General features: G+C 55.6%; 398 protein-coding genes, 10 tRNA genes, 1 other RNA gene, 1 pseudogene, 1 riboswitch and 1 other annotated feature (2 of these 412 running past the window's edge). Of the genes and pseudogenes, 146 read left to right on the forward strand and 264 right to left on the reverse strand.

Annotated elements, in window-relative coordinates:
• Nucleotides 1-4: the final stretch of an aminopeptidase P family protein gene (locus F3J31_RS04000; RefSeq protein WP_167211451.1), read on the forward strand. 1,769 nt of this gene lie to the left of the window's left edge; only the last 4 of its 1,773 coding nucleotides appear in the window; its start codon lies off the left edge, out of view; its stop codon occupies nucleotides 2-4.
• Nucleotides 5-149: 145 nt separating this feature from the next.
• Here F3J31_RS04000 and F3J31_RS04005 read toward each other — a convergent pair.
• Together F3J31_RS04005 and emmdR are read right to left on the reverse strand one after the other, a co-directional pair.
• A tRNA-Asn gene (locus F3J31_RS04005) sits at nucleotides 150-225 on the reverse strand.
• Nucleotides 226-328: 103 nt separating this feature from the next.
• The gene (gene emmdR / locus F3J31_RS04010; protein WP_139125340.1) at nucleotides 329-1,783 is read right to left on the reverse strand and encodes a multidrug efflux MATE transporter EmmdR; all 1,455 of its coding nucleotides are present in this window, start codon (nucleotides 1,781-1,783) and stop codon (nucleotides 329-331) included.
• Between the two features lie 161 nt (nucleotides 1,784-1,944).
• Between emmdR and F3J31_RS04015 the strand changes: the two genes are divergently transcribed.
• Both F3J31_RS04015 and F3J31_RS04020 read left to right on the forward strand, forming a co-directional pair.
• Nucleotides 1,945-2,020, forward strand: a tRNA-Asn gene (locus F3J31_RS04015).
• A 53-nt stretch (nucleotides 2,021-2,073) separates the two neighbouring features.
• Complete coding sequence (locus tag F3J31_RS04020; protein ID WP_045908594.1) at nucleotides 2,074-2,409, forward strand: gamma-glutamylcyclotransferase family protein; 336 nt, start codon at nucleotides 2,074-2,076, stop codon at nucleotides 2,407-2,409.
• Nucleotides 2,410-2,456: 47 nt separating this feature from the next.
• Here F3J31_RS04020 and F3J31_RS04025 read toward each other — a convergent pair whose 3' ends face one another.
• The 4 genes from F3J31_RS04025 to dacD all read right to left on the reverse strand — a co-directional run bounded on the left by F3J31_RS04025 (nucleotide 2,457) and on the right by dacD (nucleotide 5,861).
• The gene (locus tag F3J31_RS04025) at nucleotides 2,457-2,792 is read right to left on the reverse strand and encodes a DUF496 family protein (RefSeq protein WP_008499467.1); all 336 of its coding nucleotides are present in this window, start codon (nucleotides 2,790-2,792) and stop codon (nucleotides 2,457-2,459) included.
• A 158-nt stretch (nucleotides 2,793-2,950) separates the two neighbouring features.
• Nucleotides 2,951-4,009: an FUSC family protein gene (locus tag F3J31_RS04030; protein WP_045908595.1), complete on the reverse strand. Its 1,059-nt coding sequence runs from the start codon at nucleotides 4,007-4,009 to the stop codon at nucleotides 2,951-2,953.
• Between the two features lie 92 nt (nucleotides 4,010-4,101).
• Nucleotides 4,102-4,575, reverse strand: a complete 474-nt coding sequence (sbmC, locus tag F3J31_RS04035; RefSeq protein WP_045908596.1) for a DNA gyrase inhibitor SbmC — start codon at nucleotides 4,573-4,575, stop codon at nucleotides 4,102-4,104.
• A gap of 119 nt (nucleotides 4,576-4,694) precedes the next feature.
• Nucleotides 4,695-5,861 carry a serine-type D-Ala-D-Ala carboxypeptidase DacD gene (dacD, locus tag F3J31_RS04040; protein ID WP_032646438.1) on the reverse strand — a complete coding sequence of 389 codons (1,167 nt, stop codon included), beginning with the start codon at nucleotides 5,859-5,861 and terminating at the stop codon, nucleotides 4,695-4,697.
• Nucleotides 5,862-6,068: 207 nt separating this feature from the next.
• Here dacD and sbcB point away from each other — a divergent pair, with 207 nt between their 5' ends.
• Nucleotides 6,069-7,496, forward strand: a complete 1,428-nt coding sequence (gene sbcB / locus F3J31_RS04045) for an exodeoxyribonuclease I (RefSeq protein WP_205246206.1) — start codon at nucleotides 6,069-6,071, stop codon at nucleotides 7,494-7,496.
• 123 nt (nucleotides 7,497-7,619) lie between these two features.
• On the opposite strand, the gene plaP is transcribed toward sbcB, so the two are convergent.
• The 3 genes from plaP to F3J31_RS04065 form a co-directional block, all read right to left on the reverse strand.
• Nucleotides 7,620-8,978, reverse strand: a complete 1,359-nt coding sequence (plaP, locus tag F3J31_RS04050) for a putrescine/proton symporter PlaP (protein WP_008499462.1) — start codon at nucleotides 8,976-8,978, stop codon at nucleotides 7,620-7,622.
• Between the two features lie 271 nt (nucleotides 8,979-9,249).
• Nucleotides 9,250-10,179: a LysR substrate-binding domain-containing protein gene (locus F3J31_RS04060; protein ID WP_063622054.1), complete on the reverse strand. Its 930-nt coding sequence runs from the start codon at nucleotides 10,177-10,179 to the stop codon at nucleotides 9,250-9,252.
• A 41-nt stretch (nucleotides 10,180-10,220) separates the two neighbouring features.
• The gene (locus F3J31_RS04065; protein ID WP_045908599.1) at nucleotides 10,221-11,045 is read right to left on the reverse strand and encodes an SDR family oxidoreductase; all 825 of its coding nucleotides are present in this window, start codon (nucleotides 11,043-11,045) and stop codon (nucleotides 10,221-10,223) included.
• Nucleotides 11,046-11,220: 175 nt separating this feature from the next.
• Between F3J31_RS04065 and hisL the strand changes: the two genes are divergently transcribed.
• From hisL to F3J31_RS04115, 10 genes are all read left to right on the forward strand, one after another.
• Nucleotides 11,221-11,271: a his operon leader peptide gene (gene hisL / locus F3J31_RS04070; protein ID WP_001364200.1), complete on the forward strand. Its 51-nt coding sequence runs from the start codon at nucleotides 11,221-11,223 to the stop codon at nucleotides 11,269-11,271.
• Nucleotides 11,247-11,370: a sequence feature (His leader region), on the forward strand. It overlaps the preceding gene by 25 nt.
• Before the next feature lie 45 nt (nucleotides 11,371-11,415).
• Nucleotides 11,416-12,315 (forward strand): ATP phosphoribosyltransferase, encoded by a 900-nt coding sequence (hisG, locus tag F3J31_RS04075; RefSeq protein WP_000886595.1) that lies wholly within the window; start codon nucleotides 11,416-11,418, stop codon nucleotides 12,313-12,315.
• A gap of 5 nt (nucleotides 12,316-12,320) precedes the next feature.
• Nucleotides 12,321-13,625, forward strand: coding sequence for a histidinol dehydrogenase (gene hisD, locus F3J31_RS04080; RefSeq protein ID WP_167211457.1), 1,305 nt, complete (start codon nucleotides 12,321-12,323; stop codon nucleotides 13,623-13,625).
• Nucleotides 13,622-14,683 (forward strand): histidinol-phosphate transaminase, encoded by a 1,062-nt coding sequence (gene hisC / locus F3J31_RS04085; protein WP_021241431.1) that lies wholly within the window; start codon nucleotides 13,622-13,624, stop codon nucleotides 14,681-14,683. The genes hisD and hisC overlap by 4 nt, the downstream gene beginning before the upstream one ends.
• Nucleotides 14,680-15,747 carry a bifunctional histidinol-phosphatase/imidazoleglycerol-phosphate dehydratase HisB gene (hisB, locus tag F3J31_RS04090; RefSeq protein WP_111968055.1) on the forward strand — a complete coding sequence of 356 codons (1,068 nt, stop codon included), beginning with the start codon at nucleotides 14,680-14,682 and terminating at the stop codon, nucleotides 15,745-15,747. Before hisC ends, hisB begins: the two co-directional genes overlap by 4 nt.
• Nucleotides 15,747-16,337, forward strand: coding sequence for an imidazole glycerol phosphate synthase subunit HisH (gene hisH / locus F3J31_RS04095; protein ID WP_126534993.1), 591 nt, complete (start codon nucleotides 15,747-15,749; stop codon nucleotides 16,335-16,337). The genes hisB and hisH overlap by 1 nt, the downstream gene beginning before the upstream one ends.
• Entirely contained in the window at nucleotides 16,337-17,074 is a 738-nt protein-coding gene (gene hisA / locus F3J31_RS04100; RefSeq protein WP_167211459.1) for a 1-(5-phosphoribosyl)-5-[(5-phosphoribosylamino)methylideneamino]imidazole-4-carboxamide isomerase, read from the forward strand. Before hisH ends, hisA begins: the two co-directional genes overlap by 1 nt.
• Nucleotides 17,056-17,832, forward strand: a complete 777-nt coding sequence (gene hisF, locus F3J31_RS04105; protein WP_048029350.1) for an imidazole glycerol phosphate synthase subunit HisF — start codon at nucleotides 17,056-17,058, stop codon at nucleotides 17,830-17,832. The genes hisA and hisF overlap by 19 nt, the downstream gene beginning before the upstream one ends.
• Entirely contained in the window at nucleotides 17,826-18,437 is a 612-nt protein-coding gene (gene hisIE, locus F3J31_RS04110) for a bifunctional phosphoribosyl-AMP cyclohydrolase/phosphoribosyl-ATP diphosphatase HisIE (protein ID WP_167211462.1), read from the forward strand. Before hisF ends, hisIE begins: the two co-directional genes overlap by 7 nt.
• Nucleotides 18,438-18,579: 142 nt before the next feature.
• Nucleotides 18,580-19,584, forward strand: a complete 1,005-nt coding sequence (locus F3J31_RS04115; protein WP_167211465.1) for an NAD-dependent epimerase — start codon at nucleotides 18,580-18,582, stop codon at nucleotides 19,582-19,584.
• A gap of 53 nt (nucleotides 19,585-19,637) precedes the next feature.
• On the opposite strand, the gene ugd is transcribed toward F3J31_RS04115, so the two are convergent.
• From ugd to F3J31_RS04295, 35 genes are all read right to left on the reverse strand, one after another.
• The gene (gene ugd / locus F3J31_RS04120) at nucleotides 19,638-20,804 is read right to left on the reverse strand and encodes a UDP-glucose 6-dehydrogenase (protein WP_021241437.1); all 1,167 of its coding nucleotides are present in this window, start codon (nucleotides 20,802-20,804) and stop codon (nucleotides 19,638-19,640) included.
• 231 nt (nucleotides 20,805-21,035) lie between these two features.
• Nucleotides 21,036-22,442, reverse strand: coding sequence for an NADP-dependent phosphogluconate dehydrogenase (gene gndA, locus F3J31_RS04125; RefSeq protein WP_167211468.1), 1,407 nt, complete (start codon nucleotides 22,440-22,442; stop codon nucleotides 21,036-21,038).
• 110 nt (nucleotides 22,443-22,552) lie between these two features.
• Nucleotides 22,553-23,911 carry a DUF2142 domain-containing protein gene (locus F3J31_RS04130; RefSeq protein ID WP_167211470.1) on the reverse strand — a complete coding sequence of 453 codons (1,359 nt, stop codon included), beginning with the start codon at nucleotides 23,909-23,911 and terminating at the stop codon, nucleotides 22,553-22,555.
• Between the two features lie 3 nt (nucleotides 23,912-23,914).
• Nucleotides 23,915-24,886, reverse strand: a complete 972-nt coding sequence (locus F3J31_RS04135) for a glycosyltransferase family 2 protein (protein ID WP_167211473.1) — start codon at nucleotides 24,884-24,886, stop codon at nucleotides 23,915-23,917.
• Nucleotides 24,887-25,294: 408 nt separating this feature from the next.
• Entirely contained in the window at nucleotides 25,295-26,341 is a 1,047-nt protein-coding gene (locus F3J31_RS04145; protein WP_167211478.1) for an acyltransferase, read from the reverse strand.
• 114 nt (nucleotides 26,342-26,455) lie between these two features.
• Entirely contained in the window at nucleotides 26,456-28,681 is a 2,226-nt protein-coding gene (locus tag F3J31_RS04150; RefSeq protein ID WP_167211481.1) for a glycosyltransferase, read from the reverse strand.
• Nucleotides 28,678-30,492, reverse strand: coding sequence for a class I SAM-dependent methyltransferase (locus F3J31_RS04155; protein ID WP_240152748.1), 1,815 nt, complete (start codon nucleotides 30,490-30,492; stop codon nucleotides 28,678-28,680). Before F3J31_RS04155 ends, F3J31_RS04150 begins: the two co-directional genes overlap by 4 nt.
• Entirely contained in the window at nucleotides 30,485-31,774 is a 1,290-nt protein-coding gene (locus F3J31_RS04160) for an ABC transporter ATP-binding protein (protein ID WP_167211488.1), read from the reverse strand. Before F3J31_RS04160 ends, F3J31_RS04155 begins: the two co-directional genes overlap by 8 nt.
• Nucleotides 31,764-32,573, reverse strand: coding sequence for an ABC transporter permease (locus F3J31_RS04165; RefSeq protein ID WP_167211492.1), 810 nt, complete (start codon nucleotides 32,571-32,573; stop codon nucleotides 31,764-31,766). Before F3J31_RS04165 ends, F3J31_RS04160 begins: the two co-directional genes overlap by 11 nt.
• Nucleotides 32,574-32,644: 71 nt before the next feature.
• Entirely contained in the window at nucleotides 32,645-33,571 is a 927-nt protein-coding gene (locus tag F3J31_RS04170) for a glycosyltransferase family 2 protein (protein ID WP_167211495.1), read from the reverse strand.
• Nucleotides 33,572-33,573: 2 nt separating this feature from the next.
• Nucleotides 33,574-34,122, reverse strand: a complete 549-nt coding sequence (gene rfbC, locus F3J31_RS04175; RefSeq protein WP_167211498.1) for a dTDP-4-dehydrorhamnose 3,5-epimerase — start codon at nucleotides 34,120-34,122, stop codon at nucleotides 33,574-33,576.
• Between the two features lie 13 nt (nucleotides 34,123-34,135).
• Nucleotides 34,136-35,026: a dTDP-4-dehydrorhamnose reductase gene (rfbD, locus tag F3J31_RS04180; RefSeq protein WP_167212032.1), complete on the reverse strand. Its 891-nt coding sequence runs from the start codon at nucleotides 35,024-35,026 to the stop codon at nucleotides 34,136-34,138.
• A gap of 22 nt (nucleotides 35,027-35,048) precedes the next feature.
• Nucleotides 35,049-35,921 carry a glucose-1-phosphate thymidylyltransferase RfbA gene (rfbA, locus tag F3J31_RS04185; protein WP_167211501.1) on the reverse strand — a complete coding sequence of 291 codons (873 nt, stop codon included), beginning with the start codon at nucleotides 35,919-35,921 and terminating at the stop codon, nucleotides 35,049-35,051.
• A 14-nt stretch (nucleotides 35,922-35,935) separates the two neighbouring features.
• On the reverse strand, nucleotides 35,936-37,024 hold the full coding sequence (gene rfbB, locus F3J31_RS04190; RefSeq protein WP_167211504.1) for a dTDP-glucose 4,6-dehydratase: 1,089 nt from the start codon (nucleotides 37,022-37,024) through the stop codon (nucleotides 35,936-35,938).
• Nucleotides 37,025-37,425: 401 nt separating this feature from the next.
• Nucleotides 37,426-38,319: a GalU regulator GalF gene (gene galF, locus F3J31_RS04195; RefSeq protein ID WP_167211507.1), complete on the reverse strand. Its 894-nt coding sequence runs from the start codon at nucleotides 38,317-38,319 to the stop codon at nucleotides 37,426-37,428.
• Nucleotides 38,320-38,495: 176 nt separating this feature from the next.
• On the reverse strand, nucleotides 38,496-39,887 hold the full coding sequence (wcaM, locus tag F3J31_RS04200; protein ID WP_167211509.1) for a colanic acid biosynthesis protein WcaM: 1,392 nt from the start codon (nucleotides 39,885-39,887) through the stop codon (nucleotides 38,496-38,498).
• A gap of 12 nt (nucleotides 39,888-39,899) precedes the next feature.
• Nucleotides 39,900-41,120 (reverse strand): colanic acid biosynthesis glycosyltransferase WcaL, encoded by a 1,221-nt coding sequence (gene wcaL, locus F3J31_RS04205; protein ID WP_167211512.1) that lies wholly within the window; start codon nucleotides 41,118-41,120, stop codon nucleotides 39,900-39,902.
• Complete coding sequence (gene wcaK, locus F3J31_RS04210) at nucleotides 41,117-42,397, reverse strand: colanic acid biosynthesis pyruvyl transferase WcaK (protein ID WP_045908618.1); 1,281 nt, start codon at nucleotides 42,395-42,397, stop codon at nucleotides 41,117-41,119. The genes wcaL and wcaK overlap by 4 nt, the downstream gene beginning before the upstream one ends.
• A 17-nt stretch (nucleotides 42,398-42,414) precedes the next feature.
• Nucleotides 42,415-43,893, reverse strand: a complete 1,479-nt coding sequence (gene wzxC, locus F3J31_RS04215) for a colanic acid undecaprenyl disphosphate flippase WzxC (RefSeq protein ID WP_032646471.1) — start codon at nucleotides 43,891-43,893, stop codon at nucleotides 42,415-42,417.
• Between the two features lies 1 nt (nucleotide 43,894).
• A complete protein-coding gene (gene wcaJ, locus F3J31_RS04220; protein WP_048030843.1) occupies nucleotides 43,895-45,289 on the reverse strand; it encodes an undecaprenyl-phosphate glucose phosphotransferase in 1,395 nt (464 codons plus the stop codon).
• A gap of 46 nt (nucleotides 45,290-45,335) precedes the next feature.
• The gene (gene cpsG, locus F3J31_RS04225) at nucleotides 45,336-46,706 is read right to left on the reverse strand and encodes a colanic acid biosynthesis phosphomannomutase CpsG (protein WP_167211515.1); all 1,371 of its coding nucleotides are present in this window, start codon (nucleotides 46,704-46,706) and stop codon (nucleotides 45,336-45,338) included.
• A gap of 111 nt (nucleotides 46,707-46,817) precedes the next feature.
• Nucleotides 46,818-48,254: a mannose-1-phosphate guanyltransferase gene (cpsB, locus tag F3J31_RS04230; protein ID WP_167211518.1), complete on the reverse strand. Its 1,437-nt coding sequence runs from the start codon at nucleotides 48,252-48,254 to the stop codon at nucleotides 46,818-46,820.
• Nucleotides 48,255-48,257: 3 nt separating this feature from the next.
• Nucleotides 48,258-49,481 carry a colanic acid biosynthesis fucosyltransferase WcaI gene (gene wcaI / locus F3J31_RS04235; protein ID WP_048028326.1) on the reverse strand — a complete coding sequence of 408 codons (1,224 nt, stop codon included), beginning with the start codon at nucleotides 49,479-49,481 and terminating at the stop codon, nucleotides 48,258-48,260.
• Nucleotides 49,478-49,957, reverse strand: coding sequence for a GDP-mannose mannosyl hydrolase (locus F3J31_RS04240; protein ID WP_045418617.1), 480 nt, complete (start codon nucleotides 49,955-49,957; stop codon nucleotides 49,478-49,480). The genes wcaI and F3J31_RS04240 overlap by 4 nt, the downstream gene beginning before the upstream one ends.
• A 2-nt stretch (nucleotides 49,958-49,959) precedes the next feature.
• A complete protein-coding gene (locus F3J31_RS04245; protein ID WP_167211521.1) occupies nucleotides 49,960-50,925 on the reverse strand; it encodes a GDP-L-fucose synthase in 966 nt (321 codons plus the stop codon).
• Between the two features lie 2 nt (nucleotides 50,926-50,927).
• The gene (gmd, locus tag F3J31_RS04250; RefSeq protein ID WP_003863514.1) at nucleotides 50,928-52,049 is read right to left on the reverse strand and encodes a GDP-mannose 4,6-dehydratase; all 1,122 of its coding nucleotides are present in this window, start codon (nucleotides 52,047-52,049) and stop codon (nucleotides 50,928-50,930) included.
• Nucleotides 52,050-52,073: 24 nt separating this feature from the next.
• Nucleotides 52,074-52,622: a colanic acid biosynthesis acetyltransferase WcaF gene (gene wcaF, locus F3J31_RS04255; protein WP_167211524.1), complete on the reverse strand. Its 549-nt coding sequence runs from the start codon at nucleotides 52,620-52,622 to the stop codon at nucleotides 52,074-52,076.
• A 15-nt stretch (nucleotides 52,623-52,637) separates the two neighbouring features.
• A complete protein-coding gene (gene wcaE / locus F3J31_RS04260; protein ID WP_008499420.1) occupies nucleotides 52,638-53,384 on the reverse strand; it encodes a colanic acid biosynthesis glycosyltransferase WcaE in 747 nt (248 codons plus the stop codon).
• Nucleotides 53,385-53,400: 16 nt separating this feature from the next.
• A complete protein-coding gene (wcaD, locus tag F3J31_RS04265; RefSeq protein WP_045908624.1) occupies nucleotides 53,401-54,621 on the reverse strand; it encodes a colanic acid polymerase WcaD in 1,221 nt (406 codons plus the stop codon).
• Entirely contained in the window at nucleotides 54,596-55,813 is a 1,218-nt protein-coding gene (wcaC, locus tag F3J31_RS04270; RefSeq protein WP_045908625.1) for a colanic acid biosynthesis glycosyltransferase WcaC, read from the reverse strand. The genes wcaD and wcaC overlap by 26 nt, the downstream gene beginning before the upstream one ends.
• Nucleotides 55,810-56,301 (reverse strand): colanic acid biosynthesis acetyltransferase WcaB, encoded by a 492-nt coding sequence (wcaB, locus tag F3J31_RS04275; protein WP_039025009.1) that lies wholly within the window; start codon nucleotides 56,299-56,301, stop codon nucleotides 55,810-55,812. Before wcaB ends, wcaC begins: the two co-directional genes overlap by 4 nt.
• A complete protein-coding gene (gene wcaA, locus F3J31_RS04280; RefSeq protein WP_045908626.1) occupies nucleotides 56,301-57,143 on the reverse strand; it encodes a colanic acid biosynthesis glycosyltransferase WcaA in 843 nt (280 codons plus the stop codon). The genes wcaB and wcaA overlap by 1 nt, the downstream gene beginning before the upstream one ends.
• A gap of 116 nt (nucleotides 57,144-57,259) precedes the next feature.
• The gene (gene wzc, locus F3J31_RS04285) at nucleotides 57,260-59,422 is read right to left on the reverse strand and encodes a tyrosine-protein kinase Wzc (protein WP_048028312.1); all 2,163 of its coding nucleotides are present in this window, start codon (nucleotides 59,420-59,422) and stop codon (nucleotides 57,260-57,262) included.
• Between the two features lie 2 nt (nucleotides 59,423-59,424).
• Nucleotides 59,425-59,868, reverse strand: a complete 444-nt coding sequence (wzb, locus tag F3J31_RS04290; RefSeq protein ID WP_045908628.1) for a low molecular weight protein-tyrosine-phosphatase Wzb — start codon at nucleotides 59,866-59,868, stop codon at nucleotides 59,425-59,427.
• A gap of 6 nt (nucleotides 59,869-59,874) precedes the next feature.
• On the reverse strand, nucleotides 59,875-61,014 hold the full coding sequence (locus tag F3J31_RS04295; protein WP_008499413.1) for a polysaccharide export protein: 1,140 nt from the start codon (nucleotides 61,012-61,014) through the stop codon (nucleotides 59,875-59,877).
• 684 nt (nucleotides 61,015-61,698) lie between these two features.
• On the opposite strand from F3J31_RS04295, the gene F3J31_RS04300 reads away from it, so the two are divergent.
• Complete coding sequence (locus F3J31_RS04300) at nucleotides 61,699-63,282, forward strand: TerC family protein (RefSeq protein ID WP_167211526.1); 1,584 nt, start codon at nucleotides 61,699-61,701, stop codon at nucleotides 63,280-63,282.
• Nucleotides 63,283-63,357: 75 nt separating this feature from the next.
• Here the strand turns inward: F3J31_RS04300 and asmA are convergent, their stop codons facing one another.
• The 3 genes from asmA to udk all read right to left on the reverse strand — a co-directional run bounded on the left by asmA (nucleotide 63,358) and on the right by udk (nucleotide 66,545).
• Nucleotides 63,358-65,208, reverse strand: coding sequence for an outer membrane assembly protein AsmA (gene asmA, locus F3J31_RS04305; protein ID WP_167211529.1), 1,851 nt, complete (start codon nucleotides 65,206-65,208; stop codon nucleotides 63,358-63,360).
• A 22-nt stretch (nucleotides 65,209-65,230) separates the two neighbouring features.
• Nucleotides 65,231-65,812, reverse strand: coding sequence for a dCTP deaminase (gene dcd / locus F3J31_RS04310; RefSeq protein WP_024908111.1), 582 nt, complete (start codon nucleotides 65,810-65,812; stop codon nucleotides 65,231-65,233).
• 91 nt (nucleotides 65,813-65,903) lie between these two features.
• Nucleotides 65,904-66,545, reverse strand: coding sequence for a uridine kinase (gene udk, locus F3J31_RS04315; RefSeq protein WP_008500855.1), 642 nt, complete (start codon nucleotides 66,543-66,545; stop codon nucleotides 65,904-65,906).
• Between the two features lie 343 nt (nucleotides 66,546-66,888).
• On the opposite strand from udk, the gene F3J31_RS04320 reads away from it, so the two are divergent.
• Nucleotides 66,889-70,218 carry a diguanylate cyclase gene (locus F3J31_RS04320; protein WP_167211532.1) on the forward strand — a complete coding sequence of 1,110 codons (3,330 nt, stop codon included), beginning with the start codon at nucleotides 66,889-66,891 and terminating at the stop codon, nucleotides 70,216-70,218.
• Here F3J31_RS04320 and alkA read toward each other — a convergent pair.
• The gene (gene alkA, locus F3J31_RS04325; protein ID WP_167212034.1) at nucleotides 70,177-71,055 is read right to left on the reverse strand and encodes a DNA-3-methyladenine glycosylase 2; all 879 of its coding nucleotides are present in this window, start codon (nucleotides 71,053-71,055) and stop codon (nucleotides 70,177-70,179) included. The genes F3J31_RS04320 and alkA overlap by 42 nt on opposite strands.
• 130 nt (nucleotides 71,056-71,185) lie before the next feature.
• Between alkA and yegD the strand changes: the two genes are divergently transcribed.
• The 8 genes from yegD (at nucleotide 71,186) to yegQ (ending at nucleotide 85,284) form a co-directional block, all read left to right on the forward strand.
• The gene (gene yegD / locus F3J31_RS04330; protein WP_045418599.1) at nucleotides 71,186-72,538 is read left to right on the forward strand and encodes a molecular chaperone; all 1,353 of its coding nucleotides are present in this window, start codon (nucleotides 71,186-71,188) and stop codon (nucleotides 72,536-72,538) included.
• Nucleotides 72,539-72,818: 280 nt separating this feature from the next.
• Nucleotides 72,819-74,021 carry an MdtA/MuxA family multidrug efflux RND transporter periplasmic adaptor subunit gene (locus F3J31_RS04335; protein ID WP_048028298.1) on the forward strand — a complete coding sequence of 401 codons (1,203 nt, stop codon included), beginning with the start codon at nucleotides 72,819-72,821 and terminating at the stop codon, nucleotides 74,019-74,021.
• Nucleotides 74,021-77,143 (forward strand): MdtB/MuxB family multidrug efflux RND transporter permease subunit, encoded by a 3,123-nt coding sequence (locus tag F3J31_RS04340; protein WP_048028296.1) that lies wholly within the window; start codon nucleotides 74,021-74,023, stop codon nucleotides 77,141-77,143. Before F3J31_RS04335 ends, F3J31_RS04340 begins: the two co-directional genes overlap by 1 nt.
• Nucleotides 77,144-80,221 carry a multidrug efflux RND transporter permease subunit MdtC gene (gene mdtC / locus F3J31_RS04345; protein ID WP_167211535.1) on the forward strand — a complete coding sequence of 1,026 codons (3,078 nt, stop codon included), beginning with the start codon at nucleotides 77,144-77,146 and terminating at the stop codon, nucleotides 80,219-80,221. It abuts the gene before it with no gap.
• A complete protein-coding gene (locus F3J31_RS04350; RefSeq protein WP_167211538.1) occupies nucleotides 80,222-81,637 on the forward strand; it encodes an MFS transporter in 1,416 nt (471 codons plus the stop codon). It abuts the gene before it with no gap.
• Nucleotides 81,634-83,037, forward strand: a complete 1,404-nt coding sequence (gene baeS / locus F3J31_RS04355; protein WP_039025016.1) for a two-component system sensor histidine kinase BaeS — start codon at nucleotides 81,634-81,636, stop codon at nucleotides 83,035-83,037. The genes F3J31_RS04350 and baeS overlap by 4 nt, the downstream gene beginning before the upstream one ends.
• Nucleotides 83,034-83,756, forward strand: coding sequence for a two-component system response regulator BaeR (baeR, locus tag F3J31_RS04360; RefSeq protein WP_024908120.1), 723 nt, complete (start codon nucleotides 83,034-83,036; stop codon nucleotides 83,754-83,756). Before baeS ends, baeR begins: the two co-directional genes overlap by 4 nt.
• Nucleotides 83,757-83,922: 166 nt before the next feature.
• A complete protein-coding gene (gene yegQ, locus F3J31_RS04365) occupies nucleotides 83,923-85,284 on the forward strand; it encodes a tRNA 5-hydroxyuridine modification protein YegQ (protein ID WP_008500866.1) in 1,362 nt (453 codons plus the stop codon).
• Between the two features lie 161 nt (nucleotides 85,285-85,445).
• Here yegQ and F3J31_RS04370 read toward each other — a convergent pair whose 3' ends face one another.
• Nucleotides 85,446-85,946: a DUF523 domain-containing protein gene (locus F3J31_RS04370; protein WP_167211541.1), complete on the reverse strand. Its 501-nt coding sequence runs from the start codon at nucleotides 85,944-85,946 to the stop codon at nucleotides 85,446-85,448.
• A 141-nt stretch (nucleotides 85,947-86,087) separates the two neighbouring features.
• Between F3J31_RS04370 and yegS the strand changes: the two genes are divergently transcribed.
• Nucleotides 86,088-86,987, forward strand: a complete 900-nt coding sequence (yegS, locus tag F3J31_RS04375) for a lipid kinase YegS (protein WP_045908639.1) — start codon at nucleotides 86,088-86,090, stop codon at nucleotides 86,985-86,987.
• 53 nt (nucleotides 86,988-87,040) lie between these two features.
• Here the strand turns inward: yegS and fbaB are convergent, their stop codons facing one another.
• Nucleotides 87,041-88,093 carry a class I fructose-bisphosphate aldolase gene (fbaB, locus tag F3J31_RS04380; RefSeq protein ID WP_008500869.1) on the reverse strand — a complete coding sequence of 351 codons (1,053 nt, stop codon included), beginning with the start codon at nucleotides 88,091-88,093 and terminating at the stop codon, nucleotides 87,041-87,043.
• 250 nt (nucleotides 88,094-88,343) lie between these two features.
• Between fbaB and F3J31_RS04385 the strand changes: the two genes are divergently transcribed.
• From F3J31_RS04385 to F3J31_RS04395, 3 genes are read left to right on the forward strand one after another with little or no spacing between them, the layout of a single operon-like run.
• Entirely contained in the window at nucleotides 88,344-89,621 is a 1,278-nt protein-coding gene (locus F3J31_RS04385; protein WP_045908640.1) for a nucleoside permease, read from the forward strand.
• Nucleotides 89,618-90,622 carry an ADP-ribosylglycohydrolase family protein gene (locus F3J31_RS04390; protein ID WP_167211544.1) on the forward strand — a complete coding sequence of 335 codons (1,005 nt, stop codon included), beginning with the start codon at nucleotides 89,618-89,620 and terminating at the stop codon, nucleotides 90,620-90,622. The genes F3J31_RS04385 and F3J31_RS04390 overlap by 4 nt, the downstream gene beginning before the upstream one ends.
• Entirely contained in the window at nucleotides 90,619-91,572 is a 954-nt protein-coding gene (locus F3J31_RS04395) for a PfkB family carbohydrate kinase (RefSeq protein ID WP_167211547.1), read from the forward strand. Before F3J31_RS04390 ends, F3J31_RS04395 begins: the two co-directional genes overlap by 4 nt.
• Here F3J31_RS04395 and F3J31_RS04400 read toward each other — a convergent pair.
• Genes F3J31_RS04400 through thiM form a run of 3 tightly spaced genes read right to left on the reverse strand, consistent with a single transcriptional unit; the run spans nucleotide 91,546 to nucleotide 93,902 of the window.
• Nucleotides 91,546-92,292, reverse strand: a complete 747-nt coding sequence (locus F3J31_RS04400; RefSeq protein WP_167211550.1) for a GntR family transcriptional regulator — start codon at nucleotides 92,290-92,292, stop codon at nucleotides 91,546-91,548. The genes F3J31_RS04395 and F3J31_RS04400 overlap by 27 nt on opposite strands.
• A gap of 42 nt (nucleotides 92,293-92,334) precedes the next feature.
• On the reverse strand, nucleotides 92,335-93,135 hold the full coding sequence (thiD, locus tag F3J31_RS04405; RefSeq protein WP_167211553.1) for a bifunctional hydroxymethylpyrimidine kinase/phosphomethylpyrimidine kinase: 801 nt from the start codon (nucleotides 93,133-93,135) through the stop codon (nucleotides 92,335-92,337).
• Nucleotides 93,132-93,902, reverse strand: coding sequence for a hydroxyethylthiazole kinase (gene thiM / locus F3J31_RS04410; protein ID WP_069720626.1), 771 nt, complete (start codon nucleotides 93,900-93,902; stop codon nucleotides 93,132-93,134). Before thiM ends, thiD begins: the two co-directional genes overlap by 4 nt.
• Before the next feature lie 35 nt (nucleotides 93,903-93,937).
• Nucleotides 93,938-94,034: riboswitch (TPP riboswitch) on the reverse strand.
• A gap of 343 nt (nucleotides 94,035-94,377) precedes the next feature.
• On the opposite strand from thiM, the gene F3J31_RS04415 reads away from it, so the two are divergent.
• The 5 genes from F3J31_RS04415 (at nucleotide 94,378) to F3J31_RS04435 (ending at nucleotide 97,922) form a co-directional block, all read left to right on the forward strand.
• Nucleotides 94,378-94,827, forward strand: a complete 450-nt coding sequence (locus F3J31_RS04415) for an STM2901 family protein (protein ID WP_072061315.1) — start codon at nucleotides 94,378-94,380, stop codon at nucleotides 94,825-94,827.
• On the forward strand, nucleotides 94,821-95,147 hold the full coding sequence (locus F3J31_RS04420; protein WP_048028281.1) for a DUF1493 family protein: 327 nt from the start codon (nucleotides 94,821-94,823) through the stop codon (nucleotides 95,145-95,147). Before F3J31_RS04415 ends, F3J31_RS04420 begins: the two co-directional genes overlap by 7 nt.
• Nucleotides 95,148-95,165: 18 nt before the next feature.
• Entirely contained in the window at nucleotides 95,166-95,651 is a 486-nt protein-coding gene (gene tssD, locus F3J31_RS04425) for a type VI secretion system tube protein TssD (RefSeq protein WP_045908646.1), read from the forward strand.
• A 588-nt stretch (nucleotides 95,652-96,239) separates the two neighbouring features.
• Nucleotides 96,240-97,247, forward strand: coding sequence for a YadA C-terminal domain-containing protein (locus F3J31_RS04430; protein ID WP_167211556.1), 1,008 nt, complete (start codon nucleotides 96,240-96,242; stop codon nucleotides 97,245-97,247).
• A gap of 213 nt (nucleotides 97,248-97,460) precedes the next feature.
• Nucleotides 97,461-97,922: a hypothetical protein gene (locus F3J31_RS04435; RefSeq protein WP_167210426.1), complete on the forward strand. Its 462-nt coding sequence runs from the start codon at nucleotides 97,461-97,463 to the stop codon at nucleotides 97,920-97,922.
• 84 nt (nucleotides 97,923-98,006) lie between these two features.
• Here F3J31_RS04435 and F3J31_RS04440 read toward each other — a convergent pair whose 3' ends face one another.
• Both F3J31_RS04440 and F3J31_RS04445 read right to left on the reverse strand, forming a co-directional pair.
• A complete protein-coding gene (locus tag F3J31_RS04440; RefSeq protein ID WP_167211559.1) occupies nucleotides 98,007-99,440 on the reverse strand; it encodes a glycoside hydrolase family 32 protein in 1,434 nt (477 codons plus the stop codon).
• Nucleotides 99,441-99,455: 15 nt separating this feature from the next.
• Entirely contained in the window at nucleotides 99,456-100,697 is a 1,242-nt protein-coding gene (locus tag F3J31_RS04445) for an MFS transporter (protein ID WP_167211562.1), read from the reverse strand.
• Nucleotides 100,698-100,935: 238 nt separating this feature from the next.
• On the opposite strand from F3J31_RS04445, the gene F3J31_RS04450 reads away from it, so the two are divergent.
• The 3 genes from F3J31_RS04450 (at nucleotide 100,936) to F3J31_RS04460 (ending at nucleotide 105,138) form a co-directional block, all read left to right on the forward strand.
• Complete coding sequence (locus F3J31_RS04450; RefSeq protein WP_167211565.1) at nucleotides 100,936-101,943, forward strand: LacI family DNA-binding transcriptional regulator; 1,008 nt, start codon at nucleotides 100,936-100,938, stop codon at nucleotides 101,941-101,943.
• A gap of 333 nt (nucleotides 101,944-102,276) precedes the next feature.
• The gene (locus F3J31_RS04455) at nucleotides 102,277-103,653 is read left to right on the forward strand and encodes a diaminobutyrate--2-oxoglutarate transaminase (protein WP_014884533.1); all 1,377 of its coding nucleotides are present in this window, start codon (nucleotides 102,277-102,279) and stop codon (nucleotides 103,651-103,653) included.
• 18 nt (nucleotides 103,654-103,671) lie between these two features.
• Nucleotides 103,672-105,138 (forward strand): aspartate aminotransferase family protein, encoded by a 1,467-nt coding sequence (locus tag F3J31_RS04460; protein WP_063622081.1) that lies wholly within the window; start codon nucleotides 103,672-103,674, stop codon nucleotides 105,136-105,138.
• Between the two features lie 36 nt (nucleotides 105,139-105,174).
• Here F3J31_RS04460 and F3J31_RS04465 read toward each other — a convergent pair whose 3' ends face one another.
• From F3J31_RS04465 to F3J31_RS04480, 3 genes are all read right to left on the reverse strand, one after another.
• On the reverse strand, nucleotides 105,175-105,690 hold the full coding sequence (locus F3J31_RS04465) for a protein disulfide oxidoreductase (RefSeq protein WP_167211569.1): 516 nt from the start codon (nucleotides 105,688-105,690) through the stop codon (nucleotides 105,175-105,177).
• A 76-nt stretch (nucleotides 105,691-105,766) separates the two neighbouring features.
• Complete coding sequence (locus F3J31_RS04470) at nucleotides 105,767-107,947, reverse strand: polysaccharide biosynthesis tyrosine autokinase (protein ID WP_167211572.1); 2,181 nt, start codon at nucleotides 107,945-107,947, stop codon at nucleotides 105,767-105,769.
• Between the two features lie 135 nt (nucleotides 107,948-108,082).
• Nucleotides 108,083-109,222: a polysaccharide export protein gene (locus F3J31_RS04480; protein ID WP_167211574.1), complete on the reverse strand. Its 1,140-nt coding sequence runs from the start codon at nucleotides 109,220-109,222 to the stop codon at nucleotides 108,083-108,085.
• 488 nt (nucleotides 109,223-109,710) lie between these two features.
• Between F3J31_RS04480 and F3J31_RS04485 the strand changes: the two genes are divergently transcribed.
• Together F3J31_RS04485 and F3J31_RS04490 are read left to right on the forward strand one after the other, a co-directional pair.
• On the forward strand, nucleotides 109,711-110,043 hold the full coding sequence (locus F3J31_RS04485) for an RcnB family protein (protein WP_008500887.1): 333 nt from the start codon (nucleotides 109,711-109,713) through the stop codon (nucleotides 110,041-110,043).
• Nucleotides 109,994-110,473 (forward strand): GNAT family N-acetyltransferase, encoded by a 480-nt coding sequence (locus F3J31_RS04490; RefSeq protein ID WP_045908655.1) that lies wholly within the window; start codon nucleotides 109,994-109,996, stop codon nucleotides 110,471-110,473. The genes F3J31_RS04485 and F3J31_RS04490 overlap by 50 nt, the downstream gene beginning before the upstream one ends.
• Before the next feature lie 95 nt (nucleotides 110,474-110,568).
• On the opposite strand, the gene apbC is transcribed toward F3J31_RS04490, so the two are convergent.
• Nucleotides 110,569-111,678 (reverse strand): iron-sulfur cluster carrier protein ApbC, encoded by a 1,110-nt coding sequence (gene apbC, locus F3J31_RS04495; RefSeq protein WP_045908656.1) that lies wholly within the window; start codon nucleotides 111,676-111,678, stop codon nucleotides 110,569-110,571.
• A gap of 137 nt (nucleotides 111,679-111,815) precedes the next feature.
• Here apbC and metG point away from each other — a divergent pair, with 137 nt between their 5' ends.
• The gene (gene metG / locus F3J31_RS04500; protein ID WP_167211577.1) at nucleotides 111,816-113,849 is read left to right on the forward strand and encodes a methionine--tRNA ligase; all 2,034 of its coding nucleotides are present in this window, start codon (nucleotides 111,816-111,818) and stop codon (nucleotides 113,847-113,849) included.
• A 110-nt stretch (nucleotides 113,850-113,959) separates the two neighbouring features.
• Here the strand turns inward: metG and F3J31_RS04505 are convergent, their stop codons facing one another.
• Genes F3J31_RS04505 through F3J31_RS04515 form a run of 3 tightly spaced genes read right to left on the reverse strand, consistent with a single transcriptional unit; the run spans nucleotide 113,960 to nucleotide 116,875 of the window.
• Nucleotides 113,960-114,430: a DUF1456 family protein gene (locus tag F3J31_RS04505; protein WP_008500891.1), complete on the reverse strand. Its 471-nt coding sequence runs from the start codon at nucleotides 114,428-114,430 to the stop codon at nucleotides 113,960-113,962.
• A 46-nt stretch (nucleotides 114,431-114,476) separates the two neighbouring features.
• Nucleotides 114,477-115,196, reverse strand: coding sequence for a two-component system response regulator BtsR (gene btsR, locus F3J31_RS04510; protein WP_024908144.1), 720 nt, complete (start codon nucleotides 115,194-115,196; stop codon nucleotides 114,477-114,479).
• Nucleotides 115,190-116,875 (reverse strand): sensor histidine kinase, encoded by a 1,686-nt coding sequence (locus tag F3J31_RS04515; protein ID WP_024908145.1) that lies wholly within the window; start codon nucleotides 116,873-116,875, stop codon nucleotides 115,190-115,192. Before F3J31_RS04515 ends, btsR begins: the two co-directional genes overlap by 7 nt.
• Before the next feature lie 217 nt (nucleotides 116,876-117,092).
• On the opposite strand from F3J31_RS04515, the gene mlrA reads away from it, so the two are divergent.
• Both mlrA and F3J31_RS04525 read left to right on the forward strand, forming a co-directional pair.
• Complete coding sequence (gene mlrA / locus F3J31_RS04520) at nucleotides 117,093-117,833, forward strand: HTH-type transcriptional regulator MlrA (RefSeq protein ID WP_048224086.1); 741 nt, start codon at nucleotides 117,093-117,095, stop codon at nucleotides 117,831-117,833.
• Between the two features lie 69 nt (nucleotides 117,834-117,902).
• Nucleotides 117,903-118,016, forward strand: coding sequence for a protein YohO (locus F3J31_RS04525; RefSeq protein ID WP_008500895.1), 114 nt, complete (start codon nucleotides 117,903-117,905; stop codon nucleotides 118,014-118,016).
• On the opposite strand, the gene F3J31_RS04530 is transcribed toward F3J31_RS04525, so the two are convergent.
• The 5 genes from F3J31_RS04530 to bglX form a co-directional block, all read right to left on the reverse strand.
• The gene (locus tag F3J31_RS04530; protein WP_167211580.1) at nucleotides 117,991-118,728 is read right to left on the reverse strand and encodes an ABC transporter permease; all 738 of its coding nucleotides are present in this window, start codon (nucleotides 118,726-118,728) and stop codon (nucleotides 117,991-117,993) included. The two genes, F3J31_RS04525 and F3J31_RS04530, sit on opposite strands and share 26 nt — an antisense overlap.
• On the reverse strand, nucleotides 118,712-119,662 hold the full coding sequence (locus F3J31_RS04535; RefSeq protein ID WP_167211583.1) for an ABC transporter ATP-binding protein: 951 nt from the start codon (nucleotides 119,660-119,662) through the stop codon (nucleotides 118,712-118,714). Before F3J31_RS04535 ends, F3J31_RS04530 begins: the two co-directional genes overlap by 17 nt.
• Complete coding sequence (locus F3J31_RS04540) at nucleotides 119,655-120,812, reverse strand: ABC transporter permease (RefSeq protein ID WP_048028246.1); 1,158 nt, start codon at nucleotides 120,810-120,812, stop codon at nucleotides 119,655-119,657. The genes F3J31_RS04535 and F3J31_RS04540 overlap by 8 nt, the downstream gene beginning before the upstream one ends.
• A gap of 12 nt (nucleotides 120,813-120,824) precedes the next feature.
• The gene (locus F3J31_RS04545; protein ID WP_167211585.1) at nucleotides 120,825-121,742 is read right to left on the reverse strand and encodes an ABC transporter substrate-binding protein; all 918 of its coding nucleotides are present in this window, start codon (nucleotides 121,740-121,742) and stop codon (nucleotides 120,825-120,827) included.
• 147 nt (nucleotides 121,743-121,889) lie between these two features.
• A complete protein-coding gene (gene bglX / locus F3J31_RS04550; RefSeq protein ID WP_048028242.1) occupies nucleotides 121,890-124,187 on the reverse strand; it encodes a beta-glucosidase BglX in 2,298 nt (765 codons plus the stop codon).
• A 189-nt stretch (nucleotides 124,188-124,376) separates the two neighbouring features.
• Between bglX and dld the strand changes: the two genes are divergently transcribed.
• Both dld and F3J31_RS04560 read left to right on the forward strand, forming a co-directional pair.
• Complete coding sequence (gene dld / locus F3J31_RS04555; protein WP_167211588.1) at nucleotides 124,377-126,125, forward strand: D-lactate dehydrogenase; 1,749 nt, start codon at nucleotides 124,377-124,379, stop codon at nucleotides 126,123-126,125.
• A 112-nt stretch (nucleotides 126,126-126,237) separates the two neighbouring features.
• Complete coding sequence (locus F3J31_RS04560; RefSeq protein ID WP_045908666.1) at nucleotides 126,238-126,792, forward strand: GNAT family N-acetyltransferase; 555 nt, start codon at nucleotides 126,238-126,240, stop codon at nucleotides 126,790-126,792.
• 96 nt (nucleotides 126,793-126,888) lie between these two features.
• On the opposite strand, the gene pbpG is transcribed toward F3J31_RS04560, so the two are convergent.
• Both pbpG and F3J31_RS04570 read right to left on the reverse strand, forming a co-directional pair.
• On the reverse strand, nucleotides 126,889-127,812 hold the full coding sequence (gene pbpG / locus F3J31_RS04565; RefSeq protein ID WP_045908667.1) for a D-alanyl-D-alanine endopeptidase: 924 nt from the start codon (nucleotides 127,810-127,812) through the stop codon (nucleotides 126,889-126,891).
• A 167-nt stretch (nucleotides 127,813-127,979) separates the two neighbouring features.
• Nucleotides 127,980-128,567 (reverse strand): Yip1 family protein, encoded by a 588-nt coding sequence (locus F3J31_RS04570; RefSeq protein WP_023312454.1) that lies wholly within the window; start codon nucleotides 128,565-128,567, stop codon nucleotides 127,980-127,982.
• 157 nt (nucleotides 128,568-128,724) lie between these two features.
• Here F3J31_RS04570 and F3J31_RS04575 point away from each other — a divergent pair, with 157 nt between their 5' ends.
• Nucleotides 128,725-129,297: a DedA family protein gene (locus F3J31_RS04575; protein ID WP_008500905.1), complete on the forward strand. Its 573-nt coding sequence runs from the start codon at nucleotides 128,725-128,727 to the stop codon at nucleotides 129,295-129,297.
• Between the two features lie 441 nt (nucleotides 129,298-129,738).
• Here F3J31_RS04575 and F3J31_RS04580 read toward each other — a convergent pair whose 3' ends face one another.
• The 8 genes and pseudogenes from F3J31_RS04580 to F3J31_RS04615 all read right to left on the reverse strand — a co-directional run bounded on the left by F3J31_RS04580 (nucleotide 129,739) and on the right by F3J31_RS04615 (nucleotide 139,991).
• Entirely contained in the window at nucleotides 129,739-130,503 is a 765-nt protein-coding gene (locus F3J31_RS04580; RefSeq protein WP_023615867.1) for an SDR family oxidoreductase, read from the reverse strand.
• 50 nt (nucleotides 130,504-130,553) lie between these two features.
• Nucleotides 130,554-131,972 (reverse strand): multidrug resistance outer membrane protein MdtQ, encoded by a 1,419-nt coding sequence (mdtQ, locus tag F3J31_RS04585; protein ID WP_167211591.1) that lies wholly within the window; start codon nucleotides 131,970-131,972, stop codon nucleotides 130,554-130,556.
• 201 nt (nucleotides 131,973-132,173) lie between these two features.
• On the reverse strand, nucleotides 132,174-133,568 hold the full coding sequence (gene ascB / locus F3J31_RS04590) for a 6-phospho-beta-glucosidase (protein WP_045908670.1): 1,395 nt from the start codon (nucleotides 133,566-133,568) through the stop codon (nucleotides 132,174-132,176).
• A gap of 12 nt (nucleotides 133,569-133,580) precedes the next feature.
• Nucleotides 133,581-135,541, reverse strand: a pseudogene (gene bglF, locus F3J31_RS04595) (PTS beta-glucoside transporter subunit IIABC); the annotation flags it as partial.
• A 29-nt stretch (nucleotides 135,542-135,570) separates the two neighbouring features.
• Nucleotides 135,571-136,404, reverse strand: coding sequence for a transcriptional antiterminator BglG (gene bglG, locus F3J31_RS04600; protein WP_023616723.1), 834 nt, complete (start codon nucleotides 136,402-136,404; stop codon nucleotides 135,571-135,573).
• 166 nt (nucleotides 136,405-136,570) lie between these two features.
• Nucleotides 136,571-137,860, reverse strand: coding sequence for a carbohydrate porin (locus F3J31_RS04605; RefSeq protein ID WP_240152749.1), 1,290 nt, complete (start codon nucleotides 137,858-137,860; stop codon nucleotides 136,571-136,573).
• Between the two features lie 359 nt (nucleotides 137,861-138,219).
• On the reverse strand, nucleotides 138,220-139,152 hold the full coding sequence (gene dusC, locus F3J31_RS04610) for a tRNA dihydrouridine(16) synthase DusC (protein ID WP_045908673.1): 933 nt from the start codon (nucleotides 139,150-139,152) through the stop codon (nucleotides 138,220-138,222).
• Between the two features lie 41 nt (nucleotides 139,153-139,193).
• Entirely contained in the window at nucleotides 139,194-139,991 is a 798-nt protein-coding gene (locus F3J31_RS04615) for a helix-turn-helix transcriptional regulator (RefSeq protein WP_167211600.1), read from the reverse strand.
• 59 nt (nucleotides 139,992-140,050) lie between these two features.
• Between F3J31_RS04615 and F3J31_RS04620 the strand changes: the two genes are divergently transcribed.
• The 6 genes from F3J31_RS04620 (at nucleotide 140,051) to F3J31_RS04645 (ending at nucleotide 145,404) form a co-directional block, all read left to right on the forward strand.
• Nucleotides 140,051-140,761 (forward strand): type 1 glutamine amidotransferase, encoded by a 711-nt coding sequence (locus tag F3J31_RS04620; protein WP_167211603.1) that lies wholly within the window; start codon nucleotides 140,051-140,053, stop codon nucleotides 140,759-140,761.
• A gap of 184 nt (nucleotides 140,762-140,945) precedes the next feature.
• On the forward strand, nucleotides 140,946-141,341 hold the full coding sequence (locus F3J31_RS04625; RefSeq protein WP_045908676.1) for a CidA/LrgA family protein: 396 nt from the start codon (nucleotides 140,946-140,948) through the stop codon (nucleotides 141,339-141,341).
• The gene (locus tag F3J31_RS04630) at nucleotides 141,338-142,033 is read left to right on the forward strand and encodes a CidB/LrgB family autolysis modulator (RefSeq protein ID WP_008500916.1); all 696 of its coding nucleotides are present in this window, start codon (nucleotides 141,338-141,340) and stop codon (nucleotides 142,031-142,033) included. The genes F3J31_RS04625 and F3J31_RS04630 overlap by 4 nt, the downstream gene beginning before the upstream one ends.
• Before the next feature lie 129 nt (nucleotides 142,034-142,162).
• The gene (gene cdd / locus F3J31_RS04635; protein ID WP_046091540.1) at nucleotides 142,163-143,047 is read left to right on the forward strand and encodes a cytidine deaminase; all 885 of its coding nucleotides are present in this window, start codon (nucleotides 142,163-142,165) and stop codon (nucleotides 143,045-143,047) included.
• Between the two features lie 127 nt (nucleotides 143,048-143,174).
• Complete coding sequence (sanA, locus tag F3J31_RS04640; RefSeq protein WP_008500918.1) at nucleotides 143,175-143,891, forward strand: outer membrane permeability protein SanA; 717 nt, start codon at nucleotides 143,175-143,177, stop codon at nucleotides 143,889-143,891.
• A gap of 124 nt (nucleotides 143,892-144,015) precedes the next feature.
• Complete coding sequence (locus tag F3J31_RS04645; RefSeq protein WP_167212036.1) at nucleotides 144,016-145,404, forward strand: glutamine synthetase family protein; 1,389 nt, start codon at nucleotides 144,016-144,018, stop codon at nucleotides 145,402-145,404.
• A gap of 50 nt (nucleotides 145,405-145,454) precedes the next feature.
• Here the strand turns inward: F3J31_RS04645 and mglC are convergent, their stop codons facing one another.
• The 7 genes from mglC to F3J31_RS04680 form a co-directional block, all read right to left on the reverse strand.
• Entirely contained in the window at nucleotides 145,455-146,465 is a 1,011-nt protein-coding gene (gene mglC, locus F3J31_RS04650) for a galactose/methyl galactoside ABC transporter permease MglC (protein WP_008500921.1), read from the reverse strand.
• Nucleotides 146,466-146,480: 15 nt separating this feature from the next.
• The gene (mglA, locus tag F3J31_RS04655; RefSeq protein WP_008500922.1) at nucleotides 146,481-148,001 is read right to left on the reverse strand and encodes a galactose/methyl galactoside ABC transporter ATP-binding protein MglA; all 1,521 of its coding nucleotides are present in this window, start codon (nucleotides 147,999-148,001) and stop codon (nucleotides 146,481-146,483) included.
• Nucleotides 148,002-148,080: 79 nt separating this feature from the next.
• Complete coding sequence (gene mglB / locus F3J31_RS04660) at nucleotides 148,081-149,079, reverse strand: galactose/glucose ABC transporter substrate-binding protein MglB (RefSeq protein ID WP_008500923.1); 999 nt, start codon at nucleotides 149,077-149,079, stop codon at nucleotides 148,081-148,083.
• 295 nt (nucleotides 149,080-149,374) lie between these two features.
• The gene (galS, locus tag F3J31_RS04665; protein WP_032675202.1) at nucleotides 149,375-150,397 is read right to left on the reverse strand and encodes an HTH-type transcriptional regulator GalS; all 1,023 of its coding nucleotides are present in this window, start codon (nucleotides 150,395-150,397) and stop codon (nucleotides 149,375-149,377) included.
• Between the two features lie 155 nt (nucleotides 150,398-150,552).
• Nucleotides 150,553-151,710, reverse strand: coding sequence for a DUF418 domain-containing protein YeiB (yeiB, locus tag F3J31_RS04670; RefSeq protein ID WP_167211606.1), 1,158 nt, complete (start codon nucleotides 151,708-151,710; stop codon nucleotides 150,553-150,555).
• Between the two features lie 19 nt (nucleotides 151,711-151,729).
• Nucleotides 151,730-152,398, reverse strand: coding sequence for a GTP cyclohydrolase I FolE (gene folE / locus F3J31_RS04675; protein WP_008500927.1), 669 nt, complete (start codon nucleotides 152,396-152,398; stop codon nucleotides 151,730-151,732).
• Nucleotides 152,399-152,500: 102 nt separating this feature from the next.
• The gene (locus F3J31_RS04680; protein ID WP_167211609.1) at nucleotides 152,501-153,649 is read right to left on the reverse strand and encodes a YbfB/YjiJ family MFS transporter; all 1,149 of its coding nucleotides are present in this window, start codon (nucleotides 153,647-153,649) and stop codon (nucleotides 152,501-152,503) included.
• A gap of 138 nt (nucleotides 153,650-153,787) precedes the next feature.
• Between F3J31_RS04680 and fghA the strand changes: the two genes are divergently transcribed.
• Nucleotides 153,788-154,615, forward strand: coding sequence for an S-formylglutathione hydrolase (gene fghA, locus F3J31_RS04685; protein ID WP_167211612.1), 828 nt, complete (start codon nucleotides 153,788-153,790; stop codon nucleotides 154,613-154,615).
• Between the two features lie 103 nt (nucleotides 154,616-154,718).
• Here fghA and cirA read toward each other — a convergent pair whose 3' ends face one another.
• The 3 genes from cirA to yieE all read right to left on the reverse strand — a co-directional run bounded on the left by cirA (nucleotide 154,719) and on the right by yieE (nucleotide 159,408).
• Nucleotides 154,719-156,689: a catecholate siderophore receptor CirA gene (gene cirA / locus F3J31_RS04690; RefSeq protein ID WP_167211615.1), complete on the reverse strand. Its 1,971-nt coding sequence runs from the start codon at nucleotides 156,687-156,689 to the stop codon at nucleotides 154,719-154,721.
• 224 nt (nucleotides 156,690-156,913) lie between these two features.
• Nucleotides 156,914-158,383 (reverse strand): amino acid permease, encoded by a 1,470-nt coding sequence (locus F3J31_RS04695; protein ID WP_167211618.1) that lies wholly within the window; start codon nucleotides 158,381-158,383, stop codon nucleotides 156,914-156,916.
• Between the two features lie 158 nt (nucleotides 158,384-158,541).
• A complete protein-coding gene (gene yieE / locus F3J31_RS04700) occupies nucleotides 158,542-159,408 on the reverse strand; it encodes a DNA-binding transcriptional regulator YeiE (RefSeq protein ID WP_045908684.1) in 867 nt (288 codons plus the stop codon).
• A 97-nt stretch (nucleotides 159,409-159,505) separates the two neighbouring features.
• Between yieE and F3J31_RS04705 the strand changes: the two genes are divergently transcribed.
• Nucleotides 159,506-160,552 carry a YeiH family protein gene (locus F3J31_RS04705; RefSeq protein WP_023294037.1) on the forward strand — a complete coding sequence of 349 codons (1,047 nt, stop codon included), beginning with the start codon at nucleotides 159,506-159,508 and terminating at the stop codon, nucleotides 160,550-160,552.
• Between the two features lie 64 nt (nucleotides 160,553-160,616).
• Nucleotides 160,617-161,474 (forward strand): deoxyribonuclease IV, encoded by an 858-nt coding sequence (gene nfo / locus F3J31_RS04710; RefSeq protein ID WP_094943276.1) that lies wholly within the window; start codon nucleotides 160,617-160,619, stop codon nucleotides 161,472-161,474.
• Nucleotides 161,475-161,521: 47 nt separating this feature from the next.
• Here nfo and fruA read toward each other — a convergent pair whose 3' ends face one another.
• From fruA to fruB, 3 genes are read right to left on the reverse strand one after another with little or no spacing between them, the layout of a single operon-like run.
• Nucleotides 161,522-163,207, reverse strand: coding sequence for a PTS fructose transporter subunit IIBC (gene fruA, locus F3J31_RS04715; protein WP_063622106.1), 1,686 nt, complete (start codon nucleotides 163,205-163,207; stop codon nucleotides 161,522-161,524).
• Between the two features lie 16 nt (nucleotides 163,208-163,223).
• Entirely contained in the window at nucleotides 163,224-164,162 is a 939-nt protein-coding gene (fruK, locus tag F3J31_RS04720; RefSeq protein WP_008500936.1) for a 1-phosphofructokinase, read from the reverse strand.
• Nucleotides 164,162-165,292 carry a fused PTS fructose transporter subunit IIA/HPr protein gene (fruB, locus tag F3J31_RS04725; protein ID WP_063622107.1) on the reverse strand — a complete coding sequence of 377 codons (1,131 nt, stop codon included), beginning with the start codon at nucleotides 165,290-165,292 and terminating at the stop codon, nucleotides 164,162-164,164. Before fruB ends, fruK begins: the two co-directional genes overlap by 1 nt.
• A 361-nt stretch (nucleotides 165,293-165,653) precedes the next feature.
• Here fruB and setB point away from each other — a divergent pair, with 361 nt between their 5' ends.
• Nucleotides 165,654-166,835 (forward strand): sugar efflux transporter SetB, encoded by a 1,182-nt coding sequence (gene setB / locus F3J31_RS04730; RefSeq protein ID WP_063622108.1) that lies wholly within the window; start codon nucleotides 165,654-165,656, stop codon nucleotides 166,833-166,835.
• Here setB and F3J31_RS04735 read toward each other — a convergent pair.
• Entirely contained in the window at nucleotides 166,832-167,086 is a 255-nt protein-coding gene (locus F3J31_RS04735; RefSeq protein WP_045908692.1) for a YkgJ family cysteine cluster protein, read from the reverse strand. The genes setB and F3J31_RS04735 overlap by 4 nt on opposite strands.
• Nucleotides 167,087-167,250: 164 nt before the next feature.
• Here F3J31_RS04735 and yeiP point away from each other — a divergent pair, with 164 nt between their 5' ends.
• On the forward strand, nucleotides 167,251-167,823 hold the full coding sequence (yeiP, locus tag F3J31_RS04740; RefSeq protein WP_008500940.1) for an elongation factor P-like protein YeiP: 573 nt from the start codon (nucleotides 167,251-167,253) through the stop codon (nucleotides 167,821-167,823).
• Between the two features lie 117 nt (nucleotides 167,824-167,940).
• Here the strand turns inward: yeiP and uxuA are convergent, their stop codons facing one another.
• Nucleotides 167,941-169,131, reverse strand: a complete 1,191-nt coding sequence (uxuA, locus tag F3J31_RS04745) for a mannonate dehydratase (protein ID WP_167211621.1) — start codon at nucleotides 169,129-169,131, stop codon at nucleotides 167,941-167,943.
• Between the two features lie 205 nt (nucleotides 169,132-169,336).
• Here uxuA and F3J31_RS04750 point away from each other — a divergent pair, with 205 nt between their 5' ends.
• The 9 genes from F3J31_RS04750 to yejF all read left to right on the forward strand — a co-directional run bounded on the left by F3J31_RS04750 (nucleotide 169,337) and on the right by yejF (nucleotide 180,928).
• The gene (locus tag F3J31_RS04750) at nucleotides 169,337-170,803 is read left to right on the forward strand and encodes a fructuronate reductase (RefSeq protein WP_167211624.1); all 1,467 of its coding nucleotides are present in this window, start codon (nucleotides 169,337-169,339) and stop codon (nucleotides 170,801-170,803) included.
• A 122-nt stretch (nucleotides 170,804-170,925) separates the two neighbouring features.
• Entirely contained in the window at nucleotides 170,926-171,912 is a 987-nt protein-coding gene (locus tag F3J31_RS04755; protein ID WP_167211627.1) for a GTP-binding protein, read from the forward strand.
• 33 nt (nucleotides 171,913-171,945) lie between these two features.
• Nucleotides 171,946-172,647, forward strand: coding sequence for a phosphatase PAP2 family protein (locus F3J31_RS04760; protein ID WP_164712107.1), 702 nt, complete (start codon nucleotides 171,946-171,948; stop codon nucleotides 172,645-172,647).
• Nucleotides 172,648-173,074: 427 nt separating this feature from the next.
• Nucleotides 173,075-173,644, forward strand: coding sequence for a bifunctional murein DD-endopeptidase/murein LD-carboxypeptidase (gene mepS, locus F3J31_RS04765; RefSeq protein ID WP_008500946.1), 570 nt, complete (start codon nucleotides 173,075-173,077; stop codon nucleotides 173,642-173,644).
• A gap of 127 nt (nucleotides 173,645-173,771) precedes the next feature.
• A complete protein-coding gene (locus F3J31_RS04770) occupies nucleotides 173,772-175,328 on the forward strand; it encodes a cyclic di-GMP phosphodiesterase (protein WP_167211630.1) in 1,557 nt (518 codons plus the stop codon).
• 74 nt (nucleotides 175,329-175,402) lie between these two features.
• A complete protein-coding gene (locus tag F3J31_RS04775) occupies nucleotides 175,403-177,208 on the forward strand; it encodes an extracellular solute-binding protein (RefSeq protein WP_167211635.1) in 1,806 nt (601 codons plus the stop codon).
• Between the two features lie 9 nt (nucleotides 177,209-177,217).
• On the forward strand, nucleotides 177,218-178,312 hold the full coding sequence (locus tag F3J31_RS04780; RefSeq protein WP_167211638.1) for a microcin C ABC transporter permease YejB: 1,095 nt from the start codon (nucleotides 177,218-177,220) through the stop codon (nucleotides 178,310-178,312).
• Nucleotides 178,312-179,337, forward strand: a complete 1,026-nt coding sequence (locus F3J31_RS04785) for an ABC transporter permease (protein WP_048224178.1) — start codon at nucleotides 178,312-178,314, stop codon at nucleotides 179,335-179,337. Before F3J31_RS04780 ends, F3J31_RS04785 begins: the two co-directional genes overlap by 1 nt.
• Nucleotide 179,338: 1 nt before the next feature.
• Nucleotides 179,339-180,928, forward strand: a complete 1,590-nt coding sequence (yejF, locus tag F3J31_RS04790; protein ID WP_167211642.1) for a microcin C ABC transporter ATP-binding protein YejF — start codon at nucleotides 179,339-179,341, stop codon at nucleotides 180,926-180,928.
• A gap of 3 nt (nucleotides 180,929-180,931) precedes the next feature.
• Here the strand turns inward: yejF and F3J31_RS04795 are convergent, their stop codons facing one another.
• The 3 genes from F3J31_RS04795 to rsuA form a co-directional block, all read right to left on the reverse strand.
• Nucleotides 180,932-181,276: a YejG family protein gene (locus F3J31_RS04795; RefSeq protein ID WP_008500952.1), complete on the reverse strand. Its 345-nt coding sequence runs from the start codon at nucleotides 181,274-181,276 to the stop codon at nucleotides 180,932-180,934.
• Between the two features lie 278 nt (nucleotides 181,277-181,554).
• Entirely contained in the window at nucleotides 181,555-182,751 is a 1,197-nt protein-coding gene (locus tag F3J31_RS04800) for a Bcr/CflA family multidrug efflux MFS transporter (protein WP_045334334.1), read from the reverse strand.
• Nucleotides 182,752-182,766: 15 nt separating this feature from the next.
• On the reverse strand, nucleotides 182,767-183,474 hold the full coding sequence (rsuA, locus tag F3J31_RS04805) for a 16S rRNA pseudouridine(516) synthase RsuA (RefSeq protein ID WP_021241522.1): 708 nt from the start codon (nucleotides 183,472-183,474) through the stop codon (nucleotides 182,767-182,769).
• A gap of 349 nt (nucleotides 183,475-183,823) precedes the next feature.
• On the opposite strand from rsuA, the gene F3J31_RS04810 reads away from it, so the two are divergent.
• Complete coding sequence (locus tag F3J31_RS04810) at nucleotides 183,824-185,584, forward strand: DEAD/DEAH box helicase (RefSeq protein WP_167211644.1); 1,761 nt, start codon at nucleotides 183,824-183,826, stop codon at nucleotides 185,582-185,584.
• Between the two features lie 125 nt (nucleotides 185,585-185,709).
• On the forward strand, nucleotides 185,710-185,994 hold the full coding sequence (gene rplY / locus F3J31_RS04815) for a 50S ribosomal protein L25 (protein WP_008500956.1): 285 nt from the start codon (nucleotides 185,710-185,712) through the stop codon (nucleotides 185,992-185,994).
• A gap of 50 nt (nucleotides 185,995-186,044) precedes the next feature.
• On the opposite strand, the gene yejK is transcribed toward rplY, so the two are convergent.
• A complete protein-coding gene (gene yejK, locus F3J31_RS04820) occupies nucleotides 186,045-187,052 on the reverse strand; it encodes a nucleoid-associated protein YejK (RefSeq protein ID WP_008500957.1) in 1,008 nt (335 codons plus the stop codon).
• Between the two features lie 134 nt (nucleotides 187,053-187,186).
• Between yejK and F3J31_RS04825 the strand changes: the two genes are divergently transcribed.
• The 3 genes from F3J31_RS04825 to F3J31_RS04835 all read left to right on the forward strand — a co-directional run bounded on the left by F3J31_RS04825 (nucleotide 187,187) and on the right by F3J31_RS04835 (nucleotide 189,343).
• Complete coding sequence (locus F3J31_RS04825; protein WP_008500958.1) at nucleotides 187,187-187,414, forward strand: YejL family protein; 228 nt, start codon at nucleotides 187,187-187,189, stop codon at nucleotides 187,412-187,414.
• Nucleotides 187,415-187,433: 19 nt separating this feature from the next.
• Nucleotides 187,434-189,194: an LPS biosynthesis-modulating metalloenzyme YejM gene (gene yejM, locus F3J31_RS04830; protein ID WP_048028179.1), complete on the forward strand. Its 1,761-nt coding sequence runs from the start codon at nucleotides 187,434-187,436 to the stop codon at nucleotides 189,192-189,194.
• A gap of 72 nt (nucleotides 189,195-189,266) precedes the next feature.
• A tRNA-Pro gene (locus F3J31_RS04835) sits at nucleotides 189,267-189,343 on the forward strand.
• Between the two features lie 39 nt (nucleotides 189,344-189,382).
• Here F3J31_RS04835 and F3J31_RS04840 read toward each other — a convergent pair.
• Both F3J31_RS04840 and F3J31_RS04845 read right to left on the reverse strand, forming a co-directional pair.
• Entirely contained in the window at nucleotides 189,383-190,570 is a 1,188-nt protein-coding gene (locus F3J31_RS04840; protein ID WP_167211647.1) for an MFS transporter, read from the reverse strand.
• Nucleotides 190,571-190,695: 125 nt separating this feature from the next.
• On the reverse strand, nucleotides 190,696-190,956 hold the full coding sequence (locus tag F3J31_RS04845) for a DUF2534 family protein (RefSeq protein ID WP_010433451.1): 261 nt from the start codon (nucleotides 190,954-190,956) through the stop codon (nucleotides 190,696-190,698).
• Between the two features lie 209 nt (nucleotides 190,957-191,165).
• On the opposite strand from F3J31_RS04845, the gene eco reads away from it, so the two are divergent.
• Nucleotides 191,166-191,669: a serine protease inhibitor ecotin gene (gene eco, locus F3J31_RS04850; RefSeq protein ID WP_045351839.1), complete on the forward strand. Its 504-nt coding sequence runs from the start codon at nucleotides 191,166-191,168 to the stop codon at nucleotides 191,667-191,669.
• A 93-nt stretch (nucleotides 191,670-191,762) separates the two neighbouring features.
• Here the strand turns inward: eco and mqo are convergent, their stop codons facing one another.
• Entirely contained in the window at nucleotides 191,763-193,412 is a 1,650-nt protein-coding gene (gene mqo, locus F3J31_RS04855; protein WP_023344564.1) for a malate dehydrogenase (quinone), read from the reverse strand.
• A gap of 187 nt (nucleotides 193,413-193,599) precedes the next feature.
• On the opposite strand from mqo, the gene F3J31_RS04860 reads away from it, so the two are divergent.
• Nucleotides 193,600-194,889: a SulP family inorganic anion transporter gene (locus F3J31_RS04860; RefSeq protein ID WP_167211650.1), complete on the forward strand. Its 1,290-nt coding sequence runs from the start codon at nucleotides 193,600-193,602 to the stop codon at nucleotides 194,887-194,889.
• Here the strand turns inward: F3J31_RS04860 and mgtE are convergent.
• The 6 genes from mgtE to F3J31_RS04890 form a co-directional block, all read right to left on the reverse strand.
• The gene (mgtE, locus tag F3J31_RS04865) at nucleotides 194,852-196,288 is read right to left on the reverse strand and encodes a magnesium transporter (RefSeq protein ID WP_045414667.1); all 1,437 of its coding nucleotides are present in this window, start codon (nucleotides 196,286-196,288) and stop codon (nucleotides 194,852-194,854) included. The two genes, F3J31_RS04860 and mgtE, sit on opposite strands and share 38 nt — an antisense overlap.
• A 147-nt stretch (nucleotides 196,289-196,435) precedes the next feature.
• Entirely contained in the window at nucleotides 196,436-198,079 is a 1,644-nt protein-coding gene (locus F3J31_RS04870) for a multidrug ABC transporter permease/ATP-binding protein (RefSeq protein ID WP_167211653.1), read from the reverse strand.
• A 69-nt stretch (nucleotides 198,080-198,148) separates the two neighbouring features.
• The gene (alkB, locus tag F3J31_RS04875) at nucleotides 198,149-198,805 is read right to left on the reverse strand and encodes a DNA oxidative demethylase AlkB (protein ID WP_167211656.1); all 657 of its coding nucleotides are present in this window, start codon (nucleotides 198,803-198,805) and stop codon (nucleotides 198,149-198,151) included.
• Entirely contained in the window at nucleotides 198,805-199,863 is a 1,059-nt protein-coding gene (gene ada, locus F3J31_RS04880; protein WP_167211659.1) for a bifunctional DNA-binding transcriptional regulator/O6-methylguanine-DNA methyltransferase Ada, read from the reverse strand. Before ada ends, alkB begins: the two co-directional genes overlap by 1 nt.
• Nucleotides 199,864-199,935: 72 nt before the next feature.
• A complete protein-coding gene (gene apbE, locus F3J31_RS04885) occupies nucleotides 199,936-200,991 on the reverse strand; it encodes an FAD:protein FMN transferase ApbE (protein WP_045908705.1) in 1,056 nt (351 codons plus the stop codon).
• A 116-nt stretch (nucleotides 200,992-201,107) separates the two neighbouring features.
• The gene (locus tag F3J31_RS04890; protein ID WP_048224198.1) at nucleotides 201,108-202,220 is read right to left on the reverse strand and encodes a porin OmpC; all 1,113 of its coding nucleotides are present in this window, start codon (nucleotides 202,218-202,220) and stop codon (nucleotides 201,108-201,110) included.
• Nucleotides 202,221-202,963: 743 nt separating this feature from the next.
• On the opposite strand from F3J31_RS04890, the gene rcsD reads away from it, so the two are divergent.
• Both rcsD and rcsB read left to right on the forward strand, forming a co-directional pair.
• Nucleotides 202,964-205,636, forward strand: coding sequence for a phosphotransferase RcsD (rcsD, locus tag F3J31_RS04895; protein WP_045908706.1), 2,673 nt, complete (start codon nucleotides 202,964-202,966; stop codon nucleotides 205,634-205,636).
• A 16-nt stretch (nucleotides 205,637-205,652) separates the two neighbouring features.
• Entirely contained in the window at nucleotides 205,653-206,303 is a 651-nt protein-coding gene (gene rcsB / locus F3J31_RS04900) for a response regulator transcription factor RcsB (RefSeq protein ID WP_003859405.1), read from the forward strand.
• Between the two features lie 111 nt (nucleotides 206,304-206,414).
• Here the strand turns inward: rcsB and rcsC are convergent, their stop codons facing one another.
• Both rcsC and gyrA read right to left on the reverse strand, forming a co-directional pair.
• Nucleotides 206,415-209,261: a two-component system sensor histidine kinase RcsC gene (gene rcsC, locus F3J31_RS04905; RefSeq protein WP_104950479.1), complete on the reverse strand. Its 2,847-nt coding sequence runs from the start codon at nucleotides 209,259-209,261 to the stop codon at nucleotides 206,415-206,417.
• Between the two features lie 135 nt (nucleotides 209,262-209,396).
• Complete coding sequence (gene gyrA / locus F3J31_RS04910) at nucleotides 209,397-212,033, reverse strand: DNA topoisomerase (ATP-hydrolyzing) subunit A (RefSeq protein WP_048224205.1); 2,637 nt, start codon at nucleotides 212,031-212,033, stop codon at nucleotides 209,397-209,399.
• Between the two features lie 146 nt (nucleotides 212,034-212,179).
• On the opposite strand from gyrA, the gene ubiG reads away from it, so the two are divergent.
• From ubiG to yfaE, 4 genes are all read left to right on the forward strand, one after another.
• Nucleotides 212,180-212,908, forward strand: coding sequence for a bifunctional 2-polyprenyl-6-hydroxyphenol methylase/3-demethylubiquinol 3-O-methyltransferase UbiG (gene ubiG, locus F3J31_RS04915; RefSeq protein WP_167211662.1), 729 nt, complete (start codon nucleotides 212,180-212,182; stop codon nucleotides 212,906-212,908).
• 347 nt (nucleotides 212,909-213,255) lie between these two features.
• The gene (nrdA, locus tag F3J31_RS04920; protein ID WP_045908710.1) at nucleotides 213,256-215,541 is read left to right on the forward strand and encodes a class 1a ribonucleoside-diphosphate reductase subunit alpha; all 2,286 of its coding nucleotides are present in this window, start codon (nucleotides 213,256-213,258) and stop codon (nucleotides 215,539-215,541) included.
• 100 nt (nucleotides 215,542-215,641) lie between these two features.
• Entirely contained in the window at nucleotides 215,642-216,772 is a 1,131-nt protein-coding gene (gene nrdB, locus F3J31_RS04925; RefSeq protein WP_045908711.1) for a class Ia ribonucleoside-diphosphate reductase subunit beta, read from the forward strand.
• Nucleotides 216,772-217,026 (forward strand): class I ribonucleotide reductase maintenance protein YfaE, encoded by a 255-nt coding sequence (gene yfaE, locus F3J31_RS04930; protein ID WP_025757202.1) that lies wholly within the window; start codon nucleotides 216,772-216,774, stop codon nucleotides 217,024-217,026. Before nrdB ends, yfaE begins: the two co-directional genes overlap by 1 nt.
• Nucleotides 217,027-217,115: 89 nt before the next feature.
• Here yfaE and glpQ read toward each other — a convergent pair whose 3' ends face one another.
• On the reverse strand, nucleotides 217,116-218,171 hold the full coding sequence (gene glpQ / locus F3J31_RS04935; protein WP_167211665.1) for a glycerophosphodiester phosphodiesterase: 1,056 nt from the start codon (nucleotides 218,169-218,171) through the stop codon (nucleotides 217,116-217,118).
• An 11-nt stretch (nucleotides 218,172-218,182) separates the two neighbouring features.
• Nucleotides 218,183-219,535 carry a glycerol-3-phosphate transporter gene (glpT, locus tag F3J31_RS04940; protein ID WP_045354273.1) on the reverse strand — a complete coding sequence of 451 codons (1,353 nt, stop codon included), beginning with the start codon at nucleotides 219,533-219,535 and terminating at the stop codon, nucleotides 218,183-218,185.
• A 251-nt stretch (nucleotides 219,536-219,786) separates the two neighbouring features.
• On the opposite strand from glpT, the gene glpA reads away from it, so the two are divergent.
• From glpA to glpC, 3 genes are read left to right on the forward strand one after another with little or no spacing between them, the layout of a single operon-like run.
• Nucleotides 219,787-221,415, forward strand: a complete 1,629-nt coding sequence (gene glpA, locus F3J31_RS04945) for an anaerobic glycerol-3-phosphate dehydrogenase subunit A (RefSeq protein WP_167211668.1) — start codon at nucleotides 219,787-219,789, stop codon at nucleotides 221,413-221,415.
• Complete coding sequence (gene glpB / locus F3J31_RS04950; protein ID WP_167211671.1) at nucleotides 221,405-222,622, forward strand: glycerol-3-phosphate dehydrogenase subunit GlpB; 1,218 nt, start codon at nucleotides 221,405-221,407, stop codon at nucleotides 222,620-222,622. Before glpA ends, glpB begins: the two co-directional genes overlap by 11 nt.
• Nucleotides 222,619-223,809 (forward strand): anaerobic glycerol-3-phosphate dehydrogenase subunit GlpC, encoded by a 1,191-nt coding sequence (gene glpC / locus F3J31_RS04955; RefSeq protein ID WP_167211674.1) that lies wholly within the window; start codon nucleotides 222,619-222,621, stop codon nucleotides 223,807-223,809. Before glpB ends, glpC begins: the two co-directional genes overlap by 4 nt.
• Nucleotides 223,810-223,842: 33 nt before the next feature.
• On the opposite strand, the gene F3J31_RS04960 is transcribed toward glpC, so the two are convergent.
• From F3J31_RS04960 to F3J31_RS05005, 10 genes are all read right to left on the reverse strand, one after another.
• Entirely contained in the window at nucleotides 223,843-225,042 is a 1,200-nt protein-coding gene (locus tag F3J31_RS04960) for a nicotinamide mononucleotide deamidase-related protein YfaY (protein ID WP_045908716.1), read from the reverse strand.
• A 93-nt stretch (nucleotides 225,043-225,135) separates the two neighbouring features.
• Nucleotides 225,136-225,675 carry a YfaZ family outer membrane protein gene (locus F3J31_RS04965; RefSeq protein WP_023616384.1) on the reverse strand — a complete coding sequence of 180 codons (540 nt, stop codon included), beginning with the start codon at nucleotides 225,673-225,675 and terminating at the stop codon, nucleotides 225,136-225,138.
• A 124-nt stretch (nucleotides 225,676-225,799) separates the two neighbouring features.
• On the reverse strand, nucleotides 225,800-227,161 hold the full coding sequence (gene menE / locus F3J31_RS04970; RefSeq protein ID WP_167211676.1) for an o-succinylbenzoate--CoA ligase: 1,362 nt from the start codon (nucleotides 227,159-227,161) through the stop codon (nucleotides 225,800-225,802).
• The gene (menC, locus tag F3J31_RS04975) at nucleotides 227,158-228,123 is read right to left on the reverse strand and encodes an o-succinylbenzoate synthase (protein WP_167211679.1); all 966 of its coding nucleotides are present in this window, start codon (nucleotides 228,121-228,123) and stop codon (nucleotides 227,158-227,160) included. Before menC ends, menE begins: the two co-directional genes overlap by 4 nt.
• A complete protein-coding gene (menB, locus tag F3J31_RS04980) occupies nucleotides 228,123-228,980 on the reverse strand; it encodes a 1,4-dihydroxy-2-naphthoyl-CoA synthase (RefSeq protein WP_039023994.1) in 858 nt (285 codons plus the stop codon). The genes menC and menB overlap by 1 nt, the downstream gene beginning before the upstream one ends.
• A complete protein-coding gene (menH, locus tag F3J31_RS04985; RefSeq protein WP_167211682.1) occupies nucleotides 228,977-229,753 on the reverse strand; it encodes a 2-succinyl-6-hydroxy-2,4-cyclohexadiene-1-carboxylate synthase in 777 nt (258 codons plus the stop codon). The genes menB and menH overlap by 4 nt, the downstream gene beginning before the upstream one ends.
• Complete coding sequence (gene menD, locus F3J31_RS04990) at nucleotides 229,750-231,420, reverse strand: 2-succinyl-5-enolpyruvyl-6-hydroxy-3-cyclohexene-1-carboxylic-acid synthase (RefSeq protein WP_063622166.1); 1,671 nt, start codon at nucleotides 231,418-231,420, stop codon at nucleotides 229,750-229,752. The genes menH and menD overlap by 4 nt, the downstream gene beginning before the upstream one ends.
• Nucleotides 231,421-231,508: 88 nt before the next feature.
• The gene (gene menF / locus F3J31_RS04995) at nucleotides 231,509-232,804 is read right to left on the reverse strand and encodes an isochorismate synthase MenF (protein ID WP_167211685.1); all 1,296 of its coding nucleotides are present in this window, start codon (nucleotides 232,802-232,804) and stop codon (nucleotides 231,509-231,511) included.
• An 86-nt stretch (nucleotides 232,805-232,890) separates the two neighbouring features.
• Entirely contained in the window at nucleotides 232,891-233,196 is a 306-nt protein-coding gene (gene elaB / locus F3J31_RS05000; protein WP_008500219.1) for a stress response protein ElaB, read from the reverse strand.
• Between the two features lie 53 nt (nucleotides 233,197-233,249).
• A complete protein-coding gene (locus F3J31_RS05005) occupies nucleotides 233,250-233,711 on the reverse strand; it encodes a GNAT family N-acetyltransferase (RefSeq protein ID WP_023344582.1) in 462 nt (153 codons plus the stop codon).
• Between the two features lie 71 nt (nucleotides 233,712-233,782).
• Between F3J31_RS05005 and rbn the strand changes: the two genes are divergently transcribed.
• Nucleotides 233,783-234,700 (forward strand): ribonuclease BN, encoded by a 918-nt coding sequence (gene rbn, locus F3J31_RS05010; RefSeq protein ID WP_167211688.1) that lies wholly within the window; start codon nucleotides 233,783-233,785, stop codon nucleotides 234,698-234,700.
• 64 nt (nucleotides 234,701-234,764) lie between these two features.
• A complete protein-coding gene (locus tag F3J31_RS05015) occupies nucleotides 234,765-235,769 on the forward strand; it encodes a chemotaxis protein (RefSeq protein WP_032652809.1) in 1,005 nt (334 codons plus the stop codon).
• 99 nt (nucleotides 235,770-235,868) lie between these two features.
• Here the strand turns inward: F3J31_RS05015 and nuoN are convergent, their stop codons facing one another.
• The 14 genes from nuoN to lrhA all read right to left on the reverse strand — a co-directional run bounded on the left by nuoN (nucleotide 235,869) and on the right by lrhA (nucleotide 252,378).
• Entirely contained in the window at nucleotides 235,869-237,326 is a 1,458-nt protein-coding gene (gene nuoN / locus F3J31_RS05020; protein WP_024908971.1) for an NADH-quinone oxidoreductase subunit NuoN, read from the reverse strand.
• Nucleotides 237,327-237,332: 6 nt separating this feature from the next.
• The gene (nuoM, locus tag F3J31_RS05025) at nucleotides 237,333-238,862 is read right to left on the reverse strand and encodes an NADH-quinone oxidoreductase subunit M (protein WP_008500214.1); all 1,530 of its coding nucleotides are present in this window, start codon (nucleotides 238,860-238,862) and stop codon (nucleotides 237,333-237,335) included.
• A gap of 76 nt (nucleotides 238,863-238,938) precedes the next feature.
• A complete protein-coding gene (nuoL, locus tag F3J31_RS05030) occupies nucleotides 238,939-240,780 on the reverse strand; it encodes an NADH-quinone oxidoreductase subunit L (RefSeq protein ID WP_023325763.1) in 1,842 nt (613 codons plus the stop codon).
• A complete protein-coding gene (nuoK, locus tag F3J31_RS05035; protein ID WP_003861496.1) occupies nucleotides 240,777-241,079 on the reverse strand; it encodes an NADH-quinone oxidoreductase subunit NuoK in 303 nt (100 codons plus the stop codon). The genes nuoL and nuoK overlap by 4 nt, the downstream gene beginning before the upstream one ends.
• On the reverse strand, nucleotides 241,076-241,630 hold the full coding sequence (gene nuoJ / locus F3J31_RS05040; RefSeq protein WP_008500212.1) for an NADH-quinone oxidoreductase subunit J: 555 nt from the start codon (nucleotides 241,628-241,630) through the stop codon (nucleotides 241,076-241,078). Before nuoJ ends, nuoK begins: the two co-directional genes overlap by 4 nt.
• Nucleotides 241,631-241,640: 10 nt before the next feature.
• The gene (gene nuoI / locus F3J31_RS05045) at nucleotides 241,641-242,183 is read right to left on the reverse strand and encodes an NADH-quinone oxidoreductase subunit NuoI (protein ID WP_003861491.1); all 543 of its coding nucleotides are present in this window, start codon (nucleotides 242,181-242,183) and stop codon (nucleotides 241,641-241,643) included.
• A 13-nt stretch (nucleotides 242,184-242,196) separates the two neighbouring features.
• Nucleotides 242,197-243,174: an NADH-quinone oxidoreductase subunit NuoH gene (gene nuoH / locus F3J31_RS05050; RefSeq protein ID WP_008500211.1), complete on the reverse strand. Its 978-nt coding sequence runs from the start codon at nucleotides 243,172-243,174 to the stop codon at nucleotides 242,197-242,199.
• Entirely contained in the window at nucleotides 243,171-245,894 is a 2,724-nt protein-coding gene (nuoG, locus tag F3J31_RS05055) for an NADH-quinone oxidoreductase subunit NuoG (protein ID WP_021241554.1), read from the reverse strand. Before nuoG ends, nuoH begins: the two co-directional genes overlap by 4 nt.
• A 55-nt stretch (nucleotides 245,895-245,949) precedes the next feature.
• Nucleotides 245,950-247,287, reverse strand: a complete 1,338-nt coding sequence (gene nuoF, locus F3J31_RS05060; protein WP_008500209.1) for an NADH-quinone oxidoreductase subunit NuoF — start codon at nucleotides 247,285-247,287, stop codon at nucleotides 245,950-245,952.
• Nucleotides 247,284-247,784, reverse strand: coding sequence for an NADH-quinone oxidoreductase subunit NuoE (gene nuoE / locus F3J31_RS05065; RefSeq protein WP_008500208.1), 501 nt, complete (start codon nucleotides 247,782-247,784; stop codon nucleotides 247,284-247,286). Before nuoE ends, nuoF begins: the two co-directional genes overlap by 4 nt.
• Nucleotides 247,785-247,786: 2 nt before the next feature.
• Nucleotides 247,787-249,589: an NADH-quinone oxidoreductase subunit C/D gene (gene nuoC / locus F3J31_RS05070; protein WP_023312537.1), complete on the reverse strand. Its 1,803-nt coding sequence runs from the start codon at nucleotides 249,587-249,589 to the stop codon at nucleotides 247,787-247,789.
• 89 nt (nucleotides 249,590-249,678) lie between these two features.
• A complete protein-coding gene (gene nuoB / locus F3J31_RS05075; protein ID WP_003861482.1) occupies nucleotides 249,679-250,353 on the reverse strand; it encodes an NADH-quinone oxidoreductase subunit NuoB in 675 nt (224 codons plus the stop codon).
• A 15-nt stretch (nucleotides 250,354-250,368) separates the two neighbouring features.
• Complete coding sequence (gene nuoA, locus F3J31_RS05080; protein WP_006176516.1) at nucleotides 250,369-250,809, reverse strand: NADH-quinone oxidoreductase subunit NuoA; 441 nt, start codon at nucleotides 250,807-250,809, stop codon at nucleotides 250,369-250,371.
• A 630-nt stretch (nucleotides 250,810-251,439) separates the two neighbouring features.
• Nucleotides 251,440-252,378: a transcriptional regulator LrhA gene (lrhA, locus tag F3J31_RS05085; protein WP_021241557.1), complete on the reverse strand. Its 939-nt coding sequence runs from the start codon at nucleotides 252,376-252,378 to the stop codon at nucleotides 251,440-251,442.
• 938 nt (nucleotides 252,379-253,316) lie between these two features.
• Here lrhA and alaA point away from each other — a divergent pair.
• Nucleotides 253,317-254,531 carry an alanine transaminase AlaA gene (gene alaA, locus F3J31_RS05090; protein WP_167211691.1) on the forward strand — a complete coding sequence of 405 codons (1,215 nt, stop codon included), beginning with the start codon at nucleotides 253,317-253,319 and terminating at the stop codon, nucleotides 254,529-254,531.
• Nucleotides 254,532-254,649: 118 nt separating this feature from the next.
• Entirely contained in the window at nucleotides 254,650-255,249 is a 600-nt protein-coding gene (gene yfbR / locus F3J31_RS05095) for a 5'-deoxynucleotidase (protein WP_167211694.1), read from the forward strand.
• A gap of 80 nt (nucleotides 255,250-255,329) precedes the next feature.
• Here yfbR and F3J31_RS05100 read toward each other — a convergent pair whose 3' ends face one another.
• The 4 genes from F3J31_RS05100 to yfbV all read right to left on the reverse strand — a co-directional run bounded on the left by F3J31_RS05100 (nucleotide 255,330) and on the right by yfbV (nucleotide 258,950).
• Nucleotides 255,330-257,162 (reverse strand): SLC13 family permease, encoded by a 1,833-nt coding sequence (locus tag F3J31_RS05100; RefSeq protein WP_167211696.1) that lies wholly within the window; start codon nucleotides 257,160-257,162, stop codon nucleotides 255,330-255,332.
• Between the two features lie 75 nt (nucleotides 257,163-257,237).
• Nucleotides 257,238-257,897 carry a sugar phosphatase gene (locus tag F3J31_RS05105; RefSeq protein WP_045908726.1) on the reverse strand — a complete coding sequence of 220 codons (660 nt, stop codon included), beginning with the start codon at nucleotides 257,895-257,897 and terminating at the stop codon, nucleotides 257,238-257,240.
• An 11-nt stretch (nucleotides 257,898-257,908) separates the two neighbouring features.
• A complete protein-coding gene (locus F3J31_RS05110) occupies nucleotides 257,909-258,403 on the reverse strand; it encodes a YfbU family protein (RefSeq protein WP_008502874.1) in 495 nt (164 codons plus the stop codon).
• A 91-nt stretch (nucleotides 258,404-258,494) separates the two neighbouring features.
• Nucleotides 258,495-258,950, reverse strand: a complete 456-nt coding sequence (gene yfbV / locus F3J31_RS05115; RefSeq protein ID WP_008502875.1) for a terminus macrodomain insulation protein YfbV — start codon at nucleotides 258,948-258,950, stop codon at nucleotides 258,495-258,497.
• 337 nt (nucleotides 258,951-259,287) lie between these two features.
• Between yfbV and ackA the strand changes: the two genes are divergently transcribed.
• Nucleotides 259,288-260,490: an acetate kinase gene (ackA, locus tag F3J31_RS05120; protein WP_045334289.1), complete on the forward strand. Its 1,203-nt coding sequence runs from the start codon at nucleotides 259,288-259,290 to the stop codon at nucleotides 260,488-260,490.
• A 76-nt stretch (nucleotides 260,491-260,566) separates the two neighbouring features.
• Entirely contained in the window at nucleotides 260,567-262,708 is a 2,142-nt protein-coding gene (pta, locus tag F3J31_RS05125) for a phosphate acetyltransferase (protein ID WP_008502877.1), read from the forward strand.
• A gap of 114 nt (nucleotides 262,709-262,822) precedes the next feature.
• Here pta and F3J31_RS05130 read toward each other — a convergent pair whose 3' ends face one another.
• The 5 genes from F3J31_RS05130 to F3J31_RS05150 all read right to left on the reverse strand — a co-directional run bounded on the left by F3J31_RS05130 (nucleotide 262,823) and on the right by F3J31_RS05150 (nucleotide 266,805).
• The gene (locus F3J31_RS05130; protein WP_167211700.1) at nucleotides 262,823-263,776 is read right to left on the reverse strand and encodes a transketolase family protein; all 954 of its coding nucleotides are present in this window, start codon (nucleotides 263,774-263,776) and stop codon (nucleotides 262,823-262,825) included.
• Nucleotides 263,769-264,599, reverse strand: a complete 831-nt coding sequence (locus tag F3J31_RS05135) for a transketolase (RefSeq protein ID WP_048029679.1) — start codon at nucleotides 264,597-264,599, stop codon at nucleotides 263,769-263,771. The genes F3J31_RS05130 and F3J31_RS05135 overlap by 8 nt, the downstream gene beginning before the upstream one ends.
• Entirely contained in the window at nucleotides 264,596-265,987 is a 1,392-nt protein-coding gene (locus F3J31_RS05140; protein WP_167211702.1) for a PTS ascorbate transporter subunit IIC, read from the reverse strand. The genes F3J31_RS05135 and F3J31_RS05140 overlap by 4 nt, the downstream gene beginning before the upstream one ends.
• 21 nt (nucleotides 265,988-266,008) lie before the next feature.
• A complete protein-coding gene (locus tag F3J31_RS05145; RefSeq protein WP_024908960.1) occupies nucleotides 266,009-266,281 on the reverse strand; it encodes a PTS sugar transporter subunit IIB in 273 nt (90 codons plus the stop codon).
• 80 nt (nucleotides 266,282-266,361) lie between these two features.
• The gene (locus F3J31_RS05150) at nucleotides 266,362-266,805 is read right to left on the reverse strand and encodes a PTS sugar transporter subunit IIA (protein WP_167211705.1); all 444 of its coding nucleotides are present in this window, start codon (nucleotides 266,803-266,805) and stop codon (nucleotides 266,362-266,364) included.
• Nucleotides 266,806-267,039: 234 nt separating this feature from the next.
• Here F3J31_RS05150 and F3J31_RS05155 point away from each other — a divergent pair, with 234 nt between their 5' ends.
• Nucleotides 267,040-268,059 carry a LacI family DNA-binding transcriptional regulator gene (locus F3J31_RS05155; protein WP_167211708.1) on the forward strand — a complete coding sequence of 340 codons (1,020 nt, stop codon included), beginning with the start codon at nucleotides 267,040-267,042 and terminating at the stop codon, nucleotides 268,057-268,059.
• 3 nt (nucleotides 268,060-268,062) lie between these two features.
• On the opposite strand, the gene yfcD is transcribed toward F3J31_RS05155, so the two are convergent.
• The 3 genes from yfcD to yfcF are packed head-to-tail and all read right to left on the reverse strand — an operon-like array spanning nucleotide 268,063 to nucleotide 269,925.
• Nucleotides 268,063-268,617 (reverse strand): NUDIX hydrolase YfcD, encoded by a 555-nt coding sequence (gene yfcD, locus F3J31_RS05160; RefSeq protein ID WP_025757169.1) that lies wholly within the window; start codon nucleotides 268,615-268,617, stop codon nucleotides 268,063-268,065.
• Between the two features lie 55 nt (nucleotides 268,618-268,672).
• Nucleotides 268,673-269,224: a phosphodiesterase gene (gene yfcE / locus F3J31_RS05165; protein ID WP_063622172.1), complete on the reverse strand. Its 552-nt coding sequence runs from the start codon at nucleotides 269,222-269,224 to the stop codon at nucleotides 268,673-268,675.
• Nucleotides 269,225-269,280: 56 nt separating this feature from the next.
• Nucleotides 269,281-269,925, reverse strand: a complete 645-nt coding sequence (gene yfcF, locus F3J31_RS05170) for a glutathione transferase (protein WP_069720441.1) — start codon at nucleotides 269,923-269,925, stop codon at nucleotides 269,281-269,283.
• A gap of 140 nt (nucleotides 269,926-270,065) precedes the next feature.
• On the opposite strand from yfcF, the gene yfcG reads away from it, so the two are divergent.
• From yfcG to F3J31_RS05190, 4 genes are all read left to right on the forward strand, one after another.
• On the forward strand, nucleotides 270,066-270,695 hold the full coding sequence (yfcG, locus tag F3J31_RS05175) for a GSH-dependent disulfide bond oxidoreductase (RefSeq protein WP_032646621.1): 630 nt from the start codon (nucleotides 270,066-270,068) through the stop codon (nucleotides 270,693-270,695).
• Nucleotides 270,696-270,770: 75 nt separating this feature from the next.
• The gene (gene folX / locus F3J31_RS05180) at nucleotides 270,771-271,139 is read left to right on the forward strand and encodes a dihydroneopterin triphosphate 2'-epimerase (protein WP_023616057.1); all 369 of its coding nucleotides are present in this window, start codon (nucleotides 270,771-270,773) and stop codon (nucleotides 271,137-271,139) included.
• A gap of 13 nt (nucleotides 271,140-271,152) precedes the next feature.
• Complete coding sequence (locus F3J31_RS05185; protein ID WP_167211711.1) at nucleotides 271,153-272,046, forward strand: TIGR01777 family oxidoreductase; 894 nt, start codon at nucleotides 271,153-271,155, stop codon at nucleotides 272,044-272,046.
• Nucleotides 272,047-272,090: 44 nt separating this feature from the next.
• A complete protein-coding gene (locus tag F3J31_RS05190; protein WP_167211714.1) occupies nucleotides 272,091-272,609 on the forward strand; it encodes a GNAT family N-acetyltransferase in 519 nt (172 codons plus the stop codon).
• A gap of 59 nt (nucleotides 272,610-272,668) precedes the next feature.
• Here the strand turns inward: F3J31_RS05190 and hisP are convergent, their stop codons facing one another.
• The 15 genes from hisP to pdxB form a co-directional block, all read right to left on the reverse strand.
• On the reverse strand, nucleotides 272,669-273,442 hold the full coding sequence (hisP, locus tag F3J31_RS05195; RefSeq protein WP_045908735.1) for a histidine ABC transporter ATP-binding protein HisP: 774 nt from the start codon (nucleotides 273,440-273,442) through the stop codon (nucleotides 272,669-272,671).
• A gap of 8 nt (nucleotides 273,443-273,450) precedes the next feature.
• Nucleotides 273,451-274,167: an ABC transporter permease gene (locus F3J31_RS05200; RefSeq protein ID WP_008502590.1), complete on the reverse strand. Its 717-nt coding sequence runs from the start codon at nucleotides 274,165-274,167 to the stop codon at nucleotides 273,451-273,453.
• Nucleotides 274,164-274,850: a histidine ABC transporter permease HisQ gene (locus F3J31_RS05205; RefSeq protein WP_014832782.1), complete on the reverse strand. Its 687-nt coding sequence runs from the start codon at nucleotides 274,848-274,850 to the stop codon at nucleotides 274,164-274,166. Before F3J31_RS05205 ends, F3J31_RS05200 begins: the two co-directional genes overlap by 4 nt.
• An 88-nt stretch (nucleotides 274,851-274,938) precedes the next feature.
• Nucleotides 274,939-275,721 (reverse strand): histidine ABC transporter substrate-binding protein HisJ, encoded by a 783-nt coding sequence (gene hisJ, locus F3J31_RS05210; RefSeq protein ID WP_008502592.1) that lies wholly within the window; start codon nucleotides 275,719-275,721, stop codon nucleotides 274,939-274,941.
• Nucleotides 275,722-275,947: 226 nt separating this feature from the next.
• A complete protein-coding gene (gene argT / locus F3J31_RS05215; RefSeq protein ID WP_023616063.1) occupies nucleotides 275,948-276,730 on the reverse strand; it encodes a lysine/arginine/ornithine ABC transporter substrate-binding protein ArgT in 783 nt (260 codons plus the stop codon).
• 291 nt (nucleotides 276,731-277,021) lie between these two features.
• On the reverse strand, nucleotides 277,022-277,591 hold the full coding sequence (locus F3J31_RS05220) for a UbiX family flavin prenyltransferase (RefSeq protein WP_048224260.1): 570 nt from the start codon (nucleotides 277,589-277,591) through the stop codon (nucleotides 277,022-277,024).
• Nucleotides 277,592-277,680: 89 nt separating this feature from the next.
• Complete coding sequence (purF, locus tag F3J31_RS05225; RefSeq protein ID WP_021241570.1) at nucleotides 277,681-279,198, reverse strand: amidophosphoribosyltransferase; 1,518 nt, start codon at nucleotides 279,196-279,198, stop codon at nucleotides 277,681-277,683.
• 33 nt (nucleotides 279,199-279,231) lie between these two features.
• Nucleotides 279,232-279,720: a colicin V production protein gene (cvpA, locus tag F3J31_RS05230; protein WP_000262116.1), complete on the reverse strand. Its 489-nt coding sequence runs from the start codon at nucleotides 279,718-279,720 to the stop codon at nucleotides 279,232-279,234.
• A gap of 165 nt (nucleotides 279,721-279,885) precedes the next feature.
• Nucleotides 279,886-280,584: a cell division protein DedD gene (gene dedD, locus F3J31_RS05235; RefSeq protein ID WP_045908737.1), complete on the reverse strand. Its 699-nt coding sequence runs from the start codon at nucleotides 280,582-280,584 to the stop codon at nucleotides 279,886-279,888.
• Nucleotides 280,574-281,842 carry a bifunctional tetrahydrofolate synthase/dihydrofolate synthase gene (gene folC, locus F3J31_RS05240; RefSeq protein ID WP_167211717.1) on the reverse strand — a complete coding sequence of 423 codons (1,269 nt, stop codon included), beginning with the start codon at nucleotides 281,840-281,842 and terminating at the stop codon, nucleotides 280,574-280,576. Before folC ends, dedD begins: the two co-directional genes overlap by 11 nt.
• Before the next feature lie 70 nt (nucleotides 281,843-281,912).
• Nucleotides 281,913-282,818, reverse strand: coding sequence for an acetyl-CoA carboxylase, carboxyltransferase subunit beta (accD, locus tag F3J31_RS05245; RefSeq protein ID WP_023312564.1), 906 nt, complete (start codon nucleotides 282,816-282,818; stop codon nucleotides 281,913-281,915).
• A 154-nt stretch (nucleotides 282,819-282,972) separates the two neighbouring features.
• Nucleotides 282,973-283,632, reverse strand: coding sequence for a DedA family protein (locus F3J31_RS05250; protein WP_008502599.1), 660 nt, complete (start codon nucleotides 283,630-283,632; stop codon nucleotides 282,973-282,975).
• Nucleotides 283,633-283,660: 28 nt separating this feature from the next.
• Nucleotides 283,661-284,473 carry a tRNA pseudouridine(38-40) synthase TruA gene (truA, locus tag F3J31_RS05255; protein WP_063622177.1) on the reverse strand — a complete coding sequence of 271 codons (813 nt, stop codon included), beginning with the start codon at nucleotides 284,471-284,473 and terminating at the stop codon, nucleotides 283,661-283,663.
• Complete coding sequence (locus tag F3J31_RS05260) at nucleotides 284,473-285,486, reverse strand: aspartate-semialdehyde dehydrogenase (RefSeq protein ID WP_032646629.1); 1,014 nt, start codon at nucleotides 285,484-285,486, stop codon at nucleotides 284,473-284,475. The genes truA and F3J31_RS05260 overlap by 1 nt, the downstream gene beginning before the upstream one ends.
• Before the next feature lie 67 nt (nucleotides 285,487-285,553).
• Nucleotides 285,554-286,690: a 4-phosphoerythronate dehydrogenase PdxB gene (gene pdxB / locus F3J31_RS05265; RefSeq protein ID WP_167211720.1), complete on the reverse strand. Its 1,137-nt coding sequence runs from the start codon at nucleotides 286,688-286,690 to the stop codon at nucleotides 285,554-285,556.
• Between the two features lie 113 nt (nucleotides 286,691-286,803).
• Between pdxB and flk the strand changes: the two genes are divergently transcribed.
• Entirely contained in the window at nucleotides 286,804-287,808 is a 1,005-nt protein-coding gene (flk, locus tag F3J31_RS05270) for a flagella biosynthesis regulator Flk (protein ID WP_063622179.1), read from the forward strand.
• Nucleotides 287,809-287,898: 90 nt separating this feature from the next.
• Here flk and F3J31_RS05275 read toward each other — a convergent pair whose 3' ends face one another.
• A complete protein-coding gene (locus F3J31_RS05275; RefSeq protein ID WP_167211723.1) occupies nucleotides 287,899-289,077 on the reverse strand; it encodes an MFS transporter in 1,179 nt (392 codons plus the stop codon).
• A gap of 208 nt (nucleotides 289,078-289,285) precedes the next feature.
• Entirely contained in the window at nucleotides 289,286-290,503 is a 1,218-nt protein-coding gene (fabB, locus tag F3J31_RS05280; RefSeq protein WP_014832795.1) for a beta-ketoacyl-ACP synthase I, read from the reverse strand.
• A gap of 158 nt (nucleotides 290,504-290,661) precedes the next feature.
• On the opposite strand from fabB, the gene mnmC reads away from it, so the two are divergent.
• Nucleotides 290,662-292,659, forward strand: a complete 1,998-nt coding sequence (mnmC, locus tag F3J31_RS05285; RefSeq protein WP_167211726.1) for a bifunctional tRNA (5-methylaminomethyl-2-thiouridine)(34)-methyltransferase MnmD/FAD-dependent 5-carboxymethylaminomethyl-2-thiouridine(34) oxidoreductase MnmC — start codon at nucleotides 290,662-290,664, stop codon at nucleotides 292,657-292,659.
• 63 nt (nucleotides 292,660-292,722) lie between these two features.
• Here mnmC and F3J31_RS05290 read toward each other — a convergent pair whose 3' ends face one another.
• Genes F3J31_RS05290 through prmB form a run of 6 tightly spaced genes read right to left on the reverse strand, consistent with a single transcriptional unit; the run spans nucleotide 292,723 to nucleotide 297,271 of the window.
• Nucleotides 292,723-292,998, reverse strand: a complete 276-nt coding sequence (locus F3J31_RS05290; RefSeq protein WP_167211729.1) for a YfcL family protein — start codon at nucleotides 292,996-292,998, stop codon at nucleotides 292,723-292,725.
• Nucleotides 292,999-293,011: 13 nt separating this feature from the next.
• Entirely contained in the window at nucleotides 293,012-293,557 is a 546-nt protein-coding gene (locus F3J31_RS05295; protein WP_048029666.1) for an elongation factor P hydroxylase, read from the reverse strand.
• On the reverse strand, nucleotides 293,557-294,366 hold the full coding sequence (locus F3J31_RS05300; protein WP_045908744.1) for a sulfite exporter TauE/SafE family protein: 810 nt from the start codon (nucleotides 294,364-294,366) through the stop codon (nucleotides 293,557-293,559). The genes F3J31_RS05295 and F3J31_RS05300 overlap by 1 nt, the downstream gene beginning before the upstream one ends.
• Entirely contained in the window at nucleotides 294,366-295,190 is an 825-nt protein-coding gene (gene mepA / locus F3J31_RS05305) for a penicillin-insensitive murein endopeptidase (RefSeq protein ID WP_023336439.1), read from the reverse strand. The genes F3J31_RS05300 and mepA overlap by 1 nt, the downstream gene beginning before the upstream one ends.
• Before the next feature lie 2 nt (nucleotides 295,191-295,192).
• Nucleotides 295,193-296,278 carry a chorismate synthase gene (gene aroC / locus F3J31_RS05310; protein ID WP_045908745.1) on the reverse strand — a complete coding sequence of 362 codons (1,086 nt, stop codon included), beginning with the start codon at nucleotides 296,276-296,278 and terminating at the stop codon, nucleotides 295,193-295,195.
• Between the two features lie 60 nt (nucleotides 296,279-296,338).
• Nucleotides 296,339-297,271 (reverse strand): 50S ribosomal protein L3 N(5)-glutamine methyltransferase, encoded by a 933-nt coding sequence (prmB, locus tag F3J31_RS05315; protein ID WP_008502612.1) that lies wholly within the window; start codon nucleotides 297,269-297,271, stop codon nucleotides 296,339-296,341.
• 145 nt (nucleotides 297,272-297,416) lie between these two features.
• On the opposite strand from prmB, the gene smrB reads away from it, so the two are divergent.
• On the forward strand, nucleotides 297,417-297,968 hold the full coding sequence (gene smrB / locus F3J31_RS05320) for an endonuclease SmrB (RefSeq protein ID WP_008502613.1): 552 nt from the start codon (nucleotides 297,417-297,419) through the stop codon (nucleotides 297,966-297,968).
• Between the two features lie 49 nt (nucleotides 297,969-298,017).
• On the opposite strand, the gene sixA is transcribed toward smrB, so the two are convergent.
• The 4 genes from sixA to F3J31_RS05340 all read right to left on the reverse strand — a co-directional run bounded on the left by sixA (nucleotide 298,018) and on the right by F3J31_RS05340 (nucleotide 302,734).
• Nucleotides 298,018-298,503 (reverse strand): phosphohistidine phosphatase SixA, encoded by a 486-nt coding sequence (gene sixA, locus F3J31_RS05325; RefSeq protein ID WP_032623034.1) that lies wholly within the window; start codon nucleotides 298,501-298,503, stop codon nucleotides 298,018-298,020.
• 209 nt (nucleotides 298,504-298,712) lie between these two features.
• Nucleotides 298,713-300,860 carry a fatty acid oxidation complex subunit alpha FadJ gene (fadJ, locus tag F3J31_RS05330; RefSeq protein ID WP_167211732.1) on the reverse strand — a complete coding sequence of 716 codons (2,148 nt, stop codon included), beginning with the start codon at nucleotides 300,858-300,860 and terminating at the stop codon, nucleotides 298,713-298,715.
• Nucleotides 300,860-302,170: an acetyl-CoA C-acyltransferase FadI gene (gene fadI, locus F3J31_RS05335; RefSeq protein ID WP_021241580.1), complete on the reverse strand. Its 1,311-nt coding sequence runs from the start codon at nucleotides 302,168-302,170 to the stop codon at nucleotides 300,860-300,862. Before fadI ends, fadJ begins: the two co-directional genes overlap by 1 nt.
• Nucleotides 302,171-302,449: 279 nt before the next feature.
• On the reverse strand, nucleotides 302,450-302,734 hold the full coding sequence (locus F3J31_RS05340; protein ID WP_023336445.1) for a YfcZ/YiiS family protein: 285 nt from the start codon (nucleotides 302,732-302,734) through the stop codon (nucleotides 302,450-302,452).
• Between the two features lie 372 nt (nucleotides 302,735-303,106).
• Here F3J31_RS05340 and fadL point away from each other — a divergent pair, with 372 nt between their 5' ends.
• Nucleotides 303,107-304,390, forward strand: coding sequence for a long-chain fatty acid transporter FadL (gene fadL / locus F3J31_RS05345; RefSeq protein ID WP_045908748.1), 1,284 nt, complete (start codon nucleotides 303,107-303,109; stop codon nucleotides 304,388-304,390).
• A gap of 44 nt (nucleotides 304,391-304,434) precedes the next feature.
• Here fadL and mlaA read toward each other — a convergent pair whose 3' ends face one another.
• Complete coding sequence (mlaA, locus tag F3J31_RS05350; protein WP_023336447.1) at nucleotides 304,435-305,187, reverse strand: phospholipid-binding lipoprotein MlaA; 753 nt, start codon at nucleotides 305,185-305,187, stop codon at nucleotides 304,435-304,437.
• Nucleotides 305,188-305,502: 315 nt separating this feature from the next.
• On the opposite strand from mlaA, the gene F3J31_RS05355 reads away from it, so the two are divergent.
• Entirely contained in the window at nucleotides 305,503-306,432 is a 930-nt protein-coding gene (locus F3J31_RS05355) for a formate/nitrite transporter family protein (RefSeq protein ID WP_045908749.1), read from the forward strand.
• 75 nt (nucleotides 306,433-306,507) lie between these two features.
• Nucleotides 306,508-306,579: transfer RNA gene (locus F3J31_RS05360), tRNA-Arg, on the forward strand.
• Between the two features lie 49 nt (nucleotides 306,580-306,628).
• Here F3J31_RS05360 and F3J31_RS05365 read toward each other — a convergent pair.
• The 28 genes from F3J31_RS05365 to F3J31_RS05505 form a co-directional block, all read right to left on the reverse strand.
• Nucleotides 306,629-307,966, reverse strand: coding sequence for a VasL domain-containing protein (locus F3J31_RS05365; RefSeq protein ID WP_167211735.1), 1,338 nt, complete (start codon nucleotides 307,964-307,966; stop codon nucleotides 306,629-306,631).
• Nucleotides 307,967-308,012: 46 nt separating this feature from the next.
• Nucleotides 308,013-309,257, reverse strand: a complete 1,245-nt coding sequence (locus F3J31_RS05370) for a GIY-YIG nuclease family protein (RefSeq protein WP_167211738.1) — start codon at nucleotides 309,255-309,257, stop codon at nucleotides 308,013-308,015.
• A 605-nt stretch (nucleotides 309,258-309,862) separates the two neighbouring features.
• Nucleotides 309,863-310,333, reverse strand: a complete 471-nt coding sequence (locus F3J31_RS05380) for a hypothetical protein (RefSeq protein WP_167211744.1) — start codon at nucleotides 310,331-310,333, stop codon at nucleotides 309,863-309,865.
• Between the two features lie 14 nt (nucleotides 310,334-310,347).
• The gene (tssE, locus tag F3J31_RS05385) at nucleotides 310,348-310,797 is read right to left on the reverse strand and encodes a type VI secretion system baseplate subunit TssE (RefSeq protein WP_167211747.1); all 450 of its coding nucleotides are present in this window, start codon (nucleotides 310,795-310,797) and stop codon (nucleotides 310,348-310,350) included.
• Nucleotides 310,798-311,241: 444 nt separating this feature from the next.
• Nucleotides 311,242-313,029: a DUF2235 domain-containing protein gene (locus tag F3J31_RS05390; RefSeq protein ID WP_167211750.1), complete on the reverse strand. Its 1,788-nt coding sequence runs from the start codon at nucleotides 313,027-313,029 to the stop codon at nucleotides 311,242-311,244.
• Nucleotides 313,029-313,550: a DUF3304 domain-containing protein gene (locus F3J31_RS05395; RefSeq protein WP_167211753.1), complete on the reverse strand. Its 522-nt coding sequence runs from the start codon at nucleotides 313,548-313,550 to the stop codon at nucleotides 313,029-313,031. The genes F3J31_RS05390 and F3J31_RS05395 overlap by 1 nt, the downstream gene beginning before the upstream one ends.
• Before the next feature lie 22 nt (nucleotides 313,551-313,572).
• A complete protein-coding gene (locus F3J31_RS05400; protein ID WP_167211756.1) occupies nucleotides 313,573-314,091 on the reverse strand; it encodes a DUF3304 domain-containing protein in 519 nt (172 codons plus the stop codon).
• Nucleotides 314,092-314,136: 45 nt separating this feature from the next.
• Entirely contained in the window at nucleotides 314,137-314,964 is an 828-nt protein-coding gene (locus F3J31_RS05405; RefSeq protein WP_167211759.1) for a DUF4123 domain-containing protein, read from the reverse strand.
• Between the two features lie 2 nt (nucleotides 314,965-314,966).
• Nucleotides 314,967-317,309 (reverse strand): type VI secretion system Vgr family protein, encoded by a 2,343-nt coding sequence (gene vgrG, locus F3J31_RS05410; protein ID WP_167211762.1) that lies wholly within the window; start codon nucleotides 317,307-317,309, stop codon nucleotides 314,967-314,969.
• A gap of 4 nt (nucleotides 317,310-317,313) precedes the next feature.
• The gene (gene tssJ, locus F3J31_RS05415) at nucleotides 317,314-317,841 is read right to left on the reverse strand and encodes a type VI secretion system lipoprotein TssJ (protein ID WP_167211765.1); all 528 of its coding nucleotides are present in this window, start codon (nucleotides 317,839-317,841) and stop codon (nucleotides 317,314-317,316) included.
• Between the two features lie 76 nt (nucleotides 317,842-317,917).
• Nucleotides 317,918-318,997, reverse strand: coding sequence for a type VI secretion system baseplate subunit TssG (gene tssG / locus F3J31_RS05420; protein WP_167211768.1), 1,080 nt, complete (start codon nucleotides 318,995-318,997; stop codon nucleotides 317,918-317,920).
• Nucleotides 318,961-320,730, reverse strand: coding sequence for a type VI secretion system baseplate subunit TssF (tssF, locus tag F3J31_RS05425; protein ID WP_167211771.1), 1,770 nt, complete (start codon nucleotides 320,728-320,730; stop codon nucleotides 318,961-318,963). Before tssF ends, tssG begins: the two co-directional genes overlap by 37 nt.
• A 76-nt stretch (nucleotides 320,731-320,806) precedes the next feature.
• A complete protein-coding gene (tssA, locus tag F3J31_RS05430; RefSeq protein WP_167211774.1) occupies nucleotides 320,807-322,426 on the reverse strand; it encodes a type VI secretion system protein TssA in 1,620 nt (539 codons plus the stop codon).
• Nucleotides 322,427-325,798, reverse strand: a complete 3,372-nt coding sequence (locus F3J31_RS05435; protein ID WP_167211777.1) for an ImcF-related family protein — start codon at nucleotides 325,796-325,798, stop codon at nucleotides 322,427-322,429. It lies immediately after the preceding gene.
• A gap of 26 nt (nucleotides 325,799-325,824) precedes the next feature.
• Entirely contained in the window at nucleotides 325,825-326,985 is a 1,161-nt protein-coding gene (locus tag F3J31_RS05440; protein WP_167211780.1) for a hypothetical protein, read from the reverse strand.
• A 2-nt stretch (nucleotides 326,986-326,987) separates the two neighbouring features.
• Nucleotides 326,988-327,245 (reverse strand): PAAR domain-containing protein, encoded by a 258-nt coding sequence (locus F3J31_RS05445; protein WP_072000524.1) that lies wholly within the window; start codon nucleotides 327,243-327,245, stop codon nucleotides 326,988-326,990.
• A 25-nt stretch (nucleotides 327,246-327,270) separates the two neighbouring features.
• The gene (locus F3J31_RS05450; protein ID WP_240152741.1) at nucleotides 327,271-328,092 is read right to left on the reverse strand and encodes a hypothetical protein; all 822 of its coding nucleotides are present in this window, start codon (nucleotides 328,090-328,092) and stop codon (nucleotides 327,271-327,273) included.
• A 5-nt stretch (nucleotides 328,093-328,097) separates the two neighbouring features.
• The gene (locus tag F3J31_RS05455) at nucleotides 328,098-330,326 is read right to left on the reverse strand and encodes a hypothetical protein (protein ID WP_240152742.1); all 2,229 of its coding nucleotides are present in this window, start codon (nucleotides 330,324-330,326) and stop codon (nucleotides 328,098-328,100) included.
• An 11-nt stretch (nucleotides 330,327-330,337) separates the two neighbouring features.
• On the reverse strand, nucleotides 330,338-332,692 hold the full coding sequence (gene vgrG / locus F3J31_RS05460) for a type VI secretion system Vgr family protein (RefSeq protein ID WP_167211783.1): 2,355 nt from the start codon (nucleotides 332,690-332,692) through the stop codon (nucleotides 330,338-330,340).
• Between the two features lie 36 nt (nucleotides 332,693-332,728).
• Nucleotides 332,729-333,547: a lysozyme inhibitor LprI family protein gene (locus tag F3J31_RS05465; protein ID WP_167211786.1), complete on the reverse strand. Its 819-nt coding sequence runs from the start codon at nucleotides 333,545-333,547 to the stop codon at nucleotides 332,729-332,731.
• A 69-nt stretch (nucleotides 333,548-333,616) separates the two neighbouring features.
• Nucleotides 333,617-336,262, reverse strand: a complete 2,646-nt coding sequence (tssH, locus tag F3J31_RS05470; RefSeq protein WP_167211789.1) for a type VI secretion system ATPase TssH — start codon at nucleotides 336,260-336,262, stop codon at nucleotides 333,617-333,619.
• A gap of 158 nt (nucleotides 336,263-336,420) precedes the next feature.
• Nucleotides 336,421-336,912 carry a type VI secretion system effector Hcp gene (gene hcp, locus F3J31_RS05475; RefSeq protein ID WP_039339792.1) on the reverse strand — a complete coding sequence of 164 codons (492 nt, stop codon included), beginning with the start codon at nucleotides 336,910-336,912 and terminating at the stop codon, nucleotides 336,421-336,423.
• Nucleotides 336,913-336,916: 4 nt separating this feature from the next.
• Nucleotides 336,917-338,599, reverse strand: a complete 1,683-nt coding sequence (locus F3J31_RS05480; RefSeq protein ID WP_167211792.1) for an OmpA family protein — start codon at nucleotides 338,597-338,599, stop codon at nucleotides 336,917-336,919.
• Nucleotides 338,599-339,351, reverse strand: coding sequence for a type VI secretion system protein TssL, short form (tssL, locus tag F3J31_RS05485; protein ID WP_167211795.1), 753 nt, complete (start codon nucleotides 339,349-339,351; stop codon nucleotides 338,599-338,601). The genes F3J31_RS05480 and tssL overlap by 1 nt, the downstream gene beginning before the upstream one ends.
• A complete protein-coding gene (gene tssK, locus F3J31_RS05490) occupies nucleotides 339,348-340,697 on the reverse strand; it encodes a type VI secretion system baseplate subunit TssK (protein WP_167211799.1) in 1,350 nt (449 codons plus the stop codon). Before tssK ends, tssL begins: the two co-directional genes overlap by 4 nt.
• Before the next feature lie 18 nt (nucleotides 340,698-340,715).
• Nucleotides 340,716-342,260, reverse strand: coding sequence for a type VI secretion system contractile sheath large subunit (gene tssC / locus F3J31_RS05495; protein ID WP_045909385.1), 1,545 nt, complete (start codon nucleotides 342,258-342,260; stop codon nucleotides 340,716-340,718).
• 32 nt (nucleotides 342,261-342,292) lie between these two features.
• Nucleotides 342,293-342,790, reverse strand: a complete 498-nt coding sequence (gene tssB / locus F3J31_RS05500; protein ID WP_045909386.1) for a type VI secretion system contractile sheath small subunit — start codon at nucleotides 342,788-342,790, stop codon at nucleotides 342,293-342,295.
• A gap of 640 nt (nucleotides 342,791-343,430) precedes the next feature.
• Nucleotides 343,431-343,568, reverse strand: coding sequence for a hypothetical protein (locus F3J31_RS05505; RefSeq protein ID WP_159427010.1), 138 nt, complete (start codon nucleotides 343,566-343,568; stop codon nucleotides 343,431-343,433).
• A gap of 12 nt (nucleotides 343,569-343,580) precedes the next feature.
• Here F3J31_RS05505 and lpxP point away from each other — a divergent pair, with 12 nt between their 5' ends.
• Complete coding sequence (lpxP, locus tag F3J31_RS05510) at nucleotides 343,581-344,501, forward strand: kdo(2)-lipid IV(A) palmitoleoyltransferase (RefSeq protein ID WP_111967611.1); 921 nt, start codon at nucleotides 343,581-343,583, stop codon at nucleotides 344,499-344,501.
• 358 nt (nucleotides 344,502-344,859) lie between these two features.
• On the forward strand, nucleotides 344,860-344,931 hold the full coding sequence (gene ypdK / locus F3J31_RS23525) for a membrane protein YpdK (protein WP_099458937.1): 72 nt from the start codon (nucleotides 344,860-344,862) through the stop codon (nucleotides 344,929-344,931).
• A gap of 52 nt (nucleotides 344,932-344,983) precedes the next feature.
• Here the strand turns inward: ypdK and alaC are convergent, their stop codons facing one another.
• Nucleotides 344,984-346,222 (reverse strand): alanine transaminase, encoded by a 1,239-nt coding sequence (alaC, locus tag F3J31_RS05520; RefSeq protein WP_048029637.1) that lies wholly within the window; start codon nucleotides 346,220-346,222, stop codon nucleotides 344,984-344,986.
• Between the two features lie 386 nt (nucleotides 346,223-346,608).
• On the opposite strand from alaC, the gene F3J31_RS05525 reads away from it, so the two are divergent.
• Together F3J31_RS05525 and F3J31_RS05530 are read left to right on the forward strand one after the other, a co-directional pair.
• Complete coding sequence (locus tag F3J31_RS05525; protein WP_045909389.1) at nucleotides 346,609-348,315, forward strand: sensor histidine kinase; 1,707 nt, start codon at nucleotides 346,609-346,611, stop codon at nucleotides 348,313-348,315.
• A 3-nt stretch (nucleotides 348,316-348,318) separates the two neighbouring features.
• On the forward strand, nucleotides 348,319-349,050 hold the full coding sequence (locus F3J31_RS05530) for a LytTR family DNA-binding domain-containing protein (protein ID WP_167211802.1): 732 nt from the start codon (nucleotides 348,319-348,321) through the stop codon (nucleotides 349,048-349,050).
• Between the two features lie 35 nt (nucleotides 349,051-349,085).
• Here F3J31_RS05530 and glk read toward each other — a convergent pair whose 3' ends face one another.
• The gene (glk, locus tag F3J31_RS05535; protein ID WP_167211805.1) at nucleotides 349,086-350,051 is read right to left on the reverse strand and encodes a glucokinase; all 966 of its coding nucleotides are present in this window, start codon (nucleotides 350,049-350,051) and stop codon (nucleotides 349,086-349,088) included.
• Between the two features lie 205 nt (nucleotides 350,052-350,256).
• Between glk and F3J31_RS05540 the strand changes: the two genes are divergently transcribed.
• Nucleotides 350,257-351,492: an ion channel protein gene (locus tag F3J31_RS05540; protein ID WP_045909392.1), complete on the forward strand. Its 1,236-nt coding sequence runs from the start codon at nucleotides 350,257-350,259 to the stop codon at nucleotides 351,490-351,492.
• On the opposite strand, the gene ipdC is transcribed toward F3J31_RS05540, so the two are convergent.
• Nucleotides 351,493-353,151, reverse strand: coding sequence for an indolepyruvate decarboxylase (gene ipdC / locus F3J31_RS05545; protein WP_167211807.1), 1,659 nt, complete (start codon nucleotides 353,149-353,151; stop codon nucleotides 351,493-351,495).
• Between the two features lie 187 nt (nucleotides 353,152-353,338).
• On the opposite strand from ipdC, the gene mgrA reads away from it, so the two are divergent.
• Nucleotides 353,339-354,337: an L-glyceraldehyde 3-phosphate reductase gene (gene mgrA / locus F3J31_RS05550; protein ID WP_167211810.1), complete on the forward strand. Its 999-nt coding sequence runs from the start codon at nucleotides 353,339-353,341 to the stop codon at nucleotides 354,335-354,337.
• 127 nt (nucleotides 354,338-354,464) lie between these two features.
• Nucleotides 354,465-354,815, forward strand: coding sequence for a DUF2502 domain-containing protein (locus F3J31_RS05555; protein ID WP_048224360.1), 351 nt, complete (start codon nucleotides 354,465-354,467; stop codon nucleotides 354,813-354,815).
• A 33-nt stretch (nucleotides 354,816-354,848) separates the two neighbouring features.
• Here the strand turns inward: F3J31_RS05555 and F3J31_RS05560 are convergent, their stop codons facing one another.
• Entirely contained in the window at nucleotides 354,849-356,087 is a 1,239-nt protein-coding gene (locus F3J31_RS05560; RefSeq protein ID WP_167211812.1) for an Nramp family divalent metal transporter, read from the reverse strand.
• A 348-nt stretch (nucleotides 356,088-356,435) separates the two neighbouring features.
• Between F3J31_RS05560 and F3J31_RS05565 the strand changes: the two genes are divergently transcribed.
• Nucleotides 356,436-357,623: a NupC/NupG family nucleoside CNT transporter gene (locus F3J31_RS05565; RefSeq protein WP_045909397.1), complete on the forward strand. Its 1,188-nt coding sequence runs from the start codon at nucleotides 356,436-356,438 to the stop codon at nucleotides 357,621-357,623.
• Nucleotides 357,624-357,667: 44 nt separating this feature from the next.
• On the opposite strand, the gene F3J31_RS05570 is transcribed toward F3J31_RS05565, so the two are convergent.
• The 3 genes from F3J31_RS05570 to F3J31_RS05580 all read right to left on the reverse strand — a co-directional run bounded on the left by F3J31_RS05570 (nucleotide 357,668) and on the right by F3J31_RS05580 (nucleotide 360,266).
• Nucleotides 357,668-359,857, reverse strand: coding sequence for an EAL domain-containing protein (locus F3J31_RS05570; protein ID WP_167211815.1), 2,190 nt, complete (start codon nucleotides 359,855-359,857; stop codon nucleotides 357,668-357,670).
• Nucleotides 359,858-360,073: 216 nt separating this feature from the next.
• Nucleotides 360,074-360,149, reverse strand: a tRNA-Ala gene (locus F3J31_RS05575).
• Between the two features lie 41 nt (nucleotides 360,150-360,190).
• Nucleotides 360,191-360,266, reverse strand: a tRNA-Ala gene (locus F3J31_RS05580).
• 217 nt (nucleotides 360,267-360,483) lie between these two features.
• On the opposite strand from F3J31_RS05580, the gene F3J31_RS05585 reads away from it, so the two are divergent.
• Together F3J31_RS05585 and F3J31_RS05590 are read left to right on the forward strand one after the other, a co-directional pair.
• On the forward strand, nucleotides 360,484-360,846 hold the full coding sequence (locus F3J31_RS05585; protein ID WP_045909399.1) for a YfeC-like transcriptional regulator: 363 nt from the start codon (nucleotides 360,484-360,486) through the stop codon (nucleotides 360,844-360,846).
• Nucleotide 360,847: 1 nt separating this feature from the next.
• Nucleotides 360,848-361,240 carry a YfeC-like transcriptional regulator gene (locus F3J31_RS05590; protein ID WP_045909400.1) on the forward strand — a complete coding sequence of 131 codons (393 nt, stop codon included), beginning with the start codon at nucleotides 360,848-360,850 and terminating at the stop codon, nucleotides 361,238-361,240.
• Between the two features lie 44 nt (nucleotides 361,241-361,284).
• On the opposite strand, the gene gltX is transcribed toward F3J31_RS05590, so the two are convergent.
• Complete coding sequence (gene gltX / locus F3J31_RS05595) at nucleotides 361,285-362,700, reverse strand: glutamate--tRNA ligase (RefSeq protein ID WP_167211818.1); 1,416 nt, start codon at nucleotides 362,698-362,700, stop codon at nucleotides 361,285-361,287.
• Nucleotides 362,701-362,958: 258 nt separating this feature from the next.
• On the opposite strand from gltX, the gene F3J31_RS05600 reads away from it, so the two are divergent.
• From F3J31_RS05600 to F3J31_RS05620, 5 genes are all read left to right on the forward strand, one after another.
• Nucleotides 362,959-363,034: transfer RNA gene (locus F3J31_RS05600), tRNA-Val, on the forward strand.
• Between the two features lie 41 nt (nucleotides 363,035-363,075).
• Nucleotides 363,076-363,151, forward strand: a tRNA-Val gene (locus F3J31_RS05605).
• 29 nt (nucleotides 363,152-363,180) lie between these two features.
• A tRNA-Val gene (locus F3J31_RS05610) sits at nucleotides 363,181-363,256 on the forward strand.
• A 4-nt stretch (nucleotides 363,257-363,260) separates the two neighbouring features.
• Nucleotides 363,261-363,336, forward strand: a tRNA-Lys gene (locus tag F3J31_RS05615).
• Nucleotides 363,337-363,362: 26 nt separating this feature from the next.
• Nucleotides 363,363-363,491, forward strand: a non-coding RNA gene (locus F3J31_RS05620) — RtT sRNA.
• A 99-nt stretch (nucleotides 363,492-363,590) separates the two neighbouring features.
• Here F3J31_RS05620 and F3J31_RS05625 read toward each other — a convergent pair.
• From F3J31_RS05625 to xapA, 3 genes are all read right to left on the reverse strand, one after another.
• Nucleotides 363,591-364,478 (reverse strand): LysR family transcriptional regulator, encoded by an 888-nt coding sequence (locus F3J31_RS05625; RefSeq protein ID WP_167211821.1) that lies wholly within the window; start codon nucleotides 364,476-364,478, stop codon nucleotides 363,591-363,593.
• 67 nt (nucleotides 364,479-364,545) lie between these two features.
• The gene (locus tag F3J31_RS05630; RefSeq protein ID WP_167211824.1) at nucleotides 364,546-365,802 is read right to left on the reverse strand and encodes a nucleoside permease; all 1,257 of its coding nucleotides are present in this window, start codon (nucleotides 365,800-365,802) and stop codon (nucleotides 364,546-364,548) included.
• Nucleotides 365,803-365,853: 51 nt separating this feature from the next.
• Nucleotides 365,854-366,678 (reverse strand): xanthosine phosphorylase, encoded by an 825-nt coding sequence (xapA, locus tag F3J31_RS05635; RefSeq protein WP_167211827.1) that lies wholly within the window; start codon nucleotides 366,676-366,678, stop codon nucleotides 365,854-365,856.
• Between the two features lie 206 nt (nucleotides 366,679-366,884).
• Here xapA and F3J31_RS05640 point away from each other — a divergent pair, with 206 nt between their 5' ends.
• Entirely contained in the window at nucleotides 366,885-367,223 is a 339-nt protein-coding gene (locus F3J31_RS05640) for a FlxA-like family protein (protein WP_045909442.1), read from the forward strand.
• Here F3J31_RS05640 and F3J31_RS05645 read toward each other — a convergent pair.
• Nucleotides 367,220-368,155, reverse strand: a complete 936-nt coding sequence (locus tag F3J31_RS05645) for a LysR family transcriptional regulator (RefSeq protein WP_167211830.1) — start codon at nucleotides 368,153-368,155, stop codon at nucleotides 367,220-367,222. The two genes, F3J31_RS05640 and F3J31_RS05645, sit on opposite strands and share 4 nt — an antisense overlap.
• Nucleotides 368,156-368,244: 89 nt before the next feature.
• Between F3J31_RS05645 and F3J31_RS05650 the strand changes: the two genes are divergently transcribed.
• Nucleotides 368,245-369,240, forward strand: coding sequence for a bile acid:sodium symporter family protein (locus F3J31_RS05650; protein WP_045909444.1), 996 nt, complete (start codon nucleotides 368,245-368,247; stop codon nucleotides 369,238-369,240).
• Here the strand turns inward: F3J31_RS05650 and F3J31_RS05655 are convergent.
• The 3 genes from F3J31_RS05655 to zipA form a co-directional block, all read right to left on the reverse strand.
• A complete protein-coding gene (locus F3J31_RS05655; protein WP_003861328.1) occupies nucleotides 369,237-369,452 on the reverse strand; it encodes a DUF3820 family protein in 216 nt (71 codons plus the stop codon). The two genes, F3J31_RS05650 and F3J31_RS05655, sit on opposite strands and share 4 nt — an antisense overlap.
• A 1-nt stretch (nucleotide 369,453) precedes the next feature.
• A complete protein-coding gene (ligA, locus tag F3J31_RS05660; RefSeq protein ID WP_048226150.1) occupies nucleotides 369,454-371,469 on the reverse strand; it encodes an NAD-dependent DNA ligase LigA in 2,016 nt (671 codons plus the stop codon).
• 69 nt (nucleotides 371,470-371,538) lie between these two features.
• The gene (zipA, locus tag F3J31_RS05665; RefSeq protein WP_048226152.1) at nucleotides 371,539-372,522 is read right to left on the reverse strand and encodes a cell division protein ZipA; all 984 of its coding nucleotides are present in this window, start codon (nucleotides 372,520-372,522) and stop codon (nucleotides 371,539-371,541) included.
• 230 nt (nucleotides 372,523-372,752) lie between these two features.
• Between zipA and cysZ the strand changes: the two genes are divergently transcribed.
• From cysZ to crr, 5 genes are all read left to right on the forward strand, one after another.
• The gene (gene cysZ / locus F3J31_RS05670; RefSeq protein WP_048226154.1) at nucleotides 372,753-373,514 is read left to right on the forward strand and encodes a sulfate transporter CysZ; all 762 of its coding nucleotides are present in this window, start codon (nucleotides 372,753-372,755) and stop codon (nucleotides 373,512-373,514) included.
• A 163-nt stretch (nucleotides 373,515-373,677) separates the two neighbouring features.
• Nucleotides 373,678-374,649, forward strand: a complete 972-nt coding sequence (cysK, locus tag F3J31_RS05675; protein ID WP_045909448.1) for a cysteine synthase A — start codon at nucleotides 373,678-373,680, stop codon at nucleotides 374,647-374,649.
• 317 nt (nucleotides 374,650-374,966) lie between these two features.
• On the forward strand, nucleotides 374,967-375,224 hold the full coding sequence (gene ptsH / locus F3J31_RS05685) for a phosphocarrier protein Hpr (RefSeq protein ID WP_045909449.1): 258 nt from the start codon (nucleotides 374,967-374,969) through the stop codon (nucleotides 375,222-375,224).
• A 44-nt stretch (nucleotides 375,225-375,268) separates the two neighbouring features.
• Nucleotides 375,269-376,996 carry a phosphoenolpyruvate-protein phosphotransferase PtsI gene (ptsI, locus tag F3J31_RS05690; RefSeq protein ID WP_023332954.1) on the forward strand — a complete coding sequence of 576 codons (1,728 nt, stop codon included), beginning with the start codon at nucleotides 375,269-375,271 and terminating at the stop codon, nucleotides 376,994-376,996.
• A 40-nt stretch (nucleotides 376,997-377,036) separates the two neighbouring features.
• A complete protein-coding gene (crr, locus tag F3J31_RS05695; protein ID WP_003861316.1) occupies nucleotides 377,037-377,546 on the forward strand; it encodes a PTS glucose transporter subunit IIA in 510 nt (169 codons plus the stop codon).
• A 44-nt stretch (nucleotides 377,547-377,590) separates the two neighbouring features.
• Here the strand turns inward: crr and pdxK are convergent, their stop codons facing one another.
• The 10 genes from pdxK to F3J31_RS05745 all read right to left on the reverse strand — a co-directional run bounded on the left by pdxK (nucleotide 377,591) and on the right by F3J31_RS05745 (nucleotide 385,931).
• Complete coding sequence (pdxK, locus tag F3J31_RS05700; protein ID WP_167211833.1) at nucleotides 377,591-378,427, reverse strand: pyridoxine/pyridoxal/pyridoxamine kinase; 837 nt, start codon at nucleotides 378,425-378,427, stop codon at nucleotides 377,591-377,593.
• 5 nt (nucleotides 378,428-378,432) lie between these two features.
• A complete protein-coding gene (cysM, locus tag F3J31_RS05705) occupies nucleotides 378,433-379,344 on the reverse strand; it encodes a cysteine synthase CysM (protein WP_167211835.1) in 912 nt (303 codons plus the stop codon).
• 113 nt (nucleotides 379,345-379,457) lie between these two features.
• A complete protein-coding gene (gene cysA, locus F3J31_RS05710; protein ID WP_008501607.1) occupies nucleotides 379,458-380,552 on the reverse strand; it encodes a sulfate/thiosulfate ABC transporter ATP-binding protein CysA in 1,095 nt (364 codons plus the stop codon).
• Nucleotides 380,542-381,417: a sulfate/thiosulfate ABC transporter permease CysW gene (cysW, locus tag F3J31_RS05715; RefSeq protein ID WP_045909450.1), complete on the reverse strand. Its 876-nt coding sequence runs from the start codon at nucleotides 381,415-381,417 to the stop codon at nucleotides 380,542-380,544. The genes cysA and cysW overlap by 11 nt, the downstream gene beginning before the upstream one ends.
• Nucleotides 381,417-382,250, reverse strand: a complete 834-nt coding sequence (gene cysT / locus F3J31_RS05720; RefSeq protein WP_004123378.1) for a sulfate/thiosulfate ABC transporter permease CysT — start codon at nucleotides 382,248-382,250, stop codon at nucleotides 381,417-381,419. Before cysT ends, cysW begins: the two co-directional genes overlap by 1 nt.
• A complete protein-coding gene (gene cysP / locus F3J31_RS05725) occupies nucleotides 382,250-383,263 on the reverse strand; it encodes a thiosulfate/sulfate ABC transporter substrate-binding protein CysP (RefSeq protein ID WP_167211839.1) in 1,014 nt (337 codons plus the stop codon). Before cysP ends, cysT begins: the two co-directional genes overlap by 1 nt.
• 175 nt (nucleotides 383,264-383,438) lie before the next feature.
• Nucleotides 383,439-384,338, reverse strand: coding sequence for a Dyp-type peroxidase (locus tag F3J31_RS05730; protein WP_048226164.1), 900 nt, complete (start codon nucleotides 384,336-384,338; stop codon nucleotides 383,439-383,441).
• Nucleotides 384,339-384,430: 92 nt separating this feature from the next.
• Nucleotides 384,431-385,006 carry an RpoE-regulated lipoprotein gene (locus tag F3J31_RS05735; protein ID WP_126534718.1) on the reverse strand — a complete coding sequence of 192 codons (576 nt, stop codon included), beginning with the start codon at nucleotides 385,004-385,006 and terminating at the stop codon, nucleotides 384,431-384,433.
• A gap of 63 nt (nucleotides 385,007-385,069) precedes the next feature.
• Nucleotides 385,070-385,519, reverse strand: coding sequence for a DUF2919 domain-containing protein (locus tag F3J31_RS05740; protein WP_048226167.1), 450 nt, complete (start codon nucleotides 385,517-385,519; stop codon nucleotides 385,070-385,072).
• A complete protein-coding gene (locus F3J31_RS05745; protein ID WP_008501614.1) occupies nucleotides 385,506-385,931 on the reverse strand; it encodes a GNAT family acetyltransferase in 426 nt (141 codons plus the stop codon). The genes F3J31_RS05740 and F3J31_RS05745 overlap by 14 nt, the downstream gene beginning before the upstream one ends.
• A 212-nt stretch (nucleotides 385,932-386,143) precedes the next feature.
• Between F3J31_RS05745 and amiA the strand changes: the two genes are divergently transcribed.
• Complete coding sequence (gene amiA / locus F3J31_RS05750) at nucleotides 386,144-387,019, forward strand: N-acetylmuramoyl-L-alanine amidase AmiA (RefSeq protein WP_045325904.1); 876 nt, start codon at nucleotides 386,144-386,146, stop codon at nucleotides 387,017-387,019.
• Nucleotides 387,019-387,918 (forward strand): oxygen-dependent coproporphyrinogen oxidase, encoded by a 900-nt coding sequence (gene hemF / locus F3J31_RS05755; protein ID WP_167211841.1) that lies wholly within the window; start codon nucleotides 387,019-387,021, stop codon nucleotides 387,916-387,918. Before amiA ends, hemF begins: the two co-directional genes overlap by 1 nt.
• A gap of 97 nt (nucleotides 387,919-388,015) precedes the next feature.
• Here hemF and maeB read toward each other — a convergent pair whose 3' ends face one another.
• The gene (gene maeB, locus F3J31_RS05760) at nucleotides 388,016-390,295 is read right to left on the reverse strand and encodes an NADP-dependent oxaloacetate-decarboxylating malate dehydrogenase (RefSeq protein WP_045406103.1); all 2,280 of its coding nucleotides are present in this window, start codon (nucleotides 390,293-390,295) and stop codon (nucleotides 388,016-388,018) included.
• Between the two features lie 289 nt (nucleotides 390,296-390,584).
• Between maeB and tal the strand changes: the two genes are divergently transcribed.
• Nucleotides 390,585-391,535, forward strand: coding sequence for a transaldolase (gene tal, locus F3J31_RS05765; protein WP_167211845.1), 951 nt, complete (start codon nucleotides 390,585-390,587; stop codon nucleotides 391,533-391,535).
• A 19-nt stretch (nucleotides 391,536-391,554) separates the two neighbouring features.
• Nucleotides 391,555-393,543 carry a transketolase gene (tkt, locus tag F3J31_RS05770; protein ID WP_167211847.1) on the forward strand — a complete coding sequence of 663 codons (1,989 nt, stop codon included), beginning with the start codon at nucleotides 391,555-391,557 and terminating at the stop codon, nucleotides 393,541-393,543.
• Nucleotides 393,544-393,805: 262 nt separating this feature from the next.
• On the opposite strand, the gene F3J31_RS05775 is transcribed toward tkt, so the two are convergent.
• The 3 genes from F3J31_RS05775 to aegA all read right to left on the reverse strand — a co-directional run bounded on the left by F3J31_RS05775 (nucleotide 393,806) and on the right by aegA (nucleotide 397,590).
• Complete coding sequence (locus F3J31_RS05775; protein ID WP_167211850.1) at nucleotides 393,806-394,849, reverse strand: DUF1176 domain-containing protein; 1,044 nt, start codon at nucleotides 394,847-394,849, stop codon at nucleotides 393,806-393,808.
• A 101-nt stretch (nucleotides 394,850-394,950) separates the two neighbouring features.
• The gene (gene nudK / locus F3J31_RS05780; protein ID WP_167211853.1) at nucleotides 394,951-395,544 is read right to left on the reverse strand and encodes a GDP-mannose pyrophosphatase NudK; all 594 of its coding nucleotides are present in this window, start codon (nucleotides 395,542-395,544) and stop codon (nucleotides 394,951-394,953) included.
• Between the two features lie 66 nt (nucleotides 395,545-395,610).
• On the reverse strand, nucleotides 395,611-397,590 hold the full coding sequence (gene aegA / locus F3J31_RS05785; RefSeq protein ID WP_167211856.1) for a formate-dependent uric acid utilization protein AegA: 1,980 nt from the start codon (nucleotides 397,588-397,590) through the stop codon (nucleotides 395,611-395,613).
• Nucleotides 397,591-397,742: 152 nt separating this feature from the next.
• On the opposite strand from aegA, the gene narQ reads away from it, so the two are divergent.
• Both narQ and acrD read left to right on the forward strand, forming a co-directional pair.
• Nucleotides 397,743-399,437 (forward strand): nitrate/nitrite two-component system sensor histidine kinase NarQ, encoded by a 1,695-nt coding sequence (gene narQ, locus F3J31_RS05790; protein WP_167211860.1) that lies wholly within the window; start codon nucleotides 397,743-397,745, stop codon nucleotides 399,435-399,437.
• A gap of 142 nt (nucleotides 399,438-399,579) precedes the next feature.
• A complete protein-coding gene (acrD, locus tag F3J31_RS05795) occupies nucleotides 399,580-402,693 on the forward strand; it encodes a multidrug efflux RND transporter permease AcrD (protein ID WP_167211863.1) in 3,114 nt (1,037 codons plus the stop codon).
• A gap of 109 nt (nucleotides 402,694-402,802) precedes the next feature.
• Here the strand turns inward: acrD and ypfM are convergent, their stop codons facing one another.
• Nucleotides 402,803-402,862, reverse strand: coding sequence for a protein YpfM (gene ypfM / locus F3J31_RS05800; protein ID WP_015572204.1), 60 nt, complete (start codon nucleotides 402,860-402,862; stop codon nucleotides 402,803-402,805).
• Between the two features lie 387 nt (nucleotides 402,863-403,249).
• On the opposite strand from ypfM, the gene F3J31_RS05805 reads away from it, so the two are divergent.
• Genes F3J31_RS05805 through F3J31_RS05815 form a run of 3 tightly spaced genes read left to right on the forward strand, consistent with a single transcriptional unit; the run spans nucleotide 403,250 to nucleotide 404,960 of the window.
• On the forward strand, nucleotides 403,250-403,600 hold the full coding sequence (locus F3J31_RS05805; protein ID WP_048029616.1) for an ArsC family reductase: 351 nt from the start codon (nucleotides 403,250-403,252) through the stop codon (nucleotides 403,598-403,600).
• 10 nt (nucleotides 403,601-403,610) lie between these two features.
• A complete protein-coding gene (gene dapE / locus F3J31_RS05810; protein WP_023294260.1) occupies nucleotides 403,611-404,738 on the forward strand; it encodes a succinyl-diaminopimelate desuccinylase in 1,128 nt (375 codons plus the stop codon).
• A 24-nt stretch (nucleotides 404,739-404,762) separates the two neighbouring features.
• Nucleotides 404,763-404,960: a YpfN family protein gene (locus F3J31_RS05815; RefSeq protein ID WP_008501627.1), complete on the forward strand. Its 198-nt coding sequence runs from the start codon at nucleotides 404,763-404,765 to the stop codon at nucleotides 404,958-404,960.
• 38 nt (nucleotides 404,961-404,998) lie between these two features.
• Here the strand turns inward: F3J31_RS05815 and ypfH are convergent, their stop codons facing one another.
• From ypfH to dapA, 6 genes are all read right to left on the reverse strand, one after another.
• Complete coding sequence (gene ypfH / locus F3J31_RS05820; protein ID WP_048029615.1) at nucleotides 404,999-405,694, reverse strand: esterase; 696 nt, start codon at nucleotides 405,692-405,694, stop codon at nucleotides 404,999-405,001.
• Nucleotides 405,695-405,767: 73 nt separating this feature from the next.
• Complete coding sequence (locus tag F3J31_RS05825; protein ID WP_167211867.1) at nucleotides 405,768-407,714, reverse strand: GNAT family N-acetyltransferase; 1,947 nt, start codon at nucleotides 407,712-407,714, stop codon at nucleotides 405,768-405,770.
• Complete coding sequence (locus F3J31_RS05830; RefSeq protein WP_028016137.1) at nucleotides 407,714-408,583, reverse strand: neutral zinc metallopeptidase; 870 nt, start codon at nucleotides 408,581-408,583, stop codon at nucleotides 407,714-407,716. Before F3J31_RS05830 ends, F3J31_RS05825 begins: the two co-directional genes overlap by 1 nt.
• A gap of 120 nt (nucleotides 408,584-408,703) precedes the next feature.
• The gene (gene purC, locus F3J31_RS05835) at nucleotides 408,704-409,417 is read right to left on the reverse strand and encodes a phosphoribosylaminoimidazolesuccinocarboxamide synthase (protein WP_008501631.1); all 714 of its coding nucleotides are present in this window, start codon (nucleotides 409,415-409,417) and stop codon (nucleotides 408,704-408,706) included.
• 109 nt (nucleotides 409,418-409,526) lie between these two features.
• Complete coding sequence (gene bamC, locus F3J31_RS05840; RefSeq protein ID WP_167211870.1) at nucleotides 409,527-410,561, reverse strand: outer membrane protein assembly factor BamC; 1,035 nt, start codon at nucleotides 410,559-410,561, stop codon at nucleotides 409,527-409,529.
• 16 nt (nucleotides 410,562-410,577) lie between these two features.
• Nucleotides 410,578-411,456, reverse strand: coding sequence for a 4-hydroxy-tetrahydrodipicolinate synthase (gene dapA, locus F3J31_RS05845; protein ID WP_008501633.1), 879 nt, complete (start codon nucleotides 411,454-411,456; stop codon nucleotides 410,578-410,580).
• A gap of 145 nt (nucleotides 411,457-411,601) precedes the next feature.
• Here dapA and F3J31_RS05850 point away from each other — a divergent pair, with 145 nt between their 5' ends.
• A complete protein-coding gene (locus F3J31_RS05850; RefSeq protein ID WP_023325845.1) occupies nucleotides 411,602-412,171 on the forward strand; it encodes a glycine cleavage system transcriptional repressor in 570 nt (189 codons plus the stop codon).
• Nucleotides 412,171-412,641: a thioredoxin-dependent thiol peroxidase gene (gene bcp, locus F3J31_RS05855; RefSeq protein WP_008501635.1), complete on the forward strand. Its 471-nt coding sequence runs from the start codon at nucleotides 412,171-412,173 to the stop codon at nucleotides 412,639-412,641. Before F3J31_RS05850 ends, bcp begins: the two co-directional genes overlap by 1 nt.
• Nucleotides 412,642-412,724: 83 nt before the next feature.
• Here the strand turns inward: bcp and F3J31_RS05860 are convergent, their stop codons facing one another.
• Entirely contained in the window at nucleotides 412,725-413,789 is a 1,065-nt protein-coding gene (locus tag F3J31_RS05860; protein ID WP_045908583.1) for an AI-2E family transporter, read from the reverse strand.
• A 221-nt stretch (nucleotides 413,790-414,010) separates the two neighbouring features.
• Between F3J31_RS05860 and bepA the strand changes: the two genes are divergently transcribed.
• Both bepA and arsC read left to right on the forward strand, forming a co-directional pair.
• Complete coding sequence (gene bepA, locus F3J31_RS05865) at nucleotides 414,011-415,474, forward strand: beta-barrel assembly-enhancing protease (RefSeq protein WP_045908582.1); 1,464 nt, start codon at nucleotides 414,011-414,013, stop codon at nucleotides 415,472-415,474.
• An 18-nt stretch (nucleotides 415,475-415,492) separates the two neighbouring features.
• The gene (gene arsC, locus F3J31_RS05870) at nucleotides 415,493-415,849 is read left to right on the forward strand and encodes an arsenate reductase (glutaredoxin) (protein ID WP_032675303.1); all 357 of its coding nucleotides are present in this window, start codon (nucleotides 415,493-415,495) and stop codon (nucleotides 415,847-415,849) included.
• Between the two features lie 85 nt (nucleotides 415,850-415,934).
• Here arsC and F3J31_RS05875 read toward each other — a convergent pair whose 3' ends face one another.
• The 4 genes from F3J31_RS05875 to F3J31_RS05890 form a co-directional block, all read right to left on the reverse strand.
• Nucleotides 415,935-416,636 (reverse strand): DnaA inactivator Hda, encoded by a 702-nt coding sequence (locus F3J31_RS05875; protein ID WP_213014348.1) that lies wholly within the window; start codon nucleotides 416,634-416,636, stop codon nucleotides 415,935-415,937.
• 95 nt (nucleotides 416,637-416,731) lie between these two features.
• Nucleotides 416,732-418,021: a uracil permease gene (gene uraA / locus F3J31_RS05880; protein WP_048226187.1), complete on the reverse strand. Its 1,290-nt coding sequence runs from the start codon at nucleotides 418,019-418,021 to the stop codon at nucleotides 416,732-416,734.
• Nucleotides 418,022-418,107: 86 nt separating this feature from the next.
• On the reverse strand, nucleotides 418,108-418,734 hold the full coding sequence (upp, locus tag F3J31_RS05885) for a uracil phosphoribosyltransferase (protein WP_008501641.1): 627 nt from the start codon (nucleotides 418,732-418,734) through the stop codon (nucleotides 418,108-418,110).
• 215 nt (nucleotides 418,735-418,949) lie between these two features.
• Nucleotides 418,950-420,380, reverse strand: a complete 1,431-nt coding sequence (locus tag F3J31_RS05890) for a 6-phospho-beta-glucosidase (RefSeq protein ID WP_167211873.1) — start codon at nucleotides 420,378-420,380, stop codon at nucleotides 418,950-418,952.
• 266 nt (nucleotides 420,381-420,646) lie between these two features.
• On the opposite strand from F3J31_RS05890, the gene purM reads away from it, so the two are divergent.
• The 4 genes from purM to ppx all read left to right on the forward strand — a co-directional run bounded on the left by purM (nucleotide 420,647) and on the right by ppx (nucleotide 426,145).
• Nucleotides 420,647-421,684, forward strand: a complete 1,038-nt coding sequence (gene purM, locus F3J31_RS05895; protein ID WP_025758936.1) for a phosphoribosylformylglycinamidine cyclo-ligase — start codon at nucleotides 420,647-420,649, stop codon at nucleotides 421,682-421,684.
• A complete protein-coding gene (gene purN, locus F3J31_RS05900; protein WP_021241814.1) occupies nucleotides 421,681-422,322 on the forward strand; it encodes a phosphoribosylglycinamide formyltransferase in 642 nt (213 codons plus the stop codon). The genes purM and purN overlap by 4 nt, the downstream gene beginning before the upstream one ends.
• A gap of 220 nt (nucleotides 422,323-422,542) precedes the next feature.
• On the forward strand, nucleotides 422,543-424,603 hold the full coding sequence (gene ppk1 / locus F3J31_RS05905; protein ID WP_048029611.1) for a polyphosphate kinase 1: 2,061 nt from the start codon (nucleotides 422,543-422,545) through the stop codon (nucleotides 424,601-424,603).
• A 3-nt stretch (nucleotides 424,604-424,606) separates the two neighbouring features.
• Nucleotides 424,607-426,145, forward strand: coding sequence for an exopolyphosphatase (ppx, locus tag F3J31_RS05910; RefSeq protein ID WP_008501646.1), 1,539 nt, complete (start codon nucleotides 424,607-424,609; stop codon nucleotides 426,143-426,145).
• Between the two features lie 4 nt (nucleotides 426,146-426,149).
• On the opposite strand, the gene F3J31_RS05915 is transcribed toward ppx, so the two are convergent.
• Complete coding sequence (locus F3J31_RS05915; RefSeq protein ID WP_167211876.1) at nucleotides 426,150-428,390, reverse strand: EAL domain-containing protein; 2,241 nt, start codon at nucleotides 428,388-428,390, stop codon at nucleotides 426,150-426,152.
• A gap of 351 nt (nucleotides 428,391-428,741) precedes the next feature.
• Between F3J31_RS05915 and F3J31_RS05920 the strand changes: the two genes are divergently transcribed.
• Nucleotides 428,742-428,930 carry a YfgG family protein gene (locus tag F3J31_RS05920; RefSeq protein WP_021241815.1) on the forward strand — a complete coding sequence of 63 codons (189 nt, stop codon included), beginning with the start codon at nucleotides 428,742-428,744 and terminating at the stop codon, nucleotides 428,928-428,930.
• On the opposite strand, the gene F3J31_RS05925 is transcribed toward F3J31_RS05920, so the two are convergent.
• Complete coding sequence (locus F3J31_RS05925; RefSeq protein ID WP_167211879.1) at nucleotides 428,927-429,817, reverse strand: LysR family transcriptional regulator; 891 nt, start codon at nucleotides 429,815-429,817, stop codon at nucleotides 428,927-428,929. The two genes, F3J31_RS05920 and F3J31_RS05925, sit on opposite strands and share 4 nt — an antisense overlap.
• Before the next feature lie 97 nt (nucleotides 429,818-429,914).
• On the opposite strand from F3J31_RS05925, the gene F3J31_RS05930 reads away from it, so the two are divergent.
• Genes F3J31_RS05930 through F3J31_RS05940 form a run of 3 tightly spaced genes read left to right on the forward strand, consistent with a single transcriptional unit; the run spans nucleotide 429,915 to nucleotide 432,418 of the window.
• Nucleotides 429,915-431,144, forward strand: a complete 1,230-nt coding sequence (locus F3J31_RS05930) for an MFS transporter (protein WP_167211882.1) — start codon at nucleotides 429,915-429,917, stop codon at nucleotides 431,142-431,144.
• A 51-nt stretch (nucleotides 431,145-431,195) separates the two neighbouring features.
• Entirely contained in the window at nucleotides 431,196-431,663 is a 468-nt protein-coding gene (locus tag F3J31_RS05935; protein WP_167211885.1) for a DUF6130 family protein, read from the forward strand.
• An 11-nt stretch (nucleotides 431,664-431,674) separates the two neighbouring features.
• Complete coding sequence (locus F3J31_RS05940; protein WP_167211888.1) at nucleotides 431,675-432,418, forward strand: alpha/beta hydrolase; 744 nt, start codon at nucleotides 431,675-431,677, stop codon at nucleotides 432,416-432,418.
• Between the two features lie 54 nt (nucleotides 432,419-432,472).
• Here F3J31_RS05940 and iolB read toward each other — a convergent pair whose 3' ends face one another.
• From iolB to F3J31_RS05990, 10 genes are all read right to left on the reverse strand, one after another.
• Entirely contained in the window at nucleotides 432,473-433,297 is an 825-nt protein-coding gene (gene iolB, locus F3J31_RS05945; protein ID WP_167211891.1) for a 5-deoxy-glucuronate isomerase, read from the reverse strand.
• 9 nt (nucleotides 433,298-433,306) lie between these two features.
• Nucleotides 433,307-434,197, reverse strand: coding sequence for a myo-inosose-2 dehydratase (iolE, locus tag F3J31_RS05950; RefSeq protein ID WP_063622247.1), 891 nt, complete (start codon nucleotides 434,195-434,197; stop codon nucleotides 433,307-433,309).
• 11 nt (nucleotides 434,198-434,208) lie between these two features.
• On the reverse strand, nucleotides 434,209-436,113 hold the full coding sequence (gene iolC, locus F3J31_RS05955) for a 5-dehydro-2-deoxygluconokinase (protein ID WP_167211894.1): 1,905 nt from the start codon (nucleotides 436,111-436,113) through the stop codon (nucleotides 434,209-434,211).
• Nucleotides 436,114-436,125: 12 nt separating this feature from the next.
• On the reverse strand, nucleotides 436,126-437,259 hold the full coding sequence (locus F3J31_RS05960) for a Gfo/Idh/MocA family oxidoreductase (protein WP_167211897.1): 1,134 nt from the start codon (nucleotides 437,257-437,259) through the stop codon (nucleotides 436,126-436,128).
• Between the two features lie 8 nt (nucleotides 437,260-437,267).
• Entirely contained in the window at nucleotides 437,268-438,296 is a 1,029-nt protein-coding gene (locus tag F3J31_RS05965) for an ABC transporter permease (RefSeq protein ID WP_008502116.1), read from the reverse strand.
• 11 nt (nucleotides 438,297-438,307) lie between these two features.
• The gene (locus tag F3J31_RS05970) at nucleotides 438,308-439,855 is read right to left on the reverse strand and encodes a sugar ABC transporter ATP-binding protein (RefSeq protein WP_032675318.1); all 1,548 of its coding nucleotides are present in this window, start codon (nucleotides 439,853-439,855) and stop codon (nucleotides 438,308-438,310) included.
• A 54-nt stretch (nucleotides 439,856-439,909) separates the two neighbouring features.
• On the reverse strand, nucleotides 439,910-440,839 hold the full coding sequence (locus tag F3J31_RS05975) for a sugar ABC transporter substrate-binding protein (RefSeq protein WP_008502118.1): 930 nt from the start codon (nucleotides 440,837-440,839) through the stop codon (nucleotides 439,910-439,912).
• Nucleotides 440,840-440,870: 31 nt separating this feature from the next.
• The gene (gene iolG / locus F3J31_RS05980) at nucleotides 440,871-441,857 is read right to left on the reverse strand and encodes an inositol 2-dehydrogenase (protein WP_032675319.1); all 987 of its coding nucleotides are present in this window, start codon (nucleotides 441,855-441,857) and stop codon (nucleotides 440,871-440,873) included.
• 301 nt (nucleotides 441,858-442,158) lie between these two features.
• Nucleotides 442,159-444,084: a 3D-(3,5/4)-trihydroxycyclohexane-1,2-dione acylhydrolase (decyclizing) gene (gene iolD / locus F3J31_RS05985; RefSeq protein WP_167211900.1), complete on the reverse strand. Its 1,926-nt coding sequence runs from the start codon at nucleotides 444,082-444,084 to the stop codon at nucleotides 442,159-442,161.
• An 11-nt stretch (nucleotides 444,085-444,095) separates the two neighbouring features.
• A complete protein-coding gene (locus F3J31_RS05990; RefSeq protein WP_167211903.1) occupies nucleotides 444,096-445,601 on the reverse strand; it encodes a CoA-acylating methylmalonate-semialdehyde dehydrogenase in 1,506 nt (501 codons plus the stop codon).
• 292 nt (nucleotides 445,602-445,893) lie between these two features.
• On the opposite strand from F3J31_RS05990, the gene F3J31_RS05995 reads away from it, so the two are divergent.
• Nucleotides 445,894-446,727, forward strand: a complete 834-nt coding sequence (locus tag F3J31_RS05995; protein WP_045908568.1) for a MurR/RpiR family transcriptional regulator — start codon at nucleotides 445,894-445,896, stop codon at nucleotides 446,725-446,727.
• Between the two features lie 82 nt (nucleotides 446,728-446,809).
• On the opposite strand, the gene F3J31_RS06000 is transcribed toward F3J31_RS05995, so the two are convergent.
• The 3 genes from F3J31_RS06000 to F3J31_RS06010 form a co-directional block, all read right to left on the reverse strand.
• On the reverse strand, nucleotides 446,810-447,190 hold the full coding sequence (locus F3J31_RS06000) for a DUF1641 domain-containing protein (RefSeq protein WP_063616404.1): 381 nt from the start codon (nucleotides 447,188-447,190) through the stop codon (nucleotides 446,810-446,812).
• A complete protein-coding gene (locus F3J31_RS06005; protein ID WP_048029599.1) occupies nucleotides 447,190-448,386 on the reverse strand; it encodes an FAD/NAD(P)-binding oxidoreductase in 1,197 nt (398 codons plus the stop codon). The genes F3J31_RS06000 and F3J31_RS06005 overlap by 1 nt, the downstream gene beginning before the upstream one ends.
• A gap of 217 nt (nucleotides 448,387-448,603) precedes the next feature.
• Nucleotides 448,604-448,966: a YcgJ family protein gene (locus F3J31_RS06010; protein ID WP_023344670.1), complete on the reverse strand. Its 363-nt coding sequence runs from the start codon at nucleotides 448,964-448,966 to the stop codon at nucleotides 448,604-448,606.
• Nucleotides 448,967-449,553: 587 nt separating this feature from the next.
• Here F3J31_RS06010 and F3J31_RS06015 point away from each other — a divergent pair.
• Nucleotides 449,554-450,846: a PIN-like domain-containing protein gene (locus F3J31_RS06015; RefSeq protein WP_167211906.1), complete on the forward strand. Its 1,293-nt coding sequence runs from the start codon at nucleotides 449,554-449,556 to the stop codon at nucleotides 450,844-450,846.
• Nucleotides 450,847-451,095: 249 nt separating this feature from the next.
• Here F3J31_RS06015 and F3J31_RS06020 read toward each other — a convergent pair whose 3' ends face one another.
• Both F3J31_RS06020 and F3J31_RS06025 read right to left on the reverse strand, forming a co-directional pair.
• Nucleotides 451,096-451,332 carry a hypothetical protein gene (locus tag F3J31_RS06020; protein WP_165556505.1) on the reverse strand — a complete coding sequence of 79 codons (237 nt, stop codon included), beginning with the start codon at nucleotides 451,330-451,332 and terminating at the stop codon, nucleotides 451,096-451,098.
• Between the two features lie 191 nt (nucleotides 451,333-451,523).
• Nucleotides 451,524-452,177 carry a LysE family translocator gene (locus tag F3J31_RS06025; protein ID WP_167211909.1) on the reverse strand — a complete coding sequence of 218 codons (654 nt, stop codon included), beginning with the start codon at nucleotides 452,175-452,177 and terminating at the stop codon, nucleotides 451,524-451,526.
• A gap of 238 nt (nucleotides 452,178-452,415) precedes the next feature.
• Between F3J31_RS06025 and F3J31_RS06030 the strand changes: the two genes are divergently transcribed.
• Entirely contained in the window at nucleotides 452,416-452,634 is a 219-nt protein-coding gene (locus F3J31_RS06030) for a hypothetical protein (protein WP_032648750.1), read from the forward strand.
• Between the two features lie 146 nt (nucleotides 452,635-452,780).
• On the opposite strand, the gene guaA is transcribed toward F3J31_RS06030, so the two are convergent.
• The gene (guaA, locus tag F3J31_RS06035; protein WP_008502126.1) at nucleotides 452,781-454,358 is read right to left on the reverse strand and encodes a glutamine-hydrolyzing GMP synthase; all 1,578 of its coding nucleotides are present in this window, start codon (nucleotides 454,356-454,358) and stop codon (nucleotides 452,781-452,783) included.
• A gap of 69 nt (nucleotides 454,359-454,427) precedes the next feature.
• Nucleotides 454,428-455,894 carry an IMP dehydrogenase gene (guaB, locus tag F3J31_RS06040; protein WP_008502128.1) on the reverse strand — a complete coding sequence of 489 codons (1,467 nt, stop codon included), beginning with the start codon at nucleotides 455,892-455,894 and terminating at the stop codon, nucleotides 454,428-454,430.
• 158 nt (nucleotides 455,895-456,052) lie between these two features.
• Between guaB and xseA the strand changes: the two genes are divergently transcribed.
• Genes xseA through F3J31_RS06055 form a run of 3 tightly spaced genes read left to right on the forward strand, consistent with a single transcriptional unit; the run spans nucleotide 456,053 to nucleotide 458,855 of the window.
• A complete protein-coding gene (gene xseA, locus F3J31_RS06045; protein WP_167211912.1) occupies nucleotides 456,053-457,426 on the forward strand; it encodes an exodeoxyribonuclease VII large subunit in 1,374 nt (457 codons plus the stop codon).
• A 58-nt stretch (nucleotides 457,427-457,484) separates the two neighbouring features.
• On the forward strand, nucleotides 457,485-458,504 hold the full coding sequence (locus tag F3J31_RS06050; protein WP_167211915.1) for a M4 family metallopeptidase: 1,020 nt from the start codon (nucleotides 457,485-457,487) through the stop codon (nucleotides 458,502-458,504).
• Nucleotides 458,505-458,855, forward strand: a complete 351-nt coding sequence (locus tag F3J31_RS06055) for a protealysin inhibitor emfourin (protein ID WP_048029594.1) — start codon at nucleotides 458,505-458,507, stop codon at nucleotides 458,853-458,855.
• On the opposite strand, the gene F3J31_RS06060 is transcribed toward F3J31_RS06055, so the two are convergent.
• The 3 genes in view from F3J31_RS06060 to F3J31_RS06070 are tightly spaced (at most 58 nt apart) and all read right to left on the reverse strand, a layout consistent with a single transcriptional unit that may run on beyond the window.
• Nucleotides 458,852-459,073 carry a zinc ribbon domain-containing protein gene (locus F3J31_RS06060; RefSeq protein ID WP_023294288.1) on the reverse strand — a complete coding sequence of 74 codons (222 nt, stop codon included), beginning with the start codon at nucleotides 459,071-459,073 and terminating at the stop codon, nucleotides 458,852-458,854. The two genes, F3J31_RS06055 and F3J31_RS06060, sit on opposite strands and share 4 nt — an antisense overlap.
• 49 nt (nucleotides 459,074-459,122) lie before the next feature.
• A complete protein-coding gene (locus F3J31_RS06065) occupies nucleotides 459,123-460,157 on the reverse strand; it encodes an oxidoreductase (protein ID WP_167211918.1) in 1,035 nt (344 codons plus the stop codon).
• A gap of 58 nt (nucleotides 460,158-460,215) precedes the next feature.
• A protein-coding gene (locus tag F3J31_RS06070; RefSeq protein ID WP_167211921.1) for a peptide MFS transporter crosses the window boundary here: on the reverse strand, nucleotides 460,216-461,373 show its 3' portion. 387 nt of this gene lie beyond the right edge of the window; the window shows 1,158 of its 1,545 coding nt (coding positions 388-1,545); the start codon falls outside the window, past its right edge; its stop codon occupies nucleotides 460,216-460,218.

The raw sequence follows: 461,373 nt of genomic DNA on the forward strand, positions 1-461,373 counted from the left end.
ATAGTGCGGCTTTTGCCGGGTGGCGGCTTCGCCTTACCCGGCCTACGATTCGAGGTTTTTGTAGGTCGGGTAAGGCGAAGCCGCCACCCGACAATTTTACCCGATGCAGAAAAGCAAAAAGCCTGCTTTAAAAGCAGGCTTTTTAAATTTGGCTCCTCTGACTGGACTCGAACCAGTGACATACGGATTAACAGTCCGCCGTTCTACCGACTGAACTACAGAGGAATCGTGTGAACGGGGCGCATATTATCGATGCGCTCCCGGGATGTCAAAGGCAGAATGCATATTTCCGATCGTTTGACGATTTATTCTCCACTTCGCGCAATTGTCAGGCATTTTGTCGCGGATATTTCCACAGCCAGCGCCCGCTGACCATACGCCAGTAGAACAGCCCGCCCCGCACGGCCCAGTCCAGGAACATCCCCAGCCAGACGCCGATCACACCCCAGCCGAGCATTACCCCAAGCGTATACCCTGCCACGACGCGACATCCCCACATGCCAAGCATCGACACCCACATCGCAAAGCGGGCGTCGCGTGCCCCCTTCAGCCCGGCAGGCAGTACCCATGAGGCCGCCCAGATAGGCATAAAAGCCGCATTGAGCCAGATGAGGACTTTTACAACCTCTTTAACGTCGTCTTCATGGGTATAGAACGAGGCCATCAGCCCGGCAAACGGCGCGGTTCCCCAGGCAATCACGGTCAGTCCGATGGTCGACAGCCAGAAAACGTGGCGCAGCTGTCGCTCCGCCTGGCCGATCTGCCCTTTCCCGAGCCGTTTCCCGGTGATAATGGTCGATGCAGAGCCCAGCGCGTTACCCGGCAGGTTAATCAGCGAGGCGATGGAAAAGGCGATGAAGTTACCGGCGATCACGTCGGTGCCCATCCCGGCGACAAACATCTGCGTCAGCAATTTCCCGCCGTTAAACAACACCGACTCAATGCTTGCGGGAATGCCGATCCCCATCACTTCCCAGATAATGGCGAAATTAAAGGGGCGGAAATAGCTCTTCAGCGTGAGGCGCAGCGAGGGGGTGATCCCCGCCATCAGCACGCCGATAATCGCCGCTGCACCGATATAGCGTGAAATGGTTAGTCCCAGTCCTGCACCGACAAAGCCCAGCCCGTCCCACGAGAACACGCCGTAGATCAGCACGCTGCTGATGATAATATTCAGGATATTCATTCCGCCGTTGATCAGCAGCGGAATTTTAGTGTTCCCTGCCCCGCGCAGCGCGCCGCTGCCAATCAGGGCGATGGCCGCCGCCGGATAGCTGATGACGGTCATCTCCAGATAGGTCAGCGCCAGGTCTTTAACCTCGTTCGTAGCCTCCCCGGCGACAAAATCGATGATCTCTTTGCCGAAATAGTGGATCACCGCCGCCAGAACGGCCGAAAAGACAGTCATGATCATCAGCGACTGGCGTGCCGCCTCGCGCGCACGTTTGGGATCCAGCTTGCCGAGGCTAAAGGCCACCACTACCGTCGTGCCGAGGTCAATGGCGGCAAAGAACGAGATCACCACCATGTTAAAGCTGTCCGCCAGACCAACCCCCGCCATCGCCTCTTTTCCCAGCCAGCTCACCAGGAAGGTGCTCAGCACCCCCATCAGCAGAACGCAGGTATTTTCCAGGAAGATAGGCACGGCAAGAGGGGTGATTTCACGCCAGAAGAGAACCCGATAGCTTTTACGTTTTGCATACCATGGCGTGCGCGCGATCGCCTGGCGTAAGGAGGCAGTGACGTTCAAAATGGACCTTAGCGAGAAAAGTTGAAACTCCATTTCAAATAATGGGGGAGAAATGCTCATCCTGCAAAGTATTTTCCGGAAAAAGATGTGTGGATTTACAACAAACTGACGACAGAATCAGCAATCAGTCGATTTTCCCTAAGATCAGGTTTGACAAAACTTTTTTCGCCGCTAAGATAAGCCTCCACAACGATTCCTCTGTAGTTCAGTCGGTAGAACGGCGGACTGTTAATCCGTATGTCACTGGTTCGAGTCCAGTCAGAGGAGCCAAATTTAAAAAGCCTGCTTTTAAAGCAGGCTTTTTGCTTTGCGGATGAGGGAAAATGAACGCTCTGTTTGTCTACGGCACGCTGCGCCCGGGCCACTCAAATGCGCATATTCTTGAAAACATTGGCGGCGAATGGCTGGCCGGTTTCGTCTCCGGTACGTTTTACGAACGCGGCTGGGGCGCTGCGGCGGACTTTCCGGGGATCGTGCTCCACCCCGATGGCCCCCGCGTCGAAGGCTATCTGTTTATCTCTGATCACCTTGCCGCACACTGGTCAATGCTGGATGAGTTTGAAGACGGCTACGATCGGGTTGAGGTCACGGTGACCACCTCTGAAGGCGAGCAGGTTCAAGCCTGGATTTACCAGCTACAGCCGCGTTCTGAGCCATAAAAAAAGGCTCTCTGTCACCAGAGAGCCTTTTTCACTATTCGCTGCGATTACTCGCTTTTTGCTTCGCCGTTTTTGATTTCGCCCATCACTTTCAGCTTTTTAGAGATGTCACGACGCTCTTTGGACAGCTCAGCATTTTTGATGATGTAGTCATCAACACGGTCTTCATAGTCGCTCTTCATGCTGGCGATGATGCCCTGAATAGCTTCAACGCTCATGCCTGGCTTGATGTAGTCGCTCAGGTTGTCGAGCAGCAGAACACGTTTCTGGTTGTCACGGATCTTCTTCTCAACGTCCTGGATTTCACGCTGCAGTTTGTTTTTGCGGCGGAACAGGCGGACGAATTCCAGAACATCCTGGAACGAAGGCTTGGTAGTTTCCATTTTTACACCCCTGATAATGTGAGATTCGGATTCGTTAAAGCAACCGTTGTAACAATAACCTTACTGACAGCGGCCGCGAATGACAATGAGTATATCGTTTAAAGCTATCATAACCCCAATTGCTGCTGAATCGAAGCAGCAGGCGTCACATACGCCTTTTATTTGCGCAGCGCCCGGCAAATCAGGTGCGATAACAACTCAAGCTGCCTCGCCAGTTCCATGCTCAGCCAGACGTAGCCATGAATAGGTGTTTCCGCCACGTTATCGCTCTGGCGCTCATTGATTAACTGCTTCAGTTCCGCGACGATCTCGTTCAGTCGCTCGCTGTTGGCCAGTATCGGCTGCGGGTTACCTTCGTAGAGCGCATGGGCGATGGTCAACAGCGTTTGCTGCGTCATCTGCTGGGTCTCTTTGAGAGTCTGCGCGTTAAGCATCAACAGATGGCTGGGTCGCGTGGCCCAGTGTGCGTTGATTTGCAGTTCAAGCATGCAGACCAGATTGCGGCTCACCGTCTGAATAGCTTCGAAAATTGATTTCTGAATATGGGTTTCTTTGCTGGCTGGCGTGATCAAGCCGCGCATTTTGACCACGTCGTTAAGGATGGTCTGCAGGTGCTTTTCCAGGCGCGGACGCTCAACCAGATTCGGGGAAAAACCGGCCTGATAGACGCGGTTAAACGCAGTGACGTAGCTGGCCATCTGAATACGCCAGTGCAGAAAAGCGCGCTGCGGCCAGATACCGGTGAAGAGCATCGCCAGCAGTGAACCCAGGATGACATCCCCGCTTCGCCACAGCGCCGTGGTCATATCCCCGGCGGGTGCACCGACCACCACCGCGAGAGTAATACCGATCAGCAGCGCCTGATAAGGCTTTTTACCCAACGCCAGCCAGCCGCACAGGAACATGGCGGCACCGCACCATGCCAGCATGACCGGGAACGAGATGAGCTCCAGCTTCAGGGCAATAAGCCCCAGGGCCGAACCTAACACGGTCCCGCCAATACGCTCCAGAGCGCGCGGGACAACGTTGCCCCAAAACGAGATGGGCCCCATCACCACCACCAGCGTGATCAGCGGCCACGTTCCTTCCGGAACCTCCAGCAAACGCACCAGGACAAACGTCAACACGAACGCCAGCGCGATGCGACACCCGTGCACCACGCGGTAGTGTTTGTACAACCGAATTTCAAAAGGGGTTAATGATTTGTCGGGACGCACACCCGCTCTCCAGCTACACGGCAAAGCACAATTGTACTGTGTTTTCAGCCGGGCGGATCGCTCCCGGCTGAAAAACCCTTCATTTTGCAGGCTTAAACCGTTTTGTGCTCGACGGCGATATACATTTCGATATCCCAGTAGCCGTCCGCATTGCCGTCATTGAGATAGCGCTCGAAGCAGGGTTTGAGCGCCATCTGGTACTTATTGTCCTGCAGCAGGGAATTAAAGAACTGATACCACGGCGTGGCGAAGTCGTAGTTTTCGACGCGCGCCGTCGCCACGGCATAATCCCCGGCCGCGATTTCCGTCATCATGACGCCTTCGCTGTTTTCCGGGATGACGAAATCATCCGGTACCGTCACGGCCGTATCACAGCGCAGTTTTTCTGCCGGGACTTCATCCGGGTTATCGTAATAGACTGCCACCCACTCCAGCGGCTCAATGTGACGCCCGTCGACCCACATGACCAGCTGTTCAAAGCCCTGTTTTACCGTGTGTTCCCACGGGCCGACCAAATGAAAACCGGCAATCTTACGTTTCTGTTGCTGCGTAATGCTGTAGTCCATGCTGCCTCCGTTTATCACTGTATATTTATACACTATAAAACTGGGTTATGATTATCAGCAAACGAGGAGTGTTTATTATGTGAGCAGACTCGCAACCCTGCCAGTCTGCTCAGCAGCAGTTAAAGCGTGTGATGCAGATAATCGCTCAGACGAGAGAACAGGCCGCCTTTATCAACGGCTTCCAGCGTGACCAGCGGCCAGTGGGCTACCACCTTGTCGCGGTCATAGAGCTGAATCTCCCCGACCCGCTGATGCGCAGCAATCGGCGCTTCCAGTTCTTTCTTATCCAGCACGTACTTGGCTTTGATGTTGGGAACCTCTGCTTTCGGCAAGGCCAGCCAGAAGTCCTGATCGGTGCCCAGTTTCACCTGCTCCTTATCGCCGTACCAGATGCGCTCTGTCCCCACTTTTTTACCGCTATGCAGGATCTGCACCGTATCGAAATTCTGCTGCCCCCAGTGCAGCAGTTTTCGGGCCTGGTCCTCACGCCCTTTCGGGCTATCCGCCCCCATCACCACCGCGATTAACCGGCGCTGGCCGTCTACGGCAGACGCAATCAGGTTAAAACCGGCCCCTGAGGTATGCCCCGTTTTCAACCCGTCCACGTTCATGGTCTTATCCCAGAGCAGGCCGTTACGGTTTTGCTGGGTGATTCCGTTCCAGGTCAGGCTCTTTTCGCTGTACATATGATAAAACTCAGGCTCGCCGTGGATGATGGCCCGGGAGAGAACGGCCAGGTCATACGCCGAGCTGTGCTGGCCGGGCGCGTCCAGCCCGTGGACGGTTTCAAAATGCGTATCGCGCAGGTTCAGCTTCTGCACGTAGTCGTTCATCATCTTCACAAACTGCGGCTGCCCACCCGCCACGTGATCGGCCAGCGCCACGCAGGCGTCGTTGCCGGAATCGACAATCAGGCCGCGGCTCAGATCGCGCACGGAGACGCGATCGCCCTCCTTCAGGAACATCAGCGATGAACCGTCAAACACCGGGTTCCCTTTTGCCCAGGCATCACGTCCTACGGTGACGATGTCATCCGGGGTAATGCGGTGGCTATCAATGGCCCGATCCACTACATAGCCCGTCATCAGCTTGGTCAGGCTCGCCGGATTACGTTGTTGATGTTCGTTGCCCGCCGTTAAAATCTGACCAGTCGTGTAATCCATCAGCACCCAGGAGCCAGCCTGAATGGCCGGAGGCTGCGGCGAAAAATCCAGTGGTTCGGCCGCAAAAGCAGATGAGACACTCGAAGCGAGTAAAGAAACAGCAATAAACAGACGGCGTTTCAACGGTATATCCTCAGGTCATTAAAAATCGATGACCTTTTTACGGGAGTTCTGATGTCGTTACCTGGCTTAATTGCAAAAAAATGTGACAGAACGCAGATTTTTCTCTGAAGCTGGCGCGCAAATTTGCGACGCGGCGGTGCTTTTTATTCGGTCTGACCCGCACGATCGTTTACCATAGTGACGTCATTTTTTAACAGGATGGTATTACTGGTGTCTGACTCTGCCGCTCGCCCGACTTTTTTGTTCCACGATTACGAAACCTTTGGCACGCACCCGGCGCTGGACCGACCGGCGCAGTTTGCCGCCATCCGTACCGACGACGAATTCAACATCATTGGCGAGCCCGAGGTCTTTTACTGCAAGCCTGCGGATGACTATCTGCCGCAGCCAGGCGCGGTCATGGTCACCGGGATCACCCCTCAGGAAGCGCGGGAAAAAGGCGTTAACGAGGCAGAATTCGCCCGACGCATCCACGACTTGTTTACCGTCCCCCACACCTGCGTGGTCGGTTACAACAACATCCGCTTCGATGACGAAGTGACGCGCAACATCTTCTATCGTAACTTCTACGATCCCTATGCCTGGAGCTGGCAGAACCGCAATTCTCGCTGGGATTTGCTCGACATCATGCGCGCCTGCTACGCCCTGCGTCCTGAGGGCATTCACTGGCCAGAAAATGAGGAAGGGCTGACCAGCTTCCGGCTGGAACACCTGACGCGCGCCAACGGCATTGAGCACAGCAATGCCCACGACGCGATGGCGGACGTCTATGCCACCATTGCCATGGCGAAGCTGGTGAAAAGCGCACAGCCCCGGCTGTTTGAGTATCTGCTGAGCCATCGCAGCAAGCAGAAGCTTATGACCCTTATCGACGTACCGCAGATGAAACCCCTGGTGCATATTTCCGGCATGTTTGGCGCATGGCGCGGCAATACCAGCTGGGTCGCGCCGCTGGCGTGGCATCCGGACAACCGTAATGCGGTCATCATGGTGGATTTGGCGGGCGATATTTCACCGCTGCTGGAGCTCGACAGCGATACCCTGCGTGAAAGGCTGTACACGCCGAAGAATGAACTCGGCGATCTGCCTGCTGTGCCGGTCAAGCTGGTGCATATCAATAAATGTCCGGTACTGGCGCAGGCGAATACGCTACGCCCGGAAGATGCTGACAGGCTGGGCATTAACCGCCAGCACTGCCTCGATAATCTCAAAGTGCTGCGTGAAAATCCGCAGGTGCGCGAGAAAGTGGTCGCCATCTTTGCCGAAGCCGAGCCGTTCGTGCCGTCTGAAAACGTGGACGCCCAGCTCTATAACGGTTTCTTCAGTGATGCCGATCGCGCGGCCATGAATATCGTTCTGCAAACCGAGCCGCGCAACTTACCGGCGCTGGATATCACCTTCGCTGATAAGCGCATCGAAAAGCTGATGTTTAATTACCGCGCGCGTAATTACCCGGGAACCCTGGATGAAGCAGAGCAGGAACGCTGGCTGCAGCACCGTCGGAACGTGTTTACGCCAGAGTATCTGCACAATTACGCCCAGGAGCTGGAAATGCTTTATGGCCAGTATGAAGGGAATGCTGAGAAACAGGCGCTGCTGAAATCCCTGTACCAGTACGCGCAAGAGATAGTTTGATCGATGGGTATAAAAAAGCCGGAGGCGATGTCTCCGGCTTTTTTTTTGCCCGGTGGCGCTGCGCTTACGCGGGCCTACGGGGTATGTAGGTCGGGTAAGGCGTAGCCGCCACCCGACACAGTCTTACGCGACGTCTTCGTACTGAGGAACCGGGTTACGGAAACTCTTCGTGACGCAGGCCAGGTAAACCAGGCCGATACCCGCCCAAATCAGGCCAAGCACCATCGAGCTCTCTTCCAGGTTAACCCACAGCGCGCCCACGGTCAGGGCACCACACATCGGCAGGAACAGATACTGGAAGTGATCTTTCAGCGTCTTGTTACGCTTTTCACGGATCCAGAACTGAGAGATAACCGACAGGTTAACAAAGGTGAACGCCACCAGCGCACCGAAGTTAATCAGCGCCGTTGCCATCACCAGGTCAAAGTTAATCGCCAGAAGCGCGATCGCACCGACCAGGATAATGTTCATCGCCGGGGTACGCCATGTTGGATGCACGTAGCCGAAGAAGCTTTTCGGGAATACGCCATCGCGGCCCATTACGTACATCAGACGCGCAACGCCTGCATGCGCGGCCATACCGGACGCCAGTACGGTGATGGTGGAGAAGATCAGCGCGCCGACCTGGAACGCTTTACCCGCCACATACAGCATGATTTCCGGCTGAGACGCATCCGGATCCTTGAAGCGAGAGATATCCGGGAAATACAGCTGCAGGAAATAGGTCGAGAAAATAAAGATCAGACCACCAATCAGCGCCGTCAGGAAGATGGCACGAGGAATCACGCGCTCTGCATCTTTCGTTTCTTCAGACAGGTTGCTGATCCCGTCAAAACCGGTAAAGGAGAAGCACAGAATGGTTGCCCCGGTAATCATCGGGATCACATGCGCATCACCAGACCAGAACGGTTTGCTGCTCGCCAGGGTGCCCGCGCCTTCGCCGTGGAATACGCCGTAAATAACCATGCCAAGAATAACCGCAATCAGCACAACCTGAAGCACAACGATAACAGAGTTAAAGTTGGCAACGGACTTGATGCTGCGCAGGTTAAAGGCCGTCATAAAGGCCACCAACGCCACGACGAACATCCACGAGGGAATCGATGGCACCAGCGCTTCAAAATAGATTTTTGCCAGCAGAATGTTGATCATCGGCGCGAACAGATAGTCGAGCAGCGAAGACCAGCCCACCATAAAGCCAACCGTCGGGCTGATGGATTTCTGGGCATAGGTGTAGGCGGAACCCGCAGACGGATAGCGACGCACCAGTTTACCGTAGCTCAGCGCGGTAAAGAGGATCGCAATCAGCGCGAAGCCGTAAGCCGTCGGCACATGACCGTCGGTGAGGCCCGATACGATACCGAATGTATCGAACAGCGTCATCGGTTGCATATAGGCCAGGCCCATCATAACAACCGGAATCAACGTAAGCGTTTTACGTAATTCCACGCGAGAGGTGTTTGGAGTTGCGTTATGCGACATAGTTAATCTCCTTTACGGTGATAACCGCCACGTAAGCGAAAAATTGCCCCATTTCTTTCTTCCTCAGCGACAACAACTGTCGGATTTTAGTAAATATCTATCCGGTACGAAGCCCGGCCTCTTGGTTTTTAGTTTCGTTTCGTACATGCAAAAAAAAATAACCGACGCCTTTTATATCGTCGATTATTCATTTGGTTGCAGCGGCCGCATTTTGCCCCACATCGGATACAAAAGGCAATACTTTGCAACGCAGCGGGTAATTTTCTTTTTTCTAACTGGCTGATTTCTCGGCACTGCCCTGAGCATATACAGCAGCGATAGCACTATTTGCTAAAATTTCGTCCCGCCACCAGGCGCTGGCGAGCCCGGCGGTTTGCTCATTCCAGCCCACCCATACCGATTCATGGCTGTTTTGAGCAAGTACCTGTTTTTCAACAAGCGCACCGCTGTCAATGTACCGCTGTGCCAGATAGCGGGGTAAATAGCCGCAGCCCAGACCGCTGATTTGCAGCTCCAGCTTGGTTTTAAAGTCGAAAACGGTGATGGCCTCCTGCTCGTCAAGCAGCTGCGAGGAAACCGCACATTCCGGGCGAGAGCTGTCCCCCACCACAATCGCGCGGTAGCCTTTAATCACGCGGCGGTTAAGCGGCTCAGTTTCCTGAGCCAGCGGATGATGGGGCGCTACGGCAAACACCTGCTCCAGCACGCCCAGACGCGCAAAGCCAAACTCACTCAACTGGGGAGGCTCGTGGAGTGCACCGACAAAAATATCCGCCCTGCCCTGGGTTAGGGCATCCCAGGAGCCCCCCAGCACGCCGTTGATAAAGATCAGCCGCGTCACGCTGTGGTGTTGATAGAAAGCCTCAATCAGCGGCGTCAGGAGAGAAAACGGGAAAGTGTCATCCACGCCAATCACCAGCTCGTTTTCCCATCCCTGGTGAAGTTTGACGGCCTGCTTTTCGAGTTCACGAACGGTATGGAGGACTTCACGGCCTTTTTCCAGCAGCATCTGTCCGGTGCGGGTAAAACGGGCGCGATGCCCGGAGCGATCGAGGATCTGGATATTGAGGTCGCTTTCCAGTTTTTGGACGGTATAGCTCAGGGCCGAAGGGGTTTTGTAGAGCTTTGCCGACGCAGCGGCAAAGCTCCCCTCTTTTTCCAGTGCATCCAGAATAATAAGAACATCCAGCAGCGGTTTCATGCTCGCCCCCTTTCGGTGTGCGACGGTCTCCGCTGCGGAATTTATTCCATGGGCATCACCAGCGGATCGGGATACTGATACTCAAACCCCAGCTCATGACAAATGCGATTGCCATCAACAATTTTGCCTTTACTGCCATCCTTTGCCTCACCAAAGACCGGCGGAGCCAGGCCCAGCTGACGTGCCATCAGCGGGTAAAACGTGCTGCGCGCCGGATGAGATGGTGCACATATATTATAGATGTGTCCGCCTTTCGGAGCCTGTAAGAGTAGCTCAATCGCGCCAACCACATCATCAAGATGCACAAGATTGACAACATGTTGGCCATCTGGCGCCGACTTCCCGGCAAAAAAGCGTCCCGGATGACGACCCGGGCCTACCAGCCCCGCCAGACGTACGATATCAACCTGAGTGCCGGGAAGATGATGCAGCCAGTCTTCCAGCTCTTTCAGAACCTGACCGCTCGCCGTAACGGGACGGCGCTCGGAAGTCTCTTTTACCACGCCCTCAACCTCACCATAGACCGACGTCGAGCTGGTAAAAATAATGCGCGGAACATGATGCGCCAGCGCGCTGTCGACAATCTCCTGCATCGCCTGCAGGTAAAATGATTCGCCCGGACCGCTGCGCCGCGCGGGTAGCGTAATCACCAGCGCATCGACGTTCATCAGGGTGTCCAGATCGTCCGCATCACACACCAGTTCCGGCTCCAGACGCAGTTCAACGCCATCAATACCGCACATGCGCGCTGCTTCGACCCCATCTCGGGTGGTCTTGCTCCCGGTCACCTGCCAGCCTTTCGCGGCTAATGACATCGCCAGCGGCATTCCCAGCCATCCTAAACCGACAATCGCGACCTTTTTCATGCGAATTCTCCTGACTCTTACTCGTCTTTCATAAGGCTACGCCAGCCCGGCAGAACACACAATTCATAGTATCAATATGAAATGAATTAATGATCAAAAAAAGCCCTTGCAATATGTCGCACAACTGGTTTAGGTTAAAAGACATCAAATGAATAAGCATTCATCGAGAATTTATATGACACGCGTTCAATTTAAACACCACCATCATCACCATCATCCTGACTAGTCTTTCAGGCGATGTGTGCTGGAAGACGTTTAGATCTTCCAGTGGTGCATGAACGCATGAAAAAGCCCCCGGAAGATCTTCTTCCGGGGGCTTTTTTTTGGACCGAATTCAGACAGGTTAAAACAGGTTAACGAGGAATAAAGAATGTTAGATAACTCACGTTTACGCATAGCTATTCAAAAATCAGGCCGTTTGAGTGACGATTCACGCGAACTGCTGGCCCGCTGCGGGATTAAAATTAACCTGCACACCCAGCGCCTGATTGCTCTGGCTGAAAACATGCCCATCGACATTCTGCGCGTGCGTGATGACGATATTCCCGGCCTGGTCATGGATGGCGTCGTTGACCTCGGCATCATCGGCGAAAACGTACTGGAAGAAGAGCTGCTGACCCGCCGCGCGCAGGGCGAAGATCCGCGTTACTTCACCCTGCGTCGTCTGGACTTCGGCGGCTGCCGCCTGTCGCTGGCAACGCCGGTTGATGAAGCGTGGGACGGCCCGGCCGCGCTGAACGGCAAACGTATCGCCACCTCCTACCCTCACCTGTTAAAGCGCTATCTGGATCAGAAAGGCGTGCAGTTTAAATCCTGTCTGCTGAACGGTTCTGTTGAAGTGGCGCCGCGTGCGGGTCTCGCGGACGCCATCTGTGACCTGGTCTCTACCGGCGCGACGCTGGAAGCGAACGGTCTGCGCGAAGTGGAGGTGATTTACCGCTCTAAAGCGTGCCTGATTCAGCGTGACGGCGAGATGGCCGACGCTAAGCAGCAGCTGATCGACAAACTGCTGACCCGTATTCAAGGCGTCATTCAGGCGCGTGAATCCAAATACATCATGATGCACGCCCCAACCGAGCGTCTGGATGAAGTCATTGCCCTGCTGCCGGGCGCCGAGCGCCCAACCATCCTGCCGCTGGCGGGCGATCAGCAGCGCGTGGCAATGCACATGGTGAGCAGCGAAACCCTGTTCTGGGAAACCATGGAAAAACTGAAGGCGCTGGGCGCAAGCTCCATCCTGGTGCTGCCGATTGAGAAGATGATGGAGTAATGGCCATGAGCTTTAACACAATCATCGACTGGAATACCTGTAGCGACGCACAGCAGCGCGAGCTGCTGATGCGCCCGGCGATTTCCGCCTCTGAAAGCATCTCGCGCACCGTGGCGGAGATCCTGGATAACGTCAAAGCCCGCGGCGATGACGCGCTGCGTGAATACAGTGCAAAGTTTGATAAGACGGAAGTCGGCGCATTACAGGTTACCGAGCAGGAAATGACTGATGCCAGCAATCGTCTGGGAGATGACATCAAGCAGGCGATGGCCGTTGCGGTGAAAAACATTGATACTTTCCACTCCGCGCAAAAGCTGCAGACCGTAGATGTGGAAACCCTGCCCGGCGTGCGTTGCCAGCAGGTGACCCGCCCGGTTGCCTCCGTCGGCCTCTATATTCCTGGCGGCTCTGCCCCGCTTTTCTCCACCGTACTGATGCTGGCGACACCCGCGCGCATTGCCGGGTGTCAGAAAGTGGTGCTGTGCTCGCCGCCACCGATAGCCGACGAGATCCTGTATGCGGCGAAGCTGTGCGGCGTGCAGGCGGTCTATAAAGTGGGCGGCGCGCAGGCGATATCCGCCCTGGCATTCGGCACGGAATCCATTCCCAAGGTCGACAAAATCTTTGGCCCGGGCAATGCGTATGTGACCGAGGCTAAACGTCAGGTCAGCCAGCGTCTGGACGGCGCGGCCATCGATATGCCTGCCGGCCCGTCTGAGGTGCTGGTGATTGCCGACAGCGGCGCCACGCCGGATTTCGTCGCGTCTGACCTGCTTTCCCAGGCGGAACACGGCCCGGATTCGCAGGTCATCCTGCTGACGCCGGATGCCGATATGGCGAAACGCGTGGGCGAAGCCGTGGAGCGTCAGCTTGCCGACCTGCCCCGCGCCGACACGGCACGCCAGGCGTTAGCGGCCAGCCGTCTGATTGTGGCGCGCGATCTCGAGCAATGCATTGCTATTTCTAATCAGTACGGTCCGGAGCACCTGATTATTCAGACCCGCAACGCGCGCGATCTGGTCGACAGCATTACCAGCGCGGGCTCGGTGTTCCTCGGCGACTGGTCCCCGGAGTCCGCAGGCGATTACGCCTCCGGCACCAACCACGTGCTGCCAACGTATGGCTATACCTCAACCTGTTCCAGCCTGGGACTGGCGGATTTCCAGAAACGCATGACCGTGCAGGAACTCTCCCGCGAAGGGTTTGCCTCACTGGCGTCCACCATTGAAACCCTGGCCGCCGCCGAGCGCCTGACCGCCCACAAAAATGCCGTTACGCTGCGCGTTGCAGCCCTGAAGGAGCAAGCATGAACATTGAAGAATTAGCCCGCGAAAATGTCCGTCGCCTGACGCCCTATCAGTCTGCGCGTCGTCTGGGCGGTAAAGGGGATGTCTGGCTGAACGCCAACGAATATCCAACGGCGGTGCAGTTTGAGCTGTCGCAGCAAACGCTGAACCGTTATCCGGAGTGTCAGCCGAAGGCGGTAATCGAAAACTACGCCCAGTACGCGGGCGTGAAGCCAGAGCAGGTGCTGGTCAGCCGCGGCGCGGATGAGGGCATTGAGCTGCTGATCCGCGCGTTCTGCGAGCCGGGCAAAGACGCCGTCATGTACTGCCAGCCGACCTACGGCATGTACAGCGTCAGCGCGGAAACCTTTGGGGTGGCGTGCCGCAACGTGCTCTCCCTGGAGAACTGGCAGCTGGATCTGCAGGGCATTGCCGACAATCTTGACGGCGTAAAAGTCGTCTTTGTCTGTAGCCCGAACAACCCGACCGGGCAGATTATTAACCCACAGGATATCCGAACCCTGCTGGAGATGACGCGCGGAAAAGCCCTGGTGGTGGCCGACGAAGCCTACATCGAGTTCTGCCCGCAGGCGACGCTGGCAGGCTGGCTGGAAGAGTATCCGCACCTGGTGGTGCTGCGTACGCTGTCGAAGGCTTTCGCCCTCGCGGGTCTGCGCTGCGGATTCACCCTGGCAAATAAAGAGGTCATCGACCTGCTGCTGAAGGTGATCGCTCCGTACCCCCTCTCGACGCCGGTTGCCGATATTGCGGCACAGGCGCTGACGCCTCAGGGGATTAACGCGATGCGCGAGCGCGTGGCGCAAATCCTGGAGGAACGTCAGTACCTGGTGACCGCCCTGAAGGATATCCCGTGCGTGGAGCAGGTATTCGACTCGGAAACCAACTACATCCTGGTGCGCTTTACCGCCTCCAGCGCCGTATTTAAATCTTTGTGGGATCAGGGCATTATCTTACGAGACCAGAATAAACAACCTTCTCTGAGCGGATGCCTGCGCATTACCGTCGGCACCCGCGCAGAGAGCCAGCGCGTCATTGACGCCCTGAAAGCGGAGAAAGTATGACCCAGAAGATCCTTTTCATCGATCGTGACGGCACCCTTATTTCGGAGCCACCAGCTGATTTTCAGGTCGACCGATTCGACAAGCTGGCGTTTGAACCTGACGTGATCCCGGTGCTGCTCAAGCTGCAAAAAGCCGGATACAAGCTGGTGATGATCACCAACCAGGACGGTCTGGGTACCGACAGCTTCCCGCAGGCAGACTTTGACGGCCCGCATAATTTAATGATGCAGGTGCTGACCTCTCAGGGCGTGGTGTTTGATGAAGTGCTGATTTGCCCGCACATGCCAGCCGACGAGTGCGACTGCCGTAAGCCAAAGGTGAAGCTTGTCGAGCGCTATCTGGCAGAGGATGTGCTGGATAAGGCCAACAGCTATGTCATCGGCGATCGCATCACTGATATTACGCTCGCGGAAAACATGGGCATCGCGGGGCTTCGCTACGACCGTAACAACCTTAACTGGGCGATGATTGGCGAACAGCTGACAAAACGTGACCGCTACTCGCACGTTGAACGTAACACCAAAGAGACGCAGATTGATGTGAAGGTCTGGCTGGACCGCGAAGGCGGCAGCAAGATCCACACTGGCGTGGGTTTCTTCGACCACATGCTGGACCAGATTGCCACCCACGGCGGTTTCCGCATGGAGATCACGGTAAAAGGCGATCTTTATATTGACGATCACCACACCGTGGAAGATACCGGTCTGGCGCTGGGTGAAGCCCTCAAGCTGGCGCTCGGTGATAAACGCGGCATCAACCGTTTTGGCTTTGTCCTGCCGATGGACGAGTGTCTGGCGCGCTGTGCGATGGATATCTCCGGTCGCCCGCACCTGGAATATAAAGCAGACTTCAATTACCAGCGCGTGGGCGATCTGAGCACCGAAATGGTGGAGCACTTCTTCCGTTCATTGTCCTACACCATGGGCCTGACGCTGCACCTGAAGACCAAAGGCAAGAACGACCACCACCGCGTAGAGAGTCTCTTCAAGGCCTTCGGCCGCACGCTGCGCCAGGCAATCCGCGTGGAAGGTGACGCCCTGCCCTCATCAAAAGGAGTCCTGTAATGAACGTGGTGATTCTGGATACCGGATGCGCCAACCTGAACTCCGTAAAGTCGGCGATTGCGCGCCACGGCTACGAGCCGGTGGTCAGCCGTGACCCGGACGTGGTGCTGCGTGCCGATAAGTTATTCCTGCCGGGCGTGGGCACTGCGCAGGCGGCGATGGATCAGATCCACGCGCGCGAGCTGGTCGATCTCATCAAGGCTTGTACCCAGCCGGTGCTGGGGATTTGCCTGGGCATGCAGATTCTTGGCCGCCGCAGCGAAGAGAATAACGGCGTTGATCTGCTGGGCATTATCGACGAAGACGTGCCGAAGATGGCCGACCACGGTCTGCCTCTGCCGCATATGGGCTGGAACCGCGTGTACGCCAAAGCGGGCGACAGGCTTTTTCGCGGCATTGAAGACGGCGCGTATTTTTACTTCGTACACAGCTACGCCATGCCGGTGAACGCGAATACGATCGCCCAGTGCACTTACGGCGAGGCGTTTACCGCAGCCGTGCAGAAAGACAATTTCTTCGGCGTACAGTTTCACCCGGAGCGCTCAGGCGCAGCGGGCGCGCAGCTGCTGAAAAACTTTCTGGAGATGTGATGATTATTCCCGCGTTAGATTTAATTGACGGCACGGTTGTCCGTCTTCATCAGGGCGATTACGGGCAGCAGCGAGACTACGGAAACGATCCGCTGCCGCGTCTGCAGGATTATGCCGCCCAGGGGGCTCAGGTGCTGCATCTGGTCGATTTAACAGGTGCGAAAGACCCGGCAAAACGCCAGATCCCTCTGCTGAAAAATCTGGTTGCCGGTGTTGATGTGCCGGTACAGGTGGGCGGCGGCGTACGTACAGAAGACGACGTTGCGGCACTGCTGGACGCGGGCGTAGCGCGCGTGGTGGTCGGTTCAACCGCGGTGAAAGAGCCTGAGATCGTAAAAGGCTGGTTCCGCCGCTTTGGCGCCGACGCGCTGGTACTGGCGCTGGACGTGCGCATTGATGAACAAGGTAATAAGCAGGTGGCGGTCAGCGGCTGGCAGGAAAACTCCGGCGTGACGCTGGAGGCGCTGGTCGAGATGTATCTCCCCGTTGGCCTGAAGCACGTGCTGTGCACGGATATCTCCCGTGACGGCACGATGGCGGGCTCCAACGTCTCGCTGTATGAAGAGATCTGCGCGCGTTATCCGCAGGTGGCGTTCCAGTCTTCGGGCGGAATTGGTGATTTAAACGATATTGCCGCGCTGCGCGGAACGGGCGTACAGGGCGTGATTGTGGGCCGGGCCCTGCTGGAAGGTAAATTTACGGTGACGGAGGCGATTCAATGCTGGCAAAACGGATAATCCCTTGCCTGGACGTACGTGACGGCCAGGTCGTGAAAGGCGTGCAGTTCCGCAACCACGAGATCATTGGCGACATCGTCCCGCTGGCAAAACGCTATGCCGATGAAGGCGCAGACGAGCTGGTCTTTTATGATATCACCGCCTCCAGCGATGGCCGCGTAGTCGACAAAAGCTGGGTAGCTCGCGTGGCGGAAGTGATCGATATTCCGTTCTGCGTGGCGGGCGGGATTAAATCCGCTGACGATGCGGCCCAAATTCTCTCGTTTGGTGCCGACAAGATTTCCATCAACTCCCCTGCCCTGGCCGACCCGGAGTTGATTACTCGCCTCGCCGATCGTTTTGGCGTGCAGTGTATTGTGGTTGGGATCGACACCTGGTATGACGCCGCAACGGGCAAGTACCACGTCAATCAATATACGGGTGACGAAAGCCGCACGCGCGTAACGCAGTGGGAAACGCTCGACTGGGTGCAGGAAGTGCAGAAGCGTGGCGCGGGCGAGATTGTGCTGAACATGATGAACCAGGATGGCGTGCGTAACGGGTATGACCTCGAGCAGCTGAAAAAAGTCCGTGCAGTCTGCCACGTTCCGCTGATTGCCTCCGGCGGCGCGGGCACCATGGAACATTTCCTCGAAGCCTTCCGCGATGCTAACGTGGACGGCGCGCTGGCCGCTTCCGTGTTCCACAAACAGATTATTAATATTGGTGAGTTAAAAACGTACCTGGCCGACCAGGGCGTGGAGATCAGGGTATGTTAACAGAGCAACAACAGGCGCAGCTGGACTGGGAAAAAACGGATGGATTACTGCCGGTGGTGGTCCAGCATGCCATCTCAGGCGAAGTGCTGATGCTGGGCTATATGAACCAGGACGCGCTGGCGAAAACGATCGAAAGCGGCAAAGTGACGTTTTACTCCCGCACGAAACAGCGTCTGTGGACCAAAGGGGAAACCTCGGGTCATTTCCTGAACGTGGTCAGCATTACGCCTGACTGCGATAACGATACCCTGCTGGTGCTGGCAAACCCAATCGGCCCGACCTGCCATAAGGGCACCAGCAGCTGCTTCGGCGAGGCGAGTCATCAGTGGCTGTTCCTGTATCAACTGGAGCAGCTGCTGGCAGAGCGTAAAACGGCAGATCCTCAGAGTTCTTATACCGCGAAGCTGTACGCCAGCGGAACCAAGCGTATTGCGCAGAAGGTGGGTGAAGAAGGCGTTGAGACTGCGCTGGCCGCGACCGTGCATGACCGCGAGGAGCTGACGAATGAAGCCTCTGATTTGGTGTATCACCTGCTGGTGCTCCTGCAGGATCAGGCGCTGGATTTGACGGCGGTGATTGAGAATTTACGTAAAAGACATAAATAAACATCCTACCGGGGGAGCGCTCGCTCCCCTTTTCCTGTAATAAAGCAGTTATCATTCCTTCCGTGAGCGGGTATCATCAGCCGATAGTGTAAACGCACGATTTTATGCGTTAAGAGTTACTCATTTAACATTGAGGTTGAAGATGAAATTTCTGGTCACCGGCGCTGCCGGCTTTATCGGTTTCCACGTCAGCGAGCGCCTGCTGCAGGCAGGACATCAGGTTGTAGGAATTGATAACCTTAATGACTATTACGATGTCAATCTGAAGCAAGCGCGACTGGATCTGCTTACGTCCGACAATTTCACTTTCCATAAGCTGGATCTGGCCGATCGCGAAGGGATGGCCTCGTTGTTTGCTGCTGAGAAGTTTGACCGCGTGATCCACCTCGCCGCGCAGGCTGGCGTACGTTACTCTCTGGAAAATCCGCACGCTTACGCGCAATCAAACCTTATCGGCCATCTCAACGTACTGGAAGGCTGCCGACACAACAAGGTGCAGCATTTACTGTATGCTTCTTCCAGCTCTGTTTACGGCCTGAACCGAAAGATGCCGTTCTCCACCGATGACTCGGTTGATCACCCGGTTTCCTTGTATGCCGCGACGAAAAAATCCAACGAACTGATGTCGCATACCTACTCTCATCTTTACAATCTGCCGACGACCGGCCTGCGCTTTTTCACCGTGTATGGGCCATGGGGCCGTCCGGACATGGCGCTGTTTAAATTTACTAAGGCCATGATTGAAGGCAAAAGTATTGATGTTTACAACTATGGCAAGATGAAGCGCGACTTCACTTATATCGATGATATTGTTGAGGCTATTATTCGCCTGCAGGATGTTATCCCTCAGGCCGATGCGAACTGGACCGTTGAAACAGGGTCTCCGGCGTCCAGCTCTGCGCCGTACCGTGTTTACAACATTGGCAACAGTGCGCCAGTAGAGCTGATGGATTACATCACCGCGCTGGAAGAAGCGTTAGGCAAAGAAGCGGATAAAAATATGATGCCTGTTCAGCCAGGTGACGTGCTCGAAACAAGCGCGGATACCACGGCGCTCTATGACGTGATTGGGTTTAAGCCGAAAACGTCGGTGAAGGAAGGCGTGAAGAATTTTGTGGACTGGTATCGCAGTTTCTACAAGGTCTAAAAAAAACAAAACCCGGCGAATGCGCCGGGTTTTTTATGCGTTACGGGCAGTAATCAGTCGCTGCCGAACAGATCGCGGGTATACACTTTATCCGCAACGTCCGCCAGCTCTTCCGCCATGCGGTTAGAGATGATCACGTCCGCCTCTTTCTTGAATGCATCAAGATCGCGCACCACGCGGGAATGGAAGAACTCATCTTCCTTCATTACCGGTTCATAAATAATGACCTGTACACCCTTGGCCTTAATGCGCTTCATGATGCCCTGGATGGAAGATGCACGGAAATTATCGGAGCCACTTTTCATAATCAGGCGATAGACGCCCACCACTTTCGGCTGACGGGAAAGTATTGAGTCAGCTACAAAATCTTTGCGGGTCCGGTTGGCATCAACAATCGCCGAGATGATGTTGTTAGGAACAGACTGATAGTTAGCCAGCAGCTGCTTAGTATCTTTCGGCAGGCAGTAACCGCCATAGCCAAACGACGGGTTGTTATAATGATTGCCGATACGTGGATCCAGACAAACGCCTTCGATGATTTGACGGCTATTCAACCCCAGGCTCTCTGCATAACTGTCCAGCTCGTTAAAATATGCCACACGCATGGCAAGATACGTGTTAGCAAAAAGCTTGATGGCTTCCGCTTCGGTCGAATCGGTGAACAGCGTTGGAATATCTTTTTTGGTCGCCCCTTCCTGCAGCAGCGCGGCAAATCGCTCGGCGCGCTCTGAACGCTCGCCAATAACGATGCGTGATGGGTTCAGGTTGTCGTACAGCGCACGCCCTTCACGGAGAAATTCCGGGGAGAAGATGACATTATCAATGCCGTACTTTTCTTTAACGGACTGGGTAAAACCAACAGGGATGGTGGATTTAATGATCATCACCGCGTTCGGGTTGATTTCCGTAACATCGCGGATCACCGACTCAACGCTCGAGGTGTTGAAGTAGTTGGTTTTAGGATCATAGTCGGTCGGTGTGGCGATAATCACATAGTCCGCCCCACGGTAAGCATCCTGCTTGTCGGTGGTTGCGCGGAAGTTTAGCGGCTTCGTTGCCAGATACTCTTCAATCTCTTTATCTACAATCGGGGACTGCTTCTTGTTAAGCATGTCCACTTTAGCCTGCACGATATCCAGCGCAACCACTTCGTGGTTCTGAGCAATCAAGATACCGTTGGAGAGACCTACATAACCTGTACCGGAAATTGTTATTTTCATTCGCGAATAACTTCTGTAAGTGAGCTGTAGAGATGACCGCAGGGCCATCACGATAATCAATAACTGTAGGGCTTTTTACCTCCTGCCTTGTGGGAGTGTCAAGGCGAAGCCTCAGGAATAGCCCGTCCAGGTACAACATTCAGACTACTTCGAATATGTGGTTGTGATTTTGGTGAAAAAAAACCCGGAGAATATCTCCGGGTTTATATAACAACCTGAGGCTAAATCAGATTAATCCAGCCATTCCGTGTGGAACACACCTTCTTTATCAGTACGCTTGTAAGTATGTGCGCCGAAGTAGTCACGCTGTGCCTGAATTAGGTTAGCAGGCAGTACGGCCGCACGGTAGCTGTCGTAGTAGGCTACTGCAGCAGAGAAGGTCGGAACCGGGATACCGTTCTGCACAGCGTAGGCAACCACGTCACGCAGCGCCTGCTGGTATTCGTCCGCAATTTTCTTAAAGTACGGTGCCAGCAGCAGGTTGGCGATACCGGCGTTTTCAGCATAGGCATCGGTGATTTTCTGCAGGAACTGCGCACGAATGATGCAGCCCGCACGGAAAATCTTCGCGATCTCACCATAGTTAAGATCCCAGTTGTTCTCGTCTGATGCCGCACGCAGCTGAGAGAAGCCTTGCGCGTAAGAAACGATTTTCCCCAGGTACAGTGCACGACGCACTTTCTCAACGAACTCCGCTTTATCACCCGCTGGTTTAGCCTGCGGGCCAGACAGCACTTTAGATGCCGCCACGCGCTGCTCTTTCAGAGAAGAGATGTAACGCGCGAAGACAGATTCGGTGATCAGAGACAGTGGTTCACCCAGATCCAGAGAGCTCTGGCTGGTCCATTTACCGGTACCTTTGTTCGCTGCTTCATCCAGAATCACATCAACCAGGTATTTACCCTCTTCATCTTTTTTCGTGAAGATATCTTTGGTGATGTCGATCAGGTAGCTGTTCAGCTCGCCTTTGTTCCACTCGGTGAAGGTTTCAGCCAGCTCTTCATTGGAGAGGTTCAGGCCGCCTTTCAGCAGGGAGTATGCTTCCGCGATCAGCTGCATATCGCCGTATTCGATGCCGTTGTGCACCATTTTCACATAGTGACCAGCACCGTCAGGACCGATATAGGTCACACACGGCTCGCCATCTTCTGCAACAGCAGCGATTTTGGTCAGAATAGGTGCCACCAGTTCGTATGCTTCTTTCTGGCCGCCAGGCATGATGGATGGGCCTTTCAGCGCGCCCTCTTCACCACCGGAAACACCGGTGCCGATGAAGTTGAAGCCTTCAGCAGACAGTTCACGATTACGACGAATGGTGTCCTGGAAGAAGGTGTTACCGCCATCAATGATGATGTCGCCTTTTTCGAGGTAAGGCTTCAGGGAGTCGATAGCAGCATCGGTACCTGCACCTGCTTTCACCATTAACAGGATACGACGAGGCGTTTCCAGAGACTCAACGAATTCTTTAACCGTAAAGAAAGGGACCAGTTTCTTGCCTGGGTTCTCGGCAATCACTTCTTCGGTCTTATCACGGGAGCGGTTGAAAACGGAAACGGTATAGCCACGGCTTTCGATGTTGAGCGCCAGGTTGCGCCCCATCACTGCCATACCGACAACACCGATTTGTTGCTTAGACATTATATACTCCTGTCAGGTGTGGTTACGAAGACTGAAAAACAGGCTCCAAAGTAAAACTGAATATAGTGTACGACAAAAATTTGCTATTCAATAGCAATGATGCTAACCAACTATCTCGTTATCATTCTTATTATGATTGCTATATTTATAACAGCAGGAATTACGAAGGTGGTTAATGATAAAATCTGTTTGAAGTGATTATTTATCAGATTAGATATGCTAATCGCCAGCAATGAAACCACTAAAATGGGCAAAATCGGAAGTAAATAACGCCCCTGAAACCCGAGTAAATCATCATATGCCACTGGGTTATAAGTAAGATATAACGGCAACGAAAGAATAACTCCAAAAACAAAGAACAATATCAAGAAGAATGCAAAGCAACCTGTGCGTGAAACACATGAAAACTTATTGGGTAAATTAAAATGTGGATTTGTTACGCATGCAAAGAAAAGATTCACCAATAACAACCAAAATGCAATTAGCATATACATGCCATTTAGGCCATAATGTAATGGGAGAATAGTTGAGTAAAGATGTTTCACATCAAACACAGCTGATAGAGAAAGTGAAATAAAGTACAGTGGGTTCTTCAACACAAAACACATTTGTTCAAGCGGCACCGCACCATTGCCTAAATAAACCAAACTTTTGTCAGCAAACTTTACCCAAAAAATACTCGTTACAACTGCAAGAAGGACACATCCGATGAAAAGCAAAGTACTCCGGATTAATGAACGCCTAAAAACCATGAAGCCATTATAGCAAAAATGTACCACCAATGGAGTTATAGTAATCATTGAATATCCTACCTTACTATTCCCTATGGCAAATGCGAGAAGGTAAAGTAATATCCATTCTTTTCGTTTTATCAGCGACGTTCTACTATAATCAAAACTCAATATATAGAATATAAAACATAGACAAAGCGCCAGAGTTAAAGCATCAGCACTGACTGAAGCCCATAGAGATAAAGCCATGGGTAACATAGCCAAAATAAGTAGGACTGATACCGAATGTTGCCCAAGCAAAAGTCGAGAGCTAAAAAAATAAATTAAAAATAAACAAGAAAAGCCGTTTACAATACGCATAAAATAAACGGAGTGCTCAACGCTTAAATGCATGAACTTCGATACAGATAGAGAAATCGCCAAAGGTAGATACGGAAGCGGGGGGTAAGTGCCAGCAGAGTTTATAGATTTCACCATACAATTCGCATCTAAACTTTCACTTTCAGGTTGGTACCAAGCAATTAAAAAATGTTTTTTTGCTGCTGAAAAATAATCCTGGCAATTAATACCAACACCAATATCACCAGCACGATTTATCAAATGAAAATGGGATACTTCATAGGCTCGAAGGAAATGAGCCCCTTCATCTGGATTACCGAAAGGTTTTTTTAATAAAGAAAATGCGATGACAACAATAACTAAGAATATAAAAACAATCCGTTGTGATTTAATACCCATATATCACTCCAGACTTTCTGCCAATGGTCGTTGTGGTTGTGTATGCATATCATAAGAGAGGAACGATAGAAATAATTGCACACCAATAATTATTGGCATTGATGCAAGCATTACGGTACCGCTCGATGCAACAGTGTCAGAAATTATGGAATGATACCATTCGGAAAGACCGAAAATAATACCAAATGACATCATTAAAATACTTAGAGGTAATTGAACGGATGCTACAGAGAAATCTCTCAGATAGTATTTATAAAAGATTCTCTTGATTGAGTTTTTAATATGACCTTTCATAAATTTAAAGAGTATGTCTGATATTTTTAAGTTTGATATTTCGTCTGCATAAACTGATTTCATAGGAATATCAATCACGACAGCGTTAATGGTACCCAAACGGAAAAGAATATCTGACTCAAAAAAATATCGCTCAGAAATTTTGTCGAGATTTAATAGTTTAAGAACATTCAAATTAATTGCTGTATAACCATTAGTAGGGTCGAAGAGATCCCAATAGCCGGAAGATATTTTCTGCATGAAAGACAATCCAAGATTACCTAATAATCTTATTTTGGGCATCGACTTAACATCTTCTGGGTTATAAAATCGGTTTCCCTTTGTATAATCAGCTTTATTTGACAATATTGGATCACTAAAATGATGCAATATACTAGGATCCATCTGATTATCACCATCTATCTTTACTGCACAGTAATGACCATCTAAAATAGCTTGCTTATAACCACTTAAAACAGCAGCACCGACACCTTTGTTGACTTCATGGAAGATCACTTTTACACGCGGATCTGAACAGTTAGCCTGAACATAATCCCCAGACCTCTCCGGACAACAGTCATCAACAACATAAATTGCACTTACAGTTTGCTCAATACGGTTTATGACATCAAGAATATGCTTTTTAACTTTATAAGTTGGAATTACAACAGCTATAGTTTTTTGTATCACATTATTTTCCATTATTGAACACCCAGAATTTAGAAATAAAGAAACTTATAACAAACAACAATGTTTCGGTTGCTATTTTGGCTATTAATGTATGCAGCGGCAAAAATGAAATATTAAAAGAAATGAACTTTAAAAAAGCCATCAACATAACATTACTAAGTAGCGTCATGAAAACCCAGAAGAATGCAAAACGTAAGTATACCTTTATTAAATAACGAACCTCAAGACCCCTCTGATATTTAAACGTATACCGATAATTTAGATAACACCCGAGGCAAGCAGCCAATGCACGTGATAAAATATTTGCATAAGTTACTTTGACATCAACCAAAACAAAAAGTTGTAATAATGCTGTGTCTACAAAAAACTGAATAACACCAATATTAAAAAACACAAAAATTCTGTCGAAAGTTTTCAAATTCATTTATAAAATCTTTTTTCTATGAGCATGTATGACAAAGCTGAAATACCCAAGATCACTATCAGCGATATTAACCCGGGCCAAAATTGCCCGAGATTGTTTGATGGAAGTGAATTTTTAATATTCAAAAATATTGGCAAATGATACAAATAAATACTATAGCTGATAGTTCCTAGATAGCAAAAACCGGACCAATGACATAGTTTCAAAAAGATATTATTACGTTCAAAAACAATAAAGGAGGCGATAACACTAACGATACCAACCGCTAAAAAAGTTCTCGAAAAAATTACTGTTGAGGCTGATGTCCAAAATTGAGGGCCTATATGTTTTACGTGAAAAACAAATGCTGACACTATTAGCAATCCACTCATTAACAAAAATGTTCCAATAAAATTATTTTCAAAGATTTGTCGTTTTGTTATCCACAATTTCGCCAGAAGGACTCCACAGGCAAATTCATCGAGCATTCCCGGAAGTTGTGTTGTCCATATAAACATCATCATTGGATCTGCTTTAACAATATAAAAACAATAAGCACGCCAGCACCATGAAATGACAAACCATAGTGCAATGTAATAATAAATTTTTTTATCACTTTGTATGATTTTATAACTTAAAGCCATGAGGATGTAAAACATGAATTCAACGCCTAAAGTCCAATAGACGCCATTAATACTACCATGGAAACGTGCATCAAATGAGTGTAAAAAAAGCAGGTGAACAGCAATATGGGTTATACCATTTGTAGTAACTAAAAAATAGGAAGAAGCCAACGCCACAAGCACGAGCATCGAAAAATAGTAGGCTGGCGCAATTCGCAAATAACGACGTTTAAGGTATTTTAATGTATCCCATGGCTTCGATTTGATAACACTGATACCTATGAATAACCCACTGAGGACAAAGAAAATATCAACCCCAATCCAACCCCACGTAAACAATCTTGTAATAAAAGATACTTGCAATACCTCCATGTGATAGAGAACGACAAGCATTGCCGCGACGCCACGTAGGACATTCAGGCTGATTAATTTTTCTTTCATGGACCCTCAAGACTCAAAATGTTTTATTCTTAACGAAATCATATATAACTAGAAAAACTTCGCATATAGTTATTTGTTATCATAAAAAACAACAGCCTTACGGCTGTTGTCACTTTATTTTTTATTTATTATTTCATGAATGGGTTTTCTTGAGAGATATCGCTTCAACTTCTTTTGGATGTTAATAGGTATAAACTTTACCAACTTTGCAAGTAATTTTATCCTCATGGACATCCATAATAATAACAGTATCCGTTCTTTTATACTTGCCGTTTTTTCCGTACTCTTGTGCAATATTGAGTGATTGATTAAAATCTTCGACAACTGCAGAGCATTATCTCTCTTATCATATTCCATAATGTTTTTATTACTCAGCAAAGACAAATACGCTTCTGAATAATAGTTTTCGGATACCTCATGAGCTTCATGCTTGAAAACATTGCTTACTTTGCGGTCATAAAAGTCAGGCTGCTGCAGCATAAACTCCTCAAAAATTGATACTAACTGCTCGATAGAACTATTCCAATCAATCACTTTAGCTAAGTGATTAGCTGTCACCCGTTCGGTGAATGCTCCAATATTAGGAATAATTACAGGATAACCATTATGAATCGCCAAACTAAGAGTATAACTATATGTTTCAGGCCACAGAGCCGGATACCAAACCACATCAGGCGAGATGTTATTTACCAACTCGATTGCATGTTCTTCATTATAAGGACCGTGTATAATAACTGAACTATCAAGTTGACGATAAGCATACCCCAAAAGGTAAAATTCAATATTTTTTTTGCGGAAAGCTTTAGCAACTTTTTCTAGATTATCAGCGCCTTTCTCCTTGCTTAACGCACCAATAACAAGGACTTTCAGTTTGTCACTTTGGTTGCATTTTTTTATATTATTGATTTTATTTTTAGCATATAGCTCATGATCCAGATGGTAAGCGACACGCGAACTTTTTTTAAGCTGTGGTATAAATTGAATGAAACGACTATAGCAGTCGACTGAAGGAAAAATTATTTCATCAGCTTTATTGAGCCATTCTTGATAACTATTAGATTGTAATAAAATTGATTTCGATCTATTATTATAATTTTCTACAACTACATTATCACCAATGAACAAGCCTTTCTCATCAGTTAATGTTGGGTTAGATGATAATAAGAAATAATCATGAATCGTAATCGCATATTTGACTTGTAATTCATTCGGAAGATTTAAAATTCTTTCATTGAATCCCAAAGTATGATGAAAATGTACAAGACTTATGCCAACTCGTTTCAAGAAATCCAGTAACTTTTGATAGTCTTCAACTCCAAATGAGAATTCATATTTGTTACTATGAGAAGATAAATCGATCCTAATATTGATATCACCATCTGTTGCACCAGGTGTTAAGAGAAGGAAATGCACATTATCTTTGTAAAATTTTGCCATTTCAGCAATATGTTTTTTTACACCGCCACCAAGTTTGTGCGAAACTAATAAAATCGTTGGCAATTGACTTTTGGTAAGCAATGACAAATACGTTTGTATTCTAGAGTAATGAGCAGGATCTTGTTCTATAAAACGCATTACGTCATGAGTATATTGTGGATGCAGCTCATTTAATAACTCCATCGCACGTTCCTTACGCGGGTTCTGCTCATCGGCAAAACTCACGCCACCTTTATGATACACAAAGGTGTCTAAGGCATGAACATTTTTCCACCCTTTCTTAATCGCACGTTGGCACCAGTCGTTTTCCTCACCATAGCCGCGCCCAAAGGTTTCTACATCGAGTAAACCTACATCCTCAATTGCCTCGCGCTTCAAATACATACAAAAACCGACCCCCGTAGGTACTTCCACATATTTTGCTTTGGAGGAACTATTTGCAACGCTGGAAAATGTTTTATCGATGAGATCAACGGACATTCCTGCAAAGAGCACATTGTCTTCACAGAAATTAGGGAAACTACAAATAGTTGCATTATTTGAGTAAGGCGTAACTGTAGCTATTTTGTCATCAGAATGAGCAATTTTACGCAATCGCTCAACCCAATCATTTACAACTTCCACGTCGCTGTTTAGAAAAATGACATCAGTATCATTATGATATGTGATCCCTCGATTAGTCGTACCTGTAAAACCTAAATTACTTTCATTTTCTAATAGAATGAAACCATAATTTTTTGCAGTTATTCTTAAGTACTCAGTCAACTCTGGCTCAGGACTGCAGTCGTTAATTAAAATAACATTGACGAGATCTTTATCGATACTGCTATGAACAGTTTCAATTGCCGCGACCGTCTCATCCATCCCTCTGTAAATAGGAATGACTATATCGATTTTTCTCATTTTAAGATATTCCTAGCTTTTTTTGTTACTTTAATAACGGCTCTTGCCAAGATTGATTTTCTTATTTCTAAAAGCTCATTTTTGAAATAATTTCTCTCTTCAGCAAGTTTTTCTAAGAGGTCATGATGTTCATTAATTACAGCTGCATCTAATGCTATCTTATAACGTAACTCATCAATTATCTGAAGATGCTTAGGATGCAACTCCATCACCCTTTCAGGTACTTTACATATTAATGACGAAAATTGAACATCTGAGCCATTAATTTTATTTAAAAAGCCTCTTTCTTTTTTCTGAATATTAGAAAGCAGATTGGCATCAAAATCAATATTGATAGTTTTCAAAAGTGAGCTTACTATTTCAGCAGGAGATATCTCTAAAGGATGAATTGTTTTGAGATTAACAAGACTCCAATAAACACCTCGATAAGCCATCCAGGCGAGGGATACACGTTCATTAACACACCACTCTTGATCAAATATGAAAACACTGTCGTTCAAAAATTTCACATTAAATGGAGTGAGATCGATTAAATTGCCTGGTATTGTATTATTTTGATCCGCTTTTGTGAGTAGAAGATTGAACCAGCGTTTGTAATAAATCATGAAGGAATCGAAATCTTTATATATATTCCATTCTTGCTCTAATTCATTCTGTAGACTTTTACCTGAAACATACTCTTGCTCAAGATCAAGAAGTACAATATCATTCTGTAGTTTACATTTATTTATCTTACTTTTAGATACAGTAATATTTGGACCATCATGTTTAAATCTTGTCTCAGTAACAAATTCGCTATTGCGATGGCAATTATAATACGATGCAATGATATTCTTATGAAATATAGTATCATTACTGTTTCCACCGCTGATATCACTATATTCGGCAACTATTAAAAATGAGTTAGACAAATCTTGTACGATATCATTTTTGCATAGCTCAGGCCATACTAATGATTCTTCAAAAACACGCCCAGTTCTGCCAGAATAATCTCTGGATTGTACAGAACTCAGCAATTCTTGACAGATATTTGCTTCATTAAAGCTTTCGTCATCAAGTATAAGTACGGGTAGTTTATAGTCAGGAAATGGATAAAAGAATTTTGTGCTCAAAAAACCATTAACATTAAGTAATTGTTTAATTTCTTTTTTGCCAAAAGTAATAGGAGAAACTTTCTTATACCTATTTTCAATACTAAGATTTATTTCATCAAGATGGTCTTCTGCACATCCATTGAAATATTTCAGCCCTAATTTGTTCTCTATCGCAACAACAAGTTTTCCAGATGGCTTAAGGTACGTTTTAGCTATTTGGAGGTAACTTTGAATAGGATCACTGGCAGATGAAAATAAAGGTGCATATTCTAGAACTCCAATGAATAAAACCCAGTCATATTTTTTCTCACTTTCAAATTCAAGAAAATTATCCACATGGATTTTGACGTTTTCTAATTCGCGACAACGCTCTCCAGCAATTCTAGCGCGAGAGGAAGTCCCCTCAATGGAATCAACTATTGCGCCAATCTCGCCTAAATATCTGGTCATGGCACCGCATCCACAACCTAATTCCAGAACATCCTCTCCAGCCTGAATATTCAAGGGGCGAAGCAAACAATGACGCTGCCTTGAGAAATGATATTCAGTTGGCCAATCAGTGATTTTTTGCGCAAGCTCATTTGACCAAACACTCTTATCATTGAGATTAAGTACTATTTCATAAAGTCTATTTTCAGTATCCGAGCCATCAGAGTAATTGATAGATGACGAGTCATTTTTCTCATAGAAATTATAATTTTTGTTTTTTTTATACATTGAGCTCACTCGCTTCAACTCCTCTCAGTAAATCTACAACACCATAAGATTTAGTTTTCGATTCGACTCTAATATTTATTGCATCATAGCGACGTTCTATTGGAACAATTTCATCATTTATCTCAGTAACAACACCAAGAGAAATCACATAGTCACCAGTACAGAGTTCTGGTTTCAATCTAAATGCGCATTGGATAATTTGCCCTGCACTCACACTCTTAAGCAATGCATCATCAACCGATGCACGAGTGTTGGTACCAAAAATAGTAATCCCATCTACAGATTTAAGTGTAAAGCCTATAATAACGTTTAAGAAGCTTTCAAAAAATTCGACTTCAAAACCAAATACCAGATCAGCATGATTGTCGAATATAATGGGATTTCTTTTTTCGCCCTGCTGTATATCAAAGTTTATTATCTGTGCTTGCCTATTACCCCATCGATGCTCATGATTATTATAATAAATAGCATCTGATAACTCTCGTCTTTCAAAACTAGCGCCTAATGCTGTAAGCTTTGGCGGTTCTTCGTTTTTCCCAAAAAGGAGTTCCAAATATTTGTTTGCAATAATACTTGACTCCCCTATTGCCAGCATCTCACCCTGCTCAATCAACACAGCGCGGTCGCAGTGCCTAGTAACCTGTTCCGTCGAATGTGTTACAAGGAGAACAGTTGTCCCTTTAGATTTAAGTTCATTGATTCGCCTAAAACATTTTGACTGGAACCGAACATCGCCAACAGCAAGGGCCTCATCAATAATTAAAATGTCCGGATCAACAGAAGAAGCAATGGCAAAAGCCAGGCGCATAAACATTCCGCTTGAGTAGTTTTTAACTGGCTGTTCAATAAAGTCGCCAATGTCCGCAAAATCGAGAATGCTATCGAACCTTTCTTCTAATTCTTTTTTAGTTAATCCTAAAATGGCGGCGTTAATATAAACATTTTCCCTGCCGGTAAATTCAGGATTAAAGCCAGCCCCTAGCTCCAACAATGCTGATAGTCGTCCATGAACTTCTATTTTTCCGGATGTGGGAGTAAGTGTTCCACAGATAATTTGCAACAATGTAGACTTACCTGCACCATTACGGCCAAGAATACCAATTGATTCCCCTCGTTGTGCCTCAAAAGAAATACCTTTAAGAGCATGAAATTTTTTGACAGTAGAGGAATCTTTGAGCCCAAATACATCGCGAGAAAATTTTGCAAGCTTTTGGAACTGATTTTTGTAAATATTATAAGATTTGCAAACATTATCAATTTTTAAAGTGGTTCTATATAACATCAGCAAACCCTTTTTTTGTTCTATCAAAAATAATTAGCCCCAGAGCAGCAATTGCTAATGTACTAACTAATGATATTATATAATGAAGATAGTTGGGATGGTTGCCATAAATTAGAACATTTCGAAATTCTTCGATGAAGTATGTCAGCGGATTTAAATATATGATTGTCTGAAGTCTTTCAGGTAGCATTGAAACTGGATACAAAATTGGCGAAGCAAACATTAGCATTGCTGTCAATATACCCGTAAGGTGAATAACATCCTTAAAATACACACCAATTGCTGAAATAATCCAACTAATACCCGCGAGTAAAAAAATGAATGGTATAATCAGAGGAAATAAATACAATATATTTAGTGATATACTGTGAGTTATAATTACTTTAGCTATTACAAGCAAAACAAATCCAATACCAGCCTGAAACGTCGCACTTCCTACAATTACCCAAATTAATGACTCAAGAGGAAACACGACCTTTTTAACATAATTTGAATTATTTTGCATGAGTCCCGGCGTTCGATTCAAACATTCTGCTAATTGCGCATGAAGTATCATGCCTGTGTATAAAATTAATGCATACATGTCTCGTGGTAATTCTTCACCTTTTCCCCAGCGGGCCTGAAATACATATGAAAATACAAATGTATAAAGAGCAAGCATTATCAATGGAGTAATTACAGACCATGCGAGTCCAACTGTTGACCCTCTATATCGCTGTAAAATATCACGTTTTGTTAGCTGATAGATTAAATTATAATTAGCAAATAAGCTCTTATATAACTTATTGAAAATCGACATTAACTTTTCTCTTTGCTTAAAGATTTATCCCACAAGCACCACATCAAAAAACACAATTGCTCATAAAAATACTATATTTTTTTTAATAACAGCGCCACATAAAAAGCAATACTTTCTAAAACACTTTGTCTGTACAATCCAACATTATGAGCATTTACCATTCTGCTAATAAAAGATGCCGTTCTTATATAGCTAAATTTATCAATTAGTATTTTGCTTTCTTCTGTGAGATGCCCATTTAATGCCTTCAAAAGTAAAATATTTTTATCTATGCTTGGCCGTAAACTACCAGAAAAAAGTAATTTAAATCTTAATATTCTTGCTGACAGTAACCTGTTAGCACCAACTATATTTCCTGAATGTTGTCGATATTTTACTGTCGAAGTTGAATCATAGTACACGTAACCACCACATGCACAGACACATTGATATATCCACCAATCATGTGATGGAACTAGTATACTTTCAGGAACCTTAGTTATAATTGTTCTTGCAGCATGATTTATCAGCATGGTATTACCGCCAGCAATGCTTTGGATTAGCGCATTTTTAAGCGTGGCAGCTTTATTGAAATTGTATGAATAACCAATGGTAATATCTTGTTCATCGATCAACTCAGTTCTCGAGCAGTATAATGCAGGAGTCTGTGACTTACTACTGAGGACCGATAGACTTCTTTCTAATTTATCCGAATTCCAAATATCATCCTGATCGCAAAAAGCATAGTAATCAGAAAAAATACAGTGGTTGTATATTAAGGAAAGAAAGTTTCTTGCAAAACCCTGGCCGGGTCCATCTAGTATGACAAAACGGTTTTTTCCTAATTTTTTCTGGTAATGCCTCAGAATTTCTATTGTTCTGTCGCTGGAACCATCGTCAGAAACGTAAATATCCCAGTGTGTATAGGTCTGGTTTATTATTGAATCCAGTTGTTTTTGTAAAAATTCTTGTCCATTATACGTGCAAAGTAAAATGGTAACCTTCGGCTGTTGTGTCATTATCAACAATAAATATCTGCTTTATTTAACGTTACGGCACAAGCATCTTTTTGAGAAAGCTGAATATTATCTACTAATGGCCATTTAATACCAATATCAGAATCATTCCAGATGATGCTTCTTTCAGAAGTTGGACTATAATAACTGGTAGTTTTATAAACAAACTGTGCTTTTTCACTTAATGTTAAGAATCCATGAGCAAAACCTTCAGGGATCCACAATTGCTTTTTGTTATCTTCACTCAAGATAACTCCGACCCACTTTCCAAATGTTGGAGAGTTCTTGCGTATATCAACTGCAACATCAAAAACTTCCCCTTCAATGCAACGCACCAGTTTACCTTGTGCATTCGGTTCAAGTTGATAGTGTAAGCCTCGCAAGACGCCGCGCTGTGATTGGGAATGGTTATCCTGAACAAAATCAATATTGTAACCAACAGCTTCATCAAAAATTTTCTTATTGAAGCTTTCAAAAAAGTAACCTCTAGCATCACCAAATACTTTAGGTTCGATAATCATTACATCGGGAATTTCTGTTTTAATAATATTCATATATACACTCGAATTATTTTCCAAGAGTTTCTTTTACTACACGCACAACACCTGTCTTCCAGTCCGGTAATGATACATTGAATACCTGCTCAAACTTACGGTTGCAAAGACGTGAGTTTAATGGCCTTTTCGCAGGAGTAACGTATGAAGAAGTTGGTACACCGTTAACCTTTTTAACATTTAAACTTTCGCCATTATATTCAGCTGTTTCAAAAATAAAATTTGCAAAATGGTACCATGTGGTTTCACCGCTTGCGACCAAATGATAAATTCCATAGTTGGCATTTTCTGACATAACTTTGTGGATAGCTAATGACGTACAATCCGCAATGAGTTCAGCTCCTGTAGGAGCCCCAAACTGATCGTTGATAATTGAAAGTTCTTCTTTTTCAGCAGCTAGACGCAGCATTGTTTTTATAAAGTTTGCACCACGTGTTGCGTAAACCCAACTTGTTCGAAAAATCAGATGCCTAGGGTTATTATTGATAATGGCCAGTTCACCTGATAATTTCGTTTCTCCATAAACATTTAATGGTCCAGTCATTTCCTCCTCACATCGAAAATGCGAACCACTTCCATCAAAAACATAATCTGTGGAGTAATGAACTAACAGTGCATTAATATTTGCCGTTTCTTTAGCAATTATATCAACTGCATCGGCGTTCAAAGACTGGGCTAATCCAACGTCGCTCTCTGCTTTATCTACTGCAGTATGAGCTGCAGCATTGACGACAACATCCGGTTGAACTCGGCGAATCGTTTCTGCTATTCCTGAGAGATTTGTCAGATCTCCACAAAGCTCATTATCAAAATAATCAATTGCTATCAGCTCGCCCAGAAAACATAGCGAACGTTGAAGTTCCCAACCAACCTGCCCATTCTTCCCAATCAATAAAATTTTCATTTTCTGTTCCATAAACGCCCGATCAAAATTCTTCATTAATGAGCATTCTCAAATATCGTCCATAATCGTTTTTAGCCATTTTATTTGCCTGTTCCAGAAGCTTTTCACGTGAAAGCCAACCTTTACGGAATGCAATTTCCTCTAGACAAGCCACTTTCATTCCCTGACGTTTTTCTATTGTATGAATAAACTGAGAAGCTTCCACGAGGCTGTCATGTGTGCCAGTATCAAGCCAGGCAAACCCCCTCCCTAACAACTCTACTTGCAGGTTACCTTGTTGCAGATACATCTGATTGAGGGTTGTGATCTCGAGTTCCCCTCTTTCAGAAGGTTTAACCTGCTTGGCCATTTCCACAACATGCTTATCGTAAAAATAAAGTCCTGTCACAGCCCAATTTGATTTTGGTTTTACTGGTTTCTCTTCGATTGAAAGTGCTTTGTAGTTTTCATCAAACTCTACAACACCGAAACGTTCTGGATCCTGGACCTGGTACCCAAATACCATGGCACCACCTAAGAGCTGTGCGGCAGTTTCCAGTTTTTTACCAAAGCTTTGACCGAAGTAAATATTATCACCAAGTACAAGGGCACATGGTTCATTATTAATAAAATGTTCACCAATAATAAATGCCTGCGCCAGGCCATCCGGGGATGGCTGAACCGCGTAAGATAAGCTAATCCCAAATTGCGAGCCATCGCCTAACAGGCGTTTGAACGAAGGCATATCTTCCGGGGTGGTAATGACCAAAATCTCACGGATACCTGCCAGCATCAGTACGGAAATTGGGTAGAAAATCATTGGCTTATCATAAACAGGAAGCAACTGTTTAGATACACCTTGCGTAATCGGATAGAGACGGGTTCCGGAACCACCAGCAAGTACAATACCTTTCATAATATTTCCCTTTATTATTCCGCCAGTCCCAGACGTTCGCCTGCATAGGAGCCATCCATTACGCGCTTCCACCAGCTTTCGTTTTTCAAATACCACTCGACTGTTTTACGGATACCTGACTCAAAGGTTTCCTGAGGCACCCATCCCAGATCGTTTTTAATTTTGCTGGCATCAATGGCGTAGCGCAGGTCATGTCCCGGACGGTCGGTTACATAGGTAATAAGATCGGCGAAGTGATTAATGCCTGCAGGCTTATCGGCAATAATTTCATCCAGAATGGTGCAGATTGTCTTCACGACTTCAATATTTTTACGCTCATTGTGACCACCGATATTGTAGGTTTCGCCCACACTACCTTCAGTTACCACTTTGTATAACGCACGCGCATGATCTTCAACAAACAGCCAGTCGCGAATCTGCTCGCCGTTACCGTACACCGGAAGCGGTTTGCCTGCCAGTGCGTTGAGGATGATAAGTGGGATCAGTTTTTCCGGGAAATGATAAGGACCGTAGTTATTTGAGCAGTTAGTAACCAGAGTAGGTAATCCATAGGTTCGCCGCCATGCGCGCACTAAATGGTCACTGGATGCTTTCGAAGAGGAATAAGGACTGCTGGGGGAATAAGGTGTTGTCTCAGTAAACAGCGGAAGAGAGCTTCCGGTTGGTACCTCATCAGGATGCGGCAAATCACCATACACTTCGTCGGTTGAGATATGGTGGAAACGGAACGCAATTTTGCGGGCATCATCAAGTTGTAACCAGTACTTACGTGCCGCTTCAAGCAGAACATAGGTACCAATTATATTGGTTTCGATAAATGCCGCCGGACCAGTGATTGAACGATCTACATGACTTTCTGCAGCAAGATGCATGACAGCATCAGGTTGGTGCTCAGCAAAAATACGCGCCATGGCATTTCCATCACAGATGTCTGCTCGTTCGAATGCATAACGCGGATCATTTGCAATGCCTACCAACGATTCGAGGTTACCAGCGTAGGTCAACTTATCTACGTTAACCACAAAATCTTGTGTATTATTAATGATATAACGAACTACAGCAGATCCAATAAAACCTGCACCACCAGTGACGAGTATTTTCACAAGACTATTCCGTATTGCGTCGTAATGTTTAGATTCAAACTTAATACATAGGGCCGAACTGCACAGCGCAGAAAATATAACCACGCTACCGCCCCTGGCTCTACAGCTACCAGTATACTGAAAAAGAAAGACAGTGCTTTTAGCCCACCAGCCTCTGCAGGGGTCTGTTTTAGAGGGGGGGCCGCACGAAATGCTAATCGGCTATTCTCCCCTTAAATGCCATCGAAAACAAGGAGAAATCTTACCGCTAAATAAGGATGTTTGTGAGCGTCTGACTAGATTTACACCTTGATTTTAATGAAAAAAAAAGGCAGTGAGAATAATTGCCTAAGCTGCGAACAGCTCTGAATCACCCTCAGCTACCTGCTTCTTGTTCCGTTCGAAACGTCCGATTTGACGCCTTAATGTGTGAGAAGTTTCTCAATCCTCTGGCGGAACTTCGCCCCTTCCTTCAGGTTGCGCAGTCCATAGTTCACAAACGCCTGCATATACCCCATCTTCTTACCGCAGTCATAGCTCTCACCGGTCATCAGCATCGCATCGACAGACTGCTTCTTCGCCAGCTCAGCAATCGCGTCGGTGAGCTGAATACGGTCCCAGGCGCCTGGCTCAGTTTTTTCCAGCTCGGCCCAGATATCCGCGTTCAGAACATAACGGCCCACCGCCATCAGGTCAGAATCCAGCGTCTGCGGCTGATCCGGTTTTTCGATGAACTCAACGATGCGGCTAACCTGCCCTTCCGTCTCCAGCGCTTCTTTGGTCTGAATTACGGAGTACTCGGAGAGGTCGCCTTTCATGCGCTTCGCCAGCACCTGGCTACGGCCCGTTTCGTTGAAACGTGCCACCATTGCCGCCAGGTTATAGCGCAGCGGATCGGCAGACGCGTTATCAATAATGATATCCGGCAGCACAACGATGAAGGGGTTGTCACCCACAACCGGACGGGCACAAAGAATAGAGTGTCCCAGACCCAGCGGCTGCGCCTGACGCACGTTCATGATGGTCACGCCCGGCGGACAAATAGACTGCACTTCCGCCAGCAGCTGACGCTTAACGCGCTGCTCAAGCAACGCTTCGAGTTCGTAAGAGGTGTCGAAGTGGTTTTCTACCGCATTCTTGGACGAGTGCGTAACCAGGACGATTTCTTTGATCCCTGCAGCAACAATCTCGTCGACAATGTACTGAATCATTGGCTTATCGACGATCGGCAGCATCTCTTTAGGAATGGCTTTTGTGGCTGGCAGCATATGCATGCCCAGGCCTGCTACCGGAATGACTGCTTTCAAATTAATCATTATTTCTTCCACCTTAAAATGGTTGACGAATTATAGCTCTAAAACCTGTTTTCGCCAGCATGATTTGCCGTAATCCTGAAGCAATGTTACGCCTTAGCATTACATATTTCAGTAGTTGTAATCTGATTCGATCGCGCTTTTATGCCAGGAATAGTCTTAAAACAAATTATTATCGATTATCTGTGCGGAAGCGCAAAGTTCAGCCTTTCCACATTCACTACCTGCTGGTCGACCCGGTCAATATCCACCGAGCTTTGCCCCTTCTCATTAACGGCTTTTATGTTCGCCAGCGACAGCAGCGTCTCGTCTTTCGCCATGAATTTTCCTCGCACATCCTTGCGCAGGTCGAAGTTAATCTTCAGGGCAGGCCCCACGGCAGCTTCCTGCATAACATTGATATTGCGTAAAAAAAGATGCTGCGGCTTGTTGTGTAATTCAAGCGTAGCACGCTGCATATCCACGTTGGTTATCGCCACAAACGAGGTCGCGTTACCGGATGAAATCTGTATTCCGCGCAATTTATACGCAAGCTGGCGGTTATCGAGGTGAATATTATTGAGCTTGAAGTTCTGCGGGATGGACAAATAATCGCCTTTTATGACCCCATAGCCGATTAACATTCCCGCACTGTTGACCATGTCGACATTATCAATAATGAAATTATCACAGCCATAAATGGCCACCGTGGCGTTGTCTATTCCTGCCTTTTTACTGAAGTCAGGGGTGATATTTTTGGCCTTAATATTGCGGATAACAAAGTGTTTCCCGTTTTCCACGTGCACCAGCTGGCGACAGTTGCTGCCGGTGATGTTGGCCACCACGAAGTTCTTAACGGTTTGCTTTTCCGGGTAGTCATTGTCATAGGTGCTGCCGGCGAGGCCAATGCCGATGCCCCAGTTGATCTTGCCGTTGGTGCAGTTGATGTTATCGATGACATGGTCGGAAATCAGGATATTGCGATCGTTGATAGCGACGTTCCACTCGATCGCATCGCCCTGCAGATGGCTAAATTTGCTGTTGGTGATGCGAGCGCCGTCCACCTGGTTGTGGAAACCCTGGCGCAGGATAGCGTAGTTGGCCTGACTCACGCTGATGTTATCAATCAGCAAATTGCGCATCACGCTGGGTTTCTTACCGCCGATGTAGATCTGCGCTACAGGGCCAAAACCGCTCATGGCCAGCCCTTTAATTACGCAGTCGGAGCCACGTACATCGAGAGTGATATTCTCTGTCCGTCCCTCGCCTTCCCCTATCACTTTGCTGCCTTCCTGCAGAACAAAGCGGCCGCGGCCATTGCCGGTTAACGCTCCGCGGATCAGCAGCGTTTTACCGTCGGGAATGAAAATACCCGTGTTGATGTTTTCACAGGTCAACCCGGCAGGGACAACGACCGTGTCCCCATCATTAAACGCCTGCTTAAAGGCCGCGATCCAGTCGTTGTTATCGTACTGTTTAACAGAGACCGTTCTTCCACTCGCCGCCTGCGCAATGCGGGACGACAGCAACGGCGTAGCCGCCAGAACGGACAGAGACGAGACAAAGGTGCGTCGGGTAATCTTTTTCAGCATACATCCTCGGCGTTACAACGTTTGCAGCAGGCTGGCTAACTGACGGTTAATCACCTGCTGGTTAAAATCGGCTTCAACTTTTTGTCGGGCATTGTGCAGCACGGGCTCCAGCGCCTGCTGGTCGATATCGCTGAAGGCAGCTAACCGATCGGCGAGCGCCATGGCGTTATTCTCGGGCACCAGCCAGCCGGAATGGTCAGACTTAATCAGCTCCGGGATCCCGCTGTGCAGGGTAGAGACCACCGGTATACCCACGGCCATTGCCTCCATCAGCGCCACCGGAATGCCTTCCATATCGCCATCGGCCCCCGTTACGGAAGGCAACAAGAACACATCTGCCTCATCAAGCATGGCCTTGACCTCGTGGCTCGGCTTGAAGCCCGGCATCTCTACGACATCTTCCAGTTGATACTGTTCGATCAGCGTGCGCAGACGACGCTCCCATGGCCCAATTCCGAGAATGCGGTAGTGGAAATCCACTCCACGCGCTTTCAGCTGGCGGCAGGCTTCAATCGCCACATGCAGCCCTTTCTTCTCGGTCAGACGCGCGACGGAGATGATCTGCAGCGGTTTACCCGGCACTTTCACCGGACGGCGGGTAAAGCGCGTTAAATCCACGCCCATGCGCGAAACGGCAATTTTCTCTCCCGGGCAGCCCATGTTTTTCAGGCGTCCGGCCCACAGTTCGCTGATCGGCAGCATCATGTCGCCACGCCGGAAAAGCTGCTGGTATTCCGGCGTGTAGTGGTTCAGCACTTCGCGGCTGGAGATGTCGATACCGTGGAAAATGGTCGCAATTTTACCGTCAATTACGCCCAGTTCGCGCAGCTTCGCGGCGGTGACGCCTGCCGGGCCAAAGTGGGCGATAAACACGTCGGCACGATACGGCTGCGCCGTTTGCCCGCAGATGGCCGACAGGATCAGATTGCGTGATTCTGATCCATAGCGGGAGACATTCAGCGCCCGCCACGTCGACGCGCGATGGATCCCACGTAAGGTCTGGCTGGCGCGGTGGCGCAACTTACTCAGCTTCCCGAACGGCTCATCCTGCAGCCAGCGGGTTTTTGCCTCCAGCCCATACTGGGTATACGCCGCATGGGTATTTTGGGTATCGCCCTTTTGCAGGGCGATAATCTCCACGTCATATCCCATATCGATAAACGCGGTGATTTGGTTCAGAACAAACGTTTCGGACGACAGTGGAAATTTCAGTAAGAAGAAACCAACCTTCATTTCCCCTCCCGTACGCGATCGAGTACCGATTTCACCATTCCAATGCCCTTCTCGCGCTCGGCTTTCACCGCCACCGCCAGACGTTCATTGATAGCAGGCAGTTGGCCAAGCGTGTCCCCCACCATGGCGCCGAGCGATCCGTCCAGCAGGTGACGAATATCCACCGCCATTTCCGGCATACCGAGCTGCTGCATAATCCCGGCGGACTTGTGCTCATAGTTAATGGCAATGGCCGGCGTGCCAAAGTTCATAGAGATAATGGCCGAGTGCAGACGGGTGCCCACCGTCAGATCGCAGGCGGAGAGCAGCTTGCCCATCTCCAGGTCGTTCAGTTCATCCATCACCACGTGATAACGTGACGGGTCATTGACCAGGTTGCGCAGGTTCAGCGCCACCATGCGGTCATCTTTGTTGTAGCTGTCGATGCCGGTACAGGTGGACAGCGCCAGCACCTGGTACCCGCTGTCCAGCACGCGGTTCACCACGTCGGCGAACGCTTGCTCATACGCCGCCTGGGTCGTGCCTAAACGTTTATCGAAGGGCGCCAGCTCGCGCAGGGTAATGGCGACGGTTTTCTGTTTCGCCGCCACGTCGAGCCAGTGCTGCACCGCGTAGCTCGGCTGGAAGCTGTCGTCCTGGTGATCCACCAGCCAGGCGGTATCCACGCCGTGCTCAACTTTTGACGTGTCAATCTCGCTGCGCTTCATCATCTCAAGGCTGACCGACTCGCGCAGGATCAGCGCGTCGCAGTGGCCGAAGACATAGTTTGCGAGCTGGTTAAACTGCGGATCCTGGAAAGGCCCCACGCTGTGGCCAATCATAAACAGCGGCTTTTTCGCCATGAACGTGCAGAGCGCATGCTCAAACTGCGGCACGCCGTAGAGATCGACGAAGAATGAACCGCCGACCTGGATAATGGCGTCATAGCCGGACAGCAGACGAACAAAGTCAGTGAAGCCCTGCGCGATGGCGATGTTGCGCAGCTTGCCGGTATCGGTCACCCGGGAAAGCAGCACCTGATGCTGGTAGCGACGACGCAGCACTTTTTTCACGCGGCCCATCACGCCCGCGGCGTTGTTGTGCTGTTTCATCTGGCTGTAAAGCGGGTCGCCCATCACCGGGCGGTTCAGTAACCAGGATGAGCTGACCGGATAACGGCTCATCACGTCCACTTCGGTCTCAGGCTTAAGGGTGTTAATCGCATCCAGTAAACCGCGCAGGATGGCGCTGTCGCCACGGTTGCCGCAGGTATGGTTGCCAAGAATTAATAATTTCATAATGGCCTCTTAAAGAACTAGCCTGCGCGAAGCAGCGTTTTCATTTTTTCGTTACGGCAAAACTGGCGCTTCATCTCAACGACCAGCGCATTGCGAGAAAGTACGATCATCACGACGAAGGCCAGCGCCCCCGCGGCAACCTGCACCGCCAGCAGCGCGGCCAGCGGGAGATGGCCGCTGAGGATCGCACCCAGACCGTAGCTCACCGCCAGGGTCGGCAATGAGAGATAGAACGGCAGCCACAGGCTCAGGATGTATTGACGATAGCTGGAGCCCAGCACCGGTTTAATCATGATGAAGTAGCTCAGGACGGTATTGACGATCTGCACCAGCAGGAAGCCCAGCGTCACGCCAATGGCGCCCGCCATGTGCCCGCCGACGATAATTGCCGGAATAAACAGGAAGGTTTTGAACACGTTGAATTTAAAGCTGATGTCCACGCGCGCTTTTGCCATCAGCAGGGACCCAATCGGGTTCCCCACGGAGCGCAGCAGCCCTACCACGCATAGCAGCTGAAGGATCGGGATAATACCGTTCCACTTCTCGCCAAACACCAGCGGCACGAAGTTGCTGGACACCACCATCAGCCCCAGCAGCACTGGGAAGTTGATAATCCCCACCACCGAAAGCAGCTTGTAAAAGTTAACGCGCAGCTTTTCGGTGTCGTCCTGAATCTTGGCAAACGCCGGGAACAGCACGCGGGTGATAATCGGATTCAGCTTCATCGGCGGCACCACCGCGACGTTGTAGGCCAGGTTGTAGCCCCCCGCCACGCTCGCACCGAGAATACGTGCCAGCACCAGCGTCGAGAGGTTGGTGTTCACGTAGTTGATAATGCTGTCCGCCGTCAGCCACGCGCCAAAGCGCAGGTTGGACGAGACGGACGCAAGAGAGAAATGCAGTCCCGGACGGTAAATTTTACGCCCAAAGTAGCCGAACAGCAGCGTACGCACGGCAGAGTTCACCAGGTAACCGAGGATGGCGGTCATCGCCAGCGGCCAAAAATGGGCGCTCACGACGGTAAAGGTAAAGCCCGCCAGCACGGCGCTGGTCTCGATCATGCCGATCTTATTGAACTCCAGCTCTTTCTGCATCAGCGCGCGGAACTGCTGCCCGTGGGGGATTACCACGAACGCAAACGACAGCGTGCGCATCAGCGGGGCGAGATCCGGGTTGTGCAGCACGCTGGCGATGGTGTCGCTCAGCAGGAACACCAGCACAAACACGAAAATCCCCAGCCCCACGTTCAGCCAGTAGAGCGTGGTCAGCTCAAGATGGCTGATCTCTTTGCGCTGGATAATCGAGTTGGCGATACCAAAGTCAGACAGCGTATCGGCCAGCGCGATGATCACCAGCGAGACGGTCAGCAGGCCGAACTGGTGATTATCGATAATGCGCGCCAGCACCGTCATCTGCACCAGGCCGAGGCCAATGATGACGATGGTCGCCATCGCTGACCACTTGGCGCCGCTGATGGTTTTTTCACGTAAGCTCATCTTAGTACGCCGCTTTGTTCACGAAACCTTTGAAGATAGTCAGAAAAACAATCTTGATATCGAACCAGAGGCTCCACTCGCGGATGTACTCCAGATCGAACTCGATGCGTTTTTCCATTTTTTCCAGCGTGTCGGTTTCGCCGCGCCAGCCGTTGATTTGCGCCCAGCCGGTGATGCCCGGCTTCACCTTATGGCGCAACATGTAGCCTTCAATCAGCGAGCGGTACTGCTCGTTATGCGCCACCGCGTGCGGACGCGGGCCAACAATCGACATCCCGCCGGTAAAGACGTTGATAAACTGTGGCAGTTCATCCAGCGAGGTGCGGCGCAGGAAGTTCCCGACGCGGGTGACGCGCGGATCGTTCTGCGTGGCCTGGGTCACGACCTTGTCGTTCTCCATCACCTTCATGGAGCGGAATTTCCACACCATAATCGGCTTACCGTCCATGCCGTAGCGGGTCTGACGGAAGATAACCGGTCCTGGTGAGCTCAGCTTCACCGCGAGGGCAATGCAGCACAGCACCGGAGAGATGAGCAGAAGAATCAGCGAAGAGAGCACGATATCTTCCAGACGCTTCAGCACGCGGTTAATACCAGACAGCGGCGTGTCGTACAGCGGTACGACCGGCACGCCGTTCACCTCTTCAATACGCGAATGAAGGATGTTAAAGGTAAACACGTCCGGGATCAGGAGCACTGAACAGGTCGTATCCGCCAGTTCGCGCATCAGCTGCTTAATGCGGGAGTCGTCTTTCATCTGCATGGCGATGTAGACGTTGTGAATTTTGCCGGCCTTCGCATCGTCAATCAGCTGTTCGTAGTTGCCCGCCCAGTCGGCAGGCACGCCGCCAGGCTTCGCGTCGTGATAAATCCCGACCACTTCAAAGCCTAACCACGGCTCTTTGCGGAAGCTGTCGAGCAGCACCCTGCCGACGGGCAGATCGCCTGCTACCGCCACGAAGCGACGATTATAGCCACGGTTGCGCAGCCAGCCTGCGCCAAAGCGGATCAGGGAGCGGCACACTACCATGCCGACGCTGCTTAACAGATACCAGCAGAGATAGGTCACGAGGCGATTATCAAAATCATGGCTGAACGCCACCAGGCCTGCGCTGAAGATCAGGCTCAGGGTCCAGTTCTGCAGCAACAGCATCAGTTCGGTGGTCATTTTGACGCCGCGCCACGAGCGGTAGAAATCGGTCATTCCGCCGATCATCTGAAACACGACCAGCGCAATCAGGGCCATCAGAAGATGCATATATAAGAACGGCAGCCCGCTGATCCGACACACCGCCCACAATCCACCGACCATGATGGTGATATCAGAAAAACGCTGCACCATAGAGATTAACGATGCATTCGTTCTCGCTCGTTCGCGTTTTTTTAGATTCGTCATCGTTGTTCCTGTATTCGGTTCCCCCTCCCACCGGGAGGGGCAGTTATTACTGATTCAACAGCGCCAGAATGTCCTTCGTTCGGGCTTCCATCAGCGCGGTGTCCGCACGGGACTCCACGTTCAGGCGCACCACCGGCTCGGTGTTGGACGAGCGCAGGTTAAAGCGCCACTGCGGGAACGCCATGCTGATGCCGTCGGTACGGTCAATTTCCAGCGCGTGAATGGCAAAGTGCTGCTCCACGCGGGCAATCGCCTCGGCCGGCTGCGCCAGCTTGCTGTTGATCTCCCCGCTCGCCGGGAACGCCGCCATACGGTCGCGCACCAGCTCTCCCAGGGTCTGCCCCTTCAGGCACAGCAGCTCGGTGACCAGCAGCCACGGGATCATTCCGCTGTCGCAGTAGGCAAAGTCCCGGAAGTAGTGGTGGGCGCTCATCTCGCCGCCGTAGATGGCGTCTTCTTCGCGCATGCGCTCCTTGATGAAGGCGTGGCCGGTTTTGGACATCACCGGCGTGCCGCCTGCGGCAGACACCACGTCGACGGTGTTCCAGGACAGACGCGGGTCATGAATGATTTTCGCGCCCGGGTTTTTCTCAAGGAACGCTTCCGCCAGCAGGCCGACAATGTAGTAGCCCTCGATGAACTGCCCTTTCTCGTCGAACAGGAAGCAGCGGTCGAAATCACCGTCAAAGGCGATGCCCATGTCCGCGCCGTGCTCAATCACCGCGTTACGCGTGTCGTCGCGGCACTCCGGCAACAGCGGGTTAGGAATACCGTTCGGGAAGTTCCCGTCCGGGGTGTTATGCACTTTCACGAAGGTCACCGGCACGTTCAGTGCCTTAAAGCGCGCTTCAAGGGCATCGACAACCGGGCCGGCCGCGCCGTTACCGGAGTTAATCACCAGCTTCAGCGGCTTCAGGTTCGCCACGTTGATGTAGCCCAGCAGGTGGTCGATGTACTCTTTCTGCAGGTTGATTTTTTTGTAGCTGCCGCGCTTCGCCTCGTTCACCGGCGGGAAATCGTTGGCTTCCGCCAGGCGCTGCACGTCGCGCAGGCCGGTGTCGCCGCTGATCGGGCGGGCGCCCTTGCGCACCAGCTTCATGCCGTTGTAGTCCATCGGGTTGTGGCTGGCCGTCACTTCAATACCGCCGTCCACCCCCAGGTGGAAGGTGGCAAAGTAAATCTCTTCGGTTCCGGCAAGACCGATGTCCAGCACGTCCACGCCCGCATCCTGCAGCCCTTTCGCCAGAGCCAGCTTCAGGGATTCGCTGGTCAGACGCACGTCGCCGCCCAGCACGATGGTCTGCGGTTTTAAGTATTCGCCGTACGCACGACCAATGCGCCACGCAATGTCTTCATTCAGCTCTTCGCCCAGCTTGCCGCGAATATCGTAGGCTTTAAAACAGGTTAATTTTTCCATGATGACCCCTTTTTCAGGCAACAGTCGGTCCTGACCACTCAATGGCCAAATTGATTTTTTTGTCATTCGTAGGCCCGGTAAGCGCAGCGCCACCGGGCATGATACTGAGGGCTACACCCGTCCGTAGCGGTCCTGGAATCGCACGATATCGTCCTCTTCCAGATACGAACCGGAGCGCACCTCAATTAAATCGAGAGGAATTTTCCCCGGGTTCTCCAGACAGTGCGTCGCCCCCAGCGGAATATAAATGGACTCGTTTTCACCCAGCAGTTTGACTTCACCGTCGATCGTGACTTTGGCGGTACCCGCGACCACCACCCAGTGCTCGGCGCGGTGATGGTGCATCTGCACCGACAGCCCCTCGCCCGGCTTCACGGTGATGCGTTTCACCTGATAACGGTCGCCTGCGTCAATGGAGTCATATTTCCCCCACGGACGGTAGACTTCGCGATGAATGTGGTGCTCGTGACGGCCATCCGCCTTGATCTTCTCCACCACTTTTTTAACGTCCTGCACGGCGTTACGGTCGGCAATCAGCACGGCGTCTTTGGTCTGGACCACCACCAGATCTTTCACCCCGACCGTGGTGACCAGGCCAGACTCGGCGTAGACGTAGCTGTTTTCCGTTTTGTGGCTAATGACATCACCGTGATGGACGTTACCCTCCGGGGTATGGGCGCTGATCTCCCACAGGGAGGACCAGGAGCCGACATCGCTCCAGCCCGCATCCATCGGCACCACAACGGCATCTGCCGTACGCTCCATCACCGCATAGTCAATGGACTCTTCCGGACAGGCGAGGAAGGCTTCTTCATCCACGCGGATAAAGTCGAGATCCGGGTCCACCACCGCCATCGCTTTCTCGCAGGCTTGCAGAATATCCGGACGATATTTGCTCAGCTCTTCCAGATAGCGTCCGGCGCGGAACAGGAACATCCCACTGTTCCAGTAATATTCCCCGCTGGCGACATACGCCTGCGCGGTTTCCAGATTCGGTTTTTCAACGAACTGCGCCACGTCAAACGCCACGCTGTCGCCTTCACCCGGCGTCACGTTGCCGCGACAGATGTAGCCGTAGCCGGTTTCCGGCAGATCCGGCACGATACCGAATGTCACCAGCTTGCCGCTCTCAGCGTAAGGAATGGCCGCACGCACCGCGTCGCGGAAGGCCTCTTCCTGCTGGATCACATGGTCTGCCGCCAGCACCAGCATCAACGGGTCACAGTCCGGGCTGCTGCGTTTTGCTGCCAGCGCCGCCAGGGCGATAGCCGGTGCGGTATTGCGTCCGGCAGGCTCCAGGATGATATTTTCTGTGAGTTTGTTCAGCTGGCGCAGCTGCTCGGCAACGATAAAGCGGTGCTGTTCGTTACAGATCACCACCGGGCTTTCACACTCCACGCCGTGGAGACGGTTTACCGTCGTCTGCAGCATGGTGAGATCCCCTTTCAGGCAGAGGAACTGTTTTGGATAGAGCACGCGGGACAGCGGCCACAACCGGCTACCAGAGCCACCAGCCATCACAACCGGATACAAAGTGGTTTGACTCATGATTTATCCCCGTATATCTGCAATAAATTGGCTCAGCACGTTCTCTTTCTCGAGCGTGCGTTCGGCATATTCACGTGCCACCGTGTTCATTTTTGGCATGGCAAGTGCCTGTTCAATGCCGGTGACCAGCGCCGGGACCGATTCCGGCTCTACGCACACGGCAATCCCCGGATAGCTGTCACACAGCTGGCCTAATTCAGTTTCGGCTTCGGCCGTAATCACCGCGTTACCGCCCACTGCCAGAATGTTGGTCAGCTTGGACGGCAGCACCGCATCCGCCGCGCCGCGTTTTTGCACCACCAGATGGCAGTCGCCCATCTTCAGCAGCGCAGGCAATGCCTCGTAAGACTGAAGCGGGAAGAATTTCACGTTGGTCAGGCCGCGTTCGCTGACCATTTTTTCCAGCCGCGCTTTTCCACCACCCTGCCCGACAATCACAAACATCCATGGATGTTCGTTCAGCAGTTGAGCCGCCTCGATCACGCTCTCCAGCCCCTGCTTTTCGCCGATGTTGCCTGAGTAAAGAATGATTTTTTGATCTTCAGGCAAACCGAGCTGCGCGCGCAGCGCCTGAGCATCTTGCTCAGTCACGTCGCGAAAACGCGCCACTTCGGACCAGTTCGGGAAGAAGATCACCTTCTCCGCCGGGACGCCTTTCTCCTGCGCCTTGTTCATCATCGAGCGCGAGATCGTTGAGACGTAATCCACGTTGTGTAAGCCACTGCGCTCAAACGCGCTGGCGAGCTTCGCGACCTTGCCGCCTTTGCTTTTGCCTGCCATCCCCAGGCCCAGCATGGCGTCAACTTCATAATCCTGAATGTGCAGCAGGGTGCGCGCGCCGGAGAGTTTGCCCAGCAGACGCATGCCCGGCGTGCAAAACAGCGTCGGCACCACGCCGATGATGCGATCCGGCTTCCAGCGACGCTGCGCCATCAGCGGGAAGAAACTACTCAGAGCAAAGCTGCCGAGATGAATCAACCGTTTAAGCGTTGAGGGCTGCTTAGGCACATACAGCGGGCAGCGCCAGACGGTCGCTGCACCCTCTTCGCGACGGTAGCGCCAGCTTGAGTAGCGCTCCCCCACTTTCCATTCCGGGTAGTACGGCGGCGCGGTAATGACCCGCACGTCATGTCCCTGGCTCGCCATCCACTCGACCATCTCGCCGGTGTATTTCCCGATACCGGTCAGCTCCGGCGAGTAGTTGATTCCGTATACGAGGATCTTCATAAGCCCGGCACCCCGGACTGACGTTCAGCGAGGAAATAGGCGCGACTGTTGTCATGCACATTGTCGCTCGCCAGCAGCGCCTCTGGCGTCTGCCAGCGGTAGTCATCGTGCTGAGAATCAGGCAGACGCAGGTCTGCCTCACTCACCTTCAGGCGGAACCCCAGCACGATGTAGTGCGTGGTGAACCCGGTGCCTGAAAAGTTATCGTCATAGAAGTGCTGCCAGACCCCGTAAAACTGGCCCGCTGCCATCGGCAGCTGCAGACCCAGTTCCGCCAGAGTGAGACGCTCAAACGCATCGGTAAGCGTCTCATCCTTTTGCACGCGCCCACCGGGCACGAACCAGAAGCCCTGCGCAGGACGGTTGGTTCGTTTCCCCAGCAAGAACTCGCCGCGTTCGTTCTCCACGATCAAATCAATCGAGATGAGCGGAGTGGAACGCACCACCGTGGCAAAATCTTCCTGACTTAAAAACATCATTACCCCCGGAAGCGGTGCTGGTTTTCCAGGAACCACTGATAGGTGCTTGCCAGCCCCTGCTCCAGTGACACCTCGTGATACCAACCCAGCTGATGCAGACGGGTCACGTCCAGCAGTTTGCGCGGCGTGCCGTCCGGTTTCGTGGCATCAAACACCACGCGGCCTTTGTAGCCCACCACCTGCGCGATGGTCTGCGCCAGCTCGCGAATGGTGCAGTCCACGCCGGTGCCCACGTTGATGTGCGACAGCATCGGCTCGGTGTTCTCCTGCCACACTTCGCGATCCAGCTCCATCACGTGAATGCTGGCCGCAGCCATGTCGTCCACGTGCAGGAATTCACGCATCGGCGTACCGCTGCCCCACACCACCACATCCGGCGCGTTCTCGGCGGTTGCCTCGTGGAAACGACGCAGCAGCGCCGGGATCACGTGCGAGTTGCTCGGATGGAAGTTGTCGTGCGGTCCGTACAGGTTGGTCGGCATCACCGAGCGATAGTCGCGGTTGTACTGACGGTTGTAGGACTCGCACAGCTTGATACCGGCAATCTTGGCAATGGCGTACGGCTCGTTGGTCGCTTCAAGCCGGCCCTGCAGCAGCTCGCTTTCGGCGATCGGCTGTTTCGCCATTTTCGGGTAAATACAGGATGAGCCGAGGAACAGCAGCTTGTTCACGTTGTGCAGATGCGCCGCGTGAATGATGTTGCTCTCAATCATCATGTTTTCGTAGATGAAATCCGCCGGGTAGGTGTTGTTGGCAACAATGCCGCCCACCTTCGCCGCCGCCAGATACACCTGGTCAATGCGTTCGTTAGCAAAGAAGTCCTGTACCGAACGGCTGTCGAGCAGGTTAAGCTCGTCGCGCGTGCGGACAACTACCTCAACGTCACCACGCTGTTCGAGCTGGCGAACAATCGCGGAACCCACCATTCCGCGATGACCGGCGACAAAAATACGTTGTTTTGTCATTCTCAGGACTCCAGCGCGATGGCAACCTCGTAGCCATGAGACTTGAGCAGGGAGTGTTTTTTCGCTGCTTCAAGATCTTTGGCTACCATCTCGGAAACCATCTCCTGCAGAGTGGTTTCTGGTTTCCAGCCCAGCTTCTCGTGCGCTTTGGTTGGGTCGCCCAGCAGGGTTTCCACTTCAGCAGGACGGAAGTAGCGCGGGTCAACCTGCACAATCACGTCGCCTGGCTTCACACCCGGTGCGTCATGGCCGGTCACGGAAACCACGATGCCCTTCTCTTCCACGCCGGTGCCTTCGAAGCGCAGCTTGATGCCCAGCTGCGCGGCAGCCATTTCAACGAACTGACGAACGGAGTACTGCACGCCGGTGGCGATCACGAAGTCTTCTGGCTGTTCCTGCTGCAGCATCATCCACTGCATTTTCACGTAGTCTTTGGCATGGCCCCAGTCACGCAGGGAGTCCATGTTGCCGAGGTGCAGGCACGATTCCAGACCCTGCGCGATGTTGGCGATAGCGCGGGTGATTTTGCGGGTCACGAAGGTTTCGCCGCGACGTGGAGATTCGTGGTTGAACAGAATGCCGTTACAGGCGTACATGCCGTAGGATTCACGGTAGTTCACGGTGATCCAGTAAGCGTACAGTTTCGCTACTGCGTACGGAGAGCGCGGATAGAATGGCGTGGTCTCTTTCTGTGGAATTTCCTGCACCAGACCGTACAGCTCAGAGGTGGATGCCTGGTAGAAACGGGTTTTCTTCTCAAGGCCGAGGAAGCGAATCGCTTCCAGCAGACGCAGCGTACCCATGGCGTCCACGTCAGCGGTGTATTCCGGAGACTCGAAGGAGACCGCAACGTGGCTCATCGCGCCCAGGTTGTAGACTTCATCCGGCTGCACTTCCTGCAGGATACGGGTCAGGTTGGAGGTATCGGTCAGGTCGCCGTAGTGCAGGTGGAATTTCGGGTTCGCCGCGTGAGGATCCTGGTAAATATGATCGACACGTTCGGTGTTGAAAGAAGACGCACGACGTTTAATACCGTGTACTTCATAACCTTTTTCCAGCAGTAACTCTGCCAGGTAAGAACCATCCTGCCCGGTAACGCCGGTGATGAGAGCGACTTTAGACATGTTTATATTCCTCTACTTATGAATTTAATCAGTTTCAACGCGTTCGCGTATCACCACTGCGGGGTTGCCACGGCAAACTTTATTTGCCGGTAGCGATTTAAAAACGCTGCTGCGGGCACCAACGACCGTGCCATCGCCAACAGAAACACCCGGTGCAACAAAAACATCCGTTGCCAGCCAGCATTTTTCGCCAATTACAATAGGCGAAGCGGTAATATCAAAATGCTGACTCATAAAGTCATGGCTGCCGGTGCACAAATAACATTTCTGTGAAACCACCGAATTTGCGCCAATCGTAATCTCGCCCAGGGTATATAACACCGCGTCATCCCCTACCCAGGCGTAATCCCCAAGCGTTAATTTCCAGGGGTAGGTAATTTTCACCGAAGGCCGAATGACTACGTTTTTTCCTATTTTTGCGCCAAACAGACGCAATAAAAATGCTCGCCAGCGGTACAGTATTTGTGGTGACCAGGCAAATAAGGTGGCCTGAACGGCCCACCATAACTGCACTTTAATACCGCCCGCCCCCCGAAAACCTTTCGGTACGGAGAAACCCTTCAGATTCTGCATTACGTTTCCTTATATTCAGGCTTTGTTATATAAGGCTTTCGTTTTACTCGTGGTGCGCACGCGTAAAAAATAAGATAATTCCGCCCAGAACCCCGGCACGCGTAATATTTTACGCTGCACATTTTTGGCATCCTGGCACAGTTCCAGATTATTCGAGGTTGACACACCACCCATTGAAAATTCAGATACCAGCCCTTTAATTCGGCGGAACGGGTAACCTGACTTATAGAGACTGGCGGCCAGCGCATAATCGGAAGACACTTTATACTGCAAATCGTAAGGCTGTTTTTTCAGGCCTTTTACCGGAAAGAAAATAGCCTGATGGCTGGCGGGTAAACTGTGATAGATATACCAGCCCGGCTTCGCGCTGCGGCACACTTTATGTCCGTCGCCAAAATCGAGCAGCGCATCGCCAATATACATGGCGTCCTCTTTCTGGCGCGCCAGCTGACGGGCAAACAGCGCCACGTCATCATGGAAAATATCACCCGAATTCAGAAAGATGGCATAACGGCCCTGCGCCATATTGATGCCTTTGTTCATCGCATCGTAAATGCCTTTATCTTTCTCGCTGATGTAACGTAAGTTGAACTCACCGTTGAGTTTTTCCAGAAACTCCGCCGTGCCATCGTTCGAGCCGCCGTCGACCACAATCCACTCGAAGGTGAGGCTTGGATCGCGCGCCAGGTTGCGCAGCGAGCGCCAGGTTTTTACCACCCCTTCGTAATTACGAAAAGCGACAGTAATGACGCTAAGAAACATAAATCACCTCATTTCTTCATACGTTCGTAATATTAAGCGCTTTGCGCAGAATAAACGGACAGACAATCAAGAAAGCATATTCCGGACTAAATATTGACCCGGTAAAAAACAGCGACACCGGCGTAAACAGATAAAGCTGCACGCGAAAGTTCTGGTTATCCCCGAACGCGTTAATCATCATTTTGAAAACTTTAAACAGATACCACAGCGTCAACAGTACGGCGAACCACGAAAAATAAATAATTAACAGATACAGACCATTGTCTATGGTTTTACCGACATCCGCACCGTTAAAGATTCCGAATGATGCAACATATTCGTAAAGTGAGCCGAATCTTACTACACCATCTATATGGGTTAAGGAATAACCCACCATCACCAGCGGTCCAATGATGCGATAATAGGACGATGAGCCTTCCGTTCCCAAATCACCCAGTCGTTCTGAGATGTATGGGAAGGCAAATATCACGCCCACCATAAATACCGTCAGGGAGATAATCGCCAGCGGCAGTTTTTTCTTAATCGCATCTTTGTTCAGGTACTGAAACGCCCATTCCAGCAGGTAAAACAGGATAAATGTCATTACCCCTGAGAACGATCCAGACAGAACGATTCCTGCAAGAATCATAGCATCGGTCTTAGGCGTTTTGATACCAAACTGTTTGATGCTGAGCCAAATTGAGATTAACGCCAAAGCGAAAAACGCCGGTTCAAAATAGAGGGCCGTGGTACGCTTCCCGCCGAACTTGATGAAGTTCAAAACATAGCTGTTGCTGTAAATGAGATATTTCGAAATTATCTCCATCAGACTACTGCCGCCGGTAAGAATAATTTGCGCCATCTCCATGGCAGCAAGCATAACAATTAACGCAACGGCAATATAAAAGAACCTGAGGATTTTCCGATAATTGTGCGGAGAAATCGTTTTGAAGCGAATACTCCAGACCATTCCGATAATAATAACGATATAAACAAACAGCATGGTCGAGGTGACGTATTTACTGGCATCCAGCGACTGGCCAAAGATGTAGTTAAACAGCGTCAGGCCCGTACCCAACCCTAAGGCAATCATCAGCTTCTTCAGGTTGATTTTATCGACATACAGCAGAAGCAGAACGGGCAAGAAGGTGACGATGGTTATCGGAAAGCTTTCGCCGAGCTGGGCAATTTTGACGTTGACCAGCAGATAGATCAGCGGCAGCAGCAGATAACTACAGATTCTGATAGAACGAGACATACTCCTCCAGCATCTGTTGTCCACTGTAGGCCTTGCGGCTGCGGTTGCGGAACGATTCCAGGTCAGTGCCAAAAACAGCCTGAGCGATCTGCGCCTTCGGCAGTTGCACCAGCGGCAGGACCTCCTGCTCGGCAAAAGTTTTCCCGCCGGATTTTTCCAGCACTTCGCGTGCCGCATCGCTGTGGGTGGCAATCACCGGCACGCCGATGGAGAGCGCTTCACAGAGGATCAGCGGGTAGTTATCCACGCGGGAGCTGAATACCAGCGCATCCATTTCATTCAGCGCGCTCATCAGCTTGCGCTTATCGGTTTCAAACCCGTGGTTCACCACGTTAGCCCCTTCGAACGGTGAAAATTTGCCGAAGGTATGGAGCTCAATTTTGTCACCCAGCGCCATCATGTCGCGCACCAGCTGCTGGTTGGTTTTCCCGTCGTAGCGCAGGTCATGCGCTACGATAGCGATTTTCGGTTTGCCCGCGGTTTCTGCCACCGGCGTCAGCTCGGCGAGAATGGCTTCCGTCGCCACGTCGATGCCGTTGTTAATAATCTGGCAGCGCCCTGCCCCGTACAGGCTGTTGAAGGCATCGGCCACGTGCTGGCTCGGGGAGATAAACGTGCAGCCGAGCGAGAGCATGTCGCGGAAAAGCTGGCGCTTGCCGGCCACCAGCGTGTGCGCGCGATCCACCTTCACCGGCGGGTAGTTGCTCAGCGTCGGGCATTTCTGGCAGTTGTTTTTCCAGCCTTCGCAGCCGTCGGTAAACGCGCAACGGCCGGTTACGCTCCAGTGATCGTGCAGCGTCCAGACGAAGCGGGTGTCGGGCTTGTGGGCCTGCACCTTCTGACAGAACGCCACCACCTCTTCCAGATTTAGCCAGTAGCTGTGCAACACGTGAAAATGCAGCACAACCGGGCCGGTAGTGCGGGTCACCGTGCGATAAAGCGTATTCAGGTTGCCAAACAGATCGCGGTTAAACAGACGGAACAACGCGATATTGGCAATCGAGGTCAGGCGCGGCGTGTGCTTGTGCACCTGCGGGAAGTTATCGTGACTGACGCTTTTCTTGCCGCCCTTGCCATAACCATAAATAAAACGAGACTGAAGTCCTTTTTGCAGCGCGCGCTGGTGCAGATCCAGCGCCACCCCTGCCGCTCCGCCTTCTGCGAGGCGTACGTTAAATTGCAGAATATTCATTTAATCACCTTCACGCGGGCTTTTTCTCCCACCACCAGCGCGTTATCCGGAATGGTGTCCAGCACCACGCTGCCCGCACCAATCGTGACGTTGTTACCAATCGTAATATCACCAATGATCACCACGTTCGCGCCCAGCTCGACGTTATTGCCAATGACCGGGCAGGCCAGGCTGTCTGGCCCACGGTTGCCAATGGTCACCCCATGGCGGATGGTGAAATCATCCCCGGCGACCACGAACTTGTTGATCACCACCGCATAGCCGTGATGGATGGTAAAGCGGCGGCCAATGGTGGCCGCGGCCTGAATTTCATAGCCAAAAAAGCATTCGGTGATGATGCGATACAGCACCAGCACGGGTGCCGCCCAGATGTTGTTCAGGACATTTTTCTTACGCCACACCGAGCAAAAATGCGCGATGCGGTACGCCAGAACCATGCAGCACGGACGCAGGCTCCAGCTGTTAGCGCGGCAATCTTCCAGAAACATTATTTCCCCCGAAGTCCATCAGCCAGGCGCTTGCCGTTACGAACGGACAACAGCGTCAGCAGCGTGCGCCAGTTCATGCGCTTATTGCGGATCTGATAGAGGGTAAAGAGCTGATATTTACGGCTGGCACGGTCAAACTTGTCCTTGTGCTTGCGGTAAAAATGGAAGTAACCCGAGAATTTTTTCGGCGAGGAGGTAATCTGCATCTCCCCGTGATTGATGTGCAGGATCTGCGTGGCCTCTTCGACCTTCCACGGTTCGCCGTATTCCACCACCATGCGCAGAAAGATATCGTAATCCTGCGCAGCCTTCAGTTCGGTATCGAACAGGCACTCTTTGAAGCGCCACGCCCAGGTAAAGACCTGGTTACCAATGATATTGCGCTTGTAGAACAGGCGGCGAGAATACGGTGATTTCGGATACAGCGGCAGGCTGGCAGGCTGCGAGTACACCTCGCCCTGACAGACATAGTCGTTGGCATACAGGAACGCGTGCGTGACCAGCTGCTCTTTATGCGACAGGAAGACAGACAGGCGGTTCGGCGTCCATTCGTCGTCGTCGTCGATGCCGGTCAGATACTGCCCTTTGGCCTGCATAATCGCCTGGTTACGCACAGCACAGGCGCCGGAGTTAATGGCGTTATGTGTATAAACCACCCGCGGGTCGTTGAGGTCAGTCACAAATTTTTGCAGCTGTTCATACGAGGAAGAGCAGTCATCCACGATGATCAGCTCCCAGTTATCGTAATCCTGACGTAACACCGACTTGATTGCGCGGATCGCCAGCTGCTGACGATTCCATGTCGGCATATAGATAGAAATCAAAGGGCGTTGTGTGGTCATTTTTTCCTCCTACCCCTCACCCCGCCCCTCTCCCCTGAGGGGAGAGGGTGAAAGGCGGCACCGGACAGTTCCCTCTCCCCTCAGGGGAGAGGGTTAGAGTGAGGGGGGGTGTTTTGTTATTTACTGTCAGACTTATATTCGTACTCGTAATAGCCATAATCCTGATAGCCGGTCGCGCGACGGAAGATGGAGTTCAGGATCACCCCTTTTACCTCAATCCCGTTCTGCTCGAAGCGGCTCAGGCTGGTTTCCACCTCTTTCAGGGTGTTCACTGCGTAACGCGCCACCATCAGGGTGGTACCCGCATGGCGGCCAACAACGGCCGCGTCGGTCACGGCCAGAATCGGCGGCGTATCGATCAGCACCAGGTCGTAGTTTTTGCTCGCCCACTCCACCAGTTCGCTAAAGCGCTCGCTCATCAGCAGCTCGGACGGGTTAGGCGGCACCTGCCCACGAGGGATCAGGTCAAATTTCGGCACCGTAGTGGGCTTCGCGCTCTGGCTGATATCACCTTTGCCAAGCAGGATTTCCGACAGACCGTTAACGTTGTTGGTACCCAGCAGTTCGTGGGTGTAGCCCTTACGCATATCGCAGTCGATCAGCAGCACACGCTTGTTGGTCTGGCTGACCACCGCCGCCAGGTTGGCGCAGACAAAGGTTTTACCGATTGACGGGCTGACGCCGGTTAACATCAGGACGTTATTTTTAGCCTGCATCATGGCGAAGTGCAGACTGGTGCGCAGGCTGCGGATCGCTTCGATAGCGAGGTCGGTTGGGTTACCCACCGCCAGCAGCTGGCTCTGTTTGTAACGCTTAACGCCTTTGATGGTTTTGACGCTGTCACGGGATTTTTGCCACTCAGACAGCGGAATGCTGGCATAGACGTTGATACCGTTTTCTTCCAGCACCTGCGGGCTTTCGATACCGCGGTTGAACAGCGAACGCAGCAGCACGCCAACGATAGAGAGCATCAGGCCGAGAATAATGCTGCCGAGAATGATCAGCGCTTTCTTCGGCTTCAGCACGCCAGGCTGGGTAATGGCCGGGTCGACGATGCGCACGTCACCCACGGTGCTTGCCTCGGTGATTTTCAGCTCCTGCTGCTTGTTCAGCAGCTGCATATAGACCTGCTGTCCGGACTCCACGTCGCGGGTCAGACGCACGATCTCCTGCTGAGTTTTCGGCATCGCGGTCACGCGGTCATTGAGCTTCGCCTTCTCCTCTTCCAGCGTGCGGCGTTTTTCCAGCAGGGTGCGGTAGGCCGGGTGGCGTTTGGTGTAAAGCTTGGAAATCTCCGCCTCTTTGAAGGTCAGCTCGTTAAGCTGCGCATCAATATTGACCATCGAATCGAGGACCGATTTTGCCTCCAGCGGCAGGTCAACGGAGTCTTTATCCTGACGGTAGGCGTTCAGCTTGTTCTCGGCATCATCCAGACGGCCGCGAACTTCCGGGAGCTGTTTCGCGAGGAAGGCCAGGCTTTTCGCCGCTTCAGCCGACTTACGCTCGACGTTCTGCTCAAGATAGTTGCGGGTAATGCTGTTCAGGATGTCGCGGATCTGATCCTTATCTTCACCGGTAAAGGTCATGCTCAGCACGCCGGTATCCTTACCGTTTTCGGTGACGGTCAGGTTGTTCTGCAGATTGTTGATCATCCCCAGCGTGGAGAATTTCGTGACGGTGAATTCACCGCCCTCCTGGGCATTGATCGCGCTGACCATCATGCTGACGCCATCTTTGGTGAGCATCTGCCCCACTTCACCGCGCGCGCTAAAGCCCGCGTCGCTGGTCAGCTGGTACTGTTTCGGTCCAAGTACCGTCAGGGTAAAGGTCTGATCGGCGGCCCCTTTTGGCAGCACGAAGTCAGTGACCTTGACCGTGTCGTTGTTTCTGCCCATCAACCGATCCCATCCCGCACCAAAGATCGGGAAGGTATTTTTGGTGACGGAGATATCAAGGCCAAGGTCGTGGACCGTTTTACCCAGCACCAGACGTGACTGGATGAGCTGAATTTCAGCATCGGAGGCCGGCGGCTTGTTCGCCAGCGCAGAGCCAATGTCCTGCACCAGCGAGTTACCGGTATTCTGCTCGATCTGCACCAGCGCATCGGCGCTGTAGATAGGTGTGGCAAACAGCGTGTAGACGACGGCCGCCGCGGCAAACACGGCGGTAATGCCCAGCACCCACCACTTTGCCTCTACAACAGTGCCGACCAGGCGTCCAATATCAATTTCATCACTGCCCGAAGTCGGGGCGGCAGAAGGTCTTGTTTTTTCGGTCATTGTTATCCCTGCTGAGCTTTCAGTGCCTGCGCCCACTGTTGGGCAGACTGGTCAAGTAAGGTGTAAACCGCCTCAAAGGCCTCATGGCTTTTGCGGTAGGGATCGGGGATTTCACGTTCATTGTCCCAGTGTCCAAACAGCATCACCTTACCGCGCATCTCCGGAGCGATATCGCACAGCGCATGAATATGGCGTTTTTCCATCGCCAGAATCAGGTCATACTCGCGGCACATGCGGCCAGTGACCTGGCGGGCAACATGCCCGTCGAGAGAGAGGTGATGATCCCGCGCCACGATCGTTGCGCGCTCATCGGCACCTTTACCGACCAGTGCACCCAGCCCTGCCGAATCAACGGTCAGTTCGGGCTGGTAGTGTTTCAACAACCGTTCAGCCGTAGGGGAACGGCAAATGTTCCCCACGCATACCACCAGAATTTTGTTAAACATCGCGGATTACCAGGTATGAATGTCGCGCGCCGTATCCGTCATGTAGCGAACGCCACTGATGGTTGGCAGCAACTGGTTGATCAGACGGTTCCAGCGGGCAACCGGTGCGGTAGTGACATACACCACATCGTATGGCTGGAGACGGAACTCCGTCGCCATCACCAGAGAGGTCGCATCGGACATATCCAGCTGGTAGATGTTGGCAATCTTGCCTTTCGCGCTGCCCTCACCTTTCAGCGGACGGATCACGAAGATGCCGGTCGCGTTAGAGGTCGTCAGATCGATACCCTCAGCATTGCCCAGCGCTTCGGTCAGCGTCATACCGCTGAAGTCCATCTTGAGGGTGCTTTGTTTCTTCACTTCACCCATCACGAAGACTTTGAGATCGTCATTGCGTGGTACATAGAGGATGTCGCCCGGGTAAAGCAGGCGGTTCTGGGTCAGATCGCCGTTTTGCATCAGCGCCTGAAGCGAAATGCGCTGCTCCTTCCCGTTGTGGGTCAGCACCACGTTGCGCCAGTCGGCGCCGTCGGTTAACCCGCCCGCGGCGTTAATGGCATCCAGCACGGTCAGAGGAACGTTGGTGATAGCCTGCTGACCGGATTTGTTCACCTGGCCGGAGATGTAGGCTTTTTGCGAGCGGAATGCGGCGATATTAACGTCCACCTGCGGGTCGGCGATGTACTGCGCTAAGCGGCCGGTAATATCACTACGGATCTCGGCAAGCGTTTTCCCTGCCACATGGACTTTACCAATGTAGGGATAGAACATGGTGCCATCTGACTGCACCCAGTTACCGGTGTCGCTTGAGCTACGGTACTGGCCCGCTGGCGTGGTCAGTTCGGGGTGGTCCCAGACGGTCACGTTAATGACGTCTCCAGGCCCTACGCGATACTGGTAGGACGCAATTTCCTGGTCCAGTGACATATTCGGCTGGGCAACGTTTGGACGTGGGCGTAATTGTTCGACCAGACGAGGCGTAAGTGGATAAACATTCACCATTTTGTCGAGATCAAAATCGGCATCCTGTTGCTTGATCACATCCTTGCCCATTGTTGACATATTGCTGCCGGGAAAGACAGTGCAACCGCTCATCAAGGTCACAGACACCAATAATGGCATCAATTTCATTTTGGAGTTCATCATTGATTATTTATCACTTTGGCAGAGTAATTATCCTGTGCAATTTAAATACGTGTGAATCTAAAATGCATTAAGAATGTAGCTAATTAAATAAAAATATAACTAGCATCATTCCTAAAAAAAACGTTATTTGGCCAGTCACTGTTGACAACGGAATCATGGCTCATCCACACACATCCAGGCACGCTACCGCCCTTGGCTTCCAGCTACCAATACGCTATAACACGATGAATTGCAGGCAAAAAATCGCCAGATTTTTTGCATTTGAAATAAATGGAGCATTCATAATACGCAGGCACTATTTCGTTAGTCGCTCAAAAAAAAACAACAACCAGTAACAGAAGATATCCTTTTTCAGGCTAATAATCTTGTAACAGCTAATCCCAAAACAGGCAAGAAAACGGGTTCCGAACACCAAATTTTAAGAATTTGTTTAGAAAAGCAGTTTATTTTTAAGAATTTCTTTATATTGACAGCGTTATCATTGAACATCTTTTAATGCGATATTTCTTAATTTTGTTATTTCAGATAAATACAGACTTTCTTGATGAATTAGACTTATTATTCCCGGTATTATTAATTTAATGATTATTGAGAGAAATCTCATACTGACATTGCAATTTCCCCCAGCTTTATCCATGATCGAATTGTGTCATTCGTCATGTTACAGAAGGTATTGCTACTACTATGGAATGGATTGCCGATCCCTCAATCTGGGCCGGGCTGGTTACGCTGGTCGTCATCGAGCTGGTGCTCGGGATTGATAATCTGGTTTTTATCGCCATCCTCGCTGAAAAACTGCCCCCTTCCCAGCGCGATCGCGCGCGCGTAACGGGGCTGCTGCTGGCGATGGTCATGCGGTTACTGCTGCTGGCCTCTATTTCCTGGCTGGTCACGCTCACTCAGCCTCTGTTCTCCATCCACGGTCTGAGCTTTAGCGCCCGCGATCTGATCATGCTTTTCGGCGGCCTGTTCCTGCTGTTCAAAGCCACCGTGGAGCTCAACGAGCGGCTGGAAGGCAAAGACAGTGAGAACCCGACCCAGCGCCGCGGGGCAAAATTCTGGCCGGTAGTCGCGCAAATCGTGGTGCTGGATGCGGTCTTCTCCCTGGACTCGGTGATCACCGCCGTCGGGATGGTGGACCATCTTGCGGTGATGATGGCCGCGGTCATTATTGCCATCACGCTGATGGTTATGGCCAGCAAGGCACTGACCCGTTTTGTGAACAGTCACCCCACCATCGTGATCCTCTGTCTGAGCTTCCTGCTGATGATTGGCTTTAGCCTGGTGGCCGACGGTTTTGGCTTCCATATTCCGAAAGGCTACCTGTATGCCGCCATCGGGTTCTCCGTCATGATTGAAGCGCTTAACCAGCTTGCGATATTCAACCGCCGCCGCTTCCTTTCCGCAAATCAGACGCTGCGTCAGCGTACGGCCGACACGGTCATGCGGCTGTTAAGCGGTAAGAAAGAGGATGCGGAGCTGGACGCCGAATCCTCCGCAATGCTGGCCGACCACAGTGACGGGCAGATCTTTGACCCGCAGGAACGACGAATGATTGAGCGGGTGCTCAATCTTAACCAGCGTACGGTCAGCAGCATTATGACGTCGCGGCATGATATAGAGCACATTGACCTGACGGCCCCGGAAGCGCACATTCGCGCCCTGCTGGATAAAAACCAGCACACACGCGTGGTGGTGACCGGCGGGGAAGCGGAAGAGGAGCTGCTGGGCGTGGTGCACGTCATTGACCTGCTCCAGCAGCAGCTTCACGGCGAGCCGCTCAATCTCCGCGTCCTGGTTCGCCAGCCGCTGGTCTTCCCGGAGGGGCTGCCGTTACTTTCCGCCCTTGAGCAGTTCCGTAACGCGCGGACCCACTTTGCCTTTGTGGTGGATGAGTTTGGTTCGGTGGAAGGACTGGTCACGCTCAGCGACGTCATGGAAACCATTGCCGGTAATCTGCCAAACGAGGTGGATGAGATTGATGCCCGCCACGACATTCAGAAAAACGCCGATGGCTCGTGGACGGCAAACGGCCATATGCCGCTGGAAGATCTGGTGCAATATGTGCCGCTGCCGCTGGATGAAAAGCGGGAATATCACACCATTGCCGGTCTGCTGATGGAGTATCTGCAGCGTATCCCGAAGCCGGGGGAAGAGGTTCAGGTAGGCGACTATCTGCTTAAAACGCTACAAATTGAAAACCATCGCGTGCAGAAAGTTCAGCTGATACCGCTGCGGGATGAGGAAGAGCTGGATTTTGAGGTGTAAAAAAGCCGGGTGGCGCAACGGCGTCAGGCTTTTGTAGGCCGGGTAAGGCGAAGCCGCCACCCGGCGCAACAGGCATCACAGTTTATCCAGCAACTTCTTCACATCCTTGCCGTCCTGCGAATCTTTATTACGATCCGCCCAGCCGCTCAGCCGACGTTTCGCTTCATCCTGCAGATGCTTGCGCAGGATCTGATCCACCTGGAGGCTATAATTCAGAGCCTGCCATTTGCCGTATACGCTCAATGGGACCGGCGTCTCTTTCAGGAAGTCGATGAGCTTACTTTCTCCCTGCCAGCCGGAAAGTACCCGCACGTTAAAGCGCGTGTCCGCCGTCTCTTTGACCAGATCCAGCTTACCTTCGCCCGTCAATGATAAGAGTGAAGAGGTACCCTGCATTCCGTCGAGAGAGAGTTGTCCGTTGTCCAGCGTCAGGTCCGTGGTGAAGCTGTCGAGTCGCGTGGCGCTGTCGTAGTTCTCCTGGGCTTTCACATCGCTGCTGCGCTCTACCGCCTGCTGCACCAGCTGCTGGAAGTTGAGCCCTTCCATACGGGAGTTTTTCAGATCAAGATGCGCCTGTCCCTGCCACTCGCGGCGGAAAGCCTCGGCATCAATTTTCGTGCCGGAGAAGTCCCCCGCCAGCGTCAACTGCCCCGTCAGGGATATCGGGTAGTTAAACGCGTTCAGGATGGTTCCTATCTCAACGTTATCGAGACGCGGCTGGAATTCGGCGCTGGCAACGTCTTTACGGACATCCAGCGTGCCGGGCAGCGAGAGGTGCCCTGCGCCCATCTTGCCGCTCAGTTCGGAGATCACCAGCAAACCGTTATGGTTAAACATCTGGCTGCTCACGTCGGTAAAGTCCATGCCGCGCCAGCGCAGGCTAGTGGCTTTAAGCAGAATATCCGCCGTGAATCCGCGCAGGGCGTTATAGTCAGGCTGATCGAGATTCGACGAAATAACCGGGCGTGATACCGCTGCCTGGCTTTGCCCCGTCTGCGCTGCATTGATGTCCGTGGCGCTGGCTGGCAGAGGCGGCAACAGATTTTCAAGGTTGAGCTTGTCAAACTGCAGATTCAGCACCCACTTCGGCTTTTCTTCGAGCGTGACGCTGGCCTGCCCTTTCAGGCTACTGTCATTTGCCTGCAGGTTGAGGTTATCCAGCTCCAGCTGTTTTTGTTCCTCGCGCCACACGGCCTGCAGCGTCCCCTGCCCGGCGATCCCCTGGGTAGGAAGATCGGCCCCCGTCAGCTGCCAGTCAAGCTGCTGAATGTCGGCGGTGAGCTGGTGCGGATAGTCTGACGCGTTAACGCTGGCATTCAGCGACAGGGTCAGATCGCGCTGATCGCGGTTCACGCGCCCGCTGAATTCCACCGACGCAATATGGTGTGCATCCTGTTCCATCTGCAGGTTAATGTTGCGAACGGTGACCTGCTCTTCGTGCTCATGCTGGAAAACCAGTACGCTATCGGCCACTTTCAGTTTGCCAATATCAAAGGACCAGCCTGTATCAGACGGCTCATCAGGCAGGGTATTTTCGCGCGGTGCCACCGGCGCGTTAGCATCACGCACGGCCTCGGTTTGCGGGGTGAGCTGAATCACCGCGCCTTTCAGCATCACCTGATTCACCTGCAACTGATGGGAAATGAGCGGGATCAGCGCCACATCAAGGCGCATGTTGTCTGCGGAAACCAGCGGCTGGGATGCCCCCGGCGCCGTGAGCGACATGCGGCCAGAGAGAATACTGAGCTGCGGCCAGACGTGCCAGCGCAGCGGCCCATCAAGCTTCAGTTGATAACCACTGCGTGCCTCGACCTGCCGCACCATGTAAGCGCGGAAGTCATTGGGGTTAACCAGCAGAACCAACGCCGAAAGGCCAGCCACCAGCACCACCAGCAAAATCATCAGCGTTGTCAGAACTCTTCTCATGGCATCCTCAATGGACTAACGATCAGTCTTTATCAATACGGCTGGCAACCGCACCCTGCTGGTCGCGATATTTTGCGTCCTGGCGGCGGTTATACGGCCTGTCTGCCGGGCCTGACAGCGGTTCAAAACTCAACGCGCCGATCATCATGCCCGGACGAAGCGCCAGCGGCAATTTACCGGCATTGAAGAATTCCAGCACGATACGTCCTGACCAGCCTGGATCGATACGGTGCGCGGTCACGTGTACCATCAGCCCCAGTCGCGCCAGCGAAGAGCGGCCATCAAGCCAGCCGACGAGGTCCGCAGGCAGGGTAACGGATTCAAATGTGACCGCCAGCGCCAGTTCACCCGGATGCAGATAAAAGGCTTCGCCGTCGTCGATAACGATTTCATCACTCATCACGCGATCGAGCGCGGCGCTGACTTCGTCCTTCGGACCGCTGAGGTCGATGAACGGTGCGGTATGGCCGCTAAAGGTGCGGAATTTATTCCCCAACCGGACATCAACGGTCACCCCATTGATACGCTCAACAGGTGGACGCGGGGTAATAGACAAACGGCCTTCATCCAGCCAGGCTTCTATATCGCGATCACAAAGACGCACGCCTCTTTCTCCTTTCATGCAACGTACCCTGAGTCGGTAAGCGCTCAGGGTAAAACCAGGTTATCTCTGAACGGTACACAATTCACGCGGCTTATTCAAAAAACTGGCTGATTTTCGCTTTTAAGATATCAATCGCAATGCGGTTTTTACCCCCGCGCGGCACGATAATATCGGCGTATTGTTTGGAAGGTTCAATAAACTGCAGGAACATTGGGCGGACCGTTTTCTGGTATTGCGCCATCACGGAGTCCATTGAACGGCCGCGTTCATTAACGTCACGCTTGATGCGGCGCATCAGGCAGATATCCAGCGGGGTATCGACGAAAATCGAGAAGTTCATGGATTCACGCAGGCGGGCATCGGTCAGCAGCAGAATGCCTTCAAGGATAATGACCTTTTTCGGCTCGATGCGGATCGTTTCCTGGGTGCGGGTATGTTCGACATAACTGTAAACGGGCAGTTCAATCGCCTGGCCGCTCTTAAGCGCTTCTAAATGCTGGAACAGCAGGCTGTGATCCATTGCATTGGGGTGGTCATAGTTCGTTTTAACGCGCTCTTCCATCGACAGATGGGATTGATCTTTGTAATAGCTGTCTTCGGGAATGACGCCGATATGCTCATCACCTACTTGTTCACGCAGTTCGCGATAAAGCGTACTGGCAATTAGACTTTTACCTGAAGCCGATGCGCCGGCGATGCCTATAATGACGCACTGATGAGACTTATCAGTCATAAATTTAGCGACCTGATTAACCTGGATGTTAAGGAAGGACGACGCCGGAGCGTCAAACGCGGCAATTATAGGGATTTCGCGGGCGTGATACCAGTCGAATGCACAGGTTCTGCGAGACTGGCCGAAAAGTGACAACTTATTCCCTGAATGAAATTTAAATGACCATTTTTTCACCGTTTCACCGTTTTTTTTAACGGAGTAAGTATTTAATAAGTCTGTGGTGTCAAATTCTGAGCGGTCACCATATGAATTGTAAATTGTTTGTACTAGCATAAACCAAATTATCAAATTCACGCGTTCGGACATCTTCCCTGACGGCATGGCGTCTCTGGATAAAGCGGTAATGAATAAACAATACCAGCGGGTTTTGGTGACTACCCCACATCCTTTAACACGACTTGTCTGTCTGGGCCTGGTCACCTTTATCTTTACCTTATTTTCGCTGGAACTCACCCGTTTCGGCACCCTGCTGGCTCCGCTCTGGTTCCCCACCGCCATTATGATGGTGGCGTTTTACCGCCATGCCGGAAAAATGTGGCCGGGCATTGCCCTGGCCTGCTCGTTCGGCAATGTTCTGGCCTCGTGGATGCTGTTCTCCTGGGGATCGGTCAGCCTCATCTATCCTTCGATCAACGTCATTGAGGCCGCTATCGGTGCGCTGTTTCTGCGCAAATGGCTCCCATGGTACAACCCGCTGCAGAATCTGAACGACTGGATCCGCGTGGCCATCGGCAGCGCGCTGGTGCCTCCGCTGGTGGGCGGTATTCTGGTGACCCTGCTGGCCCCCGGCCCAGAGCCACTGCGTAATTTCTTCGTCTGGGTATTGTCAGAAGCGATTGGCGCACTGGCGCTGGTGCCGCTAGGGCTGTTGTTTAAGCCGCATTATCTGCTGCGCCACCGCGATCCGCGGTTGCTGCTGGAAACGCTGACCACGCTGGCCGTGACGTTAGCCCTCAGTTGGGCAGCCATCACCTGGCTGCCGTGGCCCTTCACCTGCGTGATCGTTCTGCTGATGTGGAGCGCTGTGCGCCTGCCGAGGATGGAAGCGTTCATGGTGTTTCTGGTCACCGTAATGGTTGTGTCGCTGATGATTGCCCAGAACCCTCTGGCGCTGACCACCCAGCACGCCGGGCCGATGCTGAACGCCCCCTGGCTGCCGTTCCTGATGCTGCTCCTGCCCGCTAACGTGATGACCATGGTGATGTACGCCTTCCGCGCCGAGCGCAAACACATCACCGAAAGCGAAGAGCGTTTTCGTAACGCAATGGAATATTCTGCCATCGGTATGGCGCTGGTCAGCATCGAAGGAAAATGGCTTCAGGCGAACAAGGCACTGTGCAATTTCCTCGGCTACAGCCAGACGGAGCTCCAGTCGCTGACCTTCCAGCAGCTTACCTGGCCAGAAGATCTGAATACCGACCTGGAGCAGCTCGAACAGCTCATTAACGGCGACATCAATACCTATACCCTCGAGAAGCGCTATTACACGCGCGACGGGGAAGTGGTCTGGGCGCTTCTTGCCGTCTCCGTGGTGCGCCATGCCGACGGCTCGCCGCTCTATTTTATCGCCCAGATTGAAGACATTAACGACCTGAAGCAGACCGAGTGGGTCAATAAACGCCTGATGGAGCGCATCACCCTGGCAAACGAAGCAGGGGGCATCGGCATCTGGGAGTGGGATCTGGAACCCGACGTTATCAGCTGGGATAAGCGGATGTTTGAGCTGTATGAAATTCCGCCGCACATCAAGCCCACCTGGCAGCTCTGGCACGACACGATGCTGCCGGAAGATCGCGCCCACGCAGAGAAGGTACTGCGGGACTCTCTGATTTCCCGTCTGCCGTTTAAGCTGGAATTCCGCATTCGCGTGAAGGAAGGCGTGCGTCATATTCGCTCCCTGGCGAACCGGGTGCTCAATAAGCAGGGTGAAGTCGAACGGCTGCTCGGTATCAACATGGACATGACCGAGGTTAAGCAGCTTAACGAGGCGCTTTTCCAGGAAAAAGAGCGTCTGCACATTACCCTCGACTCCATCGGTGAAGCAGTGCTGTGCACCGATATCAACATGAACGTCACCTTTATGAACCCGGTCGCCGAGAAAATGAGCGGCTGGCTGCAGACCGAAGCTATTGGTCAGCCGATCCTGAAGGTATTACACATCACCTTTGGTGAAAAAGGGCCGCTGATGGAAAATATTCACAGCGGCGATATGTCCCGTTCCGATATCGATCAGGACGTGGTGCTGAACTGCCGTACCGGCGGCAATTTTGATATCCACTACAGCATTACGCCGCTCAGCACGCTGGATGGACAGAATATCGGCTCGGTGATCGTGATTCAGGACGTGACCGAGTCGCGCAAAATGCTGCGCCAGCTGAGCTACAGCGCTTCCCACGATGCCCTGACCCATCTTGCAAATCGGGTCAGCTTCGAAAACCATCTCAAACGGCTCCTGCAGACCGTTCGCGAAACGCGTCAGCGTCATGCCCTGGTGTTTATCGACCTCGATCGCTTCAAAGCCGTCAATGACACGGCTGGCCACGCAGCGGGCGATGCCCTGCTGCGGGAACTGGCTTCCCTGATGTTAACCATGCTCCGCTCCAGCGACGTGCTGGCGCGTCTGGGCGGGGACGAGTTCGGGTTACTGTTACCGGACTGCAACCTGGAAAGCGCGCGCTATATCGCCGGTCGTCTGATTCATGCCATCAACGACTATCACTTTATGTGGGAAGGCCGCCTGCACCGGATCGGCGCCAGCGCCGGCATCACGCTGATTGATGAAAATAATCATCAGGCGTCGGAGATCATGTCACAGGCGGACATTGCCTGTTACGCCTCAAAAAACAGCGGACGTGGCATGGTGACAGTGTATGAACCCCAGCAGGAGCGGGATCACCACACGCGCAGCATGATGTCGCTTGATGAACAGTGGCACATGATTAAAGACAATCATCTGATGATGATTGCCCGCAGCGTCGCCTCACCGCGCATCCCTGAGAGCAGTAATTTCTGGCTGCTGTCGTTACGCCTGTGGACCAGCCAGGGCGAAGTTCAGGAAGAGCATGCCTTCCGCTCGGGCCTGGCGGAGCCAGAGCTTCTGCACGCCCTCGACAGGCGAATCTTTAGCGAGTTTTTCCGCACCTCAGCCGCCCAGATCGCCAGTAAAGGCATGGGTGTGGCGCTGCCGCTCTCGGAGGCCGGTTTAGCCAGCGTGACGCTGGTGGATGAACTGCTCGACCTGCTGGATAAAAGCCCGATGCCGGGCCGTCTGCTGCATCTGGTTATCTCTGCCGATGTGGTGTGCAATCCGGATAAGAACCTGCATCGGGGTCTGCAAAAGCTCCGTCAGGCGGGCTGCCGCGTGATCTTCAGCCAGGTGGGACGCGATATGAACGTCTTTACCCACCTGACCGCGAACATGGCCGACTATCTGATGCTGGATGCGGAGGTGGTAACCAACGTGTACGGCAATCTGATGGATGAGATGATGGTGACCATTGTTCAGGGCCACGCCCAGCGTCTGGGAATGAAAACCATTGCAGGCCCCTGTAACCAGCCCATCATGATGGATACGCTCTCCGGTATCGGCATCGATTTTATCTTTGGTGACACCATCGCCGAGCCGCAGCCATTAGATCTTCTGCTCAACACCAGTTATTTCGCGATCAACTGACGGTGTCCAGCCTTCGGTATACCAGATATGCAACAGCGCGTAGGAGCGCCACGGCTTCCAGCGTTCGGCATAGCGACGAATTTGCGCGGGCGTCATTCCGGCGAAGCGTTGTTTAATCAGGTAATCATCCGGCAGAAACACATCTTTCGCCTGCCAGCCGCGCAGGGCCAGATAATTTGCCGTCCAGCGCCCTATCCCCGGCCGCTGCTGTAGCGCCTTCATCCCCTCTTCTATATTCGCGGGCGGGAAAAGCGGAAATGTTCCGTCGATAACCGACTGCGCCAGATGAATCAGCGACTCCGCGCGCTTTACCGGCATGCCCAACGCTTTCAGCGCCAGCGGGTCCACTGCCGCCAGCGCCTGCGGCGTGGGGAAGCAGAGATAGCCCGGGCAATCCGCCACGGGTTCACCGCATAACGCCACCACGCGTGACGCCAGCTTCGCCGCCATCGCCACGCTCACCAGTTGTCCGAGAATCGCCCGGACGCCCTGCTCATACGCATCCATCGCTCCCGGCAAACGTAAGCCCGGCCTTGCAGCACCGAGATCGCCCAGCGTCTCCGCGATATGCTGCGGATTGCAGGCAAGATCGAACAGGCGTTCGATGCGCTCAAGGCACGGCTGCGCAACCGGAATTAACCCCGGGCTGAGGGTCACGGTCAGCGTGTGTGTTGCGATATCCGGCGTCACGCGGAAAATCCCCTGATGTCCCTCGCAGGCAAAACTGCGCTCGTAGTAGTCGTGCGTGACGGTTTCAATGCCCGTCACCGCACGCGCGCCAAGAAAGCCAAACATCCACTGCCAGTCGTAAGGGGGAAGCCAGTTCAGGGTGTACATCATCTCTCCTTTTGGGTTCTTCACAGCATAAACGGAAAGGTCCTGTTTCGCCTTGCTTTCATATTCCTGTTGTCGCCATGCGGACATTTCGTTAAAGTCTCGCCCCTTCTCACCGGCATGGGGATTCATCGTGTTTATTGGATTTGACTACGGTACGGCAAACTGCTCGGTTGCGATTATGCAAAACGGGCAGCCACGGCTCCTGAAAATGGAAAAAGAGAGCACGCTACTGCCGTCAATGCTCTGCGCACCGACGCGTGAAGCGGTGAGCGAATGGCTGTTTCGCCACCATCAGGTTCCAGCTTCGGCGGCGGAAACCCAGGCGCTGCTGCGCCGTGCCGTCAGCTTCAACCGCGAGGAAGATATCGACGTTACGCCGTCCAGCGTGCAGTTCGGCCTTTCCTCGCTCGGACACTACATTGAAGACCCCGAAGAGGTCTATTTCGTTAAGTCGCCAAAATCCTTCCTCGGCGCCAGCGGCCTGAAGCCGCAGCAGGTCGCGCTGTTCGAAGACCTGGTGTGTGCGATGATGCTGCACATCCGCAACCAGGCGCAGACGCAGGTCCCAGAGGCGATTACCCAGGCGGTGATTGGCCGACCAATTAACTTCCAGGGGCTGGGCGGCGACGAGGCCAACCAGCAGGCGCAGGGGATCCTGGAACGCGCGGCGCACCGGGCAGGCTTCCGCGACGTGGTATTCCAGTACGAGCCGGTTGCGGCGGGGCTGGATTTTGAAGCCACGCTGTCGGAAGAGAAGCGCGTATTGGTCGTGGACATCGGCGGGGGCACCACCGACTGCTCGCTGCTGCTGATGGGCCCCCAGTGGCATAACCGGCGCGATCGTGAAAACAGCCTGCTGGGGCACAGCGGCTGCCGCGTAGGCGGGAACGATCTTGACATCGCCCTGGCATTCAAAAGCCTGATGCCGCTGCTCGGCATGGGCGGGCAAACGGAAAAAGGCATCGCGCTGCCGATCCTGCCGTGGTGGAACGCGATTGCCATCAACGACGTGCCGGCACAGAGTGATTTTTACAGCACCGCCAACGGCCGCTTCCTTAACGATCTGGTGCGTGATGCCCAGGATGGCGAAAAAGTCGCCCTGCTCTATAAAGTGTGGCGCCAGCGTCTGAGCTACCGCGTGGTGCGAACGGCGGAAGAGAGCAAAATCGCCCTTTCCGACCGCGCTGAGCATGCGGTCTCCCTGCCGTTTATCAGTGACGAACTGGCCACCGCCATTTCGCAGGACGGGCTGGAGACGGCGCTTGCCCAGCCGCTACAGCGCATTCTGGAACAGGTGCAGCTCGCGCTGGAGAACGGCAAAGAGAAGCCGGACGTGATTTACCTGACCGGCGGTAGCGCCCGTTCGCCGCTAATCAAGAAAGCGCTGGCCGAACAGCTGCCGGGTATTCCGATTGCAGGTGGCGATGACTTTGGTTCCGTTACCGCTGGTCTGGCACGCTGGGCGCAGGTGATGTTTAGTTAGTGCGGTTGTGCCGGGTGGCGGCTTCGCCTTACCCGGCCTACAAAACGTGTGTTGTTGTGGTGCGGTCTGGTGCCCTCTCCCACAAAACACCAAAAACGGCAACTTCCGTTGCCGTTCGCATTTACCTTGTAGGCCGGGTAAGCGAAGCGCCACCCGGCTAAAAAGAGCACCACACTCAGACCATTCCTGACAGTCTTCCATATTTCCTCCATTTTTCCGCTGTGTTGCCTGACTAAACTAGTATCATTCCCCGAAGTATTCAGGATGAGAACGTATAACGATGAAAGGCAGTAACAAATCCCGCTGGGCAATCGCCGCTGGCATCATTGTGGTGGCCCTTGCCGCCGCCTGGTACTGGCACAGCCAATCCGCGAACTCCGCCGCACCCGCCGGTGCCACCAGCCAGGCTCAGCGCCCCACGGGCGGAGGGCGTCATGGAATGCGCGGCGGCGCCCTGGCGCCGGTTCAGGCGGCGACGGCGGTGAATAAAGCCGTTCCTCGCTATCTCACAGGTCTCGGGACCATTACCGCCGCCAACACCGCCACGGTGCGCAGCCGCGTCGACGGCCAGCTCATCGCGATCCACTTCCAGGAAGGTCAGCAGGTTAAGGCTGGTGACCTGTTGGCGGAAATCGACCCGAGCCAGTTTAAGGTCGCCCTCGCCCAGGCGCAGGGACAGCTTGCGAAAGACAACGCGACCCTCGCCAACGCCCGGCGCGATTTAGCCCGCTACCAGCAGCTGGTGAAAACCAACCTCGTTTCTCGTCAGGAGCTGGATACCCAGCAGTCGCTGGTCAGCGAAACGCAGGGCACCATTAAAGCCGACGAAGCCGCCGTGGCCAGCGCCCAGCTGCAGCTGGACTGGAGCCGCATCACCGCGCCGATTGACGGACGCGTCGGCCTGAAGCAGGTCGATATCGGCAACCAAATCTCCAGCGGCGACACCACGGGCATCGTGGTGATCACCCAGACCCACCCGATTGATTTAGTCTTTACCCTGCCGGAAAGCGATATCGCGACCGTCATGCAGGCGCAAAAAGCCGGTAAAGGCCTGGTAGTGGAAGCCTGGGACCGCACCAACAAGCAGAAACTGAGTGAAGGGTCCCTGCTCAGTCTGGATAACCAGATCGACACCACCACCGGCACCATCAAGCTGAAGGCGCGCTTTAATAACCAGGACGATGCCCTCTTCCCGAACCAGTTCGTCAATGCGCGCATGCTGGTCGCGACCGAAGAGAACGCGGTGGTGATCCCCACCGCTGCACTGCAGATGGGTAATGAAGGTAACTTTGTCTGGGTGCTTAACAGCGACAATAAAGTCAGCAAGCATCTCGTAAAAACCGGAATTCAGGACAGCCAGACGGTGGTCATCAGCGCCGGGCTTTCCGCAGGCGACCGCGTGGTCACCGACGGCATTGACCGTCTGACCGAAGGGGCCAAAGTGGAAGTGGTTGAACCTGCGAAACAGGGAGCGACCTCCTGATGCAGGTGCTGCCGCCGGGCTCTACAGGTGGGCCTTCACGCCTGTTTATCCTCCGTCCTGTCGCCACCACGTTGCTGATGGTGGCGATCCTGCTCGCCGGGATTATCGGCTATCGCTTCCTGCCCGTCTCGGCGCTGCCGGAGGTGGATTATCCAACCATTCAGGTTGTCACTCTCTATCCCGGGGCCAGCCCGGACGTAGTGACGTCCGCCATTACCGCCCCGCTGGAGCGCCAGTTCGGCCAGATGTCGGGGCTAAAACAGATGTCCTCCCAGAGTTCTGGCGGGGCATCCGTCGTGACGCTGCAGTTCCAGCTGACGCTGTCACTGGACGTCGCCGAGCAGGAGGTGCAGGCTGCCATCAACGCCGCTACCAACCTGCTGCCGTCAGACCTGCCTAACCCACCGGTCTACAGCAAGGTGAACCCGGCAGATCCGCCGATCATGACGCTTGCCGTCACCTCCTCCGCGATGCCGATGACCCAGGTAGAAGACATGGTCGAAACGCGCGTGGCGCAGAAAATTTCACAGGTGTCCGGCGTTGGCCTCGTCACCCTGGCGGGCGGACAGCGCCCGGCGGTGCGCGTCAAGCTGAACGCGCAGGCCATCGCCGCGCTGGGACTCACCAGCGAAACCATTCGCAGCGCCATCAGCAACGCGAACGTCAACTCGGCGAAGGGCTCGCTGGACGGCCCAACCCGCGCCGTGACGCTCTCCGCCAACGACCAGATGCAGTCCGCCGACGAATATCGTCAGCTAATTATCGCCTACCAGAACGGCGCGCCAGTGCGTCTGGGCGACGTGGCGACCGTAGAACAAGGCGCGGAGAACAGCTGGCTGGGAGCCTGGGCCAACAAACAGCAGGCGATCGTGATGAACGTGCAGCGCCAGCCGGGTGCCAACATCATCGAAACCGCCGACAGCATCCGCACCATGCTGCCGCAGCTGATCGAAAGCCTGCCGAAGTCAGTCAGCGTGAAGGTGCTTTCCGACCGTACCACCAACATTCGCGCGTCGGTCACCGACACCCAGTTTGAGCTAATGCTGGCGATTGCACTGGTGGTGATGATCATTTATCTGTTCCTGCGCAACGTTCCGGCGACCATTATTCCCGCCGTCGCCGTACCGCTCTCGCTGGTCGGCACCTTTGCGGTGATGGTGTTCCTCGATTTTTCGATCAACAACCTGACGCTGATGGCGCTCACCATCGCCACCGGGTTCGTGGTGGATGACGCTATCGTCGTTATTGAGAACATCTCGCGCTATATCGAGAAAGGCGAAAAACCGCTGGCCGCCGCGCTGAAAGGCGCGGGCGAGATCGGCTTTACCATTATCTCGCTGACCTTCTCCCTGATTGCGGTGCTGATCCCGCTGCTGTTTATGGGCGATATCGTCGGTCGTCTTTTCCGCGAGTTTGCCGTCACGCTGGCGGTCGCCATTCTGATCTCCGCGGTGGTATCGCTGACCCTGACGCCGATGATGTGCGCCCGCATGCTGAGCCACGAGTCACTGCGCAAGCAAAACCGCTTCTCGCGCGCCTCCGAGCGCATGTTCGAGCGCATTATTGCCGCCTACGGTCGAGTGCTGGCGAAAGTCCTCAACCACCCGTGGGCGACGCTCGGCGTGGCGCTCGGCACGCTGGCGCTCAGCGTGATGCTGTGGATTTTCATTCCGAAAGGCTTCTTCCCCATCCAGGACAACGGCATTATTCAGGGCACGCTTCAGGCCCCGCAGTCGGTCTCCTTCGCCAATATGGCCCAGCGCCAGCAGCAGGTGTCTGAGATTGTTATGAAAGATCCGGCGGTCGAGAGCCTGACCTCCTACGTCGGCGTCGACGGCACCAACCCGTCGCTCAACAGCGCGCGTCTGCAGATCAACCTTAAGCCGCTGGATGAGCGCGACGATCGCGTCAACGCCGTCATTGAGCGGCTGCAAAACGCCGTGGCCCGCGTGCCGGGCGTTGAGCTTTACCTGCAGCCGATTCAGGATTTGACCATCGATACCCAGGTCAGCCGCACGCAGTACCAGTTCACGCTGCAGGCCACCTCGCTGGACGCGCTCAGCACCTGGGTGCCGCAGCTGGTGGATAAACTCAAAACCCTGCCGCAGCTCTCGGACGTCAGCAGCGACTGGCAGGACAAGGGCCTGGCGGCGTATGTGAACGTCAACCGCGACGCCGCCAGCCGTCTGGGTATTACCATGGCGGACGTGGATAACGCCCTGTATAACGCGTTTGGGCAGCGCCTGATTTCCACCATCTACACCCAGGCGAACCAGTACCGCGTGGTGCTGGAGCACAACACCGAAAATACGCCCGGCCTGGCGGGGCTGGACTCGGTGCGCCTGACCAGCAAAGACGGCGGCATTGTGCCGCTGAGCGCTATCGCCACGGTGGAAGAACGCTATACCCCCCTGTCGATTAACCATCTGGATCAGTTCCCGTCCACCACCATCTCCTTTAACGTGCCGGACAATTACTCTCTGGGTGAAGCGGTGGAGGCCATTCAGGCGGCGGAAAAAGCGGTAAGCTTCCCGTCCGACATTCAGACCCAGTTCCAGGGCAGCACCCTGGCGTTTCAGGCCGCGCTGGGCAACACCATCTGGTTGATCGTCGCGGCTGTCGTGGCGATGTACATCGTGCTCGGCGTGCTGTACGAAAGCTTTATCCACCCGATCACCATCCTCTCTACCCTGCCGACGGCGGGCGTGGGGGCACTGCTGGCATTAATGCTGGCGGGCAGCGAGCTGGACGTGATTGCCATCATCGGCATTATCCTGCTCATCGGGATCGTGAAGAAAAACGCCATCATGATGATCGACTTTGCCCTGGCCGCCGAGCGCGAGCAGGGCATGTCGCCGCGCGATGCCATCTTCCAGGCCTGCCTGCTGCGTTTTCGTCCCATCCTGATGACCACGCTGGCCGCCCTGCTGGGCGCGCTGCCGCTGATGCTGAGCACCGGCGTCGGCGCGGAGCTGCGCCGTCCGCTGGGTATTGGCATGGTCGGCGGTCTGCTGGTGAGCCAGGTGCTGACGCTGTTCACCACGCCGGTGATCTACCTGCTGTTTGACCGCCTGGCGCTGTGGACCAAAAGCCGCTTCCCGAAACGTGAAGAGGAGGCATAAGTGAAGTTTTTCGCCCTCTTCATTTATCGCCCGGTGGCGACGATTTTAATCTCGCTCGCCATTACCCTCTGCGGCGTTCTGGGTTTCCGGCTGCTGCCGGTGGCGCCGCTGCCGCAGGTGGATTTCCCGGTGATCATGGTCAGCGCCTCGCTGCCGGGCGCCTCGCCGGAAACCATGGCCTCGTCCGTTGCCACGCCGCTGGAGCGTTCGCTCGGGCGGATTGCGGGGGTCAACGAGATGACCTCCAGCAGCTCGCTGGGCAGCACGCGCATTATTCTGGAGTTCAGCTTCGACCGGGATATCAACGGCGCGGCGCGCGACGTGCAGGCGGCCATCAACGCCGCACAGAGCCTGCTGCCGAGCGGGATGCCGAGCCGCCCGACCTACCGCAAGGCCAACCCGTCCGACGCGCCGATCATGATACTGACGCTGACTTCGGATACGTACTCGCAGGGGCAGCTGTACGATTTTGCGTCTACCCAGTTGGCGCAGACAATCTCACAAATTAACGGCGTCGGCGACGTGAGCGTCGGTGGGAGTTCCCTGCCCGCCGTGCGCGTGGGGTTAAACCCGCAGGCGTTATTCAACCAGGGCGTGTCGCTGGACGACGTGCGCTCCGCCATCAGCAACGCCAACGTGCGTAAACCGCAGGGGGCGATTGAGGATAACAGCCACCGCTGGCAGATCCACACCAACGACGAGCTCAAAACCGCGGCGGAATATCAACCGCTCATCATCCACTATAACAACGGCGCGGCGGTGCGATTAAGCGACGTGGCCAGCGTCACCGACTCGGTGCAGGACGTGCGCAACGCCGGGATGACCAACGCCAAACCGGCGATTCTGCTGATGATCCGCAAGCTGCCGGAGGCCAACATTATTGAGACGGTGAACAGCATTCGCGCCCGTCTTCCGGACCTGCAGGAGACCATCCCGGCAGCAATCGATCTGCAAATTGCCCAGGATCGCTCCCCGACCATTCGCGCCTCGCTTGAAGAGGTGGAGCAAACGCTGGTGATCTCCGTCGCGCTGGTGATCCTGGTGGTCTTCCTGTTCCTGCGCTCTGGCCGCGCGACGCTGATCCCAGCGGTGGCCGTGCCGGTCTCGCTGATCGGTACCTTTGCCGCCATGTATCTGTGCGGGTTTAGCCTCAACAACCTGTCGCTGATGGCTCTGACGATTGCGACGGGCTTCGTGGTGGATGACGCCATCGTGGTGCTGGAGAACATTTCCCGCCATCTGGAAGCGGGCGTGAAGCCGCTGCAGGCTGCGTTGCAGGGCACGCGCGAGGTGGGGTTTACGGTGCTCTCCATGAGCCTGTCGCTGGTGGCGGTGTTCCTGCCGCTGCTGCTGATGGGCGGGCTGCCGGGCCGGTTGCTGCGCGAGTTTGCCGTCACCCTCTCCGTCGCGATCGGCATTTCGCTGGCGATCTCCCTAACGCTGACGCCAATGATGTGCGGCTGGATGCTCAAGCGCAGCAAACCGCACTCGCAGCCGCGCCGCAAAGGCTTTGGCCGTTTCCTGATGGCAATGCAGGAAGGCTACGGAAAATCGCTGAAGTGGGTGCTGAACCATACCCGTCTGGTCGGCCTGGTGCTAATAGGCACCATCGTGCTCAACGTGTGGATGTATATCACCATCCCGAAAACTTTCTTCCCGGAGCAGGACACCGGCGTGCTGATGGGCGGCATTCAGGCGGACCAGAGCATTTCGTTCCAGGCCATGCGCGGCAAGCTGCAGGACTTTATGAAGATCATTCGTGAAGACAAAGCCGTGGATAACGTGACCGGCTTTACCGGCGGATCACGCGTCAACAGCGGAATGATGTTTATTACCCTCAAACCGCGCGGCGAGCGCAACGAAACCGCCCAGCAGGTGATTGACCGCCTGCGGGTGAAGCTCGCCAAAGAGCCGGGGGCAAACCTGTTTTTGATGGCCGTTCAGGATATCCGCGTCGGCGGGCGACAGGCGAACGCCAGCTATCAGTACACATTACTCTCGGACGATTTGGCCGCCCTGCGCGAGTGGGAGCCGAAGATCCGCAAGGCGCTGGCCGCCCTTCCCCAACTGGCGGACGTAAACTCCGATCAGCAGGACAACGGCGCCGAGATGGCCCTGACCTACGACCGTGAAACCATGTCGCGGCTGGGCATCAACGTTGAAGCCGCCAATAGCCTGCTGAACAACGCCTTCGGCCAGCGCGAGATCTCCACCATCTACCAGCCGATGAACCAGTATAAGGTGGTGATGGAAGTTGACCCGCGCTACACCCAGGACATCAGCGCCCTGGACAAAATGTTTGTGATTAACAACGACGGCAAGGCGATTCCGCTCTCGTACTTTGCCAGCTGGCAGCCTGCCAACGCGCCGCTGTCGGTGAACCATCAGGGGCTGTCGGCGGCATCGACCATCTCCTTTAACCTGCCCGCCGGTTCGTCACTGTCTGAGGCCAGCGATGCAATCAACCGCGCGATGACCCAGCTTGGCGTGCCGTCCACCGTGCGCGGCAGCTTCGCCGGGACCGCGCAGGTATTCCAGGAGACGATGAACTCACAGGTGATTTTGATTCTGGCCGCCATCGCCACGGTCTATATTGTGCTGGGCGTGCTGTATGAGAGCTACGTGCACCCGCTGACCATCCTCTCGACGCTGCCGTCGGCGGGCGTGGGGGCACTGCTGGCGCTGGAGCTGTTCGGCGCGCCGTTCAGCCTTATCGCACTCATCGGGATCATGCTATTGATCGGTATCGTCAAGAAAAACGCCATCATGATGGTGGACTTCGCGCTGGACGCCCAGCGCAACGGCAACCTCTTGCCGGAAGAGGCCATCTTCCAGGCCTGCCTGCTGCGCTTCCGTCCGATCATGATGACCACCCTGGCGGCGCTGTTTGGCGCGCTGCCGCTGGTGATCTCGGGCGGCGACGGCTCAGAGCTGCGCCAGCCGCTGGGGATCACCATTGTCGGCGGCCTGGTGATGAGCCAGCTGCTGACGCTGTACACCACGCCGGTGGTCTATCTGTTCTTCGACCGCCTGCGGCTGCGCTTTTCGCGTAAAAACAGAACCACGGTGACTGAGTAGATGACAGATCTCCCCGCTAACGTTCGCTGGCAATTATGGATAGTCGCTTTCGGCTTCTTTATGCAGTCGCTGGATACGACCATCGTCAACACCGCCCTCCCCTCCATGGCGAAAAGCCTGGGGGAGAGCCCGCTGCATATGCACATGGTGATTGTCTCCTACGTGCTGACGGTTGCCGTGATGCTGCCCGCCAGCGGCTGGCTGGCCGATAAGGTCGGCGTGCGGAATATCTTTTTTACCGCCATCGTGCTGTTTACCACCGGCTCGCTGTTTTGCGCGCAGGCCAATACCCTCGACCAGCTTGTCATGGCGCGCGTGCTGCAGGGCATCGGCGGGGCGATGATGGTGCCCGTCGGGCGGTTAACGGTGATGAAGATTGTGCCGCGCGAGCAGTACATGGCGGCGATGACCTTTGTCACCCTGCCCGGTCAGGTGGGACCGCTGCTGGGCCCGGCGCTGGGCGGCATGCTGGTGGAGTACGCCTCCTGGCACTGGATCTTCTTAATCAACCTCCCGGTAGGCATCATCGGCGCGATTGCCACCCTGACGCTGATGCCGAACTACAAAATGCAGACCCGGCGCTTTGATTTCTTCGGTTTTATCCTGTTGGCCGCCGGTATGGCCACGCTCACCCTGGCGCTCGACGGGCAAAAAGGACTGGGGATTTCGCCCATGACGCTCGGGCTCCTGATCGCGCTCGGTGTTACCGCCATACTGTGGTATCTGTGGCACGCCAGAGGAAACGACAAGGCGCTGTTCAGCCTGGCGTTGTTTAAAAACCCCACTTACCGTCTGGGCCTGTCTGGCAGCTTTGCCGGACGCATCGGCAGCGGGATGCTGCCGTTTATGACGCCCGTTTTTCTGCAAATTGGCATGGGTTTTTCGCCATTCCACGCGGGCCTGATGATGATCCCGATGGTGCTCGGCAGCATGGGAATGAAGCGCATTGTGGTGCAGGTGGTGAACCGCTTTGGCTATCGACACGTGCTGGTGGCCGCCACGCTGGGGCTGGCGCTGGTCAGCCTGCTGTTTATGGCCGTGGCGCTGATGGGCTGGTACTACGTCCTGCCGCTGGTGCTGTTCTGCCAGGGGATCATCAACTCCATGCGCTTCTCGTCGATGAATACCCTCACGCTAAAAGACCTGCCGGACGATCTGGCGAGCAGCGGCAACAGCCTGCTGTCGATGGTGATGCAGCTCTCCATGAGCGTGGGCGTGACTATTGCGGGGTTACTGCTCGGCATGTACGGTCAGCACCACCTCAGCGTCGACACGCCGGTGGCGCATCAGGTCTTTATGTATACCTACCTCAGCATGGCGATCATCATCGCCCTGCCCGCTTTCATCTTCGCCCGGGTGCCGGATGATACCAGCAAGAACGTCGTGATTAGGCGCGGCAAAAGGAGTGGCTCATGAAATTCTGGCGTCCGGGTATTACCGGCAAGCTCTTTGTGGCGATCTTCGCCACCTGTATCGTCCTGCTGATCACCATGCACTGGGCGGTGCGGGTCAGCTTCGAGCGCGGCTTTATTGATTACATCAAGCATGGCAATGAGCAGCGTTTGCAGGGACTGAGCGATGCGCTGAGTGAACAGTACGCCCAGCACGGCAACTGGCGTTTTCTGCGCAACAATGATCGCTTTATTTTCCAGATCCTGCGCTCGCTGGAGCACGATACCGGCGACGATCGTCCGGGCCCGGGCATGCCGCCGCACGGCTGGCGCACCCAGTTCTGGGTAATCGACCAGGATATGCGCCCCCTGGTTGGCCCGCGCGCGCCGATACCGCCGGACGGCACCCGGCGGGCGATTAAAGTGAATAACGCCACCGTTGGCTGGGTTATCGCCTCCCCGGTGGAGCGCCTGACGCGCAACACCGACATCAACTTTGACCGCCAGCAGCGTCGCACAAGCTGGCTGATTGTCGCGCTCTCCACGCTGCTCGCCGCGCTCGCCACTTTCCCGCTGGCGCGCGGTCTGCTCGCCCCGGTGAAACGCCTGGTGGAAGGCACGCACAAGCTCGCCGCCGGGGATTTCACCACCCGCGTCGATACCCGCAGCCAGGACGAACTGGGCAAGCTGGCGCAGGACTTTAACCAGCTCGCCAGCACGCTTGAGAAAAACCAGCAGATGCGCCGCGACTTTATGGCCGATATTTCACACGAGCTGCGTACGCCGCTGGCGGTGCTGCGCGGCGAGCTCGAGGCCATTCAGGACGGCGTGCGCCAGTTTACGCCCGAATCGGTGGCTTCCCTGCAGGCGGAGGTGGGCACGCTCACCAAGCTGGTGGACGATCTCCACCAGCTCTCCATGTCCGACGAAGGCGCGCTGGCCTACCAGAAGGCGCCCGTAGACGTCATTAACGTGCTGGAGGTGGCGAGCGGCGCCTTCCGCGAACGCTTTGCCAGCCGCAACCTGAAAATCGACCTCTCCCTGCCGGACAGCGCGGTGGTGTTTGGCGACAAAGATCGGCTGATGCAGCTGTTCAACAACCTGCTGGAAAACAGCCTGCGCTATACCGACAGCGGCGGCGGGCTGCTGATTTCCGGCAGACAGGAAAACGGGCGCTTTGCCCTTACCTTCGCGGATTCCGCACCCGGCGTGCAGGACGCGCAGCTGGAAAAACTGTTTGAACGTTTTTACCGTACCGAAGGCTCCCGCAATCGCGCCAGCGGCGGATCCGGTCTGGGGCTGGCGATTTGCGTTAACATCGTCGAGGCGCATAATGGCACGATCCGCGCCGCCCATTCGCCTTTTGGCGGGGTAAGCATTACAGTAGAGTTACCTCTGGAACGGGATTTATCGAGAGAAGTATGACCGAGTTACCGATTGACGAAAACACGCCGCGCATTTTGATCGTCGAAGACGAACCCAAGCTGGGACAGCTGCTGATCGACTATTTACGCGCGGCCAGCTATGCCCCGTCACTGATAAGCCACGGCGACCAGGTGCTGCCTTACGTGCGCCAGACCCCGCCGGACCTGATCCTGCTTGATCTGATGCTTCCCGGGACCGATGGCCTGACCCTGTGCCGGGAAATTCGCCGCTTCTCCGACGTGCCGATCGTCATGGTCACCGCCAAAATTGAAGAGATTGACCGCCTGCTGGGGCTCGAAATCGGCGCGGACGACTACATCTGCAAGCCCTACAGTCCGCGCGAGGTGGTCGCCCGCGTGAAAACCATTCTGCGCCGCTGCAGGCCGCAGCGCGAGCTTCAGGTGCTGGACGCCGAAAGCCCGCTGATTGTCGACGAAAGCCGCTTTCAGGCGAGCTGGCGCAGCAAGCTGCTGGACCTGACCCCTGCGGAGTTCCGCCTGCTGAAAACCCTCTCCCACGAGCCGGGAAAAGTCTTCTCCCGCGAACAGTTGCTGAACCACCTGTACGACGATTACCGCGTGGTGACCGACCGCACCATCGACAGCCACATTAAAAACCTGCGCCGCAAGCTGGAGGCGCTGGACGCCGAGCAGTCGTTTATCCGCGCGGTGTATGGCGTGGGGTATCGCTGGGAAGCGGATGCGTGCAGGATAGCCTAGCCAGCAGAGGGTCAGCAGGCCGGGTAAGGCGAAGCCGCCGCCCGGCACAATAACTTTACCTCCCTGCCCCGCAGCGCTACAATGCCCGCCCTTAAAGTGGGGGATCTCCCCTTACCGCTGCACCTGGTGCACGCGGATCTGACCTGTCATCAGAACGAGAACAAACATGTTTAAACCGGAACTCCTTTCCCCGGCGGGAACGCTGCAAAATATGCGTTACGCTTTCGCCTATGGCGCCGACGCCGTGTATGCGGGCCAGCCGCGCTACTCGCTGCGCGTACGTAATAACGAATTCAACCACGAGAACCTGCAGCTCGGCATCAACGAGGCGCACGCTCTGGGTAAAAAATTCTACGTCGTAGTCAACATCGCGCCGCACAACGCCAAGCTGAAAACATTTATCCGAGACCTGAAGCCGGTGGTGGATATGGGGCCGGACGCGCTGATCATGTCGGACCCGGGTTTAATCATGCTGGTTCGGGAGAACTTCCCGGAGATGGATATCCACCTCTCCGTACAGGCTAACGCCGTCAACTGGGCAACGGTGAAGTTCTGGAAGCAGATGGGGCTGACCCGCGTCATCCTGTCTCGCGAGCTTTCGCTGGAAGAGATCGAAGAGATCCGCACCCAGGTGCCGGATATGGAAATCGAAATCTTCGTTCACGGCGCGCTGTGCATGGCCTATTCCGGCCGCTGCCTGCTTTCTGGCTACATCAACAAACGCGACCCGAACCAGGGCACCTGCACCAACGCCTGCCGCTGGGAATATAACGTTCAGGAAGGCAAAGAGGATGACATCGGCAACATCGTCCACAAGCATGAGCCGATCCCGGTGACCAACGTTGAGCCAACGCTGGGCATCGGCGCGCCAACCGACAGCGTGTTTATGATTGAAGAAGCCAAACGTCCGGGCGAGTACATGACCGCCTTTGAAGACGAGCACGGCACCTACATCATGAACTCGAAAGATCTGCGTGCCATCGCCCACGTCGAGCGCCTGACCCAGATGGGCGTGCACTCCCTGAAGATTGAAGGTCGCACCAAATCCTATTACTACTGCGCGCGTACCGCGCAGGTGTACCGCAAAGCCATCGACGATGCGGCCGCCGGTAAACCGTTCGATACCAGCCTGCTGGAAACTCTGGAAGGCCTGGCGCATCGCGGCTATACCGAAGGCTTCCTGCGCCGTCATACCCACGACGACTACCAGAACTACGAGCACGGCTACTCCGTATCCGAGCGCCAGCAGTTTGTCGGTGACTTCACCGGCGAGCGCAAAGGCGCGCTGGCGGCCGTCGCGGTGAAAAACAAGTTCACCAAAGGCGACAGCCTGGAGCTGATGACCCCGCAGGGCAACATGAACTTCACGCTGGAGCATCTGGAAAACGGCAAAGGCGAAGCGATTGAGGTCGCGCCGGGTGACGGGCATACCGTCTGGCTGCCGGTTCCGGAAGAGGTGGAGCTGAAGTTCGCGCTGCTGATGCGTAACTTCAACGGTGAAAGCACCCGTAACCCACACGGCAAATAGTCAATCAGGGAAATTTTTTCGCGCTGGGATAATTCTTAGAATCGGATCACATACCGCTTCGTTCAATACGGGTATTATCCCCCCGCTGAAAAACATAACCCATAAATGCTAGCTGTACCAGGAACCACCTCCTTAGCCTGCGTAATCTCCCTTACGCGGGCTTATTTTTTGCCTTCTTTCTCCTCAATCCAGGCAATGAGTTCGTCGATTTGCTTCTCTGAGAACACGGCGATCCCATGCTCTGCGAGCAACGATGCCGCAACCCCCTTCCCCGCTTTATGAATTCCGCGAAACGATCCGTCATAAATAAACTCACTGCCGCACGTTGGGCTGCCATCGGTTAATAATGCAGCGCTACACCCCGACTCCTGAGCAGCGCGTAGCGCAAGCCAGGCTGCAAGCTGATATTGTGCGGTCACGTCCTGCCCGGTATTTTCAGTAATTCTGGCTTGCCCGCGCATTACGTCTTTGCCATCAGCGGACATAATCTCTGCCGGAGGACGCGGTACAGGCAGCCCGGCAGCCAGTTCAGGGCAGTGGATAACCAGACGTTGTTCCTTTTGCCAGCGAGCGAGTTGCGCGTTCATTCTCGCTTTTTCACTTCCGTTATAACGAACCCTGAAGCCCATCAGGCACGCGCTTACCAAAATTTTATTCATCATCACTTTCCTGTGATTACATTCATATCATCGCTGGAGTGTAACGCGCTTTCGGGCTTATTTTGTTCCTTTCATCCTGTTCTTACCCGCTTTTTTCCTCTCTGCTATACACTCTTACTAACGCTAAAAAAGGGAGCAGCGCGGATGGCAACCTATCCAGACAGTTTATTGATTCTCAATGGCAAAAGTGCGGGCAACGATCTCCTGCGTCAGGCAATTCAGGATTTGCGTGACGACGGCGCGCGCATCCACGTCAGGGTAACCTGGGAAAAAGGCGACGCGGCACGCTATATCAATGAAGCCCTCGGGCTTGGCGTCAACACCATCATTTCCGGCGGTGGCGATGGCACCATCAATGAGATCGCGTCAGCGCTGATCGACCTGCCCCCGGCAAACCGCCCGGTGATGGGCATTTTACCGCTCGGCACCGCCAATGATTTTGCCACCAGCGCAGGGATCCCAGAGGCGTTAGAAAAAGCGCTCCAGCTGGCGATCCTCGGTAAAGCCACCGCAGTAGATATTGCGCAGGTGAATGACAAAACCTGCTTTATCAATATGGCCACCGGCGGGTTCGGCACGCGCATCACCAGCGAAACGCCGGAAAAACTGAAGGCGGCGCTGGGCGGCGTGTCGTATCTGATCCATGGTCTGATGCGCATGGATACCCTCAAGCCTGACCGCTGCGAAATTCGCGGCGAGGATTTTCAGTGGCAGGGTGACGCGCTGGTCATTGGCATTGGCAATGGTCGACAGGCTGGCGGCGGCCAGCAGCTGTGCCCGGAGGCGCTGATCAATGACGGTCAGCTACAGCTGCGGATTTTCACGGGCGATGGCCTGCTGCCCGCGCTGTTTACCACGCTGACGCAGCCGGAAGAGAGTCCGAATATCATTGATGGGAAATCCGCATGGTTTGAGGTCAATGCCCCGCACGGGATGACGTTTAACCTCGACGGAGAGCCGCTAAGCGGAACACAGTTCCGCATTGAGGTGTTGCCCGGCGCGCTGCAGTGTCGGTTGCCGCCGGACTGTGTGCTTTTGCGCTGATGGTATTGCCGGGTGGCGGCTACGCCTTACCCGGCCAACACTTCGCCCTCAGGTCAGGCAATCGTGACTTTGCTGTCCAGATAGACGTCCTGCACCGCATTGATCAGCTTCACGCCATCGGCCATCGATTTCTTAAACGCCTTACGACCCAGGATCAGCCCCATGCCGCCCGCGCGTTTGTTAATAACCGCCGTACGCACCGCGTCTGACAGGTCAGTATCGCCGCCCGCCGCGCCGCCGGAGTTAATCAGCCCTGCACGGCCCATATAGCAGTTCGCCAGCTGGTAGCGCACCAGGTCGATCGGGTTATCGCTGGTCAGCTTGCTGTAAACGCGGTCATCGGTGTAACCAAAGTTCACCGCTTTATAGCCGCCGTTATTCTCGGCCATTTTCTGCTTCACGATGTCTGCGCCAATGGTCGCCGCCAGATGGTTCGCCTGGCCGGTCAGGTCGGCCGAAACGTGGTAATCCACGCCGTCTTTTTTGAACGCCGAGTTACGCAGGTACGCCCACAGCACGGTTACCATACCCAGCTCGTGCGCGCGCTCAAACGCCGCAGAGATCTCTTCAATCTGACGACGGGACTGTTCAGAGCCAAAGTAAATCGTCGCCCCAACGGCAACCGCCCCCATATTGAACGCCTGCTCGACGCTGGCGTAGAGCGTCTGGTCATATTCGGTGGGGTAGCTCAGGGTTTCATTGTGGTTCAGCTTCACGAGGAACGGAATGCGGTGGGCATAGCGACGCGAGACGGAGGCCAGCACGCCGTAGGTGGAGGCCACGCAGTTACAGCCCGCTTCAATCGCCAGCTCAACAATGTTCTTCGGATCGAAATAGAGCGGATTCGCCGCGAAAGAGGCGCCCGCCGAGTGCTCAACGCCCTGGTCTACCGGCAGAATGGAGAGATATCCGGTGCCACCGAGCCGCCCGGTGTTGTAGAGCGTCTGCATATTTCGCAGAACCGCAGGCGGACGGTTGTTATCGACCATCACGCGGTCGACGTAGTCATGACCCGGCAGATAGAGCTGGTCGGCTGGAATGGTCATACAACGATGCTGTAAAAGGCTGTCGGCGTCTTTGCCAAGCAACTGCGCAATATCAGTCATGTGATACTCCCGTAAGTCCGACGTCGTGTCGGTGTGTGTTTATCCAGTCCCATTATTTATGGGCAGACTAAGCCTGGTACCGACTTAACAGATTTTCCACCTTTTGCATTTTTTTTCAGCACAATCTGCTGGCTCGATTCGTGTACAACAAAACTGTTACATTGATCAAACAATCGCCACAAAGGTATTTAAAAGGTATTATAGAATGGTATGTTAAAGGCGTACCCTCTCTGACATGCAGGATTAAAAAATGAAAACGAAAGTCCAACTGTCATTCATGATGTTTGTTGAATGGTTTATCTGGGGCGCGTGGTTTGTGCCGCTGTGGCTGTGGCTGAGCAAAAGCGGTTTTACCGCCGGGGAAATCGGCTGGTCTTATGCCTGTACCGCCATTGCCGCTATCCTCTCCCCAATTCTGGTCGGATCGCTGACGGACCGCTTCTTCGCCGCGCAGAAAGTACTGGCGGTGCTGATGTTTGCCGGCGCGATTCTGATGTACTTCGCCGCACAGCAAACCCAGTTCAGCACCTTCTTCCCGCTGCTGCTGGTTTACTCCCTGACCTATATGCCCACCATCGCGCTGACCAACAGTATTGCCTTCGCGAACGTGGATGACGTCGAGGCCGATTTCCCGCGTATCCGCGTGATGGGCACTATCGGCTGGATCGCCTCCGGGCTGGCGTGCGGCTTCCTGCCGCAGATGCTGGGCTATAGCGATATTTCCGATACCAATATTCCCCTGCTGATGACGGCAGCCAGCTCCGCCCTGCTCGGCGTGTTTGCCCTCTTCCTGCCGAACACACCGCCGAAAAGTACCGGCAAGCTGGACTTCAAAGTGATGCTGGGGCTGGACGCGCTGATCCTGCTGCGCGACAAAAACTTCCTCGTGTTCTTCTTCTGCTCGTTTCTGTTCGCCATGCCACTGGCCTTCTATTACATCTTCGCCAACGGCTATCTCACCGAAGTGGGAATGAAAAACGCCACCGGCTGGATGACGCTCGGTCAGTTCTCTGAAATCTTCTTTATGCTGGCGCTGCCGTTCTTTACCAAACGCTTTGGTATTAAGAAGGTCTTACTGCTGGGTCTGATCACGGCCGCCATCCGCTACGGGTTCTTTGTTTACGGCGGTGCGGAACAGTACTTCACCTACGCCCTGCTGTTCCTCGGCATTCTGCTGCACGGCGTGAGCTACGACTTCTACTACGTCACCGCGTACATCTACGTGGATAAAAAAGCGCCGGTGCACATGCGTACCGCCGCGCAAGGCCTGATTACGCTGTGCTGCCAGGGCTTTGGTAGCCTGCTGGGTTACCGCCTGGGCGGCGTGATGATGGAGAAAATGTTCGCATATAAAGAGCCGGTGAATGGGCTGACCTTCAACTGGGCCGGAATGTGGGCATTTGGCGCAATCATGATTGCCGTGATTGCGGTGCTGTTTATGCTGTTTTTCCGCGAATCGGACAAAGAGATCACTGCTATTGAGGTGGTTGATGGCGATACCGCGCTGACACAAGGGGAAGTTAAATGAAACAAGAACGTGTTCTCGGTGCCCTTTACGGGCAGGCGTTAGGGGATGCGATGGGCATGCCGTCGGAGCTGTGGCCGAGAAAGCGCGTCAAGGCGCACTTCGGCTGGATCGACCGCTTTTTACCCGGCCCGGCAGAAAATAATGCGGCCTGCTATTTCGGGCAGGCAGAGTTCACCGACGATACCTCAATGGCGCTGTGCCTCGCCGATGCGATCATTGAGTGCGACGGGGAGATTAACGCGGATGTTATCGGCAAGCATATCCTGAACTGGGCGCTCGATTTCGACGCGTTCAACAAGAATGTGCTCGGCCCGACCTCAAAAATCGCGCTTAATGCGATTCGTGACGGGAGGCCGGTGAGCGAACTGGAAAACAACGGCGTGACGAACGGGGCGGCGATGCGCGCCTCCCCGCTGGGCTGCCTGCTCCCGGCGACGCGGCTGGAACACTTTGTTGAACAGGTGGCGCTGGCCTCCAGCCCGACCCATAAATCGGACCTCGCCATTGCCGGCGCGGTGGTGATTGCCTGGGCGGTTTCCCGCGCCATCGACGGCGAAAGCTGGCAGAACATCGTTGATGCCCTGCCGGGGATCGCCCGCTATGCGCAGGAGATGAAAACCACCACCTTCAGCGCGTCGCTGGCGGCGCGTATTGAGCTGGCACTTAAGACCGTGCGGGAAGCCAATGGCATTGACTCTGCCAGCGAGCAGGTTTATCAGCTGATTGGCGCGGGAACCAGCACCATCGAGTCCGTTCCGGCGGCCATTGCGATGGTGGAACTGGCGGGAACCGACCCGAACCGCTGCGCCATTTTATGTGCCAATCTGGGCGGTGATACGGACACCATTGGCGCCATGGCGACGGCCATCTGCGGTGCGCTCCACGGTGTGCAGGCGATTGACCCGGCGCTCAAAGCCGAACTCGATGCCGTCAACCAGCTCAACTTCGGCCATTATTGCGAGAAACTGCTGCACTTCAGGGAGCAAAGGGAGGGCGTATGAATGCATTTGCCCAACGTCTCGAAAATCTGCACGCCACGCGCCCGGTGACGGTGCTGGGCGCAGCGGTGATTGACGTCATCGCCGACGCCTACGCCCTGCCCTGGCGCGGGTGCGATATCGAACTTAAGCAGCAGGGCGTGAATATTGGCGGCTGCGCGCTGAATATCGCCATTGCCCTGAAGCGGCTCGGCATTACGGCGCAAAACGCTCTGCCCGTCGGGCACGGCGTGTGGGCGGATATTATCCGCAACGCCATGGCGAAGCAGGATCTGCACAGCGCCGTGGAGGCCGATACGGGCGATAACGGCTGGTGCCTGGCGCTGGTTGAGCCTGACGGCGAACGCACCTTTATGTCCTTTAGCGGCGTGGAGAACCAGTGGCAGCAGCGCTGGCTGGATGCGCTTCACGTCCCGCAAAACAGCCTGGTGTATTTGTCCGGCTATCAGTTGGCCTCGCCGTGCGGTGAACTGCTGACACGCTGGCTGGAGGGGTTGCAGGAGGTGACGGCATTCATCGATTTCGGCCCCCGTATTGCGGATATCCCCGACGCGCTGATGGCACGAATTATGGCCTGCAGGCCAATCGTGTCCCTTAATCGTCAGGAAGCGGAGATCGCAGCCGGGCGGCTGGATGTCGTGGCTGAAAACCTGGGTGCAGAGTGGCAGCAGCGTTTCGGGGCCGCCCTGATTGTGCGCCACGATAAAGACGGAGCGGCCTGGTATGACGCCGGGAGTTCGGGCGTTGTTCCGGCGTTCCCGGCGACGGTCGTGGACACCATTGGCGCAGGCGACAGCCACGCGGGCGGCACGCTTGCCGGACTGGCGGGAGGATGGTCGCTGGCGGACGCGGTTCTGCTAGGGAATGCCGTGGCGTCCCGGGTGGTCAGCCAACGCGGTGGCGATTGCGCCCCGACGCGCGAGGAATTACTCCTCGCACACAAAGACGTATAGGTCGCTGCGACAGTAGCTGATGCTGTACTCAATCGGCCGGTGCTGCTGGTCAAGCGCGACCTGCTTGATCACCAGCACCGGTATTTTTTCATTCATCTTAATGTGCGCCTGAAACTCGCTGTCCGGCATGCGGGCGCTCACCCTTGAGCGGGTGCGCTGCGGGAAGATATTCTGGCTGCGGAAGTAGTCGTAGAGCGAAATGCCAATCGCATCCGGGTCGGGAATTAACCCGACCGGGACCCAGGACTCTTCAATCGACACCGCATCGTCATCCACATAGCGAATGCGCTTGAGCAAAAAGACCTCGCTGTCCGGGGAGATCGACAGGTGGTTCGCTACCTCTTCCGGGCATTTCACCACCCGCTTGTTAACCCAGAGCGTATTTGGCGTTTGGCCGCGCAGCACTACCTGCTGTGAGAAGCCGCGCGCCTCTTTCAGCGAATATTCGAAGATATTGTTGATTTGCGTCCCGTAGCCACGAGCGCGCGTCACCACACCCTCTTCCTCCAGCGCCTGCATCGCTTTACGCACGGTAATGCGCGACACCCCGGTCAACTGGCTCAGATCGCGCTCGCCGGGCAAAATATTCCCGTGCTCCAGCACCCCGCTGCGTACCGCATTTTTTACCGTTTCGGCAAACTTCAGGTACAGCGGCGTGTTATCGGGCGCGGCGATCCGTTCATTCAGTTGAGCGATTAACCGGGTATGCGCTTGTTCCATCTTTGTTTTCTCAGGCGTGGTGTTTCCTGCCAGTATACTGGCTTACCACCATGCATGAAAATGATGAACCGGCCCAATACCGTGACCGACTTCCAGAGTATCGGCTTTTGCCAGCGCCGCCGAGAGCCAGGCTTTCGCTCCGCGCACCGTATCGGCCCAGCCTTCATGCCGGGGACGCAGCGCCGCCAGCGCGGCCGAGAGCGTACAGCCCGTGCCGTGGGTATTTTTGGTCTGCACGCGCGGCGCGGTAAAGCGCACTTCGCCGTCGCGGGTGAAGAGCCAGTCCGGGCTTTCCGCGTCATCCAGATGCCCGCCCTTCATCAGCACCGCCCCGCAGCCCATCGCCAGCAGCGCGTTCCCCTGCGCTTTCATCTCGCGTTCCGTTTGCGCGTGCGATGTGCCCAACAGCGCGGCGGCTTCCGGCAGATTGGGCGTGATGAGCGCCACCTGTGGCAGCAGCTTTTTGCGCAGCGTTTCCACGGCAGAGGCGGAGAGCAGCGGATCGCCGCTTTTCGCCAGCATCACAGTATCCAGCACCACGTTTTGCACCTGATAGCGTTTAAGCCGCTCGGCCACCGCTTCAACGATATCCGTTTCGGCCAGCATGCCGATTTTGGTGGTATCGATGCGCACGTCGCTGAACACTGAATCCAGCTGCGCGGCAACAAAATCCGGCTCAATCCGGTAGACTGACTGTACGCCGCGCGTGTTTTGCGCCACCAGCGCGGTAATGACCGAGCAGCCGTACGCGCCAAGGGCCGAGAAGGTTTTCAGGTCTGCCTGGATACCCGCGCCGCCGCTGGGATCGGTGCCGGCAATGGTCAGGGCGTTAATCCGCTTCATGCCTGCTCCTCCAGCGTGTAGAGCGCATCCAGGAACGCGCTGGCAAAACTCCCTGGGCCACGCGACTGCGCAACGGCGACCGTTCCGGCTCGTTTCATCCATCCGCAGGCGGCAGCGATGTTATCCAGCCGGTCACCCGGCAGCGAGCAGCTCGCCGCCACAACGGCAGAAAGCGCGCACCCGGTGCCCACCACGCGCGTCATCAGCGGGTCACCGCCGGTAACCGTTCGGGTACGTTGCCCGTCCGTGATGTAGTCCACCTCGCCGGTGACCACCACAATCGTATTGATCTGCCGGGCCAGCGCCTGGGCTGCAGGCACAGCGCTGGCGGCGGTATCGGTCGTATCGACGCCGCGCCCGCCGGCGCTCATCCCGGCAAGAGCAAGGATTTCGGAGGCATTGCCGCGAATGGCCGCCGGTTTCAGGGCAAGAATTTGATGGCAAAAGCGGGTGCGGAACGCCAGGGCGCCCACGGCAACAGGGTCCAGCGTCCAGGGCTTGCCTGCCGCCACCGCGCTTTCAATTGCCCGACGCATCGACTGGGCGCGCGGCGCGGTCAGCGTGCCAACGTTAACCAGCAGCGCATCGGCTATCGCGGCAAACTGCTCGGCCTCTTCGGCCTCGATCACCATCGCCGGGGATGCGCCAAGCGCCAGCAAAACGTTGGCCGTAAAGGTCTGTACGACGTCATTGGTCATACAATGGGTCAGCGGAGAACGGGTGCGGAAGTGATGTAAAACGTGTAAATCGAGCAGGTCAGGCTGCATGGGTTCGCTCCTGCCTTGCGTGAAGAAGCGATGACCGGGAAGGCATCTGACTTCCCTACGCTGGCATTATCCAGATCAGGTAATACGGGTATTTCTCAGCCTTCACAAAGAAGGGCACCCCGAGTCATTTGGTAAGCATTAGCTTACTTTTTGCCAGATTAGGGGAAGTTGCTGGCTCAAGCAAGCCCACTCTTTCGGATAATGATTCTTCACGCAAGGCAGGAGCGAAAGACTTCGAATGCTCAGAAAGAACAATGACATTCTATTACTCACTGTCTTTTTAGTTAAACAACTAAAAGTCCTTCACAGAAAAGAAAATAATTAACATTGTAAGAGATGGTATTGAGCAGTAGCTAATGAATTATTTAGCCAACAGCACTTTGATTTTAAGTGCTTTTTCATAAAAACAGCTTCCCCTTTGTACTTGCACGCAGTACGATTAATAAACATGTTGCCTGAAACTAAAGGGTTACTGATGGATACAGTAGAAGAATTAAATGGAACATATTTCTATCGTGGCGTATGCAATATCACTGCAGGAGAGTTATTTTTTTGGATTTTACTGGATAGAGTTAATGATCAATTTGGCGGAATTAAAGATGTTATTTCAATGAGCTGTATTATTCTGGGTCTGCCATTATTAAAAACAAGAGGTAAACCTTACGGAACCACAGCGGGTACGTCAATAGCATCAAAATACCTTCGCCAACTTCTTAACACTGAATTACCTGTAAGACTTCCAACTCTTACAGAAGCGAGCATAACAACACTTAAGCCTAAATATGTTACTAACCTGGGCGCTTTTGTGGGGCGTGGATTACCTGTTGTCGGTTGGGCTATAGTAGCGAGCGATATTAGTCAAATCGTTTATAAAACCGTTCGTGACTACAACACCATCGCACACGAGAAAGATCGCATATGGTAACAGATCAGGAAGTTTTAGAGCTATTCCGTAAAGAGTTACCTGTGTCAGGTACATTCACAGGAAAGCTGATACCGTTAGAGCTTGATGATATTCTTCAAGATTATGCAGACGATGATGATTTAATTTATTGCATTAATAAATACGACAGTTTTTTTAAAATTGACATGTCAGCAATGAATTATCAGAAATATTATCCGTGGTTTAGAACGTGGTTCTTTAGAAGATGGTTTACTGATAAACCAGTAAAGCAAATCTCAAAACCTCTTACTGTAAGGATGTTTGCAGAATCGGCTAAAGCAGGAAGATGGTTATACGACTAACAGCAAGGAGCGTTAAAAATGGCTGTACCAGTACATTTGATTTTAAAAGATGATGGTGGATCTCAGATCATGGGATCTTGTGACGTTCATGGACGTGATGGAAGCATAGAACTACGTAGCTTACAGCATAGCGTGATCATTCCTACAGACAATTTAACAGGTAAAGTGACAGGAAGCCGACAACATTGCTCATTCAACTTCACTAAAGAGATTGACAGTTCATCACCCTATCTGTTTAAAGCTGTTGCAACGGGGCAGACTCTTAAAAGCGCTGAGTTTAATTTCTATCGTATCAACTACAGCGGGCAAGAGGAAATTTACTACACCATTACATTAGAACGTGTGAAAGTAGTTAGCTTTAGCCCTGTGATGCACGATACCCGAACGGCTACGGGTACAGGCCATATGGAAGATATTTCTTTAGCCTACGAGAAAATCACTCACCTTTATAAAGATGGCAATATCTTGCACTCCGATGCGTGGAACGAAAAGAAACAAGCATAGCAAAAAAAGCTTTAAACATGGGGCTACCCTGCCCCTCCTTCAGACTCTCCATTTTGTATAACAATTCTGTTACTAAGTCATATAAATTTATATCCAGATACATTTCGCTTGAGTTTTCAACAACAATATTTTTAGCAAAAAACTGCAGGATTACTGTTAGGCTCAGCATTGCTTTCATTCAAAACATAAGAAGGATTCAATAATAAAACAGAGAGAGAGATCCATTAACTGACATTAACTATTCCGCCTATTTTTCATCTTTCCTCGCCAAGAAACTTAAAAAATATTAATGAGTTTTTATTTCATACACATCATAAAATCAAACCAACTAAAAACTTATATCATTGATATTTAAAAGGTAATATCTTTTCTATTACAACGAACTAAATTAGCTATTAATGCGATTTATGATTTAGATCAATAATCATAATTACACATTCATAGATAGTTGCTGCACGTTACGAAATAAGTTATCAAACTAAAATTTTCTACGTTAATCGTGAATTAATACAGATATAACAAGACGTTGTATCTTCCCGCCAGGATAGCGCCCTAATTTTTTCTTGTATTGATGATGAGAGCTTTAATATGAAATGTTTAAATACATCAGCTACCGCTGTTTTTGTATTTGGTATTGTGTTTTCTGGTGCAACATTCGCGGCAACGATCAGCACTGATGATGTTGTAGATTCTTTGGGCTGGACTCAAACCCAAATCAATCAACAAAATGCAGATCGTGAAGAGGCAAATCGTGTTGATATTGGTACAAATCGCACTGATATTATCAACATGCGAGATGAAAATTTATTGCGTGATGATGCAATTAAAAGCGCAACTGATAAAGCTGACGCAGCTTTACAAGGCGTTATGACTAACGGACAAGCAATCATTGATACAAACACGAGAGTAGATAAAGCTGAATCTGATGCTGTGCTTGCTGGTGCAAAAGCTGATACAGCGCTTACTGATGCTACTGGCGCTAAAGCCGCTGCTGATCATGCCGAAATCACCGCCATTAATGCGAACAACAAAGCAGATGCTAATACACAAGCGCTGGCAAGTAAGGTAGATAAAAGCATTTTCAACGCCGATCAGGATAGACAAGATCAAGCACTTCAGGATGCCTATGACAAAGCGACTCAGGCATTTAATACGGGCGCTTATGCGCAATCTTTAGCTGTAGATGCACAAACGGTAGCCGCAGCGAATAAAGCTGCTGTTGCTAACGTTCAGTCACGCCAGCAAACGCAGGAAGCGACGATTCAGAATCACAGCGCACAATTAGCGAATCATGAATCACGTATTACTGTGTTAGAGAGTCAAAATAACGTTAAGTTCTCTTCTCTGGAGAATCAGCAGAATGAGGATCGCAAGGAATATCGTGCTGGTATCGCTGGCGCTGCTTCTCTTGCTGGTTTGCATTACGTTGATACAGATAACGCGGTTGCTGTCGGAGCTGCCAACTTCAAAGATGCGCAAGGTTATGCGATCGGCTACCGTCATAAGTTCGCTGAGAATGTAGCCGCTACCCTCTCTACATCAGGTACATCTAACGGTGATGAAATTGTTGCGGCGTCCGCATCTTACGGATGGTGATGCTAGAGTATTAAAATAAAATGCCAGTAAGCTAAAAAACTCGCCCATGCGTTTTAATCAGCTGGCTATAACTCAATACATTGCTGCTCGCAAAGAAAATGACAAAGTACATTTTTATCTCCGCTGTTTTGTATCTCACTTTTATTTTATTAGGGATATGGATCGGCTTGATGTTAGGCACGTATATTTATAATTGTAATTACTGAGGCAATAATGAAAAAGTTAATGATGGTAGCGGCTATATTATCTCTTGCTGCGTGTTCCTCACCCGCTCAACGGATGGCTGATTGTCAAAACAAAGGAGTGAGTAAAGATGCTTGTTATATTGCAGAGCAAAACCGCACTACAGCCATTAACGCTGCTGCTGAAAAACAGGCTTTGGAGAATGCTGCTCAACTTGCACAGTCAGCGCACAGGCACCTTCCTGAAGGCTGCACTCAGGTGATGGATGCTGCGGGTCGTTGTGACAGCAAGCCGGCCAAAGCAAGCGGTGATTTAAAAAAGTTCTCAGGTGAAGCGGATCGCGTTATGAATAAGCCAATCTCTGAAGCTGCTGAATATCTGCTTTCGAAAGGCTGGAAGCCAAATAAGGGGGCATGGCACAAGGGTAGCTATATAATGCAGCTGGTTGTCGAAAAAGAGAGAGTTGTAAACGCACAATTATCAAAAATGTGATCTTAGCATTACGCTCCCACCTCATAAAATTTACATAGCCCCATTTGTATGGGGCTTTATTTTAGCTCGTGACTAAATACACATTTACTCTAACTGCCACGCCCCACCATGAATAAGCGACGCTCCCCCCGCCCAGGCAAATAACGCCAGCTCGCGGCAGCCGGTATCCGGATAGATACGGCTGCTGAGGCACGCTTCCCCCTCGTTAACAAACACCTCCACGGAAGAGCAGTCAAAGAACAGGCGTAGGCTGAGCGCGTCGTTCAGGTTAAGCGCGATGCTTCGGGTACCGCACAAGCCATACTGTGGATAGTGTCGCTCCAGCACCAGGCGCTGCATCTGGGCATCAACATAGAGGCGCAGTCCGTCGCCGAGACGAATGCCGTATTGCTCCGCGCTGCTGTTCGTGCAATCCCAATGCACAATGACCTCCATCGCATCGCAGTGTTCCACCAGCGTCATCTGCTGGTTATTAAGCGTACTTATCGGCCAGGGGAACCACGCCCCGCGCAGGGTTTCAACTTCTCTGGCCGGCCGCATTTGCAGATGGTTATTTGCACTCAGCGTCAGCTCGCGCGGTAAAGAAAGCATACCCGCCCAGCCATCCTCCTGTTCCGGCAGCGGAGATTCCCACATGTCCAGCCAGCCGATGACGATGCGTCGGCCATCCGGCGTCAGGAAACTTTGCGGCGCATAGAAATCATGCCCGTAATCCATCTCCACAAATTCACCTTCACGCACAAAGGGCTTACCAGGCTGCCATTCACCTACCAGATAGCCGCTCTGGAAAAGGTTGCGATGTTTAAATCCGTCTGCGGTGAGTCCCTGAGGCGAAAACATCAGCACGCGTTTCCCACCGAGAGTGAAGAAGTCCGGGCATTCCCACATATAACCCATCTCTTTTTCAGCCACCGCGAGCACGCCCCTGTCCTGCCATTCGCGCAGATCGGCAGATCGGTACGCACGCACCTGGCCCGTATCACCCTCCCGCGCGCCAACGACCATGTACCACCACTCCCCTTCACGCCATACTTTCGGATCGCGGAAGTGATGCAGTCCAGGCGGTGTGTCAATGACGGTCCCATGCCGCACAAAGTGGATGCCGTCACGGCTGGTTGCCAGGCACTGAACCTGGTAGAGATTAGCCTCATCGCCGGGATCGCCGTGGAATTTGTGGCCGGTGTAGATCAGCGCCAGCGTGTCGCCATCCACCACGGCTGAGCCAGAAAAACAGCCGTCCTTGTCGTCTGGTCCTTCCGGTGCCAGCGCAACCGGGAGGTGCTCCCAGTGAACTAAATCTTTGCTGCGCGCATGGCCCCAGTGCATCGGACCCCATTGGGTCGAATACGGATGGTGCTGATAAAAGGCGTGATACCAGCCGTCAAACCAGACCAGGCCATTCGGGTCGTTCATCCAGCCAGCACGCGCAGCGAGGTGATAACGGGGATACCAGCGCAGGTTGAGCCCTTCGCGTCTGGACTGCAGTTCCTGTTCTGCTTTCGTAATGGAATACGTCATTTCTCTACTCTTTGATCAGATGGTGGAAGGTTGCGGCATGAGCGGGTCAGAAGAGGACTTACCCGAGCGCAACAGGAAGATGGAGATAAACGTGGTGCTGAAGACCAGTAACCCCATGATGAGATAGGACTGGGCAAAGCCGTATTTCTCATAGCTGTAACCTGCCAGCGGCGACAGCACCGAGGCAATCACCGAGCTTGTACAGGCAAAGCCCACCAGATAGAGGGTGGAAGAGAGTCGCTTATCAAAATGCAGGCTGTTGTATTTAAAGATGGAGACCAGCAAAACGGGCAGCTCAACCGCGTGCAATAGCTTGGTAATGGAGATAAATACCGGCCCCTCAACCAGACCCGATGCCACCATACGCATCGCCATCACCATTCCGGCGAAAATCAGGCCGTTTTTCGCCCCGAGGCGATTCACCAGCCACGGGGCGCAAAACATGCCCGCCGCCTCCAGGAAGACCTGGAAGGAGTTGAGATAGCCATACATGGCGTTTCCTTCCTGCAGCGTCGGGAACTGTGAGGAGAAATAGACCGGGAACTGCTGGTCGTAGACGCCATAAATACAGGTGCCGATAACAAAAAATACCAGCGCCCAGAAGCGCGGCAGCGTCAGCAGGCGCAATGCATCCTCCAGCGTGACCTTACCGCCGGATACCGCCTCCTGCATGGCATGCGGCGCGGAAGAGACCCGGAGGCGTGCCAGCAACACAAAAAACACCAGCCCGGCGCAGCTCGCCACCGCGAAGTTCAGCTTCGGATTAATGTTGAACAGGAGTCCTGCAAAAAAGGTTGCCACTGCCCAGCCCAGCGATCCCCACATCCTCGCCTTGCCAAACTCAAACTGGCTCTGGCGGGCCACGCGCTCGGTATAGGACTCCAGGACCCCTATTCCGCCGTTAAACGTCAGCCCGATATAAACCCCGCCGAAAATACTGCCGAGTAACACGTTAATTTGCAGCAGATAACCAAACAGCAGGAAGGCCGGACCGGAAAGAATGAGCAGACTGGTCAGAAACCAGAGCAGGTTTTTTCGCAGGCCGAGCTTGTCCTGAATGAAGCCGTAGCAGATTTGCGCGCACAGCGCGGAGACGGACAGCACGGCATAGATGACGCCCGTATCCCCTGCCTTTAACCCCACCTCCTGATGGAGCCAGATAGAGAGCAACGAACCGGAAGATGACCATGTGACAAAAAAGAAAAAGAGTAGTGCACTTAATAAAGGGTAGCTGTGAGAGTGATGCGTTTTCATCATGACATTCTCATGTTGGAGTAATGACGCAATGGTAACGTTAACATTTATCCTTTCTCATGCTGTTTGGTAAAAATTTAAGATGTTAATCACGAAAGTTAACGTTAACATTAAGAGAGTGAGATCGCGATCAAATATTCATCACTGAGGTAAGCCTGACCTGGCCTGTGCATCAGCCTTCCTTTTACATCAGCGACTTAGTTGTATACCCTTTCACACAGAGCATTAACGGAGTAAGAAAATGGCTTCCCTGAAGGACGTCGCAAAGCTGGCTAACGTATCGCTGATGACGGTCTCCCGTGCGCTGAACAGCCCGGAGCGCCTTAAGCCGGAAACGCTGGCGCGCGTTCAGCTGGCTATCGAGCAAACCAGCTACGTGCCCGATCTTTCCGCCAAGAAAATTCGCGGCGCGCATGCCTCGCCTAAAACCATAGGCGTACTGGCGCTCGATACGGTGACGACGCCTTTCTCGGTGGAGATCACGCTGTCGATTGAAGAGACGGCCAGAATGCACGGCTGGAACAGCTTCGTGATGAATATGTTTACCGATGACAACCCGGACGCCATTGTCGACCTTCTCCTTTCTCATCGGCCTGACGGAATTATCTACACCACCATGGGGTTACGTCAGGTTCCTCTCCCGGCCAAATTACTCACCCTTCCCTGCGTGCTGGCCAACTGCGAAAGTGACGGCGAAAAGGTCGCCAGCTATATTCCCGATGATGAACAGGGGCAATATACCGCCGTGCGGGCGTTACTCGCGGAGGGTTATCGACGCCCTCTCTGCCTGCATTTGCCTGAGGGGCATCTGGCCACAACCCGGCGTCGTCAGGGGCTGGAACGTGCATGCCGTGAAGCGGGGCTCGATCCGGACGGCCTGGCGCACAGCTATATGGCACTCGGCGATGAGCACTATCGCGACATTCCGTCAGTATTGCTGGCGCACATGCAGAATGGCACTCCCCGGTTCGACGCGGTGATCTGCGGCAACGATCGTATCGCGTTTATGGTCTATCAGACGCTACTGGGGCAAGGGCTTCGCATACCGGAAGATGTCGCCGTTATCGGCTATGACAATATGGTGGGCATTGGGGAGTTGTTCCTGCCGCCTCTCTCGACGGTTCAACTGCCGCACTATGAAATTGGTCGCCTGAGCGCCCTGCATATTATTAACGGTGAAGAACATCAGGAAACCACGCGCGTAGAAAGTCCTTTTTTACCGCGTGATTCCGTTGCGCATGCAACGTAACCGCCGTTTTTTGCCCAGGACGCAGAAACAGGAAGCGTCACCCTCCTTTTATGCCGTTCGATGGCACGATTTGTCACACTCTTTTCTGTGACTTTACACACCAGGTAAACGGCCCGTAACGCGCTGTTTTTATTTGGCATAAAATGCAATTTTCATTTTAAAAATGGGGATATTTCCTCGTTACAGCCCCGTGTCACAAAACAGTAAACAAATTAACCATTGAGCCCCGTGGCAAAAGGCTCTATATTGGCGGCGTTTTTTTCAGGCCCCCATCTGTTTTTTAACTTTTTATTCAATCGTGGCTCATAACGAAGCGGCGGTTGTAGGAGTGATATGATGACGGATAAAGTCCGTATTGACACCGTAGATGCCCACAAAAGCAACGAAACCTATCTGGCCCGTCAGGCCGAGTTTGAATCTAACGTCAGGAGTTATCCGCGCAAACTGCCTTTAGCCATCACTAAAGCAGAAGGCGTGTGGATCACCGATGCAGATAATAAAGAATACCTTGACTGTTTAGCAGGCGCAGGGACCCTTGCGCTTGGCCATAACCATCCTGATGTGCTGAAAAGCATCCAAAATGTCATTACCAGCGGCTTGCCGTTACATACTCTGGATCTGACGACGCCTCTGAAAGACGCGTTTTCCGAATACCTGCTCTCTCTGCTGCCTGGTCAGGGCAAAGAGTACTGCCTGCAGTTCACCGGTCCATCCGGTGCTGACGCCGTTGAAGCGGCGCTGAAGCTGGCGAAAAAAGTGACCGGCCGTAGCGGTATCATCAGCTTCTCTGGTGGTTACCACGGCATGACCCACGGCGCACTGTCCGTGACCGGCAACCTGTCTCCGAAAGAAGCGGTTGACGGTATGATGCCAGAAGTCCAGTTCATGCCTTACCCGCACGAATACCGCTGCCCGCTGGGTATCGGTGGTGAAGCGGGCGTGAAAGCGCTGACGTACTACTTCGATAACCTGATCAACGACGTTGAAAGTGGCGTGCGTAAGCCTGCTGCGGTGATCCTGGAAGCGGTTCAGGGCGAAGGCGGCGTGAACCCGGCTCCGGCTGAGTGGCTGCAGCGCATCCGTAAAGTCACTCAGGAACACGGCATTCTGCTGATCCTCGACGAAGTTCAGGCTGGCTTTGCCCGTACCGGTAAATTCTTCGCCTTCGAACACGCAGGCATTGAGCCAGACATCATCGTGATGTCTAAAGCAGTGGGTGGCGGTCTGCCGCTGGCCGTGCTCGGTATCAAAAAACAGTTCGATGCGTGGGCGCCAGGTCACCATACCGGTACCTTCCGCGGCAACCAGCTGGCGATGGCCACCGGTCTGACGACGCTGAAAATCCTGAAAGATCAGAACATCGCAGGCAAAGTGGCTGCACAGGGCGAATGGCTGAAAGGCCAGCTGAAAGAGATGGCGAAACGTTATCCGGTCATCGGCCACGTGCGCGGTCTGGGCATGATGATCGGTATTGAGATCGTTAAGCCACACGAAGCCGCTGACCACATGGGCTGCTTCCCGGGCGACGGCGAGCTGTCTGCACTGATTCAGAAGAAGTGCTTCGAAGCCGGTCTGATTCTGGAGCGCGGTGGTCGTAACGGTATCGTTCTGCGTCTGCTGCCTTCACTGCTGATCAGCGATGAAGAGCTGAAGATCTTCCTGGATAAATTCGAGCAGGCACTGCTTGCTGCGGGCGTTCGCCCGGCGTAACCGGAGTTGTTGATTACGATGTCTGATTCAAACCCAATTTTGTTCTCCTCTGCGCAGAGCATTGAAGCTTACCAGCAGGCGATTGAACAAAGCACTCAGGCTGTGATGCAGTGGCTGAAACAGCCTGAGATGTACCAGGGCAAAACGGTCGCGGAACTGCGCGACCGTATTAAGCTGGATTTCAACCCGAAAGGGCTGGGCAACGAAGCGGCGATTGAACGTGCCGTCGAGTTCTTCCTGAAAGACAGCCTGTCCGTTCATCACCCGCAGTGTGTGGCGCACCTGCACTGCCCAAGCCTGGTCGTAAGCCAGGCGGCGGAAGTGCTGATCAACGCCACTAACCAGAGTATGGACTCCTGGGATCAAAGCCCGTCCGCAACCATCATTGAGATCAAACTGATCGAGTGGCTGCGTACCCGCGTGGGTTATCAGGCTGGCGACGCCGGTGTCTTCACCAGCGGCGGAACCCAGAGCAACCTGATGGGCCTGATGCTGGCGCGCGATGCGTTCTTTGCGCGTCAGGGTCACTCCGTTCAGCAGGACGGCCTGGTGGGCGATCTGCGTAAGATCCGCGTACTGTGCTCCGAAAACGCGCACTTCTCCGTGCAGAAAAACATGGCGCTGATGGGCCTGGGCTACCAGTCCGTGGTGCAGGTGAAAACGGACGAATTCTCCCGCATGGATCTGACCGATCTGGCGGCGAAAATTGAGCAGTGCAATGCGAACGGCGAGCAGATTCTGGCGATCGTCGCGACGGCAGGTACCACCGATGCCGGTGCTATCGACCCGCTGCGTGCGATTGCAGAGCTGGCGGCGAAGCAGAACATCTGGGTACACGTTGATGCAGCCTGGGGCGGCGCGCTGCTGATGTCTGAGCAGTATCGTCACTACCTGGACGGCATTGAGCTGGTGGATTCCGTAACCCTGGACTTCCACAAGCAGTTCTTCCAGACCATCAGCTGCGGCGCGTTCCTGCTGAAAGAAGCGCGCCACTATGAGCTGATGCGCTACCAGGCGGCTTACCTGAACTCTGAGTTCGACGAAGAAGCAGGCGTGCCTAACCTGGTCTCCAAATCTCTGCAGACCACCCGTCGTTTCGACGCGCTGAAGCTGTGGATGAGCCTGGAAGCGCTGGGTCAGGAGCAATACGCGGCGATCATCGATCACGGCGTGACCCTGGCACAGCAGGTTGCGGCCTACGTGAAATCGCAGCCTGCGCTGGAACTGGTTATGCAGCCGCAGCTGGCAAGCGTGCTGTTCCGCTTCCGCGGACAAGTGCAGACGGATGACGCGGGCATCGCCCTGCTGAACCAGAAAATTGGTGACGCACTGCTGGAATCCGGCCGTGCAAACGTCGGTGTGACCGAGCATAACGGCGTGACCTGCCTGAAGCTGACGCTGCTGAACCCAACCGTGACGCTGGAAGATATTAAAATCCTGCTGTCTCTGGTTGAGCGTACCGCGCAGGAAGTTCTGGCTAAGTAATACAAAACCCCTCTTCCGCCGGGAGAGGGGTTATTTTTATACGCCTGCCCACCACATCCTTAATTTTAATCCCCAGTAGCTCGTCCAGCCCGTTGTGGTACTGACCACGTTTCCCTTCGACACAACCACCAGCGTTGGCGTGACGCTCACCTGCCACTGCTGCGACAAAGCACCGTTTGCATCGTTAATGACCGGCATTTTCAGCTGTTTCTTATCAACCCAGCGCTTAAGCTTTGCGTTGTCACCGGAACGCATGGCGATACTCACCACGTTCCCGCCCTCTTCTGCCAGTTGATTAACCGCAGGCGTCGTGTAGCGGCAAATGCTGCACCAGGTCGCCCAGACGTAGATCAGCAGCGGACGATCCTGGCTGAGCGCCGCAATATCGTGAACGTTGCCGTCAATACTCGTCATCGGCGTGGCACTAAAACTGGCGGGGAGTGTCGGTTTTCGGTATTGATCCACACCCCACACCACGGCCAGCGTCAGCAGAACGAGTATTATCCCTTCCCGCGCCCAGCGGCGTAGTCGATTGATTTTGCGGTTATCCATTGTGACCTCATGTTTTAATGGAGGTCATCTTAACGGGCCGCGCGCCGCCGCGCTGTAAAGAAGTGTCGCGCCAGGGTTACTCCTGGCTATAACCGTAGTCGTAATAGCTGTACCCCGAGTTGTAATAGAGCGCGGCAGATTTCACTATATCATTGAGGATCGTGCCACTTACCTGCACGCCCATCCGTTCCATACGCTTAAGGCTGGTCTCAATCTCTTTAACGCTGGTTTTACCAAAGCGGGCGACCAGCAGCGTGGTGGCGGCTGCTCTGGCTATCAGCAAAGCATCCGTGACGGCAAGCACAGGCGGAGTGTCGATAATCACCATGTCATATCGCTTTTCAATCTGCGACATTATCCCCTGAAGGGATTCACTCATGAGCAGATCGACGGGATGGGCAGGTTGAGGTCCGCAGGTCAGTACATCAAAACCGCCTTTTTCGAAGCGTTGAACCGCCTCCTGCCACTCGACCGTTCCGTCGAGCACGCTGGACAACCCCCACTGATTATTCAGCCTGAACACGTTGTGGACATAACCCTTGCGCATATCCGCATCAATAAACAGCACCCGCTGTCCGGCCTGCGCCAGAATCGACGCCAGCGAAGAACTGACCAGCGTCTTTCCGCAGTCCTGCGTGGGGCCAGACACCACGACAATCCGGTTTGTGGCATCCATCATGGTAAAGTGCAAACTGGTGCGCAGCCCGCGTATCGCCTCGACAAACGAATCAGCCGGACGATCGATGGGCAGAAAAGGCACGTTGGCTATCTTGTGCTTCCAGTGAGAAGTAAACAGGTTTCTCCTGCGCAGGTGCGTTTTTTTCCATAACCATGCCGAGCGCGGAAGCGTCACCAGCAGCGGCATTCCGAGCTCATCCAGTTGTTCTGACGACGTAATGCCCCGCTTAAAGGCTGAACGCACTAAAACCGTTCCGGCAGAAAGTATCAACCCCATCAGCATACCAAACACGATAATGAGTGCTTTGCGCGGTTCAACCGGAGCAGGCTGCGTCATGGCCGGGTCAATGATCCGCACGTTCCCGATCGCGCTGGAGCGCGAGATGCTCAGTTCTTGCTGACGCGTCAGCAACTGCATGTATACGGTACGCCCGGATTCAACGTCACGACTCAAACGTAATATTTCCTGCTGCGTGGAAGGCATGGATGACACGCGGCTATTCAGGCGTGCGCGCTCCCGTTCAAGGGTTTGTTTCTTCTCCCGTAAAGCACGGTAGGTCGGATGATCTTTTTTGAACAGCTGAGAGACTTCTGCTTCGCGAAATATAAGCTCGTTAAGCTGATTTTCCACGTTAACCACCTGATCAAGCACCGATTTTGCCTCAAGAGATAAATCGACCGAATCGCGCTGCTCTCGGTAAGCATTCAGTCGTGCCTCGGCTTCATTCAGTTCGAGACTGATTTTAGGTAACTGATCCTGTAAGAATGCGAGGCTGCGGGAATCTTTAGCCTCCTGGCGCGCAATGTTCTGGCTGAGAAAATGTTCAGCAATCGAATTAAGTATCGTGGCGGTCTTGTCGGGATCGTCGCCCGTTAGCGTTAAGGCGATCATATCGCTCTGTTTCGCCGACTCGGCAATCGTAAGTCTGCTCTGAAGGGCGTTGATCGCGTCAAGCCTGGTCACGGTGTTGAGGGTAAATTGCGTTCCCGGTACCGCACTGAGGGATGACACCAGAAGCGATACGCCCTCTTTAACCAGCGCTTTCCCGACAACGCCCTCTGCTTCAAGCGTTTTCCCCTCAAGACGATATCGCCCCTGCTCCTGAACGGTGAGTAAAAGCGTTTGCGGCTCACCTTCCACAAGGGGAATATTCAGCGAGCCAATCGTGATTTCCGCCGGTTTGCGGCCCTGCACGTGCTGCCAGAGCGCCCCGATAACGGGGAACATGCGCTGGCTAACCTCGTAGGTCAACCCTAATTGATCAACGGTCTCGCCGAGGACCATCCGTGACTTGAGGAGTAAAAGTTCTGGGGCGACATCGGGTGAAAGATCGGGCCTGAACGACGTCAGGTTCTTGAGCAGCGCGTTGCCCTGCTTCGCTTCGACCTGCACCAGGGCATCAGCCTGATAAACTGGCGTGGCGCTGAATGCGTAGATCCCCGCACACACCGTAAACAGAAGTGTCACACACGCGATCGTTACCCGATGATCGAACATCTCAGCAAGCAGCTGAATAAGATCCATTTCGTTATTCTGCGGCGTCGCAGCACGATATTTGTCTGATTGAGAAGACGACATTACGGCTTCATTCCTTGTTAACTTAAACGGCAGGCCCATTCCTGACGGGCTTTTCCTGATTGCCCGAAAATGGCCGCTCACCAATCGGTGAGCGGCACATATTGCCGGTGCAGACCACTAAGATTGAAGGGAACATTACTGCGGCCACGCTCTGATGTTACGAACGGTTTCGGTCAGGTCATGTACGCCGCTGATGGTGGGTACCAGCTGGGAGATCACGCGATTCCAGCGTGATAGCGGTGCCGTGGTGACGTAGACAATGTCATACGGCTCAAGCTGAAATTCCGTACCCAGCACCATGGCTGACGCATCTTCCGCATTCAGCTGATAGATATTGGCGATTTTGTTGGTGTCGCCTTTTTTCGATACCTGCCGAATAACAAAAATGCCGGTTGCATCGGCCATATTTTGGTTAAGCCCCCCGGCATTCCCCAGGGCCTCGGCCAGCGTCATGCCGCTACGATCCATCTTAAGCGTGCTCTGTTTAATCACTTCCCCCATCACGAACACCTTCAGCGCGTCGTTCCGGGGCACAAACAGGATATCGCCAGGATAAAGCAGCTTATTTTGGGTCAAATCGCCATGCTGCATCAGGGCATAGAGGGAAAGGTGCGCGTCCTGTCCATTATGTGTGAGCACGACGTTACGCCAGTCGGCATCTGCCGAGAGCCCACCCGCAGCGTTAACCGCGTCCATCACCGTCAGCGGAATATTGGTTATCGGTTGTTGCCCTGATTTTTCCACCTCACCGGTGACGTAGGCTTTTTGTGAACGGAAGGCGGCAACGCTGACGTCCACCTGCGGGCTCTCAATAACGTTATCCAATCGAGCCGTAATCTCGTCGCGTACCTGTGAAACCGTTTTTCCTGCTACCCGCAGTTTACCGACATAGGGATAAAAGAGCGTGCCGTCGGCGTTAACCCAGTTGCCGGCATCGCTCGCGCTACGATATTGTCCTGCCGGCGTCGTTAATTCAGGGTGATCCCAGACGGTGACCGTCAGGATGTCACCCGTACCAATACGGTATTCCCAGCGTTTGATCTGCGCATCCAGATTAGGATTTGCCTGAGATTTCGACACGGGCGGACGCAGTTTTTCAATCAATTCCGGCGTCAGGTGAAAAATTTCCACGCGCTTTTCGAGCTGATAATTTGCCTCTTCCGACGAAATAACGTTCTTCCCGGACACAGTTAAGTCCTGGCCTGGTGAAAACATACACCCCGTTAACTGACTCATACTCAGAAATAAGAGCGAAAATGCAGTTGTACTTTTCATTAATATAAATATTTCTTTTCAACGTTGCGTTTATCGTCAAGCCTGTAAAAAGACTTAAGCTAACACCATGAAATTTAATTGATTACCCTTTCCCGGAGTGAAATTGCTGGCATTATAAAACGCACTTCACCCGCTTTCTAAAAAGCAGAGCCTTTGCCTGGTCTTGTTAAAAAAATGGAGGTAAGCACGCTGCACTCGAAGGCGATATTAAATGCTCTTCAGGCGGAAAGCATTCGCATCGTTTTCTAACTTTGATATGAAAAGTTATTTTCAGAATTAATAAATGAAATGATAAATATTAAAAATATAAGACACTGGCAATATTCCCGACACTGATAAACATCACGCAATTGGGCTACACAAAACCGTCCACTTTTGTTACATTTTTTTTCAAACATACCCTGCGTTGATACTTAAAATGGACTGTCTGCTTCGCTTTGCACGACCCGCAGACGAAAAGTATCTGTAACGATATCACTGGAGAAAAAATGGCTAAGCGTAAACTGCTGCTTCTGGGTGTATTACTGTCTCTGGCGGGATCTGCATTCTCTGCCCCGCAAACGGCCGCTGCACCCTCCGGCATCAAGGCCTATGAAGAACAAGAGTTCATCGCTGACTTCACGAAATTCAAGATTGGCGACACGGCGCCGGCGCAGTATCAAACGCCGGAGTACACCATCAAACAGTACCAGCTGCGTAATCTGCCGGCGCCGGATGCCGGAACCCACTGGACCTACATGGGCGAGAATTACGTGTTGATTGGCGATGCGGATGGCAAAATCTACAAAGCCTATAATGGAGATATTTTCTATCACCGCTAATACCATCCTGATCCGCCCCTGGCAGGAAAGCGATCGCCCTTTCCTGCGCACGCTCTTCCTCCACGCCCGGCGTGAAGCCTGGCCATGGCTGGACAGTTCAGACTGGCAGCTTGAAGACTTTGACGCGGCCACCCGTGACGAAGTGATTTGGGTTGCCACGCAGAACGGCCATCGCCTGGGTTTTGCTTCCGTCTGGACGAACGATAATTTTCTGCACAACCTCTTTGTTGACCCGCAGTATCAAAGCCACGGCGTCGGGAAAATGCTCCTGGAACAGGTGCAGAAGACGTTTACCAGTACGGGTTCGCTTAAGTGTCTGGTGAAGAATGCGCGGGCTGTCGCGTTTTACCAGCGGCACGGCTGGCACATTGAGGCGACGGGGGATTCTCCGGAGGGAGAGTATTATTTGATGCACTATCGGTTGGGTTAAAGTCGGGTGGCGGCTTCGCCTTACCCGACCTACGTGATAGTGCCAGTTGTAGGCCGGGTAAGCGAAGCGCCACCCGGCAATTCAACGCGAAGGCGTTACACCGCGCGGAACGCGATTTCGCCCGGGATCACTTCGCCCTGCCAGTAAAGCTGCGCCGCAACGCGACCCGCCAGCTGACGATACATCTCTGCAAATTCGCTGTCCGGACGGCTGACCACCGTCGGCTTGCCGCTATCCAGATCTTCGCGCAGGGTAATGTGCAGCGGCATCTGTCCCAGGAGTTGGGTGTGATACTTCGCGGCCAGTTTTTCTGCGCCACCCGTACCGAAGATAGGCTCGTGGTGACCGCAGTTGCTGCAGATGTGCATGCTCATGTTCTCCACGATACCGAGCACCGGCACTTCCACCTTCTCGAACATCACGATGCCTTTTTTGGCGTCGATCAGCGCGATATCCTGCGGCGTGGTCACCACAACGGCTCCCGTCACCGGAATGTTTTGCGCCAGCGTGAGCTGAATATCACCGGTGCCCGGCGGCATGTCCAGCACCAGATAATCCAGATCCGGCCACATCGTCTCCTGCAGCATCTGCAGCAGCGCTTTGCTGGCCATCGGGCCGCGCCAGACCATGGCGTTATCGTCAGTCACCAGGTAACCGATGGAGTTGGTCGCCAGACCGTGCGCCATGATCGGTGCCATGTGGGTGCCGTCCGGTGAGGTTGGACGCTGGTTTTCCGCGCCCAGCATATTTGGAATAGACGGACCGTAGATGTCGGCATCCAGAATACCGACCTTTGCCCCTTCCGCTGCCAGCGCCAGCGCCAGGTTTACGGCGGTAGAGGATTTCCCCACCCCGCCCTTCCCCGAGCTGACGGCAATGATGTTTTTCACGCCGTTCACGCCTGGCTGGTTTTTCACGCGTTTCAGCGTGGCAATGCTGTGGCTCAGCTTCCAGTCGATCGCCTTCGCGCCGGTCATGCGCAGCAGCTCAGAGCTGGTCTGCTCTTTCAGCGCGTCAAAGGCGCTGGTCCAGACGAACGGCATCTGCAGCTCAATGTGCAGCGTATCATCCAGCCAGGCAACGTGGTGTAACGCTTTCAGCGTAGTGAGATTATGCTTCAGGGTTGGATGCTGAAAGTTAGCCAGCGTCCCGGCGACCATTGCTCGTAAGGCTTCCGGTGATTTGGCCTGGGATTGAGAACTCATCCCGACTCCTTTGTTCTTGTGAATAAGACCTTAGATGAACAAGTTTACCTGAAAGGCCGTGGTTTGTGCTTACTTAATAATGCCCCTTTTGGTAATATCAAAAACCCTTTTCACAGTTAAAAGAAGTAATGCCTACTATGACTCAAGTCGCGAAGAAAATTCTGGTAACGTGCGCACTGCCGTACGCCAACGGCTCAATCCACCTCGGCCACATGCTGGAGCATATCCAGGCTGATGTCTGGGTCCGTTACCAGCGAATGCGCGGCCACGAGGTTAACTTCATCTGTGCGGACGATGCCCACGGCACGCCGATCATGCTGAAAGCGCAGCAACTGGGGATCTCCCCGGAGCAGATGATTGCCGACATGAGTCAGGAGCATCAGACCGATTTTGCTGGCTTTGACATCAGCTATGACAACTATCACTCCACGCACAGCGACGAAAACCGCGAGCTGTCGGAGCTGATCTACACCCGTCTGAAAGAGAACGGTTTTATTAAAAACCGCACCATCTCGCAGCTGTACGATCCGGAAAAAGGCATGTTCCTGCCGGACCGCTTCGTCAAAGGCACCTGTCCGAAATGTAAATCCCCGGATCAGTACGGCGATAACTGCGAAGTGTGCGGCGCAACCTACAGCCCGACCGAGCTTATCGAGCCGAAATCCGTGGTTTCCGGCGCCACGCCTGTGATGCGTGACTCCGAGCACTTCTTCTTCGACCTGCCGTCCTTCAGCGAAATGCTGCAGGCGTGGACCCGCAGCGGCGCACTGCAGGAGCAAGTGGCGAACAAGATGCAGGAGTGGTTCGAATCCGGCCTGCAACAGTGGGATATCTCCCGCGATGCGCCGTATTTCGGCTTCGAAATCCCGAACGCACCGGGCAAATACTTCTACGTCTGGCTGGACGCGCCAATCGGCTACATGGGCTCCTTTAAGAACCTGTGCGACAAGCGTGGCGATACCGTAAGCTTCGACGATTACTGGAAGAAAGATTCCACTGCCGAGCTGTACCACTTCATCGGTAAAGACATCGTTTACTTCCACAGCCTGTTCTGGCCGGCCATGCTGGAAGGCAGCAACTTCCGCAAGCCAACCAACCTGTTTGTTCACGGCTACGTGACGGTGAACGGCGCCAAGATGTCCAAGTCCCGCGGGACGTTCATCAAGGCCAGCACCTGGCTGAACCACTTCGACGCGGACAGCCTGCGCTACTACTACACCGCGAAGCTCTCTTCCCGCATCGACGATATCGACCTGAACCTGGAAGATTTCGTGCAGCGCGTGAATGCGGACATCGTCAACAAGGTGGTGAACCTGGCGTCACGTAACGCGGGCTTCATCGCCAAGCGTTTTGACGGCGTGCTTTCTGCCGAACTGGCCGATCCTGAGCTGTATAAAACCTTCACCGATGCCGCCGCTGCGGTTGGCGAAGCCTGGGAAAGCCGTGAATTCGGTAAAGCGATTCGCGAAATCATGGCGCTGGCCGATGTTGCCAACCGCTATGTGGACGATCAGGCCCCGTGGGTGGTCGCGAAACAGGAAGGCCGTGACGCCGACCTGCAGGCGATCTGCACCATGGGTCTGAACATGTTCCGCGTGCTGATGACCTGGCTGAAGCCGGTTCTGCCACAGCTGGCAGCCCGTGCTGAAGCGTTCCTGAACACGGAACTGACCTGGGATGCTATCCAGCAGCCGCTGCTCGGCCACAAGGTCAACACCTTCAAAGCGCTGTACAACCGCATCGAGATGAAGCAGGTTGAAGCCCTGGTGGAAGCCTCTAAAGAAGAGGTGAAGGCAGCAGCGGCACCGGTCACCGGCCCGCTGGCAGACGACCCGATTCAGGAAACCATTACCTTCGATGATTTCGCCAAAGTCGACCTGCGCGTGGCGCTGATTGAAAACGCGGAGTTCGTGGAAGGCTCTGACAAGCTGCTGCGCCTGACGCTGGATCTGGGCGGCGAGAAGCGCAACGTCTTCTCCGGGATCCGCTCTGCTTACCCGGATCCGCAGGTGCTGATCGGCCGTCAGACCGTGATGGTGGCGAACCTGGCGCCGCGTAAAATGCGCTTCGGCATCTCTGAGGGGATGGTGATGGCTGCAGGCCCTGGCGGGAAAGATATCTTCCTGTTAAGCCCTGACGAAGGCGCGAAGCCGGGTCAGCAGGTGAAATAACAAAAAAGCCGGAGATTATCTCCGGCTTTTTTTTGCCCGGCGGCGCTACGCCTGCACGGGCCTACGGGTTTTGTAGGCCGGGTAAGGTGAAGCCGCCACCCGGCTAAACATCACGCCTTCGGGTGATGCACCCGGTGGGTCAGCCCGCGCAGGAAATTACGCAGGAACTGGTCACCGCACTCGCGGTAGTTTTTATGATCCGGCGCGCGCATCATGGCGGTCACTTCCGGCACGGATACGCGGAATTTTTGCTCGGTCATGATCGCCACGATATCGTCCGTTTTCAGCGAGAACGCGATACGCAGCTTTTTCAGCACCGTGTTGTTGTTCACCCGACGCTCCAGCGCCAGCTCTGGCGCGGCCGGATCTTTGCCACGCTTATCGTAAATCAGGCCGTTCAGGAAACCCGACAGAATGATGTCAGGGCAGCGGACAAAGCCCTCTTCGTCTTCTTTGGTCATCCACGTGTCAAAACTCGCAGACGTGGATTCCATATCGGACAGCGCAAGAATGCGCACCATGTCGTTATTGTTCGCTTTCAGGGTGTAGCGCAGGCTACGAAGAATATCGTTACTTAGCATAGAGCCTTCGAATGTCGATGATGCAATGGCGCGCAGTGTATCAGCTTTACAGCCCAATCGCCTCTTTCAAACTCTTCAGGTAGCGACGGCTAACGGGTACCGTTTGTCCGGCACGCAGCACCAGCTCGGCCTGGCCGTTATCTTCCAGGCGGATCTCCTTCAGATGCGCCATATTCACCAGGTACTGACGGTGACAGCGAATCAGCGGCGTGCGGCTCTCCAGCGTGCGCAGGGTCAGCTCGGTAAACCCTTCGTTCCCTTCCGCGCTGGTGACAAACACCCCGCTCAGACGGCTGCTGACAAAGGCCACATCATCCATCTGCAGAAGATAAATCCGGCTGTGCCCGGTGCAGGGGATAAACTTCAGCGGCTGCTGGTTTTCCGGCAGCAGCGTGACGTCCTGGACCGTGCGCTCCTGGCGTAAACGGGTGAGCGTTTTTTCAAGACGCTTCTCTTCAATCGGCTTGAGCAGATAGTCAAACGCGTGCTCCTCAAAAGCCTTAACGGCATATTCATCAAACGCCGTCAGAAACACGATGTAGGGACGATGTTCCGGATCGAGCATGCCGACCATCTCCAGCCCGCTGATGCGGGGCATCTGAATATCGAGGAACAGCACGTCCGGACGCAGTTTGTGCACCGCGCCGATGGCCTCAATGGCGTTCGCGCACTCTCCCACAATCTCAATATCCGGCTGCTCCTGCAGCAGAACGCGCAGGTTTTCCCGTGCCAGCGGCTCATCATCCACAATCAGCACTCTTAACATGCGTTTTCCTCCAGCGGCAGTCGTACGGTAATACGGGTAAATCGGTCGGGCTCGCAGGCGACGGTAATGCCACAGTCATCGCCAAAATGGGCACGCAGGCGTTTATCCACCAGGCTCATCCCTAAACCGCCGGAGGCGGAAGGCTGATAAAGCCCGGCGTTGTCTTCAATATCCAGCACCAGGTGATGGTTGAAACGGCTGGCGGCAATGGTTATCTCCCCCGTTCCCAGCAGCTGTGACGTACCGTGTTTGATGGCGTTTTCCACAATCGGCTGCAGGGTAAAGGCCGGAAGATGCTGATACGCCAGCTCATCCGGTACGGAGAGCGACACCTGCAAACGAGACTGGAAACGCGCCTGTTCAATCTGCAGATAGGCATTCACGTGCTCAATCTCATCGGCGAGGGTGACGATCTCAGACGGACGTTTCAGATTTTTACGGAAAAAGGTCGACAGAAACTGCACCAGCTGGGCGGCCTGATCGCTGTCGCGGCGGATCACCGCTTTAAGCGTATTGAGGGCGTTGAACAGGAAATGCGGATTGACCTGGGCATGCAGCAGTTTGATCTCAGACTGCGTCAGCAGGGCTTTCTGCCGCTCATACTGTCCGGCGAGGATTTGCGCGGACAGCAGCTGGGCGATCCCCTCCCCCAGCGTGCGGTTGATCGAGCTGAACAGACGGTTTTTCGCCTCATACAGCTTGATGGTGCCCATCACCCGCTGATTCTCGCCGCGCAGCGGAATCACCAGCGTGGAGCCCAGCTTGCACTGCGGATGCAGCGAACAGCGGTAAGGCACTTCGTTTCCGTCGGCATACACCACCTCGCCGGTTTCAATGGCGCGCAGCGTATAGGCTGAGGAGATGGGTTTACCCGGCAGATGGTGATCGTCCCCGGTGCCGGTAAAGGCCAGCAGCCGCTCGCGGTCGGTGATGGCCACCGCGCCGATATCCAGCTCCTTGTAGAGCACCTGCGCCACCTTCATGCTGTTCTCTTCGTTAAACCCCTGGCGCAGGATCCCTTCGGTCGAGGCGGCAACCTTCAGCGCCGTGGCGGAAAAGGCCGAGGTGTACTTCTCAAACATGGCGCGCTTGTCGAGCAGAATGCGCATAAACAGCGCCGCGCCCACGGTATTGGTCACCATCATCGGAGCAGCAATGCTGCTGACCAGGTGCAGCGCATCCTCAAACGGACGAGCAATCAGCAGGATGATCGCCATCTGCGCCATTTCGGCCACAAAGGTGATGGCTCCGGCGGTGAGCGGGCTGAAGACTTTATCCGGGCGGCCGCGTTTAATCATGTAGCTGTGAACCAGGCCGCCAAGCAGACCTTCCACAATCGTGGAGATCATACAGCTCAGGGCCGTCATCCCGCCCATGGAATAGCGATGCAGCCCCCCGGTTAAACCGACAAGGCCACCGACGACGGGACCGCCCAGCAGCCCGCCCATCACCGCGCCAATCGCGCGCGTATTGGCAATAGAGTCTTCGATATGGAGACCAAAATAAGTCCCCATGATGCAGAAAATAGAGAAGGTGACGTAGCAGAGCAGCTTATGCGGCAGACGTACGGTGACCTGCATCAGCGGGATAAACAGGCGCGTTTTACTCATCAGCCAGGCAATGACAAGAAACACGCACATCTGCTGAAGCAACAGCAGCACCAGATTAAACTCGTACATACTCAAAACCGCACACGCTAAAAACGCGTAACATACACGGATGCGGCTTAACTTTCTTTGAAGCATCCCATAAAAGCGCAAAATCGTGTCCGTTATCACACCTTTTTCTGAATATCGCGCATGCTTCGCATTGTTTGTTCAAAAATCAATCAATCCTTCCTGGTTCCGAAAAGTGGGTCTACAGTTAAGCTGGGGACGCGTAAGCCAGGGGGCGAATATGGCGCTTTACACGATAGGTGAAGTGGCACTCCTTTGTGATATCAATCCCGTTACCCTACGGGCGTGGCAGCGACGGTATGGATTACTCAAACCGCAGAGAACGGACGGTGGTCATCGTCTTTTCAATGAGGCCGATATCGACCGCATCCGCGAGATTAAGAGCTGGATCGACAACGGTGTGCAGGTCGGCAAAGTGAAGTCCCTTCTGAGCCACGACGACCCGGATACGCAGCATCTCTGGCGCGAACAACAGGAAACCCTGCTGCGGCTCCTGCAGGCGGGCAACCTGCAGCGCCTGCGCGCATGGATAAAAGAGCAGGGCCGCGATTACCCGGCACAGACGCTGATCTCCCATCTTTTCATTCCGCTCCGTCGACGCCTGCAGTGCCAGCAGTCTACCCTGCAGGCGCTGCTCAGCATGCTCGACGGGGTGCTGATCAACTACATTGCCGTCTGCCTTGCCTCGGCGAAGAACAAAGCCGGCAAAGATGCGCTGGTGGTGGGCTGGAACGTGCACGATACCACCCGCCTGTGGCTGGAAGCGTGGATAGCCACCCAGAAGGGCTGGCGCGTGGATGTCCTGGCGCACTCGCTGGCGCAGCTCAGACCTGAGTTTTTCGACGGCCAGACCCTGCTGGTCTGGTGTGGCGAAGTGCCGTCCGCCACGCAGCAACAGCTGCTGACGGAATGGCGTGAGAATGGTTACCCGGTTTATTCCCTTGGCCCGGATGAGCCATAACGGCATTTAATGGTTCATTAACAGCTGCGCTTCACCGTATAATTGTTCCGTTAACAACAGGAGCACATGATGAAGGCAACCAAACTGGCCATTATTACCCTTTTTGTCCTGATGGCCGTAAGCGGCATCGGCGGCGTAATGCTGGCAGGGTACTCGTTTATTGTTCGCGGCGGTGTCGGCTGAGGCACAGCGCCAGCCGCTCAAAAGCGCGATCGACGACGATTGCCGCCAGCGCGACCAGCACCGCTCCCTGCACAATATAAGCCGTATTAAACCCGCTTAAGCCGATAATGATCGGCGTTCCCAGCGTATTAGCACCGACCGTCGACGCAATGGTCGCCGTCCCGATGTTAATGATGACCGACGTGCGGATCCCGGCAATGATAACCGGTGCCGCAAGCGGCAGTTCAACCTTACGCAGCCGCTGGCCGCGACTCATCCCCACCCCTTCCGCCACGCTCAGCACGGACGCAGGTACCGCCGCGATGCCCGCCAGCGTGCCCTGCAGAACCGGTAATACGCCGTATAATATCAGCGCAATGATGGCAGGCTGTTGGCCAAAGCCCATCACCGGAACCGCTATCGCCAGCACCGCCACGGGCGGAAACGTCTGTCCGATGGCCGCAATCGTCTCCACCAGCGGACGAAACTCCCGGCCCGCAGGCCGCGTGACCGCGATGCCCGCCCCCACGCCCAGCACAACCGCGATGGCGCTTGAGAGCGCCACCAGCCAGAGATGCGCCAGGGCGAGATTAATAAAGCTCTCCTGCTGATACACCGGCCGCGGCAGTCCGGGAAAGAGGCTGTTAAACAGCGCCGCGCTGTGGGGCATCAGAAACAGTAAAGCGACAAAGAGCGCTACCAGCCAGAGGAGCGGATCACGCAGTGCCTTCATGCGTCACCTCCCCGGCCAGCAGATCGCGAAAGTGTAAGGTTCCGCACGGCGCGCCCCGGGCATCCGCAACGGGCAATACCTCGCACTGGCGCGCGACAAACGCGGAGAGCGCGTCCCGCAGGCTCATCTGCGCCTGCAGCGGTTCGCCGCTCACCGACACCGCATCCCGACGCATATAGTCGCTGACCGTTCGCAGGGAGAGCAGCCTGACGCCCAGTTCGCTGCGGCCAAAAAACTCGCGCACAAAGTCATTCTTCGGCCAGGTTAACAGCTCAAGCGGCGAGCCCTGCTGCACCACTTCGCCATGATCCATCAGCACCAGATGGTCAGCCAGGCGCAGGGCTTCATCAATATCGTGCGTCACGAGCACGATCGTGCGTCCGAGAATGCGGTGAATGCGGGTCATCTCCGCCTGCAGCGCCCCGCGCGTAACCGGATCCAGCGCGCCAAAGGGTTCGTCCATCAGCAACACCTGCGGGTTGGCCGCCAGCGCGCGCGCCACGCCCACGCGCTGCTGCTGCCCGCCGGAAAGCTGGTGCGGATAGCGATCGCGCAGCGCGGGCTCTAACCCCAGCAGAGACATCAGCTCATCAACACGATCGGCGATTTTCGCCCGCGACCATTTTTCCAGCTGCAGCACGGTGGCGATGTTCTGCGCCACCGTCCAGTGCGGAAACAGGCCGATAGACTGAATGGCATAGCCCATCCGACGGCGCAGCTCCAGCACCGGCAGGCTGCGGATCTCTTCCCCGGCAAAGCGAATCAGCCCGCTGTCATGCTCAACCAGCCGGTTGATCATCTTCAGCGTGGTGGACTTGCCCGACCCCGAGGTGCCTATCAGCACGGAAAACGCCCCCTCGGCAAAGTTCAGGTTCAGGTGGCTCGCCGCCGGGCGACCGGCAAAGGTTTTACTGACATCATGAAATTCAATCATTGGCTCTTCTCCCGAGCAGCGCGAGCCATAAGGCAAACAGTGCGTCGACGACCACCGCCAGCGCAATCGTGGGCACCACACCCAATAACACCAGATCCAGAGCACTGCTCAGCAGCCCCTGGAACACCAGCGCGCCAAAGCCGCCCGCGCCAATCAGCGCCGCAATCACCGCCATGCCGACGGTCTGGACCGCCACCACCCGCAGGCTGCGCAACAGCAGGGGCAGCGCCAGCGGGAGCTGAATTTTCCAGAAACACTGCCGCGCGCTCATTCCCATCGCATGGGCGCTTTCCAGCACGTCAGGTGCGACCTGGCCTAAACCTGCGACCACGCCGCGCACCAGCGGCAGCAGGGCATACAGCACCAGCGCGATAAGAGCGGGCGTTAGTCCCGTCCCGGCAACACCGAGCGTTCCGAGCACCGGGAATGACTTCACCAGCCCGGCCAGCGGCGCAATCAGCAGGCCAAACAGCGCAACGGAAGGAATGGTCTGGATAACGTTGAGCACGGCAAAAACCCCGCCCTGGCGTGAAGGATGGCGATAGCACCACATGCCAAGGGGGATCCCAACCAGCAGCGCCGGAACGAGCGTACCGAAGAGGATCGTCAGGTGCTGCGCGAGGGCATCATCAAACACCTCCTGACGGTTGGCGTACTCTTTTAACAGCGAGAGGTTGTTCAATTCCCCGCTGAACAGCAGGAGTAAAGGAATACACCATATCTGCGCATTGAGCACCCAGCGCCAGACGGCACTGGCGATGAGTCGACGAATGGCATCGCTGCAGGCCAGCAGACACAGCGCCAGCCACAGCCACAGGCCGCTGCCGATAGTGGTTCTCGCCAGCGGACTTTCCGCCGAGGCCATATGCGTCGCCGCCAGCCCGGCGCTCCAGAACAGGAGGATAAACAACCCTTCAGAGAGGAACAGCGTCAGCCACTGCGCCGGGCGTCCCTGCCAGAGCGACAGGATCACCCACGCGCCCAGCGATGCCACAAGCCACCCCGGCGTAAACGACCAGACCTGCCAGAGCGCTTTGCCCTCCCCCGACATCAGGCGGTTTGGGGCAACATTGACAAACGGTAACGCGACCGCCGCGATGGCCACACAGGCCAGCAGCAGCAGGACGCGGTTATGACATTTTATTGGCACAGCCTTTTCCCGTTACTTCACAAGCCCTTGTTGCTTCAGGAAGTCGGCGGCCACTTTTTTGGCATCCAGTCCCTCGACGGCAATGCTGGCATTCAGCTGCTGCAGCGTTTTTTCATCCAGCTTTTCGAAGGCCGGTTTGAGCCATTCTGCAATGTCCGGGTACGCTTTTAGCACCGCCTCGCGCACCACCGGGGTCGGCGCGTAAATCGGCTGTACGCCTTTTGGATCGGTCAGGGTTTGCAGGCCAAGCGCCGCCACCGGGCCGTCTGTGCCGTAGGCCATTGCCGCGTTAACGCCGGAGGTTTGCTGTGCCGCCGCTTTGATGGTCACCGCGGTATCCCCGCCCGCCAGCGAGAGCAGCTGAGCCTGGTCGAGCTTGAAGTCGTAGGCTTTTTCGAACGCCGGGAGCGCATCAGGACGCTCGATAAACTCCGCGGACGCCGCCAGCTTAAAGTCGCCCTTCTCTTTCAGGTAGCGGCTGAGATCCGCCAGGGTGGTCAGCTTCCCTTTCTCCGCCACGTCCTTGCGCACGGCGATAGTCCAGGTATTGTTGGCCGGCGCCGGGGTCAGCCAGACCAGTTTGTTCTGTTCCGCGTCGAGTTTTTTGACTTTCTCATATCCGGCTTTGGCGTTTTTCCATGCCGGATCGTTTTCATCTTTGAAGAAGAATGCGCCGTTGCCGGTGTATTCCGGGTAGATATCCAGCTCGCCGGAGGTAATTGCGCCGCGCACAACGGGCGTGGTGCCGAGCTGGACTTTATTGACCGTTTTCACGCCGTGACTTTCCAGCACCTGCAAAATAATATTGCCGAGCAGCGCGCCTTCGGTATCGATCTTTGAACCCACCTTTACCGGCTCCGCCGCCTGTAACGGCAGGCTCAGCGCCGCCAGTAACACCGCAGATCCCCACATCCCCTTTGCAATCGTCATTCCGCTATCCTCATTTTTTTGCTGCCTTTTTCAGAGGCTTGAGAGAAAAGCGTAGCTTAAAACGGCGGAATTAACCGTCAAAATGCCTTTTTAGCATAAGGTAAGACGCCTCCCCCGCAGGACGGGGGGAGGCAAAGGAAGGAAAGGTTACAGCAGCTCGAACTCGCCTTTATTCACGCGGGCGGAGTCCACGCCGATAAAGACGTTAAATTTGCCCGGTTCCGCATCATATTTCATCTGCTGGTTCCAGAACTTCAGCGCATCCACGTCGATCGGGAAGCTGATGGTTTTAGTTTCCCCCGGCTTGAGGTTGACCTTCTCAAAACCGCGCAGCTGTTTCACCGGACGGCTCATCGACGCGGTGACATCCTGAACGTACATCTGAATCACCGTTGCCCCTTCGCGCTTGCCGGTGTTGGTCACCTCAACGCTGGCGGTGACGTTGCCGTCACGCTTCAGGCTCGGCGACGACATTTTGACGTCAGAAACCTTGAAGGTGGTGTAGCTCAGGCCGTAACCAAACGGATACAGCGGGCCGTTAGCTTCGTCGAAGTAACGAGACGTGTATTTGTTCGGCTTGTCGGCGTTGTACGGGCGACCGGTGTTCAGGTGGCTGTAATAGACCGGGATCTGCCCGACGGAGCGCGGGAAGGACATCGGCAGCTTGCCCGACGGGTTGTAATCGCCAAACAGCACGTCGGCGATGGCGTTACCGCCTTCGGTACCAGCGAACCAGGTTTCCAGGATGGCGTCAGCCTGCTGGTCTTCTTTCACCAGCGCCAGCGGACGACCGTTCATCAGCACCAGCACCAGCGGCTTGCCGGTGGCTTTCAGGGCGGCGATCAGATCGCGCTGGCTCTGCGGAATGGTGATATCGGTCCGGCTGGAGGCTTCGTGCGCCATACCCTGCGCTTCCCCCACGACCGCGACAACGACGTCAGACTGCTTCGCGGCGTTCACCGCCTCGTCAATCATCTCCTTCGGCGTGCGCGGATCGACCTTCACCGCTTCTTCATACTGGTTAAGGAAGGTCACGATGTCTTTATCGTTGGTGACGTTCGCCCCTTTGGCGTAAACCACTTTGGCGTTTTCACCGACGGCACTCTTGATACCGGTCAGCACGGTCACGGACTGGTCAGCCACGCCCGCGGCAGACCAGCTGCCCATCACGTCGCGCTTGCTGTCGGCCAGCGGCCCCACCACGGCAATGGTGCCGGATTTTTTCAGCGGCAGCGTGTCGAGGCGGTTTTTCAGCAGCACCAGGCTTTCGCGCGCCACGTCACGCGCTTCTTTGCGGTGCAGGCGGCTTTCAGCATTGGTATCTGCCGGGTCAGACTCTTTCGGACCCAGGTGGCTGTACGGATCGTTAAACAGCCCCATGTCGTATTTGACGTTCAGCACGTGACGGGTGGCATCGTCCAGCTCCGCCATCGTCACCTTGCCGCTCTTCACCAGCCCCGGCAGATATTTGCTGTAATACTCGTCGCTCATGCTCATGTTGATGCCGGACTTGAGCGCGACGCGCACCGCGTCTTCCGGATCGGAGGCGGTACCGTGTTTGATCAGCTCTTTAATCGCACCGTGGTCGGAAACGGTGATGCCCTTAAAGCCCCACTGGTCGCGCAGCACGTCTTTCAGCAACCAGGAATCAGAGGTCGCAGGCGTGCCGTTCAGCGAGTTCAGCGCCACCATCACCGCGCCGCTGCCCGCATCCAGACCGGCCTTGTATGGCGGCATGTAGTCGTTGAACAGGCGCTGCGGACTCATGTCGACGGTGTTGTACTCTTTACCGCCCTCCACCGCGCCGTAGGCCGCGAAGTGTTTGACGCTGGTCATCACCGAGTAGCGGTCCGCCGGGCTTTTGCCCTGCATCGCTTCCACCATGGTTTTACCCATCGTGGAGGTTAAATACGTATCTTCACCAAAGCCTTCCGAGCCGCGGCCCCAGCGCGGATCGCGCGAGACGTCCACCATAGGCGCCCAGGTCATGTTCAGGCCGTCGTCCGCCGCTTCATAAGCCGACACGCGCCCGACGGTTTTCACCGCGTCGAGGTTAAAGGAGGAGGCTAAGCCGAGGCTGATGGGGAAGACGGTACGCTGGCCGTGCACCACGTCATAGGCAAAGAACAGCGGAATTTTCAGGCGGCTGAGATCCATCACCTGGTCCTGCATCTTACGGATATCCTGGCGGGTGACGGTATTAAAGATGGCCCCTACCTGCCCGTCTTTGATCATCTCGCGGATGGCCTCTTTCGGGTTATCCGGGCCGACGCTGATCAGACGCAGCTGGCCGATTTTCTCATCGACCGTCATTTTCTTGAGCAATTCTGTGACAAACGCATCCCGCGCTTCAGGCGTGAGCGGGTGATTGCCAAACAAATCCTCTGCCAGCGCAGGTTGCAGCGCCAGGCTGACGGCGACACCTACAGAACATAGCCATTTCATGTCGTTTTACTCTCTCATCAATAACCGCCGGACGATCTCGGCCATACCGTGCGAAAAGCGCAGTGTGCCACAAACCCTCCGATCGTTGCAGGGTTATTCTCTGATTTTTCTCGTGAATACTCGACCGCTTAACAGTTAATCGCGCTATGCTTTACAGCGAGAAATTTGCCCCACCACAAGGAGTGGAAGATGTCTTCTGTTCGAACTGACGATAACAAAACATTTATTAACGAACTGTCGCGCCTGGTTGGCTCCTCTCACCTGCTTACCGACCCGGCTAAAACCGCCCGCTACCGCAAGGGCTTCCGCTCCGGTCAGGGCGAGGCGCTGGCGGTGGTTTTCCCCGGCACGCTGCTGGAGCTGTGGCGCGTCCTGAGCGCCTGCGTCGCCGCCGACAAGATTATTTTAATGCAGGCGGCCAATACCGGCCTGACCGAAGGCTCCACGCCGAACGGCAATGATTACGATCGTGACATCGTGATTATCAGTACCCTGCGCCTCGACAAGCTGCACCTGCTGGACAAGGGCGAGCAGGTGCTCGCGTTCCCCGGCACCACGCTTTACTCCCTCGAGAAAGCGCTTAAGCCGCTGGGCCGCGAACCGCACTCGGTGATCGGTTCCTCCTGCATTGGCGCCTCGGTGGTCGGTGGGATCTGCAATAACTCCGGCGGCTCGCTGGTACAGCGCGGCCCCGCCTACACCGAGATGTCGCTGTTTGCCCGTATTGACGAAAACGGCAAGCTGACGCTGGTGAACCATCTGGGAATCGATCTCGGCGTGACGCCGGAGCAGATCCTCAGCAAGCTCGACGACGATCGCGTGAAGGACGAAGACGTTCAGCACGACGGTCGCCATGCACACGACCATGACTACGTGACCCGCGTGCGGGATATCAACGCTGACACTCCGGCGCGCTATAACGCCGATCCGGATCGCCTGTTTGAATCCTCCGGCTGCGCGGGCAAGCTGGCCGTTTTTGCGGTACGTCTCGACACGTTCCCGGCAGAGAAAAAGCAGCAGGTATTTTACATCGGCACCAACCAGCCTGAGGTTCTGACGGAGATCCGCCGTCATATTCTGGGCGAATTCACTCATCTGCCGGTGGCGGGCGAGTACATGCACCGGGACATTTACGACATCGCCGAGCGCTACGGCAAAGACACGTTCCTGATGATCGACAAGCTCGGCACCGACAAAATGCCGTTCTTCTTCACCATGAAGGGCCGTACCGACGCGATGCTGGAGAAAGTGTCGCTGTTCAAACCCCACTTCACCGACCGCTTTATGCAGAAGCTGGGCAACGTTTTCCCGGCGCATTTACCGGAGAGGATGAAAACCTGGCGCGACAAGTACGAACATCACCTGCTGCTGAAAATGGCCGGAGACGGGATCGCCGAAGCGCAGGCCTGGCTGACCGAGTTCTTCAAAACCGCCGAAGGGAATTTCTTTGCCTGTACGCCTGAAGAGGGCAGCAAAGCGTTCCTGCACCGCTTTGCCGCCGCTGGTGCCGCCATCCGATATCAGGCGGTGCATTCCGAAGAGGTGGAAGACATTCTGGCGCTGGATATCGCCCTGCGGCGTAACGACACCGAGTGGTTCGAGCACCTGCCGCCGGAAATCGACAGCAAGCTGGTGCATAAGCTCTATTACGGCCACTTTATGTGCTATGTCTTCCATCAGGATTACATCGTCAAAAAAGGGGTCGATGCACACGAACTGAAGGAGCAGATGCTCGCCCTTTTGCGTGAACGTGGCGCACAATATCCTGCGGAACACAACGTCGGACATCTTTATAAAGCCCCGGACGCACTTAAGCAGTTTTATCGCGAGAATGACCCTACAAACAGCATGAACCCCGGCATCGGTAAAACAACGCGGAAGAAATACTGGAAAGAGAGCGAAGACGCGGAGCAGCACATAACGCAAGCGTCTGATTAATTCCTACAGCCAAATTTGAGAGATTGTTAAGCGCTCCTTAATCGTAATAGAGTAACTGCTCATCGCCGGAGAAACGTTTCTCCGGCATTCGATAACGAGGAGCAGGCACATCATGTCGGCTATTGATGTTTTATCCGAGACCGAGCTGGAAGTGCGCGACGCCCTTCCCGATGATGTGCATGCCATTGCCGCGATCTATGCCTGGCATGTACTTCACGGGCGTGCGTCATTTGAAGAAGTCCCCCCAACCATTGACGAAATGCGCCAACGTATGAAAAGCGTGACTGAGAACGGTTTACCGTGGCTTATCGCGCTGTACCGCGGCATTGTGGTGGGCTACTGCTATGCCACCCCTTACCGACCGCGACACGCCTACCGCTATACCCTGGAAGAGTCGATTTACGTGGATGCCAGCATCACCGGGCGCGGTTTTGGCACGGCACTGATGGATGCGCTGATTGAACGCTGCGAGCAAGGGCCGTGGCGGCAGATGATTGCCGTAGTGGGGGATGGCAATAACAACGCCGGTTCGTTACGCCTGCATAAAAAACATGGTTTCGTGATTGTCGGTCAGCTGCGCAGCGTAGGCTATAAGAAAGGAGACTGGCGGGATACGGTGATTATGCAGCGCCCGCTCAACGACGGTGACTGGACGCTGCCGGAATAAACGCAGTGCGGTCTGGTGCCCTCACCCCGGCCCTCTCCCACAGGGAGAGGGAGAAAACATAAAAAACGGTAACATGCGTTACCGTTTTGCTTTTACCTAATCGTTCTGCGCCGTCGCCATCTGCTCGGCTTTCTGCTTTTTATACGTCAATGCCGCGGCCGGGACAGGCTGCACTTTTCCTGTTTCAATCCAGGTACGCAGGCGGCTCGCATCCGCGAAGTGCGTGTATTTGCCGAAGGCATCCATCACCACCAGCGCCACCGGCTTACCGTTAAACACGGTGCGCATCACCAGACAGTGTCCAGCCGCGTTGGTAAAGCCGGTTTTGGTTAGCTGAATATTCCAGTTATCCCGGTAAACCAGATGGTTAGTATTGCGGAACGGCAGCGTATAGGCTGGGTTCGCAAAGGTCGCCATCTCTTCACGGGTGGTACTGAGCTGACCAATTAGCGGGTACTGTTTGCTGGCAATCAGCAGTTTCGTCAGATCGCGCGCCGTGGAGACGTTGTTGATCGACAGCCCCGTCGGTTCAACATAGTGCGTATTGTTCATCCCCAGCGCTTTGGCTTTGGCGTTCATCGCGCGGATAAAGGCGTCGTAGCCGCCAGGATAGTGGTGCGCCAGGCTCGCAGCCGCGCGGTTTTCAGACGACATCAGCGCCAGCAGCAGCATATTCTTACGGCTGATCTCACTGTTCAGGCGCACGCGGGAGTAGATCCCCTTCATCTCCGGCGTGTGGCTGATATCCACTTTCAGTTTTTCGTCCAGCGGCAGATGGGCATCAAGCACCACCATCGCGGTCATTAATTTGGTAATTGAGGCGATCGGTCGCACCAGATCCGGATGGCTGGCGTAAATCACCTTATTGGTGTTGAGATCGACAATCATCGCGCTGCCGGAAGCAATTTGCGGCTGAGCGGCGGTAGCAGTCACCGCGGGCGTTTTGGCGACGGCCGGCACGGCAGCGGACGCACCCAGCAACAGCGCCAGGCTAAGTAAAGAGACTCGGAATTTCAGCATGGTGAGACTTCTGATAATTATTCACGCACGTCATAACGTACACCGCCTGGGTCGACGGATAAACTCAGGCTGGCTTCGGCATCATAGCCGTCAGCGAGCGTTGTCGCCAGAGGATAATCGTGAACAGATGCTGCATTGCTGGCATTTACGCCAGCAATGCAGTGCGTTTAGAAGAGACGGTATCCATAACCCCAAAGAATTACCGTCAGCGCCAGTAGCGCCTCCAGCACCAGCACCCCGATGGCAAGCGTTGAACTGGAGAAGCTCAGGCCCTCTTCTTTATTGATATTCAGGAAGGTTGGAACCCCCAGATACAGCAGATAACCGGTGTAAAAGAGGGCAATAGTACCGATCAGCGCGCACAGCCAGACCAGTGGATAGAGCGCAACAATACCGCTTAAGAACAGCGGAGTTGCGACATACCCGGCAAAGACCATACAGTGCGCCAGCGATGGACGTTGCGGATAGTTACGCGCCATCCAGTGAATGACCCGCCCCATGACCGCCACACCCGCCAGCATCAGGCCATAAAAGACGATGGCCAGATAGAGTCCGGTAAACCAGGAAAGCTGAACCACGGTGCCGTCACCGAAGTTCCAGCCGATTTGTGTCGTTCCGATAAAAGCGCATATTACCGGCACCGCAGCCATCAGCAACACGTGGTGCGTGTAATGATGCGAGACCGTTTCGTTCTCACTTTTAATGACATGCATTTCACGATCGGGATGGGAGAAAAGTCCCCAGACATGGTTCATAGCGCCCCCTTGTTGTCGGCCCGTCAGCGATACCTTAAGTATAATGCAGGCTTTAGATTATTTTATGTACAGTGGGAAATTTCCGTTGATTTCCCCGCTGTTGATTCATGGGGTATATGATTAAACGAGGCACGCAGAGGGAGATAACAGTTACGTAATGGATATTAACGCACTCATTGAGCAATATGGATATGCCGCGCTGGTCATCGGTAGCGTGGCAGAAGGTGAAACCATCACGCTGTTAGGGGGCGTCGCCGCGCATCAGGGGTTACTGAAGTTCCCGCTGGTCGTCGCCGCGGTCGCGCTGGGCGGGATGATAGGCGATCAGCTGCTCTACTTTCTGGGGCTGCGCTTTGGGCCAACGCTGCTTAAGCGTTTCGCAAAGCATCAGAAGAAAATCCGCCGCGCTCAGCGGCTCATTCAACGTCATCCCTATCTGTTCGTCATTGGCACGCGCTTTATGTATGGCTTTCGCATTATCGGGCCGATACTGATTGGCGCCAGCCATCTGCCGCCCAAAATTTTTCTGCCGCTCAATATTGTGGGCGCGATTGCCTGGGCGCTGATCTTTACGACGCTCGGTTATGTAGGGGGCGAAGTGATTGCGCCCTGGCTGCATAATCTCGACCAGCACCTGAAGCACTGGGCGTGGTTGATTCTGGTAGTCGTGGCGGTGATTGCAGTTCGACTATGGCTGAAGCATCGGGAAAAGACGCGGGATGAGGAGTAGCCTGGTTCAGCCTGATGCCCTCACCCACAGGGCTGAGGCTTCCCCAGTAATTTTTTTACCTGAAGCGATGAACACTGCTTCAGGTAAATTAATGGTTTACAGCGACGCCCTGGTCCGGCTGTAAATCGCCGAAGCGTTTCCGTAAGGCCGGGGCGAGGCGCAGGGATGCGCCGAGAGGGCGTGGCCTGCAGGGATGCAGGCTCATGCCCGACCCGATAGCCTGAAGGAATAAGCTGAGGGTACCGCGAAGCGGCGATTTACCGCCGGGAGCCCGGGTCGCCAGGGCGGCGGCGATTGAGCCGCCCTGGCACATTCACAGGTCATGCTGCTACAGAGTAGCAAAGAACATGAAGTGAACGGAATGACCACTACAGCCGTATGTTCCCCCTCACCCCAGCCCTCTCCCTCAAGGGAGAGGGAGAGGGAGAGGGAGAAAGGTTACTATCCCTCCGGCTTAAACTGCGGGTTCGCCAGCATAAAGCCCCCGTCGACGATAAACGATTGCCCTGTTGTATAGCTGGCATCGCTGTCACACAGCCACGCCACCAGGCTGGCAATCTCTTTCGTGTGGCCCGGCCTTGCCAGCGGAATTTCCGGCATGGAGCCTTCCTTCACTTCGCTGTCGTCCATGTCATTCATTGGCGTGGCAATGGCACCCGGCGCGACGGCGTTCACCAGAATGTTGTGCTTCACCAGCTCCATCGCCATGGATTTGGTTAACCCGCCGAGCGCGTGTTTCGCCGCCGTGTAGGCGCTGGCCTCCGGCAGGGGCGTGTGTTCATGTACCGAGGTGATGTTCACAATCCGCCCCCCTTCCCCCTGCTTCACCATCTGCCTTGCGGCTATCTGTGAACAGAGAAACGCCCCGTCCACGTCGACGGTGAAAATGTTCCGCCAGTCGTCGAACGGCATCTCGAGGAACGGCGCTTTGGTCATCGCCCCTGCATTATTGACCAGCACGTCCAGCCGGCCAAAACGCGCAATCAGCGTTTCAATGGCCTCAGCGCCTTCCGGCAGCGTGCTTAAATCAAGATGGATAGCCTCCGCACGCTGCCCCTGCGCTTCGACTTCGCGGCAGGTTTCCAGCGCCCCTTTCTCATCCGAGTGCCAGGTGACGCCAATATCAAACCCGCGCTCAGCCAGCATCAGGGCCGTGGTTTTCCCAATCCCGGAATCCGATGCGGTCACAATCGCTACTCTGGTCATACTCACCTCCTGAAAAACTGCAAAGAGGTAAGTATAGATAATGGCCTTTTTTAGCCATGATGATAGCCGCCGCCCAGCGCCGAGGTCAGCTGCAGGGTAGCGTCGACATATTGCCCCTTCAGCAGCACGCCTTCGAGGTGCTCTTTGAGGGCCGGTATTCTGGCTTCACTGACCCGGGAGCCCGCAATAATCCCCGCGCTGAAACGCGCCTGAGCCAGCGCCACGACCCGTGCCGCATCTTTTTCAACCTGCTGCTGATGGCTACTCTTCGCCATTAGCGTTTCGACTTCGCTGGCCGTGCGTGCCACCTGATTGACGGCCTCCACTACCGCTTTGTTGTAGTTGGCAACCGAGAGATTGTTCTGCGCCTGGGCGATATCCAGGCTGGCGTTCAGCCTGCCGCTGTCAAAAATTGGCAGCGTCAACCCGGCGGTCACGCCCATCTGCTGCGCGGATGAACGGAACAGATCGCTCAGGTGGAGGGCATCCTGCTGTAAGAACGCCATCAGGTTCACGTCAGGATAGAACGCTGCTCTGGCGGCCTCCACCTCGCTCATGGAGGCATCGATATACCAGTGCGCCTCCTGAAGATCCGGGCGGCGTGCCAGCAGTTCATAGCCGAGCGTCGACGGTAACGAGGCTTCCACCGTCGGCAAGGCGTGCCGCGTCAGCTTCACGGAGGGGGCGTTGGTCAGCGCGACCAGGCGCGCCTCTATGGCTTTCATCTTCCCGTTGACCCCGGCCAGCTGCTCTTCGGTTTTGCTGGCGTTGATGTCCGTTTCGACGCCCTCCACGGAGGAGGTGATGCCGTGTTGATACAGCTCGCGGTCGGCGCCGATAATATTGTCCTGCTCATGTTTGATCTGCGCGAGGACCTCCCCCACGGCGGCCTGCGTTTGCCATTCCCAGTAAAGCCGCGCCACGCTGCTGGCCAGCAGCTGACGGGTCTGCTCCAGCTCCGCTTTTTGCGCATTCACTTTGCCTATCCGGGCTTCGACCTGCGCGCGATTTTTTCCCCAGAGATCGAGATCCCAGCCAGCAGTCAGGCCAAAAGTGCCGTTGGTGTACCACGGCCCGGTTGTCCCTGCCGCCGGGTCGGTAATGGCAAAGGGCCCCATCAGCCCTTCGGCAGACATTTTCTGGCGTTCAGCATCCGCTGAAAAATCGATCTGCGGACCGTCGGCAGCCATAACCGCTTTGGCCTGGGCTTCAGCGAGCGTAATGCGCTGACGGGCAATCTGCATATCCGGCGCATCGCTTAATGCTTTCGCAATCAGCGAATTAAGTTCGGGATCGTTATATGCTTTCCACCACTCATTTTTCGGCCAGTCCTGATGAGCCAGAACCGTCTTTACCGACGCCGCCGTGGTTTGCGTTTTAATGGGAGATACCGTGGCATGTTCAGGCGCGCAGGCAGCCAGAATAAATGCAAAGGGAACACTCAGAGATAAAATAAAAGAACGTTTCATTACGCCATATACTCAAAAAATAAAGGCGCAAATTACGCTTGATTCTGTTTGTTTTTTTAGTAATGCGTGGCAAAGCGTAAATTGTCATAGATTTAAATATACGGAAAAGTATTCACCGAAATTATTATTTAAATTTAACTATGCAAATAAAAAATAATCAACCCGACAGCGTGAACGTCCCCTGTCAGGTTGATCGCGTTATTAAACTTTCAGCGACGCGCCTTTCGTCGCAATAACCTCTTTATACCAGTAGAAGCTTTTCTTGCGGCTGCGCGCCAGCGTACCTTTTCCACTGTCATCGCGATCGACGTAAATAAAGCCGTAGCGCTTAGAGAGTTCAGCTTTTGATGCGCTCACCAGGTCGATTGGGCCCCAGCTGGTATAGCCCATCACCTCAACGCCGTCTTCGATCGCTTCACGCACCTGCACCAGATGGTCGTTAAGGTAGCTGATGCGGTAGTCATCCTGCACCGTGCCGTCCGCGTCCGGTTTATCCTTTGCTCCCAGACCATTTTCCACGATAAACAGCGGCTTCTGATAGCGATCCCAGAGCACGTTTAGCAGGGTACGCAGGCCGATGGGGTCAATCTGCCAGCCCCATTCGGAACTGGCCAGATGCGGGTTTGGCACCATGCTCAGGATGTTGCCGCGCGCCTGCTGATTGAGGGCGTCGTCCGCGGTGACACAGCCCGTCATGTAGTAGCTGAAGGAGATAAAATCGACGGTCGATTTCAGCGCCTCGCGGTCGGCGTCCGTGACCTCAAGCTGAATACCGTTGTCGCGGAAGAAGCGCTGCATATACCCCGGGTAGGCACCGCGACACTGTACGTCACCAAAGAATTGCCAGGCGCGGTTTTCCTGCAGTGTTTCCAGAACATCTTCCGGCTTGCAGGTCAGCGGATACATCAGACCGCCCAGCAGCATATTGCCAATTCTGCCATCAGGAACGATCTCATGGCAGGCCTTCACCGCCAGCGCGCTGGCCACCAGCTGATGATGGATCGCCTGATACACTTCGCCTTTGCTGCTGGTTTCCGGCAGGCCCACGCCGGTCATCGGCGCGTGCAGAGACATATTGATCTCGTTGAAGGTCAGCCAGAGCTTGACCTTTTCTTTGTAGCGCGCAAACACGGTACGGGCGTAGCGCTCGAAGAACCCAATAGTCTGGCGGCTGCCCCATCCGCCGTACTGCTTCACCAGCCCCCACGGCATTTCGTAATGCGACAGCGTCACCAGCGGGGTAATGTTGTGCGCGGCCAGCTCGTCAAACAGCCGGTCGTAAAACGCCAGCCCCGCCTCGTTCGGCTGCTGCTCGTCGCCGTTCGGAAAAATGCGGGTCCAGGCAATGGAGACGCGCAGGCAGCTAAAGCCCATCTCCGCGAACAGTTTGATGTCTTCCGGATAGCGATGATAGAAGTCGATGGCAACATCCTTGATGCCGCTGTCGCCCGCCACGCGCTCAACCACCGGGCCGAAGACCCCCTGCGGCTGAACGTCAGAGGTGGACAGCCCTTTCCCCTCCTCCAGATACGCGCCCTCTACCTGATTCGCGGCAACCGCGCCGCCCCATAAAAAATCGTCCGGGAAAGTTTTCATCACGTTCTCCTGTTATTGATGGCTTACGCTGAGTAACGGCGCACCAGCATTGACGGACGTTGCCGCCACGGTCACCACGTCGCGATACTCATCGCTGTTACTGATAATAATCGGGGTCGCCAGATCGTATCCGGCATCGATAATCGCCTGTCGGTCAAACTCCAGCAGCAGATCGCCGGGTTGCACCGTGTCACCGACCTTCACATGGGCAGTAAACGGCTTGCCGTCGAGCTTCACGGTGTCGATACCCACATGGATCAACACTTCGATTCCGCTGTTACTGAGCAGGCCAATGGCGTGTTTGGTCTGGAACAGCGAGGCCACCACGCCAGCAAACGGGGCAACCACTTTGTTATCGGAGGGAATAATCGCGGCGCCGCAGCCCAGCAGGCCGCTGGCAAAGGTGGTATCCGGCACCTGGTCGAGCGCAAGAACGGTACCGGTCATCGGTGATAGCACATCGTTTTCGCCCGCGGTGACCACCCCTTCTGGCGCGGTGTTTCCTGGCATACCGGCGACCAGCGTCAGGCCGCAGCTCAGCACCAGCGCCACCACCGTACCGATAATGCCGCCCCACAGCGTGGCGTCCACGCCGCCCGGCGGGATCATCTGGGCGACAGTAAAGATATTGGCGAAGCCGAAAGAGTAAACGTGGGTGTCACTAAAGCCGACAATCGCTCCGCCGATAGCGCCTGCCACGCAGCCAAAAATAAACGGACGGCGCAGCGGCAGGTTTACGCCATACACTGCGGGTTCGGTGATACCGAAAAACCCTGCCGTCACGGATGAACCGGCCAGCATTTTCTGACGCGCATCGCGGGTACGCAGGAAAATGCCCAGCGCCGCCCCCACCTGGCCGAACACCGCAGGCAAGAGCATCGGCAGCATGGAGTCATGCCCCAGCACCGCCAGGTTGTTGATCATCAGCGGCACCAGCCCCCAGTGCAGGCCAAAAATGACGCAGACCTGCCACAGCGCGCCCATCGCTGCGCCCGCCAGCCACGGTGCCAGAACATAAATACTCTGATAGCCGTTCGCCAGCATCTGGCTCAGCCAGGTCGCCAGCGGCCCGATAACGAGGAAAGTCAGCGGCACGGTCACGGCAAGACAGATCAGCGGCGCGAAGAAGTTTTTCATCGAGGAAGGCAGCAGCCTGGTGCTCTGCTTTTCCAGCCAGCAGCTCACCCACGCGGCGAGAATAATCGGGATCACCGACGAGCTGTAGTTGAACCAGGTGACAGGAATGCCCAAAAAGGCTTCCGACACCGCGCCCGGCTGCTGGCTGGCGTTGAACGCCGCAATCATCACTGGATGGGTGAGCGCCCCGCCGATCACCATGGTAATGAATGGGTTGCCGCCGAACTTTTTCCCGGCGGTATAGCCCAGCACCAGCGGGAAGAAGAAGAAAAGCGCGTCGCTGGCAGCAAACCAGATTTTATACGTGCCGCTCCCGGTCGTGAGCCAGCCGCACACCACGGCCAGCGCCAGCAGCCCCTTCAGAATACCGGACGCGGCCAGAATGCCGATAAACGGGGTAAAGATGCCGGAGACGATATCAATCAGACGGCCCAACAGGTTACCCTTTTCCCCCTTCTCTTCCACGACAGGGGCGTCATCGGTAAGACCTGCTTCATTGCGGACAGCCTGCCAGACGTCGTGAACGTGGTTGCCAATCACCACCTGAAACTGGCCGCCGCTTTCGACCACCATGATCACGCCCGGATTTTTCTTGAGCCCTTCCGCATCCGCCCGTTGATTGTCTTTCAGTTTGAAGCGAAGCCGGGTCGCGCAGTGCACAAGACTGACGATGTTCTCTTTTCCGCCAACGTGGCCGAGAATATCCTTCGCTAAAGCCTGGTATTCCATCTCGATTTCCTTACATCCGATGCCCGCAGGCACCTGTTGACTGAGTACAAAAAATAAAAAAACCCGAGAACGGCCTTCTGACGAAGGCCGCGCTCAGGTTTTGCCTGCGTAGTGCAGTAACAATCCTGTTTGAGGCTTAACGCCCCTCTTTTCTCACCCGCTCGATATGAATGGCGAGAAACATAATTTCTTCGGTTGTCAGCTCACGCTGATAGCTTTTGTTCAGGTGCTGTGCGATTTTCTCGGCGCATTTCCACGCCTTCGCGTAGTTGTCTTTGACTGCCGTATGCAGCGAGACATCGTCATCTTCCACCACGGTGCGGGTGAGCATCCGCTGGGCAAAAAACTTCAGGTGGGTGACAAAACGCTGATAGCTGAGCGACTCTTCGTCATACTCAAGCTGCAGCTGATACTTCACCAGTTGCAGGATCTCCTGCATCACCCGCGTCACGTGCATCACCTCCGGCATTTCGCTGTTCAGCTGCGCGGTGACCAGATGCAGGGCGATAAAACCGGCCTCATCCTCCTCCAGTTCGACGTTCAGGCGTCTGGCGATAATGGCCCGCGCCTCCTGCCCTAACTCGAACTCCTTCGGATACAGTCGTTTAATATCCCACAGCAGCACGTTTTTGATGGCCAACCCGTTCTTCTGCCGCTCAATCGCAAAGTAGCAGTGATCGGTGAGGGTGATATACAAGCTCTCCTGCAGCTTGCCCAGCCGCTGCGCCGCCAGCCCGATGATGCGGTCGCAGGTGGTCATCACCTCCAGCGGAATTTGACTCAGCAGTTCTCCAAGCCGACGCACCAGTTCATCGCTTTGTAACGCAAACACCTTTTCAACCAGCGCGGTATCCAGCGCTTCACCGACGCGCTTCTGAAAGGCCAGCCCACGGCCCATCACCACCTGTTCGCGCCCGCGCTCATCCTGAACAACCACCACGTTATTATTGAGTATCTTGGCGATTTTCATCTGAACCCCAGAAACAAAAAAACCTGACCTCCGGCAGATGCCAGAAAATCAGGTTTTGCCTGCCTAAGCAGTAACAATCCAGTTCTGGCACTCTAACAGTTTCATTCGTAGCCTCAATGCATCACGCGTCAGAAACGTGACGCGGATCGAACTTGCTACGGTGATATCAGAAGGTCACCACCGTTTTCAGCTCGGTGACCCAGGCATCCTGGGTGCGACTGACCCCGCCGGGATGGTGCCAGTACTGAATGCCCGGCTGCAGTTCAAGCCATGGCACCGGACGAAAACGGTAGTAAAACTCGCCGTTCAGGGAATGGCCCGGAACCGGGTGATATGCCGGATTGTCATAATCACTTACGCCGCTCAGGCTGTTCAGGTAACGCTGGTTGCGGGCGTACTGGCTGCTCATATCAATCCAGGTTAAGCCAAAGCCAATCCAGTCTTCCGGTCGCGCATCAAACAGCCCGCGGTAGCGAAGCGAGGCGGCGTATACCTGGTGCATGTAGTTACTGCTCTGATCCGCAAGGCTCATGCTGAACGAGGTACTCAACCCGCGATTCGGATCACCCTGATGCTGCGTTAGCTGCTGGTTCAGTCCGGCGTACATAAACCAGGTCCGGCTGTGCGTATCGAATCCGTCCGGGTCCGTCGCCCCCGCCCCACCCGATTTGCCGCGATAGAGATCGGTTTGCGGCGCGTTGGTAAACACCACACCCAGGTTGTATGCGCCCGGCAGGCCGTTAATCAGCGGACGCGCTTCGATTTCAACCGGCAGTAAGATCCCTTTGCTGCCCTTCGTCGACCAACTCCAGGCATGGCTGCGGCTGGCGGCCTGCGGATTCTGCTCCATCACGCCGCCCTTCAGGGTTAGCGTCGGCGTGAGTTTATACGCAAGCGTGGTGCCCCAGGTGTGCACGTTCCAGTTGTTCCAGGTCAGCGAGTTGGCTGACTTCCCGCCGCACTGGGACAGCAGCTGGAAATCACAGGGGATAATTTGATCGAAGGTTTGTACCTTGTTCATCATCCCGATGCGCCAGGTCAGACGCCGGTCGTCAAAGCTGCGGGCAAAAGTCAGCCAGCCCAGACGGGTAATCGACTGCCCGCCCCAACTCTCCTGAGTCAGATCGTTGAAGTTGACGCGCGGATCCTGCACGCGTTTGGTGGTGAGATCGTCATTGTGGTTGCGGTTGACGATGTTCCCCTCGATACGCGCGTCCGGAATACCGGTCCAGCGCTCCAGATCCTGGTTGAAGGTCAGCGCGAACTGGTCAATATAGGCCACGTGGGAGTCGTGGTTATATCCACCACCGCCGTTCCAGCCAATTTCATTCAGGTATCCGAGGTTATAGGTAAAACCGTTATCGTTAAGGATTTTACGTATGCCGAGCATTTCGCCGAGAACAGGCTCCGGCGGAGCTTCAAACCCTAACACCGTACCGTTCCAGTCTTGCGCCATCGACAGCGGGGATATCGCCAATAAGGCGAGCGCATAGAGTTTATTTTTATATGCCATAATAACAACCTGTGATTGAGTATTGAGTGCGTAACCGGCCGCAGGAAATTTTTCTATTTCCTGTCGAGAATTCATTTTTTTAAAATCATTAAAAAGCGCTAAGCCAAATGTCTCTCCTGCGTAAACGACAGGCAAAAAAAAACCTAAGCGCTCCACAGCGAAAATGCTGTGAAACGCTTAGGTTTTGCCTGTTAATCAGTAACAATCCTGCGTTGAAAACAGTGGCACCTTAACACCGTCGCGCCACGTTGAAAACCGGAACTGTTTTCTGTTTTAAAAAAGTGTGAGCAATTTAACGCTTATTATTTGGACTGAATCACCCGAGCAATATCAGCCGACGTCTGTAAAGTACGAATCTCCTGAAATAACCCCAGCGCTTCATCGTACTCTTTGCGTAAATAACTCAGCCACTGCTTAATTCGCGCGACGTGATACAAACCGGTGTCGCCCTGCTTTTCCAGACGGCTGTATTTTTGCAGCAGCGTGACGACGTCTGCCCACGGCATACGCGGTTCGTTATATTTCACCACCCGGCTGAGGTTAGGCACGTTCAGCGCGCCGCGGCCGATCATTACCGCATCGCAGCCGGTGGCGTTCAGACAGGCCTGCGCGCTCTCGTAGTCCCAAATTTCGCCGTTGGCGATCACCGGAATGGTGAGGCGTTTGCGGATCTCACCGATCGCCTGCCAGTTAATGCGATCGGCTTTGTAGCCATCTTCTTTGGTACGGCCATGCACCACCAGCTCGGTGGCGCCGGCCTGCTGCACCGCATCGGCGATTTCAAACTGCCGCGCATCGCTGTCCCATCCCAGGCGAACCTTAACCGTCACCGGCAAATGCGCGGGTACCGCCTCGCGCATGGCTTTCGCGCCGCGGTAAATCAGTTCAGGATCTTTCAGCAACGTCGCTCCGCCGCCGCTGCCGTTCACCAGCTTAGACGGACAGCCGCAGTTGAGATCTACCCCGTAAGAGCCCAGCTCAACCGCGCGGGCGGCGTTTTCCGCCAGCCATTCCGGATACTGGCCGAGCAGTTGAATACGCACCAGCGTGCCGGAAGAGGTTCGGCTCTGGTTGTGCAGCTCGGGGCAAAGCCGGAAGAAGGATTTTACCGGCAACAGCATATCGACCACGCGCAAAAACTCCGTCACGCAGAGATCGTAGTCGTTCACCTCGGTCAGAAGCTCGCGCACGAGGGAGTCGAGCACGCCTTCCATTGGGGCCAGTAAAACACGCATAGCAGTACCTGTGAAAAAAGACGCGCTATAGTAGCCGCTCTCTATATCGCTGGGAAGCGCTTCTGTTCAGGCAGAAAGTCACCCGGCGTAGCCCCAACAATGGCGCGAAACGCCGCCGCAAATGCCGCCGGGCCGGAAAAGCCCAGCATCCAGGCCACCTGCTTAACCGGGTATCCGTTGGCGAGGAGATCCAGCGAGGCACAAATCCTGGCACGCTGTCGCCAGGCCCGGAAGCTAAAGCCGGTATCGTTGATAAACGCGCGTGAAAACGTGCGTTCAGACATCGCGGCCCGTTCCGCCAGCCTTTCCAGAGAAAGATCCCAGAGATTGTTGGCAATGATGTCACAGGCAATGCGATGTAAGCGCTCATCCACGGGCATCGGTAATTCGGCCGAGATTTGCTGAGCTTCACTGAGGATATCGAGCAGCAAAACGGCCATGCTGCGCTGACTGGCTGGCCGGTATTCCGCGCTGAACAGCCCGGCAATCAGCTCTTTGAACAACGCTGTTGCCATAATCACGTGAACCTCGTCTTTCCGCTTAAAAGGCTCGCATTGCGCTATCAGCGCCGGGCTAAACCAGACCGCGCGCAGCTCCGTTGTGGATAACACGCTGTAGGTATGCTCCTGAAAGGGAGGGATCCACAGCGCGCGCTGTGGCGGTATGACCCAGCGTTTGCTGCCGGTTTCGACCAGCATGACCCCTTTGATGGCAAACAAAAGTTGTCCCTGCGAATGGTGGTGAGGCGGATCGACTTCGCCGCGCGTATAGCGAATTGCCCCTCTTGACCATCCGATAGCATCGTCGTGAATTGGCGTTTTATCGATAACGGTTGGCATTTCACATTTCCCCCTTCCTCTTATGATGCTGCTTGTACACGTAACCAGAGAGAGACGCAATGCACATCCATTTTATTATTCATGAACATTTCGAGGCACCTGGCGCCTATGAAATCTGGGGGAAAAGTCGCGGCTGCAGTCTGAGCTACACCAGAGTTTATCAGGGCGATTCGTTACCTGAGGAACTGGAGAACATAGACCTGCTTATCATCATGGGAGGCCCGCAGTCCCCCGCCACCACGCGTGAGGAATGCCCCTGGTTTGATGCGCAGGCGGAAAAGGCGCTCATCAGCCGCGCGATAGAGGCAGGTAAAACGGTGATAGGCGTTTGTCTGGGCTCACAGCTTATCGGCGAAGCGCTGGGCGCAGCGTTTTGCCACAGCCCGGAAAAAGAGATCGGCAAATTTCCCGTCAGGCTCACAGATGCAGGTAAGGCGAACCCGCTGTTTGAGGACTTTGGCAGCGTGCTGAACGTCGGTCACTGGCATAACGACATGCCAGGGTTGACGCCGCAGGCTAAGGTTCTGGCTTACAGCGAGGGCTGTCCCCGCCAGATCGTGCAATACAGCGAACGGGTTTACGGTTTCCAGTGCCATATGGAGCTGACGCCGGAGGTGGTAGAGTTGCTGATTGAGCATTCGCAGAGTGACCTCCGCCGCGCGGGTGAATTCCGTTTTGTCGAAACGGCGGAAAAACTCCGCTCGCATGATTATCGCGAAATGAACCAGGTGCTGTTTTCTTTTCTCGATAAACTGACCACCTGTCGCTGATACCTTCTCTGGCACGCCGTTTCGCCAGCGCAATCCCTTTCCTCTAAACTGTAGCCTGCACCGGTAAGGTGATACCGGACGTTCCATTCCGGAATGTCTGGTATGCTCAAAATTCATGATGTGATCCGTGGCACATTTTTAGGTTTAATTGTATGATGAATGCGTTTCAGCAAGGACTAACACCATGAGCAAATCATTGAACATTATCTGGCAATATCTGCGCGCATTCGCCCTGATTTACGCCTGCCTGTATGCCGGGATTTTCATCGCGTCGCTGCTGCCCATCACCATCCCCGGCAGCATTATCGGCATGCTGATCCTCTTCGTGTTGCTGGCGCTGCAAATCCTGCCCGCAAAGTGGGTCAACCCCGGCTGCTTCGTCCTCATTCGCTATATGGCGCTGCTTTTCGTGCCTATCGGCGTGGGCGTCATGCAGTATTTTGATTTGCTCAAAGCCCAGTTCGGCCCGATTGTGGTCTCCTGCGCGGTCAGTACGCTGGTGGTTTTCCTGGTGGTGAGCTGGAGTTCACATCTGGTGCATGGCGAACGTAACGTGATTGGGGAGAAAACAAAAAAATGATGGACAATATCTGGTGGTCGCTGCCGCTCACCCTGGCAGTCTTTTTCGCCGCACGTAAGCTTGCCGCGCGTTTCAAAATGCCCTTGCTGAATCCCCTGCTGGTGGCGATGGTGGTGATTATTCCGTTCCTGCTGCTCACCGGCATTCCTTACGAACGCTACTTTGCCGGCAGCAAAATCTTAAACGACCTGCTGCAGCCCGCCGTCGTGGCGCTGGCGTTTCCTTTATACGAGCAGTTGCACCAGATCCGCGCCCGCTGGAAATCCATCATTACCATCTGTTTTGTGGGTAGCCTGGTGGCGATGATCACCGGTACGTCGGTGGCGCTGTTGATGGGGGCCTCGCCGCAAATTGCCGCCTCTATTCTGCCTAAATCGGTGACCACGCCTATCGCGATGGCGGTTGGGGGCAGCCTCGGCGGTATTCCGGCCATCAGCGCGATGTGCGTCATTTTCGTCGGTATTCTCGGCGCGGTGTTTGGCCACACCCTGCTGAACGCGATGCGTATTCATACTAAGGCGGCTCGGGGGCTGTCGATGGGCACCGCCTCGCACGCGCTGGGCACCGCCCGCTGCGCGGAGCTGGATTATCAGGAAGGGGCGTTTAGCTCCCTGGCACTGGTGATCTGCGGGATTATTACCTCCCTGCTGGCCCCGTTCATTTTCCCGCTTATTCTGGCGGTGATGGGCTAAAATTTGCGATGCGTCGCGCAAATTTCATTTTGATTTCATAAGTTGCATACATAATGAGAAGTGGATCACATATAAAGCCCTGACGGCTCCGTAAACTACCGATCCATTAACCTTTATGAGGCAAACGCCATGCACCCACGTTTTCAAGCTGCTTTCGCCCAGCTTGCAGAGAATTTGCAGTCAGCCCTTGCTCCCGTTCTGGCAGATGCGCACTTCCCCGCCCTGCTGACCGCGGAGCAGGTCACGATGCTGAAACAGGCAACGGGACTGGACGAAGACGCGCTGGCTTTCGCACTGCTTCCTCTGGCTGCCGCCTGCGCGCGGGCCGATCTCTCCCACTTCAACGTCGGGGCCATTGCGCGCGGCGTCAGCGGCACCTGGTACTTCGGCGGCAACATGGAGTTCCTGGGCGCAACCATGCAGCAAACCGTGCACGCCGAGCAGAGCGCCATCAGTCACGCCTGGCTGCGCGGTGAAAAAGCGCTGAGCGCCATTACCGTTAACTACACTCCGTGCGGCCACTGCCGTCAGTTTATGAACGAGCTGAACAGCGGGCTGCAGCTGCGCATCAATCTGCCAGGCCGCGCGCCGCACACGCTGGCGGATTACCTGCCTGACGCGTTTGGCCCGAAAGATCTGGAGATCAAAACCCTGCTGATGGACGAGCAGAACCACGGTTTCGCCCTGTCCGGCGATGACCTGAGCCAGGCGGCGATTGCCGCCGCCAACAAGAGCCACACGCCGTACAGCAAGTCCCCGAGCGGCGTGGCGCTGCAGTGCCGCGATGGCCGAATCTTCACCGGCAGCTATGCGGAAAACGCCGCGTTTAACCCAACGCTGCCGCCGCTGCAGGGCGCACTCAACCTGCTGAGCCTGAACGGCTATGATTATCCTGACATTCAGCGCGCCATTCTGGCTGAAATTGCCGATGCGCCGCTGATTCAGTGGGATGCCACTGCCGCAACGCTTAAAGCGCTGGGCTGTACGACGATTGACCGCGTACTGCTGGCGTAATCCTTCCGGCGGGCAGAAATGCCCGCCTGTTTGCTGAAAAACCCCTCAGTTGAGTCGCTGTTTCTTGCGCTAACCAGGCGGGTAAAGTAGCCTGAGTTAAATTTCACCTTCGGTACGAGCCATCTGCATGTTAAAGCGCGTTTTTTACAGCCTGTCTGTCCTGGTCGGCATACTGCTGTTGATCGTGCTCGGTCTCGACCGCTGGATGAGCTGGAAAACCGCCCCCTACATCTTTGATGACCTGCAGGACCTGCCCTATCGTCAGGTTGGCGTGGTGCTCGGCACCGCCAAGTATTACCGCACCGGCGTCATCAACCAGTATTACCGTTACCGCATCCAGGGCGCGCTGAACGCCTACAACAGCGGCAAGGTGAACTATCTGCTGCTGAGCGGGGATAACGCCCTGCAAAGCTACAATGAACCGGTGACGATGCGGAAGGACCTGATTGCCGCGGGCGTGGATCCTGCCGATATCGTGCTCGACTACGCCGGGTTCCGCACCCTGGACTCCATCGTGCGTACGCGCAAGGTCTTCGACACCAACGACTTCATCATCATCACCCAGCGCTTCCACTGCGAGCGCGCGCTGTTTATCGCCCTGCATATGGGTATTCAGGCGCAGTGCTACGCGGTGCCGTCGCCAAAAGATATGCTGAGCGTGCGCGTGCGCGAGTTCGGCGCCCGCTTTGGTGCCCTGGCCGATCTGTATATCTTTAAGCGCGAACCACGCTTTTTAGGCCCGCTGGTGCCGATTCCGGCGATGCACGAAGTGCCGGAAGACGCGCAGGGTTACCCGGCCGTCACGCCTGAGCAACTGCTCGATATGCAGAAAAAAGAGAAATAGCGGAACCGCCTTTATACTTTCTTTACGCTGGGCCTGACGCTTTTTATCTCCCCTTTACGTCGGCTCTTTTAAGCTGAGTTCATTGCCGCTACGGCTTCATTGAAGAATGACTATGAACTCAATAATGAATGCGTTTTTCCTCAAAAGTCTCCGTCCGTACTTTAACTTTCCCGGCTTATCACTCCCTGGCGCACTCCATTCTGGTCTCTGGCTGGATGAAAAAATTGACGCCCTGCAGCACAACGTTGCCGTGGAAGTGGCCGATTATCTGGAACGTTACCCGCAGACGAAACATGTCGACGTTTACCTGAACGATATCAACGGCACGATGCGCGGCAAGCGCCTCTCGGTGGAGAGCATGCTGAGTCTGGAAAAAGGCTGTTATTTTCCGCTTTCCGTCTACTCAATGGATCAGAAGGGAAAAATCGCCGCCCCGCTTTATGATGAACCCGATCGGCTGTGCGTCCCGGTCGCCGGCTCTTTGCGTCCCTGTCCGCAGGATCCGGAGCACACCGCGCAGATCCTGCTGACGATGAAAGACAGCGACGGTAACCCCTGCCCGCTTGAGCCGCGCGCGATACTGCAAAACGTCGTGGCCCGCTTCCATCAGCACGGCCTTTTCCCGGTCATTGCCCCGGAAATTGAGTTTTACCTGACGGGACAGGGCGAACGCGATCCGCAAAATCAGGGCTGTTTTCACATGGATACCTCGTCGGCGCATGCGGCGCTGTTTGACGAGCTGGAACAGCTGGCGCACCTGCAGCGCATCCCGCTGTCAGGGGTCGTAGCGGAAGCCGAGTCCGGACAGTACGAATTAAACCTGAAGCACAGCCAGCGCGTCGTTGAGGTCTGTGATAACGTGCTGGCCCTGCGCCGCCTGACCCGCTATGTCGCTGAAAAGCACGGTCTTCAGGCCAACTTTATGGCTAAGCCTTTCAGCCAGCTGTCCGGCAGCGGTTTGCACATCCATTTCAGCCTGAACAACAGCCGTGGCGAAAACGTTTTTGCCTCGCCGGTGAACGCGCTGAGCAGCATGATGCGTTTGTGCATCGCGGGCCAGCTGGCGCTGATGCCCGCCTCCGTCGCCATTCTTGCGCCGGGGGTCAACGCGTTTCGTCGCCTGCGTAAAAACCTGACGGAACCCGTCTTTAACTCCTGGGGCTATAACACCCGCTCCGCCGCCTTGCGTATTCCCTGCTCGGATGACGGCAATCGTCGCATTGAGTACCGGCTGGCCGGGGCCGATGCGAATCCGTATCTGGTGGCGGCCACAATTCTGACTGGCATGCTGTACGGGCTGGAACATATCGACGAGGGGGATCTCCCTGAGCCGCAGCACGACCAACCCGAACTGCCGCTGTTCCAGCAGGAGGCGATTGAGGCCTTTGCCCGCTGTCAGTATCTCACCGACAGCCTGGGCGACGCCTTTTCCGAACAGTGGGTCGCCTGCAAGCTCTCTGCACTCGACTGGTTTGAGCGCATTGTGACGCAGGAGGAGTGCCATCTGGCATAGGGCATAAAAAAAGCCCGCTCGGTGAGCGGGCCGGGTATGGCGAGAAACGATTACTTCTTACGGGCGTACTTCAGTGAATCCAGCGCAACCGCGAAGATAATGATGGCGCCCTTGATGATGTACTGCCAGTACGGGTTCACGCCGATGTAGGTCAACCCGTAGTTGATGACGGTGAAGATGATCACACCGGTCACCACGCCGAGCACCGTCCCCACGCCGCCGCTGAAGGAAACGCCGCCCACCACGCAGGCTGCAATCGCATCCAGTTCGTACATGAAGCCAAGGTTGTTCGTTGCAGAGCCGATACGGCCCGCTTCCAGCATCCCGCCGAAGGCGTAGAACACCCCGGACAGGGCATAGATGATGAGCAGGTTCAGGGCAACGTTTACGCCGGAGACTTTCGCCGCTTCCGGGTTACCGCCGATAGCGAAGATGTTTTTGCCAAAGCGCGTTTTGTTCCACAGGATCCAGACGAAAGCGACCGCAATCAGCGCATAGAAGGTGATGTACGACAGACGGAAGCTGCCCAGCGCGATAAACCCTTGCGTAAAGGTCGAGAAGCCGCTGTCAAAGCCCGAGATGGGCGAAGCACCGACGAAGTCGTAGTACAGGGAGTTGATACCGTAAACGATGATCATCGTACCCAGGGTAGTGATGAATGGCGTCACGTTCAGGTAGGCGATGATAATACCGTTGATCAGACCAATCACCGCGCCGATGGCGCAGACAATCAGGATCACCACGAAAATCGGCATGGTGGCCATTTCCGGGAAGACCTTGTTGGCGTTTTCCATCGACTGCAGCAGGGTTGCCGCGATAACCGCCGCCAGACCTACCTGACGACCGGCAGAAAGGTCCGTCCCCTGGGTCACGATCAGGCCCGCCACGCCCAGCGCAATGATAATACGCACGGAGGACTGGGTCAGAATGTTACTCAGGTTCAGCAGGCTTAAGAACGTAGGGTCCTGGAAAATGATGATTGCCAGCAAGACTAAAAGAACAACGTAAATACCGCCTTCTTTCAGGTAAGTGAGAAAACTTTTTTTATTTAACGCACTCATGAGGAGCCCCTGATCTTAAAGGTGCAAAGACGCAAGACGCAAAATTTCATTTTGCGTTGTCGTTTTGGTGTCAACAATACCGGCGACGAGACCATTGCTCATAACCAGAATACGGTCCGTGATCCCTAACAATTCCGGCATTTCGGAAGAAATAATAATGATCCCTTTATTCTTTTTCGCCAGCTCGGCAATCAGCTGATAAATTTCAAACTTCGCACCGACGTCAATACCGCGGGTCGGCTCATCCAGCATCAGAATTTCTGGCTGCGTTAATAACCAACGGCCAATAATCACTTTCTGCTGGTTACCGCCTGACAGCGAACCAATCTGGGTGCGGTGGCCTGGCGTTTTCACGCGCATGGAGTCAATCACCCATTGGGTATCGCTCTTCATGCGGGAGTTATCCAACAGCCCAACTTTGTTTTTGTAATTGCGAATGTTAGAGATTAACGAGTTAAAGTTAATATCCAGATAAGCATAAATACCGGTCGAACGACGCTCTTCCGTCACCAGCGCAAAACCATTATTAATGGCTTCGTTGGCGTTGTGGTTATTGATTTTCTTACCGTGCAGCGTAATGGTGCCTTCGGCTTTCTCACGAATGCCAAACAGGGTTTCCACGATATCGGTACGCTTTGCCCCCACCAGCCCGGCAATCCCCAGGATTTCACCCTTGTGCAGGTCGAAGGAGACATCGCGAATAGACGGCTGACGCAATGAGGTCAGATTGCGCACTTCCAGAATCACTTCACCCGGCTTGTTTTCTTTGTCCGGGAAGCGCTGGTTCAGGGAACGGCCGACCATCATGGCAATGATTTTGTCCATGTCCAGCCCTTCCAGCGGCTGTGTGGCAATCCACTGGCCGTCGCGCAGGATGGTGATCTCATCGCAAAGCTGGAAGATCTCTTCCATTTTGTGGGAGATGTACACAATGCCGCAGCCGCGATCTTTCAACTTACGAATAATGGTAAAAAGGTGGTTAACCTCTTTTTCCGTTAATGACGATGTCGGTTCGTCCATGATGACGATTTTCGCATCATAGGAGAACGCTTTGGCAATTTCGATCATCTGCATCTGGGAGACGGATAATGTTCCCACGCGGGCGCGCGGATCGATATCAATATCCAGCTCGTCGAAAATCGCCTTGGTGTCGCGATACATTTTATCCTGATCGACAAAGACACCTTTGGTGGGATAACGCCCCAACCACATGTTATCCATGACTGAACGCTGCAACACCAGGTTTAATTCCTGGTGAACCATCGAGATACCGTTTTCCAGTGCTTCTTTCGCTGAATGGAAATCGATCTCTTTCCCCTGAAAAAGAATGCTGCCAGAATCTTTTTGATAGATCCCAAAAAGACATTTTAATAATGTTGATTTACCCGCACCGTTCTCCCCCATTAAGGCATGAATAGAGTGAGGACGCACTTTTAAATTAACATTATCGAGTGCCTTAACGCCGGGAAATGACTTGTTGATACCGCTCATTTCCAACAGGTATTCACCGGATGACTGAGTTGTTGTGCTGACCATAATTATACCTTGTTGGCCTCGCATATCGCGTTATAAAAGGGCGCAACGAATTGCGCCCAGTGGAGACAGTACCGCTTACTTATTTACCGATAAACTCAGCCAGGTTGGACTGGTCGACGCCCACGTAAGGTACGCGAACGATTTTGTTGTCAATTTTCCAGTTGGTGCCATCTGCCGCACCTTTGCCATCGGCCAGGTTTTTCGCCAGATCGAAGGTCGCTTTCGCCTGGTTGTTGGCATCGTTCAGCACGGTACCGGCCATCGCACCGGATTTAACCAGCGCCAGCGCTTCTGGCAGCGCATCCACACCGAATACCGGGATAGAGGATTTGTTGTGTGCTTTCAGCGCTTCTACCGCACCCATTGCCATCGCATCGTTGTTGGCGATAACCACTTCGATTTTGTTCGCGTTAGGGCCGGACAGCCACGCGTCCATCTTATCTTTCGCCTGAGCGGTATCCCACATCGCGGTATCTAACGCCAGCTGCTGGGTTTTCAGGCCCTTGTCGTTCAGCTCTTTGATAACGTAGGTGGTACGCGCTTCAGCATCCGGATGGCCAGGTTCGCCTTTCAGCAGCACGAACTGAATCTGACCGTCTTTGTTCAGGTCCCAGTTCGGGTTCGCCGCCCAGTGTTTCGCGATCAGATCGCCCTGAATAATACCGGACTCTTTGGAGTCGGTACCGACGTAATACGCTTTATCGTAGCTATCCAGCGCCTTACGGGAAGGTTCTTTGTTGAAGAAGACGATCGGCACGTTCTGGCCGCGCGCTTTTTCAATAACCGTGCCTGCTGCAGCCGGGTCAACCAGGTTGATGGCCAGGGCTTTCACGCCTTTCGCCAGCAGAACGTCGATCTGGTCGTTCTGTTTGGACTGGTCATTCTGGGAGTCGTTCATCAGCAGCTGAACGTCTGGCGCTGCTTTCGCATCTTTCTCAATCGCTTTACGCACAACAGACATGAAGTTGTCGTCGTATTTATAGATGGTCACACCAATACGGGTATCCGCAGCGTGCGCTGCTGCACCAAAAAGCATGCTTGCCATTACAGCAGACAGGGTCAACACCTTCTTATTCATGGTATCTCCGGTTTTTTTTATGCAGGGTAGTTCTTGTGAATAATGAGCGGCGGGCAGATGTTAATAAAACGTTACTGACAGCCGAGGTTCACTTATAAAATTTCTCTCTTCCGTGTTCGGTAACGCTCCAGAAATGCGTTTTATTCGTTGTTTGCGGCACATTGGCTATAGTGAAAGTGAATAATCACTGTTACATAGCGTTTCAGCCCCTAAAACGCTGACATCATAGTCAGCGCCTTGTTAAGATACTGTGAATTTACTCACAGATTGAAAACGGTTACATCACCACATGTAATCAGTTAGTGATCGGAACCACAGTTTGCCGGGCCGCGACGGAGTGGCGACGCACTAAAGTCGGCATGAAACAGTGTGTTGCCCCCGGATCCAGCATGCCAGCAGCCCCCTGTAACGCCAGCTCAGTCGCCAGTTTTGCCATAGAGGCAATGGGGTAACGCACGGTTGTCAGCTGCGGGTCGGTGTAACGGGCAATCGGGATATCATCAAAACCAATGAGTGATAAATGCTGTGGCACCGCAATCCCGTTATCTTTCAGCGCCGTCAGGGCGCCTGCCGCCATGCTGTCGTTATAGGCAAACACCGCAGACAGCTGCAGATTGCGGCCCAGCAGCTCTACCATCGCCGCTTCACCGCCCTGCATGTCCGGCGTGCCGGTCCCCACCCAGCTTTCGGATGGCGTAATGCCGTGCTCTTTCAGGGCGTTTTGCCACCCCTCGCGCCGCAGTTCGTCATCTTCAATCTGATGGCTGGAGGCCAGATAACCGATCCGCTGATGCCCGTTGTTGATGAGCATTTTCGTGGCCATCATGGCGCCGCTGACGTTATCCAGCCCGACGCAGCGGTGGGCATAGCCGGGAACGATGCGGTTAATCAGCACCATACCCGGGATCTGCTCCATCAATCCGGTTAGCTCTTCATCGCTCAAGGCTTTTGAATGGACAATCAAGGCGTTACAGCGCTGGCGGATCAGCACTTCAATGGCATGACGTTCTTTTTCCGCCTCATGATAGCTATTGCCGATCAGGACATATTTCTGATGCTGCTGGGCGACCATATCGACCGCTTTCACCAGTGCGCCGAAAAAGGCATCTGAGACATCCATCACCACCACGCCGATGGTGTCGCTAACCTGCGTCGCAAGCGCCTGGGCATTGGCATTTGGCCGGTACCCGAGCTGGGTCACGGCCTTCATTACGGTTTCACGGGTTTCAGGGCTGACCAGCGCGCTATTGTTGAGCACGCGTGAGACGGTAGCCACAGAAACGCCCGCCTGACGGGCGACGTCACGAATGGTGATCATATTCACCATCCTTCAAAGGATTGCAGCAACTCACAGACACCCCCTGTGTTTAGCAAGGTGGCTATTTTGGCAGCGAGAGAAAGGGGACTACGTGAAGAAGCTCACAGTCATGAAAACGCTTACATCCGTTTTGTTAATGATTGTGATCCAGATCGTTATCTGGATGTATTTTTCAATGATATCCCTGAAGCACGTGCGGTTAACTGACGCCATACCCACTCCAGCGGTCCCTGGCGGAAATAGCGTAGCCAGAGCACAGAAAACGCCAGGTTTACTGCCCAGACCGGAATAACAAACGCCAGCAGCGTAAGGCGGTCGAATTTCATAAACAGGCCAAAGTGATAGAAAAGCGTGGTGCAAATCAGCGTTTGCAGGAGGTAATTACTTAACGCCATGCGGCCCACGCAGGCGATAGCGCTGACCATCCACAGACGAGAAAGCGAGGGCCAGAAGCCGTAGATCAGCGCCGCGTAGCCGATGGTCTGAAACGGCGCGCTCAGTTCACGCGGCACCTGGAGCAGGAACGCGCACCAGCGGTAATCCCAGTGGATATGCCACTGCACCATCACCGCCGGGAAATTAATCAGCACGCCGAGCAGCACCAGACCAGCGCCGGTACGGCGATAGTGACGCAGGCTGAATTCCCCTTTCAGCCAGCCGGTGCGCATCAGTGACGCGCCCATCAGCATCATACCCGCCAGCTGCCAGCCGTATTGCGCGCCCAGCGCAAGGAGGTTGTCCCCCAGCATATCCGCGCGGTTGCTTATCGCTTCCGTTCCGCCCTTCAGCTTCCAGAACTGCTCGTACTGCAGGTTAGCGGCATCCGGGATCCAGGCACGGTTTGTCGTCTCGCCGGAGATCATCCCCAGCAGCAACAATACTCCAAGCCCCATGACATAGAGCATCACCCCGGTGTTGAACAGGCTTTTAACGCTGTGCGCATCGCGAATGAGGCGCCAGCAAATGAGCCCGACTAACCCATAGGCAAGAAGAATATCGCCGTCCCAGAAGAACAGGCCATGGATAAAGCCGAGGATAACCAGCAGCGTCAGGCGCGACTGGATCCAGCGCGTGCCGCGTTTGAGGAGAAGCTGCAGGCCTGCGCCAAACAGCAGGGCAAAGAGCGTGAGGAATTTGACCTGCGCAAAGAGATCGAGGATTGCCCAGGTCCAGGCATCACTGCGGGTGATGTCGCCATACCACGCGGGATTGAGATACGCCGCCTTCGGCAAACCGAAGGCGGTGATATTAAGCAGCAGGATACCGAGAATGGCGACGCCGCGAACAAAATCGAGCGTGACGTTTCGCTCCATGGTCCCTGCCCTGTAAGACTTAGTTGTGGTGACGTACGGCGCGCAGGAACTCCTGGCGGGTATTCTGGCTCGATTTAAACAGACCGCCCAGCGAGGTTGTAGTGGTCGCACTGGTGGCATCGCGCACGCCGCGCGCTTTCACGCAGTAGTGAACCGCGTCGATAGAGACGGCCACGTTATTGGTGCCCAGCAGCGTTTGCAGCGCGGTCAGGATCTGCTGGGTCAGACGCTCCTGCACCTGCGGACGCTGAGCGAAGAACTGCACGATGCGGTTGATCTTCGACAGGCCAATCACCGTGTCTTTAGGGATATACGCCACGGTCGCTTTACCGTCAATGGTCACGAAATGGTGTTCGCAGGTGCTGGTCAGCGTGATATCGCGAACCGTGACCATCTCGTCCACTTTCATCTTGTTTTCAATGACGGTGATTTTCGGGAAGTTGGCGTAATCCAGGCCGGAGAAAATTTCGTCGACGTACATTTTCGCGATGCGGTGCGGCGTCTCCATCAGACTGTCGTCACTCAGATCGAGATTCAGCAGCTCCATGATGTCGGTCATATGACCGGCAATCAGACGCTTGCGGGTTTCATTGTCCAAGTCCTGTACGGGCGGACGCAGTGGCGTTTCAAGACCGCGCGCAACCAGGGCTTCGTGGACCAGGGCAGCTTCTTTACTGAGTGATGACATTTTGTTCTCCTGCAGGTGTGGCGTCTTTTGCCCTCGTTGTGGCAAAAGTATGCGTTCATTGTGCGTGAGGCGGCGCACATAATCCAGTATTCACGACGATAATTATTGCAATTGCTGTTGCCTTTCAGCGTGACGATTCCAGACCAGGGCTCCTCCAACGAACAGCGCCACGCCCGCCAGCCCCAGCGCCGGCTCCAGCCGGTGGGTAAACCAGGTTGATAACGCCGAGGTGACCGGGCCAATCAACTGCCCAATCGCATACCCGGTGGTGAGCAGGCCCGCCATATAGCGCGTGTGGTTTGGCGCCAGCTCGCGACCGTATAAAAGAGAGAGCTGCACGGCACACAAAAAGCCGCCGCCCACCAGCAGCCCGCCCGTCAGCAACCCGCCAATCCCCGGCAGCAGCCAGGCCGCCAGCACGCCCGCCCCCTGTAACCACAGTACGATAGCCAGCCTGCGGTTAGCCGTTGAGGTATGGCGTAACAGAATACTGAGCGCAATCCCCACCACGGCGGCGAGACCAAAAATCGGCCAGACAAACTGGGCAAACAGGCTGCCGGGAAAACGCACGGCCGCCATTTGCGACAGGAAGGTCGCCGGGAGGATATAACCAAACCCGGCCAGGCTGTAGCTCCAGACCAGACGCGTTAAATCCGCCGTCAGCACCAGCGGCTCCGGCGCGGTGCCGGGTCGATGGAGCTGCCCGGATCGCGGCAGGTAGCGCGCCACCAGGGCAATCAGCACCAGCGCCAGCACGCCGTAGATTTGCCATGCCGCCCCGGCCGACAGGGACTTCGCCTGAATATAGACGGCGAGTAGGCCGCTCAGCGCAATACCCGCCCCCGGCCCGGCAAATACGGCAGCGCTCAGACCCGGTTTACCCAGCTGTCCCAGCCGTTCGTTTGTCCAGGCGGCAATGAGTACCATCGACCAGCCGCTCATGCAGCCGATGACAAAACGCAGCAGGCCGTGCACGACGGCGTTCTCCGCCGCCGCGGAGAGCAGCGTCAGCGCCACCGCGCCGGTGATGCCAAGCCAGAGGCGCGTTTCAACGAAGCGGTGCGCACGCATCGCATCCCACGCGCCCACCAGATAGCCCAGATAGTTCATCGCCGCCACCAGACCCGCGCTGGTCAGCGTAAGCTGTCCGGCAGCAATCATCAGCGGCACCTGGGGCGTAAAGGCAAAGCGCCCTATCCCCATCGCCACCACCAGCACGACAAACCCACTGAGCGCAATACGCAGCGCCATGACCGCTCCAATTGTTAAAGAAAAGTAAATTTATGATGCAGCATCTCGCCGTCTGGCGAAAGTGAAAGTTACTCACAGGTCAATGAAAAGGCTGTATTATGGTTTTTATGAATACGCATTCTCATTAAGGAGCCCTGCATGGAACTGCTCGAAGAGCACCGTTGTTTTGAAGGTCGACAGCAGCGCTGGCGGCACGACTCCACCGTCCTGAACTGTGCGATGACGTTCAGCATTTTCCTGCCGCCGATGGAAAATCCACCGGTTCTGTTCTGGCTTTCCGGCCTGACCTGCAACGACGAAAACTTCACCACCAAAGCGGGCGCGCAGCGCATTGCCGCCGAGCTGGGCATTGCGCTGGTGATGCCAGACACCAGCCCGCGTGGCGACGATGTGGCCGACGATGCCGGATACGACCTGGGCAAAGGCGCCGGGTTTTATCTCAATGCGACCGAGCAGCCCTGGGCGCGCCACTACCGCATGTATGATTACCTTCGCGATGAACTTCCTGCGCTGGTGCAGTCGCAGTTTGCGGTCGGCGAGCGCTGCGCAATCAGCGGCCACTCAATGGGCGGACACGGGGCGCTCATCATGGCGCTGAAAAATCCGGGGAAATACGTCAGCGTGTCGGCATTTGCACCGATTGTGAACCCAACACAGGTGCCGTGGGGGCAGAAAGCCTTCACACACTATCTGGGTGAGGATGCGGAAAAATGGGAGGCATGGGACAGCTGCGCGCTGATGCTGGCCAGCAGCTCAGCAAATGCAATCCCGATGCTTATCGATCAGGGCGATGCGGATCAGTTCCTCGCCGGACAGCTGCAGCCTGCGGTGCTGGCAGAAGCGGCACGCCAGAAAGACTGGCCGCTGACGCTGCGCATTCAGCCGGGATACGATCACAGCTATTACTTCATTGCGTCCTTTATTGAGGATCATCTCCGCTTCCATGCGGAGCATTTATTTGCATAAGCGCTGCCTGTTTTGCCCGGTGGCGCTTCGCTTACCGGGCCTACGGGCCTGTGCCCTTATGTAGGCCGGGTAAGGCGCAGCCGCCACCCGGCACATTACCCCATCAGAACTTATAATCCACACCGACAAAGTAGCGACGGCCATCTTCCGTGTAGCTGTAATCGTCGCGGCTCAGATCTTTGTCCAGCAGGTTCTGCACGCCCGCACGCAGCTTCACGCTTTTCGTCGCCTGCCACGCGGCGCCGGTATTCCAGATGACATAGCCACCCGGCGTTGGGTCGCTGCTGGTCAGCGCGCGTTTCTCACCGGTGTAGTTGCCCTGAACATAGAACGACCAGTCCTGCGTCGCCTTCCAGTCAACGGTCCCGTTGGCGGTGTGGAACGGCAGATCGGACAGCGGCTTGTTGCCGCCGTTGCTGATATCACGACCGTCGTTGTAGGTGTAGTTCAGCGTCACTTTCCAGTCGTCCGCCAGCGGGAATTTCAGCTCGGTCTCCACCCCGCGGATACGCGCCTTGTTGACGTTGTAGTAGCGGAATATCGGTTCACCGTCCGCATTCAGGCCAACGTAGTTAGGGTAGCTCTGCGCCTGCTTCGCATTGGCCGTACGGCTGATGCTGATGCGGTCATCGACGTTATTCTGGAAGGTGGTCACGCTGGCCTGCACGCCCTCTAACCAGCCCTCTTCCCCGCTGTAGTACAGACCGAACTCGAAGCTCTCGCTGGTCTCCGGTTTCAGATCCGGGTTACCGACAATCTCACAGGCACCTCGGCACGAGCCGGTGACCCAGTCCGGGCTCAGCTGCAGCAGTGACGGCGCTTTAAACGCGGTCGCCCAGCCCCCTTTCACCGTTACGGTATCGGTCGCGTTGTAGACCAGATAGGCGCGCGGGCTCCAGTGGTCGCCGTAGGTATCATGGTCATCCATACGGATGCCGGTGGTCAGCGCCAGAGGTTCAAAGATACGCCACTCATCTTCAAGGAACAGGGCATACTGGCTTGTCGACGTACTGCTGCTTGAACCGCCCGTCAGGTTGACCGGATCCTTCAGCTTATCGTGACGCCATTCGCCGCCGAAGGTCATCAGCTGGTTGATGTCGCCCAGCGGCAGCACGTATTTCCCGTCCACCGCGTTGCTCTCGGAGGTGATCGTATTGCTGTTGCCCGGGTTTTTGTTATCCACCTTCTCGCCGTACACCTTCAGCTCGCTGTTGCCGACGCCCCAGCGGCCGTTGTGGCTGAGAGAGTAGTTCTGACGCTCAAGGCGGTTTTTGTCGAGGGAATCCGAGTCACGATCCTGACGGTCGAAACCGTAGCCCGCCGTAAAGTCATGATTTTCAGACGGCGTCCAGGCGAACTCCACATTCGCATCGCGGCTGGTGAAGCCTTCAATGCGCGGTGTTTCACCGCTCGCCGTGGTAGAGGACTTCTGCTGACCGTCTTTCTCACGCTTTGCGAGGCTACCGTAGGCTTTCAGCCCCAGCAGACCGTCCACCAGCGGACCGCTGGTATAGAACTGACCGTTGTAGGTATCTCCACGGTCGCGATGTTCCTGAATTGTGGAATCGGCGCTCAGGGTACCCGTCCATTTCTGGCTGATTTTTTTGGTGATAATGTTCACCACGCCGCCCAGCGCATCGGAGCCGTAAAGAGAAGACATCGGCCCACGCACCACTTCAATTCGTTCGATGGCGTCAACCGGCACCCAGTTGAGGTCGAAATCATTATGGCGGAATACCGCGTTACGGGAATTGACGCGCTTGCCGTCGATCAGGATCAGCGTGTAGCTGCTGTCCAGTCCGCGAATACTTACGCCTTTACGGTTGTCCCCTTCGCTCGTGAGCTGCACGCCCGGCACATCCCGTAACACATCTTTCAGATTCTGAACGGGTTTGCGCTGCAAATCTTCCTGGGTGATGACGCTGATGCTTGCCGGTGCGTCTTTCAGGTTTTGCTCGGTCGCGGAGGCCGTGACAACCATTGTGTCGCCGGATTCCGCTGCGATAACAGGCAGGGCCAGGGACATTGCGGACGCGCAAAGTCCTCCCCTGACGAAGGGATTCAACCTAAACATTCCATATCTCCATGAGGTAAATACAACTCAATCAAATCATCATTGCTCACAGCGTCTTCCTTGCCGCCCACATCTCCGGTGGGTCGGTGACACGCTTATTTTTGATAACGATAAAGCAAACGATAATTATTATCAATTAAATTGTTAAGAAATATATCTTTGTTTCAGGGGGCAGGAATAAAAAAGCCCGCTCAAACGAGCGGGCTAATAGAGAGGAAGTGCGGTTATTGTTTAAATCGTTCCGGGAATTCCATTTCACTGTAGCGAACGAAGTGTGTTCCTTTCGTCAGCTTGTAACCAAACCAGATGACGAGGAACAGCGGAATGCCAATGTAGGTTGCCGTGACGGCGCCCCAGTCAATGGTGTCCGCCAGGAACGCTTCATAGTTCTGTCCCAGCGTAATGATCAGGCACAGAATGAAGGCGAAAATGGGACCCAGCGGGAAGAAGCCGGAGCGATACGGCAGCTGGTTAACGTCATAACCCTGTTTGACGTAGCCACGGCGGAAACGATAGTGGCTAATGGCAATCCCCAGCCAGGCAATAAAGCCCGTCATCCCGGAGGTGTTAAGCAGCCACAGGTACACCGTCTGGTTGCCAAACATAGAGGTCAGGAAGCACAGACCGGCGATCACCGTAGTGGCGTACAGCGCGTTACGCGGTACGCCGCCACGGGACAGCTTCGCGAAAATACGCGGTGCTTTACCGTCGCATGCCAGCGTGTAGAGCATACGGGTGGACGCGTACATCCCGGAGTTACCGGCTGACAGTACAGCGGTCAGGATAACGGCGTTCATCACTGCCGCGGCAGAAAGCAGACCGGCGTGCTGGAAGACCAGCGTGAACGGGCTAACGCTAATGTCTTTCACGTCATTACGCAGCAGGCTTGGATCGGTGTACGGAATGATCAGGCTGATAATCAGGATCGCGAACACATAGAACAGCAGGATACGCCAGAAGACCTGACGAACCGCGCGCGGAATATTCTTCTCCGGGTTCTCTGACTCACCGGCAGCAATGCCAATCAGCTCGGTTCCCTGGAAGGAGAAGCCGACAATCATTGCCACGCCAATCATTGCCGACAGTCCACCGGCAAACGGCGCATCGCCTATTGTCCAGTTACTCCAGCCCGCAGGTTCTGCGCCTTTGAAAATACCAACGATCATCGCCACACCGACGACGATAAAGATGATGACGGTTGCCACTTTGATCAAAGAGAACCAGTATTCCGCTTCGCCGAAACCGCGCACGGAGATGTAGTTCAGCAGGAAGATGACGGCCAGGAACAGGGCGCTCCAGATCCAGCCCGGCGTATTCGGGAACCACCAGTTCATCACCAGCTGTGCGGCGACAAGGTCAACGGCGATGGTGACCGCCCAATTGTACCAGTAGTTCCAACCCAGCGCGAAGCCGAAGCCTTCTTCAACGTATTTTTGACCGTAGGTCGAGAACGAACCGGATACCGGCATGTACGCGGCCAGTTCGCCGAGACTGGTCATCAGGAAGTACACCATCAGGCCAATCAGGATATAAGAGAAAAGTGCCCCACCCGGGCCGGCTGCCGAAATCGTTGCGCCAGAGGCAACGAAAAGACCTGTACCGATTGAGCCGCCAATGGCGATCATCGTCAGGTGACGCGCCTTGAGTTCACGACGTAGCGTGGGCGCTTCTGTGGTTTTAATTTCTGAAACCATATGAAAATGCTGTCCATTTAATAAATGAGGCGCGATTGTAGCAGACGATCCGCGTTCCTTCCGGCAGAAATACTCAGTTATAAGAGAGCTTCATGACGCGGCCAGGATTATAAGTAAAGCATAATTTTTCCCTCTCCCCTTTGGGGTGAGGGATGCTGTCAGATTTCGCAATAGCGCAGAAAACGCTGCAGCGAGCTGGAAAGGTGTTTCTGACGATGATGAATGCACCACAGCGTGCGCACCAGCTTCGGCAGCGGGATGGGGATTTCCACCAGCGATCCGGTTTCCAGCTGTTCGGCAATAACGCGCCGGGAAAGACAGCTGATGCCCAGCCCGTGGCGCACCGCGTGCTTGATGGCCTCAGAGTTCCCCAGCTCCATCCCTAACTGGAAATGCGGCAGATGGGAAAGCAGCAGATAATCGACAATTTCACGCGTGCCGGAGCCCTGCTCGCGCAGGATCCACTGCGCCTGCGCCAGCCGTTCCAGCGTCACCTCTCCCTGCAATAACGACGAGGCCGGGGACGCAAACACCACCAGCTCGTCTTCCAGCCAGGGCTCGGCAATGATATCAACGTTATGGCAGGGACCTTCGATGAGGCCGATATCCACGCGGAAGTCGATCACAGCGTTGATGACGTCCTGGCTATTGCCCACGCTCATCTCCAGCGGCAGGCTCGGGAAATCCCGGCGGTAGCGGGCAATCACTTCCGGCAGAATGTAGTTTCCAATGGTGCTGCTGGCGTAAACGCGGATCGCACCGTTGTCTTCGCGGAACAGCTGCTCGATTTCGATTGCCTGCTCGAGCAGCGCCAGCGCGCGCGGATAAAGAAGACGACCGTGCTCGTTGACCACCAGACGCTTCCCTACCCTGTCAAAAAGCTGAACGCCCAGCTGTCCTTCAAGATCGGTCAACGCCGCGCTGACCGCAGACTGTGAGAGCGCCAGCATTTGTGACGCCTGGGTCGTTGAGCCGCTTTTCAGCACCTCGGCAAAGACTTCCAGCTGACGCAGAGTAATGTGCATGGTTACTTACCACTTATATAGATTGATTATAAGTATATAATCAATTTTATTTTTAAGCCAGAGCGCCGTAACCTTTAGCCAGACAAAGGAGAAGGTTATGTCAGAAATCACCTTACAACATCATCGTACAGTGTGGCACTTCGTGCCGGGTCTTGCGCTCAGCGCTGCAGTCACCGCCGTAGCACTATGGGGCGGCAGCATCCCGGCCATCGCAGGCGCAGGTTTCAGCGCGCTGACGCTCGCCATTTTGCTCGGCATGGTCGTGGGTAACACCGTTTACCCGCATATCTGGAAATCCTGCGACGGCGGCGTAATCTTTGCCAAGCAGCATCTGCTGCGTCTTGGGATCATTCTTTATGGCTTCCGTCTTACCTTTTCGCAGATTGCGGATGTGGGTGCGAGCGGGATCGCCATCGACGTCCTGACCCTGACCAGCACCTTTTTACTGGCCTGTTTTATCGGTCAGAAAGTGTTTGGCCTGGACAGGCAAACCAGCTGGCTGATCGGTGCCGGGAGCAGTATCTGTGGCGCAGCGGCGGTGCTGGCCACGGAACCCGTCGTGAAGGCCGAAGCCAGCAAGGTAACGGTGGCGGTAGCGACGGTGGTGATCTTCGGTACGCTGGCTATCTTCCTCTACCCGGCCATGTATCCGCTGGTTGCCCACTGGTTCAGCCCGGAAACCTACGGCATCTATATCGGTTCGACCATGCACGAAGTGGCCCAGGTGGTCGCGGCAGGACACGCCATTAACCCGGACGCCGAAAACGCGGCGGTGATTGCCAAAATGCTGCGCGTGATGATGCTGGCCCCGTTCCTGATTTTTCTGGCCGCACGGGTTAAACAACTGGCTCCGGCGGGCGGCAGCGAGAAAAGTAAAATCACCATTCCGTGGTTTGCGATCCTGTTCATCGTGGTCGCTATCTTTAACTCCTTCCACCTGCTGCCGAAAGCCGTTGTCGATATGCTGGTGACGCTGGATACCGTACTGCTGGCGATGGCCATGGCGGCACTGGGGGTGACCACGCACGTCAGCGCGCTGAAAAAAGCTGGTGCGAAACCGCTGCTGATGGCGCTGGTACTCTTCATCTGGCTGATTGTCGGCGGCGGCGCGATTAACCTCGCGGTCCATAGCCTGATGGCATAAACCACTACATCCTTCTCCTGTTAACCCGCTATCATAAGCATTTCGGGTTAACAGGAGTCCCTTTATGAAATATGTTGGAGCGCACGTCAGCGCTGCAGGTGGCCTTGCGAATGCCGCCATTCGTGCCGCCGAAATTGAGGCGACCGCTTTCGCCCTGTTCACCAAAAATCAGCGCCAGTGGCGCGCCGCACCGCTCACCGCTGAGGTGATTGATGATTTCAAAGCCGCCTGTGAGAAATACCGCTACGGGCCCGGCCAGATCCTCCCCCACGACAGCTACCTGATCAACCTCGGTCACCCGGTTGAAGAGGCGCTGGAAAAATCCCGCGAGGCGTTTCTTGATGAAGTACAGCGCTGCGAACAGCTGGGGCTGACGCTGCTGAACTTCCATCCGGGTAGCCATCTGATGCAGATCGACGAAGATGCCTGCCTGGCGCGCATTGCCGAATCCATCAACATCACCCTGGACAAGACCAAAGGCGTTACCGCGGTGATTGAGAATACCGCTGGTCAGGGCAGCAACCTCGGCTTCAGGTTCGAACATCTGGCAGCGATTATCGACGGCGTGGAGGATAAATCCCGCGTGGGCGTGTGCATTGATACCTGCCACGCGTTTGCCGCCGGTTATGACCTGCGCACCACCGAGGCAACGAAAAACACGTTTGATGAGTTCGAGCGCATTGTGGGCTTTAAGTACCTGCGCGGAATGCACTTAAACGATGCGAAAAGCGCCTTTGGTAGCCGCGTTGACCGCCACCACAGCCTGGGCGAAGGCAACATTGGCCACGATGCGTTTCGCTTTATTATGCAGGACGCCCGCTTCGACGGTATTCCGATGGTGCTGGAAACCATTAATCCGGACATCTGGGCAGAAGAGATTGCCTGGCTGAAGGCACAGCAAACCGCTGAACAGGCGGCATAAAAAAAGCCGGGTGCGTAATGCAACCCGGCTTTTTTGTTGTTTATCGCTTACGCTGCTTTTGCCACAACTTCCGCTTCCGGACGTTTCAGCACCGCGTAAGAGAGGCCTGCCACCAGCGTACCGGCAACAATCGCCAGCAGGTAGCCCAGTACCGGGGTGATGGCGCCAGGGATCAGCAGCACGAACAGACCGCCGTGTGGTGCCATCAGCTTCGCACCGACAGCCATAGAGATCGCCCCCGTTACCGCACCGCCAACGATACAGCACGGCAGCACACGCATTGGGTCACGCGCCGCGAACGGAATCGCCCCTTCGGTGATGAAGCACAGACCCAGCACCAGCGCGGCTTTACCGCCTTCCTGCTGCGCTTTATCGAACTTACGACGGGCAATAATCGTCGCCAGACCGAGCGCCAGCGGAGGCACCATACCTGCCGCCATGATCGCCGCCATTGGCGCGTAGGTCTGGGTACTCAGCAGGCCCACACCAAAGGCGTACGCCGCTTTGTTCACCGGACCACCCATGTCGGTACACATCATGCCGCCGAGGATTGCACCCAGCAGAACCGCATTCGCGGTACCCATGGTTTGCAGCCAGTGGGTCAGACCCGCCAGGATGCCCGCAACCGGCTTACCAATCAGGTAAATCATCGCCAGGCCGACCACCAGGCTGGAAATCAGCGGGATGATCAGGATCGGCTTCAGCGCTTCCATACTCTGCGGCAGCTTCAGCTTCGAGCTAATCAGCTTCGCGACGTAACCGGCGAGGAAGCCCGCGATGATACCGCCGATAAAGCCGGAACCGGTGCTCACGGCCAACATGCCGCCGATAAGACCCGGCGTCAGGCCAGGACGGTCAGCAATGGAGAAGGCAATAAAGCCCGCCAGTACCGGCACCATCAGGGCGAAGGCTGAGCCGCCGCCGATCTGCATCAGCGCAGCCGCCAGCGTACCTTGTTCTTTAAACGCGGTGATACCAAACGCGAACGAGAGCGCGATACACAGACCACCCGCGACCACCATCGGCAGCATGTAAGACACGCCGGTCAGCAGGTGACGATAGGCGCCTGCGGACTCTTTTTTCCCTTCCGTCGCGGTCTGACGCGCGCCGGTTGCCTGATACGGCTTCGCTTCTACCAGCGCTTTATCAAACTCCTGCGCGGTCTTTTTCAGCGCAAGGCCGGTGGAGGTACGGTACATTGGCTTACCGGCAAATTTCGCGAGGTCCACTTCGATATCCGCCGCCACAATCACCAGATCGGCCTCAGCCACTTCTTCAGGGGTGATCGCGTTGCCAGCACCGACGGAGCCGCGTGTTTCCACTTTTACCCACCAGCCGCGTTTTTTCGCTTCGGTTTCAATGGCTTCAGCCGCCATAAAGGTGTGAGCCACCCCCGTCGGGCAGGCCGTCACCGCCACAATGCGTTTCGGGCCCGTGGCCGTAGCCGGTGCCGTCGCGACAGGCGCGCTGTACACAGACGCATGACCTTTCGCTTCGCTCAGGAACAGTTCCGGGTGTGCCACCGCGCGATTAATATCGCCCAGCCACACTTTTTTACCGTTCAGCGCACTGTCAGCCGGGATTTTGTCGCCCAGGACAATGGCCAGTTCTGCATCGCCTGGATTATCGATAATCTCCAGATGTGCTTTTTGTGCCGCCGCGCCCAGCAAGGTCTTCGCCATATAGGCGCGAGCCTGTCCGAGACCGGAGTCAATGATCAGCAGCGTTTTCATTATTCCTCTCCTGCTGTTAGTTAAAAGGTTTTAAGTCAACGCGCGCCATCATCGCGGCTAACTGGGTACGATCGGTAATACCGACATTGCTCTGGCTGACGGCCAGGGCAGCAACGGCAGTGGCAAGACGTAAGGTATGTTCACTGGATTCCCGCATCAGCAGACCATAAATCAGGCCGCCAACCATGGAATCCCCTGCGCCAACGGTACTCACAACTTCCATTGACGGCGGTTTGGCGATCCATTCGCCAGACGCGTTAACCCACAACGCGCCTTCTGCACCAAGCGAGATCACCACGTGAGCGATACCCTGCTCACGCAGCGCATGGGCAGCGTCAATCACATCTTTTAATTCTGGCAGCTTACGACCCGCCCAGATCTCCAGCTCGCGGCGATTCGGCTTCACCAGCCATGGTGAGGCTTTCAGGCCCGCAACCAGCGCGTCACGGCTGCTGTCAAAAATGATGCATGGGCACTGGCTGCGCAGGCGCGTCATCCAGTCGGTAAAGGCTTCCGGGCTCACGCCGGACGGCAGGCTGCCGCTGACGCAGACCATGTCAAACTGCCCCAACCACGTCAGCGAGTCGTTGACAAAGCGTTCCCAGTCTGACGGCGTCACTTCGAAGCCCGAGAAGTTCAGATCGGTTACTTCACCGTCTTTCTCCGTCAGCTTAACGTTGATACGGGTACGGCCCTGAACCACCTGAAAACGGTTGGCAATGCCCAGCTCGCTGAACAGTTGCTGGAAACCATCCTGGTTGTCTTTACCGAGGAATCCGCCCACGGTGACATCGATACCGAGATCCTTGAGCACTTTCGCGACGTTAATCCCTTTACCCGCAGCATGCAGGCCGGTGGTACGCACGAGGTTGACTTCGCCGCGTTCAATTTCCGGGCAAAATCCTACCAGGTCATAAGCCGGGTTCAGCGTAATAGTCGCAACACGTCTGCTCATTATGCGCCCTCCCCCAAACCTGCCGCGATGGCATCGCCAATCGCTTTCAGCGCCTGTTCAGCATCGGCACCCTGCGCGGTGAAACGCAGACGGTGGCCTTTCTTCACGCCCAGCGCGACCACTTTCATCAGACTACGGCCGTTGGCCGGTTTGCCCGTGCCGTCAAGATTCGCCACGGTAATCTCACTCTCGAATTGTTTAATGGTATTCACCAGCATGGTGCCCGGACGGGCATGCAGGCCGTGTTCGTTACGCACCACGAACTCCGCGGTTTGCACGTCATCCGTCAGCGCATCATCACTGGTCAGCAGTGCCAGCACGGTGGAGGCATCAGCGTTCAGCAGCTTTTCAGCTTTGTTGTTCAGCAGCAGGTCGCCCAGACGCTTCAGCACGGACACCGGCTGTTCATCAGCCATCGCCACGGTCACCAGCATGGCCGCGCGTTCGCCTTCTACGTCAAATGCAGTGGCCGCACGGCTCACGGCAATCGCACTGCGCAGGTTGCCTTCAGCACTGTCGTTCAGCCAGATGCCCTGACCCAGATTCAACGGCTTATCGTTAATCACGCGCGTCACAAAGGTGGCATCCGCCGCGCCGGCTTCTTTCAGGCGGCCCGCGTTCAGCGCCTGCAGCGTCACCAGATCGGAAGCAACCACATCCAGCGTCAGCGTTTCATTATCCAGTTTCAGCGCTTCACTCTGTTTTTCGCCCATCAGCAAGGCGCGCAGCTCTTCCGCGGTGGTGGCGGATTTAAGCTGTTCAGCCACCGCGTCATCGCTCAGGACATGCGTCAGCTGACGCAGCAGACCTAAGTGTTCATCGCTGCTGGCCGCGATACCGATCGCCACATAGGCCACCTGACCGTCTCCCCAGAGAACGCCCTGCGGGAACTGGTAAACCTTAACGCCGGTTTTCAACACCTGATCGCGGGTGTCGGTGGTGCCGTGCGGAATGGCGATCCCATTGCCGAGGAAGGTTGAGGTCTGCTGCTCGCGCGCCAGCATGCCGTTGACATAGCCGTCCGCGACGTTACCCGCCTGCACAAGCGCAGCGGCAACCTGGCGAATAGCCTCTTCTTTATCCCCGGCCTGAGCGCCCGGGTGGATATCCTGAACAGATAACTGGAACATGGTTCTCCACTCCTGCTGAACTTGAATCGTTTCAGCTTTAATGAGAAAAAATGCGCTAGCCTGCTCCGTTTGTTAAAACAAGATAGCGCTGAAACGTTTCAAAAAGTCTTGCGCTTTCTGCAATGCCTTGCAAGAAAACTCGTATTTCAGATTGCAGAATTTAGAGATACAGCACATTTCTTCTTCGTTCAGCTGAATTTTGCTGAAGTTCAGCAAGTCAGTTTCAGCTAAGGTCAGCCGATGTGGATGCAAGATGAAATGCCATTTTGATTTTTCGTGGCATCATTGACCGCACCCACTGTTTATTTTTTAGCTGACGGCGTACACTCCGCCCCTCTCTGCTACTCGCTAATTATAAAACATGCATAACATCCCTGCGGCTGCCTCGCCGAAGCCCTTTGATTTGACCTCAGCGGCCTTCCTGATTGTTGCCTTCTTCACGGGCATTGCCGGTGCGTTACAGACGCCGACGCTGAGCTTATTTTTGACCAATGAGGTTCATGTTCGTCCGGCGCTGGTTGGCTTCTTTTTTACCGGAAGCGCCATCATCGGCATCCTGGTCAGTCAGTTCCTGGCGGGGCGGTCCGACAGAAAAGGCGATCGTAAAAGCCTGATCGTTTTCTGCTGCCTGCTGGGGGTTTTGGCCTGCGTTCTGTTTGCCTGGAACCGCAACTACTTCATTCTGCTTTTCGTCGGGGTATTCCTGAGCAGCTTTGGTTCGACGGCGAACCCACAGCTGTTCGCGCTTGCCCGCGAACACGCCGACCATACCGGACGTGAAGCGGTGATGTTCAGCTCTGTCCTGCGTGCACAGGTGTCGCTGGCGTGGGTGATTGGCCCGCCGCTGGCTTACGCGCTGGCGATGGGTTTTGGCTTTACGGTGATGTACCTGAGCGCGGCGGTCGCGTTTGTGGCGTGCGGCGCGCTGGTGTGGTTCTTCCTGCCGTCCATGCGCAAAGAGCCCAAAGTGGCAACGGGCGTGCTGGAAGCGCCGCGCCGTAACCGCCGCGATGCCCTGCTCCTGTTCGCGATCTGCACGCTGATGTGGGGCACCAATAGCCTCTATATCATCAATATGCCGCTGTTTATTATTAATGAACTGCACCTGTCGGAGAAGCTGGCGGGCATCATGATGGGCACCGCGGCCGGGCTTGAGATCCCGACCATGCTTATCGCAGGCTATTACGCAAAGCGCTTCGGGAAACGTTTTTTAATGCGCATCGCCGCCGTCGCCGGTCTGCTGTTCTATCTCGGCATGCTGACGGTACATACGCCCGGGCTATTGCTGGCGTTACAGCTGCTGAACGCCATCTATATTGGCATTCTCGCCGGGATAGGCATGCTCTATTTCCAGGATCTGATGCCGGGTCAGGCAGGCTCTGCCACCACCCTTTATACTAACACCACCCGCGTGGGCTGGATTATTGCCGGCTCAATGGCCGGTGTCGTGGCCGAAATCTGGAACTATCACACGGTGTTCTGGATTGCGCTGGTGATGTGTACGCTGACGATGGGCTGTCTGGCGAAGATTAAAGACGTTTAAGGTGCGGTGAGCGATTCAAGCTCAAGAAGGTACGTCATCGCCTGCTCGCGCGTGCTGCCACACATTTCGGCCGTGGGCTGAAGCCCGGAGCAGACCTTCGGACGCAGCGGTGAGCCAAAGATCATGCACAGGTTGGTTTCCGAGAGCTGAACGCAGCGGGTATTGGCAGGCTTGCCCTCGGGCATTCCTGGAATGGGGCTTGAAATGGACGGTGCAGTACAGCACGCGCCACAATCGGGACGGCAATCCATAAATGCTCTCTTTCGCTGGCGGATGCCCGTACAGTCGGGCATCGCGCGCACAGTAACACCTTTTGCGTATTGATAGCAAAAGCCACGAATTCCTCTTGCCTGAAAGGCCGCGCGCGAGTAATTTGGCGCGATATTTTTTACCTCCCGTAAACAGGATTACTGCAATGCCAAGAGCGAACGAAATTAAGAAAGGTATGGTACTGAATTACAACGGCAAACTGCTGATTGTGAAAGATATCGATATTCAGGCACCAAGCGCCCGTGGTGCAGCTACGCTGTACAAAATGCGTTTCGCCGATGTGCGTACCGGCCTGAAGGTGGAAGAGCGCTTTAAAGGTGACGATATCGTCGATACCGTCACCCTGACCCGTCGCTATGTTGATTTCTCCTACATCGACGGCAACGAATATGTGTTCATGGACAAAGAAGATTACACCCCGTACATCTTCACCAAAGATCAGATTGAAGAAGAGCTGCTGTTCATCCCGGAAGGCGGTATGCCAGACATGCAGGTTCTGACCTGGGACGGCGTGCTGCTGGCGCTGGAACTGCCTCAGACGGTCGATCTGGAAATCGTTGAAACGGCACCTGGCATCAAAGGCGCATCCGCAAGTGCCCGCAACAAACCGGCGACCCTGACAACCGGCCTGGTTGTGCAGGTACCGGAATACCTCTCTGCTGGCGAGAAGATCCGCATCCATATTGAAGAAAAACGCTATATGGGTCGTGCTGACTGATTGCGGCATTTGTCGGGTGGCGCTACGCTTACCCGACCTACGAAAAAACCGGCCCTGAAGCCGGTTTATGTGTTTTTGTAGGCCGGGTAAGGCGAAGCCACCACCCGGCAATTCCGGTTACAGCAGCTCAGGATACTTCGTCATCTTCAGCGCCAGCTCAACGCCGCGCACTTCCGCCATCCCCTTAAGACGGCCAATCGCCGAATAACCCGGGTTAGTTTTCTTGCGCAGATCGTCCAGCATCTGATGGCCGTGGTCAGGACGGAACGGAATAGGACGCACATCGCCAGTCTGCTTGCGACGCGCCTCTTCCGCCAGAATGGCATCTACCACCGCCACCATATTCACATCACCGCCCAGGTGCGCCGCCTCGTGGAAGGTTTTTGGGTTCTCTTCACGGCAGGTCGCGCGCAGATGCGTGAAGTGGATACGATCGCCGAAGGATTCAATCATCCGCACCAGGTCGTTATCCGCCCGAACGCCGTAGGAGCCGGTACACATGGTGAAGCCGTTATAGATGCTGTCGACCGTCTCTTTCAGCCACTGCATATCTTCAATCGTGGACACGATACGCGGCAGGCCGAGGATTGGACGCGGTGGATCGTCCGGATGTACGGCCAGGCGAACCCCTACTTCTTCCGCAACCGGCACGATAGCGCGCAGGAAATACGCCATGTTTTCACGCAGCTGCTGCTTATCAATATCGCCGTATTCCGCCAGGCGGGCGCGGAACTGATCCAATGTATACCCTTCTTCAGCCCCCGGCAGGCCCGCAATAATATTACGGGTCAGCTTTTCGATATCTGCGTCACTGGCGGCGTTAAACCACGCGAGCGCCTGCTGCTGCTCTTCCGCGGTGTAATCCGCGTCGGCGCCAGGCCGTTTCAGAATGTGCAGTTCGAACGCCGCAAAGGCAATCTGATCGAAACGTAGCGCTTTCGAGCCGTCCGGCATCTGATATTCAAGGTCGGTTCGCGTCCAGTCCAGGATAGGCATGAAGTTGTAGCAAACCGTATCAATGCCGCAGGCCGCGAGGTTTCGGATGCTCTGCTGGTAGTTAGCAATCCAGGTCTGGTACTCCCCTGAATGGGTTTTGATATCTTCATGAACCGGAATGCTTTCTACCACAGACCAGGTTAATCCCTTCTCCGCCAGCAGCGCCTGACGCGTCTGTATTTCCTCTATCGGCCAGACCTGACCGTTAGGAATATGATGCAGCGCCGTGACGACACCCGTTGCGCCAGCCTGACGCACATCATCAAGAGAAACCGGATCGTTCGGCCCGTACCAACGCCAGGTTTGTTCCATTGCCTCACCCTCTTAAGTTGTTATACCAATATGTGCTACTGCAATGACGACTACCATACATGTTTGCCGTGAAGGGTCAATACACCGCCACATATTGATTGATCAAACTCACATAACGGGGATATTTACGGCTCACCAATTTTATTTGCTGTCATATAACTTTACACTGGCATTGTTAATTAATGGTTAATCAGGTGTGTATCTCATGAAGACAATTGCCTCCACCGCCCTTCCTGCCCGGGTTCAGCAACCTCGCTACGATCGCCAGTCATTACGCTCCCGCATCGTCCACTTTGGCTTTGGCGCGTTTCACCGTGCGCACCAGGCATTGTTAACAAATCGGGTGCTGAATGAAAAAGGCGGCGACTGGGGGATTTGTGAGATTAGCCTTTTCAGCGGCGATGTGCTGATGAGCCAGCTGCGCGCGCAGGATCATCTGTTCACCGTGCTGGAAAAAGGGGCTGAAGGAAATGAGGCCATTATCGTCGGTGCTGTCCATGAATGCCTGAACGCAAAGCTGGACTCCTTGCCCGCCATTATTGAGAAATTTTGCGAGCCTCAGGTTGCGATTGTCTCGCTCACCATCACGGAAAAAGGCTATTGCATCGATCCCGCGACCGGAAAACTCGATCTGAATAACCCCCGGATCGTCCACGACCTTGAAAACCCCTCCGAGCCACATTCGGCCCCTGGCATCCTGGTCGAAGCCCTCCACCGCCGCCGCGAGCGCGGCTTGCCTGCGTTTACCGTGCTGTCCTGCGACAATATCCCTGACAACGGGCACGTGGTGAAAAACGCGGTGCTGGGCATGGCGCATAAACGTTCCGCAGGGTTATCTGAGTGGATTGATAGCCACGTGAGTTTCCCGGGGACGATGGTCGACAGGATTGTGCCCGCCGCGACGGAAGCCTCGCTGGCGGAAATCACCGACGCGCTCGGCGTGGAAGATCCGTGCGCCATCAGCTGCGAGCCGTTTATTCAGTGGGTCGTGGAAGATAATTTTGTCGCCGGGCGTCCCGAGTGGGAAGTGGCGGGTGTCCAGATGGTGCAGGATGTGCTGCCTTGGGAGCAGATGAAATTACGCATGCTCAACGGCAGCCACTCTTTCCTGGCGTATCTGGGGTACCTCGCGGGCTACGCCCATATAAATGAATGCATGGAGGACGCGGCGTTCCGTGAAGCCGCACGTCGGCTGATGCTGGACGAGCAGGCCCCCACGTTGCGCATCAAGGATGTCGACCTCACGGCATACGCCGATAGCCTGATCGAACGCTTTGCCAACCCGGCCCTCCAGCATCGGACCTGGCAAATCGCGATGGACGGTAGCCAGAAGCTGCCCCAGAGAATGCTGGACGGGATCCGCGTTCATCTTGAGCGAAATACGCCGTGGTCGCTGCTGGCCCTGGGCGTGGCCGGCTGGATACGCTACGTCAGCGGTACCGACGAACGCGGAAACGCGATTGACGTTCGCGATCCCCTCAGCGATAAAATCCGCGCCATCGTCAACGCCAGCAGCGACGCCAACCGCGTCCACGCGTTGCTGGGGCTGAGTGAGGTCTTCGGTCACGATCTTGCGCGTAATCGCATTTTTGTGGAGGCTGTCAGCCAGGCCTATGAGCGCATTACCCGCCACGGCGCGCGTCAGGCTGTTATCGAAACGTTAAATCTTTAACGATTATTGCGCTTAATGCGAACGGATGAGGCCTCCGTTCGCCCTTCCCCTTCTCACGGGGCCCATTTTTCGCCAGGATAGAGAACAGTGTTATAGCATCACAATTCTCATCCGGAGCGCACGTGACCAAAACCAACCTCATCACCGGTTTTCTCGGCAGCGGTAAAACCACCTCAATTCTCCACCTGCTGGCGAATAAAGATCCGGCCGAGAGGTGGGCCGTGCTGGTCAATGAATTTGGCGAGGTGGGCATTGACGGCGCGTTGCTGTCATCCAGCGGTGCGATGATTAAAGAGATCCCCGGCGGATGCATGTGCTGCGTCAATGGCCTGCCGATGCAGGTCGGGCTCAATACCCTGCTGCGTCAGGGCAAACCTGACCGCCTGCTGATTGAACCCACCGGGCTGGGTCACCCGAAGCAGATCCTCGATTTATTGACCGCCCCGGTTTACGAGCCGTGGATCGATCTGCGCGCCACCCTGTGCCTGCTCGATCCGCGCCAGCTTCTGGATGACAAGGCGGTGGCCAACGAGAACTTCCGCGATCAGCTCGCCTCGGCGGACGTTATCGTCGCCAACAAGGAAGATCGCGCCACGCCAGAAAGCCAGGCCGCGCTGGAGGTGTGGTGGCAGCATTTTGGCGGCAATCGCACGCTTGTGCAGGCCACCCAGGGGAATATTGATAGCGCCCTGCTTGACCTGCCTCGTCTGAACCTCACCGAGCTGCCCGCCAGCGCGGAGCATGCCCACAGTCACCCGGTTAAGCAGGGTCTGGCAGCCCTGAGTCTGCCGGAGCACCAGCGCTGGCGTCGTAATCTGAACAACGGTCAGGGATATCAGGCCTGCGGATGGATTTTTGATGCTGAAACCGTTTTTGACACCATTGGGATCCTGGAGTGGGCCCGCCTTGCGCCCGTCGATCGCGTGAAAGGGATCATGCGCACGCCGGACGGACTGGTGCGGATCAACCGCCAGGGCGACGATTTCTTTATTGAAACGCAAAACGTGGCGCCGCCCGACAGCCGAATAGAGTTAATTAGTGCGGTTAACGCCGACTGGAATGCCCTCCAGTCCAGCCTGTTGAGGATTCGTTTAAGTTCGGGCGGCTAACGTTGCCCCAGTTTTCACTCTATGCAGAACGTTATGACAACTCGATTTCCCCTGATATTACTGCTTAATGTCGCCGGTCTGGCGCTTTTCTTCTCCTGGTATATCCCGGTGAATCATGGTTTCTGGTTCCCACTGGATTCTGCCCTCTTCCACTTCTTCAACCAGGAGCTGGTGAAGAGCAACGCGTTCCTGTGGCTGGTGGCCATCACCAACAACCGCGCCTTTGACGGCTTCTCGCTGCTGGCGATGGGCTGCCTGATGCTCTCTTTCTGGTTGAAAGAGGATAAAGCAGGACGCCGACGTATTCTTATTATTGGTCTGGTGATGCTGCTGTTTGCTGTCATCATTAACCAGCTGGCCACCGCGATTATTCCGGTTAAGCGTTCCAGCCCAACGCTCTTTTTCACCGATATTTATCGCGTCAGTGAGCTGCTGCATATTCCAACAAAAGATGCGTCGAAGGACAGTTTCCCTGGCGATCACGGCATGATGCTGCTTATTTTTTCCGCAATTATGCTTCGCTATTTCGGCAGAAAAGCGTTTGCCATAGCCCTGATTATTTTTGTGGTTTTTGCCTTCCCGCGCGTAATGATTGGCGCTCACTGGTTCACCGATATTGCCGTCGGTTCGCTTTCCGTTGCGCTGATTGCGCTGCCGTGGTGTTTAATGACCCCACTGAGCGACAGGATAATAGCGCTGTTCGATCGCTACCTTCCCGGTAAAGCGCAACAATAATTGAACAAATAACTAACCTAAATTAACGTGAGCTATCAGGGATCGACATGATCCCCGATAGCCTTCCCGCCACGATCTTTTCCCAGTGTCATATTCTTGTCATCACATTCATGATAAAAATGAAGCAATTGCGCGATAAAGCCTCGGATCTGACCGCATTTTAAGCAATTACGGATTTTTACTTTCTGTATCACATTTTCTTATAAAAAAAAGGCTTTTTTTACTCGCAATACCCCTGGCAATCGGTTAATCTCGAACTCGTTTTGCCCCATAGGGATAATTATTTCGATGGTGAATAATTTTGTGCGCTACGCCACAAATGTGACCAGAAAGAATTGTCTCAATGTGAACAGATAATTAGTCTCGTCACGTTTGGCATTTTTATAACGATATTTGTCGTTAAGGACTTCAAGGGATAATAAACAAAATGGTCAAATCTCAACCGTTTCTGAGATATATCTTACGGGGGATCCCGGCGATAGCAGTCGCGGTACTGTTATCTGCATGTAGTACATCGAACACCGCAAAGAATATGCATCCTGAGACGCGTGTTGTGGGAATGGAAGATTCCTCTTCACTGCAAGCCTCTCAGGATGAATTTGAAAATATGGTACGTAATCTGGACGTGAAGTCCCGCATTATGGACCAGTATGCTGACTGGAAAGGCGTGCGTTATCGTCTTGGCGGCAGCACGAAAACAGGTATTGATTGTTCCGGTTTTGTACAGCGTACGTTCCGCGAGCAATTTGGGTTAGATCTTCCGCGTTCGACCTATGAACAGCAGGAGATGGGCAAGTCGATTTCACGTACCAAACTGCGCACCGGTGATTTAGTTCTGTTCCGTGCCGGTTCGACAGGTCGACATGTGGGCATCTACATTGGTAATGACCAGTTTGTACATGCCTCCACCAGCAGCGGTGTGACCATTTCCAGCATGAACGAACCGTACTGGAAGAAGCGTTATAACGAAGCGCGCCGCGTACTAACCCGCAGTTAATATCGCTATTGTATCGTTGGTTATCCCTTGGCTGGCGATATGATGAAAAAAAGCACTGCTTCGGCAGTGTTTTTTTTTGCCCGTTACACTGAATACATCCAGCGGCTTTTCAGGAATCACGACGTCTATGCTTACCCGCTACTTCTCCAGTAATCGCAAGATACTGATCCTCAGTATTATCACTGGTCTCATTACCGCCCTGCTCCTGGGTTCCCTGCAATTTTCCTGGAGTTACCACAAGCGAGAAGTCAGATTCGACACCCTGGTGAATGATGTGAGCGCCTACATGGGGAGCTATTTCGACGATTTAAAAAAAGCGGTCAATGTTCTCCAGCCTCTCACGCTAAATACCTGCCACGACGTCAATCAGGAACTCACCTCACGCGCGGCCTTCAGCATTAACGTTCGCGCTTTCCTGCTGGTCAGGGACAAGATGGCATTCTGCTCTTCCGCGACAGGCCCGATGAATGTCCCGATGAAGACGCTGATACCTGAGCTGAACATCGATAAACAGATCGATATGGCCCTGCTTCCGGGTACCCCCATGCTGCCTGATGAGCCTGCGATTGCGATCTGGTACCGCAACCCATTAGTAAAGGATGGCGGCGTGTTCACCTCAGTGAATATTAATCTGACGCCTTACCTGCTCTACACGGAGCGCCAGGATGAGTTCGCGGGTATCGCCATCATCATCGGCGATAACGCGCTGTCGACGCGGTCCAGCACCCTGGTTCATGCACACGAACTGCATGACATCCCGGTCCGCACGGCGACACTGAAAGACGTCCCCCTGACCATCAACCTGTATGCGGACGCATGGACAGGCGATGAAATCCTCTATGCGCTGTTTTTCGGGCTGGTATGCGGTATTTGTGCCGGATCGCTTAACTACTACATCCTCAGCATTCGGCTCAACCCGGGTAAAGAAATTTTAAGCGCCATCAAGCGCGGTCAGTTTTATGTGGTCTATCAACCCGTCGTCGATGCCAAATCGCTCAGGATGACCGGGCTTGAGGTCCTGATGCGCTGGAAACACCCGACAATGGGGGAAATTCCGCCGGACGCGTTTATTAATTTTGCCGAAGCGCAGAAGCTGATTGTCCCGCTGACGCTGCATCTCTTTGATCTTATCATTCACGACGCTCCCGTATTACAAACGCTATTACCTCCGGGCGCAAAGGTGGGCATTAACATTGCGCCAGGTCATCTGCATGCGGAAAGCTTCAAGGACGATATGCGCACCTTCAAAGCGTTACTGCCGCCGGATTATTTCCAGATCGTGCTGGAAATTACCGAGCGCGATATGCTTAACCATCGGGAAGCCAACAGCCTCTTCGAATGGCTGCATAACGAAGGGTTTGAAATCGCCATTGATGATTTTGGAACCGGCCACAGCGCGCTGATTTATCTTGAGCATTTCACCATGGACTACCTCAAAATAGACCGTGGTTTTGTTAATGCGATCGGTACTGAGACCGTGACGTCGCCGGTGCTGGATGCCGTTCTGACGCTGGCAAGACGACTGAATATGTCGACCGTCGCCGAAGGGGTAGAGACGCCGGAACAGGCAGCCTGGCTACGCGAACACGGCGTTAACTTCCTGCAGGGATACTGGATTAGCCGTCCGATGCCGCTGGCGCAGTTCCGCGAATGGCGTCCTGATATTTCGCCCGAGGGCGATTAATTTCACATTGTCCGCGACGTCACTTATTATTCAGCTTAACCGAGCCGGTCTGTAAAAGAGGGAGCTGCCGCGAGATGCTTATGCGCTTTATGTTGCTGATGTTGGCATTCACGAGTCTGTCCAGCCAGGCGCAAGCCATCAAAGAAAATATCGCCTTCGCGGTCATTGGCGAGCCGAAATACGCGGTCAATTTTACGCACTTTGATTACGTCAACCCTGCCGCGCCGAAGGGCGGTATGGTCACGCTTTCCGCCACGGGAACCTTCGACAACTTCAACCGCTACGCCCTGCGCGGCGTGGCGGCCGCGCGGACGGAATCCCTTTACGATACGCTCTTTGTCACCTCCGATGACGAGCCCGGTAGCTATTATCCGCTGATTGCCGAGAACGTGCGCTACGCCGATAACTTCGCCTGGGCGGAAATCTCGCTGAACCCGCGAGCACGTTTTCACGATGGCACGCCGGTTAAGGCCAGCGACGTCGCCTTCACCTTCCATAAATTCATGACCGAAGGCGTGCCCCAGTTCCGCATCGTGTATAAAGGCGCATCGGTCAGAGCCATTGCGCCGCTCACCGTGCGCATCGAACTGAGTGACCCCAACAAAGAGAACATGCTGAGCCTGTTCTCGCTGCCGGTGATGCCGGAATCGTTCTGGAAAGATCATAAGCTGAGCGACCCGCTCTCCACGCCACCACTGGCTGGCGGCCCCTACCGCATTACCGACTGGCGCATGGGGCAATATGTCGTCTATTCCCGCGTCAAAGACTACTGGGCGGCCAATCTGCCGGTAAACCGCGGGCGCTGGAACTTCGACACCCTTCGTTATGATTACTACCTCGACGATAACGTGGCGTTTGAGGCGTTCAAAGCCGGGGCCTTCGATTTGCGCGTCGAGAGCAGCGCCAAAAACTGGGCGACCCGCTATATCGGCAAAAATTTTGCTAAAGGCTATATCGTCAAAGACGAGCACAAAAATGCGTCTGCGCAAGACACGCGCTGGCTGGCGTTTAATATTCAGCGTCCGGTATTTAGCGATCGCCGGGTGCGGGAAGCCATCTCCCTGGCCTTTGATTTTGAGTGGATGAACAAAGCGCTGTTTTACGGTGCCTACAGCCGCGCCAACAGCTATTTTCAGAATACCGAATACGCCGCACGCGATTATCCGAAAGCCGACGAGCTGGTCCTGCTGGCGCCGCTGAAAGCGGAACTGCCACCGCAGGTTTTCACCTCCGTGTTTCAGCCGCCCGCATCGAAGGGTGATGGTTACGACCGCGACAACCTGCTGAAGGCCAGCAAGCTGCTGGATGAGGCGGGCTGGCACCTGAAGAATCAAAAACGTGTTGATGCCAAAACGGGCAAGCCGCTCAGCTTTGAGCTGCTGCTCTCATCCGGAGGCAACGATCAGTGGGTGCTGCCGTTTAAGCACAACCTTGAGCGGCTGGGCGTGACCATGAACATTCGCCAGGTGGATAACGCGCAGATCACCAGCCGCATGCGCAGCCGTGATTACGACATGATGCAGCGCCTGTGGCCCGCCCAACCGTGGCCCAGCTCGGACCTGCAAATCTCCTGGGCCTCGAGCTACATCGACTCCTCGTACAACGCGCCGGGGGTAAAAAGCCCGGCGATTGATGCGCTGATTGCGAAAATCGTGGCGGCGCAGGGGGATAAAGAAAAGCTCCTCCCGCTCGGGCGCGCCCTCGACAGGGTCTTAACCTGGAACTACTACATGCTGCCGATGTGGTATATGGGCGAAGATCGCCTTGCGCGCTGGGATAAGTTCTCCGTGCCTGCCGTGCGCCCTGTCTACTCCCTGGGCTTTGATACCTGGTGGTATGACGTTAACAAAGCCGCCAGACTTCCCGCTGAGCGGCGATAAGGAATTATCATGTGTGCCTATCTTCTCCGCCGTCTGCTGCTGGTCATCCCTACCCTGTGGGCCATCATCACGATTAACTTTTTTATCGTGCAAATCGCCCCCGGTGGGCCGGTCGATCAGGCCATTGCCGCCATTGAATTTGGCAACAGCGGCGGCATGCCCGGCGGCGGTGGTGAAGGGATGGGCGCCAGCCATGCGCGAACCGGCGTAGGGAATATCAGTGAAAGCCACTACCGCGGCGGACGCGGTCTGGATCCGGAAGTGATCGCCGAGATCACCCACCGCTACGGCTTTGACAAACCGATTCACGAGCGCTATTTCAAAATGCTCTGGGATTACATCCGCTTTGATTTTGGCGATAGCCTGTTTCGCAGTGCGTCAGTGCTGACGCTGATCAAGCAAAGCCTGCCGGTTTCGATCACGCTGGGGCTGTGGGGTACGCTTATCATCTATCTGGTCTCTATTCCGCTCGGGATCCGCAAAGCGGTGTACAACGGCAGCCGGTTCGATATCTGGAGCAGCACGTTCATCATTATCGGCTATGCCATCCCGGCGTTTCTGTTTGCCGTCCTGCTGATCGTCTTTTTTGCCGGGGGAAGCTATTTCGACCTTTTCCCGCTGCGAGGGCTCGTCTCCGCCGATTTCAGCTCCCTGCCCTGGTACCAGAAAATTACCGACTATCTCTGGCATATTACGCTGCCGGTTCTGGCAACGGTCATTGGCGGGTTTGCGGCCCTCACCATGTTGACCAAAAACGCCTTTCTCGATGAAATTCGTAAACAGTACGTCGTCACGGCCCGCGCCAAAGGCGTGAGCGAGAAGCAGATCATGTGGAAACACGTGTTCCGCAACGCCATGCTGCTGGTGATCGCCGGGTTTCCGGCCACGTTCATCAGTATGTTTTTTACCGGCTCGCTGCTGATAGAGGTGATGTTCTCGCTCAACGGCCTGGGGCTGCTGGGCTATGAGGCCACCGTGTCGCGCGATTATCCGGTAATGTTTGGCACACTCTATATATTTACCCTGATTGGCCTGCTGCTGAATATCATCAGCGATATCAGCTATACGCTGGTCGATCCCCGAATCGATTTTGAGGGCCGATGATGCCGCGTTTAAGCCCCGTCAACCAGGCCCGCTGGGCCCGCTTTCGCCACAACCGCCGCGGCTACTGGTCGCTGTGGATTTTTGCCGTGCTGTTTGTCTTAAGCCTGTTTTCAGAACTGATCGCCAACGACAAACCGCTGCTGGTGCATTTTAACGATCGCTGGTACGTGCCGGTCATCGCCAATTACAGCGAAAGCGACTTTGGCGGCCCGTTTGCGACGCCGGCGGAGTATCAGGATCCGTGGCTTCGCCAGCAGATTGAGCAGCACGGCTGGGCGCTCTGGGCGCCGGTACGTTTTGGCGCAAACAGCATTAACTTCGCCACCACAAGCCCCTTCCCTTCCCCGCCCTCCGCGCAAAACTGGCTGGGAACGGATGCTAACGGCGGCGACGTGCTGGCACGCATCCTGTACGGCACGCGAATCTCGCTTCTCTTTGGACTGATGCTGACGCTCTTCTCAAGCGTGATGGGCGTCGTGGCGGGTGCCGTTCAGGGTTACTACGGCGGGAAGATTGACCTGTGGTGTCAGCGGATTATTGAAGTCTGGTCAGGCATGCCGACGCTGTTTCTGATCATCCTGCTTTCCAGCGTCGTACAGCCCAACTTCTGGTGGCTATTAGGCATCACCGTCCTGTTCGGCTGGATGGCGCTGGTCGGTGTGGTAAGGGCCGAGTTTCTGCGCACCCGTAATTTCGACTATATTCGCGCCGCGCAGGCGCTTGGTGTGAGCGATCGCGGGATCATTTTCCGCCATATGTTGCCCAACGCCGTGGTGGCAACGCTCACCTTCCTGCCGTTTATTCTGTGTAGCTCCATTACCACCCTCACCTCACTGGATTTTCTCGGTTTCGGGTTACCGTTGGGTTCCCCATCGCTTGGCGAACTGCTGCTGCAGGGCAAGAACAACCTGCAGGCGCCGTGGTTAGGCATCGCCGCCTTTCTTTCCGTGGCCGTGCTGCTGTCGCTGCTGATTTTTATTGGCGAAGCCGTGCGCGATGCCTTTGATCCGAACAAGGCGGTATAAGATGACCCAGCCCCTGCTCAGTATTGATAACCTGTCGATTGCCTTTTCAAAACAGGACGAGACGCGCACCGTGGTCAGCGACCTGACGCTGCAGATCCAGCGCGGTGAAACGCTGGCCCTGGTGGGTGAATCGGGTTCAGGCAAGAGCGTTTCGGCGCTCTCCATCCTGCGGCTGCTGCCCTCTCCGCCAGTGAGCTACCCGCAAGGGGATATTCTCTTTCACGGCCGTTCGCTGCTGAACGCCGACGAACAGACCCTGCGCGGCATTCGCGGCAACAAAATCGCGATGATCTTCCAGGAGCCGATGGTGTCGCTTAACCCGCTGCACAGCCTGGAAAAACAGCTCTATGAAGTGCTCTCCCTGCACCGTGGGATGCGCAAAGAGGCCGCGCGGGGAGAAATTCTGGATTGTCTTGAACGCACAGGCATACGCAATGCGCCCAAACGACTGAATGATTTTCCGCATCAGCTCTCCGGCGGCGAACGCCAGCGCGTGATGATCGCCATGGCCCTGCTCACGCGCCCCGAACTGCTGATAGCCGACGAGCCCACAACGGCGCTGGACGTGACGGTACAGGCGCAAATACTGACGCTGCTGCGGGAACTGCGTGACGAGCTGAACATGAGCCTGCTGTTTATCACGCACAACCTGAGCATTGTCAGAAAGCTGGCCGACAGCGTGGCGGTGATGCAGAACGGGCGCTGTGTTGAACAGAATACGGCATCAACGCTGCTGAGCGCACCGCAGCACCCCTATACGCAGCGGTTGCTCGACAGCGAACCCTCCGGCGACCCGGTTCCTCTCGATGCGGACAGCACGCCGCTGCTGCGCGTTGAGGATCTGTCCGTCTCGTTCCCGATCCGCAAAGGTATTCTGCGCCGCATTGTCGATCACAACCCGGTGCTGAAAAACCTCCGCTTCTCACTGCGCCCGGGGGAATCCCTGGGGCTGGTGGGCGAATCCGGCTCGGGTAAAAGCACCACCGGTCTGGCGCTGCTGCGCTTAATTGCCTCCCAGGGCGAGATCCTGTTTGACGATATGCCGCTGCACCGCTGGAACCGCCGCCAGATGCTGCCCGTGCGTCCCCGCATGCAGGTGGTGTTTCAGGATCCCAACTCCTCGCTTAACCCACGGCTCAGCGTGTTACAGATTATCGAAGAGGGTCTGCGCGTCCATCAGCCCGGCCTGAGCGCGCAGCAACGCGAGCAGGAGGTCATGCGGGTCATGGCCGAAGTAGGTCTAGATCCCGAGACGCGCCACCGCTACCCTGCGGAATTTTCCGGTGGGCAGCGCCAGCGTATCGCCATTGCCCGCGCGCTGATCCTGAAACCGGAGCTGATTATTCTGGATGAACCCACGTCGTCGCTGGACAGGACCGTTCAGGCGCAGATCCTGGCGCTGCTGAAAGGGTTACAGGAAAAGCACCGGCTGGCCTATATCTTTATCAGCCATGATTTGCAGGTGGTGCGGGCGCTATGCCATCAGGTGATTGTGTTGCGTCAGGGAGAGGTAGTCGAGCAGGGCGATTGCCAGCGCGTATTTAGCGCGCCAACGCAGCGCTACACGCGCCAGCTGTTGTCGTCAGACTAGCGCTCAGAACGGGTACTGACCGGAGAAAGGCTCGGCAATGGCAACGCCAAAATTTTTCAGACGGCAGGTGGCAGCAAACTCGTCCTGGCTTTTCACAAACAGGCACGGCTCACCTTCGCACTCCAGTACGGAGCTGTCCACTTCGATATCCGTCAGGGCCTGACTGAGGCGCTCCATCACCCGCCAGGCATTTTCGTCACTCGGGCTTAACAGCTTGAGCGCCACCAGGCAGTTTTCACAGCCCGCGACGTTTTGCGGAATCGGTTCAACTTTCGAACCAGCAAAACCCGCCGACCAGCGATAGCTCTGGGGCAAGCGATGGACAATAGAAAGTTGTAATGTATTCACGTTCGTTCCCCGGAAGCAAAATTTACTTCACAATTTATTTACATTTATAGTAACACATCATCGTCAGCCTGCACTATTCAGCACTTTTTTATCGGTATTCAGGCTCGCGTCGGCGCTATATGTACCCGTTTCTGCGATCTAACTCAACCTTTTTGAATACAATGATGTGACTTTTTACACAAATAGATTTTACATAAAATAAACAAACACAGCATAAACGAACGGGGTTTGGTTGATATGCATCAACAAAAAAGGCCCTGCCGGGCCTTCTCTGTGTTTTAGTGGACCGCTTTTCGCGGTCGGCTGGCGTAAAGATAGAAGAGTATCGAGCTGGTTGCGCAAAAAGCCATCGCCCACAGCATGGGCCATGCCGTCGTAAAGGTGGCCATCGAAAGCAACGCGCCGACGATAGCGCCGATGCCGAAGCGGAACGTCCCGGCCAGGGAAGATGCGGTTCCTGCCATGTGCGGGAACTCATCCAGGATCACCGCCATCGCATTGGATGACACCATCGACACGCAGCCGACAAAGGCCGCCACGCCAACCACCAGCGCCCAGAAGCCCACGCCCAGAAACGCGCTCACCACCAGCCAGATCGCCATCACAAACTGGATCCACAGCCCGGCGCGGAACATGTTCAGCGCCCCCACCCGTCGGACAAAGCGGCTGTTAATGATGGTCATAATGAACAGGAAGACGATGTTAAGCGCAAAGTAATAGCCGAAGTGCTGCGGCGAAACGTGGTTCAGCTCGATGTAGACAAACGGCCCGGCGCTCAGGAAGGAGAACATTCCGGCGAAGCTGAACCCGCTCGCCAGCATATAGCTCAGCACCCGCTTGTGGCGAAACAGCGAGGCAAAGTTACCAATTGTGGTTCGGATGTGAAACTTCTGGCGGCGCTCGACGGGAAGCGTTTCATCAATAAAGAAGAAGATCATTGCGGAGGCCAGCAGCGCGGCCAGAGCCAGGATCCAGAAAATCACATGCCAGCTGAACCACACCAGCACCGCACCACCGGCCATCGGGGCCACCAGCGGCGCAATCGTCGTCACCAGCATGACAAACGACATCATGCGGGAGAACTCTTCTTTCGGGTAGATATCGCGCATCAGGGCGTTAATCACCACGCTTGCCGCTGCCGCCGCCAGACCGTGGAAGAAACGCATGATAATCAGATGATCGATAGTCTGCGCCAGCGCGCAGGCAACCGCTGCGGCCGCAAAGACCAGCGTCCCGCCCAGAATGACTGGCTTGCGTCCAAGGCTGTCGGCCATCGGGCCATAAAACAACTGGCCGAGGGCAAAGCCGAGAATATAGGTGCTGAGCGTCATCTGCGCGCTGCCCGCCGGAACGCCAAACTGCGCGGAAATCACCGGCAGCGCGGGCAGGTACATATCAATAGACAGCGGCATCAGCATGGCCAGCAGGCCAAGAATGAAGACGATTTTGAACGACGAGTGTGGCCTGGTGGTCACAGAGTTCTCCTGAAATTAGTGCGAAGGCAGACCGACGCTGGCGATCTCTTCTTCCGTTAACGGGCGATATTCGCCAGGCGCCAGGTCGGGATCGAGTTCAATCGCACCAATCCGTTCGCGATGCAGGCCAACAACGTGGTTCCCCACCGCGGCAAACATACGTTTCACCTGATGATAGCGCCCTTCGCTGATGGTCAGGCGGACCTCGGTCGGGGTGATGACTTCGAGCACCGCCGGTTTGGTCAGATCTTTTTCATTATGCAGCTGAACGCCTTTCGCGAAGTGCTCTGCCGTGTCATCCGACACCGGTGACTCCAGCGTCACGAGATAGGTTTTCTCGCAGTGGTGGCGTGGAGAGGTGATGCGGTGTGACCACTGACCGTCGTCGGTCATCAGCACCAGCCCGGTGGTGTCGATATCGAGTCGACCTGCGGCGTGCAGCTTGTGCGCCACCGGCTCGTCGAGGAAATAGAGCACCGTCGGGTGATCCGGATCGTCCGTTGAGCAGACGTAGCCTTCCGGCTTATTGAGCATGAAGTAGCGCGGACCGTGCTGCTGGGTCAGCGGATTGCCGTCATACTCCACCTGATGGTCAGGTTGCAGTTTGAACGCGCTGTCTCTCACAATGTCGCCATCCACGGTAACGCGGCTGGCGCGAATTTCGCGCCCGGCAATAGCGCGGCTTACGCCGAGTTGCTGAGCGATAAACTTATCAAGTCGCATGAAATCTTTTTAGCCTTAATGGTGCAGGAAGTCGGACAACAGGTCCGAAAAAAGAAGCAGTCTGGAACGGTTCAGTATAATGGTCTGGTTGCGCCACTCAAGGGAAAAAGTTTCGTGGCATACTATCTATACCCTAAATAATTCGAGTTGCATGACAAAACGCCTATAGCGTTTTGAACAGCGCTTGCGCTGGCCCCGTAGGGGCGAGGCCACAGGCCGAGTCACGCGGCAAAGGAGTGAATCCCCGGGAGCTTACATAAGTAAGTGACCGGGGTGAACGAGTGCAGCCAACGCACAGGCAACTTGAAGTATGACGGGTATATGTGCGGAATAACGAAACCGAGACCCCATGACTTTTACACTTCGTCCCTATCAGCAGGAAGCCGTTGACGCCACCCTCGCCTGGTTCCGCAAACATCGCGAGCCGGCGGCGATTGTGCTCCCGACCGGTGCAGGCAAAAGCCTGGTCATTGCCGAACTGGCGCGTCTGGCCCGCGGCCGCGTGCTGGTGCTGGCGCACGTTAAAGAGCTCGTCGCGCAAAACCATGCCAAATATTGTGCGCTTGGACTGGAAGCCGACATTTTCGCCGCCGGGCTAAAGCGTAAAGAGAGCCACGGCAAAGTGGTGTTTGGCAGCGTGCAGTCGGTGGCCCGCAATCTGGATCTATTTCGCAGCGAATTTTCGCTGCTGATTGTCGACGAATGTCACCGCATCAGCGATGACGACGACAGCCAGTATCAGCAAATCCTGTCACACCTGAAAGAGGTGAACCCTCACCTGCGCCTGCTGGGCCTGACGGCGACCCCGTTTCGTCTGGGGAAAGGCTGGATCTATCGCTACCATTATCACGGCATGGTGCGCGGCGATGACAAGGCCCTGTTTAGCGACTGCATCTACGAGCTTCCGCTGCGCTACATGATTAAACATGGCTACCTGACGCCGCCTGAACGGCTGGATATGCCGGTGGTGCAGTACGACTTCAGCCGCCTGCAGGCGCAGAGCAACGGGTTATTCAGCGAAGCGGATCTTAACCAGGAGCTGAAAAAGCAAAAGCGCATTACGCCGCATATCATCAGCCAGATTGAGGAGTTCGCCGCGACGCGCAAAGGGGTGATGATCTTTGCCGCCACCGTTGAGCACGCACGCGAAATCACCGGGTTACTGCCCCCCGGCGACGCGGCGCTCATCACCGGCGAGACGCCCGGCCCGGAGCGTGATCGCCTGATTGAAGCCTTTAAAGCCCAGCAGTTCCGCTATCTGGTCAACGTATCGGTATTGACCACCGGCTTTGACGCCCCGCACGTCGACCTGATCGCTATTTTGCGTCCGACCGAATCGGTCAGTCTGTATCAGCAAATTGTTGGCCGCGGCCTGCGTCTGGCGCCGGGGAAAACCGACTGCCTGATTCTGGATTATGCCGGTAACCCACACGATCTCTATACGCCTGAGGTCGGCGCGCCAAAAGGGAAAAGCGACAACGTGCCCGTTCAGGTCTTTTGCCCTGCCTGCGGGTTTGCCAACACCTTCTGGGGCAAAACCACCGCCGACGGCACGCTGATCGAACATTTTGGCCGCCGCTGTCAGGGCTGGTTTGAAGATGATGACGGGCATCGCGAGCAGTGCGATTTTCGTTTCCGCTTTAAAAACTGCCCGCAGTGCAACGCCGAAAATGACATTGCCGCTCGCCGCTGTCGGGAGTGCGACACGGTGCTGGTTGACCCGGACGACATGCTGAAAGCGGCATTAAAGCTGAAAGATGCGCTGGTGCTTCGCTGTTCCGGCATGGCGTTGCAGTCCGGCGCCGATGAAAAAGGCGAATGGCTGAAAATCACCTATTACGATGAAGACGGGGCGGACGTCAGCGAGCGCTTCCGGCTTCAGACGCCAGCTCAGCGAACGGCCTTCGAACAGCTGTTTATCCGCCCGCACACCCGCACTCCGGGCGTGCCCCTGCGCTGGATCACCGTGGCCGATATCGTGCGCCAGCAGGTGCTATTGCGCCATCCGGATTTTGTGGTCGCCCGCAAAAAAGGTCAGTTCTGGCAGGTGCGCGAAAAACTCTTCGACTATGAAGGTCGCTTCCGTCGCGCCAACGAATTGCGCGGGTAGCGGGACTTTTCATTGATGTGAGGGGCATTTGAGTATAAAATGCCGCCCGCTTCACATCCGTGAGGCAGAACACTCACCTGCTGCTGGGTCGCCTGTAGTAGGGTTTTAAATACAGAGAGAAATCAATGTTTACTATCGAAGCAGAAGTACGTAACGTGCAGGGTAAGGGTGCGAGCCGCCGCCTGCGTACCGCTAACAAGTTCCCGGCTATCGTTTACGGTGGCGAAGCTGCTCCAGTTGCAATCGAACTGGATCACGACAAACTGTGGAACCTGCAGACCAAAGCTGAATTCTACAGCGAAGTTCTGACCATCGTTGTTGGCGGTAAAGAAGAAAAAGTGAAAGTTCAGGCTGTTCAGCGTCACGCGTTCAAGCCAAAACTGACTCACATCGACTTCGTTCGCGCGTAATCGCAAACCTGTCGAAAAAAACCCCGCTTCTGCGGGGTTTTTTGTGCCTGCTATTTACCGCCCGAGGTGCGGCGCTGAAGCTGATCGCGCAGATTCGGCGGCGTCCCCTTAATGGTCAGCGTATCGGTGGCCGGGTCCCAGAAGATACGTTCCCCCAGCAGCATCGCATCAAAGTTGATGGTTAACCCGCCGCCGCTGCCGGCAAACTTGGTTAACTGACGCAGCGTGCTGCGATCCGCCGGGAAGCTCTCTTCAAGCTCATAGCCCTTCTCTGCGGTAAATTCCTGGAAGCTGACTTCGCTGACGCCCGCCAACTCTTTTGACAGCGACTCCAGCTCAATCTCTTCCCCAGCCTGCAGCTGTTCGTTGCAGTAGCTGTAAACCTGCTGGCGCACCGTCTGGCGCTCAGATTTATCAAGCTGCGCTTCGGCTGTGAAATCGTCCACCGCCTGGAGCAGCCCTTTGTTCTGCGCTTTTGCGTTAAGCCCTTCGCTGGCACCGAGGAAGTCCATAAAGAAATCCGCCACTTTGCGGCCCACGCGTCCCTTCAGGAAAGTCAGGTAGCGGGTCGATTCCGGGTTGGTTTCCCACTCGGTCAAATCAATACGCGCCACGATATCCGCATGGTTAATGTCCAGATAGTGCGTCGAGCTGATATCCAGCTGCTCGTTCACGCGCATGCTGCTTAAGTTATTCAGCACGGTAACCAGCAGATACTCGACCGCCAGGTAGCGGTAGTGGCAGAACAGCACGATCCCGCCGTCGGCGAACGGATATTTCGCCAGCTCGTCGCGCAGACGCCCGGTTGCCGCACGGCTAAACGCCAGGAAATCCTCTTCACCCTGGCGCTGCAGGCGCAGGCTATCGGCCAGTTCACTCTCTTCGCTGAACAGCCCATAGGCTTTATTTTTGGCGCTGTAGACGCGATGCAGCTCTGCCATCATCTCCACAACGGTCGCCGTAGGTTCCAGTAACGAATCGCGTAGCACCACTTCAAGGGTTTGCTCATCGCGCTTGATAAGCTGGTGCAAGGCAATCTGGTTGATTTCCAGACTCATGATAAACTCTCCTTTTAGACCGGGCGGTATTCAACCACCACCAGGACATGTGTGCAACAACAGATAAAAAAGGGGAAAAAAAGCTGTTGCTACGGTAATATGTTGCCCTTTCATCAACAAACTGATTTTGATTTATGCCACAACATTCCCGCTACAGTGATGAACACGTTGAACAACTGCTCAGTGAGCTGGTCAACGTACTGGAAAAACATAAAACGCCGACCGATCTCTCCCTGATGGTTTTGGGAAATATGGTCACCAACCTGATTAACACCAGCGTTGCTCCGGCTCAGCGTCAGGCGATCGCAAAATCTTTCGCCCAGGCTTTACAGTCGTCCGTCAGCAACGACCCGGCCCATTAAGGGATACGAACAACAGTTTATGGTGACGAATCGTCAGCGCTACCGTGAAAAAGTCTCCCAGATGGTCAGCTGGGGGCACTGGTTTGCCCTGTTCAACATTCTGTTGGCGACGGTCATTGGCTGTCGTTATCTGTTTGTCGCAGACTGGCCAACAACGCTCACCGGGCGTATCTACTCCTGGATAAGCGTTGTCGGTCACTTTAGCTTTTTGGTTTTCGCCACCTATCTGCTGATCCTGTTCCCCTTGACGTTTATCGTCATGTCGCAGCGTCTGATGCGATTCTTGTCCGCTATCCTTGCGACGGTGGGGATGACGCTGCTGCTTATCGACAGTGAAGTGTTCACCCGCTTCCACCTGCATCTCAACCCCATCGTCTGGGAACTGGTGATTAACCCCGACCAGAACGAAACGGCCCGTGACTGGCAGCTGATGTTTATCAGCGTCCCGGTGATCCTGTTGATTGAGATGCTGTTTGCCACCTGGAGCTGGCAAAAACTGCGCAGCCTGACCCGCCGACGCCACTACGCGAAGCCCGTCGCCGCGCTCTTCTTCGTCTCCTTTATCAGTTCGCACATCATGTATATCTGGGCGGATGCGAACTTCTATCGCCCTATTACCATGCAGCGCGCGAACCTGCCGCTCTCGTACCCGATGACGGCACGTCGCTTCCTCGAAAAACATGGCCTGCTTGATGCGCAGGAGTACCAGCGACGTCTTATCGAGCAGGGTAACCCGGAAGCCGTCAGCGTGCAGTATCCGCTGAGCGACCTGCGCTATCGCGATATGGGCCGCGGGCAAAACGTCCTGCTGATCACCGTCGATGGCCTGAACTATTCCCGTTACGAGAAGCAGATGCCTGCGCTGGCCGATTTCGCGAGTCAAAACGTCACGTTTACTCAGCATATGAGCTCCGGTAACACAACCGACGCGGGCATCTTTGGCCTCTTCTATGGCATTTCAGCCGGATACATGGACGGCGTACTCTCTACCCGCACACCTGCGGCGCTGATCACCGGGCTGAATCAGCAGGGCTATCAGTTAGGGTTGTTCTCATCCGATGGCTTTAACAGCCCGCTCTACCGCCAGGCGCTACTGTCTGATTTCTCACTGCCAGCGGCACAAAATCAGTCCGATGCGCAGACCGCCAGCCAATGGATAAACTGGCTCCAGCGCTATGCCCAGGAAGATAACCGCTGGTTCTCATGGGTTTCCTTTAACGGCACTACGCTTGCCAACAGCAATAAGAGTGATTTCGCGCGCCGCTATGGCCGCGCGGCGGGTGATGTTGATGCGCAGATTGGCCGCGTGCTTGACGCGCTACGTGAGTCCGGCAAGCTGGATAACACCGTGGTGATCGTGACCGCAGGCCATGGCGTCCCGTTAGGTGACGAGACGAAGAGCATGAGCTGGTCACGCCCGAACCTGCAGGTTCCGCTGGTCATCCACTGGCCGGGTACGCCGGCGCAGCGCATCAATATGCTTACCGAGCATAAAGATGTGATGACCACCCTGATGCAACGCCTGCTACACGTCAGCACGCCAGCCAACGAGTATTCTCAGGGGCAGGATCTCTTCAGCGCCGCGCGCCGCCATAACTGGGTCACGGCTGCGGGGAATAATACGCTGGTGGTGACCACGCCGAAGCTGACGCTGGTGCTGAACAACAACGGGAATTATCAGACGTATAACCTGCAGGGTGAACGGCTTAAAGACCAGAAACCGCAGCTGAGCCTGCTGCTTCAGGTCCTGACGGATGAGAAGCGCTTCGTCGCTAACTGATTAATAATAAACCAGTTAGCGACGGATTCCCTTGCATTCGAAACGGAATCGAGTAGTATTCTTTCTATGCGTCGGCACGTAGCGCAGCCTGGTAGCGCACCGTCATGGGGTGTCGGGGGTCGGAGGTTCAAATCCTCTCGTGCCGACCAAAAACACATTGAAAACCAGCCTTTTATGGCTGGTTTTTTTTATTTCGCCTCGTCCGGCGTTTTGCGCAAGTACACCAGCGTAACCAGGCAAATCACCGCTCCGGCATAGAACGTATATTCCGCGCCAAACGTTTCCCAGATGACCCCGGCGCCCAGACTGGCGACTAACAATCCCACGCCGCTGACCAGACTAAAAATGCCGTAGGCGGTACCGCGCAGATCCCCAGGCGCGGTTTTCGCAATCATTGCCGCCAGCAGCCCCTGCGTCATCCCCATATGCACTCCCCAAAGCGCAACGCCCAGAAGCATTCCAGCCCAGTGGGTGCTCAGCGCCAGCACAACATCTGCCCCAATCAGCATCACCAGACCCCACTGCAGTAATCGGGTATGGCTCATCCCGTCCGATAACTTGCCAAACGGATAGGCAGAGAGGAAATAGAGCAGATTCATGGCCACCATCACCAGCGGGATCAGCGCCAGCGGCACCCCCGACTGCTGTGCGCGCAGGACAAGAAAGGCTTCACTGAAACGTGCGAGCGTGAAGATGGCCCCCAGGCCAATGACCCACCAGCAGCCTTTCCCAAGACGCCTGAGGTTCTCTTTTTTGATGGGGTTCGTGCGTTTATGTTCGACGGGCGTTTTCGGCTCATGCAGGCCGAAGAAAAGCAGCGCCACGGCGAGCACGCCGGGGATCACCGCGATCCAGAAAATCGTGCGGAAATCATCGTTCCACAGCAGCATTAATCCTACGGCCAGCAGCGGCCCGAGAAATGCGCCGACGGTGTCCATCGACTGACGCAGCCCAAAGGCCGCGCCGCGAAGTTCCGGCGGCGTAACGTCAGCAACCAGCGCATCGCGCGGCGCTCCCCGTATCCCCTTCCCGACCCGGTCGATTAAGCGCGCCCCAAGGATCATGCCGGAAGAAGAGGCGATAGCAAACAACGGTTTACTCATTGCGCCAAGACCGTAGCCCAGAACCGCCAGTCCTTTACGCTTGCCCAGATAGTCACTGATGGCGCCGGAAAACACCTTGATAAACAGCGCCGTAGCCTCAGCCAGACCTTCAATCAAACCAATGAAAATAACGCTGGCGCCCAGCGTCGTCACCATAAACAGCGGCAGCAGGCTGTGAATAATCTCCGAGGAGATATCCATTAACATACTGACGCCGCCCACCACCCAGACTCCTTTCGGGATCCGGCTGAACGTTGCAAACCGGGATAACATTGCGCATCTCCTGCTTCATGTTGAACTGTCTTGTTCGAAACAGAATATCCTGGAAATGCGAATAAAAATTATTAGACATAAAAAAAGCCACCCCGCAGGATGGCTTCGATATCGCAAATCGGCGTCTAGTGTTTATCACGTCCGCCCAGGAAGAAAATGCCCAGCGGGATGGCCAGCAGAACGGTGAACACCAGGCTGTAGACAAAGATCATCGCCGATTGCAGGACATACATGCTGGTTGTCCAGGCTGAGAGTGGAATGTTGTACTGTTCGATGACGCCAACAATGGTGGCCCGCCCCACGCACGCGGCAGCAATCATAAACACAACCAGCAGCGCCAGGAGGAACTTGCGGCCTTCAGGCGTTTTCAGTTTTGCACGAACCATCTCTCTTCCCTTTTACAGATGAATAACATTATAGAGGGTCTAAAATAACACAAACGCCTGCCGGACTCCACGCCAGTACAAATCTCTACTTGAATGGCAAATATGTGGTTTATTACGCTATTCATATTGAAAATGTAAGTAAATAACACCAATCATTCATAGTTGATATGTTAACCTGTGCAGGATCGTTTTGACATAAAGGAATGACAATGAAAAACGCACCTAAATTTGCCATCGCACTCATCGCCGCCGCGTGTGTCAGCACCAGTGCTTTCGCCAGCGAAACACCTAAAGAGCAGCCGCTGGAAAAAGTCGCCCCGTATCCGAAAGCGGATAAAGGGATGAAGCGTCAGGTGATCCAGCTGCCGGCACAGCAGGATGAAGCGAATTTCAAAGTAGAGCTGTTAATTGGCAAGACGCTGGAAGTGGATTGCAACCAGCATCGCCTGGGTGGTCAGCTGGAAAGCAAAACGCTGGAAGGCTGGGGTTACGACTACTACGTCTTTGATAAAGTGACCTCGCCGGTCTCCACCATGATGGCCTGCCCGGATGGCAAGAAAGAGAAGAAATTTGTGACAGCGTATCTGGGCGACAATAGCCTGCTGCGCTACAACAGCAAGTTGCCGATCGTGGTTTATACGCCTGAAAACGTGGAAGTGAAGTATCGCGTGTGGAAGGCTGAAGAGAAGATTGAGCAGGCTGTCGTACGTTGAAATTAGGTCGGGTGGCGGCTTCGCCTTACCCGACCTACAAAACAACACCGAACATAGGCCGGGTAGGCGTCAGCGCCACCCGGCTTTTTTACCTTACAGCGCGATATCCGCAACCGGTTTGTTTTCCGGCTGAGGCTTCAGCTCCGCTTTTGGCGCAGCATCCGCAGCCTGCGGTTTGATGTACTGCAGCTGCAGTACGCGGCTGGTGTATTCCAGCTCCTGCTCCGTCGCGCTCACGTTACCGTTCAGCTTCGTGCCGTAGGATGGAATAATGGTCTTCAGCTTCGCCTGCCATTCCGGACTGGCGACTTTATCTTTAAACACTTTTTCCATCAGGTGCAGCATGATTGGCGCAGCGGTAGACGCACCCGGTGACGCACCCAGCAGCGCGGCGATGGTGCCATCCTTATCGCTTACCACTTCGGTGCCCAGACGCAGCACGCCGCCCTCTTTCGGATCGCGCTTGATGATCTGTACGCGCTGACCCGCCTGCCACAGGCGCCAGTCTTCTTTCTTCGCCTGCGGATAGTACTCTTTCAGCGCCTCGAAACGGTCGTCGTCAGAGAGCATCACCTGGCTAATCAGGTATTTCACCAGATCGAAGTTATCCAGCCCCACGTCCATCATCGGCTTGACGTTAGAGGTGGTGGTTGCGCTCAGCAGATCCCACAGGGAGCCGTTTTTCAGGAACTTCGTGGAGAAGGTCGCGAACGGTCCAAACAGCACCACGCGTTTGCCGTCAAGCATACGGGTGTCGATGTGCGGAACAGACATTGGCGGCGCGCCCACGGAAGCCTGACCGTACACTTTTGCCAGATGACGGTTCACCACTTCCGGGTTATCGGACACCAGGAACTGACCGCCGACCGGGAAGCCCGCGTAGTCGTCCGCTTCCGGAATGCCGGACTCCTGCAGCAGCTTCAGCGCCGCGCCGCCCGCACCGATAAAGACAAACTTCGCCTTGATGACGTGCTCGGCTTCATTGTTTTTCAGATCGGCAACGGTCACGCTCCAGCTGTTATCCGCGTTGCGCTTGAAACCGCGCACTTCGGTGCTGAGCTGCAGGTTGAAGTTCTCTTTTTTCTTCAGAGACGTCACCAGCTGACGGGTAATTTCACCGTAGTTGACGTCGGTACCAATTTCGGTACGGGTCGCCGCCACTTTCTGGTTCGGGTCACGACCTTCCATGACCAGCGGAGCCCACTCTTTAATCTGCGCGTGATCTTCAGAGTATTTCATCCCGCGGAACAGCGTGCTCTGCTGCAGTGCGGCGTAGCGCGCACGCAGGAAGTTGACGTTCTGCTCGCCCCACACAAAGCTCATGTGCGGTACGGTATTGATAAAGGAGTGCGGGTCGTGCAGCACGCCGCTGTTGACCTGGTGAGACCAGAACTGACGAGAAACCTGGAACGCCTCGTTGATCTCTACCGCTTTCTCGATACTAATGGAACCGTCCTTTTTCTGCGGCGTATAGTTCAGTTCCATGAGTGCCGAATGGCCGGTACCGGCGTTGTTCCAGCCGTTCGAACTCTCCTGCGCCACGCCATCAAGGCGCTCGACCATGGTCATTGACCAGTCCGGCTGCAGTTCTTGCAGATAGGTTCCCAGCGTGGCGCTCATGATACCGCCACCGATTAAAAGGACGTCCGTTTCCTGCTCTTTTGGTGCGTCAGCTTTCGCCGCCATGGAGACGGTGTTAAGCCCCACGGCCAGAGAAAAGAGCATGGCAGTCATTTTTTTCATAATTTATGCCTTAGTGTAAAAGTGCTTGATGCGTGGAAATTGCAGGTGAAAAAAGCTGCGGGGGCACGGTAACAACTTTTAAATATTGTTTAAAGGTTACGAAATTATTGTAATTGTGAAATTTAATGATGGATTGTTTGTGAGGAATTATCGAAGCGTCTGGTAAAGGGCGGTTTAACGGGCTAGTATGTTGCGTTTTGTGATCGCGCGCACGGAAGCCTGCCCTAACCAGCGAAACGTTATGTACCTACCCCATTCTCCTTTATCTCCCGAAAACCGTGTCGCCAACGTGCTGCGTTCCCCTAAGCAGCTGACGCGTGAAACGCTGGCGGGCGTGATTACCGCCCTGGCGCTGATCCCCGAGGTCATCTCATTTTCCGTGGTGGCGGGCGTTGACCCGAAGGTCAGCCTGATCGCTTCCGTGGTGCTCTGTCTTGCCCTGTCTGTACTGGGCGGTCGCCCGGCGATGGTCACGGCCGCGGCCGGTTCCGTGGCGCTGGTTATTGGGCCCATGGTGCATCAGCACGGCGTACAGTACATTCTTCCCGCCGTGCTCATGGCTGGCGTGATTCAGATTCTTTTTGGCGTGCTGGGCATGGCAAGGCTGATGCGCTTTATTCCCCAGTCGGTCATGACCGGGTTTGTTAACGCCCTCGGGATATTGATTTTCTTTGCGCAGGTTCCCCATTTCTGGAGCCGAAGCCCGCTGATTGTGGGCCTGTTCGTGCTGACGGTACTGATCGTGCTGTGGGTGCCGCGCTATATCAAAAGCATCCCTTCCCCACTGATTGCGATTGTGCTGTTAACCTTGTTTACCGTTTCAACCGGGCAAAGCCTGCCGACCGTGGGCGATGAAGGCGCCATGAGCGGCGGCTTGCCGGGTCTTAGCGAACTTCTGGTCCCTCTCAATCTACAGACGCTGAGCATAATCTGGCCGTGCGCGTTGAGCATCGCGTTTGTCGGCCTGCTGGAATCCCTGCTGACCGCAAAGCTGGTGGATGAGCTGACCGCGACGCCGTCAAGTAAACGCCGCGAAAGCATTGGATTAGGCGTCGGCAATATCCTGGCCGGATTTTACGGTGGTATTGCGGGCTGCGCGATGATCGGACAAACCATCGTTAACGTTGAGATGGGGAAAGGCCGAAGCCGCATTTCAACCTTCGCTGCGGGCATCGTGCTGCTGATCCTGGTGACGGCGCTCAGCGACGTGATGGCCAACATCCCGATGGCGGTGCTGGCGGGTATTATGGCGATTGTCGCCGTCAAAACCTTCAGCTGGCACAGCCTTCAGCCGGCCACGCTGAAAACGGCTCCGATTGCAGAAACGGTCGTCATGCTGGTGACCGTTGCCGCCACGGTATCAACCGGCAATCTGGCGATTGGCGTGCTGGGCGGGATTATCGTCATGGTGCTGCTTCCCGCCCGCATTAAGCGTCGGCTTAAAGCAGAAAAATCGTCGCCAGCCCAAGAAAAATAAAGAAACCGCCGGTATCGGTGATGGCGGTGATCATCACGCTCGACCCCACCGCGGGGTCGCGACCCAGTTTGGTCATGGTCAACGGGATAATAACGCCCATCATCGATGCCACCAGCAGATTCAGCACCATCGCCAGCATCATCACCCCACCCAGCGCCATATCGTCATACAACCACCAGGTGATGCCCCCCATAATCCCGCCCCAGACCAGGCCGTTGATCAACGCCACACCCATCTCTCTGAAGATCAGAAAGGCGAAGTTGCCGGGCTGAATATTCTCCAGCGCCAGCGCGCGAACGATCATCGTGATAGTCTGATTGCCAGTATTACCGCCAATCCCGGCCACAATCGGCATCAGCGAGGCCAGCGCCACCAGCTGCGAAATGGTATGTTCAAAACCGTCAATCACGCGGGAGGCGATAAACGCGGTACACAGGTTAATGGCCAGCCACGCCCAGCGCGTTTTCACCGCCTTGCCGACGGAGGCATGGACGTCATCTCCCGCACTGATCCCCCCCAGCGCACGCAGGTCGTTGTCGGTTTCTTCATAAACGACGTCAACGATCTCGTCGATGGTCAGACGCCCCATCAGTTTGCCAACGGAGTCCACGACGGCGGCACTGACGAGGTCGTCACGTTCGAAGGTACGCGCCGCTTTCTCGGCATCGTCCTCCGGGGAGAAGACCATCGGCTCGTTTTCCATCACCTCGCTCACCTTCCGCTGGGTGCTGTTGAGCAGGATGGTTTTCAGCTCCAGCTCGCCGAGCAGGGTTTTATCCCGGGAGGTAACAAACAGCTTATCGGTGTTATCCGGCATTTTGCCCAGGCGACGCAGATAGCGCTGTACGGTGCCGAGCGTCACGTCCGGGCGCACCGTGATAACGCCGAACTCCATGATCGCGCCGACGCTGTTTTTCTCGTAGTGCATCACCTGACGCACGCGCGCGCGTTCATCGGCAGGCAGTGACGCCAGCAGACGGCCGGTCAGGTTTCGCGGCAGATGCTGAACCAGGTAAATCTGTTCGTCGATATCCAGGGTTTGCAGAGCGTCGAGAATATCCCGGTCGCTCATCTCATCGATCAGGTCGTCCCAGACGTTTTCGGAGGCCTCAAGCAGCACCTGTCCGCGCTCGTGATCCTGCACCAGCCGCCACAGGGCGTGACGTTCTTCCGAGGGAAGCGCTTCCAGGGTATCCGCCAGATCCGGCGGGGGTAAGTGAGCAACCAGCGCACCTACCTCAGCAATATCGTCGGCTAAAGTGCCGACATCATATTGCTCAGCCAGGGTCAGTTTGCCTAATAGCGTAGAGGTGACCGCTTTATCGGTCGTGAGAAGCCAGATCAGTCGCGCACGTTCCTGGTCACGCTGTCTGGCGCTGTTTTTCTTTAATACCGACATCAATCATAAATCCATGAAATAAGTTGGTATTAAGCATAGCGCGAGGATATGTAAATAAGAATAAACAATGGGGCGGGATGGAGAAAAAAGCAGCATTACGGCCACGATTATCCCCTCTCCCTGTGGGAGAGGGTTAGGGTGAGGGCATCAGGCCGTGCGCGCCACCGCGTCACGCGAGGCTGCATCGCGCTCTTCACCGGTCAGCTCGCTCAGCCTGCCGTCGCGCATCTCCAGCAGACGGTCGGCATGAATAAAGTAATGATCGTCGTGGCTGATGGCGAAAATGGTTTTACCCATCTGCTGCATCAGCGGCAGCAGCACCTGATAAAACTCGCGGCGGAAGTGCGGGTCCTGATCCGCCGCCCACTCATCCAGCAGAATGATGTCACGCTCTTCCGCCAGCGCCAGCAGCAGCGCCACGCGCTTTTTCTGCCCTTTGGAAAGCTTCAGATTGAGAATTTTACCATCCTGAAGTTCCAGCTTGTGGGACATCTGCAGCTGCGCCAGCCATTTTTCCACCAGCGCAGGATTGGCCTGCTGCCCTTCCGGACCCAGCAGTTGCTCAAACAGCCAGACGTCGGTGAACACCGCCGAGAAAAGCTTGCGGTAATCCTCGGGCTTCTCCGCGCTCAGCGCTCTGCCATCCAGTAAAATCTCGCCCGACTGCGGCTGATAAAGCCCGGTGAGCAGCATCGCCAGCGTCGATTTACCGCTGCCGTTGCCGCCAATCAGGAACAGCAGCTCGCCGCGGCGGATCGTCAGGTTGACCGGCCCCACGGAGAAGGCGCTGTCCTGATAGCGGAACGTGACGTTACGCAGCTCCAGCGTCTGCCAGTCAGGGAAGGCTTGCGGGCGCGGGAATTCGGCTTTAAACGGCGCGAGATCGAATTTGTTGAGCTTATTAAAGGCCACCTGCGCACTCAGTAAGGTGGGCAACGCGCCGACCGCCGAGAGCAGCGGCGTGCGCAAAAACAGCAGCGTCAGCGAGTAGGTTGCCGCGACGTTGGTGTCCGCCCAGCCCAGGCTGTTCGCCATCCAGAATACCAGACCAATGGCGCCCAGCATCATAATGTTTGACCAGTTCACCGCACTCAGGTGGAAGGTATCAGCGCGAATGATGTGATGCCGGTACTCGTGTGCGTCCGGAATATAGAGATGGTTAAAGATATACTCGGCGCGCTCGCGGTTCAGGGTGAGTTCTTTGCGCCCTTCCAGTACCGTCTGGTAGTCGTTATAGAGCTTATCTTCGGTTTCGCGCAGCACCGCCATGTGTTTATAGACGCGTGACACCAGGACAAAACCGCCCCAGATGGTAATGGCGATCCACAGCGCAGTCACCGCCAGCATTTTGCTGGAGAGCCAGGCGAGATAGGCCGCCGAGCCAAAGGTCAGAATGATCCCCTGCACCAGCTCGGGCAGACGAACGAACGCGATGGTAATGGCGCGTACGTCGCTGGTCAGCCCCGCCAACAGGGAGGCGCTGCCGAGCTGCTCAACGCGTTCGACCTGGGTGTCCAGGATCCGCTTGATAAACTCACTGCGCAAACGAAAAACGAAATGGTGGCCGAGCGCGGTCAGCGCCAGCTGGGAGCCGAGCGTAACCGCCATCAGCAGCAGCAGCAGGCCAAGAAACTCCGGCAATACGGAGAGCGAGGTGTCGACCATTTCAATCAACCGCACGTTAATAAACGCGATCAGGCCAATACCCAGTGCGGCGCTGGCCAGGCTTAACGCCATAACGGCGATGAAGGGCCAGCAGTACTGACGCCAGACGAGGAGAAGTAGTTGCATGCAGGCAATCCGGACAATAAAAATCAGCGAGCAGTGTAAACTGCCCTGCGCGGACATCAAGAATAATTCTTATTTTAGTTTACGCATCCCCGCCTGACGGAAGGTCAGATTAAAGCGGTACTCCCCCGTGAGGGGGTGGACGCCGGGTTTCAGCGGCTGAATGCCGTGATAATAAAGCCGCGATTCCCTGCCCCACACCACCACATCGCCATGTTCCAGCATAATGCGTTTGAGCGGATCGTTGCGGCGTAATCCCCCAAACTGAAAGACGGCAGGCAGGCCTAACGATACCGAAACGATAGGCGCGCGCAGATCGGGCTCATCCTTGTCCTGATGCAGCGAGAGCTTCGCACCGACGGCGTAGCGGTTAATCAGACAGGCATCAGGACGAAAATCCGGATAATCCGCCGCCACGGCAGCCTCGTGACAAAGTGCCTGAAAAACCTCAGGCATGGGAGGCCACGGCCGGTCGGTCGTGGGATCGTTTGGAGCATACACATACCCACGTTCGTTTGTCGCCCAGCCCAGTTCGCCGCAGTTGGCCATGGCCACCGACATGGTGTAGCCGCCCGGTGTCACCATATGGCGAAACGGTGAAACCGCCGTGACCTCTTCAATACCGGCAAGCAACGCCTCCGCACGGGAGAGTGCAAAGCGGCGGAGGATCACCGCCCCTGGCGCAAGCGGTTCCTGCCAGGGTTCAGCATCCGCAAAAAGATCGAGCATTATTCCTCCCGGCGTTTCGCCTCACGTTTCAGTAACAGGGCTTTTCGCGCCGTCCCCCAGCGATAGCCCGACAGCGCACCGTCGTTGCGAACCACCCGATGGCAGGGGATCACAATTGCCAGCGTGTTTGCCGCACAGGCGCCTGCTACGGCGCGTACCGCACTGGGTTGGCCAATCGCCTGCGCCACCTGCTGATAGCTTGCCGTTTCGCCGCAGGGAATAGTGCGAAGGGCCTGCCAGACGCGCTGCTGGAACGCGGTACCGCGAATATCCAGCGGCAGCGCAAGCGGTACGTCGCGGTTATCAATACTGGCAATGACCTGGTGGATCCGCTGCACAAAGGCGCCGTCCAGCGGCGCGTGCGTAGCTTTTGGAAATTGCGTGGCAAGCTCTGCGGTGACTTCCGCATCGGTGTCACCCAGCAGAATCGCGCAGATCCCCCGCTCGCTTTCGGCGACCAGACAGCGTCCTAGCGAACAGTCATGGATGGCATACCGCACGGCCACCTCTCCTTTACGGTACTGCTTCGCCGTCATGCCCAACGCATCGTTGGCTTTACGATAATAGCTGCTGCTGTCGGGAAATCCCGCCGCCAGCACGGCATCGGTAATTTTGTCTCCCTGCGCAAGCGCGGTGCGCAGACGCTGACCCCGCGCAGCCTGCTGCCAGGCTTTTGGCGTCATGCCGGTCACCGACTTAAACAGGCGGTGGAAATGGAAAGGACTCATGGCAACCTGCTCCGCCAGTCTCTCCAGGGTTAACGCGGGATCCTGCTCCAGAAGCCGGCAGGCATGTTCCACTTTTGCCAGCTTCTGCGCCTGAGGATCGCGTTTGTCCGGCATGCAGCGCTTGCACGGACGAAAGCCTGCCTGCGCGGCATGGTGGGCATCAGGATAAAAACAGACATTTTTACGCAGCGCGTGGCGGGCACGGCATGACGGGCGGCAGAAAATACCCGTCGTCTGCACGGCGAAGACAAACTGATCGTCAGCGAGCGGATCGCGGGCCAGCACGGCCCGCCAGCGATCCTCATCGGTCATTAAGGTTGGGTTTTTCATGATCGGCTCCTCGTATAAGCATACATAGAGCGTGCCTGAGCGCCACCGATAAAAAACCCGCAACCTTGCTTTTTAATTTTTGTCGCTGACCAGGAAACTGTTGAACTGCGGCGAGCTCCAGGTTTTGAACCCGTCGCCCTCTTTGGTGATCATATAAACCGCCAGCCCTTCCTGACGGACCACCTCTTTGGCTTTTTCCGGGCCGAGAACCATTAATCCGGTATCCCAGGCATCCGCTTCCAGCGCGGTGGGGGCAATGACCGTCACCGAGACCAGGTTATGCGTGATGGGGCGTCCGGTCTGCGGATCAATCACGTGCGAAATACGCTTCCCGTCAAGCTCGTAATAGTTGCGATAGCTTCCGGAGGTGCTGATGCCATGTCCGTTGATATCCACTATCGCCTGCACGGCATTTTGCCGATCGGTTGGTTTTTGAATCGCTACGCGCCACGGTTTATCGCTGGCGTTCATACCCCGACTGACCAACGCGCCGCCCACCGAGACCAGATATCGGGAAATTCCTTCCTGCGCCATCAGTGCAGCAAGATGATCCGCCGCATAGCCTTCCCCGACCGTCGACAGATCGACAAACAGATCGGGGATATCTTTTTGCAGGTACTGCTGCCCGTACTGGTTGATCACGGTCAGATGCTGTAGCCCTGTCCGGGCGCGAGCGTCATCAATGGCCGCCTGTTCGGGCGTCTTCACCGGCTGTTTATTGGGGCCAAATCCCCAGAGGTTCACCAGAGGACCGACGGTCACATCCATCGCCCCGTTGGTTTTATAACCCACGCGCATTGCCTCGGTCACGATATCGGCCATCGCCTCGCTCACCGGCCACAGAGAGGTGCTGGTCGAAAGGTTAAAGCGCATCAGCGCCGAGTCATTTTTATAGGTCGACAGCAGCTGATCGTCGGCGTCCAGCTGCGACTGGATTTTGCCGCGAAGTTCATCCGTGCGTGTTTTATCGAGGTTCATCACGCTGACGCGCCAGAAGGTGCCCATCGTTTTACCTTCGAGCACCGTCGCGGCAGGTGCATCGGTTTTCGCCACGGTCGCGGGATCGTTACACGCGGTCAGGAAAAAAAGCATAGCCAGAAAGCTGGCGCGTAAAAAAGTCATGTCCATTCATTATTATCCTCATGCCAGGGCGGCAAGAGTACACCAAAACAGGGGCGTTGTGAGAATCTGAGAAGCACAAAAAAGGGGGCCATCAGGCCCCCTTACGTCACACGTTAACGCGATTAGAACTGGTAAACCAGGCCCAGCGCGACGATATCGTCAGTACCGATACCCGCCTGACGGGTGAAGTCATTTTCATCAACCAGGTTGATTTTGTAATCCACGTAGGTGGACATGTTTTTGTTGAAGTAGTAAGTCGCACCCACATCAACATATTTCAGCAGATCCTGATCGCCGTACCCTTCGATGTCTTTGCCTTTAGACTGCAGGTAAGCCACGGATGGACGCAGGCCGAAGTCGAACTGGTACTGAGCAACCACTTCGAAGTTCTGCGCTTTGTTGGCAAAGCCGTAAGCGGTAGTTGGGTTGCTGCCGTTAGAGGTACCGAAACGGGTTGCGTTGTAGGTCTGAGAGTACTGCGCTGCCAGATAGATATTGTTGGCATCGTATTTCAGGCCACCAGAATAGACTTCTGCGTGATCGCCCTTACCGTATACGCCAGCTGCATTCTGGTCGGCGGTACGTTTGGAGGAGGACATCGCACCACCCACGCTGAAGCCTTCGCCCAGGTTATAGGTCACGGATGCACCGTAGCCGTCGCCGTTCTGGTTCAGCAGGCTGCGACCGTTAGTGTTTTCACCGCTTACGCTGCCGTTTTTACCCTGATACTGCAGAGCAAAGTTCAGGCCATCAACCAGACCGAAGAAGTCCTGGTTACGGTAGGTTGCCACGCCGTTAGCACGAGACTGGAGGAAGTTGTCGGCACCATAGGTGTCACCGCCGAATTCTGGCAGTACGTCGGTCCAGGAGGTCACGTCGTAAATCACGCCATAGTTACGACCATAATCAAAGGAGCCAGCTTCAGCAAACTTCAGACCTGCGAACGCCACACGCGTCCAGGACTGGTTGTCACCTTCATTGGTGTTGCCCTGGATCTGATATTCCCACTGGCCGTAACCGGTCAGCTGATCGTTAACCTGAGTTTCGCCTTTGAAGCCAAGACGCATGTAGGTCTTGTCGCCATCGTTACCCTTGTCGTCAGAGAAATAGTGCAGACCATCAACTTTACCGTACAGATCTAATTTGTTGCCATCTTTGTTATAAATTTCGGCCGCATTTGCTGCGCCTGCCACCAGGAGTGCTGGTACCAGGAGGGACAGTACTTTAACTTTCATTTTATTAACCCTCTGTTATATGCCTTATAATTGCCACTGCTTACTGGTTAACCCTCATTAACCAGTCGGCAATTTCATTCTCCGCAAAATTACAGAATAATCCAACGCGAATATGATACGAAAACTTTGAAGATGTTTCATTTATCAGTCAACATGTTTCAAAATGTAAATATCAAGGAACTTTTACAAAGCACAAATAGCTTAGAAATTTAGCACTTATAATCAAAAGAAAAAACAGAACCATAATAATCAATAGGTTATAATAAAAATCGTTACAGCACTGAATGACAAAACAAGATCGCACCTAATCTCTAAAATATCTCTCGCTATCATCATTAACTTTATTTATTACCGTCATTCAGTTTTGAATGTCTGTTTATCCCTAATTGAGCCGGATGCTTCGCATTCGGTTTTTTTTTACCTTTCTTTACGTAACTTCTCATTTTTTGTGCTACCGCGCCGAAATTGTAACGACTATTAACTAAATTCTCATCGGCCGTCCTTCGCGAACGCACAATTGATGTAAAACTTAATTTCTTGTTAATTCGTGCTATTTGCTGGCTGAGCGCACTTATTATTTGTACGCGCCCGGCGTGTTTGTACATGTTTACTGCGCCACACGCTGCCGATATTGTCCGTTGAAAAAGTCGCCTTTTCCCGGACAGTGGCGCTGGAAATTCAGTTATTACCCTTTATACTGCCCTATCGCCACAGAGCATGACCATGACGGGTTAAAGATATCAATGAGTCAGACTGAAACCACCGCCCCGAGCAAATTCTCCCTCCTCCCCGGGAGCATCACCCGTTTCTTTCTTCTTTTGATCGTTGTGCTGTTAGTGACCATGGGGGTGATGGTACAAAGCGCGGTTAATGCCTGGCTGAAGGACAAAAGCTATCAGGTCGTCGATATCACCCACGCCGTGCATAAGCGCATCGATACCTGGCGCTACGCCACCTGGCAGATTTACGACAATATTGCAGCTGCACCGGCCTCCTCATCCGGAGATGGACTTCAGGAGACACGGCTTAAGCAGGATGTCTATTACCTCGAAAAACCGCAGCGTAAGACTGAGGCGCTTATTTTTGGCTCTCACGACAGCGCGACGCTTGAGATGACACAGCGTATTTCGACCTATCTGGATACCCTCTGGGGTGCCGAAACGGTGCCATGGTCGATGTACTATCTGAACGGTCAGGACAACAGCATGATCCTGATCTCAACGCTGCCGTTAAAAGATCTCTCTTCCGGGTTTAAAGAGACCACCGTGGGCAGCATCGTCGATTCCCGCCGGGCAGAGATGCTGCAGCAGGCGAACGCCCTTGATGAACGTGAGAGCTTCTCTTCTCTGCGCCGCCTGGCCTGGCAAAACGGTCATTATTTTACTCTGCGCACCACCTTCAACCAGCCAGGACATCTGGCGACGGTGGTCGCCTTCGATTTACCCATTAATGATTTAATCCCGCCGGATATGCCGCTCGATAGCTTCCGTCTGGAGCCCGACAGCAGCACCCAGAACATGCGTGCGGCGTCTGACAAAGAGGCCGCAGAGAGTGTATCGATCTCCTTTAACGGTTCAAAAATCGAAATTGCCTCATCCCTGAACTCGACCGGTATGCGTCTGGTGTGGCAGGTGCCGTTTGGTACGCTGTTGCTCGACACGCTGCAAAATATCCTGTTGCCTCTGCTGCTGAATATCGGTCTGCTGGCGCTGGCGCTATTTGGCTACAGCACCTTCCGCTTCCAGTCGGGACGTCAGAGCGACGCCGCGGCGGTCCCGGCCGGAACCAGCAATGAGCTGCGCGTATTACGCGCGCTGAATGAAGAGATTGTTTCCGTGCTGCCGCTTGGGGTCTTAGTTCACGATCAGGAAGCAAATCGTACGGTAATGAGCAATAAAATTGCCGACCATCTGCTGCCGCATCTTAACCTGCAGAACATCACCACCATGGCGGATCAGCACCAGGGGGTGATTCAGGCCACCATCAACAATGAACTGTACGAGATCCGCCAGTTCCGCAGCCAAGTGGCTTCACGTACGCAAATCTTCATCATCCGCGATCAGGATCGCGAAGTGCTGGTGAATAAAAAGCTCAAGCAGGCGCAAAGACTGTATGAGAAAAACCAGCAGGGGCGCGCCGCATTTATGCAGAACATTGGCGATGCCTTCAAGCAGCCGTTAAAAACGCTGGCGACCCAGGCGGCGGCGTTAAATACGTCAGAAAGCCACCAGCTTGCCTGCCAGGCCGACTCGCTGGTCAGAATGGTTGATGAGATCCAGCTGGCGAACATGCTGGAGAATGATTTCTGGAAGGGAACCCCCACCCTCTTCTCCATTCAGGATCTGATCGATGAAGTGGTTCCGGAAGTCCTGCCCGTGATTAAGCGCAAAGGGCTGCAACTGCTGATCAATAACAATCTTCCGGCAAATGACGAGCGCCACGGCGATCGTGAAGCGCTGCGCCGCATACTGTTGATGATTATTCAGTACGCGGTGACCACCACGCAGATCGGCAAGATTACCCTCGAAGTCAGTACGGAGGAGTCGGCAGAAGACCGCCTGACGTTCCGCATCCTGGACACCGGGGAAGGCGTCACCACGAGTGAAATTGATAATCTGCACTTCCCGTTCCTGAATGACACGCAAAGCGATCGCTACGGCAAGGCAAATGCCCTTACCTTCTGGCTGTGCGATCAGCTGGCGCGTAAGCTCGGCGGCCATCTCAATATCAAGGCCCGTGAATCTCTCGGCACCCGCTATTCTCTGCACGTGAAAATGGCGGCCAATCCGCAGGAAGAAGATGAAGAGCGTCTGCTGGATGATGTCGTGGTGATGGTCGATGTTACGTCGAACGAGATCCGCAATATTGTCGTTCGTCAGTTAGAAAACTGGGGTGCGGCCTGCATCACGCCGGATGAAAGACTTGCAAGTCAAGAATTTGATCTGTTTTTAACTGATAATCCGTCTAATCTTACTGCCTCCGGCTTGCTTTTAAGCGATGATGAGTCAGGCGTGCGGAAAATCGGCCCTGGCCAGCTGCGCGTCAACTTTAATATAAGCAATGCGATGCAGGAAGCTGTACTACAACTAATAGAAGAGCAGCTGGCGCAGGAAGAGATAGCGGAATCACCGTTAGGCGGTAATGAAAATGCCGAGCTTCACGCCAGCGGATACTATTCACTCTTTGTTGATACAGTACCAGATGATGTTAAGCGGTTGTATACTGAGTCCGCTGCAAATGATTTTGCAGCGCTGGCACAGACAGCACACCGGCTTAAAGGGGTGTTTGCCATGCTTAATCTGGTTCCCGGCAAGCAGTTATGTGAAACGCTGGAACATCTAATTCGTGAGAAAGATGCCTCTGGCATTGAAAAATACATCAGCGACATTGACGCCTACGTCAAAAGCTTGCTGTAGCAAGGTAGCCTTATACATGAACAATATGAACGTAATTATTGCCGATGACCATCCGATTGTACTGTTCGGTATTCGCAAATCACTTGAACAGATCGAGTGGGTGAATGTAGTCGGTGAATTTGAAGACTCCACAGCACTGATCAATAACCTCCCAAAACTTGATGCACACGTGCTCATTACCGATCTCTCCATGCCTGGAGACAAATACGGTGATGGGATCACGCTCATCAAATATATTAAACGTCACTTCCCGGATATCTCGATCATTGTTCTGACCATGAACAACAACCCGGCGATCCTGAGCGCGGTTCTGGATCTGGACATCGAAGGGATTGTGCTGAAACAAGGCGCACCGACCGATCTGCCTAAAGCGCTTGCGGCGCTGCAGAAAGGCAAGAAGTTCACGCCTGAAAGCGTTTCTCGTTTGCTGGAAAAAATCAGCGCGGGTGGCTACGGTGACAAACGCCTGTCGCCGAAAGAGAGTGAAGTTCTGCGCCTGTTCGCAGAAGGTTTCCTGGTGACCGAGATTGCCAAGAAGCTGAACCGCAGTATTAAAACCATCAGCAGCCAGAAGAAATCAGCGATGATGAAGCTGGGCGTGGATAACGATATTGCTCTGCTGAACTATCTCTCCTCCGTCACGCTGAGCGCAACCGACAAGGATTGATATCCGCTGTTTATGCCGGGTGGCGCTCGCGCTTACCCGGCCTACAGAACCCGCAGGCCCGCGCAAGCGCAGTACCGCCGGGCAATTAAAAAAGGCCCTTCCGGGCCTTTTTTATATCCGCGTTTTTCTCACACGCTCCGCGTAAATCGACAATGTCTGCTTCAGCACGTCCAGCGTCACCGGTTTCGACAGACAGCTGTCCATGCCTGACTCCAGACAGCGCTGTTTCTCTTCCGCCAGCGCGTTCGCCGTTACGCCCACCACTGGCAACGTCAGGCCAAGCTGTCGGATGCGCTGCGTCAGACGGTAGCCGTCCATGTTGGGCATGTTGACGTCGCTCAGCACGATATCAATATGATTCTTACTCAGCACGTTCAGCGCATCCACGCCGTCATTGGCGGTTTTGCACTGGTAGCCCAGCGATCCAAGCTGGTCAGCCAGCAGGCGACGGTTTATCGGATGGTCATCCACCACCAGAATCATCATATCGTCGTTCACCGACGCCAGAGACTCCGGTGACGGCAATCCGCCCGCGCCGTCGCTCTCTTCCAGTTCCACTTTGTAGATGCGTGCCAGCAGGCTCAACAGCTCGTGCGGGGTGGCGACACTGTGTACCCATTCCCCTGGCGCACGCTCAACCGGGATACCGATGTGGCGACGGCAGAAGAGCACTGACCCTCTCCCCTGCCACGGCTGTTCCGGCATCTCGTCGGCGATCAGCACATCGTCCACGTCCGGTGTTTGACCTTCATAGCGGCACACCCTCACGCCGCTGTGGGTAAGCAGCGCCGTCAGATAGTCATTCAGCGAGGCGTTATGCACCGCCAGCCAGCAGCGCTTATCGCTCAGCCCGTCTACCGTGGCTTTTGCCGGATACTGCGCCGAATAGAGCGGAATGCGGATGGTGAACTGGCTGCCCATGCCGGGCTCGGTATCCACGGAGATATCACCGTCCATCATGCTGACGAGCTTCTCACAAATCGCCAGCCCCAGTCCGGTACCCTGGAAGTTACGCTGCACGCCGGTCCCGACCTGGAAGAACGGGTCGAACAGGCGAACCACCTCCTTCGCCGGGATGCCGACCCCCGTGTCGCGCACGCGAATGCTCAGGTAATCCCCCGCCCGGCAGACGTGCAGCACAATACAGCCGGTATCGGTGAATTTAATGGCGTTGCTGAGCAGGTTAGAGATGACCTGCTGCAGGCGCATCGGATCGCCGTGCAGCGTCAGCGGAACGTCCGGCTCAATAAAGCAGTAGAGCCCCAGCTGTTTACGCACCACCAGCGGGAGATAGTTGGCGCTGATATGGTTCATCACCTCGCGCGGCGAAAACTCGCGCGGCTCGATTTTCAGCTGCTCGGACTCGATTTTAGAGAAGTCCAGAATATCGCTGATGATTTTCAGCAGCAGGCTGGAGGAGTTGTTCATCGCCGTCACCAGCCGGTCGACACCTTTCGGCAGCTCTTTAGTCTGCAGCAGGTCGAGGTTACCGATGATCCCGTACAGCGGCGTACGCAGCTCGTGGCTGACGGTGGCAAGGAACATGGACTTCGACTGGCTGGCCTGCTCTGCCGCCTGCGCCATCTCCTGCAACGACTCTTCCATCTTCACGCGCGCGGAGACATCCACCAGCACGCAAATCGCCACGTTTTCATTGCGATAGCGGGAATGCACAAAGCTGATCTGCAGGTTGGTGTGCGTACTGGTCAACACGTCGACAAAGTTAACCTGCTGACCGCAGATAATTTGCGTCAGCCTCTGCCGGTCTTCGTGCGTCAGCATGTTCAGGTAGTTATGTGCCAGTTCGTTACTCAGGATATTGGTCCCGTCCTGGGTACGCAGAATACAGATCCCCACCGGCGCAGAGGCAACAATCTTGCGGTTAAACTGCTCATGTTCCTCCAGTCGCTGGGCGTCGCTTTCGGCAGGAATAAAGATTTTCCGCTCATACATGCGCGCCAGCGTAAACAGCGCGCCCCCCGCCAGCAGGTTGAGCAGAATCGCATTCATGATAAGAATGCGTATCCGCTCAAGCACCATATCCACCGGCAGCGAATAGACGATACTGAGCGACGAAGGCGGCAGGCTCTTCTTCAGCACCAGCTCGCGGAAACCTGAGGTATAGCCAAACCACGACCGCTCCTGCATCCAGTGCGGTTCGACGTTTAGACGGTTATCAGGCCCGGCAAGTGAGATCAGCTGATGACCGTTTTCATCCAGAATGGTCACGCCCATGGGAAGGCTGCCCGGGGTGAAGAAGTTTTCCATGCGAATGGTCTGCTCAATCCCCAGCAGCGCCTGCAGGCGATTGCCCAGATAAACCGGCGTCAGCGCGTAGAAATAGCCCACGCCCGGACGCGGGCCCTGGCTCACCCAGAAGATGTTATTGCCGCGCTCGTCCTGCGGTGCATTGCGGTATTTCACAATACGTTCATGCAGGCTTTTCAGCGCATCGTCACGCTCAACGGGTACGTCGCGCAGGCCAAAGTCAGCCATGCAGAGATTCTCGCTGCCAATCAGGAAGACGCGGTTCAGGTCATAGGCGGCGGAGAAATTGTCGCGCCAGTAGCGCATAAACCAGGCGAGCGATTCCAGAGAGCCGCGCCAGGTATTGCTCATGGTGGAGCAATCGGAATCCGGGAACAGCGGCTGGAAGTCCGGGACTTCGGTTTTGTCATCACGCCCGCGAAGCGCAAGGATACCGTTTTCCGCCGTCAGACGATTTTCGGCAATATACTTCAGCTCCTTCATCACGTCAGACGTTCGCTGAATGTAGCGCTGGGCCTGGTCGGAGCTTAAGTTAAACTCCTGGCGGATCTCCGCTTCTTTCTGGTGCAGGGCGTTAACGATGTAAAACACCGAGAACAGGGCCACCAGCAGCCAAAGCAGGAGCGCCAGCGCCCGAAACAGATAGCGAGAGACTTTCAGCGTAGTACGAAAGGAGACGAGGTATTTCAAGGGGGCGAGGCTCCGCCGTCGGGGTCAAAAGAATGTGGTTAAGGTAGCGGTAAACGCGCCAGGTCGCAACGTTGACTTATCTGCTTGTGCAAAAGAAAAGGGCCGGAATCCGGCCCTTTTTTGCATCAGGAGACATTACTCGTCAGCGTCGTCCGCTACGTCATCGTCGGTGTCGGCTTCCGGCGCGATATCCTCATCGCCTTCCGCGACGCTACCGTCGATGGAGTCGAGCTCTTCATCATCCACTGGCTCGGCAACGCGCTGCAGACCCACCACGTTTTCATCTTCCGCTGTACGGATGAGGATCACGCCCTGGGTGTTACGACCCACCACGCTGATCTCAGACACGCGGGTACGCACCAGCGTACCGGCATCGGTGATCATCATGATCTGGTCCGCATCGTCCACCTGCACCGCGCCGACAACGGAACCGTTGCGCTCGGTCACCTTGATGGAGATGACGCCCTGCGTGCCGCGAGACTTGGTTGGGTATTCCCCTTCCGCCGTACGTTTACCGTAACCATTCTGCGTCACGGTCAGGATAGCCCCTTCACCGCGCGGAATAATCAGAGAAACAACGCTGTCTTCGCCAGCCAGCTTGATACCACGCACGCCCGTCGCGGTACGACCCATCGCACGAACGGCGTCTTCTTTGAAGCGCACCACTTTACCGGCAGCAGAGAACAGCATCACTTCATCGGAACCGGAGGTCAGATCCACGCCAATCAGCTCGTCGCCTTCGTTCAGGTTTACGGCGATAATACCGGCAGAACGCGGACGGCTGAATTCGGTCAGCGCGGTTTTCTTCACGGTACCGCTGGCGGTCGCCATAAAGACGTTCACGCCCTCTTCGTACTCGCGTACCGGCAGGATAGCGGTGATACGTTCGTTCGCTTCCAGCGGCAGCAGGTTAACGATTGGACGACCACGCGCGCCACGGCTTGCTTCCGGCAGCTGATAGACTTTCATCCAGTACAGACGACCGCGGCTGGAGAAGCAGAGGATCGTGTCATGGGTGTTCGCCACCAGCAGGCGGTCAATGAAGTCTTCTTCTTTAATACGTGCTGCAGATTTGCCTTTACCGCCACGACGCTGTGCTTCGTAGTCGGTTAAAGGCTGATACTTCACGTAGCCCTGGTGAGACAGGGTCACAACAACGTCTTCCTGGTTGATCAGGTCTTCGATGTTGATGTCCGCGCTGTTGGCGGTGATTTCGGTGCGGCGCTCGTCGCCGAACTGATCGCGGACCAGCTCCAGCTCTTCGCGGATCACTTCCATCAGGCGCTCTGCGCTGCCCAGAATGTGCAGCAGCTCAGCAATCTGTTCCAGCAGCTCTTTGTATTCGTCGAGCAGTTTTTCATGCTCAAGGCCGGTCAGTTTCTGCAGACGCAGATCCAGAATCGCCTGGGCCTGCTGTTCCGTCAGGTAGTACTGACCGTCACGCACGCCGAACTCAGGTTCCAGCCACTCAGGACGCGCCGCGTCATCGCCCGCACGTTCCAGCATCGCGGCGACGTTGCCCAGATCCCACGGACGGGAAATCAGCGCAGTTTTCGCTTCCGCCGGGGTTGGCGCACGACGGATCAGTTCGATGATCGGGTCGATATTGGCCAGCGCAACCGCCAGCGCTTCAAGGATGTGCGCACGGTCGCGCGCTTTGCGCAGTTCGAAGATGGTACGACGGGTCACCACTTCACGGCGGTGACGGACGAACGCGCTCAGGATCTCTTTCAGGTTCATGATCTTCGGCTGACCATGGTGCAGTGCAACCATGTTGATACCGAAGGAGACCTGAAGCTGCGTCTGGGAGTACAGGTTGTTCAGGACAACCTCACCCACCGCGTCGCGTTTGATCTCAATCACGATGCGCATACCGTCTTTGTCAGACTCGTCACGCAGCGCGCTGATGCCTTCAACACGTTTTTCTTTTACCAGCTCGGCGATTTTTTCAATCAGACGCGCTTTGTTCACCTGATACGGGATCTCGTGAACAATGATGGTTTCACGGCCGGTTTTGGCATCCGCTTCCACTTCGGCGCGGGCACGGATGTAAATCTTGCCGCGGCCGGTACGGTACGCTTCTTCAATACCGCGACGACCGTTGATGATCGCCGCCGTCGGGAAGTCCGGGCCCGGAATGTGTGTCATCAGCCCTTCAATGCTGATGTCTTCATCATCGATATAGGCCAGACAGCCGTTGATCACCTCAGTGATATTGTGCGGCGGAATGTTGGTTGCCATACCGACCGCGATGCCGGACGAACCGTTCACTAACAGGTTCGGGATCTTGGTGGGCATCACATCTGGGATGCGCTCGGTGCCGTCGTAGTTATCGACGAAATCAACGGTCTCTTTTTCCAGGTCGGCCATCAGCTCATGAGCGATTTTCGACATACGGATTTCCGTATAACGCATCGCTGCAGCGGAGTCGCCGTCGACTGAACCAAAGTTACCCTGGCCATCTACCAGCATGTAGCGCAAGGAGAATGGCTGCGCCATACGAACGATGGTGTCATAAACGGCGGTATCACCATGCGGGTGATATTTACCGATGACGTCACCGACGACGCGGGCAGATTTTTTATAGGCTTTATTCCAGTCATTGCCCAATACGTTCATGGCGTATAGTACGCGACGGTGTACCGGCTTCAGGCCATCGCGGACGTCCGGCAGCGCACGGCCAACAATGACCGACATCGCATAGTCCAGATAGGAGCTCTTCAGCTCTTCCTCGATGTTAACCGGTGTAATTTCTCTCGCAAGGTCGCTCATCTAACCGCTATCCCTCTACTGTATCCCGGATTCAAAGGTCGCAAATTATAACACAGCCGAGGTGATTGAGGTAAACCTATACGCTTTATTCACAGGGATTGCCTGATATACTCATTCGTCTTGCTAAATAAGGAGTAAAAGCGCCCATGAATGCCGAAAAATCCCCGGTGGCTCACAACGTTGACCACGAAGAGATTGCCAAATTTGAAGCGGTGGCGTCCCGCTGGTGGGATCTGGAAGGTGAGTTCAAACCGCTGCACCGTATTAACCCGCTGCGTCTGGGCTATATTGTGGAGCGTTCCGGCGGTCTGTTCGGTAAAAAAGTGCTCGATGTCGGCTGCGGCGGCGGTATCCTGGCGGAAAGCATGGCGCGCGAAGGGGCGAATGTCACGGGCCTGGATATGGGTTTTGAACCGCTGCAGGTTGCCCGTCTTCACGCGCTGGAGTCTGGCATACAGGTAGACTATGTGCAGGAAACCGTGGAAGAACACGCGGCAAAACATGCCCATCAGTACGACGTGGTGACCTGCATGGAGATGCTGGAGCACGTTCCCGATCCGCAATCCGTGGTGCACGCCTGTGCAAAACTGGTGAAACCGGGCGGCCAGGTCTTCTTCTCAACCCTCAACCGCAACGCTAAAGCCTGGCTGATGGCCGTCGTCGGCGCGGAGTATGTGCTGCGCATGGTGCCGAAAGGCACGCATGACGTGAAGAAATTCATCAAGCCGGCGGAGCTGTTAAGCTGGGTTGACCAGACGTGGCTCAAGGAGCAGCACATCACCGGCCTGCACTACAATCCGCTGACCAACAAATTCAAACTCGCACCGGGCGTTGATGTTAACTATATGTTGCACACAACCGCCAAAAACGACTAACGTCATTCGTTATTCTTATAAAGATTGCGCGACATCATGTTGCGCAATTCTGACCTCCCGTTGAAGAAATCAGCACTCGATCAAATTTTGAATTTTTTTTCTTAATTATTGACATGTCTTCCAGGCCTTACGGTACGAGGACTTAGCCTTTTTTACCCTTTCACAACCTCAATTTAACGTCAAAATCAACCCTTGTGCTGAAAAGATTCGATACTAGAATACTCACCATATAGCGTTTTTCTTATCGCAAACCCCCTATATGTAGTATTTATCCACAGAGTTAGTCACAAGACGGTTCTGTGGATAAGCGGGGGATATTTTTTATTTCACGGACAGGTAAAACCCACATGAATCAGAGTCTGCTGGTGACAAAGCGCGACGGTACTACCGAGCGTATCAATCTGGACAAAATCCATCGAGTTCTCGACTGGGCAGCAGAAGGACTGAACAACGTATCTATCTCCCAGGTTGAACTGCGTTCTCATATTCAGTTCTACGACGGCATCAAAACGTCTGATATCCACGAAACCATCATCAAAGCGGCGGCGGACCTGATCTCCCGCGAAGCACCGGATTATCAGTACCTGGCTGCACGTCTGGCGATTTTCCACCTGCGTAAAAAAGCCTACGGCCAGTTTGAGCCGCCGAAGCTTTACGATCACGTGGTGAAAATGGTTGAGCTGGGCAAATACGACACGCATCTGCTGGAAGACTATACGGAAGAAGAGTTCGAGCAGATGAACGGGTTTATCGATCACTGGCGCGACATGAACTTCTCCTACGCGGCGGTGAAGCAGCTCGAAGGCAAATACCTGGTTCAGAACCGTGTAACCGGTGAGATCTACGAAAGCGCCCAGTTCCTCTACATTCTGGTGGCCGCCTGCCTGTTCTCAAACTACCCACGTGATACCCGTCTGGATTACGTGAAGCGTTTCTACGATGCGGTATCGACGTTCAAGATTTCTCTGCCTACGCCAATCATGTCTGGCGTGCGCACCCCTACCCGCCAGTTCAGCTCCTGCGTGCTGATCGAGTGTGGTGACAGCCTGGATTCCATCAACGCCACCTCCAGCGCCATTGTGAAATACGTTTCCCAGCGCGCCGGTATCGGCATCAACGCCGGCCGCATTCGTGCGCTGGGCAGCCCGATTCGCGGCGGTGAAGCGTTCCACACCGGCTGTATCCCGTTCTATAAGCACTTCCAGACGGCAGTAAAATCCTGCTCTCAGGGCGGCGTGCGCGGCGGTGCTGCGACCCTGTTCTACCCAATGTGGCACCTGGAAGTGGAAAGCCTGCTGGTTCTGAAAAACAACCGTGGTGTTGAAGGCAACCGCGTGCGTCACATGGACTACGGCGTGCAGATCAATAAGCTGATGTACACCCGTCTGCTGAAGGGCGAAGACATTACCCTGTTCAGCCCGTCCGACGTCCCGGGCCTGTACGACGCGTTCTTCGCCGATCAGGACGAGTTCGAGCGTCTGTACACCAAATACGAAAAAGACGACAGCATCCGCAAGCAGCGCGTGAAGGCGGTCGATCTGTTCTCCCTGATGATGCAGGAACGTGCCTCTACCGGCCGTATCTACATCCAGAACGTTGACCACTGCAACACCCACAGCCCGTTCGATCCGGTCGTTGCGCCAGTGCGCCAGTCTAACCTGTGCCTGGAGATCGCCCTGCCGACCAAACCGCTGGAAGATGTGAACGACGAAAACGGTGAAATTGCGCTGTGTACGCTGTCCGCATTTAACCTGGGCGCAATTAAGAGCCTGGACGAGCTGGAAGAGCTGGCCGTGCTGGCAGTTCGTGCCCTCGACGCTCTGCTGGACTACCAGGATTACCCAATCCCGGCAGCGAAACGCGGTGCGATGGGCCGCCGTACCCTGGGTATAGGTGTGATCAACTTCGCCTACTGGCTGGCGAAAAACGGCAAGCGTTACTCTGACGGCAGCGCTAATAACCTGACGCACCAGACGTTCGAAGCCATTCAGTACTACCTGATGAAAGCGTCCAACGAGCTGGCGAAAGAGCAAGGCGCGTGCCCGTGGTTCAACGAGACCACCTACGCGAAAGGCATTCTGCCGATCGACACCTACAAGAAAGACCTGGATGCGATTGTCAGCGAGCCGCTGCATCTCGACTGGGAAGGCCTGCGCGAGTCCATTAAAACGCACGGCCTGCGTAACTCCACGCTCTCTGCCCTGATGCCGTCTGAGACCTCTTCGCAGATCTCTAACGCCACCAACGGCATTGAGCCACCGCGCGGCCACGTCAGCATCAAAGCCTCGAAAGACGGCGTGCTGCGTCAGGTGGTGCCGGATTACGAGACGCTGGGTGACAACTACGAGCTGCTGTGGGAAATGCCAAACAACGACGGTTACCTGCAGCTGGTGGGTATCATGCAGAAGTTTATCGACCAGTCGATCTCTGCCAATACCAACTATGACCCGACGCGCTTCCCGTCAGGCAAGGTTCCGATGCAGCAACTGCTGAAAGACCTGCTCACCGCCTACAAATTTGGCGTGAAAACCCTGTACTATCACAACACCCGTGATGGTGCGGAAGACGCGCAGGACGACCTGGTACCGTCAATTCAGGACGATGGCTGCGAAAGCGGCGCATGTAAGATCTAAGCACTTCGCCGGGTGGCGCTACGCTTACCCGGCCTACGGTTTTGTAGGCCCGGCAAACGCAGTGCCGCCGGGCAATAAAATCTCAACAGGACTCACCGCAATGGCATATACCACCTTTTCACAGACGAAAAACGACCAGCTCAAAGAGCCGATGTTCTTCGGCCAGCCGGTCAACGTGGCACGCTACGATCAGCAAAAATATGACATCTTCGAAAAGCTGATTGAAAAGCAACTCTCCTTCTTCTGGCGCCCGGAAGAAGTGGACGTCTCCCGCGACCGTATTGATTACCAGTCGCTGCCGGATCACGAAAAACATATCTTCATCAGCAACCTGAAGTACCAGACGCTGCTGGACTCCATTCAGGGCCGTAGCCCGAACGTGGCGCTGCTGCCGCTGATCTCGATTCCAGAACTGGAAACCTGGGTGGAAACCTGGGCGTTCTCCGAGACGATCCACTCCCGCTCTTATACGCACATCATCCGCAACATCGTGAACGATCCGGCGGTGGTGTTTGACGATATCGTCACCAACGAGCAGATCCAGAAGCGCGCGGAAGGCATTGCCCATTACTACGACGAGCTGATCGAGATGACCAGCTACTGGCATCTGCTGGGCGAAGGCACCCACCACGTGGATGGCAAAACCATCACCGTGAACCTGCGTGCGCTGAAAAAGCAGCTGTACCTGTGCCTGATGAGCGTCAACGCGCTGGAAGCGATCCGCTTCTACGTGAGCTTCGCCTGCTCCTTCGCCTTTGCCGAGCGTAAGCTGATGGAAGGCAACGCCAAGATCATCCGTCTGATTGCCCGTGATGAAGCCCTGCACCTGACCGGTACCCAGCACATGCTGAACCTGCTGCGCAGCGGCACGGACGATCCTGAGATGGCAGCAATCGCCGAAGAGTGCAAGCAGGAGTGCTACGACCTGTTCGTGCTGGCGGCCCAGCAGGAGAAAGAGTGGGCAGACTATCTGTTCCGTGACGGCTCCATGATTGGCCTGAACAAAGACATCCTGTGCCAGTACGTGGAGTACATCACCAACATCCGCATGCAGGCTGTCGGTCTCGACCTGCCGTTCCAGACGCGTTCTAACCCTATCCCGTGGATCAACACCTGGCTGGTGTCCGATAACGTGCAGGTCGCGCCGCAGGAAGTGGAAGTGAGTTCTTATCTGGTCGGTCAGATTGATTCTGAAGTCAACACCGACGACCTGAGCGATTTCCAGCTCTGATGACGCGCGTCACGCTGAGTCTTTCGGGTACAGAAGTGCTGTGCCAGGAAGAGCACCCTTCCCTGCTGGTGGCGCTTGAAGCGCATCAGGTGGAGGTCGAGTACCAGTGTCGTGAAGGCTATTGCGGCTCCTGCCGCTGCCGTCTGGTCGCCGGCCAGGTGGACTGGCTGACCGAACCGCTGGCCTTTATCAACGAAGGGGAAATTTTGCCCTGCTGCTGCCGGGCAAAAGGCGATATCGAGATCGAGATGTGAGTGTGTCGGGTGGCGCTTCGCTTACCCGACCTACAAAACCGCAGTTCGTAGGCCGGGTAAGGCGCAGCCGCCACCCGGCAATTTCAGCGTTAATCCTTCAAAAAGCTCACCGCTTTATCCGGGAAATCCGTAAACAGTCCGTCCACGCCCGCCTGCTTATACAACACCTCATAAAGCTGATTCACATCCGTGGCATACGGCGGCAGCTGGTCTGCACGCACGGTGTACGGATGCACCTGCATCTTGCTGGCATGCGCCTCTTTCACCATCGCCGTCAGCTTCACGTGGCCCGGCGTTGAGCCTTCCGCCACCAGCATATGGTAATCAGGCCCAATGCCGTCGGCGTACTGCGCAATCTGCTTCATCGCGCCCGGCTTAAACATCCAGTCGTAGCTGTAGTTCACCCACGTCCCGTCCGGCTGCTTCTCCTGGGTTTCATTCCAGTCAGTGTAGGCAATCAGCTGCACCAGGTTGAGGTTCATGCCCATCTTCGGCTCCAGCTCGGTTTTGATGCGCTTCAGCTCGGCGGCATCAAAACACTGCAGGTAGACCTTGTCCTTCTTGCTGGTGTAGCCGTACTGTTTCAGCACCTCCAGCGTCTTCGCGGCAATGTCCTTCCCTTCCTGATGGTGGAACCACGGCGCTTTGATTTCCGGATAGATGCCGATGTTTTTACCGGTTGAGTGGTTCAGCCCCTGAACAAACTCAATCTCTTCCTGGAAGGTATGGATCCGGAAGTCAGATTTGCCCATCGGGAAACGTCCCGGATAGACCTGCACCTTCTTGCCGTTTTCAATCTCGAAGCCTTCGGTAAACTTCAGAGAGCGGATCTCCGCCAGCGTGAAGTCAATGGCGTAGAAGCGGCCATCTTTGCGGGCGCGGTCCGGGAAGCGCTCCGCCACGTCCGTCACGCGGTCAAGATAGTGATCGTGCAGGACGACCAGCTGGTCGTCCTTCGTCATCACCAGATCCTGCTCCAGATAATCCGCGCCCTGCGCATAGGCCATCGCTTTCGCCGGCAGCGTATGCTCCGGCAGATAGCCGCTCGCGCCGCGGTGGGCAATAACGATTTTATCCGCCGCCAGCGCGGAGCCGGTCATCAGGCCCGCCAGCAGCAGGCCTGTCGCTAACTGAGTTAATTTCATCGCAAAGCTCCTTATTGACGACGTGCCAGCACTTCAGCGTGGTGACGTTTTTCCCCGATCATCACAACAATCAGCAGCAGTACCGCCAGCACGCTACCGCCGATCATCACCATAAAGCCGCCGTCCCAGCCGAAGAAGTCAACGGTGTAGCCCACAATGGCGCTCGCCGCGACCGAACCGCCGAGGTAGCCGAACAGGCCGGTAAAGCCCGCCGCCGTGCCCGCCGCTTTTTTCGGCGCCAGCTCCAGGGCATGCAGACCGATCAACATCACCGGACCGTAAATCAGGAAGCCGATGACGATCATGCAGGCCATATCTACTGATGGGTTGCCCGGCGGGTTGAGCCAGTACACCACGGTCGCGATGGTCACCAGCGTCATAAAGAACACGCCCGTCGCACCGCGGTTACCTTTAAACACTTTGTCCGACATCCAGCCGCAAAGCAGCGTGCCCGGGATCCCGGCATATTCATACAGGAAGTACGCCCAGGAGGATTTATCCAGCGCGAAGTGCTTCACCTCTTTCAGGTAGGTTGGCGACCAGTCGAGGATGCCGTAGCGCAGCAGGTAAACGAACACGTTCGCGACCGCGATGTACCACAGCAGCTTGTTCGGCAGCACGTACTTCATGAAGATCTGTTTTGCGGTCAGCTCTTCTTCATGTTCCTTGCTGTAATCATCCGGATAGTCGTTTTTGTACTCTTCAATCGGCGGCAGGCCGCAGGACTGCGGCGTATCGCGCATCAGAGCGAAGGCAATAATCGCCACCAGAATGGCGCCAAAGGCAGGCATGTAGAGCGCCGCGTGCCAGTCGTTGAACCAGGCCATCCCCAGCAGGAACAGCAGAGGCGGAATACCGCCGCCCACGTTATGGGCGCAGTTCCACACCGACACGATGCCGCCGCGCTCTTTCTGCGACCACCAGTGCACCATGGTACGCCCGCACGGCGGCCACCCCATCCCCTGGAACCAGCCGCAGAGGAACAGCAGCACGAACATGATGGCAATGCTGGAGGTTGCCCACGGCACAAAGCCCATGAACAGCATGACCGCGGCCGCCAGGATCAGACCGGCGGGCAGGAACACGCGCGGATTCGAGCGATCCGACACGGAGCCCATGATGAATTTGGAAAAACCGTAGGCGATAGAGATCCCCGACAGCGCGAACCCCAGATCGCCGCGGGAAAAGCCCTGCTCCACCAGATACGGCATGGCGAGCGCGAAGTTTTTACGTACAAGGTAGTACGCCGCGTACCCGAAGAAGATCCCCAGGAAGATTTGCCAACGCAGACGGCGATAGAGCGGATCTATTTCTGCCTCTGGCAGACGCGCCCTGTGGGGCGCAGGTTTGAAGATACTGAGCATAACAGCCTCCGTGGCCTTGAAATGAATGAGCAGGTGGCTCGCACCTGAATTCCAGAGGCGGGGATGTTAAGAAATCACGGTGATTGTTACTGTGAATCAACGCACAGATTGTTACAGAAATATGACAGAATGCGCAAAAAAGCGCATGAAATCACGTTTCACTTTCGAATCCTGCGCGTTTATGTTCGAAATCAAACAAACCACAAAATTAATATGGCTAAATGATAAAAAACGAACATAGAGGGTAAACAATGACCAGTCACGATCCTCGTTATAGTGATGTGATAATCATTGGTGGTGGCGCAACCGGCGCCGGGATCGCGCGCGATTGCGCCCTTCGCGGCTTAAGCGTCACGCTTCTGGAACGCCATGATATCGCCACGGGCGCAACCGGGCGTAACCACGGCCTGCTGCACAGCGGCGCCCGGTATGCGGTCACCGACGCGGAATCCGCACGCGAATGTATTGCTGAAAACCAGATCCTCAAGCGTATCGCCCGACACTGCATTGAACCGACCGACGGCCTCTTTATTACCCTTCCTGAAGATGACCTCGCCTTTCAGGACACCTTTATTACCGCCTGCGGCGCCGCGGGCATTCAGGCTGAAGCCATGGATCCGGCGCTGGCGCGTAGGCTGGAACCGTCAGTTAACCCGGCGCTTATCGGCGCGGTGAAAGTCCCTGACGGCACCGTCGATCCGTTCCGCCTGACCGCCGCCAACATGCTGGACGCCCGGGAGCATGGCGCACATATCCTCACCGGGCACGAAGTGACCGGCCTTATCCGCGAAGGCCATCGCATCTGCGGCGTGCGGCTTTTTAATACGCAATACAATGAGCACAGCGAGCTGTATGCCACCGTGGTGGTCAACGCGGCGGGGATCTGGGGGCAGCGGATTGCGGAATACGCTGACCTGTCGGTGCGCATGTTCCCGGCGAAAGGCTCGCTGCTGATCCTCGACCACCGCATCAATAACCACGTGATCAACCGCTGCCGCAAACCGTCTGACGCCGATATTCTTGTGCCGGGAGATACCATTTCGTTAATCGGGACGACCTCAACCCACGTGGACTACAGCGAAATTGACTACAACCGCGTCACCGCTGAAGAGGTGGATATCCTGCTGCGCGAAGGGGAAAAACTGGCGCCGGTGATGGCGCAGACGCGCATTCTGCGCGCCTACGCGGGCGTGCGTCCGCTGGTCGCCAGCGACAACGATCCGAGCGGACGTAACGTCAGCCGGGGCATTGTGCTGCTCGATCACGCCGCGCGCGACGGCATGGACGGGTTTATCACCATCACCGGCGGCAAGCTGATGACCTATCGCCTGATGGCCGAGTGGGCAACCGATGCCGTCTGCCGCAAGCTGGGGAATACCAGGCCGTGCGTGACGGCAGAACAGCCGCTGCCGGGATCGCGCCAGTCCACCGAAAAAACGCTGCAAAAAATCATCTCTCTGCCCGCGCCGCTGCGCGGGTCCGCAGTATACCGCCACGGCGACAGAACGCCACCGTGGCTCGGTGAAGGACGAGTAAGCCGCAGCCTCGTGTGCGAGTGCGAAGCCGTCACCGCCGGTGAGGTGCAGTACGCGGTGGAGAACCTGACGGTCACCAGCCTGCTCGATCTTCGCCGACGCACTCGCGTCGGAATGGGCACCTGCCAGGGCGAGCTGTGCGCCTGTCGCGCCGCCGGGCTGTTGCAGCGTTTTCACACCACCACCGCTACCCAGTCGCTCGATCAGCTCAGCGCGTTTTTAAACGAACGCTGGAAAGGCATACAGCCTGTCGCCTGGGGCGATGCCCTGCGTGAAAGTGAATTTACCCGCTGGGTCTACCAGGGGCTTTGCGGTCTTGAGAAGGAGCAACACGATGAAATTTGATACCGTGATTGTCGGCGGCGGGCTGGCGGGCCTGCTCTGCGGCATTAAGCTCACGAAGCAGGGGCTGCGCTGCGCGATTATCACCCGGGGGCAGAGCGCCCTGCACTTCTCGTCGGGCTCGCTGGATCTGGTGGACGAAGCGTACCGCGATAAGCTGCCGCCGGAGCACCCGTATCACCTGATTGGCGCGCAGCATATTGACCGCTTTGCGCTGGAGACCGAAGCGCTGCTGGCAGACTGCGGCGCACGTCTGCAGGGCAGCGCCCGGCTCAATCACCAGCGCGTCACGCCGCTCGGCACCCTGCGTTCGGCGTGGCTCAGCCCGGAGGAGGTGCCCGTTGCCCCCATTCGCGCGGAACGCGTGCGGGTGGTAGGGATTAGCGGCTTTCTGGATTTCCAGCCCCATCTCGCGGCGGCGTCGCTTTGTCGCCAGGGCGTTAACGCCGAAACGGCAGAGATAGAACTGCCTGAGCTTGATGTCCTGCGCGATAACCCGAGCGAGTTTCGCGCGGTGAATATCGCCCGTTTTCTGGATAACGAAGAGAAATGGCCGCTGCTGTATGACGCCCTCAGGCCGCTTAGCGACAACTGTAACGCCCTGCTGATGCCCGCCTGCTTCGGTTTACGCGACAACCGGCTCTGGCGCTGGCTCTCGGATCGTCTGCCCTGCTCGCTCGGCCTGCTGCCCACGCTGCCCCCGTCCGTGCCCGGCATCCGCCTGCACACCCAGCTCCAGCGCCAGTTTGTTGCCCAGGGCGGCGTGTGGATGGCGGGGGATGAGGTGAAGAAAATTACCCTGGTGGACGGCGCGGTAAGCGAAATCTGGACGCGAAACCACGAGGATATTCCGCTTCGCGCCCGCTATACGGTGCTGGCAAGCGGCAGTTTCTTCAGCAACGGGCTGCTGAGCAGCCGGGAAGGCATTCGGGAAGCCATTATGGGGCTGGATGTTCGCCAGCGAGCCTCCCGCGCGGACTGGTATCAGAGTGATTTCTTCTCGCCGCAGCCCTGGCAGCAGTTCGGCGTGATTGTCGATAACCACCTGCATCCGCAGCTTTCCGGTAGGCCCGTCAGAAATCTCTTTGCCATCGGTTCGCTGCTGGGCGGGTACGATCCCATTACCCAGGGATGCGGTGGCGGCGTCTGCGCCGTCACGGCGCTGTATGTGGCAGAGCAGATTAGCCAGCGCACGGAGGCTGAACAATGAACGACACCCGTTTTGAAAGCTGCATCAAATGCACGGTGTGTACCACCGTCTGCCCGGTCAGCGGCGTGAACCCAGGCTATCCCGGGCCTAAACAGGCCGGGCCGGACGGCGAGCGCCTGCGCCTGAAGGACGGCAAGCTGTACGATGAAGCCCTGAAATACTGCATCAACTGCAAACGCTGCGAAGTCGCCTGCCCGTCGGATGTGAAAATCGGCGATATTATCCAGCGCGCCCGGGCGCGCTACAGTACGCAAAAGCCGTCGCTGCGGGACGCGATTCTGAGCCACACCGATCTGATGGGCAGCGTCTCTACGCCGTTTGCCCCGCTGGTGAATGCCGCGACCGCTCTCAAACCGGTGCGCCAGCTACTGGATGCCACGCTGAAGATAGACCATCACCGCAGCCTGCCGAAATATTCTCACGGCACCTTCCGCCGCTGGTATAAATCCGTGGCGGCGGAACAGGCGCAGTACGCCGAGCAGGTGGCCTTTTTTCACGGCTGCTATGTGAACTACAACCATCCGCAGCTGGGTAAAGATCTGCTGAAGGTGCTGAACGCCATGGGAACCGGCGTACAGCTGCTTAGCAAGGAAAAGTGCTGCGGCGTGCCGCTGATTGCTAACGGGTTTACCGATAAAGCGCGCAGGCAGGCTCAAAGCAATGTCACCTCCCTGCGCGAAGCCATCGTCGACAAAGGCATACCGGTGCTGGCGACCTCGTCCACCTGTACCTTCACCCTGCGCGATGAGTATCCGCATCTGCTGGACGTGGACAACACCGGCCTGCGAGAGCACATCGAGCTGGCAACACGCTTCCTGTGGCGCAAGCTGGACAGCGGGCAGAGGTTGCCGATGGGGAAATTGCCGATGAAAGTGGTGTACCACACGCCGTGTCATATGGAGAAGATGGGCTGGTCGCTCTATACGCTGGAGCTGCTGCGGTTAATCCCGGGGCTGGAGCTGACGGTGCTGGACTCGCGCTGCTGCGGGATTGCGGGAACCTACGGCTTTAAGCGTGAAAACTACGAAACGTCGCAGGCGATCGGCGCTCCGCTGTTCCGTCAGATCGAGGAGAGCGGCGCGGATATCGTGGTAACGGACTGCGAAACCTGCAAGTGGCAGATTGAGATGTCCACCAGCAAGCGCTGCGAGCACCCGATTACGCTGCTGGCAAAGGCGCTCGGCTAAACATGGCCGGGGCGAAAGGCCCCGGCACAGGCGTTACTCCACGAACAGCGACTCAACCACGTTAATCCAGCCGTGTTCGCTGGCCACCTCTTTGCCATTCAGCCAGCGGCGCAGCATGTTCAGCGCCATCATGGCGCACACCTCCTGACGCACCGCCAGGCTGTGGCGGGTAATGCTCATTTTTACCCGCAGGGCGTGGGTGCCCTCGGGCGTCGCCAGCGCGAAGTTGAGGTGTTCTTCATCCAGCCCGCCGACAAACAGCGCCAGACCGGCAAAATGCTTCACCCTTCTCTCGGACGCCCAGCGGGCGGTCTGCGCCAGGGTCTCCTGCTGGAACGGCACCACTTCGCTCGCCAGCAGCGGCGCGTTGACGCGCGACAGCTGAAGTGCCAGCAGGCCACCGGTGAACTGCTCGCTTAAGGTCACGCTCAGTTGACGCGCCTGCAGCTGCTTCGCAATCTGCGCGGGCAACCCTTCCGTACCTTCAAAGATCAGGCTTTCGCCCGCCACGCGCTGCACCTCGGGCCACAACGCCAGCATCGCCTCTTTCTGTTCGGCCGGGCCTGTCAGCTTAAGTTCAATGATCGGCATGGAGGAGCGATAGCCCATGGACACGCCCGGCGGCAGAGGAAGGTGATCGAGGCTCTGGGCCAGATCGCTTTCCGAGCGGCCAAAGGTGGTCAAACGCAGGCACAGCGGCGGTTCCGGCAGGGTAAAACGATCGCGAAGGCGCGGCAGGATCTGCTGCTCGACCATCACTTTAAATTCTGAGGGCACGCCCGGCGTGAAGAACATCAGGCAGCGGTTAAGTTGCATGGCAAACCCACACGCGGTACCGACCGGGTTATCGACCAGTTCAGCACTGGCGGGAATTTCAGCCTGTTTGCGGTTGCTGGGGGCCATGACGCGGCCACGTTCGGAGAAAAAACGCGCCATCTGCGAGAGCCACGCCTCATGCAGCACCAGCCCTTCGCCTTTTGCGGTCGCGGCGGCCAGGGCACTGAGATCGTCACTGGTGGGGCCGAGCCCGCCGTTCACAATCAGCACGTCGCACTGTTCACTGCGCTCGCGCAGAACAGCGACCAGTGACTCAAGATTGTCGCCCACCGTATTGCGGCGCGTTAACGGTAATCCTTGCTCAAAGAAAAGATCGGCCAGCCAGGCAGCATTGGTATCAATAATTTGTCCATGCAGCACTTCGTCGCCGGTGGATAACATCTCCACGTTAATCATTGTGTTCTCCCGCTTATTTGGTCAAAACACTATAGCGCAAACGCGGGGTGGAGCAGAGAGAAACTGGCGCGACAGCATGCCGCGCCGGAGAGATTAGAAGCCTGCGCTGACGCCCACGTACGGGCCGTCGGCCAGCGCGTTATCGCGGTTGCCGTCTTTGCCGGCCAGGTTCAGATAGCGATAGCCTGCTTCGATGGTGATTGGACGCATGATGGTCCAGCGTGCGCCAGCGTTGGCCTCTTCATAGCTGTCGATACCGCTCGAGAGGGAGTCTGGAGAGTAGTAGTACTCACCAAACAGGCCAAAGCTGTCGCCAATTTTCCACTGCAGACCGCCGCCCACTGCCGCCGCATACCCTTCATCACCGTCGTTTGGGTTGGTGTAGATACCTTTACCGCCGACGGTCGCCAGGAACGGGCCAAGAGGAACGTTGAGACCCAGGCCGAGGCTGGCCGCGTCGCCGTCGTCATCGTTATGCGTCCAGCCGCCGGTCATCGCCAGACCGGATGTCTCGGTACCCATGCCAAAGCCCAGGTGGGTATAATCCTGACCCGCCGAGCCGTTAATGCTAATGGCGTTCGCCGCCGCAGATACAACCATCAGGCCGAAGCCCAGTAATGCCACTTTTTTCATTGTCGTGATCCCGCACAATTTTTATAGAGAAGTCCCAAAACCGCGAGATTTTAACCTGGGTCTTTCGGGGATCAAGCACTCTGCGTGCGGCCGGTCAGTAGATTGTAACTATTTGAAACGGCTATTATCCCTTCAGCGTTGCGTTAACCCATTCCTGCAGCGCGCGGCGCGAAACTTTAATGCCGCCATTTTTGAGTTCAGTCGGCAGCAGCAGCCAGCGGACGGGTTGCTCAAAACGCGCCACCTTGTCCCTGACCCAGTTGGGTAAGCAGGTGATATCCGTTCCCGGCTCGCACTCCACGACCGCCACCGGGCGTTGCCCGAATTCAGCGTCGTCCAGCGGAACGATAAACACCTGGTTAACCTGCGGGTGCGTGGCGATAACGCGCTCCAGCGATTCCGGCTGGATCCCTTCTCCGCCGCTAAAAAAGAGGTTGTCCATGCGGCCAAGGATCGTCAGACGGCCGTCATGCCATTCGCCGCGATCGCGTGTGGCGAACCATCCCTGCGCGTTGGTCAGCGGAATCAGTTCGCCATCCCGCCAGTAGCCTGAGGCCATGCTTTTCGCCCGGATCCAGACTTCACCGTTAACGACCTGCACCTCTCTGCCCGGCAGCGCACAGCCCACGTCCGGCTCGCCGTCCGCCTCTTTCGCACAGACGGTAGAGGCAAACTCGGTCAGACCGTAACCGCAGAAGGTGCGTATATCCTGCTCTCGCGCCTGTTCGGTCAATTCAACAGGGATGGCCGCCCCGCCCAGCAGCACCGCTTTCAGTGCGACAGGCTGGTGGGCATTCAGCAAGCGCCAAAGCTGGGTTGGTACCAGCGAGGCGTGGGAGCAGCCGCACAGCGCCTGCTCCAGAGGCTGTTTCTCGCGTACGGTTAACCGCGCGCCGGCCTGCAGCCAGCGCCATAAGATCCCCTGGCCGGAAACGTGAAACAGCGGCAGCGAAAGCAGCCAGTCGTCGTCTTCACCGTAGGGCATCAGCGCCAAAACGCCGCGCGCGCTGGCAAGGTGGGCCTCGCAGGTATGGACCGCCGCCTTCGGCAGCCCGGTGGAGCCGGAGGTCAGCGTCATGGAGGCCAGCCGCGCCGGTTGCCACGCAGCGCAATACGCATCGGCTGTCTCGCGCATGCACAGGGCAGGAAGAGCGTCGTAGCTGCCGCCCAGCACCAGCGCAAAGCGCAGCGTCATCTGCGGGAGCAGCACGTCCAGCAGCGGGCGCGGTAGCTGCGGATTAGCGGGAAGAATACGCGCCCCGCACTGGAGCAGCGCCAGCCACGCCAGCAGGGTTTGCGGATGATTATGGGCCTGCAGCAGCACGCCGCAGCCCTCCTCCACCCCCTGCCGGTGAAAGCCTGCCGCAAGGCTGTCGATGCGCGCGCATAGCTGTTGCCAGCTGAGCACCTCGTCGTTCAGCCTCAGGGCCGGTTTATCGGCAAACAGCGCGCACCAGTGTCGCCACGGCCAGTCGGTAAAACTCATCGCAACGGCTCCAGCGCCGCGACGTCGAGGCACGGCAGCGCGCTGTCCGGCCACGGGCGGAGAAGCTGAGCCTGCATCAGGTTCAGCGTGTCGAGGCCAGGAACCGTATCCGGCGTTAGCCAGGCGGCCACGCGCGCCAGCTGGGTTAGCCCAAGGCTGGACTCAATCGACGAGCTGATCACCGCCGTCAGCCCTAAGGCATGCGCCGCCGCGACCTGCTCGCGCACTTTCGCCAGGCTACCGGTCAGCGTCGGTTTAATCACCACCGCGCTGACGCCGGGCTCTGCTGCAAATTCAAAATCGGCCTCGCGCAGGCTTTCATCCCAGGCGATGGCAATCCCCGTTTCGCGGGCAAACGCGCGCGAATCCTCGCGGGTTTTGCACGGCTCTTCCAGGAAGGCAATGCGGCTCCGGTAGGCCGGGTTGACGTACTTCGCAAACTGCTGCGCCTTAAGCGGCGTCCAGGCGCGGTTGGCGTCCAGACGCAGATGCAGATCGGGGATCGCCTCCAGCAGCAGGTTGGCGACCATGCCGTCGCGCACCGCTTCATAGAGCCCGACTTTGATTTTCGCCACCTTCTCGCCCGGCATGGCGGAGAGCAGCGCGAACAGCTCGTCCGGATCGCCCGTGCAGAGCGGCGCCGCGCGGTAATTCCCCGCTTCCGGCAGGCTGCCGTCCAGCTCCGCCAGCGCGCAGCTGATACCAAAGGCCGCGGAAGGCACCTCCGGCAGCGCCGGATTTGCACCCTCGCGCCACGCGTCCGCCCACGCCAGCAAGGCCGTCTGAGCGTCATCCAGCGACTCGAGGCTAAAGCCCGGCAGAGGCGAAATCTCGCCCCAGCCTTCCCGCTCGCCCTGCTGCAGATGCACGAAGAAGCCGTCACGGGTTTTTAACCGCCGTTCACGCAGCACCACGCCCGCGTCCATCGGTATCTGCCAGCGGTAAACCTGCGCGCGACGCATTACGGATTCCGTTTGTATTTGCTGAAGTCCGGCTGGCGTTTTTCGTTAAACGCGTTGCGCCCTTCCTGACCCTCTTCGGTCATGTAGAACAGCATGGTGGCATTGCCCGCCAGCTCCTGCAGACCCGCCTGACCGTCACAGTCGGCGTTGAGTGCCGCTTTCAGGCAGCGCAGCGCCATCGGGCTGTTTTGCAGCATTTCACGGCACCAGCGCACGGTCTCTTTTTCGAGCTCGGCAAGCGGCACCACGGTGTTCACCAGGCCCATATCCAGCGCTTCCTGCGCGTTGTACTGACGGCACAGGAACCAGATTTCGCGGGCTTTTTTCTGACCGACGATGCGCGCCATGTAGGAGGCCCCCCAGCCGCCATCGAAAGATCCCACTTTCGGGCCCGTCTGGCCAAAGATGGCGTTCTCGGCGGCAATGGTCAGGTCGCACATCATGTGCAGCACATGGCCACCGCCGATAGAGTAGCCCGCCACCATCGCCACCACCGGTTTTGGACAGGTGCGGATCTGACGCTGGAAATCGAGGACGTTCAGGTGATGCGTACCCGCGTCGTCCTGGTATCCGCCGTAGTCACCGCGCACTTTCTGATCGCCACCGGAGCAGAACGCTTTCTCGCCTTCGCCGGTCAGGACAATCACGCCGATGTTGTCGTCGTAGCGCGCATCCGCCAGGGCCTGAATCATCTCTTTCACGGTCAGCGGACGGAAGGCGTTACGCACCTGCGGGCGGTTGATGGTGATTTTGGCAATGCCGTCGGTGGATTTGTGGTAACGAATGTCGGTGTAGCCTTCGGAGCAGTCCTGCCATTCAACCGGAGCGTAAAGCATGTGTTCATCAGGGTAGATCATAGAGTGTCCTTTATTCGAAGACGCAGTATCTGAGCCAGACTTGCCGCAACCGCATCGGGGTTTTCCCGGTGGGCGTTGTGTCCGGCGTTGGGAATTGCATGGCGAACAGCATTCAGCTCCGCGGCAAGGGCCGCAAACTTCTCATCACGTTCGCCATAGAGATAATCAAAAGAGAAATCGCGCGCGCTCAGGGCAGCACGCAGGTCGGGCTGCACAGCCAGCGACGTTGCCTCGAGCATCATCGCCAGCGCCGCGCCGCTGTTCTGGCTGCGCAGGGTGATCAGCGCGTCGCGCTGGACGTCCGTCAGGGAGGCAAACACGGGCTGTTGGTACCAGTCAGCGAACACCTTATCCAGCGGTTCGTTGCGAAAACGTGCTGCCCAGCGGCGGTCGGATGCCAGCCGCGCCTGTCGCGCATCGGCATCCTGCAGGCCAGGATGTCCCCCTTCTACCGTCAGGCCCAATAGCCCCTTTGGCTGCTGGCAGGCATGGAACATCGCAATGCGGCCGCCGAGGGAGTACCCGACGAGCCAGAATTTCAGTATGTTGTAACTAATCAGAGTTCGGGTGAGCAACGCGCTCATCTCGTCGAAGCCCTCGACGCCCAGGTGCCGGGATCCACCGTGACCCGGCAGATCCAGATACAGCCGGGGGTAGTCACAGAGTCGCTCCCCAATACCCTGCCACTCGCGGCAATCGCCGGAAAAACCGTGCAAAAAGACCAGCCAGGGATAGCCTGGTTTTCCGGCCTGCTGCACGCCCGAGAGGATCACAGCTGGCTCACCTGCGCCAGCAGGCTTTGCAGGGTCTGCGCACCGTCAGCCTCGTTCACCACCAGCTCAATCAGCGTCGCGCCGGGCTGTTTCCAGGCTGTACCGAGCGCGGCACCCAGCTGTTCCCAGCTTTCCGGGCGATGATATTTCAGGCTAAACATCGCCGCGGCGTGTTCGAACTGCACGTTCTGCGGCATCAGATAGAAGCGCTCGCGCTCGCTCTGCGGCGTAGGCAGCAGGGAGAAAATCTGCCCGCCGTTGTTGTTGACCACAATCAGCACGAACGGGGCTGACGCCTGACGCAGCAGCGCCAGCGCGTTGAGATCGTAGAGCGCGGAGAGATCCCCCACGATGGCCAGCGTCGATTTCGCGCTGGCGCGCTGCACGCCTGCTGCCGTGGAGATCAGCCCGTCGATGCCGCTGGCGCCACGGTTGCTGTACACCGGGTAACCTGCTGGCAGCTGTGAAAAGGCGTCTATCAGCCGCACGACCAGGCTGTTGCCGACAAACAGCTGCCCCTGCTCGGGCAGGTACTGGCGAATACGGTGCGCCAGCCCGGCCTCGCTGAACGCTTCACAGCGCGCATGGGTCAGTTCCCACGCCTGACGCGACAGGTCCGGGAGGGTAACCGCCCAGGGTTTGCGTTTTTCAGCCGGATGGAGCGCCAGCCAGGCGTCGATACGGCTGACCAGACGACGACCGCGATGGTGCGCCGGGTCAAGACGCCCTTCCAGCGCGTCCACCAGCCAGTATTCGTCCGGTGTGCAGGTGGCCTGCCACTGCAGTAACCGTTTGCCGGTTAAACTCGATCCAAGCTGGACCACAATCTGCGCCTGCGACAGCTCGGTGACCGCTTTGGCATTACCCAGCCAGAGATCCGCGCACGGCAGCGGCTGCCCGGTCTGGGAAAGCACATCGCCTATCAGCGGCCAGCCCAGGGTTTGCGCCCACTCGGCGACCAGCTTGCCTTCGGCGGCGCTCATGCGCCCGGCGATAACCACGCCGCGCTTCTGCCGCCAGAAGAACCAGTCGCGCTGTTTCGCGCTCTCAAGGTGCGTCTGCTCGCGCAGCCACGGTTTCTCACTCTGCCACCAGTCGCCGAGGGTCTGCTGCCAGTCAAGACCCGTATCGTCCAGCTCGCCGTACAGGGGCTCGGCAAACGGGCAGTTAATATGCAGCGCCCCGCTGCGCAGCGTCTCCATGGCATGATCGACGGTGGAGACCAGCCAGCTTGCCGGAATATCCTGGGTGGGACGGGGCAGCGAAATCGTCTGCGAAGGATGCGAAGAAAAGAGTCCCGGCTGACGGATGGCCTGATTGGCGCCGCAGTCGATAAGCTCAGGAGGACGATCGGCCGTCAGCAGAATCAGCTTTTCACCGGTTAACCCGGCTTCAATCAGAGCCGGATAGAGGTTCGCCACGGCAGTACCGGAAGTGACAATCACCGCCACAGGTTCTTTGCTGACCTTCGCCAGACCCAGCGCGAGATGCCCGAGGCCACGCTCATCAAAGTGGGTGTGATGAATCAACGCCCGGTTTTCGGCGGCCGCCAGCGTCAGCGGCGTTGAGCGAGAACCCGGTGCAATACACACGTGCCTGACGCCGTGGCGCGTCAGGGCTTCAAGGATCACCGCCGCCCAGCGTCGGTTAAAAGAACTTACTGACATGAGATTGTCCGGTATCAAGAATGCGACACAGTATAAATAATAGAAAAAATTGGAATTTTGATATGAATCGGGATTGCGCGAATCAGTATTAATCCCTAAGGAGCAGAGAGCGCAATCCGGCCGCTTTGTTTTCGATCTCCTGCCACTCCTGTTCCGGGTCAGACCCGCTGACAATGCCGGCCCCGGCGTAGAGCCGCAGGGAGTCATCCTGAACGCGAGCGGAGCGCAACGCCACGCAAAATTCACTCTGGTCAGGCGATAAATACCCGGCTGAACCGGCGTACCACTCGCGGTTAAAGGGCTCAACCTTCCGAATAAATTCGCGCGCAGGCTGTCGCGGCAAACCGGCAACGGCCGCCGTCGGCTGTAGCATATGCAGGCACTGCTCGTCGTCGGCCTGTTTGAGTTCGGTCCAGATACAGCGGCGCAAATGCTGCACTTTACGCAGGCGCACCACCTGGGGGGGCAGTACCTCAAGCGTCTGCGTGTAGTGCTGAAGACGCTGGCAAATATCTTCCACGACCAGCATATTTTCGCGCTGGTTTTTATCGTCGTTCAGCAGCCACTCGCCGAGACGCTGCGCCTGGCCATCATCGGCATGGCTGGCGACGGTGCCCGCCAGCGCTTCGGTGCGCAGCAGCGTGCCGCGCCGCCGCCAGAGACGCTCGGGGGTCGAGCCAAGAAACGCGTTGCTGGCGTCGAAAATCATGCAGAAATGGTAGCAATGTAAATTCAGGGCGCGGCTGGCCGCCATCAGCGCGACAGGGTTAACGCGCTGTGTAAACCGGATATCGGTTGCCCGGGCGAGAACCACCTTTTCAAAATCACCGCGCGCGATGGTCTCTGTCGCTCTGCGGATAAGCGTCAGCCATTCGGCCTGCTGCGGCTGATGGGTTTCGTGCTCAACCTGAACGGACAGCGGACGGATAGATCTCGCAGGACGGAGTTGCTCTAAAAAATCCCGCGCGGCGAGGGCATCTTCCTGAAGTGAATAATCACTCCACAGCTGCAGACGCAGCGTAGCGGTGCCGGCGGTACGTCGCCAGAGCAGTCGCGGTAAAAAGAGGCTGCCCTGCTCCGGAGTAAAGGCGTTCAGGCCACAGATACGGGTATCACCTGCCGCGTTTTGCTCGCGCAAAAACTGCGTGGCTAACGCCAGAGAGGAAAAGGGGATCACCGCCCCCAGCGCAGCCAGCTCTTCATCGCCGTTACGCTGCTGCCAGTAAAATTGCGGATAGCACTGCTGCGCCCCAAGCCAGGCGAGAGGGTCGAAGGCGTCGTTTAACGGGAAAGAGACGTCGAAATGACGTATGCCGGGTGTTGCGGGTAACGCTTGCGAAAGCTGGGTACGCAATTGCTCCAGCGCGAGGAAAATCGAATTCACGCGAACCTCTCCCTGTTAAAACCTCGTATTATACGGGGTACTGGCAATAAATAGCAGTACCCACGTATAGGGAGTGGTTAAGCGGCTTAACGACGGGCTAAGAGCAGCCCCAGTACCAGCCCGACGGCAGCACCGACTCCAATACCCTGCCACGGTTTTTCATGCACGTAATCATCGGCACGGTACACCGCTTTTTTGGCGCGGTAGTAGTAGGTATCAGACGCATGGCTGACGCGGTTTTTCACTTCATGCAGCGCCTGCTCGGCGCGGGCTTTTAGCTCAATATATTTCTGATCGGCAGGGTCGCCCGAGGAACGTAACACCTCTTCCAGCGTTTCGCTCAGTAAGGCCAGGTCGTCGTCGATACGGGTATCCCAGGATTGAAATGACATATTTTTCTCCATGTTAGTACACCAGTCCGCTAACTATAGCCAACGACTCGTCATTACGCCTGCTTCGCTTCCCGCGCCATGCCGATGTGGGGAATGCCGTCTTCATCGTACACCTCGGTGACCGGCACGAAACCAAAGTGGCCGTAGAAGGACTGCAGGTGCGCCTGCGCGCCCAGGTATAACGCCTTGTTCGGCCACTGTTTCTGGCATGCCTCCAGCGTTTTCTCCATCAGCTGATAGCCCAGTTTTTCACCGCGCGCTTTGCCGCTGATGATGACGCGGCCAATGACGACAGGCTCAAAATCGTCTTCGCTTTTCAGAATCCTCGCATACGCCACCAGCTCGTTATTCCGCCAGCCGAGGATATGGCGGTTCTCGCCGACGAGATCGTCGCCGTCGATGTCCTGATACGGGCAGGTCTGTTCAACCACGAACACTTCGCAGCGTAGTTTCAGCACGGCGTAAAGTGAATGAACGGTGAGGTCACTATGGTGTAAATCTTGCCACTGGATCATGTCAGTCTCCTTCCTGGGGTTCATCACGTTATACTAAACCCCTCCCCGTTCGGCAAAGGGCTGATTGCGTTATGGAACTGATTTTTCTGGGTACGTCCGCGGGCGTGCCAACCCGCTCACGAAATGTGACGGCGATACTGCTGGATCTTAAACACCCCACCCGCGGCGGGCTGTGGCTGTTTGACTGTGGTGAAGGGACGCAGCATCAGCTGTTACACACCGCTTATCATCCCGGCAAGCTGGATAAAATTTTTATCACCCATCTGCATGGCGACCATCTGTTTGGCCTTCCCGGCCTGCTGTGCAGCCGCTCGATGGCCGGTAACGCCAACCCGCTGACGATTTACGGGCCTGCGGGTATTCGTGAATTTGTTGAAACCACACTGCGCCTGAGCGGGTCGTGGACGGATTATCCGCTGGAGGTCGTTGAGATTAGCGAAGGCCTGATTTTCGATGACGGCGATTATAAGGTGAGCGCTCAGCCGCTCAATCACCCTGTCGAGTGCTATGGCTACCGTATTGACGCGCATGACAAACCCGGCGCGCTGGACGCCGCCGCGCTGATGGCCGATGGCGTAAAACCCGGACCGCTGTTCCAGCGCCTGAAGCACGGTGAGACCGTCACGCTGGAGGACGGGCGCGTCATCAACGGTCAGGATTATCTCGCCGCACCGCAGCCCGGCAAGAAGCTGGCTATTTTTGGCGACACGGCCCCGTGCCGGGCGGCGCTCACGCTGGCCCAGGGCGTGGACGTGATGGTACATGAAGCGACCCTCGAAGCGGCGATGGAAGAGAAAGCCAACGGCCGGGGCCACAGCTCCACGCGACAGGCGGCGCAGCTTGCCCGTGACGCGGGCGTCGGGAGGCTCATCGTCACCCACGTCAGCTCGCGCTACGACGCGCGGGGCTGTGAAAAGCTGCTGGCAGAGTGTCGCGCGCTGTTCCCGGAATGTGAGCTGGCCGAAGATTTCGCTCAGGTCAGCGTTTAGTCCTTCATTTTTCCCTCAGGATGCCGATAACGATTAAAAGGTCAGCATTTCTCTCGAGGGTAGAATGGATAATTTCCAGAAAGATATTGATGACAGGGCGAATCTGACCCTGTCGAACCGTTTTGAACTGTTGCTGTTCCGTCTTGGCACCTCTCTTAACGAAAATAAATCTGAGCTGTTTGGCATTAACGTCTTTAAGCTGCGTGAAATTGTGCCGATGCCGGAGTTCACGAAACCCGCCGGAATGAAATCACCGCTGATGGGAATGGTGAATATTCGCGATCAGGTGATCCCGGTGATCGACCTCGCCGCCGTGGCAGGCTGTAAGCCTACCACCGGGCTGAATATCCTGCTGATCACCGAATACGCGCGCAGCGTGCAGGCGTTTGCCGTGGAGTCGGTTGAGAACATCATGCGTCTGGACTGGAAGCAGGTGCACGCGGCGGAAACCGCCGTCAGCGGTCGCTACATCACCAGCATTGCGTGTCTTGACGAGAAGAGCGATACCAACGATCTGGCGATGGTGCTGGACGTTGAGCAGATCCTGTACGACATCACCCCGGCCAACCACGATCTGCACGCCACCAATCTGAAAACCACCAAATTCCATATCAAGCCGGGTGCGGTCGCCATCGTCGCGGAAGACTCCAAAGTGGCGCGCTCGATGCTTGAGAAAGGTCTGCAGGCGATGGAGATCCCGGCGCAGTTGCATATCACCGGCAAAGAGGCGTGGGAGAAAATTGGGGTTCTGGCCGCACAGGCGCAGGCCGAAGGCGTTCCCATCACCGATAAGATCGCGCTGGTGCTGACCGACCTCGAAATGCCGGAGATGGACGGTTTTACGCTGACGCGCAAAATCAAAACCGACCCGGTACTGAAAGATATTCCGGTGGTGATCCACTCTTCCCTTTCCGGCAACGCCAACGAAGACCATATTCGTAAGGTGAAAGCGGATGGCTACGTCGCGAAGTTTGAGCTGAACGAGCTGTCGTCAGTGATTGAGGAAGTGCTGGACCGCTCGATGAAGAAGATTGACGGGCCGTTGATTAGCCGCAAACAGCTGGCTTAGTCGGGTGGCGCTTCGCTTACCCGACCTACAAAACCCGTAGGCCCTGCAAGCGTAGCGCCGCTGGGCAATAAAAAACCCGCCGAGGCGGGTTTTATGTTTTTACATTAATGGCATCGCTCGCTGCACGATATCAATCAGCGGCTGCGGATAGATACCGAAGATCAGCACCAGCAGCGCGGAGATGAGAACCACAATACCGCCAGCGCTGTACTGCCAGTTGGTTGGGGCATCACGGTTGAGCTGCTGAGGCGCGCTCAGGTACAGGCTCACGGCCACACGCAGGTAGTAGTAGAGACCAATAGCGGAGCCGATCACCACGCCCGCAGTCAGCCACCACAGGTGCGCCTGCACACCGACGGCCAGCACGTAGAACTTACCGATAAAGCCGAGCGTCATCGGAATACCTGCCAGAGAGAGCATCATCACGGTCATCACTGCGGACAGGATCGGACGGTGCCAGAACAGACCACGGTAGGAGAACAGTGAATCGGCATCCGGACCACGGTACGGGCTGGACATCAGGCTCACCACGCCGAAGGCGCCGAGGCTGCTGAACAGGTAACCGGCCAGATAAACGCCCACGGCTTCCATCGACATCTCACCGCTCTGCAGCGCAATCAGCGCCACCATCAGGTAGCCCAGATGAGAGATAGACGAGTAGCCCAGCAGACGTTTGATGTTGGTCTGGCTCAGCGCCATCAGGTTACCGAAGATGATGGAGACGAACGCAATAATGCCCAGCACCACGCGAACCGCTTCGCTGTCACCCACCGGTGCGTACAGGAACAGACGCATAACCACCCCGAAGATGGCGATTTTGCTCGCCGTCGCCAGGAAGGTCGACACCGGCGCTGGCGCGCCCTGGTATACGTCTGGCGTCCACAGGTGGAACGGCACCAGAGAGAGTTTAAAGCCAAGGCCAACAATCATCATGCCCAGACCCGCCAGCAGCAGCGGCTCATGCAGCATGCCGTCACCGAGGCTCTTGCCGAGCGCCATAAAGGAGAGGTTACCGGACTGTGCGTACACCAGCGCAATACCAAACAGCAGGAACGAGGACGCCGCCGCAGACAGGATGGTGTACTTGATGCTTGCTTCCAGGGAGCGCTTCTGGCGGAAGGCGTAACCAATCAGACCGAACAGCGGCAGAGAGATCAGCTCAATGCCGAGGAACAGCGCGGCCAGGTGGTTCGCATTCGCCAGCAGAATGCCGCCCAGCGCGGCAATCAGAACCAGCAGGTAAAACTCTTCTTTGTTGTCGTTGTAGCCTTCGAGCCACGGGTACGCAAAGGTACAGGTTGCCAGGCTCGCCAGCAGCACCAGACCGGTATACAGCATGGCGTAACCGTCAACGCGCATCAGCGGGGTGACGTCCATCGCCCCACCCTGGCCAACAAACCAGAGAGAGACTAACGCGGCGTTCAGGCCGATGACCGACAGCGTGGCATTCAGGAAGTGATTGCGTCGCCACGCAATGGAGAGCATCACAACCACCACCGTCAATCCGACGATCAGCAGCGGTAGCAGCGCGATCAGTTGTTGTGGAGTTATTGTCATGGCGAATTACGGCCTTGTAGTAGAAACAGAATTAACAAACCACTGCTGGATATTGCCCATCGCGCTGTGCGAGGTATCCAGAATCGGCTGCGGGAAGAAGCCCAGCAGCACCAGCAGTACGACCAGCAGCAGGATGATGAACAGCTCACGCAGCGACATCCCCGGCAGTTCTTGTGCAGCAATTTCGCTCTTCGCTTTACCGAAGTAAGCGCGGTGCAGCATCGCCAGCGAGTAGACGGAAGCGAACACCAGACCAAAGGTGGAGATCACGGTAATCACCGGTACCACTTTGAAGCTGCCGAACAGAATCATAAATTCGCCGACGAAGTTACCGGTGCCCGGCATCCCCAGAGTCGCCACCGCGAAGAACATGGAGAGCGCTGGCAGCCACTTAATTTTGCTCCACAGGCCGCCCATCATACGCATGTCGCGGGTGTGCAGACGTTCGTACAGCTGACCGCACAGGATGAAGAGACCGGCTGCGGACAGACCGTGCGCAATCATCTGGATCACCGCCCCCTGGTACGCCAGCTGGCTGCCGGTGTAGATAGCAATCAGCACGAAGCCCATGTGGGAAACGGAGGTATAAGCAATCAGACGCTTGATGTCGTACTGGGTGAAGGCCATCCAGGCACCGTAGAAGATACCGATGACACCCAGCCACATGGCAATCGGTGCGAATTCTGCGGAGGCATTCGGGAACAGCGGCAGAGCGAAACGCAGCAGACCGTAGGCAGCCGTTTTCAGCAAGATGCCCGCCAGGTCAACGGAACCCGCCGTTGGCGCCTGAGAGTGCGCGTCTGGCAGCCAGCCGTGCAGCGGAACCACCGGCATTTTCACCGCGAAGGCGATGAAGAAGCCCAGCATCAGCAGATATTCCACGCCGTGAGACATTGGGGTCTTCAGCAGGTCTTCGTAGTTGAAGGTCCACGTGCCGGTCGCGTTGTGGTGAACAAACACCAGCGCCAGAATGGCAATCAACATCACCAGACCACTCGCCTGGGTATAGATGAAGAACTTGGTTGCCGCCGTGATACGCGTTTTACCGTCGGATGCCTTGTGGCCCCACAGCGCGATCAGGAAGTACATCGGCACCAGCATCATCTCCCAGAAGAAGAAGAACAGGAACATGTCGATGGCAAGGAACACGCCGATTACGCCGCCCAGGATCCACATCAGGTTCAGATGGAAGAAGCCCTGGTATTTTTCGATTTCACGCCAGGAGCAGAGTACCGCCAGAACGCCGAGCAGACCGGTCAGCACCACCATCAGCAGTGAGAGACCGTCAATCGCCAGGTGGATCGTAATGCCGAAACGTGGGATCCACGGCAGGATGAACTCAGACTGCCACTGCGGAATACCCGCAGACTGGGTCAGTGAGTAACCGCCCTGCAACCACAGTTGCAGGCCAAGCGCGAGCGTCAATCCCATGGTGATCAGCGCGATCCAGCGCGGCATCTTCACGCCAAAGCGTTCAGTCTGCCAGCACAGGAAGCCGCCGATGAAGGGAATTAATATTAGCCAGGGTAGTAACATGGCGATTTACATTCCTTTTTAAGGCCCCCAGCAGGGGCCTGATTTTCAACGAATTCGAATAAAATTCACTTAACGATCAACGCAACACCATCAGCAGCGCCAGCACGACAACCGCACCGATGCTCATGGACGCCACATACCAGCGCAGGTAACCGTTCTCGCTGTACAGCAGGCCTTTGCCTGCAAAGCGGGAAAGGATCGCCGGGATGTTCATCAGGCTGTTCAGCGGGTCGCGCTTCAGCAGCCACGCGATGCCCAGGAACGGCTTAACGAAGATCATGTCGTACAGCCAGTCGAAGCCCCACGCGTTGTACCACCAGGTGCCCAGCAGACGGCCCGGCGCACTGTTGGCCACGGCAGTGACCAGCGTACGTTTGCCCAGCCACAGCCATGCTGCGATCAGGATGCCCGCGATAGCGACCACACCGGAGGTGATTTCAAGCGTCAGAACGCGACCGTGCTCAAGCTCGGTGGTGTCTGGCAGTACGCCCTGCAGCGGAGGCACAATCATCGCGCCAACGAAGGTGGACAGTACCAGCAGCACAATCAGCGGCAGATGATGGGTAATCCCCTTCCCTGCGTGAGCGTGAATTTGTTCTTTACCGTGGAATACGATGAAAATCATACGGAAGGTATACAGGGAGGTCATGAACGCACCGACCAGACCCGCGACCATCAGATTGATATGACCATTCGCCATGGCACCCGCAAGGATTTCGTCCTTACTGAAGAAGCCCGCGGTGATCAGCGGCAGTGCCGCCAGCGCCGCGCCGCCCACCAGGAAGCAGACATAGACCAGCGGGATGGACTTACGCAGTCCGCCCATTTTGAAGATGTTCTGCTCGTGATGGCAGGCCAGAATCACCGAACCGGATGAGAGGAACAGCAGCGCTTTAAAGAACGCGTGCGTCATCAGGTGGAAAATGGCCGCGTCCCACGCCTGAACGCCCAGCGCGAGGAACATGTAACCAATCTGGCTCATGGTTGAGTACGCGAGAACGCGTTTGATGTCGGTCTGCACCAGCGCGGCAAAGCCTGCCAGCACCAGCGTGACCGCACCGACGATACCCACCAGATGCAGAATTTCCGGGGTCATCAGGAACAGGCCATGGGTACGCGCAATCAGGTAGACACCGGCGGTGACCATGGTCGCAGCGTGGATCAGCGCGGAGACAGGGGTTGGACCCGCCATCGCGTCGGCCAGCCATGTCTGCAACGGCAGCTGCGCGGATTTACCCACGGCACCACCCAGCAGCATCAGCGTTGCCCACCACAGCATGTTGTTGCCTGCGGCGAAGTGCGCTGGCGCCAGTTCCACCATTTCGCGGAAGTTCAGCGTGCCCAGTTCGTTGTAAAGAATGAACAGCGCGAAAGCGAGGAAGACGTCACCCACGCGGGTCACGACGAACGCTTTCATGGCCGCTGCGCCATTCTTCGGATCGGTATAGTAGAAACCGATCAGCAGGTAAGAACACAGACCCACGCCTTCCCAGCCCAGATACATCAGCAGCAGGTTATCGGCCAGGACCAGAACCACCATGCTGGCGATAAACAGGTTGGTGTAGGCGAAGAAGCGGGAGTAACCCTCTTCACCGCGCATATACCAGGAGGCGAACATGTGGATCAGGAAGCCGACGCCGGTGACCACGGAGAGCATGGTCAGGGAGAGACCATCCAGCACCAGGTTGAAACCGATGTTGAAATCACCGACTGACATCCAGGTCCACAGCGGCACGCTGAAAGGCTGACGCCCGTTGTTAAAGAAGTCGATACCCGCATACGCTGTCACCAGCGCGGCCAGGCCAACAGAGCCCATGCCGACGGTTGCAGACAGATTCTCGGACCAGCGGCCGCGAGAAAACGCCAGCAGCACGAAGCCAATCAGCGGAAAAATAATGGTTAAGGCAAGCATGTTCATCCACGCAACTCACTTACTGAATCGATATTCAGATTCTGGCGGCGACGATGGAGCTGCAGCAACAGCGCCAGGCCAATACTCGCTTCGGCAGCCGCGAGGCTGATGGCGAGAATGTACATCACCTGACCATCGGTCTGGCCCCAGTAGCTTCCGGCGACCACGAAGGCCAGCGCGGAGGCGTTAATCATGATTTCCAGCCCGATCAGCATAAACAGCAGATTGCGGCGGATAACCAGACCGGTCAGACCCAGAACGAATAAAATCGCAGCGAGGATCAGTCCATGTGTTAAGGGGATCATGCGCGCTCCTCCGTTTTTCTTTTCGCGCGGTCGTCAGTGCGGTTGCTCAGCACCTCGCCAGCACGCTCTTCGCGGCCAACGTGGAAAGCCACAACCAGACCTGCCAGCAGCAGCATTGAGGCCAGTTCCACTGCCAGAACGTATGGGCCAAAGAGCGTGATACCCACCTCTTTCGCGCCAATCGGCGTGCCGTCGATGCCCTGATCGTTAACACCCAGAATGGCGTAAACGATCACCACCAGCATGATGGCCGACAAAATTGCCGGGCCGATCCACACCTGCGGTTTTAACCACTGACGTTCCTGCTCAATTTCAGAGCCGCCCAGGTTCAGCATCATCACCACGAACACGAACAGCACCATGATGGCCCCGGCGTAGACGATGATTTCCAGCGCACCGGCGAAGTGCGCGCCCAGTGCGAAGAACACCCCGGAAATGGCCAGCAGCGAGATGATTAAGTACAGCAGCGCATGCACCGGATTGGTGTGCGTGATCACTCGCAGCGTAGCCAGGATGGCGATAAGGCCACAGATATAAAAAGCGAATTCCATTGCCCTCTCCTTACGGTAACAGGCTCTTGACGTCGATAGGCTTAGCTTCGTTCTCTGCTTCGCCCTTATCTTTGCCGTCGATTGCCATACCCGCCATCCGGTAGAAGTTATATTCCGGGTATTTGCCCGGACCGGAAATCAGCAGATCCTCTTTCTCGTACACCAGGTCCTGACGCTTGTACTCACCCAGCTCGAAGTCTGGAGTCAGCTGAATCGCCGTGGTTGGGCACGCTTCTTCACACAGACCGCAGAAGATGCAGCGTGAGAAGTTGATGCGGAAGAACTCAGGGTACCAGCGGCCGTCTACCGTCTCGGCTTTTTGCAGAGAGATACAGCCGACCGGGCACGCTACCGCACACAGGTTACAGGCAACGCAGCGCTCGGAACCGTCCGGGTCGCGCGTCAGCACGATACGGCCACGGTAGCGCGGCGGCAGATATACCGGCTCTTCCGGGTACATCCGGGTTTCGCGTTTGGCAAACGCATGCAGGCCGATCATCCAGATACTGCGTACCTGGGTACCGAAGCCTACCAGTAATTCTTTTAAGGTCATGGTCTATTGCCCCTTATGGCTGCTGCCAGAGAATGACAGCGGCCGTTACCAACAAGTTGACGAGCGTCAGCGGCAGGCACACTTTCCAGCCGAAGGACATTACCTGGTCATAACGCGGACGCGGTAACGCTGCGCGAATCAAAATGAACATCATCATGAAGAACGCGGTTTTCAGCGCGAACCAGATGAACGGCGGTAAGAACGGGCCATGCCAGCCACCAAAGAACAGCGTTACCATCAACGCGGAAATGGTGACAATACCGATGTACTCGCCCACGAAGAACAGACCGAATTTCATACCGGAATATTCGATGTGGTAACCGTCGGCCAGTTCCTGTTCGGCTTCTGGCTGGTCAAACGGGTGACGGTGACACACTGCCACGCCCGCGATGGCAAAGGTAATAAACCCAAAGAACTGCGGAATAACGTTCCAGATGTCGGCCTGGTTGTTGACGATGTCGGTCATGTTGAATGAACCGGCCTGCGCCACCACGCCCATCAGGGAGAGACCCAGGAACACTTCGTAGCTCAGGGTCTGCGCGGAAGCACGCATCGCACCCAGCAGCGAGTATTTGTTGTTACTGGACCAGCCTGCGAACAGGACCGCGTAAACCGCGAGGCCTGCCATCATCAGGAAGAACAGAATGCCGATGTTCAGGTCAGCGACCACCCAGGTCGGGCTGACCGGCACGATAGCAAACGCCAGCAGCAGCGAGGTGAAGGCGATCATCGGTGCCAGAGTAAAGATCACGCGATCCGAGAAGCGCGGGATCCAGTCCTCTTTAAAGAACATCTTGATCATATCCGCGACCAGCTGGAGTGAACCACCCCAGCCCACGCGGTTCGGTCCGTAACGGTTCTGGAACAGACCGAGCAGACGACGTTCACCAAAGCTCATGAACGCGCCGCAGGTGACCACCACCAGCAGGATAACAATCGCTTTCAGAATGCTCAGCAGGATGTCGATAAGATCCGGCGTTAACCAACTCATGCTTTTGCCTCCTGCAGATTATCAAGACGCGCACCCGCCAGAACCGGCGCGATGCCAGGCATACCCATCGGCAGACCGACCTGCCCTGCTGTCAGACTTTCAGAAATAATCAGCGGCAGGCTGATGGTCTGGCCGTCATAGCTAAAGGCGATGTTCGCACCCGCGTTAACGCCAAGCTTCGCGGCATCCGCCGGGTTAAGCTTGATGTACGGCTGCGGCATACGGGTCTGGAAGACCGGTGAACGCTGGGACAGCTCGTCGCTACCGAACAGGTGGTAGTACGGGGCAATACGCCAGCTACCGTCCTGCGCCTGGAAGCTCGCCGGTACGGTGGTGAAGAAGTCCAGACCGGTTTCGGAAGCTTCAATCAGACGCACGCCCGGATCGCCGTGGCGCAGGGAGCCGCCCACTTCAGCCTGGAACTTGTTCCATGCCTGCGGGGAGTTCCAGCCCGGTGCCCATGCGAACGGGATTTGCGAACGCGGCGCAGACGGCTGGTTGTTCCCTTCCATGGAGAAGGCGAACATGGTGTCTTTATCCTGCGGCTGGCGCGGTTCGTGCACGCTGATATTGGCGCGCATTGCGGTACGGCCACTGTAACGGTGCGGTTCACGCGCCAGTTTCTGGCCGCGAATGCGGAAGCTCGCTTCAGGCGCGGCATCTTTAATGCCTGCCAGCTGAGGCAGTTTTTCCACCACCGCGTCGATAACGTGGTCGAGCTGCGTCCAGTCCACTTCACGGCTCTGCACGGTGCTGTGCAGGGAGTGCAGCCAGCGCCAGCTTTCCAGCATCACGGTGTTGCTGTCGTAGTAAGACGGGTCATAAACCTGGAAGAAACGCTGCGCGCGGCCTTCGTTGTTGATAACGGTACCGTCGCTTTCTGCGAAGCTTGCCGCAGAGAGCACCAGGTGCGCTTTGTCCATAATCGCGGTGCGCTGATGGTCAATCACCATCACCAGCGGCGCTTTGGAGAGCGCGGCGTCAACGCGAGCGGCAGAAGCATGACGATGCAGGTCGTTTTCCAGCACCACCACGGCGTCAGCGGCACCGGATTCCAGTTCGCTTAACGCAGCTTCCAGCGAGCCGCCGCCAATCATGCCCAGACCAATGCTGTTCACCGCACGGGCAATCATGGTCACACCGACGTCAGCACCGCGGCCTTTCAGGGCTTTGGCCACGTTGGCTGCGGCCTGAATGATCTCTGCGCTACCGGCGTTGGTACCGGAAATAATCAGCGGTTTCTTCGCACCGGCCAGGGCCTGAACAATCACGTCAACCTTGTTTTGCAGGTCGCGATCCAGCTCAACGGCCGGTGAGTTGTTGTCCAGCGCGTGGGCAATGGCAAAACCAAGACGCGCCTGATCTTCAACCGGTGCGCAGTAGGTCCACGCCGCGATATCGTCCAGACGGGTATTGTCGACGTTGGTCACAAACAGAGGATGCTTCGCGCGCTGACCGATGTTCAGGATCGCCGCAATCTGCCAGTCAGCCACTTTTTGCGCCGCTGCCATTTCACGTGCTTTACCCTTCACCGCCTGACGAACCGCCAGAGCCGCGCGGGCGCCGGTCTGGGTCAGGTCTTCACCCAGCACCAGGACCGCATCATAGGATTCGATTTCGCGCAGCGCAGGGGTATGGATACCGCCTTCACGCAGCACTTTCAGTACCAGCTGCAGACGTTCCTGCTCGCCCTGGGCGATGCCGGTATAGAAGTTTTCCGCCCCGACCAGCTCGCGCAGCGCGAAGTTGCTTTCGATGCTGGCGCGCGGGGAGCCGATACCGATCACTTTCTTCGACTGGCGCAGAATATCTGCCGCGCCCTGCATCGCCTGTTCTGCGTTCAGGGTAATGAAGTCGTCGCCACGGCGCTGAACCGGCTGACGCGGACGGTCTTTCAGGTTCACATAGCCATAGCCGAAACGACCGCGGTCGCACAGGAAGTAGTGGTTAACGGTACCGTTGTAGCGGTTTTCAATACGACGCAGTTCGCCGTAGCGCTCACCCGGGCTGGTGTTACAGCCGAGGGAACACTGCTGGCAGATGCTTGGTGCAAACTGCATGTCCCATTTACGGTTGTAACGCTCGGAGTGAGTTTTATCCGTGAAGACGCCGGTCGGGCAGATTTCTACCAGGTTACCGGAGAATTCGCTCTCCAGCACGCCGTCTTCCGGACGACCGAAGTAGACGTTGTCATGCGCGCCATACACGCCCAGATCCTGACCGTCTGCATAGTCTTTGTAGTAACGCACGCAGCGATAGCAGGCGATGCAGCGGTTCATTTCGTGAGAGATGAACGGCCCCAGATCCTGGTTACGGTGGGTACGCTTGGTAAAGCGATAGCGACGGAAGCTGTGACCGGTCATCACGGTCATATCCTGAAGGTGGCAGTTACCGCCCTCTTCACAAACCGGACAGTCGTGCGGGTGGTTGGTCATCAACCACTCCACCACGCTTTCGCGGAACTGTTTGGCTTCTTCGTCATCAATCGAAATAAAGGTGCCTTCGGTGGCTGGCGTCATACAGGACATCACCAGGCGACCACGCGTGTCTTCCGCGTTTTGATATTGCTTCACCGCACACTGGCGGCAAGCACCGACGCTGCCCAGCGCCGGATGCCAGCAAAAGTACGGAATATCGAGGCCAAGAGACAGACAAGCTTCCAGCAGGTTGTCCGCCCCGTTGACTTCGTATTCTTTGCCGTCTACATGAATCGTAGCCATTAGCATGCTTCCAGTTGGCTCGGTCGAAACCGAGCGTTAATCAAAATTCTTGTCGTTACCAGCGCGCTTTAAGCAGGTTCGGCTGAATCCCATTGATCGCATGGGTATTGCTGAACGGCTGCTTGATGCCTGCTTCGAACTCGTCGCGGAAATATTTGATCGCGCTCTGCAGAGGTTCGACGGCACCCGGTGCGTGGGCACAGAAGGTTTTACCCGGGCCTAAGAATCGACACAGTTGCTCAAGTGTTTCGATATCGCCAGGCTGGCCTTCGCCACGTTCGATTGCACGCAGGATCTTCACGCTCCACGGCAGACCATCACGGCACGGTGTACACCAGCCGCAGGACTCACGGGCGAAGAACTCTTCCAGGTTACGCACCAGCGACACCATGCCGATCTCGTGGTCGACGGCCATCGCCAGCGCCGTACCCAGACGGCTGCCTGCTTTACCAATGCTTTCGAATTCCATCGGCAGGTCAAGGTGGGCTTCGGTCAGGAAGTCTGTCCCTGCCCCACCCGGCTGCCAGGCTTTAAATTTCAGGCCATCGCGCATGCCACCGGCGTAGTCTTCAAGAATTTCGCGCGCGGTAGTACCGAACGGCAGTTCCCAGACGCCAGGATTTTTCACGCGACCGGAGAAGCCCATCAGCTTGGTACCGGCATCTTTGCTTGAGGAGATGCCCTGATACCACTCCACGCCGTTCGCGAGAATAGCCGGAACGTTACACAGGGTTTCGACGTTGTTTACGCAGGTCGGTTTCCCCCACACGCCGGAGCTGGCCGGGAACGGTGGCTTGGAACGCGGGTTCGCGCGGCGGCCTTCCAGGGAGTTAATCAGCGCGGTCTCTTCACCGCAGATATAACGCCCGGCACCGGTGTGCACGAACAGTTCGAAGTCAAACCCGGTGCCCAGGATGTTTTTGCCCAGCAGTCCCGCTTCGGTGGCTTCGGCAATCGCGCGACGCAGGTTTTCCGCTGCTTCGATGTACTCACCGCGCAGGAAGATGTAACCACGGTACGCTTTCAGCGCAAACGCGGAGATCAGCATGCCTTCCACCAGCAGATGCGGTAGCTGCTCCATCAGCAGGCGGTCTTTATAGGTGCCCGGCTCCATTTCATCGGCGTTACACAGCAGGTAACGGATGTTCATGGATTCGTCTTTTGGCATCAGGCTCCACTTCAGACCAGTGGAGAAGCCCGCGCCGCCGCGGCCTTTCAGGCCAGACTCTTTTACCGCGTTAACGATGTCGTCCGGCGCCATGCCGCCAAGGGCTTTACGCGCACCGGCATAGCCGTTTTTGCTCTGATATTCGTCGAGCCATACCGGCTGTTTGTCATCACGCAGACGCCAGGTCAGCGGATGCGTCTCAGCAGTACGAATTACAGTTTTCATTTGTACTGCTCCAGCAGGTCAGGAATCGCTTCCGGCGTCAGATGGCTGTGAGTGTCCTCATCAATCATCATGGTCGGCCCCTTGTCGCAGTTACCCAGGCAGCAGGTTGGCAGCAGAGTAAAGCGACCATCGAACGTGGTCTGGCCCGGCTTAATATTGAGCTTCTTCTCAATCGCAGCCTGAATGCCCTGATAACCGGTGATGTGGCAGACCACGCTGTCACAGTAGCGGATCACATGGCGGCCTACCGGCTGACGGAAGATCTGGCTGTAGAACGTGGCTACGCCTTCTACGTCACTTGCCGGAATACCCAGCACTTTCGCGATCGCATAGATCGCCCCATCCGGCACCCAACCACGCTGTTTCTGTACGATTTTCAGCGCTTCAATGGACGCCGCACGCGGGTCTTCGTAGTGGTGCATCTCGTGCTCAATGGCGGCACGTTCTGCTTCACTCAGCTCAAAAGCCTCGGTTTGTGGTTGTTGATTCTCGTGCATAATTAGCGGTCCACATCTGACATAACAAAATCGATACTACCCAGATACACAATCAGGTCGGAGACTAGACTGCCGCGGATGGCGGACGGGATCTGCTGCAGGTGCGCAAAGCTCGGCGTACGCACGCGGGTACGGTAGCTCATGGTGCTGCCGTCACTGGTCAGGTAGTAACTGTTAATACCCTTGGTCGCTTCAATCATCTGGAAGGATTCTTGCGCCGGCATGACCGGACCCCAGGAAACCTGCAGGAAGTGGGTGATCAGGGTTTCGATATGTTGCAGCGTGCGCTCTTTCGGTGGCGGCGTCGTCAGCGGGTGATCCGCCTTGAACGGGCCTTCCGGCATGTTGTTGAGGCACTGCTCAAGGATGCGCAGACTCTGGCGCAGCTCTTCCACTTTCAGCATCACGCGGGTGTAGCAGTCGGACACGCCGCCGCCTACCGGGACTTCAAAGTCGAAGTTCTCGTAGCCAGAGTAAGGACGGGCTTTACGCACGTCGAAATCAATACCGGTTGCGCGCAGACCTGCCCCTGTCGTCCCCCACTCCAGCGCCTCTTTCGCGCCGTAGGCAGCAACGCCCTGGGAACGGCCTTTCAGGATGGTGTTGCGCAGCGCGGCTTTCTCGTAAGACGCCAGACGTTTCGGCATCCAGTCGAGGAATTCACGCAGCAGACGGTCCCAGCCGCGCGGCAGATCGTGTGCCACACCGCCGATACGGAACCAGGCCGGGTGCATACGGAAACCGGTAATAGCTTCTACCAGATCGTAGATTTTCTGACGGTCGGTAAAGGCGAAGAAGACCGGGGTCATCGCGCCGACGTCCTGAATGAACGTGGAGATGTACAGCAGGTGGCTGTTGATACGGAACAGTTCTGACAGCATGACGCGAATCACGTTAACGCGATCCGGCGTAACAATACCCGCCAGTTTCTCAACGGCCAGCACGTATGGCATTTCGTTGACGCAGCCGCCGAGGTACTCGATACGGTCGGTATACGGAATGTAGCTGTGCCAGGACTGACGCTCGCCCATCTTCTCAGCGCCACGGTGGTGGTAACCGATGTCAGGCACGCAGTCGACAATCTCTTCGCCGTCGAGCTGAAGAATAATACGGAATGCACCGTGCGCAGACGGGTGGTTTGGACCGAGGTTGAGGAACATGAAGTCCTCGTTGTCGGTACCGCGCTTCATGCCCCAGTCTTCCGGTTTGAAGGTCAGCGCTTCCATCTCCAGATCCTGCTTGGCTTTGGTCAGCTCAAACGGATCGAATTCGGTGGCACGTGCCGGGTAGTCTTTACGCAGCGGGTGGCCGGTCCAGGTCTGCGGCATCATGATGCGCGTCAGGTGCGGGTGGCCGTCAAAGGTCATGCCAAACATTTCCCAGGTTTCACGCTCGTACCAGTTGGCGTTCGGGAAAAGTTTGGTGATCGTCGGCAGATGCATGTCGTTTTCAGACAATGCCACCTTGAGCATGATATCCGTATTACGGTCTATTGAGATCAGGTGGTAGAAAACGGAAAAATCCGCAGCAGGGAGACCCTGGCGGTGCGTTCTGAGACGTTCATCCATGCCGTGTAAGTCAAACAGCATGACGTACGGTTTTGGCAATTTCTTGAGGAAATCGACAACTTCCAGCAATTGTTCACGCTTCACCCAAACAACGGGTACCCCGGTGCGGGTAGCCTGAACAGTAAAGGCATCCGGCCCAAAACGGTTGCGCAGTTCGCCAATGACTGGGTCATCCAGATGATCCCGGGTCTGCCAGGCGGCTTCTTGCGCGGTTAAGTCGGTCATATTGTTCACCATTGCAAATGGTCCGTGGTGACTGTTGAGCCTGGCTTCGCGCTATTTGAGTAGTGATATGCGAAGGTGTTCTCCAGGCCTACAGGCGCAAATTAAATTTCGTCAGGCGTACGCAGATTGGTGACGGCAATACGTTCACCACGTTTACGCTCGCGCTCAGACTGCATGTTCGCGCGATACACACCCTGATCGCCAACGACCCACGACAGTGGGCGACGTTCTTTACCGATAGACTCCTGCAGCAGCATCAGCGCCTGCATGTAGGCTTCCGGACGAGGCGGACAACCCGGGATGTACACATCCACTGGGATAAATTTATCTACGCCCTGTACGACGGAATAGATGTCGTACATACCGCCAGAGTTAGCACATGCGCCCATGGAGATAACCCATTTTGGCTCCAGCATCTGGTCATAAAGACGCTGAATAACAGGTGCCATCTTGGTAAAGCAGGTACCGGCTACCACCATCAGGTCAGCCTGACGTGGGGAAGCACGCAGTACCTCTGCCCCAAAACGCGCAACGTCATGCACCGCAGTGAATGACGTCACCATTTCAACGTAGCAGCAAGAAAGGCCAAAGTTGTAAGGCCAGATGGAGTTCTTACGACCCCAGTTGACCATATCGTGCATGGCATGTTCGAGTTTGCCCATGTACACGCTTTTATTGACTTCTTGCTCCAGGGGGTCGGTTACGATCTCCTGTTTTTGCAGGGGGTAACGGTCATTCTCACCGTTAGGATCTATGCGGGTGAGCGTATAATCCATCTTATTGCCTCGCTGTTACTGCTGACGATTAGAGATACTGTTTTCCGGGTTGATGTGTTCACGACGTGAACGCGCAGGCGTCCAGTCAAGCGCGCCAATACGCACCAGATAAACCAGACCGGCCAGTAGCACTAAAATGAAAATTGCGGCCTCGACAAAGCCCACCCAACCACTTTCGCGAATGGAGGTCGACCATGCGAAAAGGTAAAGCGCTTCCACGTCGAAGATGACGAAGAACATGGCTACCAGGTAAAACTTGGCAGACAGGCGTAAGCGAGCGGTACCTACTGAATCAATACCTGATTCGAAAGGTGTGTTTTTGTGCCTTGCACGGGCGCGACCGCCCAGGAACCAGCCGCCGACTAACATCAGGCAGCACAGGCCAATGGCTACAATAAGAAAGATTGCGAATGCCCAGTGATGAGCGATGACTTCTGTGGATGTTGACATACTCATTGCTTACTCATCAAAAGTGATACCAACGACACTGCTCTTGCTGGCAGATGGGCATCACATCGATTCATGGGGAGGAACAAATAACCTTACACTAACTGTCAGAAATGAGACGTAGACAGCAAAATGATGGGGTTTTTTACTCCTTTCTATAACCTATTGTCAACTTTAACAAAGGTTTCTTCACATTAAATTACATCGAGCGATTCTCATTAACATTTGGTGCCCTTTAACCCTGGTGGGTTCATGACTTTCCGTCAAATGTATGTTGTTGAATCGTGTCCGTTTCGGAAGTAAAAAAAATAACCCTCCTATTTTGACAGGATTTGCCAACGATTCCTCCCCCCAAATAGGAGTATTTTCTTGATCTGCGACACGCTTTTGTTAATTCAACCTGGAAAACGGCAACATATTTCCTGTTTTTTTAACATAGGAGAGATATGGATGAAGTTAGAACGGAAAACGGACAAGTTTTAGACAAAACCATTTAGTTCATTGATAAATATAGAATATCCTGAAAACCCACGCCTCATAAGCGGGTATTTTTGTTAAAAAAAAGCCACTGCATGTGAAAATCACACGAGTGGCTTTTTTTTACACTTACATTTTGTTACCAGAATTCTGAGCTGGCGATCACTCAAAATCCCCTTCAACGATCAGGGAGTCATCCCCCCCTTCGGAGGTAACGCGCTCGAACTGCCATGGGTTATGGTAGTTTTCCATCGCCTCGAACACCACCTTCGCCAGTTCGTTATGACTGGACGAATTGTGGCAGAGCAGATACTCCGTATCCGGCAGTGCAGGCAGGCCATCGGATTTGCCCAGAACGCGCAGATCGGGGCTCATCATTTCTACCGGACGGGCGGTGACACCCAGACCGGCTTTCACGGCGGCACGCACCGCTGGCAGCGTGGATGCCACATACGCCAGACGCCACGGAATATTGGCCTCATTCAGCGCCGTCAGTACCATATCGCGGAACGGGCTCGGGTCATCCAGCAACACCAGCGGCACCGGCTCCCCTTTTTGCAGCACGTATTCGGCCGCGCAATACCAGTGCGTAGGCGATGTACGCAGCGTCAGGCAGTCAAACTGCCCGGGACGATGCGTGGTGACCACCAGGTCGACTTTATTCTCATTTAACATCTCAACCATAAAAGCATTGCGCTTTACGCTCACGTCCAGCGCAAGCTTCGGATAAACCGAACTAATACGATTGAGAAGAAACGGCAATATAGTATCCGCCGACTCATCAGATGCACCTAACGTTAGCACGCCCTGAAGGTTGCTAAACATTAATGACATACATGCTTCATCATTAAAGCGAAGAATTTTCCTGGCATAACCCAGAAGCTGAATACCGTGTTCCGTTAAGAGCTTATTACGCCCGTGACGGGCAAAAAGCTCTTTACCAACCAGTTGCTCCAGCCGCTGCATTTGCTGGCTGACGGCGGACTGAGTTCGGCAAACGGCGGCAGCAGCTGCTGCAAAAGTGTTGAGATCGGCGACCGCAACAAACGTTCTCAGCAGATCGAGGTCGAGATTCATTATCGGACGATTTGCATTTATCATATCTATTCACTTTCAGGTTGCTCGTGCGGAGCTGCCCGGGTTGAAGCTGTGTGTGTACAGTTAAGCAATTCCCTCTGAAGATTTTCCCTCGCATCCCGGCCCGGCAGACTGCCTGACAGATAGTTATTGTGCTGCTTTATATCAACAGTCAGAAAGCACGTTTCATGACGATATTTTTATTCTCTTAAACGTTCAGGATATTTAGATGTTCGCAGGTTTATGTAAATTACATTAAAGGTATAACACCTTTTCTGCCATCTGTATCGCAGCGCTGTCAACGTAGCAGGAGATGTGCGACACATTCCAGCCAGAGATAACTCTAACAATAACAATCAATTAATTCGGAAAACCAGGGTCAGATATACAAAAAACGTGCATCTGCCCTCTGCTTTCCCGGAAGACATCTTAACCCAAATCCACTTTATTTATAAGTCTTATTGCAATATTAAGGATTAAAGAAGAATGTTAAGCTTCTAAACTAATTTTATTAAAATTAACTAAAGTTGCATTTTATAGGTTAATAATAAATAAATTTTAATTTAGATTAAGACCATTCATTAATGGCACTTAACATTAATTTCACATGGGTAACTTTTATCCACAGTATGCTATTACAGAAACAGGTATCAAGCATTCAGGTTTTACGAAAAGTCACTCAGGGTGACTGCCACCGCTTTCCAGCTCACCACTTATTTTTAACAGCACATTATACAGTATTTTGGTAAATGAATAGCACATTTAACCTAAACTCTCGCTATGCGCACAACTTTAAGACAGTGAAAAAGCGTACCCACAGCGAAAAAGATTCATCAAAAATTTGCACCCCGCACAAAATCTTCTACTGCACACCCTTCAAAACGAAGCGAGGGGGGAGTACATTATTCCGTGCTGACTTCCACGGCAGGGAGCGGCAATAATAGCGAAAAGGTTAAAGGTTCATGTCCCCTATCGAAAAATCCAGCAAGCTAGATAACGTCTGTTATGACATCCGCGGCCCGGTTCTGAAAGAGGCAAAACGCCTTGAAGAAGAAGGCAACAAGGTTCTGAAACTCAACATTGGTAACCCTGCGCCATTTGGTTTTGAAGCGCCGGATGAAATTCTGGTTGATGTGATCCGCAACCTTCCCACTGCACAAGGCTATTGCGATTCAAAAGGACTTTACTCTGCACGTAAAGCCATCATGCAGCACTACCAGGCACGTGGTATGCGCGATGTTACCGTTGAAGATATCTATATCGGCAACGGCGTCTCCGAACTGATTGTGCAAGCCATGCAGGCCCTGCTGAACAGCGGGGACGAAATGCTGGTCCCTGCGCCGGACTATCCGCTGTGGACGGCTGCCGTGTCGCTGTCCAGTGGTAAAGCGGTGCACTATCTGTGCGACGAATCCTCTGACTGGTTCCCGGACCTGGACGATATTCGCGCAAAAATTACGCCCCGCACGCGCGGTATCGTCGTTATTAACCCGAATAACCCGACGGGCGCGGTCTACTCAAAAGAGCTGCTGATGGAGATCGTCGAGCTGGCGCGTCAGCACAACCTGATCATCTTCGCCGACGAAATTTACGACAAGATCCTGTACGACGCGGCGCAGCACCACTCCATCGCCGCGCTGGCCCCGGACCTGCTGACCGTCACCTTTAACGGCCTGTCCAAAACCTACCGCGTGGCCGGTTTCCGTCAGGGCTGGATGGTGTTAAACGGTCCGAAGAAACACGCCAAAGGCTATATTGAAGGGCTGGAGATGCTGGCCTCCATGCGTTTATGCGCCAACGTTCCGGCACAGCACGCGATCCAGACCGCGCTCGGCGGCTATCAGAGCATTAGCGAGTTTATCGTGCCCGGTGGTCGCCTGTACGAACAGCGTAACCGCGCGTGGGAACTGATTAACGATATCCCGGGCGTCTCCTGCGTGAAGCCGAACGGGGCGCTCTATATGTTCCCGAAAATTGACGCGAAGCGCTTCAATATTCACGACGACCAGAAAATGGTGCTTGATTTCCTGCTGCAGGAAAAAGTGCTGCTGGTTCAGGGCACGGCGTTTAACTGGCCGTGGCCGGATCACGTGCGTATCGTGACGCTGCCGCGCGAAGATGACCTGGAAATGGCCATCAGCCGCTTCGGGCGCTTCCTCTCCGGATACCATCAGTAACGTTGCCTTTCGGCCGGGTGGCGCTGCGCTTACCCGGCCTACAAAATCCGCAAATTTGCATCTTGCCTTCCCTCCCCGCACAATGAACGCCTGTCGCAGTGAAGACAAAAGGTAACCTATGAGTCAGAGTCATTTCTTTGCCCACCTCTCCCGCCTGAAACTCATCAACCGCTGGCCGCTGATGCGCAATGTCCGCACGGAAAATGTGTCAGAGCACAGCCTGCAGGTTGCGATGGTCGCTCACGCGCTGGCCGCCATTAAAAACCGCAAATTCAACGGTCAGGTCAATCCAGAGCGCATCGCCCTGCTGGCGATGTACCACGATGCGTCAGAAGTGCTGACCGGCGATCTGCCTACGCCGGTGAAATATTTCAACTCGCAAATTGCGCAGGAATATAAGGCCATTGAGAAAATTGCCCAGCAGAAGCTGATTGAGATGGTGCCCGAAGAACTGCGTGATATCTTCGAGCCGCTTATCAACGAGCATCAGTACACGGAAGATGAAAAGTCGCTGGTCAAACAGGCCGACGCGCTGTGTGCCTATCTGAAGTGTCTCGAAGAGTTGTCCGCAGGGAATAACGAATTCTTGCTGGCGAAAACGCGCCTGGAAAAAACGCTGGAATCCCGCCGCAGCGAAGAGATGAATTACTTTATGCAGGTGTTTGTACCGAGCTTCCATTTATCGTTGGATGAGATCAGCCAGGATTCGCCACTCTGATTTTCGCCCAGCGGCGCTGCGCTTGCAGGGCCTACGGGGTTGTAGGCCGGGTAAGGCGTAGCCGCCACCCGGCAAAATGCTCAGAACGGAAACAGGACCGGTATCAATACCACGCACACCACCATCACCAGCACGGTGAACGGCACGCCCAGCTTCACGAAATCGCTGAATCGATAGTTCCCCGGTCCCAGCACCAGCGTGTTTACCGGTGAAGAGACCGGCGTCATAAATGCCGCGGAAGCGGCCATCGCCACCATCATCGCAAACGGATACGGCGACACGCCCATGGACTTCGCCATCGCCAGCGCGATAGGCGCCATCAGTACCGCCGTCGCGGTGTTCGAGATAAACAGGCCGATGGTGGCGCACATGATAAACAGGCAGACCATCATCATGTACGGCCCATACCCGCCGCCCACGTCCATTAAGCCTTTAACGATCAGATCCACCCCGCCGGTTTTTTGCAGCGCCAGGGCGAAGGGCATCATCCCGACAATGAGAATGATGCTCGGCCAGTGAATGGCTTTATAGGCGCTTTCGGCGTCAATGCAGCGGAATTTGCCCATCAACAGGCAGGCGATGATTGCGGCGACCGGATTGGGGATCTCATCGGTCAGCATCAGCGCCACCATCAGCACCAGACAAAAAATAGCGTGTGGCGCCTGGCTGTGCGCTGGCGATGCGTCGCTCTCCTCGACAGGCATGTTGAGCACCACAAAATCACGCCCTTTATGACCGAGCTGGCTAATGAGCTTCCAGTTACCGACGACGAGAAAAATATCGCCCAGCAGGATCGGCTCATCCACCACCGCCCCTTCCATCGCCACGCCATCGCGCTTCAGCCCCACGACGTTCAGGCCATAGCGGGTACGGAAACCCATCTCCCGCACGGTTTTACCCAGTAGTTCCGACTCCGGGATCAGCGACACCTCGGCCATGCCGACATCCAGCGCCTGATCGGAGAAATACTCCCCGCGCAGCACCATCGGCTCCAGCAACTGTTCGCTGCAGAACTCGCGCAGGTCCACATCCGCGGTGGACATATCAATCAGCAGGACGTCACGGGCGCGGAATTCCGACACCCCGTTGACGTTGACGATCACCCGACGAAACCGCCGCCAGCGCTCTACGCCGATCACGTTCGCGCCATAGCGCTCACGCAGCTTCAGGTCATCCAGCCGCTGTCCCACCATCGGCGAGCCGGGGCGAATAGCCAGACGGCGCGCGCGCCCGGTAAGGCGGTACTCTTTAATCAAATCGCGGAAGGTGCGTCGCTTCCATCCTTCTTTGTTTTTGTCCTGTTTTTCACCCTTCAGGGCGAACCGGGTCAGCAGCATGTAGACCACGCCCATGACCAGAATGATCAGCCCAAGCGGGGTGACGCTGAAAAAGCTGAAGCCCTCAAATCCTTCCCGGATCAGTTCGCTGTTAACGACCAGGTTCGGCGGCGTGGCCACCAGCGTCATCATCCCGCTGATCAAACCGGCAAAACTCAGGGGCATCATCAGGCGCGACGGCGAGCTCTGCATCCGCATGGAAACGCTCAACACCACCGGGATAAAGATGGCGACCACGCCCGTGGAGCTCATAAACGCCCCCAGTCCGGCGACGGTCACCATCAGGTAGATCAGCATCTTGGTTTCGCTGCTGCCCGCCACCTTCACCAGCCACGACCCCATGATGGTCGCCACGCCGGTGCGCACCAGCCCATCCCCGATGATAAACAGGGCAGCAATCAGGATAACGTTGGGATCGCTAAATCCGGAGAAGGCTTCCGGTAGCGTCAGTGTTCCGCTCAGCACAAACGCGACGATGACAAACAGGGCGACGGCGTCCATGCGTACCTTGCCCGTGGCAAAAAGAATGATGGCGATTAAAAGCAGGCTCAGGACCCAAATCAGTTCACCGTTCACAACCTATCCTTGTCAGTGGAAGATGAGGAATTTTGCCATAAAAAAGCCCCAGCAATGTGGGGCCATATCATGGGATTACACTTTTAGCGAGACGGTTACAACTCCGTCAGAGGCTTTTGAAACAGACAGTGCCGTCAGGGAATCCAGCACCAAATCCGCCTCCTCCAGGCGGGGCGAACCGGCCGGAACGTTAACGGCGATGACGTGGCTACCTGCGTTCAACCCGGCCAGTACGCCAGCCGCCGCATCTTCCACCACCACGCACTCTGCAGGATCGAGGCCCAGCAGTTCAGCGCCCAGTAAAAATGCGTCAGGCTCCGGTTTACCCCGCTTCACGCGCTCCGCCGTGATAAACACGTCCGGCGTCGGCAACCCTGCCGCCTTGTGTCGGGCGTGGGCAACCGGCACGGAACCGGAGGTGACGATAGCCCACGGGATCTGCGCCTCGTTCAGATGCTCAAGCAGTTCGCGCGCGCCCGGTAACGCGGTGATGCCGTCCGTATCGGTGGCTTCAATGTGTTCCAGGTATTTGAACTCCGCCTGAATGTCGTCCTCAGAGCGTCCGGCCAGGAAGTGCCGTAGCGAGGTGATGGCCTGTTTGCCATGGATAAAATTCAGCACGTCCTGATGGTCGATGCCATGTCTGTCAGCCCAATGGCACCAGGAACGTTCCACAACCGGCAGCGAATCCACCAGCGTACCGTCCAGATCAAACAGAAAACCTCTACACTGCACACGCACCTCCGTCAGGCATTAATGATTTGTTGAATTTCGTTGCTGCTTAAATGGTACTGACGCGGGCAGGCATGCCACGCGCTCAGCATGCGCTGATATTTATCCCACATCGGGGTCTGCGCGTTGAAGCCGTGGGTACCCGCGTCAAAGTGGGTATAACGCCCTTCCGTATTCACCATAAAGCGAACATAGCTCAGATAACGCGCTTCCGTTGCGGCATCAAAGCCTAAGAAGGTGACGCGGCGCTCGTCAATGGACTGTTGATCTTTGAGATTCGTCCAGGAGACGTGCAGGGCGTGATACATCTCCATAATGTCGATCACGATGCGACAGGTTTCTTCTTTCAGCTCGCCAAACTCGCGGTCCAGTTCGCGCATTTGCAGACCAAAGCCGCGTTCGACGATGGTTTGCAGGCGGCTGTAGCGCGCAGCGTTATCGGGATCAAGCATAGTCATCATCTTGTACTGGTTGGACAAAATCAGACGTTGAGCATGGGTCATTTCCATCTTTCGACTCCTGTAGCGCATTGCACTTAAAAAAAAGACACGGTAACTGATTGTTACTGTGCCCTCTTTTCGTCGTCGTTTCGATGATCAATCACAAATCATCGAGGAATGTTTTATCCAGTTGCTTAAAAGCACGCTTTAACGTGTCCGCCAGCGCCTGGTAATCCGGCTTGCCTTCCACCGGGGCGAGCGCCTGACCGGCCTCTTCCAGCTTACCGCGCACTTCATAAAACCAGTGTAAAATAGAAGGAGGAAGTGGCGTAATGGACCGTTTACCTAGCCACCACAGGCCCTGCATCGGCAGGCTTAATGCGAAGAGCGCCGTGGCAACGGCAGGTCCAAGCTGCCCACCCAGCGCAATCTGCCAGCACAGCGTAAAGATAGCGACAGGCGGCATAAAGCGAATCGCATAGCGCGTGGCGCGGATGGTGCGATTCTCAATAAACATCGGCGCAAGGCGCTTTTCCATAGGCCACGTCTTTGCGTAATGCTGTCCCCGACGAAACAGACTGAAGAAATTTACGGACGGGTTCTCTGGTGTCGACATGGCTGTACCTCAACTTCACATATAAAAATTAAAATTTTCGTGCAAAACCACAACAAGCTATGACAACGTTCAAAATATTTTGTCATCTCTACCCCGTATCGGGTATCCTGTGCCAGCCTGATAGGGCCATAGACGAGAATCATTAGCTCGTCAAATTATTGCATATTATGCCATTGGCTGAAAATTGTGCAAAATGGCATAAAATCATAGTTATTTCTTCCATCATGCCACAATGTTCGTTTGGCATGATGTTAATCATAAATGTCCGAGTCATCATGCGTTACGCTGTTAGACTCACTGACGTTTTTTTAGCCACGTATCAATAATAGGTACTTCCATGTCGAGTAAGTTAGTACTGGTTCTGAACTGCGGTAGCTCCTCACTGAAATTCGCCATCATCGATGCGCTCAACGGTGACGAATACCTCTCTGGTTTGGCCGAATGTTTCCATCTGCCTGAAGCACGTATCAAGTGGAAGATGGACGGCAGCAAACAAGAAGCGGCTTTAGGTGCAGGCGCCGCTCACAGTGAAGCGCTGAACTTTATCGTTAACACTATTCTGGCACAAAAACCAGAACTGTCTGCTCAGCTGACTGCGATTGGTCACCGTATCGTCCACGGCGGCGAAAAATACACCAGCTCCGTCGTGATCGACGACTCTGTGATCCAGGGCATCAAAGACTCTGCCTCTTTCGCACCGCTGCACAACCCGGCTCACCTGATCGGTATCGCTGAAGCGCTGAAATCCTTCCCGAATCTGAAAGACAAAAACGTGGCCGTATTCGACACCGCGTTCCATCAGACCATGCCGGAAGAGTCTTACCTCTATGCCCTGCCATACAGCCTGTACAAAGAGCACGGCGTACGTCGTTACGGCGCGCACGGCACCAGCCACTTCTATGTGACTCAGGAAGCGGCAAAAGTGCTGAACAAGCCGGTTGAAGAGCTGAACATCATCACCTGCCACCTGGGCAACGGTGGTTCTGTTTCGGCTATTCGCAACGGTAAATGTGTTGATACGTCCATGGGTCTGACCCCGCTGGAAGGTCTGGTGATGGGTACCCGTTCCGGTGACATCGACCCGGCGATCATCTTCCACCTGCACGACACCCTGGGCATGAGCGTTGACCAGATCAACAAAATGCTGACCAAAGAGTCTGGCCTGCTGGGTCTGACCGAAGTCACCAGCGACTGCCGTTACGTTGAAGACAACTACGCAGAGAAAGAAGACGCTAAACGTGCAATGGACGTTTACTGCCACCGTCTGGCGAAATACATCGGCTCTTACACTGCGCTGATGGAAGGCCGTCTGGACGCGGTTATCTTCACCGGTGGTATCGGTGAGAACGCGGCAATGGTTCGTGAACTGTCCCTGGGCAAACTGGGCGTTCTGGGCTTCGAGGTTGATCACGAGCGTAACCTGGCTGCCCGCTTCGGCAAGTCTGGCTTCATCAACAAAGAAGGCACCCGCCCTGCTCTCGTTATCCCAACTAACGAAGAGCTGGTCATCGCGCAAGACGCGCACCGCCTGACTGCCTGATTCCACACCGCCAGCAATGCTGGCGGTGCTGTTTTGTAACCCGCCCCATTTGGGCGGTAACGAAAGAGGATAAACCGTGTCCCGTACTATTATGCTGATCCCTACCGGAACCAGCGTCGGCCTGACCAGCGTCAGCCTTGGCGTGATCCGTGCTATGGAACGCAAAGGCGTTCGTCTGAGCGTCTTTAAGCCAATCGCCCAGCCACGTGCCGGTGGCGATGCGCCAGACCAGACCACCACCATCGTTCGCAAGAACTCCAATCTGCCGGCGGCCGAACCGCTGAAGATGAGCCACGTTGAATCTCTGCTGTCCAGCAACCAGAAAGACGTGCTGATGGAAGAGATCATCGCCAACTACCATGCTAACGCGCAAGACGCGGAAGTGGTGCTGGTTGAAGGTCTGGTGCCAACCCGCAAACACCAGTTTGCCCAGTCTCTGAACTTCGAAATCGCGAAAACCCTGAACGCAGAGATCGTTTTCGTGATGTCTCAGGGCACTGATACCCCAGAGCAGCTGAACGAGCGTATCGAACTGACGCGCAGCAGCTTCGGCGGCGCGAAAAATACCAACATCACCGGCGTGATCGTCAACAAGCTGAACGCGCCAGTGGATGAGCAGGGCCGTACTCGCCCTGACCTGTCCGAGATCTTCGACGACTCGTCCAAAGCGAAAGTCATCAAAGTTGACCCGGCTAAGCTGCAGGAATCTAGCCCGCTTCCGGTTCTGGGCGCGGTGCCATGGAGCTTCGATCTGATTGCCACCCGTGCAATCGACATGGCGCGTCACCTGAACGCGACCGTGATTAACGAAGGCGACATCAACACCCGTCGCGTGAAGTCCGTGACCTTCTGTGCGCGTAGCATTCCGCACATGCTGGAACACTTCCGCGCAGGTTCCCTGCTGGTGACTTCCGCAGACCGTCCTGACGTTCTGGTTGCAGCCTGTCTGGCCGCAATGAACGGCGTGGAAATCGGTGCGATCCTGCTGACCGGTGCCTACGAGATGGACCCACGTGTCAGCAAGCTGTGCGAACGCGCGTTCGCTACCGGCCTGCCGGTCTTCATGGTGAACACCAACACCTGGCAGACCTCCCTGAGCCTGCAGAGCTTCAACCTGGAAGTGCCGGTTGATGACCACGAGCGTATCGAGAAAGTTCAGGAATACGTTGCAGGCTACATCAACGCAGACTGGATCGAATCCCTGACCGCGACCTCCGAGCGCAGCCGCCGTCTGTCTCCTCCAGCATTCCGTTACCAGCTGACCGAGCTGGCGCGTAAAGCGGGCAAACGCGTAGTTCTGCCAGAAGGCGACGAACCACGTACCGTTAAAGCGGCTGCTATCTGTGCAGAGCGCGGCATCGCGACCTGTGTGCTGCTGGGTAACCCGGATGAGATCAACCGCGTAGCGGCCTCTCAGGGCGTTGAGCTGGGCGCAGGCATCGAAATCGTTGACCCTGAAGTGGTTCGCGAAAGCTACGTTGCCCGTCTGGTTGAGCTGCGTAAGAGCAAGGGCATGACCGAAGCCGTTGCGCGTGAGCAGCTGGAAGACAACGTGGTGCTGGGCACGCTGATGCTGGAGCAGGACGAAGTTGACGGTCTGGTTTCCGGTGCGGTTCACACCACGGCGAACACCATCCGTCCACCGCTGCAGCTGATCAAAACCGCGCCAGGCAGCTCTCTGGTGTCTTCCGTGTTCTTCATGCTGCTGCCTGAACAGGTTTACGTTTACGGCGACTGCGCGATCAACCCGGATCCAACTGCAGAACAGCTGGCTGAGATCGCTATCCAGTCCGCAGACTCCGCGACCGCTTTCGGTATCGAGCCTCGCGTGGCGATGCTCTCCTACTCCACCGGCACCTCAGGTGCAGGTAGCGACGTAGAGAAAGTGCGTGAAGCGACCCGTATTGCGCAGGAAAAACGTCCTGATCTGATGATCGACGGCCCGCTGCAGTACGACGCCGCGGTCATGGCTGACGTTGCGAAATCCAAAGCGCCGAACTCACCGGTTGCTGGTCGCGCTACCGTGTTCATCTTCCCGGATCTGAACACCGGTAACACCACCTACAAAGCGGTACAGCGTTCTGCCGACCTGATCTCCATCGGGCCAATGCTGCAGGGCATGCGCAAACCTGTGAACGACCTGTCTCGTGGCGCACTGGTAGACGATATCGTTTACACCATCGCGCTGACGGCGATCCAGTCTTCGCAGCAGCAGTAATGTTAAAAAGCCCGGTGGCGCTAGCGCTTACCGGGCCTACGGTTTTGTAGCCCGGATAAGCGAAGCGCCACCGGGCAACAAAAAGGCGACCACTTAACCGGTCGCCTTTTTTATTTACAGCAGCTCGCGCGCCGCCGATACAATGTCATGTGCCGTCAGGCCATACTCTTTCTGCAGGAAATCCTGCGTCCCCACCTGGCCGTAACGCTCCTTGACGCCCACCCGCCGCATCGGCACCGGGCAGGTTTCCACCAGCACTTCCGCCACCGCCGACCCCAGCCCGTTGTGAATGCTGTGGTTTTCACAGGTCACGATGCGCCCGGTTTTCTCGGCGTAGTTTTTCACCAGCATCCGGTCGATGGGTTTCAGGGTAAACATGTCGATGACCGCCGCGCTGACACCCTCCTGCTCAAGCTGGCGCGCGGCTTCCAGCGCTTCCGACACCATGATGCCGTTGGCAATCAGAGTGATATCACTCCCCTCGCGCAGCACGTTGCCTTTTCCGATGGTGAAGGTGGAGCCCGGGGCATACACGCTCGGCGACTGCTTACGGATGGTCCGCACCCAGTAGAAGCCGTCAAGATCGATAAGCTGGCGCAGCACGTCCTCAAACATCACCGCATCAGTGACTTCCAGCACCACCGAGTGCGCCAGACCGCGTACGATGCCCATATCCTCAAACGACATATGCGTTCCGCCGTTGTGGCAGGCCGTGACGCCCGCATCTGAGGCAATCACTTTCACGTTGTTGCGCTGATAGTCCAGGGACATAAACAGCTGGTCAAAACAGCGGCGGCTGGCAAAGGCGGTGAAGGTGTGAACGAACGGCTTGCGTCCGGTAAGGGACAGCCCGGCGGCCGTGCCGATGACGTTAGCTTCCATAATGCCGCAGTTAATCACGTGCTGAGGATAGTCACGCGCCACGCCGTCCATCGCCATCGAGCTCATCAGGTCTGCTTCGAGCGCAATGATGTCACTTCCGGCCTCAATCTGTTTTGCCACGAAGCCAGCGTAAACTTTACGCATCTCAACGGCGTCTTTCTGTCCTGCCGGTGCAACCTTAATCATGTGAAGCCTCCAGTTGGCGAATCGTCTCGTTGAGGGCCGCTTTGCTCTCCGCGGTCAATCGCAGATGGTGTGAGTTACTGAGCTGCTCCAGATACGGCACCCCCTGGCCTTTAATGCTGTCGAGGATGACGACTAACGGACGCGCATCGGCTGCCGGGATGCGCGATGTCACTGCCAGCAGACCCGGAATGTCGTCCCCCTTCACCGTCACCACGTCAAAGCCAAAGGCGCGGAATTTTCCCTCCAGGTCAAACGCGCTGATGATCTCGTCCAGCTCTCCGTCGAGCTGCTGTTTGTTCCAGTCGACAAATACCGTCAGGTTGTTCAGGCGATGGTGGGCAATAAACTGGAACGCCTCCCAGCACTGCCCTTCGTTCAGCTCGCCGTCGCCGACGATGCAGAAGACCCGATTCGGTCGCCCGGCCAGCCTGTGCGACAGCGCCATGCCGCCCGCGATGGAAATCCCCTGCCCCAGCGAACCGGTGGTGGCATCCACGCCGCGCGTTTTCAGGCGGTCCGGGTGGCTGGGCAAGCGCGTGCCGTTCTGGTTGAGGGTACTCAGCTCTTCTGTCGGGAAGTAGCCCTTGATCGCCAGGGTACTGTAGAGCGCCGGGCCCGCATGGCCTTTCGACAGGACAAAGTAGTCTCGCTCCGGCCAGTCCGGATCCGCCGGGTCGATTTTCATCACCGCGCCGTACAGCACGGCCAGGGTTTCTACCACCGACATGCTACCCCCGTAGTGGCCAAAGCCCAGCTGCGTCAGGGATTTCAGCGTCTCAAGACGAATCTGACGCGCGAGTTCGGTTATCTCTTTCTCATTCATGATTTGGCTCCGGTGTTTTCCTGCGCGTTACCGCCCGCAGGTTTGTTTTTCGCGAAGACGTTGTACGCCACCAGCAGCGCGAACAGCACCACGACCAGCCCGGTGATGGCAAGCGGCGACAGGAAGCGCGCCAGGTTGCCGAGGACAATCCCGACCGCGCCGAAGTCGGCGTCAGAGAAGGTGGTGTTCGCAAAACCAATGGCGCCGAGTACCGGCAGCAGCAGGACCGGCAGGAAGGTAATCAGCAGGCCGTTGGCAAAGGCGCCAATCATTGCACCACGACGTCCGCCGGTGGCGTTACCGAACACGCCCGCCGTTGCGCCGGTAAAGAAGTGCGGCACCACGCCCGGGAGGATCAGCACCCAGCTAAACTGACCGCAGATGAACAACCCCACAATCCCGCCGAGGAAGCTAAACAGGAAGCCAATCAGCACCGCGTTAGGCGCATAGGGGTAGACCACCGGGCAGTCCAGCGCAGGACGCGCGTTCGGCACCAGTTTTTCCGAGAAGCCGGTAAAGGCCGGGACGATTTCCGCCAGAATCAGGCGTACGCCCTGAAGGATGATGAACACGCCCGCCGCGAAGGTGATCGCCATGATGATGGCGTAGACGAGGTAGTTCTGCCCGGCGCTGAAGGTGGCCTCGACGTACTCGCGCCCGGCGCTCACCGCCATGATCAGGTAGATAATCATCATGGTCAGGGAGATGGAGATGGAGCTGTCGCGCAGGAAGCTCAGGTTCTTCGGCAGGTTCATCTCTTCCGTTGAGCGGGATCCTTTGCCGACCTTGCTGCCAATCCAGCCGGACAGCACGTAGCCCAGCGTGCCAAAGTGGCCGAAGGCAATCTCATCGTTGCCGGTAATGCGCTTCATGTAGCGCTGCGCAATCGCCGGGAAGAAAGCCATGATCAGGCCAAGGATCAGCGACCCGGTAAAGACCAGCCCCACGCCCTCAAAGCCCGCCACCGTCAGGATCACGCCAATCATGCACGCCATATAAAACGTGTGGTGTCCGGTCAGGAAGATATACTTCAGGCGGGTAAAGCGGGCGACGATAATATTCGCCACCATCCCGAAGGCCATAATCAGCGCGGTCGCCGCACCGTATTTTTCCAGTGCAATGGACACGATCGCTTCATTGTTTGGAATAATCCCCTGGATAGTAAAGGCGTGTTCAAACATACCGCCTAAGGGATTTAATGACCCGACCAACACCGTGGCACCGCCGCCCAGTACAATAAAGCCCAGGATGGTTTTAATGGTCCCTTTCACCACGTCGGAAAACGCTTTTTTCTGCGCAACCAGACCGATTAGCGCAATTAACCCCACCAGCACCGAAGGGACTTTTAAAATATCAACAACGAAATTCAGCGTTTCAAGGATAAACATATCCACCTCGCCTTATCAGGGTTATTGTCTTTCGAACCAGCCGCGCAGCTGCGCTTCAAGTTCGTTGATGTCGATGATGTTATTGATCACCACCAGCTGGCTTTCCGGCACACTGGCGCTGGCGGCAATGTCTTTTGCCATCACGAACAGATCGGCCGCGCCCGGCGTGGCTGAGGAGAGATCGGAGTGTTCAACCTCAGCTTCAATCTCCAGCTTTTTGAGCACCTTTTTAATATTCATTTCGACCATAAAACTACTGCCCAGGCCAGAACCGCAAATAGCCATGATTTTCATTGTTGTCCCCTTATTTTGAGTAGAGTACGCCCCATCACGCTGACGCGTAATGTTGTGAAAAACCGGATTAAAGAATTAAATCAGAAGCGGTTAATAATCGTTTTAATTTCCTCCAGGGTATTCACCTGATGCAGTTCGGCCATATCGGTATCGTTGGAAAATAACTCTGCCAGCGACGAGATCATCTCGATATGGCTATTTTTGTCGGGTGCCGCGAGCATAATAATGACGTCGACAGGGTCAAACTCACCGGCACCAAACGAGACGCCCTGTTTTAGTTTTAATAAAGACAACCCCAGTCCTTTGGCGCCTTCCTCCGGCCGCGCATGCGGCATCGCCAGCCCTGGTGCCAGCACATAATAAGGTCCTAACGTGTGGTGCTGCTGGATGATGGCCGTGACGTATTCAGGCTCAATCACCTGCAAATCCAGCAGCGGCTTCGCGCACAGCTCCAGCGCCTGCGGCCAGTCTTCCACGCTCTCCTGCAGCGTGATGGTTGTATCATATATCCATTTTTTGAGCACTTTTCACTCCCGCGACACGCTTAAGATGAGCAAACTTTATTCAACGCATCACTGATTGACTGCGATCGCGATCACAAAGATAGCGCTACCAATGGTTAACATGCAGAAATGTGATAGCGCTATCAAATTGCAATCACGTTGCTAAATCACAGCAAAAAAAGGGATTTAAGGCGTATACTGCCTGTCACGTGAAACGAAGGAAAATAAGAACGCGTCTGGTCAGCAGGAAGGTGTATGTCTCTAACCCGAAAACGGCGCAGTACTGGTAAAGTGACACTCGCCGATGTCGCACAGCTTGCCGGTGTGGGCACGATGACCGTGTCCCGTGCGCTTCGCACGCCCGAACAGGTTTCCGATAAACTACGAGAAAAAATTGAAGCTGCCGTGCAGGAGTTGGGTTATATGCCTAATCTTGCCGCCAGTGCCCTGGCCTCGGCGTCGTCATGGACGATAGCCATGGTGGTGCCCAACCTCTCCGAAGCAGGCTGCTCGGAGATGTTCGCCGGGCTACAGCAGGTGCTGCAACCTGCCGGGTATCAGATCATGTTGGCTGAGTCCCAGCATCGTCTTGAGCAGGAAGAGAAACTGCTGGAGACGCTCCTGGCGTCGAACATTGCCGCCGCTATCCTGCTCAGCGTTGAACATACCGACACCGTTCGCCACTGGCTGAAAAACGCCTCAATTCCGGTGATGGAGATGGGCGCCATGCGCGCCGATCCGATTGATATGAATATCGGGATTGATAACGTGGCGGCCATGCATGAGCTCACGGAGATGGTCATTAAGCGCGGCTATCAGAATATTGGCCTGCTGTGTGCCAACCAGGAGCAGTGGATTTTCCAGCAGCATCTGCAGGGCTGGTACAAAGCCATGCTTCGCCACCATATGTCGCCGAACCGGGTCATTAACGCGGCGATGCCGCCGAGCTTCTCGACCGGCGCGGCGCAGCTGCCCGAGTTCCTGTTGGCCTGGCCGGAGCTGGATGCGCTGGTGTGCGTCTCTGACGAGCTGGCCTGCGGCGCGCTGTACGAGTGCCAGCGCAGGCGAATCAAAGTGCCGGACGATCTGGCGGTGGTAGGCTTTGGCGATAGCGACGTGAGCCGCGTCTGTCAGCCGCCGCTGACGACCATGGCGGTGCCGCATCGTAAGATTGGAATTGAAGCCGGGAAAGCGTTACTGGAGCGCCTGAATGGCGGAGACTGGCGCGATCAAAAGCCCATCGCGTCCAGTCTGTGTCTGAGAGAGAGTTGCTGAAGCTTACTCAGCCTCTTCCTCTTTCTCTGATTTGGTCGATTCGTTATTGGCGTTGCGGCTCATCCAGAGCGCCAGCGCTTTTAACGAATCCGGCGTGAACTCGTCGCAGCGCGCGGTGATTTCCTCCGGCGTCATCCAGTTCACTTCGCTGACTTCTTCTTCCTGCAGGGCGAACGGACCGTGAGAGACGCAGCTAAACAGCCCGCCCCAGACACGACAGTGTTCATCCTCGAAGTAGAACTGCCCGTGCTCGGCAAACGGCACACCGGCAATGCCTAACTCTTCTTCCGCTTCACGACGCGCGGAATCCAGCAGCACTTCATCCGCCTGGACGACGCCACCTGCAGTCGCATCCAGCATACCCGGGAGAAAATCTTTCGTGTCCGTGCGGCGCTGAACCAGAATTTTACCCATACCGTCATGCACAACGATATATGTCGCACGGTGACGCAGGCGCTCCGCACGCATTTGCTCGCGGCTGGCCTGCGCGATCACTTCATTTTCTTCGTTGACAATGTCAACCCACTCTGTACTTGCCAAATGACTCTGCTCCACCATCGGGAAACCTTCTCTTCTAAGCGCTCTTTCGGCGCGTTTGCAGTTGAGGTGTAACTTACGGATTAATCGCTACCTGCGCAATAACTTGCTGATCATTAAGTGCGATAACGCTCAGGGTATTTCCTTCCAGCATGCCGTAGCTCGCAGGATACCCGCCTTTTGGGATGCTGACCGAGCCCGGATTAAAGTGATAAATCTCACCGCGTTTTTCCGCAACCGGAATATGAGTATGACCGTAAACCAGGACATCGCCAGCCGCGAGGGCCGGAAGATTATCCGGGCTGAAAAGATGCCCGTGGGTCAGGAACAGGCGGTGTTGTTCAAGCAGCACCTGTTGCCACGGTGCGGTAAGAGGGAAATGCAGCAGCATCTGGTCCACTTCGCTGTCGCAGTTGCCGCGAACGGCAATGATGCGCGAGGCGAACTGGTTGAGTTTTTCCGCGACCTGCGCAGGGGCATAGCCCTCCGGCAGCGCGTTGCGCGGGCCGTGATTCAACACGTCGCCCAAAATAATCAGCCACTGCGCACCGCTTTGTGCAAACAGGGAAAGGACACGCTCGGTAGCGGGCAGCGATCCATGGATATCCGACGCAAACATCAGTTTCATCAGTCACTCCTAGGGAAAACAGACTGCCCCCATGATACCTGAAGCGGCAGGGCTTATCAGCCCACGCGCTTAGCCGAGAGTGCCACATAGCGCTGCACGGAGGCACGCTGCCACTGGAACGCGGCATAATCCACCAGCAGCTGCGGCACCTCATCACCGTTGAGGATCAGGCGGTTTAACATCAACGCCAGATCGGCATCGGCAATGCACCACTCGCCAAACAGGTTTGGGTTGCCATGGGCGAGCAGCGAGGTGGCAGTTTCAATCAGCTTCTGCGCGCTTTCTGCACCTTCTGCGCTGAGGGCTGGCTTTTTCACCCCGGCAAACACAACGTCCGTGGAGCGTTCGACGCGAATCGGCACCAGATCGCTTCGCAGCCACGCCTGGATCTGCCGCGCCCGGGCGCGCTTTTGCAGATCGTGAGGATAGATACGTTCCCACTCCGGGGGGGCGAACCGATCTTCCAGATACTCATCGATCGCCGACGATTCGCTCAGGGCAAATCCATCAATCTCCAGCACCGGCACGCGTCGGGTCAGATCGTAGCCCTGCCAGTGCGGTTTAAGATGCTCACCACCGTCAAGATCAACGGTCTTCAGCGTAAAGGTGAGCCCTTTTTCGGCCAGCGCAACGTATACGCTCATAACATAGGGGGAAAAGAAGTTCGCATCGGACCACAACGTGATGACGGGCTGGTTCATAACATCCTCATAGGCTGATCGGTTTTTACTCAACATATAATCTCTTTGCCTCGCTGTCACTTGATGAAAACTCACGATTTACAACAACCACCTATACTCATTTGTCATGGCACCACTCTTCGCATGGACAGGAGTTGAGAATGATCGACCTTTATTACGCCCCTACCCCAAACGGCCATAAGATCACCCTCTTTCTTGAAGAAGCCGAGCTGGATTACAGGATCATTCGCGTGGATATCAGCAAAGGCGAACAGTTCAGCCCTCTTTTTCTGGCTATCTCGCCGAATAATAAAATCCCGGCCATTATTGATAACCAGCCAGCGGACGGGGGCAGACCGTTGAGCCTGTTTGAATCCGGTGAAATTTTGCTCTATCTGGCAGAGAAAACCGGCAAGCTGCTGAGCGGCGAGCTGCGTGAGCGTCACCATACCCTGCAGTGGCTTTTCTGGCAGGCGAGCGGGCTGGGCCCCATGCTGGGTCAAAATCATCACTTTACCGCTTACGCCCCGCAGCCCATTCCTTACGCGATAGAACGCTATCAGGTCGAGACGCAGCGGCTCTATGACGTTCTGAACCGTCGGCTGAAGAAAACGCCGTGGCTCGGAGGCGATCATTACAGTATTGCCGATATCGCCTGCTGGCCATGGGTGAATACGCATGAAAAACACCGAATTGACCTGGCCTCTTACCCGGCGGTAAACAACTGGTTCGAGCGCATCCGGACCCGCCCGGCGACCGAGCGGGCGATGCAAAAAATCCAGCAAATTTAACCCGGTATGAGGCTGGGTGCCTGTGAGGCACTCATGTATTATGAGCAGGAAATACTGACACGGAGAAGACCTGCAATGTCACAGCCAGACGCCATTATTCGTATAAAAAATTTACGCCTGCGTACCTTCATCGGTATCAAAGAGGAAGAGATCGCCAACCGTCAGGATATTGTCATTAACGTGGTGATTCACTATCCCGCAGACAAAGCGCGCGCCAGCGAAGATATCAATGACGCGCTGAACTACCGCACAATCACCAAGAACATTATCCAGTTTGTGGAGAATAACCGCTTCTCTCTGCTGGAAAAATTAACTCAGGATGTGCTCGATATCGCACGCGAACATCACTGGGTCACTTATGCTGAAGTTGAGATCGATAAACTTCACGCCCTGCGCTACGCCGATTCCGTCTCCATGACGTTAAGCTGGCGGCGCCAGGCGTAAACCTGGAGGTTGTATGAAGATTTTGCTGACCGGCGGTACAGGCCTGATTGGTCGTCACCTCATTGCGCGTCTGCAGGCCTTGCTCCACGACATCACCGTGGTCACGCGCAGCCCGGAGAAAGCGCGTCAGGTACTGGGGGCGGGTGTCGATATCTGGAAAAATCTGGCCGATCAGCAAAATCTGGACGGCTTCGACGCCGTCATTAACCTCGCGGGTGAACCCATCGCCGATAAGCGCTGGACGGAAGAGCAAAAACAGCTGTTATGCAGCAGCCGGTGGAACATCACCGAAAAGCTGGTCGAGCTGATCCGCAACAGCCACACGCCGCCTTCCGTGCTGATTTCGGGTTCCGCAGTGGGCTATTACGGCGATCTTGGCGAGGTGGTGGTGACCGAGGAAGAGCCGCCCCATAACGAGTTTACCCACAAACTCTGCGCCCAGTGGGAGAGTATCGCCAGTGCGGCGCAAAGCGATAGAACCCGCGTCTGCCTGCTGCGGACCGGTGTCGTTCTGGCGCCGAAAGGCGGCATTTTGGCGAAGATGCTTCCCCCCTTCAGGCTAGGACTCGGTGGCCCCATCGGTAATGGCCGTCAGTATATGGCCTGGATCCATATCGACGATATGGTCAACGGGATTCTCTGGCTGCTGGATAACGATCTGCGCGGGCCGTTCAATATGGTTGCGCCGTATCCGGTGCGTAATGAACAGTTTGCTCACGCGCTGGGGCATGCCCTGCACCGTCCGGCAATTTTGCGCGTGCCTGCCACGGTCATTCGTCTGCTGATGGGTGAAGCGTCTGTTCTGGTATTAGGCGGACAGAGAGCGCTGCCAAAACGACTGGAAGCGGCCGGGTTTGCGTTCCGCTGGTATGAATTAGAAGAGGCGCTGGGGGATGTGGTGCGGTGAATATGGTAAAGTGACAGGCCATTTTCCGAAGATATGGCGTCACAATGGCAACCATCACCACACCCCGGCTTCACCTCACCCCTTTCGAACCCACTGACTGGGCCTTCTTCCGCTCGCTACGTGAAGATCGCCGCATCATGCGCTATATGGCCGCCATCGCCCCGGAAAAAGAGACCCGACGCGTGTTTGCCGCGCGACTCGCTGCTGCTCATGTGTTTGTCATTCGCGCCCGGGATGATGATACGCCACTGGGCGATATCGGCCTGCAAATCAGCGCAGAGAATCGTGAAGAGGCGGATATCGGCTATACGGTTGTGCCTGCCGCGCAAGGGAAAGGTATCGCCAGCGAGGCGCTGCCCGCGGTGTGTGATTATGCGTTCAACCAGACCGGCGTGAAGGCGATTAACGCGTACGTGCTGGCGGACAACGGCGGGTCGGTGCGGGTGCTGGAGAAAGCCGGGTTTGTGCGTATGCAGGTGCTGGAAAAGGCGTATGAGATTGACGGCGTGCGCTATGACGACTGGGTGTACCGGCTGGAGTATGCCGGCCGACAACGGAATTAGTAGGCCCGGTAAGCGAAGCGCCACCGGGCGATTGGCCTGCACTGCGGTCTGATGCCCTCTTACTTCAGGGAGCCTTTCAGGAATTGCTGCAAACGCGGGCTTTGCGGGTTCGCCAGCACCTCGTCCGGGTGCCCCTGCTCTTCAATTTTCCCCTGGTGCAGGAATATCACGTGGTTCGAGACGTTACGGGCAAAGCCCATCTCGTGCGTCACCACCACCATCGTTTTGCCTTCTTCGGCCAGCTTCTGCATGATGCGCAGCACTTCGCCAACGAGTTCCGGGTCGAGCGCGGAGGTCGGTTCGTCGAACAGCAGCACCTCGGGCTCCATCGCCAGCGCGCGCGCGATGGAGACACGCTGCTGCTGACCGCCGGAGAGATGCACCGGGTATTTCATCTGCTGGCGCTCGTCGATGCCCACTTTTGCCAGGTATTTCACCGCGCGCTCGCGGGCTTCATGCTTGCTCAGGCCAAGCACCTGAACCGGCGCTTCCATCACGTTCTCCAGCACCGTCATGTGGCTCCAGAGGTTAAAATGCTGGAACACCATCGTCAGACGCGTACGCAGCAGACGCAGCTGGTGCTTATCGGCCACCTTCAGCTGGCCGTCTTTGTCACGCACCAGGTTGATGTTCTGCCCGCTCACCACAATCGAGCCTTCGCTCGGCTTTTCCAGGAAGTTAATGCAGCGCAGGAAGGTACTTTTACCCGAGCCGGATGAGCCGATGATACTGATCACGTCGCCCGCGTTAGCCTGCAGCGACACCCCTTTCAGCACTTCATGTTCGCCGTAGCGTTTGTGCAAATCAATAACGTTTAATTTGTTCTCAGCCATCATCTTTCTCAGTGCGTCGAAGAAGGTTTTATATGCTGCAACCAGCGTTTTTCAGCCTTACGGAACAGGCTAATCAGAACATAAGAGATAATTAAATAGAGCACCGCCGCAATGCCAAATGCGGTAAACGGCTGATAGGTCGCGGAGTTAATATCGCGCGCGATTTTAAGCAGATCCGGCACCGTCGCGGTAAAGGCAAGCGCGGTCGAGTGCAGCATCAAAATCACTTCGTTACTGTACGCCGGTAACGCGATACGCAAGGCCGACGGCAGAATGATGCAGCGGTAGAGTTTCACCGACGAGAAGCCGTAGGCCCGCGCGGCTTCAATCTCACCGTAAGGGACAGAGCGAATTGCCCCCGCGAAAATCTCGGTGGTGTAGGCGCAGGTGTTGAGCGTCAACGCCAGCACCGTACAGTTCAGACCGCTGCGGAAGAACGCATTCAGCATCTCAGTGCCTTTTACGATCTCAAGCGTGTACATCCCCGAATAGAACACCAGCAGCTGCACGTACAGCGGCGTACCGCGAAACACGTAGGTGAAGAGCCAGATCGGGAACTGGATAAATTTATTGTTCGACACGCGGCCAATGGCAAGAAACACCGCCAGAATACCGCCCATCACTACGGAGGAGATCAGCAGCCAGAGCGTAATCGCCACGCCGGTAAAGCGGTAGCCATCCGTCCACAGCAGCGATTTCCAGTATTCCTGAATAATCTCAATCACAGGTCAGCCCTCTTCACACCCACGGAGTAGCGACGCTCGAGCAGAAGAAGCACACCATTGGAGACGGTCGTAAAGACCAGATAAATCACGCCACAGACCACCGCAAAGTAGAACGGCTCCCAGGTACTCTTGCCCGCCAGTTGAGTCGCTTTCACGACGTCTTCCAGACCGAGCAGCGAGACCAGCGCTGTCGCTTTGAGGATAACCTGCCAGTTGTTCCCGATGCCCGGAAGCGCATAGCGCATCATGGCCGGGAACATAATCCGACGAAACGTTTGTGATGAGGTAAAACCAAATGCGGTTGCCGCCTCAATGTGGCCTTTCGGCACGGCCATGTAAGCACCGCGGAAGGTTTCGGTGAAGTAGGCGCCGTAGATAAAACCGAGGGTAATAATACCGGCCACCATTGGGTCGATATCAATTTGTCCCATGCCCATCGCGTCCGTCACGCTGTTCAGCGCAATCTGCAGACCGTAAAAGATAAGCAGCATCAGCACCAGATCGGGAACGCCGCGAATAAGCGTGGTGTAGCCTTCAAAGATCAGCGCCAGCGGTTTGTTAGCCGAAAGCTTCGCCCCTGCGCCTGCCAGACCTATCAGCACCGCCAGCACCACGGAGCTGATAGCCAGCTCAAGGGTGACAAGCGCGCCCTGTAAAATAACGCCAGAAAATCCGTACAGCATACCGCGAGCCCTGTCGTATCGTGAGTGGTGGAACCGTGTCTTTTCCCCTCCCGCCGTGGGAGGGGCCGCACGTTATATGACGGGGCGATTAGCCGCCGTAAACATTAAAATCAAAGTACTTTTTCGCCAGCTTGTCGTAGGTGCCGTCTGCGCGCATTTCAGCGAACGCCTTGTTCAGCGCCTCACGCAGTTCGTTGTCTTCTTTGCGCAGGCCCATACCGGTGCCCACACCAAACAGCTTAACGTCCTTAATGGACGGGCCACCAAACTTGTAATCTTTACCGACCGGCGTTTTCAGGAAGCCTTCGCTGGCCGCGACTTCATCCTGGAATGCGGCATCAATTCGGCCTGCCGTCAGGTCAGCGTAGATATTTTCCTGGCCCTGATAGGAGACAATTTCAATCCCCTTCGGTGCCCAGTGTTCGTTACCGTAGGTTTCCTGGGTAGTGCCCTGCAGCACGCCCACGCGTTTACCCTTCAGCGACTCCAGCGTTGGCTGAATATCAGACGATTTCGCCACCACCAGACGTGAATCGGCCGCGTAGAGTTTGTCGGTGAAGGCAATCTCCTGCTGGCGTTTTTCGGTGATGGAGAGGGAGGACATGATCACGTCGATTTTTTTCGCTTTCAGGGAAGGGATCAGCGCATCCAGCGGGTTCTCAACGTAGGTACACTGTGCTTTGATGCGTTTGCACAGCTCATTTGCCAGATCGATGTCAAAACCGACCAGTTCACCCTTTGAATTCTTCGATTCGAACGGCGCATAGGTAGGGTCGGTACCAATTCGAATTTTCTGCGGAATAGCTGCGAATGCCGCGGTGGCGCTGGAAAAGGCCAGTACCAGTGATAATGACAACACGAGTTTTTTCATATTTGTCCTCAACAAACTGTCTTCATACGGGATTTTTACGACGACGGGGTGGTGCTAATGTGCCATTAATCCCCTCAGTCAGGCAAAGATTAATGCCTTTCAGGCGGGAATTTTTGCATTATAAATGCGTAAGTATGCACAAAGCGATCCAATACGGTGCAACACATGCACCGTATTGGGTCAACCACTTCCGTAACGCACCGTTACGGTGCGTTACCGCCAGGTGTTATTCACCGTATACGTTGAAGTCGAAGTATTTCTTCGCCAGTTTGTCGTAAGTACCGTCTTTACGCAGCTCCGCAAAGGCTTTGTCAAAGGCGGCTTTCAGCTCGGTATCATCCTTACGCAGGCCAATCCCGGTGCCGTCACCAAAGTACTTTTTGTCTTTCACCGACGGGCCTGCAAACGCGAATTCTTTGCCCGCAGGCTGCTTCAGGAAGCCTTCACTCGCGGCGACTTCATCCTGGAATGCCGCATCCAGACGGCCTGCCGCCAGGTCAGAGTAAATCAGATCCTGGTTCTGATAAGCCACCACGTCTACGCCCTTCTCACGCCAGTTAGCATTGGCATAGCCTTCCTGCGTCGAGCCCTGAAGCACGCCGACGTGTTTGCCTTTCAGCGAGTCGATGGTGGGCTTAATCGGGGAGCCTTTAGGGGCAATCAGGCGAGAATCCGCGGCGTAGAGCTTGTCAGAAAAGGCAATCTCCTGCTGGCGTTTTTCGGTGATGGAGAGAGAAGAGATAATGGCGTCGATTTTCTTGGCTTTCAGCGACGGAATTAACGCGTCAAAGTCGCTGCCCACCCATGTGCATTTCACCGCAATACGCTTGCACATTTCATTACCCAGATCGATATCAAACCCCACGAAATCGCCTTTCGCATCCTTGGAAGAGAATGGCGCGTAGGTTGCGTCTGTACCGATACGTACCGTCTGTGGAAGCGCTGCGTAGCTACCTGCTGCCGCACTTAACCCCACGAGCAAAGACAGAGCCAGAACCGTCTTCTTCATACATTTACCCTCAAGTACCGTGATTTTATTATGTATTGTGTTGTGTGTTGTGTTGCAGGCTTCATCTTGCAGGTCTTATGCCACATTGCCGTCTGGTCAAAACTTCGACGTTAAATATGTTAATAAAACGTTGCGATATTGCCTTAATGGTGAAAGATAGCAGGTCTGCCGAACGAACCGGAGAGAGAAAAAGGGAAAAAACGAATTAAATGTCGAGGATATGATCGCCGTTGCATAATTGCCCTGAAACAGGGCAACTTGTCTTTTCATGCACCTGGTTTGTGCACAGATTCAGGCACCCTGCCAGCGGGTGAAGAGATCGTCGGGCAGGTCGATGTCAAACTGATCGAGCACCCGGTTAACCGTCTGATTGATGACGTCGTCCAGCGTTTGCGGGCGATGGTAGAACGCGGGTACCGGCGGCATGATGACCGCGCCCAGCTCCGCAGCCTGCGTCATTAAGCGCAGATGGCCCAGGTGCAGCGGCGTTTCCCGCACGCACAGCACCAGAGGACGCCGCTCCTTCAGCACCACATCCGCCGCGCGCGTCACCAGGGTGTCCGTATAGCTATTCACAATGCCGGAGAGCGTTTTAATTGAACAGGGCAGGATAACCATGCCGGCTGTTTTAAACGAGCCTGAGGAGATGCTGGCAGCGATATCACGGGCATCGTGAACGACATCCGCCAGCGCCTGAACATCGCGCAGGGAGAGATCGGTTTCCAGAGAGAGGGTCTGCCGCGCCGCCTGGCTCATCACCAGATGGGTTTCGACGTCCGCCACGTTACGCAGAACCTGTAACAAACGTACGCCGTAAATCGCGCCGCTGGCGCCGCTGAGCCCAACTATGAGTCGTTTCATGATTTTCGCCCTTACTGATTTCAGGGCAGACTGTGCAGGATTTTCCGGGGAGTTGCAAGTGAGGGCATACGCCCTCACCTGCCAGAGCATCAACCTTCGTTGTGCATCTCTAAGCTTTCAAGATCGTTCTGCAGTTGGACGGCTTTGGCGTCGTCGTTGCGCAGTGAATCAAGATAGTCGAGGTACTGCTGGTCAACGTCTTTGGTCACGTAAATACCGTTGAACACGGAGCATTCAAACTGCTGAATTTCTGGGTTCTCGGCACGTACCGCGTCGATGAGATCGTTCAGGTCCTGGAAAATCAGGCCATCAGCGCCGATGATCTGGCGAATTTCATCCACTTCACGGCCATGAGCGATCAGCTCGTTGGCGGTTGGCATATCAATACCGTACACGTTCGGGAAGCGAATCTCCGGCGCAGCAGAGGCCAGGTAGACTTTCTTCGCACCCGCTTCGCGGGCCATCTCGATAATCTGCTCAGAGGTGGTGCCACGAACAATGGAGTCATCCACCAGCAGAACGTTCTTATCGCGGAATTCCGCGCGGTTGGCGTTCAGCTTGCGGCGCACTGACTTACGGCGCAGATGCTGCCCCGGCATGATAAACGTGCGGCCAACGTAGCGGTTCTTCACAAAGCCCTGACGGTATGGCTTATCCAGAATGCGGGCAATCTCCAGCGCGATATCGCAGGAGGTTTCCGGGATAGGAATCACCACGTCGATGTCCAGATCGTCCCACTCGCGGGCAATCTTCTCGCCGAGCTTCGTGCCCATGTTGACGCGCGCGCTGTAGACGGAAATCTTGTCGATGAACGAATCCGGACGGGCAAAATAGACGTATTCAAACAGGCACGGGTTGCTGACCGGGTTGTCGGCACACTGGCGGGTGAACAGCTGGCCCTTCTCGGTGATGTAGACCGCTTCGCCCGGCGCCACGTCGCGCAGGAATTCAAAGCCCAGGGTATCCAGCGCCACGCTTTCAGAAGCAACCATATATTCGGTACGGCCATCGCCGAGGTCGCGCTTGCCGAGCACCAGCGGACGAATGCCGTTTGGATCGCGGAAGGCGACCATACCGTGACCGATGATCATCGCCACGCAGGCGTACGCGCCGCGGATCTGACGGTTTGTCGCGGCAATCGCGGCAAAAATGTTATCTGCTTCCAGCGGATAGTGACGGAAGTTATCCAGCTCGCTGGCGAACACATTGAGCAGGATTTCAGAATCAGAGGTGGTGTTAATGTGGCGACGTTTCTCTTCGAACAGCTTTTTGCGCAGTTCATGCGCGTTGGTCAGGTTGCCGTTATGAGCAAGGGTGATGCCATACGGTGAGTTGACGTAGAAAGGCTGTGCCTCAGAGGCGCTGGAACTGCCAGCAGTAGGATAACGAACGTGACCGATCCCCATATTACCTTGCAGACGCTGCATATGGCGGGCTTCAAACACATCGTTTACCAGGCCATTCGCCTTGCGTAAACGGAAGCAGTTGTTTGCATCAATGGTGATGATACCCGCAGCATCCTGCCCACGGTGCTGAAGCACCGTTAACGCGTCATAAATCGACTGGTTTACCGGCATGAAACCGGCGATACCGACAATACCGCACATTCGTCTTTTCCTCGTTAAGCCACATCTCAGGGTTTATGCCCTGGGCAAAAAACTCGACGAGCTTTGCAGATAGTCAAAGAACCATCTGATGATGAAGCTGAACTCTGGAATGAGCTGCGATTTCTGCCAGTCTTCACTTTTGGAGAACCCGGTGAAGGTATCCAGGAAGAACAGGATCGCGGCCACAATCAGCACGCCTCGTAATGCCCCGAAACAGATCCCGAGCACCCTGTCCGTTCCTGACAGACCGGTTTTCTCGACCAGCTGACCTATCACGTAATTCACGATAGCGCCGACAATCAGCGTTGCGATAAACAGCACCGCGATAGCGATTCCATTTCGGACCAGTTCATCTTCAAAGCCCGTGAACCAGACAGACAGGTAAGTGTAGTAATGACTGGCGACAAAGAAAGCACAACCCCAGGTCACCAGCGATAACGCTTCACGAACAAAGCCACGGATCAGGCTAACCAGACAGGAAAAACCAATCACCGCAATGATGGCGTAATCAATCCAGACCATATGTGTCCCACGATTTAACGCCCTGTCATCCAGTTCGGGGCGAATTCTAACAGAAAAAGAAAACGTTTGCGTAGGGATTTCCTTCCCGCGCGTAAATAAAAAAGGCGCTGAAAAAATGTTCAACGCCGTGGCTTATCGCCTCTCTCTTAAAGGAGCAGGTCGTACTTAGTTTGCGCTGTAGCCCATCACCACACCGCTCAGGCCGGAGATCTGCTTCAGCTCACCCAGCGACCCTTTCAGTTTGTCTTTAGACGCTTCTGGCCCCACGAGGATACGCGTAATTTTACCCTGCACCGGCGTGGAAGGTGAAGTGTAAACACGATATCCTGCACTGCGCAGTTTGCTCACGACCTCGTTGACTTTATCGGCATTTTTCAGCGCACCGAGCTGCACCACATAGGCTTTACCCGTTGGGGCAGCAGCGTCCTGCTGCGTCGGTTTTGCTGGCGGAGGCGTCTCTGACGCCGCGGCGAGCTGTTCTGCCGCTTTATCACGCTGCGGTTTCGGCTGCGGCTTCTCAACCGGCTTCGGTTTTTCAACCGGTTTAGGCTGCTCGACCGGCACAGGATCGATATCGCTGTTGCTCGTGGCCGCCAGGCGAGACGGGTCGAGCGACGGTGCGGCGGCATCACCCGCGCGCACCTCTTCCGCCGCGCCTTCCGGTGGCTGAGCAGGCAGCGCCTGCGTCGCCGCGGGCAGCATATCCGGCTCATCGCGGTCACCCGGTTTCGGCACCAGCGGAATCGCGGCAAACTCATCCTGATAATGCTTTTTCTGCCCGTCGAGCAGCCCGGGAAGAATAATCACCCCGAGCGCGACCAGCACAATGGTTCCTGTTAAACGGTTCTGAAACTTACTCGCCACCGGTTCTCCCCGCGTCCATCACTTCCATGACATGTGCCACCGTGTGGAATGAACCACACACCAGCACGGTATCTTCTGGTTTAGCATCCGCCATCGCGGCATGCCAGGCCTGCGCCACGCTACTGTAGATTGCGCCTTTGCCGAGATGTTCCATCAGCTGCTCAGCCGTCGCGCCGCGCGGCCCCTCCAGAGGAGCACAATACCAGCTATCGACCACACTCTCCATGCAGGCCAGCGTCCCGCCGATATCTTTATCATGAAGCATACCGATAACCGCCAGCACGCGCCCGGTTTTTGGTAACGATTTGAGACGTCCCGCGAGATACGCCGCCGCGTGGGGGTTGTGCGCCACATCCAGGATCAGGCGCGGTGACTCGCTCACAATCTGGAAACGTCCGGGCAGAATCGCATTTTGAATGCCCTCGCGGATCGCCTGTTCGCTGACCACGAGGCCGCTGGCGCGCAGTGCCGCCAGCGCGGTGGCTGCGTTCGGCTGCGGCACCTGGGGCAGCGGCAGGTTGTCGAGCGCGCCCTGCGCATCGCTAAAGCGCCAGCCGTTGTCCTGAACCTCATACTGCCAGTCAACACCGCCGCGCAGCAGCTGCGCGCCCTTCTCGTTCGCCACGTCAGCAATGGTATACGGCATATCCGGCTCGCCAACCACCGCGGGCTTATTTGCCCGGAAAATACCGGCCTTCTCACGGCCGATACTTTCACGATCGGGCCCCAGCCAGTCGACATGATCCAGCGCGATGGAAGTCACCACCGCCACGTCCGCATCCACGATATTGGTCGCATCAAGACGTCCGCCGAGACCGACCTCAAGGATCACCACATCCAGCTGCGCCTGTTTAAACAGCCACAGGGCCGACAGGGTACCGTATTCAAAATAGGTTAATGAGATCTCTCCGCGCGCGGCTTCAATTTCAGCAAACGACGCCGTATGCGCGGATTCCGGCAGCTCGTGGTTCTGTACGCGAACCCGCTCGGTGTAGCGTACCAGGTGTGGCGAGCTGTAAACGCCAACCCTGTAACCCGCCGCCATCAGGACGGATTCCAGCGTACGGCAGGTCGTGCCTTTACCGTTGGTTCCCGCGACGGTGAACACGAAAGGCGCCGGTTTGAGCACGTCAAGACGCGCCGCAACCTGGCTTACGCGTTCAAGCCCCATATCGATGGTTTTACTGTGCAGGTTTTCCAGATAAGAAAGCCACGCGGCCAGGGGCGACGTGGCTTGGGGAATGCTTTTATTTTCCATAATGCCCGGTTGTCATTAACAGATTAGAAAGCAAAAGGGCAGCGCCAACCGGCCCTGCCCTTTTCAGTTATCAGGCCTCGGGTTCCTGATCCGGTACCACCACGCCTTCGCGCGGTTCATCCGGGTTCGGCGCTGGCAGATTCATCAGCTTCGCCAGGATGCTCGCCAGCTTCAGGCGCATTTCCGGACGGCGGACGATCATATCGATGGCGCCTTTCTCGATGAGGAACTCACTGCGCTGGAAGCCCGGCGGCAGTTTTTCACGAACGGTCTGCTCGATAACGCGAGGACCCGCAAAGCCGATCAGCGCTTTTGGCTCAGCGATGTTCAGATCGCCCAGCATCGCGAAGCTCGCGGAGACGCCGCCCATGGTTGGGTCGGTCAGCACGGAGATATACGGCAGACCGCGCTCCTGCATCTTCGCCAGCGCTGCAGAGGTTTTTGCCATCTGCATCAGCGACATCAGCGCTTCCTGCATGCGCGCACCGCCGGAGGCAGAGAAGCAGATCAGCGGACAGTTGTCTTCCAGCGCCTGCTCAACGGCACGCACGAAGCGCGCACCGACCACGGAGCCCATTGAGCCGCCCATAAAGGAGAACTCAAACGCAGCGGCAACAGCCGGCATCCCGTGCAGGGTGCCTTTCATGACGACCAGCGCGTCTTTCTCGCCGGTCTCTTTCTGTGCAGAGGCCAGACGATCTTTATATTTTTTGGAATCGCGGAACTTCAGCACGTCTTTTGGCTCAAGCTCGCTGCCCAGTTCTACCAGAGAACCTTCGTCCAGCAGGCTATGCAGGCGGTTGCGCGCCGACATACGCATATGGTGGTCACACTTCGGACACACCTCAAGGTTGCGCTCCAGCTCTGCGCGATACAGAACCTGGCCGCAGCTATCACACTTCGTCCATACCCCTTCAGGAATGCTCGCTTTACGCGTTGGGGTAATGTTGCTTTTAATTCGTTCAATCCAGCTCATTGATAACCTTTCTGCCTGAACCTGGTCGTATGCCAGTTTTGCTATAAGAGGCGAATAATGCCATTTTTGCCTCCAACAGACCATGAATGTTGCACATTAAAACATAACAGCCCGAAACTTTGGATAAAAAAGTGGTCGAACCGCCAGTGTGCATTTACTTCGCTTGCTTTGCCGCCGCACGTTTGTGACGAATGATTTCGATAACGCCCGGCAGTACGGAAAGCACAATAATCGCTACAATCAGTAACTTAAGATTTTCCTGAACCACCGGGAGATCGCCAAACAGGTAGCCTGCATAGGTAAACAGCAGCACCCACAACAGCGCCCCCACGACGTTATACATGGCAAAATGACGATAGGACATATGCCCCATTCCCGCCACAAACGGTGCAAATGTGCGCACAATAGGCACAAAGCGCGCAAGGATAATGGTTTTTCCGCCATGGCGTTCATAAAACGCATGGGTTTTGTCTAAATAGCTGCGACGGAAAATTTTTGAATCCGGATTACTGAACAGCCGCTCACCGAATACGCGTCCAATCGTGTAGTTGACCGCATCACCGACGATGGCGGCAATCACCATCAGCACCACCATAAGATGCACGTTCAGATCGTTGGTGGGCAGCGCCGATAAGGCCCCGGCAACGAACAGCAGGGAATCCCCCGGCAGGAACGGCGTGACAACCAGCCCGGTTTCACAGAACAGAATGAGGAACAGAATAGCGTAAACCCAGACGCCATACTGCGCGACCAGCTCCGCCAGGTGAACATCAATATGCAGGATGAAATCAATTAAAAAACGAATTACGTCCATATTGTCTAAGCCCTAATTGCACCTTTGTTTAGTCCGCTAAAAACAGCGGACCCATTGGCGGTTTCGGCAGGTCAAACCGATCCGGATAGTCTACCGAGACCAGATATAACCCTTCCGCTTTCGCCGTGGCTGCCGCAAGCGTTCTGTCCTTCGCTGCCAGCAGGTCTGCAATCCAGCTCTCCGGCTGGTGTCCGGCACCCACGTCCATCAGGCTGCCCACAATATTCCGCACCATATGATGTACAAAGGCATTGGCTTTGATATCCACCACCACATACGCGCCAAAACGGCTGACGTTGATGTGCATGACGTTACGCCACGGCGTGCGGGACTGACACTGCACCGCACGAAACGACGTAAAGTCATTCTCCCCAATCAGACACTGCGCCGCGCGATGCATACGTTCAGCATCAAGCGGTTCATAAAAATGCGTCACGCCCTGGCTTAACACCGCCGGACGCAGACGCTGATTGTAGATGACGTAGCGGTAACGGCGCGCCGTGGCGCTGAAACGCGCGTGAAAATCATCCGGCACAGCTTTCACCCAGCGCACCGCAATGTCACCAGGCAAATTCGCATTTACCCCCAGCGTCCAGGCGGCATCCTTACGCACGGCGGTGGTTTCAAAGTGCACCACCTGCCCCGTGCCGTGAACGCCCGCATCCGTACGGCCTGCACACAGGACGTTAATCGGCTCGTTTGCCACCTGAGAGAGCGCTTTCTCCAGCTTCTCCTGGACGCTGCGCACCTCATTCTGACGCTGCCAGCCATAATATTTACTGCCATCGTACTCAATACCGAGGGCAATTTTATGAACCGGCTTTTGTTCCACGTCTGACATCAGTACAGGTACTCCTGCACCAGTTTTTCAGCGATCTTGACCGCCATCAGCGCGCCGCCGAAACGAACGTTGTCGGCAACGGACCAGAACTGGACTTGCTCCGGCATACCGTAGTCGTTACGCACGCAGCCAACGGAAAGATGCGCGCTGCCGGTGGCATCGCCCACCTGCGTCGGGAACTCGCTCTCTTCGGAGAGGACGATGTCTTCCCCGCGGCCAAACGCATCGCGCGCCTCTTCTGCCGCGAGGGGACGCAGCGCTTCAAAGCCGACCATCTGCGCGTGACCGTAGAAGACCGGGGACTGCACGACGCTTGCGGAGATCATCAGGCCATCGTCCTGCAGAATTTTACGTACCTCATCAACGATACGACGCTCTTCGCGCACGGAACCCTCGCGGTCCGGCAGCAGCGGCAGCATGTTGAACGCCAGCTGGCGGCCAAAGAAATCATCTTCGTCAATCGGAATGCCGTTCAGCAGCTTCGCGCTCTGCCCGGCCAGCGCGTCAACGGCCTTTTTGCCGTTTGCGGACGCGGACAGCAGGCTGGTGACGGTAATGCGCGACAGGCCGCCGTCGTCGATCAGCGGTTTCAGGGCGGTCAGCAGCTGGCTGGTCAGGCTGTTCGGTACCGCAATGACGTTACGGTTGCGGTAATCAGCCAGCACAAACGGGTTCACGTCCGGCACCACCAGCGGCACATCCGGCTCCATGGAGAACAGGCCGCTCAGGTCGATGACCAGGCAGCCTGCGTTGGTCGCCTCTTCAACGTACGCCGCAGTGGCTTCAGCGCCTGCGGCGAAAAACGCCAGCTGCGCCTGCGTCCAGTCGAACGCCGCCGCATCCTGAACCATGACGGATTTACTGTTAAAACGCAGATGCTCACCCGCGCTATCCGTTCGCGCCAGCGCATAGATATCGCCCACCGGGAACTGACGCTCAGCAAGCGTTTCGAGCAGGGCTTCGCCCACGGCACCCGTGGCACCTAAAATGGCAATGTTCCAGCCTTCAGACATGGTGGTTTACTCCAGAAATAAAAAAGCGTCCCTGTCGGAGTATCCGACAGGGAGCATTAAGAAGACATTAATGCGCCGGGTGATGAACGGCGTTAAACCCCAGCTTGTGCAACAGCGTCGCCGCCGACGCGTCGTCGCACATCACATACAGGGAAGACCACTCGCGGCGCTCAATGTAGTGCTTGCGCAGCTTATCAAACTCACCCGGGATCCCCGCCACTTTACGCAGCAGCGCATCATCGCGGCGCACATCATACACCAAATGCACCAGCCTTTTCAGCGTTGCCTGATCGAGCGGGCCGTGAAGGGTAATGCGGCCAAATTCAGGCGCGGGGAGTAAGGTATCCAGCGCCACCTGCTGCGGATGACCGATAAAGGCGCTGTAGGCCTCGAAGACCTGCGTCGTGCCGCGGGCTTTCCCTTCGAGGGTATAACCGGCGATATGTGCGGTGCCCACGTCCACCTTGTTAAGCAGCTCAACGTTGAGGTCCGGCTCCGGCTCCCAGACGTCCAGCACCACGCTGAGATCTTGTCCTTCGTTCAGACACGTCAGCAGCGCGGCGTTATCGACTACCGGACCACGACAGGCATTTATCAGAATAGTGCCAGCCTTCAGACGGCGAATGAGCGCCTCATCGGCAAGATGCAGCGACTTATACGGCCCCTCTTTAAACAGCGGCGTGTGGAACGTCAGCACGTCACACTGTTCAACCAGCTCGTCCAGCGAGCGGAAATCCCCGTCATCGCCATTGTCTTTGCGCGGCGGATCGCACAGCAGCGTGCGGATCCCTAACGCTTCCAGGCGCTTTTGCAGGCGCCCGCCGACGTTACCCACGCCGACAATCCCCACGGTGCGGTCTTTCAGCGCAAACCCGTCGCGCTCGGCCAGCATCAGCAGCGAGGAGAAAACGTATTCCACGACGGCAATCGCGTTACAGCCCGGCGCGGCGGAGAAACCGATTCCGGCCTGCTTCAGCCATTTATCATCCACATGATCGGTCCCTGCCGTTGCGGTCCCAACGAACTTAACCGCCTTACCGGCGAGCAACGCCTCATTTACTTTGGTCACCGAGCGCACCATCAGGGCGTCGGCGTCGTCCAGTTCGTTGACCGGGATCGGGCGACCAGGAACAGCCTTAACGTTACCCAGGCGGCTAAACAGCTCACGGGCGTAAGGCATATTTTCATCAACGAGGATTTTCACGTCTGAGTACCTGTTTGAGAGGAAGAAAACCTGCCAAGTGTGCCATAATCTGGCCGCCAGGCATATACGTCTGCCAGGTTTACGCTGAGTTTTGACTTTAAGGATTTTTGACGATGCAGCCCATTTCAGGTACGCCGCCACGCCCTCCGGGTGAAGGCCCTGTCACGCCAAACGTTGCCGGTGAACAACCGCTATCCACGCAACAGCGCACCGTGCTGGAGCGACTGATCACGCGCCTGATTGCGCTGACTTCGCAGCAAAACGCGGAAGTCTGGGCCGGGGTGAAGCATGATTTAGGCGTGAGGAACGACGCACCGCTGCAGTCGCGTCATTTCCCCGCTGCCGAGCAAAATCTGAACCAGCGTATTACGACCGCGCAGCAGAACCACACCACGCGCCAGATTGTTTCTCAGCTGACGGAGCTGCTGGGCCAGGGAAACAACCGCCAGGCAGTGAGTGATTTTATTCGCCAGCAGTATGGTCAGACCGCGCTGGGCCAGCTGACGCCCGATCAGCTCAAAACCGTGCTGACGCTGCTGCAGAACAATGAGCTGTCGATTCCGCAGCCGCAGGTACGCCCGGCGACCGAGCGTCCGCTGCTGCCCGCCGAGCACAATACGCTCAAGCAGATGGTGACCAAGCTGGCCGCGGCCACCGGCGAGCCGACGAAGCTCATCTGGCAATCCATGCTGGAGCTGTCCGGCGTGAAGGCGGGCGAGCTGATCCCGGCCAAACAGTTTACCCATCTGGTGACCTGGCTCCAGGCACGCCAGACGCTCAGCACCCAGAGCGCCCCGACTCTGCATACTGTCCAGGCCGCGCTGAAACAGCCGCTTGAACCACACGAGTTCGAGGTGATTCGGGATTATGCCCAGCAAAACTGGCAGGCCACGCCGCAGACGGTACTGACTACCGCGCAGGTGCAGGACCTGCTCAACCAGATCTTCGTTCGCCGCGCCGAACGTGAAGGCGGCGTGCCGGAGGTGAGAAACGTTCAGCCGATTTACAGCCCGCTGTTTGCACCGGTCGTGGAGACCTTCAGAACACTTTCTGCGCGTCCGGGATTGATGTTTATTGCACTGCTGATTGCGCTGGCGATTTTCTGGCTGGTTGCCTGATATTTTGCCCGGTGGCGCTGCGCTTACCGGGCCTACAACGGCTCGAACCGTAGGCCGGGTAAGGCGCAGCCGCCACCCGGCAACAAAGACTCACGTTCTGCGAAACGCCACCAGCGTCACCACGATCCCCACCACCGCGGAAACCGCACCGGCCAGGAAGACGGACGGATAGCCAAACGAGGTCGCTAACAGCCCGGCCAGCGGCCCGGTAACGCCGTATGAGATATCCTGAAACGCCGCATAGCCGCCGAGCGCCGTCCCGCGCACCTGCGGGGCCACGCGCTTCACCACTTCAACGCCCAGCGCCGGGAAGATCAGAGAACAGCCGCAGCCGGTCAGCGCCGCACCCAGCAGCGCCACGGATGCCACGGGTGCATTCCACAACAGCAGAAGACCGATGGTTTCAATGACCAGCGACGCCACCGCCACCTTCACGCCGCCGAAGCGATCCGGCATCCAGCCAAAAAGCACGCGCATCAGAACAAACGCGCCGCCAAACGCAGTAAGCGTAAAACCGGCCATCGCCCAGCCGCGGCTCATAAAATAGAGCGAGACGAACGTCCCTATTACCGCAAAACCCACACCCTGCAGCGCCAGGCCCAGGCCCGGCTGCCAGATTTGGCCGACCACACTCCACAGGGAAGGACGCTCGCCTTTGTGCGCGGGCACCTTACGCACCGAGCCGTTAAACGCCCATGCCACCAGCGGCAGCGCCATGGTGGTGGCAGCCAGCGCCGCAAAACCAAACTGGCTGTTGATCAGCAGGCCAAGCGGTGCACCGGCGGCCAGCGCGCCGTAGATGGCCATGCCGTTCCAGGACATCACTTTGCCGGAACGTGCTGGCCCCACCAGTCCCATTCCCCAGGTCAGGGTGCCGGTCAGCAGCTGGCTTTCACCAAAGCCCAGGATTAAACGGCCCTGCACCAGCAGCGCAAATTTATACGCCGCGTCGACCGGCAGAACTGCCGCCAGCAGCCAGGCGCCGCCCGCCAGCCCGCAGGCAAACATCCCCTGCAGCGCCGAGCGTTTGGCACCGTGCTGATCCGCCAGTCGTCCGGCGTATCCGCGGGTTAATACCGTGGCTAAAAACTGAATGCCCACGGCAATGCCGACCATGGTGTTGCCATAGCCCAGCTCCTGATGAACGAACAGCGGGATCACCGGCAGCGGCAGGCCAACGGTCATATAGGTCAGGAATACCGCAAAGGCGATACGGAACAGCGAGACGTTCGCTGAAGGGGTTGTTTCTGTTTGAGTTACTGCAGTCATGCTTTACTCCGAGATGAAGAGTAAGGCGGGGAAATGCCACGCCCCCTCTACCTGATTATCAGGATTAAGGTGCGTTGGTTGACGTTAAACGCTTACGCATTATCGTGAGGATAATGTTGAGTGGTGAAGTTTGCCTGTGAGATCAGCTGCTTGTCAATGCATAAAAAAAGGGAGCCTTATGGCTCCCCTTCTGAATCAAACATAAAACTTATGCTTTCAGCTTACGCATGACCAGCGTGGCGTTGGTGCCGCCGAAACCGAAGCTGTTAGACATGACGGTAGTCAGCGTCGCTTCCGTTGGTTTGGTCACGATGTTCAGGCCAGCAGCCTGCTCGTCCATCTCTTCGATATTGATGCTTGGGGCGATAAAGCCGTTTTCCAGCATCAGCAGAGAGTAGATCGCTTCCTGAACGCCAGCCGCACCCAGAGAGTGACCGGTCATGGCTTTGGTCGCAGAGATCGCCGGGCTGTTGTCGCCGAAGACTTCGCGGATCGCACCCAGCTCTTTCACGTCGCCTACCGGCGTAGAGGTACCGTGAGAGTTCAGGTAGTCGATTGGGGTGTCAACGCCGTGCATCGCCATCTTCATGCAGCGCACCGCGCCTTCGCCGGATGGCGCAACCATGTCGGCGCCGTCAGACGTTGCACCGTAGCCCACGATCTCAGCATAGATGTGCGCACCACGTGCCAGGGCGTGCTCCAGCTCTTCAACCACAACCATACCGCCGCCGCCCGCGATGACGAAACCGTCACGGTGCGCATCGTAGGTACGGGAAGCTTTGTCCGGAGTCTCATTGTACTTGGTGGACAGTGCGCCCATCGCGTCGAATTCGCAGGCCATTTCCCAGCCCAGCTCTTCGCCGCCGCCAGCAAATACGATGTCCTGTTTACCCAGCTGGATCTGCTCAACAGCATTACCGATGCAGTGCGCGGAAGTCGCACACGCAGAGCTGATGGAGTAGTTCACACCGTGGATTTTGAACGGGGTCGCCAGGCATGCGGAAACCGCAGACCCCATGGCTTTAGTCACCACGTACGGACCTACCGCTTTCAGACCACGCGGGCTACGCATTGCGTCAGCACCAAATACCTGCGCTTTAGATGAGCCGCCGGAACCGGCGATCAAACCCACGCGCGGGTTGTTCTGATAAACCTCTTCGCTCAGGCCAGAATCTTTGATCGCTTCCTGCATGGAGAGATAAGCATAAATAGAGGCATCGTTCATGAAACGAACCACTTTGCGGTCAATCAAACCGGTGGTGTCCAGTTTGACGTTACCCCATACGTGGCTACGCATACCTGAATCTTTAAACTCTTCAGAGAAAGTGATCCCGGAGCGTCCTTCACGCAGAGATGCCAGGACTTCCTGCTGGTTATTACCGATGCTGGAAACAATGCCCAGGCCAGTAATCACTGCACGTTTCATTCAATACCTCTGTAAGTCGCACTATAGTAAGTTTCGAGTCGCACAATAGCGTACACTTGTACGCCGAACAAGTCCGATCAGACATTTTCTGCGGAAATTTGCACCGATGGACTCACATCGTTAAGATCGTGCCACTGCCTGTCAGACGAGTAACTTACGTGAAACAAAACGCTATACAACCCGCCAACCTCGAATTCAACGCTGAGGGTACACCTGTTTCCCGAGATTTTGATGATGTCTATTTTTCTAATGATAACGGACTCGAAGAAACTCGCTATGTTTTCCTCGACGGAAACCAGCTCAGCACCCGCTTCCCGGCGCACCCCCGGAGCCTGTTTGTGGTCGCGGAAAGTGGATTCGGCACCGGGCTGAATTTTTTAACCCTCTGGCAGGCGTTTAACCAGTTCCACGCTGCTCACCCCGAGGCTACGCTACAAAGATTACATTTCATCAGTTTCGAAAAATTCCCGCTCACCGCGCACGATCTGCGGCTTGCCCACCAGCGCTGGCCGGAGCTTGCGCCCTGGGCGGAGCAGCTTCAGGCGCAGTGGCCGCCCCACATCGGCGGCTGTTATCGTCTGATGCTGGACGGCGGACGCGTCACGCTGGACTTATGGCTCGGCGACATCAACGACCTGACCGACAGGCTCGATGATTCGATGAATCAGAAGGTCGACGCGTGGTTCCTGGACGGTTTTGCCCCTGCCAAAAACCCGGACATGTGGAGCCAGCATCTGTTTAACGCGATGGCGCGGCTGGCGCGCCCTGGGGCGACGCTTGCCACCTTCACCTCGGCGGGCTTTGTCCGCCGTGGGCTGCAGGAGGCGGGCTTTACCATGCAGAAGACCAAAGGCTTTGGCCGCAAGCGCGACATGCTGGTCGGCAGGATGGAGCAGACGCTGGACATCCCCGCTCAGACGCCCTGGTTTGCGCGCCGCGCCAGCGCATCGCGCGACGTGGCGATCGTTGGCGGCGGGATCGCCAGCGCCCTGCTCTCGCTCGCGCTTCTCCAGCGCGGCTGGCAGGTCACGCTCTACTGTGCTGACGACGCGCCCGCCAGCGGCGCGTCCGGCAACCGTCAGGGGGCGCTCTATCCGCTTTTAAGCGCGCACGACCCGGCCCTGTTCCAGTTTTTCCCGGCAGCGTTTACCTTCGCCCGTCGCCTGTATGACGCGCTTCCGGTGGCGTTCGACCATGACTGGTGCGGCGTCACGCAGCTTGGCTGGGATGAAAAGAGCCAGCAGAAGATCGCGCAGATGCTCTCTCTGGGCCTGCCCGAAGAGATTGCCCGCGCGGTGAGCGCGCAAGAGGTTAAAGACACCGCTGGCGTGGAAACCGGGTGTGGGGGCATTCAGTATCCGCTCGGCGGCTGGCTGTGCCCGGCTGAACTGACCGCGGCGGTCATTGCCCTGGCGCAGTCGCGAGGGCTGACGGTGCAGTATGGCCACAAGGTTGCATCGCTCACCCGGACAGAACGCTGGGATCTGCGTTTCGCTGATGGCAGGGAGGCGAGCCATGCCAGCGTTGTGCTGGCCAACGGGCATCACATCAGCCAGTTTATTCAGACAGCGACGTTGCCGGTTTATCCGGTCGGCGGCCAGGTGAGCCATATCCCGACCGCGCCTGCGCTCGGCAAACTGCGTCAGGTGCTGTGCTATGACGGCTATCTGACGCCGCAAAATCCCTCTAACGGCCATCACTGCATCGGGGCCAGCTATCATCGTGGCGAAACGGAGATGCACTACAGCGAGGCGGATCAGTTGCAGAACCGCCAGCGCCTGATTGACTGTTTCCCGGATGCAGCGTGGGCGAAAGAGGTCGACGTTAGCGAGGGTGACGCGCGCTGCGGCGTGCGCTGCGCCACCCGCGATCATCTGCCGATGGCAGGCAACGTGCCGGACTACGAGGCGACGCTTGCGGCCTATGAGGATCTGGCTGAACACCAGGAAACCGCGGTGGCCTCACCGGTCTATCCAGAGCTGTTTATGCTGGGGGGCCTAGGTTCCCGCGGGCTGTGCTCTGCCCCGCTGCTGGCCGAAGTGTTAGCCGCGCAGATGAGCGACGAGCCGATTCCGCTGGACAGGGTTACGCTTGCGGGCCTGAATCCGAATCGATTATGGATACGGAAACTGCTGAAGGGGAAGAAGGTTAAGTAGGGTGCGGTCTGGTGCCCTCACCCTAACCCTCTCCCACAGGGAGAGGGAAGAGAAGGCGGCGGCTTAGCGTTTAGCCTGCTGGAATAAATTGTCCCACATGCCCAGCACCAGAGACTGGTCGCGCGGAGAGAGTTCCCCGGCCTGAATGGCTTTCTCCAGACTGCGGGCCACTTCAGCGTGAACAGCGTCGGCAGAGTGATCGTCACCTGCTTCCAGCTCAGCTACCGCGAGCGTCAGGTGACCACGCAGATAACCGCTGGCGAACAGCTCATCATCGCTGGCGTGTTCCACCATGTCATCAATTAACGCCAGAATGCGTGATTCAAATTCTGCGATCATCTTCTTTCCTCTGTTAAAGATCTTCCGGCCAAGGGAAGCATTCCGCCGTGATCACCGGCGTGTGGTAATAATTCTGTAAGGCCTCAATCAGGCGCGCCGGACGTTCCGGGATGCCTTTCTCAAGATAGTCCATCACCTGCGCATGCACGCGGCGCTGGAAGACGATACGGTCTGGCTCGAAGTCGCCTTCGAGGTTGTCACAGCTCACGTTGAACGGGAAACCCGCCGCGACGCAGAATAGCCATTCCAGCGCCTGCGGCTTCACTTCCACATCCTCAAACTGGCCCTGCGTTGCGGCGTCACGCCCGTCCGGGCAGTACCAGTAACCAAAGTCCACCAGCTCGCGACGCGCTTTTCCGGCGATGCACCAGTGCGAAATTTCGTGCAAACCGCTGGCGTAAAAGCCGTGCGCAAAGACGATGCGGTTATACGGAACCTCTGCATCAGCAGGAAGATAGATCGGTTCGTCGTCGCCTTTAATCAGACGGGTATTAAAATCGTCAGCAAAACAGCCGTCAAAAATCTCAATCAGCTGTTCGTATTTATGCGTACTGTTCATTAATGCATCCCCAACCAGGTGAGGATCTCCTGTCCATGGCTGTCATAAAGAAGTTTGGCGCTCATTACGGCCGAGACGATGACGATCATCGGTCGAATCAGCTTTTGTCCTTTGCTTAACACCAGACGCGAACCCGCGCGTGCGCCCAGGAACTGCCCTGCCATCATGACGAATCCGGTTGCCCAGATGACCTTGCCGCCAATGATAAACAGCAGCAGACCGCCAAGGTTCGACGTCGCATTGAGCACTTTGGCATGAGCGGTCGACTTGGCGAGGTTAAACCCGGCCAGCGTCACGAACGCCAGCGCGTAAAACGAGCCCGCCCCCGGGCCGAAGAAACCGTCGTAAAAACCGACGCAGCCCCCGGCAATCAGGGCAAACGGCAGACCGTGCAGACGACGCTGGCGGTCTTCCTCGCCGAGCTTCGGCATCAGCAGAAAATAAAGCCCGATGCAGATGACCAGAACCGGCAGGATCTGGCGCAAAATATCCGACTGCACGTGCTGAACCAGCAGCGCGCCCGACGTGGAACCGATAAAGGTCATCAGGATATTGAGCTTCTGGTCGGCCAGGCTCACCACCTTGCGGCGGATAAAATAGAGCGACGCCGAGAGCGAGCCGCCGCAGGCCTGCAGCTTGTTGGTGGCAAGCGCCTGCGCCGGGCTCATGCCTGCCGCCAGCAGCGCGGGTACGGTTAATAACCCGCCGCCGCCCGCAAGGGCATCAATAAAACCGGCCAGCATGGCCACGAAGAACAGCACCACCAGCAGCAGCGGTGACACCATAAACAGATCGACGAAATTATCCATTAAAGTACATGCTCATCCAGTAGCGCCTGGCAGGAAGGCGGCAACGGAGGCGGTGTCTTCTTCTCAGGCTTAGAGGTTCCAGGTTTTGCCGGTTCAAACCAGCTTTGCAGTTCCGCACCGCAGCCATCGCCTGGCGGCGGGAGCGGCTGATCTTCACATTCCAGGCTGTTCGCCGGGCAACGCAGGCGAACGTGCATGTGCGCGCGATGCTGGAACCACGGGCGCACTTTGCGCAGCCAGTCGCGGTCCGTTCCGGCATCCAGGCAGAGCTGCTGCTTGATGGCCGGGTTGACGAAAATCCGCGTGACGTCGTTATCTTCTGCCGCCAGCTTGATCATGCTGGAGACCTCCCGCGTCCACAGGGACGGCACAACGCGCTTGCCGTCGCTCGCCACCAGATCCAGCGCCTGCGGCTTCAGCAACTGGGCAGACGTCCAGCGCGCTTTCGGCAGCTGCAGGAAGATATCCACATCCAGCCCGGTCTGATGACTGGCGTGTCCACCGTTAAAACGACCGCCAGCAGGCATCCCCATATCACCGATCAGCATCGTGCCCAGCCCCAGGTTATGCACCTGGTTGCCAAGACGCTGAATAAACAGCACCAGATCCGGGTGGCCAAAGTAGCGACGCTGGTCGGTACGCATCACCTGATAGGTGTCTGATTGCAGCGGAAGTTCCTGCGCGCCGACGATACAGCCGTTGGAAAAGGCGCCGATGGACTGCGCGCTCCCCGCCACCGGGTGGGTGATTTTTTGCCATGGCGTCGCGGCCAGACTGGCTCCACTGGCCAACAGCGCCAGCAGAGCAATTGCGGTTTTTTTCATGTTTACCAGCGTGGAATGGTGGTCGTCACATCCGCATTCTGCGCGCGCTGGCGCAGGAAGTGATCCATCAGCACGATCGCCAGCATCGCTTCTGCGATCGGCACCGCGCGGATCCCCACGCACGGATCGTGACGTCCTTTGGTGATCATCTCAACTTCTTCGCCATCGCGGTTAATCGTGTGGCCCGGCACGGTAATGCTGGAGGTTGGCTTCAGCGCGATGTTGGCAATAATCTGCTGCCCGCTGCTGATACCGCCCAGAATGCCGCCCGCGTGGTTGCTCTGGAAGCCCGCCTTCGTGATCTCGTCACGGTTCTGGCTGCCGCGCAGGGATACCACGTCAAAACCGTCGCCAATCTCAACGCCCTTCACCGCGTTGATGCTCATCAGCGCGTGGGCGATGTCGGCGTCGAGACGGTCAAATACCGGCTCGCCCCAGCCTGGCGGGACGCCGTCGGCCACCACGGTCACTTTCGCCCCGATGGAGTCACCCTCTTTTTTCAGGCCCCGCATCAGTTCGTCCAGCGCGTCCAGCTTGTCGGCATCAGCACAGAAGAACGGGTTTTGCTCGACCAGATCCCAGTCTTTGATCGCCAGCGGAATGTCGCCCATCTGGGTCAGACAACCGCGGATAACGATGCCAAATTTCTGCTGCAGGTATTTTTTGGCAATGGCACCAGCCGCCACGCGCATCGCAGTTTCACGCGCAGAAGAACGTCCGCCGCCGCGATAGTCGCGGAAGCCGTACTTTTGTTCGTAGGTATAGTCGGCATGGCCCGGACGGAACACGTCTTTGATGGCGCCGTAGTCCTGGGAGCGCTGATCGGTGTTTTCAATCAGCAGACCAATGCTGGTACCTGTAGTGCGTCCTTCAAAGACGCCGGAGAGAATTTTGACCTGGTCCGGCTCGCGACGCTGCGTGGTGTAGCGAGAGGTGCCCGGACGACGACGGTCGAGGTCGTGCTGCAAATCGGCTTCGGTCAGTTCGATGCCTGGCGGTACGCCATCAACGATACAGCCCAGCGCCAGCCCGTGCGACTCGCCAAAGGTGGTCACGCGGAATACCTGTCCAATACTGTTTCCTGCCATCACGGCTCCGATGTTGTTGTTTGTGTTTGAGCGTTGTGAAACGGGCCGAAGCCCGCTGGATTAATCTTTATAGATGCTGAAGTGTTCGCGCGCGTCGAGCAGCTGCGCTTTGGTCAGCATAAAGACGCCGTCACCGCCGTTGTCGAACTCAAGCCAGGTGAACGGCACATCCGGGTACTGCTCTATCAGATGTACCATGCTGTTGCCCACTTCACAAATCAGAACGCCGTCGTCGGTCAGATAATCCGGCGCGCAGGCCAGAATGCGGCGGGTCAGCTTCAGGCCGTCAGATCCTGACGCCAGACCCAGCTCCGGCTCGTGACGGTATTCGTTCGGCAGATCGGACATGTCTTCCGCATCGACGTACGGCGGGTTAGTGACGATCAGATCGTACTGCAGCGTCGGCAGATCGCGGAACAGATCGGAGCGAATTGGTGTGACGTGATGGATAAGTCCGTGCTCTTCAATGTTGTGCTCGGTCACGGCCAGCGCGTCGGTGGAGATATCGACGGCATCGACCTCCGCTTCCGGGAAGGCATAAGCGCAGGCAATGGCGATACAGCCGCTGCCGGTACACATATCCAGGATGTGCTGCGGCTGATGGCCGATCAGGCCTTCAAAGTGATTGTTAATCAGCTCACCAATCGGCGAGCGCGGCACCAGCACGCGTTCATCGACATAGAACTCGTGACCGCAGAACCAGGCTTTGTTGGTCAGGTAGGCGACCGGGATGCGTTCGTTGACGCGGCGGATCACGCGCTCAACGATGCGGTGTTTTTCGCTGGAGGTCAGGCGCGCGGTGCGCATGTCTTCCGGAATATCCAGCGGCAGATAGAGTGACGGCAGCACCAGCTGCACGGCCTCATCCCACGGGTTGTCGGTACCGTGTCCGTACCAGATATTGGCGGCGCTGAAGCGGCTAACCGACCAGCGCAACATGTCCTGTATGGTATGCAGCTCATTTACTGCTTCATCGACAAATATTTTATCCACTCTTTCCTCCAGGGCATGCTCGCATAATTTTCGGCGGCTAGTTTGCCATGAAGACGGCGATAAATCAGCAATGACGCGTACCGCTTGAGGTTAAAAAATGCGTTTAGTCGGGTACACTATCGGAAATACGAGATGAGAATGACGAATGAAAAAGAAAACATCGCTCAGCGAGGAGGATCAGGCGCTCTTCCGCCAGCTAATGACCGGGACGCGGAAAATCGCGCAGGACACGATTGTTCATCGCCCGCAGCGTAAAAAAATCAGCGAAGTCCCGGTCAAACGGCTGCTGCAGGAGCAGGCGGATAACAGCCACTATTTTTCAGATGAATTTCAGCCGCTGCTCAATACGCAAGGTGCTGTGAAGTACGTGCGTGAAGACGTCAGCCATTTTGAACTGAAAAAGTTACGTCGCGGAGATTATTCGCCGGAGCTGTTTCTCGATCTGCATGGTTTAACGCAGATGCAGGCAAAACAGGAGCTGGGGGCATTGATCGCCGCCTGTCGCCGCGAACATGTTTTTTGCGCCTGCGTGATGCACGGCCACGGTAAGCATATCCTCAAGCAGCAGACGCCGCTGTGGCTGGCTCAGCATCCACACGTGATGGCGTTTCATCAGGCACCCAAAGAGTACGGCGGAGATGCCGCATTGCTGGTGTTGATTGAAGTGGAAGAGTGGCAGCCGCCAGAATTACCCTGACAGGACGGCGGGAGGCCTGTTTTGCGCCCCCGCACAATCACACGTCACGTCAGATGGCTTTTGCCATCCTCAGGTTGCACGGACTCATTTGCCAGTTAAAGACACCTTTACCCGTTTCGTCCAGAGACACATTGGCAATGGCGGATGTCGTGAACATCGGCGGCGTTTCGCCCGGGCACAGCTCAGATACCAGATAGCCAACCAGTGGCAGGTGGGAAATGACCAGCGCGGACGCAACACCTTCATTGCACAGCGCCTGAAGATAGGCACTGACAAGGCCTACATCGCCACAGGGGGTGAGTTCAGGAAGAACATCCACGCTGGCAGGCAGGTTCATGCACTCCCCTACCACCTCCAGCGTCTGTTCAGCACGCAGGAACGGACTCACCAGAACACGTTCGATGTCCACTTTTTGACCTTTAAGCCAGGTCGCCATCTGACGAGATTCGTCGCAGCCACACACGGTCAAAGGACGTACTGAGTCACTGGCGGCATCGAGTGCCGCGTCGCCGTGACGCATGATAAAAACTTGCATATTGCACCGCTTTTGTTAACCAGAATCACCGGCGTTAACTACCCGCGATAAATGCTGAGAGGTAGAAAACCCGATGGCCGGGCATTGTGCCTGATCCATTCGGTGAATGAAACGCTGTTTTTTACCTCAATGGCGTAAGTATAGTCAATCTCTGTTTACAAAATCGCCAGAACAGGTTCATTCACTTCAGGATTTACCCTTCTTTGACCTCAGCTTACGAGGACAGTTTCCCTTGCAGGCCAAAATGTCTGGCCCCGTTCCGCCATCTGCAATAATTCGTCACACGGTGTAAAGCGTGGACCATATTGCGAAGCCAGACGTTGCAGGATAGCAACCACTTCACCCGCGCCGAGCGTATCCATGTAACGGAACGGGCCGCCAAGGAACGGCGGGAAACCAATGCCAAATACCGCGCCAATGTCGCCATCGCGCGCGCTTTTGATTACCTGTTCACCGAAGCAGCGCGCCGCTTCATTGAGCATCATCATCACGCAGCGTTCAGCGCACTGAACGGCGGACAGTTTTCCCTGACCGGTGGTCGAAATAAGCCCATAAACCGAAGGGTCGACCTGTTTCTTGCTTTTACGCCCTTTCGCGTCGTAAAGATAGAAACCGCGTTCATTTTTTCTGCCTTTGCGATCGTCCTTCAAAATTGCAGAAACAATGTTTGCAGGCGGGCTAAAACGATCGCCATAAGCCGCCTCCAGTACAGGTATAATTTTAGTGCCGGTGTCTATTCCCACCTCATCCAAAAGTTGGATTGGGCCCACGGGGAAACCAAACTTTACCAGCGCCTCGTCGACGTGCTCGATCTTCTCACCTTCCGTCAGCAGCCGCATGGCTTCATTAATGTAGGGCGCCAGAATGCGGTTGACGTAGAAGCCGGCTTTGTCTGCGACCACGATCGGCGTTTTACCCTGCTTCTTCGCAAGTTTGACTACCGTGGCGATGGTTTGCGGGCTGGTGGTCGCATGTGGAATAACTTCCACCAGCGGCATTTTTTCTACCGGGCTAAAGAAGTGCAGTCCGATCACCTGATCCGGACGCGCGGCTTTTGCTGCGATATCGCTAATCGGTAATGACGACGTGTTAGAGGCAAAAATGGTGTGCGGGGCGCAATGCTGCTCAACGTCTGCCACCATCTGCTGCTTAAGCGTCAGATCCTCAAACACGGCTTCAATCACCAGATCGCGGTGCGCAAAACCGCTGTAATCCGTCGTACCGGAGATCATCGCCAGGGTTTTATCACGTTCGCTTGCCTTGATATGGCGGCGCTTGACCTTTTGATCAAGGTTCTGCCAGCTGTACTGCAGCGCGTGGTTGATTCCCTTAGGGTTAATGTCTTTGATGCGTACAGGCAATTTGCCTTTGCTTGCGGTAACAAAAGCGATACCGCCGCCCATAAGCCCCCCACCCAGCACGCCAATGGCACGCAGCGGCGCAGGCGATGCCTCGCTTCCCGGGTCTTTTTTCACCTCAGTGCTGGCGAAGAAGATGCTGCGCAGCGCCTGTGACTGGGGCGTCATCGCCAGTTCGCCAAAGGCTTTGGCCTCCGCGGCATAGCCGCTGCTGCTGCCCTGCGATAGCCCGGTTTCGATCACGTCCAGGATCCGCTTTGCTGCCGGGTAATTGCCTTTGGTCTTTTGTTCGGTCTTTTTGCCCACCATGTTGAACAGGATCGTTCTGCCCAGCGGGCCGGCCAGCACGCGCTCGCGAACCGGCAGAGGACGTCTTGCCTGACGCCCTTTCAGCGCAAGCTCAACGGCGGCCTCCAGCAAAATGGACTGCGGCACGACGTCATCGACCAGACCGGCTTTCAGCGCCTGACGGGCACGCAGCTGTTTACCGGTTAAGATCATCTCCAGCGCCGTGCTGACGCCCACCAGGCGCGGCAGACGTTGCGTTCCGCCGGAGCCAGGCAGCAGCCCCAGCTGCACTTCCGGCAGGCCCAGAATGGTTTTCGGATCGTCGGTACATATACGGCTATGGCAGGCCAGCGCCAGCTCCAGCCCACCGCCCAGACACGCCCCGTGGATCGCGGCGATAACCGGGATCGGCAGGCTGTTGATCTCCGCCATCACCTGCTGGCCCTGACGCGCCAGCTCTTCGGCCTCCAGCGCGCTTTGCGCCCGGGCGATCATGTTAATATCCGCCCCGGCTATAAAGTTGTCGGGTTTGGCAGAGATAAACACCAGACCGCGAATGGCTTTGTTGTCGCGGATCTGCTTTAGCATCGCGCGCACCTGAACGCCAAATTCGGCCTTCAGGGTATTCATCTTTTCATCAGGCACATCAATAGTGATAACGGCCACGTTATCGAGGCGAACCGTCAGATTAAATGCAGATGGCATATCCATTATTCAGCCTCCAGAACCATTGCTGCGCCAAGGCCGCCCGCCGCACAGGCGGTTACAAGGCCAAACCCGCCGCCACGGCGACGGAGTTCATGTAATGTTTGCGTGATCATTCGCGCGCCGGTGGCGGCAAACGGATGACCGTAGGCGATAGAGCCGCCCAGCACGTTGAATTTACTCTGATCCACTTCGCCTGTGGCATGGGCGCGGCCCAGCACATCGCGTGCGAAACGCTCGCTTGCCAGCAGCTGGACGTTTGCCAGGGTTTGTGCGGCAAACGCTTCGTGCATATCAATCAGGGTTAAATCAGCCAGCGTCAGCCCCGCGCGATCCAGCGCCAGCGGCGTTGACCACGCCGGACCTAACAGCATGTCCTGCCAGACGTCAATGGCGGTGAAGGCGTAGCTGCGTAAATAGCCCAGGGGAGTAATGCCCAGCTCCTTCGCACGAGATTCGGTCATCAGGATCACGGCGGCAGCCCCGTCCGTCAGCGGCGTACTGTTCGCCGCCGTCACGGTGCCGTGCTTGCGGTCAAACGCCGGGCGCAGTTTGGCGTAATCCGCCAGCGTTGAGGTGCCGCGAATATTGTTATCTTCCGCAAGCGGTTCGCGATAGGGCGGAATGTAGGCGGTCATGACCTCGTCGGTCAGCTTGCCTTCCGACCAGGCTTTTGCCGCAAGCTGATGCGAGCGATGCGCCAGCGCATCCTGCTGTTCACGGGTAATGCCGTAGGTTTTCGCCATCTGCTCGGCGGTATCGCCCATGCGCAGGCCGGTGGAATATTCCGCTACGGCAGGGGGAACAGGCATCAGATCGCGCAGACGTAAACGCGAGAAGAGTTTGAGCTTCTGACCCGTCGTGCGGGCTTTGTTGGCATCGACCAGGATACGCGCCAGCTTTTTACTGACCCCAATCGGCAGTACCGAAGAGGAGTCCGCTCCACCCGCTATCCCGGCGCGAATGGTACCCGCCATCAGACTTTCGGCGACGTTCGCCACGGCCTGGAAACTGGTTGCGCAGGCGCGGCTGACGCTGTAGGCGTCGGTATGAACATTCATCCCGGTACCGAGGACGATTTCCCGCGCGATGTTGGGGGCTTCAGGCATCTGCACGACCTGGCCAAAAACCAGCTGTTCGATGACCTCCGGCGGAATTTCGCTGCGAGCCAGCATCTCCCCCACTACCATTTTCCCCAGGTCGACGGCCGGTATGCCATGAAACGCCGTTGCCTGACGCGCAAATGGCGTGCGCAATCCACTGACGATGGCAATGCGATCGCCCTGACGGGTAATAAGCGGTAATGCCTGACTCATAACACTCCCCTGTAAAAATAATTTTCGTAAACGCAAAGTGGTCTGACCTGATAATAGTCTTAACCATTTTTTTACATTCAGCCAATCGGGGAAACGAAAAAATGCGAGCTAAAACACAGAGAAGAAAAAGAAAATGCCCCTGCATGGCAGGGGCATTTGTGCGGTATGTTGTCGGGTGCGCAAGGTAAAAGCAAAACGGTAACCCGTAGGTTACCGTTTTTAATGTTTGCGCCCTCTCCCGTGGGAGAGGGTCGGGGTGAGGGCATCAGGCCGCAGAAATTAACGCAGACCCAGCTGGAAAATCAGCGTTTCTGCTTCGCAGGCGAAAACAAAGTCGATGTCCAGCTTCACGCCGCCTTCCACTTCGGTAAAGGTCGACTTAATTTCACACGGATCGGATTCAACATCACGCGCACGCTTGCTCAGCGCGGCCAGGGTCTCTTCCGCTTCGGCGCGGTTGGTGAACACACGGCTGTAAGACGCGGTGCAATCGGTGTTGTCCATGATGGTCCCAACATCCATACAGCAGCAAACCGGGGTTTCATCAGCACTGCATTTACTCATAGCTCAATTTCCTCTGTATTCGCGCAACGCGCGAGATAAACACGATGCTGCTATTTTACGCCCCGGCTCGGGCTCTCTCCAGCCGTTAATGGCGCAAAATCGGATAAGTGACCAATATCACACTAAAAAATGATCTAAAACAAAAACCACCCTTTTGGGTGAGTCGCGATGGTCACAATTTTGCCAACCAGATCTCGTTTCACGAAACATGTTTGAAAATATTAATAAACAAACTTGCAACATTCAGGCTGGTCGGACCTATACTCTGGCCACTGGTCTGATTTGTCTGTCATACCTCAGACCCTACACTTCGCGCTCCTGTTACGGTATGTAACAATTATTGAATAAAAATAACTCAATGAGGTTATGGTCATGAGCCAGAAAACCCTGTTCAACAAGACTGCGCTGGCAGTCGCAGTGGCACTCGTCTCCACTTCCGCATGGTCAGCGGGCTTTCAGTTAAACGAATTTTCTTCCTCTGGCCTTGGCCGCGCGTATTCGGGGGAAGGTGCGATTGCGGATGATGCGGGTAACGCGAGTCGTAACCCTGCATTGATCATGATGTTTGATCGTCCGACCTTCTCTGCTGGTGCGGTTTATATCGATCCTGATGTCAACATTTCAGGCAAGTCGCCTTTCACTGGTGCGAGTCTTAAAGCGGACAATATTGCCCCAACAGCATGGGTCCCTAACCTGCACTTCGTTGCACCTATCAATGAACAGTTTGGCTGGGGAGCATCCGTAACCTCTAACTACGGCCTTGCTACCGAGTTCAATAGCAACTATCCGGCTGGTGAATACGGCGGTAAAACAGACCTTACTACGCTGAACCTGAACCTGAGCGGTGCTTATCGCCTGAACGATAACTGGAGCTTTGGTCTGGGCTTTGATGCCGTCTACGCCGATGCCAAAATTGAACGTTACTCCGGAGAGCAAACTGCTCGCCTGCCAAAAAACAGCAATAAAATTGCCAGTCTTGAAGGTGATGAGTGGGGCTATGGCTGGAACGCCGGTATCCTGTACGAGCTGGACAAAAACAACCGTTGGGGCCTGACCTATCGTTCCGAAGTGAAAATTGACTTCGACGGCGATTACAAGAGCGGCATCCTGAAGCCGGTGAACAACCTGGTTCCTGGTGCGGGTACCACTATTCCTTGGGGAACGTCAAACCAGACCGTTCCAGGTTCACTGTCACTGCATTTGCCAGAAATGTGGGAAGTGTCCGGTTACAACCGCGTTGCACCTCAATGGGCGATCCACTATAGCCTGGCCTATACCAGCTGGAGCCAGTTCCAGGAGCTGAAAGCGACCGGAACCAATGGTCAAACGCTGTTCTATAAGGACGAAAGCTTCCACGACGCCTATCGTATTGCGTTGGGTACCACCTACTACTACGATAAAAACTGGACTTTCCGCTCCGGTATCGCATTTGACGACAGCCCGGTTCCGGCAGACAAGCGTTCTATTTCCATTCCGGATCAGGACCGCTTCTGGTTAAGTGCTGGCGCGACATATGCGTTCAACGAGAATGCATCCATCGATGCGGGCGTTTCTTATATGCACGGCCAGAAAGTCACGTTCCAGGAAGGCCCTTACGAGTTTACCTCTGAAGGTAAAGCCTGGCTGTTCGGTACGAACTTCAACTACGCGTTCTAATCGTACTGGAATCAAAAAAGGTGAGCATTGCTCACCTTTTTTATTTACTCGGAATCGATATCTTTTAGTTCGTTTTCGATAGCCTTCGCGTTTGGATTTTCTTCCGGCTTCAGCTTACCGCCGTTGGCAATAAAGTCATGATTCTGGAAGTACGCTTCACGCACCATAATGTACGGGTCAGAAGACTGGCGCAGCAGACCGTCAGAGTCGAGCAGTTGCGCACGGGTTTCAATCCCTTCCACCGTCCATTTACCTACCGACAGCGGCCAGGTCAGCCACGACAGAACCGGATACAGCGTATCGACCATATCACCGCCATCATCACGCACGGTGAAGCTGCCATAGAACGGCAGATGAACGTAAGGGCCATAGCCGACACCATAATGCCCCAGCGTACTACCAAAACGGTGCGGCTGTTCACGCTGCAGTTTCGGGTTCGCCATGCCAGCGACGTCAATAAAGCCGCCCATCCCCAGAATGGAGTTCAGGAAGAAGCGGGTAAAGTGCACCATCCCCTGATACGGGTCGCCCTGCAGGAAGTAGTTCACCATTACCGCAGGCTCTTCGAGGTTGCTGGTAAAGTTACTTAACCCGTTACGCGCGGGTTGTGGAACATAATCGCGCCATGCCACTGCCACCGGGCGAACCACATACGGGTCCAGCACGTTGTAGTTGAAGCTATACATGGAGCGGTTAAATCCTTCGAGAGGATCGGAGCGTCCCGTTTGCTCCCCGGAGCTGGCGCAGCCCACAAGCATCGTCGCGCCCAGCGCAAGCGCCGACAGCCGAAGTTTCATAAATATCTCCCTGTTCAGTATGGCTATCGTTGATTGCCATCCGTAACGGAGCCGTTGACGCTCCGTCTGTAAACGTGCAAGCGATTGTAACAGCACGTTTACCGATGTCTATGAGCACAATTACGGGCAGTAACCACCGTGACTCTGATCTCAGCATAGCCTGGCTTTTGGAATTCGTTTCGCTGGCAATTTTATAATGTCTTTGAAAGAGATGTATCACCTTTGTTGTCATTGCCGCCAATTTAAGAGCATCCCCACAGGCATCCCGACAAAAGCCGCTACGCTTAACAGAAAGATCAACCTCCGGGAGCAGATATGAAAGAAGTGGGCGAAGAAAAAATTGGCGAGAGCAATGAGGAAATTGAAATTGAAAGTGAGGAGAAAGCGCGCGGCGAGAAAATAGAAATTGATGAAGATCGCCTGCCTTCCCGCGCGATGGCCATCCACGAGCATATCCGTCAGGACGGTGAAAAAGAGATGGAGCGCGATGCCATGGCCCTCTTCTGGTCAGCTATCGCCGCTGGGCTCTCAATGGGCGCATCTCTGCTCGCCAAAGGGATATTTCATGTTCAGCTGGAAGGCGTACCCGGCGGATTTTTACTCGAGAATCTCGGCTATACCTTCGGCTTTGTGATTGTCATTATGGCCCGCCAGCAGCTGTTTACCGAGAACACGGTGACTGCCGTTCTGCCGGTAATGCAAAACCCTACCCTCGGCAACTTCGGTTTATTGATGCGTCTGTGGAGCGTCGTCCTGCTGGGTAATATCATCGGCACAGGCATCGCGGCTTGGGCGTTTGAATACATGCCGATCTTTGATGAACCCACCCGGGACGCGTTTGTAAAAATCGGCATGGATGTGATGAAAAACACGCCGGTGGAGATGTTCTCGAATGCCATCATCTCCGGCTGGATCATCGCCACAATGGTCTGGATGTTTCCTTCAGCAGGGAGCGCCAAAATTGTGGTGATTATATTGATGACCTGGCTGATTGCGCTAGCTGATACCACGCATATCGTGGTCGGTACCGTTGAAATACTGTATCTGGTCTTTAACGGTACGCTTCACTGGAGCGATTTTTTCTGGCCGTTCGCCCTACCGACGCTGGCGGGTAACATCTGCGGCGGAACGTTTATCTTCGCGCTGTTAAGCCATGCCCAAATCCGTAACGACATGTCGAACAAACGCAAAGCTGAGCTTAAGGCACGGGAAAATGATGATAAATCGACAAAAAAATCGTCCTGAATGGTGACTCTTTGAGCAGTCAGGCGGCGATGCGCTTAACGCATAGTGTAAATAAGGCTATACTCGTGCCGCCTCGTCCCCTTAGTTAAATGGATATAACGAGCCCCTCCTAAGGGCTAGTTGCAGGTTCGATTCCTGCAGGGGACACTTTGACCTCTACGCGTTGTTGAACACATTCGCCTGTCCACCGCAGAATTCACTGCGAAGAAGAATCCCGTTTTATTTGAGCGTAACGCGTTGCCAGCTGTTTAAGACGCAACTCCAGTTGGGTCTTTTCAGCTTCAGGAAGCACACCTCCTGCTGGATGCTGTGACAGGCGTCTGAGTTGTTCTTCAGCCGGTATTGTTTGGTTAAATGACTGTATAGTCGAAAAAACCACCGATTTAAGCTCACTCACCGTGATATATTTTCCCTTCTGCTCATCCAGACTACTCAGCCGATGGCTCAGTTGCTGTAGCTTCATCATTCCCTGATACCAGCTGTTCATGGCCTCAGCAGGCAACGCTGCCGCGTTAAATTTTTGCTGCCACTGCACGGCAAGCGGCTTTGCCTCCTCCGGCCGCACCGTCTGGAGTTGCGCTAACAGCTCAAGGCTGTAGGAAATATTCCAGTCAGGGGGCAGCTTATCCAGTCGGGCAAGCTGCTGCTGCGTTTCTCTAATAAACGTGGACGGTAAAGTGCCTCGCTGTGCTAACGCCTCTTGCTGAGCAGGTGTAAGTACTTCAGGTAACGGCGCCAGCGAGGCAACAACCTGAGTCGTTAAGGGATCGGGTCTGGACAGAAAGCCCCCACCCCACGCCGCGGCGAGGCTGACCACCAGCATAGAACACATCCCGGCGACAAAAGGCTTCCATGGTCTGACCGCCCCGTGCGCTGTCGTAAGACCCTCTGCATCAGGCTGATTTTCCGGCTGCACAACATAGACCCATTTCACGTCGTCAACCGGTTCTGCCCTTTCCTGAGGTAATTCGCAACCGGGCATCATGCGTGCATTCAGATCTGATGCGTCATTACTGCTTTCCAGCCGTTCAGCATTCGAACGTATCATTGCTCGTAACGTATCGAACTGGCTTAGGTGTTTCAGTTCAAGACGCTGGAGCACCGCACTCAGCCGGGTAAGCAACGTTTCAGCACTGTAAAGCTCACTTAGATGGCTGTTGTTGAGTGGAAGCATACGCATGCGCTGCTGCAGTCGCTGGCTCAGGCCGGTAAGGATCTCCAGACGAGTATGTAACGTCTTCGGCCAGAAAACGTCCCACTGATGGCTAATCAGGGCCTCCAGAATCGCCAGCCCTTCGTTCAGGCCAGCCAATCCAGACAGGTGGGTCCGGGCAAGGGTGTACCAGGCCGCAGTCTGCAACTCCACACCGTTTTGTTCAAACAGAGAGAGGCAGCGTTTTTCGACATATTGCCAGTTTACATCCGGGCGAGCAGGATGCGTCAGCTTGCTGAGTTCATCGCGGAGAGCAGCGTAATCTGGCAGCGTGCGCGGGTCGCCGCCGGTTTTAATTTTACGTGGGATGATATCATTCATGACCATATATCCATTTGATGTGGCTTGAACCAGACGAAATTAACGTTTATGCGGCTTCGTTTTCTGCGTATTCGAGACTCTGCAGATACTGTAGCGCCACCGGGTCAGCAATATATTCAACCTGCCCGTGGTGACGCTCTACCTCATCGATAATTCGACTAAGCTCTACCCGGAAAAACTCCTTGCGCAGATTAATTCGGTTAATCCGGTAGCGTTCCAGATGGTCATGTAACGTCTTTTCAAGCGCAGGGGCGTCATCGCAGGAAATCATGGCATGGACGTCAAAATCAAACGGCACGGCTGCTCCGCTCAGTTCTTTCACGCGCTCCATAGGCTCCAGTCGTCGGGTCATACCGATTTTAAATACGTTTTCACCGAAGGAGCCAATATTCGAAATCACATATACGTGTCCCTGCTTCGTGAGCTGGGCCATGGATTTGGCGCGTTCATACTGTTGATGCACGTCCTGGATTTTCTGCTCCAGCTCCAGACGCTGTCTTTCCAGCTCTTCCCGGTGCGCACCTTCAGCGGCGAGCAGAGCTTCTTTCAGTAAACGCTGCTGCTCAGCAAGGCGTTGCTCCTCCTCTTCCGCTTCGCGCTGCTGCTGCTCCAGTTCATCCTGACGCTGTTTCTCTTCCCGCATCTGACGCTTGAGCTCAGCCTGATATTCTTTTTCTTCCTGCGCTTTTTCCAGCAGAGCTACCTTATTCAGAAACTGCTGTTTTACGCCTTCCCAGTCGGCATTATCTTCCAGTTCCAGAAAGGTGATTTTCTCGCTTATAGCAGCATAAGCGTCTCTCTCTTTTCTGAGCTGGTCGTACTTGCTTTGCCAGTTATTTACCGTGGTGCCGGAAAGCAGAGTTTTGACTTTGAATTTATACGCGGAGTCCACAATACGCTGTAGTGCCCGGGAGGCTTTATTTCTGGCATTGTGAAAGTCATCCCACTGACCTGAAAGCTCTTTCTTTTCCTGATACAGGCCACGAGCCACTTCAGTACTAACCGTTTCGTCAAAGGCCTTCGCTTTCTGGGCCAGATCCGACATGGCCAGCTCGAGTTCTGCTGTTTTCTTCCGGAAACCCCGGTAAATGAAAACCCGGATTATCAACGCAACGGCTATCAGTAAACCAAAGAACAGACCGATGATTCCGGCCGGATTCGACACAGATTCAATAAATCGCTCATTAATATTGATTAATGCTCTTACCGAAACATAAACTCCCCAAGCAATGATACCAATAATAACCAGAATAATACTCGCAGCATTGTCATCTTTTTTTCTTCGTGCCATATTTTATTTCTTTCCTTTCTTCTTTTAATCCTGACTATTTAATCTTTACAACGGGCAGGGAATCTTTGCCATATCCGATTAATACTGATTCCCTAAACAAATCGGTAAATGGGTATATCCGGGCTTACTGGCCATATAGAGGGGCGCGCATGTGGGCTGTCGGGGTTGAGTACTGACCGGTTCGTCGTTCTCTTCAACACGTTGCGGGTCCTGCTTTTTCGCCGTTGTCACTTTTTTCGTCTTAGTTTTGCGGGTGGAAGTGGACGGTCTTACCGGATTGCTGGTTTCTGAAGAACCATACCCGGAACAGGATCGTTTTGACTGACTCAGACTCCCGTCATTACAGACAAAGCGTCCATCCGATGTGCAGTGCGCTATACCCCCCTTTGAACCGGAACAGGGCTGCCTTCCACGCGCAGCATCAGCCTGTGCTGTAAAAAAAATTCCTGAAACCAGAAGGAAGATTAATTTTCTCATTTCCATATCCGTAATTTATTTCGTAATTTTGTGGCTCTGTTCTCCGTCAGCTATTAACTGTTTCGCCAGGTAATTATGCAATCACTGACAGGCAAAAAAATATATAGCTATTGCTCATTCCGGTTGCACTATGGAAGGAGCACCAGAATCAAACCAAAAAAAGTGCTCTCATCAAAACCCTGCCCTGGGCGGGATAAAACACCAGGCGGAATAAAGGTCCAGTTGTTCACCATTCCTGACCGCATGAATAAACGTCCCTGTGAAGTCGTATATCTCCCATCATGGAAGGTCGCCTCCACGCACCCGGTCACACCCTGACCATAAAGGAACGCCGGCACAAATTTTACAGACCGGTCGTCGATACGCAGAACGAGGGCGGTAATCTCAAAAGTCCCGTTCTCCACCAGCAGATCCGTAGCGGATGTACTGTACGCCTCCACGCTTAGTCCGGTACCTTCCAGCCACACGTCCATCTGCTCCTTAAGTTGCGTCATTCGCAGGCAAAACTCAGCTATATCGGCCTGACTCTTACTGACAGATGAAGCCGGAGCAGACTGTCTGGTCTGCAATTTATCAAGAAACTGTGATTTTACTGACATGATGCTCTCTGGCCTTACAGACGGGTTGCAGTATCGATATACTGCTGTTGCTTAAGATGGCGTAACATTACTCGCCCCTCCGGCATAAACTCAGTGCCATAGCGCACCAGACCAACACCGCTAAGTTCTGCATCTATGGCGTAGCGCAGCTCACCAGGAATTTCCTGATCAAGCAGTAGCACCTCAATAGACTTCAGGCGCGGCTCATATTTCAGCAAGACCGCAGACAGCGTCGACATCAGCTTATGCGCGGTGCCGGGAAGTCCCTGCAGAATGGTGGTCATATCTGGCAGACCATAGTCTGGCAGATGTGCCAGAGTACCGGCGCGACAGTTAAGGATCCGCTGCATGTTGTCCAGAACCGACAAAATGACCTGATTTTCTTCACTGACCTGCTGAAGGTCGAGATCACCGACAAAATTGCCATAAAGCATCTCGCACAGAGAGGGGGGATTTTTATTCAAGGGTCACTTCCTTCATAATTACGATTAAGCTCAATCTAGTCAACATTAACATTGCTTTAGTTATTTCATGAATTATAAAGAGTCAAACTGCTCAAGGTAATTCGAATGCAACGATAACACGATGGTAATACAATTAATCATCGCTCCTGCACTACTTAATAAAATCAACAAATTTCTTTCTTCATCACGATATGAACAACCATCTCAATTACGATTATCAAGTTTGCTTTTTAGCTGTACTTGAGTTTTTTAAGGGGGAAATCCAAGAGCAAAGTTATTCCATAATTGAATAGTAACTATAATCTACCGAGGCCACTACGCATGCGAAGCATTATTTTCTTCATACCACACACCATCTGTATCCTGGCAATGACGGGATATCAAGTAATAAGCGTTAAAGAATGGATAAAGATGAATGACCCAAGGGTCAATGACGGTTACAGGTTACACCTCAGGTTTTTCCAGTGAACGAATCACCAGGAAATCCTGAGAGATGCCAACATCATTTCCAGTTGCTTGTCTGTTATGAATAAACCAGGCATACATATCAGAGGGCGCATTATCTTCGGGGAAAGGCTGAGGTTGACCAAGATAAGCTGCATGGGCATAATCGAGAAAACGTCTCGCTCGCCTCAATGCAGGCCTGTAGATATCAGGCACGATGTGGATACGCTTATCATTGGGATTGTTTTCCATACTGTTCTTCATTCTTATTGCGGCATCATGGACATCGTCCAGCCAACCCCAATTTTTGTGCAACACATCAAGTTCATTCTGGTAGTGTCTTGAAGTTTCTTTTGCCTGTGGTGAAATCCCCAATAACCCGGCAGAAGCACCGGCGGAGGCTAAAATATCGCCACGTTGTTTTTCATACTTCATGCATTCGCAGCGATATTGATAATATTGTTGCCCAAGCCACTCAATATAGCTGTCCAGATGACGGTTCTGCGCTCCGATACTGACGGCGTTAAAAGGCACCGCTTGCTGATACAGCTTTGTCCATTGAGTGACAGACTTGTTCTTAACCTTGTCCTGCATGATAAAATAGTTTGCAACTGTTTCAGATTGAGCCCGCAAATTTTGAAAATCAGGAAAAGGAACACCAGCCATCGTCGCGGCCCGGTACATCCGGTGAAGGGCTACCCGGCAAAGTTCTGCACTCGGTTTTTGTTCATTTGGCTTCAGGCCTCCCCCTACGTCCTCTGCACAGCCGGGTAATAACTCTTCCTTATGTTTATTATTACTTCCACCAAGACAATAGACGCTACGCCATGGCCGGTTTTCATGGGCGGCGACCAGATGCAGTGCATTTTTAACCGTATCCGGCAATGCCGATTCCTGATCAACAGACTTATCACCCATCAGCACGCTAATCCCTTTTATTGGCCCACCTGCGGTTGCCACAAACCAGTCGACGCGATTGTTATTACTGGCAGGGGTATGGCGAGCACAATCAAATAAACCTGTAAAAACAATCTCTACGGGGATCCCCTGGTAAGTATGTTTATCACCCTGTTTCTGACAAATATCATCAATCAACATATCAATGAATTTACGTGCCAGAGTTGCACCGACATCGTATCCAAAGAATGAGATAGATATTAGTTTGATCGGTACAGGGCTATTGGTTTTGGTTCTTTCAAAGAAACGCTCAAAACGTAATTTTGCCGAATTTATTCGCGTATCAACACCGGTAACTAACATATCTGCAATGACGGGATTATCACGCAACCAGGGGGTTGCCTCGATACCTGATTTATTTGCGGCGTTTTTAGCTACATCTCCTGCCAGCGTTTTCCACTCCGAAGGGCTTATCAGTTTTTTCCCTGAGTCCTTTAAAACCTCCCACCAGTTACCACTTTTCAAATAATCCAGGCCAGCATCCTTCGCTATTTCTTTTGGCTGATCTTTTAAATCATCCAATGCAGAGCTCTGTGCACTGTCCATAATGGTATGCAGTTTCTCAGTGAGATCTTCCTGAAATGGTGTACCAAGACCTGATAGATAAAATTTTGAATAGCTTGTTGAGGAGGTCTCTAAATTTTTATCAGGAAACGCTCTGAATAAACGAGCCACATTACTAAGACGTGCCTCTATAGCATCCTGGTCTATATTTCGGTGAATACCATCAAAAAAGAAACCGACATGCCATGTCCGCGAACAATTTCCTAACCCGGCATCATCAGCCTGCTGTGCACGACTGGCAGCAGCAATAATACTTTCGATATCCATCAATTTTGCCCCTGCTTTACAGTCTTATCTGGAATATCAGGACGTTTTTCATAAGGCGACCAGGCATTATCGCTCCAGCCCAGCAACACCTTATCCCCGGGCAAAAAGTGAACGTGCAAATCATTCTCTCCCCACTTTCTTTCTGGCATTGGCATCACAACCCGACGTTTTTCAAGACGCATACCTTTGAGATACTGCTCATGAGTAATATCAAGGGTCCATATTACCTCCGCTGTTTTCCCGCTGATGCTGCCGCAACAGGTTGCGCCACCACCACCATGGGCAAAAGCGTTTGAGCCTGCCACTCCGTTAACACTGAATCCCAGAATCGGCCTGTCCATTTCACTGTGAATAATTAACGTCACGCCCCCGGTCGGTGGCCCCCAGATAGATGCCCAGATTAACCAGCCACCATATGCCAGAGCCACAGCCAATAAACTGCCCCAGATCCATTTCCCCCAGCGGGCATAGCCACGATTTACAGCGTTATCAACTTTGTCGTAAGTCTTAAAAAATCCCATTTTTATTTCCCTGACTCACCCGTTATTTAATATTTTCTGGCCGCTTTTCATAAGGCGACCAGGCATTATCGCTCCAGCCCAGTAACACCTTATCCCCGGGCAGAAAGTGAACATGCAAATCATTCTCTCCCCACTTTCGTTCAGGCAAAGGCATCACAACACGGCGAGTTTCTTTGCGAAGTCCTGCATCATACTGAGCCCGCGTGGTGCTTAATGTCCATATAACTTCCGCTGTTTTCCCACTGATGCTGCCGCAACAAGTAGCTGCACCACCGCCACCTGAAAAAGGATTTTCTTTATATGCAGACGCATTTGGTCCCGCCACTCCGTTAACACTGAATCCCAAAATAGGTCTGTCAATTTCACTGTGAATAATTAACGTCACGCCCCCGGTCGGCGGTCCCCAGACTACGGCCCAGATTAACCAGCCACCGTATGCCAGAACCACTGCCAATAAACTGCCCCAAATCCATTTACCCCAGCGGGCATAGCCACGATTGACGGCGTTATTAACTTTGTCGTAAGTCTTAAAAAATCCCATTTTTATTTCCCTGATTGAAGCAACTACCATTAACCGTTCAGATTTTCAGTACTGTATATCCGCAAGGTTAACCAACATCTCTGCCAGCGACTGTGTTCCATTCAGCACCTTTGGTAATGCAACCTTCAGTGCATCTGATTCCAGCTCCTGCCGCCCACCATTAAGGTAATACAGCGCGTACACTTTCTGATCAGCCGCGGATAACAAACCCGATTTTTTACTTTTATTCAGCGCCTTAATCACCATCAGTCGCTGCGCACAAGCTGGGAACGCCCTGCTGGTCGGCATTTTTTGCCATTCTCTCAACACACTGGTCACTTCCGGCTTATCCGTAATCTGCTCCCAGGTCGCTTTATCAAGCCTGATAATAGGATTAGTGGGCTTATCTGCCTCCAGGGGCTTTATGGCAAGCGCCTGCCACTGTGTTTCGCCAGGAAGCCACCATTGTGTGATGCCGTTGAACAGAAAGGCATGCCAGTCGTTCTCGGCACACTGCGCCAGCACACCGATAACGTGGCTCGCATAGAAGCGCGCCAGCGCAGTAGAGCCATCTGGCTGCACAATGGTGCACCCCCGGGATAACTGCACTGCCAGCATTGATGAATAACGCGTTGAAACAATGACTGCGGCACATCCCGGCAAAGACGTCAGATAATCAGGTAACTGCTCTGCATTATCAATTTCCAGCAACCAGGGGCCGTAGTTCTGAAATTCTGTCAATTGAGGATGGATATACAGAGAATGCAGCCTGTGAGCATGCTGCTCTTTAAATGCCAGAAAATCGGCCTCCGGCTGCGCTCCGGCTTCAAACAGCAGGCTGATGTTCTCGTCTGAACTGCAGGATAACGCTGTAATGAGTTCTGTACTGTCCAATTTTATGCTCCCTGCACTATCGCATCATTCGCCTGAATAGCTTTAAGCAGACAAGGAATACAAATTTTATTTTCGATTGGCGGGTACAAAACTGGCATTTCTATCCTCTGTGAAGCACCACCTTCCGTGTCCAGTCGTCTGGCCTTGCGGGTGTACGTTCCCGCCGTCTCGTACTTGATTTGCCCCTGCTCGATAAGGATGGAGCTCCCGCCGCCCACCAGCCGTATTCGCTTCTTCCCGGCCAGCAGCATCTCTCTGGCAGAGATAAGGGTCAGTGTCTGCTCCGCGCTCAGGTGCATCACGCCGTTCTGCGCCTGAAACTGTACCGGCCCCTGAGCCGAAATCAGGCTCAGCTTGCCGTGTTGAGCAAACATTCCCACGCTGTCGCCCGCCAGTCCGGTGATATGCCCCTGGGTCCCGATACTGATATCACCACCGGCATTCAGGGCAATATTGTCAGTGGCCGCCAGCTGCAGATGCTCTGCGCTGGTAAAAGCCATCCCCTCGGGTGCTGAAAAGTGGATCATCTCATTGAGGGTTTTCAGCCGTGCAGCGAACATTACCTGCTGGCTGGCGATATCAGCTTCGAGGGCTTTCGCCTGTCGGGTGGCTGTGGCCAGTCCCTCGATTTGCGTCCGGACGGTCTCAATCTCTCTGAGAGCCACGTCCATATCCAGCACATCGCCTTCGCCGTGCACTTTGCCATCGGCGGTGACCAGCAGCCCTTTTGCCACACGTATAACCCCGAACTCATCGGTGCGCAGCTCAAAGCCGGTGCCCCGCGGCTCGTTCTGTGCATCAACGATATGGCCCTGGTTAAGGGCCGTGGCTCCAAACGGCGTTTTCAGCGCAATATGCTCGCTTTGGCGCAGGTCTTCCATTCGCAGTTCGTTCTGACCTGCGGTGCGCAGGATGTTCTGGCTGCGGTTGTCCCGGGTGACCACGTCCGGATGTTCAGAATCATGGAACGCATGGGCGATATACGGGCGGTCCGGGTCGCCGCCGTCAAAGGCAATCCCCACTTCAGTGCCATTTATCAGCGGCGTGTGCCAGCCGTACGTTTCCCCGGCGTACGGTTTGGCCTGACGTATCCACAGGTAGTTATAACCGGGCTCTGCGTCTTCACGGCTGAAGTCCAGCTTCACCCGGTAACGCCCCGTTTCGTCGAGATGGGCATACGGTGCGTTCTTCTCGTCACTCTCCACGCGGGCCATCAGCGTACCGGCGATCAGCGGGCGTGGTACAGGCGCAGGTCTGAAGCAAAACTGCTCGCTGTAGGGCATGCCCCACACGGAAACGTGCAGACGGGTGTCCCGGGCCGCGCGGAAGGTGGTGAGTGTAATCACCATCCCCTCTTTCAGCTCCGGCACGCCACTATCGCCGGTCTCCACTACCATCCCCGGGGACAGGTGGCTGGCGTTACTGAACAGGTGCAGGCGAATGGCATTATTGAGGGCGTGTTCATGATTAATGCGGGCGTAAAACGCCCCGCTTTCGGTTTCCGGCTCAGAGGTGGTGCCATCGCCCGCTTCACGATAAGGGGCAAGATAGCGGTAATGTTCGCTGGTAGTGGCCGCCTCGTTTCTGACGCTGACCAGTGCATCCATCGGCGTACCGGCCGTACGGTAGTTGTAATCCCGGGTGGACACCCTGCCGGTGATAGTGTTGTGCCATACCCGCGCATCCCACACCGCCTCAACCGCGCCGTCATACAGCGCTGATGGTTCCCGGTACGGCAGCTGAACATTAAACTGATACTGCAGTTGGCTGTCGGCAAAGGTTACGGTGTCCAGCCCGGTAGCGGTGTTCACTCCGGTACGGAACCAGATACCGACCTCAGCAAGGATCCGCTGCATAAACTGCAGGTCCGTTTCCCGCCACTGGGTGATCAGTTCGCGGACCGGGTAAGTCCGTTCCAGCCGGAATTCAAAATCTGCTCCTTCCAGCCCGTGGCTGCGCAGGACCTGCGCCACCAGTTCCGGTACCGAAACATTCTGCCAGACCGCGCAGCGGCGGGTATGGGCAAGCAGTGCCAGTCGCGAGGAAAGCGTTACGGCGAAATGCGTCTGGTCCACGGTTTCGTTGAGGACCTCAAAGCCGGTAATGATACCCTGCACGACTCTGCCACTGAGCATGCTGAGGGTGGCATACTTCAGCATCGCATCCTGACGGCTGATGCCTTTCTGCGGCGTGGTGAACTCAATGCGCCATTTGAACGGTGCATTCAGCGCTTCCCGACCGTGGAGGTTCAGCACATCCGGCTTCAGGATGCTGTCGTTTATCTCAAAGCGGTAGCGGGTCTGTCCGTCAAACAGCGCCAGCCAGTTATCCAGGGTGGTGTCCATGGGTTTATTCCTTCACCGGAACCAGGGTCAGCCCGGAGCTGTTGAGCTGAATAGCCCGCGGCTTGTCCGGGTCGAGGTCGTCGCGGCTCAGTACCAGCTTCCAGGTGTTGTTTTTGATATCCGGCCGATTAAACAGCCCCACCACCGCCACAAATTTCGCCTCTTCGTTCATCGGCATATTGAGCGTCACGCTGCCTTTGGGCATCACCAGCAGAGACTTGCTGGCGACAATGTCCTCTTTAAGGGTGTTATCCGCATCGCGCAGCAGTTTCTGGTAGTCGGCCGCATCCACCTTCTGGCGGTCCCGGAGCTGGTAAACCTGCACCATGGTGGCCAGTGGTGTCTGCCCTTCATCGGCATTGGCAGCGGCACGTGGCTCGAAGTCCAGGTGCAGCACCTTTATTTTTTTGTAGAAAATGGCTCTGGTTGCGCTGACAGTGCCGTCCGACACGGCCTGAGTCAGGCCACATGCGGTCAAAAGGGAACAGAGCAGCATCAGTGCGGCGCTGCGCAACAGGGAAGCGAAAGTCATTCGTGGAGTCCTTTTCAGCGTTCAGAAACAGGGGCGTGTTGAATGTGTCTGGTATTGGGTATTGCATTCCGGAAAATCAGTCGAAGCGATAGCCGCCGGGCTCGGCCGGCCGCAGGGTCTCACAGGTCAGGCCTTCACAGGTGCCCAGACTTACGGTGAGGTGCGTACGGATCGTGGGACGGTCGCGTTTGAGGCCCAGCACGCCGGTGCGGCCCAGTTGAACCCGGCTTGTCTTACCCAGACGTGGTTCAGGCAGACAGCTTACCGGTACCGTGAGGCGAAGGCGTACATCGGAGCGATAACCCATGTACACCCGCAGCAGCACCATCAGGTCAGTGTGCAGCTGACCGCCGGGCAACCAGCCCTGCGCCTCCTGCGGATTGTCAGTCGCCAGCATCAGGAGGATACGGCTGCAGGCTTCTTTCCCGGTCCTGCCGAGTGTGGCCCGCTGTGACAGCGACACGCGGTTGGCTTTGCCGAGTCCACTGCGGCTCTCCACGGGGACTTTCACCGGGTCCGGGCTAATAACCATGGCCCGGGTCTCCGGGGCCAGCAGGCTCACCAGCTGGCGGATGCCTTCGGCGTTTCGGGTTGGCAACCGCATGGTGCCAAGCAGCGCCAGGAAGCGGGAGACCGGCGTGGCAATCTGCTCCGCCGTACCCGGGATGCCAAGACCGACCAGTCCCAGCAGGCACTGAGATGTGTCATCCACGCCGCCGTCTTCGAAGGTGGCCGGGTAAGCGTATTTGCGCCAGATACGGTAGTACTGGGTGTGAATACGGTGGCTGAAGATATCGAGAAACGCTGTGGTGGCTTCATACCCCTCCCGGCGCTGCGCAATATCATCGAGGTACGCCGTCGGTAGCGGGGAGTCCACCCCGTACATTCCGAGGAAAGTGGTCCGCACCGTCGGCGACAGGTCCGGGTGGTCCTCATCGGTTTCAACCGCCTTCAGTTCACTGACCGGGAAGCCCATTCCCGGCCACGGACGAAAACGTACCGGGTCGGCGGACAGTTTCTCGGTACTGCCCAGTTTCGGCGCGTCCGGGTTCTCCTGCTCCAGCAACTGACAGAAGCGGTAGAAATTAACCCGCCAGATGTCGTCGCGAAGCGCTTCTGTCAGCCCGGAACGTGCTGGCTGTGATTCTCTTTCCATCGCAGTCGTTTCCCTGTCGGTTGCAGGACCAGCGTGAGCTGATTAAAAAGGTGGACATCGGCATAGAGGGCAAAGAAGCGGTGCAGCATTTCGCCAAACAGGGTGACGTCGCCTTCTCCGGCAAAATTGTCCGCATTGATGGTGATTTCAATGTCCACCCCGCGCAGCATAAAGCCCTTCTCAAAGCGGCGGATAAGGGTGTGTTTTACCGCCACAATCGCCTCCAGACGGCGACGGTTCATCTCATCATCGGTCCAGTCATAGAGCGCCAGCGTCCCGCGCAGCACTTCCGGATTATCCATCATGCTTAAGAAGCTTGAACCCAAGTGGCTCATCACTCGCCAGTGGAAGCGGTCATTTGCTGGTGGGTAAAGCGGTAAAGTTGGCACCTTCAGGTTCATGACCCGAACCGGCACCTTGCCCGCTTTCACCACTCTGTCCAGCAGCGTGCTCTGGAGTGAGCGGCGCGGCAGTTGTCCGTTAGTGCCCGTAATGCGGATGGAGAGCGACTCCGGGGCCTGCGAAAGTTGCTCCAGTTCGAATGACTTACCGCCAAGGATAAGCCACGTGTCATACAGTCCCGAGGGTCCACGCTTGACGCGGGTATGGAAGTAACGCTCCGGCGCGTCATGGCGCATCATGCCACCGCGGTGACGGAAACTGGTGAACGGAACATATGGATGTTTGCCATTCTTCACCGCACCATGAATAGAGTCCACACTGTAGATTTCCGTATGCCCATCCTGCACGCGCATCGGCCGCAGCAGGTATTCGTTCTGCAGCGGGTCAGGCGTTAGCGGGTCCGCCTCCAGTGAGAACAAATTAATGACCGGCGCGCAGTGCAGACGGAAATTATCGGTCTCAAAGGGCATGTCTGACGGCCAGCCGCCGTCGAGCACGATATCGGTCTCAAACCAGGTGGTTTTCTGACTCAACCCTGCCAGCTCCAGGCCTCTGAGCTCCACAAACATAAACTTCTCGCGGAAGCTAAAATACTCCAGCAGCAACTGATAGCCACTGAACGCTGAGTCCCCTTTTGGCCACAGCCGGTCAGCATCATCAAAGCCCATGGGTTTACACCAGCCGTCAAAACGTACCCTCTCGGTACGGGTCTCACTGTGGCGGACATACATCGCCTGCACCCGGCGTGTCAGCGCCAGATGCAGAGCCGAGGCCACCGGGCTGTCTGCATCGAGGAAAATGGCAACCTTTTCAATCCCGGTTTTTGACCAGTCCACTTTTTCGGGGCATTCGAAACGCAGACGAATGGCGGCGCGTCCATCAGGCTCAGTCTGCAGGCGGGCCTCACTCAGATGCAACGGCTGCAATGGTACGTCACGGGTGGTGCGATACTGACAGACCGTGTTATCGGGACCGACCGGTCGCGACAGCACGGAAAAGCCGTTCTCAAGCACTTCCATTTTGCGAAGCTGACGCCAGTCCGGCGTGAACACTACCACGGAGAGCGACGGGATCGTGCGCATGTAATGCGGCCACAGCAGGCTCACCAGCCCTTCTGTCAGTTCCGGCAAGTCATCATCAAGCTTTTCACGCAGGCGTCCCATCAGGAAGGCGAAGCCCTCGAACAGGCGCTCTACATACGGGTCACGGGCCCCACTTTTATCCAGGTTGAGCATAGCCGCGCGGTCTGGATGAGCACGGGCAAACTCTTTACCTGCTTCACGCAAGTAGCGCATTTCAGCTTCATAGTAGCGCAGGGTTAAATCATCCATGGACGGACTTCCTGAGTGTAGAAATCAACAAAAAGAAAAGAGACGGCATCGGTACAATGTCACGTAAATGCAGAACCTACCCACACAGCACCATCGCACGCGCCGGGTCGAGGGTAATTAGCGCGGCCAGCAGACTATCCATTTCAGGGGCAAAACGGGTTTTGTCGCTCTCGCTGCGACCGGCTTTCAGGCGCAACAGCCGAAGACGGCGGGCCTGCACATCAAACAACAGCCCCGGCTCCCACTCACTGAGGGTGAGCAGCGGTGCGCTCCCGGAAAGTTCACCGAGCAGGTGCAGCGCGAGTTCGTTACGCCCGTACTGCTCTGCCACCCGGGCCATGATTAAACGGATTAACCAGCGGTTTCGGGGTGAAGCCATGTCCGGACGATTCTGAAGCCAGGTCAGCGCTGCCTCCGGGCCATCGCGGTCACCTTTTTCCATCGCTTCCACTTCCAGCGCAGATATGTCATCCGTCTGGCCTCCGTTTGCCACCGCAGGCGCATCGGCAAACCCGGGCATGTCATCGTTGACCTTTTCGGCTATCCAGTTCAGTGTCACCTCATCGGCCAGCGGCGTGCCATCGTTCCAGGCAAGCGTCTCCAGGCCTGGCAGGCGTTTCAGTAACAGCCTCAGGTCGCTGAGTATGTACTCCGCCCAGTGTTCCCACGGCCCGCCAGCCCGGCTCAGCCCCTGCCACAGATACCACTGCAAATCGAGCCAGAAGCGGTTACCGCCTTCGGTGAACATGACATCCACCTGCTCCACCAGTTCAGTCCAGCTTTGCTGCAGATACAGGCGTTTAAGCTGAGCGCGGTATTCGGCTTTCGGCGGTAGCAGACGCGTCCTGCCGCTCGCATCCAGCGCTGGCAGTTGTGTCACCAGGTCCCAGCGGGCGGCCTTCATCATTCGGTGGGCGGCAAGCCAGCCATGCGGCTGCTCAACCACCCAGCCGGAAAGCACGCGCAGCTGGCGTACCAACTCCACCTCCGATTTGACGACAGCGGCTTCCGGCACTGTCGCGCCCGATGTCGCTTTGCTGTAGGGGGGTACACCAACATGATCCTGGCCTGATGCAGCCACTGGCGTATCCAGCCCACCGCTACCGGCAAGGCGGATTTCCAGCGTCCGCAGCAGACCGGCAAAGCTGGGGCGTTCCGCCTCCGGTAGTTGTTTCAGCGAGGTCTCCAGCAGGCACAGCGCCGCCGCCGTTCTTGCGGTCTCTTCACGCGTCACATCCGGCCAGCGCGAGAATGTATCGAGCACCTTCTCACTGTTCAGCCAGTCGAGTGCAGCCAGTCTTGCGGCGCTGCGCTGTGGGTGGCTGTGCGATCCGGCCTGCTCCAGCATGGCTGCCAGCAGCAGGATGCCATCCGTCAGCCCGGTATCGCCGTCACGCTGCAGGCGGGCAAAGGTATACCAGGTCACCACCCGGATATCCCGGGCATGGCGGGTAAGAATGCTTTCCGCCAGGCGGCACAGCATCCCAGTATCGGTACCAGACAGCTTGTTGATTTCCTCGCGCATCAGTTGGAAATCATCTTCATAGGTCGGGTCGTCTCCGGAACCATGACCGGTAGGGAGTACCGTCAGCCACGGCGCCCACCGGGAAAGGTTTTCCCGGGTCTGTACGAGCAGTGCAGCACGCTGGGCTGCATCCGGAAGACACAGGGTCAGAAGTGTTTCTGCAGTCGCCATTTATTCGTCTCCGGCAAAAGTGGGCGCGCTGTCAATTGCACCCACAGTAAAGATGGTCTGCGGCAGGCTGAAGCCCTGCAGTTCGAGCAGCGCCAGTGGCCCGTTGCTAAGCTCACTGCGCATGATAAATTTCAGAGGATTACCGTCCGGAGTGATCCACACCAGTTGGGTACGGCTGCTGTCAAGCGGGGTGATCAGCGCCTTATCGAGCAGACGAATAAAGCCCCAGTTACCCTGGTTGCTGGCAAAGAGACGCATTTCAGCGCTTGTTGAGCGCCAGCTCAGATCGACACCCGGATAGTACGTATTGCCCGGCCAGGTGAAGCTCTGCCAGCTTTCCATCTGGTTGAAGTAATCCAGTTTCTGACCATCAAGTGTCAGTTGGGTGCGGGCCACATCGCGTGACGGTCGGGCCATCAGTTCGAAATGCACCCCGGCATCGCCCTGGGCAAAGACAATATCCGAGATATCGGCAAGCTTATTGATGGCGGCGAGAAACGCAGGGCTGATGCTCATTCCCTGGCTGGCAGCCGGATTCACCACCCAGTGACTGCCTTCCTGATGCAGCATGCCGCCGAGATTGGTTTTGATAAATGCAGCGATACGCCCGGAGTCGCTGCGCAGGAACTGGGCCAGCAGTGGCAGTGAAGCATCGCTGCCGGTGGCCTTAAATGGATAGCGTCCGGCAAAGGCGGTGTTCCACTGCGAAACAATGGTGCTCTGCCAGCGGGCATTGAGGCTGCCTGCTGCCGGAGCCAGCACCTGACGCCAGGCCAGATCGAGCGGCTGCACAAACAATGCTTGCCCGAAACCGTTCCACTCCTGCCCGAGACTTGCCGCTACCAGAGAGCCGTAGTCACGGGTGTCAGTCAGATCGATGGCTTTTCCCTGGAAAACAGTCTGAGCCAGCATCTGCGCCATCGCCTGCGGATCAGGGGCGCTGGTCACCTGCTGCAGCTTGAGACGCACTTGGGTTACACGGGCAAGCCAGGACTGGAAGCTGAGGTTACCGTTTGAGCCGGTACCGTCCTTGCCGGCCATCAGTCCCGTGAGCGGACCAAAGACGCCATCCAGCGGCCCTTTCGGCCCCTGTGCCTGTTCAATAAACTGTTTTGCACTCTTCTGACGCCCCACCAGTTTTTTCGCCGAGTCCACCAGGGTGTCAGCCAGAGCCTCTCCTTTTGTCCCGGTCTGTCCCTGCCAGGCAAGCGTATTCATCAGTGCCACCAGAGGGGACTGACGCACATCTGCCAGCAGGTTCAGCTGCGCAATGGCCTCCGAAAGCGATGACGCTTCGTGCCACTGGATACTGTTGGCCATGTTGAGCCAGGCGTTGCCAAAATCGGTGAAGTAACGCTCTGTCAGGCGCTGTTTGAGCGCTTCCGGCGAGACGTCGCTGCCCGGCTGATGGGTTTTGTCGGTCAGCACCCAGTCAATTTCATCACGGCGGGTCTTCACTACCTCATCAATCGCATCTTCAACCTGCTCTTCCCACGCCTGACGGGTGAACATCCCCGGCACCACTTCTTCAGAAGAAAACAGGGTTGACGCGTCCGTGTCGCCGGTCATATCCGCCAGGGTTAAATCCGGCCAGTTTCGGGCAATGCGCCCGAGCATCTCCTGGTACAAACCAGATTCGGCGTTACGCTGCCCAATTTGTTTGAGCAAAATCTGGCGCACCGTACCCACCAGTTCGCGGTCAGGGGTAATTTTCCACTCCGGGTGTGCCGGCAGGTTCTGCGCCCAGAAGCCGAGCAGCTTCGGCGCCTGGGTCTGCCACACGCTGTCCGGCACGCCGCTGCGGTGCGGCCAGGCCTTCAGCATATTGCCCGCCAGCCACTCCGCATCCGCTTTGTCTGGACGGGCCAGCATCAGGTAGCCTTTAAGCAAACCGTAGGTCTTCTGTGTGGCAGAGGTGCGCGCATCGCTTGCCGGAGGCAACTGCACGAAAGCGTTGAGCTGACGGTGAAGTTCGTCAGCCAGTGCATCACGCATCAGCGCCTGATTGTTACGGGCATACAATGGCCAGAGCAGCTTCAGCGTGTCGCTGTCCTGGTTCAGGCCAAAGCGGGTGTACCACGGCGCACCGTGCACTTCGCGGTTCTGCAGGCGGGCAATGGTCTGCTGCAGTGCTAACTGGTTACGCAGGCGCACCGGAAGAGGCTGTTTAGTGTCAGCGGCAACCCGGGCCGTATCCTGGGCCAGCCAGATTTGGGTGCGGTTGACGGACAGGGACAGTAGCGTGCCCGCACCCCAGAGCAGTACCAGACCGAGCAGCACCAGGCGCAGCACCTTTTGCCAGTGGAAACCGATTTTACGGGCATGTACCTGCAGGCTGTCCTTTTCGAGCGCCTGCCAGACCGGTGGTGAAAGGCGCGCATGCGGCACCGTTTCGGTCCCTGGCAATGCCGGACTGAACATCACCCCACGCAGACGGTATGGGGCTGGCCCTGACATCAGCGTGGTCAGCAGCGGGATCAGGGAGCGTCGCAACGAGCCGCGCAGGGCTTTCGACAGGCTCAACAGCCAGTGGTGCTGAGAGTTCTTCAGCAGCGCCGACACGCCTGGGGTTTGCAGGTCTGACGAGAGTGAGGTCAATGTCGAGCGGACCTCTTCCGTTGTCGCACCTGGACCAAACAGCGCGCCGGCTGGAGGTACACCCACTCCGTCCTGGTCCCAGTAGCCTTCCCGGACAAGCCACAGCCAGACCGGCAGTTGCCAGCCCAGCTGAATATCGGTTTTCTGACGTACGCGCACCAGCGTGTCCTGCTTCGCCGTATCGGGCAGTGCAGCCGCGTTCATCACCTGCACCACGCCATCCAGTGGACGCTGTGGTCGCACTGCTTTCAGCACGGACAGGAACTCATCATCCGGCACGCTTTCCGCAAGACCGCCGTAAATAAGCACAATACCGTCACTTTCCTGCCAGTGATCGCCTTTAAGACCCGGCACCACCTTTTCGATATCACTGTCGGTACCCTGTACCAGCAACAGGCGCACTTTGGTTTTCCAGCGACGGCGGTAGCGCAGGCGCAGATGATCGACCAGCGCCTCAGCCACAAACCGGGAGGTGTCCGCGTCGGTATGCTTTGCTTCAGGCTGGGATGCAGCAGCCTGCTGTCCGGAGGCGACCACATCGTGCTTTCCCTGTTTCTCGCCGTTCTTCGTGAATACAGTTTCAAGCACCCAGCCGACGATCAGTGCTGCCAGCATCAGCAGCAGACTGATTATCATTATGCCGGTCGTACTGAATGGCCCGATATTGAAGGTGTCCTTAACCCACTCCGGCCATAGCAAGAGTGCGCCGCCAATGAGGCAGACAGATAGTGCGCCCAGAAGCAGCGCAAGCAGAAAAGTGGATGCGATTTTCATAACGGAGGAGAGCAATCCCTTGAGAGTTATTCCGGGGTGACAATACAGAGTTGTCGGTTGTCTTCTGAAAGTTCGGTGACAATTAGCTGGGCTTCACTGTCGCTCAAACACTGACGGGCTGCCAGCTGTAACGCCTGCCAGGGAGCGGCAACGCCCGCAAACCCGACAACCGTATCAATATGGGTAATTTTATCGGCTTTAAGCCCCGGGGCATGTGCCTCCCGGGCCTTGCTGAAGATATCGCCAGAGGCCATCTGGCCGCCGCTGGTCCATGCCTGCTTCAGTGCATTTTTTTCCAGTCCTGACCACATCATGACGCGCTCAAATGCCCGGTCGAGATTGCCATCGCAACACATTTGCGGCCGGTGAATCCTGACCGGCACATCCGGGAAGTCCTTCAGGCGGAAGTTGGTCAGCAGTAACATGGAAATGGCCTCGCCACTGTCCTCTGGCGGGTGTTCGTAAAGCTGAGCGCTGACCACCAGTAACGCAGCAGCACGGTCATAATGGCAGTCCAGCCAGTAGTCCAGGATTTCCAGCCCCGTCAGGTCGCGAATGCGTACCAGCGGATGGGACATGCTTTTTTGCAGGAGCGAAGGCAGTGTCGAAAACTGTTCACCGGTATCCACCGCCAGATAGCAGGTCAGCGTTGACGGGAGCAACGACACCAGATTCTGGAAGTGGGCGATTACCTCCTGAAAATAGTGCGCTTCCCGGTCAGCCATTTCCCCGGCGACCGACAGCGCCCGGTGACGAACCGGATTGCCACCATTAACGGGCTCACAGGGCATCATCAGGGGCTTTTTGGCTAACACGGCCTCGTGTGTCATCGGGCTGGCAGACCCCAGCCCGTTAATCAGGACTTCACCGATAAGCCAGGCAAAGCGCTGACCACGCGCAACGTCTGAGCGGTACCGGGCGGCGGTTGTTGCATTTTTTCTCTCACAACGGGCACAAAGGAGCACGTAGCCAAAATAGCGCCCGACAATCAAAAGGCCCCATAACACGACAGGTAGTCCTGTTGACAGCCCCCAGAACGCAGCACCGGAGCGCTCGCCCTTCCAGAACAGGAATGTAGCTGCAACTCCCGCCAGCAGCATCACAATGCCCAGGAGCAGCCAGCGTTTAAGACGCGGACGGGGCGGCAGTTTTTCCTGCGCGGGAATACGCTCAAGTTCAACCGGCACGTTTACCCCACCAGAGCATTGGGCAGTGAGCTGATAAGCGTGCAGCCGCAACCACACTTGTGGCCATGGAAAGCCACAGGAACTCCGCGATCGCGATAATTTGGGTTACCTTCGACAATAGTGGTATCACCATGCTCAGGGCAGGAAACACGGTCACCTTTACGGGCCACACCAATATCACCAAAAAGCATGGTCGTTGAGCAGGACAACACTGCACCACCGTGTGTGGTTTTGTCGCCGAGACGGATTATTCCTTGCATATACTTCCCTTGATATTATTTATAGTCAATAAGACTCAAACATCGATTTTGAAACTTCACTACCATTTTCAGAATGACCTTTATCGCTTGAATAATCAAAAGACACATCATTAATTTTAACAAGCTTGCCATTGTCGAATGAGTAAATAGTTTTACTATACTTCTCGCAGCAATCATCCTTTGAATCAAATACTATATTTTTAGTGAATGGTCTGTATGTCAACGTACCATTTACGCCGCTTAATACTTTCTGCTCCACAAAGCCTTTACTGGTTGAAATATACACACTCTGACTTCCATTATTTGGCCTATGATCAGTTCTGGCAATTACGTCATAAAAACCATCACCATTAACATCCATAAAATCGATGGTAGGAGTGTCAATAGATTCCGGCAAGGATATATTTTCAACTTTACCATTGAATTCCAACTTCAGTTCGGAACCACCATTCTCAGAATCAGATATTTTTACACCACTCAGTAGACCGTCTTTAAATGAATCATGAGCTAAAAGGGTTACAGGAAGGCATTTCTTCCCACACCACTGACCTTTGTATCCATCTACTGTATGTTTGAGCGTTATCACTGCTGTACTTTCACCTACTTTCTCATTCAATACAACCGAGTCGGCAGAGGACGTTCCGTTTAGCAAGATGTTTTTCTTGAATTTATTATAAATATAAACACCAGAATACGTCCCGCTGGATGCAGTAAGGCTCATTATGATGTTACCTTTCCCTATGGTGCCGTTATATAAGGAAGTTATCGTATATTCAGCATTAACTTCTTCGGACGCATTACAAAAAAAAGAAAACACATAAACAGACAATAATAGTATTTTTTTCATTTCGATCACTCCAGACCAAATGCATTCTTAGCTATCGATAATTTTGCCACTCGATCATCCATGTGGTTCGGTTCTTTAGCTTTGTCAGGATAATAAGGTTTCTTTTGTACAGCCCAGCCATTAACATAAACTGACACCCAGTATATATCATCTTTATCAGCCGAAATGTTTAACTTAGGTTTTATGTATCTCCAAAAGTAACCAGATGCTAGTGCCGCATACCTTGGGTTGTTTGAAAGGTGGCTAGCCTTAGCTGTTGTTGATGTTATATCGAATGAGTTGTCGTTAAGTTTGGTTCTTAGATACTGCTGACATTTTGTATAATTATCACGGCCTGTAATTTGTAATAACCCCCTCCCTTTAAACAAGGGACCATCTCCAGCTTGGTTATTACCTAAATCACTACGACCTTCGTAGGCTTTTCCTGATGCAGTTTCTTCAGTATATTTAAAGAAGCCCGTTTCATGAAGGATCTGTGCCATAAAATGCGCTTTTCTCAGAGGGGTATTTATTTCAAACAGCTTCATTGTTTCATTTAGAGGTTCAAGATAAATCTGTACATATTTTTCTTTGTCGGCAGGAAGCATTGCCTTTAATTGCTCGTAGGTGATCATTTCCTCGCCATCAGAAAGCGCATTCAAAAAAATCACCGGATGCATATGCCAGACAGGCGCACCACCACTTAATCCGTCCACCTTGCTCATCCATTCCATATCATCAAACCACTGTCTGACATAGCTGATACAGAGCGGATCCAGCTGTTTTAAAAATGTTCTCCACCGGTGATGGCTGCTGCCGCCAAACCACTCACTGTCGTGTCTGACCACCATTCGTGCCGCGATATCCCTGACATCAAGTTCCGCGTAATTCACCGCCTGGCGCAGTTCTTCGCCGGAAAGGTCACCACTGTTGTCACTGTCCATTTTCTGCAGGAGGGCTTTGTAGTAGTCAGAGACCTGTTTTTCCCGGATACCACGTTCAGGGCGTACCCACTCCGCCATTCTGGTGAACCCGTCCTTGATCCACCCTTCACGCAGGGATTTCGTCATATCGGATGTGGACGGCTCTTCAAATGCTTTAAAACCCAGTTTATCCAGGTCGTACTGGCCGATATCCGCATCGACATCGTCTTCGCTTACCCAGGCCCCGTCCCCGATATCAAACCAGCGCTTGCCGTTGCTGTCAGTGAACGGATGGCATTTGTCCTGCGGCATAATTTTGTGAATATCTTTCTTCACCTTACCTTCAGTTTTGGTGAAGGTATCCCCGGAACGGGCATAGACAGAACTCTCCGGGTGGATATGAACAAATTTCGGGCCGCTTTTCACCTGTGCCTTATTGCGCAGAAAATCGACCATCCGGCTGTCGGTACTGATTACTTCAATGTGTGCGGACGCACTTTTCTCCACACCGTGTAAGTCGCAGGGGGCAATGTCTTCCGCGAGGTAACCCACGGCATCACCAGCTGCAACTTCCATTCTGGTTGCCGGTTTAACGACGGTATCAAATGTGCCCTGCACTACAGCCTGCTGCATCCAGGCCGGCAGGTGTGCCCGCTGTTTACCGGCAGGTGTCATATATTGCGGGTCAAGCGACACCCAGAACGCCCCGCCGGTCATTTCGGATTTGCTGTTGAGCATCCGGGCAAGCCCGAACGTCTGTGTCTGTCCCTTCAGGTCGAAGGTGAGCTCACGCAGCACAATGACGCTGTCGCCCGTTTTCAGCTTATCCTTCGCAACCGGCGCCTTATCTCCGTCTTTTTCTTTGCCGGTGTATTCGCGCTGACTCAGCCCGTCCCCCTTGTCAGTAACCTGATACAGCTTGTGCTCCGGAAAGGCAGACAGCGGAGCAAGCCCGATATACAGCGAGTAAAAATCGAGGCTGTTGTCCTTTTTTTCGGGATCGGGGGTACAGGTCGATTTAACCAGCACAAACGTACCGGAATACTGCAGCGGGTTATTGATGTATTTACCGGTCAGATAGTCCTGATTAATGCGCCAGGCCACCACTTCGCCGCCCGCCATAAACTGAAGCGGCACCGTCGTCTCTGCCGTCTCCTTTGTCAGGACTGAGCCCGGGGCGCTCTTACGGGTGATGTGGATCCCGCCGTGCCACATGTTATTCGTTCCGGCCAGCCAGGAGCCGTGTGGCTCCTGACAGAGCGGCTGCATCATGTCATCCAGGGTGGCGTACTGCTCGCCATTCGCTTTTCGGGCAGGAAAACAGATTTTCATTCCGGTTATCCTTAACGTGAAGGGATATTACGTGTTTTAGGCGGCGTCACGCTGGCGTTTGTCTGGCTAAACCTGGGCGGCGTAATATCCATGCTGCCACCCGCCATCGGTGAGCGGTAATGCGCGGATTTGACCAGGTAATCTCCCGGGGTTTCTTCCAGAATGCCGCCGTTGTCCAGCGTGATACTGGAGCCGCCGCCGTTAAGTCGCAGTTTAGGCGCACTAATGAGCAGTTCATCCTTGTTACTGCTGATGGTAAACAGCAGCTCAGATGTCATCTCCATCGAACTCGCTTCAGCGCGGATCTCAACATCCCCCTGATTAGCAATCATCTTCGCCCCGGACTGATGAGCAAACAGCCCGACAGACTCACTGGCAGCCAGCGTGATGTTCTTCATTGCTCCCATATCCAGATGCTGACCTGCACTCAGGATGGTGTTCTGCTTGCTGGTCATCTGAAGATGCTCACCCGACGTGAACGCCACGCCCTGCGGTGCGCTGCCGAGTAGTGCCGCGGACTGAAGGTCTCTCAGGCGGTTTTCCAGCAGTCTGTTCTGGCTTTCGAGGTCACAGGTGAGTGCCTGAGCCTGCTGCGCAAGCAGATTGAGCCGCTTCATTTCGGCCGCTGACTGGTTCAGGCGTTCAATAGCCGGCGCCATATCCAGCATTTTGCCCTGTGCCGCCGGTTGGGCATCAGCAGTCAGGAACATCCCCCGTCCGGCACGCAGCGCCCCGTATTCATCGGTGCGCAGTTCAAAACCGGTTCCGCGGGGCTCACGCTCACTATCTACAACGTGACCGCCGTTGAGTTGCGTCTTGCCAAACGGCGTCGCCAGCTTGAAATGCTCTTCCTGACGCTTGTCCTCCAGACGGAATTTGTTGTCTCCGGCCGTACGCCAGATGTTGCGCGTGTGATTATCACGGGTGACGTGGTCCGGGTGTTCTGAATCGTGCTGAGCGTAGGCAATATACGGCCGGTCAGGGTCACCGCCGTCGAACATCACCGAGACTTCAGTGCCATCAAGCAGCGGGGAGTGGAAGCCGTAGGTATCCCCGGCATAAGGTTTCGCCAGGCGAAGCCAAAGGTAGGCATAGCCCTGTTCAGTGCTGTTGCGGTCAAAATCAAGCCGGACACGGTAGCGTCCCTGATTGTCGAGGTAAGCATAGGTGTCATGCTTTTCATCACTTTCCACCCGGGCAGGCAGGGAGCCGGCCACCACCGGGCGGTTCAACAGAGCCGGACGAAAACAGACCGTTTCGCTGTAAGGAATGCCCGTAAAGTGCAGTTGAAAGCCTTTGTCGCGTGCACCTGATGTGTGAATACTGGTGATGACGATGCCGTTCTTCAGCGAGTCAGGCAGCCCACTGCCCTGTGGCTCCAGTACTTCGCCCGGAGCCAGAACCGGCCTACTTGCGCGCCCCGTTACTGTTTGCTGGGCATTGAGGTAGCGCTCATGGCGCAGGCGAGCATACCAGGCACCGCTCTCAGGCGTTTCCGTATCCCCTTCACTCAGGAACGGCTCGGCATAGTGATACACCTCACCGGTGGTCGCCCCGCCCTCCTGGCGAACCGTCACCGAACTGTCCTGTGGGGCCAGCGCATCGCGGTAGTTATAGTCGCGGGTAGCCAGACTACCGGTGACCACGCGGTCTTTCGGCCGAATATCCCAGACGCTCTCCTGTCCGTTGTCGCTGGTGCGTGACGGCGGAATAATGGGCAGCTTTACACCAAACTGATACTGCATCTGACTGTCCTGGAAAATTACCACGTCCTGTTCAATGCGGCCATCCATCTCAAAGCGCCAGAAGATACCAACTTCGGCCAGCAGGCGCTGAACAAAAGCCAGGTCTGTCTCACGCCACTGGGTAATGAGCTCCCGGACCGGGTAGGCCTGCGACAGACGAAATTCAAAATCCGCTCCTTCCAGTCCGTGAGAGCGCAGTATCTGCTCAACCACTTCCGGTACGGACTGATTGAGATATACCGCGCATCGTTCGGTATGGTGCATCAGGGCAATACGCGGCACGAGTCGCAGGGCGTAGGTGATTTCATCGCCTGACACGGAGATCCGACGGAATGTATCCACCACGCCGTATACTGTGCGCACCGGCGCAGCCAGCGTGCCATCAAACAATGGCGTCTGAAAGGTGAAAGATGCCGGTTTCAGCATCACCTCATTGCTGGCAATGCTCGCCGCACAGGTGAAGGTGACATCGTAGTACCACGGCTGGCTCAGGGTTTCAGTGGCACGATAGCGCAGGACATCGAGAAAATGCGGGCAGTCATGGACGTCTAAGCGATAACGGGACAACCCCAGAGCTTCATTGATTTTCTTCTGTGCCAGACCGATAGCAGTATTACTCATCTCTTATCTCCCTTACAGAACACCAGCGACAATCAATTAATTATTGCCACTGAGGAAATCAATGCGCTCATTGGTCATTTTTGTCTGGCACTGATAAATTTCGATGCGGTGTTTCATATCAACACTATTCGATTCCGCATCCGACAATTTCCCGCACTTAGTAGTTTTTTCATTCACCCATGCCAGCTGTTCTTTTTTTAACGCATTTCGCGAAGAGTCCGGGAGTTCTCGCCAAACGGAATTCAGGTTGCGGTCTGAAATTTTATATTCGGCCTTAGCAGAATCCAGCGCACCTTTAAACTGAGCATGAATAATCTGGCTTTTATTAATGGACAATACACTGATATTGAAAAGGGCATCAGACAAATCTGTACGGTTAAACTCGCTGAAGATGACATCCTTACCATTGTCTGCAAGCTTAACGCTGTAACTGACATCACTCCAGACCACGCTTCCATTATTCAGTTTGCCATAGTTCCCTGTAATGGAATGCAAATAGTCTGGTTCGCTACTCACCACATCCAGTGTTTCCTGTGGCACCTTCACTGAGATAGTTGCGCTACAATTCAGACCATAGCTTCCATTACCAGACGTAGAGACATTACTGACGCCAACCACCAGGCTATTAAGCTTATTCTGATAGTCAGCAACGGGTTTGTCATAACTGTATCTGGATTTTGTCAGGTAATCACTTTGCAGCAGGCCTGAAGCATCACTGCTAAAAGAATCCGAAAGAGCTTTAACGGCGTCTTCTCTGCCACATTTAAAATCATCGGATGAACTAAACAATCCCGCATAAGCATTTGCTGTAAAGGTCAGAGCAATAGCCGCCGGGACAAATTTTTTAAACGTCATATATTTCTTCCTTTTTATTGGCAGTAACAGCAACATTCCGTTGCTAATAATAAATAATTCCGTTCTGCGTTATGATTTCGCGGCATTAAATTCAAGCACTATCCCCTCTTCGTCATTCCAGCCGAGCGTCAGGGAGTCCGGTTTCTGTTTCGCGGCCATGTGGGTCAGCAGTTGCTGGCTCAGCACCGGCAGGATTTGCTGGTTGAGCAGGCTGTCGACATTGCGCGCGCCGGTGTCCGGCAACAGGCAGGCGGCGGTCAGCGCGTCATACAGGCTGCCATCAATATGCGTGGTCAGGCCGTAGTGACGGTTCAGGCGCTTACTGACCTGTAACAGCTTCATTTCCACGATGGTGCGCATCGCCGCTTCGGCCAGCTGACGGTAAATCACGGTCTGGAAGCGGGCGAGCAGTGCCGGCTGGAAGTGGTCGCGTAAAATCGGGCGCAGCAGTTCGTGCAGGTCGCCTTCGGTGGATTCTGGTTGTTCGTCCAGCAACTGCATCAGGTGATCGCTGCCGAGATTAGAGGTCATCAGAATGACGGTGTTACGGAAGTCGATTTCACGTCCTTCGCCGTCGCGCATAAAGCCGCGGTCAAAGACCTGATAGAACAGGTTCATCACGTCGCGGTGGGCTTTTTCGACTTCATCGAGCAAAACCACACTATACGGGCGCTTGCGCACGGCTTCGGTCAGGATCCCTCCCTGGCCATAACCGACGTAACCCGGAGGGGAGCCCTTCAGCTGGGAAACCGTATGCGGCTCCTGGTATTCTGAGAGGTTAATCGTAATGAGTGACTTCTCACCGCCGTACATGACATCGGCCAGCGCAAGCGCGGTTTCGGTTTTCCCCACCCCGCTCGGTCCCACCAGCAGGAATACGCCCTGCGGGCCATTCTCGGAGGTGAGACCCGTTTTTGCCGCACGCAGACGCTGGGCGATGGCCTCGAGCGCCACATCCTGCCCGACGACACGTTTACTCATTTCATTTTCGAGGGTCAGCAGTTCGGTCTGCTCATCTTTCATCAGCGATGACAGCGGAACGCCTGTCCAGTCAGCAATCACGTTGGCAACGGTGCGTACGTCAACATCCACGGAGAGCAGCGGGTTGCTGTGCTGCATGCCGTTCAGTTCCTGCTGCAGCGCGCGCGTCTCGCTTTGACGGGAGAGGTCCTGGCGGCTTTCCAGCAGTTGTTCGGTGAGCTTCAGTTCCTGCCCGTACTGTGTTTCAAGCTCGTCGAGAGCAACGATAAGAGCGTTCTCTTCCTGCTCAATGACGGTCAGGCGTTCACCATGGCTCTGATTGCCGACAGCAATATCTTCCAGCAGCGCCTGCTTCTCCATTTCAAGAGAGGTAATCTGCGAGCGAATGCAGGTCAGCAGTTCCGGCACCGTGTCGAGGCTCATGCGGACGCGCGCTGCGGCGGTGTCGAGCAGATCAACCGCCTTATCCGGCAACTGGCGGCCCGTCAGATAGCGGCGGGAAAGCGTAACAGCAGCGCGCACCGCATCGTCGGTAATGTGCACGTTATGGTGCTCGGCGTAACGAGATTTCAAACCACGGAGCATCAGGCAGGCGGTGTCATCGTCAGGCTCATCGACTTTTACCATCTGGAAACGACGCTCCAGGGCCGCGTCGCGTTCGAAGTACTGCTTGTACTCGCTCCAGGTTGTGGCCGCAATCGTACGCAGTTCGCCACGCGCCAGCGCCGGTTTTAGCAGGTTCGCTGCATCGGCGCCTCCCGCCTGGTTGCCCGCGCCGATGATGGTATGCGCTTCATCAATAAATAGCAGGACCGGGGACGGGGATTGCTGCACCGCATCGATGACGTTTTTCAGCCGCTGTTCGAACTCGCCTTTCACGCCTGCACCGGCCTGCAGCAGGCCCAGGTCAAGGGTACGCAGAGTGACCGTTTTCAGTGATTCAGGCACATTACCCTCGGCAATACGCAATGCCAGACCTTCAACCAGTGCGGTTTTCCCTACGCCCGGCTCACCGACCAGAATCGGGTTGTTTTTGCGGCGACGAGAGAGGATATCCACCATCTGACGGATTTCTGTGTCACGGCCAAACACCGGATCGATCTTCCCTTCCTTCGCTTTGGCGGTGACATCGAGGGTGAATTTATCCAGCGTGTTCTGCAGCGCAGGGCTCAGTTCCCCCTCTTTCATTTCCACACCAGCCGGACGCCCGACAAACTCCACCTCACCACCGTGGTTCTGTGCCAGCTCGGCTTCGCGCTGCATTTCCGGACGCTCATCCGATTGCGCATCCAGCAACGGTCGCAGGCGCTCCAACTGGCTCTGAGCAAGCGTTAACAACGGCCAAAGGCCGTCACAACGTGCCAGTTTTGGTTTTTCCACCAGGGCCATCAGCAGATGAATGCTGCGAATGTGCTCTTCGCCATTGAGTGAGGCAAGTAGCCAGGCCTGCTGCATCAGAGTCTGGATGTCATCAGAGAGCTGGGGCCGATGGCGCACGGAGCGAGGTTGTCTGTCGAGCCAGCCAAGTAAATCCTGCCAGATGCCATCCATATCCCATTCATAGCGACGCGCCAACACCGTCAGGTCACCTTCCCCCTGCTCCAGCAGCTTCAGCAGCCAGTGCTCCGGCAGAATTTCGGCATGGGCACGGGTCTGACAGAGCGAAGCTGCGCCTTCCATCGCTCGGGCACAGTAAGGGTTCAGACGACGTAACAGGATGGCTGGATTTTCCATGAGATTCTCTCTTTGTCGGTTCCTGGACACGCTACCGCCCCTCGCTGTTCACCAAAGCGCATAAGGTCAGGCAGGCAGATTGTTTTTTCTTTGCTGAGTGCCCGCATCTCAGGCACTCAGCAAAAAACTGCGGACAGGAAAACCTGCCCGCATCAGGATTACGCCGTGGCGCGTTCGTTCCAGGAATCGGAATGAATGATGTTGCCGTCTTTGTAGGTCCAGGTGATTTTTTCGTAACGCAGTTCAACGCGTTCAAGGTGGTTGTGCTTCTCTTTAGAAGGATCCTTGATGTCATACATTTCAGGATTCACTTTCACTACCTTCACGTTTTCCAGTTTGGTGTTGAAGTACTCCACTTCCTGGCCCGCGTCGTTGATTTTGTACCACTTGAATTCAGCGGATTTCAGGGTCTGACCGGTTGTCACCGCCTTGTACAGATACGGGCTGGAGGAATCAATTTCCTTCGTGAACAGGAACGGCGTGTGGATACGGGTGCCGGTCAGCTTGCCGGTGTTGTTGTCGGTTGGGATGTACAGGTTATGCTCCTGTGCAACCACCTCGATGCTACCGTCACGATCCTGAACGTCCACAGACCCTTTGATGTCCGCACCGCCGTCGTCTTTCAGCCAAAGATAAACAGGAATTGCCATGGAATTACTCTCCATTGTGTAGTGATGCGCCATCATCCTGCGATGACGCCTGGGTGTGGCCCGGTATCTGACAGGCATTGGCCTGCGGTACCAGACTGATTTCGACACGGCGGTTGAGCGCGCGGCCCTCCGGGGTGTCATTGGTTGCGACAGGACGGCTTGCGCCATAGCCCTGCACCGCAAAACAGCTTTCTGGCACGTCGCCCGTGTCCCGCATCCAGTCGCGTACCGCTTCGGCGCGTTTCAGAGACAACGTCTGGTTCAGCAGTGCATTACCGGTGTTATCCGTGTGACCCGCGACGACAATCAGCCAGCCCGGCTTGGCCTTAATGCCGACCAGAGAATTGACCAGCATTTTGGTGGAGCCGGTTTTCAGCATGAATTTGCCGGAATCGAACAGCGACATACTGTCAAGACGGACAATTTTCGGTACCGGCGTTGGCTTCGGTTTTGGTGGTGGCGGTGGAGGTACATAAGTATCTATGGCCTGCTGCACCGCCAACCACAGGCGGTTGCCAGAATAAAGTCCTAGCCCGTAACGATGGGGTTCTCCCTGACGCTGCCAGCGCTCCAGCAACAATGCGTCCTGCTGCAGGGCAAGCAGGGCCTGAGCTTTCGGGACATAGTGGTTCATTGGGATAACCTGCCAGCGCTGAAGATCGGCGCTGACCTTACGGATAAGCGACAGGTTATGCCGCACGGACAGGACAATGGCACCGAGGGCGCATAACAGCAGAACTATCACAACCCGACGACCGGTTTTCCCACCCTGCAATGGGGTAGTATAAGGGGCCAGCAGAGGGAGTACCGAATCGGCAAAATGCCAGCGCGGCTCATACACCGTGACATGACAAGCAGGTGCTATGCGGGTCTGGCGGAACAATAATTGTGGCCACAGCGCGGCTGTCGAGGTGAATACCGACCCGAGACGCATGGTCACTGCAAATGGTCGTATGGCCGGATACAGCCTGTCCGCTTTGCCCAGTTCATTCAGCATCACGGAGTGAAGCAGCGTTGTCGCCTGAGTCAGATAAGGCTGAATAAAGGCCGCCTGCGGGGACTGCTGCCATTCACTGAGGGTGACGGCAGATTCGTCTTCCGGACACACCAGGGCTGTATCTCCCCGCACCACTATCCAGGGTGTTTCCGGACCGCTGAATTCGGTGCTCAGGACAACCGGCACACTATAGCCGGTCAGGTCCCGCAACTGCTTCATCTGCAGGCGCAACGCCTTCAGGGAAGCGCGCAACAGTGCCTCATCTTCATGCTGGTCCGGCAGACAGCGGAACATTACAGCGAGCTGGCCTGCCATCGTCGGGGTGCGGGCCAGCAGACGCTCTGCAAACGGCGTGAGTCCGACCAGTTCCGTTATCCGGATATACCAGCCCTGCGCTGTACCCCGGCACGAGCTTGCCGCAAATATGGCATCATCCACATCCCCACAAACCAACACCACCGGTCCGGTATGGCTTTCTGGCGGGAAGTTACCAGCTTCATCGATCTGCTGTGCAGGCTGCCTTTGACGGTAACGCCGACAGATAAGGGCAGTTGAAGTCAGTAAAAGGAGCAGCGTCAGAACCGATTTTCCTGCGACTGGCCATGTGAGAAATCCCCATAACAACCACAACACCGCGGTAAGGCACAGCAATACCGGTACGGCAGCCCGGGCAAGTGTTCGTCCATGCATCAGGGTTGCTCCGGAAGTTGCTGGTGCAGCAGGTCCTGCAGCCACAAATGACCGCCCAGCCACACAACACCAGTCAGGATCACCGCCAGCACAATCCAGAACCAGACGGAACGCAGCAGGTTGTAACGACGCCGTCCGGTCTTCTGCACTACCAGGGAGGAGCCGGTTCCAAGCGGAGGCACACGCTCATTCAGTGCTGCAATAACCTCATCACGACGGGACTGCACAACGCCGGACAACCGGTACTGCCCCTGGAAACCAAGCGCCAGCACCCGCTGGTAACAGGTCAGCACCGCAGGTTCAGGCGCAGGATGTCGCAGTATCTCCGCGATACGGTCATAGAGCGCTTCACCAGCACGCAATGAGCCAAAGTACAGCGCTTGCAGCGGGGCTGAACGCCAGGCTATCTGCCCCGCGTCCAGCGTGGTGATGTTCAGCAGGTCACGGGACATTTCATCGGTGGGAAAACTTTCTGTGGCGTCTGTTCTGATGACATCCGCTACAGCAGTTTTCGGCTCCGGCCTGCGGTTCAGAACAGTTTCATCCAGCAGGGCACATTGCGCGTAGGTAATGTGATCGATACTTTCAGTATCAAAGCCTGCCCTGTCCAGCGCCTCGCGCACACTTTCAACCTGCGCTTTACACGCGGCATATAGTGCCGGGCCGTCCGTTATCTGCCCGCCATGACGCAATTGCGCCACGGTGAGCCAGGTTTCTGCCAACAGGGCATCAATGTCGAAGTCCTTTATCATGAGCGCAGCACCGCAAACAGTTCCAGCTCAAGTTCGCCGAGCACGGACGGGACATAGAAGGCGCAGACCCCCTGATCTAGCATTTCACGGGCGGCAGCACATTCCATATCCAGCACAAAGTACTGGTTTTCCAGACGCACCGGCAGCGCAGCAGGCACACGGCTCAGAGCAATGAGGCCAATACCTTCAACAGCCAGACCGGACACTTCGCCTACGCTTGCTGGGGCACCGGCAATACAGACTTTTGCGAAGCGCTCTGCAATCTGCCAGAGTGGCTGATTTGTTCGAACGGAAAGATAGAAATCGGCCTCATCGCGCAGACGAATATCGTGCAGCACCGCTTTCCAGGTTTCCGGATCCATGCGCTCCATACGGACAGCCACCACACGTGACGGAAGGCTGGATTCCAGCAGTTCGCTGATAAGGTCAAAGAGTGGCGGGAATGTTTTCTCCGGCGCACTGTGCTCATAACCCGGAATGGCATCCAGATCGTGATCAAGTGAGAAGGTCAGCATACTGCCGGCAAGACGCGCCAGCTCGACCCAGACCTGCTCAGGATGTCTGTCAGGGAAACGCTCATACTCAGAGAGCACCCTCGCATGAGAATTCAGTGCATTCAGCAGCCAGAAAAGCGAAACATCAGCGACAGCAAAATCAGCCATCCTGTCGTTGCTCTCTCGACGCATTGACATCAGACGCTGGCGGCGGGAACGCAACTGGCGATTAAGTAATGCCAGGCGCTCACACAAATTATGACTTGCCGAGAACATCGCCATAGGCGGGATAAAATCCGGATCCTGACGCCAGCTCCCCTCCCCGTCCTGCATCAGACGGGCAATGGCGCAGGTATCCCAGGCACTGTTATCTTCATGCCCGAAACGGAATGCCAGATTAAAGCGGGCCACAGCCATCGACTCTTCTTCCTGACCGAAACGATCAGCGATCGTTTCCCAGGCTTCCCGATAGCGCAGCGGACGCTCTGCTGGTACCTTGTCCGTCTGCACATTTACGATCCCGGCCTGCATCACCGGTAACGCCACATACACCGTTACCTGGACATTGCTGGCAGAAGTCGGTGCCTCGATTTCACGCGGCTCCGGTGGCAGGTCGCTGAACCGGGTATCAACCAGCGTGTCATCCGGGAGCCAGAGACGAAGCGACTGTGCCTGCACGCGGCCAGAGGCCAGCATCGCGTCATCCAGCTCAACCCGCCCAACGCCCCAGGGGAAGGCATTTCCGCGGGCGGCAATACCGGCCCGGGAAAATGCATCCCATTCAGACTGCTGCTGGAACTGCTGAGGGGCCAGAAGCGCCCCTTCATTCCATAACGGACGATGAATTTTCATCCCTGATCACCCCTCGCCTTACGATTTCGCTTTCGGCATCTGGGAAACCAGCGACAGGTTGACGTCCATCCCTTCCACCTGGAAGTGCGGAATCGCATACAATTTCACGCGGAAGAAGCCCGGGTTATCCTCAATATCTTCCACCACCACTTTTGCATCACGCAGTGGATGAGATGCCTGAAGTTCGTCGCCCGGATCGGTCATTTCGGTCACCAGACTGCGGACCCAGGTGTTCAGCTCAAGCTCCAGCAGTCGGCGATCCTTGGTGGTACCGATGTTCTCGCGCTGAATCAGCTTCAGGTAGTGGGCGATACGCGACAGCAGGAAGATGTACGGCAGGCGGGCGTTGATGCGGCTGTTGGCCGTTGCATCTGCGGTGTCATACAGCGCCGGTTTCTGGGCGGAGTTGGCTGAGAAGAAGCAGGCATAGTCGCGGTTTTTATAGTAGGACAAAGGAATAAAGCCCAGATTTGCGAACTCGAATTCACGCGTTTCAGGGATCATGACCTCAGACGGAATTTTTACCTGATTGCCGGTACCCAGGTCATACAGATGGATAGGCAGATCCTGAACCGCACCGCCAGCCTGCGGGCCACGGATTTGTACACACCAGCCATTATTGATGAAGCTACGCACCATATTGGACGCGAAGGCAAACGACGCATTCGTCCACAGGTATTTGTCGTGATCCGGACCTTTGACTTCTTCAACATAGTTAAAGCTGCGAACCGGAACGGTATCCGGGCCATACGGTAAACGTCCCAGTACGCGGGGCATCACCAGACCAATGTAGCGAGCGTCGTCCGTATCGCGGAACGATTTCCACTTGATGTACTCTGCGCGGTCAAAATAGTTACCAATATCTTTAATCGCCGCGACGTCTTCCATGGACTCCTTAAGGAAGAATTTCGGGCCTGCCGAGCCGATAAATGGCATATGTGCAGCCGCAGATACTTTAGAGATGTTGCGCAGCAGAGCGACATCCTGCGCTGAAGCATCGAACTCATAAGCGGAAATCAGCGCCGCAATCGGCTCGCCGCCCGGGGTATCGTATTCATCAATGTAGGCGTGTTTATAGAGACCACTCTGGATAATTTCCGGGCTGTCTTCAAAGTCCTGGCGAAGGTCTTCTTTAGACATGCTCAGAAGCTCAATTTTTACGTTCTGGCGAAAATCCGTTTTATCAACCAGCGACTTCACGCCGCGCCACAGGCTCTCAACCGCCTGAAATTCTTCATGGTGCATAACGGCGTCGAGCTGGCGGCTTATCTGGTAATCGAGCTCAGCGATGTGGTGATCGATCAGGCTTTTATCCAGTTTTTCGACCTTCGAGCCTGCCTTGGTCAGGCATTCCAGAAAGACCTGCATACCTGCGGTGAGACGCTCGTCAGCGGTCGCATCCGACATCGCCTGCGCATCTTGCCAGATATCCAGCGCGCTCAGTTCGGAGACTGGGTTCAGATTGATTTTTTCAAACAGTGAAGCGTATACCCCACCCACAGCAGGGCGTTCCAGCACCACGCTTTCCCCGCCAGCAGTATTATTTTGTACAGACATGAGCATTCCTTGATTAATCCGTTAAAACAGCATGATGGTTAAGGTTTTTTTGAAGCCAGTGCGGATAGTTCATTTCGCAACTCAGCACTAAGTGACTGGTCAAGAACGATTTTTTCCAGCTCTTTTCGGAAAGTCTGGTTATCCAGCAGGTTGGCTTTCAGATCGCGGAGCAAGTTGCGCATTGCCAGCATCGCCTTCAGCTGTGGAATTTGGGCAGCCACCTGCTCTGGCGTGAAATCTTTCATGCTCTGGAAAGTCAGCTGAATGTTGTCCTCACCACCATCGTCAGACAGCGTATTTTTAACGGCCAGGTTAACTTTTGGGGAATATTCGGAAAGAACGCTGTCAAAATTATTTTTGGTGATGTTAATCTTTTCGCGTTCAGATATTGTCGCAGATTCCTGCCCATTACTGAAATCACCCGCAACAAGCAATTTCAAGGGTAATTCCATTTTCTTGCTTGCTCCGCCAGTATGCAGGTCAAGCTTCAGGTTAATACGTGCCTTAGGCACCTCATTCTGAAAACTGTCAGCCATCTAATCATCCCTCTTTGTTTTACTATGCCAACTTCACGGTATCGTTCTTGATGCGCAATAATAGAATAATGATCGGAACAAAATCAAATACACAGATCATTAATCCGATACAAGAATTTTCTTAAGAATTTTCCACTAAGACATTATCGTAAATAGGACAACTAAATCAGGAAAAGAAACTGCTCTTTTCGCACAAATCGAATATTTGTATCGCAGAAGGGGTTGTAGCCAGAGAGATGTTTATAAAAACATCATGTTTTGATTTGCATCACAGCATAACGTCAAAAAGCGCGAAAGAACGACAATATCTTATTGCGGCACGATTAAAAGAAGACAGGAATGGATGAAAGCAGATGGCTATTCCATTGATGGTATGAATAACGCTTAAGAATTTTCACGAAGAAATTTCTTATTTATTATGCGGAGGAATAAATAAAGGCGTAAATGTTTAATTTGGCGCAAATCAACAATACCGTTTTTTTTCTTTACGCCTTCCCTATGAGCGCTAACGCTTTTGCCTTCCGCTCAGGCAGGAAAGGCGCTTTCATGCGACTGCCTATAAAATCTGTAAAATCAACCACCTTCCGAACTGTCGCTTTTTTAATCAAAAACGAGTAATAGCACATATCGTATAACGGTGCTACATTACGCCGCCCGCCCAAATCAGCAGTGGCCAGGCAACGCCGTAAAGTTCGGTAAAGCCTGCAACCATCACCTTGAAGAACGGTCTTATCGGCACGTCGTATCGCAAACTCTGCGCTACCTTTACAGGCTTCACATAGGTTTCACTATTTTGTCTCAATCCAAATTTCAACGCGCGTTTTTACACCCGCGTTACTGGTTTACATGGTTTGGTCTTGGCGTTCTCTGGCTGCTGGTTCAACTTCCGTACCCTGTACTGCGTTTGCTGGGGTCGAAACTGGGCAGCGCTTCACGCGTCTTCCTGAAACGTCGCGAATCTATCGCGCGGAAAAATATTGAGCTTTGCTTTCCGCAGTACAATGCCGAAGAGCGCGAGAAGCTCATCGCTGAAAACTTTAAGTCTATCGGCATGGCGCTGCTTGAAACCGGCATGGCCTGGTTCTGGCCGGATGAGCGTGTCCGTAAGTGGTTTGATGTAGAAGGACTGGATAACCTGCAACGCGCGCAGATGCAAAAACGCGGCGTGATGGTCGTCGGCGTTCACTTTATGTCGCTGGAACTGGGTGGCCGCGTGATGGGCCTGTGCCAGCCAATGATGGCGACCTATCGACCACACAACAGTGCACTGATGGAGTGGGTCCAGACGCGTGGCCGCATGCGTTCCAATAAGGCGATGATCAGCCGTAATAACCTGCGCGGTATGGTCGGTGCCCTGAAGAAAGGTGAAGCCGTCTGGTTTGCACCCGATCAGGATTATGGGCGTAAAGGCAGCAGCTTTGCGCCTTTCTTTGCGGTTAAAGATGTTGCGACGACTAACGGCACCTTTGTCATTTCTCGTTTGTCAGGCGCCTCAATGCTGACCGTAACGATGGTGAGAAAAGCAGATAAATCAGGCTATCGTCTGCACATCTCTCCTGAAATGGCTAACTATCCGGAAAACGAGTGCGAAGCCGCGGCGTTTATCAATAAAGTCATCGAAACTGAAATCATGCGTGCGCCAGAGCAGTATCTGTGGATGCATCGTCGTTTCAAAACCCGCCCTCTTGGCGAAGCCTCGCTCTATATTTAAGCCTTTCATTAAGGTTAGTTTCGCTAAGAAACTAACCTTTTCAATCACCTGTCATCCCGTTGAGAAATCGTCTTTCATTGCGTCGCCCAAAGTGAATTTATTGCGATGCGAAATCAAACTGTCGCCGTTCCACGACACTCGTAAGTAACGGAAATTATTTAAAAAAATCCCTCTTGTCACCCCTCATTTTTAGGCGTACATTAGCGCCGTCTGGCAACAGGAAAGCACAGAATTCTGAGCTGGAGTGAGCGGCGTAACGGGAAAATTCTCATTTCCGTTTTGACCGGATTTCAGTTCTCTATAATCAGGTGGACTCTGTTTTTAAATGCGTACCACAAGATACGCGGAGCGATGAAACGTGAAATATTTCTTTATGGGCATTTCGGTGATTGTTTTAGTCTGGGCCGGAACCTTTGCCCTGATGATCTAGTGAAGAACATGCAGTCAAAAAAACAGGAGCCATCGGCTCCTGTTTTTTTATGTCATGTCGACGCGGGATGTTCAGACACGCTCTTCGACGAAAGAAGGCCGTCGGCCCGGAACATACTCTTGATGCCCCTCACCGCCTGACGAATGCGGTCGCTGTTTTCAATCAGGGCAAATCGCACATGGGTGTCGCCATAATCACCAAAGCCAATGCCCGGTGATACGCACACCTTCGCATCCTGCAGCAGCTTTTTGGCAAACTCCAGCGATCCCATCGCCGCGTACGGCTCCGGAATTTTTGCCCAGACGTACATAGACGCCTTCGGCATTTCCACCATCCAGCCCGCTTCATGCAAGCCCTTTACCAGCACGTCACGGCGGCGCTTATACTGGGCGGCAATCTCGTGAACGCACTGCTGGTCGCCTTCCAGGGCAGCAATAGCCGCGACCTGTAGCGGCGTGAAGGTACCATAGTCGTGGTAACTCTTAATGCGCGCCAGTGCGCTCACCAGCGTTTTGTTACCCACCATAAAACCTATACGCCAGCCTGCCATGTTGTAGCTTTTTGACAGCGTAAAGAACTCGACCGCCACGTCACGCGCGCCCGGAACCTGCATGATGGAAGGCGCTTTCCAGCCGTCATAAACAATGTCAGCGTAGGCTAAATCATGAACCACCAGCACGTCATACCGCTTGGCAAGGGCGACGACTTTCTCGAAGAAATCGAGCTCCACGCACTGGGCGGTTGGGTTTGACGGGAAACCGAGGATCATCATCTTCGGTTTCGGATAACTTTCGCGAATCGCACGCTCAAGTTCGTTAAAGAAATCGACACCTTCCACCAGCGGAACGGAACGGACCTGCGCCCCGGCAATCACCGCGCCATATATGTGGATCGGGTAGCTTGGATTAGGCACCAGCACCGTATCACCATGATCCAGCGTGGCCAACATCAGGTGTGCCAGCCCCTCTTTCGAGCCGATGGTGACAATCGCTTCACTTTCCGGATCGATATCAACCTGATAGCGATCCTGATACCAACGCGAGATCGCGCGACGTAATCTGGGAATACCGCGAGAGGTCGAGTAGCCGTGCGTATCCGGACGCTGGGCAACCGTGCAGAGCTTTTCAACGATATGCGGCGGCGTTGGGCCGTCAGGGTTACCCATGCTGAAATCAATAATATCTTCGCCGCGCCGACGCGCAGCCATTTTCAGTTCAGCAGTGATATTGAAAACATAAGGGGGGAGACGATCGATACGCGTAAAACGGCGTTCAGGACTGAATTCAGCCATAGATTCCTCAGATTTACGTTAGCGCCCGGACCGTCCGAGCGACGCTGCCACCGATGTGGCATGCTTAGAAAATAACCTGAAAAAAATCATGCTGTCGAGAGGGAAATGAAAAAAAAGCGATCGCCTGAAAAACGGAACCCGGCAGTGCCAAAAAGCGGAAGCCCCTGATTCCGGGTTAGCTTTCTGATAGCCGTTATTTAACAGGATGATATCAAAACAGTTACCTGACGATACGCTGGCTATAAAAAATCAGGCCGTGTCCGTGACCGCCGGACAATCCCCTTTAAGAATTATGGTTTTTCCTCATTTGATAAACCTGACGGATAGCTGGTCAATACGCGTCAGGTTTTTTATCATGGTTCTTTCCCGTTTTCCCAGGTCTACTCGTGCACGAAATATTCACTATGCTGCTGGCGGTTTTTGACCGTGCGGCATTAATGCTGATTTGCCTGTTCTTCCTCATCCGCATTCGCCTGTTTCGCGAGCTGTTGCACAAATCCGCCCACTCGCCAAAAGAGCTGCTGGCCGTTACCGCCATTTTTTCGCTGTTCGCCCTGTTCAGCACCTGGTCAGGCGTGCCGGTAGAGGGCTCGCTGGTTAACGTGCGCATTATCGCCGTGATGTCCGGCGGAATTTTGTTTGGCCCGTGGGTGGGCGTTATCACCGGCGTGATTGCCGGAACCCATCGCTACCTGATTGATATCGGCGGCGTCACGGCGGTGCCCTGCTTTATTACCAGCATTATCGCCGGGGTGCTCTCCGGCTGGATCAGCCGCAAAATCCCGAAAAAACAGCGCTGGCGCGCAGGGATCGTCGCAGGCATGGTATGCGAAACGCTGACCATGATCCTGGTCGTCGTCTGGGCCCCGACCACCGCGCTGGGGCTGGATATCGTCTCGAAAATCGGGATTCCGATGATTCTGGGCAGCGTGTGCATCGGTTTTATCGTGCTGCTGGTGCAAAGCGTTGAAGGGGAAAAAGAGGCCAGCGCCGCCCGTCAGGCCAAGCTGGCGCTGGATATCGCCAACAAAACGCTACCGCTATTTCGCCACGTTAACGCGGAGTCGTTGCGTCAGGTCTGCGAGATTATCCGCCACGACATCCACGCAGACGCCGTCGCCATCACCAACATTGACCACGTGCTGGCCTACGTTGGCGTCGGGGAACACAACTATCGCGACAACGATGACACCATCAGCCCAACCACCAGACAGGCGATCAACTACGGTAAAATCATCATTAAAAATAATGATGAAGCCCACCGAACGCCGGAAATCCACTCGATGCTGGTGATCCCATTGTGGGAGAAAGGCGTCGTGACGGGCACCCTGAAGATTTATTACTGTCACGCGCATCAGATCACCTCCTCGCTCCAGGAGATGGCGATTGGCCTGTCGCAGATTATCTCCACCCAGCTGGAAGTCTCCCGTGCAGAACAGCTGCGTGAGATGGCAAATAAGGCAGAGCTGCGCGCGCTGCAGAGCAAAATCAATCCCCATTTCCTGTTTAACGCGCTGAACGCGATCTCCTCGTCCATACGTCTTAATCCGGACACCGCGCGACAGCTGATTTTTAACCTGTCGCGCTATCTGCGCTACAACATCGAGCTAAAAGATGACGAGCAGATCGACATCAAAAAAGAGCTGTATCAGATCAAAGACTACATCGCGATTGAGCAGGCGCGCTTTGGCGACAAACTCACGGTCATTTACGATATTGATGAAGAGGTCAACTGCGTGATCCCGAGCCTGCTTATCCAGCCGCTGGTCGAAAACGCGATTGTTCACGGCATTCAGCCGTGTAAAGGCAAAGGCGTCGTCACCATCAGCGTCACCGAAAGCGGCAACCGCGTGCGTATTGCGGTGCGCGATACCGGCCACGGCATTGATCCAAAAGTTATTGAGCGCGTGGAGTCTAACGAGATGCCCGGAAATAAAATCGGCCTGTTGAACGTGCATCACCGGGTCAAGCTGCTTTACGGCGATGGGCTGCACATTCAGCGTCTTGAACCGGGCACCGAAATTGCTTTTTACGTCCCGAACGAGCGCACTCCCGTTCATTCAACAACATCACTGTTGCCCCAGGTGGAGTAACCCATGAAAGTCATCATCGTAGAAGATGAAATCCTGGCTCAACAGGAGCTAACCTGGCTTATCAACACCCACAGCCAGATGGAGATTGTGGGCACCTTTGATGACGGTCTGGACGTGCTGAAGTTTCTGCAGCATAACCGGGTCGACGCTATCTTCCTGGATATCAACATTCCGTCGCTGGATGGCGTATTGCTGGCGCAAAACATCAATCAGTTTGCCCATAAGCCGTTTATTGTGTTCGTGACCGCATGGAAAGAGCACGCGGTAGAGGCCTTCGAGCTGGAAGCGTTTGACTATATCCTTAAGCCTTACCAGGAGTCGCGGATTGTCAGCATGCTGCAAAAGCTGGAGGCCGCATGGCAGCAGCAGACCGCCCCTGCAAGCGCCACCCCAACGGTACGGGAAAACGACACCATTAATCTGGTCAAAGATGAGCGCATCATCGTGACGCCGGTCAATGATATCTACTATGCCGAAGCCCATGAAAAGATGACGTTTGTTTATACGCGGCGGGAATCTTACGTGATGGCGATGAACATCACCGAGTTTTGCAGCAAGCTGCCTGCGTCGCACTTTTTCCGCTGCCACCGCTCGTTCTGCGTGAATTTAAACAAAATCCGCGAGATCGAACCGTGGTTTAACAACACCTATATCTTGCGCCTGAAGGATCTGGATTTTCAGGTGCCGGTGAGCCGCAGCAAGGTGAAAGAGTTCCGCCAGCTTATGCACCTGTAACGAAAAAGCCCTCTCCCGTGGGAGAGGGCCAGGCATCAGAGAATCTGACCGAGAACCTGACGCAGGTGGGCACCCGCCCCCAGCAGGCCTGGGTTATCATGCACGATCAGATAAACCGGGATGTCCTGCACGTAGCTTCTGAAGCGCCCTTTATCCTCAAACCCGCCGCGGAAGCCGGAGGCTTTAAAGAAGTCGAGGAAGCGCGGCACAATGCCGCCCGCGATATAAACGCCCCCGAAGGTGCCCAGCGTCAGCGCCAGGTTGCCGCCGAAGCGTCCCATAATCACGCAGAACAGCGACAGGGCACGACGGCAGTCAATGCAGCTGTCCGCCAGCGCGCGTTCGGTGACGTCTTTCGGCTGCAGGTTTTCCGGCAGACGACCGTCCGACTTCACAATCGCCCGGTACAGGTTCACCAGCCCCGGTCCTGACAGCACGCGTTCGGCGGAGACGTGGCCGATCTCCGCGCGTAATTCTTCAAGGATAATGCCCTCTTCTTCGCTGTTTGGCGCAAAGTCAACGTGACCGCCTTCACCCGGCAGGCTCACCCAACGCTGAGCAACGTGCACCAGATGTGAAACGCCCAGACCGGTACCGGCCCCGTAAACCGCAATCGGCTTACCTTCGACCGGCTCAGCGCCACCGAACTGGATCAGATGCTCAGACTTCAGCATCGGGATCGCCATGGACACCGCGGTGAAGTCATTGATGATTTCAAGATGCGCAAAGCCGAGGTTTTTTTTCATCTCGGCGATGGAGAATGCCCAGGTATGGTTGGTCATGGCGACCCAGTCGCCGGTTATCGGACAGGCAATGGCGATGCAGCCATCTTCGACGCTTACCTGATGCTCGTCCAGATAGGCGCGAACAACAGCCTCAAGACTTGGATAATCCAGCCCGGAATAGGTTTTCGCCCGGGAAATTTCACCGCTACTTATATCGCATAATGCGAGGCGCGCGTTCGTGCCGCCCACATCACCTACCAAAGCATACTTTGTCATTCTTCTACTGCTCCGCTAAAGTCAGAATAAATCTTTGGGACACTGTAAATTCAAGGCGTGATAACAACAACGACCGGAAGGTGAATGCCCATGGATTATCGATCTTCGTCACAGAATAACTTTACCGTTTCAGCACCTTTTGCACTATTGCCATAAGGCTTAATGTGCAAAGTAACGTCATACCGTTTTGTACAAGGAAATCATCATGCTCCACCCGCGAGCCAGAACCATGCTGTTGCTGGCCATTCCGGCGCTCATCATTGGCGTGGTTTCAAGTCTGGTGCTCATCGTCGTGATGAAAGTCGCGTCGGTGCTGCAAACACTATTATGGAACGCGCTTCCTGCAGGACTGGGCGTCACCGCTGACTCTCCTGCCTGGATTGTTGGGATGCTGACGTTAACCGGTATTGCGGTGGGCCTGGTGATCCGTTTCAGTCCCGGCCATGCTGGACCAGACCCGGCGCAGGAACCGCTGATTGGTGCCCCGGTTTCCCCTTCGGCACTGCCGGGGCTGATTATCGCGTTGATTCTCGGTCTGGCCGGCGGCGTCAGCCTGGGGCCAGAGCATCCGATTATGGCCGTGAATATTGGCCTGGCAGTTTTTCTCGGTTCACGCATTTTGCCCCGCGTCGGCGCGCTGGACTGGACCATTCTCGCCTCAGCAGGCACCATCGGGGCGCTTTTCGGCACGCCCGTGGCGGCAGCACTGATCTTTTCGCAGACGCTCAGTAGTAATAACGATGTCCCGCTCTGGGATAAACTGTTTGCTCCGCTGATGGCCGCCGCTGCCGGGGCGTTGACCACCAGCCTCTTTTTCCATCCCCATTTTTCACTCTCCCTGCCCCACTACGGCCAGATGCAAATCGCCGATATCTTCAGCGGCGCCATCGTCGTCGCCATCGCCATTGCGCTGGGCATGGTGGCAGTATGGTGTCTTCCACGTCTGCACCGGCTGATGCATCGACTCAAACACCCGGTGTTGATTCTGGGTGCTGGCGGTTTGATCCTCGGTATTTTAGGCGCAATCGGCGGGCCGGTGACGCTGTTTAAAGGTCTGGACGAGATGCAGCAGCTGGCTTTCAGCCAGATATTTAGCGTCTCCGACTATCTGCTGTTTGCCGTGATCAAGCTGGCAGCGCTGGTGGTGGCGGCCGCCTGCGGTTTCCGTGGTGGACGCATCTTCCCGGCGGTCTTTGTCGGCGTCGCGCTGGGGCTGATGCTGCACGAGCATGTCGATGCGGTCCCGGCGGCGATTACCGTCTCTTGTTCTATTCTGGGGTTGGTTCTGGTGGTCACGCGCGACGCATGGCTAAGCCTGTTTATGGCGGCGGTCGTCGTACCGGACTCGACGCTTTTCCCTCTGCTTTGTATCGTGATGTTGCCCGCCTGGCTCCTGCTGGCGGGCAAACCGATGATGATGGCCTGGCGAAACGACAAATAATCAGGCGCTATTGCGCGCTTCCAGCGCTTTGGTGATCGCCCCCAGCAGCGGTGGGATATCGGCTTTCGGCAGCATCACCTCAATCAGCGAGAGCCGCTCGTGATGCGCCACTTTTTCAAGGACGTCCGCCAGCTGCTCCGCTTCACTGACCCGCCAGCACTGGGCCTGAGGATCAAGGCTCAGTGCCTGCGGGATTTGCGTCCAGTTCCATAGCGCAATGTCGTTATACCGCTGCTCAGGCCCATGGATCGCTCTTTCAACCGTATACCCTTCGTTGTTAAGGACCAGAATGATGGGGTGTTGTTTATCCCGCAGCATCGAGCCGAGCTCCTGGATGGTGAGCTGCGCCGCGCCATCCCCCGTCAGAACAATCACGCGCCGGTTCGGGCAGGCCGTTTGTGCGCCAAATGCCGCCGCCAGCGTATAGCCAATCGATCCCCACAGCGGCTGGACGATAAAATTCACATCAGCCGGCAGACGAAGGTCGATCGCGCCGAAGGCCGAGGTGCCCTGATCCGCAAGAATGATGTCTCCCGGACGAATAAACGTCTGCAGCGTTTGCCAGAAATTCGCCTGCGTCAGCGAGCCATCCGGCTGCGGGTAGGCCATCGCGCTTTGAGAGGACGGCACGGGCGTCTCGTGCACGTGCTGTTTGCACAGCTCCACCAGCGTTTCGATTGCCTGAAGCATGGGGATGCCGGTAAACCAGATATCACCAACGCGTGAGGCATGAGGCTGAACTTCTATCGTCTGCGCCGGGGTGAGCTGATGCGTGAAGCCGGCGGTCAGGGTATCGGTAAATCGCGTGCCGATGCACAGTACGGTATCCGCCCCTTCAATTGCCTCTTTTACCGCGCCAGCGCTCGCCGAACCGCTGTAGGTGCCGTAAAAACCAGCGTGACGCTCGTCGAATATCCCTTTGCCCATCAGCATGGTGGCGTGTGCCATCGGCACGTCTTTGACCCATTTCTGTAGCGCCTGCTTCAGGCCATGGCGCAGGACAAGGAAATCGGCCAGCAGTGCAGTACGCTTGCTCCTGGCAAGCCTGTTTTCTGCAGCATCCCGGAATGCTTTCAGGCAGGCGCTATCGGCATGCGTATGCCGGAGCGTGAGAGCGTTTACAGGAGGGGTGGCGGCTTTTTTTGCCACGTCGGCAGGCAGCATCAGATAGCCGGGGCGACGCTCCCGGAGCATGGTCGTTAACACCCGGTCGATTTCATAACAGGCGTTTTGTTCGGTCAGGATCGCCTGCGCAGCGGTGATCGGCTCGCTCATATGATAAAAATGACGAAACTCACCGTCGCCCAGCGTATGGTGCAGCAGCTCACCTCTTTGCTGTGATGCCATTCCCGGCGCACCCACAATATGCAAGACCGGAACGTGCTCGGCGTAGCTGCCCGCAATGCCGTTCATGGCGCTTAACTCTCCTACGCCAAATGTCGTCAGTAGCGCGGCGAAGCCCTTACAACGGGCATATCCGTCAGCGGCGTAAGAGGCGTTTAATTCGTTGGCACAGCCCACCCAACAGATATCCGGGCTGTCTATTACATGGTCGAGAAACTGCAGGTTATAGTCGCCCGGCACGCCAAACAGATGATCGGCTCCACAATCTGTAAGACGGTCCAGCAGGTAATCGGCGACGCAGTATGGGGTACGCATAAACAGGTATCCTTCTAATGTTTTGACCTCACCTTGAGTATTAAATAAGCGTGATGGGTGTCCAGAATTGGCGATAAGAAGGACATGGAAAGAATGCTTTACAAAAAAGGCTGCGCTATGCTGCTTTTTTTCACGTAAATGTAAACGCATACACTGATTTTTCACTTCAGCGCCAGAGGTTACGAAAATGGGTTATCAGCCGGACAAAAATCGTTACGGGACAATGGAGTATCGCCGCTGCGGACGAAGCGGGCTCAGGTTGCCCGCCATCTCGCTTGGGCTGTGGCATAACTTTGGTGACGCCACCCTTATCGAAAACAGCCGTCAACTTTTACAGCGTGCGTTCGATCTGGGCATTACGCATTTCGACCTTGCCAACAACTATGGCCCGCCTCCCGGATCCGCGGAACGTAATTTCGGCCGTATTTTGCAGGAGGATTTCCTGCCCTGGCGCGACGAGCTGATCGTCTCCACCAAAGCGGGTTATACCATGTGGGAGGGTCCGTACGGCGACTGGGGATCGCGCAAATATCTGCTGGCAAGCCTCGATCAAAGCCTGAAGCGCATGGGGCTGGAGTATGTGGATATCTTCTATCATCACCGGCCAGACCCGGAAACGCCGCTACAGGAAACCATGAAAGCGCTTGACCATGTGGTGCGTCAGGGGAAGGCTCTGTATGTCGGATTATCCAACTACCCGGCGGTTCTGGCTCGCCAGGCGATTGATATCCTTAATGACCTCGGGACACCCTGCCTGATCCACCAGCCGAAATACTCCCTCTTTGAACGTGCGCCGGAAGCGGGACTGCTGGACGTGTTGCAGGAAAAAGGGGTCGGCTGTATTCCCTTCTCGCCGCTGGCTGGCGGGCAACTGACCAATCGCTATCTGCACGGCATTCCTGCAGACTCACGCGCGGCAAGCGGCAGTCAGTTCCTTAAACCCGATCAGCTCACCGAAGAGAAGCTGGAAAAAGTCAGGAAGCTGAATGCCCTGGCAGAAAGTCGCGGCCAGAAGCTGTCCCAGATGGCGCTGGCCTGGGTATTACGCCATGAGGAAGTGACCTCGGTGCTGATTGGGGCAAGTAAAGCGGCTCAGATTGATGACGCCGTGGGAATGCTGGCAAACCGCCATTTCTCAGAGGAAGAATTGGCCCGCATAGACGCGATCCTCAGCAGCTCAAAATAACATCACTTTTAGCAAAAAGTGCTCTCACCCAGGAATTCGGAGTTGAGGCGATGATACGAAGGTTTACCAACTCGTAAAATTGCGTTAACAGGCCCTACAAAGGCCCCGATCGTGAAGGAGAAAGAGTATGTTCAGGTCACTGATTCTTGCAGCGGTATTACTGGCTTCGGCGCCGCTGATCGCCACTGCGGGCGAAATCACCCTGTTGCCATCAGTAAAATTACAAATTGGCGATCGTGACGACTACGGCAGATACTGGGACGGCGGCTACTGGCGCGACCGTGATTACTGGCATCGTCACTATGAGTGGCGCGGCGATCGCTGGTGGAAACATGATAACGGCAGACACCGCGGCTGGTATAAAGACAGCGCCTATGAGCGCGGTTACCGTGAAGGCTGGCGGGATCGTGACGACCGTCGCGGCGGCTGGGGTCGCGGCAAAGGTCACGGACATGGCCACCACGGTCATGACGACTAACAGCAAAAAGGAGCCTCATGGCTCCTTTTTCTTTTACAGCCCCAACGCTGTGCCAATCAGCAACCACAGGTTCAGCGCCACCACCACCACCACGATGGCCCACCCGGTCCGTTTCACCAGCGTCGAGTTGACCAGCTCGCCCATCAGGGTTTTATCGCTGGTAAAGATCAGCAGCGGCACCAGCGCCAGCGCAATACCAAAACTCAGCAGCACCTGGCTCATGACCAGAATTCGCGTGGGGTCGAGCCCCATCAGAATCACGATAAATGACGGCAGCATGGTAACGGAGCGACGCACCCACAGCGGAATATGGAACCGGACAAACCCCTGCATCACCACCTGGCCTGCCAGCGTACCCACCACCGTAGAAGAGAGACCAGCAGCCACCAGGCTAAGACCAAATATCGTGGCGGCAGCATGGCTCAGCAGCGGCTCCAGCGTGAGATACGCCTGGTCGAGGTCGGCAATACCGGTATGACCGTTAAAGTGGAAAGCCGCGGCTGCTGTTGCCATCATCGCCAGATTGACAAACCCCGCGATGGTCATGGCGATCGCGACGTCCCACTTGGTGGCGGAGTAGCGCTCTTTACGCGTCCCACCGTGGAGATGCTGCGTCAGCGAGGAGTGCAGATAAATCACGTGCGGCATGATGGTCGCTCCCAGCACGCCGGCGGCCAGGAAAACCGCTTCCGAGGTTGGCAGGCTTGGGATCGCCATCCCTTTAGCGAGCTGCGCCAGATTCGGCTGTGAGAAAATCAGTTCGACAATATAGGCCGCCGCCACAAACAGCAGCAGACCGCCAATGACCTTCTCCAGCGGCTTTTGACCCCGACGCTGTAGCATCAGGATCAGGAACGTAGCAATCCCGGTCAGTACCGCCCCCTGCAACAGCGACACGCCCAGAATCAGCTTAAAGCCGATTGCTGCGCCGATAAATTCAGCGAGGTCAGTGGCCATGGCGATGATTTCAGCCTGAACCCAGTAGAGCCAGACGGCGGGACGCGGATAATGGTCGCGGATTTGCTCCGCCAGGTTTTTACCCGTCGCAATCCCCAGCTTTGCGGAGAGCATCTGAATCAGCATCGCCATGAGGTTAGCCCAGACGACCACCCACAGCAGCTTATAGCCGAAGCTGGCCCCGGCCTGAATATTGGTCGCAAAGTTACCTGGATCGATATAGCCAATGGCAGCGATGAACGCAGGTCCCATTAATGCGAACCGCAACTTGCGCGCTGCTCTGCCACTGCTACCCTCTACGCGACTGTTTGTCATTTCTGCCTCTGAAATATAGCCTTTGCTATGTTTAATGCTATCAAAATGAGAATGATTATCAAGATCATTTATAAAGTTTGCAGTGATTTCTCTGATAGCTTTGAACGATAGACGGGCGGGTAAGTTGGGCGATCTAACAGAAACTGAAATCGCGGGCTCTTTTGTGAAGACTAGCACACAAACTTAACTTTTCACTCATTTACCTAACATAACAAAAATGTATTGTGGATCACTATTTTTGAGACTCGTCACAGGATGTAACTATAGTGTGTCCTCGATCTCGTTTTCTTTTCGGTTGTTACATAGAATGTGCACGAAAATTAAACCTGCCTCATATTTGGAGCAAATATGGACCGCGTCCTTCATTTTGTCCTGGCACTTGTTGTCGTTACTGCACTCGCATTGCTGGTCAGCACAGACCGCAAAAAAATTCGTATTCGTTATGTTGTCCAACTGCTGGTCATTGAAGTTTTACTTGCGTGGTTCTTCCTGAACTCCAACGTAGGCCTCGGCTTCGTGAAAGGCTTCTCCGAAATGTTCGAAAAACTGCTCGGATTCGCCAACGAAGGGACCAACTTTGTCTTCGGTAAAATGAACGACGAAGGTCTGGCGTTCTTCTTCCTGAAGGTTCTGTGCCCTATCGTCTTCATCTCCGCGCTGATCGGTATTCTGCAGCATATCCGCGTTCTGCCGTTCGTGATCCGTGGAATTGGCTTCCTGTTATCCAAAGTGAACGGCATGGGTAAGCTGGAATCTTTCAACGCCGTCAGTTCCCTGATCCTCGGTCAGTCTGAGAACTTCATCGCGTATAAAGATATTCTCGGCAAGATGTCCCGCAACCGCATGTACACCATGGCGGCAACCGCAATGTCTACCGTTTCCATGTCTATCGTGGGCGCGTATATGACCATGCTGGAACCAAAATACGTGGTTGCTGCGCTGGTACTGAACATGTTCAGCACCTTTATCGTTCTGTCGCTGATCAACCCATACCGCGTTGACGCCAGCGAAGAGAATATCCAGATGTCAAACCTGCACGAAGGCCAGAGCTTCTTCGAAATGCTGGGTGAGTACATTCTGGCCGGTTTCAAAGTCGCGATCATCGTTGCCGCCATGTTGATCGGCTTCATTGCGCTGATTTCTGGCCTGAACGCCCTGTTCGCCGCGGTGCTGGGTATCTCCTTCCAGGGCATTCTGGGCTACATCTTCTACCCGGTTGCATGGGTGATGGGTGTTCCGGCTCACGAAGCGCTGCAGGTGGGCAGTATCATGGCAACCAAGCTGGTTTCTAACGAATTCGTTGCGATGATGGATCTGCAGAAAATTGCCAGCACGCTTTCTCCGCGCGCGGAAGGCATTCTCTCCGTGTTCCTGGTCTCTTTCGCGAACTTCTCGTCCATCGGGATTATCGCGGGTGCGATTAAAGGCCTGAACGAAGAGCAGGGTAACGTGGTTTCTCGCTTTGGCCTGAAGCTGGTTTATGGCTCTACGCTGGTGAGCGTCCTGTCCGCGTCCATTGCGGCACTGGTTCTGTAACGTTTACCGTTAAACAAAAACCGGGAGCCTGGCTCCCGGTTTTTTTATGCCCGCATTTCTTCCAGCGGTTTGGGTTTACCTATCAGGTAGCCCTGCAGGTAATCCACACCGAAGCGGAGCAACATCTCCCGCTGTGCCGGTGTTTCCACATATTCCGCGACGACGCAGAGCGATTTCGTCTTTGCCAGATTACACATCGACTGCACGATCATTGCATCCATGTCATCTGTACAAATGTCTTTCACAAAGCAGCCGTCGATTTTAATGATGTCCGCCTGCAGGCGTCTGAGACGCTCATAGTTAGCGTAGCCAGTACCAAAATCATCGATGGCGATCCGGAAACCGTAATCCCGCAGCTGCTGAATATTGTTGATACTCGAGCCTGAATTGGAGAATGCCTGCTCTTCGGTAATCTCAATCACGACGGCCTGCGGTGCCACGCCGTACCGTTCAAACAGCGCGCAAATCTCGGTCGCCACCTCTTTTTGCATCAGCGTCAGCGGCATCAGGTTGACGGAAAAACGGGCGCCAGCGTGCGTTGCAGGGTTATCGCGCAGCCACACCAGTAATTTTTCCATGACACACATATCAAACCGGTGGCTGAGGTTGAACTGCGCAATCAGCGGAATAAAGCGGTCAGGGGTAATAATCTCCCCCTCGCTCTCCATTCGCGTCAGGATTTCATAGTACCCACTTCCGTCCGCCTTCTGGATCGGCTGCGCATACAAATGGAACTGCCCCGCCTCCAGGGCATGCTTAATCCGCGCCAGCATCAGGACACGCTCTGTCGTCTGTCCTGATGCCGCCTCAAGGCTATTCGTGAGCGCGAGTACGTTTTGCTCTCCGCAGGCCTGTTCTGCCAGCCAGCTCAGTTGCCCCAGCGTGTGATGCAGCTTTTCGCCGTTTTCGACCATTCCCCAGGACGCGCCAAACTCAATATCCAGCCCGGTGTTGTTCCAGAAAATCTTATTGCTGTTGAGCCGATCGACCATATGCTGGAGACGTTCAGCAATTTCCGGCCCGAGCAAGACCAGCACCAGCTCGCTTCCGGGTAGCTGGAAGAGCAGCTCATCTTTTTGCAGGAGCGGCTGAAGCGACGTGGCGATCGTTCGTTTGCAGTGGACCCGCATGATAATGCCGTAGTGGCGGCTCAAAAACTCCAGATTGTCCATGCGCAGAATGCACACTTTGGCATCCGGATGGATTTCAAGGTAATCCTCCAGCGCACGAATATTGGGCAAACCGGTAAGAGGATCGGTCAGCGCCCTGTCCTGCCAGCCCCGCTTCAGCCACTCGCTGCGCTGGTAAATTCGCGACATGTAAAGCAAGCAGATGGCGAAAGAGATCAGCACGGAGAGGATAAAGGAGAGCGAATGGCCCGATTCCACCCCGTTAAGGAAGTTATAGTTGTAGGTCAGCAGCAGGAGCGCTGAGGTGGCCCACAGCAGAGAAATCAACGCATAGGTCAGGCGGCTTATCGCTAAGGTAAAAAGAATAAAAATCAGCGGCATCAAATAGCCCGCAATGACCGGTGATTCAAAAGGACCACATAAAATGACGAGAATGAAGCCTAAGAGCATCAGCCAGACAAAAATATATAACGGATTCTTGTGATAAAACACGGGCTTCACGCTTCGCCGCCAGAAGGCGATGGCATAACGAGGATTAATTATCATTCTTAATGGGTAATAGAACATCATGGTAAAAATCAGCCCCGCGCATATCAGGCTTTGAATATCCACAACGCTATAAATTACCGTTCCTTCGCCAAAATAAGTTGAAATAGTCACCGGAAAATCAAACAAATAGCCTGCCATATACATCGACAGTTTAATACCTAACGGCACCATAAAACCGAGCCAGAATATACGTAGCCCGATGTGCTTGTTAGGAATGCTGTGGCGCCAGCGCTTGCCCAGCATAAGGCGCAGCAGGCCGCACGCCGCGAACAGCGCAAAGGTCTGACAGAAAAGCAAAACTGAATATTGTAGCGGCGCTAAATCAACATAAAATAAATTAGTGACAGTAAAACCTAACACAATGGGAAGAATTGCCCGGCGCCCAAATATCAAAATTACCGCCAGCATCACGCTGAGTGGCAACCATGCTAAATAAACGTCATGACCATTAACAATTGCACGCGGGGAGAGATAACGGGAGACAGGTACCGCAATCAGGCAAAGTGCCAGGGCAATCATAAATATCTTTACATTATTATACGTTTTTCTATTCATTAAGTTGGGGAATATATTATCCGTCCGAATCATTGACCGGATGGATAATAGGTTTATTAATTGCACGAATCAAGTTCAAGTCTATTTATAGACTGGTTTATTGATGTCGATTGAGGAGAGGTACAGGAATACCTTCTTTTTGATAACAAAATGCAGTAATGGACGTTACAAACAGATAAAAAAAAACCCTCGTCATATGACGAGGGTTTACAATTTTGGTGGAGCTAAGCGGGATCGAACCGCTGACCTCTTGCATGCCATGCAAGCGCTCTCCCAGCTGAGCTATAGCCCCACATGTGACTTTACTGACCGCACTCTGTTGGGTTCAGAGTTTGGTGGAGCTAAGCGGGATCGAACCGCTGACCTCTTGCATGCCATGCAAGCGCTCTCCCAGCTGAGCTATAGCCCCATCGTAAAGCTGTCATGTTGACGGGCGGCATAATATGAATTCCGCTGCGGAGTGTCAACGGCAAAATCAATGACCGCCGTTCGATCGCCGAAAAATCATGCAAATGAATCACTTTGCGAGCGTGCTCGTAATCAGGAGTTAAGCCTGTCACGTTTTCACGTAAAACGGTGCTATAAAATGAGCCGTTAATTAACCCCACAGATATTCAGGAAATTGTATGATCAAGGAACGAATGACGCCAGAAGAGTTAGCCCTGCTCACTGGCTATAGCCGCCAGACCATCAATAAATGGGTACGCAAAGAGGGTTGGATTACGTCACCAAAACCAGGCGTCCAGGGCGGAAAAGCGCGCCTGGTACATGTGAACGAAAAAGTCCGTGACTTTATCCGCAGCGCACGTCGGGCAAGCGAAACGTCCGAACTGCCAGAAGGCACCAGCCATGATCGTTCGCTTCATACCCTCCTCCTGACGCTGGCTAATGAAATGACGCCGGAAGAGCAGAAGCAGATGACATCGCTGTTATTACGGGAAGGGATCACCGGATTGTTGCAACGTTTAGGGATACGCGATCGGGACTGATATGAAAAGATTACGGAGCAAAATGACCACGGAAGAGCTGGCGGAAAGTTTGGGCGTCGCCAGACAAACGGTCAATCGCTGGATACGTCAGCAGGGGTGGAAAACCGAAGGGCTCAACGGCGTGAAAGGCGGTCGCGCGCGGCTCATTCATGTCGATGCACGCGTGAAGGAACATATAATGAGTCTCCCGGCGATCCGCAACCGCCAGGCGGTTTACCATCTCGCGGAGGCCACGTCTGCCTATAATGGCCCCTCTTCAAACCTGTCTCCGGGCATTATAGAGACGCTGGAGAGTATGACGCCGTCAGAACAGAAGCGTCTGGACGCCTTTTTGAAACGCGAAGGCATTCACGGTTTTCTTACACGTCTGGGTATCGCGGAAAAAGAGGCATAAAAAAACGGCAGGTTACCCTGCCGTTTGTTTTTTCTTAGACGTGATTACTGCTGATTTTCACGTTCAGCGATGAAGTCCAGCGCCTTGTTAATGCGCGCCACGCTGCGTGATTTGCCGATGGCATGAACCGTTACGTCCAGCGCCGGAGACTGACCTGCACCGGTCACCGCAACGCGCAGTGGCATACCGACTTTACCCATGCCGACTTCCAGCTCGTCCGCCGTCGCCTGAATGGCGTGATGCACATTCTCAGCGGTCCACTCGGTGAGGGCAGCCAGCTTGTCACGCACCACTTCCAGCGGCTGACGCGCAACCGGGCGGAGGTGTTTCTTCGCAGCGTCCGCATCGAACGCATCAAACTCTTCATAGAAGTAGCGGCAGCTTTCAGCAATCTCTTTCAGCGTTTTGCAGCGCTCGCCGAGCAGTTTCACCAGATCCGCCAGCTCAGGGCCCGTGCGGGTATCAATATTTGCCTGCTCAATGTGCCACTGCAGATACGTCGCCACATATTCTGGCGGCATGGTATTGATGTAGTGATGGTTCAGCCACAGCAGCTTGTCAGTGTTAAACGCGCTGGCGGATTTGCTGACTGAGCTCAGAGAGAAGAGTTCGATCATCTCTTCGCGGCTGAAGATCTCCTGGTCACCGTGGGCCCAGCCCAGACGCACCAGATAGTTCAGGAGCGCTTCTGGCAGATAGCCGTCGTCGCGATACTGCATGACGCTCACCGCACCGTGGCGTTTAGACAGTTTTTTGCCGTCATCACCGTTGATCATGGAGACGTGCGCATAGATAGGCACCGGCGCGTTCAGCGCCTTCAGAATGTTGATCTGACGTGGCGTGTTGTTGATGTGGTCTTCACCGCGCACAACGTGGGTAATTTCCATATCCCAGTCGTCAACCACCACGCAGAAGTTGTAGGTTGGGGAGCCATCGGTACGACGGATGATCAGGTCGTCAAGCTCCTGGTTGCTGAATTCGATCGGGCCACGGATCTGGTCGTCAAAGATCACAGACCCCTCTTGCGGGTTAGCAAAACGCACGACGCAAGGCTCATCAGCAGCATGCTCGCTGTGGTCATGGCGGCAGCGGCCGTCATAACGCGGCTTTTCACCGTTCGCCATCTGCTCTTCGCGCAGCGCATCCAGACGCTCTTTGGAGCAGTAGCACTTATACGCCGTGCCCGCGACCAGCATCTCATCAATGACGGCGTTATAGCGGTCAAAGCGTTTGGTCTGGAAATAGGGACCTTCGTCCCATTCCAGGTTCAGCCAGTTCATCCCATCCATAATGGCTTCAATTGCTTCTGGCGTGGAGCGCTCAAGATCGGTGTCTTCAATACGCAGCACGAACTCACCTTTGTTGTGGCGTGCGAAAAGCCAGGAATAGAGAGCGGTACGTGCACCACCGACGTGCAGATAGCCTGTCGGGCTCGGCGCGAAGCGAGTTTTGATTTTCATGAAATGGCCTTACGTTATAAAGATGCCGGCAATCGGCAAATCCTGGGGAAAAAACGATGGGCAATATTCTATCACTGTGCGGCGATTCCTCAATGTTGTTCCCTGAATCGGGCCCGAGTTTGCGATTTTTGTTTAGAAATCATGCGCCACTGCCCGTTTCGCGATCGTTTTGCTTAATTTTACGACGAACGAATAAAAACTTTAGAAAATGCGTTGACTCATTTTCAACTCTCCCTATAATGCGACTCCACACAGCGGGGGTGATTAGCTCAGTTGGTAGAGCATCTCCTTTACACGGAGGGGGTCGGCGGTTCGAGCCCGTCATCACCCACCATCTACTTCGGTAGGCTCGCAGTGTAGATAAGAATTGAGATTGGGCGATTAGCTCAGTTGGTAGAGCATCTCCTTTACACGGAGGGGGTCGGCGGTTCGAGCCCGTCATCGCCCACCATTCTCACCTTATCGCAGCAGTTCCGAAATGGGCGATTAGCTCAGTTGGTAGAGCATCTCCTTTACACGGAGGGGGTCGGCGGTTCGAGCCCGTCATCGCCCACCATTTCGGGTCGTTAGCTCAGTTGGTAGAGCAGTTGACTTTTAATCAATTGGTCGCAGGTTCGAATCCTGCACGACCCACCAATGCAAAAAAGCGCCCTAAAGGCGCTTTTTTGCTATCTGCGATCTGGATGATTCGAACCTGCAGCAGGTTCGAGCCGAACGCAGTGAGGCACCGGAGCCGTTTACGGCGACGGCCCGAAGGGCGAGCGAAGCGAGTCATCCTGCACGACCCACCAATGTAAAAAAGCGCCCTAAAGGCGCTTTTTTGCTATCTGCGGTACTGAGCATAAAAAACATAGCCTGATGGCGCTACGCTTATCAGGCCTACGAAACCATCACACTCCTGTTAACGTTTCAATTAGCGTCTTCACCGCTGGCGTCGCCTGCTTCTCGTCATACACCACATACAAATCTGCCGGTATACGCTCTTTCAGCGGGCGGAACACCACGCCCGGCCACTGCATTTGCGCGTAACTGTCTGCTGCAAGCGTAATCCCCATGCCCATGCTGATCATCGCCAGTACCGTTTGCGGCTCAACGGCTTCACGCACGATCATCGGCGAAAACCCGGCCTGCTGGCAGACGCGATGTAAAAATGCCCAGTCAGAATGCGCTGAAGGCATCGTGACAAAATACTCGTCCTGCAACTCTGCGAGCGCAATCGATGATTCGCTCACCAGCCGGTGATCTTCCGGCATCGCCACCAGAAAAGCGGCCTCGCGTAACCGCACGCTGGTAAACCCCGCGGTAGGCTCGGTTGCCATTCGCCAGATGCCCACATCCAGCTCCCGGCGCTCAAGCAGCGCCATCTGCATGACCGGGGATTTCTCGCGGAATACGACATCGACATTCGGGTGCGATTTCAAAAAAGCGCGCATCACCGTGCGCACCTCACTCCACATGGCGGTACCGACAATACCCAGCTCAATGCGCCCTGCCTCCCCCCGGCCAATCTGCTCGACGCGAGCCAGCGCCTGGTTTGCACCGGCAAGCAAACGACGGGACTCTTCCATCAGCACCTTACCGGCATGCGTCAACGCGACGCTTCGCGAGTGGCGAATAAACAGTAACGTCCCCAGCTGGCTTTCCAGCTCTTTAATATGCAGGCTCAACGGCGGCTGAGACATATTGAGACGGGCCGCAGCCCGTCCAAAATGCAGCTCCTCCGCCACGGCCAGAAAATAGCGCAGCAGCTTGAGATCGGTCCGATAGGCGCGTTCCATCAAAACATATCCTGGCGATAACACTTATGTGCCTACCTTAAAGCCTTTCATCGTCCAGAGGGGAAATTTAGTGCGCAACTGTGCGCATCTCGCTGTTTTTGCAGGTGTGGCGATAGTTGAAGCTGAAATAAAACACCACCGCGAGCGCCAGGGCATAGGCCGCGAATACCAGCCAGATCGTCTGCCAGTCCTTCACTCCGTCCACCGAGAAATAATCGACGGCCATACCGCTCAATACCGATCCGAACCAGGCCCCGATACCGTTAACGGTTGTCATAAACAGCCCCTGTGCGCTGGCGCGGATATCGGCGCTCACCTCCTGTTCGACAAACACCGAGCCGGAAATATTGAAAAAGTCGAACGCGCAGCCGTAGACAATCATTGAGAGCATGAGCAGCACAAAGCCTGTTGCAGACGGATCGCCAAAGGCAAACAGCCCAAACCGCAGCATCCAGGCCACCATGCTCATCAGCATGACCGTTTTAATACCAAAGCGTCCGAGGAAGTACGGAATGGTCAGAATGAAGAACACTTCAGAGATTTGCGAAACAGAGAGCAAGATGGACGGATATTTGACGATAAAGCTATCGGCATACGCCGGATTACGCGCAAAATCATGCAGGAAGGGGCTGCCAAACGTGTTAGTTATCTGCAGCACGGCCCCCAGCAGCATCGCGAATAAAAAGAACACCGCCATGCGGGGCTGTTTAAACAGGACAAACGCATTGAGGCCCAGCTTGCTGGCCAGCGACGGAGACGTTTTTGTTTTCGCCACCGGAATGGCCGGCAATGTCAGAGAATAGAGCGCCAGCAGCACGGACGCGGCAGCCGCCATATAGAGCTGCAGGTTGCTCAGCTCCGCCCCCATCAGGCTTATGGTCCACATCGCGGCAATAAAGCCCACAGTGCCATACACCCGCACTCGCGGAAAATGGCCCACCGTATCCAGCCCTGCCTGTTCAAGACAGGAGTAAGAAATCGTATTCGACAGCGCAATCGTGGGCATAAAGGCCATCGCATTCACCAGCATGACCCAGAACATCAGGCCCGGCTCATTAACCTGTGCGGCATAGCAGAGCGCGACGGCGCAAACGAGATGACAAATCACGTAGGCGCGGTCTGCCCGCAGCCATTTGTCGGCAATAATTCCCACCAGCGAGGGCATAACAATCGCGGCAAGTCCTTTGGAGCTGTACACCATGCCCACGTCGGAGCCGGTAAAATGTAGGGTGTTAATCATGTAAGCGCCGAGGGTAACCAACCAGCTCCCCCAGATAAAATATTGCATAAAGGACATCATCTTTAAGCGAGTCGTGATGTTCATAACCCATTCCTTATAGCAGTGTGGCCCTCACGGGCCACTTTATTGTTTTACTCAGGCAATATGGCGAAGAAAACCGCAGATAAGATTGATAAAGTTCTGGCGGGAAAGCTCAGCGGCAGCGAGGGTTTGTTCATGCGAGAGTTTGATATCGCCCAGCCCTTCCGCGAGATTGGTAATCGCAGAAACGGCCACGACCTTCAGGCCGCAGTGACGCGCGGAAATCACTTCCGGCACTACGGACATGCCCACCACATCGCCGCCGATAATTTGCATCATGCGGATCTCGGCCGCCGTCTCGAAGTTCGGACCGGGATAAGAAACAAACACCCCTTCATGGAGCGGGAAGCCGGCTTTCGTCGCCACGGTTTGCAGAATGGCGCGGTAATCCGCGTCGTAAGCATTGGCCAGCGAGAAGAAACGCTCGCCAAAGCGCTCATCGTTCAGCCCTACCATCGGCGTGCCCGGCATGGTGTTAATATGGTCGCTCAGAGCAACCAGGCTGCCTGGCTGAACGTCCGGGCGCAACGAGCCCGCCGCATTGGTGCTAAACAGCAGTTCGCACCCCAGCAGCTTAAAGGTACGGATCGCATCGGTCATGATGGCCATCCCTCGCCCCTCATAGAAATGGCCGCGCCCCTTCATGCAGGCAACCGGCACCCCGGCAAGATGCCCGAGCACCAGCTCCCCGGCATGGCCATGCACGGTGCTCACCGGGAAGCCAGGCAGCGTTTCGTAGCTCAGGGAAACGGCGTCATCAATCTGGTCGGCAAGGGCGCCCAGGCCAGAGCCGAGAATAAACGCCACGCGAGGCGTGAAGTTTGGCTTAGCGGCGCGAATGATGTCGGCGCAGTACCACGGATTATTCGAGAGGGTCATAGAGGCTCCTTAAGGATGAAGATCGCGATGCGGGGATCGCATGACTTACGTCTTATATCCGCAGCCTGCCGGTGACCTCCAATACACTTTCACCGCACCATCAATACTGATTGTGTATCGATGCAACTCCCTGCCAGATATGGCAGTTTTGCTCAAGCTAATCCCGCCGGTGCCGATACCTCTGTTTTATACCGCGAGGAAAAAGTATGACGACCATTCAGGCTTCAACCCAACAGATACAAACCAGCGGCGCGAGTGGCACTTCGAGCAGTAACGATATCTCTGCGCAAATCACCCGCATTCTCGACAAGATCAAAAAGCTGACCCAGCAGTTAAAAGAGCTGTCGAACAGCCCCATCAGCACCGATGAGAAGAAAAAACAGCAGGAACTGATTCAGACCCAGATCAAAGTGCTGCAGGCGCAGCTCGCCGCGCTGCAGCGCCAGCAGGCCGAAGAGGCCCAGAAGAAGCAGGAACAAAAACTGGGCAAAGTGGAAGGCGTGAATAGCCCGTCAGACACTAATCAGATTGATATCTACATCTAATCTTCTGATGCGTTAAACAGTGGATCGCGTATGCGGGCCTCGGTTAATCGCTGTGCCTGGATACGCACCACTTCCCAGATAGCCTGCGCCGCCCCCGAGAGTGAACGATTTTTTCGCCGCACCAGCATTAGCTTTCGCTCGACAACGGGCGTCAACCGCTTCACGGCCAGTCGACTTCCCTGCGGCAGGGGAAGCGCCAGGGCGGGCAATACGCTGATGCCAATTCCGGCTTCCACCATGGGAAACAGCGTTGCCGGGTGACCAATCTCCTGCACGATTGCAGCCTTGACCCTCTGATCCACCAGTGCGGAATCAATCAGCGGACGGCTGCCCGAGGCATAATCCTGTAAAACCAGGTTCGCGCCCTGCAGTGACTGCCACCTGACCTCCGGTAACGCGGCCAGCGGATCGTCGTCACGGCAGAGCAGCAAAAAGGGCTCTGAAAGTACGCTTTCGCACTCCAGATCGCTCGCCTGGCCGGGATCGATAACAATACCAAAATCGACATCTCCCTGGCGGATGCTCTCCAGCACCCACTGTTGCGGTCTGTCATGCAGCACAAAATCAATGTCCGGGTAGCGATGGCTTCCCTCGGCAATACACTGAGGGATAAGGTGCGCAGAGATCGTCTGGCTGGCCGCAACCCGCACGGTACCCGAAAGCTGCTGGCCAAGTCTCCCCACGTCTCTGAGCGTGCTGTTCAGCTCATCCAGCAGCCGTTCAAGGCGCAGAGCCAGCTGCTGTCCGGCTTCGGTCAACACCACTTCGCGCGTGGTACGATCGAGTAATCTTACCCCCGTCTGATTCTCCAGCTCTTTCACGCTGTGGCTGACCGCCGACTGGCTCAGGCCAATCATCTCCCCTGCCCGGCTAAAGCTGCGGGCATGGGCGACGGTGACGAAAATACGAAGCTGGCGTAAGGAATAATTCATCTGTTTAATTCATGAATGGATGCAATAAATCAATTTTATTTCTCAAATGGAAAAAAGCACAATAGCGACATCTGTTTTCAGGAGTCATTATGAAACTATTTCGTATTGTTGATCCGTTTACGCTCACCCTGGTGGTTACCGTTTTACTGGCCTCGTTCTTTCCCGCTCGCGGCGGGTTCGTCCCGTTCTTTGAAGGGCTGACGACGGCCGCCATCGCGCTGCTGTTCTTTATGCACGGCGCAAAACTCTCCCGTGAAGCCATTATCGCGGGCGGTAGCCACTGGCGACTGCACCTCTGGGTGATGTGCAGCACGTTTATTCTGTTCCCGATCCTCGGGGTGCTGTTTGCCTGGTGGGCGCCGGTTAACGTCGACCCGGCGCTCTACACCGGCTTCCTGTATCTCTGTATTCTTCCGGCCACGGTGCAGTCCGCCATTGCCTTTACCTCTCTCGCGGGAGGGAACGTGGCGGCCGCGGTCTGCTCGGCATCAGCCTCCAGCCTGCTGGGGATTTTCGTCTCGCCGCTGCTGGTGGGCCTGCTGATGAACATGCACGGTGCGGAAGGTAACCTTGAGCAGGTGGGCAAAATCTGTCTGCAGCTGCTGCTGCCCTTTGTCCTGGGCCATCTCTCCCGTCCGTGGACCGGCGCATTTGTGGCGAAGCATAAAAAATGGATTTCAAAAACCGACCAGACCTCGATTCTGCTGGTGGTTTACTCCGCCTTCAGCGAAGCGGTCGTGAACGGGATCTGGCACAAGGTGGGGGCAGGCTCGCTGCTGTTTATCGTGGTGGTCAGCATTGTCCTGCTGGCGATTGTAATAGCGGTAAACGTCTTTGTGGCACGTAAGTGCGGCTTCAACAAAGCGGATGAAATTACGATTGTGTTCTGCGGTTCGAAGAAGAGCCTGGCGAACGGCATCCCGATGGCCAACATTCTGTTCCCGACCTCGGTGATTGGGATGATGGTGCTGCCGCTGATGATTTTCCATCAGATCCAGCTGATGGTCTGCGCGGTGCTGGCGCGTCGCTACAAGCGCCAGACCGAAAAGCTGGCGCAGGAAGCGACCCGCGCCGCGAAGGCTTAAGGACGTTTCAGGGGCTGCACCAGCTGGGTCAGCCCCTCGGTTTTGATCAGTAACGTTATCGCCATCAGCTCGCCCAGTCGCCCTGCCGGAAATTCATCCTTACGGGCAAACCACAGCAGATACTCCTCCGGCAAATCAATCAGCCTGCGGCCCTTGTATTTACCGAACGGCATCTCGGTATTGGCGATCTCAACGAGCTGCTCTTTCTCCACGTTACTCTCCTAACAGACGCATCATTTCCGCTTCGTCGATAACCTCAATGCCGAGCTCCTGGGCTTTCGCCAGCTTCGAACCCGCCGCTTCTCCGGCAATCACCAGGTCGGTTTTCTTCGACACGCTGCCCGCCACTTTGGCCCCCAGCGCCACCAGACGGGCTTTAGCATCGTCGCGTGAAAGCTGGCTCAGGCTGCCGGTGAGCACCACCGTTTTACCGGCGAACGGGCTGTCGATCTCTTCAGCATTGACCACCACCGGCGCGGGCCATTTAATGCCCTCTCCCAGCAGTTCGCCGATGACGTTACGGTTACTCTCTTCGGCAAAGAAGTTAAAGACGTGCGTGGCAACGACGATGCCGACATCCGGGACTTTCTGCAGCTCCTCGATGCTCGCCTTTTCCAGCGCCTCCAGCGTACCAAAGTATGCCGCCAGCCCCGCAGCCGTGGCTTCACCCACTTCACGAATGCCCAGCGCGTACAGGAAGCGGGCGAAGGTGGTCTCTTTGGCGGCTTCCAGCGCGTTAACCACGTTCTGGGCTGACTTTGGCCCCATGCGGTCCAGACCGGTCAGTTTACCTGCGGTCAGCCTGAAGAGGTCCGCTGGCGTGTGGACATACTCTTTCTCAACCAGCTGATCGATAATCTTGTCGCCCATGCCGTCCACGTCCATTGCGCGACGGGAAACGAAGTGCTTCAGTGACTCTTTACGCTGTGCGCCACAGATTAAGCCCCCCGTACAGCGCGCCACGGCTTCACCTTCCACACGCTCAACGTCCGAGCCACACACCGGGCAATGGGTTGGGAAGACAACCTCGCGCGTATCGTCAGGACGTTCTGACTCCACAACGTTAACCACCTGCGGGATCACGTCCCCCGCGCGGCGAATCACCACTTTGTCACCAATACGCAGGCCCAGGCGGTCGATTTCATCGGCGTTATGCAGCGTAGCGTTACTCACCAGCACGCCCGCCACCTGCACCGGCTCCAGACGGGCGACCGGCGTAATGGCTCCCGTACGTCCCACCTGGAACTCCACGTCGCGGACGAAGGTCATTTGCTCCTGAGCAGGGAACTTAAACGCCACCGCCCAGCGCGGCGCGCGCGCCACGAAGCCCAGCTGCTCCTGCAGCGCCAGTGAATTCACCTTGATGACCACGCCATCAATATCAAAGCCGAGCGTCGGACGATCCTCTTCCACCTTGTGGTAGAACGCCAGTACCGCTTCTGGCGAGTCGCAGAGCTGAACGCGGTTGCTCACCGGCAGTCCCCACGCCTTAAACTGCAGCAGACGCCCGAGATGGGTATCCGGCAGCTCGCCGCCCTCCAGAATACCGACACCGTAGCAGAAGAAAGTAAGTGGTCGCTTCGCAGTGATGCGCGGGTCAAGCTGACGCAGCGAGCCCGCCGCCGCATTACGCGGGTTAGCAAACACTTTCCCGCCGGTGCGACGCGCCTCTTCGTTAATTTTCTCGAAGCCCGCCTGCGGCAGGAACACCTCGCCGCGCACTTCCAGACGCGCAGGAATGTTGTCACCCTGAAGCTTCAGCGGGATCGCGCGGATGGTACGCACGTTAGTGGTGATGTCTTCACCCGTCGTGCCGTCGCCACGCGTCGCGGCACGCACCAGCACGCCGTTTTCATAGAGAAGGCTGACGGCGAGGCCATCCAGCTTCAACTCGCAGCACCAGGTGAGCGCGTCGCTGCTTTTCAGGCGATCCTGCACGCGCTTGTTAAACGCGAGGAAGCTCTCTTCATCGAAGACGTTATCCAGCGACAGCATTGGCACTTCATGCCGCACCTGGCTGAAGGCCCCCAGCGGCTCTGCGCCGACGCGCTGGGTGGGGGAATCCGGCGTGATGAGTTCTGGATGCTGCGCCTCTAATTCCCGCAGCTCACGCATCAGGCGGTCATACTCCGCATCCGGGACTTCCGGTGCGTCCATAACATGATAGAGATATTCATGATGGCGAAGCGTGGTTCGCAGTTCAGTGAGTTGTTGTTCGATTGAGTCCATATCACACCATCAATGAGAAAAAACCCCCGACATGCGGGGGTTGAGGAGGAGTTGAAGTCAACGCGGCGATTACGCGTTAGCTTCCTTAACTTCGCGGATGCGGTCCTGATACTCGCGCAGTTTCTGCGGGGTCATCATTCGACGCTGATCGTCGAGCACCACACCACCGACTTCGTCAGCGATATGCTGAGCGGACTGCAGCATCAGCTTAAAGTTTTGCAGTTCGTCGCCGTAAGACGGCACCTGCATAAAGATAGTGACGCCAGGCGTAACGAAATCACCGGTCATGTCCGGATCAAAGGTACCTGGGTTAACCATGTTGGCCAGGCTGAACAACGCCGGGCCGCTACCGTCAGGACTCAGGTGACGATGGAAAATGTTCATATCGCCAAACTTGAAGCCTGCCTGTTGAATACTGTTGAGCAGAACGTCACCGTTGAGATGGCTACCGTGATGCGCGGCCACGTTCATGATGATCACCGCTTCTTTACGCTGCGGTTTTTCAACAACCGGTTCTGGCTCTGCTACGGGCTCAGGCTCAACGTGCGGGGCTGGCGCGGGCTGCGGCGCAGGTTGAACATGAACAGGCTGCTGCGGTTGTGGTACCGGCTGTGCAGGCTGCTGTTGCACGGGCTGCTGCACCGGTTGCTGTTGAACCGGCTGTGGCGCAGCAGGCTGCTGATAGACAGGCTGTTGCGGCGGCTGGCGCACCGGTTCTTCCACAGGCTGCGGCGCTGGCTGGCGCGGCTGTGCAGAAGCATACGGCGGTTGATACTGGTGCTGCGAAGGACGAGGCGCTTCATGCTCCCCATGGCCTACGCCGGGCGCAGTATTGACCCGATGAACACGAACTTCACCCACGCCGTCGTCGTCGCTTCCATCGATGTCATCTTCACTGTCATCGTCGTCACGACTGGACTTCATGCGCTTCAGTGGGCGATCGCGAAACATCGAGGAACGCTCTTTACGGCTGGTCCAGAAACCATGAACCAGTAAAGCGATTATGGCGATCGCGCCAACAATGATTAATATCAGACGCAAATCCTGCATCATTATATTCTCTGTTGTTCTAACACCTTGCCACCACGGCAAACATTTACTCACTAAGAGTATTTGCCGTTTACGTCAAGTGCAAGTGTGTGCAGAGCATTCACAGCATAAAGATGAAGGAAATCGTGCTTTTTGCTGGTTTTTCGAACATTTCCGAACTGGTCATTGGTCCGTAAGTGGATAATATAGGCGGGCAATTCCACTGGTTGTGTAAAAAGGAGTACAGCCTGGCTATGGTTTCAACATCTTCTTCCCCCCCGCGCAGCGGCGTCTGGTATTTTTCTCAGGGCTGGAAACTGGTCTCCCTGCCGGGTATTCGACGCTTCGTCATCCTGCCGCTGTTGATCAACATAATTCTGATGGGCGGCGCGTTCTGGTGGCTGTTCACAAAACTGGAGAGCTGGATCCCGTCGCTGATGAGCCATGTGCCAAACTGGCTGCAGTGGCTTAACTACCTGCTCTGGCCGGTGGCGGTGATCTCCGTGCTGCTGGTGTTTGGCTACTTCTTCTCGACGATTGCCAACTGGATAGCCGCACCGTTTAACGGTTTGCTGGCGGAACAGCTGGAAGCGCGCCTTACTGGCGCAACACCGCCGGACACGGGCATATGGGGGATCATGAAAGACCTCCCTCGCATTATGAAGCGTGAATGGCAGAAGTTTGCCTGGTACCTGCCCCGCGCGATTGTGCTGCTTATCCTCTATTTTGTGCCCGGCATTGGCCAGACGGTGGCACCGGTGCTGTGGTTCCTCTTTAGCGCCTGGATGCTGGCCATCCAGTACTGCGACTATCCGTTCGACAACCACAAGGTACCGTTTAAAGAGATGCGAACCGCCCTGCGCAGCCAGAAGGTTGCCAATATGCAGTTTGGTGCGCTGACCAGCCTGTTTACCATGATCCCCTTCCTGAATCTGTTCATCATGCCGGTTGCCGTTTGCGGCGCGACGGCAATGTGGGTGGACTGCTACCGTGCTAAGCACGCGTTATGGAAATAATGCAAAAATGTGTAAAGCAGGGGTGGCTTATGCCGCCCCTTATTCCATACTGATCCCCATTATTTCCTTGCAGTATATAGATATGCGAATTCCTTACTTCCCCCTACCTGCTTAGCAGGTATGCTGGGTCGGTATCCCAATTTCATACAGTTAAGGACAGGCCATGAGTAAGATTTATGAAGACAACTCGCTGACTATCGGTCATACGCCCCTGGTTCGACTGAACCGTATCGGTAATGGACGCATCCTGGCGAAGGTCGAATCACGTAACCCGAGCTTCAGCGTAAAATGCCGCATCGGTGCAAACATGATTTGGGATGCTGAAAAACGTGGCGTACTGAAGCCTGGCGTTGAGCTGGTGGAACCGACCAGCGGCAATACCGGGATCGCTCTGGCCTATGTTGCTGCCGCGCGCGGCTATAAGCTGACGCTGACCATGCCTGAAACCATGAGCATCGAGCGTCGTAAGCTGCTGAAAGCGCTGGGCGCGAACCTGGTGCTGACCGAAGGCGCGAAGGGCATGAAAGGTGCCATTCAGAAAGCCGAAGAGATTGTGGCCAGCGATCCGGCGAAATACCTGCTGCTGCAGCAGTTCAGCAACCCCGCAAACCCGGAAATTCACGAGAAGACCACCGGCCCGGAAATCTGGGAAGATACTGACGGCCAGGTTGACGTCTTTATCTCCGGCGTGGGTACCGGCGGTACGCTGACCGGCGTGTCACGCTATATTAAAGGCACGAAGGGTAAAAAAGATCTGATTACCGTTGCCGTTGAGCCGACTGACTCACCGGTTATCACCCAGGCGCTGGCGGGGGAAGAACTCAAACCCGGCCCGCACAAAATTCAGGGTATTGGCGCAGGCTTCATTCCGGGCAACCTGGATCTGAAGCTGATCGATAAAGTGATCACCATTACGAACGAAGAAGCCATCTCTACCGCGCGTCGCCTGATGGATGAAGAAGGTATTCTGGCGGGTATCTCTTCCGGTGCGGCCGTTGCGGCAGCGCTCAAGCTTCAGGAAGATGAAGCCTTTACCAATAAGAATATTGTGGTTATCCTTCCTTCCTCGGGTGAGCGTTACTTGAGCACCGCGCTGTTTGCCGATCTCTTCACTGAAAAAGAGCTGCAACAGTAGTGCCAGCATGTTAATAACGCGTAAAAAAGCACCTTTTCAGGTGCTTTTTTGTGGCCTGCTTCAAACTTTTACCCCTCCTGGCATTGCTTCACCCCGAAGGGTCTGGTATTTAAACCAGCAATTATTTTGATGCGTGAAATTAATCAGCGAACGAAATAGCCTTGCTGAATCGATTTTATGATTTGGTTCAAGTCTTGCTTTCGCTGCATAATGTTTAATGACGATCGAAACGTCAGCGCTAACAATACAGGCTAAAGTTCAGTCGCCAGGCTAGACTTTAGTTCCACAACACTAAACCTATAAGTTGGGGAAATACAATGTTCCAGCAAGAAGTTACCATTACCGCTCCGAACGGTCTGCACACCCGCCCTGCTGCTCAGTTTGTTAAAGAAGCAAAAGGCTTTTCTTCTGAAATCACTGTGACTTCCAACGGCAAAAGCGCGAGCGCAAAAAGCCTGTTCAAACTGCAGACTCTGGGCCTGACTCAGGGCACCGTTGTCACCATCTCTGCGGAAGGTGAAGACGAGCAGAAAGCAGTTGAGCATCTGGTAAAACTGATGGCTGAGCTCGAGTAAGTTTCCGGGTTCTTTTAAATATCAGTCACAAGTAAGGTAGGGTTATGATTTCAGGCATTTTAGCATCCCCGGGTATCGCTTTCGGCAAAGCACTGCTGCTGAAAGAAGACGAGATCGTCATCGACCGGAAAAAAATTTCTGCCGACAAGGTTGATCAGGAAGTTGAACGTTTTCTGAGCGGTCGTGCCAAGGCATCTGCGCAACTGGAAGCAATCAAAACTAAAGCTGGCGAAACTTTCGGTGAAGAAAAAGAAGCTATCTTCGAAGGGCACATCATGCTGCTCGAAGATGAGGAGCTGGAGCAGGAAATCATAGCCCTGATTAAAGATAAAGGCATGACGGCCGACGCGGCTGCGCATGAAGTTATCGAAGGTCAGGCAACTGCCCTGGAAGAACTGGATGATGAATACCTGAAAGAGCGTGCGGCTGACGTACGTGACATCGGTAAGCGCCTGCTGCGCAACATCCTGGGTCTGGCCATTATCGACCTGAGCGCAATTCAGGATGAAGTGATCCTGGTTGCTGCTGACCTCACCCCGTCTGAAACCGCACAGCTGAACCTGAAAAAGGTCCTCGGTTTCATCACCGACGCGGGTGGCCGTACCTCCCACACCTCTATCATGGCGCGTTCTCTGGAACTGCCTGCCATCGTGGGTACCGGTAGCGTCACCTCTCAGGTGAAAAACGGCGACTATCTGATTCTGGATGCCGTAAACAATCTCGTTTACGTCAACCCAACCAATGAAGAGATCGATAAACTGCGCGCGGTTCAGGAGCAGGTTGCGACTGAAAAAGCGGAACTCGCTAAGCTGAAAGACCTGCCAGCCATCACCCTGGACGGCCATCAGGTTGAAGTGTGCGCAAACATCGGTACCGTCCGCGACGTTGATGGCGCTGAGCGCAACGGTGCGGAAGGCGTCGGTCTCTATCGTACTGAATTCCTGTTCATGGACCGCGACGCGCTGCCTACAGAAGAAGAGCAGTTTGCCGCGTATAAAGCCGTGGCTGAAGCGTGTGGCTCTCAGGCGGTTATCGTCCGTACCATGGACATCGGTGGCGACAAAGAGCTGCCGTACATGAACTTCCCGAAAGAAGAGAACCCGTTCCTGGGCTGGCGTGCAATCCGTATCGCAATGGATCGTAAAGAGATCCTGCGTGACCAGGTTCGCGCGATCCTGCGTGCCTCTGCGTTCGGTAAGCTGCGCATCATGTTCCCAATGATCATCTCTGTTGAAGAAGTGCGTGCACTGAAGAAAGAGATCGAAATCTACAAACAGGAACTGCGCGACGAAGGTAAAGCGTTTGACGAGTCAATCGAGATCGGCGTGATGGTGGAAACACCAGCGGCGGCGACCATTGCGCGTCATTTAGCCAAAGAAGTTGATTTCTTTAGTATCGGTACCAATGATTTAACGCAGTACACCCTGGCAGTTGACCGTGGTAATGATATGATTTCACATCTCTACCAGCCAATGTCACCGTCCGTACTGAACTTGATCAAGCAAGTTATTGATGCTTCTCATGCAGAAGGTAAATGGACTGGCATGTGTGGTGAGCTTGCAGGCGACGAACGTGCTACACTTCTGTTGCTGGGTATGGGTCTGGACGAATTCTCTATGAGCGCCATTTCCATCCCGCGCATTAAGAAGATTATCCGTAACACGAACTTCGAAGATGCGAAGGTGTTAGCAGAGCAGGCTCTTGCTCAACCGACAACGGACGAGTTAATGACGCTGGTTAACAAGTTCATTGAAGAAAAAACAATCTGCTAATCCACGAGATGCGGCCCAAATTACTGCTTAGGAGAAGATCATGGGTTTGTTCGATAAACTGAAATCTCTGGTTTCTGATGATAAGAAAGACTCCGGAACTATTGAGATTGTTGCTCCGCTCTCCGGCGAGATCGTCAACATCGAAGACGTGCCGGATGTAGTGTTTGCTGAGAAAATCGTTGGTGATGGCATTGCTATCAAACCAACTGGCAACAAAATGGTTGCTCCAGTTGACGGCACCATCGGTAAAATTTTTGAAACCAACCATGCGTTCTCTATCGAATCTGATAGCGGTATCGAACTGTTCGTTCACTTCGGTATCGACACCGTTGAACTGAAAGGCGAAGGCTTCAAACGTATCGCGGAAGAAGGCCAGCGTGTTAAAGTTGGCGACCCGGTGATTGAATTCGATCTGCCACTGCTGGAAGAAAAAGCCAAGTCTACCCTGACTCCGGTTGTTATCTCCAACATGGACGAAATCAAAGAACTGATCAAACTGTCTGGCAGCGTCACCGTGGGTGAAACCCCGGTTATCCGCATCAAGAAGTAATTCTTGCCGCACAGTAAAATGGCGCCTTCGGGCGCCATTTTTGTTTATGCCGGCAGGATAAGCTCGTCGTAGCCTTTCGACTGGGTATAGAGCATCACGTCCGTCACCCGATCGCCAGCCATGCGAATGGCATCGGCAACGGTTTTCCCCTCAACAATGCCGCTCACCAGCTCTGAACAGAACAGATCGCCCGTCCCTTTCAGATCGGTTTCTACCCGCGGATGCGCGCTAACGGTAACGCCCTCGCGGGTGACCAGCACCACGTGGATGTTTTGCGGGTCGTCAGCGACCGGCGCGCTGGTGATCGCCACCCATTTCAGGCTGTCAGAGAGCAGTCCCTGTGCCGCCGCGATGGCGCTTTCCGGCGTGCGGCACGGTTTGCCGCTTAGCACTCCCAGCTCATAGACGTTTGGCGTAATCCCCTGCGCCAGCGGCAGCAGGTGCTCCCGATACGCCTCGGGGATCTCGGGCTTCACGTACATTCCGCTGTCGATATCGCCGATAACCGGGTCGACCAGCACCAGCAGGTCAGGATGCTGCGCTTTGACCGCCTTCAGCCACTGCGCCAGCAGGGCGATTTGGCTGGCATTTCCCATATAGCCGGTAGTGACCGCCTTAAGCTCGCGCAGGATCTCGCGCTCTTCCAGCGCCTTCAGGTAGCCGCTGAACCACTCATCGGGGATCACGCCGCCGTAGAACGTGTCATAGTGTGGCGTGTTGCTGAACAGTACCGTTGGCACGGCGGTGACGTTCAGCCTGTGGGTTCGAATATTCGGCACCGCGATGCTGTTTCCCACGCTGCCATACACCACCTGCGACTGCACCGCGACAATATCGGTTTGCTGCGCCCGGGTGTTATCCCGGAATAGAATCATCTCCATGACGCTTAAATTCCCGCCCCCTGCGAATAACTCTCTTCACCAAAGACGCCGGTAGACAGATAGCGATCGCCGCGATCGCAAATAATCGCCACCACCACCGCGCCCGGATTTGCCTGCGCCACCCGAATCGCGCCCGCTACCGCGCCGCCCGAGCTGACGCCGCAGAAGATGCCTTCGCGCACGGCCAGCTCACGCATGGTATTTTCCGCCTCGCGCTGGTGAAGATCCAGCACCTGATCCACAAGCTGCGCATTAAAGATGCCGGGCATATACTCCGCCGGCCAGCGACGAATGCCCGGAATGCTGCTCCCCTCTTCCGGCTGCAGGCCGACAATGGTGACGGCTTTATCCTGCTCGCGCAGAAAACGCGATACCCCGGTAATGGTGCCGGTGGTGCCCATGCTGGAGACAAAATGGGTGATTCGCCCGTCGGTTTGCTGCCAGATTTCTGGGCCGGTGGTGGTGTAGTGCGCGTACGGGTTGTCCGGGTTATTAAACTGATCGAGCAGTTTACCTTCACCGCGCTCGGCCATTTCTAACGCCAGGTCGCGCGCGCCTTCCATCCCCTGCTCTTTGGTCACCAGAATCAGCTCGGCTCCGTAGGCACGCATCGCGGCGCGGCGCTCCTGGCTCATATTATCCGGCATCAGCAGCTTCATGCGGTAGCCTTTCAGCGCCGCAATCATCGCCAGGGCGATACCCGTGTTGCCGCTGGTGGCTTCAATCAGCACGTCGCCCGGCTTGATTTCACCACGCTTTTCGGCCTGGACAATCATCGACAGCGCGGCGCGGTCTTTCACCGACCCCGCCGGGTTATTGCCTTCGAGTTTGACCCAGATTTCGCTGCCGTTGTCTGGCCCCATGCGCTGAAGCTTGACCAGAGGCGTGTTGCCGATGGTCTTTTCTAAGGTATTCATGATCGCTGTCCAATAAAAAGCCCGGTGGCGCGCAGCGCTCCGGGCCTACATACGTCATATTGTAGGCCGGGTAAGCGCAGCGCCACCCGGCAAAACTACGTAATCCTAACCTATCAGGCTGACTCCGCCAGAGCAATATCCTCGCGCGTCTCGATGCGTTCCTTGCCGTGATAAATACGGGCATGCTGCAGACCGACAAACAGGCGTTCTCCCCGATGCGGCGGGACGTCGTCGCGCATGACCACCGTCAGCGGCTCGGTATACCAGCCCAGCGGCTGTACCACCAGTTGGGTATAGTGCCCTTTAGGGCTCGCTTCCAGCACCTGCACCGGCAGCGGTGAATCCAGGCTGGTTCGACGGCTCACGTCCACTTCCCACGGACGCAGGAACAGATCGACCGGTCCCTGGTGGGCGGAGGTATAGCCCAGCGGCCAGCGGTGCGCGCCGACGTGGAACTGCCCACCGCGAATAGTGCCCTGCAGACGGTTCACCTCGCCCATAAACTCCAGCACGAAGCGGGTCGCCGGTTCACGCCAGAGTTGTTCCGGCTCGTCAACCTGCTCAATGTTGCCCTGACTCATGACCACCACGCGGTCCGCGACTTCCATCGCCTCTTCCTGGTCGTGGGTCACAAAGACGCTGGTGAATTTCAGCTCTTCATGGAGCTGACGCAGCCAGCGGCGCAGTTCTTTACGCACCTGTGCATCCAGCGCGCCAAAGGGTTCATCCAGCAGCAGAATTTGCGGCTCAACGGCCAGCGCGCGCGCCAGCGCCACGCGCTGCTTCTGCCCGCCGGACAGCTGGGCCGGGAAACGATCCGCCAGGTGAGCCAGCTGCACCATCTCCAGCAGTTTGGTCACTTTCGCTTTAATGGTTGCCGCATCCGGGCGCTCGCGACGCGGCAGCACGGTGAGGCCAAACGCAATATTGTCAAACACGGTCATGTGGCGGAACAGCGCGTAGTGCTGGAACACAAAGCCCACTTTACGATCGCGGGCGTGCAGGCGGCTCACGTCGGTACCGTGGAAGCGGATGTGCCCGCTGGTCTGATGCTCAAGTCCGGCGATAATACGCAGCAGCGTGGTTTTGCCGGAGCCAGACGGTCCCAGCAGCGCCACCATTTGTCCGGAAGGGATATCCAGCGAGATATCATTCAGCACCTGGGTGCGACCAAAAGACTTCTTAATATTGGCAATCTCAATGCTCATGATTTCCCTCCTGATGCAGACGTTTTTCCTGATTTTCTAAACGCCACTGCACCACACTCTTCAAAAACAGGGTCAAAATAGCCATCAGCGTCAGCAACGCTGCGGCAGTAAAGGCGCCGATGGTGTTGTAGTCCTGCTGCAGCAGTTCAATCTGGAGCGGCAGCGACAGGGTTTCACCGCGAATGGATCCGGAAACAACGGAAACAGCACCGAACTCGCCAATCGCGCGGGCGTTGGTCAGCACCACGCCGTAAAGCAGTGCCCAGCGAATGTTCGGCAGCGTCACGCGACGGAACATTTGCCAGCCTGAAGCCCCCAGCAGCACCGCCGCTTCGTCTTCGTTGCTCCCCTGGCTTAACATCACCGGCACCAGCTCACGCACCACGAACGGACAGGTCACGAAGATGGTAACCAGCACCATGCCTGGCCAGGCGAACATGATCTGCAGGTTATGCGCATCCAGCCAGCCGCCCAGCGGGCCGTTGGAGCCGTAGAAGAGCAGGTACACCAGACCGGCCACCACAGGCGACACGGCAAACGGAATATCCAGCAGGGTCAGCAGCAGCTGACGTCCCGGGAAGTTAAAGCGCGTCACCAGCCACGCCAGCAGGGTACCGAACACCAGGTTCACCGGAACGGTAATCAGGGCAATCAGCACGGTCAGCCAGATGGCGTGCAGCATATCCGGGTTCGCCAGGTTTTCCAGCGCGGGCATCAGGCCCTTGCTGAACGCCTGAACGAAGATATAAATCGTCGGCACGACGAGAATGAGGGCGGACACCAGCACGCCCGCCCCAATCAGAAACCATTTACCCCAGTTGATGCGGGGCGCATCGTATCGCTTCAATTGCGTAACTTCCGCCATCAGTGACCTACCACACGTCGACCAAAGCGACTTTGCAGAGTGTTAATCGAGTACAGCAGCAGCAGCGAGGCCGCGAGGATCACCGAAGCAATCGCGCTCGCCGCCGGATAATCAAACTCCTGCAGGCGAATGAAAATCATCAGCGAGGTCACTTCCGTTTTCCAGGCGATGTTCCCGGCGATAAAAATCACCGCGCCGAACTCGCCAAGGCTGCGGGTAAACGACAGCGCGACGCCCGCCATCAGCGCCGGAGACAACTCCGGCAGCACCACCTTGCGGAAGCTCTGCCAGCGCGTGGCGCCCAGCGTTTCCGCCGCTTCTTCGTATTCCGGACCTAACTCTTCCAGCACCGGCTGCACGGTACGCACCACAAACGGGATGCTGGTAAAGGCCATCGCCACCGCGATACCGAGCCAGGTATAGGTCACCTTGATGTCAAATTTCGCCAGCCACTCGCCGTACAGCCCGTTCACGGAGAAAAGCGAGGCGAGGGTTAAGCCGGCGACCGCCGTCGGCAGCGCAAACGGCAGATCCATCAGGGCGTCAAGCAGCGTGCGGCCCGGGAAGCGATAGCGGGTTAAAATCCATGCCATCAGCAGGCCGAACACGCCGTTAAAAATGGAGGCGACAAACGCCGACAGCAGCGTCACCTTATAGGCCGCCACTACCTGGGGGTTAGTGACCACGTCCCAGTACTGCGCCCAGCTCATCTGCGCAAGCTGCATCACCAGCGCGCTGAGCGGCAACAGCAGGATCAGGCAAACGAACAGCAGGCTGGTCCCGAGGCTTAAGGTAAAGCCCGGCAGCACGCGTTTAGTCGATACTGCAAACATTACTTATGCCCCGCCGCCAGCAGTTTGTCTAACTCACCGCCACTGGCAAAATGCGTTTTCATCACGTCTGGCCAGGAGCCAAAATGATCTTCCACGCGGAACAGCGCGGTCTGCGGGAATTTATCTTTCAGCTTATCCATCACGTCCGGGTTGTTCACGCGGTAGTAGTAATCGGTAATGATGGTCTGCGCCTGAGGGCTGTACAGGTAGTTGAGATAGGCTTTTGCCGCTTTCTCGGTACCGTTTGCCTGCACGTTTTTATCCACCCATGCGACCGGGAATTCGGCCAGAATGTTGGTTTTCGGGATAACCACCTCAAAGCCCTGCGCTTCATACTGTTTGCGAATGTTGTTCACTTCCGACTCGAAGCTGATCAGCACATCGCCCAGACCGCGCTCTGCGAAAGTCGTGGTCGCCCCGCGGCCGCCGGTATCAAACACTTCGACGTTTTTCAGGAACTGGGTCATGAACTGCTCGGTTTTGGCTTTATCGTTACCGTCAGCCTTGTCCGCCGCACCCCACGCCGCTAAATAAGTGTAACGCGCGTTACCGGAGGTTTTTGGGTTCGGGAAAATCAGTTTCACGTCGGAACGCACCAGGTCGCTCCAGTCGTGGATATTCTTCGGATTGCCCTTGCGCACCAGGAAACCCATGGTGGAGTAGAACGGCGAGCTGTTGTTCGGCAGACGGCTCTGCCAGTCCGCCGGGATGAGCTTGCCTTTGTCATGCAGGATCTGCACGTCAGTGACCTGGTTGTAGGTCACCACATCCGCTTTCAGCCCCTGGAGAATGGCCAGCGCCTGTTTGGACGAACCGGCGTGGGACTGCTTGATGGTCAGCTTATCGCCGTTATTGTCTTTCGCCCACTGCTGTTCGAACGGGGGGTTAAGGGCGGCAAACAGCTCGCGGGAGACGTCATACGAACTGTTCAACAGTTCAGTCGCCTGCGCCTGTGCCACCAGCAGTAAACCTGCCAGCGCCAGAGTTCCTTTTTTCAGTACAGTAACGGCCATTGCGCACCCTTATAAATGTGATGACTATCTTATAGTCATAATATTTATAACGGGGATGAAAGGAGTAACGGTTTTATATACCGTTTGGTGATTTAGAAGCAGAAAAGGGAATAAGGGGCAGGGAAAATTGCCGGGTGGCGCTAACGCTTACCCGGCCTACGTATGGAGAGCGGTTTTACAGCGCCAGCAGACGCTCAACGGACGGCGCGAAGTAGTAGCCGCCGGTCACCGGTTTGGTGAAGCGCAGCATGGCGTCGCGCTTGCCGTCGGTATCGCCGAACATGCTCAGCAGTTGCTGTTCAATATTATACAGGCGCGCGCAGTAGGCGCAGAAGTAGAGGCCGTGCGTGCCGCTTGCCGTGCCGTACGGCAGGCTCTGGCGGACAATCTTCAGTCCTTTACCGTCTTCCTTGAGGTCAACGCGGGTCAGGTGCGAGGTGACCGGACGGTCATCACCGTCGATCTCTTCGTTGGCCTCTTTCGTACGGCCAATCATCATCTCCTGGTCGTGCACGCTCATGCGGTTAAGCTGCTTGAGGTTATGCTCCCAGCGCTGCACGAACACGTAGCTGCCGCCCGCGTCCACGCCGTCTTTGATTACCGCGACTTCACGACGCGTCTCTTCCCCTGCCGGGTTTTCCGTTCCGTCGACGAAGCCGCTCAGATCGCGCTCTTCGACCCAGCGGAAACCGTGAACCTCTTCCTGCACCTCAATGCTGTCGCCAAAGGCCGCCACCGCCGCCTGGGCAACGGAGAAGTTCACGTCGTGACGAAGAGAAAGAATGTGGATCAGCACGTCGTACTGGGTCGCCGGAGCCAGGCCTTTGCCGTAAGGGATGAAGTCTTTCAGCTCTTCCGCCCCTTCGCCGCCGCTCAGCTGACGCCAGACGTTATTGCCAAACGCAACGACGGCGCCGAGGTGGGCTTCCGGGAATTTGGCCTGGAAGGTCGCCAGTTTATCAATAAACGCTTTGCTGGCCGCACGCAGGGCATCCACGTCCCCTTTGACATTGGCTTCAATCCAAATCGCCGCGCGGCAATGTTCTGGCAAAATGCCACTCTGAACCTGAGACATCGCTCCTCCTGAAATAAAGATGCCACGTCAGCGTGGCATTGATGGCGGCTATTATACCCGGATTTCAGCGAGGCGGTTTGTTCAGACGCAAATTACTGCTTCCAGAGTATTTTGCTCACCTTCCAGCTCTTCAGCGTGTCGTCAGACGGCATCAACCCTTCCGGACCGCTCCAGGTGCCGGTAAAAACATAGCTGATGTGCTGGCTGCCTTCCGCCTTACACTCCACCGCCACTTCATCGTCGGACGGCGCGCTGGAGCAGTTGCCAAAGGCCTGCTTATAAAGATCGCTAAACGGGGTCCCGACCTTCACGCCGCTGGCGGTCGGAATATCTTCATCCATGACGGCAATCCGGTTTACCGTGCCTTTGTCACCGTTGATCACCAGTGCCAGCTTATCGCCCTTCAGCGCTTCGTAATAGCGAACAATATTGCCATTCTCTGTTTTCATGCCGCTGCGCAGGCGGTAATCGCTGCTGAGCGCATCCTGAATAGCATTCTGATCCAGCGCCGTCGCGGCGGTAATTTTCCCCACGCCCTGCTCGGTCACTTCCGTTGATGAGCCAAACCAGTTCCACGGATACGCAGCGGACCAGTTAATGGAGGAGAGCGTCGAACAGCCGGTCAATGCCAGCGGGAGAGCGCATAAGAGTAAACGCAGCGATTTCATTGAAACGTCCTTACGTGTTAAATCAACGCTTGTTGGAGTACGGCATCGGCAAAAAGTGCCGAATTAATCATCCTGCGGCGCAAAACAGGCGCGAAGTCGCGGGTTGGTCAGCAGCCACAGCAGCGCCACAATATCGGCAACCACCAGCGCAACGCCGATGCCCGTCAGCGGTTCACCGTACCACCAGAGTACCGGCTGCCAGAAGAGCAGCGCAATCTGGGCAAGGATCAGCAGCCCGCGAAGCGCGCGCCACAAACGCGGGATCGCATGCCGTCGGCCGCTGCATAAGAAAGCCACCACCGCCGGTACGCCCGGCAGCAAGCCGAGCCAGAAGGCATCGTGATCGGGATAAAAGAGCGTCAGCAGCGTGTCGCCCTGCCCGCGCGACGCGGCGGCCATCACAAAAAGCACCCAGGTCCGGGCCTGGAGCAGCAGAACGCACCAGAATAAAAAGGGCAGCCTGACGCGCCCCTGCGCGTCATAGTCTGCCGGATGGATCTCAGTACTCTTCATCTTCGATGAGACGCTTTCCTAAATTCAGCACGTCAGCGTGAACGTAGCCCAGGCGTTCATACATACCCAGCACCACGTCGTTATCTTCCCGCACCATGATCTGGATTTTCGGACAGCCGCGGGCGATCAGCTTCTTCTCGAGCCGGTTGAGCAGCGCATTGGCGATGCCACGACCACGGTATTCCGGGTGCACGCCCAGATAATAGGCCGAGCCGCGATGGCCGTCGTAACCGCCCATGACCGTCCCCACGACCTCGCCATTGACTTCCGCGACCAGAAACAGACTGACGTCGTGATTCACCTTACGTTCGATATCCATTTCCGGATCGTTCCACGGACGCAGCAGATCGCAGCGCTCCCAAAGGGTGATCACCTCTTCGAAATCTTCCTGGCGAAAAACGCGTATCTCCATGGTATTAACCGCCTTTTCGGGTTTAAAAACAGTGATTATGGCGCGAACCACGCCTTTAGCCAATAACCGGGGAAAATCTCGCCAAAATTTGGCATAATGTCACTTTGTCACGTATTGAAATGAAAAGTAAAACAATTCTCACTATGGACTGTCGTAACGCTAAACGCGATACGATATAACACCAGGACCCCATTTTTTAGTATTCAGGCCGCATGAGCACATTCAAACCATTAAAAGCACTCACATCGCGTCGTCAGGTTCTCAAAGCGGGGCTGGCGGCCTTAACGTTAACGGGCATCGCAAAGCAGGCTCAGGCGAAAGACGAGAGCACGCTCAAAACCAGTAACGGACACAGCAAACCGAAAACGAAAAAGCCGGGCGCGAAGCGTCTGGTGATGCTCGACCCGGGCCACGGCGGTATTGATACCGGCGCCATCGGCAAAAACGGGTCGAAAGAAAAACACGTCGTGCTGGCGATTGCAAAAAATGTGCGGGCGATTTTACGCAGCAACGGCATTGACGCCCGCCTGACGCGCTCTGGCGACACCTTTATTCCGCTGTATGACCGCGTAGAGATCGCCCACCAGCACGGGGCGGATCTGTTTATGTCGATTCACGCCGACGGCTTTACCAACCCGTCAGCCGCCGGCGCCTCGGTGTTTGCGCTTTCCAACCGCGGCGCCAGTAGCGCCATGGCGAAATACCTCTCCGATCGCGAAAACCGGGCGGATGAAGTCGCCGGGAAGAAAGCCACTGACAAGGACCACCTGCTACAGCAGGTGCTGTTCGACCTCGTGCAGACGGATACGATCAAAAACAGCCTGACGCTCGGCTCGCATATTCTGAAAAAGATTAAGCCGGTGCATCGACTGCACAGTAAAGGCACCGAGCAGGCGGCGTTCGTGGTGCTGAAATCACCGTCCATCCCGTCCGTACTGGTGGAAACTTCGTTCATTACCAACCCGGAAGAGGAGCGACTCCTCGGCACCGCGGCGTTTCGTCAGAAGATTGCCAACGCCATCGCTTCCGGCATTATCAGTTACTTCAACTGGTTCGATAACCAAAAAGCGCACTCCCGGAAACGTTGATGAAACCCAATGCTCAACTGGTCAAAACGTTCCTGCTGCAGTTGCAGGATGAGATTTGCCAGAAACTGGCCGCCGCAGACGGCGGAGAATTTCAGGAAGATACCTGGCAGCGCGAGGCCGGTGGTGGCGGACGCAGCCGCGTGCTGCGTAACGGCGGCATCTTTGAACAGGCCGGGGTGAATTTTTCCCACGTTCATGGCGACGCCATGCCCGCGTCTGCGACGGCACATCGTCCTGAGCTTGCAGGCCGCAGCTTCGAAGCGATGGGCGTCTCGCTGGTGGTGCATCCGCACAACCCGTTTGTGCCGACCAGCCACGCCAACGTGCGCTTTTTCATTGCCGAAAAGCCGGGAGCCGATCCGGTCTGGTGGTTTGGCGGCGGTTTCGACATGACGCCCTACTACGGCTTCGAAGAGGATGCCGTGCACTGGCACACCACCGCGCGGGACCTTTGTCTGCCGTTTGGCGAAGACGTTTACCCGAAATATAAAAAGTGGTGCGACGACTACTTTTACCTGAAGCACCGCGACGAGCAACGCGGCATCGGCGGGCTGTTCTTTGACGACCTCAACACGCCTGATTTTAATACCGCGTTCAGCTTTATGCGCGCGGTGGGTGAAGGCTATACCGACGCCTATCTGCCCATCGTCGAACGCCGTAAAAACACCGACTACGGCGTGCGCGAGCGTGAGTTCCAGCTCTACCGCCGCGGGCGCTACGTGGAGTTCAACCTGGTGTGGGATCGCGGGACGCTGTTCGGCCTGCAGACCGGCGGGCGCACGGAGTCGATTCTGATGTCGATGCCGCCGCTGGTGCGCTGGGAGTACTGCTACGAGCCAAAAGAAGGCAGCCCGGAGGCTGCCTTAAAAGGGTTTATTCAAGTGCGGGATTGGGTGTAACTCCCCTCACCCCGGCCCTCTCCCCATAGGGGAGAGGGTGAAAGACGGCTCGGTGCAGTTCCCTCTCCCCTATGGGGAGAGGGTTAGGGTGAGGGGTTTACAGCGGCTGCGTCTGCGCCTCAACCACCGCCAGCGCCACCATATTCACGATACGGCGCACGGAGGCAATCGGCGTTAACACGTGCACCGGTTTTGCCACGCCCATCAGCACCGGTCCTACGGTCACCCCTTCAGAGCTGGAGACGCGCAGCAGGTTATAGCTGATACGCGCCGCTTCCACGTTCGGCATAATCAGGATATTTGCCGATCCCTTCAGCGGGCTGTCCGGCATACGTTCGTTACGGATGCTCTCCACCAGCGCCGCATCGCCATGCATTTCCCCGTCAATCATCAGCTCTGGCGCGCGCTCGCGCACCAGCGCCAGCGTCTCACGCATTTTGCAGGCCGCCGCCGATTTAGACGAACCAAAATTAGAGTGCGACAGCAGCGCCACCTTCGGTTCGATACCAAAGCGACGCACGGTCTCGGCGGCCATCACGGTGATCTCCGCCAGCTCGTCCGGGGTGGGATCGTCGTTAACGTAGGTATCGGCAATAAAGGTGTTGCCGCTTGGCAGCAGCAGGGCGTTCATCGCCCCGGCGGTGTGCACGCCGTCGCGATAGCCGAAGATCTCCTGCACCACGCTAAAGTGCTCGTGGTAATCGCCGATGGTGCCGCAGATCAGCGCATCCGCCTCGCCGCGATGGACCATGATCGCGCCGATCACCGTCGTGTTGCTGATGACGGCTTTCTGCGCCTGCTCCTGGGTGATCCCCCGACGTTTCATGATCGCGTAGTATTCGCTCCAGTACTCTTTGAAGCGCGGATCGGATTCGTTGTTAACGATCTCGAAGTCGACGCCCGGCTTAATCTGCAGGCCCAGCTTCTGAATACGCATTTCGATCACGCTCGGACGACCAATCAGAATCGGCTTCGCCAGGCCTAAGGTGATCAGCTCCTGAGTGGCGTGCAGCACGCGCGCCTCTTCCCCTTCCGCCAGCACCACGCGCTTCGCGTCGGCGCGCGCCTGAGAGAAGATCGGCTTCATGAACAGGTTCGTTTTATAGACAAACTCGGTGAGTTTATCGACGTAAGCGTCGAAATCCTCAATCGGACGCGTCGCCACGCCGGAATCCATCGCCGCTTTGGCCACCGCAGGGGCAATTTTGACAATCAGACGCGGGTCGAACGGTTTTGGAATGATGTAGTCAGGGCCAAAGCTCAGATCCTGATCGCCATAGGCTGAGGCAACCACTTCGCTCTGCTCGGCGTGGGCCAGCTCCGCGATGGCGTGCACGGCGGCCAGCTTCATCTCTTCGTTGATTGCCGTCGCGCCGACGTCCAGCGCGCCGCGGAAGATGAACGGGAAGCAGAGCACGTTGTTGACCTGGTTCGGGTAGTCGGAACGTCCGGTACAGATAATGGCGTCTTCACGCACCGCTTTCGCCAGCGGCGGCAGAATTTCCGGTTCCGGGTTGGCCAGGGCCAGGATCATCGGCGCGCGCGCCATCTTCTTCACCATCTCCTGGGTCAGCACCTTCGGACCCGAGCAGCCGAGGAAGATATCCGCGCCGTCGATCACGTCCTCAAGCGTGCGTTTACCGTCGTCTTCTACCGCATACGCCGCTTTGGTTTCCGCCATGTTCGGCTCGCGGTCTTTGTAAATCACCCCTTTGGAGTCGCAGACCACAATGTTGTGTTTCTGCATACCCAGCGCTACCAGCAGGTTCATACAGGCGATGGCCGCGGCGCCTGCGCCCGACACCACCATGCGCACGTCGGAGAGATTTTTCTCCACGACGCGCAGGCCGTTGAGAATGGCAGCGGTGCTGATAATGGCCGTACCGTGCTGGTCGTCATGGAACACGGGAATGTTCATACGCTCGCGCAGCTTCTGCTCGATATAGAAACATTCCGGCGCTTTAATGTCTTCCAGGTTGATCCCCCCGAAGGTCGGCTCCAGCGCGGCCACCACGTTGATGAATTTGTCAGGATCGAGCTCGTCCACCTCGATATCAAACACGTCGATACCGGCGAATTTCTTGAACAGCACCCCCTTGCCTTCCATCACCGGCTTACCGGCCAGCGCGCCGATGTTACCGAGACCCAGTACCGCCGTGCCGTTAGAGATCACGGCAACAAGGTTGCCACGCGCGGTATATTTGTAGGCCGCCAGCGGATCTTTTTCGATTTCCAGACACGGGGCCGCCACGCCCGGCGAATAGGCCAGCGCCAGATCGCGCTGAGTTGCCAGCGGTTTGGTTGGGGAGACCTGAATTTTGCCCGGGACAGGGAACTCGTGAAAATCGAGGGCACTCTGTTTCAACTGCTCATCCATCTTATTTATCCTTTCACGTATCGGTCAAAAGGGTGACGAAAGCGATCCGGTTGCACACCCTGGTGTGCCGCCTAGTATCGCCTCAGACCGCCTCCTAAACTTTGAAGGCTGCCAAACTCTCACCATCACACATTAAAAATTGTTATCAATTTATAACAGCCATGTTACCCGTCTCAAAAGCAATGCCTCCCCCGTCTGCTATGCTTTTTTGTTAAGTCCATCATGATTTTTCCAGAAGTGTGAACTAACGCACTCATCTAACTCTTTTATTTCCAAGGAGTAATCATTTATGAACCAGCTAGACGGCATCAAACAATTCACCACCGTGGTAGCCGACAGCGGCGATATCGAGTCGATTCGTCACTACCAGCCGGAGGATGCGACCACTAACCCTTCGCTACTGCTCAAGGCAGCTGGGCTTGCCCATTTTAGTCATCTGATTGAAGACGCCATTGCCTACGGTAAGCAGCGCGGGAAAACGCAGGAGCAGCAGGTCGCCGAAGCCAGCGACAAGCTGGCGGTTAATTTTGGTGCGGAAATTCTTAAAAGCATTCCGGGCCGCGTCTCGACCGAAGTCGACGCCCGCCTCTCGTTCGATAAAGAAAAGAGCATTAATAAAGCGCGTCGTCTGGTGGAACTCTACCAGGAGCAGGGGATCGATAAATCACGCATTCTGATCAAGCTGGCGTCGACCTGGGAAGGCATCCGCGCCGCAGAGGTGCTGGAAAAAGAGGGGATTCACTGCAACCTGACGCTGCTGTTCTCCTTTGCCCAGGCGCGCGCCTGTGCCGAAGCGGGCGTGTTCCTGGTGTCACCGTTTGTAGGCCGCATCTACGACTGGTACCAGGCGAAACAGCCGATGGATCCGTACGTGGTGGATGAGGACCCGGGGGTGAAATCGGTGCGCAATATTTACGACTACTACAAGCAGCATCGCTACGAGACCATCGTGATGGGGGCCAGCTTCCGCCGTACTGAGCAGATCCTTGCTCTGGCAGGCTGCGACCGCCTGACCATCTCCCCTAACCTGCTCAAAGAACTACAGGACAAAGAAGAGACGGTGATCCGCAAGCTGGTGCCAACCTCTACCGTTCTGCCAAAACCGAAAGCCATGACCGAAGCGGAGTTCCGCTGGGAGCACAATCAGGACGCAATGGCCGTGGAAAAACTGGCGGAAGGTATCCGTCTGTTTGCCGTCGACCAGCGCAAACTTGAAGATCTTCTCGCTGCCAAACTTTAACCTTGCCACGGAGTGAACTATGTCCCGTAAAGAGCTCGCCAATGCCATCCGCGCCCTCAGCATGGATGCCGTGCAGAAAGCCAATTCCGGCCACCCCGGCGCACCGATGGGCATGGCCGATATTGCCGAAGTGCTGTGGAACGACTTCCTGAAGCACAACCCCAACGATCCCACCTGGTATGACCGTGACCGCTTTATTCTCTCCAACGGCCACGCCTCGATGCTGCTCTACAGCCTGCTGCACCTGTCCGGTTACGATCTGCCGCTTGAGGAGCTGAAAAACTTCCGCCAGCTGCACTCCAAAACCCCGGGACACCCGGAGATCGGCTATACGCCGGGCGTGGAGACCACCACCGGGCCGCTCGGTCAGGGGCTGGCAAATGCGGTCGGGCTGGCGATTGCCGAGCGTACCCTGGCGGCACAGTTCAACCAGCCGGATCACGAGATTGTCGATCACTACACCTACGTGTTTATGGGTGACGGCTGTCTGATGGAGGGGATCTCCCACGAGGTCTGCTCCCTGGCGGGCACCCTGGGGCTGGGCAAGCTGATCGGGTTCTACGATCACAACGGCATCTCCATCGACGGGGAAACCGAAGGCTGGTTCACTGACGACACGGCAAAACGCTTCGAGGCCTACCACTGGCACGTGGTCCACGAGATCGACGGCCACGATCCTGAGGCGGTGAAAAAAGCGATTCAGGAAGCGCAGAGCGTGAAGGACAAACCGTCCCTGATTATCTGCCGCACGGTTATCGGCTTCGGCTCACCGAACAAGGCGGGCAAAGAAGAGGCGCACGGCGCGGCGCTGGGTGACGAAGAAGTGGCGCTGACCCGCCAGAAGCTGGGCTGGAAATACCCGCCATTTGAAATCCCGAAAGAGATCTACAGAGCATGGGATGCCCGTGAAGCGGGTGAAAAAGCCCAGCACGCCTGGAACGAGAAGTTTGCCGCCTACAAAAAAGCGCACCCGGATCTGGCCGCCGAGTTTTCCCGCCGCATGAGCGGCGGTCTGCCGGAGGACTGGGATGATAAAACTCAGGCGCTGATTGAAAACCTGCAGTCCAACCCGGCAAAAATCGCCACCCGTAAGGCGTCGCAAAACACCCTGAATGCGATTGGCCCTCTTCTCCCTGAGCTGCTGGGCGGCTCGGCGGACCTGGCACCGAGTAACCTGACCATCTGGTCGGGCTCAAAATCGCTGAAAGAGGATATTGCCGGGAATTACATCCATTACGGCGTGCGCGAGTTCGGGATGACCGCGATCGCCAACGGCATCGCTCACCACGGCGGCTTCGTGCCCTACACCGCCACCTTCCTGATGTTCGTCGAGTACGCCCGTAACGCGGCGCGCATGGCAGCGCTGATGAAGGCGCGGCAGATTATGGTCTATACCCACGACTCCATCGGTCTGGGAGAAGACGGCCCCACCCACCAGGCGGTTGAACAGCTGGCGAGCCTGCGCCTGACGCCAAACTTCAGCACCTGGCGTCCCTGCGATCAGGTCGAAGCGGCGGTGGGCTGGAAGCTGGCGGTAGAACGCCATAACGGCCCGACGGCACTGATTCTGTCACGCCAGAACCTGGCGCAGATAGAGCGCACGCCGGAGCAGGTGAAAAACATCGCTCGCGGCGGCTATATCCTGAAAGACAGCGGCGGCAAGCCGGACGTGATCCTGATTGCGACCGGTTCAGAGGTGGAAATCACGGTGAAAGCGGCTGAGAAACTGACCGCCGAAGGCCACGCGGTGCGGGTCGTCTCCCTGCCTTCCACGGATATCTTTGACGCCCAGGACGAGGCGTACCGGGAATCGGTCCTGCCGTCCAGCGTCGCGGCGCGCGTGGCGGTGGAGGCCGGTATTGCCGACTACTGGTACAAGTATGTCGGGCTCAAAGGAGCGATTGTGGGCATGAGGGGCTACGGTGAGTCCGCCCCTGCCGATAAGCTGTTCCCGTACTTCGGCTTTACGGTTGAGAACGTGGTGGAGAAGGCGCTGAGCGTGCTGTAGTGCGGCCTGCGTTGCCGGGTGGCGCTGTCGCTTACCCGGCCTACGGCTTGGTTTTTTGTAGGCCGGGTAAGGCGAAGCCACCACCCGGTACATTGCCACAGACCGCAAGATTTGTAGGCCGGGTAAGGCGAAGCCGCCACCCGGCACATTGTCACAGACCGCAAGATTTGTAGGCCGGGTAAGGCGAAGCCGCCACCCGGCACATTGCCACAGACCGCAAGATTCGTAGGCCGGGTAAGCGACTGCGCCACCCGGCAAAAAGCTACCGCGTGATCCACAGCGTGGGCCAGGCGTCTGGCCCGTTCCAGTTATCGCAGCTGGGTTCCTCAGCATAACGCACCAGGCGGAAACGCTGGCCGTCAAACCGCCAGCGCGTCAGGAACCCACAATCGCCCATACCGCGCCCCAGCGAGAGCGTGGTCAGCTCGCGCGTCTTCTCATCAAAGCTGGCGTTCATCAACTCTATTTCGCTGCTGTCGCTTGACGGCGTAAACGGCAGACGCAGCCTGACGCTGCGGGCAGAGAACGGTTTCTTACGTGACACCAGCCACGCCAGATCGACGGTGTTATAGGCCCCCGCCTCGCAGCTGACGATCAGCAGCGCCTTGTCATCGGTCAACGCGGTGACGCGCACTTCCCGGCGGTTAGGATCCAGCGAGCACTGGCTGCTGTTCATCCTGCCGGTGCCATAATCCAGCAGGTCGTTCAGTTCGGCATGGGAAAGCGGTGTTGGGGTAGGATTAACGGTCGCCACCTTTTTCAGGGCGGGTGCGGGCGGTACGCTTAACGGCGGATCGTCACCTTTTCTGATCCACGCGGTTTCACTGCCCACGCGCTTTTGCTGCGCATCAATGAACAGCAGCGCGGCTTTCAGACCGCTCAGAGAAATCACCTGCTTACCGCCGCGAAGGGTTAGGGCCTTCCCTTCCTGGATATTTTTCAGAAAGGCGGTGATGGTGGCCGCATCGTCCGTTTTCAGATGCCAGGGCGTGAGCTGCCAGCGCTGTTTGTCCAGCTTCAGGGGAATATTATCCAGCAGCAGCCGGGGGGCAATCTCAGGCTCTTTCACGGAAGGCGTATCAAGCCCGCCGAGATCGATACGCAGCGTGGCATCCGTTTTCGCCCCGGCGCTTCGGGTGAGCGTCATGACCAGACCACGGTGTTCGCCCGTGTTGCGGGCAAGGCAAAAGTTCTGGTTATTGCAGGTCACCTGCCAGTCAGAAAAGGCTTGCTGCGCGGGTGCAGCCCGCACCAGCGGCGCGAGGAGCACACATAACAGGGAAAATAAAAAGACGCTGTAGCGCATGAATGGCACAATCCCGGAACGAAAACGCGTAACTGGGCAGTATCTTCGTGTTCCCGCCGGGGTTGCTCAATCGGATTTATCAGATATACCCGAAAAACAGGCTATATCCGTTCGAAAGGGGTATTCATCAGCCCGGTCGTCTGTAAATACTGCAGTAATATCACCGCCTTACCATCCCTGATTTCGCCTGAACGCACCATCTCCAGCGCCCGGGCAAAAGGAAGCTCCAGCACTTCGATATCTTCATCTTCTACGCCGCCGCCCCGGTGAGTGCGCTGCGCGTCGCTGTATTCCGCGATGAAGAAATGGACGATTTCCGTCACGCCGCCCGGCGACATAAACAGCTCGAAGATCTTTTTGACCTCGCCCACTTCGAAGCCGGTCTCTTCGACGGCCTCTTTGCGGATGCAGACTTCCGGCTCATCGTCATCGAGCAGGCCCGCGCAGGTTTCAATCAGACGTCCGTCCGGGTTGCCATTGACCCACGTTGCCACCCTGAACTGGCGGATCAGCACCACGCTCTGCTTTTCACGATTATAGAGCAGGATAGTTGCCCCGTTGCCGCGGTCGTAGACCTCGCGCCTGTGGCGGATCACTTCACCGTTGTTACGCGTCAGATCGTAGGTGATGTTACGCAGGACAAAGTAGTTTTCAGAGAGAATTTTGTCTTTGATAACGTCTATTTTCAGGGTCATACGGGCTCCACGACACAATGAGTCGTCCTATACTACGCCGTGAATCCCGCTTTGTCGCCCGCCGGATTAATGATGCTGTGGCGCATTACCTCCCAGCCAGTCGAGTATCCCTTGCGCGGCATGACGTCCTTCCGCCATCGCGGTCACCACCAGATCCGCGCCGCGTACCGCATCGCCCCCGGCGAAGATCTGCGGATTGGTCGTCTGGTAACGGTAGCGGCTCTCAACCGAGGCCACGATCCGTCCCCAGTCGTCCGTTTCAACCCCCTGCGCCTGCAGCCAGGGCATCGCGTGAGGATTAAAACCAAACGCCATGATGACCGCATCCGCGGCCATCACAAACTCGCTGCCCGCCACCGGAACGGGCCGACGCCGTCCCTGCGCATCCGGTTCACCGAGCACGGTTCGCAGCATCCGGATACCGTTGACCTTACCGTTCGGATCCAGCGTCAGCTCAACCGGCTGAACGTTAAACTCAAACGCGGCCCCCTCTTCTCTGGCGTTCTTCACCTCTTTCTTCGAGCCTGGCATGTTGGCCTCATCCCGACGATAGGCGCAGGTGACGTTTGCCGCCCCGTGGCGTAACGCAGTGCGGACGCAGTCCATCGCGGTGTCGCCTCCGCCCAGCACCACCACGTTCAGGCCACGGGTGTCGATGAACGGTTCGCTGGCCGTCGCCTCCAGCCCCATAACATGCCGCGTGTTGCCCACCAGGAAAGGCAGCGCGTCGTAGACCCCTGGCGCGTCCTCGTTCGGGATACCCGCCTTCATCGACCGATAGGTTCCCACCCCAATAAACAAGGCGTCGTAATCGTGCTTTAGCTGTGACATCGACACGTCCTGGCCCACCTCGCAGTTCAGCTCGAAGCGGATCCCCATCGCGGTAAATATCTCTCTGCGCCGCGCGAGCAGCGATTTGTCGAGCTTAAATGCCGGGATGCCAAAGGTCAGCAAACCGCCGATCTCCGGATGCCGGTCATAGACCGTCACGCTCACGCCGTGGCGCGCCAGCACGTCGGCGCACGCCAGCCCGGCGGGCCCCGCGCCGACAATCGCGACACGTTTACCTGACGGCGTGACGGCGGACATATCCGGCCGCCAGCCCATCGCCAGCGCCCGATCGGCGATATAGCGCTCGATGTTGCCGATGGTCACGGCGCCCGCCGCTTCACGCAGCGTGCAGGCACCCTCGCATAGCCGGTCCTGCGGACAGACGCGGCCGGTAATTTCAGGTAAACAGTTGGTCTGATGAGAAAGCTCAGCCGCGCCGGTGATATCCCCTGCGTTGAGGCGCTCAATCCACTGCGGAATGTGGTTGTGCAGCGGGCAGGTCCATTCGCAAATGCTATGCTCGCCGCACTTCAGGCAGCGCGACGCCTCGCGGGCGGCCTGTTCGGCCCGGAACGGCAGGTAAATTTCGTTAAAATGGCTCACGCGTTCGACGGCAGTCAGCTTATCGGGCTCGCCGCGGGGCGCCGTCGCCTGCATCTGCTGCTGTTTGCTACGCGGCGCGTCCACGCTGACGGCCTCCGCACCATGCCAGGGTTGCGCCTCCAGGCAGGCCGTGCGCTGTCGGCGCGATTTCGCCAGATTATCCAGCACGGCAGGCGTCACCAGGGTGAGGACATCTGCGGGGCAATTTTCGATACAGGCCGGGCCGTGTGGACGCGTCAGGCAGAGATCGCATTTATTCGCCGAGGCCTTCACGCTGCCCTTGTCGAGCGGGGTGACGATAATCTCCATCGTGCCAAACGGGCAGGCCACCACGCAGGCCTTACAGCCGATGCATTTTTGTTGATTCACCTGTACGCTGTCATCGCATTTGCTGATGGCGCCGTTCGGGCAGCTTTGCGCGCAGGGTGCATTTTCGCAATGATGGCAGGTCACCGGGCGGCTCTTCTCGCCGGATCTCAGGACCGTGATACGGGGATGAAAATGGCGTTCGCTCAGGACATGCTGCTCATCGTTGTGCGCCATCACGCAGGCCACTTCGCAGGCGCGACACCCAATGCACTGCTGGCTGTTAGCCATAATAAAACGATTCATAACCACACCTGTTTTTGGTTCAATAACCTTTTTCTTTATAAGAGTATGGTATTTACGCATCACGGTGCGATCGGGCAATGTTCAAATGCCCTGAACGCCCAATTATTTCCAGTGAACCTGTGGCAGATCAATTTTATTCAGAGAGCCGTTCTGTGACCGTTAAACGACCCGTTTCCGGAAGCCTTGCCTGGGCTTTCTTTTCGATCATTGCCCTATCCGTGCTCAGCAGCACCGTCGCGCTGCTGACGCTGGCCAGCAGCCAGCGCGATGCCGAAGCCATTAATATCGCCGGTTCGCTGCGCATGCAGAGCTATCGTCTGGGCTACGAGATGCAGCGCAACAGCCCTTCCCTTGCGGCACATCGCGAGAGCTGGCAACAGACGCTCGGCGCGCCTGCCCTGCAGAAGCTGAACCGCTGGTACGTCCCGGACAATGTGAAAGCACGCTATCAGCAGCTGCATGTGGCCTGGCAGGAGATGGATGCGCGCATCGCCCGCGGCGACAGCGCGTGGTATCAACGCAATATTGAAGATTCTGTCGGCCGCATTGATGCCTTTGTGCTCGCCCTCCAGCACTACACCGAACACAAAATTCAGACGGTCACCCTGCTCTCGCTGGCTGGCGCACTCGGGATCCTGCTGCTGACGCTGTTTACCCTGCGACGCATCCGTCGTCAGGTGGTGCTGCCGCTGAATAACCTGGTGGCGGCCAGCGAACGGATTGAGCGCGGCGAATTTGCCACTCCTGCGCCGGATAGCGCCCTGCCGAACGAGCTGGGCCAGCTTTCGCGCGCCTTTAACCACATGTCAGCCGAGCTCGATACGCTCTACCGTTCGCTCGAAGCCTCGGTTGCGGAAAAGACGCGGCACCTGCACGAAGCCCACCAGCAGCTCGACATGCTGTTCAAGTGCTCGCAGGCGCTCAATACCGGGCAGATAGACAGCCACTGTTTCCGGCATATCCTGCAGATTGTCCATGACTATACGCAGATGAATTATCTGGAACTGCGCACCAGCGACGACTGGCGGCTGTGTGAAGGGACGGAGGCTGAGGGTATCCCTCTGCAAAACCTGCCGGTACTGATGCAGGACACGCTCTACGGCGAGCTGCGCTGGCAAAGCAAGGCGGACAGTGTCCCCCTTCCGCTGATGAGAAGCGTGGCGACCATGCTCGGGCGCGGACTGTACTTTAACCAGGCGCAAAAGCATTACCAGCAGCTGCTGCTGATGGAAGAGCGCGCCACTATTGCCCGCGAGCTGCACGATTCGCTGGCGCAGGTGCTGTCGTATCTGCGCATTCAGCTTGCGTTGCTCAAACGCGCCGTGCCGGAAGAAAATACCCAAGCGCAGGCTATTATCACCGACTTCTCCCGTGAGCTGAACAACGCCTGGCAGCAGCTTCGCGAGCTGCTGACTACCTTCCGCCTGACGCTGAACCATGCGAATTTACCCGCGGCGCTGCAGGAGTCACTCGACGGGCTGCAGAGCCAGACGCAGGCGAAACTGCATCTCGACTGCCGCCTCTCCTCGCTGGCGCTGGACGCGCAAAAGCAGGTGCATTTGCTGCAGATCGTGCGTGAAGCCGTGCTGAACGCCATTAAGCACGCGCAGGCGAGCGAAATCACCGTCAGCTGCGTGACTGCAGCGGACGGTACACACAGCGTCAGCATTCGCGACAACGGCATCGGGATTGGCGAAGCCAGCGAGCCGCCGGGACATTACGGGCTGAACATCATGCGCGAACGCGCGCAGCGGCTTGGAGGAGTGCTGCACTTTTCACAGCCGCAAAACGGCGGCACGCTGGTCAGCGTGACGTTCCCGGCGCCCACGCCGTTAACGGGTAAATAACGGTAAAGAGGGAAGCGCAGGGAAAAGCGCATGATAATTTACACTATCTCCTTTATTTCTCCACGTTTGACCTGGGCCTTACCGCTAAAGTTATGCGGGCAATAAACAATAATGACGTGCAGCAAAACGAGGTCACACTTTCATGGCGAATTTTTTCATCGATCGCCCCATTTTTGCCTGGGTGCTTGCCATCCTGTTGTGTCTGACAGGCGTTCTGGCGATTACTTCACTTCCCGTTGAGCAATACCCCGACCTGGCACCGCCGAACGTGCGCGTCACCGCAAACTATCCCGGCGCGTCGGCACAGACGCTGGAAAATACCGTGACGCAGGTTATCGAGCAGAACATGACGGGTCTGGATAACCTGATGTACATGTCCTCGCAAAGCAGCGCCACGGGACAGGCGACGGTTACCCTGAGCTTTAAGGCGGGCACCGACCCGGACGAAGCGGTGCAGCAGGTCCAAAACCAGCTGCAGTCGGCCATGCGCAAGCTGCCCCAGGCGGTGCAGAACCAGGGCGTGACCGTGCGTAAAACCGGCGATACCAACATATTGACCATCGCCTTTGTCTCGACAGATGGCTCGATGGATAAACAGGACATCGCGGACTACGTCGCCAGTAATATTCAGGATCCCATCAGCCGGATCAACGGCGTCGGGGATATCGACGCCTATGGCTCACAATACTCCATGCGTATCTGGCTCGATCCCAACAAGCTGAACAGCTACCAGATGACGGCAACCGACGTGACGGATGCTATCAAAGCCCAGAACGCCCAGATTGCCGTAGGGCAACTGGGGGGAACGCCTTCCGTTGATAAGCAAGCCCTGAACGCCACCATTAATTCACAATCCCTGCTGCAGACGCCGGACCAGTTCCGCAATATCACCCTGCGCGTGAATCAGGACGGCTCGGAAGTGCGTCTCGGCGATGTCGCCACGGTGGAAATGGGGGCGGAGAAATACGACTACCTGAGCCGCTTTAACGGCAATCAGGCCTCCGGTCTGGGGATTAAGCTGGCCTCCGGCGCGAACGAAATGGCGACGGCGAAACTGGTATTAGACCGTCTGGATGAGCTGTCGCAGTATTTCCCGCACGGGCTGGAGTACAAAGTCGCCTATGAAACCACCTCCTTCGTAAAAGCCTCCATTGAGGACGTGGTGAAGACTCTGCTGGAAGCCATCGCGCTGGTGTTCCTGGTCATGTACCTGTTCCTGCAAAACTTCCGCGCGACGCTGATCCCCACCATTGCCGTCCCCGTGGTGCTGCTGGGGACCTTTGCGGTGCTTTACGCCTTCGGGTACAGCATTAATACCCTGACGATGTTTGCGATGGTGCTGGCAATCGGCCTTCTGGTGGATGATGCCATCGTGGTGGTTGAAAACGTCGAGCGCATCATGAGCGAAGAAGGGCTCTCTCCGCGCCAGGCGACGCGCAAGTCTATGGGGCAAATTCAGGGGGCGCTGGTCGGGATTGCGATGGTGCTGTCGGCCGTCTTTATCCCGATGGCCTTCTTTGGCGGCACCACCGGGGCGATTTACCGCCAGTTCTCGATCACCATCGTCTCAGCGATGGTGCTCTCCGTGCTGGTCGCGCTGATCCTCACCCCCGCGCTGTGCGCCACCATTCTGAAACCGCTGCACAAAGGGGAGCATCACGGGCAGAAAGGGTTCTTCGGCTGGTTTAACCGCATGTTCAACCGCAACGCCGCGCGGTATGAATCTGCCGTCGGTCGCGTACTGCACCGCAGCCTGCGCTGGATGATGATTTACGTTGTGCTACTGGGCGGCATGGTCTGGCTGTTCCTGCACCTGCCCACCTCGTTCCTGCCGATGGAAGACCGGGGGATGTTCACCACCTCGGTGCAGCTTCCGAGCGGCGCAACGCAGCAGCAGACGCTGAAAGTGGTTCAGAAAGTGGAACAGTACTTCTTCACCAAAGAGAAAGACAACGTTGTCTCGGTCTTCTCCACCGTCGGCTCCGGCCCGGGTGGTAACGGGCAGAACGTCGCCCGCATGTTTGTCCGCCTGAAGGACTGGGACGAGCGCGATACCCGGACGGGCACCTCGTTTGCCATTATTGAACGTGCGACAAAAGCCTTTGCGCACATCAAAGAGGCGCGCGTCTTTGCCAGCAGTCCGCCGGCGATAAGCGGGCTGGGCAGTTCCGCCGGGTTCGATATGGAGCTGCAGGATCACGCCGGTGCGGGCCACACGGCGCTGATGGCGGCACGCGATAAGCTGTTAGCGCTGGCAAGCAACGATCCTGGCCTGACCCGCGTTCGCCATAACGGCCTCGACGACAGCCCGCAGCTTCAGGTGGATATCGATCAGCGTAAGGCGCAGGCGCTGGGCGTCTCGATCAACGATATCAACGACACCCTGCAAACGGCGTGGGGGTCGAGCTATGTGAATGACTTTATGGATCGCGGCCGCGTGAAAAAAGTGTATGTCCAGTCCGCCGCGCCGTTCCGCATGCTGCCGGATGATATTAACCGCTGGTTTGTCAGAAATAATGCTGGCGGCATGGTGCCGTTCTCCGCCTTTGCCAGTTCGCACTGGGAGAGCGGATCGCCACGCCTGGAACGCTATAACGGCTATTCTGCGGTTGAAATCGTCGGGGAAGCCGCGCCGGGCGTCAGCACCGGTACCGCCATGGACACCATGGAAAAACTGGTGCAACAGCTGCCCGCCGGTTTTGGTCTCGAGTGGACGGCCATGTCTTACCAGGAGCGTCTCTCAGGGGCGCAGGCCCCCGCCCTTTACGCGCTCTCGCTGCTGGTGGTCTTCCTCTGCCTTGCCGCACTGTATGAGAGCTGGTCGGTCCCGTTCTCGGTCATGCTGGTCGTGCCCCTTGGGGTTATCGGTGCGCTGCTCGCGACCTGGATGCGCGGCCTGGAGAACGATGTTTACTTCCAGGTGGGCCTGCTCACCGTCATTGGGCTATCGGCGAAAAACGCCATTCTGATCGTTGAGTTTGCTAACGAGATGAATGCCAAAGGCCACGAACTGATGGCCGCCACGCTGCACGCCTGCCGTCAGCGCCTGCGCCCAATCCTGATGACGTCGCTGGCGTTTATTTTTGGTGTACTGCCGATGGCGACCAGCACTGGCGCAGGCTCCAGCAGCCAGCATGCCGTCGGCACGGGAGTGATGGGCGGCATGATTTCGGCCACCATCCTGGCCATTTACTTCGTTCCGCTGTTCTTTGTGCTGGTGCGTCGCCGCTTCCCGCTAAAGGAACGTCCTGAGTAAGTGGTTGAAATAAAAAAAGGCGGCTTTATCGGCCGCCTTTTTACTGTGTGATTAATTCACACTATGGTTATTTTACTTATTTTAGTGCTCTTGCAATTCTTACTGAATGTCATTTACGAAGCATGCCTTCGATAAAATCTTTCCAGTTCCCCAGTTCACGTTCAATCATAACAACCTCTCTTATTATTATGCGCATTCTACAAAAACGTACCATCATTGTGAAGACTATTTAACCAATTGCTGTGATTGTACCCCACGTCCTGCGGGGATTTATGATAAATATGAACGGAGAGCCCTCAATTTTTTGTGACGGCCAGCAATATTTTGAAATAACCCTACGAACGGGTGAGTTTTATTTTATTGGCTGAGTTTATTGGGTTTTTAAAGTTTATGGACATCTATGCTTAAATGATGAAAGAATATTCAGCGTACAGTTGTGAGTCGAATTAAGCAGGCGCGTTAATCCAGACAATTCCTGAATGTGTTATATTCCACTTAAGGATATATCTTCGAATTTACTGAACATTTAATTATCAGAACATCAAAAGGATTCACCATGGTTGTGATGTACGGCATTAAAAATTGCGACACCATCAAAAAAGCCCGCCGCTGGCTGGACGCTAACAGCGTGGAGTACCGCTTCCACGATTACCGTGCCGATGGGCTCGATGCAGAATTTCTGCATAGCGCTATTCGCGAACTGGGCTGGGAAGCCCTGCTGAACACCCGCGGTACCACCTGGCGTAAACTGGACGACTCTCTGCGCGCCAGCATCAACGATGCCGACAGCGCGGCAAAACTGATGCTCGAGATGCCGGCAATTATCAAACGCCCATTGCTCTGCGCGCCAGGGCAGCCTATGCTGCTGGGTTTCAGTGAAACCCTTTATTCCGACTTTTTTCGTTGAGGTGTAGTTTATGTCATGCCCGGTCATTGAGCTGACTCAGCAGCTTATTCGCCGTCCTTCCCTTAGCCCGGACGACGCAGGTTGTCAGGCTCTTATGATTGAACGCCTGCGCGCCATCGGTTTTACCGTTGAACGCATGGATTTTGGCGATACCCAGAACTTCTGGGCGTGGCGCGGACAGGGCGAAACGCTGGCCTTCGCCGGGCATACTGACGTCGTTCCCGCCGGTGACGCGGATCGCTGGATTAACCCGCCGTTTGAGCCGACCATTCGGGATGGCATGCTGTTTGGTCGCGGCGCGGCAGACATGAAAGGCTCTCTGGCGGCGATGGTCGTGGCGGCAGAGCGCTTTGTGGCGCAGCATCCGAACCACAAAAACCGTCTCGCGTTTTTGATCACCTCCGACGAAGAAGCCAGCGCGCACAACGGTACCGTAAAGGTCGTTGAAGCGCTGATGGCACGCAACGAGCGTCTCGACTACTGTCTGGTCGGTGAGCCGTCCAGCACCGAAGTGGTGGGTGACGTCGTCAAAAACGGACGCCGTGGCTCGCTGACCTGTAACCTGACCATTCACGGCGTTCAGGGCCACGTCGCTTACCCGCATCTCGCCGATAACCCGGTTCACCGCGCCGCGCCAATGCTGAGCGAGCTGGTGGCGATTGAGTGGGATAAGGGCAACGAGTTCTTCCCGCCGACCAGCATGCAGATAGCAAACGTCAAGGCCGGGACCGGCAGCAATAACGTGATCCCGGGGGATTATTTCGTCCAGTTCAACTTCCGCTTCAGCACGGAACTGACCGATGAGATGATCAAGGCGCGCGTTATCGCCCTGCTGGAAAAATATCAGCTGCGCTATACCGTGGAGTGGTGGCTTTCCGGCCAGCCGTTCCTGACGCAGCGTGGCAAACTGGTGGATGCGGTGGTGAACGCCATCGAGCACTATAATGAAATTAAGCCACAGCTGCTGACAACGGGTGGTACCTCAGACGGACGCTTTATCGCCCGTATGGGTGCTCAGGTTGTCGAACTGGGGCCAGTGAACGCAACCATTCATAAAATAAATGAGTGTGTCAATGCGGCAGATTTACAACTGCTGGCCCGTATGTATCAACGTATTATGGAGCAAATCGTCGCCTGACGAACGCTCTGAGAGGAATAGCGAATGGATTGGCTTTCAAAGTACTGGTGGGTTCTGGTGTTGGTTTTTCTGGTCGGCGTACTGCTTAACGTGATTAAAGACCTTAAGCGCGTGGACCATAAAAAATTTCTCGCCAACAAACCGGATCTTCCCCCGCACCGTGATTTCAACGACAAGTGGGACGATGACGACGACTGGCCGAAGAAAGACCAGAAGAAGTAACCGGTCTGTATCCCCTCTCCTGTGGAGAGGGGATAACCTCACATAAACTCAACAATATCATCATTATCCGGCTTACCGCCGCTGAGCGCTTCATCAAAGTAGTGCTTCGGTACGGTATAGCGCAAACGATCGAGCGCAAACTGCATGCTGCGGTCGTCAATGGCGTGGCCCAGATCGTCAACAATATCCAGCGTCACATCCCCACCTTCCCGAATCAGCGCTTCCTGGGCAGCAACCGCATGCGAGAGTTCAATCACCCGGTCTTCACCGCCGTGGATTAAGTGGATCGTGGTCTGCGTGGTTGCGCTTGTCGGTAACGTCGCAAAACGACCGTTAAACGCGATCACCCGTGACACCAGACCTGGCTGCGCCTTTACGCTTTCCAGCGACATGATTGACCCCTGCGAGAAGCCAATCAGCGCGGTGGCATCGGCTCCTACGCCGCTCTGCTGCTGCCAGTAGCGGACGACCTCGATAAAGGTCGGCATGATGGCATCAATGCGCGCCTGGCGGTTCTCTTCCGTCACGCCCTGAACCGAGAACCACTGGCGCCCGTTCGGGCCGCATGGCTCTACGCCACCAATGCTAACAATCAATGCCTCCGGAAAAACGGGCGCAAACCAGCTGCCAATCTGACCCATATTGACGGCATTATCGCCAACCCCATGAAACAGAAGCAGTAACTGTTTAGCCGGTTTATCAGGGCTTTGAACAACAAAATGGTCATGTTTCATGGTGGTCTCCTTAATAGATGACCTGGATTCTACGCCTCCCGGCGGGAATGACCATGCCACTTTACTGAAGAAGTCATTGAAAAAATTGCCATTGCAAAATGGCTTCCTTCAACTGCTGGCAACGGGGATAATCAAGGCTTTCAAGCGCTTGCGCGGTTTCACTGCGCAGCTTTGCCAGCAACGCTTTTCGCCCGGCCTCATCCGTTTTCCCTGCCATTTTCCCCCGCAGGGCCGGAAGCGGCATATCAACGGTGAGCAACAACCGCGTCAGCGCGGCAACCGAGGTTGAAAACGCGCGATGGGCAAAAGCAAACCCCGCCAGCTCCCGCCAGTCATCACTATTAAGGGTAGCTTCCCAGCCGTCGTCCACCGGGATCTTTTCACCGTTCCAGGCCGACAGGACGCGCATATCCCGACACAAACGCTGATGTTCCTGCGCGCACAGCCGACGCCCAGCCTCGCTCAGCGGCAGCAGCGCCATCGCCGTGTAGCAGCCGCTGCTGGCTTCCCGATGGCTCCCCATCCGCACCAGCACAAACCCGCACCGCTGCCAGAAATGCCACAGCTCGTCGGTATAACCGAAACTCACCGACAGATAATCTTCCCCGCGGGCGCTACGGATAAGCCGTTGTCCGATGCCTTCCCGCTGGCGCAGGGGGTGAACCGCAATGCGGCTAACCCGTCGCCCTTTCAGCGTCGCCGCGAGCGGAGAGCCGCCGTGCGCCGCCAGGGACTGCGCCACGAGATTCCCGCGTGGACGCCGGTATCCCGCCCACACGGCGCGGCTAAGCTCAGGGGACAACCCGCCCTCTTCCACCAGCCAGAGCGCGCCTGCAATCTCTGCCTCCGTCCCGGCAACAGCAAAGTGCTGGCCGGGCGCGTCCATCATCCGGCGTAAATCGAGCGGTGACGTGCGGTAGTGTGCCGCACACAGCAGTTCATAAACGCTTGCCACGCGTGCCGGGTCGCTCTCCCACATCCGCGGCGCCAGCGGCGTTATACGCACGTCGCCTTCCGGTTTGCGGTCGATAAGCGCATCATCAAATAACAGAGCATTCGCCACGAACCGCTCAAGCGGACATCCGGCAGCCCATCGAATGGGGGTCGATAAGGCATAATGCCGCAACCCGCTAAAACGGGCGCAGAACTTCAGCAGGAAACCCCTGCCCGTCCCTTCATAGCCCTGCACCGTGGTGGTTAACACCACGCGCGGAAAGCGCGTGACCAGCTTCTCCAGCAGCGGGCCCGGGATGGCAGCCGCTTCATCGACAATCAGCCAGTCGGCCTGCAGCGCGGAGGCCAGCAGCGCATCTGGGGCCATAAAGTGAAAATGCTGGCCCGCGAAGCGCGCAATGACATCCGTTGCCCCTTTAGCCGGTGCCGTGACCACCGCACGCCCCTGAATGCTACTGAGCAGCATCCCCGCCAGGGCTGACTTTCCGCGCCCGCGCGGTGCCGTTACCGCGGCAATGCCCGCAGGCATGGTCAGAAGCGCGTCGAGGATCTCTGCCTGCTCACGCTGCGGTGCGCCGCTGGCAGGCTGCCAGGCGGGTAAATCCGGCGCAACGGGAACGGACAAGGGACGATGCTGTTGCCAGACAATCACATCCGAATCGGCGGCAAGCGTCCGGCAGAAGTGGTGCACAAAGTGTGGAGTGGCGATCGGCTCCGCGCTGTCGCTCCAGCGCAAAGAATCGCTGTCTGGCCTGTCGGCCCAGTCAGCAAGTGGAGGAACCAGCAGCACAAGGAGGCTTCCGGCGCGCAGCGTTCCGCTGAGCGCGGCGAACGCTGAGACGTCAAACCCGGCGCGCGCGTCAAAGACAGCATGCCGATATTCGCGTCCCAGCAGTCCGCTGAGGGCTTTTGAGGGATTATCATCCAGCCACAGCCAGTCTCCCGGCAGGGTATTACGCAGGTCAGTCGCCTGACTCAACGTCCACTGCGCCTCGCCGCTGAGCACCACCAGCCGACGATGGCCGGTGCGCTCAAGCTCGCGTATCAGCTGATCAAACGCCAGCATTACATCGCTTTGCCGAAGGTATTACACTGCGCCGGGTCGCCGCTGTCGAAACCGCGTTTAAACCAGCTGTAGCGCTGCTGTGAGGTACCGTGGGTGAAGCTGTCCGGCACGACGCGCCCCTGGCTCTGCTGCTGAAGACGGTCGTCACCGATCGCCTGAGCGGCATTCAGCGCCTCCTCAAGATCGCCGGATTCCAGCACGCCCTGCTGCTGCATGCTGTGGCCCCAGACGCCCGCGAAGCAGTCCGCCTGCAGCTCCATTTTGACGGACAGGCGGTTCACTTCAGCCTGCGACGCATTTTGCTGCAGCTGGCGCACTTTTGGCTCAATCCCCAGCAGCTTTTGCACGTGATGGCCGACTTCATGCGCGATCACATAGCCCTGGGCAAAATCGCCGTCAGCGCCAAGCTTGCGTTTCATGTCATCGTAAAAGGAGAGATCGATATAGACGGTGCCGTCCGCCGGGCAGTAGAACGGCCCCATCACGGACTGTCCGGTGCCGCATCCGGTGCGGGTTGCGCCCCGGTACATCACCAGCTTTGGCTGCTGGTAGGTACGACCCATCTTCTCAAACAGCTGACCCCACGTATCTTCCGTTGTGGCGAGGATCACCGAGGTAAATTTGGCCGCTTCATCTTCATTCGGGCTGATGGAGCGCTGAGAATGCTGCTGCTGTTGCAGCGGCTGACCGGTCATTAACCCGGTGAGATCGACGCCGTAATACCCCGCGACCAGCACCACTATCAGCAGGATAATACCGCCCTTGCCGCTGGGTAAGCGGAAGCCGGGTCCCCCCATGGAAGGACCGCCGCCGCCATCACTGCGTCTGTCTTCTACATTGTCACTTTCACGACGCCCTTGCCAGCGCATAACCACCTCGAACTATTCCATTTATAATAGCTATGATCGTAGGCGGTTAACGACAAGATTACCATAGGAAACAAAGGTAAGACGCCAAAGGATGCGAACATCCTTTGGCAAGTGAGGGAGTTAGTCGAGCTTAACGCCTAAACGGTGAGCAACCGCTTCGTAGGCTTCAATCAGGCCACCCAGGCTCTGACGGAAACGGTCTTTGTCCATTTTATCCAGGGTTTCTTTGTCCCACAGGCGGCTGCCGTCCGGTGAGAACTCATCGCCCAGCACCACTTCGCCTTTGAACAGACCAAACTCCAGCTTGAAGTCGACGAGGATCAGGCCCGCGTCATCAAACAATTTTTTCAGCACGTCGTTGGCTTTGTAGGTCAGCTCTTTCATGCGCGCCAGGTTCTCTTTGTTCACCCAGCCGAAGGTTTCGCAGTAGGAATCATTGACCATCGGGTCGTGCATGGCGTCGTTTTTCAGGAACAGATCGAACAGCGGTGGATTCAGTTCGATACCTTCTTCAATGCCCAGACGCTTCACCAGGGAGCCCGCCGCACGGTTACGAATAACGCACTCAACCGGAACCATATCCAGTTTTTTCACCAGACATTCCGTATCGGACAGCAACGCTTCCATCTGAGTCGGGATACCCGCTTCGGCCAGTTTGGTCATAATGAAGTGGTTGAACTTGTTGTTCACCATGCCTTTACGATCGAACTGCTCAATGCGTGCGCCATCCCCTGCTGACGTATCATTGCGGAACTCGAGCACCAACAGATCCGGGTTTTCCGTGCTGTATACGGTCTTCGCTTTGCCACGATACAACTCAGCTTGCTTCTGCATCTTCATTACTCCTGGTGTGATGATATGTGTTCAAAACTGGGGATATTATGCCACGCACACGTTTGCGTAGCACGAAAATAAAAAGGGCTGGATTCACCAGCCCTCGTATTTATTTGCTGAATGCTGCCTGGAAGACAGCGACCAGCGCATCGTTCTGCGACTGGGTCAGCGTGTGACCTTTTGGATCGATAAACTGCAGGCTACTGCGGTTATCAAGGTCACCGACCTGAATTTTGTAGTCACCGGAGGCAAGCTGAGGATCTTTTGCACCCAGTTCCTGCCATGCGCTGTCGGAGAGCGGCTTATAGGTTGCCGTTATGCTGCCGGTTGAGCGGGTGCTGTCAGTGACTTTCATGCCCACTTTTTCCAGCGTCGCAGGCAGACGCTGCCAGGTCTGGTTAAACGGTGCGCGCACCACCAGCATTGGCAGGCCGGTATCGTCCGCGCCGCTCTGGACATCGAAGGTTACACCGTTGCGGCTCTGCGCGGCGTTGGCGGCATCGGTCGCGGTTTTATCCAGACCTGCGGCAATCACGTTCAGCATTTCGGTGCTGTAACGTTGCAGGGACGAGGCATCCGCAACCGGTTTACCCGCCTGCTCCAGGTTCAACAGCTTAACGTTGACCGCCTGCTGGTAACCCTGTGGTTTTACGGAGACTTGATAGCGACCGCGGTACTGCTGATCTTCATCCAGACGGTTCCATTCGATCCAGTCGGTGGTTAACGTCTGGCTGGCGTCATCGCGTTTATCGATGGTGTAGTTCTTCGACTGAATGACGCTGACAACCTGTGGCCACAGCGTGCTACCGCGCGCGCTCTCAACCATCAGAGACGCGGTATCACCGGTGAACTGGGTACGCGCCCCGTTAACCAGCGCCAGAGGCTGTGCTGGTGGACGAATATCAAGCGCTTTACCGACCAGGCCGCTGCCGTTGGTCACGGGAATATTATAATCGCCGTTCTGAATCGGCAGGATCATACCAGCCGGTGCGTGAAGTTCAGCAAGCGGGGTCGCATCCAGATAGGATTCATCACCGCTCACCTGGCGCTTATAGCGCGAGTCTGAACTACAGGCAGCGAGCAGCAAAACAAGCGAAACACTCGCAACCTTCGCCAGGCGCGACTTCTGTACTGAATAAGCCATCAAATCTCCCTAAACTCTACAGCAAACCGGCATGCTTCAGCGCTGCCCTGACGATATCACGACCGTGGTCGGTAATCGGTGTCATTGGCAGACGCAGCGTGTCGGTTGCTACAAGCCCCAACTCCTTACATGCCCATTTCACTGGGATCGGATTGGGTTCGACAAATAATTTATTGTGCAGCGGCATCAGACGCTGATTGATGACACGCGCTTCATCAAAGTGACCGGCCGCGGCCAGTTTGCACATTTCAGCCATGTCGCGCGCCGCAACGTTTGCCGTTACGGAGATCACGCCATGACCACCGAGCTGCATAAAGTCCAGCGCGGTCGCATCATCACCGCTCAACAGGATAAAGTCGTCTGAAACCAGCTCTTTGATCTGATGAACGCGGCTTAAGTTCCCTGTCGCCTCTTTAATACCGATAATATTTTTTACTTCCGAGAGACGGCCAACGGTTTCCGGCAGCATATCGCAACCGGTACGGGACGGCACATTATACAGAATTTGTGGCAAGTCAGTATGTTCAGCGATGGCTTTGAAGTGCTGGAACAAACCTTCCTGAGTGGGACGGTTGTAGTAAGGGGTCACCGTCAGACAGCCGACAATGCCGCTGTCGTTAAAACGTTTAGTCAGGCTGATCGCTTCTGCGGTGGCATTCGCGCCTGTGCCCGCGATGACCGGAATACGTCCGTCAGCCAGTTCCAGGGTCAGCATAACCACATCGCCGTGCTCGTCGTGGCTCAGCGTTGCAGATTCACCGGTAGTCCCTACCGAAACGATCGCCGAGGTTCCATTGGCGACATGGTAATCAATCAGCTTCTTCATGCTAGACCGGCAGACGTTACCTTTTTCATCCATCGGTGTTACAAGCGCGACAATACTTCCCGTGAACATGAGCCATCCTCTGTGCGAACAAGAGTCTCAATGGTACGTTTGGAACTGTAATAAAAGCAAGCGACCTGAGGCCCTCAGGCGGTTGTATGCATGTTTTTTTTATGCTTTCCTTAGGAAGACTTAACCATGCAAAGGAAGAACAGGTTTGACAACCTCATCACAACATTACCTGGTTATCACTGCGCTGGGTGCCGACAGGCCGGGTATCGTGAACACCATCACCCGCCACGTAAGCAGCTGCGGCTGTAATATCGAAGACAGCCGTCTGGCCATGCTCGGCGAAGAGTTCACATTCATTATGTTGCTTTCCGGGACATGGAACGCCATCACGTTGATTGAATCGACCCTGCCGCTGAAAGGCGCCGAGCTGGACTTGCTGATCGTCATGAAGCGCACCACCGCGCGACCACGTCCAGCTATGCCTTCTACCGTCTGGGTGCAGGTTGAAGTGCCTGATTCTCCGCATCTGATTGAGCGCTTCACCGCGCTGTTTGACAGCCATCAGATGAACATCGCCGAGCTCGTTTCCCGCACACAGCCGGGCGACGCAAGCACGGTTCCCACGCTCTTTATTCAAATTACCGCGCACAGTCCTGCATCACAGGATGCGTCAAATATCGAGCAAGCGTTCAAAGCCCTCTGTACAGAATTAAACGCGCAGGGCAGTATAAGCGTCGTCAATTATTCGCAGCACGAACAGGATGGAGTTGAGTAATGAATCCACTGAAAGCCGGTGACATCGCACCGAAATTTAGCTTACCGGATCAAGACGGCGAGCAAGTAAATTTGACCGACTTCCAGGGACAGCGTGTTCTGGTCTATTTCTACCCGAAAGCCATGACCCCCGGCTGCACCGTACAGGCCTGCGGCTTACGCGACAACATGGATGAGTTGAAGAAAGTCGGCGTGGAAGTGCTGGGTATCAGCACCGATAAACCAGAAAAGCTGTCACGATTTGCTGAAAAAGAGCTGCTGAACTTCACGCTGCTTTCTGATGAAGATCATCAGGTTTGCGAGCAGTTCGGCGTCTGGGGCGAGAAGACGTTTATGGGTAAAACCTACGACGGCATTCACCGCATCAGCTTCCTGATTGACGCTGACGGTAAAGTTGAACACGTGTTTGATGACTTCAAAACCAGCAACCACCACGACGTGGTGTTGAACTGGCTGAAAGAAAGTGCCTGAAAGTGAGTGTCGGGTGGCGGCTTCGCCTTACCCGACCTACAAGGATAAGTCGGCCGGGTAAGCGCAACGCCACCCGGCAAAACTTACTGCTCTTCTACCGCCGGCACATCCGGCCACGCGTGGACGACCGCTTTAATCAGCGTTGCCAGCGGAATGGCGAAGAACACGCCCCAGAATCCCCACAGCCCGCCGAAAATCACCACCGATAAGATAATCACCAGCGGATGCAGGTTCACCGCTTCGGAGAACAGCACCGGTACCAGCAGGTTACCGTCCAGCCCCTGAATAATCAGGTACACCGCGAAGCAGCTCCAGAACTCGGTCCCCAGCCCAAACTGGAACAACGCCACGCCAACCACCGGAATGGTCACCACAAACGCGCCGATATACGGGATCAGGACCGATAACCCCACCAGCACCGCCAGCAGCAGCGAGTAGTTCAGGCCGAAAATCAGGAAGCCAATCCAGGTGGCGACCCCCACGACAATCATCTCCAGCACCTTGCCGCGAATGTAGTTGGTGATCTGCTGATTCATCTCTTCCCAGACCTGCCCCGCCAGCCCGCGGTTGCGCGGCAGAATACGGCGCACGGCGTTGAGCATCTGGTCTTTATCTTTCACCAGGAAGAAGACCATCAGCGGCACCAGCACAAGGTAGACCGCCAGCGTCAGCAGTCCGACCAGGGATGCCAGCGAGTACTTCACCACCGAATCGCCCATCGTCATGATGCGGGCGCGCATGTTTTCGGCCATCGCGTCGATAATCCCGGCATCCATCAGCGCAGGATAACGGCGCGGCAGCGTAGCGGCGAAATCAGACAGTTTGTTCAACATGCCGGGCATATCGCGGATCAGGTTGATTCCCTGTTGCCAGGCAACCGGCATCACCACAAAGGCCATCAGCAGCAGGATGCCGACAAACAGCACCAGCACGATGCTGGTCGCCCAGCGGCGGGAACAGCCGATATGTTCCAGGCGCGCCGTGGGCCACTCCAGCAGGTACGCCAGCACAATCGCCACCAGCAGAGGGGCGAGCAGACCGCTAAAGAAGAACAGGATACCGAACCCGGCAACCAGAATAACCAACAAAGCAATGGCTTCCGGGTCGCTGAAGCGACGCCGGTACCACTGCATTAACATTTCGAGCATACAACCCTTCCCTGAATCGAATGGCGGGAGTGAGACGGTGAATTGTATCTAACTGTCACAAAAAAGACTTTCGCTTTTTGTATCCCGATCGCAATCCGCAAAAGCCTGATGAATGGGATTTTCTTCATGCTACAACACGGCTACACTCGCAGGGCAGCAGAGATGAACGATATGCCGGTTCATCGGTCAAATTAGCACATCCAACATACAGGACAGTGGTTATGTTCAGGCAATTGAGAAAAACACTGGTTGCAACACTGATTGCCGCGGTGACGGTCGGTCAGGTGTTGCCCGCTTTTGCTGACTCGTCCGATACATTGCCGGACATGGGCACCACAGCAGGAAGCACGCTCTCTATTGGGCAAGAGATGCAAATGGGGGATTACTATGTTCGCCAGCTGCGCGGCAGCGCCCCGCTGATTAACGACCCTTTGCTGGTACAGTACATAAACGGGTTGGGAATGCGTCTGGTGGCGCACGCCGATTCGGTCAGAACCCCCTTCCATTTCTATTTAATCAATAACGACGAAATCAACGCCTTCGCCTTCTTTGGCGGTAACGTGGTGCTGCATTCGGCATTATTCCGTTACTCAGACAACGAAAGCCAGCTGGCCTCGGTGATGGCGCACGAAATTTCGCACGTCACGCAGCGTCACCTGGCGCGTGCCATGGAAGACCAGAAACGTAACGCTCCCCTTACCTGGGTGGGCGCACTGGGATCGATTCTGCTGGCGATGGCCAGCCCGCAGGCCGGGATGGCAGCGCTGACCGGTACGCTGGCAGGAACGCGCCAGGGGATGATCAGCTTTACCCAACAAAACGAGCAGGAAGCGGACCGCATCGGCATTCAGGTGTTACAGCGCTCAGGCTTTGATCCGCAGGCCATGCCGAGCTTCCTCGAAAAACTGCTCGATCAGGCGCGTTATTCTTCCCGTCCACCGGAAATTTTGCTCACGCACCCGCTGCCTGAAAGCCGTCTGTCGGACGCGCGTAACCGTGCCAACCAGATGCGCCCGGTCGTGGTCCAGTCTTCGCAGGATTTCTACATGGCGAAAGTGAGAACGCTGGGGATGTACAATTCCGGGCGTAACCAGCTCACCAGCGACCTGCTGGATACCCTGGCGAAAGGCAACGTGCGCGAGAAGAACGCCGCGCAGTATGGTCAGGCGCTCCAGGCGATGGAAGCCAGCAAATACGACGAGGCGCGTAAGGCGCTGCAGCCGCTTCTGGCTGCCGACCCAAACAACCCGTGGTACCTCGATCTGTCGACGGATATCGATCTGGGGCAGAAGAAGCCTGCCGATGCGATTAACCGCCTGAAAGGGGCAAAAGACGTCCGTACCAACCCGGTGCTGCAGCTTAACCTGGCGAACGCTTACTTGCAGGGCGGCCAGCCGGGTGAAGCAGCGACCATCCTGAACCGCTACACCTTTAATAATAAAGACGATCAAAACGGCTGGGATCTGCTCGCTCAGGCGGAAGCCCAGCTCGGCAACCGCGATCAGGAGCTGGCGGCGCGCGCCGAAGGCTTTGCCCTGGTAGGCCGCCTCGATCAGGCCATTTCCGCACTCAGTAGCGCCAGCTCGCAGGTCAAACTCGGCAGCCTCCAGCAGGCCCGATACGACGCGCGTATCGATCAGCTTCGCGGCCTGCAGCAGCGCTTCAAGCCGTACGAGAAGATGTAATCAAGGAGAATTCACGTCATGACAGACGCCGTAAAAATTTACCACAACCCGCGCTGCTCCAAGAGCCGCGATACCCTGAGCCTGCTGAAGTCTAACGGCGTGGAGCCGGAGGTGGTGCTGTACCTTGACACCCCACCGGACGCGCAGACCCTCCGCCAGCTGCTGCATATGCTGGGCATGGGCAGTGCGCGGGATCTGATGCGCAAGAAAGAAGATCTGTATACGTCGCTTAACCTGGATGACAGCCGTCTCTCCGAGGCTCAGCTGATACAGGCGATGGTTGAAAATCCAAAGCTGATTGAGCGCCCGATTGTCGTGGCGAACGGCCAGGCGCGCATTGGACGCCCGCCGGAAGACGTGCTCGAGATCCTCTGATGGTTTCTGCCCGGTGGCGCTGCGCTTAGCGGGCCTACGGGTGCCATATGTAGGCCGGGTAAGGCGCAGCCGCCACCCGGCACAACTATAGCTTCAGAATATCTTTCACAAACGGAATGGTCAGCTTGCGCTGGGCGGTAATGGAGGCGCGATCGAGCTGATCCAGCGTGTCAAACAGCGTACGCATTTCGCGATCCAGCCGCTTCAGCAGGAAACGGCCCACGTCTTCCGGCAGCTCAAAGCCGCGCTGCTTTGCGCGCAGCTGTAGCGCCTGAAGCTTATCTTCGTCCGACAGCGGCTGAAGCTTATAGATTTGGCCCCAGTCCAGGCGAGACGCCAGATCCGGCAGTCCCAGATTCAGCTGGCGAGGCGGACGATCGCCGGTGATCAGCAGCCGGGTTTTGCCCGATTCCAGAATGCGGTTGTAGAGGTTAAAGATCGCCATTTCCCACGGCTCATCCCCCGCCACGCATTCGATGTTATCGATGCAGACCAGGGAGAGATGTTCCATCCCCTCAAGCACGTCAGGGACAAACCAGGTTCGTTTATCCAGCGGCACATAGCCTACCGCATCACCGCGCGCAGAGAGCTCCGCGCAGGCGGCATGCAGCAGGTGGCTGCGCCCCGCGCCTTCGCGTGACCAGATATAGATGTATCCGCTGTGTTCCTGACGCAGCACGTTTTGCAGTGCAGCCAGTAAAGAGGGGTTATCACCCGGCCAGAAACTCGCAAACGTTTCGTCGTCAGGGAGATAGAGTGGCAGAGAGAGCTGTGCCGGTCCGTTCAGAAGTACCTCAACCAGATCTGACATAAAATCGGCATGGAGTTTAACACGGAACCTGCAAGGAGAGAACCGGGCGGATCGTCCGCCCGGTTATAGGATCACTGTGACGCTTTTTCGTTTTCGTCAGCGTCCAGCACCACCTCTTCCGGACGGATCACGGAGATCAGCTTGAAAATCAGGCTCAGACCCACGCCGACGATGGTTGCCAGCGCCATGCCTTTCAGCTCGGCCGCGCCGATGTGCACCTTCGCCCCGCTCACGCCGATAATCAGGATCACCGATGTCAGGATCAGGTTCTGCGCTTTGCTGTAATCCACTTTAGATTCAATCAGCACGCGAATACCGGAGGCACCAATTACTCCGTACAGCAGCAGAGACACGCCGCCCATCACCGGAACCGGGATGATCTGAATCGCTGCCGCCAGCTTGCCGACGCAGGAGAGCAGAATGGCAATGATCGCCGCGCCGCCGATAACCCAGGTGCTGTAAACGCGGGTAATCGCCATCACGCCGATGTTTTCACCGTAGGTGGTGTTTGGCGTAGACCCAAAGAAACCGGAGATGATGGTGGAGAAACCGTTCGCAAACATGGAGCGGTGCAGGCCCGGATCGCGGATTAAATCGCGCTTAACGATGTTCGCCGTTACCACCAGGTGGCCGACGTGCTCCGCAATCACCACCAGTGCCGCAGGCAGAATGGTGAAGATCGCAAACCATTCGAAGCGCGGCGTGTAGAAGGTTGGCAGCGCGAACCAGTGCGCCTCGGCAATCGGGGTAGTATCCACTACGCCCATCACGAAGGAGAGCGCATAGCCTGCCAGCACGCCGATCAGGATCGGGATAATCGCCATGAAACCGCGGAACAGCACGGAGCCAAACACCGTTACGCCCAGCGTTACCAGCGAGATGATAATGGTTTTGGAATCCGGTGACTGGCCGTCAGCAGGCAGCAGGCCGGCCATATTCGCCGCCACGCCCGCCAGTTCGAGACCGATGACGGCCACGATGGCGCCCATCGCCGCTGGTGGGAACATCACGTCCAGCCAGCCGGTACCGGCTTTCTTCACGATGAAGGAGACCAGGCAGAACAGCACGCCACACATGATAAAGCCGCCCAGCGCGACCTCATAACCCAGCGGCAGCAACAATAACACCGGAGAGATAAAGGCAAAGCTCGACCCGAGGTACGCCGGGATTTTGCCTTTACAGATGAAGAGGTACAGCAGCGTACCGATGCCGTTGAACAGCAGCACGGTAGCCGGGTTAATGTGGAACAGGATTGGCACCAGCACGGTTGCGCCAAACATGGCGAACAGGTGCTGCAAACTAAGCGGGATAGTCTGTAAAAGCGGCGGTCTTTCACTCACCCCGATAGCACGGCGCGTCATAGTGTTTTCCTCTGAGTAGTATCGTTGTTGGTGTTTTATTCAAAAAAAAGCCGACTATCAAAGTCGGCTTATTTATCGTTATTCGATTATTTCGTACCAAAGATCTTATCGCCGGCATCGCCGAGCCCCGGGATGATGTACCCGTGCTCGTTCAGGCCCTGGTCGATAGAGGCGGTATACAACTCAACGTCCGGGTGCGCTTTTTCCAGCGCCGCGATCCCTTCCGGTGCCGCAACCAGCACCAGCACTTTAATGCTGCTGCAGCCCGCTTTTTTCAGCAGGTCAATAGTGGCAATCATTGAACCGCCGGTTGCCAGCATCGGGTCAACCACCAGCGCCATACGCTCGTCGATGTTGGACACCAGCTTCTGGAAGTAAGGAACTGGCTCGAGGGTTTCTTCGTTACGGTAGATCCCCACCACGCTGATGCGCGCGCTTGGCACGTGCTCCAGCACGCCTTCCATCATGCCGAGACCAGCACGCAGGATAGGCACGACGGTAATTTTCTTACCTTTGATCTGCTCAACCTGTACCGGACCGTTCCAGCCTTCGATGGTGACTTTTTCCGTTTCCAGATCAGAGGTCGCTTCGTAGGTCAGCAGGCTGCCGACTTCAGAGGCCAGTTCGCGAAAACGCTTCGTGCTGATGTCATGCTCACGCATCAGGCCCAACTTGTGTTTAACGAGTGGGTGTTTCACTTCCACAATCTTCATTCTTTTTCTCCTCTGAATGGCATCCGCAAAAAAATCGCGGGATTATACCGCTTTTTTCGGATTAGGCCATACCCATGTTGCTTGATGTACATCAATCAAAAACAAAAAAGCCAGAGGCTGGGCTCCGGCTTGGGTGCGGGGTTCTGCCGGGTGGCGCTAACGCTTGCCCGGCCTACACATCCCGTAGGCCCGGTAAGCGCAGCGCCACCGGGCAATTATAGCTGCTCCCCGTTGCTCGCGATCACCTGCTTATACCAGTCGAATGACTTCTTCTTGCTGCGGTTCAGCGTGCCGTTGCCTTCATTATCTTTATCGACAAAGATAAAGCCGTAGCGTTTTTTCATTTCACCGGTACCGGCAGACACCAGGTCGATACAGCCCCACGGGGTATAGCCCATCAGGTCTACGCCATCTTCCACCACCGCTTTTTTCATCTCGCGGATGTGGGCGGCCAGGTAGTCAATGCGGTACTGGTCGTTCACCGTGCCGTCGCTCTCCTGCACGTCGATTGCGCCAAAGCCGTTTTCAACGATAAACAGCGGCAGCTGGTAGTGATCCCAGAACCAGTTGAGGGAGTAGCGCAGCCCCACCGGGTCAATCTGCCAGCCCCAGTCGGATTTCTGCACGTACGGGTTGGAGACCAGGCTCTTGCTTTCGTCATAGTCCAGCTGCGGATTGTCCGCCGTCGCCTTGGTGGCGAAGGACATATAATAGCTAAACCCGATGTAATCCACGCAGCCCTGTGTCAGCGCGGCTTTATCTTCTTCGGTGATATCCAGCGTGAAGCCGCGACGTTCGAAGTAGTTGAGCAGATGCTGCGGGTACTTGCCGCGCACGTGCACGTCGGTGAACCAGTAGCGGCGGTGCATGGCGTTCATCGCCATCATCATATCGTCCGGCGCGCAGGTCAGCGGGTAGATTGGGCACATGGCAATCATGCAGCCGATCCGCAGGGACGGGTTAATCTCGCGCCCCGCCTTCACCGCCAGCGCGCTGGCCACCAGCTCATAGTGCGCGGCCTGGAACATCACCGGCTCACGGTCTTCGCCCGGCGCGTACTTCAGCCCGGAGTTGGTGAACGGCGCAAAGTCTTCATGGAAGTTGGCCTGGTTGTTGATCTCGTTAAAGGTCATCCAGTACTTCACTTTATGCTGATAGCGCTGGAAAACCACTTTTGCAAAACGAACGAAGAAGTCGATCAGCTTACGGTTGCGCCAGCCGCCGTATTCGGTGACCAGGTGGAAAGGCATCTCGAAGTGAGAGAGGGTAATAACCGGTTCGATGCCGTACTTCAGGCACTCGTCGAACAGGTCGTCATAGAATTTCAGGCCAGCCTCGTTCGGCTCACGCTCGTCCCCTTTCGGGAAAATGCGTGTCCAGGCGATAGAGGTGCGGAAGCATTTGAACCCCATCTCGGCAAAGAGTTTGATGTCTTCTTTATAGCGGTGGTAGAAATCGATGGCGTCATGGTTAGGGTAATTTTTCCCCGGTAGCACGCCGTTGGTGATTTCACGCGGCACGCCATGCGCGCCTGCAGTCATGACGTCGGCTACGCTTACGCCTTTCCCCCCTTCTTTCCAGCCGCCTTCCAGCTGGTGCGCCGCAACCGCACCGCCCCACAGAAAATCTGCTTTAAATCCTGACATTCGCTTTCCCTCATTCTGCGTTATTTTCTGCAAAAACAATTACAGAAACCGGTTTCAGTTGAATGATGTGCAAAGCCGTTTCGGGTTGCAAGGAGAATACCGAAACCGGTTTCATTTTCGTGAACAGACGCAAGTTTGGGCGCACTGGCAGGCTGCGCGTAAAAAAAGATCCTCTCGCCGAGAATAGGCTCGCAAACGTTTGCCTGGACTGTTAGAATTGCGCCGATTTTTCTTACTAGCTATGCAATCGCGTGGGGATTTAAGCCGTGACCAACAAAACTTCTCTCAGCTACAAAGATGCCGGTGTTGATATTGACGCAGGTAATGCGCTGGTTGACCGAATCAAAGGTGTGGTGAAAAAAACCCGCCGCCCGGAAGTGATGGGTGGTCTGGGTGGATTCGGCGCACTGTGCGCGCTGCCGCAAAAATATCGTGAACCTGTTCTGGTCTCGGGAACTGACGGTGTAGGCACCAAACTGCGCCTGGCGATGGATTTAAAACGTCACGACACGATCGGTATCGATCTGGTCGCGATGTGCGTGAATGACCTGGTGGTTCAGGGCGCAGAGCCGCTGTTCTTCCTCGATTACTACGCGACCGGCAAACTGGACGTGGATACCGCGGCAAGCGTCATTAATGGTATCGCCGAAGGGTGCCTGCAGTCTGGCTGTGCGCTGGTCGGCGGTGAAACCGCGGAAATGCCGGGCATGTATCACGGCGAAGATTATGACGTCGCGGGCTTCTGCGTCGGCGTAGTAGAAAAATCAGAAATTATTGACGGCAGCAAAGTGGCGGATGGCGATGTGCTGATCGCGCTGGCCTCCAGCGGCCCGCACTCCAACGGCTACTCCCTGGTGCGTAAAATCCTCGAGGTGAGCGGTTGCGACCCACAGACGACCGAGCTTGAAGGGAAACCGCTGGCTGACCATCTGCTGGCCCCAACCCGCATCTACGTGAAGAACGTGCTGGAACTGATCGAGAACGTTGACGTGCACGCCATTGCCCACCTGACCGGTGGTGGCTTCTGGGAAAACATCCCGCGCGTGCTGCCGGACAACACCCAGGCGGTGATCGACGAGTCCTCATGGCAGTGGCCAGCGGTCTTTAACTGGCTGCAGACCGCAGGCAACGTGAGCTCTCACGAAATGTACCGCACCTTTAACTGCGGCGTGGGCATGGTTATCGCCCTGCCGGCAAGCGAAGCGGATAAAGCGGTCAAGCTGCTGACCGAGAAAGGTGAAAACGCGTGGAAAATCGGTACGATTAAAGCCTCCGATTCCGAACAGCGTGTGGTCATTGAATGAAAAACATCGTGGTGCTCATTTCCGGCAACGGAAGCAATTTGCAGGCCATCATAGACGCCTGCAAGCAGAAGAAAATCAACGGCACCATTCGGGCAGTATTCAGCAACAAGGCCGACGCGTTCGGCCTTGAGCGCGCGCGGGAAGCGAACATACCCGCGCACGCGCTGGAAGCCAGCCAGTTCGCCGGGCGTGAAGCCTTTGACCGCGAGCTGGTTCAGGAGATTGATGCCTACGCGCCGGACGTCGTGGTGCTGGCGGGCTATATGCGCATTCTGAGCCCGGCCTTTGTCGCGCACTACGCCGGACGTTTGCTGAATATTCACCCTTCTCTTCTGCCGAAATATCCCGGCCTGCACACCCATCGTCAGGTTCTGGAAAACGGCGATGAGGAGCACGGCACCTCCGTGCATTTCGTGACCGACGAGCTGGATGGCGGTCCGGTGATCCTGCAAGCTAAAGTCCCGGTCTTTGACGGCGACAGTGAAGAAGACGTGACCGAACGCGTGCAGACCCAGGAGCATGCCATTTACCCGCTGGTGGTAAGCTGGTTTGTTGACGGGCGTCTCGAAATGCGCGACGGCGCAGCCTGGCTGGATGGCGTGAAGTTACCCCCGCAGGGTCATGCTGCCGAAGAGTAGTCTCTTTGAATTGCCCGGCGGCGCTTCGCTTGCACGGGCCTACGATCCCGTAGGTCGTGATAAGCGTAGCGCCCCCCTCCCCCAACCCTCTAAATTCCCCAACAAAAAAAATAACTGTCATACTTTTCTGGCACTGTTGGACATATCGTGGAAATGCTCGCCATAATAAGGACGAGACGGATTTACCACGTCCTGTGATTGAACTGGAGTGTGAGCTGTAATGGGTCAGGAAAAGTTATATATCGAGAAAGAGCTAAGCTGGTTAGCATTTAACGAACGTGTACTCCAGGAAGCGGCTGACAAAAGTAACCCGCTGATCGAACGCATGCGTTTTTTGGGCATCTATTCCAACAACCTGGATGAGTTCTACAAGGTTCGCTTTGCCGAACTGAAGAGACGCATCATCATCAGCGAAGAACAGGGCCTAAACTCGCACTCGCGGCACCTGCTGGGCAAAATCCAGTCCCGCGTGTTGAAAGCCGATCAGGAATTTGACGGCCTGTATAACGAACTGCTGCTGGAGATGGCGCGTAATCAAATCTTCCTGATTAACGAACGTCAGCTTTCCGTTAACCAACAAAACTGGCTGCGCCACTATTTTAAACAGTACCTGCGCCAGCACATTACCCCGATTCTCATCAACCGCGAAACCGATCTGGTGCAGTTCCTGAAAGATGACTACACCTATCTGGCTGTGGAAATTATCCGCGGTGAATCCATCCGTTACGCGCTGCTGGAGATCCCGTCCGACAAGGTGCCGCGCTTTGTGAACCTGCCGCCGGAAACCCCGCGCAGACGCAAGCCGATGATCCTGCTTGATAACATCCTGCGCTACTGTCTGGACGACATCTTCAAAGGCTTCTTCGATTACGATGCGTTAAACGCCTACTCGATGAAGATGACCCGTGACGCCGAATACGACCTGGTGCACGAGATGGAAGCCAGCCTGATGGAGCTGATGTCCTCCAGCCTGAAACAGCGCCTGACGGCCGAGCCGGTACGCTTTGTCTATCAGCGCGATATGCCGGACGCCATGGTGGAAATGCTGCGCGAGAAGCTGACCATTTCGCGCTATGACTCCATCGTGCCGGGTGGCCGTTACCACAACTTTAAAGACTTTATTGGCTTCCCGAACGTCGGCAAAGCCAATCTGGTGAACAAGCCGCTGCCGCGCCTGCGCCATCTCTGGTTCGATAAATTCCGCAACGGATTTGACGCCATCCGCGAACGCGATGTCCTGCTCTACTATCCGTATCACACCTTTGAGCACGTGCTGGAACTGCTGCGTCAGGCCTCGTTCGACCCGAGCGTGCTGGCGATCAAAATTAACATCTACCGCGTGGCAAAAGATTCCCGCATCATCGATGCGATGATCCACGCGGCGCACAACGCCAAAAAAGTGACCGTGGTGGTGGAGCTGCAGGCGCGCTTCGACGAAGAGGCGAACATTCACTGGGCGCGTCGTCTGACGGAAGCCGGTGTACACGTCATCTTCTCCGCGCCGGGGCTGAAAATTCACGCCAAGCTGTTCCTGATCTCCCGTAAAGAGGGCGACGAGGTGGTGCGCTACGCCCACATCGGTACCGGGAACTTTAACGAGAAAACGGCGCGAATCTATACCGACTACTCGCTGCTGACCGCCGATGCCCGCATCACCAACGAGGTGCGCCGGGTCTTTAACTTTATTGAGAACCCGTACCGTCCGGTAAGCTTCGACTATCTTCTGGTCTCACCGCAGAACTCGCGCCGTCTGCTGTACGATATGATCGATAAAGAGATCGCCAATGCCCAGAAAGGGCTGTCGTCCGGCATCACGCTGAAGCTCAACAACCTGGTGGACAAAGGGCTGGTAGACAGGCTGTACGCCGCGTCCAGCTCCGGCGTGCCGGTTAACCTGCTGATCCGCGGCATGTGCTCGCTGATCCCGGAACTGGAAGGCATCAGCGACAATATTCGCGTGATCAGCATTGTTGACCGCTACCTGGAACACGATCGGGTCTATATTTTCGATAATGCGGGTGATAAACAGGTCTATCTCTCTTCGGCAGACTGGATGACACGCAATATTGACTACCGAATTGAAGTCGCGGCACCGCTGCTGGATCCGCGCCTGAAGCAGCAGATCCTCGACATCATCGAGATTCTGTTCAGCGATACCGTGAAAGCACGCTATATCGACAAAGAACTCAGTAACCGCTATGTACCGCGCGGCAACCGCCGCAAAGTGCGGTCGCAACTGGCGATTTACGACTATATCAAATCACTCGAGCAACCCGATTAACCTATGCCGATAAATGATAAGACCCCACGCCCGCAGGAATTCGCCGCGGTCGATCTAGGCTCTAACAGTTTCCATATGGTCATCGCCCGTGAGGTGGATGGCGCGCTGCAGATCATCGGTCGTCTGAAACAGCGCGTGCACCTGGCGGATGGCCTTGATGAACGCAGCATGCTCAGCGAAGAGGCAATGGAGCGTGGGTTAAACTGCCTGTCGCTGTTTGCTGAACGCCTGCAGGGCTTCTCGCCCTCCAGCGTCTGCATCGTGGGCACCCACACCCTGCGCCAGGCGCTGAACGCGCCAGAGTTTCTCAAGCGGGCCGAAAAGGTGATCCCCTACCCGATTGAGATCATCTCCGGTAACGAGGAAGCGCGTCTGATTTTCATGGGTGTCGAACACACCCAGCCGGAAAAAGGGCGCAAGCTGGTGATCGACATCGGCGGCGGTTCTACGGAGCTGGTGATTGGCGAAGACTTTGAGCCTCGCCTGGTGGAAAGCCGCCGTATGGGCTGCGTCAGCTTCGCGCAGATGTATTTCCCGGGCGGCACCATCACCCGCGAGAACTTCCAGCGTGCGCGTATGGCAGCTGTCCAGAAACTGGAAAACCTGGCCTGGCAGTACCGGATTCAGGGCTGGAACGTGGCGCTGGGCGCGTCAGGCACCATCAAAGCGGCGCATGAGGTACTGCTGGCAATGGGTGAAAAAGACGGGTTCATCACGCCCGAACGCCTGACGCTGCTTACCGACGAAGTGCTGAAGCATAAAAGTTTTGACGCCTTAAGCCTGCCAGGTCTTTCCGACGAGCGTAAGGCGGTCTTCGTGCCGGGGCTGGCCATCCTTTGCGGCGTGTTTGACGCTCTCGCCATTAAAGAGCTGCGCCTTTCCGACGGCGCGCTGCGCGAAGGCGTGCTGTACGAAATGGAAGGCCGTTTCCGCCATCAGGATATTCGCAGCCGCACCGCACAAAGCCTGGCTAACCAGTACAACATTGACCGCGAGCAGGCGAAGCGCGTGCTGGACACCACGGTGCAGATGTACGAGCAGTGGGAAGAGCAGAATCCGAAGCTCGCGCACCCGCAGCTTGCCGCGCTGTTAAAATGGGCCGCGATGCTCCATGAGGTGGGGCTGAACATCAACCATAGCGGCATGCACCGCCATTCGGCCTATATTCTGCAAAACAGCGATCTGCCGGGCTTCAACCAGGAGCAGCAAACCATGATGGCGACCCTGGTGCGGTATCACCGCAAAGCCATCAAGCTCGACGACCTGCCGCGCTTCACGCTGTTCAAGAAAAAGCAGTTCCTGCCGCTCATTCAGCTGCTGCGTCTTGGCGTGCTGCTCAATAACCAGCGTCAGGCGACCACCACGCCGCCCACGCTGAAGCTTAAAACCGACGACCATCACTGGACGCTGAGCTTCCCGCACGACTGGTTCAGCCAGAATGCGCTGGTCCTGCTGGACCTGGAAAAAGAACAACAGTACTGGGAAGCGGTCACCGGCTGGCTGCTCAAAATTGAAGAAGAGAGCGCTGACGTCGCCGCGTAACGGTTCAGGCGTCCGCGCAGGACGCCTCCGTTTCCAGCAGTGACTCAAGCGGCGCTGGCCTGCCAATCAGATAGCCCTGCACATAATCGATGCCTAGCGCGTGAACCGCGCTACGTATCTCCTCGGTCTCGACATACTCTGCCACCACCAGCATCTTCTTCATGCGCGCCAGATGGCAGATAGACGCCACGATCTGATAATCCAGGCTGTTGTTGACGATATTGCGGATAAAGCTGCCGTCGATCTTGAGAATGTCGGCATCCACGCTTTTCAGCCGTGCATAGCTTGCATAGCCGGTCCCGAAATCATCAATCGCAATGCGTACCCCCATTTTCTGCAGCTGCTGGAGGATGTGTAGCGCCTGCTCCCCGCTGCCGAAGGTGCTGCACTCCGTCACTTCAAAAATCAGCTGCCACGGCTCAATGGCGTATTTCGCCAGCAGGCGACTCACCTCAAGCGGGAACGGCACCCGGCATACGGTTGAGGGCGCCAGATTAATGGCAAAACGCTGGCCGGGCAGGCTCTCGCGATGCGCGGCCAGGAAGCGCAGCGTATGCTCAAGCACCCACAGGTCCACCCGGGAGGACAAACCAAACTCCTGCGCGACAGGCAGGAACTGGTCGGGAGAGATCAATAGCCCGTTTGTATCCGGCATCCGCAGCAGGACTTCGTGATAGCGATCGCCACGCAGGCCGCGAACGGGTTGAACCAGCAGGGTGAATTCGTCGTTATCGAGCGCCTTTTGCAGGCGGCTCATCATCGCGACTTTATCCTTCAGGCTGCGCTGCAAATGGACGGCACCACGCTGTTGAAGATTTTCCGGATGGTTTGAGGAGAGTGACAGATCGGCCACCACCCCCAGCTCACCCAGCACCAGATAAAGATGGTTAACCGGGGACCGGACATAGCAGTAGCTTACGCCCACCTGCGGCTGCAGCGGCATGCCGTCCCAGACAAAGCGGAACTGCTTGATATGCTCGTCCAGGGTTTCAATTCGCTGTTGGTGCGATTCCGCGTTGAGCCGCACCGCCATGTCATACCCGGTGAGGTGATACACCTGCTCGTTGGGCTGGAGGGTACCGTTTACCCACTGCGCCAGCTGCTGTTTGTACAAAATACGCAGCAGCACGCCGTAATTTCGGCCCAGAATTTCCAGCTCCGGAATGCGCAGCAGGCAGAGCGCCGACCACGGATTCTTCGCCAGATCGCGCGACAGCGCCCGCAGGTTAGGCATATGGACGACCGGGTCGAGCAGCGCCAGCCTGCGGGAGCGTTTATTCACTGCGCGCTGGCGAGTCGCCAGCATCGACATATAAATCACCACAAACGAGAAGACCAGGTAACTGGACGAGGTGATCGCCAGCTGAATGTCATACCCCTGGTTCAGCGGGATATAGTGATAATAGTAGTGAATAGACACCAGCAGCACCGGCGTCCAGATCAGCGATATCAGCTTATAGCCGAAACGCATCGCGCCCCAGAGCATCACCGGCATCAGCAGCGACAGGGTATAGTTTGTGGTGAATATGGAGCTGTTTTCATTCATCGGGAGCAGCAGCAGCGTAAGCAGCCCACCTAGCGTAATCGCCCACAGCACAAACTCAGCGACCGTCACCTTTTTGTCTATCTGGGCACGGATCTGCGAGAAAAGACTTTTGATATAGCGCGGATGGCGAATCAGGCGGATCAGCAGATAGCTCAGCGGCACGCCCGTCAGCCCGCTGACCAGCAGCGCCTGGTAGTTGATGAGCGTACGAATATTAAGAGGGTTTAATCCCGCAAGACTCTGGCGGCTCTCATACACGCCCAGATACACGGCAAACTGAAACAGCACCAGATACAGCGTCGCGGGGCAGAAGGCCTGCCAGAAGATGCGCTGCGCCATCAAGCGGATGTCGCCGTACGCCGTCATATTGCGTCTGGGCGCAAACACCCGGTAGCCGCCCCAGCTGAGCACTAAAGGGACGATAAAATGGAGCACACCGGCAACCGTTTCAAACATCCCGACCGACGGGTAATAGCGGATAAACAGGGATAATACGATCCCGGGCAGCGCTTCCAGGCCAAAGAACATCATCAGCGAAAGCAAAAATGAGAGCGGTAAATAATAGAGTGCCACAATGCCGTCGCCCAGCTGCGTAAACGTATTCGCAACGCTCAGCGCGGGAAGTAAAACCACAGGTAAAATAAGCGGCAATGCCCACCAGCGGTTTGCATTGTTTTTCAGGAAAGCGAGAATAGTCATAGATGCCCGGTTAAACCCCTATCGCTCCAGAGGGAAATAAAGACAGGCATCCAACCTGACGTACGCGCCGCCCGGCAGCATGTCGGGCGAACAGTGTGGAGGAAGGATTTTAAATATCAGCGCCGGGAATCCGTTGACATAAATCAAACTACTTTACGCAAATAACATTTTGTGGCGTTTTTTCGACATCTTTTTCTTCATATTATCAATATGGTAAATGCGTTGATTAATTTCAATAACATTAATTAATGTAAACATTGACGGTTATTTACACATCACAGAATTGACCCCATCTTCCCGCTGTGCCTTAATATCCTTATCGCCCGGAAGGGCTTATCCAGGAAAAACAGAGTGAGTCAGGTCACGCGTATGCGCAAACGACATCGATTTAACACCCGAATGACCCGCATCATACTGCTCATCAGCTTCCTGTTTTTCTTTGGCCGCTTCGTTTACTCTTCGATTGGCGCCTGGTACCACCATCAGGATAAAACCCAGTCGCAGCAATCCAGCCTGACCGTCGACACCGCTGACCGCTAAACCGCCGAAGGCTGTTGCACGAGCCGAATAAGGGCCGCGATCCCTTTGCTGAGGATTTTATCCTGCCGCATGACCACCGCCAGCTGCCGCTGCAGCATGGGCATCAGCGACATCACGCATAGCCCTTCGCGATCGACCTCCTGTTCCACCGCCATGTGCGGCACGATGCTGTAGCCCAGCCCTGCGCGAACCATCCGTTTGATCGCCTCGATGCTGCCAAGCTGCATCACCGGCGCGATCGCTAAACCCTGGGCGGCAAACCAGCCGTCGATCAGCGCCCGGGTGCCACTGCCTGATTCAAAGGCTATCAGCGGATGAACGTGCAGCGCGGCTGGGGTGAAGTCCCTGAAAGCTGCCTGCTGTTCCCTTGAGGCGATAAAGACAAACTCTTCGTCCATCACCGGCATCACGTCCAGCGCTCTGCCACTCACCGGCAGCGTGACCAGCCCCATATCGAGACGGTTCTCTTCGATAGCTCTGACGATGTCGACGGTGTTGCCCGTCGTCACCCCCACGCTCAGGAGCGGATAGTCGCGGCGTAGCTGCTCCAGCAGCGGCGGCAGAAGATGGATGCAGGCCGTTGCCCCCGTGCCAAGCGTAATGGTGCCGCTTACGTCGTGGCTAAACGCATTCACGGCCCGGATGGCGTCATCCACCACCTGCTGAATACGCTCCCCGTGCGCCAGCAAGGTTTCTCCGGCAGCCGTCGCCTTAATCCCTCGCCCGGTACGCTCCACCAGCCGCGTTTGCAGAAACTGCTCCAGCTGGCGTATTTGCAGGCTGACGGCGGGCTGGGAGAGGCCCAGCACGTCCGCTGCCGCTGAAAAACTGCCGCGCTGGATCACCAGACGGAAGGTGGCGAGATAGCCCAGATTAAGCGTCGTCATTCAAAGTTTCTCTTATGCCGCGCATAAGGTTGCGGCCCTGCCAGCACAATACCGCGCCCGTTATGCTCAGGACAACTGCATAGCGGAATGAACACTCATGGAAACACCTGCCCTGCCACACCGCCTCGCCCTCACGGCCGGGTGCAATCAGCTCATCAACTGGGGGATCTCGTTTTATATGCCCGGCACCTTTGCGCTGGCCATTTCAGCCGACCGGGGATGGTCATCACCGCAGATTTACCTCGGCCTGACGCTGGCGATGCTGGTGATGGCGGCGGTTTCCCCTTTTGTCGCCCGCCTGCTGGCACGCTTAGGCGGTCAAAAGGTGGTGATGGGCGGAACGCTGCTGATCGCCGCAAGCTGCGCCTGTATGGCGTATACCCGGACGCTTTATGGCTGGTACGGCGCCTGGCTGATCACGGGCGTGGGAATGCGCCTGTCGCTGTACGATGCGCTCTTCGCCGCGCTGGTCAACATCTACGGACAGCAGGCGCGAAGAACAATCTCTCGCGTCACGCTGGCGGGCGGGCTGGCCTCTGTCGTCTTCTGGCCGCTGGGCGATGCGTTGCTTCACGTGATGCGCTGGCAGGACGCATTACGCATTTATGCCCTGCTTGGCCTGCTGAGCGCGTTGCTGATCCGCACGCTTCCCCGGCAGCGGCTGACGGTGACGACGAAAATCGCCGCACCGCCGCTGAACAACGAGCGCCGAAACGGCTGGCTTTATGCCGCCTTCATTGCCCTCATCACCTTTGTCTCTAACGGCACCTCCACCCATCTGCCGGAGTTTATTGCCCACTACGGTCTGCCGGTCGCTATCGGCATGCTGTGGGGAATCGGCCAGACGGGCGCGCGCTCGCTGGAGGTGCTGGCGGGGGCTCGCTTAACGCCTTTCACGTTAACGCTTTTTACCGCTCTCGCCATGCCGCTCTGTTTTCTTGTTGGATTGAGCAGCGCCCTGTTTGTCTGGTGTGCGGCCGGTTTTGTGCTGGGCTATGGCGCCATCAACGGGCTGGTTACCCTTGTCAAAGCCACCCTGCCGCTGGAACTGTTTAGCGCGGAAAGCTATGCCCGCCGCACGGGCATACTGCTTATCCCCGGCCAGCTGATGGCCGCAGCCTCACCGTATGCCTATGCGTGGCTAAATAAAACGCTGGGGATCGCGGGTGCAATGGGGGTGTCGACGGGGCTGACGCTGCTGATTGCCGGGCTGGCGATAGCCATTGTGCGCCGTCCCGGGAGGCAAACTGTATCGCACTGTATCCCGCGGGCCACGGTGACAAACGGGTACAAAACGCCCCCTCCGGCAAATATCTCCGATACATAAAAATGGTTTTCTTTCCCTGTCGCCATTGAGAACTGATGAGGAGAGAGAGCAATGATTCGTCGCTACGTAATTTTCCCCCTGCTTGTCCTGACATCCGTCACAGGTGCCCAGGCCACACCTCTGGACAATCTGAGCGCCGCGGACGTTAACGGCCCCGCCGCCGTTGCCCCGCTGGCGCAGCCGCAGCCGCCTGCAAAACTGATCGTCGATCCGCCGCTTGCCGGGCCGCTGAGCAAAGGCGCGGTGTTTATCCAGTACCGCGCCGAAAACCTTCGCATCGAGCCGGTATTCGGGCCCGACGCGCTCAAGGTCACCCCGCGCATCGGGCACATTCACGTGGTGGTGGATGACGCGCCGTGGCACTGGGCTGACACCAGCGGAGAGCCGGTGATCCTGGTGGGGCTGCCCGCCGGTAAACACAAGGTGACAATAATTCTGGCCGACCCGACGCACAAGCCGCTCGACCACAAAACCGTTGAATTCACCGTCCCGCCCCACGCGGCGGTCCACCATTTTTAAGGAGTCTGAAGATGAAAGCACTGTCTGTAGTCACGGCAGGCCTGCTGGCGCTTTCCGCCAGCGCCTTTGCGCAGAGTAAAACCAGCGTCGTGCTGGTCCACGGCGCGTTTGCCGACGGCAGCAGCTGGAATAAGGTCATTACCCTGTTGCAGAAACAGCACGCAGAGGTCATTGCCGTCCAGCTGCCGCTCACGTCGCTAAAAGATGACGTTGCCGCCACAAAGCGGGCCATCGCCCGCGTGCAGGGTGACGTAGTGCTGGTGGGTCACTCCTGGGGCGGCACCGTCATTAGCGAGGCGGGTAACGATGCGCGGGTAAAATCGCTGGTGTATGTGGCGGCTTTCGCGCCGGACTCTGGCCAGTCGACGGCGGACCTGGCAGGAAGCTACCCTGCACCGCCGGGCAGCGCGGGCATTGCCAAAACGGCGGACGGCTATTTATACCTGCCGACGGAAGCCGTCAGGAAGGATTTCGCGCCGGACGTGAAGCCAGCCATTCAAGATACGATTGCAGCCACGCAGGGGCCAATTAAGGCCGAGGCGTTTGGTGAAAAGGTCGCCCACGCGGCGTGGCATGATAAACCGAGCTGGTATGTGGTGAGTCAGAATGACCGGATGATTAACCCGGCGCTTGAGCGTGCGATGGCAAAGACGATCCACGCGAAAACCACCGAGGTGGCAGCGAGCCACGTGTCGATGGTGAGCCAGCCGCAGATCGTTGCCCGGACGATTGAGCAGGCGATTGAAGCAAAGTAATTTTTTGCGAATTGTAGGCCGGGTAAGCGCAGCGCCACCCGGCAAAAAACAGCCTCAGCGCCCGCCATCCGCGGGATAATCCCGATTAATCCACGCGTGGTCCTCTTCCCAGGTGAACATCCATTTGCGCACCGGCCCCGCCATCACGTTGAGGTAGTAGCTGTCATACCCGGCCATCGTCGCCACCGGGTGGTATCCCTTCGGCACCATGACCACGTCACGGTTGTAGACCGCCATACACTCATCCAGCGCTCTGTCGTCGGTGTAAACCCGCTGCATGCAGAATCCCTGCTCCGGGTTGAGGCGATGGTAGTAGGTCTCCTCAAGATACGTCTCCTGGGGCGGGTTATCCGTGTCGTGCTTGTGGCTCGGGTACGAGCTGGTGCAGCCCTCGTTGGTCCAGACCTCCACCACCAGCAGGCTGTCGGCGGGCTTGTCTTCCGGCAGAATGTTATGCACGTAGCGCTGGTTGTGGCCCTTGCCGCGCGCTTCAGCGTCGATATCCTGCGGCGCAATCAGCCGCGTCGGACAGGTGCCCTTGCCCGGCGCAGCACAGACCGCCAGCTCCAGCGTCGTCAGCGCCTTCACCTGCACCGTCTCCTGCGGAGTGACGTACACCGCCCATGGCTTGATGCGCTCGAACGGGCTCATCCGCTCGCCGATGTCGTTAAACTGCGCGGAAGGCGTGCTGATGGAGGCGCGTCCTGCCACCAGCACCAGGCAGCGCTCTTCGCGGACGGCGGGCAGCGTCAGCGTCTGCCCCTCCTGTAGCTCATACGCCTCAAAGCCGACGTACCCCCACCCTGCGCTTTCCGGCGTAACGGACTGGGTGCGTCCCTCCGCGTTCGGCTGTTGCCAGCGTGATAACAGACGTGACATGTCACCTCCTCAAATCAGTCCGGCGTCGCGCGCCAGACGGCTCAGATTGTTATACCCCAGACGGGCGTAGGTCAGCGGATGGGCAATGGCTGGATCCTGCTCCGCCTCCACCACCAGCCAGCCGTGATAGTCCTGCGCCTTCAGCAGCTGCATAATCGGCGGATAATCCACGCAGCCGTCGCCCGGCACCGTAAACACGCCGCTCAGTACCGCATCAAGGAAGCTGGTTTTACGGTTTTTCACATCCGCCAGCACGTCGGCACGCACGTCTTTGCAGTGAACGTGGTTGATACGCGACGCCCAGCGCTGCGCCACCGCCAGCGGATCGGCCCCGGCAAAGGTCAGGTGACCGGTGTCCAGCAGCAACCCAACCTCTTCGCCGGTGTGGGTCATCAAGTTGTCCACGTCGTCGGCGGACTCAATCACCGTGCCCATATGGTGATGGTAGGCAATCTGCACGCCCTGCTGCTGGGTGTAGCGGGCAAATTCGGTAAGCTTCTCGCCGTACTCCTTCCAGCGCGCCTGCGGGAAGCGCGGGCGCAGGTGCACCGGGGTCTGCTGCTCGCCGTGAATGCAGCCGCTCACTTCCGCAAAGACCAGCACCTTCGCCCCCAGCTCGCGCAGGAGCGTCAGGTGGGACTGCACGGCGGCGATCTCCTCCTCCACGCTGCGCTCCAGCAGGCGGCCGGAATACCAGCCGGAGACCAGCTGCAGGTCGTGGCGCTGCAGGATGGGGCCGAGCAGGCGCGCTTCGCGCGGGAACTTATTGCCCAGCTCGAAACCGGCAAAACCGGCCTCTTTACCTTCGCTCAGGCAGGTCTCCAGCGACGTCTCCGCGCCGAGTGAAGGCAGATCGTCGTTCGTCCACGTCAGCGGGTTAATGCCCAGTTGTACACTCATTGTCGTCTCCATTATGCGTGTCCGCGCTCGCGCCACCAGGCGATAAGCTGCAGGTAGTTGTCCCGGATGCGCGCTACCAGCTGCGCATCGTCAATATCGTGCTTCAGCCACGCGCGGGAGGCATCGCCGAACAGCGTGCGCCCTACGGCGAAGCCTTTTACTACCGTCTGCCCCGCTGCGGCCCTGAAGTCGGCGCGCAGCTGTTCCGCCGGAGCGTCCAGGCCGAGGATCACCACCCCGCGGCAGTGCGGGTCCCGGCGTTCGATAATCTCGCCGAGCGCCGTCCAGCCCTCGGCGGAAAGCGGCGGCAGTTTCCACCAGTCGGGATAAATGCCGAGGTTGTAGAAGCGGGAAATGGCGCGCAGGTAGAGCTCGTCGCTACGCGGCATGCTGGCAGGCAGGATCACCTCCAGCAGCAGCTCGTGCCCAGACTGACAGCAGGCGTGATACACCTCGGCAATTTTCTGCTCCTGCTCCAGTCGCAGGCCGTGAGCGTCTTCCGGATGGAAAAAGACCAGGCACTTCACCACGTGCTCCTGCGGCCAGCTGATGAGCTGGGTGCCGATGTTGCCATGCTCCATCTCCAGCGGACGCGAGCCCGGCAGCTCAATGGGGCGACCAATCCACCACCCCTCGCCGGTGATGGCGTTCAGCGCGTCCTGACCAAAGGTGCCGTCGCACAGCAGGCCGGCTTTGCCCTCCAGCCCGGCACGGCTCGCCGCCTCGCGGCTGGCCTGCAGGATCAGCTGCTTCAGCGCCGGAATGCGCCCGATCGACGCGCCGCACTGCAGCGCCATATCCTCAAGCTGACTGCGGTGATCGAAGGCCATCACGCACAGCTCCGGCCACTCGCGGCGGCGGGTGGTCACCCGGTGGAGGTGGTTCAGACGCGGGTCGAGGTCCGGGCGCGGCACATCCGCAGCGCGGGAGAGATAGTCATCCAGCTCGATTTTGCTCGGCATCGCCGGGGCGCAGCCGTGGCGCGAGACCACCAGCGCGCCGCAGGCGTTGGCATAGCGGCACGCCTGCTCCCAGCCCTCGTCGTTCAGGTAGCCGCGCAGCAGGCCGGACATAAACGCATCTCCCGCGCCGAGGACGTTCAGCACCTCCACGCGCACGCCGGTCACCGTCAGGCCGTCGTCCAGCCGGGGCGGAATGGCGTCGGTATAGACCGAGCAGCCGAGGGCGCCGCGCTTGCAGACCAGCGTTGCGTCACTCACGACACGCACCTGCCCCAGCGCCTGCAGGGTCTCCGTGCTGCCGCCCGCAATGTGAAACTCCTCCTCGGTGCCGACAATGACGTCGAAGAGGTGCAGCACCTCCTGCAGCTCGCGGGTGACCTTATCGGCGGCGATAAAGCGCGTTTCACCGTCGCCTAAGGAGGTCAGCCCCCACAGCACCGGACGGTAGTCGATGTCCAGCACCGTGCGCACGCCGTGACGGCGGGCATAGCCCAGCGCCGTCAGCACCGCCTCGCGGGTCTGAGGATGAGAAAGGTGAGTCCCGGTGATGGCAAGACAACGTGCGGAGGCAATGTAGCTTTCGTCCACATCGCTGGCCGTAATGGCCATATCCGCGCAGTTATCGCGATAAAAAATCAGAGGAAAGGTGTCCCGGTCTTTAATGCCGAGTAGCACCAGCGCCGTGAGGCGGTCTTTATCGGTGATCAGATGGCTGGTATCACAGCCCACCTGGTTAAGCTCTTCCCGCAGGAAGCGGCCCATATGTTCATCGCCGACGCGCGCCAGCATCGACGAGCGCAGGCCCTGGCGTGCGGTGCCGTACGCCACGTTGCCGGACGAGCCGCCGAGGTATTTGGCAAAGCTCGACACATCCTCCAGACGGGCACCAATCTGCTGACTGTAGAGGTCTACCGCCACGCGGCCCATGCATATCACATCAAACTGCTTTTCCACGTTGATACCTCATCAGACAATGTCGTTCACGTTCAGCCAGCGGCCTTCCTGGTGCGAGAGCGCGATCGCGTCCAGCACGCGCGACACCTTCCAGCCCTCTTCGAAGTCCGGCCACATCGGCACGTCGGCGGCAATCCCGTCCACCAGATCGCGCACCTCCACCGTTTTTTGATCGTTAAAGCCTATCCCGTGGCCTGCGCCCATGCAGAACGCGGCGTAGTCGGGGTGTGCAGGGCCGACGAGTAAGGTGCGGAATCCCTGACGGTTAACCGGATCGTCATGCAGATAGAGCTTCAGCTCCGCCATGCGCTCCTGGGTGAAGCTGATGGCGCCTTTCGTGCCGGTAATGACGTACGACAGCCCCATCTTGCGGCCGCAGGCGACGCGGGAGGTTTCAATCACGCCCTGCGCCCCGCCCGCGAAGCGCACCATCGCGTGGGCCTGATCCTCGTTTTCGACGGCAACCATGTCCGACGAGCCGGCCTTCGCCGGGCGTTCCGGGACCACGATCTTCAGGTCGCCGCAGACCTGCTCAATCTCCCCAACCAGGTACTGGGCCATATTGACGATATGCGCCGCGAGGTCGCCCAGCGCCCCCAGCCCGGCGGTCTCTTTGAAGCAGTGCCAGTGAATGGGCGAGCGCGGGTCGGCCATATAGTCTTCGTTGTGGGTGCCGTAGAAGTGGATCACCTCGCCAATCTCGCCGCGGGCAATAATTTCCTTCGCCAGCTGTGCCGTCGGGTTTTTCATGTAGTTGAACCCCACCAGCGTTTTGACCCCGGCCCGCTTCGCGGCGTCGACCATCTCACGCGCGTCGTGGGCGTTCAGCGCCAGCGGCTTCTCCGAGTAGACGTGCTTGCCGTGGCGGATCGCCTCCAGCGCCATCTCTTTATGCAGATGGTTGGGTGAGCAAATATCCACCACGTCAATCGCCGGGTCGGCCACCAGCGCCCGCCAGTCGCCGGTGGAGCGGTTGAAGCCAAACGCCTGCGCGCGCGCTGCCGCCAGCTCCGGCGTGACTTCGGCCACCATCTCGCGCACCAGCCTGCCGCGCAGGTTGAACACCGTCGGGGCCTGGGCATAGGCGATAGCGTGCGCCTTGCCGATATATCCGGTGCCAATCAATCCAATACGAACCTCTTTCATCGTGATCCTCACAGTGCGCCGCGACGGCTCTTGGCGTAGGTATCAAACGCCACCGCCAGAACGATAATTAATCCGGTGATAATCTGCTGGTAGTAGGCCGAGACGTTCATCAGCACCAGGCCGTTAATCAGAATCCCCATGATGATGGAGCCAATAATGGTTCCGCCGATGCGCCCGTAGCCGCCCATCAGCGAGGTGCCGCCAATCACCACCGAGGCGATGACGCGCAGCTCAAAGGAGATCCCGGCCACCGCCTCGGCGCTCCCCAGACGCGCGCTCAGAATGAAGCCCGCCAGCCCCGCCAGGCAGCCAATCAGCACGTAGACGCTGACCAGCACGCGCTTGACGTTCACCCCCGCCAGGCGCGCCGCCTCCGGGTTACCGCCGATGGCGTAGACGAAGCGGCCCCAGCGGGTTTTATGCAGCGCCAGATAGCCGCCGAGGGCGACGATGGCGAAGATCCAGATCGGAATGGAGATGCCGAGCAGCTCCCCGCGCCCCCACCAGCGGTAGCCCTGATCGAAACCGGCAATCGGCGCGCCGTCGTTGATCACCAGCGTCAGGCCGCGCCAGATGGTCATCCCGCCGAGGGTCACGATGAACGGCGGCAGGCGCAGGCGGGTCACGCCCAGACCGTGCAGGAAGCCAATCGCCGTGCCCATCGCCAGGCAAATCCCCAGCCCAATCAGCCAGCTCATACCGCCCCAGGCGTTCGGGTCGACGGTGGTGAAGTTGTCGCCCTTGATCACGTACGCCGCGGTCATGGCGCAGACCGCCAGAATGGAGCCCACGGAGAGGTCAATCCCGGCAGTCAGGATGACAAAGGTCATCCCCACGGCCATGATCCCGTAGATGGAGACTTCGGTCAGGATGTTGAAAATATTGCGTTCAGAGAAAAAATTACTGTTCTGCGACTGGAAGAAGATCAGCAGCAGGATCATGAAAATCAGGACCCCGAAGCGCTCGAAGAAGGCGATGGGATCGATGCGTCCGGCGCGTTTGACCGGGGCCTGCGTTTTAGAAATCATCTGCGTCATGAGAAACTCCGTTATGCCGCGTTCAGGGCGTTGTGGTTGATGGCCATCATCGTCATCAGCCGTTCTTCGTTAGCGTCGTCACCGTGGATCTCGCCGGTCACTCGCCCTTCGCTGAGGGTGATGATCCGGTCTGACACCGCCATCACTTCAGGCAGATCGGAGGAGATCACGATCACCGCCACGCCCTTTTTCGCCATGTCAAACAGCACCTGGTGCACTTCCGATTTGGTCCCCACGTCGATGCCGCGCGTCGGCTCATCAACGATCAGCACCCGCGGGTTGAGCGCCATGCAGCGCGCGAGGATCACTTTTTGCTGGTTACCGCCGGAGAGCTTGCGCACCTCCTGCGCGCTGTTGACCATTTTGATCTGCAGCGCCTTGCGGTAGGACTCGATCAGATCGTCCTCTTTGCGGGTGTTCACGAACCAGCGCCACTGCAGCAGCGAGGAGAGGCAGGAGAGCGACAGGTTGTCGCGAATCGACAGTCCCAGCACCGCCCCCTCTTTTTTGCGGTCTTCCGGTACCAGCGCCACACCCTGGTCGAGGGCATAGAGCGGGTCGCGCGGCTGGTACGGTACGCCGTCCAGCTCAAAGCTCCCGGCGGTAAACGCGTCTGCGCCAAACAGGCAGCGCGCCACCTCGGTGCGTCCCGCGCCCACCAGTCCGGCAATGCCTAAGACCTCCCCGGCGTGAACGTGGAAGCTGATGTCGTGCAGGGCGATGCCGTGCGGATCCAGCGGCGGTTTTTCGCGGCTCAGCCCCTTCACCGCCAGGCGGACGGGTTTGTCCTCATGATGGGTTTCGCTGGCGGGACGGCGATTAAAGGCCACGTCGCGCCCGACCATCAGGCGGATCAGTTGTTCGACGTTGGTCTCCGCCACCGCGCCGGTGCCGGTGAAACGGCCGTCCTGGAAAACGGTGAAGCGGTCGCAGAGCTGGAAAACTTCGTGCAGGCGGTGGGTGACATAGATAATGCTCACGCCACGGTTTTTAAGCTCGCGCACCACGCGGTGCAGGCTTTCCACCTCGCTGTCGCTCAGCGCGGCGGAAGGTTCGTCCATAATGATTAGCCGGGCGTTGAGGGTCAGCGCCCGGGCGATCTCCACCATCTGCTGCTGGGCAACGCTCAGGCGGGCGACCGGGGTGGTCGGTGCAACGTTCAGCTGCAGATAGTCGAGAATGACCTGCGCCTCCTGATTGACCGCCTTTTCGTCGACGATCAGGTTACGTTTACGCGGCTCTCGCCCGAGAAACATGTTTTCCGCGACGGTCATGTTGGGCAGCAGGTTGAATTCCTGATAGATGGTGATAATGCCCTTGTTCTGCCGTTCCACCGGGGAGTCGTCCACCGGCAGCGTTTCGCCGTTGAACCAGATCTCCCCGCGGGTTTGCGGCTGCGCCCCTGCGAGCGCCTTCAGCAGCGTGGATTTACCCGCCCCGTTTTCCCCCAGCAGGGCGTGGATCTCGCCCGCGCCGACGGTCAACTGGGCGCTGCTTAACGCCCAGACGCCGGAAAAGCTTTTTGCCAGGTCGGTCACTTTCAGTAAGGGTTGCGACATCGGTCTGCTCCTCCTTTAGAGTGAGCCGCCGCGCCAGCGGCGGCTGCGGATAAATCAGTTACCGGCCTCACCGATACGCTCAGCCTGCTGCAGGTTCTCTTTGGTGATCAGCGTCGGCGGGTAGTCGGCCCCGGTGATGGCTTTTTTCTCGCGCACGTTGGCCACCAGCTGGCTCATCGCCGTCTGCACCGCAAAGCCCGGACGCTGATCCGCCGTCACCGCCAGCCAGCCGTCGCGCACGCGGGCCAGCGCTTCCGGTACCGCATCAAAGCCGGTGACCAGAATTTCGCCCGGCTTCACGCCCTGGCTCTGCAGCGCTTCAATCGCCCCCAGCGCCATGTCGTCGTTGGCGGAGAGGATCACCTGAGGACGTTTCGGCAGCGAGGGCAGCACGCTTTCCACGATGCGCATCCCTTCAGAACGCATCCAGTTGCCGGTCTGATCGGCGACGATCTTGTACTTATCGCCACCCGCCTTCAGGCTGTCGCGGATCCCTTTAGTGCGTTCGATGTTAGAGGAGGAGCCCGGCTGGCCGGTCAGCAGAATGATCTCCGCCCCGTCGGGGAATTTGGTTTTGACGAAGTCGCCAATCGCCTGGCCGCCTTTGTAGTTGTTGGCGCCAAAGTGCGGCACCTTCTTCTGGCTGTCGACGGAGCGGTCAAGGGTGACCACCGGCAGCTTCGCATCCTGAATTTCATCCACCGCGCTGGAGACCGCGTTCACGTCGTTCGGGGAGACGATAAAGCCCTGCGCGCCGCGGGTGATGGCGTTTTCCAGGTCAGCCACCTGCTTCGGTGAACTGCCCTGCCCGTCCAGCACCTGAAGCTTCACGCCCATCTCTTTTGCGGCTTTTACCGCCGTGCGCTGCATGTGAACTTCAAACGGCATGGCCAGGTTTGGCGTACTGAAAACAATTTGCTCGTTTTCGGCGAGGGCGGCCCCGGACGTCATGGCGATGAGGGCGGCTACGATCAGTTTTTTCATTATTATGTCTCTCTGTGTAGGGTTGTGGTGTTTAGAGGACGATCTCGCGCTGGCTGCGCAGTGACTCCAGCGCTTTATCCGCAAGGTACAGCGCACGTTCACCATCATCGCCGCTGCAGTCAGGCACCGCTTCGCCGCGCAGGACCGCGACAAAGTGTTCCCATTCCGCGGCGTAAGCGGATTTGTAGCGCTGCAGGAAGAAGTGTTCCGGCAGCGCGCTGGTGCAGCCCTGTTTGCCGTAGTGCTGCACCTGGTTTTCCAGAATGTTGCCCGCGCACAGCAGCCCTTCGGAGCCGTGCAGCTCCAGGCGCTGGTCGTAGCCGTAAGATGAGCGGCGGCTGTTGACGATGGTTGCCATCGCGCCGGAAGCGTATTTCAGAACGATAAACGCGGTATCGATATCCCCCGCCTCGCCAATCGCCGGATCCACCAGGTTGCTGCCCTGGGCATACACCGACACCGGCTCTTCGCCCATGATGAAGCGGGCCATGTCAAAATCGTGAATGGTCATATCGCGGAACATGCCGCCGGAGACGCGCACGTACTCCGCAGGGGGTGGAGACGGGTCGCGGGAGATGATCAGCAGCGATTCCGGCTTGCCGATGCGCCCGGCCTGCACGTCGGTTTTCACGCGGCGGAACTGCGGGTCAAAGCGGCGGTTAAAGCCGATAAACAGCGGCACGTCGTACTCTTTGACCACCTTCAGGCAGTCGCGCACGCGGGCGAGGTCAAGGTGGACCGGCTTTTCACAGAAGATGGCCTTGCCGTGGCGGGCGGCCATTTCAATCAGGTCCGCGTGGGTATCGGTCGCGGAGGCGATCAGCACGGCGTGAACGTTAGGGTCGGTCATCGCTTCAGTCAGGCTCTGCTGGCGGGCCTGATACTGCGTGGCGAGGCGGGTGGCAAATTCCTGATTCGGGTCAACCACGGACCAGAGCGTGGTCGCGCCGTGGCTGGCGATGTTAGCTGCATGTACCTGGCCAATTCGGCCAGCGCCCAGTAAAGCAATGTTAAACATAACGGCTCCCGGTGTTGGTGAATGCTGTGAACTAACGACTCTATAAATAAAACATTTATTTCATTTTTATAAATAGTGAAAATTATGTTTTTGAGTGTGGGTTAACACTTTTGAGATGAATGAGATAAATTTTGTTATCAATCTCACAACATGGGAGGACATACAGCAGCCCAACTCACCCCGGCCCTCTCCCTAAAGGGGCGAGGGAGAAAAGAGTGCACCACACCATCCCCTCTCCCCTTTGGGGAGAGGGTTAGGGTGAGGGGAAAATGAAATGAAAATTTCGTTACGACGGAAAAAATTAATACTGACGGGCTTTTTTCACCTGCGCCTGCGTTTGCTCCGCGGCTTCACGCACGGCAGACGATTCCGCCACCTGCGCATCACCGGTTCGCCACCATGAGGCGTAGTCGTGGGTCATGGTCTTCGGCAGTACCTTGATGTCCAGCAGCGTGGGGCCTGGATGCGCGCGGGACGCCTCCAGCGCCGCCAGCAGGGTTTGCTCGTCGTGCACCCGCCACGCGCGGCAGCCGTAGCTCTGCGCATTTTGCGCGAAGTCGACCTTCACCAGCGGACCGTCAAGCCGTCCGGTTTCCGGATTGCGATGGCGGTTTTCCGTGCCAAAGCTGCCCATGCCGTGCCCCATCTGCAGGTTGTTAATGCAGCCGAAGCTGGCGTTATCAAACAGCAGAACGGTGACCTTAATGCCCTCCTGAACGGCGGTTTGCAGCTCGGAGTGCAGCATCATGTAGGAGCCATCCCCCACCATGGCGTATACCGGCTGCCCGGGTCGGGCAAGCTTCGCGCCGAGGGCTGCCGCAATCTCATAGCCCATGCAGGAGTAGCCGTACTCCAGGTGATAGCTGTCCGGCGTTTTGACCTGCCAGAGGCGCTGTAAATCGCCCGGCAGCGAACCGGCCGCGCCCACCACGATGGCGTTATCTTCAATATGCTGGTTGATCAGCCCCAGCACCCGCGTCTGGGTCAGGCGTGTATTGAGCGTCTCGCCATACTCCGCCAGCTGCACGTCCAGGTGCCCCGCCACTTCGGGCGCGTCGTCCGGACGCCACTGGCGATCCCACAGGCGACGGCACTCGTCGCGCCAGGCGGATTTCGCCTCAGCGATCGCCTCTCCCCAGCCGCTGCGGTAATCACCAAGCGCGTGGGTCAATGCCTCGAGCCCGGTTTGAGCGTCGGCAATCAGCGCCGTGGCGTCCAGCTTCAGGGCATCAAACTCAGCCACGTTCAGCAGCAGAAATTCGACATCCGGATGGGAAAAGAGCGCCTTGGAGCCGGTGGTAAAGTCGGTAAGACGTGTCCCTACGCCAATCACTAAATCAGCCTGCGGCGCGAGCTGGTTGGCCGCCATTCCGCCCGTCACCCCTACGCCACCGAGGTTAAGTGGGTGGTCACTTACCAGCGCCCCCTTTCCGGCCTGGGTTTCGGCAAACGGCAGCTGCAGCGTCTCGACAAAGTCGCGAAACGCCTCATGTGCGCCGGAATAGCGCACCCCGCCGCCGCACACCACCAGCGGGCGATGCTTACGGGCGATCAGTGCGCGCGCCTGCGCCAGACGCTGCGGATCGGGCGGACGACGCTCGATGTGGTGCACGCGACGCGCGAAGAAGCTCAGCGGATAATCCCACGCTTCCCCCTGCACGTCCTGTGGCAGGCAAATCGTCACCGCACCGGTATCTGCCGGGTCAGTAAGCGTTCGCATCGCGCTGAGCATCGCGCTCATCAGCTGCTCGGGGCGGTTAATGCGGTCCCAGTAGCGGGAGACCGGACGGAAACAGTCGTTGGTGCTGATGCTGAGGTCGTGATACTGCTCAATCTGCTGCAGCACCGGGTCCGGCTGGCGGCTGGCGTAGATATCGCCCGGGAGCAGCAGCAGCGGGATGCGGTTCGCCGTGGCGGTTGCCGCCGCCGTGACCATATTGGCGGCGCCCGGCCCGACGGAGGAGGTGACGGCAAAGATGCGCTGACGACGGTGCTGTTTGGCAAATCCCGTCGCCATATGGGCGATGCCTTGCTCGTTGCAGCCCTGCATCACCTGCAGATGGCCGGGATCCTGCTCCAGCGCCTGGCCGATACCCAGCACGTTGCCGTGCCCAAAGATGGTGGCGACGCCCTCCACGAAGGGCGTCTCGTGGCCATCCACGCTAACGTACTGTTGATTAAGGAACCGGACCAGCGCCTGAGCCATGGTCATACGTTCGGTTTGCATAACGCCTCCTGTCAGCCCAGCGTCGGCATGGAGAACGCAGCGCCTGTCTCCTGCTGCATTTCCGGCCAGCGCGCGGTGATGGTTTTCATTCGGGTGTAGAAACGCACGCCGTCGTTGCCGTGGACGTTGAGCGCCCCAAAGATGGAACGCTTCCAGCCGCCGAAACTGTGGAATGCCATCGGCACCGGGATTGGCACGTTGACCCCCACCATGCCCGCCTGCACCTCTTCGCAGAAGCGACGCGCGCAGCCGCCGTCGCGGGTGAAGATTGCCGAGCCATTACCATATTCATGGCGGTTAATCAGGTCCACCGCGCTGGCGTAATCTGCTACGCGCACCACAGAAAGCACCGGGCCGAAAATTTCTTCTTTATAGATGGTCATCTCCGGGGTGACGTTATCGAACAGCGTCGGCCCGACGAAATAGCCCTGCTCGTGGCCCTTCACGATGAAGCCGCGGCCGTCCACGCGCAGTTTCGCTCCCTGCGCTTCCCCACTGTCGATGTAGCCCATCACCTTTCTGCGGTGCGCGGAGGAGATGAGCGGCCCCATTTCGTTTTCCGGCGACTGGTCGAGCCCCGGTCCGACGCGCAGCGCGGCAATCTGTTTTTCGAGCCGGGCGCAGAGGTCATCGGCGGTGTTATCCCCCACTGCCAGCACCACCGAGAGCGCCATGCAGCGCTCGCCCGCCGCGCCGTAGGCCGCGCCCATGATGGCGTTGGTCGCCATCTCCATGTCGGCATCCGGCATTAAAATGCAGTGGTTTTTCGCACCGCCCAGCGCCTGGCAGCGCTTACCGTGGGCGGACGCGGTCTGGTAAATGTATTCCGCAATCGGCGTGGAGCCGACAAAGCTCACCGCCTGCACGCGCGGGTCGGTCAGGAGCACGTCAACGGACTCTTTATCGCCCTGCACCACGTTGAAGACGCCGTCCGGCAGGCCGGCCTCTTTCAGCAGCTGCGCCAGCGCGAGCGCCAGAGAAGGGTCTTTTTCCGACGGTTTCAGCACGAAGGTATTCCCGGTCGCCAGCGCAATCGGGAACATCCACATCGGCACCATCGCCGGGAAGTTAAACGGCGTGATCCCGGCGCAGACGCCGAGCGGCTGCATCAGCGAGTGGCTGTCGACGCCGGTCCCGACGTTCGCCGAGTGTTCGCCCTTTTGCAGATGCGGAATACCGCAGGCAAACTCCACCACTTCCAGGCCGCGGGTCAGTTCGCCCACCGCGTCGGAGAAGACCTTGCCGTGCTCTTCGCTGATGAGGCGGGCCAGGCGATCCATGTTCTCTTCCAGCAGCGCTTTGAAGCGGAACATCACGCGCGCGCGCTTAAGCGGAGCATGACGCGCCCACGCCGGAAACGCCTGCTGCGCGGCGGCGATCGCCTGCTCCGTTTCCTGTGCCGTACTCATCACCACCTGGCGGATCTGCTCGCCGGTGGCCGGGTTGAAGATCGCCTGAACGCGCTGGCCTGAACCGGTGACACATTCGCCGTGAATAAAATTCGCTACCGTCTCCATCCTTAACCTCTCGCTGTTGATACGTGACTGTGACCTGAACACTGTGTACTGACCACTATATATGAAACAAATATTCCATTTTAAGTTGAAATAAAATAAATGATGATTATTGTGATCAAGGATGGATTTTTATGTTAACAGCCAGCATCACTGACGCCGCGTGCGCTATTAAGGGATTTCGGGCGAGGAAATGACTGAAGCTTCTGTTTCATTTTTGCTGCCAGATGGATGGCCGACATTTAAAAGACGCGGTTTTGCGTTTAGAATCATATGACTGTATTTGGGGGAAAAGATGACGACAGCAACCAGCCTGAACGAACTGCAGCAGCAAATCCGCGATCGCTACGATAGCCTGAGCAAGAGGCTGCAGCAGGTCTCCCGCTACGTGCTGGACAATACCAACAGCGTGGCGTTTGATACGGTTGCCGTCATTGCCGAGCGCGCCGACGTGCCGCCCTCGACGCTGATCCGCTTTGCTAACGCCTTTGACTTCACCGGTTTCAACGAAATGAAACAGCTGTTTCGCATGAACCTGGTGGAGGAGACCGCCAGCTACAGCGACCGCGCCCGACTGTTCCGCGAGATGGAGAGCGAGGCCGTGCCGGAAACGCCGCTCGATATCCTGCAGGAGTTTGCCCGCTCAAACGCGCAGGCGCTGCAGCAGCTGGCCGCCCGCGCCGAGCCGGAAATGCTGGAGCGCGCGGTACAGCTGCTGGCTGACGCCGACACCATCTACATCGCCGGACTGCGTCGCTCCTTTAGCGTCGCTGCGTACCTTACCTATGCACTGAGCCATCTGGAGTGCCGCCCTATCCTGCTCGACGGCATGGGCGGGATGCTGCGCGAGCAGATCAGCCGTATTAAGTCGCGCGACATTGTGGTGTCGATAAGCTTCTCGCCGTACGCGGAAGAGACGGTGATGGTCAGCGAAACCGCCGCCAGCGTTGGCGCGCGGCAGATTGTGATTACGGACAGCCAGATAAGCCCGCTGGCGACGTTCAGCGATCTCTGCTTTGTGGTGAAAGAGGCGCAGGTGGACGCGTTTCGGTCTCAGTCGGCGACGCTGTGCCTGGTGCAGTCGCTGGTGGTGGCGCTGGCGTATCGGTTGGGTGGCGGGGATAAATAGCCCACGGTACCGCTCAACAGGCCGGGTAACATAAACCCGCTACCCGGCATAATCGCCATTTCCGGTGAACATCCGCCCGATCTTAGCGGTTTTCGATCTCAGGACACTCAGGATAGCTGACCGAAGCGAGGGCATTTAGACGCTGCCCCGTAATCTGTAACACGCGCAGCAAAAGCATGATGCCGCGGCGGGTATCAGGGTCGTTGAGCATAGTAAACACCTGACGAAGCGAAATATCCCCTTCCCGGTTAACCTGCTCCCCCCACGCCATGCGTAGCGCGGTTCCCCCTTCCCAGCCGACGGTCACGACATCGTCAAAAACGCCAGCCAGTTTTTCGACCATCGCGTTATCGGCCATTTCCAGCATGTCTGCGACGACGGCAAGCAGATCAACCAGATTATTCAGACGATTGCCCGCCATAAGCGGGGCAAGGCTTTTTAGTAACTGTTCCTGGTCACTCATCAGAACATCCCCCTCACGACGCCCCAATACAGTCCACGGTTAAAACCGTTTCGCAGCATGCCGCCGAGTTTTGTCGCCGGCATGGGGGTCACGTCATTGCGATAGTCATATACCAACGGCATGCCGGCCCAGAGCCCCATCTGCGCGACGGCCTGAACCCGTCCATCATAATGGTTACCGCTTCCGGGCGGTCTGCCGTAGAGCTCCGCCACAATGTTGTCAGCAATGACGGGCGCCTGGTTGTGGCACGACCCTCCCGCTTTACTGATCGGCAGATCGACGGTATCGCCGATCACATATACCCCTTCTAAACCGTAGACGCCCAGCGTCTGGTGATCCGTCGGCAGCCAGCCTTCACCGTTCTGAACCTCGCTAAGCCCGGTATCACGCACCGCGTCGACTGCCCGGATGGGCGGCGTTGCCATCAGGATGTCGAAATTCTGTGAATCGCCCTCGGCGGAATACGCAATTTTGCTGTCAGGATCGACATGGCTTAAGGTAAAACCACGCTGATGCTGTATTCCTTTGGCGGCAAAAATATCGCCCAGCGCCTCCCCCACCGGACGTTGCAGGAACAGGCAGTTTCGCAGCAGCTGCGCGACGGTCGGATAGGTATAAACAATCTCAACCTGATTACGTACGCCACGCTGACGCAAATAGTCATCAACCATCAGCGTGGTTTCAATGGGGGCAATGCCGCACTGGTGGGGAACATTCGGTGTTTCAGGGAAAGAGACAGTAATAAATATTCGCCCCTTTTTGAGGGTGGCGAGCTTATGCGCTAATTGTCTGGCAGCCGCGTATTGATAAAAATGATCGCCCGCGTCGGCAAGGCCAGGGATTTTTTGTGTAAAAGGTGTGCAGCCGGTGGCAATAACCAGCAGATCCCAGTCGTAATGTCGCTTACTGGCCCCGTACAGTCGACGCTGCTTAAAATCGAAAGATTCAATCCTGTCGGTAATAAATTGAATTTCCGGACTCAGTAATTGCCGTTCAGGCCGGGCTAGTTCATGGTGATGGAAGAGGTTAAAGGCGACATACATAAAGGCGGGTTTGTAGTAGTGCACCGGTGATTCGGAAATCAGTACCAGCTCTACCTGACCGGCAGCAATTTCACGTCGTAATTTCCTGGCCAGCAGATTGGCAACAATGGTTCCTCCCGTGCCGCCGCCGACAATCATTATGCGGTTTTTCATTCCTTTATTCGCTCATGGTAGTGAATGGGAATTCACGTAACCAGACCGCTTCACTGTTACGCTCAGCTAAAGCGTAGTAACAGCGTAATATTCCGCAATATAACCATTAATAAGAAATTTAATTTTGACAACCCGATCATCATTTATAATATACACTATAAAATATAATTTATATCTCTATAACGTAGCCTTTTACTGTGGTCTCTTTTCATCACCATTATTCGCCAAACAGCAGCGTTGTGTACTTTTTAGATACCGCCCCGGAGCGCTGTCCGTTCGCGCCATAATAGCGATCTTCACGGCACAGTCGCTCCTTCACATCGCAGAAAATACCGTTGGCAAAGGTGAATTCAGTCAGATCGACATTGCTCGACGTGAACACCTCGTTTGCAGCAGCCTTCTTACCGAGATAGGTCTCTGTCAACGCGCGGGATAATCCCTTGTCATTAGCGCATACATATCGGTCGCAGAGCACGCCTGATACTGGCGACTTGAGCCTGGCGGGGGTCCTGGCCTGGGCGGACATGGCGGACACGGCCAGCAGCGCGGCCACAGAGCATGCGAGTATTGACTTGTTCAAGATGATAATCTCCGTTGGTTAATGCGTGCCGGCTTTACGCCGGGCGCGGTGGAACCATGATGAGGGTGAACAACCCTGGAGGGTTTCAAGCTTCAGCAGGGAACGCCCCGTATGGCTTTTTGTCGACCGAAACGTCGTCGAAAGCTCAGCCCGGAGGCAATTGTAAGGGCCCTATTCAGGTGAGTCATGCGATTTTAAAGAGCTGAACTAATATGCTATATACGGAGTGGGTTTGTGGGGCGGGTTAGGTCCGCTCTGAGCGAAAAGCGGAAGTTCACAGAGATTCATGCATATGATGTCTTTAACTGCGACGTAATCACCCTCTTCTATTATGACTATTGTGAATAAATAAAAAACTTTATACGATTTAGATTGTTGAGTTAAAATCCTGTGATTGACTTCAATGAATTTGAGAATAAATGATGTTAAATTTAGGTTCACTTACTGTTACGATCTTTTTAATTTTCTTGACAGGTGTATTAGACTAATACAGTTCTTATAACCATTGATACTGTCAACACTATTTCAGATTGTTAATTAATGTTTTTATTGGAAATAATCATTTAAATATCTTGTGGATGGCTTATATGAAAGAAGAATTTAGTGGGTTTTATGGATTGGAAGAAGAAGAAATCGAAAATCTTTATCGGAACAAAGAAACGATTTTTATCTTTGATACTAACATATTACTCAATCTCTATCGCTGTGAAAAACAAACCCGTGAAACATTTCTTTCAATCTGGAAAAGCATGAAAGATCAAGTATGGATTCCTTATCATGTAGTGCTTGAATATCAAAGAAATAGAATCCAATCTATCGAAGATAATGTTAATGATTTAGATAGCATCCCTAAAGAACTTGAGTTAAATACTGTTGAAGTTTTCAAAAAGTTAAAGAATTCTAATAATTCAACCATATCACGGTATAGTGAACTTAATAAAGAAATTGAAAAATTAGAAGAGAAGATACTTACACTAATCAAATCATTCAAAACAAATAAAATTGAAAAAAGGATTGATTTTATTGATTTAATTACAAAAAAAGACGTTGTTAGAGAAGCACTTGACAGTCTTTTAAGCAACAGAATAGGAAAATCGCCAAGCCAAGACGACATTAACAGTATTAACATCAAAGGAAAACAGAGATATAAAATTAAAACTGGACCAGGTTTTGCTGATGAGAATAAAAAATCAAAGCTAGAAAATTATTCTTTTAATGGGATTGAATACACTCCTATGTTTGGTGACCTATACATTTGGCAAGAGATATTAGATCACGTTAAAAACAATCAACTTAAAAATGTTGTTTGGGTGTCGAATGATTTAAAAAAAGACTTTATCTATATAACTGACAGGAATAAAAAAAGAGGCGCAAGAGAAGATCTTAGAACTGAAATGAAAACATATTCAGGATGCCATAACTTTACTGCGCACTCGATTAAGTCTTTTTTACATCATATCAATAAAGTTTCATCGATAAAAATAAGCGAAAAAGCCATTTCAGAATTGATTCAAACAGGACGGGTGAATATTTCTGACTCATATTTTATATCATTAAATGAACCTTATGAAATAAAAGTAGTCCTTACCCGGCAACACAATGGATTAAAAAGGTTAGCTAGTAAATTAAATTCAATGATAAATGACATCAATGACAAAATTAAAAGTCATTATAATGATGGAGACTACCTCATGCACCTAAGCATGGAAAGCGCGGAGATAGAACAAAATATTGCTGACGTGAATAACTTATTACTTAAAGTAGTTTCGCTTGAAAGTAGATTTAATGAATGTTACGAAAGTGATTCATATAAGAAAGAGTTGCTGGAATTTTTTGGAGAATCATCTTACTATATAAAGACACCGCATAGCAGCGACTAACATACATTATGTAAGTAATTTAAAACACAATCACTTTGGCATATTTAGTTATAATGAGTATGCCAAAGTTGAATATTTACCCTATTCTTAATAAACACTATGTTCTTTTTTTTATTACTTCTTTATCTGATTATAAGAGTAAGACACCGATATCCCGACCGTATATATAAGGAAATTGGCAACGCCCGCTGCTGGCACAGAGCGGACACTGATATGTAAGTGGCGCTTAGACTGGCGCTATGTAGATGTTTATTGTTCTGACCTCACTGGCGGGAGAGATGTTTTTGCCACCGAAATCAATTTTTCCACTGCTTCCAGAGGGATCTTCTCTTCGTAGCAGGTCAGAAAGAATTCATGTGTAATGTCAGAGTAGAAGACTTCAGCAACTTGCCGTAATGGAGATGTCCCGCTGATGGATAATTCCAGATACATACCATCACGTATCACGTCGCTTCCACGTCTCAGTTCAAACTTAATCTTAGACATATACGAATTCCTTTTTTAAAGACAAAGACATTTTGCGTTAGTGAGATCAAAAACAATTTGGTCAGGGTATAATTTTTTCACCAGAGACTGCGCTACATAAGCGATTCTAAGGAGAATACTGAATTCGTCATAACTCAACAACTTCCGCTCTTGGCACGGAGCGGACACTGGGTTTACCCTTTCGGTAAAACTTAACTGGAAGATTTCGATACGACACCAGACCCGCTAAACAACATGCGGATACCGAGGCCTATCATGACAACACCTGTAAATCGTTCCTGCCATTTGATAAAGCCCGGGTGTTTACTTAGCCAGTTTCCAAATGTCCCTGATGCCATCGCGACTGACCCCAGGGAAATAATTCCTGCCAGCTTCTGGATACTACCCAGAACAAGCAATTGCAGCCAGACAAGACCCGCGGCAGGATCAACAAACTGAGGAAGAAAAGCAAACATGAACAGCAGTGATTTTGGGTTAGTCAGGCTGTTCAGGGCGCCTTCCTTAACGGCACTCCAGTCAGAAATTTTGGCCGTTTTTCGCAGCCGCGTATCTGTGCCTGAAGTCGCAATCATTTTTATGCCCAGCCACATCAGATAAGCCGCACCAGCCCACCTTAACAGATCTAGTGCAACCGGCCAGGCATGAACAACGGCTACCAGCCCCAGGACAAGAAAAGAAACTTGCACAAAACCCGCTACAAATACATTACCCAGTACCGTAAACAGTGCAATACGTCTTCCCTGACCGACGCCTCTGGCGATAGTTAGCATCATGTCTGGCCCCGGAGAAATCTCCAGAAGCGTCAGCGCGAGAAGAAAAGTGATAAACGTTTCGATGGAAGGCATCTTGGTTGAGTCCGGATAAATATTTCTGCTACGTTACCTCAGTCCGATTCGAGCCGAAAGTGGAATATACTGCAGCGTCTGCTGCAGGCACAGAGCAGACAGAGCAGATACAGAAGCATGATGTCCGCTGTGAGCGAGGTACGAACGCTGACCTTTCATATTTGTACGATTTACACTCTGGCCTGATCTGACATGTATCATAGATACAGGAACTCACTAGCATGATCGGAGATTGCATATGCTGATATATAACGTTTTTGGACGGCATATTGGCGTTCAACGTAAGCATGATCGATGGCTGGTATTTCGTGCTGACCTGACGGAGAGAAAGTTTTCTCGACTCTATGACATCGCTATTCCTGACGATATGACTGAAGGCGAGATTGCCGGCTGGCTGGGTGACATTTTCCATGAAGCCGCAACCGATCGTCATCCAAATGTGGAACGCATCGAATAAGGATTTAATGGATAGCCTTACGTTGCGCCCGCTCCTGGCACTCACCTGACATGATGTTGCCAGCGATGGCCCCAAAAAAAGCCCGCAATCCGCGGGCTTAGAGATAATTTAGAACCTGTTAGTACCAGACGTATCCGGTTGGGAAATCATTCCCACTCAATCGTAGCCGGTGGCTTACCGCTGATGTCATACACCACGCGGGAAATACCGTTCACTTCGTTGATGATGCGGTTAGACACGCGGCCCAGGAAGTCATACGGCAGGTGCGCCCAGTGCGCGGTCATGAAGTCGATGGTTTCCACCGCACGCAGGGAGACAACCCAGTCGTACTTACGGCCATCGCCCATTACGCCGACGGAGCGAACCGGCAGGAACACGGTGAACGCCTGGCTTACCTTGTTGTACAGGTCAGCTTTGTGCAGCTCTTCGATGAAGATCGCGTCCGCACGACGCAGCAGGTCGCAGTACTCTTTCTTCACTTCGCCCAGCACGCGCACGCCCAGACCCGGACCCGGGAACGGGTGACGATAGAGCATGTCGTACGGCAGACCCAGTTCCAGACCGATCTTACGCACTTCGTCTTTGAACAGCTCGCGCAGCGGTTCAACCAGACCCATCTTCATCTCTTTCGGCAGGCCGCCCACGTTGTGGTGAGATTTGATGACGTGCGCTTTACCGGTGGCGGAAGCCGCAGACTCGATCACGTCAGGATAGATGGTGCCCTGCGCCAGCCACTTCACGTCGTCCAGCTTCAGCGCTTCTTCGTCGAACACTTCCACGAACACGCGACCGATGATCTTACGTTTTGCTTCCGGATCGTTCTCGCCTTTCAGCGCGTCCAGGAAGCGCTGCTCGCCTTCCACGTGAACGATGTTCAGACCGAAGTGGTCGCCAAACATGTCCATAACCTGCTGGGCTTCGTTCAGACGCAGCAGGCCGTTGTCCACGAAGACGCAGGTCAGGTTTTTGCCGATAGCGCGGTGCAGCAGCATCGCGGTCACGGAGGAGTCCACGCCGCCGGAGAGGCCGAGGATCACTTTGTCATCGCCAACCTGCTGGCGGATACGCTCAACGGCGTCGTCGATGATTTTTGCCGGGGTCCACAGGGCTTCACACTGGCAGATGTCGCGCACGAAGCGCTCCAGCATGCGCATACCCTGACGGGTGTGGGTTACTTCCGGGTGGAACTGCACGCCGTAGAAGCGTTTTTCTTCGTTCGCCATGATGGCAAACGGGCAGCTCTCTGTGCTGGCAACGGTGACGAAGTCAGACGGGATAGCGGTGACTTTATCGCCGTGGCTCATCCACACGTCCAGCAGCGGTTTGCCATCTGCGGTCAGGGAGTCTTCGATACCGCGCACCAGCGCGCTGTCGTTAACCACTTCAACCTGCGCATAGCCGAACTCGCGCTCGCTGGAGCCTTCTACGTGGCCGCCCAGCTGCATTGCCATGGTCTGCATACCGTAGCAAACGCCGAATACCGGCACGCCAGCTTCGAACACGTACTGCGGCGCGCGCGGACTGTTCTCTTCGGTGGTGCTTTCCGGGCCGCCGGACAGGATGATGCCGCTTGGATTGAATTCGCGAATCTGTGCTTCCGTGACATCCCACGCCCACAGTTCGCAGTAAACGCCCAGTTCACGCACGCGACGCGCCACCAGCTGAGTGTACTGCGAACCGAAGTCCAGGATGAGAATGCGATGTTTATGAATGTTTTCCGTCATTGACGCTAATTCCGAGGCAAGTGAAACAGATGAAATAAATCGCCCGACACGAGGTCGGGCGAAGAAAAATCAGGAGCCCAGACGATAGTTCGGGGACTCTTTGGTGATCGTCACGTCGTGAACGTGGCTCTCCTGGATACCCGCACCGCTGATGCGTACGAACTCCGCTTTAGTACGCAGCAGGTCAATGGTACCACAGCCGGTCAGACCCATACAGGAGCGCAGGCCGCCCATCTGCTGGTGGATGATCTCTTTCAGACGGCCTTTATAGGCAACGCGACCTTCGATACCTTCCGGCACCAGTTTGTCAGCAGCGTTATCGGTCTGGAAGTAACGGTCAGAGGAACCTTTGGACATCGCGCCCAGGGAGCCCATGCCGCGGTAGGATTTGTAAGAACGGCCCTGGTAGAGTTCGATTTCACCCGGGGATTCTTCGGTACCGGCCAGCATGGAGCCTACCATCACGGCAGCGGCGCCAGCGGCGATGGCTTTGGCGATGTCGCCAGAGAAGCGGATACCGCCATCAGCGATAACCGGAATACCGGTTCCTTCCAGCGCTTCAACCGCATCAGACACCGCGGTGATCTGTGGAACGCCCACGCCGGTCACGATACGCGTGGTACAGATAGAGCCAGGACCGATACCCACTTTCACCGCGCTGCAGCCAGCGTCAGCCAGCGCGCGAGCGCCTGCGCCAGTGGCCACGTTACCGCCGATGATCTGCAGGTCAGGGTATTTGGCACGGGTGTCGCGAATACGCTGCAGAACGCCTTCGGAGTGGCCGTGAGAGGAGTCAATCAGCAGGACGTCAACGCCCGCAGCAACCAGCGCGTCAACGCGCTCTTCGTTACCAGCACCTGCGCCTACCGCAGCGCCAACGCGCAGACGGCCATGCTCGTCTTTACAGGCGTTCGGTTTGCGTTCTGCTTTCTGGAAATCTTTAACGGTGATCATGCCGCGCAGGTGGAAGTTGCTGTCAACAACCAGCGCTTTTTCAACGCGTTTTTCGTGCATTTTTGCCAGCACCACGTCGCGGGTTTCACCTTCGCGAACGGTGACCAGACGCTCTTTTGGCGTCATGTACACGCTGACAGGCTGGTTCAGGTCAGTCACGAAACGCACGTCACGACCGGTAATAATACCAACCAGCTCGTTCTCTTCAGTCACCACCGGGTAACCGGCGAAGCCGTTACGCTCGGTCAGGGCTTTCACTTCGTGCAGGGTGGTAGTTGGCAGAACGGTCTGTGGGTCGGACACGATGCCGGATTCATGTTTCTTCACGCGGCGAACTTCTTCCGCCTGACGTTCGATAGACATGTTTTTGTGAATAAAGCCAATGCCACCTTCCTGTGCCAGGGCGATAGCCAGGCGCGCTTCAGTCACGGTGTCCATTGCCGCAGAGAGCATAGGAATGTTCAGGCGAATGGTTTTCGTCAACTGCGTGCTGAGATCGGCAGTATTCGGCAGAACAGTGGAGTGAGCGGGAACGAGGAGGACGTCGTCAAACGTCAGTGCTTCTTTAGCGATACGTAGCATGGGCAATATCTCTGACCTGGGTGGTTAAATATTGCCGTGGCATTATACAGAGCGTAACCGATTGCATCTACACTTTTTTATAAAAAAGCTTGCGATTGCCCCTCAGCAGGTTACTATCGACTGAATAACTTGCTGATTTAGAATTTGATCCCGCTCACATGTTATCCTCTCAATCCCCCTCAATTTATACCGTCAGCCGCCTTAATCAGACGGTGCGTTTGCTGCTTGAGCAGGAAATGGGGCAGGTCTGGATCAGCGGTGAAATCTCTAACTTCACGCAGCCCTCCTCCGGCCACTGGTACTTTACGCTAAAAGACGATACCGCCCAGGTGCGCTGCGCGATGTTCCGCAACAGCAACCGCCGCGTGACGTTCCGTCCTCAGCACGGCCAGCAGGTTCTGGTGCGCGCCAATATCACCCTGTATGAGCCGCGCGGTGATTATCAAATTATCGTCGAGAGCATGCAGCCTGCGGGCGAAGGCCTGCTGCAGCAAAAGTACGAACAGTTAAAGGCCAAGCTCTCGGAGGAGGGACTTTTCGACCAGCAGTTTAAAAAGCCGCTGCCCTCGCCTGCCCACTGCGTGGGTGTCATCACCTCGAAAACCGGTGCGGCACTGCACGATATTTTGCACGTCCTGAAGCGTCGCGACCCTTCCCTGCCCGTCATCATCTACCCGACCGCTGTTCAGGGTGACGATGCGCCGGGGCAGATTGTGCGCGCCATTGAGCTGGCGAACGCGCGTCAGGAGTGCGACGTCTTAATCGTCGGACGCGGCGGCGGCTCGCTGGAAGATCTGTGGAGCTTTAACGACGAGCGCGTGGCGAGGGCAATCTTTGCAAGTCAGATCCCCGTGGTGAGCGCCGTCGGCCACGAAACGGACGTGACGATTGCCGATTTTGTCGCGGATCTCCGCGCGCCGACGCCGTCCGCGGCGGCAGAGGTGGTCAGCCGCAACCAGCTGGAGCTGCTGCGTCAGATCCAGAGCGGCCAGCAACGTCTTGAGATGGCGATGGACTACTACCTCGCCAACCGGACCCGTCGCTTTACCCAGCTTCATCACCGTCTTCAGCAGCAACACCCGCAGCTGCGTCTGGCGCGTCAGCAAACCGTGCTGGAGCGTCTGCGCCAGCGCATGAACGTGGCGGTGGACACGCAGATCAAACGCGCGGTGTCGCGCCAGCAGCGCGTGACGCAGCGTCTGAACCAGCAGAACCCGCAGCCGAAAATTTATCGCGCGCAAACACGGATTCAGCAGCTGGAGTACCGTCTGGCGGAAACTCTCCGTGCGCGACTGAGCACCACCCGCGAACGCTTTGGCAATGCGGTGACCCACCTTGAAGCGGTCAGCCCCCTCTCCACGCTGGCGCGCGGCTATAGCGTGACGACGGCGACGGACGGCAAGGTGCTGAAGCAAACCAAACAGGTGAATACCGGCGATGTGCTGACGACGCGTCTGTCAGACGGCTGGGTAGAAAGCGAAGTGAAATCAATTAAACCGATGAAAAAGACCCGTCAGCGTAAAACCGGATAATTCTTCGCCGGTTACTTACTATACTGCTGCTATTCCCTTTTTTAATAAGGAGAGCAGCATGTCCCATCTTTATAGCGTGATTCCCCCGTATATTCTTCGTCGTATTATCGAAAGCGGTTCCGAACCGCAGCAGCGCTGTGCCCGCCAGACCTTAACCCACGTCCAGACGCTGATGGCCCATATGCCTGGCAAACCTGCCGCGCCGCACGTGAATAAAGCCGGACAGCTGGAGCGGGATATCTACGACGCGAAACAAACTCAGGAGCTACCGGGTACGCAGGTACGTTATGAAGGCCAGCCGTCAAACGGCGATGTGGCGGTAGACGAAGCCTACGAGTATTTGGGTATTACCCATGATTTCTTCTGGAAAGAATATCAGCGCGATTCGCTCGATAACAAAGGGCTTATTTTAACCGGTACCGTTCACTATGGCCGGGAATATCAGAACGCCTTCTGGAACGGTCAGCAGATGGTATTTGGCGACGGCGACGGGGAAATATTTAACCGCTTTACCATCGCCATAGACGTCGTGGCGCATGAGCTGAGCCACGGCGTGACCGAGACCGAAGCCGGGCTTATCTACTTTGAGCAGTCCGGCGCGCTGAACGAGTCGCTGTCGGACGTGTTTGGCTCACTGGTGAAGCAGTACCATCTGAAGCAAACCGCCGATAAAGCGGACTGGCTGATTGGTGAGGGATTACTGGCGAAAGGCATCAACGGCAAAGGGCTGCGCTCTATGTCTGAACCGGGCACCGCCTACAACGATCCGCTGCTCGGCAAAGACCCGCAGCCTGCACACATGAAGGATTTCATCAAAACGCGTGAGGATAACGGCGGCGTACATCTGAACTCCGGCATCCCCAACCGGGCATTTTATCTGGCCGCGACGGCGATCGGCGGCTACGCCTGGGAAAAAGCGGGTTATTCCTGGTACGACACGGTTTGCGATCGCAATATGGCGCAGGATGCAGATTTTGAGGCCTTCGCAAAACTGACGATCGCGCACGGAGAGAAACGCTCCGGCGGCGACGTTGGGGCGGCCATTAAACAAGCCTGGGAACAGGTGGGAGTGTTGTAAATGCAGGTTCCGGAACTGACGGATGACGCCGTGGTTGAGCTGGCCCGGGAAGGCGGCGTCGCCTATATTCCCAAGCTGAGCGGCCAGCGCACCATCGCGCTCTCCTCGCTCAATGAGTCCCAGCGCCAGCGTCTGGTAAACATCCTGGAGCAGGCCTTTCCGCGCGGTCAGCCGCCGGGACAGGCCTCGTCACCCGGCAGCGGCGACCAGCGCTATTTCCGCATCCAGATTATCTGGACCGGGCAAAATCAGGCGCACTACGCCGATATCATCGTGCTGGTACCGGAGCAGGAAGCGCCCGAGTCGCTGGTCGAGCTGTGGAAGAAAGGCGAAGGCTGCGTGTGCGATTAACCTTCGGCCCGAACAAACTCCACGCGTTTTTTAGAGATAAGACCGTGGCCGTTCTGGCAGAAATAATCCACCGCCCCGCAGGCTTTTAAGACCTGGAGTGGCTGATGGCACTCCGGGCAGCGGGCTTCAAGCGCAATATCCTTATTACAGCTCTCGCAGTGTGCCACCCCGTTCAGGGGCTCAAGCGGTGCCTGGCAATCCGGGCAGGTAATCGTCATGGTGACTCCTTAAAGCATTCTGGTCTGCAATAATTTTACCACGTTGCGTTCAGTGCGGGCCACGCAGCTGTTGCTGCAAGGTCAGCAGCAGCGTCACTTCCTCGATTCGGCGACGCGTTGTGCGGCTCACCTCGTGCGGATCCCGTTCAAACAGGCTGTTCGTGCCCAGAATGTGTCCGGTAAGACAGTGCTCGTAGATTGTCCCGGGGATATGCCAGCGCTGAATGTTCTGACCCTCAATCAGCTCCAGCACATCCTCCGCACCGCGCCGGTCGTAGCTAATGATGCGCCCGTCGCTCAACCAGAGCCGTAAGCCTTTTTGCCCGCCCGCGGGTCCCGCGTATTTGTTAAGCCAGAGATCCACCGGCACGCCGCTGATGCGGCCCTGCAGATGCGCCTCGCCCTCCGCCGTGGTCAGGTCGCCTTTGGCAATAGCGCGGCCCAGGCGGTCTTTAGCCGTCACCACCTGCAACGTCATCTCATCATTCCCGCCCAGATAACGCACCGTTTCGCGCAGCATCGCCAGCACGTGCGTACCGATATCCAGAATCACGCCGTCCGGGTGGTGAAGCGTACGGGTGTCCGGTTCGCCGGTAGCAAAGTTAAGCGCAATGGGTTCTCCTGCGGCGTTAAATCCGCTCGGCTCCTGCAAAAAGCCGTCGATTTTGACGATGTCAGAGACAGTGCCCACCAGCGACCGCTTCACCGTTTCGAGGCGCGCCATCCAGTGATCGAGCGCCAGCACGCGGGGTGCAACATGGGGGTTTGCCAGCAGCGCGTTGAGCTGTTCGATTTGGGGAAGCGTGGCGACGATCGGTTTTTCAACCACGATGCGGGAAACCGATGAGGCGAGAGCGTGTTCAAGCACCTCAAGATGGTGCAGCGACGCCGTGGTAATAAACAGGGTATCAAGCGGCCGGGAGAGGAGTTCAGCCAGTGTGGCACAACGTGTTACCCCCTCCGGCTGTTTTACGGGCTGGATATCAAAGCCTAAACAGTGCGGGGGATTATCAAAGCATTTTCGTATTGCGGGCAGGTAAGCTGTTTCAACGACTGCGCCAAGACCAACAAACCCTAACAGCATGTTCTTACCTCGTTGAGTAAATTGCCGGGGCATAACGCCGCCCCGGCAAGCCCGAGGTTTATGAGGCGTTAGTTGCCGGTTTAGTCTGCGCATTTTCCAGCATGCGGCGAACCGGAACAATGAGGACGATCAGTACCGCGGCACAAATCAGCAGCGCGACAGAGCAGCGCGCAAAGAGATCCGGCAGCATATCCAGCTGGTCGGCCTTCACGTGGCCGCCAATCAGACCCGCCGCCAGGTTACCCAGCGCGCTGGCACAGAACCACAGCCCCATCATCTGACCGCGCATTCTCTCCGGCGCCAGCAGCGTCATGGTCGCCAGGCCAATCGGGCTCAGACACAGTTCGCCGAGCGTCAGCATCAGGATGCTGCCCACCAGCCAGAACGGCGACACGCCCGCCCCACCGCTGCTCAGCACGTTCTGTGCCGCCAGCATCATCAGGCCAAAGCCCGCTGCGGCACACAAAATACCGATAACAAACTTGGTGATGCTGCTCGGACGAATGTTCATGCTCGCCAGCTTCGGCCACGCCCAGCTGAACACCGGTGCCAGCAGGATGATGAACAGGGCGTTGATTGACTGGAACCACACCGCCGGGATTTCGAAATCGCCGATCATGCGGTTAGTGTAGTCGTTGGCAAACAGGTTGAACGAGGTTGGCTTCTGTTCAAACGCGGACCAGAAGAACGCCGCGGAGATCAGCAGAATAAAGCAGACCAGCAGTCTGGCGCGCTCTTTACGGTTCAGGCCAGCAAAGACAAACAGATAGATAAAGTAGAGGGCAACGGACGCCGCAATCACGTAGACCAGCACGCTGGCTACCGCGACCGGGTTAATCACAATCATGCCCTGCGCAATCAGCGTCACGAGCGTTGCCACGCCTGCCGCCAGCGCCAGCAGCCAAACGCCCACGCCGTTACGCTTCACCACCGGGCTGTTCCAGGTGGAGTCGAGGCCGACTTCGCCGTCATAGCGTTTCATGGCCGGAACGGCAAACACGCGGAAGATAATCAGCGCCACCAGCATCCCGATACCGCCAATACCAAAGCCCCAGTGCCAGCCGTGGGTTTTAATCAGCCAGCCGGAAATCAGCGGCGCGATGAACGAGCCCATGTTGATACCCATATAGAACAGCGAGAAACCGCCGTCGCGACGCGCGTCGCCTTTTTTATACAGGGTACCGACCATCACTGAAATACAGGTCTTGAACAGCCC

This window comes from Enterobacter sp. Acro-832 (genome assembly GCF_011752745.1).
In the GTDB taxonomy this organism is placed as follows: domain Bacteria; phylum Pseudomonadota; class Gammaproteobacteria; order Enterobacterales; family Enterobacteriaceae; genus Enterobacter; species Enterobacter quasiroggenkampii.

Excerpts from the sequence above, each read along its gene's own strand:
- apbE (WP_045908705.1), bottom strand. The coding sequence starts at position 200,991 with ATGGACATGACTTTTTTACGCGCCAGCTTTCTGGCTATGCTTTTTTTC.
- sixA (WP_032623034.1), bottom strand. The coding sequence starts at position 298,503 with ATGCAAGTTTTTATCATGCGTCACGGCGACGCGGCACTCGATGCCGCC.
- F3J31_RS04760 (WP_164712107.1), top strand. The coding sequence starts at position 171,946 with ATGACAACTCGATTTCCCCTGATATTACTGCTTAATGTCGCCGGTCTG.
- folE (WP_008500927.1), bottom strand. The coding sequence starts at position 152,398 with ATGTCATCACTCAGTAAAGAAGCTGCCCTGGTCCACGAAGCCCTGGTT.
- cysW (WP_045909450.1), bottom strand. The coding sequence starts at position 381,417 with ATGGCGGAAGTTACGCAATTGAAGCGATACGATGCGCCCCGCATCAAC.
- F3J31_RS04580 (WP_023615867.1), bottom strand. The coding sequence starts at position 130,503 with ATGACCAGAGTAGCGATTGTGACCGCATCGGATTCCGGGATTGGGAAA.
- vgrG (WP_167211783.1), bottom strand. The coding sequence starts at position 332,692 with ATGAGTAATACTGCTATCGGTCTGGCACAGAAGAAAATCAATGAAGCT.
- F3J31_RS04165 (WP_167211492.1), bottom strand. The coding sequence starts at position 32,573 with ATGTCGATTTTCAATAAGTTATATAAGAGCTTATTTGCTAATTATAAT.
- guaA (WP_008502126.1), bottom strand. The coding sequence starts at position 454,358 with ATGACGGAAAACATTCATAAACATCGCATTCTCATCCTGGACTTCGGT.
- mdtQ (WP_167211591.1), bottom strand. The coding sequence starts at position 131,972 with ATGAAACGTTCTTTTATTTTATCTCTGAGTGTTCCCTTTGCATTTATT.
- F3J31_RS04780 (WP_167211638.1), top strand. The coding sequence starts at position 177,218 with ATGTGTGCCTATCTTCTCCGCCGTCTGCTGCTGGTCATCCCTACCCTG.
- F3J31_RS04645 (WP_167212036.1), top strand. The coding sequence starts at position 144,016 with ATGAATGCGTTTTTCCTCAAAAGTCTCCGTCCGTACTTTAACTTTCCC.
- F3J31_RS05465 (WP_167211786.1), bottom strand. The coding sequence starts at position 333,547 with ATGACGTTTAAAAAATTTGTCCCGGCGGCTATTGCTCTGACCTTTACA.
- maeB (WP_045406103.1), bottom strand. The coding sequence starts at position 390,295 with ATGGATGAGCAGTTGAAACAGAGTGCCCTCGATTTTCACGAGTTCCCT.
- nrdB (WP_045908711.1), top strand. The coding sequence starts at position 215,642 with ATGGCATATACCACCTTTTCACAGACGAAAAACGACCAGCTCAAAGAG.
- F3J31_RS05930 (WP_167211882.1), top strand. The coding sequence starts at position 429,915 with ATGGAAACACCTGCCCTGCCACACCGCCTCGCCCTCACGGCCGGGTGC.
- nuoJ (WP_008500212.1), bottom strand. The coding sequence starts at position 241,630 with ATGGAATTCGCTTTTTATATCTGTGGCCTTATCGCCATCCTGGCTACG.
- F3J31_RS04485 (WP_008500887.1), top strand. The coding sequence starts at position 109,711 with ATGGCTAAGCGTAAACTGCTGCTTCTGGGTGTATTACTGTCTCTGGCG.
- F3J31_RS05290 (WP_167211729.1), bottom strand. The coding sequence starts at position 292,998 with ATGATCGCAGAATTTGAATCACGCATTCTGGCGTTAATTGATGACATG.
- dld (WP_167211588.1), top strand. The coding sequence starts at position 124,377 with ATGTCTTCTGTTCGAACTGACGATAACAAAACATTTATTAACGAACTG.
- F3J31_RS06025 (WP_167211909.1), bottom strand. The coding sequence starts at position 452,177 with ATGCCTTCCATCGAAACGTTTATCACTTTTCTTCTCGCGCTGACGCTT.
- eco (WP_045351839.1), top strand. The coding sequence starts at position 191,166 with ATGAAAAACGCACCTAAATTTGCCATCGCACTCATCGCCGCCGCGTGT.
- mglB (WP_008500923.1), bottom strand. The coding sequence starts at position 149,079 with ATGAATAAGAAGGTGTTGACCCTGTCTGCTGTAATGGCAAGCATGCTT.
- F3J31_RS04695 (WP_167211618.1), bottom strand. The coding sequence starts at position 158,383 with ATGGTTTCAGAAATTAAAACCACAGAAGCGCCCACGCTACGTCGTGAA.
- yfcD (WP_025757169.1), bottom strand. The coding sequence starts at position 268,617 with ATGGTGGAGCAGAGTCATTTGGCAAGTACAGAGTGGGTTGACATTGTC.
- ppk1 (WP_048029611.1), top strand. The coding sequence starts at position 422,543 with ATGGGTCAGGAAAAGTTATATATCGAGAAAGAGCTAAGCTGGTTAGCA.
- mgtE (WP_045414667.1), bottom strand. The coding sequence starts at position 196,288 with ATGTCGGTATTAAAGAAAAACAGCGCCAGACAGCGTGACCAGGAACGT.
- iolB (WP_167211891.1), bottom strand. The coding sequence starts at position 433,297 with ATGTCACGTCTGTTATCACGCTGGCAACAGCCGAACGCGGAGGGACGC.
- F3J31_RS04370 (WP_167211541.1), bottom strand. The coding sequence starts at position 85,946 with ATGATGAATAAAATTTTGGTAAGCGCGTGCCTGATGGGCTTCAGGGTT.
- hisF (WP_048029350.1), top strand. The coding sequence starts at position 17,056 with ATGCTGGCAAAACGGATAATCCCTTGCCTGGACGTACGTGACGGCCAG.
- F3J31_RS04390 (WP_167211544.1), top strand. The coding sequence starts at position 89,618 with ATGAAACAAGAACGTGTTCTCGGTGCCCTTTACGGGCAGGCGTTAGGG.
- uxuA (WP_167211621.1), bottom strand. The coding sequence starts at position 169,131 with ATGGAACAAACCTGGCGTTGGTACGGGCCGAACGATCCGGTTTCTCTT.
- nuoN (WP_024908971.1), bottom strand. The coding sequence starts at position 237,326 with ATGACAATAACTCCACAACAACTGATCGCGCTGCTACCGCTGCTGATC.
- F3J31_RS04300 (WP_167211526.1), top strand. The coding sequence starts at position 61,699 with ATGGAATGGATTGCCGATCCCTCAATCTGGGCCGGGCTGGTTACGCTG.
- cysK (WP_045909448.1), top strand. The coding sequence starts at position 373,678 with ATGAGTAAGATTTATGAAGACAACTCGCTGACTATCGGTCATACGCCC.
- thiD (WP_167211553.1), bottom strand. The coding sequence starts at position 93,135 with ATGAAGCGGATTAACGCCCTGACCATTGCCGGCACCGATCCCAGCGGC.
- tssD (WP_045908646.1), top strand. The coding sequence starts at position 95,166 with ATGGCTGTACCAGTACATTTGATTTTAAAAGATGATGGTGGATCTCAG.
- wcaB (WP_039025009.1), bottom strand. The coding sequence starts at position 56,301 with ATGTTTCTGGAAGATTGCCGCGCTAACAGCTGGAGCCTGCGTCCGTGC.
- yfaE (WP_025757202.1), top strand. The coding sequence starts at position 216,772 with ATGACGCGCGTCACGCTGAGTCTTTCGGGTACAGAAGTGCTGTGCCAG.
- zipA (WP_048226152.1), bottom strand. The coding sequence starts at position 372,522 with ATGATGCAGGATTTGCGTCTGATATTAATCATTGTTGGCGCGATCGCC.
- F3J31_RS04870 (WP_167211653.1), bottom strand. The coding sequence starts at position 198,079 with ATGCAACTACTTCTCCTCGTCTGGCGTCAGTACTGCTGGCCCTTCATC.
- folC (WP_167211717.1), bottom strand. The coding sequence starts at position 281,842 with ATGGAAAATAAAAGCATTCCCCAAGCCACGTCGCCCCTGGCCGCGTGG.
- F3J31_RS05220 (WP_048224260.1), bottom strand. The coding sequence starts at position 277,591 with ATGAAACGACTCATAGTTGGGCTCAGCGGCGCCAGCGGCGCGATTTAC.
- F3J31_RS06050 (WP_167211915.1), top strand. The coding sequence starts at position 457,485 with ATGTCCCATCTTTATAGCGTGATTCCCCCGTATATTCTTCGTCGTATT.
- wcaK (WP_045908618.1), bottom strand. The coding sequence starts at position 42,397 with ATGAAATTATTAATTCTTGGCAACCATACCTGCGGCAACCGTGGCGAC.
- bglX (WP_048028242.1), bottom strand. The coding sequence starts at position 124,187 with ATGAAATGGCTATGTTCTGTAGGTGTCGCCGTCAGCCTGGCGCTGCAA.
- F3J31_RS05830 (WP_028016137.1), bottom strand. The coding sequence starts at position 408,583 with ATGCGCTGGCAAGGGCGTCGTGAAAGTGACAATGTAGAAGACAGACGC.
- udk (WP_008500855.1), bottom strand. The coding sequence starts at position 66,545 with ATGACTGATAAGTCTCATCAGTGCGTCATTATAGGCATCGCCGGCGCA.
- yfcE (WP_063622172.1), bottom strand. The coding sequence starts at position 269,224 with ATGAAACTGATGTTTGCGTCGGATATCCATGGATCGCTGCCCGCTACC.
- nuoA (WP_006176516.1), bottom strand. The coding sequence starts at position 250,809 with ATGAGTATGTCAACATCCACAGAAGTCATCGCTCATCACTGGGCATTC.
- plaP (WP_008499462.1), bottom strand. The coding sequence starts at position 8,978 with ATGTCGCATAACGCAACTCCAAACACCTCTCGCGTGGAATTACGTAAA.
- F3J31_RS04395 (WP_167211547.1), top strand. The coding sequence starts at position 90,619 with ATGAATGCATTTGCCCAACGTCTCGAAAATCTGCACGCCACGCGCCCG.
- yfbR (WP_167211694.1), top strand. The coding sequence starts at position 254,650 with ATGAGTCAGAGTCATTTCTTTGCCCACCTCTCCCGCCTGAAACTCATC.
- F3J31_RS05650 (WP_045909444.1), top strand. The coding sequence starts at position 368,245 with ATGAAACTATTTCGTATTGTTGATCCGTTTACGCTCACCCTGGTGGTT.
- F3J31_RS04750 (WP_167211624.1), top strand. The coding sequence starts at position 169,337 with ATGAAGACAATTGCCTCCACCGCCCTTCCTGCCCGGGTTCAGCAACCT.
- sanA (WP_008500918.1), top strand. The coding sequence starts at position 143,175 with ATGTTAAAGCGCGTTTTTTACAGCCTGTCTGTCCTGGTCGGCATACTG.
- F3J31_RS04505 (WP_008500891.1), bottom strand. The coding sequence starts at position 114,430 with ATGCTAAGTAACGATATTCTTCGTAGCCTGCGCTACACCCTGAAAGCG.
- F3J31_RS05205 (WP_014832782.1), bottom strand. The coding sequence starts at position 274,850 with ATGCTGTACGGATTTTCTGGCGTTATTTTACAGGGCGCGCTTGTCACC.
- F3J31_RS05110 (WP_008502874.1), bottom strand. The coding sequence starts at position 258,403 with ATGGAAATGACCCATGCTCAACGTCTGATTTTGTCCAACCAGTACAAG.
- iolE (WP_063622247.1), bottom strand. The coding sequence starts at position 434,197 with ATGAGTGTACAACTGGGCATTAACCCGCTGACGTGGACGAACGACGAT.
- nuoG (WP_021241554.1), bottom strand. The coding sequence starts at position 245,894 with ATGGCTACGATTCATGTAGACGGCAAAGAATACGAAGTCAACGGGGCG.
- cpsB (WP_167211518.1), bottom strand. The coding sequence starts at position 48,254 with ATGAGTCAAACCACTTTGTATCCGGTTGTGATGGCTGGTGGCTCTGGT.
- tssH (WP_167211789.1), bottom strand. The coding sequence starts at position 336,262 with ATGGAAAATCCAGCCATCCTGTTACGTCGTCTGAACCCTTACTGTGCC.
- F3J31_RS04605 (WP_240152749.1), bottom strand. The coding sequence starts at position 137,860 with ATGGCGCAAGACTGGAACGGTACGGTGTTAGGGTTTGAAGCTCCGCCG.
- glpB (WP_167211671.1), top strand. The coding sequence starts at position 221,405 with ATGAAATTTGATACCGTGATTGTCGGCGGCGGGCTGGCGGGCCTGCTC.
- tssC (WP_045909385.1), bottom strand. The coding sequence starts at position 342,260 with ATGCTCATGTCTGTACAAAATAATACTGCTGGCGGGGAAAGCGTGGTG.
- F3J31_RS05625 (WP_167211821.1), bottom strand. The coding sequence starts at position 364,478 with ATGGAACGCGCCTATCGGACCGATCTCAAGCTGCTGCGCTATTTTCTG.
- gmd (WP_003863514.1), bottom strand. The coding sequence starts at position 52,049 with ATGTCTAAAGTCGCTCTCATCACCGGCGTTACCGGGCAGGATGGTTCT.
- metG (WP_167211577.1), top strand. The coding sequence starts at position 111,816 with ATGACTCAAGTCGCGAAGAAAATTCTGGTAACGTGCGCACTGCCGTAC.
- F3J31_RS05300 (WP_045908744.1), bottom strand. The coding sequence starts at position 294,366 with ATGGATAATTTCGTCGATCTGTTTATGGTGTCACCGCTGCTGCTGGTG.
- mqo (WP_023344564.1), bottom strand. The coding sequence starts at position 193,412 with ATGAAAAAAATGACTGCCATGCTCTTTTCTCTGGCCGTGGGGCTTAAC.
- F3J31_RS05340 (WP_023336445.1), bottom strand. The coding sequence starts at position 302,734 with ATGAGTAAATGCAGTGCTGATGAAACCCCGGTTTGCTGCTGTATGGAT.
- yeiB (WP_167211606.1), bottom strand. The coding sequence starts at position 151,710 with ATGGAGCGAAACGTCACGCTCGATTTTGTTCGCGGCGTCGCCATTCTC.
- purN (WP_021241814.1), top strand. The coding sequence starts at position 421,681 with ATGAAAAACATCGTGGTGCTCATTTCCGGCAACGGAAGCAATTTGCAG.
- glk (WP_167211805.1), bottom strand. The coding sequence starts at position 350,051 with ATGACAAAGTATGCTTTGGTAGGTGATGTGGGCGGCACGAACGCGCGC.
- F3J31_RS05735 (WP_126534718.1), bottom strand. The coding sequence starts at position 385,006 with ATGAAATCGCTGCGTTTACTCTTATGCGCTCTCCCGCTGGCATTGACC.
- fruA (WP_063622106.1), bottom strand. The coding sequence starts at position 163,207 with ATGAAAACGCTGCTGATCATTGACTCCGGTCTCGGACAGGCTCGCGCC.
- F3J31_RS05135 (WP_048029679.1), bottom strand. The coding sequence starts at position 264,599 with ATGAATGAGAAAGAGATAACCGAACTCGCGCGTCAGATTCGTCTTGAG.
- sbmC (WP_045908596.1), bottom strand. The coding sequence starts at position 4,575 with ATGGACTACAGCATTACGCAGCAACAGAAACGTAAGATTGCCGGTTTT.
- nuoK (WP_003861496.1), bottom strand. The coding sequence starts at position 241,079 with ATGATCCCCTTAACACATGGACTGATCCTCGCTGCGATTTTATTCGTT.
- F3J31_RS04170 (WP_167211495.1), bottom strand. The coding sequence starts at position 33,571 with ATGACACAACAGCCGAAGGTTACCATTTTACTTTGCACGTATAATGGA.
- mlrA (WP_048224086.1), top strand. The coding sequence starts at position 117,093 with ATGGCGCTTTACACGATAGGTGAAGTGGCACTCCTTTGTGATATCAAT.
- F3J31_RS05250 (WP_008502599.1), bottom strand. The coding sequence starts at position 283,632 with ATGGACGTAATTCGTTTTTTAATTGATTTCATCCTGCATATTGATGTT.
- F3J31_RS04145 (WP_167211478.1), bottom strand. The coding sequence starts at position 26,341 with ATGAAAGAAAAATTAATCAGCCTGAATGTCCTACGTGGCGTCGCGGCA.
- wcaC (WP_045908625.1), bottom strand. The coding sequence starts at position 55,813 with ATGAATATTCTGCAATTTAACGTACGCCTCGCAGAAGGCGGAGCGGCA.
- F3J31_RS06055 (WP_048029594.1), top strand. The coding sequence starts at position 458,505 with ATGCAGGTTCCGGAACTGACGGATGACGCCGTGGTTGAGCTGGCCCGG.
- ipdC (WP_167211807.1), bottom strand. The coding sequence starts at position 353,151 with ATGCGTACCCCATACTGCGTCGCCGATTACCTGCTGGACCGTCTTACA.
- folX (WP_023616057.1), top strand. The coding sequence starts at position 270,771 with ATGTCACAGCCAGACGCCATTATTCGTATAAAAAATTTACGCCTGCGT.
- glpQ (WP_167211665.1), bottom strand. The coding sequence starts at position 218,171 with ATGAAATTAACTCAGTTAGCGACAGGCCTGCTGCTGGCGGGCCTGATG.
- F3J31_RS04890 (WP_048224198.1), bottom strand. The coding sequence starts at position 202,220 with ATGAAAGTTAAAGTACTGTCCCTCCTGGTACCAGCACTCCTGGTGGCA.
- F3J31_RS05775 (WP_167211850.1), bottom strand. The coding sequence starts at position 394,849 with ATGCGCTACAGCGTCTTTTTATTTTCCCTGTTATGTGTGCTCCTCGCG.
- F3J31_RS05890 (WP_167211873.1), bottom strand. The coding sequence starts at position 420,380 with ATGTCAGGATTTAAAGCAGATTTTCTGTGGGGCGGTGCGGTTGCGGCG.
- bcp (WP_008501635.1), top strand. The coding sequence starts at position 412,171 with ATGAATCCACTGAAAGCCGGTGACATCGCACCGAAATTTAGCTTACCG.
- yfcG (WP_032646621.1), top strand. The coding sequence starts at position 270,066 with ATGATCGACCTTTATTACGCCCCTACCCCAAACGGCCATAAGATCACC.
- F3J31_RS05825 (WP_167211867.1), bottom strand. The coding sequence starts at position 407,714 with ATGCTGGCGTTTGATCAGCTGATACGCGAGCTTGAGCGCACCGGCCAT.
- F3J31_RS05480 (WP_167211792.1), bottom strand. The coding sequence starts at position 338,599 with ATGCATGGACGAACACTTGCCCGGGCTGCCGTACCGGTATTGCTGTGC.
- ugd (WP_021241437.1), bottom strand. The coding sequence starts at position 20,804 with ATGAAAATAACAATTTCCGGTACAGGTTATGTAGGTCTCTCCAACGGT.
- wcaI (WP_048028326.1), bottom strand. The coding sequence starts at position 49,481 with ATGAAGATCCTCGTATACGGAATCAACTACTCGCCGGAGCTGACCGGT.
- F3J31_RS05915 (WP_167211876.1), bottom strand. The coding sequence starts at position 428,390 with ATGACTATTCTCGCTTTCCTGAAAAACAATGCAAACCGCTGGTGGGCA.
- F3J31_RS04785 (WP_048224178.1), top strand. The coding sequence starts at position 178,312 with ATGCCGCGTTTAAGCCCCGTCAACCAGGCCCGCTGGGCCCGCTTTCGC.
- nuoM (WP_008500214.1), bottom strand. The coding sequence starts at position 238,862 with ATGTTACTACCCTGGCTAATATTAATTCCCTTCATCGGCGGCTTCCTG.
- F3J31_RS05995 (WP_045908568.1), top strand. The coding sequence starts at position 445,894 with ATGACGACAGCAACCAGCCTGAACGAACTGCAGCAGCAAATCCGCGAT.
- rfbC (WP_167211498.1), bottom strand. The coding sequence starts at position 34,122 with ATGAATATTATTAAAACAGAAATTCCCGATGTAATGATTATCGAACCT.
- F3J31_RS04560 (WP_045908666.1), top strand. The coding sequence starts at position 126,238 with ATGTCGGCTATTGATGTTTTATCCGAGACCGAGCTGGAAGTGCGCGAC.
- F3J31_RS04525 (WP_008500895.1), top strand. The coding sequence starts at position 117,903 with ATGAAGGCAACCAAACTGGCCATTATTACCCTTTTTGTCCTGATGGCC.
- F3J31_RS05005 (WP_023344582.1), bottom strand. The coding sequence starts at position 233,711 with ATGATCCAGTGGCAAGATTTACACCATAGTGACCTCACCGTTCATTCA.
- F3J31_RS04350 (WP_167211538.1), top strand. The coding sequence starts at position 80,222 with ATGACAGATCTCCCCGCTAACGTTCGCTGGCAATTATGGATAGTCGCT.
- F3J31_RS05560 (WP_167211812.1), bottom strand. The coding sequence starts at position 356,087 with ATGACAAACAGTCGCGTAGAGGGTAGCAGTGGCAGAGCAGCGCGCAAG.
- galS (WP_032675202.1), bottom strand. The coding sequence starts at position 150,397 with ATGATCACCATTCGTGACGTCGCCCGTCAGGCGGGCGTTTCTGTGGCT.
- F3J31_RS04775 (WP_167211635.1), top strand. The coding sequence starts at position 175,403 with ATGCTTATGCGCTTTATGTTGCTGATGTTGGCATTCACGAGTCTGTCC.
- hcp (WP_039339792.1), bottom strand. The coding sequence starts at position 336,912 with ATGGCAATTCCTGTTTATCTTTGGCTGAAAGACGACGGCGGTGCGGAC.
- yegQ (WP_008500866.1), top strand. The coding sequence starts at position 83,923 with ATGTTTAAACCGGAACTCCTTTCCCCGGCGGGAACGCTGCAAAATATG.
- mlaA (WP_023336447.1), bottom strand. The coding sequence starts at position 305,187 with ATGAAACTTCGGCTGTCGGCGCTTGCGCTGGGCGCGACGATGCTTGTG.
- F3J31_RS04680 (WP_167211609.1), bottom strand. The coding sequence starts at position 153,649 with ATGGCGCTGCGTATTGCGCTCAGTGGGTTTGTCGTGCTGGTGGTGGCG.
- tal (WP_167211845.1), top strand. The coding sequence starts at position 390,585 with ATGAACCAGCTAGACGGCATCAAACAATTCACCACCGTGGTAGCCGAC.
- galF (WP_167211507.1), bottom strand. The coding sequence starts at position 38,319 with ATGATTAATTTGAAAGCAGTCATTCCGGTAGCAGGCCTGGGCATGCAT.
- cysP (WP_167211839.1), bottom strand. The coding sequence starts at position 383,263 with ATGGCCGTTACTGTACTGAAAAAAGGAACTCTGGCGCTGGCAGGTTTA.
- F3J31_RS04025 (WP_008499467.1), bottom strand. The coding sequence starts at position 2,792 with ATGGAAACTACCAAGCCTTCGTTCCAGGATGTTCTGGAATTCGTCCGC.
- F3J31_RS06020 (WP_165556505.1), bottom strand. The coding sequence starts at position 451,332 with ATGTCTAAGATTAAGTTTGAACTGAGACGTGGAAGCGACGTGATACGT.
- F3J31_RS06060 (WP_023294288.1), bottom strand. The coding sequence starts at position 459,073 with ATGACGATTACCTGCCCGGATTGCCAGGCACCGCTTGAGCCCCTGAAC.
- setB (WP_063622108.1), top strand. The coding sequence starts at position 165,654 with ATGCATAACATCCCTGCGGCTGCCTCGCCGAAGCCCTTTGATTTGACC.
- F3J31_RS05015 (WP_032652809.1), top strand. The coding sequence starts at position 234,765 with ATGGATAATTTCCAGAAAGATATTGATGACAGGGCGAATCTGACCCTG.
- tssG (WP_167211768.1), bottom strand. The coding sequence starts at position 318,997 with ATGGAAAGAGAATCACAGCCAGCACGTTCCGGGCTGACAGAAGCGCTT.
- F3J31_RS05450 (WP_240152741.1), bottom strand. The coding sequence starts at position 328,092 with ATGAAAAAAATACTATTATTGTCTGTTTATGTGTTTTCTTTTTTTTGT.
- F3J31_RS04840 (WP_167211647.1), bottom strand. The coding sequence starts at position 190,570 with ATGTTATCCCGGTTTGCAACGTTCAGCCGGATCCCGAAAGGAGTCTGG.
- F3J31_RS04465 (WP_167211569.1), bottom strand. The coding sequence starts at position 105,690 with ATGGATAACCGCAAAATCAATCGACTACGCCGCTGGGCGCGGGAAGGG.
- rcsB (WP_003859405.1), top strand. The coding sequence starts at position 205,653 with ATGAACAATATGAACGTAATTATTGCCGATGACCATCCGATTGTACTG.
- ligA (WP_048226150.1), bottom strand. The coding sequence starts at position 371,469 with ATGGACTCAATCGAACAACAACTCACTGAACTGCGAACCACGCTTCGC.
- dapA (WP_008501633.1), bottom strand. The coding sequence starts at position 411,456 with ATGTTCACGGGAAGTATTGTCGCGCTTGTAACACCGATGGATGAAAAA.
- F3J31_RS05585 (WP_045909399.1), top strand. The coding sequence starts at position 360,484 with ATGATCAAGGAACGAATGACGCCAGAAGAGTTAGCCCTGCTCACTGGC.
- F3J31_RS04770 (WP_167211630.1), top strand. The coding sequence starts at position 173,772 with ATGCTTACCCGCTACTTCTCCAGTAATCGCAAGATACTGATCCTCAGT.
- yejM (WP_048028179.1), top strand. The coding sequence starts at position 187,434 with ATGGTGACGAATCGTCAGCGCTACCGTGAAAAAGTCTCCCAGATGGTC.
- F3J31_RS05630 (WP_167211824.1), bottom strand. The coding sequence starts at position 365,802 with ATGAACATCACGACTCGCTTAAAGATGATGTCCTTTATGCAATATTTT.
- F3J31_RS04470 (WP_167211572.1), bottom strand. The coding sequence starts at position 107,947 with ATGTCGTCTTCTCAATCAGACAAATATCGTGCTGCGACGCCGCAGAAT.
- F3J31_RS04460 (WP_063622081.1), top strand. The coding sequence starts at position 103,672 with ATGTCTGATTCAAACCCAATTTTGTTCTCCTCTGCGCAGAGCATTGAA.
- F3J31_RS04445 (WP_167211562.1), bottom strand. The coding sequence starts at position 100,697 with ATGATGAAAACGCATCACTCTCACAGCTACCCTTTATTAAGTGCACTA.
- F3J31_RS04245 (WP_167211521.1), bottom strand. The coding sequence starts at position 50,925 with ATGACAAAACAACGTATTTTTGTCGCCGGTCATCGCGGAATGGTGGGT.
- F3J31_RS04435 (WP_167210426.1), top strand. The coding sequence starts at position 97,461 with ATGAAAAAGTTAATGATGGTAGCGGCTATATTATCTCTTGCTGCGTGT.
- mglA (WP_008500922.1), bottom strand. The coding sequence starts at position 148,001 with ATGGTCAGCACAACAACTCAGTCATCCGGTGAATACCTGTTGGAAATG.
- F3J31_RS04630 (WP_008500916.1), top strand. The coding sequence starts at position 141,338 with ATGATGGACAATATCTGGTGGTCGCTGCCGCTCACCCTGGCAGTCTTT.
- cpsG (WP_167211515.1), bottom strand. The coding sequence starts at position 46,706 with ATGGAAAAATTAACCTGTTTTAAAGCCTACGATATTCGCGGCAAGCTG.
- yfcF (WP_069720441.1), bottom strand. The coding sequence starts at position 269,925 with ATGAACCAGCCCGTCATCACGTTGTGGTCCGATGCGAACTTCTTTTCC.
- aroC (WP_045908745.1), bottom strand. The coding sequence starts at position 296,278 with ATGGCAGGAAACAGTATTGGACAGGTATTCCGCGTGACCACCTTTGGC.
- F3J31_RS05555 (WP_048224360.1), top strand. The coding sequence starts at position 354,465 with ATGTTCAGGTCACTGATTCTTGCAGCGGTATTACTGGCTTCGGCGCCG.
- F3J31_RS04620 (WP_167211603.1), top strand. The coding sequence starts at position 140,051 with ATGCACATCCATTTTATTATTCATGAACATTTCGAGGCACCTGGCGCC.
- fabB (WP_014832795.1), bottom strand. The coding sequence starts at position 290,503 with ATGAAACGTGCAGTGATTACTGGCCTGGGCATTGTTTCCAGCATCGGT.
- thiM (WP_069720626.1), bottom strand. The coding sequence starts at position 93,902 with ATGCAGCCTGACCTGCTCGATTTACACGTTTTACATCACTTCCGCACC.
- menE (WP_167211676.1), bottom strand. The coding sequence starts at position 227,161 with ATGAGTTTTACCGACTGGCCGTGGCGACACTGGTGCGCGCTGTTTGCC.
- hisP (WP_045908735.1), bottom strand. The coding sequence starts at position 273,442 with ATGGCTGAGAACAAATTAAACGTTATTGATTTGCACAAACGCTACGGC.
- cvpA (WP_000262116.1), bottom strand. The coding sequence starts at position 279,720 with ATGGTCTGGATTGATTACGCCATCATTGCGGTGATTGGTTTTTCCTGT.
- accD (WP_023312564.1), bottom strand. The coding sequence starts at position 282,818 with ATGAGCTGGATTGAACGAATTAAAAGCAACATTACCCCAACGCGTAAA.
- F3J31_RS04020 (WP_045908594.1), top strand. The coding sequence starts at position 2,074 with ATGAACGCTCTGTTTGTCTACGGCACGCTGCGCCCGGGCCACTCAAAT.
- wzc (WP_048028312.1), bottom strand. The coding sequence starts at position 59,422 with ATGACCGAAAAAACAAGACCTTCTGCCGCCCCGACTTCGGGCAGTGAT.
- F3J31_RS05935 (WP_167211885.1), top strand. The coding sequence starts at position 431,196 with ATGATTCGTCGCTACGTAATTTTCCCCCTGCTTGTCCTGACATCCGTC.
- F3J31_RS04320 (WP_167211532.1), top strand. The coding sequence starts at position 66,889 with ATGAATAAACAATACCAGCGGGTTTTGGTGACTACCCCACATCCTTTA.
- nuoI (WP_003861491.1), bottom strand. The coding sequence starts at position 242,183 with ATGACCTTAAAAGAATTACTGGTAGGCTTCGGTACCCAGGTACGCAGT.
- nuoF (WP_008500209.1), bottom strand. The coding sequence starts at position 247,287 with ATGAAAACTGTAATTCGTACTGCTGAGACGCATCCGCTGACCTGGCGT.
- cysA (WP_008501607.1), bottom strand. The coding sequence starts at position 380,552 with ATGAGCATTGAGATTGCCAATATTAAGAAGTCTTTTGGTCGCACCCAG.
- F3J31_RS04810 (WP_167211644.1), top strand. The coding sequence starts at position 183,824 with ATGACTTTTACACTTCGTCCCTATCAGCAGGAAGCCGTTGACGCCACC.
- elaB (WP_008500219.1), bottom strand. The coding sequence starts at position 233,196 with ATGTCATTTCAATCCTGGGATACCCGTATCGACGACGACCTGGCCTTA.
- rfbA (WP_167211501.1), bottom strand. The coding sequence starts at position 35,921 with ATGAAAGGTATTGTACTTGCTGGTGGTTCCGGAACCCGTCTCTATCCG.
- rfbD (WP_167212032.1), bottom strand. The coding sequence starts at position 35,026 with ATGAAAATTTTATTGATTGGGAAGAATGGGCAGGTTGGTTGGGAACTT.
- yejK (WP_008500957.1), bottom strand. The coding sequence starts at position 187,052 with ATGAGTCTGGAAATCAACCAGATTGCCTTGCACCAGCTTATCAAGCGC.
- F3J31_RS05380 (WP_167211744.1), bottom strand. The coding sequence starts at position 310,333 with ATGTCAGTAAAATCACAGTTTCTTGATAAATTGCAGACCAGACAGTCT.
- F3J31_RS06030 (WP_032648750.1), top strand. The coding sequence starts at position 452,416 with ATGCTGATATATAACGTTTTTGGACGGCATATTGGCGTTCAACGTAAG.
- baeS (WP_039025016.1), top strand. The coding sequence starts at position 81,634 with ATGAAATTCTGGCGTCCGGGTATTACCGGCAAGCTCTTTGTGGCGATC.
- vgrG (WP_167211762.1), bottom strand. The coding sequence starts at position 317,309 with ATGGACACCACCCTGGATAACTGGCTGGCGCTGTTTGACGGACAGACC.
- uraA (WP_048226187.1), bottom strand. The coding sequence starts at position 418,021 with ATGACGCGCCGTGCTATCGGGGTGAGTGAAAGACCGCCGCTTTTACAG.
- F3J31_RS05295 (WP_048029666.1), bottom strand. The coding sequence starts at position 293,557 with ATGAACAGTACGCATAAATACGAACAGCTGATTGAGATTTTTGACGGC.
- yieE (WP_045908684.1), bottom strand. The coding sequence starts at position 159,408 with ATGCACATTACTCTGCGTCAGCTGGAAGTCTTTGCCGAGGTGCTGAAA.
- nuoL (WP_023325763.1), bottom strand. The coding sequence starts at position 240,780 with ATGAACATGCTTGCCTTAACCATTATTTTTCCGCTGATTGGCTTCGTG.
- F3J31_RS04440 (WP_167211559.1), bottom strand. The coding sequence starts at position 99,440 with ATGACGTATTCCATTACGAAAGCAGAACAGGAACTGCAGTCCAGACGC.
- dusC (WP_045908673.1), bottom strand. The coding sequence starts at position 139,152 with ATGCGTGTTTTACTGGCCCCAATGGAAGGCGTGCTCGACTCCCTCGTG.
- glpA (WP_167211668.1), top strand. The coding sequence starts at position 219,787 with ATGACCAGTCACGATCCTCGTTATAGTGATGTGATAATCATTGGTGGT.
- F3J31_RS04295 (WP_008499413.1), bottom strand. The coding sequence starts at position 61,014 with ATGATGAACTCCAAAATGAAATTGATGCCATTATTGGTGTCTGTGACC.
- F3J31_RS05140 (WP_167211702.1), bottom strand. The coding sequence starts at position 265,987 with ATGTTTATCCTTGAAACGCTGAATTTCGTTGTTGATATTTTAAAAGTC.
- cysT (WP_004123378.1), bottom strand. The coding sequence starts at position 382,250 with ATGTTTGCAGTATCGACTAAACGCGTGCTGCCGGGCTTTACCTTAAGC.
- purF (WP_021241570.1), bottom strand. The coding sequence starts at position 279,198 with ATGTGCGGTATTGTCGGTATCGCCGGTTTCATGCCGGTAAACCAGTCG.
- truA (WP_063622177.1), bottom strand. The coding sequence starts at position 284,473 with ATGTCAGACGTGGAACAAAAGCCGGTTCATAAAATTGCCCTCGGTATT.
- F3J31_RS04965 (WP_023616384.1), bottom strand. The coding sequence starts at position 225,675 with ATGAAAAAAGTGGCATTACTGGGCTTCGGCCTGATGGTTGTATCTGCG.
- cirA (WP_167211615.1), bottom strand. The coding sequence starts at position 156,689 with ATGTTTAGGTTGAATCCCTTCGTCAGGGGAGGACTTTGCGCGTCCGCA.
- ptsH (WP_045909449.1), top strand. The coding sequence starts at position 374,967 with ATGTTCCAGCAAGAAGTTACCATTACCGCTCCGAACGGTCTGCACACC.
- guaB (WP_008502128.1), bottom strand. The coding sequence starts at position 455,894 with ATGCTACGTATCGCTAAAGAAGCACTGACGTTTGACGACGTCCTCCTC.
- F3J31_RS04115 (WP_167211465.1), top strand. The coding sequence starts at position 18,580 with ATGAAATTTCTGGTCACCGGCGCTGCCGGCTTTATCGGTTTCCACGTC.
- F3J31_RS04545 (WP_167211585.1), bottom strand. The coding sequence starts at position 121,742 with ATGACGATTGCAAAGGGGATGTGGGGATCTGCGGTGTTACTGGCGGCG.
- wzxC (WP_032646471.1), bottom strand. The coding sequence starts at position 43,893 with ATGAGCTTACGTGAAAAAACCATCAGCGGCGCCAAGTGGTCAGCGATG.
- hisJ (WP_008502592.1), bottom strand. The coding sequence starts at position 275,721 with ATGAAAAAACTCGTGTTGTCATTATCACTGGTACTGGCCTTTTCCAGC.
- mepA (WP_023336439.1), bottom strand. The coding sequence starts at position 295,190 with ATGAAAAAAACCGCAATTGCTCTGCTGGCGCTGTTGGCCAGTGGAGCC.
- F3J31_RS04530 (WP_167211580.1), bottom strand. The coding sequence starts at position 118,728 with ATGAAGGCACTGCGTGATCCGCTCCTCTGGCTGGTAGCGCTCTTTGTC.
- hisD (WP_167211457.1), top strand. The coding sequence starts at position 12,321 with ATGAGCTTTAACACAATCATCGACTGGAATACCTGTAGCGACGCACAG.
- F3J31_RS05275 (WP_167211723.1), bottom strand. The coding sequence starts at position 289,077 with ATGACTGCAGTAACTCAAACAGAAACAACCCCTTCAGCGAACGTCTCG.
- F3J31_RS05365 (WP_167211735.1), bottom strand. The coding sequence starts at position 307,966 with ATGAATGATATCATCCCACGTAAAATTAAAACCGGCGGCGACCCGCGC.
- emmdR (WP_139125340.1), bottom strand. The coding sequence starts at position 1,783 with ATGGAGTTTCAACTTTTCTCGCTAAGGTCCATTTTGAACGTCACTGCC.
- F3J31_RS04450 (WP_167211565.1), top strand. The coding sequence starts at position 100,936 with ATGGCTTCCCTGAAGGACGTCGCAAAGCTGGCTAACGTATCGCTGATG.
- F3J31_RS04415 (WP_072061315.1), top strand. The coding sequence starts at position 94,378 with ATGGATACAGTAGAAGAATTAAATGGAACATATTTCTATCGTGGCGTA.
- F3J31_RS05960 (WP_167211897.1), bottom strand. The coding sequence starts at position 437,259 with ATGAAAGAGGTTCGTATTGGATTGATTGGCACCGGATATATCGGCAAG.
- hisC (WP_021241431.1), top strand. The coding sequence starts at position 13,622 with ATGAACATTGAAGAATTAGCCCGCGAAAATGTCCGTCGCCTGACGCCC.
- btsR (WP_024908144.1), bottom strand. The coding sequence starts at position 115,196 with ATGTTAAGAGTGCTGATTGTGGATGATGAGCCGCTGGCACGGGAAAAC.
- tssJ (WP_167211765.1), bottom strand. The coding sequence starts at position 317,841 with ATGACTTTCGCTTCCCTGTTGCGCAGCGCCGCACTGATGCTGCTCTGT.
- xseA (WP_167211912.1), top strand. The coding sequence starts at position 456,053 with ATGTTATCCTCTCAATCCCCCTCAATTTATACCGTCAGCCGCCTTAAT.
- tssF (WP_167211771.1), bottom strand. The coding sequence starts at position 320,730 with ATGGATGATTTAACCCTGCGCTACTATGAAGCTGAAATGCGCTACTTG.
- glpT (WP_045354273.1), bottom strand. The coding sequence starts at position 219,535 with ATGCTCAGTATCTTCAAACCTGCGCCCCACAGGGCGCGTCTGCCAGAG.
- F3J31_RS05455 (WP_240152742.1), bottom strand. The coding sequence starts at position 330,326 with ATGAAAATCTGTTTTCCTGCCCGAAAAGCGAATGGCGAGCAGTACGCC.
- F3J31_RS06015 (WP_167211906.1), top strand. The coding sequence starts at position 449,554 with ATGAAAGAAGAATTTAGTGGGTTTTATGGATTGGAAGAAGAAGAAATC.
- tssA (WP_167211774.1), bottom strand. The coding sequence starts at position 322,426 with ATGGCGACTGCAGAAACACTTCTGACCCTGTGTCTTCCGGATGCAGCC.
- F3J31_RS05745 (WP_008501614.1), bottom strand. The coding sequence starts at position 385,931 with ATGGAGATACGCGTTTTTCGCCAGGAAGATTTCGAAGAGGTGATCACC.
- F3J31_RS05155 (WP_167211708.1), top strand. The coding sequence starts at position 267,040 with ATGTCTCTAACCCGAAAACGGCGCAGTACTGGTAAAGTGACACTCGCC.
- wcaL (WP_167211512.1), bottom strand. The coding sequence starts at position 41,120 with ATGAAGGTTGGTTTCTTCTTACTGAAATTTCCACTGTCGTCCGAAACG.
- F3J31_RS04130 (WP_167211470.1), bottom strand. The coding sequence starts at position 23,911 with ATGGGTATTAAATCACAACGGATTGTTTTTATATTCTTAGTTATTGTT.
- F3J31_RS04335 (WP_048028298.1), top strand. The coding sequence starts at position 72,819 with ATGAAAGGCAGTAACAAATCCCGCTGGGCAATCGCCGCTGGCATCATT.
- F3J31_RS04340 (WP_048028296.1), top strand. The coding sequence starts at position 74,021 with ATGCAGGTGCTGCCGCCGGGCTCTACAGGTGGGCCTTCACGCCTGTTT.
- wcaF (WP_167211524.1), bottom strand. The coding sequence starts at position 52,622 with ATGCAGAATCTGAAGGGTTTCTCCGTACCGAAAGGTTTTCGGGGGGCG.
- F3J31_RS04065 (WP_045908599.1), bottom strand. The coding sequence starts at position 11,045 with ATGAAAAAGGTCGCGATTGTCGGTTTAGGATGGCTGGGAATGCCGCTG.
- nrdA (WP_045908710.1), top strand. The coding sequence starts at position 213,256 with ATGAATCAGAGTCTGCTGGTGACAAAGCGCGACGGTACTACCGAGCGT.
- yegS (WP_045908639.1), top strand. The coding sequence starts at position 86,088 with ATGGCAACCTATCCAGACAGTTTATTGATTCTCAATGGCAAAAGTGCG.
- aegA (WP_167211856.1), bottom strand. The coding sequence starts at position 397,590 with ATGAATCGTTTTATTATGGCTAACAGCCAGCAGTGCATTGGGTGTCGC.
- nfo (WP_094943276.1), top strand. The coding sequence starts at position 160,617 with ATGAAATATGTTGGAGCGCACGTCAGCGCTGCAGGTGGCCTTGCGAAT.
- F3J31_RS05940 (WP_167211888.1), top strand. The coding sequence starts at position 431,675 with ATGAAAGCACTGTCTGTAGTCACGGCAGGCCTGCTGGCGCTTTCCGCC.
- upp (WP_008501641.1), bottom strand. The coding sequence starts at position 418,734 with ATGAAGATTGTGGAAGTGAAACACCCACTCGTTAAACACAAGTTGGGC.
- mgrA (WP_167211810.1), top strand. The coding sequence starts at position 353,339 with ATGGGTTATCAGCCGGACAAAAATCGTTACGGGACAATGGAGTATCGC.
- bamC (WP_167211870.1), bottom strand. The coding sequence starts at position 410,561 with ATGGCTTATTCAGTACAGAAGTCGCGCCTGGCGAAGGTTGCGAGTGTT.
- F3J31_RS04860 (WP_167211650.1), top strand. The coding sequence starts at position 193,600 with ATGTTGCGTTTTGTGATCGCGCGCACGGAAGCCTGCCCTAACCAGCGA.
- F3J31_RS04705 (WP_023294037.1), top strand. The coding sequence starts at position 159,506 with ATGTCAGAAATCACCTTACAACATCATCGTACAGTGTGGCACTTCGTG.
- nuoH (WP_008500211.1), bottom strand. The coding sequence starts at position 243,174 with ATGAGTTGGTTAACGCCGGATCTTATCGACATCCTGCTGAGCATTCTG.
- crr (WP_003861316.1), top strand. The coding sequence starts at position 377,037 with ATGGGTTTGTTCGATAAACTGAAATCTCTGGTTTCTGATGATAAGAAA.
- F3J31_RS04385 (WP_045908640.1), top strand. The coding sequence starts at position 88,344 with ATGAAAACGAAAGTCCAACTGTCATTCATGATGTTTGTTGAATGGTTT.
- F3J31_RS05145 (WP_024908960.1), bottom strand. The coding sequence starts at position 266,281 with ATGAAAATCATGGCTATTTGCGGTTCTGGCCTGGGCAGTAGTTTTATG.
- menD (WP_063622166.1), bottom strand. The coding sequence starts at position 231,420 with ATGTCAGTAAGTTCTTTTAACCGACGCTGGGCGGCGGTGATCCTTGAA.
- hisH (WP_126534993.1), top strand. The coding sequence starts at position 15,747 with ATGAACGTGGTGATTCTGGATACCGGATGCGCCAACCTGAACTCCGTA.
- F3J31_RS04155 (WP_240152748.1), bottom strand. The coding sequence starts at position 30,492 with ATGTATAAAAAAAACAAAAATTATAATTTCTATGAGAAAAATGACTCG.
- F3J31_RS05565 (WP_045909397.1), top strand. The coding sequence starts at position 356,436 with ATGGACCGCGTCCTTCATTTTGTCCTGGCACTTGTTGTCGTTACTGCA.
- F3J31_RS04420 (WP_048028281.1), top strand. The coding sequence starts at position 94,821 with ATGGTAACAGATCAGGAAGTTTTAGAGCTATTCCGTAAAGAGTTACCT.
- F3J31_RS04455 (WP_014884533.1), top strand. The coding sequence starts at position 102,277 with ATGATGACGGATAAAGTCCGTATTGACACCGTAGATGCCCACAAAAGC.
- rbn (WP_167211688.1), top strand. The coding sequence starts at position 233,783 with ATGGAACTGATTTTTCTGGGTACGTCCGCGGGCGTGCCAACCCGCTCA.
- F3J31_RS05185 (WP_167211711.1), top strand. The coding sequence starts at position 271,153 with ATGAAGATTTTGCTGACCGGCGGTACAGGCCTGATTGGTCGTCACCTC.
- F3J31_RS05190 (WP_167211714.1), top strand. The coding sequence starts at position 272,091 with ATGGCAACCATCACCACACCCCGGCTTCACCTCACCCCTTTCGAACCC.
- cdd (WP_046091540.1), top strand. The coding sequence starts at position 142,163 with ATGCACCCACGTTTTCAAGCTGCTTTCGCCCAGCTTGCAGAGAATTTG.
- hisB (WP_111968055.1), top strand. The coding sequence starts at position 14,680 with ATGACCCAGAAGATCCTTTTCATCGATCGTGACGGCACCCTTATTTCG.
- apbC (WP_045908656.1), bottom strand. The coding sequence starts at position 111,678 with ATGAGTTCTCAATCCCAGGCCAAATCACCGGAAGCCTTACGAGCAATG.
- baeR (WP_024908120.1), top strand. The coding sequence starts at position 83,034 with ATGACCGAGTTACCGATTGACGAAAACACGCCGCGCATTTTGATCGTC.
- F3J31_RS04615 (WP_167211600.1), bottom strand. The coding sequence starts at position 139,991 with ATGCCAACCGTTATCGATAAAACGCCAATTCACGACGATGCTATCGGA.
- mglC (WP_008500921.1), bottom strand. The coding sequence starts at position 146,465 with ATGAGTGCGTTAAATAAAAAAAGTTTTCTCACTTACCTGAAAGAAGGC.
- F3J31_RS05435 (WP_167211777.1), bottom strand. The coding sequence starts at position 325,798 with ATGAAAATCGCATCCACTTTTCTGCTTGCGCTGCTTCTGGGCGCACTA.
- wcaA (WP_045908626.1), bottom strand. The coding sequence starts at position 57,143 with ATGACCACACAACGCCCTTTGATTTCTATCTATATGCCGACATGGAAT.
- wcaJ (WP_048030843.1), bottom strand. The coding sequence starts at position 45,289 with ATGACGAATCTAAAAAAACGCGAACGAGCGAGAACGAATGCATCGTTA.
- F3J31_RS04625 (WP_045908676.1), top strand. The coding sequence starts at position 140,946 with ATGAGCAAATCATTGAACATTATCTGGCAATATCTGCGCGCATTCGCC.
- fadL (WP_045908748.1), top strand. The coding sequence starts at position 303,107 with ATGAGCCAGAAAACCCTGTTCAACAAGACTGCGCTGGCAGTCGCAGTG.
- F3J31_RS04845 (WP_010433451.1), bottom strand. The coding sequence starts at position 190,956 with ATGGTTCGTGCAAAACTGAAAACGCCTGAAGGCCGCAAGTTCCTCCTG.
- acrD (WP_167211863.1), top strand. The coding sequence starts at position 399,580 with ATGGCGAATTTTTTCATCGATCGCCCCATTTTTGCCTGGGTGCTTGCC.
- F3J31_RS05740 (WP_048226167.1), bottom strand. The coding sequence starts at position 385,519 with ATGAAGAGTACTGAGATCCATCCGGCAGACTATGACGCGCAGGGGCGC.
- fbaB (WP_008500869.1), bottom strand. The coding sequence starts at position 88,093 with ATGACTGATATTGCGCAGTTGCTTGGCAAAGACGCCGACAGCCTTTTA.
- F3J31_RS05400 (WP_167211756.1), bottom strand. The coding sequence starts at position 314,091 with ATGGGATTTTTTAAGACTTACGACAAAGTTAATAACGCCGTCAATCGT.
- F3J31_RS06005 (WP_048029599.1), bottom strand. The coding sequence starts at position 448,386 with ATGAAAAACCGCATAATGATTGTCGGCGGCGGCACGGGAGGAACCATT.
- F3J31_RS04535 (WP_167211583.1), bottom strand. The coding sequence starts at position 119,662 with ATGATTGAATTTCATGATGTCAGTAAAACCTTTGCCGGTCGCCCGGCG.
- F3J31_RS05975 (WP_008502118.1), bottom strand. The coding sequence starts at position 440,839 with ATGAAAAAACTGATCGTAGCCGCCCTCATCGCCATGACGTCCGGGGCC.
- iolG (WP_032675319.1), bottom strand. The coding sequence starts at position 441,857 with ATGTTTAACATTGCTTTACTGGGCGCTGGCCGAATTGGCCAGGTACAT.
- alaA (WP_167211691.1), top strand. The coding sequence starts at position 253,317 with ATGTCCCCTATCGAAAAATCCAGCAAGCTAGATAACGTCTGTTATGAC.
- pbpG (WP_045908667.1), bottom strand. The coding sequence starts at position 127,812 with ATGCTGAAATTCCGAGTCTCTTTACTTAGCCTGGCGCTGTTGCTGGGT.
- nuoC (WP_023312537.1), bottom strand. The coding sequence starts at position 249,589 with ATGGTGAACAATATGACCGACTTAACCGCGCAAGAAGCCGCCTGGCAG.
- cysM (WP_167211835.1), bottom strand. The coding sequence starts at position 379,344 with ATGAATACCTTAGAAAAGACCATCGGCAACACGCCTCTGGTCAAGCTT.
- iolD (WP_167211900.1), bottom strand. The coding sequence starts at position 444,084 with ATGCAAACCGAACGTATGACCATGGCTCAGGCGCTGGTCCGGTTCCTT.
- F3J31_RS05730 (WP_048226164.1), bottom strand. The coding sequence starts at position 384,338 with ATGTCTCAGGTTCAGAGTGGCATTTTGCCAGAACATTGCCGCGCGGCG.
- F3J31_RS04575 (WP_008500905.1), top strand. The coding sequence starts at position 128,725 with ATGGATATTAACGCACTCATTGAGCAATATGGATATGCCGCGCTGGTC.
- rcsD (WP_045908706.1), top strand. The coding sequence starts at position 202,964 with ATGAGTCAGACTGAAACCACCGCCCCGAGCAAATTCTCCCTCCTCCCC.
- wcaD (WP_045908624.1), bottom strand. The coding sequence starts at position 54,621 with ATGTCTCGTTCTATCAGAATCTGTAGTTATCTGCTGCTGCCGCTGATC.
- F3J31_RS05805 (WP_048029616.1), top strand. The coding sequence starts at position 403,250 with ATGGTTGTGATGTACGGCATTAAAAATTGCGACACCATCAAAAAAGCC.
- pdxK (WP_167211833.1), bottom strand. The coding sequence starts at position 378,427 with ATGGAGATGATTCTATTCCGGGATAACACCCGGGCGCAGCAAACCGAT.
- menC (WP_167211679.1), bottom strand. The coding sequence starts at position 228,123 with ATGCGTCGCGCGCAGGTTTACCGCTGGCAGATACCGATGGACGCGGGC.
- alkB (WP_167211656.1), bottom strand. The coding sequence starts at position 198,805 with ATGCTCGATCTTTTTGCGGATGCTGAACCCTGGCAGGAACCGCTTGCG.
- F3J31_RS05260 (WP_032646629.1), bottom strand. The coding sequence starts at position 285,486 with ATGTCTGAAGGCTGGAACATTGCCATTTTAGGTGCCACGGGTGCCGTG.
- lrhA (WP_021241557.1), bottom strand. The coding sequence starts at position 252,378 with ATGATAAATGCAAATCGTCCGATAATGAATCTCGACCTCGATCTGCTG.
- bepA (WP_045908582.1), top strand. The coding sequence starts at position 414,011 with ATGTTCAGGCAATTGAGAAAAACACTGGTTGCAACACTGATTGCCGCG.
- arsC (WP_032675303.1), top strand. The coding sequence starts at position 415,493 with ATGACAGACGCCGTAAAAATTTACCACAACCCGCGCTGCTCCAAGAGC.
- fadI (WP_021241580.1), bottom strand. The coding sequence starts at position 302,170 with ATGAGTCAGGCATTACCGCTTATTACCCGTCAGGGCGATCGCATTGCC.
- F3J31_RS05570 (WP_167211815.1), bottom strand. The coding sequence starts at position 359,857 with ATGAATAGAAAAACGTATAATAATGTAAAGATATTTATGATTGCCCTG.
- xapA (WP_167211827.1), bottom strand. The coding sequence starts at position 366,678 with ATGACCCTCTCGAATAATCCGTGGTACTGCGCCGACATCATTCGCGCC.
- F3J31_RS04480 (WP_167211574.1), bottom strand. The coding sequence starts at position 109,222 with ATGAAAAGTACAACTGCATTTTCGCTCTTATTTCTGAGTATGAGTCAG.
- purC (WP_008501631.1), bottom strand. The coding sequence starts at position 409,417 with ATGCAGAAGCAAGCTGAGTTGTATCGTGGCAAAGCGAAGACCGTATAC.
- F3J31_RS05130 (WP_167211700.1), bottom strand. The coding sequence starts at position 263,776 with ATGATTAAGGTTGCACCGGCAGGACAGAAAGACGCCGTTGAGATGCGT.
- hisG (WP_000886595.1), top strand. The coding sequence starts at position 11,416 with ATGTTAGATAACTCACGTTTACGCATAGCTATTCAAAAATCAGGCCGT.
- tkt (WP_167211847.1), top strand. The coding sequence starts at position 391,555 with ATGTCCCGTAAAGAGCTCGCCAATGCCATCCGCGCCCTCAGCATGGAT.
- mepS (WP_008500946.1), top strand. The coding sequence starts at position 173,075 with ATGGTCAAATCTCAACCGTTTCTGAGATATATCTTACGGGGGATCCCG.
- F3J31_RS04570 (WP_023312454.1), bottom strand. The coding sequence starts at position 128,567 with ATGAACCATGTCTGGGGACTTTTCTCCCATCCCGATCGTGAAATGCAT.
- gltX (WP_167211818.1), bottom strand. The coding sequence starts at position 362,700 with ATGAAAATCAAAACTCGCTTCGCGCCGAGCCCGACAGGCTATCTGCAC.
- tssK (WP_167211799.1), bottom strand. The coding sequence starts at position 340,697 with ATGAAAATTCATCGTCCGTTATGGAATGAAGGGGCGCTTCTGGCCCCT.
- F3J31_RS05395 (WP_167211753.1), bottom strand. The coding sequence starts at position 313,550 with ATGGGATTTTTTAAGACTTACGACAAAGTTGATAACGCTGTAAATCGT.
- nuoB (WP_003861482.1), bottom strand. The coding sequence starts at position 250,353 with ATGGATTATACGCTCACCCGCATAGATCCTAACGGTGAGAATGACCGT.
- alkA (WP_167212034.1), bottom strand. The coding sequence starts at position 71,055 with ATGTACACCCTGAACTGGCTTCCCCCTTACGACTGGCAGTGGATGTTT.
- F3J31_RS04430 (WP_167211556.1), top strand. The coding sequence starts at position 96,240 with ATGAAATGTTTAAATACATCAGCTACCGCTGTTTTTGTATTTGGTATT.
- asmA (WP_167211529.1), bottom strand. The coding sequence starts at position 65,208 with ATGAGAAGAGTTCTGACAACGCTGATGATTTTGCTGGTGGTGCTGGTG.
- F3J31_RS04735 (WP_045908692.1), bottom strand. The coding sequence starts at position 167,086 with ATGGATTGCCGTCCCGATTGTGGCGCGTGCTGTACTGCACCGTCCATT.
- dapE (WP_023294260.1), top strand. The coding sequence starts at position 403,611 with ATGTCATGCCCGGTCATTGAGCTGACTCAGCAGCTTATTCGCCGTCCT.
- F3J31_RS05370 (WP_167211738.1), bottom strand. The coding sequence starts at position 309,257 with ATGGCACGAAGAAAAAAAGATGACAATGCTGCGAGTATTATTCTGGTT.
- fghA (WP_167211612.1), top strand. The coding sequence starts at position 153,788 with ATGGAACTGCTCGAAGAGCACCGTTGTTTTGAAGGTCGACAGCAGCGC.
- F3J31_RS04150 (WP_167211481.1), bottom strand. The coding sequence starts at position 28,681 with ATGAGAAAAATCGATATAGTCATTCCTATTTACAGAGGGATGGATGAG.
- glpC (WP_167211674.1), top strand. The coding sequence starts at position 222,619 with ATGAACGACACCCGTTTTGAAAGCTGCATCAAATGCACGGTGTGTACC.
- cysZ (WP_048226154.1), top strand. The coding sequence starts at position 372,753 with ATGGTTTCAACATCTTCTTCCCCCCCGCGCAGCGGCGTCTGGTATTTT.
- yfbV (WP_008502875.1), bottom strand. The coding sequence starts at position 258,950 with ATGTCGACACCAGAGAACCCGTCCGTAAATTTCTTCAGTCTGTTTCGT.
- argT (WP_023616063.1), bottom strand. The coding sequence starts at position 276,730 with ATGAAGAAGACGGTTCTGGCTCTGTCTTTGCTCGTGGGGTTAAGTGCG.
- F3J31_RS05530 (WP_167211802.1), top strand. The coding sequence starts at position 348,319 with ATGAAAGTCATCATCGTAGAAGATGAAATCCTGGCTCAACAGGAGCTA.
- F3J31_RS04135 (WP_167211473.1), bottom strand. The coding sequence starts at position 24,886 with ATGGAAAATAATGTGATACAAAAAACTATAGCTGTTGTAATTCCAACT.
- F3J31_RS04515 (WP_024908145.1), bottom strand. The coding sequence starts at position 116,875 with ATGTACGAGTTTAATCTGGTGCTGCTGTTGCTTCAGCAGATGTGCGTG.
- wcaM (WP_167211509.1), bottom strand. The coding sequence starts at position 39,887 with ATGCTGAAAAAGATTACCCGACGCACCTTTGTCTCGTCTCTGTCCGTT.
- ada (WP_167211659.1), bottom strand. The coding sequence starts at position 199,863 with ATGAAAAACCCAACCTTAATGACCGATGAGGATCGCTGGCGGGCCGTG.
- F3J31_RS05590 (WP_045909400.1), top strand. The coding sequence starts at position 360,848 with ATGAAAAGATTACGGAGCAAAATGACCACGGAAGAGCTGGCGGAAAGT.
- ypfH (WP_048029615.1), bottom strand. The coding sequence starts at position 405,694 with ATGAAACATGACCATTTTGTTGTTCAAAGCCCTGATAAACCGGCTAAA.
- ackA (WP_045334289.1), top strand. The coding sequence starts at position 259,288 with ATGTCGAGTAAGTTAGTACTGGTTCTGAACTGCGGTAGCTCCTCACTG.
- F3J31_RS05970 (WP_032675318.1), bottom strand. The coding sequence starts at position 439,855 with ATGTCGCAACCCTTACTGAAAGTGACCGACCTGGCAAAAAGCTTTTCC.
- F3J31_RS05640 (WP_045909442.1), top strand. The coding sequence starts at position 366,885 with ATGACGACCATTCAGGCTTCAACCCAACAGATACAAACCAGCGGCGCG.
- hisIE (WP_167211462.1), top strand. The coding sequence starts at position 17,826 with ATGTTAACAGAGCAACAACAGGCGCAGCTGGACTGGGAAAAAACGGAT.
- F3J31_RS05645 (WP_167211830.1), bottom strand. The coding sequence starts at position 368,155 with ATGAATTATTCCTTACGCCAGCTTCGTATTTTCGTCACCGTCGCCCAT.
- F3J31_RS06065 (WP_167211918.1), bottom strand. The coding sequence starts at position 460,157 with ATGCTGTTAGGGTTTGTTGGTCTTGGCGCAGTCGTTGAAACAGCTTAC.
- gyrA (WP_048224205.1), bottom strand. The coding sequence starts at position 212,033 with ATGAGCGACCTTGCGAGAGAAATTACACCGGTTAACATCGAGGAAGAG.
- F3J31_RS05390 (WP_167211750.1), bottom strand. The coding sequence starts at position 313,029 with ATGGATATCGAAAGTATTATTGCTGCTGCCAGTCGTGCACAGCAGGCT.
- F3J31_RS04060 (WP_063622054.1), bottom strand. The coding sequence starts at position 10,179 with ATGAAACCGCTGCTGGATGTTCTTATTATTCTGGATGCACTGGAAAAA.
- bglG (WP_023616723.1), bottom strand. The coding sequence starts at position 136,404 with ATGAAAATCGCCAAGATACTCAATAATAACGTGGTGGTTGTTCAGGAT.
- nuoE (WP_008500208.1), bottom strand. The coding sequence starts at position 247,784 with ATGCACGAGAATCAACAACCACAAACCGAGGCTTTTGAGCTGAGTGAA.
- alaC (WP_048029637.1), bottom strand. The coding sequence starts at position 346,222 with ATGGCTGAATTCAGTCCTGAACGCCGTTTTACGCGTATCGATCGTCTC.
- F3J31_RS05815 (WP_008501627.1), top strand. The coding sequence starts at position 404,763 with ATGGATTGGCTTTCAAAGTACTGGTGGGTTCTGGTGTTGGTTTTTCTG.
- rsuA (WP_021241522.1), bottom strand. The coding sequence starts at position 183,474 with ATGCGACTTGATAAGTTTATCGCTCAGCAACTCGGCGTAAGCCGCGCT.
- rplY (WP_008500956.1), top strand. The coding sequence starts at position 185,710 with ATGTTTACTATCGAAGCAGAAGTACGTAACGTGCAGGGTAAGGGTGCG.
- hisA (WP_167211459.1), top strand. The coding sequence starts at position 16,337 with ATGATTATTCCCGCGTTAGATTTAATTGACGGCACGGTTGTCCGTCTT.
- ubiG (WP_167211662.1), top strand. The coding sequence starts at position 212,180 with ATGAATGCCGAAAAATCCCCGGTGGCTCACAACGTTGACCACGAAGAG.
- fruK (WP_008500936.1), bottom strand. The coding sequence starts at position 164,162 with ATGAGCAGACGTGTTGCGACTATTACGCTGAACCCGGCTTATGACCTG.
- gndA (WP_167211468.1), bottom strand. The coding sequence starts at position 22,442 with ATGTCTAAGCAACAAATCGGTGTTGTCGGTATGGCAGTGATGGGGCGC.
- F3J31_RS05540 (WP_045909392.1), top strand. The coding sequence starts at position 350,257 with ATGCTCCACCCGCGAGCCAGAACCATGCTGTTGCTGGCCATTCCGGCG.
- F3J31_RS04825 (WP_008500958.1), top strand. The coding sequence starts at position 187,187 with ATGCCACAACATTCCCGCTACAGTGATGAACACGTTGAACAACTGCTC.
- menB (WP_039023994.1), bottom strand. The coding sequence starts at position 228,980 with ATGATCTACCCTGATGAACACATGCTTTACGCTCCGGTTGAATGGCAG.
- F3J31_RS05925 (WP_167211879.1), bottom strand. The coding sequence starts at position 429,817 with ATGACGACGCTTAATCTGGGCTATCTCGCCACCTTCCGTCTGGTGATC.
- F3J31_RS04400 (WP_167211550.1), bottom strand. The coding sequence starts at position 92,292 with ATGGAACAAGCGCATACCCGGTTAATCGCTCAACTGAATGAACGGATC.
- yeiP (WP_008500940.1), top strand. The coding sequence starts at position 167,251 with ATGCCAAGAGCGAACGAAATTAAGAAAGGTATGGTACTGAATTACAAC.
- ptsI (WP_023332954.1), top strand. The coding sequence starts at position 375,269 with ATGATTTCAGGCATTTTAGCATCCCCGGGTATCGCTTTCGGCAAAGCA.
- tssL (WP_167211795.1), bottom strand. The coding sequence starts at position 339,351 with ATGATAAAGGACTTCGACATTGATGCCCTGTTGGCAGAAACCTGGCTC.
- nudK (WP_167211853.1), bottom strand. The coding sequence starts at position 395,544 with ATGACCCTGAAAATAGACGTTATCAAAGACAAAATTCTCTCTGAAAAC.
- fruB (WP_063622107.1), bottom strand. The coding sequence starts at position 165,292 with ATGTTCCAGTTATCTGTTCAGGATATCCACCCGGGCGCTCAGGCCGGG.
- ascB (WP_045908670.1), bottom strand. The coding sequence starts at position 133,568 with ATGAAAACTTTCCCGGACGATTTTTTATGGGGCGGCGCGGTTGCCGCG.
- F3J31_RS05990 (WP_167211903.1), bottom strand. The coding sequence starts at position 445,601 with ATGGAGACGGTAGCGAATTTTATTCACGGCGAATGTGTCACCGGTTCA.
- tssB (WP_045909386.1), bottom strand. The coding sequence starts at position 342,790 with ATGGCTGACAGTTTTCAGAATGAGGTGCCTAAGGCACGTATTAACCTG.
- hemF (WP_167211841.1), top strand. The coding sequence starts at position 387,019 with ATGAAACCCAATGCTCAACTGGTCAAAACGTTCCTGCTGCAGTTGCAG.
- F3J31_RS04490 (WP_045908655.1), top strand. The coding sequence starts at position 109,994 with ATGGCAAAATCTACAAAGCCTATAATGGAGATATTTTCTATCACCGCT.
- yejF (WP_167211642.1), top strand. The coding sequence starts at position 179,339 with ATGACCCAGCCCCTGCTCAGTATTGATAACCTGTCGATTGCCTTTTCA.
- fadJ (WP_167211732.1), bottom strand. The coding sequence starts at position 300,860 with ATGGATATGCCATCTGCATTTAATCTGACGGTTCGCCTCGATAACGTG.
- F3J31_RS06000 (WP_063616404.1), bottom strand. The coding sequence starts at position 447,190 with ATGAGTGACCAGGAACAGTTACTAAAAAGCCTTGCCCCGCTTATGGCG.
- F3J31_RS05860 (WP_045908583.1), bottom strand. The coding sequence starts at position 413,789 with ATGCTCGAAATGTTAATGCAGTGGTACCGGCGTCGCTTCAGCGACCCG.
- F3J31_RS04160 (WP_167211488.1), bottom strand. The coding sequence starts at position 31,774 with ATGTTATATAGAACCACTTTAAAAATTGATAATGTTTGCAAATCTTAT.
- flk (WP_063622179.1), top strand. The coding sequence starts at position 286,804 with ATGCAGCCCATTTCAGGTACGCCGCCACGCCCTCCGGGTGAAGGCCCT.
- F3J31_RS05965 (WP_008502116.1), bottom strand. The coding sequence starts at position 438,296 with ATGACGCAGATGATTTCTAAAACGCAGGCCCCGGTCAAACGCGCCGGA.
- smrB (WP_008502613.1), top strand. The coding sequence starts at position 297,417 with ATGAAAAAGAAAACATCGCTCAGCGAGGAGGATCAGGCGCTCTTCCGC.
- F3J31_RS04960 (WP_045908716.1), bottom strand. The coding sequence starts at position 225,042 with ATGATTAACGTGGAGATGTTATCCACCGGCGACGAAGTGCTGCATGGA.
- wzb (WP_045908628.1), bottom strand. The coding sequence starts at position 59,868 with ATGTTTAACAAAATTCTGGTGGTATGCGTGGGGAACATTTGCCGTTCC.
- F3J31_RS05355 (WP_045908749.1), top strand. The coding sequence starts at position 305,503 with ATGAAAGAAGTGGGCGAAGAAAAAATTGGCGAGAGCAATGAGGAAATT.
- amiA (WP_045325904.1), top strand. The coding sequence starts at position 386,144 with ATGAGCACATTCAAACCATTAAAAGCACTCACATCGCGTCGTCAGGTT.
- F3J31_RS04240 (WP_045418617.1), bottom strand. The coding sequence starts at position 49,957 with ATGTTTTTAAGTCAGGAAGATTTTGCCACGGTGGTGCGTTCCACTCCG.
- F3J31_RS05445 (WP_072000524.1), bottom strand. The coding sequence starts at position 327,245 with ATGCAAGGAATAATCCGTCTCGGCGACAAAACCACACACGGTGGTGCA.
- ppx (WP_008501646.1), top strand. The coding sequence starts at position 424,607 with ATGCCGATAAATGATAAGACCCCACGCCCGCAGGAATTCGCCGCGGTC.
- wcaE (WP_008499420.1), bottom strand. The coding sequence starts at position 53,384 with ATGTTTCTTAGCGTCATTACTGTCGCTTTTCGTAATTACGAAGGGGTG.